This window comes from Metamycoplasma spumans, assembly GCF_041026625.1.
GTDB classification, from domain to species: Bacteria; Bacillota_I; Bacilli_A; order Mycoplasmatales; family Metamycoplasmataceae; genus Metamycoplasma; species Metamycoplasma spumans.
Genome location: NZ_CP163393.1, coordinates 230,687 through 692,059 on the forward strand (window position 1 = coordinate 230,687; position 461,373 = coordinate 692,059).

The following is a 461,373-nucleotide window of genomic DNA, read 5'->3' on the forward strand; positions in this document are numbered from 1 at the left end:
AGCAATGCACTAAAATCTTTATTGTATAAAACACCATCTAACGATGAAAATACTTTGTTATCTAAGCTAACGTTTATTTTTTTTACATTGTAGCTTCCGCCTAAATAATTAATCTTTACAATATTATTTTTGACTGTTAATATTTCAACAGTTTTTAAGTAATTTTCAGATATATTTTTAACTGGCAATGAAGCTGATAAACTGTCTTCATATTCTTTATTTTTATCACCAGAATAAACAGACACGCCTCTATCATATTCATATAAGATATTGTCTTTTTGAAAATAAGTATCGATTAATTTAAAGGTTCTATGATCTTTTGCAAAATCTTTTTCATTTTTTCTAAAATATCCTTTACCTCAAGTTGGATCGGAATGAAAAAAGATATTATTAAACGAATCATAAACTAAATTTCATTGATGATCTCCGTATTTAGATCAGCCAATAACGATTGAATTTTTTATGCCGACCGAATCTAACATGGCTTTATATAAATTGCTATAACCGCCACAAACAGCAACCTTTCTTTTCAATACATCATAAGGCTCAATCGCTGGTTGAATTTTTGGATTTGTTGCATATTTAACATTTTCGGCAATGTAATCAAATATTACTTTTATTTTTTGATCATCTTTTTCTAGACCTTTTATAAGGTTTTCTGTAAACTCTTTAATTTTTTGTTTATTCTCTTTTGTATAACCGATATATTCAATGTCTAAAATTTCATCTTTGTTAATTAAATTGATAAAATCATTGGCTTCTATATTAGATTTTAAATTTTCTTCATAATTAGTCAATGTTTTTTCATCGCTGTTTTTATCTTCTTTTTTATCTTTATCTTCATTTGATTCTTCAGAATCATCATTAACATTTTGAATATAGTTTTTGTAATTTAATTTAACATCTTTAAAAATACTATTCATCTTTTCATAATAATTTTTATAGTCAGTGGAATCGATATTTTTATTTAGCAAAATGTTGTAGTTTATTTTATCTAAATTAGATTGCAAAATATCCTTTGAATATTCATATTCTTTTGCGCTTAATTTATCATTAATAAAATCATTTATTTCCGATTTTATTTCGATAAATTTATTTGCATAATTTATCTCATTATTCTCATTTTTTATATGAGTTTTTTCAATGGTTTTTGCACATGACAATGTTGCTAATGATAGCGCAATTGCACTTGATATTAAAAGTGTTTTTTTCATAACTTTCTCTCTTTATTTTATGTATATAATAAATTATATTTATTAAATTTATTTTTTTAGTATTTTTGAACAATATATACTAATAAAATTTATTAACTTTAATATAAAAAAGCACCTAGAAAAATTCGGTGCTTTAAAGATGATCTATTTACTTTTTTCATATGATATATAATTCAGCGTTAAAGGTTTGTTTTCTTTATTAACTATTTTGATTATATATTTGCCGTTGGATGATTTTAAATCATTATTAAAAATGTGAGTGTATAAGGGTGCATTCATTGACTCTTTGTTTTGAAAATTACTAATTGATTTTTGAATAAGTTTATTATTAATATAAATATCAAAGGAACTTTGATCTGAGCCCATTTTTCCATATATTGTAAAGTTTGGCTTATCAAGTTCAAAAGTTAAATAATCATTGGCTTTGTTTGTTGAAATAAATTTATTGTTAATAGGCGAATTGCCTAATTGTTGATCATTATTATCAAATTTTCACGAACCAAAATAATTTATTTCATTATTAGTTACAGACATAAGTGAATTTTGATTTAAATTGTCAATTACAAAGCGCATATCTGATATTAATAATCCATTACCTTCGCTTCTTCTTGCTTCTAAAATTATTTCTTTTGCTTTTACTAATGAGTTGAATTTAACTCTAAAAGTCCATTCGTTATAATTTTTCATGTCAGATTTTCCGTCAAATACAATGCTTGAGTTGCCATATTCGTCAATGACTGTTATCTTATAATAATCAGGAACATATTGCGCTTGATATCAAACTCTTTTTCTAGTAACATCCAATGCATTAACTAAAACAGGTTCATCATATGTTCATTTATATTTCATATAATTAGTTGATCAAGTTTCTAAAAATGTAGAATAATTGTTATCTGAAATTTTATCCATAGTTGAATGGGAGCCAAGCGGTTGATACTGGCTTAATATTTCATTCGTATATGACACTTCATTTTGTTTTGAATTAATAAACTTATTATATTCAATATCAAATCTAGAATCATAATCTTTGAATCTACGTTTGTATTTGTATTTTTCCTCTAATAAATATGATTTAAGTGTTTGCAAAGGAATTTCATCTGTGTTTAATGCATCAGAAACTGAATGTTCATAAAGACTATATCATTCATTATTATTTTTTAATCTAATATTCATCTTCCCTGCGCCTCAACCATTGTATACAGAGATGGTGATGTTATAAATTTTATCTTTTTCAAAATCGTAAGAACCTATTTTTATTTCATTTTGGCTATCGTGATTAATCTCGCTTATTATTTGATCATTTACTGAGATTGAAATAAAATCATCGAATGAACCCATGAAATCAAACGACCCTGTCTTAGGCGCTATAAATTTCATTTTTAGCTGAACTAATTGTCTTTCTTTTCTTAGATAATTAATTGATCCATTGCTATCATCGGCAATAATGGTATATCTGTTTTTTCAATCATCATTTTTAATATATTCTAAAGCTGAAGCAATTGTTTGACTATGTTCAGGCAATTGATCATATACTAGTATTGAAGGTTTGTTTACGATATTTCTCACTTTAATTTTATATTTATAAGCCGGAATATAATTTTCTGGTTTTCCAATAAAATCATCAGGAATAATATCAACATCAAACTCGTCAATTTGATCAAAGAAATCAGGATCAGCTTCGTAAATTAGTTTTTTAGGATTTTGCTTATCCAATGATAATTTGGCTCCAAATTTGGTTCTTGGGGCAAACCTTATTTCTTTAAATTTAAAATTAGGATTTAATGATGTTATAGCTTTTTCAAAATCAAATACATAAGGAGAACCTGCTGGTATTTGAAATGCTGGCATTGTATCGCTTGTATATTCATATTCATTTTTTGAAGGAATGTATCTATATGAACCAACTGCGTAAATGTTAGCAACAAAATCAATCGCCATTTTTTTTCTCATTTCAGCAATTAGTGCGTCATCATTAGCAAAAAATGAACGATCCTCATACGAAGCCAATTTTCTAAGCTCACTATTTAGTTCAGAATTGCGTTCATTTTTTAATCTGGTTGCTAATTCTAAATCTGCTCTGGCTTCTTCATCAACGGAATTTTGATTTAAAGCCTCTTGAGCATTTGCGATTCTAGTATCTAAACTACTTATCTGATTTCTTAGATTTTGAATAATGCGATTAGATTGATTAATATATTCTGTTTCATCAATTTGATTATTTTTTAAAGGAGGTAAGGCCTTTTTAAATTTATTATTTGATAAAAGGTGTCTAAAAGAACGCAAGGCATAATCTAAATCAAAATCAAAATAATCTGATAAAAATTTGGTTGTCTTTACTCCTTTATCATGCATTCCTGCCCGACCAGATGCCTTTGTATAATCAACAAAATTTAACGGACCAAATGCATAAATTAAAGTTGCGTAAAACCCATACCATGATCTTTCGTGAGAAACTATTGCGCTTAGATTTGATAATCTAGCCCAGCCATCACTTCATTGACCATCTAAATTTATTAATGATCTATGTCTAGTTTTATCATTAATAAAAGATAAATTTATTGTTGAAGGAATGTTTGTTCAACCGTGATCTTTAACGTTAAATGGATCTTGATAATCTTGAAAATTGTGATTTACTTCGTGATAGTTTCCTCAATCATCAAAGTCAAAATCAGTTTCACCACGAATGTATTTAGAACCTCATGAAATTGGAGCAAATAAATTATAATTAGCACCACCTCAAGCAAGGGCTCCGCCCCAAACATCATCATTATAATTTAACGCTAATTTTTTGCCATTATAATCATTTCACAAATAAGAACTTTCATAAAAATCGGCTCATTTATTAATAATTTTTTTAGGATAAATAATATTATCCAAATTAACACCCGCTAAATGGTTAGGGGAAGTAAATGGCAATCATATCGAAGAATAAGTTGTTTCTAATGAAGCTACTGGAGCGGTTATTTCATTATTTTTGTATCTTTTAATTTGATCATCTCATTGCTCTTTAGTTGTTTGATTATGAACATAATTAATTGTTTCGACGGCATTTCTAATAGTGAAATTAACTGTTTGATTCATACCGTTTGCATTATAAATTGGGCTATAAATATAAAATGAAATTGAGCCACCAAATGGACTTGCTATTTTTATTTTTCTATCCGAACTTATTTCATTGAATCTAAACTTAAATTCAGATCTTAAAAATGGATAACGATTAGAAATTCTTCCAGTATCGTTAAATGGATAATTATCTCAATAGTTTTGATTGATAATAAAACTTATATTTATTTCTGAATTGCCAGATGAATATAAAGCTTTGTATGTTTCATAAGTTTTTTCATCAAATTGAATTTCAATAACCTCACCAGCAGTTGCATATAAGCCACTTGTATTATGACCTGACATAAAGGTGTTAATTTGAAACTCTTTGATTGCAGACTTAGTTGAATCTGATACATTTTTTTGAAATCAATTTAAAGCAAAGGGGTGTTTTTTTAACCTATTATTAGCAATTTCACTTTTTATTCAATTAGGATCGTTATATTTATATTGCCTTTGATCTTTAACTCTTTCTTTTAATAACTCTGATGAAATATTGATTCTTCTGCTTTGTCCATTTTCAGTGAAATTTATATATGAATTAGATAAATTGCCTCCGCCTTCATAATTGAAATTATAACCAGGATATCTAAAGCCAAACGCTTGATATTTATTTAATAACTCAGTTTCATATACTTTGCTATTGGTTTTCCTATTTTCATAACCAATTATTTTTGAACTGTTAGCAGTGATATTGGTTTTATTATCGAAATTTGAAGCAAAAGAGCTGTTGAGATTTAGATTAGGTAAGTCAGAAATTATAACGCTATTTGATTGTCATTTAACCCCGTCTGAGTTAATGATAACAGCATAATAATTTCCAGTTTCATAAGCATTTGCAGAGTTTTGAAACTTGTCTGAAAACATTATGCCATTTTTAAATCATTGAACATATAAATCGTTATCAGCAACTCCATTTGTATTTTCTAATATTATTTGAGTTGAACCGTCGACTAATAAACCATCATTTAGAGCTCTTATTTTGTAATTTTTAAGAGGGTTTTGTTTATGCAATATAACTGAATTTGTTTTGTAAATTTTATCTTGGTTATTTTCTCTATAAGAAATTTTTAAATAAAATTCAGACGTATTTGAAATTTCATTTGGCTTAATTATCAAATTAGGCGAAGTTGATTTATATTTGGGCTCATCATTTTCATATCATTGATATTTTAAACCTTGAATTTCTAAAGGCAATGTTGGTGATATAACTATGTTAGAATCATTCGATTCGAAATAACCTTTATTGCTTGAAGCAATTGTTGTTTTTTTAATAATATCAGTAATTGGTGTATATTCACGTAATGAAAATCCTGAAATAATAATATCTTTTTCTTTTGATTCTATCTTAGTGTTTTTGTCTTGCAATTTTATTTTTAAATTCAGATCACTATTTTCATATGATTTTTGTAGCAAAATAACATCGTATTTATCTTTATTATAATTTAAATACTCAATATTTTCATTTTCAACATCTTTGGCCAAAACAATTGATTTATTGCCAATAAATTTTGCTTTAACTTTATCTATTTCTAAATCAATTTTTTCAGTCTCTGAAACAAATTTATAAGCAAATACACTGTTTGTCGTATATGTTTTTAATTCATTATTTTCTTGATATGTAATTAAAGCAAAATATTCGGTTTTTGCTTTTATTTCACTAGATGACACTATTAAATTTTTATCGCTAGAGTCTGCAATTAATTCGTTATTTTTATATCAACTAAAATTTAATATTTCTTGATTATCAATACCAGTTAATGAAATGGTTAAATTTTGATCATTATTTAAAAAGTATCCATTATTTGATATTTCTAATGTTGATGCCTCTAATTTTTCAGTTATTGTAGTAGGCAATTTTATTAAAAAACCTGAGATAATGATTTCTTTTTCAACTGATTCTAAATTAGTTGATTTATCTCTTAACTTGGTTTTTAAAATAAGATTTTTCCCATTAACACGCTTTGATATTAAAATTGCTTCATATTTATTTTGATCATAATTTGAGAAGATTAAACTTTCATCTTTAACATCTTCTGCTCTTAAAGATTTTTTATTGCCGTTAAAATCAATGCTTAAAGTTTTTAAATTCTCTAATATTTTTTCTTCTTCAGTTAAAAAATTATGAGCTAATACGCTGTTTGTTTTATAAACTTTTGTATCGCCATTTTCTTCATAAGTAATTTTTAAATAATAATTGCTATCTTTATACAAATCAACACTGCTAATAGTTGTTGATTGTTCATTACCTAGTTTCTCATTTAGTATATCGTCTTGATATCACTGAAAAGTTGCATTTTTATAGCTAATGCCAGGTTCAAATTTAACTTTAAGAGTTGAAATCTGAGAAGGGAACTCACCGTTATTTTCTATAACTAATTTAGAGTTATTTATCTGTTCTGATAAATTATTATCACTATTTAATAAAAATCCTGAAATAGATAATGATTTTGATTCTGATAAAATCTTTGTATTTTTATCTTGTAATTTTACAACCAATATTAAATTATCATTATTTAGTGATTTAGATTCAACTATCAAATTAAAATCATTACTGTCAAAGTTATTAAATTCTATTAAACTATCATCAATATTTTCAAGAGATGAAATTTCTTTATTTCCTGAATAATTGACTGATATTTTTTCTAAATTTTGATTTAAAATAAATTTGATTTTTGTTTCGCTATTAGATTCAATTCCACTAGTTTTTTCTTTTTTAAATCCTGTTATTTCATAAGTTAAGTTACTATCAAAAATCAAATTGCTTTTTATATATTTAAGCGAGTATTCAATTTTTAAAATATTCGCAATATTAGAAAGTTTGATATTGATTATTTGAAAATCAGGATTTGGATTATCAAATTTTAGATCGTCAATTAAAACATCTTTCGCATAATGTTGCGATTTATCTTTTGTATAATAAATTTTTATCTCTTTAAACAATTCATTAGCTTCTTTTTCTATTTTCTCATGATTTATTTTTTCTTTATCACCAAATGCAGTTGTGCACGATGCCATTATTAATGGTGCAATTGCTAATACTACTGCAGTAACTATTGGTAATTTATTATTTTTTTTCACATTGCACCTCCTATAAATTTATTTTAATAATTAAAATAACTTTTATATTTTAGCATTTTTATGCGCTATTGTTTAGCTTTTAAATTAAAAAAAGACAAGCCAAAATCTTGTCTTTTATTTATTAATTAGTTAATTATTTTTGAATTTTTATTCAAGTTCTCAACGGAGGGACTTCTATTGAAAATTCTTTTAAAATTGATGAATTATCATCTGAATTTAGTATTGATATTTCTAGTGTGCCATTTATATAAAAATTCAAATTTTCACCTTGTTCTGTTTGTACTAAATCAAAGTTATCTAAGCTATTTATAACGAATTTTAAATTAGAAATAAATATATCATTTGAACTATCATTTACATCTGTTAAAAAATTAGCACTGAAATGATTATTGTTTAAATCTTCGATTTTTTCAGCTATATAAAATGGATCAAAATATTTAGAAGGTATAAAATTACTTTCTGTTCTTGAGCCGTCATGATTTGCTAAAAATAAAAATTCTTTTCTTCCAAATAATCTAGTAAGACTTTGATCATCTTCAATTGAAAAGCTATTTCTATCTGATTTTTTATATAAATCCATTAAATATTTTACTTTGGCTGGACTTGATGAATTCATCTCGTGAAATGCGTTTGGTTTTGTTGAAATTCAAAATGATTTTTTAATAAATTCTTCATTTACTTTTTTACCAAAACCTTCAATAGTTTTTGTAATACTAATAGAATTTAAATTTTGTGCTGTTTTTTCATCTTCTCAATTTAAAATGTATTTAACATGCAGTTTACCCTCAATATCATTGGCTAAAATACTTTCGGCTTTTATAGCAATCGGACTATTTTTATAATTTTCATATTTTTCTGGCAACTTATAAAATTTATGAGTTAAATCAATGTGACTTATCGATTTTCCTAAATAATAAGAAGTAAAATGATTTAGTGAACCATTGTTATCTAATATTGATTTTTCAATTGCTTCTAGTTTATTATTTATTAAATAATTTAAATATTCTAAGGCTGAAAATTGAAATGAACTTAAATTATATTTGATAGTCTTATTGAATAAGTTTACTGTTTTTATTTCTGAAGTTTTTTGATTTGCAAACGCTTGTAATTTAAAATCAGCATTAACATGCAATGCTATTGAATTATCTTGTTTTTTAAGTGATAATTTTTTTAAGATAATGCGAGAGTTTTCATTACTAATATCTCTTTTTAAATCAACAAATTCAAAACCACTTCCATATATTTTTAATTCTTTAAAATAAGATAATAATTCTTCATTTTCTAAATTCAATATCTCATCTAAGCTGTTTAATTTTTCTGAAGCCAATTTTTCTTTATCAAATTCATAATAAATTGATTCACCATAAATTTCATTGTTAAAGTTTGTTATATTAATAATTTGATTATCAAATTTTTGTTTATTATAACTTCCTGAAATCTCAATTTGCATGTTTTTGTTTTGATCATTATATGAAATAACATTGACATTAGAAATTTGATATTGTCCATAATTTCCTGCTTTTAAATTTGAAATTTGTAGCGAAGGCAATTTAGTAGATAAAATTCCAAAATGCGAAATTAATTCTTTATAAAAATCAACATTTAAGCCATTTACTAAACCACCTTTTTTGTAATCTTCGTTAATTTCTTCATTTTTTTCATCAGGATTAGTAATTTTGTTATTATTATCTGTTTTATTACTATTGACATTATCATCTGTCTTGTTTTCATCTTTTTTATTTAAGTCGTCATTTGTTTTAGTGCACGAAAAAACTGTGATAACAGGTAAAAAGGGCAGTGAAAACAGCATAAAATTTTTTATTTTTTTTCTCATTATAAACTCCTTAGTATTAAAATAAATAACATGTTACCACAAAATCAATATTATTAATAACCTTTTAAAAAAATATTTATGCAAATTTAACAATATTTTTTAAACTAAAATACATTTTATTTTGTAATTTTTTTATGAAAACGAATCACAAAAATTGCGACAAAAGACGGATTTTGTTTTTTTTATTTTTTTAGGATTATAATATATATATATATATATGAGAAACATATTTATATAAGTAAATATATGCATACTTAGGAGGCACTATGAAAATGAAAAAGAAAGCTATATTTAGTACAATCGTATTAGGCTCTATAATCGGATCAGCCTCATTAGGTGCATTATTTTATTACAAAACTCCCGATAGGTTAAATTCAATTAATGGATTCGAAAGGCCAAGCAAACCATATGTAGCTACAGGTCAAGATTTTGCAACTAATTCAAACTCAATAAGTCATACAGATAGCGAAAAATTAAAACAAAACGAAAGACCTAAGACAAATGTTGATATTTTGCCGCCACCCCCTGTTATAAAAAAAGATGAAATTAAAAAAGAAGAACCAAAAACTGATGAAAATACTCCCAAAGTCGAAGTAGATAAGAAAAAAGAAAAAGAAGACAAAAAAGAAGAACCAAAAAATAACACAATTGTTATTGAAAACAAAGATTTAGAAGATAAACAAGAAAAACCAAAAACTGAAAAAGTAATTATCAAAAAGGGTGATATTGAATTTGAGGCAACTATAACAGAAGTTCCACCACGAAAATATGATAAAAGTGACAAAGAAAACGGAATTACCAACCGTGTTCCGTATTATGCTGAAATAGTTCCGGATGCAACAACTTCATCTGGAGCGACAGAAAATAATATTAGAGTTTCCGTTTCTAGAGCTATTGAAAATGCTAAGCTTAACAATTGAGCAACAAAGCCAGGAACATCGTATGAAGAAATTTTAGTAGATGAAAATAGATCAATAACTGTTAAACAAAATTATTTCAATAATATTGGATCGGCTCCTGAAATATTGGGAAATTTATGAGCAAGGTTTTATCTATTATTGGGCAATAAAGAGTTGTTAAGATCATATCAAGATGAAGTCGGTTTAAGAAATTTTGATAAGTGATATGACAATACCGAAGAAAAACTATCGTGAAAAGAAGGTTGAAATACTAGAACAGTTCCTTTAAATCATTTGCTACTTTTAATGCATATTGATTATTCTAAAATTACAAAACTAGCAAAAAGCGAAATTGATGCGCTTAACCGTGGTGAAACAATTCCGAAAGATGGAGCTAATTTATCAGTTAATGAAAAAGGCGAATGAATTTCGCATAATCACGAACCTATATACAATGCAGTTACTGCTGAATACACAAGAAATAATCAAGATAAACGTGTTTTAGGAAATAATAGTCATTGAAACCGTTTCCCTGACGATATTGAAAAAGGTAACTATGCAAACTGAAAGAAAACAAGAATAACTTCTACTTTTGCGTCAAAACCTGGATATAGTTATATATCAAATGGTGGTATTCAAATCGATAGTTATACAAGAGAAGAAAATGTAAATAATCATAGTTTAGATAAAGCAACAATTATTACCATTGATATGGAAAATTCAAATGGTTACAATAATGCAAAACGTTTAATTGAGCAATTGATCAGAGACAATGTTCCTATAACAGGATATAGATTTTGAAATATAGGAAGAACTGGCGCCGATCAAAATGTTTACGATATTATGAAAGTGTTGCCAAAGAAAATACCGCTATTAGAACTATTCTTTGAAAGTAAAAATACTAGTGCTTTAAATGCATTAAGAGACAAAGAAATTGATGAACTTGGATTATATTCAAATAATAAAGTTGGTTTAGGTGGTGATGATTGGTCATTTAACCCTTGAGCTTTAAAAGGTGTTGCCTGAGTAAATACACAAGACTATGCCTCAGGATTAAACTATGCAAGTCATTTAAAAGTTTACGGAAGAATTACATTTGAAAATTTAGCTTTTGATAAAGAAGATTATTTAGTGAAAGACGACTTTACTAACATTAATTTAGGTCTTAGAATGGCTTATTGAACTAGAAATAATGAAAAGATTTTTCAAGGTCCATGAGGAGCTGGTCTAAAACCAGATAGAAATGAAAGTGGTTCAGGATACCCTATGGGATTAGATTTTTCTCGTTTGCCTGAAATTAAGTCATTAAGAGGAATGATTTTCTATGACAAAAATAAACCTTCAAATATGAGAAAATTAAACAAAATTAAGTTCTACAATGATTCAAACACATTTACAATGCCGATATTAGACGTTAATGAAGCTCAACTTAACACAGTATTCATAAGACAATCAGCTTTTCCTAGATCAAAGATTATGTTTAGTAATGGTAAACAAACTAATAAATTAAAAATAACAGCAAAAGCAAATGAAAATATTACAGCAACAGGTTTAACTAATTTGGGAATATTAATGGCTTACTCTGATGGCAACTTCAACAAAACAACAACTGAAGTAATCGTTCCTAAGGAAGCTCAAACTTTATATCAAACACTAAAAAGTAATGGTTATAACGTTAAATATGAATCATCATTTAACTTAGATGGTTATATTATTAATTAATGATTAAGGAGAATATCATGAAAAACAAAAAGAATAAATTATTAACTTTAACCGCACTATCGATGATGCCACTTATGGGATTTGTTGCCTTAGCATGTCAAAAAGGTGTGGAACCTGATAAACCAAAACCAGACCCAGATAATAAAAATAATGATGTAAATAATAACAATGAAAACCCAACACCTAATAATAATGGTACTAATAACGGTGGCACAACCGCTGAATCAAACTTCGACTTTAGTAAAACATCTTCAAATTTTGATGAAAACTTTAGTTTATGAAACTTTACAAATCCATCTTCTTATAAATCTAAAACTGCAGAAGAATTTGTTAATGGTTTTTCAGAATACAGTATTACAGCAATAAAAAATAAAAACGCAAAACTTGTAATTTCTAACGCACAGTTATCATCTAATCCAAACGAAGTTGAAGTAACTGTGGCTCTAGAATCAAATCCTTCAATTAATAAAAAATATAAACTATCAGGTTTTAAAGCAAAAGAATATAATCCATTTGATACATCTAGCGAAGATCCTAGCGAAGCCGAATTAATTAATTATATAAACGCATCAATTAGTGAAAAATTTGAAAAGGATATTGAAAAATATAAACCTAGATTAGAATCTATTCGTAGACAAGCGCCTTACGAAGGCAGTTTAACCGAATCTGAGATTGCGGAATACAACAGAAAAGCCGAAGCTCTTGGATTGCCAAGCTATGAACAAGCAAGATTATTAGGTCAAGTATTACCAAAAACAAACAATGGCGGTTTGACAATGCCTGAATTGCCTAATCCGCAATTCTTAAATTGATATGACGATCTTGGTTTAAGCAAAGATCAATCTCATAAAAATCACGGTTTACCTAGAACAATAACAAATGAACAATATGGTAAAATGGGTCTTCAAACTTATAATTTAGTAATTAATTCAACAAAATTTCTATACCACAGCGAAGCTGAAAAAAACAAATTGGGACAAGCTTTAAAATACCAAGAAGATTGAACCGAAATGATTGATAAAATAGAAGATTCTTCAGTAAAGGCAAAATTAAAAGAAGAGTATGATAAACACAATCCATCGAAACAACATAACTATACATTGGGCATTATCCACAAAATTCAAAAAGCAACTATCCAAGAGCTTATAAAACAAGAATATAAAAAACTTGGTGGTACTGACGTACTAGATAAAAGATATGATGGACATGGTGATTTTGAATATGTTTTAGTAAATTACAACGATCAACAACAAAGCTTATTGTTTAGAGCTGATAACGAAGTTGTTTGAGAAAAAATGTGAAAACCTCATTTAATAAAAGAACAAAATAAAATAATTTCAAAAGTCGAAGAACAAGGATTTGGAGATGATGTTGTTAACAGGGCAAAAGAGGTTATTAAAAAATCTAATGAATTATGAAGATTATCAGATATGGTAAGATCTGATAATCCAACTGCAGGGACAGCATTTATTATTGACTTCGAAAAACCAAAAGTAGCTGGACAAAGACCAAAAAAATGATATTTTGCAACTAATCAGCACGTTATTGAAGATGCATTTCCTAATTCGTTTAAATCACTTGGCTTAACATTTTTAAAACAAAAATCAATTGGAAAAAACCTTAAAACCACTGCAATTGATAATGATAATTTTGATCATATCGGAATTGATGCAGAGGCTGTATCATTAATTTGAGAAGGCAAAGACTACTTGAAAAAAGACCCTAAAGATTTTGTTCCAGGAGTTGATGAAAAAATAAAAGAATATATAGATATAGCTATTTTTGAAATAGACTTTGACAAACTCACAAATAAAAGCGAATCAGAAAAAAACGATATGATTGATAGATTTAGTCATGGTTATGCTAATAATCCTGAAGATCAAATTAAAATAATTAATTATGACTATTTAAACAATTATGAAAAAATTAATTTCCCAAAAGTCAGAGACAGTAAAGACACAAAAGAATACGATACTTTATATGCATTAGGATATCCTTTAACAAATTCTTTAAAATCGCATAATTTTATGGACTATGAATTAGATCAATACGAAAATGAAAAAGATTTAGCTGCTTCTACATATACATACTCATTATGAACAAATGCTAAATCAAGTTGATATAAATTTGATTACGGTGGAATGACAGATACACAAAAAGAACAACTTAATAAAGGTTCAGGTTTGGGATATAACTTATCATATCGTACATTTAAAAACAAACACGGTATAGTAGATTCATTCTTAAGTTCAAATAGATTTGGTAAAGATTTATACAAAGACGAAAGCGGTAACAAATTCTATAATATGTCATTAGCTTATATTGTTGACAGATATACTCCCGGTGGTGGTGCTTCAGGATCATCTGTAAGAAACCAAAATAACGAATTAGTTGGACTATTCCACATTTCTAACTACTTCGCAAAAGCTGGGCTAACTGAAGCAGTTCGTTCAAACGGATATGACTATAACGGTCTATTTGGCGAATATAACCTACCTCAATATGACATAATTTATGGAGGTGGAAAAGACCAAAAAACTTCATATAGAGAAGCGTTAAAGAAAAAATATGGAGATACATTCAAAACTAACTTGTTTGAAAACATCACTGAAATACCGGAAAAACATAGATTTTAAACGTCTTAATCTAAATAACCCTTCAGGGTTATTTTTTTTATAAAAACACTAAAAAAAGTAAAATACGAATAATCTATTGAAATGTTTATTTTTTTTGTCGGTAATTTTCCCGTGTTTTTCATATTGTGCTATAATAAAATTATTTTTATTATAGCTATTATGGAGGAATCATGAAATTAAAAAGAAAACAATTATTATCAACAACAATAGTATTGGGAACAGTTGTAGCATCAGCAATGTTAGGATCTGCATTGTATGCAGGAATCACAAATAAAAGTGACGGATCAAAATCATATACAGGGTCTGTAGGTAGACCTTATGTTTCGTCAGGTGACAAATATTCTAATAACTCAAATGTAATTGGTACAACTGATAATGAAAATCTTAAAGCAACAGAACAACCAAAACCAATTGTTAAAGATCCGATTATCATAACACCTCCGCCGGCAGTTATTGAAAAAGAGCCGGAAAAACCTAAACCTAAACCAAAAGAGGAAACAAAGCCAAAAGAAGATCCTAAGTCAAAACCAAAAGAACCGGAAGTGGTTATTAAAAAAATTAAGAAAGATGAAATCGAATACTATGCTGAAGAAATATCAATTCCTCCTAGAGTTGATAATCAATCAGACATTGATAAAGGTATTACAAACAGAGTTCCATATCGTGCAGAAATTGTTCCTGATGTAGGGAAAATAACAGGAGCATTAACGGATAAAAACATTGCAGCAACCGTTACTAGAGCTCAAGACGGTGGACGTGCACAAGATTATATATTTGGTAAAAATGGTAGTTATAGAGAAATATTAGAAAACACAGGAATTAGTTTAACTGAAAAACAAAATTACTATAACAATGATGGAAATGCACCAGAACAACTAGAAATGCTATGATGAAGATACTACCGTTTATTGAAAAACAAAGATACAATTAAAAAATATGTTGATGATGTTGCACTTGCACATTTTGATGAATGGTGAAATAGTAAAGAAAAGTTTGCGTGATATCCACCAAGATCTTATAACGCTAGAGTTATACCTTTAGGACACCTATTTTTACTAATGCATATTGATCATACTAAAATTACAAAAGTTTCAGACGAAGTTAAAAAAGCTTTGGCTAGAGGTGAAACAATACCTAAATACGGAGCTCAAACTTGAGTAAATGATCGTGGAGAATGAGAATCTTCAACATTTGAGCCAGCTTTAAATAAAGTGGTTGGTGAGATTGAAAGAAATAACATGCACAAACGTGTGCTTGGAAATAATAGCAAATGAAGTAGATCGGGAGATGATATTCTTAAGGGTAAATACGCCAACTGAGATGACATCGATGAAACTGCAAGATTTAAGACGAATCCTAAATTTGAAAAACTATTACGTGGTGGCGGTATTGGTATTAAAAAATACACCCGTAAAGAGGCAATTGAAGGAGAATCGAGAGAAGAAGCAAGGGTTGTTACAATTGACGTCGCAAATTCTTCTGCATTCTCTAAATCCGTAGAATTAATTAAACTATTCCAATCAGAAAATATCGATATAACAGGTTATAGAATTATGAATATTGGTAAAACCGGTGCCGATCAAAATATGGATGAATTAATGAAAGCTATACCTAAAAAAATACCTATGGTTGAATTATTTTTTGAAAGTAAAAACACTTCATCACTTAAATATTTAAAAGATAAAGAAATTGATGAGTTGAGTATGTTTACAACCAACAAAGTTAACTCATTAGCAGACGATTGAGCAATTAACCCATGAGCAATTAAAGGTGTTGCTTGGGTAAATATGGCTGATTATAACGTTTCGTTTGACTATAACTCATGAGATACAATTTATTCTCGTATAACTTTTGACAATTTAAGATTTGATAAAGAAGATTTCAAAGATAAATCATTTGAAATAATCAATAACGGGTTGAGAATGGCTTATTGAACAAGAAATAACGAAAGAATTTTCCAAGGCTCATTTGGACCTGGTCTAAAGCCAGACCGTGAAGCCGGAGGTAACTCATATCCAATGGGTGTTGATTTTTCAAGCATTCCAGAGATAAGATCATTAAGAGGAATGATTTTCCATGATATTAAAAATCCTTCATTAAAACGTAAATTAAATAAAATCAAATTCTTTAATGATTCACAAGTATTTGCAATAAGTACAATCGATTTAAATGAGGCACAATTTTCAGATGTTTTAGTAACATCACAACCACAACAACCTCGTTCAAAAATTATGTTTAGTAATGGTAAGACAACTAATAAGATTAGAATCTCACCTACATTAAATACATTAAATCTTAACTATTCAGGAATTAGAAACTTGAACACATTAATTTCATATTCAGATGGCAATTTCTCAAAAACATCTACAGAAATTTTAGTTCCAAGAGGGGCTGAAGGTCTATACAGCACTTTAAAATCGAATGGATTTAAAGTTAGATATGAATCTCTACTTGATTCATTAGAAATTCAATAATTTATTTTATTGGACAAAAATAGGTAAAGGAGACTAAATGAAAGAGCAGAGCAAAACAATTCATTTTGAAGATTTTAATTCCTTAAAATTAGAACAACAAAAAAATGTTGCTCATAAGGTATTAAAATATTTGATATTAGTTTTTTTAGGAATATCATTAACAGTAATTTTATTACTTTCACCTACAACAATTTTTGCGAAATCTATGTTGCCAGGTAATACTTTAAAACAATTTTATAATTACGAAAGTCAATATTATAAAACAATAAACTTTTTAATTATTTTCCGTGCTTCTATATTATTATTCACTTTAATATATGCGAGCGCAATAAACTACAATAATTTGAATATCTACAGACAAAATATTAAAAAATATGGAGCTATTTATTTCTTGTATTTTGCAATTAGTATAATATCAATGATACTAATGTTCACTTATTTTGTTAACAATCAAAATAATCAAAGCAAAAAAATCTTAAGCTTAATATTTATTCTAATACCGTTATTTTTAACAAGAATAATTGATGTTTATCTTAGATATTTGATTGGTAAAAAACAAGATCCTACATTATATAGAAATAAAAAACCTTTAATAATTACCATAGTTTCAAAATTACTTTTAGTTATTTTATTAGTTTCATTTTTAATGATTTGACCTTCATATAATAATTATTTATTTAATGAAGTTGGAACTAATAAAATGTATACACTAATAAGAGATTTATTTGGAATCAATAGTGCAAAAAATTTAGCCTTAATTATTACTATATTTATAGTGACAGGGCTTATTGTATTGGGAAATTTTGCTTACTTAATAGTTTATTTAATCAATAAAAAAATCAAATCAGAAAATCTTAAACCATTTACTGAAGTTGCACTTGTTTTAGCATTTTCTTCATTAATTTGATTTGTTAGAACAATACTATATAAAGCAAAACCTAATTACACATTAGAGATAAATCAAAGTGAAAATTATTTATATCTTTTATTAATACCATTTATTTTTATTGCATTTCTAGCTTTTGCTTTAAGTATAAGAAAAATAAAAAACAATCAAAAAGTAAATTTAACTAGTTTAATAGTTTTAAGTACTGAGCAATTTGTAATGTGATTTAGCTTCTTGGTTATTTCATTTATTAATGGATCAGCCAAAATAAATATGATTAATTTGGCAGTTCTAACATTATTTACAATTATTTCTTACGCTATTTATTTTGCTAAATATCGTATTACCAGTGCACTATCATCGCTTTATTTTATTGTAAATTTCGTATCCATTTCAACTGTATTAGCAATATTCGGATTTAACCAAATGTTTTTAGTTTCTGAAAACTTTAACTTAATCTTTTATACAATAAATTCTAATTTATCATTAACCCTAATTATTACATTATTAGAAGTAGTAATTATTATGTTTACCTTTATATTAGCAATGTTAAAAATGCTAATTAATTTAAGTAAATTTATAAAATTATCAAAAGTAAGAGGAGAAAATCAACATGAAAAAGCAAAATAAAAATGTTATTGAGAACGTAGAGTTGATTAATTTATTTGATGAATATAAGCAACTGTCAGAAGATAAAAATACTATAAGTTTTGAAAAATTAATTACTACAGTTTTATTTAAGATAAAATCAGGATTTGAATCTTCTCAATATTCATACTTAATTGAAAATATTAATTTAGCAAAACAAAAAAAATATGACTTTGTATTTAGTGATTTTGTAATATCATTTGGAATTGAAAGCAAGTACGGAAACGAAAGCTTAGTTCCAATTATTAAAAAAGCTGAAACCAACCATGCAAAATCTGTTGATTTTTCAAACTCAAATAATCATGAAGATATTTCAATATTTTTAAGAACCTTAAATGATTTAATTAATGAATTATTTAAACAAGGTAAAAATGTTGAAATCATGCCCGAATTGATAATGTATATTTCTAACGAAACTAATGTTTATAAACTATATTTTTCTAAATCTTGATTAGCAAAAGTACAAAATGCAATTAATTAAGTTATTAAACAAATCAAAAAAGTTAGAACATATTCAAAAGAAAGTCAATAATGATAGAAATATTTTGTTAATTAATATTATGAAATTAACAAAAGGGTTAAATTATCATGCACAACGAGCACTTGAACTAAAAGCTGAAATTAGCCAATTACTTAGTGCTTATAGATTTAAAAACTTAATTGTTGATAATGACAATGGTTTAAGAAAAAATAAGTTCTTTGACAAAATAATTAACGCATTACAAAAACCCAAAGAATTATGAATTTATGTTACAGAAGAACAAAAATATGCAACTGACTCGTATTCTAGATATGAAAAGAAAATTTTAGAAAATATATCTAAAAAAAGAGCAGACTTTATTGCAATTGGTAACCGTGCAATAGAATTTTGCAAAGAGAAAAAATTAACTATTTTAAAAAGTTATCAAACATGACTTAATAATACAGAATTTACTGAACAATTATGCCAATTAATTAAAACCTATTATTTAGAAAAAGGCTACCGTACGGTAAATTTCGTAATTAACTCTAATAAAAACTATAATGGACACTTTACTGTTTTACCTATTAAAAAATTCAATATCCAGGAATTAATAAATAATAAAGAACTACAAATTCCTGAAAACAACTTCACCAAAGTTAAAATATTTCCAAATATATCTGACTATTTTAATAATCAAATCGATTTATTTTTACTAAATGCTCTGCACGCTTTATTCATAGAATCAAGTTTCTATACAGCTAAAGTTGGACTTGTATCTTTAAATAAAATGTCAAATGAAATTGATAAAAATGTTTTAAATTTGAAAAAGAAAATTATTTCTACAAAACGCGAACTTGAAATTGAAGAAATCACAATGATAACTAGAAATAATAAACTTGATTTAATTAATAAAAACGAGGTTAATAATGAAAAGTAACGGAAAATTTTTTATTAACATACGGTATGAAATTAATAAAAATGTTAATTTTGCAAATGCAAGTTTAGAATTTTATATACCAGATGATGAAAGCTGAATTGCTTTTACTAATGATTCAATTGCAAGTTTTAACGTTGTTTTAGCAAAAATAAATTATCAAAATCAAGACATATATTTATTTTTAAACAATGCAAGTATTAAATCAAATTTAAATAACATTGATATAGAATTATTGGACAAACCTCAATTTTATTTTAATCAAAAAAATATTATCAATTTAAAAGAAGAAATGTCTAGGTTATCAAAAAATATTAATTACTTAAAAGCTAAAGAAAATATATCTTTAACAGCTGATGAAATAATTGAATTAAGAGAAATGGAAATCCAACAATATAAACTAAAATTGATCAGCTTATTTAAATTAGTGAAAGGAGAAATTAATGGCTAAAAATAAACATTTAAAAATGCTTTTTTGCGCACCACTAGTTGCTTCAGCATTTATTGCTCCATCAATTTCACTAGTTGCAGCAGATACAAATGCTACTGGTGGCTCTTCAAACAAACCAACAGAAGCCCCAAAAGAAGAAATAAGCAAGGAATTTGATACTTTTAAAGAATATGCGGATGAAAAATTAAAAGTCGGTTTAGAAGGGGCAATTGACGATTTAATAAATTATTTAGAAAACGAATTAGAAAAAAACAAGACCCCACAAAATAATAATCATAAAGAATGAATTGAAAAAATTTATTATACAAGTGCTCTTTTAAATCATTTTAAAAATAATAAATCAGAAATGGTTAAAAACCCGTACAATTTTAGTTTATATACAGTAACTCCAAAAGTACTTTCAACCGTCAAAAACTTTAAAGTATATGATGTTAAATACGGAAATCAATTATATAAAGGAATTAAAACCGGAACAACTTCTGATACTAATTACGTTGAAGCTATTAAGCCTGACGGTAAATTAGAATCACCTAAAGATGAAAAAAATACTTTTACAAAAGACGAATTTAAAGCAGGTATTGATAAATATATACAAGCCCTAATAAGCGAGTTCAAAAAAATAATCTATGATCAAAAAGATATATTAACACTTGATAAAGATATATCCCTAGAAACGTCTAAAGATGGGGATGGTTTAAAAGTAACTTTCAAAGACGAATTTAAAAGTAAATACTCAACAATTGATAAATACTTTTCAACGAAAATTAAAGAACGTTTCGTACCTTTTGATTTAAAACTAAACGAAGAAATCGTTAAAGAAAAAGAAAAAGAAGAAAAGCAAGAAAACAATAATGCAAGCAACGAAACTCCCGCTCCTCAACCATTAGTTCCAGATAAACCTGTTGATGATAAAAAGAAGCTAAATAATAGAGAAGTTATCGAAAGTTTACCTGATTTAGCACCAAATATTTTTCATGACTTTGCTTCTTATTCATTAAATGATATTAAAAATACATTTGACAATTCTTCTAATGAAGATAAGAAAAAATTATTTTTCTTTAATAACCCAATTAACACCAGGTTTGCTTATGAAGTTGATTCGCTTGATATAACAGATGGCAAACTGTTTGCTTATGTATCAATCAACGACAGAGTTGAGAATAGTCAAAATAAACGTAGATACAAAATAGAAATTACTAATAAACCAATTTCTAATACAATTTTATTTAAAAATCAACAAATAATTTTATTCAATCAAATTGAAACTATTAGAAAAATGTTTAATGATTTTTATAAATCAATTTCATTGGATGATACTATCGATTATTTAAAACTAAGAAATCAAAATTTAATTGATTCAACTTCTACAATGGTAGATCTTGCTATTAAGATTTTACACGGAGTAGCTAACCCAAATTTTAGAAATTCTCAAATTAGTTCTCTTAAAACATTTGCAGAACAATTAAGATCTTCAAATCAAAATGATGTTATTAACAAATCAAATGATGAAGTAAAATATAATTTCTTAAATGCATTAAGTTCTTCAACAATTGATAATAATCCATATTGATATTCAATTGTTAAAGCATATAAAAGCGTATTAATTGACTTTAAACGTTTTATAGAGGCTAATATCAATAAAACTATAAAGAATAATTTTGATAATTTTAAATATGACACAACAGTCATTTCGAATTTATATCAAAATATCGAAAAAGCAATATTAAAAACATCAAAAATTGCATACGAAAAACCTCTAAATTTATTTGCTTGATATGATTATTATTTAGAAAATATTACATTCATTCAAAAAGGATTTAATATTCTATCTTCATTAACAACTGATAAACAAGTTCCAGTTAATCCAGAAAATGAAGAACAAACTAAACAAAATAAAGAATTTAAAGAAGCTTATTTACTAGCTAAACAAATAAACCAAGAAACCAAAGTAGCCAAAAATAGTATTACAAGAGGTTTGGGTATCTTTGCATTGTTAATCGGAATACTTCTTGTTCTGATATCACTATCACTATTAATAATTAATAGAAAATCATTGAAATCTAATAAAAAATTGGGCGGAATTTATTTAGCTTTAATTTTAGGAGCAATGCTATTAGTAATTTTAGGACTAACTGTAATGTTAGTATTATAGAAGGGAAAATATATGACAAAAATTAATGAAAATCCAAAAGTATTTGCAGTTTTTGACTATATTGTTGAAGTTCGCGGTAAATATGATTGAAAACAAAGACAACATTTTTATTTAAAATCAAACAAAGATATTGAAATGACTTTAATATTTGCAGATGAAAACAAAGCATTTTTATTAGCAAATAACAAAGGTAATATTTTAATTGAAGACGAAGTTATTGAAGTTAAAAACGATGAAGGTGTTTTAACTAAGTCTGAATATTTTGGAAAAATTATTGATATTCACGGCAATATAATTTATCCAATTGACAATAAAAAAACTATCACAAACTCAGTAGAATACGAAAACAAACACCCAATATTTGGACATGTTCACAACTTAATGACTGTTAAAAAATTAAATGAACAATTATACACTGGTATAGTTGCAATTGATTTATTAATTCCAATCGGAAAAGGACAACGTGAATTAATTATCGGCGATCGTCAAACTGGTAAAACTCATATTGCAATTAATGCCATTATTAATCAAGCAAAACACAATACCAAATGTATTTATGTAGCAATTGGTCAAAAACGTGAATCATTAACAATGATATACAACACTTTATCAGAATATGACGTAATGAAAAACACAATCATTATTGATGCTCCTTCAACTAGTGTATATGAACAATATTTAGCTCCATATATCGGTATGGCTCATGCTGAAAATATTTCATATAAAGAAGACGCTTTAGTTATATTTGATGATTTAACAAAACACGCTAATATCATTCGTGAAATAGCCTTATTAACTGATAAACCAGTCGGAAAAGAAGCTATGCCAGGAGATATTTTCTTCTCTCACTCTTCATTATTAGAAAGAGCTGGATCATTTGTAAATAGAAAAACTATTACTGCTTTACCTATTTTACAAACAATTGACGGAGATATCACTTCATTAATCGCTTCAAACGTTATATCAATCACCGATGGTCAAATTGTAACAAGTTCAGAATTATTTGCTCAAGGTAAATTACCAGCAATTAATTTAGATTTATCAGTTTCTCGTACAGGTTCGAGCGTACAAAACAGAGTTGTAACAAAAGTTGCTGGTGAAATCGGAAAAATTTATCGTATGTATAAAAAACACCTTAAACTTGCTATGATAGATTATGATTTTAATAAAGAAACATCTACTTTATTATACAAAGGTAAAATGATTGACAAAATGTTTTCACAAAGAGGTTATTCACTATACTCACATAACTTTGTAATGTTTATGACTAAATTAATATCGTGAAGCATTTTAAAAGGTATTAAAGATGAACAAAAAGCATTAAATTTCTTGAATTTATTAATTGAAATTCATGATGAATCTAAAAAATCATTCGAAGTTATTAAATCAGGCGAAAAATACGACGATAAAATCATGAAAAACTACTTTGCATTTGCATTAAAACAATACTCAGATCACAATAACTTAGGCTGAGATATTGAATATCAACACGAATTCATTCCATTTGATGCTGAATTTTTAGAAGAAATATCAAAAAGATTAGGAGATAAATAATGGCTAATAAAATTACTCAAATTTCAAGTGATATCATTGAAGTAAAATTTGCTGAAAATGAATTACCAAAACTTAATGACTTACTAACATTACACAATGGAAAAACATTTTTACTAGTAAAAAGAATTTTAAATGCAACCACTATTTTAGCCATTGTTGTTTATGCAAATCAACCAATCTCATTAGACGATGAAGTTGTTAATACAAAGAAAACATTTATGGTCCCAGTTGGTAAAAACTCAAAAAATAATATTTATAACTTTTGAGGTGAACCATTAATTAAAGAAAATAAAACCAAGCCAGATTATGTTGAAATGAATTCATTGGCTAATAAAAGCCGTTTTAATAACGATAAACCAGAAATTATTCAAACTGGTATTAAAGCCATTGACTTCTTTATGCCAATTTTAAAAGGACACAAGTTAGGTATTTTCGGTGGTGCCGGTGTTGGTAAAACTGTTTTAATGAAAGAAATTATATTTAATGTTAACAGATCAAATAAACAAACATCAAATATATTTATTGGTTCAGGAGAACGTTCAAGAGAAGCTATTGAGTTATATGATGAATTAAAAGATTCTGATTTAATGAAAAACTCATCAATGTATATTTCAAAAATGAACGAATATCCTGGCGCTAGAACTTCAATTGTTCCAATTGGTATTACAGCTGCTGAATATTTACGTGATGTTGAAAAAGAAGACGTTTTATTATTCGTTGATAACATTTATCGTTTTGTTCAAGCCGAAAATGAAGTTAGTGCCTCACTTGGTAAAAAACCATCTGTTGGCGGATATCAATCTACTCTAGAAAGTGACGTTGCTAATATTGAAGAAAGATTATACAAAAATGAAAATGGTTCAATTACATCATTCCAAACTATTTTCTTGCCTATGGATGACTTAAGTGACCCATCAGCCGTTGCTGTATTTAACCACTTAGACGGTAACCTTGTTCTTTCAAGAGAACAAACTGCCAAAAACATTTATCCAGCATTCGAACCTTTAGCAAGTACTTCAAACTCAGTTAACGAAAAAATCATTGGCAAGAGACATTTAGATGCCATTATTGAAACTAAAAGAATTTTACAAGCATACCGTGATTTAGAAGATATCATTTTAATTTTAGGTTTTGATGAACTTGACGAAGAAAACAAAATCATCGTTAAAAAAGCTATTCAACTTGAAAACTTCTTCACCCAAAACTTCTTTATGACTGAACACTTCACTAAATCTCCTGGTGTATTTGTTAAATTAGAAGATACAGTTGAAAGTGTTATAAGAATTTTAGAAGGTAAATTCATTAAACAAAACCCAGAAATCTTTTCATACATTGGTTCAAATTTAGATATGCCAACTGATGATGAAATTGAAGCAATGCAAAAACAAGCTCAAGCTTAGTTAAATTAATAATTAATAAAGATCGTAGTGGTCTTTATTTTTTTAACTTTATTTAATATACTAAACGGTAGTTTAAAAATTTATCTATAGCTATTTAAATTTTTAATACAAAAAAATAACAAATCTACCTTAATTTTGAATAAATTTGTTATTTTCACTGCTATTTTTATTTCTGTTTATATTTTAAGTTATTTAAATCACTTACTTTGAATTTATATCAATATTAATACTGATATAAACTAATTAATATAATAAATAATATCTAATCTAATTTTAAGTTTTTATCAATGCCCTGACTTTTTGCAATATTTATAATAATTTTTTTAATCTTATTTAATATTTCCATCGCTTGTGTTTGGAACTTTTTATTAATCAAATTGTATCGATCATTTCAAGCGCCATTAATATTTAAAACCCTTATAACTTCTTTATAGTTATTATTGTATTCTATTTTATCTACGTTATCAACTATATGACTTTTAGCTTGAAGATATTGCTCGTTTAAACTTTCTAATCCATTATTCTTTTTCGCTTGCAAAGCATCATGTCACAGTCCCATCTCGTAAGTTAAATTTATAATCGCATGTGAATGACTGTGTGAGTTTTTATCTGCTTCAATATTAATATTTTGAAGCGATTCAAATTTTGTTAATTTAGCTTCATTAAAAATGTAGCTAATTAAAAATGTTCATAATGCCAACAAACTTTTTTGCATTTCGCCCAATGTTATATCAACCCCACTTAGACGATCATCAACAATTTTCAAATGTTCTAAAAATTCATTATTTTCAAAACTTAAATTAGTATCAACTAAAACTGAATCAACGTCTTGAAAAACTAGGTTATATTTATATAAATATATTGCCAATTCATTATCTTTCATTAACTCACTGTTTTTGCTAAGTCAACCTTGATAAAAATCTCAAACAATATTTCTATTCTCTTCAACCGTTTGTTCTCTAGCTAATTTCTTAATCTTATTAGATAAAATATCTCAACTTCTTTTTAAAGGAACATAAGCTACTCGGTAATTACGATAATTTTCTTTAACTAAATTAAATAGCTCAGTTAATTCCGTGTTATAAATATTTTGAATTTCTTTAGTTTGATCATTTTTCATTATAAATGTTTTATTATTATTTTTAATATTAGGATCTCTAAATTTTTTATCTTCTTTATCTTCTCCATCATGACTTTTTTGACATGAAATAGCAAATAAAGGAAGTGAAATGGCTGGTGCGATTAATCAATTTAGTAATTTAATTTTCTTTTTCATCTTCACCTCCATTTTCAATTTTATCAACTGTAAAAAATTTATCAGTTATACTTGTATCATATCCTTTAAATCCATTTCAATATAAATAAACAGATTTTACAGTTTTTTCATTTTCGCTTTTAAAATCAAAGTCATGTTCATTTGCAAATGCTTTAAAGTCCAATCTTAAATAAGCTCGACCTAAATTATTTTTATTTTCTAACACACTAACATCAATTCTTTTTATTCCGCTATAGGTTTTCCCTAATTCATTTTCTAATTCATAAGCTAATAAATAGTTATTTATATATGAAGCTAAAATTTTAATTTGAAATGATGAAGATGATAAAAGAGCTGCTTCATAATTATTTCTACTATTATTATTTCAATATATGAATAAATTCTGTAGCTTTTCAGCAGCTTTTTCTAATAATAAAAGAAATGCAGAATTAGGATCTTTTATATTTAAAAATTCATCTAATTTTATCCCTTGAGCAATAGGCGCTAAATTTGCATTAAAACTATAAATATCATTTACCTTTACTTCTTCTGGGGCAACGTTTTTAGTTATCATTCCTTTCAATCTATGACCATGGTCGTCAAAATTAGAACTAATTCATACATAATCTTTGTATTCGCCACTATGCTTATATACTCTTACAATTGCTTTAATTAATTGATTAGTGTTAAAATATGGCGTAAATTTAAAATCAATAATTTTATAAGCTCGATCTTCTTTTTGTTTATATTCAGGGACATTAATGTGGAAAAACTCGTCTTTAAAGTTTTCAAATAAATAAATTAATCCTTTTGCATTTCAAAAATCGAAGTTAGTTGCTCCTTTTATAAAGTAATTAATATTATCAATAACATTTAAGTATTTTCCTCCAGTTATAAATAAAACTGGATTAGGAACATAGTTAGTAAACAAAGGTAGTTCTTCATTTAAACCTTGTAAGCCAACGCCAAATTTTTGATCAGTTGCGTATGTTCTAAAATTATTAATGTAATATTTAATATTCTTTTTATCTTCGCTAAGTATATTTTGTTTATTGAAATCATAAATTGCTCTTAAAGGAACTTCAACATAATCTGTAGCTCCAGAATATGATTTTTTAACTTTCGCATTTTCTCAATCAAATTCAATTTTGCTAACGTTGACATTAAATTTATTTAAATACAAGCTAACAATCGCTTCGAAATTTTTTCTTTGAGCAATATGCTCTTCTGAAAGTCAAGCATTAGCTTCAATGTATTGAGTTTGAAAAAGGTCTTCAAATAAAACTCTTTTACCATCTTTATTATTCATATAACGACGGTTCATTATCGAATAATTTGAAGCAATATCTTGAATTGATCTAAATATAATTGTCTGCAAATCAGCAAAATAAGGATCGCCGTTACGATTGTAGTCTCGTTTATTGATTTCAGAAAGAACAGTGAATCATTCATCATTAAAACCATTAGCAGAATCAATTTCGTCAAAAGTATACTGATTTAAAAAGTCATCAATATTCATTTTCTCATTACTGTCTTGAATATTAACGTTATTAAATTTACTAATGCTTTGATATCATGAAGGTTTATATGGAAAATCAAATTGATAAATAATGTCTTCCTTGTCATTAACTAAATGCAAATCATTACCCTTAATATATGCAAAATCAAAATATTTTCTATCATCTTTTTCATCATAATAGTAAAATATTTTCTGACTATTATGCAATGAAGCTATTTGTCCTAATGAAAGTCTGTTCAAAAACACTCTTGAAATTTTTGAAATATCTAAAAATGCCAATTGTTTTTGATTAGCATTGGCTTGACAAGAAATTGCTAATATCGGACCTGTGAGCATAATATTTGCAAACAATATAGAATTAAAAATATATTTTTTTTTCATAATTTATTATAATTTTAACATTATTTAATTGCATGCGATTAAAAAAATATTGTATAATTTATTTTTATTAGTGAGATATAAATATTAAAATATTTATGAAAGGAGAGTCATGTTTATTATTGCTGAAAAATTTCCAAACCTTCAAATAGCAGTTTTGGTAAATGTTTTAATTTATATTGCCATTATGCTTGGCGCTCCAACAATCATCTTAGGATTTTTATCATTATTTAAATTAAAACCAACCGAAAAAAAGAGTATTTATTTATATGCGTTTTCAGCGGGTATGTTTTTAATGATCGGATCGGTTGGATTTATTCGTGAGTCATTTACAATAGCAAACAATTATTTACACGATTTAAAATTTAGCGATAAAATAATCCCTTCATGAATGGCATTAATTATCGGAGTTGGTGCTGCAATAGGATTATTAATTGTTATTCTTGGAAGATATTTATTTGTTAAAAGCAAAAAAATTCATTTTCATAAAGATCATGAAGCCCATAACCACTCAGATCACTTAATTTCTTTTAAAGATTTTGATAATCCGAAGGCTGCATGAATGGCCATTATAATGCTAATGAGCCACAGAATTATTGATGGTTTGTTTTTAGGTTTTAGTGTTTATTCACTAACATTAACAGATACTAGTGCTAATGCTAATATCCCATTAATTATTTCATTTAATATTCACATCCTTTTAGAAGTGATTATTGTTTATTATCGTCAAATTCAATATGGCGAGAAAAAAAGAAAAGCTATTCTATATAATTTCTTAACCTTTTTATTAATCATCCCATTTATTTTCATAGGGGCATTTACCGGAAAATTTCTTCTAAACAATAGATGATTGTTATCATCGTTGTTTGCCATGGGTGGTTCAATTATTGTGTTTATGTCAGTTTTTGAATTGATTCCTGAATTTATTCACGCCAGAAATCAAAAACCAAAGGTACTGTATACGACATTTTCGATCTTTGCCGCATCGATTGTCTTTACATTGATCCTATTGACCTTTCATGCCCATATAATCTAATGAAAAATAAGAAAATTTTAACTTTTTTATCATTAGCGGCAATATCACCTTTTATTTCTTTATCAGTAGTTGCTTGTTATAAAAATAATTTCAACAAAAATAAAGAAGTATTCAATATTCATAAAAACTTTGCCAATGATTATGTGGCTTTTTCTTATTTAAAGCCCAATTTTATGAGCAAAAATTTAAGTGAAATAAATTTAGCAACATCGGCTAAATTATTCCGTTTTGAAACTAAAATTCAACCTCAAATTGATTTCAGAGATAATATCGTAATAAAACCTAGCGAGCTTAAGCTGAAATTAGAATATGCAAAAAATATTGATATTTTAAGTTCTGATACAACATTAAAAAATTTTAATAATGATAGAGTGTCAACTGTTGATTATAAAAATACAGAAGATAAACAAGAAGGAATTTATTATCCTAAAAAAGACAAAGGAAACGGCTTTAATTTGCCATATCTATTTGTTCCTTCAAATTCAAAAACATCAATCAATAATCAAGATTTTAAAAATAGCTTATCCAATGCAAGTGGTTTTGATATCAAAATAAAAGACGCAAATCAATACTGAATTAATTCAAAGGGTAATAAAACTCAATATAAAATTACCTTAAATGATTTTAAACTTGGGATTTTAAAAACAGCCTTATTGAATGATGATTTCAGAAAAGAATTTTCAAAGAAAAATAACTTAAAAGATTCAGAAAATGAATATAAATGAGTTAGTGATTTATCAAATAATTTCAATATTAAAAAATGATTTGTGACTTATCAAGTTGATTTTGATTGATTATTAGAATATAGTAATGACAAATTAGAGTTTAGGTCAATAAACAATCAAAACATTGACTTTAATGATTTTTTCTATAATTTATTTTTCCAAAGTAATTATATTGACGCCTTGCCTTATGAATATATTTTTAAAAAATATGGTGATCCATTTAAGAATTTAAATTGATTAAAAGAATATGGCAAATCATCAAATGAAATGCTATTTGCTTCATATTACTATGTTTCTTCAAACGATATTAACCACATTAAATTAATTGCTAATAATCATTATCAAAAAGAACAAAATAGATTAAAAGAAATCAATATTTTGTTTAATCAACTTCCAATTAGTAATAATACTTTTGGATTGCAAATGTATAATGCATTTTTACAAAATATTGTCTCAAGCATTGACTTTTATTATTTAAATATTTCGCAAAAACAAGAATTATTAAAACAATATAAAAAATTTAATATTAGCTACAGCCGTCCAATACAGAAATATTATTTACAAAATAAAATAATTAATAACTATTTGCCAATCGCCAATGAACATTATTTCAATAATAATTTTTCAAAATTATATTATGGAGTAAATTTAGAGCAATTGAAAGAAACTAGCAATATAAAATCATTAAATAATATCAATAATTTAATGTTTGCTTCATTAATAAATAACGTAATTAATCAATATGGATTTATTCAAAATAATGATGAAATTTGATTATCACAAGCGCCAATCGACTTAGACATTATCGCTAAAAACAAAGGCGAAAATTATCAATATTTAAAAGATGCTATTGTGAATATCAATAAACCTATTATTTTTAATCAAGTAAATAATGAATATGAATTTATTCAAAATAATTATCAATTTAAAAATAAAGATTATGCTCAAAATACTGAAAACATTAGTAATATCAATAAATTGAAATCATCAAATTTTGACTTAATCAAAAATCAGCTAAATTCAATTATTAACGATTTTTATAAACAAAATGATAATCAAGAAAGCATTGAATTTGATATTCCAATTTATGCTAAAAATTTAAGCGAATTTCAAAAGCTATCATTAAAAAACATTGAAAAAATTTTTAGTTCAATATCAAGCAAATTAAAAGCAAGAATAGTTATTATTGACAATCTTGATTTATACCAAGAATACTTTTTAAAAAATAAATCAATATACAAAGAAAATAATTTCTGATTGCCCCAAGCTAATAGCGAGTCTTTTATATCAAGCATAATTAGTTCTGAGAATTCAAATTTAATATATTGAATGCAAAAAATTAAAAGCTTCAATTTTAAGAAAAATCCATTTAAACAACTGATCAAGCTATATGACTATTTATCTAAAAATTTAGAGATTAATCAATTTGAAAATTACAACGAAATGATTAATTTTATAAAATCACAAAAAGAAAATATTTACACATTAACCATAAAATGGTTAAAAAGTATTGACCTTTTTGATCAAATCTCATTAATAAATGAAATTAATAATTTAACTTCTTATATAATTTCTTATGACAATATCGTTAATATACAAGGATTTTATAAGACAATTTACCAAAATCATATAATCAAACCTGTTGAATATGATGGACTTAATTATTTACAGGATATTAAAATAAAAAACAAATAGAGAGGTATTATGAAAAAAAATAAAAAATTATTAATCGGATTATCAACATTAATACCAATGGCAATTGCACCTGTTGCAATATCATGTTTCAATGAATCAAATGACAATAATGATTCTAAATCAAACTTATTTTTATCAGAATCACAACTATCAGAAGTGCATAATGCTTTTGAATTTAAGAAAACTGAAGCTGGTTTAGAAGCAAGTGATAGCACATTAGTTGATACAATTGAAAAATTAAATAGAGAAATAAAAGGAAGAAAAGCTGGTTTTTTAATTAAAAATGAGGCCGAATTTAAAAAATATTTTTATTTAAAAGTTCCGGATATGGCAAGAATAAGCACCAGCCATACTCTTAACATTAGCTTTAGCGTAGATCCAAGTACAAAAAATATTCAATGTAATTATGAGGTTATTTGTGTTGATAGAAATAACGCATTAGAAGCAAGTAACACAATTGTTTTAGAAGATAATTAAAAATGCTAAAAAGAAAAGTTAATAAAAAAATTATCATTTCATTAGCTTCAATAAGCATTATAACTCCAGTCATTTTGTTGTCATCATGTCAAAGTTTTAAAAACCAAGATAATTCAAAATACTACAGCACTTCTCAATCATCTAATTTATGCTTGTGTCATAATTTACCAATATATCAAAATCACTCCGGCAATTTTAGTAAAATTTCGACTTCACAACTAAAAGAAATATTTGAACAGTCTTATTTTAAATTAAAAGAACAACATTCTGACTTAGATTCGCAAAAGTTAATTGAAATATTTAAAGATGATATTAATGAGGCTTCTGAATTTAAAGATTTTCATGAGCTTATTAAAAGCGAAAAATTTCAAGAGTATTTTGATTTTAGTATATTAAATATAAGCGATCTAGGTTCACATAAAATTCAGTACCGCTTTTATATCAATAATCAAAAACAAATCGTTTTACAATATCGAATTTTATGTTTAGATAGAGGAGATGAAAAAAATACATATATCGAAGATTTAAGAGATATAATTTTAGATATATAAATAGGTGATAAAGTATGAAAAAAAATAAAATTTTATTTTTGACTTCATTATTAGCATCAACATTGCCAATAATTGCAATAAGCTGTAATAAAGAAAGTGAAGATGTTAATGCGAGTGTAGATGATAATAACGCAACAATTCAAATCAACCCAAACGGTTCTAATGTTGTAAAGGGAATTTTGAGTTCATCACAACTTTCAGAAATTGAAAGACAAGTATCATTCACATACACTAAATGAGGCGAAAAAAGTCCTGAAAATGCAAAATTAGCCGTAGAAAATTTAATGAATAAATTTTATGACGGCGAAGAGTATAATGAACAAAATGCACACCAATTTTCAAATATATTATCTGAATTCGATTTTCAAAAATATTTCAAAATAACAACTGCAGGAGATTTTGTATATGGTCACCCTGTTACATACTTTTTAACAATTAAAGATTCATTACCATGTATACATTTTGAAATCAGATGCCCAGACAGAATAACAAATGGAATAATGGCTTTAGAAGGCTCTTACGATATCAAAGTAGATAATGTTTAAGATAATAAAACTTATATAATAAAAAAGTAGAAGCTAAATTGTTTCTACTTTTATTCTACTAAATTATCAATTTTCATTGGTTGATAATAACTATAAAGATTACTATATAATTGTAATAATAAATAAAAATTTATACTCAAATAGCAGTATCGAATTTTTAAATTAAAAACATTTAAATTGAGGCAAACTATGAAAAAAGAAAAATTACTAATTTATTGAACTGAAGGCTTAATTAATGAATATCCCAATCAATTAATTCATTACGAAAATAATGATATTAAAAAGCATGATTTGGATTTAGAAATTAACATTCATTATCTAGATGTTAATGGAAAATTGCATTATGCTTTCATTAATTATTCAAATCCTAAATTTGAAATTGAAGAAGAAATTAATGATTATAGAATAATGGAATTTTATCGAGGCTCATTGTATGAAGATTGTGAAGTTGAAAATTTAAAAATACAAAAATTTTTCTTTTCTGGTCAAACAATAGAAAATATTGGCAAAAAATACCAACATTTATCATTATTTCAAATTAGAGAAATTTTATTTAATATTTTAAAAGTCAGATTGTTAATTATTTATGATGTCAATAATGATTTAGCAATTAATGCAATTGAAAATATAACTCCTAGTCATGAAATTTTCAAAAAATACGGCATTAATTATCTTAAATGCCTAAAAGAGGCAAAGGAAGCATTGCCTAATGATATTGATATTGACCAAGAACAATCACAGAACTTTCTTTCTAGTGTTATTTTAGAAGAAATTATAGATAAATTAGGATCAAAATGACATGAATTTAAACTTGATCTTCTTGAAACACTATTGCAAGAACCATTTGATAAAATTATCAACTCAATTAATGAAAAAGGCTTATTTTATAGCTATACTGAAAAAGATATTGAAAAGATTATAAAAGATAATTACTAAAAGTGATTTAAAAGCTCAGGTATAAATGCCTGAGCTTAAATTATTCTGATTTAATATTGATATAACCAACAATTAATGTATGGTCGCTAATCTTTTTTACCATATCAAAATCGCTAGCAGCTTTATTGCTGTGATACTGTGAGTTAAATAGTTTTGTATATTCAGCCCGATTATCACTATTAATATGGTGTATTAAATCATATTTTAAAAATTTATTACCTTCAAAAGTGCCGTTAGGGTCATAGGCAATAATTTTATCATACGGGTTAGCATAAGATTTATTTCCTAAACTAGTAGCATAGATATCTTTAAAAGTATTGGCTTCGTAATTAGTTTCATAGCCTAGCTTAGTATAATAATCGCTTGCGTAGGTAAAATTTTCTTTTTTAATGTTTGTATCGCCATTAAAAATTATCAAAGTATTAATATCTTTCTTTTTAATATCGGTAAATAGATTTTTAATATCTAAATATTCTTTGACTTCTTGATCACCTTGATTAGTTCATTTATAATTATCAATCGTCGGACTATTGTCTTCATTAACATTTTCTGTGTTTGATTTTCCAGGTGCATCAAGATGGCCGTTAATTATTCAGAATTGCTGTTTATCTTGCAATATTTCTCATTTAGAATATCATAACGGTCTTGTATATTCAACATCCTTGCCTAAATAACTGCCCTCTTCATTAAGATATCTTAATTTATCGTTACGATAAATAATGCCATATGCCTCTTTACTTTTAGGACGACTTTGTGAATAAACACCTTTAATAGAAACTTTATAAGATCAGTTATTGCCTAAAGCTTCTACAATGCGCTTTAATGGTTCTTCTTCATCGTATGATAATTCTTGTATACTCAACAAATCTAATTGATTAGCATTAATGACGTCTTTAATAGCGCGTTGCCTATATTGCAATCTCGGAATAGATTTAGTGCTCAAATTAGCAATATTTCATGAACCAAATTTAATTTTATCGCCTTTTGATAGTACAATATTATCTTCGTTTTTTACACTATTCTTATTTTTATTATTAATGTAATATAAAGTACCTGCCACACCACCAGCAATAACAAGCCCTGTTGTAATTAAGCCGGCAAATATTCTTTTTTTACTACTCTTTTTTGCTTTTTTCATAATCTTCCTTTAATAAATAAACCAATTTTAAAATGGTTTTTATATTATATCAAATAATTTATATAATAAAAATCTCAATACTTTTGCATTGAGATTTTATTTTTTATCCGTTTTTTGGATTATAAGTTTGAGATAAAACAACATTAAATAGTTTAAATGATAAACAAAACATAGCAATATACATAGTTGTAAATATTAAATATCAAGGATTATTTTTAGCCGATTGCAACGCTTCTTTTAAAATATTTCCAATGTTAATATTATTAGAATTATTTATCAAATCCAAAAACGCTAATGAAGATACAATTAAAATATTTATTGCCAAACGATCAGTTACTAAAATTAATATTGAAGGTAAAATTAGTTTAAATAATTTACGATATGTAATTTGAATATTGTTTAATCCGATTGATTTAGATGCTAAAATAAATTCATTTTTAGATAATATGGAAATTTCATTTTTCGATATTTCATAATAAGAAGTTCAAGAAATTAAAATAAATGAAATTAATATTCCATATCAATTAGTACCAAAGAAAATACATAACAACAATATTCAAATAATTTCTGGTATCGATGTTAGGATTGTCGCAATTTTATCAACTAATATCCCATATCATTTATTTTTATTAAACACATATAACGAAGCAAAAGAAAAACCAATAAAAATATTGAATGCAATCGCCAGTATAATTGTCAAAATTGTAATAAATATCGAAATATTTAACCTTGAATATATATCTATTCCATTGTTATTTGTTCCTAAAAATGGCATATGCAAAACATTGATTTTATCGCTTGCATTATTTAAATTTATTGCCTTAATCAAATCATAAGGATTATATCTTAATATAACAATATCAGTGTTAGTTGTCAATGAACCACCTAAATCAAAAGCTGAATCATATAATATTCTAAATACAGGTTGCTCATTAGCTTCAAAAGATCTAGTCAATTCTTTATTAGCAATTTCTCTAATAAAATTCAATTCTTGACCACGTTCAAAATTTCTCTCTATTACTTGATTAAAATAAGGAGGCAAGTTATTGACATATATTGATTGTTCATTAAGTGATTGATTTGCTGGATTTTTGATAAAAGCTAGCATAATCAACATCGCTAAAATCACCAGAATAAAGAAAGTAAATATAGCTATATTCAATTTCTTTGAAAAAAAACGTTTTCAAAATAATTTCATCTGGCTTTGGTGAATTGCATAAGTTTTGACTGTTTTCTTCTCTTTTACAAACTTAAAAAGGTTGTTATTCATATTTTAATAACCTCCTTTTTGTATTTTTTAGTCTTTTATTTAGTTCTAATAAAGGATTAAGTTTGGATAAAATTAAATCATTTATTATTCTTGCAACTAATAACCCAAAAAAACTAAATGTAAAATAAAACATTATTAAATTTATTTCACCTTTTGAAAAAGCGTAAGAAAGAAAAATACTTTGACCTGGAATTGAAAATACTCTTTCTATAATTAATGAAGTAGAAAATAATAGTATATAAAAGGGCAAAATAACTTGCAACTGTGATATCAATAGATTTTTAAAAATATTTTTATTAAATAACTTAGTTTTACTTAAGCCCAATGTTTTTGAAAAAAGATAATAATTTGAAATAAGGATTTCTTTTGTAACTTTTCTTGATCTTGCGTGAAATAATGAAATTGTTGCAAATGATGTAATTAAAGTTGGAATTAATAAAGAAACTAAACTAAATTTTTTATCAAAAATATACTGAGATGGATAACCGAATATTGATGCATTTGTTAGTGCAATTATTGCAACAATAATTAATGGTATTGATACAATAAATGAAATTGTAAAATTAACAATAAAGTCAATAGCTTTATTATATTTATAAGCACTTCAAACACCTAGAATATTGCCAATGATTAAACTTATAAAAAAAATAAAAACTGTAAAAATAATTGTGTATTTAAATTGAGAAAAATAAAGTACGAATATTGATTGATTATTTGATGCTAATTCACTTGAAAAAATTTTTCCAGAGGAAAAAGTTATTAGGTTTCACAAATATTCGCCATATCTTGTTCCGTAATTTTTAGAAATTTGACTTGCTACAGCGAAATTTTTTTGAATTTGAGGTTCTATTAATAAATTAATGGCAAAAAATATAATTGTTATTGCTAAAAATAAAATAAAAAAGTAAACAATAACAGTTTTTAGCCGCTTTATTGAACTATGTGACGCCATTATTGTTAACTTATATTATTTTTTTAAAAAACCACCAATGTCAAAATGTTCATGTGATAAAGTTTTTTCTTCTGGTGTAGATTTATTGTAAACTGAAACTTCTTCCAATTCAACTGCACCTTCTGCTTCTTCGACTGTTAATGAATTATCGCCAAATGAGAAAATAATATCTTTTTTACTTTCTTCAACAGTTACATCTACGTATTTTTTAAGAACTTCTAATAATTTATCAAAACCTTGTGCTTGAGCTTCTTTAACTTCATTAACAAACTCTTGTGCTTCTACTTTAAGTTTTGATTTGTTAGATAGTGTATATCCACCGTATGTAACAGTTTGAACTTCTTCAACTTCTTTAAAACCGTTTATTGTAAAACGAGCTTCTACAAGTTTTCCATCTGATAGTGTTTGAGTAATATCTAAATGGATTTGTCCTTCATCTGGGTGTGCATGTGATGAAGGGTTAACTGCGTATTTAGTTGTCTCAGGAGCTTCACTAGTGTTGAATTTAATTCCATGAGAGCTTAAAACTTTTAAAACATCTTCTCAGGTTGTTGCTGCTTTAAGTTCAGCGATAACAGTTGTTGGGGAAACATCTTTTTGATTAATTGCATTTGTAGCTATTGAAATACCAATTTTTGTGTCCATTTCAACTTTTGCTTCAAGATGATTATCATCATCATTATTATCATTTTTCGAACAACTAATTGCAGCTATAGGAAGAGCTGATAATGATAAAACCGAAGAGATTGCTAACAATATTTTTTTTGAACTTTTTTTCATAATACCATCCTTTATTTTCAAAAATAATTATATAATAATTTAATAAAAAATGTAAAAATAAGAGATTTATTAGCAATTTTTATATAGTAATAGACCAATAAATTATACTTTTTTTGTTTTTTTATACATTTATGATCAAAAACCTTTATTTAATTAAAAAATTTATATGCATTATTAATTTAGATTTTAACAAAATAATTTTTTTTATATATAATATTAATTGCTAATGCCGTCATAGCTCAGGGGCAGAGCACTTCCATGGTAAGGAAGGGGTCGTTGGTTCAAATCCAATTGACGGCACCATATCAAAACTGATCGAAATGCCATTTGGCATTTTTTTTATTTTTTGAATCTAATAAAATAAAAAAGCGACTAAGTCGCTTATTTTCACATTGTGATATGGCACGGGTAGCAAGACTCGAACTCACAACACACGGGGTTGAAGCCCGTTGTTCTACCATTGAACTATACCCGTATTGCCTTATTATTTTACAATATTATCTATTTTTTTTATTAAAAAGGCAATTTTTATTTATTTAGATAGTTTTGATTCGAATAAATTTACGATATCACTTACTAATTTAATGTTTAAAAGTTCTTCATCACTTATAACAATATTATGTTTAGCTTCAATATCACTTATTAACATAACTAAATCCAGACTATCAATATTTAAATCCTTAATATTTGAATCTAAATCAAATTTTGATTTTGTTAAAGTTTTCAACAACTTAAAAATAGTTTCTTGTGCATTCATAAAAATAATTATATCTTATTTGTTGAAATTTGATAAGTGACCCCTGATTTTTGTGTTTTATTATTCCATTTAAAAGATATAACAACTTGTTGATCATCAATAATTTTGTAATTATATTTAACTTCGCCATCAAGAACTAGCATTCTATTTAAAATATCTTTAATAATATTACTAATCATATCCTCATCAATTCATGCCTGACCATCTTTATAATTTAGTAAATCATAATAGTCAGAGCTGCTAATTTGCGGGAAAACAGTTTTTCAGTCAACTTCAACTAATTCAACTGGTTTTTCTGGCTCTTTATCCCCATCTTCTTCCTTAATTTTTTCATCATTTCCGTTATTTTCATCATAAATTATTGAAGGCTTTTCTTTATTTATTTCATCATTTCCATTGATTTTGTTGATGTTATTTTTATTTACGTTTTTATCGTTACCTTTTGTTAATAAAAGCACAGAACACATTGCGCCAACACTTATTAAGGCAGCTAAACTAATTGATGTTCCTATAATTATTTTCTTTTTAATTGTCATTATAAACCTCCTCAATAATTAATTTCTTCAATGCTATTAGCATTTGCAATAATTTTTTGAATATTCTTAACTTTTATATATTGATAATCACCATTTAAAAATCCAGCAATTTTTTCTGTTTTTAATTTTATTTTACCATTGCTCATTGAAAAAAATGGCTTAGTAAAATTTTGATTATAGACTACTGAAAAGTTCTTTAATTTATCGCCAAATGATATTGTTATTTCATGAAAAAAGTTTCCTAAAAAGTTAAGAGGAACCAATAAGCCTCTTTTTGCTTCAATATCTTTTGCAGAAACATTTACATTCTTATCTTTTTTATTTCAAAAACTATAAGATGAAACTAAAATACTTTTTTTATCATCTCATGGATTGTATATAATTTCATAATCACCAACAGTATTTAAAGTATTAATTTTTAATTTAATGTCTAAGTTTTCTAAGTCGCTTTGATTAATTGCATCTCTAATTTTCTTATCGGTTGATACCTTGACAATTTCAAAGTCGTAGATTTTTTTATTATGTTTTGCTTCTAATAATACATTGGGTTTAAAAACAAAAGATAAGTACTCGCGATTCTCAAAATGATTCATAAGTTTATCATTATTAAAATCCGGATAGCTGTCAATCAATAATCTACTTAAAATATTGATAATTATTCCGTTCTTATCACTTTTTAATTGTTTATTAGATTTAATTGCGTTTATATAATAAACATACCGCTCAGCTTGATATCACTTACCACTAACTAAATAATGGATTTCAAAATTAATGTTTGATATACTATCAAAATTAACCGAATTGATGTCTTTATCGAGTTCACTAACCGCAGAAAACACTCAATGGTTATTTTTTTCATTTTTTGAAACATTAAGATTAACTTTTTTATTGTTGATAAATCCATCGACTTTAATAGCCTCAATTTGACTATGGAAATTAGCATATTGAAACTCTAAGATAAACTTATCATTTTTAATTAGTCTTCTAAGTGAAAACTTAGCATGCTGATTGGGATTAGATCAATTTAAAAGATACTGTTCTCGTTCAGCTTTTATATAAAAGTTTTCAAGTCAATATTCAGAAACCTTTTGATTATGAACTATATGCATTTAAAAATCTTAGAAATAAGTTAACAATTAAGTTCAATTTTTTATAATAATGGTTTTTTGATCAATGCGCTAGATATCAATCGCTATCTTTATTTTGCATAATAAAGTTTTCTGTAAAGATTAAGCGATCTTCTTCTGATAATGAAGTTAAAAATATTTCTAAAGCGCTTATGTCAGGGTTTTTATCATCGTTATGCTTTTTAGCATTTACTCTAATTTTTTCATACAGACAAAATTTATGTATAAATTCTCTTTTCTTTTGTAAGCTTAAATTTTGTAATTTTTTATAATTTTCATCAGTCATTTTTCCTCTTTTCCATATTTATTACACTAAATAATTTTTAAAATTTAATCAAAATGAAACTATAAAAAAATATATATTTATAATAATATAAATATAAAAATTACGAAAGTCTAATATGGAAGAAAAAATTAAACTACAAAAATTGATAAGCCAATTGGGTTATTGTTCAAGACGCGAAGCTGAAAAACTAATCGAGGACGGTAAAGTCTTAGTAAATAACGAGCTAGCTCATTTGGGAATGAGAGTCAATGCTAATGCTAAAGTAAAAATTAATAATAAAGAGATTAACAGATTAATTAAACCAATTTACATTGTTTTAAACAAACCAATGAATACAATATGCACCGCAAGTGATCCTCAAAATCGAAAAACAATATATGAATATATAAAATTAAAAGAAAAAGCTTCATCAATAGGAAGATTGGATTTTAATACAACCGGTGTTATCATCATTACTAACGATGGCGAACTTAACAATAATCTAGCGCATCCATCATCTGAAATTAAACGTGAATATATTGCAACTTTAGAAAAACCTTTAGAAGAAGAACAACTAAGATTTTTAAATTCTAATTTTGTTAAATTAAACGGTAAATACTCACGTCAAATTGTTAAAAAAATTGATGATTTAAAATATTCAGTTATATTAAAAGAAGGAAGAAACCATCACGTTAAAAACTTATTTCTATTAGTAAATAACTACGTTAAAAAACTTCATAGAAAATCATATGGGCCAATTTCTGATAAAGATTTAAAAATCGGTCAATATAGATATTTAACTGATGACGAAATAAAATTACTAAAAAATTTAGTAGATAAAAAATAAATGTTCAATATTCGAATATAATTTCGAATATTTTTTTATTTTAAAAATAAAAAAAATCAAGTATAAAACACTTGATTTTAAATATGTTAATTATCGTTTGAATTTATAATTTTTTGAATTTTTTCTTTTAATGAATTTTTATCAATGTAAAAATGTTTTGCAATTTCTATATCACTACCAGTAATACCGAATGAATCAATACCTAAATTATACTTAGCATATTTTGATCAGCCAAATTTTGAAAGTGATTCAAAAGAAATGGCAAACTCTTTTCTATAGTTTAACTTATCTAAATTCTTGATATTTCCCGCCGAAATTAATGAAATATTTAACTCATTTGCAATTTTATAAGCAACTTCAATGTCACGGCCAGCTGAAATTAAAGTATATTTAGAATTTGATCTTAAAAGATAGTAAGAACCTTCTTTAAATTCGTTTTTTGAACTATTCTTAATATTATTTAAGATATTTTCTCCCAATGATATAACAACAGGGCCAGTCGCTGAATTTAAATAAAATTCTAGCGCTCCCTTTAACTCATTTATATCACATGGTCTTAAAACTACTAACTCAGGAATAGCTTTAAGTTGTGCCAACTGTTCTATCGGTTGATAAATTGGGCCAGATTTATTAATCAAAACTGAATCATGACTAAATATATATAGCACTTTAAGTTTCATCAAAGCAGAAGTTCTAATAGCTGAAAGCATATAAGATGAAAACACTAAAGGACTAAAAATTATTGGCCTAAAATTAGAATGCAACGCTAATCCATTAGAAATATTGGCCATAGCAAATCTACGTTGACCAATTAATAAAGCTCTGCCTAAACGATTATTAGAAGCATAAACACCATTTAGCGACTTCATCTTTTGGAAATTAGAAAGATTTGAGCTACTAATAAAAATATTTTGATATTTGTCAGAAATATTATTTAACAATAACTCTACGTTAGATTTCAAATTCTCTTCAGAGTTAATGCCAATATCGTTTATATTTTCTTTAACCTCGTCATTAATATAGTTAATAAGAGCATCTGAAGCAGTTCATTTATTAGCAATGCTTTCAAGATAAGCAGCTCTTTTTAAATAAGCATCTTTTACATCGTTATAAATATCAAATAAATCAGTTTTTTGGAATTTAGTTTTATCCTTAAATTCTTCCAATTCATTTTGGCTTAATTGATTTCCAAAAAGTGATGCTATATCCTCTTTAATTAAGTTTTCTCCGAATTTTGAGCTCACTTCAATTATTGTTGGTTTTGAAGATTTTTTAGCTAATTTAATCGCTTTAGAAATGCTTTTTGAAGATGCGTCTTTTAATAAAAGATACTTAATTCCCATCGCTTCATATTTCTTTTTACTATTAACGTTGTTATTTGAAATTGAATAATTAGAGTATTGCAAAGAACTTGAATCACATAAAACTATTAATTTCTTTAGTTTATTTAATCCAGCATATTCTAAAGCTTCTTGAGCAACACCTTCTTCTAATTCTAATTTAGAACAAAAAGTATACACATAATGAGATGCTTCAGGGAATTTAAGTGATAGATTTGATTCTGAAATTGCCATACCAACAGCAATAGCTATTCCTTGTCCCGATGGTAATGTTGAAGCATCAATTCCCATTTCCCGTGATAACTCTACATTGCCTTTTAAAGCGCTTTTATAATTTCCATAATTTTCTAAATCTTCTTTAGAAACAATCCCATAAAATCTTAATATTGAATAATAAAGGGGTGAGCATTGAGAGGCACTTAACACAAATCTATCACGTGCTATTCAATTGCGGTCATTAATATTGAATCGAAAATTATAATAAAATAAGGCATGAAAAATTTTTGCACCACTTATATTGATAGAAGAATATCCATATTCTCCTTTAGAAACCATTGCCAATGAATTTATTTTTAAATTATCAACAGCAAGCTGATCTATTCTTTTACTATTTTTCATTAAATGTTCCTTCAAAAATTAAATTTATATTGTTGGGTTTAGTATTAATTAATGAAAAAACTTTTTGTTCAATTAAGAAAATAAGTTTTTTAGTTTCAAAAGAAAAATTCTTAACTGAATTTAGTTTGTATTTAAGACTAATATCAACATTAGAATTTTTATTATTTAAGTCAATTTTTAAACTATCGACCAATTGAATGCCTTCTTCATTTTTAAAAATTTGCATTATAGAATCTTCTATAGCGCATAATTCAACTTTATAATTAAAATTCATTTTCGTATTAACAATTACAAACATACTATGCTCTTCCAACGTATTTACCAGTTTCTGTTGAAACTAAAACCACTTCACCTTCTTTAATGAATAATGGTGTTTCAATTACAAATCCAGTTTCTAATGTTACTTTCTTTTGAGCTGCTTGAGCTGTATTTCCTTTAACAGCATCTGGAGCTTCAGTAACTTGTAAAGCTACGTTAGCTGGTAATTCTAAATCTAGAACTTCACTTTCAAATTTACGAACAATAACTTTTTGACCTTCTTTTAAAAAGTTTAATTCTCAGTTTAAAGTAGTAACCGGAATTTCAATTTGTTCAAATGTTTCTTGATCCATTAGAACAACTGATTCGCCAGCATTATATAGGTAATCCATTCCAACTTTATCAATCATAGCTTTTTCAACTTTTTCTCCACCTGTGAATGATTTAATAGTTGTTGAACCTGTTCTTAAATCTTTAACTTTGGCTTTAACGTTAGCTTGGCCACGTCCTTGTTTTGAATGTTGTGCTTCTAGAACAACATATATGTTACCTTCTAATTGAAAAGTAACGCCTGGTTTTAAATCGTTTACATTTATCATTTTTTACTCCTTATATTAAATATGAATATTAAATGTAATAAATATTATAATTGCATTTATTTAATAATTAAATAAAAAAAGAAATTTCTAATAATAAATAACAATATAAATAAAAGGTTTAAAATTGATACTATGATTAATAGCGAAAATTTTAAAAAACAAATCTTAACAAAAAAAGAAACAAAAGTTTATGAATCACTTATCAAAAAAATTAAACAATGATTAAGACAAAAAGTATCATCAGCTAAGGCAAGTGGAATTTCTTTGGGTATTTCAGGAGGAATTGATTCTTCAACTTTAGCCATTTTAGCATCAGACGAATTCAAAGAAAACGCACATCTTTTTTATTTTAAAACAAGGGATGACGAATATACTGAAAAACATATAAAATTATTAGAAAAAAGACTTGATAAAAAAATAGAATTTATTGATTTAAGCGACATTTTCAATAGCATTCAAAAAACATTGAAATTAGAGAAGAAAATGTCTTTAGCTAATAGCAAATCAAGATTATTTATGACATCAATTTATGCCCTAAGTCAAGAACTAAATACGCTAGTTTTGGGTACTGATAATTTAAATGAATTTTATTTGGGATATTTTACAAAATATGGCGACGGAGGATGCGATTTGTTACCATTTGCAAACATTAAAAAATCAGATGTTTATGCGATGGCAAATTTATTAAATGTTCCTCAAGAAATTATTGAAAAAAGACCTAGTGCAAACCTTTTAGAAGATCAATATGATGAAGATGAATTGGGATTTTCATACGCTGATTTTGAATCTTGATTAATTGATAAAACTTCAATTAAAACTGAAATAGCCGAAAAAATTAAGCATATTCATAAAATAACTGAACACAAACGAAAAGCAATTCCAAGAGGACCTAAATTAAAATAGCAGAGCAAAAGCTCTACTATTTTTTTATTTGAAATGTATTCCACTGCTTATCAGAAAACGATATATCGTTAGTTATTTTTGAATAATCTATACGCATTTTAATTAAACCGTCATTTTTATCAAAAAACGGCTTAACAATATCTTCCCTTATAGATATTGTATTAATTTTATGAGTATCTTTCTGCTCAACATCAATAGATGCTTTTATCAAGCCTTTAAAATGCGTTGGTACCCTAAAACCAGCTTTAATATTTTCATCAGTCGAATCTTTAATAAATTGATGATCAACTTTATTATATTTATATTTGTCTGTTATATAGTAGTTATATAAAATATGATTATCATTAATTTTATTAAGTTCACTTGTTAAATTTAAACTTTTATACCTAAAATCATTCTCAAAATTCAATATTTTTAATAAAGGTTTTGATAATAAATCACTGTATTTTTCAATTTCACCCGTTGGATTATTAGTAGAAATTTTAGTTTCAGAAGTTGCTATATGATATCATGGTTTATTAACTTCTGGCCGATTAAAATTAATCTTTGTTTCATGAGCCTCATATAAAAAACTAGCCGGCGATTGTGCAACATTTTCTTTAAATGACATTCCTGTAATTTTAAAACTAAGTGACTTGTATACAAATGAATTTCATTTATAATTTAGACCATTATTTTCTCTATCTGCATCTATATAATTTGCACTTTTATTAAAATCTAATATAAAACCTACGTAGTATTTTATGTAATTTCTATGTTTTGAAAACGAAATAATTTCTAAGTTGTCTAAAGATTTATAGTCGATAGCAGAACCATTTTGATAGTTATTGACATAAAAAGTTATGTATTCTTCATCTTTAGAAGATATTGATAAGTCCAAGTCTTTTCCGTTTATTTTTATTGTTTTATATTTTTGATAACTATACAAAGATTCGTGTATTTTAATTTTTATATTTAAATTATTAGTCGTTAAATCTCTTACTATTTTTATTTCGATTGGTTTATTATCTAAAAGTTCGTTCGAGACATCCTCTTCAATAGCATTTGGTACCCAAAAGCCCGAGTCATATTTTTTGTATTTTATTTTTTTAAGAGTTGGGCTTATTGATTCAATATAGCTGTTTTCTAGTTTATTTATTATTGCAGTATTTTCGTGAGCATTATTAACAATCATGTTTAATTACTTTCCATATATTTTTCTATATTTCATTCAAAATAGAATTTTGCTTTTTAAATATAAAAGAAAGTCATAAATACATTCATATTCCTTTTCTTTTTCAATTAATTTGTTCACATAATTCCTTTCTTGTCTATTGCTAGACATAATAAGTACATTACAAAATTGAAAAATATTCACGAAATTGGAACTTGCAAAATTACTTATTTATTATATAAATAATTTATTTTCTTATTAGCAAATTAATCACATAAGAGCGCTGATTAATTGTTTAACTTTTCTATAAAAAGTTGACTTTGAACAGTAAAAATCTTTAAAATTAATATTAAAATCACAACCATTTTTAAAGATTGCTCTATATATTAATAAATAATCTTCATCTAGCGATTTTTCAAACAAATCAGTTAATTTTGTACTAATATCTAGGTAAAAATTTCTTAAAACATTCAATTTATCTTTATTTTTTATAAATTTCAAGTTTTCTAGTTTATATTCTTGTTTAACTTGTTTTTTTAAATCTAAATATTCTAAGAATTTCTTTAGAACTTCAAAATTTTTTAATATCTTATTCATTGGCCTCCTTTACAATAAGTGTATAACAAAAAAGCAATATTTTTTTAATCTATTTTTTTGCAAAAAGGGGTTATATATTGACTACTCAATATATAAAAAAAATTACAAAAAAACAGAAAAAAGCCAGGTTTTGGCTTTTTTTCTGCAAATAGGATTATTTTATAGATATTTCTCAGGATGCTCTTTTTTCATTTTTTCAATAAAATCATCCTTGTCCATTGAACCGTATTTTTCCATTAATTCAACACATTCTTCATATTCTTTTTCGGCTCATTCAATGCCTTCAAAACCAGTTACTTTTGTAACATCTTTCCCTTTAAATTCTTTATATGTTGAAAAAAAGTTTCTCACTGATACCAATCACATTTTATCAATATCTTCCAAAGATTTAATATGATCCAAACGATAATCATCAGCGTGAACTGCGATTAATTTAGTGTCTGTTTCGCCCGAGTCAATCATCTTCATTGCACCAATTACTCTAGCTTCCAATGATGTTCCTGGCATAAATGTTTCTTGAGAATAAACTAAAACATCAAGTTCATCTCCGTCTCAGTCTAAGGCTTCTGAAATATATCCATAATTAGCTGGATATTTAAATCCGCCTCTTAAAATTCTGTCAACTTTAATTTTTCCTGTTTTACGATCGTATTCGTATTTAATATTAGAATCTTTGCTAATTTCTATATTTACTACTATATTTTTCATAAATATAATTGTAACATTTTGAACAAAAAAGAATTATCAACTTTTTATTAATTTTTTCTTCACTTTTTCGCTTGCTGAATATTTTTTCAAAAAACAGCTTTAAACTATAAGCAAGGAGAAAAAAATGAAAATATATTTATATGGAAAAATTGTTCATGTGGCGAGCAATTATTTAATTTTAGACCACAGTGGAAGAGGAGAACTAATTTATGTTCCTAATATTTCTAGATTCAAAAAGGATGAAGTTAAGAAAATCTTCGTATCAGACATTTATAACGAATATGCAAAAACTACTTATGGGTTTGATACTTTTAAAGAGCTGGTAATATTTGAAGATTTAATCAACTTACAGGGTATAGGACCAAAAACTGCAATTTCTATTTTAAATTCGGGATGAGAAAGAATTTTATCTTCAATTGCAAACGGAGATAAGGAAGCATTAACAAATATTCCTTTTGTTTCTCAAAAAATTGCAAATAACATTATTTTTGCATACAAAGATAAATATAGCAAATTCTTAGAGAAAATGGATAATGATGATTTAACCAAAATAAAAAATCAAAATACTTTAACAAAAATTCAAAATCAATTTGAAGAAGCTATGAAAATGTTAGGTTTTAAAAGCCAGCAAATAAAATATGCAATGAATAATATTGAATTAAATGAGAATATTGAACAATGTATTGAGAATGCTATAAAAATAATCGGGCAAAATTATGATGAAACAAGAATTTAGAGTTGAAAAATTTGAAGACTTTATTGGTCAACATAAGATAACTTCAACTCTAAAAGTTATGATTTCTTCGGCAAAATTTCAAAACAGACCTATTGACCACTTATTATTTTATGGTCCTCCAGGTTTGGGGAAAACATCTCTAGCGAAAATTATTGCTTCTGAAATGAATAAAAATATCTTATATGTTCAAGGTCCTACTATAGAAAAGAAAAGTGATATACTCACTATCTTTTCTTCTATAGAAGAAAATACTATTATCTTCATTGATGAAATACATGGTATTAATAAGAATATTGAAGAACTTCTATATTCTGCAATGGAGGATAATGTTATTGACATTGCATTGGGCGTCGATGGTGATAAAAAAATCATGAGAATGAAGTTAAAAAAGTTTTCATTAATAGGGGCAACAACTAAATTTAACATGATCTCAAAACCATTAAAAGACCGATTTGGTTATATAGGAAAATTGATAAATTATACTGATGAAGAAATTTTTAAAATTATTGAAAATTCAGCATCAAGAAACTCAATTAATATTACAGAAGAAGCAATAAGAGAAATATCATTACATTCGCGTCAAACTCCAAGAATAGCAAATAATTTACTTAAAAGAGTCAATGATTTTGCAATATACTCTCAATTGAAATTAATTGACAAAACATTAGTCTCTAAAGCATTTGAATATTTGGATATTTACAAATTTGGTTTATATTTTTCGCAAATTGAATATTTAAAAACACTGAATATTGTATTTGATAAAAAGTTTGCTTCGTTGGATGCTATTTCAGCCATTACTAAAGACGATAGATTTACAATATTAAACGAAATAGAACCCCTTTTATTAGTGTATAAATTAATTGAAAAATCACCGAGAGGAAGGAGGATCACAAAAGAAGGAATTCAATATCTTATAACGAATAAATTAATTTAGAAATTAAACTTTATTATAGTATATAATAGATAACTATGAAAAAGGCAAAGTTTTTTACAAATAAATTTAGATGAATAATCAATATTTTTATCATAATTGCGATGTTATTAACAACAATTTTAGGTGGTGTTTTATTTTTAGGACCCAAACTTAAAAATCAAAATAATTCCAATGTAATTCAAAATAACATCGGACTTAGAATTGTTAAAACCCCAAATGCAAATGGTAAAACTAATCAAGATATTTCTTCTGAAAAAGCATTAAATTTAACTGAAAATTTTATTTTGAATAAGGAAGGAATTTTTTCATCTTCTTATGATTTTAATTTATCATCTGAAAATTTAATATCAATAAATAATTTTCAAGATAAAACACAAGAAGGCAGCGACTCGTTAATTACATCACTAGTTAATAAGCCTTACTTAACCGTTACTGACAGTCATGGTAATCCTCTTTTTTATAAAGGGCAATACATTTCTAGATATAACCCATCATCGGCTTTAAATAAAAATTTATCCGACTTTATAACCGATGGTCCAGAAAATTTTTATATTTCATTAGAAAATAACCCGGCTACAACTCGTAACAAACAAGGGGCAAGTCATCGTTTGCAGGTCAAATTAACAGATGAAGGTTGAGATAGTTTTGTAAAATTAAGACAAGAATATCAATTTATAAATGGTTTTCAAAACAATAATGATGGTTTTATTAACCCCGAAAGAAAAGTTTACTTTTGATTAAACTTGCACGAATTTATCAAAATAGCAAAAGAAAAATTCCCTGAACAGTGACAAAAATCGGGGCAAAATCCGGTCAACTTCGCATATATTAACAATTCGGCTAATATTGAAGAAGAAAAAGATCAACAAGGCAAAACAATTTCGAGAAAAGAACCAGTTTTAAAATTAAATGAAATTAACGCTAGAAAATTTTTAATATATTCTGCATTACCAGAATTGCTTTTATCACCTTTAAAAACAGAATCTTCATTCTATCTATTAAACAATAACGAACACGGTCCAACAGATAAAGAAATTGAAGCTTCTATAAACTTCTCGTATGCACCATTTAAGTTAGAAAAAGACTACAGTTACTTCGTTACTCAAAATGTTTCTGCAAACAACAAGTATCTAATTGTTCTTGCATCACTATTTGCGTTATTTGCTGTTTTCTTAATTATCAAATATAGATTATTTGGTTTAGTTTCTGTTATTTCTTTAGGTTTATTTATATTTGCATTCATATCAATAGTCACTGCATTTAACATTTCAATAAACCCTATCGTTGCATTAATAATTATGTTTATTTGCTTTTTTGCATTTGACTTAATGCATAACAAGTTAGATATATTTAAAAAAGAATCAATTGAAGGTTCAAATCCTAACAAAGCTATTAACAAAGCATCTAAAAATGGAATCATATCTGGTTTAGATGTTTCTGTCGGTTTAATTGTAATATCGATATTTGGCATTTTCATTAACTTATCATATGGAAATACATTAAGCACAATTATGTTCATTGCAATATTTGCATCTGCAATAATCATCATGTTGCTAAACACTTGATTATTAAGAAGTTTAGTAAAAACAGAAGCTTTTGACAAAAAAGAAAAAGCCTTATTATGAAACAGCCCACTACTAAATAAAATAAGCAATAAGTTGAATCTAATTTCTAAGTCTAGATATTACTTAATCGGTTTTGGTTTATTTATATTTGCAGCTATTTTAGTTTTTGCTATACTGGCAGGCTTAAACAAAAATATACTATTTGGAATAAATTTAAGCACTCAACTATCTAATAGTTATCATTATTACATTTTGCCAGAAACATCGATATCCTTTAATGGTTGAAATTCAGAACAAGTTAATATGATTGCAAGTTATATTATTTCAGAATTAAGTCACTCAAAAGTTCAAGTTGTTAACAATAACTTAAATAACGATACTTTTGGAATATTAATTACTTCATTATCTGATTTATCTCACTTTATAACAAATAATTTAAAAGATTATGCTTCGTCTGTAACTCAAGGAGCATCAACATCAATTAATTTAATTTCTGAAAAATTAAACTTAGTAAATCTGGGTAAAAATATTGGATTATTATCAGCAATAATCTTTGGGTCTCTATCATTTGTATTAATTTATGTTGCAATAAGATTCTCATTCATTTCTATGTTTGTCGTTTTAATAAAACAAATTTTGGGAATAATTATGATATTTGCATTTATGATGGTTACTTATACAGAATTCAACCAAGGAATATACGGTGGTTTAATACTATTCACTATGTTTAATATTTGAGATTCTTTAATTAATGCTAATAGAATTAAGGGTGATTTCAAAGGTGATCTTAATACAAAAAATTACATTTATAGTGATGAAAAAATCGAAGAAATATTTAAATTGCATGTTAAGGAAATATTTGCTCGTCAAATAATGAATTTAGTTTCAATAATAGCAATTATTGTTTTATCACTAACATTAATGCAAGCACTAAACAAAACTGGCTTATTAGTATTTTCATTCGGAGTTATTTCTACAGTTTTATTAAACTTATTCTTAATTCCAAATTTATGAATGAGATTAACAAAACTTCATTTCCACAAAAAAATAAAAAGAATGAACAATGGTTTTTGAAATACTGAAAAAATCGAAGAACAAACATTTATTGGAATTAATGACTATTCATTCTAAGGAGGCACAATGTTTAATCGTTTAAAAGGGACAAAAGATATATACGGAGAAGAAGCTCTAATTTTAAATTATGTTAAAAACGCTTTTTTTGAAATAGCTAATAATTACAATTTTTCATTTATAGATACACCAATAATTGAAGATATACAACTATTTGTTAGGTCTGCCGGAGAAACAAGTGATATTGTTACAAAAGAAATGTACGCTTTTAAAGACAACGGCAAACGCGATATTGCTCTAAGGCCAGAAGGTACTGCTTCTACAATTCGTGCTTTTGTTGAAAATAAAATTAATAACTTAGAAAATGGCAAATTCTACTATTTTGGCCCTATGTTTAGATACGAAAGACCTCAAAAAGGTAGATATAGACAATTTATACAGGGTGGTGTTGAATTAATAGCAAAAAGAAGTTCTAATACTAATTTTGAAATAATAAAATTAGCTTACGACTTCCTTAAGAAAGTTAAAATTAACGATTTTAGACTAGAAATAAATAACCTTGGTTCTTTTGAAACTAGAAATAAATATATTAATGTTTTAAAAGAATACTTTAGCAAACACTTAGATGATTTATCTGAAATTTCCAAATTAAGACTTGAAAAAAATGTGTTAAGGATTTTAGATGATAAAGAGGAACAAGAAAAAGATTTTGTAAAAAATGCTCCAAAGCTAATTGATTACTTATCACAAGAAGAAAAAATTGAATTTAATAATCTTCTAGATTTATTAGAAAAATTTGAAATAAATTATAAAATCAATCCTTACTTAGTTAGAGGGTTGGATTATTATACCGATATAGTTTTTGAATTTGTTTCAACCTCAGAAGCAATGGGTGCCAAGTCTGCAATCCTAGCTGGTGGTAGATATGATGGTATGATTGAATCTTTTGGAGGTCCTAATTTAGATTCAATTGGTTTCGCATTCGGAGCAGATAGATTGATAGAAATTATAAAATTCAATAAGGAAAAATATTCTGAATTATACGAACAAATCGATGTGCTAATTGCATACCTAAACGAAGATGAAAAAGACCAAGTTTTTAAACTAGCATATGATTTAAGAAACTATATGAAAGTTAACCTAGTTAACGAAAAATTAACAATAAAACAGTTATTTAAAAATCAGTTTAAATATAAACCAAAATATTTGATTTTTAAAGAGCTAAACGCAAATCAAAATGAATTCAAAATAAAAACCGAAAAGGAAGAAAAAATTATTAGTTTTAGTAATATAACCGATTTTATTAACGAAATGAAAGAGATGGACAAATAATGAAAACAACGTATGCCGGTAATTTAAATATTGAAAATGAAAATCAAGAAGTAATTTTATATGGATGAATAGCCAACAAAAGAAAATTCAAAAAACAACTATTCATAGATTTAAGGGATTCATCAGGCGTTGTTCAACTTATTTTAACAAATGTCAGCGATCCGCTTTTAACAAAAGAATCATGCATTAAAGTTAAGGGATTAGTTCAAAAACGCTTAGAATCAAATAAAGAACTTAAATCAGGAGAGATTGAAGTTTTAGTAAATGAATATGAAATCCTAAACTCATCAAAGCAAATACCTTTTGAAATAAATAACAAAAACACAGCAAATGCCAATGAAGATATAAGATTGGAATATCGTTTTTTAGATTTAAGACAAGAAAAAATGCTTGAGAATTTAAGATTGAGACACAAATTGCTTCTAAATGTGCGTCAATATTTTGATAAACAAGGATTTATTGAAGTTGAAACTCCTATCCTTGCTAAATCAACCCCAGAAGGCGCTAGAGATTATTTAGTCCCAACAAGAAGAAAAGGTAAATTCTTCGCCCTTCCACAATCTCCACAACTATTTAAGCAATTATTAATGGCATCGGGAGTTGAAAAATACTTCCAAGTTGCTAGAGTTTTTAGAGATGAGGACTTAAGAAAAGATAGACAACCAGAATTTACCCAATTAGATATCGAAATGTCGTTCGGCGGTCAAGAAGAGTTATTTGTACTTTGCGAAAATATGTGAAAAGAAGTTCTTAAACCATTAGGATGAAATATCGAAACACCTTTTAAACGTATGGACTTCTTCTATTCAATGGAACATTATGGAAATGATAAACCAGATACAAGATTTGGATTCTTAATTAACGATTATACAAAAGAATTAAAATCTCATTTAAATAGAGAATTCGTAAAAGCAATAGTTTTCGACCGTGATGTTAATGAAAATATCGCAATAATTAACGAAACATTTAAAAAGAATAATGGGCAAGATTTATTATTAGTAAATTTAGAAGAAAACAAAGAAGAAAAATTCGATGTTTTAAGAGAATATGCTAAAGAAAATGACATTAACACGCCACATGCCATCATTTCAGCAAACGATGATGTTGATGATGCTTTAAAATCACTAGGAGCTATTAGAACCCTTTTAAACGAACTATATCAATTAGCAGATCCAGATCAATTAAATTTCTTATGAATTGTTAACTGACCTATGTTTGAATATGATAAAGAAACAAAAACATACGCTCCAGCTCACCATGCATTCACTCAGTTTGAAGAATCGACAGTTAAATATTTAGAATCAGGAGAATTGAATAAAGTTAGAGCTAAATCATATGATTTAGTATTAAATGGTTTTGAATTGGGTTCGGGTTCAATTAGAATTCATGATCCAAAAACACAAAAGAAAATGTTTGATATTTTAAAAATTTCAGAAAAAGAACAAGAAGAAAGATTTGGATTCTTTTTAAAATCGTTTGATTACGGTTTACCTCCGCACAATGGTGTGGCCTTTGGTATTGAAAGAGTATTAATGATTTTAACAAAGTCACAATCAATTAGAGATGTTATGGCATTTCCTAAAAATGCAAAAGGAATCGACTTATTATCAAGTGCACCATCAGAAGTTACAAAAGAGCAACTTGATGAGTACGGTTTAGAATTAAAAAAATAATTTAGTAATTTAATAGAAAGTTGGTATTTATGACTAGTTCTACAGGATCAATAATATTAATAACGATTTTAATGATTATCTCATTTGGGATAATTGGTATTTCGTTTATGATGGCGCCAGACTCAAATAGCTTTAGCGGAGCCTTAGTCGGAAGCAATGACCTTGATTTATTTAAAGTATCGAAAGAAAGAGGAATAAAGAAAGTTTTAAAATGATCAATGATTAGTTTAGGATCATTATTATTTATACTTTCGATTGTTTTAAGAGTTGTAATTCAAAAAGGATAATAATGTATTCACAAAATAAGAATAGATCAATAAAAGGAACTGAATTTTCAATATCGGAAAATAAAGTCCTTGACCTTATACAAAATAACAAAGGTCTTAGCTTCATAGAAATTGCCAAAACGTTAAGAATATCACCAGCTTTTAATAAAAACTTAACTAAATTACTAAATGATTTAATATCAAAAAAATCAATAGAAGTAAATCGCGATGATAAATACATCGCTATTTATTTTTTAAAACAAATCGAAAGCCAAATATCAATAACAAATAAAAGATTAGGTTTTATTGATTTTGAAGAAAATGAAGTAAAAGCAAGTGCCTTTATTGCGCCCATTAATTTACGTGGTGTATTAAACGGAGATACTATCAAAGTTGATATATATTATTATTACAATGAAAATAACGAAAAGTTATATTCGGCAAGATTAATAGAAAATATTTCTCATTATAAAAAAGTTGTAGTAGGAACAATAAAAAGACATGAGAATAAAGTTTACTTCAATGCTTTTGACGATAGGGATAAGGCTTCATTCGAATTTTTAGTTTTATCAACAATTCCAAAAGATATAAAAGAAAATGACTTAGTATCATGCGAGGTTTTAAAGCCTAATTTAAAAAACGTAATAATTGTATACAAGGCAAAAGTTGGTTCATTAGACGATAAAGAGCATGTGGTTAAAAAAATAATTGCATCAAACGATGTTAATCAAGAATTTGGAAACTCAGTATTACAACACACTAAAAATATACCTCAATATGTAAGTGAAGAAGAAATTAACGAAAGAGTTAATTTAATTGACTTAATGACAGTAACTATCGATGGTTTAGACACAAAAGACTTTGATGATGCAATCTCATGTTTTAAACTATCTAATGGAAACTGAAAATTATACATTCATATCGCCGATGTTTCACACTATGTAAAAGAAGGCGACCCTATAGACTTAGAAGCGCTTGAAAGAGGAACAAGTATATACTTACCAGATCGTGTTATACCAATGTTACCTTTTGAACTTTCTAATGGAATTTGTTCATTGAACCCAAATGTTATTAGAGCATGTTTGACACTTGAATTAGAAATAAATGAACAGGGTGAGAATGTTGACGAAAAAGTATACGCCAGTGTTATAAAATCCGATTACAGACTAACATATAAAGAAGTAAATGAATTTTATAAAAATGAAACAAAACTACCCGAAGATGTTTCAAAAATGTTAAATGAAGCTAGGGAACTAGGAAAAATTCTAAGATCTAAAAAATTAGAAGAAGGTTATGTTGATTTTGAAATTAAAGAGCCTAAAATAGTCATGGAAGGGACAAACGTTATTGATATTGTAATTAGAGAAGAAGGCGAAAGTGAAAAACTAATCGAGGATTACATGGTTAGGGCCAACGAAACTGTTGCTAAAATAATGGAGGATAAAGGTATCCCTTCAATATATAGAGTTCATGATAAACCTTCATCTGAAAAGCTATTAAATTTACAAGAACTACTTAATTTTGCAAATATGAAAAGTATTCATGTGCCATTTGATGGAGAACCTAAAACTTTTGGAGACATGGTAAGAGAAATTAAAAATAAGTCATTTGATGAGTTTATTAAAATGGCTTTATTAAGAACAATGCAAAAAGCAATTTATTCATCTGATAATATAGGCCATTTTGGTTTAGCTTCAAAAGCTTATTCACACTTTACAAGTCCAATAAGAAGATATCCTGATTTATTATTACACAGACTAATACGTAAATATATTTTCGAAAATGCAAAACTTGATGATAAAACTAAAGAAGAACAAAAGAATAAGATCGAAGAAATAGCAATAAAAAATTCAGAGTCAGAAAAAACTGCAATGACCGTTGAAAGAGACGTTGTTGATGTTAGAAAATCAGAATTTTTTGAAAAAATGATTAACCAAATATTTGAAGCAACATTGGTAACTGTTGAAAAATTCGGAGTCTTTTTTAGTATTGAAAAATATCAAGCGAGTGTTTTAATAAGATTTGAAGACATGAATGATAATGTCTTAAAAATAAACAATTTTGAGGCAAAAGGAACTAATACTAGTTTAAAAATTGGAAAAGTTTATAAAATTAAAATCACATCTATTGACCATGAAAAAGGAAATATTAATGCAATGTTGGTTTAACATTGCATTTTTTTATGTAAAATAATTACATGTCAAAGTTAATTGCAACTAATAAATTTGCTAAATCCGATTATGAAATAGATAGCACTTATGAGTGTGGTATTTCATTATTGGGATGAGAGGTAAAAAGTTTAAGGGCAAAAAATGTTAAAATGGAAAATGCTTTTTGCTCAATTAGTAATCGCAATGAATTATGACTAAATAACTTAAATATCGCTCAATATATGTTAGTAAAATGTGAGCCCTATAGATCTCGTAAATTGCTAATGCATTCTATCGAAATATTAAGGTTAAAAAACAAGCAAGAAAGATTAGGTATGGTTATTATTCCGGTTTCTATCTATTGAATAAATAATCATATTAAAGTTGAAATTGCCTTAGCTAAAAAGCTTAAAAAATACGATAAACGAGAAAAAATCAAACAAGAAGAACAAAAGAAAAATGTTAAAAAGTTCTTTTAACGTGGGGGTGTAATGGCTTCGACGGGCATTTGAACTTGTGGATGGCAGTGGTCTTGTAAACCATAATACTTCTAGGCTTTTTAAGCGCAAACAAAAAACAAAATGAAACTGCATTCTACATGAATTCAGTTTTAAACTCAAACCTAGTTTTTGCTTAATAAAAACTAGTCGAATTGCAAATGGCTCGGTTTGCTAAAATTCGTTGGAGAGCTTGGTAGTTTATTTTTAGCAAATAAACTATGACTATTTAGCTAACGATGCTTTTAGAAATTTGTTAATTTTATATAAATAGCAGCGTAATATTAAATTATCTAAACTGTAGAAATTCACAAGGAATGGTGCACGGACCGGGGTTCGATTCCCCGCATCTCCACCATTTTTTTTATCTCTTAATCAAATAATTTGTAATATGCAAATATTCTTATTTTCTTATGTTATTATTAATTTATAAAATAATTCAGGAGGAAAAAATGACAGTTCGTTTAGTAGTAAATCATGAAGATGGTTGAGCAGTTAAAAATCCAAAAGGTAAAAAGGCTTTAAGAGTATTCAAAACTCAAAAAGAAGCTGTTGAATATGCTAGATCTTTAAAAGACACAACATCTGTTAATGTACAAAGTACAAAAGGTACATTTAGAAAATTTACAAGTTAATAACATGTATAAATTATTAAATGGAAAAGAGTATGCTCAAGAATTAAAAAAGTTAATTCAAGATGAAATAAAATTAGTATCGGTAGAGGAGCTACCGGTTTTAGGTATTTTACAAGTTGGCAATTTAGAAGAATCTAATATTTATATTAAACATAAATTAAGCAGTGCTTCTGAACTGGGCTTTCATACAAAACTAATAAAATTAGCAGAAAACTCTGATTTTAATGAAATTAAAGAAGCTATATTAGAATTGGACAAAACTACTGATGCTTTTATAATTCAATTACCAATGCAAACCAATAAAATAAAAGACCCTAAAGAATTATTAAATTTAATTCCAAAGCATAAAGATATTGACGGATTATCCCATTTAAATTTAAATGGTGATTATTCACAGTTTCAAACATTTTTACCAGCCACTCCATTAGGAATAATTTTATTATTAAAAAAATACAATATAGATTTAGAAAATAGCATTATCGGCGTCGTTGGGCAAAGTCAAATTGTAGGGGCACCTTTGGCTAATTATTTAGAACAAAACGGCGCAAAAGTCAACCGATATGATAAATATAGCTCAAAAAGCAATTTATCAGAAAATAATATTATTATCGTTGCAACTGGCGTCAGAGATTGCATTTTAGCAAAAGAAGTTAAGGATGGATCTGTAATAGTTGATGTTGGTATTCATAGAATTAACGGAAAAATATATGGCGATTTAAATTTTGATGAATTTAAAGATAAGGCATCATATATAACTCCCGTTCCCGGAGGAGTTGGGCCTATGACAATAATATCATTAATTTTAAACCTTATTAAATCGAAAGCAATTGTTAATGAGGAATTTAGATTAAAAACTAAAAAAATAATCAATATTTTCTAATATAATCCCTCCAAAATTAAAAATAACCGAATTCATATGTTCGGTTTTTTTGAACTATTTTGATTTAATGATTTAATATTTTTTATTTATTTTTTTAGCTATTACCTTTATTTTTTTATGTAAAATAATAGCAATAAAAACGGAGGTATTATGATTATTGGGATTAGTGGAATGATAGCCGCTGGTAAAAGTTCGCTATCAGAAAAATTACATAAACATTACGAAACATCAATGATGTTACACGAATTTGACGAAGACGATGAGGTTTTTAATACATTTTTAAAATGGTTATATGAAAAGAAACCAAATCTAACTATTGGATTTCAATCATATATAGTTGAAAATCACTCAAGTAAATTTATCGAAATGAGTAAAAAATATAAAGAAATGGGATTAAATGCTAAAAATGATCACATTTTCTTAGATAGATTCTCAATTGAACACTATATTTTTGCGAAGTTGATTTTGCAAGAAAAAGACAAAAGATACTTAGAAGCATACGATGCTTTATTTGAAAAATTAATAAGTAAAGATGAATTACCTGACTTATCAATATTTTTAGATATAAATTTTGAAACATTCAAGAAAAGAATATTCGAAAGAGGGCGTGAAAGTGAAGTTGATAACTGAGAAGCCAACTATGATTATTTCAAAAATCTTCACGAAAATTATCTAAAAATTTTCAAAGAAATAGCTCAAAAATTCAACTTAAATTATGTTATTTTAGATACGAATAATTTAAACGAAAAACAAGTTTTAGCCGAAGCAATTCAAATTATTGAAAATTATTCTAAAAAATATGAAAATAAATAACCTTATAGATAAAATTTTATTCGATCAAAATACTTTAGAAAAAAGAATTAAAGAACTGAGCGAATGGGTTAATGAGCAATATAAAGATTCAAAAGAATTAATAATTATCGGTTTACTAAAAGGGTCTCTACCTTTTTTAGCCCAACTAATCAAAACAGTTGAAGTGGATTTTATTATGGACTTTATGATTACTAGTTCTTATGAAGGTACTGAAAAATCTTCCGGAAATGTTAAAATAGTTTTAGACCTAGCTAACAATATTGAAAATAAAGATGTATTGATTGTCGAGGATATAGTAGATACAGCTAGAACAATGACAAAAGTGCACTCAATACTTAAATCACGCAATCCAAAAAGTTTAAAAGTTTTAACATTATTAAATAAACCAAGTGGCCGTGTTGTTGAATTTGAGCCCGATAAATTCGGATTCGAAATTCAAAAAAACGAATTTGTTGTAGGGTTTGGTTTTGACTGACAAGAAAAAATGCGACAATTACCATATATCGCAACTCTTAAACTACCTAAAAAATAATTTTAATAAGCATTTTGCTTATTTTTATTTACCCAATTTAGCTAATTATATTTTTTATTACATAAAAATATATAATTATTTACATGATTGAAATTAAAAAATTATCTTATAAATATCCTGGTGCAAAAAAGAACGCGCTAAATGAAATAGATTTAAAAATAGAAGAAGGGCAATATGTTGCCATTTTAGGTCATAACGGTTCGGGAAAAAGCACATTTTCAAAACTTTTATCAGCCATTTATAAACCAACAAATGGAAAAATAATTATTGATGGTATAGAAATTAATTCAGAAAATCTGCCAGCAATTAGAAGAAAAATAGGAATAGTTTTCCAAAATCCAGATAATCAATTTATTGGTTCAACAGTTGAAGATGATATCGCTTTCGGTTTAGAAAATAAACAAATGACCTACGAAGAAATGAAAGAAATTATCATTAAATATGCAACTGAAGTTGGAATGGGAGATAAACTAGATCGTGAACCACAAAATCTTTCTGGCGGCCAAAAACAAAGAGTAGCTATCGCTTCAACTTTAGCATTAGATCCAAAAATCATCATTTTCGATGAAATAACTTCTATGTTAGACCCTAAGGGAAGAAATGATATTTATAAAATAATTCACAACTTACACAAAACAACTAATAAAACACTAATATCAATAACCCATGATATGGATGAAGCTTTATTGGCAGATAAGTTAATTGTTTTTTCTGGCGGTCAAGTTATAGCTCAAGGTAAACCTATCGAAATACTTAATGATAAGAAAATTATCGAAATAGCAAAAATAGATTCTCCATTCATTTACAAATTAAGTGAACTGATTGATGGTATTAATCCCACATATGATGCAGAGGAGTTAATTAAAGAATTATGCAAATAAAATTAACAGACGTTTCTAAAGAATATAACAAAGGACTACCAACCTATATAAAAGTTTTACACGATGTAAATGTCGAAATAAATGAAGGCGAAGCAATATCAATAATTGGACCAACAGGTTCTGGAAAAACAACATTAATAGAACACTTTAACGCTTTGCTAATTCCTAATACTGGAAAAATAAATTTTAGTGGAGTGCCAATTTATAAAAAAATTTCTAAACCTAAAAAACCGTCATATAAAAACTTTAGTAATGAAGACGAATATAATAACGCATACAAACAATATCTAAACAATTTAAAAAATTGAAAAGATATTAATAGAAAAGAGAGAATTGAATTGGTTACAACAGATATTGAAATATCTAAAACCATCAAAAAAATTAAAAATATTAAATCTTTAAGAAAACAAGTTGGAGTAGTGTTCCAATTTGCAGAGTATCAATTATTTGAATCAACTATTGAAAAAGATATAATCTTCGGTCCAATGTCAATGGGTGTAAAAAAAGAACAAGCAAAGGAATTGGCTGCAAAATATATCGAAATGGTTGGATTGCCATTAGATTATCTTAAGAGAAGTCCTTTTGATTTATCCGGTGGTCAGAAAAGACGGGTTGCGTTGGCGGGAATTCTTGCAATGGAACCAAAATTTTTGGTTTTAGATGAACCCACAGCCGGATTAGATCCTCAAGGTGTTGAAGAAATGCTTCAATTATTTTACAATTTATACAAAAGTGGTAAAACAATAGTCATTGTTACACATGATTTGGATAATGCTTTAAAATGAACTAATCGAACTCTTTTCATTAAAGATGGCACAGTAATGTGTGACGGAAATACATACGATATTTTAAGTAACGAAACATTATTAAAAGATAATGATTTAATCCCAACTCGTCTACTATCATTTGTTAATAGATTAGCAAAACTTGGTATTGATGTTGGAAAAGTTATCAGCATTGAAGAATTGGCGGTCAAATTGAATCAATATTTAAAAAACAAGAAAGGCAAATAGATGAATAATAAAACTATAATCGGTAAATATTTAAATCTAGATACGTTTGTTCATAAATTAGATCCTAGATTAAAATTTATGGCCAATATTTTATTAATAATTTTATTTTTTATAGCCGATCATTTTATAACACTTGGTATATTGGTTTTTTCAATAATGGTAATTTATGCGATAGCTACCAAATCAATAAAATCAGTATTTAAAAAATTAAGATTGCCTTTATACATCGCATTTTTTCTATTAATTGTTAATATGTTGACTGTCAAGGGGGCTATACCAACCGAATCTGGCGCTTTTATTCCAATTTCATCACAAACAAATGTTGACTCATATGTTTATTATAGAGGTCAAACTATTGTTAACACAATATACTGAGCCCCATTTGGATATGAACAAACTTTTCAATTGACCAAATTTACAATTTACCGTACAATTTCAATTTTTATGAGAATTTATGGAGTAATTCTAACAACTACTATATTAACTGTGTCAACAAAGCCTGTGCTTTTGACAAGGGCAATTAACGATCTTTTATGACCTTTAAAACTATTTAGAATACCAACAGAAATAATTACCATGATTATTTCTATCGCCTTAAGATTCATACCTACACTTTTAGAAGAATCAAGTAGAATTATGAAAGCTCAATCAAGTCGTGGTGTTGATTACAAAAATGGTAATATTAAAGATAAGACCAAATCGTTTATTGTTTTAATTGTTCCACTATTCGTTTCATCTTTTACCAAGGCAAATGATTTAGCAGATGCAATGACCTCTCGTGGCTATGAACCTTACGCAAAGAGATCTCATTATCGCCAGCTATCACCTAACTGAAGAGACTTATTAGCGACAATTTTTATCATACTTGCAACCACAATGGTAATAGTGTGTCAAATTGATTTGGTACCTCTTCCAACATGATGAATAGCTACATTTCAAAGGGTTTAAAATATGGAAAAATCAAAAGAAAAAATTAGGCAAGAGGTTTTTGAACTACAGAAAAAAATTAATAAATGAGATGAAGAGTACTACGTTTTAGATAACCCTTCTGTGCCAGATTCTGTTTATGATATAGAATTTAACAAACTAAAAAAATTAGAAAATGAATACTCTCATTATTTTAGTTATGAAGAATTAAAAAAATCGCCTACACAAAATATAAATGGAAAATCTCTGGATATTTTTAATAAAGTAAAACACGATAAACCAATGTTGTCACTGAATAAAGCATATACGATTGAAGAGATTGAAAAATTTATTAAAAATATAGAAAAAATTACTACTAAATACTCATTTTTTATTGAACCTAAAATTGATGGGCTTTCTATATCTATAAAATATTTAAACGGTAAGCTTGTTCAAGCCATTACGCGTGGCGATGGCCAAATAGGCGAAGATGTAACAAATAATATTAAACAAATAGCATCAATACCAAAGGAAATTGACTATAAGAAAAATATAGAAGTAAGAGGCGAAGTTTATTTATCAATTGATGACTTTAATAAGTTAAATCAACAACTAGAAGAACAGAATAAGCCAAAACTTGCTAATCCAAGAAATGCAGCCGCAGGAACTTTAAGACAATTAAACTCTCAAATAGTAAAAGAAAGAAATTTATCTGCCTTTATATATTATGTCGTTGATTGTGAATATCATAATTTGGATACTATAGAAAACTCATTTCTATTTTTAAAAAAATTAGGTTTTCAAGTTACAAAAGAATCTAAAAAAATAAATAATATTTCAGAAATTGAGCAATATATTAAACAATTCAAAGATACAAAGCAACATTTAAATTATGAAACTGATGGAATTGTAATAAAACTTAACGAAGTTAAGTATTATGATGAACTGGGATATACATCAAAATTTCCACATTCAGCTATTGCTTTTAAATATGAACCAGACACCGCTATAACAACCTTAAAAAATATTTTTATTACTGTTGGTAGAACGGGTTTAGTAACTTACAATGCTTCATTAGAACCAGTAGAGTTATCCGGGTCAATGATATCCTTTGCAACTCTAAATAACTTTCAATACATTGAAGATCTAAATTTAAATATTGGTGATTTAGTATATATAAAAAAAGCTGGAGAAATTATACCTTGCGTAATTGGTTTAGCATCAGTTAAAAATAAGGACTTTGATAAAAGATTTAATAAAATTACGCAATGTCCGTTTTGCAATTCGTTATTAATTGATTCTGAAACTAGTTTAGAACAATATTGCGTAAATGAAAATTGTCCAGAAGTCAAAAGAAGAAAAATAGTTCATTTTGTTTCAAAAGATGGGATGGACATAATGACTATTGGAGAAAAAAACATTGACTTATTGCTAAATAACAATCTAATAAAAGATATCGTCGATATTTATAAATTAAAAGATAAAAAAGATGAATTATTGAAATTAGAGAGAATGGGCAGTAAGTCCGTCTTGAAAATACTAGACTCTATAGAAATTTCAAAGCAAAAAACTCTTGATAAGTTAATATTTGCATTAGGTATTAAATTAATCGGGGCTAAAGTTGCGACATTTATTGCTTCAAAAGTAAAAATATTATCTAATTTTTTGAGTTTTGATTTCAATTCATTAATTGAGTATAACGAAATCGGTGAAAAAATAATATCATCACTTTTATCTTGAGTTAAAGAAGAAAAAAATATTAAGCTAATCAACAACTTAATAGAGCTAGGCTTAAATTTAGAATATCAAGAAACAAAACAAAACAACAAATTGAATAATTCAACATTTGTAATTACAGGAACATTATCAAAACCTAGATCATACTTTGAGAATTTAATTATTGCAAATGGCGGACAAATATCTTCATCAGTTTCTTCGAAAACTTCTTATTTATTAGCTGGTCATGATTCTGGTTCTAAATTAGAAAAAGCGAACAAACTAAATATTAATATTATTGATGAAAATGAATTATTACGTATGTTAGAAATTAATAAATAGTCGGGCTTGCTCGACTTTTTATTTTCAGCATAAATAATAAATTTAGATTAAGCACATAGCTTAAAAAACTTATGTCAGGTACATTTATAATTATTTTTCCTTTGTCTAAATAATCGATAATAATATCAACTAAATAAAAATAGTAATAACTAAGATAATTTGTTCAAAAGAATATCATTGAAAATATATATGACACGCAAGCTACTGGAAAGAAAAATAATTGATAAACAAAAGTCAATAAGTTAAATTTATCGCTAAAAGAAGATGTTATAAAAAACGAAGATAAGTATGCAAAAAACATAACCAAAATAGACCTAATTCAATTTCTTCTTATGCCTGATATTAACTTATTAATTATTAATATAACATAGGTAATGCCAAAAGACAAAATAAAAGAATAAGATAAAATAATAAAAGGATTAAAAAGCATAATTAAGATTGCACAAATAGTTAGTAAAGTAATCTTGTTAAAGAATTTATTAAAGAAATATTTATTAATATAAATTAACATTAAAAATAAAAAAGCTCTTGTTGCACCAATCGTAAATCTAAGCAATAATAAATAAGCAAAAAGCATAATAAGTATTGAAAATTCAGTAATTTTATTAACCACCTTCAGCTTATTTAAAATTCAATAAAATAATAAATATATCATCCCAAAATGAAATCCACTAATCGTGAAATAGTGAATAATGTTCATTTCTTTTAATTTAGTAATTAAACTTGAATTTCTATAGTATTTATTAAGTAAAATAAGCATTAAATAATCTTGAATAAGCTTATTTTTATTTAAAAATAAAGAATAATTTTGATTAACATAATAATCTATTTGATTAATTTTTATATTAGTTAATTCAAGAAAAACATTTTCAGACAAATTAAATGAACTAACTTTTTTTATTAACGATATATCACCAGATAGATTAATTGAATAACTATAAAATAAATTATATTTATCAATCTTTTCATAAACAATCACTTTATATTTTTTAAAATCAATAATAAAAGAATTGGTAAATATTTTTAAAATCTTAAAATTGCCATCAATGTGTTGATTCGAAAGAACAATATTTGACCTATATACAATATACATAATTAACGCAATTGTTGAAAATAAAAATAAATAAAACAAGTAAAATCTAAATTTTAATAAATTAATAAATAAAATAACCGACAAACAAATTAATGGTAAAACCAAGCTTGTTGTAAAAATCATAACAATTGTTAGTATCACTGCAATAAAAGCGTAAAATAGTTCATATTCTATAAAATTATGTTCTCTTTTAGTATCTTTATTGTTGCTTCGCCAACCCCATATATATTTTCTAAATCATCCCATGTTATTTTATTTTTCCCTTTCTTTAAAAAATCGAAGATTCTTATTGCAATATTTTTTTTAATTCCTAATGAAATTAAATCGTTTGCACTTTTAATATCTTTGATACTAATACGTTTATTTTTAAAAAACGGTATATATATTTTTTGCTTATTTTTCAATAAATCATGTAAATTCAAACCCGATAAATCAGCACCTGATTTTAATTTAGATAATTTAATTAAGTCAAATAATACCGAATCTTTTTTAAGTTCATAATCACCTGGATACATAACCGCACCATAAACATTAACAGTAATGTATTCATTTTCTAACTCCTTTACAACCGTTTTATTACTTTTAAAATAATTATTTATACCGATTGAAGTTAATATAATAATCGAAGAAGCTAAAAATGAAAATGTCATAAATAATATTCCTTTTTTCTTTTTCTTATCCATATTTTTATTTTTTCAAAATAAACAAATTTTTAATTATTAACGAGAAAAATTTGACAAAAAATGACGAAAAAATGACGAAATTTTTTGCTTTATTTTTGCTAAAAATAAATAAAAAAGCCAAGACGTTGCTTGGCTTCGATATTTTGAATTATTCTTGTTCAAAAAATGTAGCGTTATGTCACACTTCTTGAATATCTTCATCGTCTTCTAATAAATCAACAAATTCGTCGATTTGTTGGAATTTTTCTTTATCAACTTCAACTTCTGAGTTTGGAATATATGTTACTTCAGCTGTTGTATAGTTTTCAATTTTAAATGTTTCATCTAATTCTTGTTTAACTTTTTGGAATTGCGAAGGCTCGGTTGTAATGATGAATAAACCATCTTCATTTTTAAAATCTTCAGCACCAGCATCTAATACACTCATCATAACTTCTTCTTCAGAAGCTACAGTGTTTGGAAATTCAATCAAACCTTTTTGATCAAATACATATGGAACTGAACCTTGTTTTCCAAGTTGTCCATTGTGTTTATTAAAATAGTGTTTAATATTTGAACTCAAACGATTGAAATTATCGGTTAAACAGCTTACTACAAAGTTAACCCCTCCATACGCTGTGCCTGAATATAAATATGATTGATAGTTAGCCGCTTCTTTTGAACCTCCAGCTACTTTTGAAATTGCTTTTTCAATATTTGCTTTTGGCATTGATTTAGCTTTTGCTTTAGCAATGGCTAATTTTAATGCTGGGTTAGAATCTGGATCTGGGCCACCTAAAGTTGCCGCTACAATAATTTCTTTAGAAAATTTTTGAAACATTTTACTTCTTTTGGCATCTTGTGCTGCTTTATGATGCTTTGTGGTTGCTCATTTTGAATGTCCTGACATATTATGCTCCTATTTATTATCATTTATTTAATAAATTAAGTTTATTATATCAAAAAAAGCAGTCTTTTTATGCCTAAATTTAATATAATAAAGTGTATGATTTTAATAACTGGAAACGAAAATTATTTTATTAAAAAAGAAATTGAAAAAATTATTAAAGAAATTGAAAATAAAAATTCAATTAACCTCGAAATAATAACTTTCTATGACGATGTAGATCTTGAACAATTATCTGATACTTTATTTGATAATGATATTTTTAGTGAACAAAAATTAATTATTATCAATAACCCAATATTTTTCAACTCTAAAAATAAATATAAAAAAGAAGAGGCTATTAAGTTTCAAAATTTAATAGTTGAAGGCGATATTTACAATCACATAATTATTAGCCAAGAAATACAAAAATATGATAAAACTTTTGTTGCATCCGATATTTTTAAAAAAATGAAGTCAGAATCTAAAGTAATCGAAGTTGAAAAAATAAATGACAAAGACATGTATAAATTTGTTAATTCATTAATTAAAGAAAGGGGTGCAACTATTGATGATTTAGCTTTAATTAAATTTGTTTCCTCAATGCCTAATGATCTTTTTTTAATTGAAAGAGAAATTGAAAAACTGCTTTTATTAAATAATTCAATAACCGAAAAAAATATTGATGACAACAATTTTTCAATGTCAAATAATATCGAATTTGCATTAAGTGATGCCTTATTAAAATTTAATTCATCTAGCGATATTATAAAAAAAATTAATGAACAAATCTCATTTGGCCAAAGCAATTCACAAGTTATTGCTCAAATTGCTTCAATTATTTCACAGGCTAAAGACATTAATATACTTTTAAATCTAGGTCTTAATGCTCAGGCAATTTCAGATGAAATTTCAATGCACATTTATCGAGTAAAAATTTTTATTGATTTTATTAGAAAAATATCAGAAAATAAGCTTAATAATTTAATCAAAGTAATTGCTAAATATGATGAAGATTTAAAAAAGGGATTAATTGAAGATAGTAATGCCTTAAAATCCATTTTATTAGAAATAATCAAGTAGGTTTATATGAAAATGAATAAAAAAAGAATAGTATTATACGAATTAAACACTGACACATTTTTAGACACGAAAGCTTCAGGATATGGGGATTTTAGTGGAATATTAAAGAAATTAAACTATTTCAAGTATTTGAATGTTCAATATATCGCTATTCCCGATATTTTATTGCAATATCAAAATAAATTTCAATTAGAAGAAGTTAAAAACCGTAATGGTTCATTTACTGAGTTTATAAATTGTGTCAATGAATTTAAAAAAGAAAATATCAATATTGCGCCAATAATCGATTTAGCGAATATTAAACAAACCTATATAAATCTAAATAATATGTATGATTTATACAATTTAAAAAATAACAATCCAAACAAGAAAAAATTAACCGAATTAGATACATATTTATTAAACGATAATAAAATAAATATTAACTTAGGCGAGTTAACTAAATTTGTTCAATATTTCACGTTTGTTATTAATTTTTATAACCAAACAAAAGTCAATTCGGTTATCTTAACAAACTATGAATTTTTATTAAAAAACAACAATTTATCAGACAAAAATACATTCAGATTCTTGCAAGATATTTATAAAATTGTCAAACGTGAAAATGTTAATATTGAGATTATTTTAAAATCAGGTGATGTTTCAAAGGATCTATATGAAAGAATGCTTAACTTGGAAGATCCGTGCTTTGATTATTTATATTTAACACATTTGTCTTTAATTAATCTAAACACAGAATTAAAAAGAGCAAAATTGCAACCTTTATTATTTAAAAACTTTTTTAGTTTATACAAGCCTTTTTTAAATGACAAACGCGTGATTTTATCATTTTCATCTGACCAAATTGGAAGAATTAATTCACGTTGGGGTGATGAATTAGAATATTCACAAGAAGCCATAAAATCATTCTTTTTATTTTTATATTCGGCTAAAAATTCAATCGGAATTTTTTATGGTGATGAACTTGGCTCTTTAAGGGCAAAAATCAGAAAAGATTACAATTTTTCTAATGACAATTTCAATGAAGAAAAAAGATTTTATGAGTCAAAAAACATATCTCAAGAAGATTATTTTTTAGCACAATCATTTCAAAATAAAATAACAGCAATTACATACATGGCATGAAATGATAAATTAAACGCCGGGGCCACAGATGTGATTAAGGGAAAATTTAATCTACCGTTAAAATATGAAAAATACAATGTTGAAAGTGAACTAAAAACCAATTCAAGTTCATTAAGATTTATAAATAATTTAAATAGATTAATATTTAACTCCGACTATTCAGAAATGTTAAATCTTTCAAAAATTTCATTTTATAGTAATAGCAATGGAATTGCAAAAATTATTCATAAAATTGATAATAAAAAAATCATATTTTTAATCAACCTATCAAATCAACATCAATATATTAATTTAAAAGGCGAATATTCAATTTTAGAGTCAACTTACTATAATAAATTTTATTCATCAATACCTAGTGAATTATCCCCTTTTGAAAGTTTAATATTAGTTAAAGAATAAAAAATAATTATCACATTTTAATTGTTATATATAAAGTTTAAAACTTTAATATATAATTTTTAATAATTATGAAAGGATAACCATGAAAGAACTTATTAATTATGAAACAAACGATACAATTGTTCAATCCCCATCTTCTTCACAAGGATCAGGAATAACAAACATTATTGTTTATGTATTATTAGGAGTTGTTTTAGCTTTTGTTATTGGATATATGATATGAAAAATCATTAAAAACAAAGTTAAAAAACAAAAATTAGCTAAATTAGAAGCAATCAAAGCAAATGAAGTGCTAGATTCTTATTATGAATATATTTTAAGCTTCCAAGAAGTTATTTTATACACTCAAAATGAACTAAAAGATTTTGAAGTAAGTATCGGTAAGATATCAATGGGACAAATTAAAACTGGCGCTAAAAAATTACTTTTTAAATTAATTAGTAGAGATGACTTTGCATCTTCTTTTGTTAATAACGAACAGTACAAAACCTTCGTTGAACATGCTGAATTAATTAACATTACTCCATGTAATTTATGAGAGAAAAAAATTCCTGAAACTTTAGAATATTTTAAACAACAATATGATTTAGTTCCAGCTGGAGAAAAAAGAGAAAACTACTTAGAATTAGTTAAAAAATCAATTCAGGAAAAATTCTATGCCTAAAATAAAACAAAAAAAACACCTTAAATCAGAATTTAATAACCATAGAAAAAGAAGTCACTTTGGAGTTGCTAATTGATTAACAGCATTAAGATTATTATTAATGATTCCATTCATTATTTTAATGACGGCTGCAGCTACGTTAATTATTAAAGGTGAAGGGACATTTTATTATAAAAATATTACTCTTGCAAGTAAAAATGCAAACTCGCTAGCAATATCAATTATTTATTGACTTAATGTAATTATTTTTATGGTTGCAATGATGACAGATTGAATTGACGGATATTACGCAAGAAAGACAAATACCGTTAGCTCATTTGGAAAAGTTTTTGATCCAATTGCCGATAAAGTTGCAACAACTTTGATGATGATATTTTTAGCAATCGTTGACTTTACATACTTACCAGTTGTTGTTTTATTCATTGTGAGAGATATTTTAGTTGATGGTTCAAGAGTTTATGCGGCCAAAAAGAATGTTAAAGTTGCAGCTAATTGATGAGGAAAGGTTAAAACTATTATAGTTTCTTTTGCTCTTGTAGCAATATCATTTGCAGGACCATGATTAAAAAGTAATGAGTTATCTATTTTATATTTAAACTTACCATTAATTGTTGGACTAATAATCGCTTGAATTAGCGGAATAATTTATATGTCTAAATATTTAAAAGGCATAACAAAAAATACAGAAACCACAACACAAAATAATGAAGAAAACCAACAAAAATCACAAGCCGAAAATTTAAACAAAAATACAAAAGCGGTTGATAAGCCAGAAGATAATTTAAAACAAAATAAAAAAATAGATTCTAAAGATTTGCCGTTTTTTGAAACAAAATAATAAGCCCTTAGGGCTTTTTTATTTAAAATTTACATTTATTTTATTAATAAAATAAATAATTATTGATATTTTCGCCATTTATCAAAAAAAACATTTTTTTTCTATAAAATAATAATATTATTATTAAACAATAATCTTATTAATACAGGAGGAAGTATGCCAAGAGAAGGATTAACTTTAAGATGTGAAAGCTGTAAAATGGAAAATTACATCACAAAGAAAAACAAAAAACTACATCCAGACAAAATGGAAGTAACAAAATACTGTGCAAAATGTAATGCTCATACAAACCATAAAGAAAAGAAATAATTTTCTTTTTAAATAATTACCAAAGGAGTTATTAAAATGGTAAAAACCGAATTAAATAAAATTTTTGAAGAAAATAAATTAGATGCAGTTATTTCAGAAGCACCACAAACTCGTTTGTGATATGCTAATGTACAAACAACTGACGGATATTTAGTAATTGAAAAAGATAAGGCTTATTTATTTGTTGATGGAAGATACATTGAATATGTAACAAACAATGCACGTAATGTTGAAGTACATTTATTGCAAAAAGATTCACTAGCTAAGTTTTTAGAAAAGAAAAACTATAAAAAAGTTGGGGTTGAAAAAGACTATTTAAACTTACAAACGTTTGAATATTTTAAATCAATGTTACCAAAAGCTGAATTTAGTTTATTATCTGCAAAGAAATTTAGAATAATCAAAGATGAAGAAGAAGTTTCAAAAGTCGAAGAAGCTTGTTTAATTTCTTTACAAGCCTTTGAAGAACTTAAAAAAGTTTTAGTTGAAGGAATGACCGAACTAGAAGCATCAAATAAATTAGGATATCTAATGCGTTTATTTGGAGCTGAAAAAGAAAGTTTCGATTCAATTATTGCATTCGGAAGCAACGCTGCTGAACCTCATCACCACCCAACAAATCGTAAATTACAAGATGGCGATATTGTTAAAGTTGACTTTGGTGCACAATTTGAAGGATGAGCTAGCGATATTACCAGAACTTTTTTCTTTGGTAAACCTAGAGAAGCGGAACTTGTTAATATTTTAGATGTTGTATCTGAAGCACAAAGATTAGGACGCGAAGCCGTAAGACCAGGAATGGCAACAAATGAAATCGATAAAATTTGCCGTGATTATATCGAAAGTAAGGGATATGGTAAATTTTTTACCCATTCAACCGGTCATGGAGTTGGTATAGATGTTCACGAACTTCCAGGTGTTGGACGTGGTAGAGGTGATGTTATTTTAGAAGAAGGAATGATCATCACTGTTGAACCAGGTATTTATGTTGAAGGTCTAGGTGGAGCTAGAATTGAAGATACAATTTTAGTAACAAAAGATGGCTCAAGAGTTCTAAGCCGTCCAGAAGACTATAAATAAAATAATATAATTAAAAAAGCAAGCAGTTTAATTGCTAGCTTTTTTAATTATCTTTTTTGTTTTTTAATAAATTCTAATATTTAACTTATTAGATTATAGTCTCTAACAGTTTTTATAAATTTCAAGGCTAAAATAGTGTTTCTTGACCTTCGTTATCTTTTTCTAAAATTAAGGCAATCTCTTCTTTATAAGGACTTTTATTATTAATATAAGGTGTTTCTAAAATAATTGGAATATTATCAAAATCCTTGTCAAAAACAAATTTTTTAAGAGTTTTTAATCCGATATAGCCCTTATCAATATTTGCATGACGATCTTTGTGTGATCCTAATTCATTTAAAGAATCATTTAAATGAATTACTTTAATATATTTTAAATAATCATTTTTAATTAAGTAATTTTTAAATTCTTCATATTGAATAATATTATATCCTGCATCGAAAATATGACAAGTATCTAAACAAATCGCAACACGCTCGGAATCAACATTATCAATAACGTATTTTATATCTTCAAAACTAGAACAAACTTGACTTCCTTTGCCAGCCATAGTTTCTAAACAAATAATAACATCTCTAGTATTAGCAAGAATAGCTTTCAAACTGTTTATTAAGGCGTCAAGCGCTTCTTTTCTTGTATATTCCATTGATGATCCTGGATGCAATACTAAATACTTCGCATTAATAGTATTCATTCTTTTAATTTCTTCACTTAAAAAAGAAATTGCAAATTTTTGTTTTTCTGGATTTGCTGGATTGACAATATATGGAGCATGAACAACAATATCATCTTGTTTTATTTTATCTGAATACAATTCTAAATATTTTTCATAATTATATTTATCTGGTGAAACTCTTAAAGTTGTTTGTGGCGCACCCATATATATCATGGCACAATTAGCACCATTATTTAATGACTCTTCTATTGCGCCTAGCAAATAATCTGGTTTTTTAAATGAAACGTGGCTTCCTAATTTAATCATAATCTCTCCTAACTAATATAAGTATATTAAATACTTGAGCTTTTTATAAAAAAGAGGCGTCAATAGCCTCTTAATCTGATTCATAACTTTCGTTATTAAAGAATTCTTTTAATTTCTTTCTCTTTTGAGGATGTTTTAGCTTACGCAATACTTTAGTTTCTAATTGACGAACTTTTTCTTTTGTGGTCCCCAATTCTTTAGCCAATTCGTCTAATGTGTGAGGTCTGTATTGATTACCATTTAAATCATTAATACCAAATCTTTTTCTAATTAATAAACGATCTGACTCTTCTGTTAACCCGTCTTCAATCATCTCATTTAAAATTACACTTAATTCTTCATGGCTTGCAAAATTTGTTGGGCTCATAACGCTTTCATCTTTAACAAAATCTGAAAAACTCGAATTCTCTTCTTTACCAATATTTTTATCTAAACTAATTGGGTCAATATTGATTTTTCTAATATATCTAACTTTTTCAGCAGTAAAGTCATTGCCGTATTTTTTAGCAATCTCTTCGTCTGTTGGAGGATAACCATTTTCTTGTTGAAGTTCTCTTTCAATTTTTAAAATTTTATTGATAGTTTCAACCATGTGAACTGGCACCCTAACTGTTCTTGCTTGGTCTGCAACAGCACGAGTAATTGCTTGTCTAATTCATCAAGTTGCATATGTTGAGAATTTAAAGCCTTTTGTATAATCATATTTAGAAACTGCTTTCATAATTCCTGAGTTACCTTCAGAAATTAAATCAATAAAACTAAGACCTCTATTTTTATATCTTTTGGCATTATTGATTACTAGTCTTAAATTACGCTTAACAAGCATATCACGAGCTTTTTTGTATTTATAGTTATTTCCAGCATCTTTTGCTTCCTGCATTTTAACAGCCAAGTCACGTTCTTCTTTTGGGGTTAAAAGTTTACCATATTTACCGATTCAACGCATGTATCATTTAACAATATCATTAGTTTCGGTTAATCTGTTTGCTAAGGCATTATCATTATTGTTTGTTTCATAGCCTTCGGTGATTTTAATATCATCAGCATCATATTCTTTTAGCAACTGATTTGCTTCAAAATCATCAGATTTGTGTTTTTTTCTAGGAGCTCTTTCTTCAAATTCGTCGTCTAAATCTTGGTCATAAACTCCGTATTCATCATCATCATAATCATTGAACCCGAAAGTATTTTTAGAAATATAAGTATCGTCTTCTAAGTCTAAATCTTCGTCTTCATCATTTTCACGACTTCTGATACTACTATCATCATATTCGGCATCAACGTCGATATCTTCGTCTTCAATTTCTTCATCTAAATCTTTTAATTTAGATTCATCGAACATTTCATCTTCGTTTTCTAAGGTTTCTTCTTCGGCATCTTTATCGTTTACCATCATCGAAAGGTCGGATTCATCTTCATCACCTTCGTCAACTTCATCTTTTAAAATGCCTTTCTCCATTAACTTTTCTAATAAAAGGTCCGCTTCTTCTTCTTCAATAAACAATTTTTTCTTATCTAATAAAGTGAAAACTTCATCCTGAGTAAATGATGACTTGCTTTTATTTTTCTTTTTAGCTTTGGCTAGTTCATCTGCAATTTTTTCAATTACTATTTCAATTGATGAATCAAGTTCATTTTTATTTACTGCCATAATAGCTCCTATTCTTCGTTTTTTTCTTTTTGAATTATAAATTTCGAATTATCTTTTTTTATTTCTTTTAAATTATTAACACTGTTTAGAAATTCTTCTGAACTGTAATTAGTAGTTAAATTAGCATTGCTTTCTGATTGATTGAAAATAATAATTTCCTCTGATTTTTTCAATATAGAGTTATAAGTAGCGGGTCTTTTTAATTTTAATTCTTCGTCATGATAAATGAGGTCATTTAAATTTTCAAAATCTAATGTTTTATTTTCTTTAACTTTTTTAACCACGTAAGAAATTAATTCTTTGTATTTTAAATCTATTTCCATATTTATAAAATCAACTTCTTGCAAATTAAATTTTTCTAAATACAGAGGCTCAGATAAAATGGTTTTTAAAATTCTAATTAAAACAATTTCATTACCAAACGGAATAATTGAAGAATTACGTTTTTTTAAAGTATAAAACTTTCTAGTATTAAAATCCTTTTTATTAATTTCTAAACTTTCAACGTCTAAGAAATTATGAGAAATTTCCTCATATGGTGCAAATGAATCTCAGTCAAAGCTTTGTTGATTTTCATAATTGGGTAAATGCTCATTTTTTTCTTTGTAATGCTTGTTTTTGTTAATTGATTTTACAAAATTTTGATCACTTGGAAAATTTGGTTTTAGATAATCATTTTTATAACTATCAAAAGTTTCTTTATCAAAAATTTTTAACTTGTTAACTAATGTATCTCTTATGTTCAGTTGCAACTGTTCTTTTAAATAGTACATATATTCAAAAAGCTCAGTGTACTTATTAAATTTTTCAATATCACCTATGTTATTTTGATTGTAAATTAAAGTGAAATTTTCAATTAAGTAATCAACTAAATCTTTCTTATTTTTGCAAAGAGATATAAGTGTTTTACCTTGATCAATATTGAAAAGTTCATCTGCGTCTTTGTTTAAATTATTTAAAACAAATTCAACTTCAAGGTTATACTTTTCTTTAAATAGCAAAATCATTTTAAGATTCTTTTTAGTTGCTTGAATTCCAGCCGCATCATTATCAAAAAATAAGTTAATTCTAGTATTCTTCAATAATTCTAAATGCTTTTGCGACAAAGAAGTACCCATAATTGCGATTACATTTTTTATATTCGCCTTATGCAAGGCAATGCAATCAAATTGCCCTTCAACTAAATAAACTTCATTTTGTTTAATGATTTCATTTTTGGCATGATAGTAATTAAACATTACTTCACTTTTGTGAAATGCAGACGTTTCAGAGCTGTTTAAATATTTGGGATTATTTTTATCAGTAATGTCACGTCCCGAAAAAGCAACAATGTTTCCGTTTTCATCTTCAATTGGAAACATTAAACGATCATTAAAGAAATTACCGTCTCCTGAATAATTTAATAACGATGAATTACTTAACGAAAAATTATCAAAGTTTTTAGTTTTTAAATAATCTTTTATAAATACAGAAGCATCAGCAAATCCCAGCTTAAATTCTTTGATCAATTCTTTTGTTAGTTTTCTTTTATTTAAATATTCTAATAAATCAGGTCGTTTAGAAATCAAAATATGATATTGGAAAAAATCTGATGCATTTTTATTTATTTCTAATATCAATTTTTGTTCATCAGTAAAATCATTTTCTTTATAAGATTCTAAATAATTATCAATATTTACTGAAGCTTTTTTAGCCAAATTTATTAACGCTTGTCTTGAAGAAATATTTTCATACAGTTCGATAAATTTAATCGAATTCCCGCTTTTTCCACAGCCAAAACATTTAAATATACCCTTTTCTGGACTAACTACAAAAGAAGGAGTTTTTTCTCCATGAAAAGGACAACATGCTTTATAGTTTTTCCCCTGTTTAATCAAAGAAATGTATTCACCAATAATACTTACTATATCTACTTTAGATAAAACTAAATCTCAAACATTATTATTTTCCATCAAACCCCTATTATCTTATTTTTCAAACTTAGATAAGTAATGTTCAATTTCATCAATTGAAATTCTTTCTTGTTCCATTGTGTCACGATTTCTAATCGTTACAGTATTGTTTTCAAGTGTTTCAAAATCAACAGTGATTGCAAATGGTGTACCAATCGCATCTTGTCTACGGTATCTTTTACCAATTGAACCAGCCTCATCATACACAACTCTGATATTAGTTGTTTTTAATAATCTTTCATATAATGCTTTTGCAGGCTCAGATATTTTCTTAAGTAATGGAAAAACGGCTAACTGATAAGGCGCAATTGAATAGTCAACTTTCAAAACAGTTCTTTCGTCATCTTCTGAAACTTTTTCAACTTCATAAGCATCGATTAATAAAGCAAAAAGTAATCTATCAAGACCTATTGAAGGTTCAATAACATAAGGAATAATTTTAGTTCCATCTTCTTTTAAATATTCTAATGACTCTTGTGAATATTTCATATGTTGGCTTAAATCATAATTACCACGGTTGGCAATACCTAATAATTCACCTCATCCAAATGGGAATAAATATTCAATATCACTTGTACCCTTAGAATAATGACTTAACTCTTCTTGTTCATGAGGTCTTACTCTAATATTATCGTTTTTCAAACCTAATAGTTTAACGAAGTTTGAACATTTGTTAATTCAGTATTGATAAAAACTATCACTATCTTTCTCTTCGCAGAAAAATTCTAGTTCCATTTGTTCAAACTCTCTAGTTCTAAAAATAAAGTCCCTAGGTGTTATTTCGTTTCTAAAACTTTTACCAATTTGACCAATTCCAAATGGCAATTTTGCTCTAGTAGTACGGCAGACATTTTTAAAGTTTACAAAAATACCTTGCGCAGTTTCAGGTCTTAAATAAGTTTGAGAAGCGGTTGTATCAATAGCTCCCATTTGCGTTTTAAACATCAAGTTAAAGGGGCGTATTGATGTTCAATCACATTTAGAACCGTCATATTGTTTAACATTTTCTTGAATTAATTTTTCCAATTCTTCAAATGTTGCCTTTTCAACATTGACCTCAGGAAATAATTCTTTAACAATATGATCGGCACGGTATCTTTTTTGGTTAAGCTTATTTTCAATTAGATAATCTGAAAAGTTATCTAAATGTCCTGAAGCTCTTCAAACATTAGGATTCATAATTATTTTTGAATCAATTTGATAATTGCCTTCTCTTGTTATGAATTCTCTAACTCAGTATTTTTTTATTGTTTGTAGCATTGATGTTGCTAATGGTCCGTAGTCTCAAGTGTTTATAACACCACCATAAATTTCTGAATCTTGATATACAAAACCAGAAATTTTCAAATGATTGATAATATCTTGTAGATTCTTTTCGCTATTTTTACTCATATTTAACCTCTAATAAATTTATGATTGCAATCTTAAAAAACAATAATAATATTTTAGCACAAAACAAACTTTATTATTACCTTTAGGTATAATAAGGCAAAAAATTTTAGATTTTTTAAATTATTAAAGTTTAGCGCTAAAAAAAGTATAATTATGTCATGTTAGACTTTATACAAAAAAGAATGCAAAAATCAATGCAAAAAATCAATAAAAAAATGTCGATTAATGAAGAAGACATTTTAGAAGTATTACGTGAAGTTAAATTAGCGTTATTGGAGGCTGACGTTAACCTAGAAGTTGTTAAAACATTTACAAAACAAGTTAAAGAAAAAGCTTTAGATAGCCAAATTATCGGAAAACTAAACCAACAACAAACTGTTTTAAAAATTTTTAAAGACGAACTTACAAATATATTAGGCAAAAAGACCTGTAATGTTGAAATCAAAAACTATCCAACAAAAATTATGATGGTTGGGTTGCAAGGTTCGGGTAAAACTACAACATCTGCAAAATTGTCAATGTATTTTAGAAAAAAAGGCATTGCTAAAAATCCTTTACTAGTTGCCGATGATATTTATCGTCCAGCAGCTCGTGAACAATTAGAACAACTAGCAAAACAAATTCAAGTTAACTACTTCACTAAAGAAGAAAATGATGCTATAAAAATTGCTAGAGAGGCAATTGACTTAGCTCATGAACAAAAAAATGATTTAGTTATAATTGATACCGCTGGTCGTTTAGCAATTGATGAAACTTTAATGAATGAACTAAAGGAAATTAAACGTTACACAAAGCCAGATTATATTTTTCTAGTGGTTGACGCAATGAGTGGTCAAGATGTTATAAACACGGCCAAAAAATTCCACGAAGAGTTGCAACTTGATGGAACAATCATTACCAAACTAGATTCTGATGCAAGAGGTGGAGCCGCTCTAAGTATTACTCATCTTCTAAATGTTCCAATTACATTTATTGGGGTAGGAGAAAAAATTACTGGACTTGAAGTATTTCATCCCGATCGAATGGCTGATCGTATTTTAGGTATGGGTGACGTTCTTTCGTTAATTGAAAAAGCATCTGAAGAAGTTGATGAAAAAATGATGAAAAAAATCGGCTATAAAATGCTTACAGGAAAATTTGACTTAAATGATTTAATGAACAGCTTAGGTCAAATTAAAAAATTAGGAAAAATGAAATCAATATTAAAATTAATTCCTGGAGTTGCCGATAAAGTAAGCGATGAAAAAATCGAAGAAGCCGAAAGAAAATTTGAAATTTATACATATCTAATTAATTCGATGACAAATTTCGAAAAGAAAAATCCTAAAGTTCTAAAAAATGCAACAAGAAAACAAAGAATTATGGCTGGTTCAGGTAGATCCGCACGCGAATATAATATGTTAATTACCGACTTTGAAAGAATGGCAAAACAAATGAAAGAAGTTGCCAATGGTAATTTAAAATTAAAAAATGATATTGATGAATAAATTAAAAAAATGCCTTAAATTAAGGCATTTTTATATTCTGTTTTTCTTAATAATTTTTTTGATTTTTATAAAATGTTTAAAAATTTGAATACCTAAAATGAAATAACTATCAAGCGAAATAATTTTTCTAAATTTGATATTTTTCTGATTGTTTCTGTTAACAATTAAATCATAGACACTAATGTTTTTAACATTATCTAAAAATTTTACGAAGGCTCTGTTTAAAAATTTAGGATTTGCTCTCAATATTTCTAAAATTTTTGTTATTGATTTATCTAATAAAATCTTATCTTTTGCATTCAATTTTTGCATTCTTATCGAGCTATTTAGCGTTTGAATGATGAATTCAACCGTAGTTTGTATTTTATCTTCGTTAGTAATTTCTAAAAATGTGCTATCGAACAAATACATTAAATTGTATTTATTTTTGTTAATAATCGTATATCAAAGTTCATCAAAATTTTTTAACTCTTTATAAACATCAGAATAATTAATCAAAATATTAACAATAAAATCAATTAACTTTTGAAAACTATTCAAGGTTGCAAAGTATTGTCTAAATTTTTCAAATTTTTTAGAGTTTTTAAAACCAAATAAATAAGCTAAAAATGACGTATTCATAGCATCAGAGGCTACTGCTATTGAAATCTTTTTAATTTCTTCTTTAGATTCATCGATAATAGTTGAATTTAGAAATTGTTTAAAAACATTATATATTAAATTTTGATAACTAGAAACTATACCTTTTCATTCATTTTTCAATAATTGCAAATCAAAAATTTCATTATCTTGAATAACTTTTCTTTTAACATTAATTTGTAAAATAAATAAAATTAAATCAAATTTACGTTCCTTGATTAAAGTTAATAAAGCTTCACGCGATCACTTTTTATTATTTAAAAATCCAATTAAAAGGTCAACTGAATGATAGTTCTCAGGAGCATCTAAAAACTTTTCTTTAATATATGTTTGAGCAATGTTATAAGATTCATTGTCGCTATATCTAATAAATAAATCAAGATAATCAGAAATATTTAAATAAGGTCTAATTTTTGTATTTGATGACGTTTCAAGATCAGAGTAAACAAAAATATTTAGATTTTTATTCGAACCATAAACAGATGAAAATATTTTTTCATTATTAATATTTAATTTGAACAAAGACTGATATTTATTAATATCACTTAATCAATATTTCGGAGCAGCAATATAATCATTTGTAAATTTATCATTCTCTAAATTTTTGCTAAATTCATTTTTATTTAATGACAATTTAGTGAACAAATCGAAAGCAACTTTTTTATAGCCTTTTTCCGTCGGGCATATTGAAAAAATGTTTTCACATAAATAAAAACTATTCTCTTTTCAATATTTTTCATCATAAATATCAATAAAATTAACATTGCAGTCTTTAGCAACTGAATTTATTGCACTATCTAAAGACAAGAATAAATATGAAAATAAATCCAAATTACCTATTAAAACCTTGTCAAAATATTTTTTCATAATGTCTTTTAAATTTATAAATAAATCAGGGTAGTTCGTTATAATAATTTTTGCTTTTTTATTAATAAATTTAATATCATTAACTAATTTCTTGTAATCCTGAATAAGTTTTATTGAAAGGCTGTTTATTTTTTTATAAATAAATTCAACTAATGAATCTTTTTCATCTTGTTTACTTACTCGGTTTAATTTTAAAATTTCTAAATACGGCAAGTTAAAAAATAAATCAGAAAAACCTAACGTAATCGTAATTAAGTTAGCTTCTGTAATTTTTTTATTAAAAATTTTAAAATCATTTCTTTGAATATTTCAATTTTTAAAATAGTGAGAAAAAAACTCTTTTGAAGGATTTTTAGAATGTCAATCAAGTGATTGCAATAAATCCAAATTTGCCTCAAATTTATCAAGATCAGTATTTTTATTCAAAAGTAAGGCATCAATAAAATTTATTGATGCGCTTGGTATTGAAAGATTGTCAAAAGATGTTAATGAAAAATTATTATCTTTCATTAGTTTTGCAAAAAATTCTGGATATCCTAGTCCAGTAATTTTTCCATTTTCTAGCCTACCATTATTATTAAAACCTAGCTTAGTATTAAAACCAGATGCAAATGAATCACCAATTGCAACATAATTTATATCGCCTTCATTCAAATAATCAGTTACGAAATTATCTTTATCTTTATTCATTGTCTTCCTCATTTAAAGAAATGTCATAAATAACATTATCTAAATTTTTAAAATAGCTAATTAGCATATTCGTTGCTTTATTAGTATCTAAAACACTATTTTTTAAAAGTAAATTATTATCAGAAGCATATTTAGCAATGTTATTTAAAATATCAATTTCTTCAAAAGCGGGTTCTAAATTAATTTTGGTTAATCTATCTGGATAATAATTTGAAACTAAACGATAAATTTCTTGAATTAATTCATTTTGATTTAAAGCCTCTTGTCTAATAGAACCAACAATAGCTAACTTAGCACCAACTTGATCATTTTCGATTTTAGGCATTAATAAACCAGGTGTATCAAGCAATAAATAATTTTTACAGTTAATTCATTGCTCTGATCTTGTTATTCCGGCAATAGCTCCAACTTTAGCAACCTTCGATTTAGCCATCAAATTAATAAAAGTACTTTTACCAACGTTAGGCACACCAACAACCACACACTTCAATGAAGGTGTTAACTTTCCTTTTGCTTGATTTTTTTTCTTAAGTTCTAAAAAACAACTGTTCAATGCGCTGTTAATTTTATTATATGCGGTCTTAGATTTTAAATTCGTAATAATAACTTTGCCACGTTTTTCATATTGTTTGATAAATTCATCTAATTTCGATTTATCAGTTTTATCAGACTTATTAAAAATAAATAAAATAGGTTTATTATTAGCTATTTTATAAATTTCAGGATTAAATGAAGAAACTGGTATTCTACTATCTAAAATAATAATGAATAAATCGAAAAGCTTTTGCTTTTCTTTTAATGATTTAAACTCTTTGGCCATGTGGCCAGGAAATCAATGAATCATAACATTAGTCCTTTTCTAAAATAAAATTTTTACCTTTTTGATGTTCAAATTTCGACAATCCTTCATAATCATTTTGTCTTAACATTTCATATAAAACTATTGCAACTGTATTAGCTAAATTTAGACTTCTACATTCAAAATACATTGGAATACGCAAACAATTTTCTATTTTATTCTGCATAATTTTTTTAGGTATTCCCGTACTTTCTGTTCCAAACATAAATCAAATATCACCATGTGTATTTAACTCTTCTTTTAATTTAACATCAGCATAATTTTTAAGTCCGTATCTTGTAATATAAAAGATATTTTTATTGCCATATTTTTTTTCAAAATCAGCATAACTATTGTGAATTTCGTGAGGTATTTCACTTAAAAAATGGCCAGCTCCACTTCTTTTCATTCAATGTGGATGTAAATCAAAAGCGATTGGTTTAATAATATGCAATTTAGCATTAGCCGCATAACATGTTCTAATGATATTTGATGTATTTGGACTAATTTCAGGCTCGTATAAAACTATATTAATCATAATTCTTTAATTTTACTATATTTTATAAATTGACTTATACATTTATATTATTAATAATATAAAAATAGAAAAATGAAAAATAAAAACCGCCAGTGGCGGTAAATTCGGCATAAAGCCTTATTTTAGTACATACTATTCTTAAGCAAGATCAGATTGATCAAATTTCTGTACATATTTATTATAAAGGATTTTTCACAAATGTTAAAAAATATTTTAGAAATTTTAGGCAATAGTAATTGCCTTGTATATTTAAGATAAGAGTTTAGCACATTGCGATTGCAATATTATTAATAATAAAATCTCAAATTTTCGCTAAATTTTAGTGATAAAAATAAATATTTATATTTGTAATTTATAATAAATAATATAAATACTTTTTAGAATGGGGAAATTATGGAAAACAATAAAAAAATTGAGGTTTCATTAGGTCTAGATCTAGGAATAGGTTCAGTAGGTTGGTCACTTGTTAATAATGAAACTAACGAAGTTATTGCACTAGGTTCTAGATTGTTTGATGAACCTAATTTAGCTGAAGATAGAAGAGCACACAGATCTCTTAGAAGAAGTATAAGAAGAAAAGCTTTAAAGAAAAATACTTATGCAAAATTAGTTATTAAATATAGCAAAATGTTTAATTTAGATTTAAAATCTGTTGAAGATGTTTTGAATATTTATTTAAAATCTTCACAAAAAAATCCACACATTATAAATTTAAAATACAAAGCATTATCAGAAGAAATTTCATCAGAAGAATTAATCTGAATATTGCATGACTATTTAAAAAATCGTGGTGTATTTTATGAAATAGAAGATGAAACTAAAGATAAAAAAGACGGCGATAAGAATAAAAGTTCATTTGCCGAATTTAAAGACGACTCAAAATATCCAAGCGAAATTGAAAAGAAATACTTTGATAGATTCGGATTTGTAAAAAACATTGAAGCAAATACAGGCAATTTATTCACTAACAAAAGATGAGTTGCCGAACTTGAAAAACTTTTCGAAGTTCAGTCTAAAAAATATGACCAAAAATTATTTAAAGAATTTAGCGATAAATATCTAAATTTATTTAAATATATACGTTCGTTTGAACAAGGGCCTGGCAATATAAAAAGTCCGAGTGAATACGGAATTTTTCAAAGAGATGAAAATGGTGAAGTTATTCAAAAATATACTGTAATATGAGAAAAAACTACTGGAAAATGTAGCGTGTTTAAAAAAGACAATAGAGCACCTATTAATACACCAAGTGCAGAAATGTTTAATTTATTACACAATTTAAACAATACAACTTTTTATATTGCCGAAAATTCACAAAATAAAATAAATCTAGACAATCAAGTTAAAAAAGATCTAATTTTAAATTGATTTAATTCATTTAAAAACGATAAAAAAGTTAAAAACATAGATAAAAAATCAATTATTAAAGAAATGAAAAAAATTAATAATGATTTAACTACAAATAGCTTTAGCAATGAAGATATTGATTATAAAAACCTAAATATAACAAATGAAATTTTAAATATCTTTGTAAAAAATAATTGTATTGCTTCAATGTTTGACGGTGAAAATTTATTCAATGTAATTAGAGACTTAGATAAGCTATATCAACCAATATTTTATAACAGAAGCATTGATGACCGTATCAACAAATTAAACGATAAAGAATGTATTAAAGTATTCAATAAATATTTATTAAATGACAGTGATATTCAAAACACGATAAAAGATATTGCTCAAAGTTCTAAATTAAAAGGCAATAAAACACATTCGCTTTCATACCGTGTTTTTGAACATACGTTACAGGCGTTGTTTGACGAAATTACCAATCTAGAGTCATTAAAATGAAATAAAGAAAGCGATTTATATAAAGCAGTTAGTGAATATAATAAAGAAAACGAAATTAAACTAATTTCAAAAGAACAAACTGGCAAATATTTACAAGCAAATTTCTTAGACGATTTAATTGTTTCTCCAGCAGTTAAAAGTTCAATTAGAGAAAGCGTTAAGGTATTTAACCAAATTATCAAAGAATTTGGAAAAGAATATTTAATCACAAAAGTTGGCCTAGAAATGCCAAGGGATAAAAACGGCGAGGAAGAAGCTAAAAAAATCAGTGCTCAAAATAAGCACAATAAAAAAGTTAATGATTTAATTGAAGCAGCAGTAAAAGAAAGAGCCATGGATAATTCATTCAGTATTTCAAATTGCTCAGATCATACAAAATTAAAATTATTACTATGATTGCAACAGGACGGAATTGATTTATATTCTCTTCAAGATATTGATTTAAAAAAAGTTTATAGAGATCCAGGATATACAGAAATTGATCATATTCTTCCTCAAAGCAAAAGTTTTGATGATTCAATTAGAAACAAGGTTTTAGTACTAAAAGAGTCGAATAGACAAAAGAAAAATAAGGTTCCAAAAGACTTTTTATCAACCGAAAAATTTGAAGAGCTAAAAAAATGGTTATATGTACATTGAAAATCAAAAGCTGATAAATATAGTTCTAAAAAAGATAAAATTAAAGATTTACCTTGATTTAAAACATATGACGAATTAATTGCAAAGTACAACAATTTATTGCACGACACACTTTCTCAAAGCGATGAAATTGAATTTGCTTCTAGAAATTTAAACGACACGCGTTATGCATGTAAAGAATTTTTAAGTATTTTAGCAAACTATGCTAAAAATCATGACAATCAATTCACAATAAAACCTATTAGAGGTAAATTTACAAGCATAATTAGAAAATTAGCACAATTGGATAAAAAGAATCGTGATGAATTTGATCACCATGCTATTGATGCTTCAATATTAGCAATTGCAGCAAACAATATGAAAATGAACAGTAATAAATGAGCAATTTTAGAAAACTACTACATTGACAAAAACAACAACGTTATCGATAAAGAAACTGGTGAAATTATTTGCAAGCGTTCCGATTTAACTGTTAATACCGAGGATATATCAGATAAAGTAAGGAAATCGATAGGTGAAAATAGACAACAAGAAATTAAATCTAAAGTAAGATTTACAAGAAAATTAACAAAAGATCATAATATCGAACTATTTAATGCAACTTTATACTCTTCTATTAAAGATCCAAACGATGAAAATATAATTTATAAAGTTGAACGTAAGAGTGTCTATGATATGAAAGATTACTTCGAAAAAGAAGATAAACACGATAATGTATTAATGTTCAGAAGTCACCCTCAAGAGTTTAATAAACTTAAAAATATTTATCTAGAATATAAAGGTGAAAAAAATCCTTTTGAAGCCTATATGAATGATTTACAAAAAACATATAGTGAATTAATTTCAGAAGAGTATAAAGATTTTTGTAAAAATAACCAAATTTTATTACTTGTTGAAAATAATAAAGTTAAAATGGTCAAAAAATTAAAAATAGTTAGCGATAAAAAAGATATTAACAATGTAGCTTTAAATAAAAATGATAGCAAGTCATTTAAAGAATCGTTTAATTGGGTTGCCCTATTGATTTATAGAACAAGAAAAGATAAATATGCTTATATCCCGGTAAATGCAATAATCTACACATTTGATAACAATAAAAAACCTGATTTTTCTTTAGAAGAAATCTACAATCAAAAAGAATTAAATAGAATTAAAAAAACATTAGACATTCCAGAGGAAAATAAAATAATTGATGTTTGATATAAAAATACGTTGTTTAAAAACGCAATTGATAATCAAGTCTATTATTTATGCGGCGCAGTTTATAGTAATCAAACCATTGAAGTCAAATACATTTCAAAAAGAAATGTAATAAAAAACGGAGAAAAATCAGAAGAAAAAAGGCTAATAACTACAATTTCTGCTTTTTGCTCGAAATCAATAAAAACAAAAAATAAAATAATTTAAAATAATCAAAAAAATTATTTAAATTAGCACAACTCTTTCGTCAATTACAAATTACAAAGTGTATTTCCATGAATATAAATCAAGATAAAATATATTTTGACTACATGTGTTATTATTAGCAATTTTGCACAAATTAACCTCTAACTTAATTTTTCAGTAGTAGTTTTAAAAATATAATCACATAAATACAAATTTATTAGACAAACAACCAAATAACATAGAAAATTAAGCAAATTATGCCACTTATGTTATTTGGTTGTTTTTATTATTTCTTTATCTTTTAAAACAATCTATAATTGATCAAAATCAGACATGACTTACAAACATTTTATGTGGTTTTAATCTTATTTTCAATAGTGTAATAAATATTTTATTTGCTTAGCCTTGCTTGAGAATAGTATAGTACTAAAATAATATTGGGTTATTCTATCTTTTTGACTCCGTATAACCTTGCTTGAGAATAGTATAGTACTAAAATTCCAGTATGATTATGAATATTACACCCTATGTCTAACCTTGCTTAAGAATAGTATAGTACTAAAATAATTTAATAAAATCGCATCGCTCTTTAACAGTCTAACCTTGCTTAAGAATAGTATAGTACTAAAATAACTTTCAAAGCTTGCGAGCTCCAAATAAGGTCTAACCTTGCTTAAGAATAGTATAGCACTAAAATCAGTTGAAATTAGCGCTATAACTGGACATAGTCTAACCTTGCTTAAGAATAGTATAGCACTAAAATTAATATTTCAAGCTTCTTTTAAAGATTCCAGTCTAATGTGAATTCTCAAATATTTTGCTACATTGTAATTCTCAATCATTTTGCAACATCCTATAGTTTAAAATCATTATAGGAGGTAAAGTGAAATATAAAAAAATAGAAATCCAGAATTTAACAGATTTTGAGAAAAAAAGAAAAGATATTTATACAGATATAACTAATGGAAAATTAAAAATAAACCAAATCGCCATAAAACACGAGGTTAGTCGTTTTACAGTTTCTAAAATTAAGAAATCTATAAATTTTGACGGAACATTTAATGTCTCGCACAAAAATAAAGGAAATAAATATAGACAAAAGTTTAGCGATAATCTTGTAGATTCTGAAATTGAAAAGATCAGAGATTTTAGCTCTTTTGTTTTTGATCAACCTACAGATAGAACTAAAAATGTTACTATGGCTATTTATTATAGAACAAAAGGTTCAATAATGTCTTTAAAAACTCTTTACAGACGTACTTTAAAAGAGGATATGCAACAGAACACTCGCACAAATCAACTAGAAAAGAAGCTAAAAGAAACGCAAGAAATATTTTAAATGACGCAGTTCCAGAAACAATATTTTATTATGCAATAAATAGCAGATTAGAGAATCTTAAAACAATAGAGAAAAATGCGGTAATAAAAAATACCTGGAAAAATCTTTCTCCAGGCATGATTGTTGAGATTGATGCTACGCCAGACACAATGGGGTTGGGTGAAACTTTTCATACTTACCACGCTATTGACCCTGCCACTGGTAGGCTTTTAGCAGTCCATGTGTCTAAAGAAGAAACCAATATTGGTTATATGAATCTGCTTGAAAAACTTTTTAGAACACACGGAATTCCGCAGATTATAAAGACCGATAAAAGAACAACTTTTTGAAAAAAGAGTCTTCATACACACCTATTACTGAGTATTTGCGATCTTTAGGCATCGAAGTTCAATCTTCTAGTGTTCCGCAATTTAAGTCTTTTGTTGAAAGGTCTTTTAAAACTGCTCAATTAAATTATCCCATATTCTTTAAAACAAAGAATATAAAACATTGAACAGAAATAAGTAAGATTGAAGACGAATTAATAAATCACTTTAATTCTATATCTCCAAAATTAGAAAGAAATAGTGATAAAAACTGTTTTAGAAAAATAAATGAAGGCGACCCTGGTTGGTATGTTGATTATCATTTTAAAAATAAAACTCATTCAGGTGCAGTTAAATACCTAAACGAATATTATGCCCCAGTTGATACTAACGGCAATAGAGTTAATTTTTCAAAAAAAATAAAAGTTTTATTTTGTATGAACTCAAGTGGTGAATATTTTTTCAAAACTCCAGAAAATCGTTACAAAGCAAGCAGTGATTTATCTAACTTTAACTCACAAGAGATTTTTTTAATAGGCAAAAATCTTGACGTTTGAGATGATTTGGCTTATAAATTAAGTTTGATAGTCGTAACGCATAAGTCAGTAGTTTCAACATTTACTGATAAGTTTAATTACTTGATTAGAAATTTAGAAAAATTTAAATTAAATACTTCGGGTTTAAAAGAAGAAATGAACCACTTAAAATCAATGTTTAAAAACGCAATTAAAGAAGTAGATAATAACCTATCTGAATATTTTAAGTAGATTTTAATTTTTATTTTAAGATATACAGATTTAAAAAAAATAATAGCAAAGTATAACACTTTGCTAATTTTTCCTGATTACTGGCTTAAATTTTTAGGTCTTAAAAAATAAATTTGATATCATAAGTTTAATAAACATTTTTAAACTATAAAAATGTTGCAATTTGATTAAGAATTAACATAATATTTCAAGCTTCTTTTAAAGATTCCAGTCTAACCTTGCTTAAGAATAGTATAGTACTAAAATTCTTAAAACTAAATTTATATATTAATCTAGGTCTAACCTTGCTTAAGAATAGTATAGTACTAAAATTGTTACTGAGCTCATTTTAACAAATGCTAGGTCTAACCTTGCTTAAGAATAGTATAGTACTAAAATTTTACTAATTCTTTGTAATCTTTGAAGTTAAGTCTAACCTTGCTTAAGAATAGCATAGTACTAAAATTTTAAATATTCGCCATGTCTTAGGTTTTCAGTCTAACCTTGCTTAAGAATAGTATAGTACTAAAATTTTAACCCATCGAAATCGAGGGGGTTGGAGGTCTAACCTTGCTTAAGAATAGTATAGTACTAAAATGTAGCGAAGTAGCTACCGAATGTTGAAGTGGTCTAACCTTGCTTAAGAATAGTATAGTACTAAAATTCAAATGTTACAGCTTCTCCTACATTAAATTGTCTAACCTTGCTTAAGAATAGTATAGTACTAAAATGTTGCGCAGCTTTTCGTTTAGCGTTATTTAGTCTAACCTTGCTTAAGAATAGTATAGTACTAAAATGTAGATCTAATAGCCAACTTTAAAGATAGCGTCTAACCTTGCTTAAGAATAGTATAGTACTAAAATTAGCAAGTTGAAACAAAAACATTATTAGTTGTCTAACCTTGCTTAAGAATAGTATAGTACTAAAATTGGCGAAGTCGTAGAAATAACTAAAATTGAGTCTAACCTTGCTTAAGAATAGTATAGTACTAAAATCAAGCAATTGTATTTTTTCGAGCATTTCGTGTCTAACCTTGCTTAAGAATAGTATAGTACTAAAATATGTTAGATAATTGCGAGGAGATGTTATTAGTCTAACCTTGCTTAAGAATAGTATAGTACTAAAATAAGGTGCTGAATTTCCCCTCATATATAAGGGTCTAACCTTGCTTAAGAATAGTATAGTACTAAAATAAACGAAGCATATTTCATATTTCTTAACGAAGTCTAACCTTGCTTAAGAATAGTATAGTACTAAAATAAATTTTTAAACACACATTTAAAAAAGTGCGTCTAACCTTGCTTAAGAATAGTATAGTACTAAAATAACGAAACGGTAACGCTATAATTACTGTCAGTCTAACCTTGCTTAAGAATAGTATAGTACTAAAATCACAATATATATATATTAATGCCAAAATGAGTCTAACCTTGCTTAAGAATAGTATAGTACTAAAATGTTCGGCGTTAATTGGGTTTAAATGACTATGTCTAACCTTGCTTAAGAATAGTATAGTACTAAAATGTTCGGCGTTAATTGGGTTTAAATGACTATGTCTAACCTTGCTTAAGAATAGTATAGTACTAAAATATCTTTCTTCGTTGTTAAAAACAACATTTTGTCTAACCTTGCTTAAGAATAGTATAGTACTAAAATACTCATTTTATACTAAGGAGTTTAGAGTATGTCTAACCTTGCTTAAGAATAGTATAGTACTAAAATATGTAAAGTCCTGCAATACTAAATTATTGTGTCTAACCTTGCTTAAGAATAGTATAGTACTAAAATTAATTTTTAAAACATTCGCATCACTTAAATGTCTAACCTTGCTTAAGAATAGTATAGTACTAAAATGCATTTCGTTTTCATTAAATATATTTTTAAGTCTAACCTTGCTTAAGAATAGTATAGTACTAAAATAGAAGATGCTTATAAAGAACTAGCAAAAACGTCTAACCTTGCTTAAGAATAGTATAGTACTAAAATAGGTAATAATAAGTGAGCTATCGCTGTTTAGTCTAACCTTGCTTAAGAATAGTATAGTACTAAAATTTATTTTTAAAACATTTATATCACTTAAATTGTCTAACCTTGCTTAAGAATAGTATAGTACTAAAATTGTTCGGCGTGTCTGGTATAACTTTAATCCGTCTAACCTTGCTTAAGAATAGTATAGTACTAAAATTTTTTTGATTAATAAAACCGGCAAATTGTTGTCTAACCTTGCTTAAGAATAGTATAGTACTAAAATCTCAGTAACGATCAAACTCTGAAAAATCACGTCTAACCTTGCTTAAGAATAGTATAGTACTAAAATTAGTGAGCCAATTTGACCCTGAGCAGTTCCGTCTAACCTTGCTTAAGAATAGTATAGTACTAAAATTTGCAAAGCCTTCGGCTTCAGCAAATTCCAGTCTAACCTTGCTTAAGAATAGTATAGTACTAAAATTGGTATAGCGTGGTTGTGATAGTCAGTTATGTCTAACCTTGCTTAAGAATAGTATAGTACTAAAATGCTTTTGATAAATATAAGTCGTTAGTTCAAGTCTAACCTTGCTTAAGAATAGTATAGTACTAAAATTGACAACATTTCAAACACCCTCGACTTTTAGTCTAACCTTGCTTAAGAATAGTATAGTACTAAAATATTAGGCTTTTGTGAAGTATAATTGTCTAAGTCTAACCTTGCTTAAGAATAGTATAGTACTAAAATCAAAATCAGGCGGAAAACTTTTAAAAAGCTGTCTAACCTTGCTTAAGAATAGTATAGTACTAAAATAATTTTGCACTTTTTCATTTAGCTCACTAAGTCTAACCTTGCTTAAGAATAGTATAGTACTAAAATAAGCAAGGTTAGACAGCTTTTTAAAAGTTTGTCTAACCTTGCTTAAGAATAGTATAGTACTAAAATGTCATTTTTGTATAAAAACGTTTAAATTCGATTAAAAATTAATCTAAAATGATTGATTTTATAGCATTTTGCAATATCTTACTTTCTTTGATTTTTTCAATATCATCAACATTGAATTTTTGCATAAGTATTTCTTTAATTAAAGATACATTATCAATATTGATAAATGTTTTATTATCAAAAATTGAACAAACTTCTAACTCTTCAAAGCTATTGCAAATATCTCAAATATTGTTAGTTAATATAATAAAGTTAAATTTGTTAGTATAAGCAACTAACTCACTAATATTGATATTATCAAAATTAGTGATAATTACAAGTTGCTTATCTAATTGATTTGACAAATCAAAAAACTTAAATAAAATATCTTTATTAATCAATTTTTGATCATTTAGTTGAAATAAGAATTTAACTAACTTTGCTTTATCTAAATTAATATAAATAAAATCTTCAGCAACTAGATTTGTATAAAAATTCAATATCTCAGATAATAAATCACTTTTGATTAAATTTTCTTGATCAATTCTACTGTCTTTTATAAACATTTTATATAAACTATTTTTGCTACTAAAGTTAAGGATATCAATAACTTTTGATAATGGATTAATAATAATACTTTCATTAACAAAATAACCTTTATTATTAATTAAAAGACTCGGTTGATTATTTTGGTTTTCATGATTAATTAACATAGCTAAAAAAGCTAAAGAGTTATTGCTTTCAATAACTCTAATTCCTTGATAGTCACGATCTAAAAGATGACTAAATTTCACTATTTCTAACATAATTTATACCTCTAAATATATTTTTTTATCCAAGTAATATTCATTTAGTGATTTTTCGCCACTAATGATTTCAATATTTTGATACTGACTTTCTGTTACTAATAAAATTCTCACATTTGATTTTTTGGGAACTATTTTCATTAGTTTATCTTTTTCATAAGGATATTGAGTGTGAGCTGATATACATTTAACATAGATTGAATATTGAATCATGCTATAACCTAATTTAATTAGTTCATTTCTAAATTTATTATAATAAGCGATATTATCATCATCCATTGAAATATCATACATAACAATTATTCGCATAAATCTACTTTGAATTTCAATCAATGATTAACTCTTCTAATGAACAATTTTCTAATAATTTCTTAACAGAATAATCAATATAGTCGCGAATTTTCATATGCTTATTATTGACTTTAATATGCTCATCAAAAAATTCATATAGCATTTGCTTAAAGATTTTTCAATTTACTTCTTGATAATTAGCTTTTTTGATTAAATACTGATATACAACATAATCAACAAACACCCTAGCCACTTCCATTAGATCACATGCTAAACTATAAGGGTTATTAAAACTCTTATGAAAAACGCCAATGCGATTATCAAAACCACGCCCATTAATTGCTCGACTATAAAATGACAATAAAATCGTATATCCATAATTTAGCATCGCATTAATATCATCATCAAAGTTATCTCTTTCTCTTTTAAAATCAGTTCCAAAAATATTTTTATAATAAAGTTTTGCTGCATGAGCTTCTCGATTAGATAAATCACCAATTTTGACATCATAAATATAATTTTTAAATTTTTGATAATCTTCATCATTAACTAAATTAAAGTTCACTAACAAATTAAGTTGATTAGCAATCTTTAGTTTAATAATATTTTTTCAAGTTATGGCTTTGTAATTCTCATCTCAAGTTAATTGAGATAAAAATACTTTGTTATCATAATAATTATCAAACGGAATAATCTGCGCCTGAGGCAGATGTTTTTCGTTGCAGATAATTATATTTACTTTTTCTTTTATTAATTTATTAATCAGAGGTATTGATATTGTTGTTCTATTATTTTCAAAAATAATACTATCAATATCATTGGTTGGTATTGTAATTTTTCCTTGCTCTTTTTTAATAATTAAATTTCCTAAAAAAAGTGATAAATATTCACTTTCTGTAACGTCGATTATTTTTTTCATATTCTTCTTTCTGCTTATATACTAAGCAAAAAAATTACATAGCAATTTTCAATATTATTTAAAAAATTCATTGAATTTATCTTCTAATAATTTATATAACTATTTTATCTATTAAAAATAGATTACTTTTTTTGTTTAGATATATTTTCTATTAGCCAAGGATAATAAAAAAGTAGAAGCTCAATATTGAACTTCTACTATTTATAAACTAAAAATTACTAATTTATTTTCTTATAAAATCAAGGAATTTCATATGCATTTGGATTTAAGGCATTTGCTCTTAAGATTTGTGCTCCAAATGAACGATTATTTTTTAAAGTTAGCGGATTTTCATTATTTCAATTAATACCAAAGTAGTTATATTCATCGGTTTGATAATTTCTACCGTATAGCTCTTTAGATAAAGCACCACCATAAAGAGTTGATATATAACGATTATTGTCAATGAAAAATCCACTACCAGAATTACCTCCTGTAATTCTTACAAAAGCATAATCATCTTGAATAGAAACAGGCAATGTTGTATTTGATACTTTAGGTCTATGGTTAATATAACCAGTTTGATCGCCTAAAGGATATCCGATATGCGCCGTATCTTTAATATTTGGTCCAGGAATAAAGCCTAGTTTAGAGCTATCAAAATCAAATTTTAAATTAGGTAATTTAAATCAGTTTTCAAGATATTTAACCGCTTGGAATCTACCTAATCTTTTCATTGCTTTAATAATAGGATTTATATCTCATATTACTATTGATAAATCAGCATTATCATTTTTAGTTCCGGTTTGATCTTTTTGTCCTTTACCAGTTCAAACAACAGTTGTTTTGACATTAAAACCTTGTCTAGCTTCATTATATCCGCCAATATAGTTAAAGCTTTTTCAATCAGTATCAGGACCTGGCAGTAAATTATTACCAACATATTCATAAGGAACAGTAAAATAGAATCTAAATATTCTGCCATTACTATTGTCATATTCTTTTAAAAACTTATCGCCAGAATAGTCTTCTCATCTTTCAATATGATCGTCCATACCATGAACGTGATGATTGGTTAAGAAATAAAATCTTCCATCATTTAAATCGTCGTTAACTTTTCCAATCATTGTCGCTGTTCCGTTAGTATAACGCATAGTTCTAGCCATAATTGTGTTAACTAAATCTCAATCTTTTCATTCTTTTATTTTGATTGGATCTACATTCATTTTATAGCCATCATGTAACTTGTAGCTAACATTTTGATTTGGATTATATTTTGAATAATCTTTCAATCTTTTCTCTTCATTATAGAAAAGAATTGGTTGATTAGTTTGGTTATAATCGACTTTATTATAATTAAATTGATTAGTAAAATCTTCAAACTTTTCTTCTATTTCATTTTCATATTCAATAGTGATTTTCGCACCAGCTGGCATTATTAAAAAGGCTTGATTTGCATCATATAATTTATTTTTTTCAAATTTAACAAGACTAGGTGAATCTATGATAATTTTTTGTTCTTGATTATCTAGAGAAACAAAAACAGAAATACCTTTTTGCTCATCTCATTTAAAAATGTAATTAATTGAATATTCAGGTATTGAATTTTCTTGACTAAAATTAATTTTTTGTTTAAAAATGCCATTTTTAGCAAGTTTATCAAAGTCAACTCTTACATTAATACCATATTCAGGTGATAAGATACGATTAGTTTTGTTAAAATCGTTAATCAATTTATTAGCATAAAAATGAAAGGTTATTTTTCTATTCTTAGAATTGGTTTTTAATAAAGTTTCTGATAAGTATTTTTTATCTAAAAATCATGTGGCCACATTATTTGTCTTGTCTAAATTTCAAATTAAATCACTATAATGAGGTTCAATAATTCTTTTGCGATAAATTAAATTATTGTCTAAATAAACTTTATTTAAATTAGGATTATTAAATGCTAGATTTTCAGTTGATAAATCAGTTTCAGTATTAGCAAAACCTGTTATTTTATATCAGGTATTGCCCAAGATTTCTTCTTTATAATTAATTACTTGACCATTTTCATTTTTTCAATTTTGACGCGTAACTTTAAAGCGAATATAGGCTTCTTTATGTGCTATTCTTTTAATTTCAGCTACTTTAAAATTATCAGTCGATAATTCAAAATTGTTATAAATTAATTTGCCATCGTTACTTTTTAATTTTATAGCTTCATTTAATAAGCTTAAATCATTAGCAAATTCTTCAGCAGTTTTAGTTGAAAGTATCTCTTCATTAACTATAATATCTGAGGCTTTAATATTATTTAGCATAATTTCAGGATATAAAACTTGTTCATAATCATTTACTAAATTTATTAAATTAAATTCTTTATTTAAAGCATATCTAATTGTATTATTTTCTTTATTTATAAAGGCGATTTTAAAACTTAAACCACGTCTATTATGCTCTTTAATATCATAATAATATATAAAGTATTTATTATTCAATAATTCAATATTTTCAGCATCTTGTTTGATAGCAAGATTTTTATCATATATACCAACATTATGTTCAATAAAATCTTCATGATCTAAATTTGCGCCATGATTGTCTTTTGATGCAACCAATTTAATAAAATAAGGCAATTTATTAAACGCTTGTTGACTAACGAAGTTTTTAGGATTTAATGACTTATATCAAATATATTTATTATCTGCAATGACTTTACCAACAGCTTTTCTAAAATCAAAATTAGTTTCATCAATAGCACTCATGATTTCTAAATCATTTCCTAATGAAGTCAGATCATTATTAGCAAAATCTTCGGCAGTATAGTATTGTTTATTTATTGGCTCAATATCTTCATAATTTTGTAATCTAAAATTAGCAATTACTTTAGCTTTTGAATTTAAATCAATATTTGCATCTACAGAAGCAATACTATCATTTTCAGAATATCAAAATGTTAGTTTGGCAACTCCATTTTTATTATCAAAAGAGATTAAATCTTTAATAATTAGCTGATATTTGCCAAATTTTGGCAACTCATATTCATTTTTAAAAGCTTCTAGTGCCTGCGATGCTAAATAATGGCTATGAGTTTTTTTAGCGCCTTGCTTAATTTTAGTTATTTCTAATATATCAGCAATAGGCCCATTAATTAAAGACATAATCTTTTCTTTATTTAATCTATCAATGTAAGATTGTTTTTGTTCACTATCAGATCTAAATGAAATACTGTCTTTTGAAGATAAGTCAAATGTTTTAATTGTTTGATTATTAAACTTTAATAAAACATTATATTGTAATTTGTTTGCTTGATTTTGATTTGCATTTGAAAGCTCAAATGTAAAAAACTTAGAAAGAGAATTGTTTTTAAGTCTAATATATTCTTTTTGATTTTCTAAGCTTAAGCCATTTCATTCATCTTTTGAATATTTAGATATTTCAAAATAATTAATATTGAATATTTGATCTAAATTAGCAAAAGCATATTCATTGATAATGGCATCCAAATCACTTGAAAATTGAATAGTTGAAGTTGATTGAACTTTTTGCTCTTCATTTGATTTTAAAAAGACATTATATTTAATAACTAAAGTATTTTTATTAGTCTTGTCAAGTTCTAAATCATAAATCTGATAATCTAAATATTCTGTATCAGGATTAGATAAAAATATATCACTATTTTTGATAGTTATATTAGCTGAATATAAATTACTATTATTTTTTTCTATATTGTCAAGATCTTGATTTAGTTGATAAGCATTTTTATTAGCTTCTGCTAATAAAATATCATCATAGTTTTGATTATCTTGAGTATTTTGATCTCCGTTAATAATAGCTTCTAATTCATTGGCAAAATTAGCTAATTTTTCAATTTCAGCGTCTAAATTAAATAAATTAATATTAACTAAAGCATTATCATTAAAGATATAAGACATATCAACTAATTTTTTATAAAAGTTAAACTTTGTAATACCTTTATATGATTGATTTTTAAATGACGTAATTATATTAATTAAGTTATTTAAAGTTGTTTGTAAATTACTAAAGTCTTGATCAACTTTATTTAAATCAGTTTGATTTTCTGAACTTTCTATTATTATTTTTGATAATTGTTTTAAATTGCTATTTGAAAATAGTGAATCATATTTTTTAATTAAGTCAGTTTTTTGAGCTTGCAATACATCATCATTAATTTCAAGTATTCCATCAGCTATTTTATTTAAACTAGATAATGATTTAGCTGATGAGATACGGCTTTTAATATCATTAACATCAGCTTCATTTAAACCGTTTTTCTTTAATTCTAATAATTTCAAAACCTCTGATTTTTTTAACTCAAGCGATTCTAAAACAATATTATTTTCATCAATATAACTTGTTATTTTATTAATAATATCATTGCTAATTTCTAAAGTAGATAAAATCGCATTAGTTTTATCAATATGATTATTAATATTTTCGTATTCATTGCGAATTGAATTAAATTGATCTGAATTGATTTGCAAAACATTACTATCAGATAAATATCAATTAATCAAATCAATGTTCTTAGATATTTTTAATAAATTTGAAATTAATTCATCATTGTTTTGATTTTGATAATATTTTTCTAAATTATCAATAAGTAGTGATTTTATGTTCTGATTATTGATATTTTTAGAAATGTGTTTAGTTATTTCTAAAATATTATTATTTTGTTCAATAATATTATTATTAATTTCGGTTAATTTATTATATACATTTTCAATATCATTAATTGACTTTGCATTAATATCTGCAAACACAACATACTTTTTGCTAATCAGCTTATCTAGATTTAATAATTTATTATTAATTAAAGATAGATCATCTTGAATAATATTTTTGAAATATGGCTTCGCAAGTTCTAAATTAACTATATCTCTATATTTATTTAAAAATAATGTTAATGATGTCATAAATGAATCAAAATCAACATCTTTATTCTCTTTTAAATCAACGCTATTTAATAAAGAAGATTTAATATTTTGAAAATAATCGAAATTGTTATTTTTAAAATATTCATTAATCTTGTCTTTTTTAGCTTCATTAGAAGATGAAGAAACAGAAGGGGAACATGAAATAGCACCAAATGTCAATAATGATGAAAATAAAGCAGAAATTAAAATATTTTTTCTTTTCATATTATTTATCTCCCTTATTAATTATTAAATCGTAAATTTTATAATTACCAATTTCGTTATATATTGCTATTTTATATATGCTTTTTTCTTTATTTTCGTCAAATAAAATAATGTCATAATATTTCCCAAGGTATTTTAAATCAATATTTTCAACAGAAGAGATATTATTTATCTCAAAAGTATTTTTAGATAACTTTTTAGCGCTTAATTTATTTACATTGACATCATCTAAATTAATATCAATTTGAATATTATCATCCTTATCAATTATACTTTGGCCATAGAATTTAACATCAGTTACAAATATTGATAAAAGTTGGTTTTGTGCATTTGTTGCTGGTTTTCATAACACTCTAATTCATTCTGTTTCAGTAGGTGCAAAATTAATAGTTTGAGCTGCAAATGTGTCTTTTCATTTATGATGAGGCTTAAAAGATGGAAAATCACTTTGTTTAACTTTATCTTGGTTTTTAACATTATTTCATGATAATCCATCATTAGAAACTTGAATTAATATTTCATTTGGCATTTTAACAGGATTTCCCGTTTCTCTTGATACATAATTTAAAAATGTTATATCCATTTTAGAAACTAATTTAGGTCTATTCCATTTAAAAATAAAAAATGTTTTTGCTCTTTTTTCATTAAAATCTTCTGAATTAAATCAAACTGACTGATTTGATTCAGAAGCATCACCCCGATCTAATAACTTAGGTAGTTTATTGATATGAATACTGTATCAATAACGTTCATCTTTATTTAATTTAGATGTGTTAGGTGCTAATCCATTATCTAATAATTCTAGATCTTGATTATTATTATAATTTTCGTTTTTATAAAATATCAACTTAGCTTTTAATGATGGGTAATTTTCAATACTTCCATAAATTACTTTACTATTAAAAATCTGTATTTCATCTTCTTCTATATCCCAAGATACATTAGCCGATATAAGTGTATTATTATCTAAAATTTCAACAGTTTTAGGCAAATTAGATTTGGCATACAATTTATCTTCTGTTTTGATAATTTTAGTCAAAGCCATCAAGTTAGTTTTTTTAATATCGTTTAAATCTAAATCATTTAAATTAGTGAAAGAAAAATTAGCCTTTTTTAAAAAAGTCGGGTTTTCAATATATTCATTTTCTTTTATTTCTTTTTCTTCAGTTTTGTTAATTTGCGAACAAGAAGCTAACGATATAGCTAATGGTGTCATAGTAATTGATGACAGAAAAATTTTTTTGAATTTCACAATTACCCCCCTATGTTAATAAAGTGTTATAAAATTTTATCATTTTAAAAATTATGAAGCCGAAAAATTAATTTAAAATTTTTAAAAAAGTTAACCCTAATAGGATTAACTTTGCTCCATTGTAAGTTCAAGTGCAACATTTAGCACTTGGCTTTTTTAATTATAGTTTTGAAAATTGTTTTTTGTTAATTTTTTAGCAAAAAATATAGAAAAACACCCGTCGCTAGTCAAAAACGGTAATTTTAAATATTTTATGTATATTTTTTTACGTCATTCAGTTATTAATTATGGTTGGCTACCGCCAACAATGTTGTTGGGTATTTAATCTCTTTTTTGCCGACTGCGTCGGTCTTCGGTTGCTAACGCAAATAAGTTTAAGAAACGATATATTTTTTTAGTAAGTTAATACGAAGATTTTTATTGGCGACTACGTCGCATTAAACTTGTAGGCTAGCGCCAATAAATTTAAATTCAGCAATTTTAATTTACTTTACCAGTGGATAATCAAAACGACTTCGTCGTATTTATCTAAAAGTCTGACGTCATTTTATTACCGACATAGTCGGTTTGTATGATTGGCTAACGCCGATAAAAAATATAAATTTTTTTTAAAAAAATCTAATTTATTATTTGAACAAAGCCGTATTTTTAAAAATTATTTTACTAATAAGATTTTAAAATTAACTAACTCTTCGGTAATATTCTTCTTGTCAACCCTGAATAAATTTTTGTTTAGCAGTTAATCAATTTAATAATTCCCTAGGCATAGCGTTTACTTGGCTAACATAATCATTTAATTCTTCTTGAGAAACATCATCAAAGTTAGTTCCTTTTTTTCACTTTCTTCTAATTATTCCATTGAAATTTTCGTTGCTTCCCTTTTGAAATGAGGCATAAGGATCGGTATAATAGCCTATAATACCTAGTTTATAGGCAATTAAACCCATATTTTTGAACTCAAAACCATTATCAGTGGTCATTGAAAAGACAGGGATTTCAATATGATCTTCTCTTCATTTTATTAAAGCATTATAGACATTTTTTTGGGCTTCTAGATGGTATTTTTATTGCAAAACCATATCTGCTGTATCTTTCTACTATCGTTAAAATACATGCGTGTTTACCCCTGTTTGAAGAAACTACTAAATCTAATTCATAGTGTCCAATTTGATTTCTATTATTAATTTCTTCGTCTCTGGTCCAAAAAGGCATGTAATATTTGGCTTGGACAAGCCTATGTTTAGCCGGGGTTCGTGCACGTTTTCTTCCTTTCACATATCCTCTGCGCAGTCTATCACTTCTTTTTAAAAATCAATGACCCGAATTAAACCAATTGTAAACTGTTTTAAATGAAAAATGTTGAAGTTCAGGATAGTGTTTCTTTAAAAAGAATAAAGTTGCTTTGATTCCATAAGTGTATTTATCATACATGCTGACAAAATGATCTGCAAAATCTAAATATTTTTCATCTGAAAATTTAAATAAATATTTATGTTTATGTCTAATATCGGCTTTTTCTTGAGCTATTTTAGAAGTATAATCAAGCCGATATGTATCCGTATTTCTTTTTATTTCTCTTGAAATAGTCGATGCGCTTCTTTTTAAAATCGAACTAATTTTTCTAATTGAATATCCAGCATCATACAAACTTGAAATAGTAGCTCGCTCTCCAAAATTTAAATGTTTATAATTTGGCGTGGTATAATTATTCATATTTGTTTTCCTTCTCTTTCTGAGGGGGATTTTTTTATGTAAAAAAAATGCCCCACTTAAAATTTTAATGTTTTTTAAGTGTTGCACTTGAATTTACAATTTAGGAAAAGTTAACCCTAATAGGATTAACTTTTTTACTATTATCCGAAAAATGGCTCATGTCCTACTGGATAACCAGCCGAATTTAATTGAACACCTCTTAGTAAATCAGGATGTGCTTGTTTGAATTCGTCTCATAACTTTCTATTTAAGCTATGACGTTCATCGATATTTAATGTAATTCTATCTATTCATTTATATTTATTTGATTGACTAATAATATTTTCAGGTGCATTTGCAATTTTTTCAACTCATCAATAAACAAATTTTGATTGTGATATTACTTTTCAACTAGATTCAATATTTGTATTTCCTGTTAGAGATCTGTCAATTGACAAGGCAATTCTTTCTTTATCTTCAACAGAAATAGCTCGTTTAAATGTATCGTATTGAGCGCCCAGTCTTGACTTTTCATTAACATCTAAATATGGGTTGTTTTTTAAAGCGTTAATAAATTGTAAATAATCGTAATCTAATTTTTTCAATCTTCTAGCTCTAAAATAACTTGTTCTTAGATATTCATTTTCTTTATTAACTGCCATTTCTCTTGTTGTGTTAGCATCTTTAAAGTAAGCCAATAAAATATTTAGCTCGTTTTCAGGAACATTAACTGGGAATGGTCCGGCATCAGAAGGAGAGTTATTTGAATTTGATTTTGCCCTTTCTTCAAAGAACATTAGTCAGTTTCTAATTTCTCCAGCATCTCAACGTGCAACAAATGCTTCGGCTTCATCTAAAACACGTTTATATTGTTCCGAAGTTTTAACTTCTCTAGTAATTTTATCTTGTAAACGTTGTCCTTCAGTTCTAAATAATGCTTGAGAATCAGAGTTTTCGTTACCTTTAATAACATTAATCTTCCTGATAATATCAATTAACACCTTCTTCATATGACTAAAATCTTTATATACAAAGGCATCACCTTCAAACACGAAACCTCCATTTGTTGTTTCAAATGCTAAATCGTTTTCTTCAGCCACTCTTTGTTTTTCAATTAATGCTTCTATATTATCAAGTTGGTTGGATGTTGTTGCTTCGGTAATATTTTTGTTAAGATTCTTCATCTCTTCTGCAGAAAGACCGTTTCTTGGTTGTTTTAAATCAAATAATACTAATTTAGAAAGTCTAGATTTTAGTTCTTCTTTTCTTGAAATTAATGAGAGTAAATTTCCAACATTTTCAAGCTCAGCATCAGTGGTAGCACTATTTAATTTATTTAATAGTTCCTTTTTATCTGATGAATCTTTTAAACTTTGAATTTGTGCTCTTAGTGGTTCTTTTTTGCTATCAAACTCAGATTTTTTAGCTTCAATAGCCTTACGTTTAATTTCCTGAATTCCGTTTTTTCCGTCAATTTCGATAGCTCTATTTAGTTCATCTCTTAGTTGCGATTTTTTAGCATTATTATCTGATAATTTATTAATTTCAGTAACAGCATCTTCCACCGCTTGTTTAATTAATTTATTTTCTTCTTTTAATTCATTTATCTTATCTATGGTGTTAGCATTATTAACTTTTTCTTTTAACTTAGTTATAGCGGTTGAACTTGTTCCACCAGGATAAGTAATAGTTTCTATAAAGCTATTAGCGTCAGCTCTCGCACTATCAAGTTCATTATTTCTTTCTCTAATAGCTTCTTCTTTAATATCAATTAAGTCCTTAGTGGTATTACTATCATTATTTAATCTTCTTTCAAGTTCAGATTTTTTGCCTTGATCATTTACTTGTGAAATAGCAGATTGAGCTTCACGTTTTTTAGTATCATAATCTGATTTGTAATTTCTTACGTTTTGAAGTAGTGTTGCAATGCCTTCATTATCAGTTCTAGAAAATTCTAAGATAAATTCAGATTGTTTTGCCGCTGGTTTAACGGTTGAAATTTCTGTATTTAATGCTTGAATGTCTCTTGCCAAATTATTCAATGTTGTGTCAAGATGAGTATTTGATCCTATTAAAGAAATATTTGAAGTTAAATTTGCCTTTATAGCTTCTTTTGTATTTCGAGAATTTGCATTAATTTCATCATCTTGATTTGTTGATGAAGGATAAGCTAGATTATCAATAAATGTATTATAGTTGGCACGTTCTGCATCGTTTAAATGTTCTGTTATTTTAGCAAGTTTTCCAAATAGCTGTTCTTCGTTATTTTCAGGTAATGTTTCGTTATTTATTTTCTCTAATATTTTATTTTTATCCTCAGCAGATAAATAACGTAAATTACCTTCTCTATTTACATAATTTCTTGCCGCCTCTTGAGCTTTGGAAATTATTTGTTTTCTCAATTCGGTTTCTGTATAAGTGGCGCCAGAAATAGCATCAGGCACTGTTTGGTTAAATATTTTTATCATTTCAGTATAAAATGCTGACAATTCATCGACTGACGAATTAGAAAAAGAATCTATTTCGAATTTATGTAATGATAATCTTTCGCTTCAATCATCCGGCACAGCTTCACTAACATAACTTTCAGTTTTGGCTGAGTTTAAGTGATGTTTAATAGTATCATATGCGGGCACACCTTCGCCTTCTTCATAAGCGAAATGTCTATCGTTAATTAAATCAACTTTTTCTTTCATTTTGTTTTTCAATGCATTAATTTCTTCTAATTTTCTATCTAAGTCTTCAGCTGTAGATAATGAATCAACTTCTTCTGCTAGTTGACGTTTAGCTTCTAAAGCTTCAGCAGATTCTGGATTTGGATAAGGAATTTCACCGATTACCGCTTTAATATCATCTTTCTTAGCTTTTAATGAATTTGCGGATGCAATTAATCCATCAATTTCATTTTTTAATGTAATAGCATCATTTGTATGATCAACAGTTGTTAATGCATTTAATCTGTTTTCTAAATCTTGAATTTTAGAATTATCCTTGTTAGGGCTAGCTTTATAACTATCTAATGCATTTTTAGCAGCTTCTTTGGCTAATCTAAATCTTTCTTGTAAAGCCAAATTATATTGGTTTTTAATCTTATCTACTTTTTCTTTCAATTCATCCATTGTTGCAATGTTTGATGAAACAACGGCTTCAACAGCATCTATAAATGGACGTTTTTGAGATTCAGACATGTTTGTAATGCTGGTAATTTTTTCTTTAATATCAACTTTGTAAGTTTCAATAATTTGTTTTCTAAGATCGGTAACAGAGGAATCTGAAGCTTCTGAACTTGGATATGTTTTATTTAATCTTACATCTCTTATTCCTTGACGTCCAGGAGTTAAACCGTTAATTATGTTTTTGTATTCTTCAAGGTCGCTTGCTCATGTTGAAGGTAAAATATTGTCAACTTCATCTGCGGTCGTAGCACTATTTAAAGCATTTCCAATTCTACCCTTAGCTTCTGCGTTTCGATCTGGATAAGGAAGACCATTTATTGAAGCACTTGCAGTTCTTATAGCTTCTTTTAAGGCTACTAATCTATCATTCATTTCGTTTGCATCATCCATTGAATCTAAAGCATTAATATCTGATGTTAAGGTAATCTTAGCAGGAGCATTATTTGTGTTAGGGAATGGGACCTCACTCAATAAAGTTTTTAATTCAGCTTTTTTGTTAGCTAATTCAATCGCAGCAACTATTTTATCTTTCAAATCGTTTGCTTTGTCTTTATTGGTTACTATATTATTTAACTCAGTTAATAATTCATTGTATTTTTCTGAGCTCTTATTAGGATTATTTGAATATTCTTCAAGTTTTGTTTTAGCAGCTTCAAATGCTGTCTTGTATTCGTTAATTTTAGATCTAACTGTATCGATATTTTCTAAAACATCTTCTCCTGGAGATCTATCAGTATTTTTTAATTCTTTCAATAATTCTGATTTATTATTTGTAGTAGTTCCGATTGTATTCAATGTGTTTAATGCTTCTAAATATCATCCGGTTGTTTTAGCATTGTCAGGTTGAGCAACATATTCAGTAACTCTATCCATTCCAGCTGCATCGGTTTGATCTAATAATTTATTTCTTAATGCTTGTTTAACAGCATCTGGCATGTTATTAGCCGTAATTGCTTTAAGTTTCTTGTTAAATTCAATACCCTTTATATATAAAGGTACAAGTGTATCATTAATATTTTTTAATTGATCGGCTGTTGTAACACTTCTAACATCATCATCTCTTAAATTTTCAAATGGTTTTAAGATTCCAGATGCTCTTGAAGGATAATCTTCTCTCCTTTTCAAACTGTCTCTTATAAAAGTACCAGTTTGAATTTCATTTCCTCAGAATCTTCTTAATTCTCTATATATGCCTTCAATTTCATCTTTTACTGTTTGAGCTTCATCAGCAGTATTTTTGGTTAACAATTCTCTAATTAGATTTTTAGCTATTAAAATGTCTCCTAAAAATTTTGTTTTTAATGCTTCAACAGTTTCATTATCTTTGTTAATTAAATTCTTTAGATTTTTAAGATCATCATCGGCAACTTCTGCTAATTTATTTTTTAAAGTTTGTTTTAGATTATCAATTTGTGAATTAACAGCTTGTTTGTGTTCGTTTGAATCTCTTCCGGCGCTTGATGTAAAGTGAGTAAAGTTACTGTTAATTAAACTCAAAGTATCTATATAACCTTGTACCTTGGTTTCTAAATCAGTAATTTCTGTATCATCAGAAGCAGCTAATTCTCCTAATAACCTATCTTTAGCACTACCGTCTGGTAATGAATTGATTTTTTCTAATAAACTACCAACTTTTTCATGTAATGCAGAAATTTTTTCTTCTATTACCCCGATTTCTTCACGTGTAGTGCTATCAGTAACCACATCATCAACTCAAGTTGTTTTTAATGATTCTTTGGTGTTGGTTGATATAGATGAAAGAGCACCATCTGGATATGGAATATTGTCGATTAATTGTTTTAATCTATCTTTTTTATTTTCAGTTGAACTAGCTGTAGCGGTGGTTACGGCTTGTTCTAATGAAGAAGCTTTGTTTTCAATACTTGAAATAGCCTCATCATCTGTTATGTTTTCATTAGCTGCGATATCTTGTTCTAATTTATTAATTACATCAGTTAAATTTGCAGCGTCAGGATCGGCTTTTAATTGTTTTAATTTTTCTTTAGCTTTTTGCAATTTATCAGCATGATTTACTTTAGCTTCTTCTAATTTTGTAGCAAAATCAGTTTTTATTCTTTCAGCTTTTGCTTTTAATTCATCTAACTTTTGCTTTTGCTCAACATATTTATCTGATTGATCATTATTTGCAATATTGTTAGTTTCTTCGATTGCTTCGTCAAGTTCAGATTTTAGTGATGTCATTTTTGGATCTTGACTAGTAATTGAGTTTGAAACAGTTTTTAATGCTTCTTTAGATTTTAGCATTGCAGCTTTATTTCTAGCGGCAATTTCAGCATCCTTTTCAGCTTTTTTATCTTTTGCTGATTGCAATTGCATACTCATTTGGTTTAATAAATTTTCAAGTTGTTCTCTAGTTTTTGCATCCAAATTATTTTTATCAGTCGCAACGTAATTATTAAGATATGTTTCTAAGTCACTTTTAATTGTAGAATATTCAGGATCATTTGATAATTCATTATTAATATAGTCTTTAATTTCTTTTTCTTTTTCGTTAATCGAATTCTTGATATTTGTTTTTTGAGAATTTGAAGAATCAATAGCTTCTTGAGCTTTTGCAATAGCCTGTTTTAGCTCATTTTGAGCTTCTTCGATTTTATTATTTGCCAATTTAGGTGATTTTTCTTTAGCTAATTTAGCAGATTCAATAGCAGCTTCTAATGTTTCTTTGGCAGTATTTAAATCTGGCTCAGATAACATTGTATCTTTAACAGCTTTGGCATTTTCAATTTCTTTATTTAATTCTCCTAATGCATTATTAGTTATTTCGTCTGCTTTAGCTTTTTCAGTATTATAAAAATCACTAATAGCATTTAAATTATCAGTTTTTTGTTTAATTAAATCTAATGCACCATTTTCATCAATTGTGTCATTTTGACTAATTTTAGTTTCGATATCAGAAATAATATTGGTATAGTTTGCAGTATTATCCGCAGTTTTGGCAGTCTCTAAAATTGTCTTAGCAGCTTCTAAAGCTTTTTTGAAATTATTTTTAGCTTGTTTTAATTTTTCTTCAAAAGCGGCTATTTTTTCATTTGCTTCTTCTTTTAAACTATCAACTGTTTGTTTTTCGGGAACAAATTTATCAGTTTCGTTATTTTTAATAATATCACGAGCTTTTTTAATTTCTGCTTCTAGTTGAGATTTCAAATCAGCCATTTCAGGATCGGTGCTTGTGATTGAATCTTTAACAGCTTCTAATTGATTTGTTGATAACGTTAACGCTTCTTTACTTTGTGTATTTCCTAATTGTTCATTAGCATTATTTAAAGCTTCTGTTATATTATTTAGTTTTTGAGTTAATTCTGCTTGCGTATTAGCATAGCTTGGAGCATTATCATCTTTAACAGTTTTTAAAGCTTCTACTAATTGATTGGTAATTTCAGGATATTCATCTTTATTCGCATTAATAAAATCGGTAATTTCAGAAATTTTACTGTTAATTTTTTCAATTTCTGCATCTTTTAATTCGTTTACTGATGCAATTTTACCTTCTGCAGCTTTATTAGCTTTTTTAAATTCTTTAACTAACTCTCTTAATTCTTCTAATGAATCTTTATTTGCAGGATCTTGATTTTTTGTAATTAATTCTTGAAGTTTTTCTTTTTCAGGATTATATTCATTAGTTTGCATTTGGTTTACTAATTCGTCAGCTTTATTAGCTAATTGAGCTAATTCTGCACTTAAAGTTGCAAACTCTTCGTCTATTTGTTGTTTTTTAGGAGGGATAGATTGAATAACTTTTTCTAAATTAGTTTTAACATCTTCTAATCTTGCCACACCAAAATCACCAACATTAGGTTTAACTTGGTTTTCATAATCGTCTAAAACTTTTTCTAATTCAGTAATTAATGTTTTGTATTTTTCTGTATTTTCTGTTTGAAGTCCATCTTTAGCAGCTGCTAAATCTTCTTTTTTAGATGCAATTGTTTCTTTTAAAGCATTAATTTCTTCAATAATTTTTCTTCTGCCTTCATCGTCAGCATCTTTATATCTTTTAGCTTGTTTAGTTGCGTTGTTCAATTCATTAAGTTTTTCTAAAATATTTGAGCTTGTTGAAGTTGGCTCATCTTTAGTTGTTTCTGTTGAAGTGATTCTAGCATCTAAATCTTTTTTAGAAGGATGGTATTCATTATCAACTTTATATTTTTCTTGTTCTAAGTCTTTACTTAATTGTTTAGCTTCAGTTAATTTAGTTTCAGTAGCTTCTTTAACTTTTTCTAAAAATTTATCTTTTAATTCCCTAGCAGCCTCGTTATATTCATTTACGATTTGATCAACATCTTTTCCTTCTGCATCAGCGTTTTCTAAAGTTTCTTTTGCTTTAGCTATTAAGCCTTCAAATTCAGTTGAAGGGTCAATAACAAGATTATTTTTTATAAATGTTAAATCTTTTTCAGCTTGGGCGATTTCTTTAGATAATTTATCTTTAGCTACTTCCTTTTTAGTGTTTGTCAATAAATCACTTAACTCATTTTTGTTTGAAACTAAATTACCTAATAATGTTTCTTTTTTATTGTTTTTTTCTGCTTTTGCAGTGCTATCGTCTAACTGTTCTTTTTTATCTTGATATTCTTCTTGGCCTTCTAATTTAGTAGATTCTTCTTTAGCTTTTGCTATTAAATCATTTGTTTGAGCTATAATTTCATCTTTTTTATTATCAATTAAATTATTAGCTTCTTCAATTTTAGAATTTAAAGTAGCTAATGCTGAAGTTATATCATCTTTATTTAAATCATTTACAGCCGCTTTAGCTGCTTCAATAGCGTTCTTTAACTCAGTTTTAATATTTGATGAAGCAAAAAGTTCCTCTGCGGATTCAATTTCTTTTAAAGCTTTTTCAGCCGATGGCATTTTTTCATTTAAGTCATCAATAGCGTTTTTAATAACTGAAGCATTAGGTTTTAAATCTTTAGCTTTATTTAAGATATCTTTTAGAGTTTTAGCATCATTATCGTTATTCATTTGAGATTTTAACTCATTAATCTCGTCGCCTAATTTATTTGCCAAACTTCTGTATTTATCGTAATCAAGAGTTGTGTTTTTGTAATTTTCAGCATCTTTAATTAAATCATTAATTTGATTAGTTAAATTATCTCTTTCAGCATTCATCGCATTAATAAACTCTTTATTAATAGCTTCAAGTTCGTCTGCTGTTCTTTTCTTTTCTTCTTGAGTTGCCAAAGGATTGTTTAAAATGGCCTCAGCATCAGCAATGGCCCTTTCTAAATTCTCTTTGTTTTTAAAATCGTTAGGAAGTTTTGAATTAATATCTTTAGCTATTGAAATTTGATCTGTTAACTTAAAAGTACTTTCTAAGTCTTTTAGTAACTCATCAGCTCTGTTTTTAACCTTATCAAGACTAGGTTTGTTATCGGCTCTTTGATATTCTTTTGCTAATTTACTTCTTTCACTTTCAAATTTCTTAATTCATTGTGAAGCAAGCGGGTTGTTTTCATTTTTAGTTTTATAATCATTCAATAAATCGTTAAATGATTTAATTGAAGCTGTTGTGTCTTTATTAACTTCTTCAAGATCTTGATATTCTTTTTTGCTATCTTCAAAAACACTCTTAGCTTGTTCTAATGCATCTAAAATTTTCTGGAAATCTTTGATATTTTCATCTTTTAAAATATTTTCATATTTTGCAATTTCATCAGAAAATTTTCTAAAAAGTTGACTAGTATATGTTTTTTGTGCTAATCTAGTTTCAGCTTTTCATTCTTTCATTTTTTGAACTAATTCTGCGAATTCTTTTCTAGCATCGTTAGCTTTATGATTATCTTCTATCAAAACATAAATTGTACCAGCTGTAGCAACAAGCGCTGCACCAGCTAATACGCCAACTACTGCTTTCTTTTTATCATTTCTTGGCATATTACCTCTATTCTTTCTGTAATACCTAAATTTTATAACAAAAAATATAAAAAACTAATATATATATATATATATGCTCGTTATTTACGAAAATTAACGAAAAATCATCATTTTTTTCTTACAAATTATTACTTTTTTATGCTGATTGTCTTTTAAACTTAATTAATTTAAAAATAAAAAAACCCGGAAAATTCCGAGTTTAAGTGTTTTTAACCTAATAATGGTTTAGTAGGACGTCTATGACCATCTTTATCAAAGTAGTATGTCGAATCTTCTGCCATAGCGGCTCTTACATATGGTACATTTGATTTTAAGCTGTTAATATGATTTTGTAAAGTTGCAGGATCACCTAATCCAGCTACTAAAGTTGAATATTCATATATTTTATCCAAGGTTAGACTCTTATTAGATAAATCATCATTTAATAATTTCATTGATTTGTCAATTATTGAGTTTCTATTACTATTTTTGAAATATCCATAGTTAACATTAGAGGTTCCATTAAATAGAGATTGTCATTGGAAAATTGTGTTAAATAAGTCTTGTGCTTCTGATGGTGTACTAAATGGGATTGCTTGAGTATATAATACTGCAAAATCATCAGCTGTTCTTGAATTTCCATTTCTATCGCTATATGGAATTCCTGTTCTATTATTGTATCTTATATTTGAAACATAATCATATTGTTCAAATTTAGAAATCATATCCATGTAGTGTCTATTATCCCTTGCTGCAAGATGGCCAACTTTATTCTTTAGTCATCTCATAATGTTATTTAATCTAACTTTTTCAAAGAATTTAGTTGCGGCAAATTGACGTTCTAAATTAATTGCATTTTCTAATGAACCATTATCAACTTGTCCATTAAATCATTCGATATAACGTTGATCAACTCAATTTAGGCGTTTATCAATAGTTCCTGAAGGTGCATAAGATGCGTCTAATAATTTTAATCTAACTCTTTCTTTTATAGATGCTCTTAATTTAGTTGCTTCTTGTTCAGCTTTTTGTTTAATTGATTCGTAATCCGATTTATTTTTAGCGGAAGCCATTTCATTATTTAAATTACTTTTAGCTTCGATTCCATCAGGTAATTTAGATATTGCTGTTTGAGCATTTTGTTTAGCGGCATCTAATTCTTTTTTCGCTTGAATTGCATTAGCTTTAATTGTGTCATAATCAGATATAGATGAAGCTCTATTTAAATCTGATGATAAATTATTTCTAATTGTATTACCAGTAGGCAATTTATTAATTTCTGCTTGTGCTTGTTCACGAGCTACTTGTAATCTTGCCTCGTTTGCTAAAGAAACTTGTTCTCTTATTTCTTCAATTTTTTGATTCATTTGTTCGATTGTATAATCAGTGTTTGAAGAAATAGCATTTATTGAAGAAATAAATGTATTTTTTCTAGTTTGTTCAAGTCCTTGAATATTATTAATTTCTTGGACTGCAGAAACTTTATGTGTTTCTATAATTTGTTTTTTAAGTTCAGAAACAGAAGAAGATTGATCTGCTGAAGTTGGATAAGTTTGAGATAATCTTGAATTTAATGCGTTATGTCTATTAGATGGTAACTCATTAATCATATCTTTGTAGCTTGTTATATCAGAAGATCATGTAGTAGGCAGAATTCTGTTTACATCAGATGCGCTAGTTGCTTTATTTAAAGCAGTTCTTATGTCATTTTTAGCATCTTCTCCGCCATTTGGATAAGGCAAGCTAGTTAACGAAGTATTTGCTCTGTCCATTGCTGATTTTAATGCATTTAAATTATTTTTCATTTCAGTTATATCAGTTGAAGCATTAACTGCGTTAATTGAATTTAATATTGATTCTCTTCCTGATGCTCTTGTACCGCCTGGGTAATTAATTGTATTTAATATATCTTTTAATTCACCTTTTTTATTTGCGGCAGTTATTGCATTTTGAATATCTGTTTTAAGTGTATTTGCTTGTTCTAAAGTTGTTATGTTTGCTAATCTTGTTACAAAACTTGAATATAATGATGAATCTTTATTTAAATTAACTGAATAGTCTTATAATTTTAAATCAGTAGCTTCATAAGCTTCTTTAAATGCGATGATTTTATCTCTAACTGTCTTTATATTTGCTAGAACATCATCTGTTGGCGCGTTATGAACATTTTTAAGTTCTTCTAATAATTGGGCCCTATTAGCATCATTTCCAATAAGGTTAAGTTTTTTATAAGCATCTAAATATCAACCAGTATTAACTGGACTACCCGAAGGTTCTGAAATATAACTAATTACATTATTCAAACCGTTTAAATCAGTTTGAGCTAATAATTTGTTTTTCAAAGCATCTTTAACTGCTTGTGGCATGGTTTGTTCATTAATTTTTTTAATTTTATTATTAAAATCTACACCAGCGTGATATAAACGAACAACATTATTATTTATATTTCTCATTTCTTCTGGAGTTGTCACTTTTCTTACAACATTATTTATAAAATCATCATATGGTTTTAATATTCCAGTTGAAGATGAAGGGTAATTGTCTTTATTGCCTCTAATAAATAGACCTTTATCTGAATCTCATCAGAAATTATGTAATTCATTATGAATAGGAGTAACAACGTCATAAACATGTTGTGCGTCAGCAGCAGTTGATTTTTTTGCCAATTCTTTAATTAAGTTATTTGAAATTGCAATATCACCAACAAATGTTGAAGTAATATGTGAAACAGTTTCAGAATCTTTAGAAACTAATGCAGATAAATTATCTAGTTGATCATCTGCAACATTTGCTAATTTTGATTTTAAAGCTTCTTTTAATCTTGTTATTTCATCATTTACGCCATTAACATCGCTTTGCGAATCACTTGTATTATTAGAAATCAATGGAATACTATTAATTTTTCTTAAAATCTGACTGTATTTATCAATTTTAGTTATAAGTGGACTAATACTGCTTTCATTTGCAGATTGTAAACTACTAATAAGACTATTTTTAACATCTCCGTCAGGCAATAATGAAATAGCGTTTGAAGCTTCTTGTACTTTTGATTTTAAAGTATTTAAAGTTGTCTCTAAATTATTTATATCATCTTGCGATGTTTGTGATGTTAATGAGTTAACTAATCTATCAATTAAATCTGTCTTGTTTTGTGTAGTTGCTTGTGAAGATGGGTCTGGATAAGGAATATTATTAACAAAATTGCTGTAATTTTCTTTTCTAGCAGCCAATACCTTTTCATTAATTTGGTTTATAGCATCAGCATAAGGTTGCATATTTGAAACGCCGTCAATCTCTCTTTTAATTTGTTCTTTTCTTTCTGGAGATAGATTTCCCATTGTATCAACAATTGCTTTTGCGTCTGCTTTTTCTTTATCTATATTAGCATGCTCAACCGAATTATTCAAGGCCTCGGTTTTAGCATTGATATCAGTTATGTCAATATTTTCATTTGAAGTATTATTATTTCTAATTATAGTTTCTAAATTACTTATTGCATCAGCATACTTGCTTGGATTTTGTTTTAATTCTTGCAATTTCCTATTTGCAGATGCTAAGGCTTGGTTAAATGCTTCATTTGCTGCGTTTCAACGTGTATTAAAGTCATTTATTTTTTCTCTTGCTTTAGTATTTAGATCATCCAATGCTTCTTTTTTAGAAACATAATCAGAAGAAATATTGCTATCTAATATATTATTAGTTTCAGCTATTGCATCAGTTAATTGTTTTTTAAGTTTAACAATTTCGGGTGCCTGATTTGTTAAGCCATTGGCAGTTTCTGCCACAGCATCTCTTGAAGCTATTAAAGCTTGTTTATTTTGTTCTGCAATTTGATTATCAATATTATTTTTTTCTGATTTTGCCGAAGTTAAAGCGTTGTCTAAATCAGAATAAATTGATTCAAGCTCTGATTTTATTTTGCTATCTAAGGCATTTTCGTTCGTATTTTTATAAGAGTTTAAAGCATTTTGCAATTGCGCTTTTACATCGTCATATGCTGGGTTGGTTAGTGAGTTAATAAATTGTTCAATTTCAGAAGCTTTATCTCTGATTGATTGTTTTAAATTAGTTTTCTCTTGATTTAATTGTTGAAGTTTTTGATTTGCTTGAGTTTCAGATTGTTTAAGCGCTTCTTTTGCAGAGTTAATTTCAGATATAGAAAGTTTAGGAGAATGATTATGTGCTGATTCTGCAATTGTAATAGCATTTTCTAGAGCGCTTTTATCATCATTTAAAGCAGGGTCTGTTAATAAATCTTTTAAGCTATTAGCATTAGATATTTCTTCGTTAAGAGAATTTAAGGCTTGTTCAGTTAATGAATCTTGGTTAGTTTTGTTTTGATTTGCTGCTTCTGTTGCTTGATTTAAAGCATTTGTTTTATCAGTTATTGATGATAATGCTTCATCATCTGAAATATTTTCATTTGTAGCAATAGCATTTTCTAAATCAGAAATAATTTCTGAGTAATTAGCTTTATTATCAGCATTTTTTAATTCTAATAATTTAGCATTGGCAGCTTCTAATGCTTGATGATGTAATGATTTTTTACCTTCTAATTTTTCTCTAAATGTTTTTATTTTATCTTTAGTGTTTTGTTTTAGAGTAATTAATTTATCTTTTTCTGAAACATATTGATCAACAACTTCATTATTAATAATATTATTGGCATTATTTATCGCTTCTTCTAGTTGCGATTTTAATGTTTGCATTTCTGGATCTTGGCTTGTAATTGTTGGTATTAACGTTTCTAAGTTATGTTTAGCATTTATCAACGCTTGTTTATTACGTTCGTTGATTTCTTCATCTTTTTCATTTTTTTGTTCTTTTGCTGAATCTAAATGCGTTTGCATTTGGTTTAAAAGAGTTTCTAATTGACCTTTAGTCTTTTTATCTAAATTATTAGCTTCATTATTATTAAAATCATTTAGATAAGTTTCTAAGTTTCTTTTAATTTCTTCATATTCAGGACTATTCAAGTTGTTATTTATATAATCTTGAATTTCTTGCGCTTTTTCTGATATTTGTTGTTTTAATTGTTGTTTTTCACTGTTTAAATTATTAATTGCTTCATTGGCTTTTTGAATTGCTGATTCTAATTGTTCTTTTGCTAAATTAATATTTGCTATTGTTGGTCTTGGTGACTTATCATGCTCTTCTTGGGCTTTGGTAATAGCTGTAGCTAAAGCTTCTTTAGCTTCAAAAATTGCAGGATCGGTAATAGAGTCTTTGATGTTTGTTGCAGAAGAAATTGTATCTTGTAAAGCTTTTAAAGCATTATTTGTCATCTCATCTATTTTAGCTTTTTCTTCATTATAAAAAGTTTCTATATTATTTAATGCATCAATTTTAGCTCTAATAGATGCTAGCGGATCATTATCGTCGATTGAACTGTTATCAGCGATTTTTGCTTCAATTTGACTAACCAATCCATTTTCAACTAAATAGTTTGCACTATTTTCATCATTTTTAGAAGATTCCAAAACACCGTTAGCCTTTGCTAAAGCTTGTTTGAATTTTTCTTTTAAGTCTGCTAATGTTTGTTCAAATGTTTGAATTTCTTGTTTTGAGTTGTCATATAGTGTAGCAAGCTTATTTTTCTCGCTAACATATTCAGAAGTTTGATTATTAGCTATGATAGCTTTTGCTTCGTTTATTTTTTCATCTAAATTATTTTTTAATGACACCATAGTTGGATCATTACTTGTGATTTTATCTCTTAGTGATTCTACTTTAGTAAGAATTAAAGATAAGTCATCTTTATTTTGAGAATCTTGTAATTCTTTTTTAGCTTCATTAAAAGCATTATTTAAATTTGAATATTTATCTTTTATTTCTTCAAGAGTATTAGCAAATGTTGGTTGATTGTCATTTTGAACAGATTCTAAAGCTTTTTCTAACTTAGCAATTATTTCAGGATATTCATCTCCGTTTGCTGAAATAAATTTATTTATATCACTAACTAAATCATTTATTTTTTCAATTTCAACGGTTTTTTCATCATTTACAGACGTTATTTTTGCTTCGGCAGCTTTGTTTGCTTTGCCAAAATCTTTAACAAGTGCCCTTAATTCTTCAAGCGAATCTCTATTGCTTTCAATTTCTGATTTATTTACTAAATTTTGTAAGTTTTCTTTTTCTGGATTATATTCATCCGTAGCCATTGCCGAAAGCAACTCATTAGCTTTAGTTTTAAGTTCATTTAATTTATTAGTTAGATCTTCAAATTCTGCGTCAATTTCAGATTTTCTCTCCGCTGTTGAATTTAGAGTATCTTCTAAAGTTTTTTTAACTTCGTTTAATCTTGCAACACCATAATCTTCAACTTCTGGTTTTACTCTATTTTTGTAATCTTCTAAAATTCTTGTCAATTCATCAATTAAAGGCTTGTATTTTTCTTGATTTTCATTTGATAAATTATCTTTTTCGCCTTTTAACTCAGATGATTTAGATTCTAATTCTGTTTTTAATTCTTCAATTTGTCTAATTATTGCATTTCTTTCATTATCATCAGCATCTTTATATCTTTTTGCTTCATTATAAGCTAAATTTAGTTTATGCAATTCTGATAAAACATCTGAAGTTATTGAATTTTGAGAATCTTTAACAGTAGTTGCACTTTGTATTCTAGCATCTAAATCTTTTTTAGCTCCAGGCTCTTTACCACTTACTAAATAAGTATCTCTGCCAAGTTCATTTGAAAGTTCTTGTGAGCTTTGGATTTTTTCATTGGTTGCTAATTTTGCTTTTTCTAAAAAGTTATTTATTAATACTTTAGCAGCTTCATTATATTCATTTACAACTTGATCAACACTTTTATCTTTACTATCAGCAGTATTTAAAATTTGTTTTGCTTCATTAATTAAAGTCTCAAATTCTGTGTTAGGAGATATAACATTATTTTCTTTTATAAATGCCAAATTCTTTTCTGAATCTGAAATAGCTTTTAATAAATTGTCTCTAGCTACTGATTTTCTAGTATCTGATAGAATTTTTTCTAACTCGTTTTTATTTTTAATCAAGTCTCCTATGATTGTTTTGTTATTATTGTGTTTTTCTACTTTAATAATAGTGTCATCTAAAAGCTCTTTTTTATTTTCATACTCTTCAGATGTTAATTTAGCAGATTCTTCTTTTGCTTTTTCAATTAAAGTTTGAGTTTCTGAAATCGTATTATCTTTACGCGTTGTTTAGATTACTTTCTAATGTTACAAATGCATTTTTAATAGTTGTTGCATTTAATGTATCTAATGAAGCTGTTGCATCATTAACGGCATTTTCTAATGTTTCTTTAATATTTGAAGATTCAAAGGTATTTGGTGATGAATTTATTTCTAATAAAGCACTTTCTGCATTTGGCAATGTTTCTAAAATCTGATCAATAGCTTCTTTTACTAATGATGCATCTGGTTTTAAATTATTAGCTTTTAGTAATATATTTTCCAATTCTAATAACTCATTGTCCTCAGCCATTTTGTTTTTTAATTCTTGAATTTGATCATTAAGTTTCGAAGATAGCGATATGTATTCTTGAGAATCAAGTGTTGTATCTCTGTATTTCTCAGCATCAGCCAATAAAGCATTAATTTCATTTGTAATTAATTCTTTTTGTTTTATTAATTCTTCTTCAAAATGATTATTATATTGATCAATTTTTTTGGTTTCTTCAATGATTCTATCTTTTGTATAATCATTAGAATTAAAAGCGTTTATTGCATCTTGAATTGCAGATTCATAATTATCTTTATTTTTAAAATTATTAGGTAACTTAGCATTAATATTTTCGGCTCTTTTTATAGCTGTTGATAAATCAAAAATTGACATCAATTCTTCAAGTGATGTTGCTACTTTATTTTTTAATTCCAACAATGAAGATTCGTTATTTGTCTTTGTATATTCATCGTCAAAGTATTGTTTCTTTTCTTTAAAATATTCTACCTTTGTCAATACTAGCTGATTATTTCTATTATCATCTTGAAATCTATATATTAGTGATTCAAATTCAGCAATTAACTTCAATGTTTCAATGTTAGTATTTTCAAGCGATGAATATTTTTTTTCATCTGATTGATAGTCTGTTTTAATTTCGTTCAATAGTCGCTCTAGTATTTTGAAATCTTTAATTTTATCATCAATTAAAGCGCCTTCATATTTTTGAATCTGTTTCGATGTTTCTAATTCTAATTCTCTTGCATAATGTTTGTTTTCTAATTTGGCTTTTTTTCAATCTTTTAAAGAGTTTACTAGTTCAGCTAATTGTTTTCTAAAGTCATTAGCTTTTTTATTATCTTCTAGTAATACATAAATTGTTGCTGCAGTAGAAGCTAATGAAGCAACAGTAAGAAATCCAATGACACCCTTTATTTTTTTATTATTCTTAGGCATATAATCCTTCCTTTATTGTGTTTTTGTTTATTCATAAATATGTATTTGTTTCAATATTGTTTCAATGTTTCGTAGTTTATCTTTTTTTCTATCTTCTTTAAAAAAATGTAACCAGCATTTATCTAAATTCAATAGATTGTTTTTTTAGTGTAGTCGTATTTTATTAACCAAGATTTTTTTAAAACTAATTAACTTTCTGCCTATATTTTAAATCTCCTTTTTTAGTAATGATTTTATCATTATAACAGAATTACAAATATTTTTATTATTTTTTTCTATTTTTTACGTGAGATTTTCTTATTTTTTTCCCAATAAAAATAGCAATATTAGAATTTTAATGTGTATTTTTTAAAAAATCGTATTTCTGTGGGCAATCGCTTAAATAATAAAAAAGTGTAAATATTCAACGAGGGATTAAAAATGTTATAAAAAATAATGCAATACTCATACATTGAGTTTTGCATTGTGATATTAAATATTAAAACATTGATAAATTCAATATAAAGTTTTGAATAACATTCAATCTCTATTCATTGACATTGAATAAAAAACATTGATAAATTCAATATAAATAAAAAAATTCCTCACATTATCATGAAGAATTCTATTTTATAAAACTAATTATTTTTTATGTCTTCGTCTCTTACGCCAAATGGAAAAATTTCGTATAAAAAGTATTCTTTTGTTTCTGATAGATCATTATTGTAAAGAAATACTTTTGCATCACGTTTTAAAAATTGTGTAATAACTTGAACACATGCTCCACAAGGATATAAAACTTTGTTTAGATTACTTATAATATGAATTTCTTTAAATTCTCCGATGTGTGATCCATGAACAACGCTTCCAAATAAAGCAGATCTTTCTGCGCATAATCCACTAGGAAAGGCTGCATTTTCGCAGTTAACTCCAAAAAACTCTCTACCATCTTTATCTATGGCGCATGATGCAACTTTTACACCCGAATAAATTCCGTAAGCGTAATTTAATTTATTTTTTAATTCTTTTATTTCCATAATAATAATTATAGTTTAAATTATTAATCTATTAATATTTTTCATGTGGCATAAAAAGTGTCAAGTATTTTTACTTAACAGAAGAAAAATATGTTATACTTTATTTATTCTTTTAAAACTTATACAAATTAGAAAGGAAAAACCATGGTTAAATTAAGATTAAAAAGAACCGGTAAAAAATTCCACGCAACATATAAAATAGTTGCTTCTGATGCAAGAAGCCCACGTGATGGAAGATTTATCGAAGAATTAGGTCACTATGACCCTCATGCAAAAGCTCTATACTTAAATAAAGAATTAACTACTAAATATTTAAATGAAGGTGCTAAACCAACTGATACAGTTAGAACTCTTTTAAAACAAGATAACTTCTACTCAGAATATGTTAAAAATAAAAAATAAATAGCATTCTTATGAAAATAAACATTCTTACATTATTCCCAGAGTATTTTAAGGCATTCATCACACAAAGCATAATTGCTAAAGCCATTAAACTAGGTCATTTAGAAATAAATATTATTAATTTTAGAGATTATTCAAAAGAGAAAAATCAAAAAGTTGATGACACAGTTTACGGCGGAGGTGACGGTATGCTTCTACAAGTTGAACCGATCGACTTAGCTCTGCAAACTGTTCCTGACAGTTATAAAATTTTAGTTAGTCCACAAGGGCAAACGTTTAATCAAAATAAGGCGCACGAATTGGCAAAATTAAATGAAATAACTTTAATTTGTGGTCATTATGAAGGTTTTGATGAAAGAGTATTAAATTTTGTTGATGAAGAGTTATCTGTTGGAGATTATATTCTTACAGGAGGAGAAATACCTGCAATGGCAATTAGTGAAGCAGTTGCAAGATTAGTGCCAGGTGTATTAAAAAAAGGTTCGCATCAAAACGAAAGTTTTGAAGGTGACGGCCTTCTAGATTATCCTCAATATACTCGTCCAGCTGAATACAAAGGTCTTAAGGTACCCGAAGTACTTTTGGGCGGAAATCACGCTTTAATAAATGAATGACGTAAAGAAAATGCATATTTAAAAACCTTAAAAAATAGAAAAGATATTATTGAAAGGAAAAAACATGAGAACTAAATTATTAGAATTCGTAGAACAAGACCAAATCAGAACTGACTTACCACAAGTTAGAGAAGGATTCAACGTTAGAGTACACGTACGTATTAAAGAAGGTAATAAAGAACGTATCCAAGTATTCGAAGGTCTAGTTATCGCAGCTTACGGTGAAGGTATTAACAAATCAATTACAGTTAGAAAAGATTCATACGGTGTTGGTGTAGAAAGAACATTTAAAATCAACTCACCTTTAATTTCAAATATTGAAGTAATGAGAAAGAACAAAGTAAGAAGAGCAAAACTATACTACATGAGAGGCCTAAAAGGCAAATCAGCAAGATTAAAAGAAATCAAAAACAAATAATAATATTAGCTGGTAATTTTTATTCCAGCTTTTATTTTTTTTAAAAAAATCAGAGTAAAATAAAAGTGTAACTATAAAGAGAAGGCGAGAGACAGGCTCAACGACCCTTCAGCAACTTACTTGAAAAAGCAAAGTGCTAAAGCCTGAACGATAGGGAATTTTTTTAATATTAATATTTAACCCTATCTAACTATAGATCAGGGTTTTTTATATAGTTACCTAAGTAAAAGTTAAAAATTATGCTTAGTAAATAATTATTAATAGTGATTAGGAGACTTATAAATTATGAAATTAATTAACATAAAAGATAATTCTAGTGAAGAAGTTTTGAGCAAACTAAAACATTATGCTGAACAAGAAATAATATTATTCAAAGCAAGTGAAGAACAAGATTACATATTTTGAATAATAGAAAACAGTAATCTTAAAGAAATATCTTTAAATGAACTATCTAAATTAATGAAAATATCAACAGATCAAATTAAATTATCAACAGCAGCAATGATTATGTATGATATGAATGAGTTTTCAATTGATTAGAGTAATTATTTAATCATTTATAAAATAATTAAGAGGTAAAATTATGATGACAAAAGGTTTAATGAATTTTTTAAAAAGAATGCACGAAGGAATTATAGAACCAATAGATATCATTGCTAAAAATGGATTAAAAAAGATGCATGATAAAAGATTTGAAAATAGCATTTTAGAAAGTTTAAATGCTTATAAAAAAACAAGTGGCTATATAATCAAAATTGAAAAAGAAGGATTTGCTACTTTTAAAATCGACCTAGGCGAAGCTAAAAGTTGAAATCAGTTAGATAATAATCTAAAAGCCGAATGCGAAACTTTTATTCAAAAAGAGGCATTAAAATACGGTGAAAAATTAGGGTTCTGATATGATGAAAATCAAAAAGAAATAATTTTAGATTTAGTTCAAATAATAGATGATATTAAAGAATTTTACAAAACAAAAAATGAATCAGAGCAATATGTAATCCTTGACTTAAAATCAGGTGTTGCGATAATAAATCGTGGCGAATAAAAAAAATAACCAATAACAACATTGAAAAAATATTTTTCAATAAGTTTGGTTATTTTTTTATACAAAAATTAAATTATTTTTCGAATTCTTTAATAACGTATGATGAGTTAAATAAATACAATAAGCTTCCTCAATCAAGCGCAAAAGTTACGATATCACCCGCTTTATATTCAATATCTGAATCTTGAGCGTTAATAATCATATGGTCAGAAGAACCGCCTAAAATTTTAAGTTTATCGTCGTATGGAATCATTGCATCAAACATTGTATCCAATTTTCCGATTGCTAAAATAATTCTCTTAATATCACCAATGTCTTCAAAATAAGGAACATGACCGAATGCATCAATTCCGCAAGCGCCTATTGGCATTGAACTTTTATAATCAACTTCAACAACCTCAGCTTCACATCTAAATGCGTCACGATACATTCCGTCAATAGTTTGACGATACATATCTTCAGTTCCAAATATCATTGCAAATCCCATTCTTAAAACATTAATTTCTTCTGGCATACGGTTTTCTCATACCATATGCAAACTCAATGAGTTACCGCCTGACATGTGGGTTAATTTAATATTTAATTCATCTTCAATTTTATGTTGAATTTCAACAAATTGCTTCATTGTTTCATCAGATGGTATTCTTGCGCCATAGCATCCAAAATTACATCCTAAACCAATTAATTTAACACCTTTCATTTCACTAATTAACTTAGCTGATTTTAAAGCATCCTCAGGTAAAACACCTTCTCTTCTATCGCCTAAGTCAACCATTAAAACAATCTCATGTGGTTTTTTATTATTTTTCAAACAATAATCACTAATTTTTTTAATGACATCCAAATCACCATTTAATGATGAGTCACATAATTCAATCATTCTAGGTATTTCAGAAATCATTGGTATTCTTAAAAGTTGTTTGTGTCCTGGAATATCTTTATAAACTTCAAAATTATCTAATCTTGAATCACCGAAGTTTTTAATACCAGCTTCGGCATATAATTCTGCCATTCTACGATTGCCACAAAATCCTTTTGTTACTGCTAGTACATCAATATTTTTTGCTTTACAAATTTCTATTGCTCTTTTAACATTAGTTTTAAATTTTGTTTCATTAATAACAATTTTTGGGTTTCCCATATTTACTCCTTTTTATTTATTAATTTTTATTTTCAATTATTATAAACTCTTTTTTACCTTTTCTTAATAAGGCGTATTTTTGATTGTAATTTTTAAATTGGATTGTTGAGTTTTCGTCTTGAATAATTAAATCATCTAATAAAAATGATTTTTTAGCAATAAACTCACGAGTTTCACGATTAGATGAACAAATTTGTTTTTCTTTTATAAAATCAATAAATTTTTCACCTTCATTAGCTTTATAAACTTTTAAAAAGCTTTTTAATAATTCAATATCATCTAAAGTAAGTTTTTCTTCGTTTTTATTGAATAAAATGTCGCTAATCTTCACACATTGATTTGCAATGTCTTGGCTATGAATATCTTTTACAATTTCATAAGCCAGAGCTTTTTGAGCCACTCTCTTATGTTTTGCTAAATTATGTTCAGCCATAATTTCTTTAATTTTATCAATCGATAGAAACGTTAATCAATTTAAATACTCTTCAATTTTAACATCCGATTGATTTAATAGAAATTGGTATATTGAATATGGGCTAGTCATATTTTTATCCAATCAAAGCGACCCACCCCCGGTGCTTTTTCCAAATTTAACACCATTTTCATCAACTAATAGATTAGCAGTAAGGCCAACAGCATCAGCATTTTCTCCATGGGTTTTTCTAATAAATTCCAAACCAGTAGTAATATTACCTCATTGATCTGATCCGCCTAGCTGAACTTTTATATTTCTATCTTCAAATAAAATTTTAAAATCTCAACCTTGAATTAATTGATATGAAAATTCAGTAAATGTAATCCCTTGATTTAGTCTTGTTGCTATACTATCTTTATTTAATAAGTAATTAACGTTAACTAACTTACCTACATTTCTTAAAAAATCAACCAAAGTTCAATTTTTATAAAAATCATAGTTATCAATTACTTCTAAGCCAAAAAATTCAAGTTGTTTTTTTATAGCGTTTTTATTTCTTTCAAGTGTTTGAAGATCTAAAAATTTTCTTTCGCTGTCGCGGAAACTTGGGTCTCCAATCATTCCTGTAATTCCACCTAAAATTGCAATTGGTTTAAAGCCAAATTTTTTAAATCTTAGTAAATTTAAAATTTGTATGTAATTACCCAAATGCAAACTCAAAGCAGTAGGATCAAATCCAGCATATATTCCAGTTCCAGATTTTAATGATAAAAACTTTTCTTCACTAGAAATATCTTTTAAAACACCACGTGTTTTTAACTCTTCTAATATATTTTTTTCCATAATATCCTTTTTATATATATAATAATCTTATTATTACAGATTATCTAAGTTAATATATTTATATATTATATAAAAAATAAGTCTATAAATTATTAATAGTAAAGGAGAATTATGAAAATAAAAATTATCGTCGATTCATCTTCTGGTCTTTCGCAACAAGAAGCTCAAAATTTAGGGTGAGATTTAATTCCACTAAATGCTGAAATTGATGGAAAGCCATATAAAATTGGTATTAATTTAGATGTTGATGAATTTGCTAGAATGTGACGTAGTAATAAGAAAATTAATACGTCAACTTTTGCAACTCCTCCTGGCGTTAGCCAAGAAGTTATTGACAAATATATTGACAATTATGACAAAATAATTATTTATTCAATTTCTAAAGAATTATCATCACAAAATTCTTCTTTAATAACTTTATTTAAAGATAACCCAAAAGTTCATGTTGTTGAGTCTAAGAAAATTTCTTATTTAATTGTTCGTGATTTATTGCTTTTTGAACAAAAAATAAATAATGGCGTAAGTTTCGATAAAGCAATTGAGCATTTTAATCAAAAAAATGAAAAACTTTTATTAGTGCCTCAATTCAATGATGCTTTAGTAAAAGGTGGGCGTTTATCAAAAGCAGCCGCTATGATTGCTAAATTAGCTAAAATTGTGCCGATAATAAGATTTGAGAATGGTATTTTAGAAAAAGAAGGGCTTGGTAGAGTATTTACTAAAACTCTGGATAAACTGGTTAAAGAACTATTTGAAAAATTACCAAAGGAAAACGAAAATTATTATTTAGTTATTCCACACGCTGACAATGATGAAATAGAAAAAATTATAAATTCATTTAAACTGGTTACAAACAATTATCCTCGTATCGCTTCAATAAAATTACCTGCCGATATTTCGGTTCACACCGGCATTGGAGCAGTTTGTGTCTCTTTTGCAGAAATTAAAGACGAGATTAAAGATAAGTTTTTAAGCATTGCTAAAGTTTGATAAAAAGATCGGCTATTCCGATCTTTTTTAATCATTAATTTTGACTTTTAAAATATTAAGCGCTAAACATCATAGATAAAATTTCATAACACTTTTATGATTATAGTCTTTGAATTTAAGCTTATATATAAAATTTGATAATTCAATATCAACGTTGATTATTTACTTTTTAAGTATATAAATATGTTAGATATTTAAAAGCAAAGTATAAAAAAACGACCTAACCTCAGTTAGGTCGCATTATTTATTAATATTTATGCCCTTAAGGGGCTCAGTTAGAAAAATATTAAATGAATAAAGATTTGGTTTACTACGACTTTTGAAAATATTAAAACTAGTTAAACTATTAAATGATAATGACATTTAAATAATAAAACTATATAAGGGATGTCTCTAGATAGAGACAAATCAATTATATTATTAAATACGATAAAAATTGTTAAAAAAGCTATTTTTTTGTATTTTTTCACTTTTTTAAGGAATTTTAGGAATTTTTTTTAACTTTTTTATTTAGCACCGATAATAATAAAACAATTAACAAAACAAAATGAGATTTTCAAAAAATAAATCTATTTAGTTTTATTTCAATATTAATGATAAATAAAATATTTATTTTATAATTTGTAAATTATAATTTAGGTTATAAATGAGGTTAATATGATTGATATAAAAAAATGATTAGAATACTATAACAATAAAAAAGATCAAAAGTTAATATTAAAAAGTTATTTAGCAAATAAAGAAGACTTTAATAAATATATGCCTTATATTAAAAATTACTTCATTTCATCACTTGGCTTTGGTTTAAATAAAATTAATGAGATTAGTTTAATCATACTAGCTCACAATTTTGCAAAAGTAGTTAAAAATAATAAGCCAAATAGCAAGATTTTATTAATTAGTGATAATAATAGCAATTTAATTAACGCATTTTTAGATAAGATGTCGCATGTGTTTTTAGCTTTTAATTTAGAAGTAATTAAAATGCATAATAATGAGCCTATCAGCCAGTCATTTTTAAAATATACTATGCAAAAAACACAAAACATTGATTTTGCTATTTATATATCTAAATATACATATGACAATAAATATTCAATTGCTCTTTATGATAATAATGGTTTTACAATTAATCCAAAAATAATGCAGTATTTATCTAGAGAAAATGATCAAATCCAGATTGAGGATGTTAAGCTATTTAATGATCAATGCCAAGTTCTAAATTTTGAGAAACTATTAAACGAATATTCTGATGATATAGTAAATAGAAATTATTTAAGCAAAGGAAATAATTTACTAAAAATAGGTGTTATAAATGATAATTTAACTCATTCGTTTTTTAAAAAAATAGTTGGTAAAAATGATTTGCAATATAAAGTCATAAATCAAAAATTTCCAGCAGATAAGCCTTATAAAATTTCCATTTCAAAAATAAAAAATCCTTGAATTAACAATATTAATTACCTTTTGAAATTTTCATACGATCATAAGAGAGTTTATTTTTATAGCAGAATAAAAAGCGATTTATTTTCAGCTAAATACAAGCTTATTGATATAAATATACTAATTGCCAATTATTTAATATTTATTAATCGAATTAAAAATACTAATTTAAAATTCAATAAAATCACAAGTGTAAGGTCAACTAATGCAACCAATGCTAATTTAATTAGTCAAATAACGAAAAAGTATAATATTGATTATAGCGAATCATTTAAAATGGAAGATAATGATTTTAACTTAGATTCATTGCTATTCTTTAATGAAGAAAATGATGTGATTTTATCAAGCTATCAAACGAAATTATCTGACCCTTATTTAATTACTTCATTAATATTAAATATGTTAAATTACTATCAAACACAGGGCATGAACCTTGATGATATAACAAGTACAAATATTGGTAATTTTAATTGTCCAGTAATTAAAGAGTTTTCAATCCCTTGCGCAATCAAAAATATTCAAGCGTTTGAAACAAAATTATTTGTGCAAAATTATATTTCATCTTTAGAAATTAAAAGACTTGATGACTTGCGTCATTTAAGTCAAGAAAAGGAAAAATGCATTGCTAAAATATTTTTAGAAAATGAAGATGAGTGGATTTTTATTAAATACTCTTATGAATTAAAAAAGGTCATTTTCATATGTTCAGAGAATAAAAATACCGACGGGGAAATATTTAAAAAAGTTAAAAAATACTTTAGCAAGTTTTTAAAAAAATACAATACTAATTTTTTATTTGAAGCAGTTTCAGATGAAAATGATAATGAAAGTGAAATTATTGAAAATGAAAACAATAAAAAATCCGATCTTTAACAGATCGGTTTTTTTTATCCATTATAAATTTTATTTAAAATAATTGCTCCAGCAGTAGCAACATTTAAACTTTCGAAAGCAATTGGAATATAAATATTTATATCGCAAATTTGTTTAATTTCATTACTGATTCCATTGCCTTCATTGCCTAAAACTATGATGATGTTTTCATTTAAAAATTCTACATCGTTAAGTTTTTTAGAACTTTTATCTAACAAAGTTCCATAAATTGTATAGTTGTCTTTTTTATAGTCTAACAAAACACTTTTTAAATTACTACATTCGATTATATTAGTTTCAAAAAAAGCACCTTGGCTAGAACGAATAACTTTATCGCTATATGCATCTAAATTTTCAATAATAACTGAATCAAAGTCAAAAGCTTTAGCCAATCTTATAATTGTCCCCACATTGCCTGGATCTTGTAAATTATTCAAAGCGATAATCTTTTTAGGCTTGTTAGTTTTTTTGTTTGGTTTTTTACATACAGCAACAATTTTTTGAGGGGTTTGAGTTGATGATAGTTCTTTAATAACGGCATCAGTAACTTGAATTGAAAAAGGGTATTTAGGATTTTCGGTAGCTTCAAAAACTTCAAGTAATATTTTTTGTTTTTTTGCTTCTTCAACTAAATGATAACCTTCTATCAAAAATGTATTATTTTCTTTGCGATATTTTGATTCTTTTAATTTTTTATACTCTTTAATCTTTGGATTATTTGTGCTTGATATAAACATATTTTCCTCTTATATAATTTTACAAAAGAAAAAGACGTATTAACGTCTTATTCATAAAATCCTTTTTCTCTAAGTTTGAAATATGGTCCATCTTCTGTAACTGGTAAACAAATTTCTTTAGCGGCGTCTTTAGTTACGTCTTCGCCATTACCCATAGCAATTCCTAAACCTACTTCTTCTAACATTTCAATGTCATTTTCAGAATCACCAAATGCAACCATTTCATCTAATGTGACATTTAATAAATCACCTAGAATTTTTAGACCTGTTGCCTTAGTAATGCCTTTAGCTGAAATAAATACACCACCAGCTCACACAGCCAATACTCACATATCCATGTTGTTTTCTTCAAAGAATTTTGCTAAAGCATCTCCTAAAGCCTGTGGAGTTTTTGAACTAACTGTAATTAAATAGTTTTTATCTTCTTTTGATTCAAATTCTTTTTCAGATATAAATTTATCTTTAAAAGGACGGTAAAATCAGTGATCAATATTGAATAAATCATTGTAATATCCTCATTTATTTCCAACAAAAGAAAAGGCTAGCTTATTATTTTCTGCATATTCTCTAAATTTAATAAAATCTTTGTATTCAATGGTTTTTTCAAAAATATACTCATTAGTTTTTAAATCTAAAATAAATGTACCATTTGCACCAATGAAATAATCTACATATGGATTATTTATTTGTTTACCAACAGTGAAAATATCTCTACCAGAACATAAAACATTAATGTATCCATTTTGTTTTAATTTTTCAAACATTTCTTTCATACGAGGACTTAAATCTTCAACACCAAATGGTAATAATGTACCATCAATGTCAAAAACAATCATTTTGTATTTAGTCATAATTTTCTCCCTTCAGGATAGCTTCGATGCGGGCACAAAATACCTTGGCCATAATCACATGACCATCGGTAATGTTTCCTCAAGCTATTATTCGGTTTAAATACGTAAAAATTAAATTACCACAAAAGCTTTGCAACTCTTTTATATATAGTTCTTTGCTTTTGGCAAGGAGTTTCAGCTCTCCTTCGCTTAGCACATATAATTTTACATTAAAAAGTTTATTTAGGTTATTAATTTCTTCAAATTCTTTATTATTATTTAATTCAATATTTCCGATTTTTTCGCGTCTTAAAATATTGACTACGGCATCAGTTTTTAAATGTAAACCTATATCATGAATCAATGAACGAATGTAAGTTCCTTTTGACACTTTGCATCTTATGGCAAATTTTTGCTTTTCATAATCAAAATCAATCAATTCAAGATCTAATATCTCGATTTTTGAAGGCTTTAACTCGACTTCTTTATTATTTCTAGCTAATAAATAACTTCTGACCCCATCTACTTTTTTTGCTGAAAATATTGGTGGAATTTGCTCGGTTTGATTTTTTATATAATCTAAGGCACTAAGCATAGTTTGCTCATCTATCATTTCATAATTCTCTATATTAAAGACTTCTTCACCTTCATCATAACTAGCTGAATATTGATGTAATGTAGCTTCAACATAATAGCTTTTAGTATCAGCTAAAAGATAAGAAAGGGCTTTAGTATCGTGATTGGTTGCAACTATTAACAATCCCTCAGCTAAAGGATCTAATGTTCCTCCGTGACCGATTTTTTTAATGTTATTTTCTTTTGCAAATTTCTTAATAGCTTTAAAACTTGAAATGCCTCTAGGTTTATTTATTTTATAAAACATGATATCACCAAGTAAATACTACCAAATTTTTTTATTTATATAATAAATAGCTTAAAAATAAACAAAAATCGCCTTTAGAGCGATTATTGTTATATGGCGGACAATGAGGGATTCGAACCCTCGAGGGAACTTTTTGGCTCCCTGGTAATTTTCGAGATTACTCCCGTCGGCCTCTTGGGTAATTGTCCAATTATTATTATTGTATATTTATTTTGTGAAAATGAATAAAAAAAACAAGAAATCCTGTTATTCACAAGTTTCCTTGAAATGGTACGCGAGAAGGGACTTGAACCCTTACGCCGAAGGCATTAGTGCCTAAAACTAACGTGTCTGCCAATTTCACCACTCGCGCGTATATGGTGCCGTTTATAGGACTTGAACCTACGACCTACTGATTACAAGTCAGTTGCTCTGCCAACTGAGCTAAAACGGCATTTGCATTTAATGCTTTATTATTATAACGAATTTTATTTATTTTTTTAAAAAATAAATAAAAAAATGGCTAAAATGCCATTTTAAAAACTATTTAGTTTTTTTAGCTAATTCTTCTTCAGTATAAACTGAAGCGAATTTTCTGTTGATTCTGTTTTCGAACTTAACAATTCCATCGATTAAAGCAAATAGAGTATCGTCTTTTCCACGTCCAACGTTGTTGCCTGGGAAAATTTTTGTTCCTCTTTGTCTATAGATAATGCTTCCTGCTGTTACAAATTGACCGTCTGTAGCTTTAACGCCTAATCTTCTACCGGCTGAGTCTCTACTATTAGAGGTTGTTCCACCTGATTTCGTATGTGCCATAACTATTTAACCTTGATTTCTGAGATTTTAACTCTTGTATATGGTTGACGGTGTCCTAATTTACGTTTGTGTGTTGATTTAGCATTGTGTCTGTAAACAACGATTTTCTTTGCTTTACCTTGTTTTTCGATAGTTCCTAAAACAGAAGCTTTTTCTACGAAAGGTGCACCAATTTGATCATCTAGAGCTAAAACTCTGTCAAATACAACTTGTTCACCTTCATTGCCTTCGATTTTTTCGATGTAAATAACATCGCCAGCTTTAACAAGTAATTGTTTTCCGCCAGTTTCGATAATTGCAAACATTTAAGCCTCCTTATATTTTGTCACATCCTGAAGGTACTATAATAGTTTAAAACCTTTTTAGTATGGTTACTCTATAAGTAACGCATATATTATACAACATAATTAAAAAAAGCGCCCTATAATTAGGCACTTTTTTAATAAATTATTATTTAGTAAATTAATTAATCATTATTGCTGAAATCGTTTTCATCTGAGTCGTTGTATTCTTCTTCGGTAGCAACGATTTCTTCATCTTCTGGACTATAGTCTTCTTCTAATAATTCACTTGTGATTGCATCAATATCAATTGCATCAGAAGTGATTTCTTCAGCATTAACTTCAGCAGATCTAAAGTAGTTAATTGAAGGTTTAATATCATATTTTGAGTGTTCTTCAAAAGGATATAAAGCTGTACCTGAAGGAATTTTCTTACCAACAATGATATTTTCTTTTAATCCGCTTAAGGTGTCTGATCTTGAAGAAATTGCAGCATGAACTAAGATTTTACTTGTTTCTTGATATGAAGCTGCAGCTAAGAATGAATCTGACAATAATGGAACTTGTTTAGCACCTTTAATTACTACTTTTCCATAAGCAGGTCTTAAACCTTTTGATAATAATTGACCATTTTCTTCTTGATAATCAAATATATCAACAATTGCTCCGGCAAAGAATTTAGAGTCTCCTGGTTCTGAAATAACAATTTTAGACATCATTTGACGAATAATAATTTCGATATATTTATCAGAAATTGCAATACCTTGAATACGGTAAATTCTTTGGATTTCTTTTAATAAATAGTTTTGAACTGTAATAGTATCAGTTAAGTTTAGTAATTCTCTTAAAATAATTGGTCCTTCTGATAGTTTTTGACCTATTCTTACAAAATCACCAACTTTTACTCTTAATTTTTTAAGTGTGTTTACAAAAACTTTTCTTGGTATGATTTTGCCATTTTTATTTTCAGAATTAATTGTAATTAAATATTGGTTTGAATCTTTTTCGTCGACTTCAATTTCAACAACTTCACCTTTATATGGTGAAATAACTGCTGGACGTCCTCAAGGTTGTTCGTGGGCGTCAATTAATTCGATTAGACGAGTGAAACCACCGGTAATATCTTCAACACCAGCAACCCCACCTGTATGGAAAGTACGCATGGTTAGCTGTGTTCCAGGTTCACCGATTGATTGAGCAGCAATAATACCTACTGCTTCACCAATATTTACAATTCTATTAGTTGCTAAATCTTTACCAAAACACATTTTACATACACCATTTCTGGTGTTGCATCCTAAAATTGATCTAATTTCAACTTCCTCAATGCCTTCTGAAACAATTCTTTGAGCAATTTTTTCAGTTACTAAAGTGTTTCTTCCGCAAATTTCTACACCTTGTTCAGAAATAACTGGTTTATTTGTGAAACGACCAACAATTCTTTCTTTTAATGAAACAATTATTTGTTTTGTTTTAGTGTCAACAATGTTTCTTGCAATATAACCATAGTCAGAACCACAGTTTTCTTGACGTACAACAATATTTTGAGCAACGTCAACTAAACGACGAGTTAAGTAACCTGACTTAGCGGTGTTAAGAGCGGTATCGGTTAAACCTTTACGTGCACCGTGGGTAGATGAATAGAATTCAAACGCAGTTAGACCTTCAATAAATGAAGATTTAACCGGAACTTCAACAGTAGATCTAACAACACGGTCGTTTTTGGCGTCGGCTTTTGTGGTTTTGGTGTTATTTGCCATCAATCCCCGCATACCGGCTAATTGAACGTAGTTAGAAATGTTACCACGGGCACCTGAGTTAATCATAGTAATAACTGGGTTTTGTGGGTTTTCTTTAATAATTCTTTGTAAATCTGTTTGAATTTGATCTTTAATTTCAGCTCATTTTTTAATAGTTAATGAATATCTATCATCATCAGTAATTCAACCTAAGTTATAGTAATTTTTAAGTTGTGCGATATATTCATCACCTTCTTTAATCAATTCACCTTTTTTATCAGTTTCCAAAATATCAGAAAACGATATAGAAATACCCGAAACAGTTGAATAGTTAAATCCTAATTGTTTTACTTCATCTAGTATAGATGCAACAATATTGGTATATTTAAATCAAACACCATCAAGAATTTTAGCTTTTTCTTCAGCTGTTAAAGGATGGTTTGAACCATTATATCTATCTGGACTAGAGTTAACAATTTTCTTAATTTCTTCAACAGTAAATTGAGCTAATAGAACAGCATGTTCATATTCAATCTTTTTATTTTCGTATGTTTTTAAGTTAATATATTCAACTAAAGCATTATCATCAGCATCTGAAATATTTAGCTTATCAACTGCATTAGCAACGTCTGCCATTGAAATTGTTGCAACATATTTATCAAATGCATATCTAATAATTTTTGCTATATTCTTTTTGTTGAATGCTTCTTGAATTGGCAATTCGAATTTAATATAGTCACGAATATTTGTTCCTGCTGGCACAACATATTTAGCATTAAATGCTTGATTATAGTCTTCTAATGAATTAGCTTTATTTACTTTATTGTCATAAATAAATGGGAATGATTTAGGAAATACATTGTTAAAAATGAATTTACCAACAGTAGAAATAATATACTGATCTTTTTCGTGAGCATTAATCAATTTTGATGATTTAACTTTTTTAGCTGGTAAAGCAACTCTAGCATGTAATGAAACTTTTTTGGCTTCTAAAGCTCTTATCATGTGGTCATAATCATCAAATACTCTACCTTCTCCAAGATCATTTGCTTTTTCGATAGTTAAGTAGTATAAACCTAAAATCATATCTTGTGAAGGGTTGATAATAGGTTCACCATCTTTAGGTCCCAAAATATTTTTATTAGCCAACATTAATTCACGTGATTCTAATAAAGCTTGTTCAGAAACAGGAACGTGAACAGCCATTTGGTCACCATCGAAGTCAGCGTTAAACGGAGTACATACTAATGGGTGAAGTCTAATAGCTTTCCCACGTACTAAAACAGGTTCAAACGCTTGAATTGATAGACGGTGAAGGGTTGGTGCCCGGTTTAATAGAACTAATCTACCTTGAATTGCATCGGCAACATGAGGTCAAATAATTGGATTTTGATCTTCAATAATTTTCTTAGCATTTTTAATTGTTGTAGCTACTTCTTTTTCAATTAAACGCGCAATGATTCATGGTTCAAATAATTTAGCAGCCATTTCACGTGGAATACCACATTGATGCATTTTTAAACCAGGACCAACAACAATAACTGAACGACCTGAATAGTCAACACGTTTACCTAGTAGGTTTTGTCTAAAACGACCTTTTTTACCAGTTAAAGCGTCTGAAATTGATTTAAATGGACGGTTGTCTTTAGATAAAACAGGATTTGGTGATCTTCTTTGGTTATCAATTAAAGCATCAACAGCTTCTTGAATCATTCTAAGTTCGTTTTGAATAACTAATGTAGGAGCATCCTTATCTTGTCATTGTTGTAGACGATTATTTCTAATAATAACTCTACGGTAAAGTTCATTAATATCAGAAGTTGAATGACGTCCACCATCCAATTGAATCAAAGGACGTAAATCTGCAGGAATAACTGGTAAGTTGTAAATTAACATACTTGTTGGATCTTGTTTAGATTCAATAAAAGCGTTAATTACTTGTAAACGTTTATATAGTTTTTCACGAGTTTGACGTGCAGTTGAAGCGAACTTATCTGGGTTTAAAATTTCTTCATTGTTTAATTTATTAATTTCGTCAGTTACAAATTGTTTTTCTTTTTGTAAATCTAGATTTTTTAATAAATATTCAATAGCTAATGCTCCAGTACCAATTTTGGCATCTGAATAGTGTTCTATAACTTCATTTAATTCATAAAAGTCAATACCATACTCTTGGCCAATTTTAGATGTTGCTTTTTCAACTAACGAATCTAATGTTTCTTTAATATCATCATATTCTTCAGTTTCTGGTTCGAAACGTTCTAATAACTCTTCTAATGCAGCTTTGTAAATGATAGCAGCAGCATTTATTTCGATAATTTGGTTTTTTGGTAAAGATTTTAAACCGCCACTTTCTAAAACAATGTGGTTTTTGTAATAAATTAGATTTTCTAATTCCTCACGCTTAACAGTATCGCTTGCGTGTAATGAGGTTCTTAAACCTAATAATTTGAAAATAATTGAGTGGTCAACTTTGAAATATCAAAAGTGAACTACTGGACTATTTAATTTAATATGACCCATATGATTTCTACGGGCTATTTTAGGAAGAATTTGAACATGTTCTTGTTTACATAATTCTGTTCTTGTACAGTAACTTCCCTCATTTATTTTTTTGTATTTGAATCCACAAACTGGACAACGATAATCAATCATTGGACCAAAAATAATTTCATCAAATAAACCGCCACGTTCTGGTTTGTAACTTTTATAGTTGATAGTTTCAGGTTTTGTAACCTCACCATGTGATCAGCTTTCAACATCTTGTGGAGTAGCTAATGCTAATGATATTTTTGATATTCTTTCTTCATCTAGTGAGTCGTATTTTGAATTCTTTTTCATTATTCTGCTCCCCCTTCAAATTCTTGATAGTATTTAGTATCAACTCTTTCACTATCGTAATCTGCTTCATCGCCATTTTTTTCGTGAGCTTCTAATTTAATACCTAATCCACGTAATTCGTATGCTAAAACGTTAAATGATTCTGGCATACCTGGTTTTGGTAATTTAGTCTTGCGAGCAAGTGCGTTATATAGTTGATTACGCCCTACAATGTTATCTGATTTATATGTTAATAATTCTTGTAAAACATTTGATGCACCATAAGATTCAATAGCTCATGTTTCCATTTCCCCAAATCTTTGACCACCATTTTGAGATTTACCTCCAAGTGGTTGTTGAGTGATTAATGAATATGGACCTACTGAACGAGCGTGCATTTTGTCATCAACCATGTGGTAAAGTTTTAGATAGTACATAACACCAACAGAAATAGGATTATCAAATGGTTCTCCAGTTTGACCGTTGTATATTACTGTTTTACCAGTAGTATTTAAGTCTGCTTCTTCTAAAATCTCTTTAATTTGGTTGTGTGTTATACCATCAAAAATTGGTGTAACAAATTTAGTTTTTAATGATTTAGCTGCTAAACCTAGGTGTAATTCTAAAACTTGTCCAATGTTCATACGTGATGGAACACCTTGTGGGTTTAAAACAATATCAAGTGGTGTGCCATCTTCTAAATATGGCATTTCCTCTACTGGTAAAACGATTGAAACAACCCCTTTGTTACCATGACGTCCAGCCATTTTATCGCCGACTTTAATTTTACGTTTTTGTGCAATTGACACTTTAACGATTTTTTCAATACCGTCTTCTAATTGATCGCCTTGTTCACGAGAAAGAACTTCAACAGCAACAACAGTACCATTATGTCCGTGTTTTACTTTTAAAGAAGTATCTTTTCTTGAAGCAGTTTTTTGACCGAAGATAGCACCCATTAATTTTTCTTCAGGTGTTGGGTTTTCTTCACCTTTTGGTGATGTTCTACCAACTAAAATGTCACCAGCACTAACTTCCGATCCAACTCTAACAATACCATTATCATCTAAGAAACGTTTTGACGCATTTGATACGTTAGGAATATCGGTCGTTAAAATGTCTTCTCCAGCTTTTGAATGTCTAAATTGAATAGTTTGTTCTTCGATGTGAATAGAAGTATAAACATCATCTTTTACTAATCTTTCAGATAGAACAACAGCATCTTCGTAGTTATATCCATGTCATGTGGTAAATCCGACTAACACGTTTTTACCTAATGCCATTTCCCCATCTTTCATTGATGGGCCATCAACTAATAAATCACCAGCTTTAATTTCTTGACCAACTTTAACAATTGGAACTTGGTGAATTAAAGTACCTTGGTTAGATTTTTCAAATGTACGTAAATTGTAAATATCACTCTTTGTTGCGCCTGTTGGAGTAATTTTAACAACTTCGGCATCAACATAATTTACAACACCGTCACGTGACGCTCTAATGTTACTTGATGAATATCTAGCAATGTCAGCTTCAACACCAGTCGCCACCAATGGAGCTTCTGGGAATAAAACTGGAACAGCTTGACGTTGCATGTTAGAACCCATAAGTGCACGGTTAGCATCGTCATTTTCTAAAAATGGAATTGCTGAAGCGGCAATAGATGTCATTTGACGGTTAGATACACCAACAAAGTCAACTTCTTCAGCGTTAACCTCGATATATTCATTGTCGCGTCTTACCATTACTTTTTCATCAATTATTTTGTTATTGTGAATATGTAATGTTGACTGAGCGAAAGTATATCCTGCTTCTTCAATCGCTGTTAAATAAATAGGTTTTGAAAAATCAACAACCTTATCTTTAACTCTAAAATATGGAGATTGAATAAATCCATATTTATCAATTTGAGCAAACGATGCTAAGTTAAGAATAAGCCCGATGTTTGGACCTTCAGGTGTTTCGATTGGACAAATACGTCCAAAATGAGTTGGGTGAACGTCACGAACCTCAAATTGAGCAGTATCACGGTTAAGACCTCTAGGCCCTAACGATGTAATTCTACGTTTGTTTGACATTTCTGCCAATGGATTACATTGATCCATAAATTGAGATAATTTAGATGTATTAAAGAAAGATTTAAATTGATTAAAGATTGGTTTGTTATTTGTTACGTTTTTAGGTGTAATTTTATCAATATCTTTTGTTGAAATTCTTTCTTTTGTGTTTTTTTCTAATTTAATCAATCCAACTCTGAATTGATTTTGTAATAATTCTCCAATTGTAACAATTCTTTTATTTATTAGCGAATCAGGGTCATCATCAACTCCGACTTTTGATAATAAATTAAAGTAATATGAAATTGTTGCAATTAAATCTGGAATTAATAAAAAGTTTTCGGTTGAGGTAGGATCATTTCCTAAAACTAGTACTTTATTATCACGGTTTTTATCATTTTCTGTAGGATAAATTCAAACTCTTGGAACAGATAAACGATCATATAAAGATTCATTACCTTGTTCTTCTAATTGTAAGCCATAAACGTCAGCTTCAACATCTGGTAATCTTCACATAGGGATAACGCCTTGTTTAAACTCTTCATGAATTTTACGAGCCATTTCTCATGTAATATACTCACCTTTTGAATATAATAATTCACCATCTTGTGAAAAAATATTTTCAGCTAAAAATGAGTTAGCGATTCTCTCGATAACATTTAGTTTACGATTTAATGTGAAACGACCTGTTTCAGTTAAGTTATATCTTTTTTCGTTAAATAAAGTTGAAGGAATCAAATTACGAGCTGATTCAGCTGTCATACGATCACCTTTTCTAATTAAACGATAGATAGCTTGTTGAGCTTCTCTAGTAACAGCTTCTGAATCTGGTCCTACAATTTTATCTTTTCTAAATGTTTCTTCTAAAACATCAATTGAACCGAACATTGATTTAATACCTTGTTCAGTAAAACCTAATGCTTTTAAAAACACAGTTAGTAAAAATGATTTATTTTTGTCGATATGAATTTTTACCGTATCAGGGTTTGATGAAGTTACCTTGTGATAAATTTCAACTCATGAACCTAATTGTGGAATGATTTCAACTTTGTTAAATAGGTCGTTAGCATTTTTGTTTCTAACACCTAAACCAAAATAAGCCCCGGTTGAACGAATTAGTTGTGAAACTATAACTTTTTCTGATCCGTTAATGATAAATGAACCACCATAAGTCATAATAGGAATTTCGGCAAAAACAACTTCAGCATCTTCAACTTCACCAGTTTCGATGTTAATTTGTCTTAATCTTGCTTTTAATTTTCCTTGATATGATGACCCCTTTTGTTTTGCTTCTTTAATGCATTCAAATTCAGATTTTTTAGGATGTTCAAAGTGCGCAGAATTATGAATATATTCTATTCTAACTTTTCCGTTAGCTTCGATTGGATATATGTTTCTTAGTTCTTCTTCAATCCCGTGTTTAATGAATTTTTCAACTGAATCTCTTTGCATTTCTAAAAAGTCAGGAGTATCAAACTTCTTTTGACTTATTGAATAGTCTCTTCTTTCAGTAATCGGTCCAAATTTTCTAAGTTCATATTTAGATTTATTTAGCATATCTTACCTCATTTGTAATTTTTAAAATTTTATTTTTTTTAATATATCAATATTTTTTTGTGCTATTTATATACGCGTATGCACACATATTATAAATAAAAGCAAAAAAGGCTATAAAAGCCCGTTTTGCAAAGATTGTATTAGTCTAAAGTAACTTCTGCGCCAACTTCAGCTAATTTAGCTTTAATAGCTTCAGCTTCTTCTTTTTTAGCATTTTCTTTTAGAACTGCAGGAGCTGATTCAACTAATTTTTTAGCATCCATTAATCCTAAACCTAATAAGTCTTTAACAACTTTAATAACATTTAGTTTGTTTCCACCGTCTGATTTTAATGTAACGTTGAATACTGATTTTTCTTCAGCAGCTTCAGCAGCAGCTGGAGCAGCAGCAGCTACAACAGCAGTAGGATCAATACCGAATTCTTCTTTTAATCCTTCTACTAATTCCATAACTTCTTTAATGTTCATTTCTTTTAATGCTGAAACAAATTCTTCTTTTGTTAATTTTGCCATAATATTTTCTCCTTTATTTTTTATTATTCAGATACTTTTCCTTGTTTAACTAACTCATTTAAACCAATTGCTAAATTTCTGATTGGTGATAATAATGAGTTTCCAAGAATCATCAATGATTCTTCGTATGAAGGAAGTTTTGATATTTCGTCTAATGCTTTAGCATCAACTACTTTGTTTTCGTAGATACCAGCAACTAGTTCTAATGCTGGGAATTGTTTTTTAAATTTAACTAAAGTTTTTAGCGAAGTTAAATCATCTTCTTTAGCGAATGCATAAATGTTTTGTCCTAATAGACTTGCATTTAATTCTTCTTTACCTAATTGAGATAAAGCTTGTTTAACTAATCTGTTTTTGTAAACTTTTAATAAAACGCCTGATTTTGCTAATTCATTACGAACTGTTTGTAATGAAGCAACGTCTAGAGTTTTGTAATTTACAACAAATAGAGCTTTTGATTCGTTTAAGTTTTTAACGATTTCATCAACTACTAAAACTTTAGCATCTCTTAAAGCACTCATTTTTTTCCTCCTATATAATTTACGCAATATCCTAAATAAGTAAACATACTTGGTAACCTTATTAAGCTTACGCCGTTACTGTCTTCATATATTGCGTGCTTATTATATCATAGATATAAGTTATTTTTAATTATTTGTGGAAAAATTTATTATCTTCATAAATTGGCTCTTCAGTTAAGTTTAAACCTATTTTTGCAAAAGTTTCTTCATCAATTTTAGATAAAATTACCGTCGAATGAACGTCGCAACCCTTTAATTTATCAATTAATAGCAAAGCTTTTTTTGCATTTTCATTATTTTTAGCACTCATTGTTAAAGCAATTAAAATTTCATCGATATGTAAACGGGGATTCTTATTTTTTAAAATATTGATTTTTAGTTCTTGAATTGATTTAATTACTTCTTGGTCAATTAAATCAATTGAATCTTCAATATTTGCTATATATTTCAAAGCATTTAGTAATGCTGAAGAATTTGAACCCATTAATTTTGTTGTTTTTCCATAAATAACAGTATTGTCTTTTAAATAAATTGCAGTAGCTGGTAAATTAGTTTTATTAGCAATTTCTTTAGCTTTAGCTATGCAGGGTAAAATTGAAAAGTCAATTTTATTGTTTTTAATTATTGCTTCTAATTTCGTGATATTTGAATAATGAGCATTGCTTCTTTTAAAATCAACCATAGCTTTGTAATATCTTCTAATAATTTCTTTTTTAGATGCTTCATGACACTTTTCAATATTATTAAAACAAAAGCCAACCATATTGACGCCCATTTCCGTAGGCGATGAATAAATTTCTTTATTATAGATTTTATCTAATAGCGATTTTAAAATTGGAAATGCCTCTAGGTCTCTATTGTAGTTAGTAGCGATTTGATTGAATTTTTTTCAATAAAAATAATCAGGTAAATTCTTATCATCTAAGTCCACCGTTGCTGCTTCATATGCCAAATTTATTGGATCTTCAATTGATAAATTTCATATTGGGAATGTTTCAAATTTTGCATAACCTGAATATATATTTTGCAAACTTTCGTGATATATTTGACTTAGAGCTACCGCTAATTTTCCAGAGCCTGGTCCAGGAGCAGTTATAACTATTAATTCTTTAGATACTTTTATATAGTCATTTTTATAAAAGCCTTCTTTAGAAATGATTTTATCAGGATCATTGGGGTAATTATCAATTGGATAGTGCAAGGCAACATTAATGCCTAATTTTTCTAATTTTTCTTTAAATCTATCAATAGTTGCTGTTGATTTATATTGAGTAATAACAACATTATTAACTAAAAAGCCATAATCACGCAATGTATCGATTAATCTCAATACATCTTTGTCATAACTAATACCAATGTCACTACGCATTTTATTTTTTAAAATATCTTTTGATGAAATGGCAATAATAATTTCTAATTTATCTTTTAATTTTAAAAGTAAATCTAGCTTAGTATTTTGATGATAACCTGGTAAAACCCTCATTGCATGATAATCATCAAATAATTTGCCACCAAATTCTAAATATAAACGATTATTAAATAACTTGATGCGTTCAATAATTTTTTCACTTTGGATTTTTAAATATTTTTCTAAATTAAACGCTTCCATAATTGCACCTCTTATATTGTTAATATAATTTATAATTAATTTTACTAAATTTGATTTTATGTAAAGAAATATTACTTATAATTAAAGCAATATAATAATTTTAAAGGAATATTATGCAAAGAAAAAGAATAAAAATTGCAGCAAGTTTTGCCATAGCTTTTATGATATTAGCAATTTTATCATTAATAGCAACTGCAGTATTGGGATATTTGACTTGAAAACGTGAGCTTAAATTTGATGACAGAGAGCAATTTGAACAATCTATCAAAGAAGCGTTGCCACTTGTTATCGGTTTAGGATCTTCACTAAGCCTAACAGCATTATTTGGTTTATTAGCATTAATTATGACTGTTTTAAGTATTGATAGAGCATATGAACGCAATAAAGTTGCAAGAGTTATTGCAATAATTGGTTTATTAATACCAGGGCTATTTATATTAACATTTATTTCTTTATGTGTTTTCATTCACAAAAACAGAAAAGATGAAGAGCCACAAAATGTTCAAGCAAATAACCCATTTATAAAACAAAATGCTTTTGCAAACTTTAACAGAGATTTTCAGACAACCAACAATCAAGAGTAGCAATAAAAGTGAGTGACTTTATTAACACTCACTTTTATTTTTTAAATAACAAAATATTGTCTTCAAGAAAGTTTTTATCGTTTAATATTTTTTTATCATACAGCTTAATTTTAAGCACTTTTTGTCAAAAGTAACTAACTGCAAATGAAATTGCTATTCCACCAATTGGAATTATTAAATTTAAAATAATTTTAATAAATAAATTGTTTCCTTCATATCCAAACGGTGTTCTAAAATTTAAAAATGGATAAATTGAAACCTGCATTTTCGAATATATATCAAGGCCAACACTGTTTTTAATTTTTATATCACTTAAAAACACATCAACATCTTTTACGCCAATAAAGAAAATTAACATTGTAAAAATATAATATCCTAAAACCATTAAAAATGAAAGGTTCATTGTTTTTTTAGATACTACCATGCGTTTTCTCAACAGAATAATTGCCACAAATGCAATCACTGGGTTAATAAAGTGTACAGGTACGGTTAATATTTTTCAGCTAAGCGGTATTTGATATCAAAACTCTGGATTTATAAATATAAAAGGAATAATAACTCCTCAAAATCCAATGAAAGTTATTGTTATATAAACTATAGAAAGAAATAAAAATCTTTTTGATCATAAATATTTAGGAAAAATACCATACAGTAATAATGCTATTCCTATCCAAATATTGCTAATGTATGTAAATGTAAATCTAACTTGTAAAAAGGCTCCTGATATAGAAGGATAAACATTAGCTTTTATTAGGTTTTCTTTAGTTTCTTTTGATAATTTAGCTATTCCATTTCAAATCATATTAGAATCTGATATTCAAGACGCAATAAATGTAATTGCTCACAAAATCAACATTGAAAATCCCATTCAAAATGACATTAATCTTAGTTTATCATCGCAGATAAACGGAAAAAAATCAATCTTTTTATGTGTGCAATTTTTTGTATTATTTCTATTTGTTTTCATGATTAAAATTATAATAAATTTACAAAAAGCATAACTAATTTATAAACTTGAGAATTTTAATGAAAAAATAGCTTAATTTAAAGCGAATTTATATATTTAGATTTATTTCATTGTATACTTTTATATATAATATATAAAAACATTTAGAAAGGAAAATATAAATGCATAATTTTAGCGCATTAGCAAGATCATTAGAATCTAAGGCAACATCAACTAAACGTAAAGCAATCATATTTTTTATTATTCCAGCAATATTTATTGCTTTATGAATAGCAGTTGTTCTTTTATATCAATTTAGATTTGGAAATAAATCAGATACAAAACACTCAATTTTTTATCTAATACAAATCTTTGCAAAATCAAGTAGTTTCAACGACTTTAAAGAAACATTTAACGCACTAAAAATGGAAGTTAAAATTTATTTAGGATTATTACTATTATTAAGTGTATCTATTTTAATTATGGGATTTGTACTACCAATAGTATTAATGATTTCAATTTCAGGTTTAAAAGAAATAAATAGAAAAATTTCTTCAATACCAATTTTATCTTTAGACACTCAAGCACTAGCGAAATCAGCAACTTCAAATTTAAGCGCTGCAAATGTATTGATAGGATTTGGTTTTATTATTCCAATATTAACATTTATTGGCGTAATTTTAGCATTAGTAGGATCTTCAAAAACTAAAGCAGTTAGTCAAGATATTTTATGAAACCTACAAGTAAATCAACTTGCACAAAACGCAAACAATAGTAATGGTGTATATTATTAATTATGTTCAATTTATTTAAAAAGAAAAACCAAACTGAAAACAGTGAATTAACAAATGTTACAAATTCGCCGAAATTAACTTTTGACGATGAAGTTGAAATTTCACCAGAAAAAAGAGCGACAATTAGGAAAATATTCAAGAGGGAATATAACGCAAAATTATTTTCTTCTCTAGTTTGATTCACAGTATTAATTGCATCAATCATTGGAGTACTTTTAACCTATTTCTTAATTACGGCAAAATCAGAAAATAAAAAAGATGGTATAGGATATTACATTTTATCAGGGGGGATATTAATTCTTTCATTGATTGTATTCATCGTATACGCAATAAAATTGAATGCTATAAAAGTAGTTAGCAGATCTTTAAAAGATGAAAAAAACAGAGTCGATGCCAATGTTGGACTTCATTTATATGAAACATATCGTTCATTAGTTTTAAATAAGCTAAGATGAATTTGACTATTTGTTTTCTTTATTACATACTATGGATTGTTCAATTTAATTGTTTATGGTCTATGAAAAGCTGGTGAAATTAAAATAGAAAAGGCATCAGGCATAAATATTTCTATTAATTTAGAAAAGATAATGGAAAGTGCCTTTAAAAATGTAACTGTTCTATTAATAATTGGTGGTGCTATAATTGGTGCTATAACAGTTTTATTTATTTTTTCGCAAATACATTTTTTAAGAAGAATTAACGAAGTTAAATATAACCTAGGTTCAAATGTAATAGAAATTGTAAATTCAGTTAAAAACGACAGAAGAAAAGAAAATAAATCTTGAATAATAAGTTATTTTGTAATCTTCGCAATAGTATTTTTAATACCTTTACTTTTAATTGGTTATCTAGTTTGAAAAGGCGTTATCAAAAGAAAATCATAAAAGCAACAATTCGTTGCTTTTATGATTTTAAATTTAAAAAAATATGTAAGGTTTTGCCTTACATATTTTTAAGTTATTATTAGTCTTCGTCAACTGAAACTTTACCACCACGTTTTTTGATGATTTCATCAGCTAAGTTACGTGGTAATTTTTCATAGTGATCGAATCACATTTGGTATGTTCCACGACCTGTGGTCATAGATCTTAATTGAGTTGCATATCCAAACATTTCTGACAATGGAATATAAGCTTTAATAACGTGTGCTCCATCATTTCTTGTTTCGTTATCACGAACTTGTCCACGACGTCTTGAGATATCTCCCATAACGTCACCGAAGAAATCTTCAGGAACAACGACTGCAACGTCCATAATTGGTTCTAATAGAACTGTACCTAATTGTTCACGACCTTTTGTCAATGATTTAGAAGCAGCAATTTTATATGCTAATTCAGATGAATCGACTTCATGGTATGAACCATCAAATAAGGTAGCTTTAATGTCAATCATAGGGTATCCAGCAAGAATACCAATGTCCATTTTTTCACGTAAACCTTTTTCAATTGATTTGATGTATTCTTTAGGAATTTTACCACCAACGATTTTGTCAATAAATTCAAAACCGCCATCTGGATTTGGTTCGTATTTAATTCATACGTGACCATATTGACCTTTACCACCAGATTGTTTCTTGTGAATACCTTCAACTTCAGCTGATTTGGTAATAGTTTCACGGTATGAAACTTGAGGAGCCCCAACAGTAACTTCAACTTTAAATTCACGTTTTAATCTATCAACGATAATATCTAAGTGAAGCTCACCCATACCAGCGATAATTGTTTGACCAGTTTCTTCGTCTGTGTAGTATTTAAATGTAGGGTCTTCAGCAGCTAATCTTTGTAAAGCTAATGAAAGTTTTTCTGAAGCATCTTTAGTTTTTGGTTCAATAGCTTGTGAAATAACTGGTTCTGGGAAGTTCATGTTTTCTAAAACAATCTCTTTGTGTTTTTCATCTATTAATGTATCACCTGTTGTTGTGAATTTAAGTCCAACTGCAGCAGCAATATCACCTGTTCTAACTTCTTCAATATCAGTTCTTGAGTTAGCGTGCATTAATAAAATACGGCTTAATCTTTCTTTTTCACCTTTTGTTGAGTTAAATACGTAAGAACCTTTGGTAATAACACCTGAGTAAACTCTGAAGAATGTTAAGTTTCCAACAAATGGGTCATTCATAACTTTGAATGCTAGTGATGAGAAGAATTCATCATCAGATGCAGGGATAGTAATTTCTTCTTCACCTTTGTATGCTTTCATATCTGGAATGTCCAATGGACTTGGTAGATAATCAACAACAGCGTCAAGCATTAATTTAACACCTTTGTTTTTAAATGATGTTCCACAAACAACTGGGAAATATTGAGCTGTTAGTGTAGCTTTACGAATAGCTTCTTTCATTTTTTCAGCACTTACTTGTTGCTCTGCCAATAATAATTCCATGATTTCTTCATCAAAATCTGCTAGAGATTCAGCTAATGAAGCTCTCATTAAAGTAGCTTCGTCTTTTAAATGAGCTGGAATTTCAATTTCTTTTGCATTTTCTGCAGCTTCTCCATCGTATTCAAAAGCTTTCATTTCAACTAGGTCAATAATACCTTTAAATTGAGCTTCTTCACCAATGTTTAATTGAATAGCGTGTGCATTTGCACCTAATAATTTTTTAAGTGACTCAACTGAAGCTTTAAAGTTAGCTCCCATTTTGTCCATTTTGTTAACGTAAACAATTCTTGGAACTCTGTAGTTTGTTGCTTGTCTTCAAACTGTTTCTGTTTGAGGTTCAACACCTGATTGAGCATCTAAAACAGCAACAGCACCATCTAATACTCTAAGTGAACGTTCAACTTCGATTGTAAAGTCAACGTGTCCTGGAGTATCGATAATGTTTAATCTTTTACCTCTTCAGTAAGCTGTTGTAGCAGCAGAAGTAATGGTAATACCACGTTCTTGTTCTTGAACCATTCAGTCCATTTGTGAAGCACCTTCGTGTGTTTCACCAATTTTGTGGATTTTTCCAGTGTGGAATAAAACTCTTTCTGTTGTAGTAGTTTTACCAGCATCAATATGCGCCATAATACCGATATTACGGTAATCTTCTAATTTATATTCTCTTGCCATAGAAATATCCTATTATCATCTAAAGTGAGCAAATGCTTTGTTAGATTCAGCCATTTTGTGGGTATCTTCACGTTTTTTGATTGCTCCACCCATTTTGTTTGAAGCATCAATAATTTCATTTGCTAATTTTTCTTCCATGGTTTTGTCGTTTCTTAATCTTGCATATTGAATTAATCATCTTAATGCTAAAGTTTGTTTTCTTTTAGCACTAACTTCACAAGGAACTTGGTAGTTTGATCCACCAACTCTTCTTGATCTAACTTCTAATTGTGGGCTAATGTTTTCTAAAGCAACATTAAATACTTCGATAGCTTCTTTTCCTGTTTTGCTTTTAATGATTTCGAATGCGTTATATAAGATGTTTTCAGCGATAGATTTTTTACCGTCTAACATAATTGTGTTGATTAATTTTGTAATAATTTTTGAGTTAAAAACTGGATCTGCTAAAACGTCTCTAACGGGTGCTTTATGTTTTCTTGACATATTTTTCCTTTCTTAACTTTCTTTAATTAATTACTTTTTGGTCTTTTTGTTCCGTAAACTGAACGACCTTGTTTTCTTCCATCAACACCGGCAGCATCTTGTGTACCACGAACGATTGTGTATCTAACCCCTGGTAAGTCTTTAACTTTACCACCACGAATTAAAACAACTGAGTGTTCTTGTAGGTTGTGTCCTTCTCCAGGAATGTAAGCTGTAACTTCTTGTGTATTTGATAATCTAACACGAGCATATTTACGAATAGCTGAGTTAGGTTTTTTAGGTGTCATTGTTGCCACACGAGTACATACACCACGTTTAAAAGGTGCAGGTATAGCAATTTCTTTTTTTTGTAAAGAGTTGTACATTTTACCTAAAGCAGGAGCTTTAGATTTTGATGTTTTATCTTTACGGCCTTGTTTAACTAATTGTGCAACTGTAGGCATAGTAATTTCCTTTCTAAAATTTATATTAATGTTTGGTATTTTGCAATTATTAAAATACTTAGTATATTATACAACAACTAAGCCGGTGTTTTTAATTTTTTTTATTTTTTTATTTTGGTTAAAAAAATATATATCATTCCATTAAAAATTTAAGAAATGATATATAAAAAATTCTTATTAAATTTGTATTTCTTTATTATCTAATTTTTCTTTTTCGCTCTTCGCATCGTTTATTATTTTTTCGATTTTTACGATTTTTTCATTTATTTCAGTTTTTGGCATCTCAATCGTCGGAGCAATTTGTTCTTTTAGATTTTTATGCAATTCTTTAGCTATTTTAATATATTTTGGTTCTGATAGTTCATCTTTAATATATTGATAACCGTCTGATAATTTTTCAAAATATGTAACAATTAAGTTAATTTTATCTTCTTTTATTTTTATAAAGCGATTGATGAAATCATTAATTTTAGCATCCAATGTACTGATATATTTTTCTGGTGGATTAGATTCATTAATTTCTGTTTTCTTCATTTCATCTAATGTTTGCTCTAATTCGTTTAATAATTGTTTAATATCAGGATCATTATTTTCTTCAAAATATTTATTTACATCTCCAATTAAATTTATTAATGTTGTCTTAATAACATTAAATGCTTTGTATTTCAATGAATTCAAAGGCGCACATGAAATAGTCGCAACTGGCATTATGATAAATGTTGGCGCTGACATTAATAATAATTTAGAAACTCTTTTCATTTTATCTCCTAATAATTCATATTATAAATTAAAAAAACTCCGTAACGGAGTTTTCATTATAAAGTTTGTAAAAATTTACTTTTTAAAATATTTTTATATTCTTTTAAAAATTCAGATATTTCTTTTTCTAAAACAGTCGTTCCATTATCTAATGTGTAAATAACAAGTGAGGTTGGATTATAAAATAAATCTTCAATGTCGCCATCACGATAAGTTAATCACGCATTTTTTTGAACTTGTTGATACATAGGGTCCTGTGACCTTACTGTGTATAAATATTCTTCATATTTTTTATTAAACTCTTTTTTGCTCATTTTTGGCATATCATCAGTTTCTTTGATAATTTTAACTTTTTGATCCATTTTATTCATTCAAGCAATTTCTTTTTCAACTTTATTCAGTTCTTTATCAGAATTTGATTGTGATACCATGTCTAAAATTTTAGCTTCTTCTTCTTTTTGCTCTTCAATAACATTTAATGATTCTAAAAAGAATTTAATTTTAAATAATTGATTTAAATATTCTTTATATCTTTTCGTTAGTGTTTTAGATTCCATTTTATTATAAAAAGAAACGAAATTAGCTAATACACGAGGTGCTAAAGGATTATTTTCTTCCATTTTTTTAATATCTAATTTTATTTCAGCCGGATATTCTGAATTATATTTTTCTTCTTCTTTTAATTGATTTAAAGCAATAGAAAGATTTTTATTGCTGTTTTTATACTGTATTTGATTAAATGATTTTAAATAAATAACTAAAACTAAAATGTTACTAATAATCATCGAAGACACAGAAAATCCTAGAATAGCGATAAAAAATGCTTCATAACTAAGTTTTGTATCAGGGTTTTTCATTACTTTAGCTAATAAAATTGCCGCCATAATAGCAATTGAAACATAAAAAATATTAGTTAAAATGTAATTTGTTGTTGCATTGCCTTTTAAATTAAAACCTTGAACATATTTAATTTTTAAATCATTAGCTAATAATTCTTTGGTTTTTTTAATACTTCTTCTAAAGTTAATAATAAATCTAATACTCATGTATAGTGAAATTACAATAAACGCAATTCCCAATAATGATCAAATAAGGTACTGATTAGAACTTTTATTAACACTAGCTTGTGCTTGTTCTGAAAAATTAATCATTTTTTTCACCATCATCTTCTTTTTTATCTTCTTTAACTTCTTTTTGAATTGTTCTTTCTTCAAAAATTGAAGCAATTTTATCTACTAACTGCTCTTTAGTTAAATCTCTAGATCCAAAAATATTTAATTTTTCTGCCATTGTAATTAATTGTTCATGATCTAATAATTCAAGTTTTGAACGATATTCACTTTTACTTGGCAATTCTTTAGCTAACATTGCAGAATTGAATTCTGCGTTTTGAATATCTGATGTTGAATTGAATGATTTTTTGATTTGTTCTTCACTTTGTTTCATCTGTGAAAAGTTTCCACCCATAATGTTTTGAAACATTTGATAGTATGGATCGTTTTGAATATTTCTTTGCATCAAGTCAATTTTCAACGCTCTAAATATCTTGATTGTTTTATTGCATTGAATAAACACTGCAAAATAAACAATAATATATATTAATGTTGATATGCTTTTTAATATTTTGCTTATATCTCAATGTGAAAATTTGAAATATGAAGCACCTGAAAAAACTAATGTTAATACTTGAAAAATAATAGCAAATAAAAAGATTCCGGTCAAAACAAAAGAATATTGAGAATAATCTTTTTTGTTATACGCTTTTACAAATGAAAAAATATGTCATATGTATATAGCTGAGAATATAGCAACTCATGCAGTAAAGCCAATTATTACGTTGTTATAAACTGAATAAGCTGTAATTTTCAAGTTTTCTTTTGCAATTTCTGATTGATAGCCATTAATATAATTATCTTTATTCACTAATTGTTCAATAATAGCTGCATATTGAATGAATAAAATTAAGCCTAAAAATGCCGTAAACAATATTCATCAAATTAAGTATTTTTTCTTATTTTCATTAAATAATTCTTCTGCCGAATTATATTTTGATAAGTCGATTGAATACATATTCACCTCCGTTTTATTATTTAATATATAAATTATATTTTAAAGTAATTAATAATATTAATTATTTGTTTTTTCCAGTTGAATTTCTTGTTCCATAATTTGAGGCAATGGTGCTTCAAAATGCATTTTATTGCCATGTAAGTCAATGAATTCCATTTCCTTAGCATGTAGTCTTTGATTAAAGTCATCAACTGTTTTATTGTAAATTGGATCACCATACACTGGGTGCTTAATATAATTTAAATGCACTCTAATTTGGTGAGTTCTACCTGTTTTTAAATTACATTTAACAAGTGTTTTGTCTTTGCCATTAATTTCTAGGTATTTTAAAACTTCAACTATTGTGTAAGCATTTTTTGAATTTTGTTCAGTAACCGCAAACTTTTGACGGTTTTTCGAATCACGTCCAATTGGCAAGTCTAAATGTAAAATTTTGTTTGGAATTTTATTATCGCAAATCGCATAATAAGTTCTTTTAATTTCGTGTTGTTTTAATAAAGAAGCAAAATAATTATGAGCTTTATTATTTTTAGCAACTAATAATAATCCACTAGTATCTTTATCAATTCTATGCACAATACCCAATCTTAATAAACCATTAACATTACTTAAATTATTTTTAAAGTGATACATTAAGGCATTAACTAAAGTATTTTCATGATGACCAGGAGCAGGATGTACAACCATGCCTGACGGTTTATTAATAATTAAATAATCATCACATTCATAAATAATATCTAATGGAATATTTTGACTTTCTACACTAGTTTGTTTATCTAACAATTTAATAACTTCAATTTCGTCATTTTCTTTAACTATATATTTATTTTTATTGATTTTTACACCATTAACAAAAACTGCTCCTTCATCAATTAATGTTTGAATATCGTTTCTTGTAATTTCACTATTATTTGCAATGTATTTATCAATACGTTCAGCATATTTTACAGTAAGTTTTAGCATAAGCTAAATTATAACAAAATAATCATTTATAATAAAATATATGAAAATTATAGAAATAAAAAAATCTAAATTTGTGCCTTATATTTTTGATATTAAAAATAAAGAAGATATCAAAGTAATTTTTAATAATTTAAAAGTTGAACATAAAAAATCAGCTCATATTGTATACGCTTATTTATTAAAAGAAAATAACAAAATTAGCGGTGGTTTTAATAATGATGGTGAACCATGCGGAGGAAGAAAAATTTATAATATCTTAGAAATTAAAAAATGTGAAAATAAAGCAATTTTTATTGTTAGATATTATGGAGGAATTAAGCTGGGTGCGTCCGGCCTAGATCGCGCTTTTATAAAAGCTGCAGCTTCATTATTTGAATAAAAAATCATGTCACTATGGACATGATTTTAGTATTACTTATAAAATTAATTTAATGTTGTTGTATTTAATGAACTAGGATTATGTTCATTTCTTTTTTGCATTTTCTTTTCTTTTAATTCAGAGTTAAGAATAAAACCAAACTGAATAGTATAAACAATAGTTGAAATTATTTGTCATACTAATCCACCGATAAAGCTTGGCATACCAGCTAAAAGTTTAACATCTTGAGTTCTTTGAGCATTAACAATATTTAATACGAAGAAAGTAATTCATCATGTATTGTTAATTAAGAAAAGTAATGGCATTCATGGGGTTAAACCTTTGAAATTCTTTTTCTTTAAAGAAATAATCAATTGAGGCATAAATGCCAATGTTGTAAATGCAGGAACAATTAAACCAACTGCTAATGAAGCTTGACCATTAAATGTTGGAATTAATCCGCCTTGTTCAGGATAAAATTTACCAGTGTGAATTTTTTGATATACAGTAACTGCAAATACACCAAACAATGCTAAGGCAAATAAATCACCTATTACAATTCCGATCACTGCGTTTCTTAATTGACCTTTCTTTTTATCCTTGTAATAGTAGTATAAATAAAACATAGTGAATGAATATACAGCTATACAAATAAAGTTAGCAATAAAAACATATCATCCGCTTTCATTTGAATTAAATACTCCAAATACCAATCAAGCTAAAATACCAGCAAAGAAAATTCAAAATGAAACGAAGTTTACTTTTCCTGTGTCTTTAGTTTTTCTCAATCTTAATAATTGAGGGAAACCTAAGCTTATTGTTGTTAGGGCGCCTAGTATCCCGAAAATTTGAATTGCTATTTCCATAATGCGTAAATTATACTTTATTTTATTAAAAGCCAGTCGTTTTTTATATATTTTATGCTAAAAATAAGATAAAAAAACACCCTAAGGTGTTAGTCATTTCTGAAATGGTGGCTCCGGCAGGAATCGAACCAGCGACACACGGAGCTTCAGTCCGTTGCTCTACCAACTGAGCTACAGAGCCATGGCGGTCCAGACGGGAATTGAACCCGCGATCTCTTCCGTGACAGGGAAGCGTATTAAACCACTTTACCACTGGACCGTGGTTGCGGAGATTGGATTCGAACCAATGACCTTTGGGTTATGAGCCCAACGAGCTGCCGACTGCTCTACTCCGCTATATATGGCGGGCAATGAGGGATTTGAACCCCCGCGGGCCGTGAAGCCCCTGGCAGTTTTCAAGACTGCTCCCTTCAGCCTCTTGGGTAATTGCCCATTGGTGGACCCAACAGGACTCGAACCTGTAACCGACCGGTTATGAGCCGGTTGCTCTAACCATTGAGCTATGGGTCCAAAGCTTGTTAGGCCGATTTTCATTTGGTAGCACCGAAGAGAGTCGAACTCTTGACCTTCCGGGTATGAACCGGACGCTCTAACCAACTGAGCTACAGTGCCATAATGGTGGAGAGGAAGGGACTCGAACCCTCTACCTCCTGCGTGCAAGGCAGGCGCTCTGGCCAGGTGAGCTACCCCCCCATAAATGGTGAAGAAGACAGGATTCGAACCTGCGACCGCTTGAGCCCAAGTCAAGTGCTCTACCAAGCTGAGCTACTTCTCCACACTACATTAACAACGAATGCTTAATTATTATATATAATTTTTTTAAAATATTTCAAAAAAAAATTAATTTTAAAATTCGTCAGAATTTCACACAAATTCGTAGTCACGAATTTTGATTGTATCGCCATCATTTACGCCGCTATCTTTAATTAAATCGAAAACTCCAAGCGCTTTTAATTTAGCATTAAACCTTCATAAGTTATCTAATGAAATAACCGGAATTTTCTCATAAACTTCATAAACATCATCACCTGATATTTCTCAAGTATCTGCATTTAATTTAGTAATTTCAATTGGTTTTTTATTTAACGTAATGACAACAACTTCTTTTTCTTCTGGTATTTCAACCAATTCTTTTTTAGCTAGTTCTAAAGAATTTCATAGTGCCTTTTTAATTTCGTCTAAATTATCTTCTAATAAAGCTGAGTAATCAATCAATTTAACATCTGGATAAACTTTTAAAAATTCTTCTTTATGCAATTCAAAAGCTTCTAGATCATTTTTATTAGCAATAACCACTTGAGGAAGTTTTTCTAATTTTAAATTATAATTTTTTAGTTCATTATTAATAATTTGATAGTCCTCAACAGGATTTTTTTCGATAGAACCAAAATCAATAATGTGAGCAATAACTTTGCAACGTTCAATATGTTTTAAAAATTGAATACCCAGTCCCCGACCTTCATGAGCTTTTTCAATCAATCCAGGTAAATCAGCAACTACAAAGCTATTTTCATAAAACTTAACTAAACCTAGTTGTGGAACTAGGGTTGTAAAATCATAATCGGCAATTTTAGGTTTGGCATTAGATATTTGTGATAATAAACTACTTTTACCAGCACTTGGTTTTCCAACAAACCCAACGTCAGCAAGAACTTTTAAAACAAGATGAAAATCAAATTTTTCGCCTTGTGTACCATTTTCGCAAATTCTTGGAGCGGTGTTACGGCTTGATTTAAAACGTGGATTACCTTTACCACCTTTACCACCTCTAGCAATTAGATATTTTTCTTCACTAATGACATCAGCAACAAGTTTATTATCTAAATAAACCATGGTACCCAACGGAACTTTAACAATTAAATCCTTACCATTGGCACCAAAAGCGTTTTTAGGTTTACCATTTTCTCCGGGTTCAGCAATAATTTTATTTTGATAGTAGAATGGTAAAAGAGTATTTTGCCCAGGATCACCTTGGAAATAAACATTACCACCATTACCGCCATCGCCGCCGTCTGGTCCACCTTTATCTACGTTAGCTTCACGTCTAAAACTGATAATACCATCGCCGCCTTTTCCGCCCTGTACATATACATTAACTTCATCAATAAATTTCATAATACTAATTTTAGCATTTTAAAATAAAAAACCAGAAAATTATTCTGGTTTAAAATAACAAATTTTTAGTTGATTTTTATTATTCGCATTTGCTTGCGCATGTATCGCCACAAATGCATTTTCCTTCAGCGATAGCTTTTTCTAATTCAGCTTTTTTAACTGAACATGTTGTGCATTCTAACATTTTTTTGCAACTGCAGTTGCATTCTGTTTTACATGACATATGTAATTCTCCTTTGTTTGATATATTTATTTAGTTTATTATTTCAAGCTAATTATATATCAAACAAGCAAGTTGTTAAAAGATTATTTAATTCTTGGAAATAAAATTTCTTTTACATCTAAAATCTTATTATCAAATTTTTCAAAATTAGTTAACTGAGATGCATCAATGTTTTCTTGTGCTAAAAATTCAAAAATCTTTGCACATTTATTTGGCATAACGATAGATAGCATAAAATTAATTGCGTATATACCTTGCAATAAAGTGTTTAAAACAACATTCAATCTTGATAAATTATCTTTTAATTTTCAAGGTTCATTTTTATCAATATATTCATTTAAGTGTTTAGAAAATTCAATTGCACGCTTCAAGGCTTTATCAGCTTTAAAATTGTCTAATGCTTCGCAATATTCTTGATAAGCTTGGTTAATTTCTTCTAAAATTTTTGTATCTATTTCTAATAAATTAGTTTTGTCATATTTAGTTCCGTTTGCAAATGATTGGTTGACCATCTTAACGGTTCTATTCAATAAATTACCAAAGTTATTAGATAAATCGGCATTTAAAACATTGACTAGTAAATCATAGCTAAATGTAAAGTCACTATCAATATTAACTTGTGAACTAAAGAAGTATTTAATTTCTTCAGCTCCGTAAGTTTGAATTAATGGAATAGGGTCAACTACATTGCCCTTAGATTTTGACATCTTACCTTCAGGTGTAATAATTCATGAATGAATTACTTCCTTGGTTGGTAATTTAAGGTCTAATGAGTGTAAAAATATTGGTCAATATATTGCATGAAAGCGGCTGATTTCACGAGCCAAGACATGAACCCTTTCATCTCCATTTAGTCAAAATTTATTATATTGGTCATCATTATCATTTAAATAACCAATTCCCGTCAAATAACTAAACAGAGCATCTAATCAAACATAAATAACATGCAAACGTTCGTCATTATATTGATTCAATTTAATTCCTCAATCAAATGAAACACGAGTAACTGATAAATCATCCAATCCTTTATCAATAAAATTATTCAATAATTCTTTTTCAGTTGAACGATTAGTTAGAAAATCGCCGCTAGTTTCAAAATATTGTTTTATTCATGGGGTAAACTTCGACATATTAAAAAAGTAACTTTCTTCTTCTACGTGTTGAAGTTCTTGCCCTGATACAGGGTGATAAAATTTATTGTCTTTAACAACTGCTTGGCTAGGCGTTAAAAACTCTTCATCAGATATTGAATATCATCCTTCATACTTCGCTTTATAAATATAACCTTTTTTAAGCATTTTGTCAAATACTAAAGCAACGGCTTTTTCATGATGTTTATTAGTTGTTCTAGAAAAAACATCATATTTAATGTCAAGTAGTTTTCATAAATCTTTGAATTTTTCTGCTTGATTGTCAACATAAGTTTGTGGATCTAAATTAGATTCAATTGCTTTCTTTTGTATTTTTTGACCGTGTTCATCAATACCTGTACTAAATAATGTTTCATAGCCTTGTTGTTTTTTATAGTTGCTATAAACTCAAGCTAATGTTGTTGTTAATAAATGTCCAATATGTAAATTACCACTAGGATAATAAATCGGTGTTGTAATGTAAAAAGTTTTCTTCTGCATATTATTCTCCTTTAACCTTAATAGGAATATAAAGTTTTTTAATTTCTTCACGATAACTATGATCATTTAGATCATCATAATGTAAATATAAATTAGGTTCGTAGTATGTTCCTCAGCCAGAATTAAATCTCGCTTCTACTAAGCAAAATTTTGGTAGCGAGCTAACTCTAGGATAAACTATTTGAATTCTTTTTGGCTCAAAGTTATATTTTCTTAATAAACAAATTAAATCCACATATCTCGCCATTGGTAAAACAATGGTCAAATAACCTTTTTGTTCAATGATTTTTGAAGATAATGAAATAAGTTGTTCTAAATTTAAATTAATTTCATGTGTTGCTAATTTTTGTTCGTGTGTGCCCGACATCCGCACCTGATTAAAGTTTTCGTTATAATATGGAGGATTTGCTACAATGCTATCAAATTTTTTTGCCAATTTATTGCCGCATTTATAGGCATATTCATTAGCCCATGATTTAAAATCAGCTTCAATAATATTAATTTGATTTTCTAAATTATTTAATTTAACATTTTTATTTGCTAATTCAACTGCTTTGGTTTGTATTTCAATTGCATCAATGTTAATTTTTTTTGAACGAGCCGCCATAAAAATTGACAAGGCGCCGTTATTAGTACCGACTTCTAATATATTTTTAACTTTTCGATTTAACGAAACAAAATTTCCTAATAAAATTGTGTCAACCGAATAATTAAACATTTCTTTGTCTTGATAAACAAAAAGATCGCCGGAATAACCTAAATTATTTTTGATTACACCTTTTTTCATGTTAGCCCTTTCTAATTAATAATTAATCTTATTAATTATATATTTTTAAATATAAAAAAATAGCCAAATGGCTATATTTTGTTCTCTGAAAACTGAATACGACTTTAATTTAGATTAACTTTATCTATAGAATTCACTATTAAACCTATCAATTTATTAGTACTGGTCAGCTGAATGCATTACTGCACTTACACCTCCAGCCTATCAACCTCATAGTCTATAAGGAATTTAAAAGGGAATACTCATCTTTGAGGGGGCTTCCCGCTTAGATGCTTTCAGCGGTTATCCCTGCCGCACTTGGCTACCCAGCTATGCTTCTGGCGAAACAACTGGCACACCATCGGTGCGTCCACTCCGGTCCTCTCGTACTAAGAGTAGCTCTCATCAATATTCCAACGCCCACATCAGATAGGAACCAAACTGTCTCACGACGTTTTGAACCCAGCTCGCGTACCGCTTTAATGGGCGAACAGCCCAACCCTTGGAACCGACTCCAGCTCCAGGATGCGATGAGCCGACATCGAGGTGCCAAACCTTCCCGTCGATGTGATCTCTTGGGAAAGATAAGCCTGTTATCCCCGGGGTAGCTTTTATCCGTTGAGCGACGGCCTTTCCACGAAGAACCGCCGGATCACTAAGTCCTGCTTTCGCACCTGCTCGACTTGTAGGTCTCGCAGTCAATCACACTTCTACCTTTATGCTCTAAGATACGGTTTCTGACCGTATTGAGTGTAACTTTGAACGCCTCCGTTACCCTTTAGGAGGCGACCGCCCCAGTCAAACTACCCACCACACACTGTCCTCTACCCGGATGACGGGTACAAGTTAGAAGTTCAACGTAACAAGGGTGGTATTTCAACGGCGACTCCACTTAGACTAGCGTCCAAGCATCACAGTCTCCCACCTATCCTACACATGTTAAATCAAACTCCAATATGAAGTTATAGTAAAGCTCCACGGGGTCTTTTCGTCTAGATGCGGGTCTCCGGCGTCTTCGCCGGAACCATAATTTCACCGAGTCTATTGTCGAGACAGTTAAGAGATAATTACTCCTTTCGTGCAGGTCAGTATTTAGCCGACAAGGAATTTCGCTACCTTAGGACCGTTATAGTTACGGCCGCCGTTCACCCGGGCTTCACATCAATGCTTCGCATAAGCTAACACCTTTGCTTAACCTTCGGGCACTGGGCAGGAGTCACCCCATATACATCATCTTACGATTTAGCATAGAGCTGTGTTTTTGATAAACAGTTCCCCCTTACTATTCACTGCGGCCCACTTTTTAGGGTGGGCATCCCTTCTTGCGAACTTACGGGATGAATTTGCAGAGTTCCTTGACAATAGTTTTCTCGCTCGCCTTAGAATACTCATCTTGGGGACGTGTGTCCGTTCTCGGTACGGGTTTCCATGAACTTAAGTTAGAAGCTTTTTTAAGAGGTATGGAATCATCCAATTCGCTACTTTGTCGCCATTTCACTATGCATCATAACTCCCGGTTACGCCGTGTGGATTTGCCTGCACGACCCAGTCATTATTTACCCCACAATCCAATAAGTGGTAGTACTATCCTCCCCCGTCACTCCATCACATTCATAGAAAGTACAGGAATATTAACCTGTTGTCCATCGGCTACGCCTTTCGGCCTCGTCTTAGGACCCGACTAACCCTGGGTGGACGAACCTTGCCCAGGAAACCTTCCCCAATAGGCGTCAGAGATTCTCACTCTGAATCGTTACTCATACCGGCATTCTCACTTGTAAGCGCTCCACCAGTCCTCACGGTCTAGCTTCAACGCCCTTACAACGCTCTCCTAACGCATTTTCATGCCCGTAGCTTCGGTATTGTGTTTTACTCCCGTTGAATTATCGGCACAGAGTCTCTCGACTAGTGAGCTATTACGCACTCTTTAAACGGTGGCTGCTTCTAAGCCAACATCCTAGCTGTTTAAGAAACTCCACAACCTTTCTGACTTAACACAATTTTGGGACCTTAGCTGACGATCTGGGTTGTTCCCCTCGCGTGCATCGACGTTATCACCGATGTACCGACTGCATAGTAATACATGATAGTATTCGGAGTTTGATTATAGTCAGTACGGCTAGGCGCCGCCATTCCATATTCAGTGCTCTACCCCCATCACTTAACACTACACGCTAGCCCTAAAGCTATTTCGGAGAGAACCAGCTATCTCCAAGTTCGATTGGAATTTCACCCCTACCCACAAGTCATCCGGGCACTTTTTAGCGTACTACGGTTCGGTCCTCCACTTAGTGTTACCTAAGTTTCAACCTGCTCATGGGTAGATCACCTGGTTTCGGGTCTATATCAACATACTAAAGCGCCCTATTCAGACTCGATTTCTCTACGGCTTCGCTTTAATCCACTTAACCTCGCATGCTGACATAACTCGCCGGTCCATTCTGCAAGATGTACGCCATCACCCATTAACGGGCTCTGACTAACTGTAAGTAATTGGTTTCAGAATCTATTTCACTCCCCTCCCGGGGTTCTTTTCACCTTTCCCTCACGGTACTAGTTCACTATCGGTGTCTGGTTAGTATTTAGCCTTACCGGGTGGTCCCGGCGGATTCAGACAGGGTTTCACGTGCCCCGCCCTACTCAGGATGCTACTTGAAGATTTACGCATTTCGCTTACGGGAATTTCACCCTCTATGTTTAAGCGTTCCAACTTATTCTGCTATACGTAAATTTTTTAACTTCATGTAAGTAGTCCTACAACCCCAACAACATGTGTTGGTTTAGGCTCTTCCCCGTTCGCTCGCCACTACTGAGGGAATCATTCTTTATTTTCTCTTCCTGCTGCTACTGAGATGTTTCAATTCACAGCGTGTCTCTTCATTCGACTATGAATTCATCGATATGATAATTGAGGATTAGCTCAATTAGGTTTCCCCATTCGGAAATCCCCGGATAACAGCTTATTTCCAGCTAACCGAGGCTTATCGCAGGTAATCACGTCCTTCATCGACTTCCAGACCCAAGGCATCCACCAAAAACTCTTATCTTGTTTAATAGTTGTTTCGTTATATTTGATTTGTTGTATGACCTATTGTTGTCTTTTATAAATATTCTATAGGTTGATCTAAACTTTGAAATATTAATTAATATATCAATGTCGATATTCAGTTTTCAAAGAACAAGTAGAGAGATAAATCTCTCAAAACTGGATACAAATATTATTCCATAACTAAGTGTACTCCGTAGAAAGGAGGTGATCCATCCCCACGTTCTCGTAGGGATACCTTGTTACGACTTCACCCCAGTCACCAGTCCTACCTTAGGCGGTCGCCTCCGAGGTTAGCAAACCGACTTTGGGTATTACCAGCTCCCATGGTGTGACGGGCGGTGTGTACAAGACCCGAGAACGTATTCACCGCAGCATAGCTGATCTGCGATTACTAGCGATTCCGACTTCATGGAGTCGAATTGCAGACTCCAATCCGAACTGAGATCGGCTTTTTGAGATTTGCTCCATGTCGCCATATTGCTTCTCTTTGTACCGACCATTGTAGCACGTGTGTAGCCCCACTCGTAAGAGGCATGATGATTTGACGTCATCCCCACCTTCCTCCCGGTTACCCGGGCAGTATCTCTAGAGTCCTCGACATGACTCGTTAGTAACTAAAGATAGGGGTTGCGCTCGTTGCAGGACTTGACCAAACATCTCACGACACGAGCTGACGACAACCATGCACCATCTGTCATTCCGTTAACCTCCACTATATCTCTATAGCTTTGCGGAAGATGTCAAGAGTGGGTAAGGTTCTCCGTGTATCTTCAAATTAAACCACATGCTCCACCGCTTGTGCGGGTCCCCGTCAATTCCTTTAAGTTTCACTCTTGCGAGCATACTACTCAGGCGGATCATTTAATGCGTTAGCTGCGTCAGTGAACTCTCCACCGACTAATGATCATCGTTTACGGCGTGGACTACCAGGGTATCTAATCCTGTTTGCTCCCCACGCTTTCGTCCCTCAGCGTCAGTATAGACCCAGTAAGCTGCCTTCGCCTTTGGTGTTCTTCCATATATCTACGCATTTCACCGCTTCACATGGAATTCCGCTTACCTCTATCTAACTCTAGTTTATCAGTATCCAAAGCGAGCCGGGGTTGAGCCCCGGGATTTGACTCCAGACTTAATAAACAGCCTACGAACGCTTTACGCCCAATAATTCCGGATAACGCTTGCGACCTATGTATTACCGCGGCTGCTGGCACATAGTTAGCCATCGCTTTCTGACAAGGTACCGTCAGCTCAAAGGCATTTCCTCCTCTGAGTGTTCTTCCCTTATAACAGCACTTTACAATCCGAAGACCTTCATCGTGCACGCTGTGTCGCTCCATCAAGCTTTCGCTCATTGTGGAATATTCCCTACTGCTGCCTCCCGTAGGAGTTTGGGCCGTATCTCAGTCCCAATGTGGCCGTTCAGTCTCTCGACCCGGCTAAACATCATAGTCTTGGTAGGCCATTACCCTACCAACTAACTAATGTTCCGCACCCTCATCCTTCAGCGGGGCTTTAAAGGCCCCTTTCACAACGGAATCATGCGATTCCATGCGTATCCGGCATTAGCCAATGTTTCCATTGGGTATTCCAATCTGAAGGGCAGATTAAGTACGTGTTACTCACCCATTCGCCGCTAGGTTTCCCGAAAGAAACCTCGCTCGACATGCATGTATTAGGCACACAGCCAGCGTTCATCCTGAGCCAGGATCAAACTCTTAAATAAGTTGATTGGTTTATGATTTTTTGTAAATTATTAAAATTGACGTTATGGTATTCGTATCCAGTTTTCAAAGAACTATCTCGTACACTCAAAAGGTACATTTAGTATTATACACATTTTTTTAATTGTGTAACAATTTTTATAAAAAATATTTTAAAGCATTACTTTAAGCCATTTTTTAAAAGATTATTAAATAAAAAAACAAGCTAAATTAAAAAATCCCGCTGATTATTCGCGGGATCTTCGATAATTTGGTTTATACTATTTGATTTTATCGTTTAAAGCGTTCTTTAATACTTTTTCGCCTTTGTAAAAACCACAGTATTTACATGCTTGATGTGGAATTATTTGTTGGTTACATTGTTTACATTCAACTAAAGTTGCTGCTGTTAATGCGTGGTGACTTCTTCTTAAATGTTTTCTTTGTTTAGAGGTTTTTCTCTTTGGAACTACTGCCATTTTTATCTCCTTTTGTTATAATTGTCTAATTCGTGATTTATTAACTAGATTACTAAACTAATTGGATAATAGCCATCTTAGCGTTGTCACCTTGACGATTTTGAACTTTAATAATTCTTGTGTAACCACCATTACGTGATTGATATTTTGGTGCTACTACATCAAATAAATATTGTAATGAGTCTTTACCTTGTACATTTGAAGGGATTAGTCTTAAAAATTTTGCTGCTTGTCTACGAGTTGCTAAAGTGTTCTTTTTACCTAAAGTAATCATTTTTTCTGCATTAGATCTAATTCTCTTAGCTCTTTCTAATGTAGTTTTTACTTGACCGTGAATTAATAGATCAGTAACTAATGATCTCTCCACATGGTTTCATCATTCAGTATTTCTGCGAAATAGTTGTTTTGGATTTGCCATTATTCTTCTCCTTCTTCATTAGTATCTGATTTAACTTCTTCTTCGCCTTCAGTTTCGATATTTTCTTCTTTAGAAGTTCATTCTTTTCTTCTATCAATAATATCTTGAACTGATTTTTTACCTAAGTTTTTAATATTAGATAATTCTTCGTCGCTTAATTTCATAATTTCATCAACAGTATTATATCCTGAACGTTTTAAGGCATTCAATGATCTAATAGTCAAGTTTAGTTTTTCAATTGAAACTGACATTTTTGGTGTTTTGTCTTTTGTTTCTTTATTTTCTTCAAATAATTGAATTGTTTCTAAAGCGTCGAAATTACCGATAATTTGGAAGTGTGCAACAATAATCTTTGCCGCTTGTTCTAAAGCTTCTTTTGATTGTATTGTACCATCTGTTTCAACGTGGATTTTTAAACGTTCTTCGATAGTTTTTGAAGAGCTATTTAAGTCTTCAACAGAAATGCCACATTTTTTAACAGGGCTAAAATCTGAATCGATTGCTAAAAATTGACCTTTTTTAATCTTACTTTCTAATTTTGGACCATATTCTGAGATAATCGATTTATTTTCTTCAAAATCAATATATCCACGCCCTGAACGCAAGAATAAATCAAATTCTAGCGAACCACCTTTTGAAATGGTAGCTATGTATTGATCTTTGTTAACAATTTCCAAACCTTGTGACTCGATTTGACTTGCGAAAACTTCGCCTTCTTCATTTGCTTTAAAAGAAACTTTAAATAAATTATCTTTGCCAAATAATTCTGGTTTATAAACGAAACGAATTTTTCTAATATTTGCAACTAAAGTAATCGCATCTTCTCTAATACCACTAATTGTTTGGAACTCATGCTCAACGTTATTAATTTTAATTGCAAATGGAGCCACTGATGTAATTGAAGATAATAAAGTTCTTCTAATTACGGTTCCAATAGTGTTACCAAAACCTCTCATTAAAGGTTCGATAACAAATGTTGTATTAAAGTCATTTGTCTTTTCAGCTACTAATTCTTTGTATGTTATTTTTTGGATTTTTTCCATACTTGTCTTCTCCTTAAATATTTTTATTTCTTAGTTTGATTATGCTCTTTTAAGAATTTTTTTTGGAGGACGAGTACCATTGTGTGGAGTAGGTGTTACGTCTTTTACTTCTCTAACTGTGAATCCACTGGTTTCAACAGCTTTTCTAGCGGTACTTTTTCCAGGACCTACACCTTTAACTAAAATAGAAACTTCTTTTAAACCAAATTCTTTAGCTTTTTCAACAGCTGCTTGAGCTGCTAAACCAGCTGCATATGGGGTTTTTTTCTTGGTACCTTTGTATCCGATAGCTCCTGATGAACTTCATGCAAATACATTACCTTTTAGATCTGAGAATGAAACAATAGTGTTTTGGTAAGTTGAATGAATGTGTGCAATCCCTTGGGTTACAACTTTTTTATTTTTCTTTGCCATTATTATTTACCTTTCTTTCCTGCTATTGTTTTTCTTGGACCTTTTCTTGTTCTAGCATTTTTCTTTGTTGATTGACCACGAACTGGAAGCCCTTTTCTGTGTCTAATACCACGGTATGATTTAATTTCCATTAAACGTTTAATATTTAAGTTAATTTCACGTTTTAAATCACCTTCTGTGGTGTATTTTTTAGCTTCATCTCTAATACGTGTTAATTCTTCTTCTGTTAATTCTTTAACTCTTTTTTCTCCATCAACATTAGCATCAGCTAAGATTTGAGCTGCTAATGTTTGACCGATACCAAAGATATAGGTTAAAGAAATACGAACTTTTTTATTATTTGGAATTTCAATGTTTAAAACTCTAGCCATATTAATTATCCTTGTCTTTGTTTGTGTTTAGGGTTAATGCAGATTACTCTATTAACACCATGTCTTTTTATAATTTTGCAATCCTTGCAAATACGTTTAATTGAAGCACGTACTTTCATTGTTTCTCCTTATTATTTATGTCTAAAAACAATTCTACCTTTTGTCATATCATAAGGACTTAACTCAACATCAACTTGATCACCCGGGATCATTTTAATATTATGAAATGACATTTTACCTGAAATAAAGGCTTTAATTGTAATACCGTTTTCTAATAAAACATCATAGTCCTTAGTTGAATGCATTTTGGTAATTTTGCCTGACATTTTGATTGCTTCTTTTGCCATTAAATATTATCTCCTGATAGAATGTATGCCTGATCATTATCAATTAATATTGTTTGTTCATAATGAGCAGTATTCAGATGGAATGGGTCATATACGGTTCAGCCATCTTCTTTAACTAGTACATTCTTTGATTTTTGTAATATCATCGGTTCAATGCAAATAACCATTCCATTTCTAATAATGGGACCCGTGTTAGGATTTCCATCATTAAATACATATGGATCTTCATGTAGTGACTTGCCTATACCATGACCGCAAAATTCATCAGGGGTATAATAACCTCTTTTTCTGATTAAATTTCCGATTGCGGCTGATATATCACCGATTCTTTTGCCGACTTTTATAGCATTAAAGCCAGCATAGAAAGCGTCTTTAGCTACCCTGATTAATTCTTCATCTTTTTTAGTTATATTTCCAACTCCCTTTGTAAAGGCCGAATCAGAATAATAACCTTCTCAAATAACTCCAGTATCGACTTTAATTATGTCACCGTCTTTAACGATGTAGTCGCTTGGAATTCCATGAATTAATTCGTCGTTGACAGAAATACAACATGTTCCAGGGAACCCGTATTGACCTAGAAACGCAGGTTTTCCGCCTCTTTTCCTTATTTCTTTAAAAGCGACGCTATCTATGTCTTTTAAAGAAACGCCTGGACTTATGAAGTCATACAGTATTGTTTTGACTTCTGCCAAGATAGCGCAGGCTTTTTTGATTTTTTCAATTTCAAATTGATTTTTGATTATAATCATCCTAAAGCCTTTTTAACGTCGCTATACACTTTTCCGAATTCTTGGTAGCTATTAATTTCTACTAGCATACCTTTTTCTCGATAATAATCTACTAAACGATGAGTTTGTTCTTCATAAACAGCTAAACGTCTAGAAATTACTTCGGGTTCATCATCGGCACGTTTTATAACTTCAGCGCCACATTTTGTACAGTATTTCCCATCATGTGGTGGATATGATTCCAAGTGGAAAATAGTCTTGCAAACTGAACAAATTCTACGTTTTGATAAACGATCAATAACTTGTTCTTTTGTTATTTTTAATAAAATAACCTTATCAATTTTAATACTTTTTTCTGATAATGTTTGCAAAAAGTCTGCTTGATCAATTGTACGTGGGAAACCATCTAAAATAAATGGTTTATTTTCGCTTACCAAATTAAATAATCTCGCTTCAACAAGACGATTAGTTAGAGAATCATCAACATACTTACCTGAATCTAAAATTGATTTAATTTCAAGTCCAATTTCTGTTTGATTTTTAATTTCTTGTCTAAACATATCGCCTGTAGATAATTGAAAGTAACCGAAGTCTTTAACCATTAAAGACGCAATAGAACCTTTGCCGGCTCCAGGTGCGCCTAAAAAGATTAAATTAGGTTTATTTAAATCGTATGATTCGTTAGCGAAATTACGTTCACACGATTCTTCTGAATGATCTATCATATTAAATCTTCTTCTTCCTCTCCGTACATTTCTTTTAACTCACGAATCATTCTTCTCTTTCTTGCTAATTCTTGTGATTTATATCTTGCTTTAATTTGTTGAACAGTTTCATAAGCGGTAGAAACCAAAATGATTATGCTAGTGCCTCCAAAAGCGATTGAGGCAGGCATTCCAAACATTTGTTGAACAAATTGTAAAATACCTAAAATAATTAAATAGCCTGATGAGAAAAATGATAAACGTAATACAACATTTAATAAGTAGTTCTCCGTTTGTTCACCTGGTCTAATACCTGGTATAAAAGTACTACTTTTTGCAAAATCTTCACTAATCTTATCGATTTTAGACTGTTGAATACCTAATAAAATTGTTAATCCAAAAGTTATTATTACAAATAAGAAAAATCCTAAAGGTTGAGTAAATTGTAAATTAGCATATACTCATTGATAATACTTACTTGTATTTGGATCTGTCATATTAGCAATCATAGTAGGAACTGAAAGTATCATCATAGCGAAAATTATACTCATCAATCCCGCCGGATTTGCTTTAATCGGTAAATAACTTAGCTCTTTTTCATTTTTAGAAAGACCAGCACCAACTTGTTGAATTGGAATGTGTCTTTCAGCTATAGTAAAGATAACAACAATAAATATTGTTAATAAATAAGCCAAAATGTATACACAATAATTAATTACTTCTTGTAAAACGATATTATTTTGTGCTGCAGATGGCATATAGAATTCGAATGCGTGTTTAAAGGTTGGAATTAATGCTGAAGCAATACCAACAAAAATAATTAAACTTGTTCCATTTCCCACACCCTTATTAGTTATTTGTTCACTTAAAAATAGTGTAAAAAATGATCCAGCAACTAAAATCATCGGTAAGATGAAATATTGATATGCTTTTGTTCCTTTTTCACCTAACATTTGAGTAAGTTCTGGTGAAAATCTAATTCCAAACCCTTGACGTGGGTTAATTAAAGCTTGTGTTATTAATAAAGCTTGTATAACCGCAAAAACAAATGTTGCACCATATGTTATAAAGTTAATTTTTATCCGACCTTGTGGTCCTGATTGACTTAATCTATGGATTGCTGGAAAGGCTTTTGTTTGCAATATCATCATAACTAAGCTTGATGATATAAATGGGCCAATCCCTAACGCAACAATGGAGAACTGTCTAAGTCCTCCACCGCCTACTAAGTTTAAAATTCCGAAGAAATCTCCTTGCGTTAATTTTTCGGGATTTGCTAAATTAACTCCAGGAATGGTTAATGTTCCTGCGGCTAGAAAAAGGGTAATAATGAACAAAGTGAAAAGTATCTTTTTAAAAAGATCATGGTTTTTTCATCAATCGTTCCATGTATTACGTTTATCTGAAAAGAATTTATCAATCGCTAATTTGCGTTCAATTCTTTCGGCTTCAACTTCCTTTTCTAACTTTGTTTTTTTAGCCATTATTTAACCTCGATTTTTCCTCCGACTTTTTCAATAGCTTCTTTTGCGGCTTGTGAAAGTGTAGGAATTTGTACATTAAGTTTTTTAGTTAAAGTACCTTTAGCTAAAATTTTAACTGGTAATGCACCTTTGATTAAATTTCTTTCTGCAAGTGTTTCATATGAAACTACTTCATTATTTAAGTAAACTCTTTCTAAATCTGAAAGGTTAACTACTTGATACTCAACGTGGTTAACATTATTAAATCCACGTTTTGGAATTCTTCTGAATAATGGTAATTGACCACCTTCAAACCCTAGTCTTACTGTGCTTCTTTTTGTTTGACCTGATTGTCCACGGCCCGCTTGTTTACCTTTACCAGCAGCATGACCACGACCAACACGATGTTTAGCTTTACGTGATCCTGGTGTAGCTTTTAAAGTATTTAATTGCATAATTATGCCTCCTTAAAAATTATTTAGATAATAAATGTTTAACGTCGATATCACGTAATTTAGCAATATCTTCAACTGTTCTAACTTTTTTAAGAGCTTTAATTGTAGCGTGAACAATGTTTTGTTTTGTTCTTGAACCGTATGTTTTGGTTGAAATATCTGTATAACCAGCTAATTCAACTACGGCACGAACTGTGTTAGAAGCGATGATCCCGGCACCTTTAGGAGCTGGACGTAATTGTACTCTTGAAGCTAGGAATTTTTCATGAATTTCATGAGGAATTGTTCCGTTAACTACTGGAACTGAGAAAACATTTTTTTGTGCGTCTTTAACTGCTTTTTTAATTGCATCTTGAACTTCGTTTGCTTTACCGTGACCAAAGCCTACTTTACCTTTTTTATCTCCAACTACAACATATGCAGAGAATGAGAATCTACGTCCGCCTTTAACAACTGTTGTTACACGAGCAATGTCGATAACTTTTTCTTCATATTGTTTAGGTTGAACTTCTCTTTTAACAAATTGTCTTGGTTTTCTTTCAACACGTTCTTTTGAAGCTTCGGTTGATTTACTTTCTTTACGTGAAGAAGCAGCAACTACTTTAGTAGCAGAAGCTTGTTCTTCAACATTCTTTTTCATTTCTTCAGCCATTAGAATTTAATCCCTTCTTCTCTTAATGTGTCGCAAAATGCAGCTAGTTTTCCATGGTAAATGTAACCTGAACGGTCAAAAACGATTTTTTCAATTTTTGCTTCTTTTAATTTAGCAGCAAATGCTTTAGCAACTAATTTAACACTTTCAATATTGTTTCCTCTTTGATTTTCTGCTAATTGTCTTGTTGATGAAGATGCTAAAGTGGTGTGAGTTAAATCATTAACAGCTTGTGCATAGAAATTGTGTAATGATTTAAATACAACAACACGAGGAGTAGATGCTGTACCTTTAGCTAATTTATTAGTAATTTTTAAATGTTTTGCTTTACGTTTTAAATTTCTTGATAACATAATCTATTTCTCCTTATAAAACTACTTAGCAGCAGTTTTTCCTTCTTTACGTCTAACAACTTCATCTTTGTACATAATACCTTTACCTGAATATGGACTTGGACGTCTAATATCACGTAAATTAGCAGCGAATTCACCAACAGCTTGCTTGTCAATACCTGAAATAACAATGTTGGTTGGTTTTGGAACTTCAACTTTTAAATTTGATGGTAATTCAACATTAACTGGGTGTGAATAACCAGCGATGATTTCAATTTCATTTCCCTTTAGAGTTGCTTTATAACCAACCCCTTTGATTTCGATTTCTTTTTTGTAACCTTCTGAAACACCAATTAGCATATTTTTAATATTTGCATTGGTTGTACCGTGTAACATTTTTGTTGTTTTTTCTTCATTTGTTCTTAGAGTTTTAATTTCGTTATTTTCAACTACAACTTTAATTAATGGTGAAAATGTATATTCTAATTGTCCTAATTTACCTTTTACAACAATGTGATTGTTATTTAATTCAATTTCAACGCCTGCAGGTATTGCTAAAATTCTTTTTCCAATTCTAGACATAATAATACCTATCAGATGAAAGCAACTACTTCGCCACCAACGTTAGCTTTTCTTGCTTCTTTATCTGTTAATAAACCTTTAGAAGTTGAAATGATTGCTGTACCGTATCCGCTTAAAACGCGTGGTAATTTTTCACTTGATGAATATACTTTAAGACCTGGTTTAGATACTCTTTTTAATCCTGAAATCGCTGATTGGTTTTGGTTCATTCCTTTGTATTTTAAAGTAACTTTCAATTGTTTGAATGGTTTACCTTCTTCAGATACAACTTCAAAGTTTGTAATGTAACCTTCACGTTTCATAATTTCTAAGATTCTTTCTTTTTTGTTTGAGTGAGGTAAAACTACTTCGTGGTATTTACGTGAAATAGCATTTCTCATTCTAACAAACATATCTGCAATAGGATCTATAATAATAGCCATAATTATCAGCTCGCTTTCTTTACACCTGGAATTTTTCCTTCGTGTGCTAATTCTCTAAAACAAATTCTACAAATTTTATATTTACGTAAAACTGCGTGAACACGTCCACAAATTTGGCAACGTGTGTATTTTCTAACTTCAAATTTAGGTTCACGTTCAGCTTTAACCATTAATGCTTTTCTTGCCATACTGGGTCTCCTTAGTTGTTGTTACCTTTAGCAAAAGGCATTCCTAAATGTTTTAATAATGCAAAAGCTTCTTTATTTGATTTTGCACTGGTTACAATGATAACGTCCATACCTTTTAATTTACGGATTTTATCGAATGAAATTTCTGGGAAAATGATTTCTTCTTTAATACCTAAGGCGTAGTTTCCACGTCCGTCAAAACTTTTTGTTGATGTTCCGTTAAAATCACGAACACGTGGTAGTGCAACATTTATTAATTTTGTTAAAAATGATCACATTTTTTCACGTCTTAAAGTAACTTTACCACCCATTGGCATACCTTCACGTAATTTTCATGATGCTAAAGATTTTTTAGCGGTAGTTTGGAATGGTTTTTGCCCTGTGATTTGGGCTAATTCAGTCATAACTTCTTCGATAGCTTTTGAGTTTGAAACTTCGTTACCAGCAGTCATATTGATAACGATTTTTTCTAGTTTAGGAGCTTGCATTACACTGGTGTAACCAAATTCTTTAACTAGCGCTGGACGAATTTCTTCTAAATATTTTTTCTCTAATGCTAATTTTTCAGTTTTTGCCATAATAATTTATCTCCTAATATTAAGCTGTGATTGTTTTATTCACTTTTCTCATGAATCTTTGTTTCTTACCTGATTTGCTATCTAATTTTCAACCAATTTTTGTTCCAATTGAATGTTGACCTTCAGCACCTTTTTTAGCTAAATAAGCAACGTTTGAAACATGGATTGGAAATTCTTTTCTTTCGATTTTTCCTTCAGTATTTTCTTGTGAAGGTTTATGGTGTTTGGTTTTCATGTTAACTTCTTTTAAGATAACAGTTTGATTCTTTGTGTTTGTTGATAATACAGATGCAAATTTACCTTTATCTTTACCAGCAATAATTAAAACCATATCATTTTTTCTAATTTTAGCTTGAGCCATAATTATAAAACCTCCGGAGCTAATGAAATAACTTTTAAGTAACCTTTATCACGTAATTCACGAGCAACTGGACCAAATACCCGAGTTCCTCTTAGTGAACCATCTTCTTTAATTAAAACAACTGCGTTGTCATCAAATCTGATGTATGAACCATTTTCACGAGCTAATCCACGTTTTGTTCTAACGATAACAGCTTTAACAACTTGACCTTCTTTAACCATACCATTAGGAATAGCTTTTTTAACTGTTACAACAACTACATCACCAATGTTTGTTGATTTAACAATTGAGCCACCTAAATTTTTAATGATCATAACTTCTTTTGCACCTGAGTTATCAGCTACATTACATCTTGAAAATTCACTAAGCATTTTCATTTCCTCCAACAGCGTGAGATTTAATTTCTACTAATCTAAAGTGTTTTGTTTTTGAAAGAGGTCTTGTTTCTTGAATTTTAACAACATCTCCAACTTTAGCTTCATTTCTTTCGTCATGAACAGCAAACTTTTTAGATTTTTTGAAACGTTTTGAGTATAATGGGTGTTTTTCGTATGTTTCAACTACTACAGTTACAGTTTTATCATTTTTTGTAGAAACAACTGTACCAACTAGAGTTTTACGACGATTTTCTCTTACTTGTGATTCCATTATTTATCTCCTTCTGTTTTTTTAGCATTTAAAGCGGTTAATGTTCTAGCAATATCTTTTTTAACTAATTGGATTTTGTGAACTTGGTCTAATTGACGTGTTGCGTTTTTAAAACGTAATGAAAATAATTCGGCTTTTAATTCAGCTAACAATGTTTGTAATTCTTTAACTGATTTTTCTTTTAATTCTGAGTAAGACATATTATAAAGCCTCCTTGTTTGTTGATTCGGTTACTTCTTTAGATACTATTTTTCAAGTAACTGGTAATTTGTGTCCGCCTAATCTTAAAGCGTCTTTCATGGTTTCAACTGTATTTCCCATAACTTCGAACATAACTGTTCCTTCTTTAACAACTGCGAATCATGCATCAGGTGAACCTTTACCTGAACCCATACGAACACCAATAGGTTTACTTGTTTTTGACATGTGTGGGAAAATTTTAATAATAACTTTTCCTTCACGACCCATACGACGTGTAATAGCAATACGGGCAGCTTCAATTTGACGAGCACTAATTCAATTTGAACTAGTTGATTTTAATCCGAATTCTCCAAATGAAACTGTATTATTTCTGTGAGCCTTTACCTTGTCATGACGGATACGGAACATTTTTCTGTGTTTAGTTCTTTTTGGTTGAAGCATGTCTTTCACCGCCCTTTCTTGGTTTTCTTTCTCTTGCTTTTTCTTCAAAAGCGTTTTCTTGATTTTCACCTAAGATTTCTCCTAGTGAAACTCAAACTTTAACACCTAGAATACCGTAAGTGGTTTTAGCTGTTGTAACAGCGTAATCTACATCTTGTCTTAAAGTATGTAATTTCATTTCACCTTCAGTATATCCTTCGGTTCTAGCCATATCAACACCGTTTAGACGGCCTGATACTGAGGTTTTAATACCTTTTGCTCCTGCTTTCATTGCACTTTTAATTGCAAATTTTTGAGCTAATCTGAAGCTTCCACGGTTTTCTAATTTAACCGCAATACCTTCGGCTAATAATCTAGCATTTAGATCTGGGTTTTTTAATTCGATAACTTCGATTGTGATGTTTGCGTTTTTGTTTCTAATAGCTTTTTTAAGTTCGTTGGTTAATAATTTAACATTTTCACCATTTGTTCCTAAAAATGCTGCTGGTTTAGCTGTGTAAATATAAACGATAATGTGTCCAGATTGATCTCTTTTTAATTGAACATTTCCAATTTGATATTCACGAACTTTTTTATCAAAGAAGTCGTAAATTTTTTGATCTTCTAATAGTAAAGTAGAAAAATCTTTTTTATCTGCGTATCAAGTTGTGTTGTGGTTTTTTGTAATACCGTAACGGAATCCATTTGGATTAACTTTTTGACCCATTATTTATCTCCTTTACTTAATAATTCAGCTGCTTCTTCAACTGAAGGTAATTCAGATACTTCAATGTAGAAGTGGCTTGTTCTTTTTAAAATTGAATATGCTCTACCTTGTGAGTGAGGTTGGAATCTTTTTAAAGTAGGTCCGTCATTAACAAGAATTTTTGTAACGTAAAGTTTTGTTGCATCAAGTCCAGCGTTATTTGTTGCGTTAGCAATCGCTGAATGTAGAAGTTTAAGGATAATTTCTGAAGCTTTTTTGTTGGTTGTTTGTAAAATCACTAATGCTTGTGTTGTAGATTTGTAACGAATTAAATCAGCTACTAATCTTGCTTTTCTTGGGCTAATTCTTTGCATCTTAACTGATGCGTGAACTGTTTTATCTAATAATGCCATAACTATTTTTTACCTTTATCAGCACCGTGACCGTTGAATGTTCTTGTAGGTGAAAATTCGCCTAATTTGTGTCCTACCATGTCGTTTGTAACAAAAACATCGATAAATGCATGTCCGTTGTGAACTTGGAAGGTTAAACCAATAAATTCTGGGTAAATTGTTGAACGTCTTGATCAAGTTTTGATTGGACGTTTTGGTGCTTTATTTTCAATAATAGCCACAACTTTTTTCATTAAGTGATCATCAACAAATGGAGCTTTTTTTAGTGAACGTGCCATTATTTATTTTCCTTTCTTCTTCTAATAATAAATTGATTTGATGCTTTCTTAGTTGCTCTTGTTTTAACTCCAAGTGCTTTCTTACCTCATGGAGTCATTGGACTTTTTCTACCGATAGGTTGTCTACCTTCACCACCACCATGAGGGTGATCATTAGGGTTCATAGCAGAACCACGAACGGTAGGTCTGATTCCTCTTAATCTGTTTCTTCCGGCTTTACCAATATTTACTAGTGAGTGTTCTTCGTTACCAACTTCACCGATTGTTGCACGGCAAACACCTAAAACTTTTCTAACTTCGTTAGATTTTAATTTTAGAATTACATATCTTCCTGATTCGTCTTTACCTAAGATTTGAGCAGACGCACCAGCTGATCTAGCGATGATTCCACCTTGTTTAGGTTGTAATTCTATATTGTGAACAAGTGTACCTTCTGGCATGTTTTTTAGAGGCATGTGGTTACCTGGTTGGATATCAACATTTTCCCCTGATAAAATAACTTGTCCTACTTTAATACCCTTAGGGCTGATAATATATCTTTTTTCACCATCAGCATAAGCAACTAATGAAATATTTGCAGATCTATTTGGATCGTATTCAATAGTTTTAACTACTGCTGGAATATCGTCTTTGTATCTTTTGAAGTCTACAATACGGTAGAATCTTTTTAATCTACCACCGTGGTGACGAGTTGTGATTTTTCCTTGATTATTTCTTCCTGAATGTGTTGGAAGAGCTACTAATAATGATTTTTCTGGAGCGTGACCAGTTAAGTTAGCTTGATAATCAAGAGAAGACATATTACGGCGACCATTGGTATATGCTTTAAACTTTTTAATAGCCATAATGTTTCTCCGTTTCTTAAAAATATTGTTTTCTTTTAAGATTATTATTTATTGATTTTTAAATTAATCTTATAGTTTATGCAAGATTAATTATTTGGTTTCTTTAGCTTTCTTTTCAGCTGCTTTTTTAATTTTTTCAGCTGCTTTTAATTCAGCTTCTGAAACTTCTTTTTCTGCTTTAGCTTCAGCTTTTTTAGCTTCTTCAGTAGCTTTTAAAGCATCTTTTGCCTCATCAGCAAATAAAACGATCTTAGATTCTTTATCTAGATATACGACAGCTTTTTTAACTGCGTTTTTAAAACCAGAAAATCTTCCTAATCTAGCTGGTTTTTTATCATAGTTAATGATATTTACTTTTAAAACTTTAACATCAAAAATAAATTCAACTGCTTTTCTAACTTCAATTTTGTTTGTACGTTTATCAACAACAAATGTATATACGTTTTGTTCTGCTCTAGCGATTTCTGATTTTTCAGTTAATACTGGATATTTAATAACTTCATTAATATTCATTATTTTGCCAACCCTTCTAGAACTTTAATATCATTTTCGCTAATTACTAATACATCAGCTGCTAATAAAGCTTCAACAGATAAACTTGTAACTTTTGTAACATGAACGTTTGGTAAGTTTCTTGCTGAAGTAAATACTGTTTCATTTGAAGAAACTAATAAAACGTTGTTTACATTTACTAATTCATCTTTTGCTAATTCTGTTAATAAAGCTCTTGTTGAAATTTTTTCTAATGCGTATTCTTTAACTAATACAGCCTTGTCGTTTGCTAATAAAGTTAATGCTGATAATAATGCATTTCTTCTAGCTTTTTTATTGATTTTTAGATTGTAGTTTCTTTCAGTTGTAGGACCGAATACTTTACCACCACCAACAAAAATAGGTGATCTTAAAGAACCTGTACGTGCATTACCAGTGTGTTTTTGTGCTCATGGTTTTTTACCTGAACCACTAACTTCTCCACGGGTTTTTGTTTTGTGGGTAGCTAAACGTTTAGAACCTCTTTCTGATAAAATTGCATCAAAAATTGCTTGGCTATAAACTTTTTCTAATCCGAATACTGATTTTGGTAAGTTTGTTGTATTGAATAGTGGGTGTTTTGCGTTATCTTTTTTAACACTTGGAGTTTTAACTTTTGGAGTTGCTTTATCTACTAAATTTTCTTTTTCGATAAATTCAATAGCTTTAGTGTTTTCAACTTTGTTTTCGCTTACTTTCGAAACGATAACTTTTGCTTTTGCTAAATCAACTGATCCACGGTATGCTCCATCACGGTGGAATCATACTCTTGTATCGTTTTTACTTTTTTCACTAACTTTGATAAATTCGCCAACAGCTTCTAAAAAGTTTGCAAAATTTCCAGAAATTTTTTGGTTAGCTTTCTTAAAGTTAAATGAAATGTTTCTATCTGCATCAAATTTTTCAGAAATATAGTATTTTTCTAATGTTGATTTTGTAGCCATTATTTATTTTCTCCTTCTGATTTAGCAATTGCTTCGTCTAATGCAGCTTTCATTTCTTTTAATGACATTTCCATGTTTAATTCTAGGTTGTATTTTTTAGCAAGTTCAAAAATTTCATTTTTAGCTAAAGCTTCTTTTAAGTTTAGAAGTTTAATTGCTTCTTTCTTTTGAGATGATTTTTTAGCGTTTTTAATTACTAATAAAGCACCTTTAGCTCCTGGTACACTACCTTTGATTAATAAAAGATTATTTTCCACATCTTCTTTAACAACTTCTAAGTTTTGAATGGTAACTTGTTCGTGGCCTAAATGACCAGGCATTGTCATACCTTTTCAAACTCTGTTTCCAGAAATATCTCCTAAAGAACCGGTTTGTCTAATAGGTTGTGAACCACCACCACCACCGTGAGATTTAGGACCAATGTGTTGGTTTCATCTCTTAATGGTTCCGGCAAATCCTTTACCCTTAGAGATAGCTGTAACATCAACGATGTCTCCAGCTTCAAATAATGAAGCATCTACAGTATCACCTAAGTTAAATCCAGACATATCACGGATTTCTTTAACGAAGCGCTTAGGTGTTGTGTTTGCTTGTTTGAAATAGTTAATTTCAGGTTTTTTAACTTGTGAATTTTTCTTATCTTCTACAGATAGTTGTGTTGCAACGTATCCATTTTTTTCTGAAGTAAGAACTTTAGTAACAACATTTGGTTTAACTTCAACTACTGTAACAGGAATTAATTTACCTTCAGCTGTGAATAGTTGAGTCATTCCAACTTTTCTTCCTAAGATTCCTTTCATGATTTTCCTTTCTAAAATATTATTTAATAAATATCTAATAAGATATTAAATAAAAAAACAAATATCTGTTATTAGTTAACAGATTTTAAGTTAATTTGAACACCAGCAGGCAAGTCTAATCTTTTTGCTTTGTCTACAAATGTTTCAGTAACGTTTGATAAAACGATTAAACGTTTGTGGGTTCTGCTTTCGAATTGTTCACGAGATTTTTTGTTAACGTGAACTGATCTTAAAATGGTAATAATTTCTTTACGAGTTGGTAAAGGAATTGGACCACTTACTGTAGCTTTTTCAGCTTTTGCTAATAGAACGATTTTTTTAGAAGCATCTTCTACTAATTGAGCGTCAAAAGCTTTAACTTTTATTTCTAATTTCATAAATTGTTCTCCTTCTTCATTTTTGAAGTAACTCCACACGAGTTCTCGATTTTCGAGATGAACAACTAAGCTCGGCGTATCGTAACCTCGTGTTTCTAAGTTGTAGTTGCGTAAGTAATTATAACAAATAATTTTTTTTTAGTTAAAAATAGCATTTTTTTATTAAAAATCTAAAATCAAAGTGCGCTACCCGAATCTTCATTCACTGCCGAAAAAGTACATAAAAATTAATTAATTTCAAAAAAATACACTTTCAATGACTTGTCGCAAGGTTTTCGAGCTCGTTAATAATTGATAAAAACAATTACAATTAAAAATATTTTATTTTGGTTTAAAATATTAATGCTAAATATATATTATTAGCCTTTCAGATAAAATATCAATTTTTAATAATTATTAAGGAGAAAAGATGAAATCTACAATTTTCGACGATGTTAAATATCTTGAAAAAATGGATAAATGATTTAGAGCAGCTAATTATATTAGTGTTGGTCAAATCTATCTAAGAAATAACCCATTACTTAGAAAACCTTTAACTCAAGATGATGTTAAATTATATCCAATTGGACACTGAGGAACAATTCCTGGACAAAACTTTATTTATGTTCACTTAAACCGTGTAATTAATAAATATGATTTAGAAATGTTTTACATTGAAGGACCAGGCCACGGTGGACAAGTTATGATATCTAACTCATATTTAGATGGATCATATACTGAAATTTACCCTCAAATTACCGAAGATGAAGCCGGATTACAAAAAATGTTTAAACGTTTCTCATTCCCTGGCGGAACAGCATCACACGCCGCTCCCGAAACACCTGGATCAATTCATGAAGGTGGAGAATTGGGATACTCATTAAGCCACGCAACCGGAGCAATTTTAGATAATCCTAATTTAATTGCCGCTACTGTAATTGGGGATGGTGAAGCAGAAACCGGACCTTTAGCAGCTGGATGATTCTCAAATTCATTTATTAACCCAGTAAATGATGGGGCTGTATTACCAATTGTTCATTTAAATGGCGGAAAAATTTCAAACCCAACAATCTTGTCAAGAAAACCAAGAGCGGAAGTTGAACTATACTTTAAAGGTATGGGATGAGACCCTATATTTGTTGAATGAGATGAAACAAAATCATACATGGATATGCATAAAGAAATGGCTGAACGTACAGATGAAGCTATTGAAAAAATCTTAAGCATTTGAAAAGAGGCTCGTCAAAAATCTGCTGATGAAGCTAAAAGACCAAACTGACCAGTATTAATCGTTAGAACACCTAAAGGTTGAACAGGCCCTAAAATGTGAAATAATGAAGCAGTTGAAGGAAGTTTCAGAGCTCACCAAGTTCCAATTCCTGTAAGTGCTTTCAAAATGGAAAAAATCGCTGATTTAGAAGCGTGATTAAGATCATACAAGCCAGAAGAATTATTTGACGAAAGCGGAAGAGTATTTGAAGAAATCCGTGAAATAGCTCCAAAAGGTTTAAAAAGAATGGCAGTTCACCCAGTTACAAATGGTGGAATTAATGCTAAAGTTCTAAACATGGGTAATTGAGAAAAATTTGCTTTAGATATCAAAAAACCAGGTGAATTTAAAGCTCAAGACATGGTTGAATTAGGTAAATACATGGCTGAAGTTATGACATTAAATAAAGATAACTTTAGAGTATTTGGACCAGATGAAACTAAATCTAACCGTTTATTTGCATTATTCGAAGTTACAAAACGTCAATGATTAGAAGAAGCTTCAACTAAATATGATGAATGAGTAGCGCCTGCAGGTAGAATTATTGATTCTCAATTATCAGAACACCAAGCAGAAGGATTCTTAGAAGGATATGTTCTAACTGGACGTCACGGATTCTTCGCATCATATGAATCATTTTTAAGAGTAGTTGACTCAATGTTAACACAACACATGAAATGATTAAAAAAATCATTAGAATTACCTTGAAGAAAAGATTATCCATCGCTAAACGTTATTGCTACATCAACAGCATTCCAGCAAGACCACAACGGATATACTCACCAAGATCCAGGTTTATTAGGACACTTAGCAGATAAAAGACCTGAATTAATTAGAGAATACCTACCAGCTGATACAAACACATTATTAGCAGTTATGGAAAAATCACTAGTTGATAGAAATGTAATTAACTTAATCGTCGCTTCAAAACAACCAAGAGAACAATTCTATACAGTTGAAGAAGCTAAAGAATTAGTAGAAAAAGGTTACAAAGTAATCGACTGAGCCTCAAACGTAGGCATTAATGAAGAACCAGATGTAGTATTTGTTGCATCAGGTGTTGAACCAAACCTAGAAACACTTGCAGCTATTAGCATTATGAACAAAGAATACCCACATCTAAAAATTAGATACGTAAATGTTGTTGACCTTTTAAAATTAAGATCTCAAAAGGTTGACCCACGTGGAATTTCAGATGAAGAATTCGACAAAGTATTCACAAAAGATAAACCTGTCGTATTTGCATTCCATGGATTCGAAGGTTTAATTAGAGATATCTTCTTTGACAGAAATAACCACAACTTAGTAGTTCATGGTTATAGAGAAAATGGAGATATTACTACAAGTTTCGACATTCGTCAATTAAGTCACATGGACCGTTTCCACATAGCTAAAGATGCAGCTAACGCTATCTTTGAAAATGATGCAAAACCATTCATGGCAAAGATGGATCAAAAATTGGCTGATCATACTGCTTATATTCAAGAATATGGATATGATATGCCTGAAGTTGTTGACTGAAAATGAGAAAATATTAATAAAGAAAAATAACAAAATCCTCATTTTATGGTAAAATTGACCATAGTTAATTAACGTAAAAAATATAGGAGCACATTATGAAAAAAGATTTACACCCAAATTACGGTCAAATCAAAGTTTCATGTTCATCATGTAATGCTGAATACGAATTTGGTTCAACCGCCGATAAAGCTAGTTTAGATGTTTGCTCTAATTGTCATGCATTCTACACAGGTAACCGTACAGACGTTAAAGCTCGTGGTCGTGTAGAAAGATTCAACAAGATATTAGAAAAATCTAAAAAAAATTAGCATAAAAAAACTCGTGAACTTAGCGCGAGTTTTTTTATTTTCTAATTTAAATACAATAATGAAATCCAACACTATATCCAATATTACTATTGCCATTTTCTCACTTAGCATTAAAATCCTTTAACTTAATTTCACCACTTTCAGCCTGCGATGCTTTTATTAAACCAATAGTCGAGCCAAGTGCGCTAAAAACAACAGGGATAAACGACAAAATCGTGGTGATTAAACTAGCTGCTGCAAATCCTCCTGATATTTGTGTTTTTTTATTTTCGTCCATTAATTTAAACCCTTTTAGTTCTTTCATATTTTCTCCTTTCCTTAAATATATTAAATTTTTTTATTAAGTCAAAATAGTTAAGAAAATTTAGAGAAATTCAAAAGAAAAAACGCACATATGTGCGCTTAATCATTAAAATTGTGGTTCGGGTCTTCAAGTGGACCAGTTCCTCTTTCAATTGAATCAACAACAACTATTTTATTATCGCTATTAAATTCAATATCTTCATCAACTTTTTCATTTTTTGAAGTCGTATCTTCTGTTTTGTTTTTCTTACTTTGATATCAATTAATTAAAGAAATAATTGCAATAGATAAAAATGCAGTAACGGCTCCAAAAACTAGTCAAGTATCAGCTATGTTAAATGTTCCTTTATTAGCTCATGGTAAATTAATTATATCTCTAACACCACCATAAGCGAATCTATCATACATATTTCCAAATGCGCCGGATGCTACTAAAGCAATTGATGCAACTGTTCAACGATATCTTTTATCTCTGAAAAATAATGTAATTACCATAGTAGCTAAAATTATTAGAATGCTAACAATATGAAGCCCAGTCATAGTTAAGCCTATTTCAAGAGTTGTACCAGCATGAAATACAGATCACAATCTTATAAATGAGCTTTCGTAAACAATATGATCTGGAGAAGAACCTGTATAGCCCTCTTTGTATATAAAATGCTTAGTTAATAAATCCAACAAAATTCCTGCTATTAACACAGAAAAATATATTGCCAAATTAATTAATGCATTTTTTCATTGTTTACTTCAATATTCCTTAGTAAATATTTCTGGCTTTTTTTTATTTGATTTAGCCATTAATAACCTCTTTACATCTTAAACAAATTTCTAAATCGTCATCAAAATTATCTGATTCGAAGTGATTTCAACATCTTAAACATTTTTTACTATCTAATTTTTCAACTTTATTTTCATCACCAAATGAAACTTTAGCTACCATTAATAGTTTAGTCAATGGTAATGATTTTAGTCATTCTGATTCAGTTTTGATTGTTACATGAGCTTCGTTTTGACGTTTCATTGTTTGATCTTTAATTTTTTCTTCTATTAAACGATAGATTTCTTCTTTTAAAGTGAAAAACTCTGCTCATTGGTTTTCTAAAACATCTGAATAATCATGACCCTTAATAAATTCAAGCATGTGAACTGATTTTTCTTTATTAGTTAGGTTGAAAAATTCATAAATATCTTCTGCGGTGGTTGGAATAATAGGTGCCAACGCTTTTAATAATACTAATATAGTTTTAGAAAATACATATTGAACTTGTCTTCTTTCATTATCATTTTCTTTTTCTAAATATAAAATATCTTTAGTAATCGAAATATAGTAACTACTAAAATCAATAATAAAGTTATTAATGTCTTTAATAACATTTACAAAATGATATTGTTCATAGTTATTTAAAATTTTAGTTTCTAAATTATTTAGTCTTTCATACATCAAAGCATGAATTGAGTCTAATTTTACTTCTTTATAATCATAATCAGAAATTGCACCTAACATAAATTTAAATGTGTTACGTATCTTACGGTAAATTTCGATAGTTTGGTTAATAATTTTATCATCAATTGTAACATCAGCTGTATATTCTGAATTAGCTGCTCACAATCTCAAAATATCAGCTCCATGTTTAGCAACGACATCTAAAGGATCAACTGTATTGCCTTTAGATTTTGACATTTTTTGGCCTTTACCGTCCAAAACAAATCCATGTGACAATAAAGCTTTAAAAGGACTTTGTTTTCTTCAAGCAACCGAGTTGATTAAAGAACTATTAAATCATCCTCTATATTGATCCGAACCTTCTAAATATAGATCAAATGGAGCTTCGGTATCACCAGGTTTAACTGAAATAGAAGTCGAACCAGAGTCAAATCAAACGTCCATAATATCAGTTTCTTTGTAAAAACCTTGACCTCTGAATTTTTCAGGTAGTAATTCATCAGCACTCTTTTCATATCAGATGTCTGAACCATTTTCTTCAATTAAATTAATCACATAGTCAAATATTTCATCATCAATAACTGGTTGTTTATTTTTATCATAGAAAATAATTATAGGAACACCTCAAGTTCTTTGTCTTGAAATACATCATGTTTCACGGTTTTCTAGCATTAGTGATAAACGTTTTTTGCTTCAATCATTATATGTTGTGATTTCTTCTAAAGATTTCTTAATTTCTTCTTTAATAGGTTTTAAAGATACAAATCATTGCGGTGTTGCCCGATACATAATTGGCAAATGAGTTCTTCAGTCATGTGGATATGAGTGTTTAATTTTCTTAAAGCCAACTAATAAGCCTTTTTCTTCTAAATATTTGCCAACTAATGGGTTTGCATCATCATAGAACACACCAGCGAATTGTTTAGCTTTTTCATTTAATGTACCATCATCTTCGACATGCATTATTTTATCTAAGCCATATTTATTTCCAATCATAAAGTCATCTTCACCGAACAATGGTGCCATATGAACTAAACCAGTACCATTTTCAAGAGTAACATGGTGACCTTCAACTACTGGACTTTCTTTTTCGGTAATCGGGCTTAAATATGACACTTCTAAGATTTCTTTACCTTTAATGTCTTTAACAATTTCAAAGCTTTCTCATTTAGCAACTTCGGCAACTTTTTCTACTAATTCTTTTGCAATAACATATTTTTTATCATTAGCTTTAACAATTTGATAATCAAAACTTGCGTTAATTGCAACTCCACTATTAGCTATTAAAGTTCAAGGTGTTGTTGTTCAAATTAACAAATAATCACCTTTAGATATATTTTCAGAACCTTTTGTAATTTCAAAACCAACGTATAATGATGGAGAAATATGGTCGGCATATTCAACTTCCGCTTCAGCTAAGGCAGATTGTGAAGATGGTGATCAATATATTGGTTTTAAGTCTTTATAAATCAAGCCATCATGAACCATTTTTTGAAATAGTCTTAATTGTTTAGCTTCAAAACGTTTGTCTAATGTTACATAAATTTCGCTAAAGTCAGTCAATAAACTTAATTTTTTAAATTGTGCTTTTTGTTTTTCTACTTGACCTAAGGCATATTCAGCGGCTTTTTTTCTTAATTCAAGCGCAGAAAAATCGCGAGCATTTTTCTTAGCTTCTGATAACATTTTGTGTTCAATTGGAAGACCATGTGTATCTCATCCAGGCACAAACGGTGAATAAAAACCTTGCATTGTTCTAAATCTAACAATAATATCTTTTAAAATTTTATTCAATGCGTGTCCTACGTGAATATTTCCATTAGCATATGGTGGCCCATCGTGCAATATAAAGCTTTGGTTATCTTTATTTCTTTTTAAAAGCTCTTGATAAACTTTATCATCAAGTCATTTTTGATTGTAATACACTTCTTTTTCGGCTAAATTAGCTTTCATTGAAAACTCAGTTTGAGGCATAAGAAGCGTATTTTTATAATCTTTTTTATCTTCCATGATTATCCTTTCGTTATTGATAAATATTTATATAAAATATAATATTTATTTTACTCTAAAATTAAAAAAATTCTATTATAAACAAAAAGCCGAATCGGCTTATTTGATAATTATGTTTAGTATTTTTCCTTCACGATAAATAACTTTAACAATTTCTTTACCTTCAATTCATTTTGCCACTGAAGGATTAGCTTGTGCTTGTTTAATAACTTCTTGTTCATTTCAATTAGGAAGAATTTCAAGTTGACCCCTTACTTTTCCATTGATTTGAACTCCGATTGTTGGATTTTGAGCTATTATTTTACTTTCATCAGCAAATGGTCAAGTTTGCGATTGAATATCTTTTTCTTCTAACATAAAAAGTAATTCTTCGGCAAGGTGCGGAGCAAACGGACTTAATAAAATTGCAAATGATTTTAATGGTGTTTTTGAAGCTATTTTATCTTGTGAAGATAAATAGTTAATAAAAACCATCATTTTACTAATTGCGATGTTGAATTTAGTTTTTTCAATATTTTCTTGAACATCTAAAATTAGCTGGTTAATTTTACTATCTAATTCTGATTGATCTAAATTAATTGAAATATTGCCATTTAATAGATTTTCAAAAATACTATGAATTTTGTCTAGTCATTTTCTAATACCAGTTAATGAATCAGTATTTCATGCTTTTGCATCAGTTAAAGGTCCCATAAACATTTCATAAACTCTTAAAGCATCAGCACCGTGAGATAAAACTAATTCATCAGGGCTAATAACATTGCCTAACGACTTAGACATCTTTTGTCCATCAGGTCCTAAAATTAAACCTTGATTAATTAATTTACTAAAAGGTTCTTTAGTATTTACTATCTTAATATCATATAAAAATCTGTGTCAAAATCTTGCGTATAGTAAGTGTAAAACCGCATGTTCTTGTCCGCCGATATATAGATCAACTGGCAATCAATTTTCAAAGCGTCTTCTAGCTTCTTCAGAATTTAAAGGAGTATATGTCCCATCTGAATTTTTTAAAATATAAGCTAAATAATATCAGCATGAACCAGCCCATTGAGGCATAACATTTGTATCATGGCGATATTTTTTTCCATTAATTTCAACATTCATTCAGCTTTCAACATTCGCTAATGGTCCCTCAGTTGAACCGGAAGGTTTAATATTTTCAACTTCTGGTAATTTAACTAATTCTTTAACAAGATAAATATTGTTATTTTCGTCAAATAAAACAGGGAATGGTTCACCTCAATATCTTTGACGTGAGAAAATTCAATCTCTTAATTTATAACTTGTTTTCTTTTCAACTAATGATTGAGAAGCTAAAAGTTCATATATTTTTTCAGTTGCTTCAGAATTATTTAAGCCATCTGCTTCGTATGAATTAATGTGTTTTCCATCTTCTGTATAAGGTAATAATTCATCTTCAACTTCAATTACCTTAGTGATTGGTAAATTATATTTTTTAGCAAATTCAAAATCTCTTTCATCATGTGCAGGAACCGACATAACAGCCCCGGTTCCATATCCCATTAAAACATAATCAGATATTCAAATTGGGATAAGTTTTTTAGAGATAGGATGAACTGCATATGTGCCTAAAAATGCACCAGTTTTGTCTTTATTTAATTGAGTTCTTTCTAACTCACTTTTTGATTTTGTTAATTTAATATATTCTTCAACATCGTTTTTATATTCAGATGTTGTTAGTGAAGTAACTAATGGGTGCTCTGGACTAATAATTAAAGCAGAAACTCCATTAATTGTGTCAAGTCTAGTTGTAAATGTCGTTAATTTGTGATTTCTATTGTTTACATTTCAAGTTACAGTGTGACCTAAACTTCTTCCAATTCAATTACGTTGCAATTGTTTCAAACTTTCAGGTCAATCAAGTTCTTCAAGACCTTCAATTAATTTATCAGCATAAGCAGTAATTTTCAAAACCCATTGTTTCATTGGTTTTTTAATAACTGGGAAATTACCACGTTCGCTTACTTTGATACCATTTTTTTCAATAATTTCTTCATTGGCTAAAACGGTTCCCAAACCTTCACATCAATTAACATCAACTTGTTCAATTGAAGCTAATCCTTGTTTATATAATTCTTTAAATATTCATTGAGTTCAGATATAAAAATTTGGATCAGTAGTATTTACTTCTTTATCATAGTCATATGAGAATCCCATAGACTTAAGCTGTCTTCTAAAATTATCAATATTTTTAATAGTAAATGGCGCTGGGTGATTACCGGTTTTTAACGCATATTGTTCCGCTGGTAAACCAAAAGCATCCCATCCAATTGGGTGTAAAACGTCGAAACCTTTTAATCTTTTAAAACGACTTATAATATCTGTAGCGGTGTATCCTTCAAGGTGTCCAACATGAAGACCAGAACCTGATGGATATGGAAACATATCTAAAATATAAGCTTTCTTATTGTGTTTTTCAGTTGTTTTATAAGACTTGTTTTCTTCTCAATATTTTTGTCATTTCTTTTCTATATTTTGATGATTATACATAAATAAAATTTTACCTTAAATTTGTGTTATTAGCAAAATAAAAGAGAACATATAGTTCTCTTCGTTCACATATAGTGATATGGCTGCCCTTGTTAGATTCGAACTAACGCATGGCGGTACCAAAAACCGCTGCCTTTCCGCTTGGCTAAAGGGCAATATGGTGGAGGGGGAGGGATTCGAACCCCCGAACCGTGAGGAAGTGGGTTACAGCCACCCGCGTTTGGCCGCTTCGCTACCCCTCCGTGCATTTGCATTAATTATTATAATAAAAAAAATTATTTTTTCATAAAAAATTACGTTTTTTATCACTTTCTTTTAAATATAATTTTTTTTCTTCAAATTTTGTGAATAAAACTAATTTTAAAATCAAGATTTTTTTACCTAGTTTTTCATTTATAATTTAATGTAACTAATTAATCAAAGGGAGGCGAATAATATGAATAAGAAAAATATGCCAGAAATTCGCTTTTCTGGGTTTGACGATGAGTGAAAAGAAGAAATATTAAAAAGTGTTTCATGAATAAGTATTGGTAATTTTGTAATCAAAACAAAGCAAAAAGAGTGCTATAAATATCCGGTATATAATGGAGGAATAACGAATACAGGTTTTTATAAAAACTTTAATAATATCGGTCCAAAAATAGTAATAAGTGCTAGAGGGGCTTCAGCAGGCTTTGTTAACCTGGTCAAAGGTAAATATTGAGCCGGTAATAGTTCTTACACATTAAATATTAACAAAAATATAAATGTAGACTTTCTTTATCAATCGATTAAGAAAGATGATAATGCATTTAATATTAATTTGCAATCAACAAGTATTCCCTCTGTTTCTAAAAAGGATGTTGAAAATATTGATTTTAAACTTCCTCTACCACTTGAACAGTTGAAAATTGGAAATTTTCTAAAAAACATTGACGATTTAATTAATAAGGTTGAAAAACAATACAACTACTTTAAAAAAGTTAAAGAAACCCTTTTAAATAAAATGCTTCCTAAAGATTACTCAGATTTTCCTGATATTAGATTTAAAGGTTTTACTAATGAATGATTTTATAAAACCATAAATGATCTGGTTATTTACAAAACCTCGACCCTTACGTTAAACAAATTAAATAAAAAGGGGGAATATTTTGTTTACGACGCTAGTCAAATTGTCGGAAAAACAACAGAGGCAATCTGCAATAAACATTATATAAGCATAATAAAAGACGGCGCTGGAGCTGGCAGAATGAGGGTTTTAACTCCTAATACAAACATAATTGGGACAATGGGTGCAATAATTTCTAAAAAATTAGATATATATTTTATTTTAAATTCGTTATATATTTTGGATCTTAGTCAACAATTAAATGGAACTACAATTCCACATATATATTTTAAAGATTACAAAAATAAACGGATTAAAATAAGCAATGAATACGAAATAACGAAAGTCGGATCATTTTTCAAAAACCTTGATGATTTAATTGCTCTTATAAAACAAAAACATGAAAAACTTAAAAATATTAAAAATGCATTACTAGATAAAATGTTCTGCTAAAGACAATTAAAAACCAAAACGCTCACACGTTCTGGTTTTTAATTATTTTACAATTCTTGAATTAATAACTTTTGCAGCTATTGTTCCATCATTAGTTGCAGTTGTAATTTGTCTAACATCTTTGACAATAACGTCACCAATAGCAAAAATATTATGCTCAGAAGTTTCCATATTAGCATCCACTTTAATAAAACCCTTAGGATCTAATAAATTTTTATTTTCAATAAATCCAGTTGCTGGTCTAAAACCAATATATGGGAATATTGCTTCAATATCCATTTCTTTATTTCCATCTAAAAACTTAGCCTCAACTTTATCTATTTTGTCATCACCAATTAATTTAATAATTTCTGAGTTTTCGTGAATGAAAATATTATTGTATTTTTTAACATCTTCTACTAGTCTTTTTTCGGCAATGATACCATCACGAATAAACATATGCACTTCTGAAGCTACAGCAGCCAGGTAAGGTGCTTCTTCAAAAGCTGAATTTCCGCCGCCAATAATTGCCGTTGGTTTATTTTTATATAAAGCCCCATCACATAAAACGCAATACGAAACACCTTTGCCTCTAAATTTTTCAATACCTTCAATTGACATCGGAACTAAATTCTTCATACCTGTAGCGATAATAACTGCCTGTGCGTAGTACTCTGTATTATCTTCTAAAATAACTTTTTTAAGATTATCTTCAATAGATTCAAGTTTTTTTACCATTCCATAAATAAACTTAGCGCCGTTTTCACGAGCTTGGTTTAACATGTTGGTAGATAATTCCATCCCACTGATATAACTAAATCCTGGATAGTTTTCAATTTTCGATTGTTCTGCCATTTTACCACCAGGAATGTATCCTTCAATAAAAGCAACATTCATATCATTTCTTGCTAAGTATAAAGCAGCTGTCAATCCTGCTGGTCCTGCACCAATGATAATAACATCATATTTATTCATAATTTAAATCTCTCCTTTAAAAAATAAACATGGATGCTATGCATCCGCGTTTATTTTAACCTCGTTGTCTTTTCTTATTTCTCTTAATTGAGAAATTTCTTTTAAATTTAATCTTTTTTTATTGTTTTTTGGTTCATAAACAATAAAGTAAAATACATTAGCTAATCTTTGATTTTTAAAGTTTGGAATTTTGTAAACATTGTAATTTAATTTAATAATAAATTCAAAGAATACTGTTAAAACAATACCTACAACTAAATAACCACCAGAAATAACTTTATAAATTGTATAGCTTCCATCACGTAATGGTTCCATTCCGAAACGAATAATTCCGTAGTATAAAATATACAATGCGCCAGTAGTTCCAGGTCTTAACCAGTTTCATTTATTTAACACTCAAACTAATAAAATATATCCAATTAAGTTTGCAATAGACTCATATAAGAATAATGGTAAACGATATTTACCGTTAATATACATATGTTCTCTTATAATCTTTGGCAAGATTCTAAATGCAAGCGAACTTTCTTCCATAATACCACCATAAACCTCGTGGTTGGCAAAGTTTCCTCAACGTCCGATAGCTTGCCCAATTAAAACTGCGGGCAGAATAATTGAAAACGCTTTCTTCAAATCGATTCTTTTTGGATTTTTTGAAAATATAATATAAAGAACACAACAAATTGTAGCAGTAATAACCCCACCGTGAATTGATAAACCGCCCCGTCAAACGGCAAAGGCATTATATCACGGCCCGTCAATCCAGCCCTTATGTTCAATTAATTGTTGAATTACGAAAACAAATCTAGCCCCAATAATAGCTGTTGGCAATGCAATAAATACTAGTATTGCCAATTGATCAAATGTGTATTTTTCACGTCTTCAAAAATAATAAACCGTAAAAATTGATGATAACATCCCTAACATCATTGTTAGTGAATACACATAAACTGGACCTAATTTTAACTGTACACCAGCATAATCAGTCATTTTTATACCTCCTAACTTTAAAATTGCTTTAATAATTATATTATTAAGTTAATAAAAATATTGAAAAACTAGATATTTAAAATTTTTTTAAGATACTCGCCAGTATATGAGTAATCAACTTTTGCAACTTGTTCAGGAGTTCCAGTGGCAATTATTCTTCCTCCACCGACTCCACCTTCGGGACCAATATCAATAATATGGTCAGCCATTTTTATCACATCTAAATTATGTTCAATAACAATAACAGTATCACCATTGTCAACTATTCTGTTTAACACGTTTAGTAAATTCTGAACATCATACGGATGCAATCCAGTAGTTGGTTCATCTAAAACAAATAGTGATTTTCCCGTTGGTTTTTTTTGTAAATAAGTTGCTAACTTAACCCTTTGTGCTTCTCCTCCTGATAATGTAGTTGCATTTTGTCCTAGTTGAATATATCCAAGCCCAACATCTAATAAAATTTGTAATTTTTCTCTAATACTTGAACGATTAATAAAAAATGCATGCGCCTGTTCAATTGTCATATTTAAAATGTCATTAATACTTTTGCCGTGATATTTAATTTCTAATGTTTCTAAATTGTATCTTTGTCCATCACAATGATCGCAAGTAACATAAACATCGGGTAAAAAATGCATTTCAATTTTTATTAAGCCATCACCTTGACATTTATCACATCTTCCGCCGGGCACATTAAATGAAAAGCGTGACTTAGTATAACCTCTGACCTTGCTTTCTTCAACATTTGAAAAAATGTCACGAATATCATCAAAAACACCAGTGTATGTCGCCGGATTAGAACGTGGTGTTCTACCTATTGGATTCTGATCAATTTTAACCAATTTATCTATATTTAACTGCCCAGACATGTTATTATCTTCTCTAATATCATAAGCTTCGCTATTTAAATAACGAGTTAAACGATTTACTAATTCTTCATTAACTAAGCTAGATTTTCCCGATCCACTAACACCTGTAACTGCAATAAATTTGCCTAACGGAAAAGTTGCTGATATATCTTTTAAATTATTGGCCTTGCAATGTTTTATTGATAAAACCTTGCCATTACCAGATCTTCTTGATTTAGGAGTTTTTATTTCTAATTCTTTTGATAAATATTTTCCTGTCAAACTATTTTGACATTCAATAATTTTATCAAGAGACCCAGCAGCAACAACTTCACCGCCGTGTTCTCCTGCTTTCGGTCCAATATCTACAATAAAATCAGCTTGTCTAATCGTGTCTTCATCATGCTCTACAACTATTAAACTATTGCCCAAATCAACCATTTTTCTTAATGAATTTATTAATTTTTCATTATCTTTTTGATGAAGCCCTATTGAAGGTTCGTCTAATACATATAAAACGCCAGTAAGATTTGCACCTATTTGAGTTGCTAATCTAATTCTTTGTGCTTCTCCTCCAGATAGTGTCTCAGCTTTACGATTAAGCGTTAAATATTGCAATCCAACATTAATTAAAAATTCAACTCTGTGTTTCAATTCATTTAAAATTAACTGACTAATTTCTTTTTCTATATCGTTTAGTTCTAAATTATTTAAAATAAAGTCAAGTTCTTCTATTGATTTATTACAAATTTCATAAATATCTAAACCTTCAATTTTAACCGCCAATGAATATTTATTCAATCTTTTACCATGACATGTTGGACAGTCTATATCAGCCAAATATTTACTATAATAAGTTCTTGCTTCGTTTGAATTTGTATCCAAATACTTGCGTTCAAGTTTTTCTAAAATCCCTTCAATATGCTTAGATTTTTCATATCTGGTTCCCTTTTCAGAAACAAGTGTAAATGTAATATCTTCAAAAGAACCATATTTTAGAATATGAAGCTCTTCTTCAGTCATTTCGTCAATTGGTTTATCGCGATCAATTTTATAAAATTGCAACATTTTACTATATTCTTGTCATTCAAGATTTGGCGTGTCAATCATGTTCTTATAATATTTAATTGCACCTTCATTAATTGATAAATTTTTATCAGGACATACCAAATCTCAGCTCGCCCTTTGTAAAACCCCTAAACCTCTACACTCTTCGCACATTCCACTTGGTGAGTTAAATGAAAAAATACGAGGTTCAATCTTAGGCATTTCAAAATCGCCGTGTTCACAACTGTGATATATTGAATAAGTATTTTTAAATTTATTAACAACTTCAATAGTTACTAAACCACCCGATTCTTTTAAAGCCGCTTCAATAGCTCCAGCAACTCTTGGTCTTTTTTCTTCATCTAAGGGAAATCTATCAATTACTAAATCAATATTTCAACGTTTATTTTTATCTAAATTAATTGGTGTGTCCAAAGAATGTAAGATATCATTAATCTTTATTTTTAAATAGCCATCACGTTTTAATTTTGCCAAGGTAGCTTGATGCGACCCTTTTTCATTTACAACGATCGGCGCTAAAATATAAATATTTTCACCTTCAGATAACTTGTAAACGTTATTAATAATGTCTCTTGTTTTTTGCGCTGTTATTTCTTTTTTATGAACAGGACAAAATGGTTTTCCCACTCTTGCATACAACAATCTTAAATAATCATAAATCTCGGTAACAGTCCCCACAATACTACGCGGGTTATTGTGTACCGTTTTCTGTTCAATAGAAATGGCTGGACTTAATCCTTCAATACTATCGACGTCTGGTTTTTTAGTACCACCTAAAAATTGCTTAGCATAGTTTGACAAACTATCTACATATCTTCTTCTGCCTTCTTCATAGATAGTGTTAAAAGCTAACGATGATTTACCAGAACCACTCAATCCACTAAATACAACAAATTGATTTCTAGGTATTATCAAATCTATATTTTTTAAATTATTTTCTTTTGCACCTTTAATTATTATTTTATCATTCATAGTATTAGAAATTATAGCAAAAAAAATACCCATCAAATGAGCATCTTTATTATGAATGATTAATAATTTTTTCAAGTTTTTTTATTTGTTTTTTAACTAACAAAGTAATTGCTTTTAAATAATTTTTATTAACTTTAAAATTGTCGTGTTCTTTAAACTTAAATTTCTTTAATTTTTCAACTCATTGTTTATGTCTTGGCTTTGCAAACTTTTCAAGTTGTTCATCAAAGCTATTATAAAAAGTTGTTGGTCTTTTTGTATATTCATCAATTTCTTTTTTTAATGTTTTTTCATTATACAAAGGAAAATCATATAAAAGTGATTTATTAAAATCAAATAATGGCGCAGTTCCTATAAATTTCTCGCTTTCTGAATCAAATAGCATACCAAAATTACCCAAATGGCGGTCGGCATTTAATATTAGAGTATCAATAACCATTAAATCTTCATAATTTTCTTTTCCATAATATGCATATAAAAATTCTTCAATCTCTTCTTGCAATAAATCATTTTTACTAATTAGTTTAGAAAAAGAAATATAGTTAATTTTTTTAGAACTAAATAACTTAGATTTAGAAACCAATTTCTTTTTATACATAACTAAATCATAAGATACAAAATTGAAAGTTAAAACGTTAACTAATTGAGAAGCAAAATATTCAGCATAATTTTCAAAAGATAATTTGCTAGCCAAATAATTAGGTGCTTTAATTAAATAAATATCATCATTTTCTTTAACTCAAGATTTTATCATTTGCCCTTCAGTAAATCAATCAGGCGATTGTTTTAATTCAGTATTTTTATATACTAATTTTTTGCTCATCGAATAATCTGTTAATTCATTTTCAAAATGATCAAATAGATTGATTTCATCAAAAGTAATATTTTCGTTTAATTCTTTTATTCAAAAACAATTATTTAAATTAAGTTTATGATATTTTTCAATTACTTCTAATTTACTATCAAAATTTTTTAAAAGATTTTCATAATTAGGGCGCGACGTTGCTAAAAAATCATCAAGAAATAAAAAATTTTTTAAGTCTTCTTCGTTTTTTTGTTTTAAAAAATCAAAACCCTCAAGCTCAATAATTTTGCTTAAGGTTTTTGATTTTTTATCATATTCGAAAGATAAGCATTTCTTATCTTTATACATTAAATAATAAATTTTAGTCATTATATTAATTATATGAATATTAGTTTATTTCTTCTCCGAAATCTTCAGTTTTAGAATCTTCTTCTACTTTTTTATCGTTTTCTGAGTTGTCTTTTTGAGATTTTATAGTAGTTTTAGAGTCTTTTGACATTAGTTTATCAAGAATCTTTCTAACTTTAGCCTTAACTTCTTCTTGTTGAGGAAAATTAGGTAAATTCAAGTTATTAAATTCGCCAAATGCGTCTTCAAAATATTCAACCATGTTTTCATCTTCCACACCCATTGAGCGAGCCGCATTATATAGATCGTAAACCATTTTTTCTAACATTGCATTAATAAATTCTTCTGGGTTTTTATTTACATAATCCATCGGGTCAACTGAAAAATTATCATCATTTTCTTCTTTGGTATCTTTATTGAATTTTTTAAATGTTTCTTCTTTGCTTTCGTTTGTTTCGATATTTAAATCTTGTTTATTTCTAGCTTTAAAATGTTCTTCATCTTCGTGATAATTAAAACTACTTTCAAAATCCTTATCAGAGTCTAAATCTTCTAGCAATTCTTCATCGTGACTATATTCCTCTCAAAAAATTGGGTCATTTTTACTTGTACGTCATTCAACAGGATAATTCACATTGCCAGCATTATACAATTCAATAAACTCATCAACCATGGTATCATTAATTTCTCTTACCGGTTTAATTAAACTTAATTTTTTAGTTGTTATTAAAGATCCTAAAAATTTAAGTAATTCAGGTTGTTTATTGTCCAATTCAATATTATTAATAATTTCTAAATTTGGTTCAACCAAACCTTCTTTTTTAACTTTGTCTGAATTATTATTTAAAAAATCTTGTTGAGCCTCATATTTGCTGTAAGTTTTTCTATCAAGTTCAATATTAAACGCTAATGGGGTTCCGTTTTTTAAAATAACATAGTACTTGATGTCTTTAATTTTATTTTTAATATATGCATCAAATCAAACCGAAATTGGGCTTTTATAGTCTATAAAACGTTTAGATAAAATTTCATTAAAATCTAATGATCTATTTAAAATGACGTACTCATTATCAATTATAAAAAATGAAGCTCCAAATGTTTTGTTACTATTAACAGTTAAATAAAATAATGTTTTATCAAACTCTTCGAATGATAGTGCATCGGTAATAGTAAACGATAACCCTTTGTAATTTAAAGGTTTTTCTGTATGCACCATTTCGAAATTAATTGGGTTTTTAAATTCATTAATTTCTGTAATGTGAAATTTGTAATTTTTTCCTAATATTTTTTTATTCATTATCGTCTCCCATCTCATTTGAATATGAATGTAGTAAGTATTTTTTTACTAAGTTCTTTAATCTATATAAATAATCAATGATCGCTTCACCAAGACCATTTTGTTCAACGGCACTTGTGTAGTAATGACACACTTTAAAAACGTTGCCAGTACTATTTGCCATACCGTATGAAAAGGTAGTTAATGAAAGCATTGGAACGTCGTTATTGCTGTCACCAACTGTCATAACATCATTAATTGAAACATTTTGAGTATTATATACATTTTTAACCATTCATTTAACGGCCGAACCTTTATCAATATTCAATGGCGAAATTTCAACATTGGCATGCGTTGGTATTTTAGTAACGCCATTAATATTTTCAATTAATTTATTCATTTTGTTAGCACCAGTTTCGGTTTCAAAATCATCAATTAAATAAAACTCAATTTTAACAGGTTCTATATATTCGCCTTTTCATAATTTTGGTATTTCTTTGATTAACTTTTTATCAACAAAGTGATACTCACAAATAGTTTGAATAGTTCTTTCATCATCAACTAAATAATAATATTGTTCGTTGTCTCAAAATATGGCTTGAATATTATTATTTTTAGCAACTTCAATCAGTTCTAAAAAGACTTTATTTTCAATATGTCATGATTTAATAATTTCATCTTTTTCTTGATCATAAATTTGTGCTCCAGAAGAGCCTATAATAAATCTTGATTTTAATTCTTTACCCAATATTAGCATTCTTTCTTGAATTGGATTTCCTGTACAAATATTGAAATCAGCTTCATTTTTTATTGCTCAATGAATGTCTTTTTTGGTTTCTTCTAATAAATTAAAGTGACGATATATGGTTCCATCAACGTCTGAAAAAATCACCGGTTTTTTATTGTTAACAACTTTGTGAATAGTATCTAAATTCATAATTTTCCCTTCTTATCTATTTACGTTTCTTTTTAGAAATAACACCCTTACGCTTTTTAACAATGTAAGTTACTATTATAGCAATTATAATACCGCCGATAATTAAGGCCGGAACTGCTTTACCTAAAACAGTCATTGCTATACTAGTTGGTGTATTTTCTTCGTTAATTGGAATATATTTAAATGAAGCTAAATCTAAGAAAAAGTCCTTGACTTTATAATATTTAAGTTCAAAATATTCATTATTATTTTGCGTTTCTTGAAGTTTCTCAAACATATCTTTTGGCATTAAATATAATACAAAAAGAATGCTAAAATTATCTGTTGCTGTTCTTAAGATAATTTTAAAGTTATCTTTATAAAAATCAACTAGTCCTTTACTTTCTAATTTTTTATAGAAATCACTATTTTCAGAAACTACATTTATTCTATCTATTTTTTTGGCCTCAGCAGCTTCATCAGGTGAATCAAAATGTCATTTATTTGCATAATTTTCATAATATTGTTTCAAGGTAAAATTTTCTATTTCTTTAGGTAATTCTTGGTCATTTAAATCTTTAAAATCTAAATAGTCTAATGCTTTAATTACTTCAGTATATTTTTCTCTGTTCTCTTGAGGTATTTCTAGCTGAGCATTATTTTTTGAAGAACACGAAACAATAGCCATTGGCAGAGTTGATGCTAATAATGAAAGTGGAGCGCCAATACTCAAAATTTTCTTTATCTTTTTTCTCATATAACAATATTTTAACCAAAAACAAATGTAAATTTAAATAAAAGCGAAAACCTTAATATAATTTATATTAAGGAGAATATATGAATGGATGACAAATGGCGTTATTGATAATATTAACTATATTTTCAATACTAACATTAGCAACGATACTATCACTCGTTATAGTATTTAAAACTAAACTTAAGAATAAAAACTCAACAGAAAATCAAGAGGAACTTAAAACCACTCTTAAACAAATTATTTTAGAAAACTTCGTTAATTTATCAGATGGCATTGGTAAACAGGTTACTGAACTAGTCAAAGAAAATGGCGAATTAATCAGCAAATTAAAAGATGAAAATAATTCGTTAATCACCAAATTAAAAGAAGAAAATAACAATATCACATTAAAAAATAATGAATTTGTATCAAGCTTAAAATCAGACAATAAAGATTATTTAACTAGCTTAGGAAACGTCAATAAAAGCTTTATTGATTTGCTTAAAGAACAAAACTCAATTACTAACAAAGAAAATACTGATCATATTAATGAAATCCATAACTTAGACAATGAATTTCATCGTAAACAAAACGAAAATATTATTTCAAAACATAATGAAATTAGTAATAAACTAGCCCAAAATAAGGGCGAACTTGAAAAATCGATTATCGATGAATATGTTAAAGTAAACTCAAATATTCAACGCGAAATTGAAAAAATTTATAAAAATAACAATGACCAACTTGAAATAATAACTAAAAATACTAATGCACAACTTGAAAAAATTCAGTCAAATATGAATCAACAAATCGAAAAAATCAAGGGTAATATCGATGAATACTTCCAAGACAAATTAGACAACAAATTAAAAGCACACTTCGATAGTGTTGACAAGTCAATGAATGATTTAAATAATACAATTATTTCATTTAATACTGTAAAAGTTGACATTGACAAACTAAATAAAAGCTTTAGCAATAGTAAGGGGATGGGTATCGTTGGCGAAGCATCTCTTAGAATGATATTCGAATCATGATTTGGCGCCGAAAATAAATTATGATTTGAACAGGTTTCATTAGACCAAATTATTAAAAATAAAACCATTAGCGATAGAAATGGAAATGGTGAAGGCGAAATCGTTGACTTTGTTTTCAAATTCAAAGGCGAAAATAATCAAGACAAATTTATTCCTATTGACGCTAAGTTCCCAAACACAAAATACACAGATTATATCGAAGCAAAAGACGACGATAGCAGATCAGCAGCTTTAAAAAACTTTACAACACAAATTAGAAATCAAGCAAAGTCAATTTCTGAAAAATATATTAAGCCAGAAATTACTACCGAATTTGCAATAATGTATTTACCAAGTGAAGCTTTATATGGCCTTGTACACATGGGAGGAAATTTATACAGAGAAATTCTAACTGATTATAAGGTTATAATTTGTTCTCCAAATACAGTTTTATGAACTATTACCGGAATTGTTTCTTTATATTTCAATAACCAAATGGAACAAAATATTGGTTCGATAAAAGAAACATTAAATATAATTTATAAAAAATATACTTCATTAATGGAAAAACTAAATAATGCTAAAAACTTCTCAGGAAAAAGTAATAAAGCAATTGAAGATGCTATTGATAATTTCAATGGTTTTTATGAAAGAATAACCAAAGATGCTAAAAAATTAGGCTTAAAAGACCCTAAAAATAGTAAAAAAACTCATGAAAATTATATAAAAAATGTCACAAGCGTAAATTTAGGAAATGTTGCTTCAGATGATAACGAAAATGACGAAGAAACTGAATAAGATAATTTAAAAATTAATTATTATTCATTATAAAAGCTCTCCTTCTATTTTTAGCAAGGCGAGCTTTTATATATTATTAAAAATCATTATACGAAATAGTTTAAATTAATCACTACTATTTTTATATTAAAGTTTATATTTTTCGAATGAATGACACAATATTATTTGAATACTAAACAAAAACCAGATAAATAAATCTGGCCTAAATTTTAAATATATTAACTATTCAAATTACAAGTTTTTAATGAAAGCATTAAAAAAAGAAATAAAAAAAATGGCGATCGCGGCAGGAATCGAACCTGCGACAACAGGCTTAGAAGGCATGTGCTCTATCCCCTGAGCTACGCGACCGTCGCATTAATTATTTTAGCACATTAAAAAAATATATGAATAAAAAAAATATTTTTTTATAAAGTAAGTCATTACTCTTCTAAAACCAAACTTTAATAAATAAAAATCCGCCATAAACTTTGGAGGATTTTACTAATTAAGATTACTAATCAATGTCTTTGAAAATATTAACTAAGGTTTCTTGTAAATTAGCCAAGATAATTGGGCTAAATTCACCATTTTTAGCGATAGTAACGCCCCCGTTTTCTTCACTAACTACAATTGTGGTTGCATCACAAATTTCACTAATACCCATTGCAGCACGATGACGGGCTCCATAACGGTTATCGATTGATTTTTTTGTTATTTTGTAATATGTTGCTGCGTAATAAATTTTATTGTTTCTAATAATAATCGCACCATCATGCAAAGGTGAATGTTTATTAAAAATAGAGATCATTAACGATGCCGAAATATTTGCGTCAATAATAACACCATCAGTTCTTAATAAATCTAAATTATCTTTGCCTTCAATTGTTATGATTGCGCCAGTTTTATTTTTAGATAAGTTTTCTATCGCTTCTTTAAGTTGGTAGATTATTCTAATCTTAGTTGATTTCCCTAAAGTCTTCTTTGATGTTTTATTTTTATTTAATGCTTTTATCCAAGTAAAAGAGTAGTTAATTGCTAAAATAACAAATATAAATACTACAAAAGCTAAAATTATATAAATTATATTATTCATATTTCACCTTAATTTCTATCATCACTTATTCAAACCAATAATCACAAGTAACATAATGATAATTGCGGCAACAAAAACGCTGATAATGATTCCTCTTGTTAATTTTGTAAGTGGCCTTGCTTTCGTTGCAGTCGGAGAGTCTGATCATTTATCATACTCAATATAGTTTTCGTATTTAGATCTTAATTTATTTTGTCTTTCACGACTTTTGTTGATTAAATCCGAATTCTTTTCATCCATTATTTTCATTCATCTAATATCTTGAAAGAATCCATAAATTTTCATCTCTGAATATTCTTTATAAAAAACAGCATTTTTTTTATAAGCGTGAAACTCAGTAATTATCTTACTTAGATTTTCTTTTTCAGGATCAAATGTTACTGTACGAGTATCTTTTTGTTTTTGCGCATTTAAAGTCTTTGCCATTGCAACCTCATTTCTATGTATTTGATTATATCAAATTTATAAATGTCTTTTTTTAGTTATAATAGATAATTATAGAATTATATAAATTTAAAAGGAGAAATATGAAAAAAACTATTCAAGACATTGATGTTAAAGACAAAAAAGTCTTATTAAGAGTTGACTTCAATGTTCCAATTTCTAAGGGCGAAATAGTTAACACAAAAAGAATTGTTGCAGCCTTGCCAACAATTAAACATCTATTGAAAAATGGCGCAAGCATAATTATATTTTCACACTTAGGTAGAGTCAAAGTAGAAGATGACAAAAAAACAAAATCATTACAAGTTGTTGCTAAAAAATTATCTGAATTATTAAATCAAGAAGTTAAATTTGTAAACGATACAAGAGGAAGAGAAGTTGAAGAAGTTTCTAAAAATCTAAAACCTGGCGAAATTATGATGATTGAAAACACTAGATTCGAAGATTTGAATAATAAAGCTGAGTCAGGATGCGATGAAGAATTATCTAAATTCTGAGCAAGCTTAGGTGATGTATATGTTAACGATGCATTCGGTGCTGCTCACAGAGCTCACGCTTCAACATATGGTATTGCTAAATATGTAAAAGAATCAGCAATCGGTTTTCTAATTGAAGATGAATTAAAACACTTAGGAAAAATTCTTGATGGTTTTGAAAGACCATTTGTAGCTATTATTGGTGGAGCTAAAGTAAGCGATAAAATTAAAGTTTTAGAAAAATTGTTCACAGTAGCTGACAAAATCTTAATCGTTGGTGGAATGGCATATACATTTAAAGCAGCTCTAGGATATAAAATTGGAACTTCATTATTCGAAGAAGATAAATTAGAATTAGCCAAATCATATCTAAGCAAGTATGCTGATAAAATAGTTTTACCAATCGACAATGCTTATACTGATGAATTTGCTGACAAAACACCTCAATTTACAACTCCAGAAGATCAAAATATTCCTGTTGGATTCGAAGGTTTGGATATTGGTCCAAAAAGTATTGAATTATTTGATAAAGAAATTCAAAATGCAAAAACAATTTTCTGAAATGGTCCAGCAGGTGTTAGTGAATTTGTAAACTTCGCCAATGGAACAAAAGGTATTGCTATTTCTATTGCTAAAAATTCAGATTCATATTCAGTTGTTGGTGGCGGGGATTCAGCAGCAGCTGTTGAAAAATTAGGATATGAAGATAAATTTACTTTCATCTCAACAGGTGGTGGAGCTTCAATAGAATTCATTCAAGGCAATGTTTTACCTGGTATTGATATAATTAGCAACAAATAATTTTATTAATTAAAAATTTAACCAAGCATCTCGCTTGGTTTTTATTTCTTAATGAATCTTATAAAAATATTGATATTTTATGTAGAATTAAATCATGAAAAAAGAAAAACTTACTTTAAAAGAAACTCAATATGCTATTGAAAAATTAAAAGATTATTTTTCACACATCCTAAGAAAAAAACTTAATTTAGTCAGAGTTAGTGCGCCTTTATTTGTCAGAAAAGAAAGCGGGCTAAATGACGGGCTTTCGGGAGAAAAAGCCGTAATGTTTAATGCTAAAGGAATTGAAAGCGATTTAGAAGTAGTGCATTCACTTGCCAAATGAAAAAGAGATGCATTAGCTCGTTATGATTTTCGCGTTTATGAAGGCTTATACACAGATATGAACGCAATCAGAAGAGAAGAGGACTTGGATAATAAACACTCATTTTATGTTGACCAATGAGATTGAGAATTAGTTATTAATAAAGATGATCGTAATATTAAATTTCTAAAAACAATAGTTAATAAGCTATATCAAACTCTTAAATTAACCGAAGCCAAAATTAACAGAATTTATCCTACTCTATCTAAAAAATTACCAACCAAAATAACATTTATCAATAGTTTAGATTTATACAAACAATATCCAGATTTAAATGCCGAACAAAGAGAATATGAAGCGGTCAAAAAATATGGAGCTATTTTCATATATCAAATCGGAGATGATTTGCCTGACGGCTTACCTCATTCAAAAAGAGCCAAGGATTATGATGATTGAAAATTAAACGGGGATATGGTTGTTTATGACAAAGTTAATGACCAAGCTTTAGAAATTAGTAGCATGGGAATTAGGGTAGACATTTCTTCACTAAAAAGACAATATAATCTAACTGAAGAAGAAATATCAAAAATTAGTCCTTATCACAACAAATTAATAAAAGGCGAATTACCTTACACAATTGGCGGAGGATTAGGCCAAAGTAGAATTGCCATGTTTTTATTAGAAAAATCTCATATTGGCGAAGTTCAAGTAAGTGTATGAGATGATGAAACTCTAGATTTAGCAAATAAAAAAGGTATAGCAATTTTATAGTTTTTAAAATTCGGAAACAAATCCGAATTTTAAAAACGCATTTTTCTATTATGATGTTGGCATAAATACATATGTAAAGTTGCGTAACACAACTGCATTAAGCATGGGACAAGGTGGATAGTGAGGGATTTATCTAACACGCATATACTCAGTTTTTTTAAAATTCTTCTAATAAAAGCCTTATTCATTCTTAATTTATACTTGCATTTAACATTACTAAGAATAAAGTTTTATATTTAAATAACTAAAAAATTGATGGTATAACGTGATAATAACTGTGTTAAAATGGTTTTTAAAATAAAGATATCAAAATCAAAGATTTAAATTTAGCTCCATTTTTCATAAAAAATAATTCAAATAACATATATGATGCAAATAAGGGTAAATTCTTTATTTTAGAAAACGAATAAAATTAATCAACAAACAATTAAAAGATGATATTAATTAATAAAATAAGTCTGTAAAATTATTTTTTGATTATAATATAGAAATATTATTAAAAATACATAGAGAGTTGCTTAGCATAACTGCAATGAGGCATGCCAACCTACTAAATTAGCAAGGTGGATAGTGAGGGATTTATCTAACATGTATATACTTGTTATTTTTAAAAACCTTCTCTATGTAAGAAAGGTTTTTTATTTATGAAAAAATTACTTACATCAGAAAGTGTTGGAGCAGGACACCCTGATAAAATTTGCGATCAAATTAGCGATGCCGTTTTAGACGGCTTATTAAAACACGATCCTAAAGCAAGAGTTGCTTGCGATGTTTTGGCTAACAATAATATTATTTATATTGGAGGTCAAATTACAACTAAAGCTTACATTGATACAATCAAAGAAGCTTGAAAGGTTTTAAAACCATTAGGATATACCGAAAATGATTTCAATATAATTAATGGAATTTATCCACAAAGCCCAGATATTGCAATGGGAGTTGATAAAAAAGAAGACCATGAGTTGGGTGCAGGTGATCAAGGAATATTATTTGGTTATGCAACTGATGAAAATGAATATTTTATGCCTTGACCAATCGTGTTGAGTCATGAGCTTGTAAAAAGAGCAGAAAAATTGAGAAGAGCCAATAAATTTCATTGAGCTAAAAGTGATATGAAATCGCAAGTAACTGTTGAATATGATGATGAAAACAATTCAATTCAAGTTAAAAAAGTGCTTATGTCAATTCAACATGATGAAAACTTTGATGAAAATAAGTTTAAAAAATTCATTAAAGAAAACATTATTGATTATGTTATGAAAAAACATAATTTAAACTTAGATTATGAAATATTGATTAATCCTACCGGAAGATTCGTTATTGGTGGACCAGTTGGTGATACCGGGCTAACCGGAAGAAAAATAATTGTTGATACATATGGTGGATTTGCTCATCACGGTGGTGGAGCATTCAGTGGCAAAGATGCAACAAAGATTGATAGATCAGCTGCTTATATGGCAAGATACATTACTAAAAATTTAGTAGCTGCTGGTGTTGCTAAAAAATTAGAGATTCAACTATCATACGCAATTGGTTTACCTCGCCCTCAATCAATATATGTTGAAAGTTATGGAACATCAAAATTCAGCGACGAAGAAATTGCTAATGCAATTTATAAATTATTTGATTTAAGTGTTGAAGGAATAATTAAAACACTTGATTTACAAAAACCAGTTTATTTACAAACTGCAACATTTGGACATTTTGGTAGAAATGATTTAGATCTTTCATGAGAAAAATTAGATAAAGTTGATACAATTAGAGAACACTTTAATATATAGGAGAGAGTAAAATGTGCAACTGTCAAAATAATAAATTAATTACAAATTTAATTGATTCGGAAATAATTAATTTCGAAACTAAAGCTTATCAAAAAAATAAAGGTGTTTTTGATTTTAACATCAACAATATTAAAAATAGTGAAGGAAAATGAACAATTTTGTTTTTCTATCCAGCAAACTTCACATCACTATGCAATAGTGAAGTTTTAGATCTTAACGCAATATTATCAGACATTGAAAAGGATAATATTCAAGCATTCGTCGCTTCATGCGATAGCGTGCATTCACATTTTGCATTTGCCAACAGTTCGGAACAAAACAAGCAAATCAATTTAACATTTATTGATGATAAAAATTCAAAAATAGCAAGAAGTTTGGGAATTTACAACTTTGATAACGGTTTATCATATCGTGGAACATTCATTATAAGCCCCGAGGGAATTATTAAAGCTTATGAAATCCATGACTTTAAAATAGGTCGTGACGTTAAAGAAGATTTTAGAAAAGCTAAGGCAGCTAGATATGTTGCTAATAATAACAATTCAGCTTGCTCAATCAAAGAAGTTGGAAGACAATAAAACAAAGGCAACGAAAAGTTGCTTTTGTTTTTGTTTTTTTAAAAAAATACTTAATTTAAAATAAAGTGAAAATATATCTAATTTAAAAAGTTTTTTTTCAATTGTACAATACATTAACAATCAAAATATATTCAATTTTAAGAATAAAAATAAAACGAGCAGAACTCGTTTTATTTTGGTTATTAATAATAATATGGCAGGGGATACAGGAATCGAACCCGTACATGAGGGTTTGGAGTCCTCAGTTCTGCCTTTAAACTAATCCCCTATACTATCACTAATATTATAACAATATAAAAAGTTATTTAGCAACTTTGAAATAACAAACATCGCCATCTTGCATTAAATAATTTTTACCCTCTAGATTCATCTTGCCAGCTTCACGAGCACCTTTTTCACCGTTATATAAAATATAATCTTCATATTTAATAACTTCAGCTTTAACAAATTTCTTTTCAAAATCAGTATGAATAATTCCGGCGCATTCTGCTGCATTCATTGAGTTAGTAAATACCCAAGCTCTAGCTTCAATTTCTCCAGCAGTGAAATAAGTTGACTGATTTAGTAATTTAAAACTTTCTTTAATAATTGTATTTATTCCTGATTCTTTAATATTATATTCTGATAAAAACATTATCTTTTCTTCGTCGTCAAATTGAGAAACCTCATATTCAATTCTTATACATATTGGAATGATAATTTCGTTTAGACTTTCTAGGTGATTTTTTAATTTTAAATAATGTTCTGCTTCTGCTAAGTTTTTAAAACTTTGAGTATCTAAATTAGCTACATAAATTGTGGGCTTAGCGGTCAATAACTGATATGACTTAATGACATTTTTTTCTTCTTCACTTAAGTCCAAATTTTTAATCATTTTTTCATTTTGCAATGTTTCTCTAATTTTAAGTACTGTTGTATATTCAAACTTAAGTTCCTTATCGTTAGTATTTTGCGCTTTTTTTCCAATTCTATTTATCACATTTTCAATAGTTTGTAAGTCAGCTAAAATTAACTCTAAATTAATAACATTTAAGTCTGCGATAGGATCTATTTTATTTTTAACATGCATTATATCGCTGTTTTCGAAACATCTAATAACATGTACGATTGCATCAACTTCACGAATATTAGCTAAAAATTTGTTTCCCAAACCTTCACCTTTTGAAGCGCCTTCTACTAAGCCAGCAATATCAACAAATTGAAATGTTGCTGGGACTATTTTTTTAGCGTTTACTATCTTAGCTAATTTTTCTAATCTTTCGTCTTTTAAATTAACAATAGCCACGTTAGGCTCAATTGTTGTAAACGCATAATTAGCTGATTCTGCTTCATTTAATGTTAGAGCTGAAAATAATGTACTTTTACCGACGTTAGGCAATCCTACAATACCTGCTTTTAAACCCATAATTTCTCCTTTAATAATTAATAGATAAATGATATTAATATTATAAATATTTTTATTTTTAATAATCTAATTAAAATTTATAAATGTTATTTTATTTTGCTATAAAATAATTTTACTTTAAATATAAAGGGGGAATAACTATGTATAAAATATTTAATGAAGGGATGATAGAAATCATAACTGGTCCAATGTTTAGCGGTAAAAGTGAAGAGCTTTTAAGAAGATTAAGAACGCTAGAATATGCTAAATTAAAACCATTGGTAATAAAACCAAAATTTGACACTAGATTTTCAGAAGAAGAAATAGTGAGCAGATCTGGTGTTAGACATAAAACACATATATTATCAGACATCAGAGAAGTATATGACTTATTAAAATTTGACACATATAAAGCTATTGTTATTGATGAAGCGCACTTTTTTGGCAAAGATTTAGTCGCAGTCGCTGATAATTTAGCGAATTTAGGTTATTTAGTGATTATCGCCGGACTTGATCAAGATTATCTAAGAAGACCATTTGGTCCAATTCCAGATTTATTAGCAATCGCTGAGCGTGTCACAAAATTACAAGCAATTTGTGTAGTTTGCCAGCATGCAGCTTCAACTAGCTTTAGAAAAATAGAATCTAATCAACAAAATTTATTGGGCAATTATCATGAATATGAAGCAAGATGTCGAAAATGTCATAACAAAGGCGAAAAACAAAAACAGCAAAACGTAAATTAGTTTGCTGTTTTTTTATTATTTCATCATCGCTATAATCAAAAAAAGAATAAAAAAAATGGGGCGTTCGAAGGGAATCGAACCCTCGTATGTCGGAGCCACAACCCGATGCGTTAACCACTTCGCCACGAACGCCATTAAATTTATTTGCTTAATAATTTTATCATATTTTTTTATTATGTTTAATTTTTGTAAATTATTGTGCGATTAGAAGCAAAATATGTTTCTGATTATGTTTTTTAATAAAATAAAACCCAAGCATAGAATGTTTGGATCTAATTTTGTTACTATCTGTTTTTTATTGAATATTTATATTTTCGTTCCTTTTTTCAATATATTTTTCAATATAAAACATTTTTATTTCATCCCTTGTTAATAAATATAAATGTGAAAGGGGATAAGTGATAATTGATGTAAATATTAATCCATGTGTGCTAAATAATATTCCAAATATATAGAATGGAGCTATAATATCTTTATTTCCTAGATATTCGCTAGCCACAATAAACGAAACATTAAATATTCATAAAAATACCGACATTATAATTAACACAGTTTTTGACAATTTCGTATTGGTTTTATTATCTATATTTTTTGCGATTGCAAATGATATAAATATGCAATAAGTAATTAATACCAAATAGCATAAAATTGATATTACATTAAATTTATTGAAACCAATTAATATTGAACTTTCTTTATAATAATCTTTTTTGTAAAACAATAATGTTAAAACAACAACATATCAAACAATAGAAAATACAATGCTTATTATTGTTAGATTTTGTCTTTTTGTTAATGTTTTTATTTCTTCATCATTCTTTTTTAAATATTTTTTTATTTTTAAAAATCAATAAAGTTCAAATGAATTATTTAATTTTTTTTCAAATATTTTAGATAATTCCTTTGTCGAGATTATATTTTTTAATTTTCTCTTTGATACATTATTTTTTGAAAGAAATATTGTTATTAATTCAAAACCTATTAAACAATTTTTATATTCGTTTAATAATATTTCTAAAATTTCATATTTGTTTAATTTATCCAATTTAGAAATATATTTTTTATATAAATCACTTATTCCGTCAAATTCAAAATAGTCGAAATATTTATAAAATTCTTTTTCATTTTTATTTTCAAATTTAGTTTTTTTTATTTTTTTCTCTTCTATTAATAATTCTTTTAAATATGAAAAAGCACATCTAATTCTAAAATTCAACTTAATAAATTTTAAAGACTTATATAAATCATAGTCTGAATAGTAAATGGCTTTTTCTGCCGAGTAGTTTCTAATAAAAGAGAGTATCGAAGCTAATATAAAAAATGTAATTAAGGCCACACAAAATAAAATCCAGTAAACATTTTTTATATCGTTCAATATTTGCAAAATGATAAAAGTTATCACTGGTCCAAAAAATAAAACAAGTATTAACCAACCTATATAATTTCTTAATATATTTTTTCAACTTTTTAATGGGGTTATCTCTTCTTTTGCCAGTTTTATTATTTCGTGTAATTTCTCTGTTGTTTTCATTTTAATAATTATAATATGAGTTCATATCTTCTATATATCTTTGTTTACTGATTTTTATAATTTTCATCTAAAGGGTCTATATTTTTTCTATTTTATTTATCAATATCTCAATATCTTTTTTTGAAAAATTTTTAATTTTGTCAAAATCTTTCAATTCATTTTTTTAAGCAATTCGATCAATTTGCTAAATTATTTTGTTTTTATCAAATTTATAATTTGATTCACTAATGATAATTTATCTTCAATTTTTTGAAATTTTTGCGTTATTTGCACAAACATATTTACCCTCTCTTTTTAATAATTTGTCCAATAAAAATATTCCTATATCTTCACTATTAAAATTTAAAGCAATTGCGATATTTATAGAAATAAAACATCGATGATTTTGCTGAATATACCCGTATAATCTAAATCGCTATTTTTAAACTTTCCATATGACACATACAGTAATTTATTGTCATGAATGATGATACCTGCATAACCATTATCAGCATTCGATAGATCGTCGATATTATCGTTTTTAGATTTATAAATATGTTGGATTTTATACAATTTGCCTTCGCCGGTTAAAATATCTTCGTATTTGCCTTTTCATAGCATAGGACCGATTGAATATAATTTCTTATTTAGAAAATTATTAAATTTTTTCGGACTTACTTGTCTAAAGGTTATATATAAATTACCATCTTTGTCATACACTACTTTATGACGATCGCCACCTAAATTTTCATTGACTTTTCCAACAAATTCTCAACTATTCATACCGTCACCACTTTTTAGAACATATCCAGAAGTTTTGTTTTTATCTATACTTCTTACTATCATTGTGTATTCATTTAAATTGTTTGGGTTTTGAATTATGCAAGGCTCTGCAAAATCATTGGGATGATTATTAATTATTTTTAATTCAGTAGGTCTGGTAAATTCAAGTTGTTCACTATCATTAAAATACAATTCTGTTTGATAAATTATTCCATTATAAGAATGAAATAAACACTTTCATCTATTTATTTTCTTTCCATTTTTATGCAATTGAGATACAGAAGAAAAAGCAACAATAGCATCGACATTGCCTTTTGGCAAATAATACTGTTTTCTTTTGGCAAGTGGCCCAAAAAAGTTTTCATGGTCAGTTCAATTATCCAAATCATTTGATAAAGAAACATCAAAACCTTCGCCTCTATTAATTATGTAATTTCACCCAGGGCGACCACTTACTGAAATGTATTTTCTTTTATTTATATTTTCGCCATTTTCATCAACAAAGTTTAGTTCATGCAATGTTGGGGTCTCTTTTAAATTATTAAAAGAATTGGGTAAATCGAGCTTATTAATTCATGTTTTTCCTAAATCATAACTCTTTTTAGCTATTTGTCTTCCTTTGCCATGACCTTGCACATAAAAAACATATAACACTAATTTATCATTTTCCATTTTTGAAATATAATCAGGATGAGCTAAATAATTGCCCTCAGATTTATTTGAGACTTCATATATTTCATTATTATTATTTGACAAATTTTTATAAATTAGATTGAGTTTAAATGGTTCAATAAATGCTAATACAGTCGGTATTGTCGAAATTGCCAATATAGATGATAGCGATAATAAAGCTGCTAATTTTACTCGTTTTTTCATTTTAATAAAATTATATCATTAAAATATAACGATAAATTTCTAGCTTCAATATAGAATAAACAAAAAAATCCACTCACCAATTAATTTCTATGAGCGGATTTTTGATACTAATTAAGAATATAATTCTCTATATAAAATTGTAGATATTTCTTATTTATATGAATTTTGTCCGCATAAAACTAGATGCGATTTTCAATAATTTTTTTTGCTAGTTTATCACCAACAACATTTCTAAGTTCATCTTCTGAAGCTAAATTAATATTTTTATAACTTTCAAAATAATCTAATAATTTTTTAAGAGTTTTTTCACCTAATCCATCAATTTTCAATAATGGATTATTAAATATTGTTTTTGTTTGTTTTTTATTATATTTATTTTTAACAAATCTATCAACTTCAGTCTGCATTCTCGATAGTAAATCAAAAACATCTGAATCATCAATAAATATAACATTTCCAAATCTGTCAATAACAGAATGAGTTTCATGTCTTTCATCTTTTATTAGCCCAAATATTGGTATATCAATACTTAAAACGTTCATTGACTTAATTATTTCATTAATTTGTTGTAGTGAACCGTCTGCTAATATTACATCGATATCGTTACTAAATTCCTTTAAATATTCATAAGAGGTTTGACGCATATATTCAACATCAGCATGTCTTAATAAAGAATCGTCAAGATTATAATAACGATAAAATTTTTTAACCGGTAAGCCCTCTTTAAAATATGCGGCGCCACCTATTACTTCTTTAGTGCCTTTCAAAAAAGAATTATCAAACAATACAATTCTGTCAGTGTTTGTGTTTAAATATGTTGAAAGGTTTTGTTGAGCAATTGATGTTCTTTTCATTCTATTATTAAAATCTTCAATTTTATTTTTATGATTATTTTTGGCGTTTTCATAAGCAAAATCAATTAAAGATTTATGCTGTTCATTGTTTTGAATAAAAAGTTCCAAATTTTGGTTTATATCGTTTAATATTTCATTTTCAATATTTGATGCAATAATATCGGGTAAATTATTATTTGCATAAAACTCGTTAAAAAATTCTTCGTAAAAGTTATTTAACGAGGTTTTAATTTCTAAAATAAAATCTTGTTGATTAATTAGTGAACCGCCACGATAAAACATCACATGAATCAACATCATTTCATTAATTTCATAAAAACCAAATACATCAATGGACTTTTGATTTTTTATAAAAATTTGTTGCTCCTGTTGATTGTAATTTAACAAATCAAGAATATCATTATAAAATTTGGCCGCTTCAAACAAATTACTGTCAATAGCTTCTGATATTTTATTGTCTAATTCTTTTTTAAACTTTAAACCAAATCTCATAATTTCTTTAGCTTCTTCAAATTTTTTGATTGCAAATTCTTTACTTTGATTTTTATTAATTAGTCCGTCTTCAGATAGCAATAAATGGTTTAAATATCTGAGTAATGGTTTAAAATTTTTATTATTAGGCAACGGACCATAATATATTGCATTCTTTTCTTTATGATAATTATTTTTTATTTCAATAGATAATTTGAAATCAGAGCTTAATTTAACTCTTATATACGGAAAAGATGATTGCGAGGGAAATAAAACATTATAAAAAGGGCGGTAAAAGTCAATTAGTTTTCTTTCTTGGATAAAAGCTTCACGATCAGAAGATAAAACTATTGTTGAAAAAGATGCTATTTTTTCTAGCATCTTAGGAGTTTTGTATGAGTTAATCATTTTCTTATCAAAATATTGGCTCATACGATTTTTTAAATTCTTTGCTTTTCCTACATAAATAACTTTGCCGTTTTTATCTTTTCATAGATAAACGCCAGGGCTAGAAGGAACGTCCTTTATTAATTCTTTATCAATCATAATTATTTATTTTTAGTTTCAAAAAAGGCTTGAAGTTGTTGATCAAAACGTTTAAATGGATCAATATTAAAGTTTTTAAATACAACTTGAAAGGCAACGTTTTGATATCATCCGACTTGGTCTTGATTTTTTGTTGCGTCAACAACAGCTGATGAAAAATAAATAGGTTTCTTATTAGTTAAAAAATCATGTTTTAACTCCAAATATAAGTTTTTAAAAGTAATGTTGATTTTTGAATCTGGGAACAAACCATTAAAAGCTTTGTAATAAAAAATGCTATTTAGTCCGGTCTTTTGTCCAAATGAAACCATCATTCCATATTTTTTATTATCGTTTTCTATCCCGATTAATGTATATGGTTCTGCTGAAAATAGTTTATTTTCTTTATCATCTAAAATTAATGCAAAATATGGATGAGTAATGTCTTTAATCTGATCATATTCTTCATCGCTTAATTCATAAACTAAAATATTGTCACTAATTCCAAATTGAGCAGTTCTTTTTTCTAGCTCAATAAATGACTTTAAATTTTCTTCTGTTGCATTTGGATTTACTGAAAATCCCATATCTTCAGTTGCTAAATAATATTTACCAAACTCCAATTTAGTGTAAACATATACATTTTCTAAAATTTCATTATTTTCTAAATTTAAAACATTAGCTTGCATTCTTTGATATTGAGGAAACATTTCTCAACGATCAACTGCAAACAGTTCGTCTTTTGTAATTTCAAATACCGTTCCCTCAACTTGCGAACCAATATCTTTCTTTAATAAAAAGTAATTAGTCTCGTCAACACATTTTGCATAACCATTTAAAATTGCTGGCATTTTTTTAACGCCTTCGTGAAAGATATTTTTATAAAATAATTCTTCTTGAATTGTTCCATAACTAAATAAATAAATTTTTTCTTCTGACATATAACCTCTTTTATTTTCTATACTAAAAAATTATAATATATTATTACTGTTTGTTGCAAAGCATCAACTAAATGGCGAAAAAAATGAGAATTAAAAGCGAAATCAAAACTAATAAATCTTATAAAAGTTAAGAATTTCAAAAACTAATCGAAAATCAGTTCTTTTCCGTTGATAGTCATTTGTTTTTTTTAATATCATGTGCCTTTAATTTATTCGCATATTAAACAAATTATATCTTTATGTAATCAAGCCAATACACTTTCTTTAAAGCTTAACTTAAAATATTGATAAATTAAAAAATATAATATATAATTATTTATGCCATGAGAATGACAACCTTGTAACTTGGTCAGGATAGAAATATAGCAGCCATATCGAGAAGTGTCGTGTCTTGTGGTTTTTTTATAAGGAGATAGTTATATGATAGTAACAAAATTATTGCAATCATTTGAAAATATAGATGATTTAGAATTACAACCAATATTAAGAACAACAGAATACACTATTTATATTAAAAAGAGTTTAAGTAAACGTCTTAATGAAACATTAGCTTTGGATTTGGTTAATAATCCGACAGAAAAAGATATTGAGCTATTTCAAAATTATTTTATTGATGCTGATGAATATTTTATGACACCAAACGGAACATATGATACAGCACAAAATAAACCTTTAACAAATTGAGATTATAATAATGATGAAAAAAATTATTTTGCTTCAAAAATTCAATTGTATTTATTAGAGAGACTTATGTCACATTTAGAAAACGATAATGATGATAAATTCTCATTAATCTTAATGCTATTATTTCAAAATCCAAATAATGAAAATCAAGTTGCTTTGAGGCCTTTTCATGTATTCTGTCACCCTCAGTTGGCACTAGATGAACTTAACTTTATGACTTCTAAATTAAGTGCATCAAAAAATGGCTCATATTTAATGTCACTATTAAAAATCTATTCTGAAGATTTGAAAAAATCAAATGAAAATTATTTAAATGACGCCGATCAAATTAGAACATATTTAAAAACCAAAGTTGCTATCACCATTGAAAAAGCCATCGATATAATTAAAGAAAAACTCTCAGAATTCAATTAATAATATAATTCATTTTTAAAAAACAACAGACCTTAAATCTGTTGTTTTTAAATTTATTTATTAATGTCTTCTTCTATTTTTTATCAATATTGAAACAGTTAAAATTAATGCAAATAAAACTGTAGAACCGAAAACTGCTAAAATAATTTCTGTTGTTCCAAATGTTCTCTTAGGTTTAGAATTTTTATCTAATAACTGGTTAATTTGGTCAGTTAATTCTTTATTTTTAGATTCCAATTCCTTAATTTTGTCATCTTTGTTAGATAAGCTAATCTTTAATGATGATGAAACAGCATTAATAATCGATAAGGTTATTTTATCTAAATCATCGCCTGTTTTTGCTTTATTTTTTTCTAATTCAGAATTAAATAATTCTGTTTCATTATTTTCAACTTTATATCTTTGCAATAAATTCGAAATTTCAGCATACGAATCAAATGAAGCAACGAAATCAAGAATATTATTAGAAATAAATGTTAAATTATCTTTATTCTTTTCTAATAACGCCAATTTTTGATCTAGATTTTCATATAACTTATCTAAGTAAGAAGAAATTAGTGAACCTGTATAAAAGCTTTTCAATTTATTTTTAAATTCTCCAAAGACTACCATGTTAGCCTTATAAAAATTAATAGCTTTTTCAAAAGTTGCCAATGCGTTTTGGTCAGTATTACCAACTAACTCTTTAATTTTTTCTTCTTTTTCTCTTAATTCATTTTGAAGTCTAGTAATTTCAGTTTCTTTTTCTTTAATTGATTCAGTTAATTTAGCAATTTCTTCAGCTGACATTTCTTTTGATTTTTTAGCAGCTTCAGTAGTTGAATGAATAATTGACAATGTAATCTTTGCTAAATCATCGCCAACATTTTCTTTATTTTTTTCTAATTGAGCATTAAATAATTCTGTTTCATGAGCATAAACACTATATCTTTGCAATAAATTTAAAATTTCCATATAAGAGTCAAATGAAGCAACAAAATATAAAATATTTTTAGAAATATAATCTAGATCATCTTTCTTGTTTTCTAGTGCGGTTAATTGGGTATTTAAGTCTTCATATAATTTATCTAAATAAGTGCCAATTAGTTCAGATGTATAAAATTCTTTTAATTTTGTTTTAAATTCATTAGCAGCAACTAAATTGTCCTTATAAAAATTAATGGCTTGTGTAAATGTATTTACTGCTGTTTTCTTTTCTTCTGTTAATGCAAGTATTTGTTCAGCCTTTTTCTTATTTTCAGAATCTAATGTATCTAATTTATTTTTTAAAACCGCAGATACACCGTTTACAATAAATTCACGAACCTTATTCGTATCCCTATTATGATCTGGATTCTTTTCTAATTCTTTGGCCAAAGAAGCGGGGTCTTCTGTAATTTCTAAATATTTAGATATTAAACCCAAAGTTGCGGTTGTATCGGTAAATATCGAAATGAAGTTTGATATATTTTTAGAAGTATATTGAAGATCCTCTTTTTTTTGAGATAGTGGGCCGTACGAACCTAACAGTTCAAAAGTTAACTCTGATAGATAAATTTTAACACGATTACTTTCAAATTTATTGCCCATATCTTGTAATGACCTAGTCATTTGTAGAACTGGTAGATTATATGTTTCGATTACAGCTTTTAAATTATTTTTAGCTTCTTCTTGATTATTTTCAGAACCGTCTGTTGCACTCATTACCACTGCCGGTACTGCCGCTAGCGGAATAAATGAAGCTAGCATGAATTTTATTTTTTTCATATATTATCCTTTCTTATTATATATATGATAAATTATAAAGATATAAAGGTATTTTTACTATAAAAACAAATAAATAATAAAAAAAACAACAATTTACAAAAAATAGTAATTGTTGTTTAAAAAATAAATTTATTATACTAAACGGTTGTAGTATTCAACGATTAATGATTCGTTAATTTCTTTAGCGAATTCAGTTCTTTCAGGTAATCTTGTGAATGTAACTTTGAAGTTTTCTTTTGTTAATCATGGTGAAACAGTCATAACTTCTAATGCGCCTTTAACTTCAGCATTGTTTTGTAGTGATGGTTTCATTTCGATAACTGATCCAACTTTAATTGTCATTGAAGGAATGTTAGCTTTGTGTCCATCTACTGTGAAATGTCCGTGGTTTACCATTTGTCTAGCTTGAGCTCTTGTACGTGCTCATCCAGCTCTAAATACTAAGTTATCTAATCTTGATTCTACCATTTGTAATAGATTAACCCCAGTAACCCCAGCTTTTTTAGAAGCTGCAACGAATAATGTTTTGAATTGACGTTCATTTAAACCATACATGTATCTAACTTTTTGTTTTTCATACATATGTAATTGGTAATCTGATGGTTTAGCTCTTTTAGCTCCGTGTTGTCCTGGAGCTGTTGTACGTTTTTTACCTTTTGTGAATTCTTTGTTGTTTTCTAAAAGTGAAGTTCCATATCTTCTACTTCTTTTAAACATTGATCCTGTAAATCTTGACATGTTTTTATCCTTTCTAATTTCGCAAGGACTATTAATAATTCCTATCCAGTGTTTTTATTCTAATGATTTCGGAATACAGCTTGCTTACTCTCAAATTTAAAGCAAAACAAAAACATTATGAATAATATTATTATGCTGAGTCATTGCTAAAACAATTTTACACTATTTTGTCAAAAAGTATCACATTTAATATACATATTAAATTGATAAATTTTTTATGCCTAAAAAACTTTTTCCAAAAAGTGCTCACATTATTATATAAAACGCTAATAATCTTATTTTTTTTATAAAATTGTTATATGAAAACTTATAGCTGAAATTTTATCGATAAATTGCCAATAGATGATAACTTAATTTTGTGTTTAGGTTCATTTGAAACTTTACATTTAGGACACAACCAACTTTTTAAATTAGCCAAAGATTTAAAAACTGATAATCCTGATAAAAAGTTGGCAATCATACTTTTTAAAAGCCCTATCAAAAGCGGAAAAATTCAACAAAAGAAGGCCTTCCAAACCAAAACTAGACTAATTACTTTATTCGAACTGGGTTTTGATTATGCTTTTGTAATCGATGTTAATGAACAAATTATAAACCTTGATTATCATGTGATAATTAATAAATTTAAAGAAAATAATGTAACAGATATTGTTTGTGGCCCTGATTTTAAATTCGGATTTAATCGACAAGGAACGATAGAAAAGCTAAAGAAAAATTTCAATGTGGCCATTGCTGACGAAAGAAAAGTTAGCAAGCGAAAAATTTCATCAACTTTAATTAATGAGTTAATCGAAGAAGGCAATATTTCAGCAATTAATGAACTACTATTGCAAAACTATGCTTTTATTAGCAATATTGAAAACTTTGAATATAAATATCCAGAAAATTTAAATCAGTTAAAATCAGGAATTTATATTGTAAATGCAATTATTGCTGATTATGAATATCATGGTCTTACATTAATCAACAAAGATAATCAAGATAATAATAAAAAAGCGTTACAAAATAACATTTTATATCTTTTTGATTTAGAAGTGATTCCTTCTAAATATCAAGAGATTTATATTGAGTTTTTAGCAACAATTAGATATATTTCTAATAGCTATGATAACAATTTGAAAGATAGTGATTTAAATATTGCAAAAGAGTATTTTTTATCAAAATAAAATCGAGAAAGATATAACTTCTCGATTTTATTTTCTATTGTTTATTAGCAAAGTATTCTCTAACAATTGGAGCAACTTTTTCGCCGAATAGTTTAATAGCTTTCATAGTATCTTCATGTGGAACTGAACCAACTGGAAGGTGTAATAAGAATCTATCTAGATCCAAAATTTCGATTGTATTAATAATTTTTTTAGCAACGGTTTCAGGAGAACCTACAAACATTGCGCCATTATCACCAATCATTTCCAAGTATCCTTCATATTCAAGTTCTTGTCAGTGTGGTCTATCTTTAGCAATTCTATCAACAAATGTTTTAGTTGGGTGTCAGAATTTTTCAATTGCTTCTTCATCAGTTTCAGCAATAAAACCTCATGAATGTGAACCTACTTTTAATTGTTCGTCAGTGAAACCAACATGATATCCAAAGCTTTTATAAGCTTCTATTAATGGTTTGAAGCTCTTTGGTTTACCGCCGATAATTGCATAGGCAATTGGAAGACCTTTAGATGCGATTTTAATAGTTGAGTGAACATTACCGCCTGTTGCAACTCAAACTGGTAAATCAATCGCCCTTGGATAAACTCCTTTATTATTGATTCTTTGAGTAAATTGTGTTCCTGGTCAGTTTACAATTTCGTTTTCTTTAATATGCAATAACATATCCAATTTTTCATCAAATAATGAATCATAATCTTTTAAATCAAAACCAAATAGTGGAAACGACTCAGTGAATGAACCTCTACCAACCATAACTTCTGCTCTACCATTTGAAAGCGCATCAACGTGAGAAAAGTTTTGATAAACTCTTACAGGATCTGCTGATGATAAAACGGTTACAGCACTTGATAATTTAATTCTTTTAGTGTTAATTGCAGCACCTGCTAAAATCATTTCAGGGCTTGACACAGCAAAATCATCTCTATGATGTTCTCCAACGGCATAAACATCCAAACCAACTTTATCAGCCAATTCTACTTCTTCAATCATGTCTCTAATTCTTTGATCGTGGGCAATTGGTTTTCCGGTTTTTTCTAACGCTGTAGTTTCGCCAAATGTCGAAATACCTAATTCTATTTTTTTCATATTTACCTCTTTTTTTTAGTTATATTAATTGTTTATTTTTGCTAAAATTCTCTCAAATTCTTTTGTTAATGTTTTAGCGTAATCATCTGGATTTACATTAATTAATGAAGGCATTTTAGTTCCATTTATTTCAATAAATTCAATTGATTTTGCACCAATAAATGAAAGAACTGTTTTTAATCATTGATTTTGCAATGAAGTTGTTCCTGGTTCTTGACTAGCTCCTTGGCTTGAAATTACTACAACATTTAAATTAGTTAATAAGCCAACAGGATATCCGTCTTTTGATAGTTTATAAGAAAATGTTTTGTTAGGAATTGATATGCCATCAAAAAAGTTTTTCAATACCGCCGGAGTCATAAAGTTAATTAATGAACTTGATATAACTAGTAAATCAGTCTCTTTTAATTTATCAATTCACTTTTCTCCATTAACTAAATTTCAATATTCTGGATAATTATTTGCGTTTAAACTATAATTTGCAAATTCAGTGTCGTTTAAATTAATTCTTTCAACATCACCTGCAACCCTTTGAAATTCATCCATTGCAGCTGTTGTAAAAGAAAGACCTTTTTTAACTATCGCCGAATCTAAAAATAATATCTTTTTCATTTTAATACCTCTCTATTTTTTGTGCTATATAATGATAATACAAAATTTATAAAAATACATTATTTTTTGTATTTTTCTCCAAATTTCTTGTATTTTAACGAAAAATAGGCATAAAAATACCGTGAAGAGCTAAAAATCTACACGGTTTTATTTATTAATTAGAACGATTTTTATGTTTAGCAATTACCTTTTCTAGATTATCAGAAATCTGAATGTAAGTAGACAAGATTTGCATATCGTCAGGGTTATTATCAACTAAAGTCTTGTTCAATGTATCTTTTTCGTTTTGATCTTTTGATGATTCAATAATATCTTGAATTTCTTTCCTTAAATTTGCAACTTTAGAAATGTATTTTTCATACTCTTCACCAGTCTTGGTAATTTCATTAGTTACACTTAACTCTTTTTTCTTTAATGAATCTAGAATTGATTGAAGTTCATTATTTGATTTTGAATTATCTAATAATTCAACTGAACCATTATTATAAACAATCGAAAAGTTCTTTAAATATATTAAATAGTTATCTCTAATTGGCAAATAGCGATAAAAAGGTTTGGCATTAGAAAAATGTGAATATGTTGATAATACTACTTCTCTTATGGCGTTTTTGTGATTGACATTATTATTCTTTTTTGTAGCAGAATACTGGATTCCAACAGTTGCAGCCGCTATAGCTCCACTACCCCCAATTAACAATGAAAGCATTAAAATTAGATTTCTCTTTTTGACATCCATATTTATTTAACCTCAAGCTCTTTAGCTAAATTAACAAAGTTTTTTGCGTCTAAAGAAGCTCCACCAACTAAAAATCCATCTAAATTTTTAACTTCTAATAAGGTTTTAATGTTTGTATCGCAAACAGAGCCCCCGTATAAAATTGGAAACTGATTGTTAGTTATTTTTCTAATTAAATCTACTGCTCTCTGAATGTGTTCTATTTTAGGGATAATACCATTTCCGATGCAGTAAATTGGTTCATAAGAAATAATTAAATGACTTAGTGTTGTTATGTCTTTTAAAGCAGAATTAATTTGTTTAGTCAATACTTCTTCTAATCTATTATTTTGAAATTCTTCTAAATTTTCGCCAATACATAAAATAGGGCAGATTTTTGTATTCTCGATTTTTTTTATTTTTTCATTAATTAATTCGTCAGTTTCATTGAATAATTGTCTTCGTTCAGAGTGGCCTATTAAAATAAAATCTAGACCCAATTCAATTGCTGATCTAATTGAAATTTCGCCAGTATATGCACCTTTTTCTTTGTGAAATATATTTTGAGCACCAAACATAAAATTACGTTTTTTAAACATATCTGCTCAGGCAATTGCATCATGCGAAAACGCAGCTCCAATTTTAACATCTTTTAAATCAGCCTCTTTGATTGCATTTTCTAAATCTAAAATGTATTGCTTACTTTCAAAGCATGTAAAGTTCATTTTCAAATTACCAATTAAATATTTCATAATCCCTCCCTAAAAAACTATTTTCAGTGCAAAAAATGGTATTAAAACAATAATTACTAATATTCCTATCCCAATTAATAAAAGAAAAGATAGATTATTAGGCGTTTTATAACTTTTTTCTTTAGCTTTTTTATTTAATTCTATGTCATATTCTCGTCTGACACGGTTAATTATTTTATCTTTCTCAAACTGACTCATAGATGGGCTATATTGTTCTTTAGCACGTGACGATATTATTCTCGATCTATGCAAATCTATAAATATTTTAAAAAATCATTTTCCAAGCCCTTTTCTAACCAGAATTACTATTAAATTAATTGTAATTAATGTGATAAAAGAAAAGGATAAAGCTGTCTGTCAAGATTTTTGCTTATCACCTTTAAATGAGTATCTAACAATAAAAACTAATGCAACGGCAAACACTAGAGATATAAAAAAGTATAAAATAGTGCCTAAATTTCAGCCTTCTTTTCAATATCTTTTACTCTTCGACTCTGCAAATTGTATTCTTGACATCTCATCCTCCTTTATTTATTTAATAATTTTATATTATTTTAAATGATAATAAATAAAATATCGACATTGCTGTCGATATCTTTAAATTATTTTTCTTCGTTTTCTTTAACTCATTTTTTAACTTGTTCTTTTGTTCCGTAAACATAGTGATTTTCGTTAATTTTGAATGTTTCAGGAACATTAGGGAATTGCTGTTCATCTAAATAATCTAAAGCAAATGAAACGTTTTGGAATTTCTCGTTTGCATTTGAAATTTTAGGTATTGCTTTAAATAAATTAATAGTATATGGATGAACTGGGTTGCTGTATATTGCTTCAGTTTTACCCGATTCAACAATTTTTCCTAAGTGCATAATTTGAACATTGTCTGCAACGTATTCAATCATTGACAAGTCATGAGCAATAAAAATTAATCCGATATTTTTCTTAATACACAATTCTTTTAATAAATTAACTACTTGTGCTTGAATAGAAATATCTAGTGAAGCAATAGGTTCGTCAGCAACAATAACTTTAGGTTCAGTAATTAGAGCACGAGCAATAACGATCCGTTGTAATTGTCCACCACTAAATTCGTGTGGATAACGATATGCAAACTGTTTTAGTAGTCCGACATCCTCTAATGCTTTATAAATTATCATTTTATATAATAACTCTGATATTAAGAATTTTGCGATTGGGAATGAAATAATAGAATCAAAAAATCTTTTTCTTTGTTCTCAACTTTCGGTTATAGGGTTTTCACCAGCAGTATTAGATGAAAGGTTCTTTTCAACTCAAGCATGGTCAATACCTAATAAAAGATAAATATTTTTAACATCTTTTTCTAGATATTTTCTTTCGATAGCAAATGATTTTAAAGTATCTTCTTTTAAATTTAAATCAGATTTATACATTTTTAAATTCAATTGAAGAGTATCATCAACTTTCTTGATTTTTTCTTTTAATTCTTTAATTTTTGAAACAGACTTAACTGTAGGTTCGGCCTCTAATTTTTGAATTTTAGCTAATAATTCTTCTTTAGTAGATTTAGCTTGTTCTTCTAGGTATACAAAAAATGAATTTTTATATTCTTCAAATTTTGCATTGCAAATTGTTTGTTGATCAACTAATTTATGGTATAAAGCTTTTTCTTCTTTGGTTTTTTGATATAAGTCGCTAATTTGCTTTTTGTAATTTGCAAGGAAAATAGCTTTTTCTTTTTCATAAGTTTCTTTAGCTTCTGATAACTCTTGACGAGCAGCTTCTAAATCGCTAGCTGAAACAGCAGGTTCATCGTGACGAGCAATTATTTCTTGAAGACCTTTAATTTTGTTTTCATTTTTTTCTATTTTTAATCTTCATTCATTTTCATTTTTCGATGATTGTTCAACATATTTTTGATAATCAAATGAAAAATTATTTTCAATTACTTGATCAATGTTTTTTCTGTTGTGTTTAGTATAAACAATACTGCCTAAGTGTTCATTATAAAAGTTTTTTATGTAATTATCAATTTCATTGATGATTTTTTTAACAACTTCAAAACCAAGTAAAGTTGCCTTACTTTTTACTTCTTTAATTAATTTCTTTCTTTTTGACATTAAAATTTCATTTTTCAAAGTATATAAATAATAATTTAAATCGGTAGACATCAAACGAGAGATGCTAATTAACATTTTTTCGTTTTTGCTTTCATGAATGTAATTATTGAATGTATTCTTTGTTTCGTTTTTAAGGTCAGTGTAACTTCTTAAAAGATTTCTTAAATTTTCTTTTTGAATTTTTAGTTCTTTTTTAGCTTCATAAGAATCAATTGATTGTTTAGATAATTGTTCTAATCTTGCCAATTTAAGTTTAGAGTTTTTGAAATTAATTTCAGGTTTTGTTAAATCATCATTACGATATCTTTTTTGAACATCATAATAAAATTCAATAAGTCTGCTTGCGTTAGAATACATGTTGTTAATAATCAAACTTTCAACATGTTGTTTTTCTTCTAAATAGCCATAAAACAAGGCGAAATTATCTTCTTTAGCATTTGAACTGTCAAACTCTAAATTTTCAAATCTTTTAATTCAATTAGCAAAAAGTGGTTTTGCTAATCTATTAATTTCACGATAATTTTGTAATTCAAGTTTCATAGCTTCAATGTGAAAAGTATATTTAAAAGCTTTTTTAACTTCTAATCAGTCTTTAAAAATATCATTAATTTTACTTTTCATTACCCCATTTACTAATAGAGGTTCTTTTAAAATAGAATAAATATTTTGTTGACCATTTAATGATGCATGAGGATCTTGGAAAATCATTTGCACATTTTTTCTTAAAAATTTTCTTAAACGGTTTGAAATATTTTTACCAGAAATGATTTTGTCTTCTAATTTAACAAAACCATTAAAGTCATCATACAATCTTAAAATTGTTCTACCAACAGTAGTTTTACCTGAACCAGATTCACCAATTAAACCAACAATTTCACCTTCGTGTAGATCAAAAGAAACGCCATCAACAGCTTTGTTTATAAAGCCTTGATTAACGAAATATTTTTTTAGGTTATCGATTGTTAATATTACTTTTTTATTATCTTTATTCATCTTTAAATGCCTTCTTAAATAAATCTAAACGTTTCAATAAATCTTGTGATAGTTGCACTTTTGGAGCATCAGGGCTCAATAATCATGTTGCAGCTGAGTGAGTTGGGGTAATTGGGATTAGTGGAGGTTCTTTTAAAAAGTCAATTTCTAGAGCATAGTCATTACGCGACGCAAAAGGGTCACCGATTGGTAAGTTAGCCATGTCTGGTGGTGTACCTTTAATGTTGTATAATTTCTCATCTTTACTTTCAGGTATAGCTGAAATCAAAGCTCATGTATATGGGTGAGCAGGTTCAGTAAAAATTTCTTTTTTAAGTCCTCTTTCAACAATTCTACCAGCATACATAACATAAATGTAATCACAAAACTTAGCGATAACAGAAATGTTGTGACTAATTAAAATAATTGAAATACCCATTTTTTGACGAATTTCTTCAAATAGCGCCAAAACACTAGCTTGAACAGTTGGGTCTAGCGCTGTGGTTGGTTCGTCAGCAATTATCAAATCAGGTTTTAAAGCAACGACCATTGTTATAACAATTCTTTGCTTCATACCACCTGATAAGGTGTGAGGATAAGCCATGAAAATTTTTTCCGCTTGTCTTAGTCCGAAAGTTTTTAATAATCCAATTAAATATTCTTTTTTCTCTGAATAAGGTTTATCCATTCAATCAATATTATTGTTTAAAGCATCTAGTAATTGGTGACCAATTAGTCTAGTTGGGTTTAGTGATGTTAATGGATCTTGAGGAATATATCCAATTTTTTGACCACGGATAAATTCTCAATATTTTTGTTTTTTAATTTTTGTTAATTCATATCCACCGATTTGAATTTTATCGGCTGAAATAATACCGTTTTCGTTAACATTAATCAAAGTCTTTGAGGTAACTGATTTACCAGAGCCAGATTCTCCGACTAAACCAATAATTTCTCCTCTATGCACGTCAATATCAACACCTCTCACAATGTGAATACTTTTTTTCCGACCTTGAGGAAAACTTACATGTAAATTTCTAACTTCTAAAACTTTATCTTTTGCCAAATCTTCTACTTTAATTTCGTTTAATACTTTTTCTCTTCTTAATTTAATTTTTTGCGATTTTGATTTAGTTTTTTGAACTAATTGGTCTTTTTCTTTATTTTTTAAGTTTGACATATTATTTTTTCTTTCCTTTGCTCATAACTTTTGGATCAAGTGCATCATGAACACCAAGAGCAATAAAGTTTAATGATAATGATAAGAATAAAAGTATTAAAGCAGGTAGTAATAAGATTCAGATATTTGAACCAGTTTCAGAAGAAGCTTGAATTAGCATTTGTCCAAGGTTTGTATCTTCTTGTACTCTGAAGAATCCTAAGAACGCTAGCGATGCTGTTCATAAAATAACACCTGGCACTGATTTAACAATCGAAGTCGCTACTTTACCAATAATTGCAGGTAAAGCGTGAACGAATATTTGTCTTCCAGAAGAAGCTCCAATTGCTTTGGCAGCTGTTATATATTCTTCATTTTTAACAGTAATTATAAATAGTCTTGTAACACCAACAAATCCTGGTCATCCAACGATTGTTAGCGCTAAGATTAAGGCGTTTTCATTAACACCTGTAATTGATACGAATATTAATATTCAAATTAATGTAGGGGGAGCTAAGAAAATCTCAATAACACGCATTGAAATTGTGTCAATTAATTTACCAGCATTGAAACCTAAATAAGCACCCACAGAAACACCAATTAGTGCTTGTAAAGTAACAACTATTAGGGCAATTTTAATAGCTTTTCAAGTTGCATATCAAGCAGTAACTCAAATGTCATATCCAAATGATGTTGTTCCTAATAAAACATTTGATAAAAAGTCTCTTTGGGTTTTAACAAACTCAGCAACTTGAGCTTCTGTTATATTATCTAAACCAACTTTAGCAATGTAAGCATTTAAGGTGTCGGCAATAGCCAAACTATATGTATTGTATGTTACTCTTAATAATGGAGTACCTTCTATTGGTTCATAAGAGAAATCTCTCGGTGTAGAAAATACATATTCCATAAATTTCTTATATTGCTCATTTTCATTCATTTTTCCAGAAATATAAGATAGTCTTTCTCAAATTCCACTTGTTGTTTCTAATGGTCTTGTAACAACAGGCGTTGAATAAGGAGGTAAACTTCTTATTAACTCTGAATTATATAATTCTTTGTTAGGAATATAATCTGTAAACATTGGACTAGGTATTAATAATGATAGTAGCAGTATTGATAAAAATACTACCAAAGAAATAACAACAACGGGGTTTTTGAAAAAACGTTTTACTATTTCTATACTCATTTTTTTAGGTTTACCAGCAATAGAAGAAGATTGTTGTCTCTCTTTGTCTGTAATAAAGGCAAACTTCTGAGCTAATTCTTCGTTTATTTTGTATTTTTTATTAAACGATTTAATTTCGCTTGTATCTAATTGAGACATTTTATTTCTCCTTTCCGCTAGTATTAACTAATTGCGATTCATTTGATCTAAATAAATCTTTTGCTAATCTTCTTCTTTCTAAATAAGCTTTGAAGAATAGTCAGTAATTTTTCTTGCTTCTTGCAGCATATGTAATTTTTGGATCTAATAATGTATATGATATATCCACAATAATTCCACTTAGCAATGAAACAAATGTAAAGAATAATGTTGAGAACATAACAACGTTAATTTCTCCTGATGGGAAGGCGTTAACGATAATTTGTGATGTTCCTGGTACTTGTCAATATCTCTCAATAATGATCGAACCTGATAAAAGTCCAATAAATGAACCAAATATTAAACTAAATAATGGAATTGAGATATTTCTAAATACATATTTAAAGAAAATCTGTGTTGAACTTAAACCTTTTGTTTTAGCAATTAAAACATAATTTGAAGTTAATACAGTTATGACTTGGTTTCTTGTATATGTTACATAAGAAGCCAGTTGACCCAATGTCATAACCATGATAGGAGGAATATAAGCTAATATTTGAACTCCAATTGGTTGATTTGAACCAGGTCTTGGAACGATTGATAATACACCTAATTTTGCGAAAATAGTTATAACTAAAGGCGCAATAATAAATGATGGTACAGCTATAAATACTAATACAAACAAGTTAGATGCCGAATCAAAGAACTTACCTCTTTTATATCCAGCAATAACACCAATAGTTATACCCAAAATTGAACTTAAAACAAATGTTGGAACTGTAATTATTAAAGTGTATTTTAGAGGATTAAAGAATAATTGTCAAATATTTTTATATTCAGCTGAGTTTGGGTTATTTTTTGTATTGAATAAGAAACCAAAATCTCCTCTTGTAAATATATTTCCAATGTAGTTGAAATATCTAACAATTAACGGTACTAATTCTCCTGGTTCTTTCTCTGTTCCATAACGAAGTCCGTGCTCTACTTCTAACTTAGCAAGTAATTCTCTATAAGTTTCACCTTTCTTTGCATTCTTCAATAAATCCTGCGCAACAGGATCTAATGGGTTTGGTCCGAATGTAGCAACCAACATGAAAACGAAAAATGAAATAATAAATAACGTAAGAATAGCGAACGCTATTCTTTGACGTATATATTTAAACATAATAAATAATTAACTACCTATTTTTTAATAATTCAATCTTGGTATGGAGTTGCATCCGCACCTGATAATATTGGTGTTACGTAATTTTTATTTATTAATACTCTTATAAATTCTTCTTTACTTCTGTTCATTTCAGTAGTAAAGTTTACGTTTAGATACGAGCTAAGTTCTTGCATTAAACCAACTAAGTATTCATTTGTTTTTCCAGAAACATAGTTTAATCAGAATATAGATGATCATTCGTATGGGTCAACAACATGTTTACCACTTTCAGGTTTATATGCTTGAGGTTGTTTAACTGTAACTGTTTTTTTAACTTTGTTACCGTTTTCTTCAACTTCTTGTTCTTTTTCAACATCTAATAAATCAAGTTCGTAGAATCCAGTAGTTTCGTTAACTTTCATTTTGTAACTTAAGTATCTGTAAATTCCTCTAGTGTAGTAGTAACCAGATGCTTTGTCTAATTTATCAAATGGTATTGATGATACAAATTCGTGTTGTTTTTCATAATCAACAACGCCTTTAGCCAATTCATATACTTTAGGGAAAGCTTTGGCAAATGCTGATGTTTCTTCTAATCTTGATAGACGAACTAATGTAGGAATTAAGTTTCCAGTTCATGAAAGACCGTCGTATCCTGATCCGATTGAGTCATAGTCATATGATCATGCAACCATATTTGTACCAGCTAAACCATCTTGTCTTCAAGCAACAAACTCATCTTTAACTTTAGGATCTGCTATATTGTTGAATGTTCTAACAGTTAATTTAATTCTTGGGTTTAATTCTGAAACAACTTTTGAAAATGCTTCATATGCAACTAAATATTTGTCGGGTGCATTTGAGTATGGGAAGAAGTAGCTAAATTCGATCTTTTCGTCAGCAAGTGATGGGTGTTGTCTATCAAATTCTGCTAATAATTCAGCCATTTTTTCTTTTAAAATGTCTCATCCGGCTGATTTTAATTTTTCAGCTATATTAGCTTTATCAGCATTAACTTTAGCGTTTTCTGATGGGTTTATTTCTCTACCGAATTGACCAAAATCAATAATGTTTCCGTCTTTGTCAACTGCTGATAAGGCGTTAACTAAATCATCTGCATCTGCTGGGTTTTTGTATTTAGAAGTTTGTTGGTCACTTCCACCGATTGATGATCCGTCAGCAACTTTAGCAACTCAAGCCTTAGATACACCACCAGTCATTTCGCCGACAACAACATCTCAGTTAATAGCGGCATTTAAAATTGTTCTAAAACTTAATCCTAAACCACTTACATAACTATCTCTATTTTGTTTATCAGCTTTTAAGTCTTCAATAGAAGTTCCAAATACTAATTGAGCATAAGCTTCGTTAAATGCGTAGTTATATTTTAAATCTTTTACTCTATTGTTAACAAAAGGGTTAGATGCAAGTCTGTAATATGGGTTTTTAGCGTTTAATTTTTTAAATAATCTAAAACCGTATGACAATGCTTCTTTAGAAACTTTTTCTTTTTGTGAATCTGTTAATTGTGTGTAAGAAATTTGTGATAAAGTACCTTGTTCATATTTTAAGAATATAGAATTGGTAAATTCTTTAGCATCAACTGCTTTTTGTTGATATAAATTAGTAATTGTGTTAATTGTGTCAGTTCTATTAACAAATTCTTTATCTCATGAATGCATGTTTTTAGCAATGCTTTCACTAGAAGCTAAACGCCCTTTACCGTAGTATGCACCACTGAATAGTGTTGATTTTAAGCTTGTTCCATATCAGTATGTTCCAGCTTTATATGCTTTACTATCGGCTGGTAATTTATTTAATTCTTGTAAATATTCAGCTGCTTCAGCGCCTGATAATAATTCATCTGTTTCTGTATATAAAGGTTGATTTTTGCTTTCATTCATTGCATCAATAAATTGAGAAGGAGCTGGCATAAATGTCATATCTCTTCCAAATAATGTTGATTGAGCAAATTCTTTAAATTTAGCATCTGCATTAGCAAGTGCTTCAAATGTTAGAGCTTGTTTTCCGGCATAACTTTCAACACCAGCTTCAACATTTGTTAAGAATGTAGATTCTTCGTCAAATTTATCAGAGTCAACACCAAAAACTTTAAATAGATATTCGTTGTTGTATGATTCTTTGTCTGTGAAAACATTGTTAGCTGATTTAGAAATATCTTTTTTAAATAGAGCATCTAATTCTGTTGTTCCACCGTGGCTATGTCTATCTTCTTCATTGTTGTGAAGTGTTCTTATTCATGAGTAATAGAAGTCTTTTGGAACCACTTCGTATTGAGTTTCTTCACCTTTGTTGTCAACTCATTTAACACCTTCTTTAACTACAACTTGTAATTTTGTAGCATTATTCAATGCTTCGGTAAAAGCGATACTGTTAATTGATCTTTCGTTATTAGATGTTAAAAAGTGATTAGGGTTTGAGAAGTATCTTTCATTAACAGGACCGTCGTTTAATACTTGATCTGGTTCTGGAACAACAACTTCAGCATCATCATTATCAAAAACTTTTGTTGTACCGTTTTTTAATGTTAATACAACAGCTTGCGCTAAACCTAATTGGTATTTAGCTAAAGTTGGTTGTGTAACTAAGCTTTCAGTTTTTTTAGTTGAAGTTAGATAAACTGATTTAATTACTGCTGGTTTAACAGCTTTAATTCTAAATAGTTCTCCACCTGTTAAATATGTAAATGATCCTTCTACATATGCACCATATGAACGAGAAGCATCTCAATAGAATGGTCTTGTGGTTAATTCAGCGTTATACTCAGCTACGAATTCATTTTTTTCGTATGCTGGCACAACTTTACATGATGCTGCTAATAATGCAGGAACACCAGCGGCTGTTAGTGCCCCACTAGCTAGCAATCATAATTTTGCTTTGTTTTTCATTTTAACTCCTTAAGTTAATTGTATATTTTCATAATTTTGTATTTAATTGTGAGAGGTTTTAAAAATATACAAAAATAATTATAAATTATTTTGATATTTTTTGGGCCATATGTTTATAAAATATGGTTTATTTTTAATTGGATTTTTAATTTTTTATTAAAATTATTAACTTTTTTTATGAGATATTTGGCTTTTATTTTCTAAATTTTCTTATTTTATTTTTTAGACAAAAATTAGACTATGAACCTCTAAAAGCCATAGTTTTTGCCTTGCCAAGATTCTTTATGTGATTATGATTAGTTAAAAAAATGAGATTCATTATTAGCTCCTTTAGAAATATTATTCATGTAATTCTTATACATTGTGCAAATAATATTCTTCTTAATGAAGTTAATAATTTCGACAACGAAAAACGCAGCCATAATAGCTGTTGCAGAAATAATTCAGTTTTGTAATCTTAAGTTATTCTCTTGCATGTTTTTCCTTTTTAATTGCTAATCATTTTACCTAATTTTTTTATAAAATTTCAAAAAAAGTGGTTTTTTTAGTGTTTTTTCAATAATTTTTCATAAAACTGGCTTATTTTTTGTCAAAAAACTCAAAATAAAAACCTACATTATTTTCTAATAACATAAGTTTTATAGCTTTGATTTTAAATTAAATTTATTTTTAAGAATTTTAAAAAGTTTTCAAACGACAAACTATCTTTATCATTTTTGGCATTAATATTATCATATATTATGTAATTGAAATAATGTTCTATTAATTTTCTAAAACTATCGCTTTTTTCATCAACTGGATCTTGAAAAGGAATGATGTTATGATTTTTTAACATAGTAGAAATGTTTTCTGTAATTGAATTGTGATAGTTATTTTTATTTAGAAAATCTAAATATTGATCGTTTGGATAAATATAACCTAATTTATAGTTAAGATAAGCAACCGGAGTTAAAAATAAGGTGTTATTATTATCTTTTCATTCTAAAATATTATTTTCATTTACCAATCAGTTAATAAAGTTTTTAGTAATTAAATCACTTCGCTCATCTTTTTTAATTGCAATTAAATTTAAGCCTTGTGATAAAAAACTTCCATTTGTATTACTTTGATTATATTTTTCTGGCGCATTTAAAAATGTCACATATTTTTTATTATCAGTCGTTTTTATTATGTCATTATATGCCCTGGTTGATGATATAAAAAACATATACTGATTTAATAATTGTTCAGTATTATTAATAATTTTATTTGATCTTAGTTGAATGTTATTATTTAAAATATTGTCTAAACTCAAATCATAAGCTCATTTAAGTTTATGATTTGAGTTGTTATTTAAGTCAAATATATTTTCATAATCCAAATTATTATCATTTTTATATTTTAAAAAATAGTCAGCTCAATTACCATTCGCTTTATCGAATAATAATTTATAAAAATAGTTAGCGCTATTAGAAACATATAATGGACTATTCTTATTGCTATTTTTTATAGTATAAGATTTATTGATAAAGTTAGATAAATCTAATAATGACTGAGTTGATAAAAATAAATCATCGTAAAACTTAAAATTTTCTTTAAAAATATAATCATCATGAAATTCAATATTTTCAAAAGCTTTTTCATATTGTTTTTTGATTTTTTCATCACTATTTAAATATATTTCAATAGCATTTTTAAATATCGTATTACTATTTGAATTAAAAAAATCATAGTCATGGTTTAGCTTTTTTGTGTGATTCAATAATTTATCTAAATAGGCGCCTAAATAGATATTATTAATGATTAATGATTCCGAACTTAGTCCGATTGACATATTAAAAATCTCGTTATTAGAATTTGAAATACCCAGTCTTTTGTTAAAATTAAGTATTTTTTGATAAATATTAGCATCTTTAGCTTCTTTATCTAAATTTACTGATCTGTTATATTTATTAACTAAGTTAGCCAGGCTAGGGTAGTATAAAACTATATTAGGAACAAACTCGTCGTTAGTTTCTAATTGTAAAGCAATTGAAGAGTAAATGTTTTCTCTGCCTCTATTCATAATTAAGTTAACTTTATAATCATTATTTAAATCATTATATCTATCAATGATTTTTTTAAAAATTAAAAAATCTTGTTCAGGGAATTGTCTAATTCGAAAAGTAATAGTATTTTTATAATCTTGTTTAGTTATACAAGATAGTGTTGCAAATGAAATCATCGGCAACAGCGCAAGCGAATAAAATACTTTATTTACCGTTTTTGAATACACTTTTTTCTCGAATTTACTCTTTAACTTAAACATATTATAATTTTACACATTAATTTAAACAATAATAAAAACCCGGACGTTAATATAACGCCGGGTCATAATTTAAAATAAATAAATAAACACAGAATAAATAATTTATAGACCTTTTGATGCTAATCCAATTGGAGCTAACACAAGGCCATAAATTGCTACTCCAACAATTGCTAACGCTACTAAAACACTTAAGATAATTCCGATAATACTTAAAGCAAATTTTGCTTTTCCAATTTTTTTAACTTTTTTTAGTTGAATAAATAGTTTATTATTGTCCATATTTTATCCTTTTGTAGCATTACCGTTTCTAGCGATAGCATTCATAATTCTTTTTCTTAAAATAAAGTAAACAATTATCATAGGTAGAATTGCCAATATGGTACCAGCCATACGAATTGATCTATACACAATTTGTACTTCAGCGTTAGCTGCTTTACCAGTTTGGAATACCCATAAGTTAATTGGTTTTCATAATGTATCAACACTATCAAATAATAATGATGGTCATACATATGAGTTTCATGAAGCAAAAGCGGTTAAAATAGCCACTGTTCATGTTGTAGATTTTACCATTGGCATTGCTATTTTGAAAAAGTATACAAAGCCATTAGCTCCATCTAACATTGATGATTCTTTAACTGAGTTAGGAATAGCTTCAAAAGCATTTCTATACATTCAGGCGAAGAATACTGAAGCAGCAAATGGGATAATCATAGTAATGAATAATCAGTTTGGTGTTTGTCATCCTAAAGCGGTAACGATTTTGAATTGACCACTTAATAAACCGATTTCTGGAATAATCATTAATGAGATAAAGAATCCAAAGAATCCTGCTTTACCTTTTCAATTTTTTAAGGCAAAAGCGTATCCCAATGTAATAGAGAAGAACATTCTAACCAAAATAGATACAACTGTTAACGAAACAGTAAAAATTACTGATTGTAAATATCCTTCACTAAATGCTTCGGTAAAGTTTTGTCAGTTGAATATTGCACCCTTGTCAAATGATCTAGGGAATAGTAAAACTTGTCCTCTAATTTGTCATAGTTTATCAGTTAGAGCTTGTGTAATCATGAAATAGAATGGGAATAGAATTAATAAGCCAAAGAAACCTAAAATAAGAATTTTAAAGGCTCATGAACCAATCAACGCTAAAACATTTGTTGTTTGGTATGGCTTAGACATTATTTCTTGTTTAGATTTTAAATATCGGTTTTCTACTCAATGTCTTGCTTTCAATTTTGTTAACGACATTTCTTTCTCCTACTTTTACACTTGCTAAATAAATTCATGATGTAATTTGTCTTACTGATTTAGAGAATGCTAAACCAATAACAAACAAGATAACTGATGCGGCACCAGCAACAGCAAAATTACCTTTTGAAGTAAAGTTAAAGATATATAAGATCAAGGTTGCACCTTGTGCTGACATAGCTTTTTCTGGGCTGTTGTTAAATAATGCTAATGGGAATGTTTTAATACCACCAATTAATCCCATAGTAAACAAGAACGATATTGTTTTTCTAATTGATGGAAGGGTAATTGTGTAGAATTGTTTTGTGCTTGAAGCTCCGTCAATAGAAGCTGATTTGTATAAATCTTGATTTACTGACAACATAGCTGTTGTTAGAATTAAGATTTGGAATGCTAAGCTTCCTCAGATACCTCTAACCAAAATAATTCAGAATGAGTTTCAACTACCTAATGTTGAATTTGTTAAGAATTGTATAGGCGCTTTTATTCACCCTCATTTTAATAATATTCTATTAACTATACCATCTTGTTGATCAAACATAACGCTAAATGCCATAGATACAGCAATTGCTGATGTAACATATGGTAAGAAGAATATTGTTTGTCAAAAACTTTGTGCTCATTTTTTTGCAATTTGCACGATGGCAGATGAAATCAATAATGATATTCCTAAACTAATAGGAATTGATAAAATAGCGTACATTAATGAGTTTCTTACTGCTACTGCAAAGCTTGTTGTTTCAAATATCTTTGCATAATTTCCAAAGCCTAGTGTATAAACACCTTTTGTAAAACCTACTTGAATTTGGAATGATTTAATTAAAACTAGCAAGAATGGAATTAATGTAAACAATAGAACTGTAAAAATTGAAGGAAGCATTAATAATAAAGGTTTATAAAACTTTGTTTTATTATTCAATACACTTAATGCTAGACCAGGATTTTTAATTCTATATTTTTTTCAGAAATATGTTTTCATTATTCAACACGTTCTTTTGTATCTACGTCAAATAAGTGATATAGATCATTATTTTTGATTTTTAGGTTAACAACTTCACCAATTTCATAGTGATGTTTTTCACCTAAAAATACGTTTGCTATTTTATTGATTTCAGGAATAAATATTTGAGCTTGTATTTCTTTTCCAAGGTATTCAACCACCTTGATTGATCCAGAAATAATTCCATCTTTTGATTCAACTAATGACTCACCTCTGAAACCTAAGTCAATTGTTGATTTTTTATAGCTCTTTGGAACTTTAATTAATCTTTGTCCTTTATAAACTACATAGCCTTCTTCGATTTGAGCCTCGAAAATTGTCATTTCTGGCATACCTAAGAATTTAGCGACAAATTCGTTTGTAGGTTTTAGATATAAATCCATTGGGCTACCAATTTGTTGTACCTTAGCGGTTGACATACATACAATTTTGTCACTGATTGACATAGCTTCTTCTTGGTCGTGAGTAACAAAAACTGTTGTAATACCCAATTCTTGTTGAATTGAACGAATTCATTTTCTTGTTGAAATACGTAATTTAGCATCCAAGTTTGATAATGGTTCGTCAAGTAATAAGATTTTTGGTTTTTTAACAATAGCACGGGCGATAGCAACACGTTGTTGTTGTCCACCTGATAATTGTGTTGGTCTTTTTGCTAAGTTTTTAGTAATTTCAACTCTTTGTGAAACTTCTAAAACATCTTTAACCACAGCTTCATCAATTGTTAGTACATCTTTAGACAATACTTCAATTTCTTTTTGTAAGTCTTGTGGTAACTTAGTAATTAATAAATGGATATTTTTATTAAAGTTTTTACCTTTAATTTTAAAGTTTTCCAAAATTCCAGCAAAAGCTGAATTTACAGCTTCAGCATATGTTGCTGATGTTTCAGCAATAACTGCTTTTAGTCTGTTTTCAACTTCGGTTATTTTCTTTGGAAATTCTGAATTTTTTTGTTCAAGTTTTTTAGCTTTTAAATTGCTTTTTGCTTGAGCAATAGCTTCTGAATTTCTCTTCTTAGCTTCTGCATATTTTGATTCGTATTCAGATTTAAACTCTTTAATTTTAGCTTTTGATTCACCTAAGATAACACTTCTTTGTTTATTAAATTCGGTTTCTAAAAGTCTAATTTGTTCACTAATTTCTTGGCTTGATAAAGTAGAATTTTCTGATAGTTTTTTAACTTCAAAATCTTTTTCTTTTCTTAAACCGTAAATTTTTGATTGAGTTTCTAATTTTTCTTCTTTAATTGCTTTTAAAACTTTTTTAGTTAAGTTTGTTGCTTCGGCAATTTTTTTAGTTTGTAAGAAGTTTAACATATTCACTTCAGCATCGATAATATCGTTGTGTTGTGATTTAAGTTCGCTCAAATATTTTTCTGTTTCTTTAGGGTTATCGATTAAATGATAAAATTTTGTATCTAATTCATCAATAACTTGTTTTGGAGTTTTGAAATGTTTTAAAATTAATTTAAAAATTTCATTTTGAGCTGATTTTGTTTTTTCAATTGTTTCAGCTTTTCAATGTTTATCATTTGATAAAGGGAAAGCAATGTTTTCGTAAACTGTCATATGTGGATACAATGCATAGTTTTGGAAAACAAGCCCAAGTTCTCTTTGTTGTGGAGAGAATTTTGTTACATCAATACCTGAAAAGAAAATCTTTCCACTTGTTGGACGTAATAACCCTGAAATTGCATTTAGGGTTGTAGTTTTACCAGAACCTGAAGGTCCTAATAAAGTTACTAATTCTCCTCTTTCAATAATGAATGAAGCATTATCAACTGCTAGAGATTCACCAAAGTCAATAACTAAATTTCTGATTTCGATGGCAGGAATTGATTTCTTCATTTCGTAACGTTGTTTAGAGAAACTATGAATATCTTCTTGGGATAATTGCTTTTTGGTTTCTTCAATTTTCATAGTTATTCCTTATTTTTTTAGATTAATAAAGATTCTAAATATTTTTATAATTTTTCAAAATATTTATAAATATTATTTTTTGGTTTTGCTAGGTTTGGATAAGGAAGATATTCAGGTCTTAATATCATACTTGAATTATTAATCATATCCTTATCGTGTTCTGCATATTCTTGACTTAAAGCCATTGGGTTTGCCAAATTAATTGGAGCCCCATAGAATCCTTTTTTGTTTTCATATCCGTCGTTAATAGCATAGGCTAAGTATGGCATTAATAAAGATCTAATATCAGGATCAGAAAATAGTCTATTTTCTTCGTATTTAGCTAAGAAAATTCCATAGTCTATTCTATCTAATCTTGCTAATGTATATCCATTTGCAAGCATTTCAACGCCAAAATTCCTTTGATAATCTTTACCAAAAAATACGTTTGCCACATGACGGTCGTATGTTTTATTTGATCAATTTTGACTAATAACTCTTACCTTTTGATTTAAAACTAGTGAATCGGCAAATTCGTGGTCAATAGCGGCTAATGATTTTTCTCTATCAGATACACCTGGTGTATTTTCTTCTAGTGTATCAATATTCGAAATTCTTAGTCTCATAACTTCATCTACTACAACCGGATTTTTTTCACTAGGAAGTTTATTTGGTTGCTTTGTAACTCTTATTGTTATAGTATCACCATCAGCTGTTGAAATAATTTCTCCTTCAACGGCGTGGAAATAATCTCACAAAGTAACTTTTTGCTCATTACCCTCTAGGTCAGTCACAGTTGTTTCATTATCAAAAATAGACCCAACTTTATGTATTTCATTAACTTTTGGCATACCTGTATAATTAAACTTAGAAACTAACGGGTCGCCTTTTTGACATGATACCATAGCAACTGGTATTGTAGCAATTGTAGTTAATGGTAAAAGTAAAAATAATTTTTTCATCATTTTGTTCCTCATAAAATTAGTAAAAATAACGCCGTTATTTTTACTAAAATTTATTAAAATGCTTTAAATTGATCTGAAATTTTCTTTAAGAATTCTTCAAATGTTACTTTATGACCAGCAGCAACTCCTTCATATGAAGATACAGCTGTTGTTGTAATAATTTTTCTAATTGTATCTGATTTAACTGATGCAACGTCTTCAGCACTTACGTAAACTTTACTGTCATTATTAGTATTAATCTTGCTAAATTGTTCAAATGCAATTTTATTAGCTTTGTTTAATCCTAAAGTTTCAACACTTGTTGCGAAAAATGTACTTGTTGGAGATACATATCCACCATATAAGTTAAACATATCGATTGGTTTGATTTGTTCTTTTGTAAATTGATCTTTACCTTTTGGTATTGATACTGAATCAAATTCATGAGTAAAGAATCATTTAATAAATTTTATGGTTTGTGCATCTTCTTCTTCATTAGCGTGTATACCTACGAATGAAGGCCCTTGTTGGAATACAGCTTTGTGAGTTTCTGATGAAGATTTATTGTAAGGTGTAGGAATTCAATCAGCATCTTGTTCATTTAAGATTTCACTGCTTGTTTTTGTAATAACATCTAATTGATCTGGATTGATTAAGAAATATTTCTTAGTTTTTCCGCCTTGGTCAACATTTCCTAATTCAACAAATTTACCTGATTCAATTTCAACGTTTGCTTTTTTATCTTTGTTTTGATAGTTAATTACTAATTTTCCATCTTTAACTTCATAATTTCCAGCTACAAAGTATCAACCATTCTTTTCGGTAAAATTAATAGAATCACTTGATGCTGACAATGTATAATCAAACTTACCTTTTTTAGCTACAACTGTAGTTGATTTATAAACATTATTTTTATGTTTTCCATCAACAACTACGAACGCAACGCCTTCATCTTGACTCAATTCTATAGTTTTGTTTTCAAGTTTTGCTAATTTGTTTGAATTTTTAACAAATACTTCTGTCAAACCATTAGATTTAACAAATGTGTAACTTCAACCTGCTGTTGAACCTTCAGATAAAGCCAATTTGTAACTTTGTAATTGGTTTGATCCATAAGCTCCATTACCACCGATTCATAATGCTCCAGAGTTAATACCTTTTAAAATAATATCTAAAGCGTTTTTGAATACTTGTCCTTGTGCACTGTTAGGGTTTCTGAAGAATGTTTCGTAATCTCATCCTCCAGCTTCTTGTTTTGAAGCATCTGGTGTAATGTAACCAACTTCTAAATTACCACCGGTTGCTGCAGATACCATTGTGTTAATTACGTTTGGTAATGAGTCAATTCCGTAAATATAGAATTCTGTACTTTCTGAATACATTTTTTTCATAGCGATAGATAAGTTAATTAATGATTCAAATGATTCAAATACTGAGTCATCTAATTTAGGAACTAAAGTTTTAATTTCTGCTTTTAGTTCTGGTGTTATAGTAGATTCAGCTTTTCTTCATAAGTCATCTATTGCCTTAGCCTCTTCTTTATGTGTGTCATAATAACTAATGTATTCATCAATCAATCTTACGTTTTCTGTTGCTTTTTGAATTTCTGCTTTTTCTGTTAATTCTTTTAATAATTTTCCATATAAAGGTTTAGCAACTGAAATCATTTCGGTTGAACGTGACATAGGAATTACTCATTTTTCGTTATTAACATTTCCTGCTACAGTTTTGTTAACATCTTTAAATGCTGGTGCAAATCCAAATGATTCATAGTCAGCGTCAGAAATAGCTAATGACATATCGTATGATGAAACTATCGAAGCTGAAGCTGGATAGTTAACAATTAAATTTCATAATTGTTTGTCATCTTTAGCTTCAAGTTTTTGTGTTAATGTACTTGTGTCATAACCACCTGAAATTGGTGCTAATTCAACTTTTCATCCTTCACTTTTTATAGTTTTGTTGTATTCATCAACCATTGCTTTTAAAGCTTTGTATTGATCACCACTGCTACTAAATCCTGTTCCGATTTTAATAACCTTGTCTAAACTTTGTTCAAATCTAGGACTTTTTGCGCCACAAGATGCTGCTAATGGTAAAACAGCTAATGTAGCTCCAAGAGGTGCTAGACCTAATAAAATCTTGTTTGCTTTTTTCATAAAATAATTATTTCCTTTCAAAAATTTTATGTTAAAAAAACGCAATGCTAAAATTTACCTATTGGTATTTGGCATTGCTGATATTGTGAAATTTTTTATTAATATTCTGTGTTTTCACATATGTAATTGTAATATATAAAGCCAATTATTTAAGAAAAAAAGTTCTATTTAAATATATTTAAATAACCAAATGTTATTTTTTTATCAAAAATATATTACTAAATTTAAAAATGTCGTTAAAAATTTATTTTTTTTATAATTTTTATATGCTTAAATACGAAAAAGAATTGGATAACTATAAAAACTTAATAATTGCTGGAACAGATGAAGCTGGCCGTGGGCCATCTGCAGGCCCTTTAGTTGTTGCGGCTTGCATCATGAATAAAGATTATCAAAACGATCAAATTAATGACTCAAAGCAATTAAATGAAAAGACAAGAGAAAAATTGTTTGATGAAATTATAAAAAATGCAATCGCTTATTCAATAGTTGAAATAAGTGCAGATGAAGTTGATAGATTAAATCCTAAACAAGCTTCGCGTATCGGAATGAAACAAGCAATTCAAAATTTAAAAACTAAACCAACATTAGTAATCACTGATTTTGAAAAAATTGATATTGATATTGAACAAATAAATTTAGTTAAGGGCGATGCATTAAGTTTTAATGTTGCTTGTGCATCAATTTTAGCTAAAGTGGTTAGAGATAGAAGAATGTTAGAACTTGATAAAATTTATCCTCAATATGATTTCAAAAACAATAAGGGGTATTTTACAAAAAATCACGCTCAAGCATTAGAAAAATTTGGAATTTGCCAAGAACATCGCAAATCATATAAAAACGTAAAGAAATATTTAAATAAATAAAAGACAAGCAATAAAATTGCTTGCGGTATAAATTGATATATGGTGCTCCAGACTGGACTTGAACCAGCATGATTCTCATCGGTTGATTTTGAGTCAACTGCGTCTACCATTTCGCCACTGGAGCATTTGCATATAAATTATATAAGTTTTTTTATTAAATTATGTTATTTTAATTTTTTAAGTTTTATAATCATAATTATGAATTTAGAATATATTTTTAATGCCCAAGTAGATTTAGATAAGGCTTTTAGAGATAGTCGAGATAAAAATGAGCTATATTTTGATAAGAAAATTGTTATTGCTTTATTAGTTGAATTAGGTGAATTTGCCAACGAGGTAAAAGCATTTAAATATTGAAAAAAAGATAAAAGCATTAACAGACAAGCTATGCTTGAAGAGTTCGCTGATGGCATTCATTTTCTTACAAGTATTGCATATAAAAATCACGTAAGCCCTGAAATTAAATTAATTAAACACCACGACGATTTTAGTGTTCAATTAGCTTATACATACCAACTATTTACTAAACTATTTAAAAAAATGAATAAAAAAAGTATTGCAAAAGCATACGGAGCTTATTTGGCATTAGGTCAAATTATGAACATATCATATGATGATATCGTTAAATCTTATATTGAAAAAAATAAAAAAAATTACCAAAGAATCAAAGACAATTACTAATTTTTTCGCTTTATAAAATGAGTTCGCTTATTTTATAAAGCCTATTTTTTTGAAAAGTTTATAATTAACAATATTAAATTGAGGTTATTATGAGGAAAAATAAATTGCTTTCATTTTCGCTAGGTTCAGCATTATTAAGTTCTTTTTCTTTGCCATTAATTTCAGCGATGGCAAATGAGAATAACGAAAATCAAATCAATAATGAGCAAGCTTTAAAAAATAAATTAAAAGAATTATTGAATAATAATCCAGCAAAAGATCAAGTTGAGGGTAAATATGAATTTGCGTGAGTTAATGGTGTTGAAGCCCCTGATATTTCGCAATTTAAAATAGAAGATTCTTATATTTATGGTGTTGGTGAAAATGGTCAAAATTGATATGATGCTAATAAAAAAATTACATCGGGAAGCCTTAATGATATTTATTTATGCTATGCTGCTGTTGCAGCTAATTATTTACATTGATTTTATAATCAAAATCAAGACAATATCAAGAAATTTTATGAATTTGAATTCAATAAAAAATCAGGTAAGGATTTTAATGAGTTGAATACATATAATTGACAAGAGGGACGCAGTGGATTTTTTGAATATTTTAAGGGTTTATTAAGTGGACGTCCTGCCAGAGGAGATCAACTAATTAATATGATGTTAAATGGGTATAATTATGGTAAATCATATTGAGATGAGAACAATTTATCTCCAAATGGTTCTTATTTTGTTGATGTATTTAAAAATGTTAAAATGGCAAAGTTTGAAGATTCGTTAGCATATAAAGAAAATGGTGAGCTTGGATATTCTGATATTAATAAATTAGGAAACGACATTAAAAAAGCCATTTCTGAAGGTAAAGCATTAGCTCTTTCATATAGAGTTAATACATATGGACACATCATTTCTGTTTGAGGAGCAGATTATAAAGATGGAGTTCTATCAGGAATTTACGTAACTGATTCAGATGATGCCACCGGATCTGAAATTAAACAAAAAATGAAACGTTATAACATTACAACTATTGATAATAAAGTAGTTATATCAAACAACTTCGAACAAGATGGAACAAATAAAATTGGAACTGAAATTTGGGGCCTTCATAGTTATAATAACGGTAAAAAAGAATTTGATGAATATTTTAAATCAGTGGAAAAAAACCCTGAATTATATATTCAAAAATATCAAGAAAGAAATAAAAAATTACGTGACAAAATCAACAGCGATACTTCTCGTTTAGAAAATAGTGTAGCAGAAATTAAGCAAATGAAATATTTTGATTTTGCTAACGAGCAAATTGTCTATGCTGATAAGCAAAAAGATATTAATAATATTGATAATTATCTAAGCGAGGTTAAAAAATACTTAGAATACGCTTTTGAACCTAGATACTATAGTTTTTATATAAGTAAATCTGATGCAATAATTAATGAATATAGAAATAAAAATAACGAAATTGAGCAATTGCTAGAAATTGCTAAAAATAAATCTATAGAAATCAATGATATTATTAAAAAAGCGAAATTAGCCAATAATGCAGATATAAAATGAGAAAACAACTACTATTATGAATCAATAAATAAATCTAAGATAGATGAAATATATAATAAAAGTGTTGAAATATTAAATGCAATTAACGAAAATAAATTTAGTAAACCACTTTCATTTTATACAAATAGTTATAATTCAATGAATTTTGAATTATTTGATCAAGATGGTGGGTTACTAATCCAAGGATCAGAGAAAGATTTATCTAAAAAATTAATCGAAGAGCTAAATAGAATAATAGAAAATGTATTTATGAATTTCAGTGAAGATGATAAAAAATCTTTAATAAAAACTTTTGAGTTTATAAAGCTTAATATTAATAAAATAACTGAAGTTTCAGCTGAAGAATATCAAAATAAACTTATAGAATTAAAAAGTTCAATTTTTTTAAATTCATTAAAATATGATTTAAATAATTTAATTGATCAAAAAATATTTGAAAAAGGCGATGAAGTAAAAAAACTTGCATTTATTCAAAAAGCTGATAATATAGCAAAAAAAGCCAATGATGGCTTATCAATATATAATGATTTTATCAGTCTAAAAAACGAACTAAATCAAAGTAATAAACCCAATAAACCTATTACTGAAGAACAACATCAAAATAGTCATATTAATACCGGATACTATGTATTGATTTCGTTTTTCATTGTTGCAGTTTTTGCATCGATTGTTTTTATAATAATTAAACAAAAAACCAAGTACAAAAATGGTAATAAAAAATAATAAAAAAACTAGAATTTACTATTGTTAAAATTCCAGTTTTTTTATTAATTATAGTTATTTTTTAAGATTGTAAGCTAAGTCTAAAACTGCGTCTAATGCACCTAGAGGTAAAGCACCGTTCATTAAAATGTATTGTAAGAATTCTTGTATGTATCCGTGTTTTTTATCTTCGAAGCGTCTATTTTCAATATAGAATCCATGAACTGCGTTAACCATTTCTTCACGGCTTAATCCTAGTTTGTTACGTACTTTGTCATAGTAGTGTAACATATTTTCTTTACCTGCGTTATATGAGGTTGCTTGACCTGGCAAGTTTAAGTAACGTTTTGATTCTGATGATATATCACCAATACCTAAAGCTGAGTTAGCTTTCATGAATGCTCTAACTTCATTAATTGAAGGAGCTGCTGGTAAGTCATCTTTTCCTTGTACACCAGTTCCGTGGTATGCTGTATCGATTGCTCTACGCATGTTACGTAATTGAGCTTCGTTTAATGCTCCGTAGTATTGAAGCATGTTGGTTAATTTAACGGCTTTTTGAGCGTGTTCTTGATCGTTAGCAGATTGATTAATTGAATCAACTAATGTTCAGTATACTCCACCATGTAAGTTTTTAATTTGGTTAATCATTGATTCTGTAACTTTAGCTTTTCCTTCAGCTGTTGTTGTGTCAGCTTCAGCAGCTTCTTTTGTAAAGAAGTTAGTAATTCCTTTTGCGTATGAGAAATCAACTGGTAAAGCATAATAGTCGTTGTTTGCGTTATTGTAATCTGGTGTTCCATATCAACCAGTTTCAATAGCTAGTCATTCCACAAATAATGCTCAACCTTCAACATATGAAGTATAGTCAAAAATATTTCCTAGGTTTGTATTGTTGTATTTTTCTAGGTATTCTTTTGCGTAGTAAATTTGGTTGTGGTGACCCATTACTGATTCGTGGTTAGCAAATGATGTTACTGATCATTTTGGTAATGAGAAGTATGGATCCGAATTGAATTGGAAGTAAGCTTTTCCACCATTATATGCACCAACACCAGCTTCTGTTCTTTCTCCGTATTCATATGTATCAATTCCATATGTTTTTACTTTAGAAGCAAAGAATTGGTAACCTAATTCTTCGGTTGTAGCTTTAAATTGGTAGTATCCTTTAAATGCTTCTAAAACACCGTAGTAGAATTGTTTTTCAGTAATTGATCCATAAGCCTTGTCGCTGTCTTTTAAGAATGAGTAGCCAAGTTTAACTAATAATTCACGAGCTTCTTTTAAACTTTCATCATTATCAAGTTCTTGCATTCTTTCTGTTGAGTAAAAACTTTTATCTTCTCTACCAAAGAAGAATTGTTCTTGGTTTAATCATTTATTAAATGCTTCAAGGTTAATTTCGCCATTTTCATTTCTGATAGTTAATGTTATTTCTTCAACAGGTTTTGAAGCAACACCGTCTGAGTCGTATTTAAATGTTGCAGTTCATGCATTATTTTTTCCAGCAATTAAATCAGCAACTTCACTAGCAACTAAACTCATATTTTTTGATGCTGTTTTTGAAGTTTCATAACCTGATTGGTAAACTTCGTCTGCAGTGTCATTTGTTGTTGTTGACATTTTTAAAATAGCTTTATATAATTTGTCACCATTTGTTGTTTCTTCATTTCCTTGAATTCCTGATAGACCAATGTTTTTAGCATTTAAATCTTTATCAGTTAATCCTAAACCGTAAATTAATTTACTGTTGTTATCAACAACAACTTCTAGTGTGTTTTCTAATTCGTTAACAACATTTGTTTTATATAATTTTAATTCTTTTAAATCTTCACCAACACCATGTTTTGCAGCGTTGTAGTATTCGGTTGCATATCATGTATATAGTTCATTAAGTTTTGTTGATTTTTTGTTCATAGCAATTAAATCAACAACAGAAATTTCATTTTTAGTGTCATCTTTAGCAAACTCTTTTAATTCGTTTGAATATACTCTTGATAGAATAGAGTTAAGATTGTTTTTAATAACTACTTTTGATAAAGTAATATTATTTTGAACTGCTTCTTTTAAGTTTTGCAACACTCTTTCTGCTTGTGATTCAGGAATTCTTCCTATTGTTCCGTAGAATGAGTTAGCTGGATAAGCATATGAAGGGTTTCAGTTGAATCATGTTAAAACATATCTTCCACCTGAATTATAGTTACTCATTATGATTTCTCAGTCAAATTTAACACCAGCAGCTCATGCTTTTGTTATAGTGTTTAAATTAGCATCGTTGATTAATTCTAATTTTGAAATAACACCATTGTAGAATTTGACGATTTTTTCAACTTCTTCTTCTGAAGGGAAATCTTCATTAACCCCTTCTAATTCGATACCTTTTTCAATATCAGCAATAATCTTAACTGCTAATATATAGTTAGCTGTTATAGCTTCAATATTTTCTTTTTCAACTTCTTTTCTACCGAAATTATATTTAACAATGTTTGAAGCAAGATCAATTTGTGATTTTAATGTTTCAATAGCAGTTTTTAATTCACTATTTTTTGCTGGTAGAGCATCAGTTAAAGTTTTAAGTTCTTCGTTTGCTTTTGCTCTTTCATCTTCTGTTTGTGCTTCTGCAACTTTTTTATTTGCTGCCGAAATTAATTTTTCATGTTCAGATACTGCGTTTAATGCGTTTTGTACTCCACTTGTTGAATCTGTAAATACTAATGAATTGTAAGATTTCAAAGCATTGTATGCAGCTTTTTTATCTTCTGATTTTTGAATTCCTACTTGAAGTCCTCAAGCAAATAGAGGAATCCCTGCAGTTAGTGCAGCAGCCCCGATAATTGAGGATGCTAAAACAATTTTAGACTTTTTAGTCATTTTTTTATTTCCTTCCTTAATATTCAATTTTTTTATATATAAATAATTTTATTACTATGAAAATTTAATTTAATTAAATTATTAAAATAACATAAAAAATATACAATAATACAACATTTCGTGTAATTTTTTGATAATCCTAAAAATATTCATTTAAAATATTTATGAAAAAGATAAAAACAAGGAGAAAAAATAATATGGAAAAATACGATATTGTGATTTTGGGAGCCGGTCCTGGAGGCTATACATTGGCTGCAATTCTTTCGAATAATGGCAAAAATGTTGCTTTAATTGAAAGAAAACATTTCGGCGGTACATGTGTTAATGAGGGGTGCATTTCAACAAAAACATTAGTTAAAAGTGCCAAAGTTTATGAAAGTGTAAATAAGGCTGAAGAGTTTGGAATTTCAGCATCAAATATAACATTTAATTTAAGCGATATTCAACGCAGAAGAATTGAAAATAAAAATATTTTAAACACTGCTATTAAAAATTCTCTAGAAAAAGCAAACGTTACCATAATAATGGGAGAGGGCAGTATTATAGATAAAAATACTATTGAAGTAAATGAAAAACAAATAAAAGCAGATTACATAGTTTTAGCAACCGGTTCAAAAAATAGAGAATTATTAATCGAGGGATATAATGAATCTAAAGAAAAAGGCATTATTATTGACTCAACAAAAGCGATGAGTTTAGACAAAATTCCCACTTCTTTATTAATTGTAGGATCAGGACCAGTTGCTTTAGAATTTGCATATTTTTATTCAACATTTGGATCAAAAGTAACAATTATTGATAATTCAAAATTCATGAATAACTTTGACATAAGTTTGCAAAATAATGTTAAAGACTATTTATTGTCGAAAAATATTGACGTACTCGAAAATATAAAAATTAGTAAAATTAAAGATAACAGAGTATTTTATGAAAATGAAAGTGGCGAAGTCTTATTTACCGAAGCTGAAAAAATTTTATCAGCCGTTGGCAGAATTGCTAATATTGAAAGTTTTAAAAATTTAAATTTAGAATTGAACAGGAATAAAACTGTTAAAGTAAATAAAAATATGCAAACAAGCATTGACAATATATATGCAATTGGTGATTTAACGGGAATTATGATGCTATCAACTATTTCTTATAAAACAGCTGATATTGTTGCTAAGCATTTGCTAAATATTGATTCTAACGATATAGTAGATGTTAAACAAGTTCCGTGGTCAGTATATTTAAATCCCGAGTTTGCTGGGGTTGGATATACAGAACAAGAATTAATAACTAATAATATTAAATATAAAAGCTTAATAATAAATCCGTCTTCTTTACCGAGAGCTCACGCTGATAATCTTGATAAAAAACATGGATTTATAAAATTCCTAATTTCAGAAGAAACAAACAAAATTTTAGGTGCATTTTTATTTATAGAAGGAGCTCATTTAATTATCAATGAGATTGCATTAGCCATTTCAAATAACATTACGTTTGACAAATTACAAGAGTATCCATTTACTCATCCCACTGTTGCTGAAGCAATTTATTATTTATCTAAAAATTATGTCTTTTCTAAAAAAATAATTAAATAATCAGGCCAATGCCTGATTTTCTTTTCACAAATCGAATTATTATTTATAATTTAGTCCGTATGAAAAAAAATAAAAATAAACAAGCTCAACTTTTAGATACTGGGGCTATAAGACCTTCATTTTGAAAAGTTTTCGCTTTTATACTTTTTATTAGTTTTGTAGGTTTTGGTGGAGGCAATGCCTTAATGCCCGTTATTAAACGTGATGCAGTTGATAAATATAAATGACTAACCGAGGAAGAATTTGATAGAGTAGTTGTTATTACAAATATGTTGCCGGGAGCCTCGGTTATTGAGGCAATTAGTTATGTATCAATAAAATGTCTTGGTTTTTGAAAAGGATTTTTAGTAACAATAATTGGAATATTGCCGCATTGTATATTATTTTTTGGTCTATTCTTAGCAATAAGTTATGTCCCTAAAAAATATTTGTATGTTGTGTCGCTAGGGGTTTTAGTTTCAATTATTGGCTTTTTAGTAAACTTTGGAATTAATTACATGAAAAAAAGCTATAAAAAAATAAATACAGCATTGTGAATATTTCTATTTTTAATTACTTTTTTATTCTCTATTTTTATTCCGGTTCCTTACAATATGCCAGTATTTGTTATGGTTATGATTATTGCAATATTTTTTATTGTTGTTAAAATTCAAAAGCGCAATGCAAGAATTTTAATAAAAGATAGCAATAAAAAATATAGTAAAGATGTAGAAAATGTTTCTTTTGAAGTAAAAAATGAAAACGATAATTTAAATAATAAGGGGGATAAATAATGATATTAGCCTTATTATTATCAATTCCTTTATTAATATTCATATCACTTGCAATATTTGGCGGTGGACAAGTATTTATGCCGGTCTTTCAATGAATGTGACAGCTTTTATCTAAAATATTTCACTTTACCATTTCAGATGATATTATCAACCAAGTTTTTGCTATAAGCAATGCAACGCCAGGAGTTGTATCGACAAAATTCGGACTTATCACAGGTTATTTAGTGTCAAATGGTCAATGATGAGGATATTTGGCAATGATTTTAACATACTTAGTATTTATAATACCAGCAATGTTAATGATGTATTTTGCAATGAAAAAAGTTAATAAATTAAGCGATAATATAACAATAAAAAAACTTTTATTAATTATGAATCCGGTTGTTGCAGGAATTGTAATTTCTTTGGCTATTCAATTAATAATTTCTACAATGTTTCCATATATTTCATTTAATAATGGATCAGCAAAATATGCTGGCTTAATTAATGAAATAAATAGCGAAAAAGTAGCTTTTTTTAGAGGCTGAAGAGAATACATTTTGTATCTATGAGTTCCGTTCGGTTCAACGTTTAGCTTTATTGCCGCAAGAAAAAAATTACCACTTTGAGCAATAATTATTATTAATTTAATCTTAACTTTTATAATCTTTCAACCTTGAATATAAAGTATCAAAAACCCCGGTCTTGCCGGGGTTTTTGATTATCTATATAAAATTTAAATAATTTTTATATTATCACTTAACATCTTTACGTGATAGAGGCATTGACATGCAACGTGCGTTACCCATTCCTAATGATAATTGATTTCCGTGGAATGGTAATACAGTAATACCAGCTTTTTCTAAAGCAGCATTTGTTTTTTCGTTACGTGAGTAACCAATAATTAATGCTGGTGCAATAGCTAAGTAGTTTGTTCCATCGAAGTGTGTTTCTCTTTCAACGTCGATGTGGGTTGCACCTTCACCTGCGATAGGAATTAAAGTAGGTTTTTTGTTGATAATTGATGCTAATAATTCTTCTAGAGGTAAACCATTTTCAACTGGTTGTGGTTCTTCTCCACCATTTACTAAGTCGTAGTCTCAGAATTTGAATACGTCGTTAGCAATTGGTGAGTATAAGAATTTATCTTTGTCTAACATTGTTAGTCATGTATCTAAGTGCATTAAGTTTGTTCATTTTGGAACGTTAATTGCAACAATACGTTTGAATTCAACTTCTTTGTTAGCTTTAATGTTTTTAGCTAATAAAGTAATAGTTTCTAATTCTGTTCTTTCTGAACAACCAACAACTAATGTTTCATTGTTGTAAATAAATACGTCTCCACCTTCGATTGGTAATTTCATTGATGGGTCGTAGTATCTTGGTGTGTTAACTAATTTAGGGTGGTTTGAAAATACAAATTTAGCAAATAATGTTTCACGTTGTCTAACTTTATATTTCATGTAGTGAATTGTAACACCATTTCCAACTGATGCAAATGGGTCACGTGTAAAGTATAAGTTAGGCATTGGGTCAACGATTAATTCACGATCTGCTGATTCTAATCCTAATTCATATTTTGTTAGACCTGACATCATGTATTCAACCATTTCTCTGGTTGATTTTCTTTCTGATAAGAATTTTCTAACAGCTTGTGCTTCTTCAGCATTTAAAACTGGTTCAGAGTCTTCAATAAAGTCTTCGATTAATTTTGCTTGTGCTTCTTTTGAAGCTAATTCATATGTTTCAGCAACTAAATCTGTTAATTCAATAACATTAACATTTTGTTTCTTTAATTCTGCAACGAAACCTTTGTGTTCTTTTCTTGCGTCGTGGCTTTCTAGAATAGCTGAGAATAATAATTCATCTAGCCGAGCTGGGGTTATATAGTCGATTTCACGTCCAGGTTCGTGAACTAGAACAGATTCTAATTCACCAATTTCTGAATAAACATGAATTCCTTTAAATTTACTGTCAAATACAGACATTTGGATTCCTTTCAAATATAGATGTTATATTAAGTGTATAATCCTAAAAATTGCTTATTTTTGTTTTTAATTTGAATATTTAAATTTTTAAACTTTAATAAAGCATTTGGGAGTTTATACAAATACAATTATACTATCTTTTATATTTTTGATGAGCGTTTATGGTATTATTAAATTAAATTTTCAAAAAAAATAATATTTTTTAGTTTAAACTTTAATTTTTTTGTGAATTTATATTTTTAAAATTATGTAATAATTTACTTATAAGGAGTTGATTATGCAATATAAAACACTTGTCGATGTCGCTAAGGAAATTTTGCTAAATCATGAGAATTTACGTTTTGGCGAATTATTTGAAAACGTTAAAAACGAACTTTTCGAAAGATGAAGATCTGAAGCTTCTGAAGAGATTGATGACGAAAAGTTATTAGAAAATAAAAGAGGCGAATTATATCGTCTAATGACAATTGACGGCAGATTTTTCCACAATGAAGATGGTACATGAACTGCTATTCGTCCAGATGCAAGAAACTAATTAGCAAAGCTAGTTAGTTTTTTTTATTTACATAGTAAAATTAAAAGTGAGGAAATTATGGAATTAATTAATGGAAGAAAAATTGTTTATGATGCGTATAAAAATAAAGATGTCATATTTCATATAAATTTAAATAATCTTGAATGGTCAAAAGCAATCATTAGTGTTGCTAAGAGTTTAAACAAGCCAGTAATTATTGGAGCAACTCCTGCTGCAATTAAATATTGCGGTGGTTTTAATACTGTATTTAATATGATAAAGGGGTTAATAATTGACTATCAGGCTAATGACTTAGTTATATTACACTTAGATCATGGTAAATTTGAAGATTGCATCAAGGCAATTGAGGTCGGATTTAAATCAGTAATGTATGATGGTAGTGAAGAAGATTTTGAAACAAATTTGAAAAACACAATAAAGATATGTGAAATTGCCAAGTTAAATAATTGCTCAGTAGAAGCAGAAGTAGGTAAAATCGGAAAAAGCAAAAACTCTGAATTTTATTATGGAGAACTGACAAAAATAGACGAAGCTATTAAATTAAAAAATGCCGGTGTAGATATATTAGCAGTTGGAATTGGCAACATTCACGGCGAATATCCTGAAAATTGAAAAGGCTTAGACTTTGATCTTTTAAGAAACTTAAATGTTAATTTAAACATGCCCCTAGTTTTACATGGTGGAAGTGGAATTAGTAAAGAAGATTTAAAAAAATCTATTTCATTAGGAATTTCAAAAATAAATATAAACACAGAACTCCAAATTATTAACGCCATGGCTTTAAAAGAATATTTTTCAAATAATGAAATTATGCAAAATAAAAATTATAATCCTCGAAAACTATACGCAAACTCAAATAAGGCAATGGAAGATTACATAAAATCAATATTATTAGGGGATTGAAATGAAAATTAAACATATTTTTAAATTTTTAATTCCGGCTACATTAATAACATTTGCACCTATAATTTCATCATGTTCTGCTATCAAAAATATTTTCCAAAACGATAAAGAAAAACCTAAGAAAAATGATGAAGCTGAAAAAGAAAACGAAAATAAAAACGAAGTAATAAAAGAAGACTCTAATAGCAATTTCATACAATATGGTAATAAAAAAATATATGAACCAAATAAGCAAGGTGATAAATTCATTTTGTATAGTGAAATATATGAATTAACAAATAGACTTTTAAATGAAAAATTTATCGCAAACGATAAAACTTATTTAGAAAAAATGTATAAAGAAGTTTTTGATGATTTTTATGAAAATAGAGAAAATAAGATAAAAGAAAATATTGATAAAATAAGATCTTCGAAAATTCAAATAAATAGTTTAAAACCAGTTGACATAAACGAACTTCAATTTAGTGAAAATTATGAAGTAAACAAACTTAAGAAAGTTGAAATATTAGCAATAAAAGATGGTGATACATTTTCTTCAAATGATGGTAATACTTTTAGATTTAATGGCGTTGACACACCAGAAACTAGAAAAAAAGAATCTTCAGGCGCTTGAATAGAAACAACAGGGCAACAATATAAATATGGAACTATAGCAAAAAACTTTAGCGCTAATATATTAACTAATGCTAAAGAAATTTATGTATCTCCACAAAAAACAAAATCAAAAGCAAATGATGAAACACATGAATATTTTGATCCTTATAAAAGAATTGTGGCGATAGTTTATTATCGTGATAAAACTAATAATAAAATATATTCATTAAATGAAGAAATAGTATTTTTTGGAATTGCAAGAATGCATTATATAAGCTTATCTAAGTCAAGTCAATTCTATACAAATAATACAAGCTATTATCAAATACTTAAAAACGCTGATCAAAATGCAAAAAATAACCATCTTGGAATTTATTCAGAAGAAGCAAATTTCAATGAAATATATCCAAAAAACTAAAAATATGTATAAAAGCAACCAAATTTTAAAATTAGGTGCTTTTTTAATATATAATTCTATTTGCAAATGGCAATAAATTGGGTAAGTACTCAAGTGGTCGAAGAGGCGGTCCTGCTAAGACTGTAGGGGTATTAACGTACCCGCGGAGGTTCAAATCCTCTCTTACCCGCCATTTTTTTTATTATTAAATTTGAATAATAAAACACATTCCATCGAGGAATGTGTTATTTTTAAAAAATGATATTAGTTTTGTAATTTATTACATTTTATTTGGAATATCTAAGTCCATTAATTTCATGCCATCAGCTAAAACTGTTTTAGTTGCTTTAACTAATGCAATGTAATCTTCTTCATTTTCAGAACCAATAACTTTTGTATTTGAATAAAATGAATTAAATGAGCCAGCTAATTTTAAAAGATATGGTGGCAATAAGTTAACTTTGTGTGTTTTTGCCATTGTAGCAATTAAATCAGGATATTCTTTTAATTCGGCTACTAATTTTTGAGCATATTCATCTTTAAATTCTTTTGCTACAGGATTTTCTATATTGGCTTTTTCTAATAATTGCGCACAACGTGCATGTGCATACTTGATAATAAACATTGGATTAGATTCATCAGCTCTATTCACTTTATTAATATCAAAATCAATTTTTGAGTTATATGATCTTTCAATTAAGAAAAATCTTATAGCATCTTTACCAACTAAGTCTAATAACTCTCTTAATGTTAAAGAAGTTCCTAAACGTTTTGACATTTTAACTTCTTTACCATCTTTCATAACTCTGATTAATTGAAATAATAAAATTTCTAATTGGTCACGTCTTCAACCTAAATCTTCAAAAGCAAATTTAACACGTTCAACATAACCTGAGTGATCAGCTCCTCAAACATCAATAATAACACCATCTTTAGGGTCATTCAATTGAACAAATTTTTGTTCATGGTATGCAATATCGGCACATAAATAAGTTGAGTCACCGTTTGATTTTATAATTACACGGTCTTTGTCGTCTCTTTCGCCTTTAGTTGTTTCTAATCAAGTTGCCCCGTCTTTTTTGTATGTTGTTTTTAATCTTCTTATAACTGGTCAAACTAAGTCTTTTTCGTATTGTTCTGATTCTGATGTATATAAATCAAATCAAACACCAAAGCGTTTTAAATCTTTTTCAATATTTTCTAATGCAAATTGGCGTCCAAATTGACGGAAAAATTTACGCATTTCGTCTGTGTATTCAACACCTTTATATTTATCACCGTATTTTTCATAAAATGCTTGAGCAAATTCGATGATGTCTCCACCTCTATATGAATCCTCAGGCATTGGGAAATCTTTGTCAAAAATTTGTTGATATCTAGCAAAAATTGACGCTGCTAGATTATTCATTTGATTTCCGTAGTCATTTACTAAATATTCACGGATAACTCTGTGTCCTGCTTTTTCTAAAACATTAGACAATGTTGCTCCAATAGCAGCATTTCTTGCATGTCCTATATGTAAGTATCCAGTAGGGTTAGCTGATACGAATTCAACGTTACGTGCTCCTTTGTTTCCGGTGATATCACCATAGTGTTCACCTAATTTATTAATTGTATTTATCGTATCTGCTAAAACAGAATTAGAAACTCAAAAGTTGATGAAACCAGGTTCAGCAACTTTTACTTCGCTAATTTCTGTAAATTTCTTTAAATCAATATTTTTGATAATTTCTTCTGCTATTTCAACTGCTTTTTTACCTAATTCTTTTTGTAAAGTTAAGGCAATATTTGTCGAGTAATCTCCGTAGTTTTTAGCTTCTGTTAAAATTACTGATTTAGAAATGTTCATTTTTTTTAGCGCTTCAACAATCGAAGCGATGATAATATCTTTTGTTGCGTTCATAATTAAAATTATATAAAATATTAAACTTTTATTTTATAAAATAACTTAACGACAAATTTGGCAGTTTATATATAATTTATTGTTATGAAAAGATATTATTTATGTGGTCCAACTGTTTATAACTATCCACACATTGGAAATTTAAGACCAACAATTACATTCGATCTAATGATCAGAGCTCAAAGATACTTGGGAGAGGAAGTATTTTATTTACACAATATTACAGATATTGATGACAAAATTATCAATAAAGCTAAGCAAGAAAATAAAACAGAAAAAGAAATTAGTGAATTTTTTGAAAATTACTACTTAGATTTATTTGATAAGTTCAACATTGAAAAGCCAACTAAAGTTATTAGAGTTACAGATTCGCTACAAGATATGTATGACTATATTCAAGATTTAATCAACAGTGGTTCAGCATATCAAGTTGGAGGCAATGTATTTTTTGATATTGAAAAATTCAAAGACCATTATGGCTCGATAAGTCATCAAAAACTTGAAAATCTTTTACAAGATGAAGACGGAATATTGGGCAAAAAACACCCATATGATTTTACACTTTGAAAAGACACAACAGATGGAATAAAATATAACAGTCCATTTGGATTAGGAAGACCAGGATGACATACAGAATGTAGTTGCTTTATAAATAAATATTTTGAAGGCAAACAATTAGATATTCATGGCGGAGGTATAGACTTAATTTTTCCCCACCACGAAAATGAGAATATTCAACATTATGCATTGCATAACGAAGATATTTCTTCTGGATGAATGCATTTTGGAACATTAAATTACAAAAGTCAAAAGATGTCAAAGTCAATAGGAAACATTATATATCCACACGATTTTTTAGCCAAATATAATTCAGATACCTATAAACTTTTGATGTTAACAACAAGCTACAGTAAACCTATTAACTTAACTGATGAATTATTCGAAGTTAATTATGCGCAAGTAACTAAATTTAAACAAATAAATAGTAAAGTTATTTTAGAATCAATTAACAATGATGTTAATAACGAAACCGTTAAAAGAATAATTCAATTCGTAGCTGAATTAGAATTTTCAAAGGCTTATGCCGAAATTATTAAATTAACTAAAAAAAGTGAAGATTACAACACATTTTTAAGAGTGATGGAAATCTTAGGCTTTAGTTTTGTAAAAGAAACAATTTCTGAAGAAGATAAAAAAATATATGCTAGTTGAAAAAAAGAAGTTGCTAATAAAAATTACGAACAAGCAGACAAGTTAAGAAATATATTAAAGGATAAGGAGCTTATATAGTGAAATTAATTTGCGGCAAAAATTCAGTTTTAGAAGCACTCAATAAAAACTATCCAATTAAAAAACTTTATTTAAGAAAAGGGCTAGTTAATAAAGAAATTAATTTCAAAAATATTGTCTATGTTGATAGTATTCAAATGGACAAAATGACCAAAGAAAACCATCAGGGTTACATAGCAGAAATTGACGACTATCAATACTATGATTTAGGAACCATTTTAAAAGATAAACCTGAAAATGTATTAATTTTAGATCATATTCAAGATCCACAAAATTTCGGAGCAATAATTCGCTCTGCTAATGTTTTTGGAATTAAACACATTATAATTCCTAAAGATAGAGCGTGTGATGTTACATCAACAGTTATGAAGGTTTCTTCTGGTGGTTTTAGAAATGTCAAAATTGTTAAAGTTTCTTCATTATTTGAAGCATGTGAACAACTAAAGAAAAATGGATTTTGAGTTTATGCTTCAGCTCTTAATAATCAAGCAAGCAAACTACATAAAACAAATTTTGCAAAACCGTCTTGTGTCATTGTGGGAAACGAAGAAAAAGGCGTATCATCAACATTAATAAAGCACGCTGATGAAGTTATTTATATCGAACAAAAAAGTGACTCAGTTCAATCTTTAAATGTTGCATCAGCTACATCAATTATTTTATATGAGCTAACAAAGTAAAAAGCAATTATAAAACTAAAAACAACCGAGATTAATTCGGTTGTTTTTCATATATAAAACTTAATTAGTTTAGAGTAACTTTAGTTCCGATTTTACCAGCAATAATGTCTTCTAAATCTTTTAAATCTCCGATGTAAGCAGCTTTTCCACCTTCTTCAACGAATTTAATAGCAGCTTGTACTTTTGGTAACATGCTTCCAGGTGCAAATTGTTTTTCATCGATGTATTTTAATAATTCTTCTTTATTTACTTCTTTTAGATCTTTTTGATCTGGTTTTCCGTAATTTACTTTAACGAAATCTACAGCTGTTAAAACAATGAAGAAATCAGCTTTTGCTAAAGCAGCCATTTTTGCTAAAGCAAAGTCTTTATCGATAACACCATCAACACCTTGAATGAAACCGTTTTCGTCTTTAATGGTTGGAATTCCACCACCACCACCAACGATTACAGTTGCTCCTGCATTAATAGCTTTTTCGATTTGGTTAATTCCAACAAAGTTTAAAGGTTTTGGAGAAGCAACAACTTTTCTGTATCCACGACCAGCATCTTCTACAATAACACTGTTTGGGTTTGCAGCTTCAGCTGCTTCACGTGTTGCAAAGAATGGGCCAATTGGTTTTGTTGGGTTTTCGAATGCTGGGTCTTTTGCATCTACTAATGTTTGTGTTAAAACATAAAGAACTTCTTTATCTTTTAATCCTTCAGCTTGGAATGCATTAGTAATAGCATTAACCATGTGGTATCCGATGTAACCTTGACTCATTGCACCAGCTTCAGGTAATGGTACTAATGGTGATTTTTCATTAACTGAGTTTGCTGATACGAATGCGTTAAAAATCATACCAACTTGTGGACCATTTCCGTGTCCAACAATAACTTCGTGTCCTGCTTTAACTAGTTCAGCAATTTTTTTAGCTGGAACTTTAACTAATTCTTTTTGTTCAGCAGGGTTATTTCCTAAAGCATTTCCGCCTAATGCAATAACAATTCTACTCATAACTAGTATCCTAATGTTGCTAGAATAACAGCTTTAATTGTGTGCATACGGTTTCCAGCTTGTTGAATTGATTTGTTGTATTTTGATTGGAATACTTCGTCTGTAACTTCCATAGCACCGGTTGCTACAACTGGGTATTTTGATCCAAGTTTTTCTTTGATTTCAGCTGAGAATAAAGTTTTGTCATCGTGGAATGCAGGTAAGCAGTGTAGGAAGATAACACTTTCTTTAGCAGCTTTAATCATAGCCATATCAACTTGGAAAGCACCTAATTCTTGAATACGTGGTTCGAATAGTTCGAATGGTTCACCTAATGATACTCAAACGTCTGTGTAAATAGCATCTGCATCTTTAGCAGCTTCTAATTTGTTGTCTGAGAATGAAACTGATCCACCATTACGTTCGAATAGTTTTAAACAAGCATCGTAAACTGGTTTGTGGTCTTCACCGTTTTTAACGATGTCTCATTGAGCTTTAGGTCCGCATAAAACGATGTTAACACCAAAGAATGCAGCACCGATCATTAATGAACGAGCAACGTTGTTTTTAATGTCACCAGCGAATACTAATTTTTTACCTTTTAAGTCTCCAACGAATTCTTTCATTGTTAAGTAGTCAGCGAACATTTGTGTTGGGTGTTCAGCGTCGGTTAAACCGTTTCATACAGGAACACCTGAGTATTTAGCTAAAGCTTCAACGTCTGATTGTTTGAATCCACGGAATTCAATACCATCGTAGATTTCTCCAAGAACCATAGCTGTATCTTCAACTGATTCTTTTTTACCGAAGTTTGATCCTGTTGGGCCAATGTATGTACAGCTTGCACCTAAGTCAGCTGCAGCAACTTCGAATGAACAACGTGTTCTAGTTGAGTCTTTTTGGAATAAGATAACAATGTTTTTTCCAACTAATGGACGGTTGTTTACATGTAATCCTTGCATTTTAGCTCTTTTTAATTCTTGTGATAAATCTAAAATGTAGTTAATTTGTTCTGTGGTGAAGTTTAGAGCTGAGTCTAAACTACGACCTTTTAAATTCATAGGCATATTTAATTTTTCTCCTTATGTAAATTTAGTTTTATTTTTTGTGTTTTAGACATTCTTACGTGTATATATAACACGCTTAAAATTATACTATAATTTAAAATCTAGTCTAAAAAATGCTATTTTTAAAAGTTTATTACACAAAAATAGTAATAACTCGTCCATTTTATTGATTTTCTTACCATTTTTAAAAATAATACAAAATAAAATAAAAAAGCGGCTAGTCAGCCACTTTAACTTATTTAGTACTTGTTTTTGTTGTTTTTGTAGTAGTGTTTTTTGATTTTAACATTTCTAAATTCATTTTACGTAATTCTTCTAAAATCAATTCTTCTGTAGTTGGTTTAACTTCTTCAACTTTTTCTTCTTCGATTGGTTGTTTTTTAGCTTTATGATAATCAATTGAGTTTTTGATTGTAAAAGTAATTAATAAACCAACAAAAATAAATGAAGAAACAATTACAAATTGTAATAAAGCTGATAAAAATCTACCGATGTAAATACCACCTTCAACTTTTCCATTGTTTACTAAAGGCCATAAAATTCAGTCATTTACGTTCAATCTAATTGCTCTTGTAATTGCTGACATAATAATGTCATTTGCTAATGATGATACTAGTGCACCAAATGATGCTCCTAGTAATAAACCAATAGCAAGCATAAACATGTTTCCACGTAAAACAACTTTTTTAGCGTCAGAATATGATTTTTTTACGAAATGTTTTTTTTCTTCTAATTCTTTTCTAGTCATGGTAAAAATAGTACATTATTTTTGCTTTTTTTCTAAAAATAAATTAAATTTTTATTTTCATTGAAAATATATATCGAAAAAAATGATAAATATTAATAAAAACAAGTTATTTTTTTAGCAAAATCATTATTAAAATAAAAAACGATAAATAAATATTATTTTTACAATTATTAATATTTATATTTGTTAAAATAATATCGTTAAAGTCTTAAACAATTTCTTAGGATAATAAAAACTTAGGATAATAAAAAATGGAGGAAATATGAAACCTACTAAAATTTTTGGTTTAGGCGGAATGCAAGAAATAGGAAAAAGTACATTAGTAATTGAATATGATAAGCATATTTTTATTATTGATACTGGTATTAAGTTTTGCGATTCGTTCGCAACAGGTGTTAATGGTTCTATTCCTGATTTTACCTATTTAACTGAAAATCAAGAAAAGATTGAAGGATTATTTATAACTCACGGGCACGAAGATCACATCGGTGGTGTTCCTTATTTAGTTCAACAAGTTGATGTTAAAAGAATTTTTGCGCCTAGAATAGCAATACAATATTTAAAGCTAAAATTTGAGGATTTTAAAATTAAGAGAAATATTGAATTTATCGAGACTACTAAAGATGCTGTTTGAAATTTCGGAAGTTGTCAAGTTGATTTTTGAACTGCGCAACATTCGATTCCTGATGCTTTTGGAGTTAGGGTTAAAACGCCTAATGGTTCTCTAATGATGACCGGTGACTTTAGATTCGATTATACGCCGATCGGAAACATGACTGATTTTAGTAAATTAAAACAAATTGGCGACGAAGGTTTAGATATTTTATTTTCAGACTCAACAAACGCTATGCGTCCAAACCATTCACCTTCTGAAAGCGATATATTAAAAGATATTGAAAAATATATGAAAGAAGCAGAGAAAAAAATTATCGTTACTGCTTTTGCGTCAAATTTAACTAGAATTAAGGCCATTATTGAATTAGCCGCTTCAATGGGTAAAAAAGTTATTGCTTTTGGTCGTTCAATGGTTGATAATATTGACATTGGTAGAAGACTAGGATACATCGAGGCTCCTAATGAAATATTCATAGACAAAAAGAATATGTCTAAATTTGACGACAATGAGTTATTAATTTTAACAACAGGATCGCAAGGAGAAGAGCTTGCCGGACTTGCTAAAATGAGTTTTGGAAAGCACCCTAATGTAACTATTAAACCTAAAGACACAGTTATTTTTTCTTCAAGTCCTATTCCTGGTAATAGGTCAAAAATTGAACTTTTAGTTAATAGATTATACAAATTAGGTGCAATTATTAGAGAAAACGGTATTGATGGTTATTTACATACTTCAGGGCATGCATATAAAGAAGAACATGAGAAGATTTTTGAATTAACAAAACCTAAATATTTCATGCCTTACCACGGCGAATATAGAATGAGTGTTGTTCACGGTTATACAGCAACTGAATCAGGTGTTGACCCCGAAAATATTTTTATAGCAAAGCTTGGCGATGTATATTATTTAGAAGATCATAAACTAAGATTATCCGAAGAAAAAAGATATTTTGGTCCTGTATTTATCGATGGAAATATTCTTTCTAAAACAAACACACAAATTATGAAAGAAAGAATGGAATTAGGCCAAAACGGATTTATGCATGTTATCATTGCAATCAATAAAGAAAAAAATCTAATTTTGGGTAAACCAAGAATAGTTTCAAGAGGCGCATTTTTTGTTAAAAATTCATTGCATTTAATCGAAGAAGCTAAAAGACTTGTTCATGGTGCTGTTTTATATACTATTAAAAATTCAAACGATTGAACAGTGCCTCAACTAAAACAATTAATGATTGACAGACTAGTTCCATTTTTCTATAAAAACAAACGTAGAAATGTTGTTATTATTCCAACTATATTATTTACCGACCACGATAAATCAGAAGTTGAAGATGATGAAAACAATATTGATAAGAAAAATTCGACAACTCAAAAAAGCAAAGTGAACAAAAAAGATACTAAATCAAATAGCGAAGCTAAAAAATCAAATCCTAAAACATCAGTAAAGTTTGAATAATTATTTAGAATAAAATGCCTTATGGTATTTTATTTTTTATATATATTTATTCTATATAATTATTTTTAGGATATAAAAATGAAAGGTTATATAAATAAATGAAAAAAAATATTTTTAAATTTTTAATACCCACATCATTGGTAGCTGCAGCTCCTTTAGCATTAGCAGCTTGCAATACAAATAATGCTGATTCTGAAAAGCTAAATAAAGAAAATGCTGATTTAAAAAGCCAAATTACAGCACTTAATACAAAATTAACAGAAGCAAATAACAAATTAGCCAAATTCAATGACAAACTTGACGTAGCAATTGGTTTAAAATCAAATGTTTGAAACTCATTTAGTGGCGATAAAGTGGCACAAAGTTTACAAGCGTATGCAAATGCTAAGGTTGCATTTGACAAAATGATCACACAAGATATGATTTCAACAACCAATGTAAAAGTGAACAATGATAAGGTTGTTTTAACAAAACCTGACGAAGGAAAATCTATTCCAGTCGTATTTATGGACTTAGATGAAACTGTTTTAGATAACTTTAAATTACAAAATTATTTTTTATTAAATGGAATGACATATGACTATAATTTATGAAGTGAATTTGTAAGTGCCGGTATATCAGAAGAAGTTCCTGGCGCAATTGATTTTATAAAATATGTTTGATCAAAAGGTGGAGTTGTAATGTTTAACTCTAACCGTAAAATGTCAGAACACAAGCAAGGTTCATTTAACAACCTTAAGGCTTTAAAATTAGAAGAAAAATACATGCCAGATTGAATTTGATGAATGAAGGGTGTGGATACAAAAAGTGCCACTCCTTGAACAACAACAAATGGTTTTGATAATAAAGAAACTAGAATGAATGCAGTAAGCGATAAGAAATTCACAATCGATGGAGTTGCAGATATTAGCTTTAAAGTTGTTATGAGAGTTGGCGATGACATTTCTGATTTTAATGATAATTTTACAAAATCAAAACAAATTAGTTTGCAATCAATAAATAGCGCATTATATTCTGATGAATCAGGATATGGAAAACTATTTGGTAATACAGATTTAAATAATAAATCAGTAACATATGATGACAAAACTAAAACCTGAACCAAACAACAATGAAGTGCAAGTTATGTATTTATTCCTGGAAATCAAGTTTACGGAAGTTGAATAAAACAAATTATTGGAAGCAATGATTTAGAATACGAAAAAAGCATTGAATTAATCAAAGAATATAGCTGAAAAAAATAAAAATTTAAAAGCCAGAATTCTGGCTTTTATTTTATCAATTCACAATCAATAGAAAAGTTATTAATTCTACTATGATAATCAATAATAATTTTTAGCTGCTTAGAGTTTGTAAAAACATTAAGCTTTTTAAACTCTAAACAGTCAATAACCTCGATAATTGGAATATAACTTTTGTTAACAATAAAAGTTAAAATATCATCTTCTATTTGATATCCTTGGCTAATTTTAGGGTGGTTTTTAATTAAGTCTCTAAGTTTTTCATCGCCTTCAAAATTAGCAAATTTTAAATAAATAGTTTTATCTTTATTTTCATTTAACTCTTTTAAAATATATTCAGTAGTTTCTTTATCAAGGTTTACTATATCGTTTATGTTTAGATTATTAACTATATTGTTAAAGTTAAGTGAATGTTTTTTCGCTAACGAATATAATATTTCTTCATCATCTAATAAGATATGATTAAAAAGAATTATATTTTCAATATTGTTAACTCTTCTTTTCTTTTCAAAAACGAATAATAAAATCATAAATAAAATTGTCAGAGTATAACAAGTATAGCCGATTGGATTAATAATATTGCTTATTGTTTTAGTATATGGAGTTAACAAGCCAAAAGAAAATGTAAATCCAAGAGATAAAGCTAAGAAAACATAATATAAAACGCTTAATATTGATGTAACTTTAGTTGATTTTTTGATTCTTTTATTTAAATTGACATATCTTTCGTTAATATTGTTCATCACTTCACTCCACAACTGAATTTTTTAAATATTTTTTATAAAATAAGCAACTTGATTTCAATCTAATATCGTTATATTCGATAACTTTTTTGGCTTGTAAAATGTTAATTTCATCAACTGATAATTTTGAATCAGTTAAATACTCACTAAGTTGTTTCATCACTTTTTTCAATGTAATATTAAAAAAACTTAATCTTATAAATACAAAAAATAAGGCAAGCCCTGCTGTTATTAAACTTAAAACTGTCATTGAATAGGCCACATCTGTTAATTTGATTTCAGATCTTTTCATAAAAACTACCATAGAGGCAATAATAAATAAAAAGCCCAATGAAGCTACAGATATATAATAACTAAGTAGATAGTTAAGTTTTTTTATAACTTTTTTCATAATTTCCTTTCTATATATTTTCAACCAAATAAAACGTGATCATTTTTCTAATTAGAGATGCTGATAAATAATCACATTCATCTTTGAAACTTCAATATGTTTTGCTAAGTCAATAAAGTGAGTTTAACACATCATAGTCCAATTTATCATTTGAATGATAGCGACATAAAAAACCGCCACGATGGAATTTAAAATCCACAATGTTATTTGTATTTTCGCATTCAGAACATTGCCCAAATATTGGATAAAGTCCCATCACTAGAAGTATTTTATTCAAGATATAAATAATTACCTTATCCTTTGAATTTTCAATATCTTCAATAATCTCTTCATATGTCGAAATTAACTCCTGACAATTTGTCTTTTCTATTTTAGATAAAAAGTATTTTAAATCATTAATTTCTGTTAATAAATTTGATTTTAAAGGGAAGCTTTTAATAGTTGTAGCACGTTTTAATCTTGGTAGAAGCGTATTAGTTTCAGTGTTTACTAGCTCAAAATTTGATAAAAATAACATATTTAAGCTAGGTGCATTTTTAGATGTTAATTTTCTTGTACTTTGAGCAAAAAACTTGATTACACCATTGCTTGATAAAACTGTAACTATTTCATCAAATTCGTTAATTTCTTTTTTATCAATTACTATTCCAACTATTTCATATTCCATAATTAAATTATAAATTAATGGCAAATAAAAAAGATAACATCGCTGTTATCTTAATTATTAATCTTCATAGCAAGGAATAATGTGAACATGTGTTCTGAATACAGATTGACCAGCTGATTCATTATTATTAATTTGAAGTTTAAAACCATCGGCATTTAATTTTTCAACTTGCTCTAAAGCTAAATTTCTAGCTACTAAAATTAAGTTTGCAAGTTCTTCATCCTTAATATCATATAAGTTCTCTGAATATTTTTTAGGAACAACTAAAAAATGTCCTTTAGTTTCTGGGTCAATATCTAAAAAGGCAATAACTTGCGCATCTTCATAAATAATTGTTGCTGGGATATCTCTATCTATAATTCTTTGAAATATGTCTCTTTCCATCTTATATTAATCCTTCTATTTTTAATATATCTAAAACGGTTTTATTCATTTTTGTAGTATCAAATTCAAATCCAATAAATTTAAAGTAAGCAACTGCATCTCTAAAAATTGCATCTAAATTATTAATAATAATATTATTAGCAATAATTTTTTGTTGACTTTCTTCTGATCATGGAGTGTTAGTGAATGATAAAACTTTTTTTGTAAGTTCTTTGCCTTCAACATCTAGTACTTTAGCTTCTTGATATAAAGGGGCTATTTTAACTACATATTGAGCATTGATTTGATTATCTTTAATAACATCTATTTTTGTTGGGTATTTGTCTAAATTAAATGCAATAGTTTCAGTTTGAGCGCTAAATGTTTTATTTGCTTTATCATAGTTGAGTTTAGCATTAAAATCATAATAATTGTTTAATGATAGCTCTTTAACAGTTAAACGCATTGGAATATTTAAAACTTGTCCATCAAATGAAATAGTACCTTGTTGTTTATATTCAACATTGTAAGTTTCAGAACCTGATAAAGTGACTGATTTTGTAAATAACGAAGTACTTTCATTATCTCTAGTTAAATTTTCAAATTCGAAATCATTTGCATTAAATGAAGTCAACTTATCTTGTTTAGCTTTATTATTTAAAGCTTCTGTAACCTTTGCATTAGGTTGGTTTATTAAGTTAGCTAAAATTGCAGCAAATTTAAAACTGTCTTGTGAATATACACGGTTATTTGTAGGATCTACAAAGCCATAAACTGGAGCTAAATTATTTTGAATTCCATAAAGTGATGAAGATAAAATTCCACTTGTGTAGCTATTTTTAATAATACCTTTATAAGCTAATAGATTATTCAAAACATCATTGCCTTCTGATTTACCAGTTGCAATTAATTCAGTTGGATATTTAGCTTTTGGATTTAAATCATATTGAGGGTTTCCTGACGGATTATATGAAGCTAAGGCATTAAATTCTGCAAATGTTGAAATATTAGCTTTTCCTCAACGTAAATTCATGTCCCTATTATCTGTAAAGCTTCATGATTCAAGTATTGGATTGTCAATTAAATATTTAACTAAATAAAGTGAATTATCAGCAAAGTTTAATGACTTATAAATATCTTTTTGTAACAATGATGTATCTTTATCTTCCATTTTTTTTGATAAAGATAATTGATATTTATCTTGACCTTTTTCGTTATTAGCTAATTTTCTATATTCGTCACGATTTTTTAATAAATATAAACGATTCAATAATAATTTTTGAATATCTAAACGAATATTAGTTGAGATTAAGTGCGAATTTGTTAACATGAATTTAAAATCTGAATCACTAGGGATTGCAAATGGCGCTGGGTTAAAATCAGATGTATCAATATTTGCATTAATATAATCTGATTTTAAAGCTCAGAAAAACTGAGGGTTAGTTTTTAATTTACTAGTTGCATAAAATTGAAATATATCTTTAGCATCGTTAAATAAATTAGATCCATCACGGTTTAATAAAACTAAAATTGGGTCATTTTTCTTATCGTTTTCTGAAACTGTTGAAACTTCGTCAGCATAAAAAGAAGTTAAATATTTATTTGTGATTGCGGTTAGAATTTGGTTCCTAGTTAGATTTTCTTTTAAAACTCTATCTTGATTTCCTGGGTTATCTTTTTCGACATCTTTATTACTACATGCCACCACTGCTGATGCTGGAATAATTGCCAAAGGTGATAATAACGCTAATATTTTATTTGATTTTTTCATTATTTTGTCCCTCCGTATATTCCTTTAATAAAGTTAATAATAGTATCAAACAAGTATTCTAATACATCTTTATTTGTATGTGGATCTAAGTAAAATTGATTTGATGCTGAGTCATATTTAAAGTCTGAATAAAGTCCATTGTCAAATTTTGATTTAATAAAATCTTTAATTTGATTTGCCTTGTTTTGAATTAAATTGTATCTCTTGCTTTCGTCAAGTAATTTTTCATAATTTAATGCTTTTGTAATATCATCGTCAGTAAATTTAACTTTCTTACCATCTAAATTAGTGAATTCTTGGTCTTTAATGTAGTTTTTAAATTCAGTTTGTGATAATAAATCATTTACCATAAAATCTTTAGTTAGAATTTCTGAAAAAATAGTGCTTAGGTTAAATAGTTGTGTTGTTAATGTATTTGTATAATTTGCTTTTGATTGAATAGCTAAATCATGAGTAATTAATCTCTCAACAGCTTCTTTATCATTTAATTGGAAAACGCTTTTAATTACAATTCCCGTACCAGAAACTTCAACATAATTATCATTTACTTTAATTATTGAAGAAATTTTATACTTATCATTTGAATCACCAAATGTATCTCTTAATGCAGTTCCAAATTTTTCATTAAATTCTTTGTCATCCATGTCGTTAATGAACTTTTTAATTGCATCATTGTATTTTGTATACTCTTCAACGTAGTTATCGGTTTTTTGTTTTGTTTTTGGTTCTCCAGTTAAAACTTCGTTAAATTTTTTCTTAGTTGTAGCATCATATGAAAATTCATTTTCTTCAAATAATGCAACTAATTTTTCTTTTAGTGTTTTAAATAAGTTATCATCTTGTTTGAATTTATAAATTCCAGATTCTTGATTTGCATCGCCTAATAAAATTGATATAAGTGGAATATATTTAGCTGGGTCATTACTTGAAATTTGATCAGCTATATTTTTATAACCCTCTGAACCATATTTTGACGCTGACGATTGATCTGAAGCAACATATTGAATTAATCTTTCGGTATTCTTAACTTTCAATTCTTCTTCAGCGGTTATAGTCGCTGATGATAATAAAGGACTAACACCACTAAAGTCTTTTAGTTTATCAATACCTAATGCCAATTGAACTTGGTTATTATTTGATAAATATGAACTAAAAGTCAATAGTTTAATTGCTTCAGCTTTTGTTATAGTTCAAGGCGCAGTGCTATCTTTTGCATTAGGATGCGCAGATAATGACATTGAAGAAACAATTGATTGCTTTCTAGCTATTCAAGGTGCGATAAATCTATCAGCATTTTTATATTCATTAATAAATGATCTGGTTGTAAAAATTGGAATTTTTATATCATCTTTATTATCTGTTTTTAATTCGATAGTATCCGCTGCTGGTAAAACATAGTTTTTATTTTCAACTGCAAATTGCAAATTAATAACATCACCTTTTTTAGCGATATCAACTCTCTTGCCTTCGTATGTATAAAAAACATCTTTGTTAGCAACAATACCATTTTTTAATTCATTATAGCTAAAATCAGTATTAACTTGAGTTTCATATCTTCTATAAGCATCTCTATTCAATCTCTCAGTAACCTTGTATTCGATAGCTTCAGATTTTGATTTTGAATTACCATATGCTGGTGATGATAAATCAGCAAGGAACTTTTCTTCTCATTTCTTTTCTAGACCAAATTGTTCTTGATATTTTTTTTCTAAATCATTTAAGCTTTTAGTAATTTCAGTTCTAATGCTTTCAATTGATTGTAATGCAAATTTACGTTCATCTTTTTTAGCTTTATCGGCATTATAAACAGCTTCATATCACAATGAACCCTTATATTCTTGTTCGTATAAATATTTTGTTAAATGGCTTTCAACACCAGTTGCAATATTTTTATTTGCATTTACAATTTCGTGAACAGTATTAACATCTCCTCATGTAACTTCAATCGCTTTACCATCTGGCCCTGTTAAAGTCATTAAAATTGAATCGTCTTTTAAAAGTGGAGTCGGTTTAGGTAATGCTTTTTGCGCTTGCACTAATGGAATCCCAATACCTGCAGTTAAAATGGCTGCACCAGCTATTCCAAACGTAATACCTCAAAGCATTTTTTTTCTTTTAGCTTTTTGTTCTGTTGTTCTTGTTTTTTTATTTTCGCTTGACATATTTCCCTTTCTAAATATACTATAGATAATTTTACCATTTTTTAAGCTATTTATTACATGCACTTTTAATGTAATAATTTATAATTATTTATTATGAATAAAGTCAAAGAAGAGAAGTATAAAATACTAAAAAAATTTAGTGACATCTGCAAACAAAATAATCTATGATGAAGCTTAGATTCTCATAGTTTGTTAGCCTTGTTTTCTGAAAATAATTTACTAGAAGAACTGGATCATTTTGATGTTATGATGGATATTTTTTCATATTCAAAACTAAAAAACATTGTTCCTGAATTAATTTTAGACTCAACCTTACATTCAGACTATTATAGTTTGCAAAATAAATTCCTAGAAAACCCTAATAATTTTTATGAAGAGCAGTCATTTATAAATATAAATTTAATCATTCCTACTAAATTAAAAAAAGTAAAACAGTATATTAAATTTTCTAATCGTTATAAGAGTTTTGTTAATTACTACGCAACCTTATCAAGCAGTAACGTTGGAAAACTTAACAATAAAATCAATCTCTCAAAATTATTAAAAAAACACACAAAATTAATAACCTACAAGGATATTGTTAATTCTTTATTTGATGACGCTCACGAAGGCTTTATCATCACTGAACCAATTATTAAAAAAAGTTCAACAAATAAATGAATATCTAATGTAAGCTATAAAATAAGTGACGATAAGATTCAAGATATTGATATTAAATATATTAACGAATATGACCAGTACTTGATTAATATTTATGGCGAAAAATACAAAAAGATTTCTTCTATATTTAACAATCTAATGTTTGTTAATCCAGTTGATATAGTTAAATACAATCAAAGCGATGCATTTGAAGATTTAGAAAATAAAGAAAATGACTAGGATTTTCCTAGTTTTTTTAGTTTAAGCCCCTTGTATCACAATGTCATCATTGCTATAAACGCTGGAATAATAGAAAAAAATTAGCAATACAAAAAAGCAAAAACTATTCCCTGATTTTGAATTGCGTTATAAACTAGAAAATCAGTAAAGCAAAACAACTACTTCAAAAGGGGCTGTGATTGCATATATCGGAATTATAAAATGCTTATTGATTGTTTATATTGCATAAAAGAAAAATATCCCTTAAAAATCAATAAAAAAGATAGCATTATTCGCTATCTTTTAATATTAAAATTATTCTTTTTCAGAAATTTCGCTTTCTATTTCTTCCGTTTCAAACGATACATAAGGATATTTTTCTTTCAATAAAGTTCAAATATAAGAAATATCTACATCTTTATTGCGTTCTTTTATAATTCTACTTTGTTCATAAGCGTTAATTGCATCATAAACAGCTTTATAATTTGAAACCCTAGATTTTTCTCATTCATAATATTCTGAAATTACTTTATTATCAATTTCATTTTCTGAAAAGTCAGGGAAGTAACAATGAACAATTTCATGAAGTAATGAATAAAATATATGACCTTCAAGTTTATTCATATCAGATAGAAAAATAAATCTTTTTGCACCTTTTTTTAGTGAAACAGCTCTAATTAAACTGTTTTTAATAAATGGCATTGTTATCAAAACGATACCTTTATTTAAAAGAACCTTTTTAATCGATACAAATTTATCTTTAAAAGTGATTGATTCATTACCGATGATATTCAAAATCTTTTTATAAAGCGGATCAAACATTGACTTTCTGAATGTTCCAAGCTGATTTAATCCAGAAATATTAGCAGCAGAAAGCTCACAAAATCTGATTCAAATTTTACTATTCGGATTCTCATATGTACTTGGTTCAGCCAATATATTTTCTTCTAAATATTTGTCGTAAAATGTCAAATCACTAACGCCATAAAATCTCTTTAACATCATAAGTTTAATATGTAGTGGTGTATTTTGTTTTATTGAAATATTAGCTGCTAGTGCTAATTCTGGATGTTCAATCAAAAATGGTGCTCCATATTTGTTAAGTTTATGCTCTATTCCTTCATTTTTAATAACTTCATTTTTATTGTTATATATGTGATAAACTTCTGTTAGCGTACCAGTTTCTAAATGAAAGGCATATTCCAAGGCTTCGATAACATTCATACTAATGTCATTTACTTCATTATTCATAATTGAATTAATATGTTTAATACTAATCCCTAATCTTAAAGCCAACTCTTTTTGAGTCATTGAAAATTTATTCAAATAATATTCCAATTCTTGTGTAAAGTCTTCTCCGTGCGTTTTTATGTGTTTCATATCGCATATGTGTTGATTAGCCATATTTCCCTCTATCTTCATTTAATATTGTTAAAATAATTATAATATATAAACACTTTTTTTTAACAAAATCGTTGTTTTTTTATGTAAATATTTAACTTAAAATCATAACAAAAAAAGTAAATCATCGGCTTTTTTGTTTTATTCTTATCAAATATTTGATTTTGCCGATCAAATGTAGCTCTTTGATTTTTCAAGATATAGTCAGTCGCATATTAACTAGTTATAATTTAGCTTTGCATTATTAAATAAATATACCTTTTATTTAATAGAACTTACGTTATGAACATATATTTGTAATTAAACTAGGTTTATAAAACTCCTCATAAAAGCATAAGATTTAACTAATTAATGATAATTTACATTAATTAAATTTCAATAATTCTAATCTACTTTTCAATATAAAAACACGAGATATAACTCGTGTCTTTTTAAAAATTAATTTGTTGCATTTTTTTCAATTAATCATTCGCGTTCTTGAATTGCAATTTCTTTTATATGACCTAATTCTAAATAAATAACTTTATCAGCCATTTTAGCAACATCAGGATCATGTGAAACAACGATAATTGTAGTTCCATAATCACGATTGATTTGTTGCAATATTTTTAAAACTGTTAAACCGGTTTTTTCATCCAAAGCACCAGTAGGTTCATCTGCTACAAGTATTTCAGAGTTTTTAGCGATAGCTCTTAAAATTGAAACACGTTGTTGTTGCCCTCCGGACATTTGTGAAGGATATTTGTACATACATTCTTGTAAATCAAAATCCTTAAATAATTTTTTAATATCCAAATGCTTTGATTTATCTTTTTGCAAATATGATCCAGATTCAACATTGTCATAACTATTTAAATTTTGCAATAGGTTATAGTTTTGGAAAATAAATGAAATATTTTCTCTTCTAAATAAAGTTTGTTTATTATCACTTAAATAAGGTAAGTTCACATTATTAACAATCACTTTACCCGAAGTTGGACGATCTAATGCGCTAATAATATTTAGTAGTGTTGATTTACCAGAACCTGATTTACCATATAATATCGCAATCTCGCCACGTTTAATTTCAAAGCTTATACCTTTTAAAACATCAGTCGCAACATTACCCGATAAATATGTTTTTTTAACATCGGAAACTTCCACAATATTATCGCCTGTATTTTTTTGATTATAGTCGGCGTCTTTTTTTCTTGGCTTATTATTAGCCTTTTTGAATTTTTTAAGTGTGGCAGCGTCTAAAACTTTAATTTTAACACCTTCATCTTTAACCTCGAAAGGTTCTTTATGTTTCTTAATGTTAATTAGATTAATATCTTGCAAAGTTTGTTCATCAACTAATTTTTTACTTTTTTTAGTCACTGATTTTTTTTCTTTAGACATTATTTTCCTTTCAAGGCATCAACAGCCTTAACTTTATTTAGACTCTTTCATGTAGCAACAGAAGTTGCAATAAATACTGATAAACAAATTACTGTACTTAAAATAATTGTTGAGGCGTGCAATACTAACGGAAGAACAATTTGACTTGTTACCATCATAAACGCATTAAAGAATGCAATTATTGAAAGTGTGACTGGAATCATTAAAACACAAGCTAATATAATTGCTGGAACAAAGTTAAAGAAGAATAAGAATATTTTTTCACGGTTAGTGTAACCCAACACTGAAAATGTTGCTATTGATCTTTGATTTGAAGCAATCATAATATTAGTAATAACAATTAAAATAATAATTGAAATAACTAACGAAACAATTATGAACGCTACTAAGATAGTATTAATTGTATTAGATATACCTGCTGTAAATCCTGCTTCGATATCTTTACTATTAACATCGAATGAAGCACCATACATTATGTTCTTACCATATATTGAATCTGGTTGAGTTCCATAAAATTTAGTTAGTATTTTACGTGCCAATACTTTATATTTCTCATTAGCATTAGCTTCTTTAACAATTTCTTGGAATTTTTCTTCATCGATATTTAGCAATTTAAATAACTGAGTTTTGTAATCTAGGTTAGCTTCTGGGTGAGCCTCATTATAAGCTTTAACATTATGTTCATATACAGAAACGTAATTTAAACTCTTATTAGAAATAAATATTCTCTTAAAGAATGTTCAAACGCTTTGGTCGCTTGATGAATCAACATCATAAGAAGCGGCCGCACCTCAGAATCCTGTTGATGAATATGTTGTTAAAGTGTCGATTGTTTGAACAGGAGTATTATCATTTGATAAAACACCATTAAATGCATCGTATTTTCTGTCAAATTCTCTTTTAATTTTTTCAGAATTTTCAGGGTTTAAATATATATCTTTTTCAAGTTCTCATTCTCTAGCTTTTTTCAATCTTTGACTTAGTGTGTCGTATCCAAGAATGTGGTCTAAAATATCTTTTCTAGTTGAAATTTCAGTATTGATATATGTTTGTGATATTCCGATAACTTTGAAATTATATCCAGTTCTTGGAGCTTGTTGTAATAAAGCTTTATGACTGTATCTATCAACGTGGTTCAATAATTCACCATAAAATACTGAACCTATATCTAGTTTATATTTACGTAAGGCAACTTCATTTATAACAACTGGAATTGCATCATTGCTATCAAAATGATAATTATATTCACGTAATTTTTTAGTTAAATCTTCGCCATTTTTATTTTCTAATTTAACAAATTTACTATCGTCGTAATATCCATAAATTCTATTTTCTTTACCATTAATTAATGCTTTTGCATAGGTATATTTTTCATTTGTAGGTTCGTTTCAGAAAATTCCACCAAATGAAACGAAGAAATCATTGCTATTAATTTTACGATATGCATTAACTAGAAAATTACGATATTCTTGTCTAAACCTTGCTGTTGTTACTTTTTTAGGTTTTAGATATATTTCATTGACAGGGTCTCATTCAACAAACCTGAATTGTTCAGTAATTTTGCCATCACCGCCAGATTGTTCAGTACCATCATCGAAGTAACCTGGACCCACGAATCTAAAGTAACTTACTCTGTTTGATAAATCTTCAGGCTTTCCTGAATTATGATCTTCAATAAATTTCTTAATATCTCTAACGGCGATTATGCTATCATCATCGTCTAATAACCCGTTAATAATATTTGTGTAGTCTTTGTTCGCTTTTAATTTTCTTAAATCGATTAAGAACTGAGTATTTTGCATTTCGATTGATACACGTTTAAATATCTGCGCAACCCGCGCTCTTTGAGTTTCTGGCATGTTTGCATATGTAACATCTCAAGGTGATAATTCAACTGATAAATCCATCAAAATGTCTAATGAAGATTTTGTAATAACTGTAGGATCATAAGGATGGTGAATAACATCAGTATTAAATGAGCCACCAGGTCTTAAAAAGTTCGGGTTATCATAATCCAATTGGCTTCCATTCGTTGATGTTCCACCCGCTAAATCGTTAGGGACATATAACAAATTGTTAATGTCATTTTTATTATATGTTGTATATGGACCACCCTCAGTTGTAGGGCTTTCTAAATCGAGCTTGAAATTATATAACCTATCTTTATATGTTTTCGATATAGCCTTATTAAATACATTATTCGATGATAAGAAGAACATCGAAATTAATGAAGTAGTTGAAAAGGCAAGAAATAGTGAAAACATTTTTCAGAAATTATTCAACGCCATCGAAGCTATGAATCTTGCTTTAACAGGTAATCTTCTAAATAAAGCCGAAATCTTTTGTCCGATGTTTCCTATTGAAACCTCTGTTAAACCGCTCATTAATTCAGTCGGTTTTTTTGATACTGAAATTCTTGTAATAATATAAATTAACACCGAAACAAATAAAATAGGAACCAATAATGTCGATATCATCGTAAGTGCATTAAACGGTATTACATTATTTTCTAGCGTTCAATACGAAGATAGAACTCTCATTGCAGGTAATTGTAAGGCAAATCCTAAAATATAGCCAAATAAACCACCAATACCAGCTGGCAATCAACCGAATGCACAGAATGAGAGAGCTATTTCTGTTGTTTTATACCCTTGGGCCCTTAAAATACCAACAACTTTATTTCTTGCTTCGATGTATCTCTTAACAATAAAGTAAACAATAAAGGCAACCAAGATAGTTAAAATAGTACTTAAATAAATTGTTGCATTTCTAATTGATGAGACAATTGATCTAATAGTTATTACTCTGATGTATCTTTCAGGGTTTATATTATCTTGTTCATCTTTTAAATAAACTTTTCTAGTTGAACTTGGCGCAACATTATCAATAATTTTGTTAAATTCAACTTTTAATTCTTCTGGAGTTTTATTTTCTAAAACCCTGCCTCTTGCATTGGTTGGTGATTTAACTAATGCATATGTTTTAACAGCAAATGTAGGATAAGCCGAATAAATTCTGTCAAAACCTTTTGAGTTTACATAGATAATAGCTTGGTTTTTGGTGTTAACTTGAATATTTTCTTCGTTAACAACTGGATATAGATAGTCAGCAGTACCGTCAATACCAATGATTAAATACTCTTGACTGTTAACTTTAATTTTATATTTATCTTCAAGCGAGCTAATAAATAATTGCATTTTATAAGGGTTTGATAAATATTGTGTAACGTCGCCTGTATAAACTTCTTTATTATTGGCATTCATGTATCCATAATTTACTTTTGCAAAATATGAACCGGAATCTGTGTATGAAATTAAGTTACTAATAACAACTGGTTTAATAACGTCTGCCAAAGCATTTCTAATCGTTTCTGAAATATTTAAATCGAATAATACTAAGTCTTTTCCGTTTGGAGCAACCAATTTTTGATTTAGCAAGTAATTAAAATATGAAATATCTAAGTTGACAGCTTCATCGCTTTTACTTTCAATTAATATAGGACCAGAACCAAATGATTGTGTTATCGAAATAATTTGGTTTTTAATATCTTTAATGTCTGCACCTTGAAGGTTATCTAAAAGTTTTTTAACAATATAGCCAAGATTTCCTTCATTAGGATTTGGGCTTAAAACATAGTACATCAAAATTTGTGGGAAGCTCATGAAAGTAAATGGATTCAATAAGTTCCTTGGAATATTTAATAATGATAAATGTTCAGGTAAATTTGTTGACTCTAGAGTTTGTGAGTATAAAATATCAAAAATAAAATCAGATGTTACTAAAGGTTGCAATTGAGTATTTGATTCTTTATTTGTAGTTTTAATAAATGAAGATAAAAATGTATTCAATGATTCTAAATAAAATGTTGGCATTTGATCAGCTGAAGCTATGTATCCAAAGTTATATGAAAGTTCATTTGAATTTCTAATAAATACGTCTTTAATTAGTTTAATAACTTCATCATTAATACCCATTTTTTTAAGCTTATCAAACATTGCTTTAAATGTTTGGCTGTCGTTAATTGCCTTAATTAATTCTTTGTTTGCATGTGTTGTTGAAGCATTTGCGTATGCGATTTTTAATAGTGTTGAACGATAGTTATTGTCACTTCCTAAAATACCCATACTTGGAATAGGATTAATAACAGCGTCGTAATTAGCCATTAAGTTTTTAATTTCAGCACTTTTAGCAGTGTTCAAAAGTTCATTTAGTATTAAACTAATTTGGTCGTAACTCAAGAATTTTTCATATGTATAATCCAAATATTTATCACCAGTTGTTGGGTCGGTAATGGTTTTTTCATGAGCAATTGCTAATCTATTTAGTTGATAAGCAATTTTTATTCATAGACTATACATTGCCAATTGATTTCTAATAATTCCTTCTTGGCCAGAGCCTAACATATCACCAACGAAATTACGTGCTAAAACGCTATGTAATGTTTGTAATATTTCTCCGTCATTTTTGTGTAATGGATCGTTTGGATTAATCAATGCTGAACGATAAGCTAAATCACCATAAGTTTTAATATCTTTATTTAATAGTCCACGATTATCAAAATCATATTTTCCATTTTGCGGTAAATAATTAGTAATAAATAATTTTGAAACAAAATCACGGTATTCAATAATTTTATTTTCTAAACTTTGTAAATTAGAAATGTCTAAATTATTCGCTTTAATCGGACCTCTAATAAAGTTGTATTCATTTTCGGTTAATTTTAACGAACCATTATTTTCTTTAGCATCTCTAATTTTTGACAAGACTTTATTAATATCATTTACATTGTATCTATTTATTGGTAATGTAATTGTAGTAGGTAAGTCGCTATTTGCAACGGAACTAGGAAATGCTAATGATGAAAGGGTTGGTAAATCTAAAAGAGATAATTTTTTATTATCTTGAGCAGGAATTGCTATATTTAACTCTTTAACAACATTATCAGTTTTTGAAGATAAGTTAAATATTTGATTAATTGCTTTTTGAATTTGTAAAATTTTACCGCTATTTACATTTTCAATATCAGCCGAGTTTATTGATGTTAAAAACGAAGCTAAATAATCAGGTTGAGATATGCTTTCAGTATTATAATCTGGATAAATTTTATTATTAGCAATAACTGGATATTTTTGATGTTGAATCAAACCTTCAAGTGATAATGTAAAACGAGATAAGTTAAAGTTACTAATTAAATTAAATAAACCTTTATTAATATTGCTATAAGGTTGTTCATTATCCTCAGCTCCATTTAACTTATTAAATATTTCTTTAACGTTATTTTTAGTTTCTTGGCTTAAATTAACTTGAGCAAGCTCATTAGCAACTAATCATCTTTGATAGTATCCAGTAGGTGATTCAGGGCTTAAAAATTTAGAAAAATCTACAGCGTTAATAATTTGTTGAATTGATTTTTTAATTGCATATTCATCGACAGATCTTAAAAAGCTAATAAACAATCTTGAAGAAGACATTGTTCAATAAGTATCTTTTTGAGATGTGAAAGGTTTATATGGATGCTTTTCATATCAGTCTTGAACTATTGCAGAAAACTTCACAAAGTCAATTGAATTTATAATCCCTTTTAAAACACTAAAGATAATTGACTTATCTTTTATTAGGTTAATTAAATCAAATAAACTTAATTTAAGTTGAGGAATTACATATAAATTTCTTAAGTTGATTATATTGTTTAAATTTTCTAATTGCTTAATTAAATATTCATCACGGCCAGCTGGCGTCGAAGAAGAATTATTATAAATATTCTCAAAGTAATCAATTACTGTACCTAACATATTTTTTATAAAGGTATTAGCATTCATATTATTGAATTCTAAATTCTTATTCTTACTATGATCAATTGGTTCATTTAAAAATTTAATAACGTCTAAAATTACTTTTTGTAAAATAAAGTTATTTGTCTTACCTACAGCTAATAAAGTGTGAAAGTCATTAGATTCAACACTTTTTGAGACTGCATTAAACACACGGTATAAATCGTCTTTTTTGAATAATTTAGCAATATCGGAACTCAAAATGATTGTTCTTACTCTTTCAATTAATCCGTTAATTGTTTTCTTTTGAATAATTTCATTAGTTAAATCACTTGAAATAGCACCGAACGCAATTGGCAAACTAATTGAGTTTTTAAATGTTGGATTAACTTGAGCTCAACCATTAGGGCCAATATCACCTCTAACAGTGTAATCTTGTTTAACCATAAATTCGTATAATTCATTTATTGTTAAATATTCTTTGCCATCAACTAAAACCTTATTTCAAACATTTCTTTCTGTAAAGTTTTTTATTGGTGAATATTTTAATAAAATATAGCGACCTTTGCTTGGCATTGCTATTGCCCCTATTAAAGTTGATCCTTTTGGATTCATAGGTTCTGCCGTTGCAGTTGTAATACCTAAAATTTTTCCATTTACTAAATAAGGAACTTCTGTTTTGGCTAAGAAATCATAATATTTTTCAAATCTAATATCAGGATTGAAATAATTGATATCAGGTGTAAACTTTTCAAATATTTTTTGAATAATTGAAAATGTGTAAACAGAAGGGATTTTTTGAATTAAATTCGAATTAGGGTTTGACTTCAAAATAAACTCATCAACGTTGGTATCTGTAATTGAAGAATTAAGAACTGATGGATTTAGAGTGTCATTGTATAATTTATCAACATTTTGTGTTATTCCCATTAATTTGTGATCTTTATCACCCATATTAACAAAATGGTAAACATTCTTTTGCGCTGTTTCTTCATTAACGGTTTCTACAGTTATACTTTGTCTAATACCAAGATTTTCTTCTCCAACTTGCTTTCTAATGTCATTAATAATTGAAGTCTTGGCATAATTATCAGAACCTGAACGAATAAAATTTTGATGCTCTTTTAAATTATTAACATTCGAAATTTTGTTATATTGCTCATTAGAAATTAATGAATCACCAAATTCGTTAAATTCAATTTGTTTAATATTGTGTAATTTTTTTCTTTCAATATTCTTGTTTTCAGAAGGAATTTTTGAATTTTCAGTTCCGCCATCTCATGGATTTTTAAACACTGTTAATGTATCTTCTTTTGTTATTGGAACTGTTTTAGTAATAACTTCTTGGTTAAGATTGGTTTTATATGTTGTAACCAAGGTTTTATTTCAATAAGTAAAATATGAATATTTTTTATAATCTTGTGGATATTTTTCTTTAAATTCAGAAATAAATTTGAAATACGAACCCTTTCAGTTTGATTCGTTTTCGTCGCTTGATTCATTTCAGTTCAAAATATAACGATATCAATTATAAGTTGTTAATGTTTCAGAAGATCTTACTCAACTTGCTGGTATTTTATAATTTTGATTAGCAGCTAATGTTTCGTATTGATTAATATCTTTGCTAATTTCATTTTTATCTAAATAAGAATTTAAGTTAAAGTTTAAAACTAGCTCATCATTGCCTTCAATTGTCATATTGTTAGTTTTAAAATTAGATGCTAATTTAATATCAGCCACTTTAGCATTTTCTTCATTAAAAAAGTATTTATCATGATTTTCTGCTTTTTCAAATCCTAACAATTCCATTACATCAGATCCTGATATAACAACTAAATTATTTTCAGCATTTCATTTATCAAAATCAACAGTATCAAATGATGCTTCGTTAGTTTGGATATTTATGAATAAAGGCGAAGGATTGTATAAAAAATCACTTTCGTTTTGTGCTCCATTAGCCCCTCTTGCGGCATAACCAATATTTGCAATATCACTTATTTTAAAGGGTTTTACAAAAGTTAATTCCTGATTCTTATTAATCGATACTTTTGCTGTATGTGGAACAAATTTGTTTCCATCTTTTAAATAAATTTTAAATTGACGGTCCTTACCAGAAAATGTAAAATTTCTTATTTTAGATTCATTAGGGTTGGGCTTTAAAATTTCAAAATCAACACTAGAAACAGAATTCGATCCTTCATAAAGAAATCTCATAAAATCTTCTGTACTAATGTAGTAATTTTCATTATTAACATTTCAATTTTCAAATGTGTCTTTTAATTTAATATAGTTTTGCTGAGATGGTAATAAATTAATTGAGTATGTCTTATTAAAACCATTATCAGATGACTCAAATTTAATTGGAGATTTTACAACAGTGTTATTATCTTCGCCAACTTGACTAAAGCCTGAATTGGGTGCAATTCCAGATGGATTAACATCTAAATCAACAGTTATATCATGTAATCTAGATACCTTATCATAGGCATTAATTGTACCTGAGTAACTACTTTTAACATTGTTTAATAAAGTAAATAAAAATGTAGTTAAAAATATTAATATTGTTAAACAAATTAATGTTACTTTATTTTTAGAAAGGGATTTAAACACCTCTTTAAACAATCTTTTCATAATATCTCCTCATTAAATTTATATTTTATTTATTACATAAATAAATAGTATAGATAAATATGGTAAATTATATACTTTTGGCGAAAAATATAAGAAAAAACCGCCTTATTTCAAGTTTTTTAACAATTTTAAGGCAGTTTTTATGTTATTTCTTGACAAAAATTAGGATTTATTTAAGATTATTTTTTATTATTTGCGCTCATTTTCTTGGTAAATCAGGAGGGGTTTTAATTGTTTTTTTATAGTAAACTAAATTATTTTCAATCGAAAAAAATACACCTAATTTTAAAGTTTCAAATGTTAAATTTAGTCTATTTTTTATTCATAAAGCATTATTAATTTCAGCTTCATAATTATTAGATTTTAAAAAGCAAAATGTTGAATTTTGTTTACCTAACTTATGTGAAATCTCTGCTAAATTTTTAAGTTCACTAACAGCTCTAGCGCTTATGAAATCAAATGTATTAAATTCAGAAGATTCTTCAGCTCTAAGTTTTTTTACTTTAATATTTTTTAGCTTTAATTTTTCAATCACTAGGTTAAGAAAATTTACCCTTTTTTGTTGGGGTTCATAAATGGTTAAGTCAAAATTTGGCGAGTAAATGAAATAGGGAACGATTGGAAATCCCGCACCGCTACCTATGTCTAAAATACTTTTAGAATCTAAATTCAATATATCTGCATCAATTTTTTTAAAAATTAAAATCGATTCAATCAAACCTTCTTTTATAAGTTTTTCATTATAAAATCCAGTAAGATTATACTTTTGATTTTCTTCTTCTATTAATGCATAGTATTCATAAAGTTTATTAAGAGTATCTTCTGATACATTACCTAAATGCTCTGTGAATAGTTGATTAGTTTCCGTGGCTGTAAGCATCGTATATTTCAGTTATTGAACTGTTGTTAATATTTGCCTGTATAACCATTCCTAAAAATTGTGCCATTGACAATTCTCTTAGTTTTTTAAAATGAGACATTGAACTGTGATCAATTGAGTTTGTAATAATAACTTCATCGATAATTTCATTATTTTCAAACATTTCAAATCCTTTTGAAAATAACCCGTGTGTTGCTGCAATAATAACCTTTTTAGCACCTTGAGCTTTTAAAGCTTCTGCAGCGTGAATTATTGTTCCACCAGTATCAATAATATCGTCATAGATAATTACATTTTTGTCTTTTACATTACCTAAGACACCCATAATTTCTGAAACATTAGGTCCTGTTCTTCTTTTATCAATAATAGCAATTTGTTCGCCAGTATTTAATAGCTCTGAAAGTTGTCTTGCTCTAACTGCACCACCGTGATCAGGTGAAACAATGACAAATTTGTCTTCACGTTTTCTAAGTTCATTAGAAAAGATAAATTGACCTCTCAAATCATCAACTGGAATATTGAAAAAACCTTGGATTGATGGATTGTGTAAATCAATTGTAATAACTTTAGCAGCTCCTGCTACCTCTAATAAATCTGCTACTAATTTAGCGGTAATTGGTTGACGTCCACTTGCTTTTCTATCTTGACGTGCATATCCGTAATATGTCATTACGCAAATGATTCTTTTTGCGCTCGCTCTTTTTAATGAGTCAATAAAAATTAATAAACTCATTAAATTTTCATTGACAGGTTTTGATGTATTGCAAACAATAAATACAGTTTTATTTCTAACGGTTGTATCTGAATATAATAATTGTTCCCCGTCTGCAAATGTTATTTTTTGTACCGGTGTAATTTCTCTATTTAAAAATTGACCAATTTCATCAGCTAATTTCTTAGAATTTTCCATTCCGAAAATTACTACATTGTCATCTACTTTTTTCATATTTCCTTCCTTATTCTTTTGTTTATATCTAAATATAAACATTTTGCTTTTTATATATAAAAAGTATATATATTTTTTAACGAAATTTAATCACTTTGATAAGCTTTAAAATAAAAATCGCGCAATAGCACGATTTAAATTATAAAAATTCTCTGTGTACTTTTCTATATATGATTTTAGTAACCTCAACCAATGTGATGTATGAACCCATAAACATTGCAAGTCATGCATAGAATATTGGAGGTAATGGTGACAATTGCAATCAGCTATTAATTGGTTTTATATAAGGTACAGCAGTAACGGCAGCAACACCTAATAAAGTCATTATAAATACAGGTGTTGATGCATTAGATTTAATGAATGGAATCTTATTTGTTCTTAAGAAATGAATTACAAAAGTTTGTGTTCACATAGAGGTTATTAGTCAACCTGCTCAGAATAATTTTCTAAACTCAGCTTGTTTTGCAATATCAGTTATTGTTTTATAAGAACCCATCACTTCGCCATTGTAATGCAAATTAGGAATTATTGCATAATATAGAACAACAAATGTCATTATATCTACTATTGAGCTAACCGGACCAAACCACAACATAAATTTCCAGATTGACTTATGTTCTCACTTCCGTGGTTTTTGAATAAATTCTTTATCGACATTATCTCATGGTAAAGTTCCGCACGATAAATCGTAAATTAAGTTCAAGAATATAATTTGAACAGGAGCCATTGGAATAAATGGCAAGATAAATGAAGCCATTAATACACTTAATACGTTACCAAAATTTGATGAAACAGTCATTTTTACATACTTGTTTATATTAGCATGAGTTTTTCTACCTTCAACAATACCGGTAGCTAAAACGTTTAAATCTTTTTCTAACAAAATAATATTAGCAGATTCTTTTGCAATATCAACTGCGGTGTCAACTGAAATAGAAACGTCAGCAACTTTCATAGCAGGGGCGTCATTGATACCGTCACCCATATAGCCAACTACGTGACCATTTTTACGCAAAATGCTTATTATTCTTGCCTTTTGATCAGGACTTAGTTTGGCAAAAATTTGTGTTTTTTCTACTTCGATAGCTAACTCTTGGTCAGTCATATCAATTATATCTTTACCAATTAAAATTCTGTCATATGGAATACCAACTTTTGCACAAACTGCTTTAGTTACAAGTGGATTATCACCAGTTAAGATTTTAACTTCAACACCTAAATTGTGCAATTTCTTAATTGCATCTTCGGCAGAATCTTTTGGAGGGTCAAGGAAAGTTAAATAACCAATTAAAGTCATATCGCTTTCATCAGCTACCGAAATTTTACCAACTGCATCTATTTGTGATTTTTTAGAAGCAATTGCGATAACTCTCATTCCTTCTTCGCCAAATTCTTCAACTCTATTTAGAACCTTACGAATAATTTTTTTATCCAATGGAACAACTTTTCCATCTAGATAAATTCTTGTACAAACGTTAATAATTTCTTCAACAGCGCCTTTTGTAATTAAAGTAACTTTGTCATTTTTTAATGATTTAACAAGAACCGACATTCTCTTACGTTGAAAATCAAAAGGAACTTCATCGATTTTTTCATAATGTAATTCTAAATTATCTAACGATTTTTCTTCATCTGCCAAATCTAGTGTCTTTTTAATAATTGATTTATCCAGTAGATTCTTTAACCCAGTTTGATAATAAGAATTTAAAAAAGCATATTTTAAAACGTGTGTATCTTCTTTTCCATTAACATCTAAATGACGCTCTAAAATAACTTCATCTTGCGTTAACGTTCCAGTTTTATCAGTACATAAAATATCCATTGCCCCAAAGTTCTGAATTGAATTAAGGTTTTTAACAATTGTTTTAGCCTTACCCATGGCAATAGCGCCTTTTGATAAACAGGCTGTTACAATCATTGGAAGCATCTCGGGGGTTAAACCAACAGCAATAGAAATACCAAATAATAATGCATTAATTCATCTTCTATTAACTGGGTCGTCAGTTTTAGTTAAACCAATAACTAAAAATACGATTGGTATGATAACTGCCATAATTACAGTTAGCATAATTGAAATCTTTTTAATACCTTTTTCAAAGCTTGTTTGAACTTGTTTTTCGCCCACTTTTGAAGCCACTTGTCCAATATAAGTATCATTTCCAGTAACAATTACAATAGCTCTTGCTGAACCGGAAATAATATTCGAACCCATAAAGGCTAAATTAGGACGGTCGGTAATATTGTCATAGCTTTTGTTTGGATCAATTGTTGCATATTTTTCAATTGGTTCACTTTCACCCGTTAATGATGATTGTGAAACAAATAAGTCTTTAGCTTGTAAAATTCTTACGTCGCCAGGAATAATATCTCCGGCAGCAAAGTGAACAATATCACCCACGACAATTTCATCCATTGGAATTTCTTTTAATATCCCATTTCGTTCAACTAAACAAGTAGTTTCAATAATTTCAATTAACTTGTTAGCCGATGAAGCACTCTTCTGTTCTTGAATAAAGTGAACTATACTACTTGCAAAAACCATTACTAAAATAATAATTACAGTTATATAGTTAGGTGAATTGTTTGGATCTTTTTCAATAATCGGTAAAATAACATCAACCACCAATGAAACCATTGATAAAATAAATAAAATAATGTTAAACAAATTGAAAAATGATCTAAATAATCTTTTTCAAACAGTATCAGCACCTTTTTTTGTAATCTTATTTACACCATATTCAGATCTATTTTCATCAATAATATCTTCATTTTTAATCCCATTAAATGATGTGTTATATTTAGAAAATAATTCTTCTTTTTCAGCAATAGAAGAATCAACTAATCGATCACGAATTAATTTATGTTGCTTTTCAATTTTCAAAGCCTTTGCCGACATTTTGTTTTGTTTAACGGCAATCGCTTTAACACTATTAGTATCTAAATTTTGCTTCATATTCCTCCTTCTTTTAAAAAATTAAGGAGAGCAGAATAAATTAAAAAAGATAAGTTCTAATAAACTTATTAACTAATTTATAACTCCGCTCATAACTAGGTATATCCATAGAACCTATCCTTTCGTTAATTTAATAACATAATTTTATAACAAATTGGCTCATAAATTAAAAAAGAGTTAAATAATAACTCTAATTTAACTTAATTTATTGATATTTATTGATATTATTCTTGATATATTTTTTTCAAATCATTTTCAGTTAATAAATCAGTATCTCCGATGTTAAGAATTTTGCCATTTTCGACATAGATATATTTTTTAAAAAATTTTTTAATTAAAGATAAATCGTGTATGTTAACTAGAATAGTTGTTTGATTTTCTTTTTGAATTTTAATTAATAATGACAAGACCTCTTCAGCATTTATAATATCCAAATTTGAAGTCGGTTCATCGGCTAAAATTATTGACACATCTTGTAAGAGTAACTTTGCTATTTCAACACGTTGTTTTTGTCCCCCACTTAGTTCTGAAACTCTTGTAAAACTTTTATCAAATATTCCTAATTTGTCTAGCGTTTGATAAATTTCGTGCTTTTGGTTTTTTGTTAATATTTTTACTCAGCTATATATAAAATTTTTGTATTTGGTATAGAAATGTAATATATTTTCGTAAACATTTAAATCTTCAATTAAATTAGGTTGTTGGCTTAAAAAACCAATATTTGCTAGCTCCTTTTTTCATTGTTTGTTTGTCATTTTTTTATAGCTACTGCCATTTAAAAAAATATCGCCGCTAGTTATCTTCAGCTGTTTTAATATTGCATTGAATATCGTTGATTTACCAGCTCCTGATTTTCCAATAATTGCTACCATTTCACCTTTTTTTATTTTAAAAGAGACATCTTGCAAAACTAAATCATGATTTTTTTTATACGTAGCAAACACATTTTTAAATTCTAATTGATTCATAAAAAGAATTATAACTTAACTAAACGCTATTTATAGATAAAATAAATCTATTGATAAAGTCAAATCTAATATAAATTAAATAATTAAATCTTTTAAGCAAATATATTGACAATAACAACAAAAAAGTTGGCAAACCATAAATGTTTTATTAAATATTAAAAACGCAGAATAAAAAATAGTGGCATCGCCACTATCTCAATAAAACTAAACATTAATTATTGTCTTCGTATTTAACACCTAAATTATTTAGCACTTCAATAACAGTGTTTTTCATTTCGGCTGAATATGAATCGAACATTTCTTGTTCATTTTCTTCTAATCTAATTTTTGGTAAATGTCTATATCCGTTACGTCCTAAAATTACAGGCAATCCGAAATAAACACCGTGATTTTTATATTCTTTAGGTAATTCAACACCTAATGAATAAACAGATTGTCTATCTGCTAAAATTGCATGAGTAATTTCGGCTAGGTTTTCACCAATACCAAAGTTTGTAATACCTTTACCTGAAATAATTTCAAATGCTTCGTTTTTAACTTTTTGGTTTAATCCTTCAAGTCATTCTTGTGTTACCATTCCGTTTGCTAATCAGTCTTTTAATGAACCTAGACCAATTCTCATTTTTGAAAATGGAATTAAGCAACGAGCGCCATGTTCACCAATTACAAAACCAGTAATTGATGAAGCTTTAACGTTAATTTTTTCGGATAAGAATTTTTTCATTCTGGCTGTTTCTAAAATGGTTCCAGATGAAATAACTTTGCTTGAATCAAATTTAGTAACTTGTTGATAAACTGATGCCATAATATCAACTGGGTTTGACGCAATAATAGTAATTCCTTTGAATCCCGCTGCTTTAATTTTGTTTCCAATTTCTTGCATTAATTTGGCATTGTCAGTTAGTAATTCTAAACGATCTTTTAATGCCCCATCTTTTGGTTTAACAGATGCGGTTATAACAACAACATCAGCATCCGATAAATCGTTATAATCACCTGTTTTAAATGTTGAACCACAGTTATTCATTGACGCTGCGGCATCATTTAAATCTTTAGCTTGTGCTTTAGCATAATCTGCAAAAGCATCAATTAAAATGTAATCTGCTTCTATACTTTTATTTAATGATGCATATAGATAAGCACTACCTACTGCACCAACTCCGATAATTCCGATTTTAGTCATTTTTTGAACCTCCGGCCAATTCGGTAATATTTTTAATTAATTCGACGTGATAAGATTTTACTCCTACATTATCGAATGGATTTATTTCTAATAAATTTGCACACATTAATGTCGATCATTGAATAAACGCTATAATTCAACCCAATGTTCTATAATCATAATTTTCAATGATGATTTTTAGATTCGGGATTTTAAAGTTATTAACATGATTATCGATTAACGTGTTATTAATAATCTTTCCTATTTTATTATATGTGAAATTATATAAATAGTTGTAATAATCATCGTCATTTTCATGTGATAGCGATATTGAATAGTCAATTTTTGGATTTTCGCAAATAATAGAAGTCTCGAAAGTTTTTATAAATGAATTGACTTGATTTTCAGAATAGCTATTCAAATCAGCGGGTTGTTGATTTGACATAACAATAATTCCTTTGTTTTTTCTTAATGAACCTTCAGTTAAATACATTTTGAATAAATTAGATAATTTTGCTTCTGAATTTGAATAATAATTTAGATGTTCTAAACGATATAAGTTGTCTCACAATATAAAACGAACTATGGCATATTGATAAGCTGAATTGTTTTTTAAATCTGCATTTTCATAATATTCATTAGCTTCAATTGCACCCTCTAAATACTCATCAATGTCAACACCTGAACATGCCAATGGCAGAAGTATTGCTGCAGAGTAGCTAAAAAACTTTTCAGTAGAGTTATCAAGCAAAATTAAATGATTATATTTATTTACTTGGACTTCGTTAAATAATTTTCCATAATTATTATTGGTTGTTATATAAATATACTTGGCAGCATTCGCCGATCCAACAGCTTTAGTTAATAATAATTTAAGTTCTCTAAAAATCAATAATATTTCAAACGATTCGCCATTTTGACTGATTACATTAATTGCAAAGTTTCTTGTTTCTAATAATCTAATTAATTGTGCAATATCACGACCATTGATTGTTTCATTAACAAAAATTAAATCAAGCTTTTTAGAAGAGCTTTCAGGATATTTTCCATTGACTAAATTAGTTAATGCTTGTGCTTGCAGACATACATGTTGAGGAGCAATAATTACTAAAGTGTCAATATTTTCTGATAACAATTTTTTAGGCAATTCTTTAATTAAATCAATTTGATTTTTTTGTTGATTTCTTTTTATTTTAAAAGAGCCTAAAAATTGGTGATACTCAACATCACTCTTTTTAAGTTTATTGCTTATTTTTTCAACTAAGGGGCGATACTTTTCAATTGAATGTTCTTTAACTGCTAAAGAAAAATCAAATTTAATTTTATCTTTACTTACCATAATTAATTCCTTTATTTGTAAAGTCAAGTAAAGCTTCAAAATTAGTATCTTCTTTATCTAATCTAAATTCAAATGGATTTCTCAATTCCTTAGGATGTATTCTTTTAAAAGAAACTACTAAATCTCCGTTTGGCATAACTTGAATGATTTGTACTTCTTTAATATCGTCAATTTTAAAAGTTAAATTTAAATTGTTTATGTAATAATCACTAACCTCATTAATGTTTAAAAAACATTTGCGATTATCTTTTGTTATTAAATTTACAACATTTTTTCAAACTTTAACAACTTTTGCTTTAATTATTTTTCCTTCATTATACTCCATGAAAACCTCTTTTCTAAAATCGTATAAACTAGTATATAAATTATATTAAATTATTTTGGTTTAGTTTCAGTTATATTATAATAGATATGTAAAAAGAACAGGGGTGCCGAATGGCTGAGATATACCCTCATTAGCTGATCCAGTTAATACTGGCGTAGTGAGTTTCTCAATTTTTAGCATCCTCAATTAGGAGGATTTTTTATGTCAAAATTTAGACATTTAACCGTCGCTACAGTTTTTTTAGCGACTTCTGCAGGATTAGTTGCAGCATCATGTTCACATAAAAGCGAACAAACAATTACATTTTCAGTTAACAAACCATGATATGGCGAAAATAAAACGGGTTTCTTTGAAAAAATTGAAGATAACTATAACAAAAATGAACAAAATAACACAAAAATCAAAATAACTACCGAATTTATTGGTGAAAATAATGACTTAGCAACTTCGCTATTAAAAGGAAAAAGTGACGTTGCAATTTTAACAAGCACATTATTTAACTTAGGTGATAATCCTAAGAAAATTACACCAATTATTCAAACAATGACTAAACAATTTGTTTTTGATAAACAAGCATCATTTTATGAAAACGGTTCAGAAAATGACCCTCTTCGTTTAGTAGCCGACCAAGCTTATGCATTGTTTGCTGAAAAACCATATAAGCAATGAACCAATGAATCATATGGATGAAACGGCAGTATCTACACAAAATTCTATGAAAAAGGTGAAGCCTTTACAGATTATTATCGTGGCCTAATCATGATTCAAGGTACTGATGAAGAGTTAAATAACATTACCAAGGCATGAAATGACAAAGATTGAAATGCATTTAGAAATTTTGGAATTGTTACAGGTTCAAAAGATAGTGGCTCAAAATATCATGTACAAGAAGCATTATTCAAAAAACACTTCAATAAAGAAGGCAATAAATTCGAATCATTTGAATTAGATAAACTTGCCAACTCTAATAAGTATATAGAAGGTAAGGCAAGAGATATTGGACGCGGCGCTTTAGCAAAATATCACATCGTATTTGATGAACTAGGAAGTTTTGCATATACAAAAAACAATAAAAAGGGCAAAGTCATAGATTACTATACACCAGAAAATGCTGAAGCAAAAATTAAATTTTTAACAGCTACTGATCCAATTAAATACAACGTTTTTGCAACTTCAAAATACCTTGACAAAAACATAGCTAATGGATTGGCAAAATCTATTTATGAAACATGAAAAGAAGGGCAAGACGATTACGGTCAAACCGTCGGATTTTTTGCTTATAAAATAATCAATGACCCTCAAAAAGAAGTTATTGATCCATACCATAAAACATTTGGAATATAAATATGAAAAACATACAAATAGAAAAAACATTTTTTAGAGAAAAAATATCTAATCAAAATATTAAGATAAGAGGTCCTTTAAGATTAATATGAAGGGCGTTATTTTGATTATTATTTTTATCACTAATTGCCTTTTCTATTTGAATGATAAACTTTTCTAATACCAAATATGGGTTAAATATATTTATAGATAATTTAAAAGATTTTTTTAGCCCACATAAATATAGTTCAATTTATAAAAATCAAAATTTATTTCTTTTGTCAATAAGTTTTTTATGACAGAGTATTAAATTAATATTTCTAGGAACAACAATCGGGTTTTTAATAGCTTCATTTACTGCCTATTTTTCAAATTTGAAAATGAACAGTAAATATATAGCAATCCCGATAAAAATATTTATTATTGCTCTAAGAATATTTCCAGAACTATTTTTTATTTATTTATTTACACAATCAGCCGATAAAGATTTAGCCATAAATTTAATATTTTCATGATTTACCTGGCTTTGATTACATGAATATTTTTCACAAGCTATAGAAAACAGCAATTTTACAATTTTCTATCACTTGCAACGCATTAAAACATCACGTTTTAAAGCGTTTTTATTAGAAATATGACCACAAATTAAAATAAAGGTAATAAACTATATCTTCTATGCGTTTGAGTCAAATTTAAGATGGTCTACCATTTTATCCAAACTAAGTTTTTTAGGAATCGGTCTTTTAGTAGCCCCATCTCAAAATAGTACTAAAGATTATTTTAATCAATTACTAACACCATTAATGGTATTGATTGTATTTATATTTTTATTAGAAATATTAAATATTGCCGTTAATAGCTTATTTAAATCACGAACAATGAAAGAAATAAATATTAAAAAATATGAAAAGGTTAAAATAATCAAAAGATTATTAATTGCTTTATTTTTTATTGCTTCAATAACAATTATTGCCTTTGCCGTAATTTCATTAAAAGATAATAAAATTTATTTTAACCAGGCTAAGCAATATTTTAGTGACTTTTTTAACCCTAATCTTTCAAGCATTTCATTTGCTTGAAACGAAAACGGAATAATATATATGGTTATTGAATTAGCGTCATTAGTTTTTTTAGCATTGACTATTATTCATTTAATAACACGTGTTAAAATGTTTTTGATGACAAAACAATTGGTAACTAACTATACATCAATATTCTTTAGATTTAGCAATAGTTTTGTTCGTGCTATACCGACATTATCATTATTTATAATAATTTCAGCTCTTTATAATAGTTCTTCAGCAGCTTTTGTATTAGCTTTTGCAATACATGGCGCTTCGACGCTTTCAAGAAGTATTGAAAGTTCAATAAGAAAATTACCAATTTCTGTGTTTAATCAACTAAAAAAACAAGGGCATAATATTTTTAAAATCTATTTTAACTATGTTCTTCCTTCAATTAAATTAGATTACATAACGCTTTTAAGTTTCGAAATCGAGAAAACTACGAGAAACTTTATTACTTATGGACTTTATTCTTCATCAGCGCTTGGTTTGGCTTCAACAGAGAACCGCATTAAAGGAACAAGCGACATTGCTATTTATTTATGAATTTCATTTGTAATTATTGCTCTTATTAACTTAGCCTCTTATTTAATTAGAGCTAAAATTTCAAACAACTTTAAGCTATTTAATTTATTATCAAGGCATAAAAATAATCAATATTAGTCAATAATTAAATTATAAGAAAAACCCGTTTAAACGGGTTTTAATTTTTTAAATTAACTATTCGCCTTCTAAAATTTTCTTAAATTCTTCTAGGCCTTTTTTATCATATTCGTTAGCAACTAACTCATCAATCATTTTAGAGATTGTTACTGAAATTTCTTTAATATCTTCATCTAATTCAACCAATGTTCCGTCATATTTAGAAATTAACTTTGAAACTTTAATAATTAAATCTTCTAATAATAAATCTGGTAATTTCTTAAGTGAATTAATTAGAGGTTCAATTCACTTAATTTCTAAGATTGATTTAACTTCAGCATCGTCTAGACTCTTAAGTTTTTCTTCAATTTTAACTTTTAAAAGAACGTTTTTCTGATTGATTTGTTTGCTAATCAACTTTTCTTCTTCTAATAATTTAGCAATCTCAACAATTTGAGCGTTTAATGAATTTTCTTCTAATTCGTTTTTTAATGATTTTTTTACAAATTTTAAAACTTCAGAGTTTATAATATCGCCATTTTCTTTGAATAATGATTGATAAGTTTTCTTATCCTCTTCATCTATTTCTTCACAAATTTGTTTATAAGCTTCTTTATTATTTTCAAGATATTCATTTAATTTATCAATTTCATTTGCTTCAGTTTTAAATAATGAATTTTTGATTGAATTTTCATCTAGTAAGTTTTTCTTTCAGTTTTCGTCACTTTGAATAACTTCAAGATCGTTTGAAATAATTTCTCACTCGTCATCAAATAGCTGATATGCTTTATAACTATCAACTAAAGGTATATCTTTAATTAAATTAAATATTTCATTCGTTAGATATTCCTTTTCTTTGCTTATGTTAATTTTTAAATAATCAAATAGCAATCTTTCTTTTAATAAGTCTCTAAAATTATCAAATTGTCTTTCGATTTGATTTTTAAATAAAATTACGTCTCTGTTATTATTAATAATTTCCTCAACATCACCTTCTATCGCATTAGAATAGCGATCATTTTTTACTTCAAATATTTGTTCTTTTAATGAAGGTAAGCCTTTTCAAACATTTTCAAATTGATTAATTTCGTGATTTGGAATGCCACCAAGTATTGAAGCATATAAATCATAAGGTGCTGATTTAGGTGATGAATCAACATAACGAGGAATATTTAAATTATATTTGTTACTTCTAATCTCTTCACGTGATACTTTTCTTGAAAATTTTTCAATATCCTGACGATTAATATATGCGTCAACAATTCTTTTTATATCAGATGTTTGCAACTGGTTATTTTTGCCCAATTTAACAAAATTCTTAGAAGCATCAATAAATAAAATATCATCATTTTGGCGTTTTTGTCTTAAGACCATAATAATGGTTGGAATTGACGTTCCGTAAAATATATTAGCTGGTAAACCGATAATTGCATCAATATTGTTTGACTCAATTAGATTTGTACGTATTTTTTCTTCTTCGCCGCCTCTGAATAGAACACCGTGAGGCAGAACAATAGTCATAATTCCATCCGGTTTTAGATGAAATAAACTATGTAATAAAAATGCATAATCAGCCTTTGTTTTTGGAGCTATACCATAGTTTGCAAATCTAGCATCTGAAAGCGCATCTTTAGGCTCTCAAGCTTGTGAATAAGGAGGATTAGATACAACAGCATCTAAATATAAAGTTTTATATGTTCCTTCTACATCATTATCTTCAAAAAAAGGTCAGTCAACTTCTAAAGTATTACCATTTCTAACAAAAATATTATCAACTATTATCCCTCTCATAACTAAGTTCATTCTAGTTAAGTTATAAGTTGCTGGAATTAACTCTTGAGCATAGTATTTAATTGCATCTTTGTTAGTCAAATATTTTGAAACTGATTTACCAATATTAATTAATAATGAGCCAGAACCAGAAGTTGGGTCGTATATATCGATAGTTTTACGATCTTTTAAATGATTAGCAATAATTTCTGACATCAAAACAGAAACTTCGTGAGGCGTATAAAATTCACCTGCCTTTTTACCGGCATTAGCAGCAAATTTACTAATTAAATATTCATAAATATAACCTAAAACGTCATAACCTTGTTTGCCACCTACAGGAATACTATTAATATTTCCTAATAAATCATTAATTAGGCTCGTTTGTTCTCCTACGGTTCCTCCAAGACTACGCATTAGTGACTGCAAACTACTAAAAATACCAGAAAAAACTTTTTTATGGCTATTAGAAACTAAACGCTCAAATGCATTTAATGCATCAGTAATGTCTGATACACTAAAATCTTTTCCTTTTTTTATTCAAGTTGAAAATAAGTTTTTATAAGAAATAAAGTATCCATTTTTATCTTGAGATCTTTTAATATTATCTTTACTTTCTTGAATTTCATCTTCAGTTAAATTTTCTTCAACATTATAATCAATCAAATCTTTTAATTCATCTTTTTCTCAACCGTCACTAATAAAAAATGATTCAATATTATCTGATAAAAATTTATAGAAAATAAAACCTAATATAAAATCTTTATAGTTATCTGAGTTAATTTTAGATCTTAATTTATCCGCAATTTTTCAGATTTCTGAAGCTAATTCTTGTTTATTCATTCAACACCTCTTTAATTTATAAATCAATACATTTATTATATCATTCTAATGTGCTAAATCTTTTTATTCAAGAAAGATAAGCTTAAGAAATTAAATAAAAAAAAATCAAGTTATTACCTTGATTTTTTTAAATGGTACGCCCTAGAGGATTCGAACCTCTGACCCAATGGTTAAAAGCCATTTGCTCTACCTGCTGAGCTAAGGGCGCTCTGGTGCCCAGAACTGGACTTGAACCAGCACGGCCATTACAGCCAACGGATTTTAAGTCCGTAGCGTCTACCATTCCGCCACCTGGGCAAGGTGTGTTTCAATGCTTAATTATTATATCGTATTTTTTTCATGCTGATTAAAAAAAATAAATATTTTCAATTTTTTTGATTTTTTGACCAAAAATCACAGATTTTAAGCAAATTTCTCTAATTTTCATTAAGTTTTATTTATTTTTTAATACCTAAAATATAATTTATTTATAAATTATGGAGATAATCATGAAATTATTTATATTTGCAGAATCTCAAGAATCAGAGAAACTGCTTAAACATTTAGAAATTATAGAAAATATTAAACTACCATTTAAAAATAATTATCAATCATTGTTAAAATGTAGTTATAACGGTAAATCTTTTTTAGTTGGACATAGTGGGGTTGGAAAAAGTAATGCAGCCCAATTTCTATCTTATGTTATTAGTCAGTACAAGATAAATCATATTATAAATTGTGGGCCTGCCGCTTATTTAAACAAAAAAGATATTGGGACGCCGATTAATATTATTAAAAGCCATTATTACGATGTTGATTTAACAGCATTGCCTAATTATACTATTGGAAAGTTACCAGACTTGGATCTATACTTTGGTTGTGATAAAAATTTATTACATAAACTTAATTATGAAATTGCTGCATGCGCAAGCGCTGATAAATTTGCCTCAGAAAATGATGGAAAATTAATAGCTCAAAACTTTGAATTAACAAAAGTAATAGACATGGAGTGCGCTTCTTATAATCAAGTTGCCAATAATTATGGAATATTATTTAATTCAGTTAAAGTGGTTTCAGATTGTCTAGATAATTCTAATAATTTAGAGTATCGTGAAAGCAAAAAGATATGAGAAGAAGCTATTGTTAATGTTATATTAAAAATATTGAAGGAGATTTTATAATGAAATATATTGACATTCATACTCACCCTTTTAAAGAATATTATGAAAATCCTCACGACGTTGTAAAGCAATGATATGAAGATAATATGGAAAAAATGTTTGTAGTCGGCACAAGTAGAGAAGATTCGGTTGAGCTAATGCAATTATGTCAAAAAGAAAATTACTTGCATCCGATAATTGGTATTCACCCAACTTTAGCTAAAGGAAAAGATGACGGCATTTTTTTAGAAAGTATTATAAATAAAGACGTAATAGGTATTGGCGAAATTGGGCTTGACTATCATTATGATGATTCTCCAAATGCCGAAATTCAAAAAGAAAGCTTTAGATCACAACTAGAAGTTGCCAAAAAGCACAATATTGTTGCAATGCTTCATATTCGTGATGCTTTGGAAGATGCTTTTGAAATAGTTACACAAAAAGAATATAAAGATCTTAAAATTGTTTTCCATTCATTTAGCGGAGATGCTGAATATGTTAGAAAATGTTTACCATATCCTAATATATATTTTTCAATTAGTGGTGTTGTTACATTTAAAAATGCCAAGTCATTACAAGAGGCAGTTAAATTAATTCCTGTTAATAGAATGTTTTGCGAAACAGATACACCTTATTTGGCCCCAACGCCAATGCGTGGAAAACCAAACATATCTCCATATGTAATGTACACATATAAATATATAGCTTCATTAAAAGAAATTAATGAAGAAGAATTTATTAAACAAATTCGCAGTAATGTAAAAGATGTTTTTGGAGTTTAATTATGGAAATAAAAGCAAAAAAATCATTGGGACAGAACTTTTTAATTAATAAAAATATCCAGAATAAAATTGTGCTTAGTGCGGAATTAGAAAATGAAGACGTTATTGAAATAGGCCCAGGCCTAGGGGCTTTAACTTATTTAATTATTCCAAAAGCAAAATCATTAGTCGCATATGAATTAGACAAAGAATTATATGAACGCTTTATAAATGAAAATCATCCCGAAAATATTAAATTTATCAACACAAATTTCCTAGATGTTGACTTAAATAATTTAAATAAAAAAGTGATTGTTATAGGAAATATTCCATATAACATCACTTCTGATATTTTGTTTAAATTATTAAGATCATCAAATAATATCAAGCATGCTGTATTAATGATGCAAAAAGAGGTATGTGATCGTCTTTTAGCCAAACCAAATTCAAAAGAATATAGCAAGCTATCAGTTTCTTTTCAAATCTATTCGAATATCAAAAAGATTTTAATAGCTAAAGCAAATGAATTTAACCCTGCTCCAAAAGTTGATTCTGCCGTTGTTAGAATAAACTTTGATTGTCAAGATGAATATCTAATAAATAATCAAGAAAAAATTTTAAACTTTATTAAAATTTGTTTTCAATTTAAAAGAAAAACTTTATACAACAACCTAATTACCAATTATTCAAAGGATAAAATTTTATTTAGTTTTGAAAAACTATGTTTATCGCTTCAAATTAGAGCAGAAGCGCTTGAAGTTAATCAATTTATCGATTTATTTAAAGCTCTAAATTAAGGGTAAAGAATATGAAAAATAGCAGCAGATGCTGCTATTTTATTTTATTATATTCCGAAGGTTATTTTCCTTTAGTTGCTGCTGGATATTTAGCTTTGAATTCATAAGTGTTAACAAAACGTAAATCATTTTCAAATCAAATGATGCTGAACCATTTTCAAGTGCACCTGGTAAATCTTTTAAGTTTGTTAATAAAATTAGCGCACTTGGCGCTGTTTGGTTGTTAGAAAAAAATTATTGGTCTAGCTTTTTGTTGAAAAGGTTTGAGTTATATAAGTTTGATTTTCATATTTAACTTCTACTGTATAAACTTTATTTTCTGTTAGACCATCAAAAGTGATTTCTTGTGAGTTTCCTCTAATTTTGAATACATTCATTTGTGGACTAGCAATTCAAGATTTATCTATTAATAAAACTTGAACTTCTTTGCCTTTAAATTTTTCGACATTTAAATTATCAATATTGAATGAAAGGGAATTATAACCTGAACTTTTTAATGAAAGTGTAGGCGCAAATTCTGCTTCCTCTCTATTAACATCTATTTCTTTTCTCATAGCAAAAACCGCTATTGTTGCCGCTGTAGCAATTGCGACGGAAGCGCCTAATGCTGTTGATAAAATTATTCTAGATTTTTTAGACATATTCCTCCCTTTTTCTTTTAAAAATTACAAAATTTAACAATTTGTAAAGCTTATTTTATAGTCTTTTCTATATTCCTGTTAAAAATTAAAAAAATAATTAAAAAAATGTTTGTTTTATTAACCTATTGGTTAATTAAAACGAAATTTTAGATTTTTTGTATTAAGTCATAAAAAAGAGTTTTTAAATACGATTCTTAATATTAAAATGTTTTTTTATTATTTATAACTACAGTAAATATAACTTAATTTAAGTTACTTTTAAGTATAGTACGAATATTTTACTGATGCTTATTTTTTAATATAAAAACAATTTATAAAATTTTGATAACTTAGCTAAATACATTAATTTTTAAAGTTATATTTTGTATAAAAAAATAGTGGATAAATTCCACTATTCCAGTATTAATTAATACAAAAGGTTATTTTCCCATTTGTTCAGCAACTTCCGCTGCGAAGTCAACAACCTTTTTTTCGATACCTTCACCAACTTCGAAACGAGTAGCGTCAACTAATTCTAAACCGCTATCTGATAAATATTGAGCAACTGTTTTTGATTCTTCCATTACAAATGGTTGATACATTAAAACGCCTCTCTCAACAAATTCTTTTTTCAACATTCCAGCTTTCATTGAAGCTTGAATTTTTTCTGGTTTTCCAGCTAATTTAGGGTCGTTTTCAATTCTATTATTAATTTCTGATAGTTCTTGTTCACCTAAGCAAGATTCAAATAAATGAGCTGGGTTTAAAGCTGCAATATGCATTGCTACGTGTCTTAGGTTTTCTTGATTTGATCCTTTAGCTAATAAAACAACAGCAACACGGTTATTAGCGTGTGTATAACCAGCAACAACTTCATTATCTTTAGCAACGTATTTAATTGCTCTTCTTAATGAAATTTTTTCTCCAATTTTAGCTGTTAATGTGTTTGTGTGTTCTTCAATAGAAACGCCATCAATTAAAATTTTTGCTAAATCTTCATTGCTTGAAAAATCAGCTTCAACTAATGCATTTGCTACCTTGTCAGCAAACTCTGTAAACATTTGGTTTTTAGCAACGAAATCTGTTTCTGAGTTTAATTCGAAAACTACTGCAACATTGTCTTTAACAAATGCTTTAACGATACCTTCAGCAGCAATTCTTCCTGCTTTTTTAGCAGCTTTAACGATACCTTTTTCTTGTAATCATTCGATTGCTTTTTCAATATCGTTTCCAGTTTCTTCTAAAGCTGTTTTACAGTCTAGAAAACCTGAGTTTGTTCTTTCTCTTAATTCTTTAACTTTTTGTAGATCTACAGCCATTTTAATACCTCGCCTTTATTAGTTTTGTTCTTCTTTTTTAGGAGCTTCTCTTTTTACAAATTGTCTTGGTTTTCTTTCGCTATTTTCTGATTTTTGTTCTTCAGGTAAAACGATTTTTTCGTTTGGTTGGTAAGCAAATAATTGAGCTTCTCCACGACCAGCAGCAATAGCGTCAGCTAAGATAGTTGTAATTAAAGTAATTGATTTAACTGAGTCATCGTTTGCTGGGATAACAAAGTCAACTAGATCTGGATCTGAGTTTGTATCTTGGATAGCAAAGATTTTTAAACCTTTTTTCTTAGCTTCTCTAATAGCAATTTCATCATCGATTGGTGATGCTGAAATCATAACTTGTGGCATAGCAGTTTTACCAGCTAATTTTCTAATACCACCTAAGTTTTTTTGTAGTTTAGCAATTTTTTTGTCCATTACTAAACCTTCTTTTTTGGTGTAACCTTTGTAACCATTTTTTTGTAGTTCTTCTAATCTTTCTAATTCTCTAACACTTCTAAAAATGGTTGATGAGTTTGTTAATGTTCCACCTAATCAACGTTCTGAAACATAAACTGAATTTGTTCTTTCAGCAGCGGCTTCAATAGCTTTTTTAGCTTGTTTTTTTGTTCCTACTCAAATAAATGAGATTGGTTTTTGAGCCATTTTGCTTAATAGTTTGTAAGCGTATTCTAAAGTTTTTTGTGTTTTAGCGATATCAATAATGTGAATTCCCATTCTTTTTCCATAAATGTATTGTTTCATTTTTGGATTTCATTGACTTGCTCTGTGACCGAAATATGTTCCAGCTTCTAATAATTTTTCACGTGAAACGATAACTGGGTCATTTGTTGCTTGAACTTTTTGTTCTTGTACTTTTTCTGACATTTTAATAATCCTTTTCTTATTTGTTATTCTTCCTATTGCTTCGAACAATATGCATTAATACAAATTAACACTAGCATTTGAATCCACAATAGTGTTTGATAAATTAAATGTATGTGAAATTTATTTGAATTTACCAGTACGTAAATGTACTGCTTTATTTTACCACAAAACTAATTTTTCGTTTAATTAAAATTAAAGATGTTAAAAAAATATTGATTTTCAAATAAAAAAATAGCCTGGTTATACTCTTGTTCCAAGCTAATTTTTAGTTATTTATTTCAGATAATTTTTCCCTGAATACGTTCTCTTTCTTTATCAACTTCAAGAATCTGAATCAATACATTATCACCGACATTTAAAACTTCAAGTGGGTGTTTAATAAATTGATTTTCAAATTTCTTCATATTTTTAATATGAATTAAAACGTTTTGTTTAAGTCCTATAAAGGCGAAGGCTCCAAAATCGGTAACATTTTGAATTTGTCCCATTATTTCTTGGCCAGCTTTTATGTCATCTATTGTTAAAACTTTATCAGAAATTATATAACCGCCTTTTTCGTCACGAATATCTTTTTCCGGAGCAATTAATGAATCAATAATGATATCTAAATCAAATATATTGATATTTAATTTTTCTGATAATTCTTTTCTATTTAAATTAGTTAATATTTCTTTATTTATATCATTTAAATCAATATTTAAGTATTTAACAACTTCGTCAGCTATTTTATAACTTTCGGGGTGAATATTAGTCTTGTCATAAAAGTTCTTTGAATCATGTATTCTTAAGAAACCAACGGCTTGTTCATATGCCTTAGGACCCAATCCCTTAACTTTCTTAAGTTCATCTCTATTTTTAAATAAGCCATTTTCATTACGATACTTAATAATATTTTCCGCGATTGAATTTGACAAACCGGAAATATATGACAAAATAACTTTAGTTGCTGAGTTTAAATCAACACCAATCATATTAACTACTTTGTCAATTTTATAAGCTAATTGACGACTTAACTCTTTTTGATTAACATCGTGTTGATATTGTCCAACACCAATCGATTTAGGGTCAATTTTAATTAATTCATTTAGTGGATCTTGAAATCTTCTTCCAATATTGATTGCCGAACGGTATTCAACATGTAAATTGGGGAATTCCTCTTGCGCAATTTTTGAAGCAGAGTACACTGATGCGCCCACTTCGCTAACAATTGCGTATTTAATATTATTTCCGCCATGTTCTTTTCTTTTCTGAATAAATTTAGATACAAATGCTTCAGTTTCTCTCGAAGCAGTCCCATTTCCAATAACGATAATATCAACATGATACTTATTTGTAAAATATAATAAAACATTAATAGCTTCTGATATTTTATTTTTATCATTAACGGTAGGGAACATGATACCTTTTTCTAAAAAATTACCATTTTCATCAAGCATTGCCAATTTACATCCATTGACATAGGCCGGGTCAATTGCTAAAACTTTTTTATTTTTAGTAGCAGGACCTAAAAGCATTTGTTCTAAATTCGAAGCAAAAACTTTAATAGCATCTTCTTCGGCTCTTGTAAATAAATCACTTTTAATTTCACGTTCAATTGAAGGAATAATTAAACGTTCTAGTGCATCTAAAATACTTTCCTGAATAATTTTTGCCGTTCGTTTTGATTTGAAATACATTTGATTAATGTCATAAATTATTTTTTGTTTATTAAATTCAATATCATAACTCAATATTTTTTTCTCTTCTCCACGACTTAAAGCTAAAACTCTATGATTAGGAATGCGATTAACTTTCTCATGATAATCGTAATATTGAGCAAATACTTGTTTTTCATCTTCTGCATTCTTTTTTAACTTGGCTATGATCGTTCCATATTGAAATAATTGGTTTTTAACATATTCGCGCACTTTTATGTCTTGTGAAATATTTTGAGCAATAATGAATTTTGTTTGTTCTAAAACTTCCTCTTCGGTTTTTAATTTATCGCTTAAATATTTTTTGGCTTCGCTGTACATATTAAAGTTATCTGATTTATTTTCAATAATAGCTTCAGCTAAAGGACTTAACCCTAAAGCAATTGCCTCAGATGCTTTGGTTTTTTTACCAATTTTAAATGGTTCATAAATGTTTTCAACTGCTTGCTTTGTATCAGCTAATGAAATTTTATTTTTCAAATCATCAGTTAATAAATCTTTTTCTTTCAAAATTTCTAAAACGTATTCTTTTCGTTTTTCTAATTCAACATCATATACATAAAACTCATTAATCTTAGCGATCATGTCTTCATCAAGGCCGCCAGTAGCCGCTTTTCTATAACGAGATATAAATGGAATTGTTGCTCCTTCAGATAATAAATTCAAAGTTGCCTCAACTTGTTTTTCGGCAAGCGATAATTTATTAGCAACATGTTTAATAGAATTACTCATATAATTGACCTCCATATTTATAGTATTAATATTATATAGTTATAAATTAAATGCCTTATTTATTTGCGAATTATTTGTGAAAATAAAAATCTCTTAATACTAAGAGATTAATATCTTAATTATAAATTTTTAAATTCTTCAGTAGCGTCAACTAATGCTTCAGCAATATTAGGTTCCTTACTTGAATGACCAGAAGCTTCTATTAGCCTTAAAACTGAATTATTTAAATTTTTATGCAATAAATAAGCTCCGATTGGACGGCAATCCATATCATATTGACCGTGAACAATAATAGTTTTAATATTGCTAATCTTAGAAATATTATTCAATATATAATTTTCTTCTAAGAATATATTGTTAATAAAATAATGATTCTCTAATCTAGCCAATTCTAAGTTAGCTTTTTTGTCTGATAAAATTTCTTCTAAAATTGGCAATTTATTTAATGTAATTAATCCCAATTCTCATTTTGCTCAATGATATGCTGCTTTTTCGGCAATTTCAGTATTTTCTGAATTTAAATATTTATGATAAGCTTTAATTAAATCAGCTCTCTCGTTTTCAGGAATAATTGAAACATATTCGTCATATTCAGCTGGAAAATAATATGAAGCGCCTTGTTGATACAATCAATCATCATCTTCTTTTCTACCCAAGAAAATACCTCTTAATATCATTGCTTTAACACGGTCGGGATGATTTATTGCATAAACTAAGCTAAGTGTTGAACCTCAAGAGCCTCCGAATAATATTCATTTTTCAATTTTTAAATACTCTCTTAACTTTTCAATATCATTTACCAAATCTTGAGTAGTATTGTCTATTATTGAGGCGCTTGGAATACTTTTACCACATCCACGTTGATCAAATAAAATAATACGGTAATGTTTAGGATCAAAATATTGACGATTTGACTCAGATGTTCCTCCTCCGGGACCCCCATGCACGAATAATATTGGCTCTCCCATTGGATTTCCTGATTCTTCATAATAAATCTGATGAATTTCGCTAACTTTTAAAAGCCCCTCATTATAAGGTTTAATTGGTTCATATAATTTCATAGTTTATCCTTTACTTATTTAAATATTTTAAAAGCTCTTCTCATTTTATTGGTTAATTTTAAATTCAGAAGTTTAAAAATGATTTTAATAATTTTTCAATTATATTTGTTAAACAATCTATAACCAATTGTTTTTGAAAATCTTTTTGCAATAATAGTGAAGTATTTAAATGGTTTTAGTTGTTTAAAATCTATAGAATCAAATAGCTTGCTTTTGATTGCAGCATTGTATAATAAATTAACAATGTGTTCAGTTGATCCTTGACTTTCTATAAATTCGAGTATTAAATCAATAATCTTATTTAATTTATTTCATTCCTTATGATTTAAATTATTGATTGGAATATTTAAAAATGACAGTAATATGTTCGCAAAATTTTCTTTACTTTTGCCATTTTCTAAAATAAATAACTTAATAATGTCAAAAAGTGTTTTTTTCAATAAAAGCTCATTTTCTCTTATAAAAGATATAAAAAAATCATCAAAATTTGCATATTTATATCTTTTATCTAAAAATGATCGAAACATAAATAATAGCTCTTTTATATTAAGTGTAATTTTTGAATCATAGGAAATAATTTTAATTAAATTTGTCAGTGTTTTTTCAGGTAAAATCGGGGTTAAATGATTTTCAAAATCAACAAGCGTAAATCCAATAAATTCATCAAGCATTTTTAAAGCAGTTTGATTTTTATCTAATAATTCTAAAAATAAATTATAGAAATTACCTTGATTTTCTTTAAAAAAAGTATTAAAGAATGCTGATAATTTTTGTTTTGGATGTCTTTTAAATATACTTTCAATTGAAGCTATAACTTTTATAATACTCTCACTTAATAAAACCTTAGCTAAAAAAGCAAGTATATTTTCATCTTTGAAAATACTTTCTTTAATGAATTTAACAATTTGGGAGTCTTTAGGCAAGTATTTTAAAATGAATACAACTCTTTCTAATGCCAATGAAGAAAGCGATGTGTACTCTTCACGACTTATAATTAAAGCTTCGTCACGTTCTTCTGATGCTATATTTTTAACTTCCCGTTTTAATAAAGCAAAGTAAGGATTTTGAATATTATTTTTAGAATCTAATCATGAACGTAATATATATACAATTTTGTTTATATTGTTAGGTATTGGAAAGATAAGTTGCTGATTATTTCTATTTGATATTTTTACATTATTTTTAATAGAAAAATTCTTAATTTTTTTATAGTATTTTTCATCTAAAGTATCAAATATTAACTTTTGCTCTAATATCAATTTAAAAGTCTTTCTAGCTATTTCTTGATAGCCAAGTTCGCTAGGATGAACATCTATTGTATTTTCGCAAAGTTTTGATGAATTATCCTTTCAAAATTTAAAATCAAAAGCCTTGATTCAGTAACATGACTCTTGTTCTGCCACAACTTCATTAATTTTGTTAATAGTTGATATAAATTTCTTAAATAAATCATTGTAAATTACCGGATTTATTTTTTTAAGTATTTCTTCATATCTTAATGAAAATGTTAAAAATGGAGGTATATACGAAATTAGTAAAATTTTAGCTTTTCCATTAAGCTCTTTAATTTTTCTAACCATCAATCTATACTGTTCAATGATTGAATTAGCTATCTCATCTAGTTGATTGAAGATTTGTTTTTTTAATTTTAATTGTTTAAAATAATTATTTTCTTTTAATATTGATCTAAACAGCGAAAATGGTACTGAACTTTGAAATTCATTACCACCAATTGAAATCGTTATCAAATCGCTTTCTTTTATGTCATCAAGAAATTTTTTAGCATAATCTGCGAAATTTTGCTCTTCAGTTTTTAAATTATCGTAATTTCAAATACGCTTTTGAATTTCAACATTAGCCATTTTTTCAATATTTTTATTCATTAAAACAATGTTAGAAATTTCTTGCGTAAAAGCGCCATTAACAAGCGAGTGAAAATCAGCGATTCTCATTACTGATAGCGCATCGTTTTTATATTGAAAGTTTTCTCAAAATTTTAAATATTCTTTATCTTTCTGGCTTATGCAGTAATCACGAACAAACTCCGTTAAATAATCACCATAACTAAAACCTTTTATGTACTCTGATTTTAATTTATGTCCACAAGCTCCGCAACCAATTTTACTATTAAAACCTTGAGCAATTGAATCACCAATTGCCAAATATTTAAATTCTTTATTATTCATACAAGAAATTATATATTTTAAGATTAAAAATTATCTAATCTAGATTTAATTATGAACTAGTTTATTGACGGTGTTTGATTTTTCTAATTCTAGTGTTACATTTCTTGCTCAATTGGTTTTTCATGCAACAATTTCAAAAATTGCTCATCTAATCAAATCAATAGAATAGAATAAAAAGTAAGCCAACTCAATTGATATTGCATTATTAGTGTTTTTTAATGGGTTAACTAAACCGAAGGTTAAAATAATTAATCAAATAAATGAAAGTCACTGTGCACTTAACATAGTTATTGATGCTATCATGTTTCTACCACCAGCTCTAGGCAAGGCGGCACTTGTGTAAAATCAACATCATACTGGGTTAAATGCTATAAAGGTAAGTGAACAAAATAGAAATGTGCGTTTAAATTCATCTGCAGTTAATTGCATAGCATGTGCAACAAAACTGTCATATTGACCGTTTTGTCCAATTTCAGGAATAGCACCTTGAATTATGTCTTTTGGATAATTACTAAATTCTCCATTAGCTAACATGTCTTTAATGTATTCTAGATTATGATTATCGTATAAAGTATTTTTAACTCCCTCAGCAGCTCCTCTTGAAGTTGCTGGAGAATACGCAATACCAAATACAACGCCAACCATAATTATTGACATAATCGAACCAGCCAACGTGTGAAAGCCTTTTAAAGCTTGCGAATGTTTTTTAGCTTCTTCAAACTGATTTTCTCCTAATTTAGTTGCAACGAAGTAAGAGACATTGCTTGAACAAACACTGGTAACAGCTGAAGCTATTGAAGATAAGCTTTCTACCAAACCTAAAATTGTTACAGCGTTTATTCCCATTCATCAATATCCTATACCCGAACTATTTGGAGCCATGCTATCTGGAAAAGCTCTACTTCATATTATCATTCTAAGTGGGATAGTTATCATACCAACAATGGTAACTAACATTGCAGGTATTCTAATTAATATTTGCTTAGCGATTGGTCTTGTAATATAAAACAACTTAAATAAATTAACAAAAATTGGCCTATCTTTAAAATAAGTTAACAATTGATCGCTTAATAAACAGACACATGCTCCAACAATTGAACCGATGGCAGCATAATACGATGGCATTTTAAAAGCATATAAACAAAGCGCATTAATTGAAGCATTCGTCACTAATGTAAGTGAAGCAGAAACGAATGCTAAATTTGAATGCCCAGTTTCATTAAGTTGCATATTTGTGTTAAAGTTAAATGATGTAATTATTCAAGATACAGTAATTAAAACTAAATAATTCATTGCATCAGATTTAACCGAACCTTTAATTTCAGAGCCACCAACTAAGTCAATCATATTTCCGGTAGCAGCTCAACACGGAATAGCAAAAAAGATAACAATGATTAAATACATCCAAATCCGTAAATTCATTATCTGGTTGACCTTATCATAATCTTTTTTACCATAATACTGGCCCACAAACATAGCTGCTATTCCTTGGATTGCAAAAAATATCGTATACATAATTCCTGTATATGTATTTGCATAAGTAAGGGCGTCAATACCGCCTTCTAAATGACTAACCATAAAGTTGTCTAAGAATCCATTTAAACAAAACAAAATTTCGCCAATGATAATTGGCATTGTTTTAATGAAATAAAGCTTTCAATCATTTTTAGATTGAGGGAATAAACCCCTTATAAAATTTTTTTTATTTTTAAAAAGTTTATTCTTTTGCATAAACCCCCTTATTTATAAAGTTCAAATTTTTTCTTTTAATTCCTTAATGGTTAATTTGTCATCTAGTTTTAAATTTTTAATTTGTTTTAATAATTCCTGTTTATAGCTTAGCTCTTTCAAAAGTTGCTCAGTTTGCTCAGGATGAGCAACTATATAGATCATCTTTACAACATCATCTTTTGAATAGCGATTTAATTCTTTTAATAATATTTTTTTATCTAAATTAATTAAGAATTTTTTTCTTTTATCGTTAGCCCTTAAGTTCTTTAAAGAGTTAGTATATAGTCAATATCCCGCAAATGATGCTATAGCCCCATTTCTCTCTCCTAAAGCATTGTTTAAGTATTTATCATTTAGGGCGCTTATAACTTTTTTAATTTTTGTAAAATATGGCTCTGAAAAAAATTTGGCAGTTAGTCTAGATAATGAAACAGTTGTTTTTGAAATTAATGCTCTAACTTCATTTTCCGGAAACAATCTTTTTAAGCATTTGTTTTCTAATACTGGGTTATGTCCAATAAATACTATGTCTTTAATATTTAACTTAGGGTTAATTTTATTAATATCTTTTATTATGCATTTTTTAATAGTCGATCACATTCCATTCTGAGTTTGGTGTTTATTAAAATCCATAATAAAAGTTTTAACTTCAAATTCATTTTTAGAATTCAAAAGACCCAATGTGTAAGCATAAGGCGTGCCACTGGGTAAATTAACTAATTTAGCAAACGGATTTGTTATTGCTTCAAAATCTATAAATACTTGATTATCTTGCATATAAAAGAATTATATACGCATTTATTTAAAAGTGCAATAATAAGGTAAGAAGTGTGAATTCTCAAATATTTTGCTACATTGTAATTCTCAATCATTTTGCAACATCCTATAGTTTAAAATCATTATAGGAGGTAAAGTGAAATATAAAAAAATAGAAATCCAGAATTTAACAGATTTTGAGAAAAAAAGAAAAGATATTTATACAGATATAACTAATGGAAAATTAAAAATAAACCAAATCGCCATAAAACACGAGGTTAGTCGTTTTACAGTTTCTAAAATTAAGAAATCTATAAATTTTGACGGAACATTTAATGTCTCGCACAAAAATAAAGGAAATAAATATAGACAAAAGTTTAGCGATAATCTTGTAGATTCTGAAATTGAAAGAATCAGAGATTTTAGCTCTTTTGTTTTTGATCAACCTACAGATAGAACTAAAAATGTTACTATGGCTATTTATTATAGAACAAAAGGTTCAATAATGTCTTTAAAAACTCTTTACAGACGTACTTTAAAAGAGGATATGCAACAGAACACTCGCACAAATCAACTAGAAAAGAAGCTAAAAGAAACGCAAGAAATATTTTAAATGACGCAGTTCCAGAAACAATATTTTATTATGCAATAAATAGCAGATTAGAGAATCTTAAAACAATAGAGAAAAATGCGGTAATAAAAAATACCTGGAAAAATCTTTCTCCAGGCATGATTGTTGAGATTGATGCTACGCCAGACACAATGGGGTTGGGTGAAACTTTTCATACTTACCACGCTATTGACCCTGCCACTGGTAGGCTTTTAGCAGTCCATGTGTCTAAAGAAGAAACCAATATTGGTTATATGAATCTGCTTGAAAAACTTTTTAGAACACACGGAATTCCGCAGATTATAAAGACCGATAAAAGAACAACTTTTTGAAAAAAGAGTCTTCATACACACCTATTACTGAGTATTTGCGATCTTTAGGCATCGAAGTTCAATCTTCTAGTGTTCCGCAATTTAAGTCTTTTGTTGAAAGGTCTTTTAAAACTGCTCAATTAAATTATCCCATATTCTTTAAAACAAAGAATATAAAACATTGAACAGAAATAAGTAAGATTGAAGACGAATTAATAAATCACTTTAATTCTATATCTCCAAAATTAGAAAGAAATAGTGATAAAAACTGTTTTAGAAAAATAAATGAAGGCGACCCTGGTTGGTATGTTGATTATCATTTTAAAAATAAAACTCATTCAGGTGCAGTTAAATACCTAAACGAATATTATGCCCCAGTTGATACTAACGGCAATAGAGTTAATTTTTCAAAAAAAATAAAAGTTTTATTTTGTATGAACTCAAGTGGTGAATATTTTTTCAAAACTCCAGAAAATCGTTACAAAGCAAGCAGTGATTTATCTAACTTTAACTCACAAGAGATTTTTTTAATAGGCAAAAATCTTGACGTTTGAGATGATTTGGCTTATAAATTAAGTTTGATAGTCGTAACGCATAAGTCAGTAGTTTCAACATTTACTGATAAGTTTAATTACTTGATTAGAAATTTAGAAAAATTTAAATTAAATACTTCGGGTTTAAAAGAAGAAATGAACCACTTAAAATCAATGTTTAAAAACGCAATTAAAGAAGTAGATAATAACCTATCTGAATATTTTAAGTAGATTTTAATTTTTATTTTAAGATATACAGATTTAAAAAAAATAATAGCAAAGTATAACACTTTGCTAATTTTTCCTGATTACTGGCTTAAATTTTTAGGTCTTAAAAAATAAATTTGATATCATAAGTTTAATAAACATTTTTAAACTATAAAAATGTTGCAATTTGATTAAGAATTAACATTAAAAGTGCAATAATAAGGTAAGAAGCAGACAAATTTATTGCAATTTTCTTATTTTTTTAACAAAAATATCAACATTTTTTTCAATTAAGAATACAATAGGGGTAAGAGGCATGACCTCGAAAAGAATTAAGGAGATTATATGTTACAAATGAAAGATAAATTCAAAAATGTTATAGTAAAACGTCCAGCCGCTTCGATGGTAAATGGGATCACATCAGCGCCTGAATTAGGAAAACCAATTTACTCACTAGCTTTAGAACAACACGATAAATATATTGAAGCTCTAAAAAGCTGTGGAGTACAAGTTACAGTATGTCCAAGAAACGAAGATTTTCCAGACTCATGTTTCGTAGAAGACACTGCAGTTATTGTTACTGGAGAAATTGCAATTCTATCAAACCCTGGAGCATCAACACGTAATGGTGAAAAATTAGAAATGTTACCATATCTAGAAAAATTCTTTGATGAAGACCACATCTTTAAAATCCAATCACCTGGAACCTTAGATGGTGGGGATGTTATGATGGTTGGAGACACATACTATGTAGGTATGTCAGAACGTACAAACCGTGAAGGTATTCGTCAATTCCACAACATTTTAGCAAAAGTAGGTAAAAAATGTATTCCTGTTCCTATGACAGAAATGCTTCACCTAAAAACTGGGGTTAACTACCTAGAACACAATAACTTATTAATTTCTGGTGAATTTTTAAACTACCCAACATTCAAAGACTTTAACCAAATCGTTGTAAAACCTGAAGAAGGATATGCAGCAAACTGTATTTGAGTAAATGAAACTGTTATCGTTCCAGAAGGATATCCAAACGTTTTAAAAGCTGTACAAGATTTAGGAATTTATAGAGTTATTACTTGTGATACTTCTGAATACAAAAAATTAGATGGTGGATTGAGCTGTCTATCATTAAGATTCTAGAATCTTAACATAAAATCTTATTAACGCATCTCTTTCGAGATGCGCTTTTTTTACTCAATATTATCCTTTTAAACTAATAAAAAATCTAAACACATAATCGTGTCTAGGTTTTTTGCATATATTTATTTAACAATTATGTTTATTAAACTGAAAACTATCTAACCAATAGCGATTCCCCTGTCATTTCAACAGGTTTTTCAATACCTAAATAGTCAAGAATAGTTGGGGCAACGTCTGCTAATTTACCATCTTTTAATGAAATTGATTTATCTGTTGTAATAAACATAACTGGGCTGGTTGTGTGTTTAGTTGCTGGCTTACCCTTGTCATCTTCAGTAATTTCGGCATTACCGTGATCTGCAGTTATAAATCAAGTTACAGTATCTTTATTATCAGCAACATAGTTTAATATTCTTTCAAATTGTTCGTCTAATATTTCGATTGCTTTAGTTGCAGCTTTTAAATTACCAGTATGACCCACCATATCAGGGTTAGCAAAGTTCATAATTACAAAATCAACATTTTTAATGTGTTCTAATAATTTATCTGTAATTTGTTCAGCAGACATTTGAGGATAATCTGCAAAAGAATCGACTTTTAAACTATCTACTAACACACGTTCTTCATTTTGATAAACTATATCAACTCCCCCATCCATGAAAAATGTTACGTGAGCATATTTTTGTGTTTCTGCTAATCTTAATTGAGTTAAACCATTAGCTTCTAAAACTTTTCCTAACGGATTAACAACTTTCATTTCTTCAAATGCTATTTCCGAATTAATTCCCTCATATTTCATCATAGAAACAAAGTGATCAATTGACTTTCTTTCAGCAGGTTGATATTGATATAAATCAGAGTTAATTAATAAATGACTTAATTGTCTTGCTCTATCTGGTCTAAAATTAAAGAACACAACCGAATCATTATTTTCTAAAAATAAACCATCTTTAGCTTGCGCAGGGATGAAAAATTCATCAAAAATACCTTTTTCATATTGATCTTCAACATATTTTTGGATATCATCAAAAGTATTTTTTGACTTGCCCAAAATAGTTTCGTATGATTGCATATTTCTTTCAAACATAGTGTCACGATCCATTCCATAAAATCTGCCACCAATACTTGAAATTGTATAGCCAAACTCTTTAACTAGCTTAACTAGTTCATCTAATGAATCATTAATTGATTGAGGCTTAACGTCACGCCCATCACCAAAAGCATGAACGCTAACCTTTTTAAGACCTTTTTTATGTGCCATTTTTAATATTTCAAACAAATGTCTATCAAGCGAGTGAACTCCACCATTACTTAATAATCCAATTAAGTGTAATGTTGTATTCTTAGCCAATACGTCATTCATAGTTTTATTTAAAACTTCATTTTGATCAAAAACATTGTCATCAATAGTTTTATTTATTAGTGAAAGTCCTGTATAAACAATTCTTCCTGCACCAATATTTAAATGACCAACTTCACTATTACCTATTTGTCCTTTTGGCAAGCCCACATATTCTCCAGATGCTTGTAAAACACTATTTGGACACATTGCAAATAAATAATCAAAAATTGGATGAAATGCTTGAGCATAAGCATTTCCTTGACTTTCTTTTCTTATTCCAAGTCCATCTATAACTGTTAGTATTATTTTTTTATTCATATGATTTCCATTTCTATAATTACTTTTAATTTAATTTATATATTCAATAAAAAAATTATATCAATTTTATAAAACACAGTTAAATCAGAAGATAAAAAAAACAGGCCAATTATTGGCCTGGCAAAATTTTCTGTGTTTATTTGCAAATTAAATTATAAACTATTTTTTAAGTATCTAATAAATATTTATTTAATCAGTTTGAATTTTGTGAATTCTCAAATATTTTGCTACATTGTAATTCTCAATCATTTTGCAACATGCTATAGTTTAAAATCATCATAGGAGGTAAAGTGAAATATAAAAAATAAAACACGTCAGTATTGACTAACTAATTAAAATCGCACTTTTAAATGTTAAAATTTAAATATGGACGAAGAGAAAAAACAAAAAGTTAGTATTTTTATCAATGTAATGCTAATTTTTTGTTTTTCTTTCTTTATTATCTCTTTTTCAACTTCATTGGTGATTTGAATCAGGCCTTTTTATTATAATTTACACCTTAAAAATATTGACATTGATAGGCTTGAATTTAAAGCGGGAAAATTAAATTATGATGAGTTAAAATATGCCTATGATGAGCTACTTGATTTTCTAACTTATTCTAGTCATTTTGGTATTGGTAAACTTCAAATATCTGAAAGTGCCAAAGATCATTTTTATGATGTTAAACTTTTATTCATTATTAACTTTGTTATTTTAGCTTTATCGTTTTCTTTTATTTCAATATCATTTCTTTTAAAATATCATTTAAAATTAAATATTTATATATTAAAATCTTGGTTTATCGCTTCAATATTAATTATTGTGTTTTTCATTGTTTTATTAGTTTCAATGGCAATAAATTTTGACAAGACTTTTGAAATATTTCATCTAATTTTATTTAGAGGAAAAAACAATTGAAGATTCAATTACAATAACGACGAAATAATCAAAATTTTAAGAGAAGATTATTTTAGAAACTGCGCAATATTTATTGGTTCAATTTCCTTTGCTTTGTGTCTATCTTCAATCATTTCGGTGCTTATCAAGAAGCTATTAAAGATAAAACTAATTAATATTTATAAATCAAATTTAATTTATATATGTTAAGTTTGATTTTTTATTTTAAAGTAAAATATTTATATGAAAAAAAGCTCAAAAAACCTCATAATAGCATCAACAGTATTATTTTCCTCAGTTTTAGTCGGATCAATTGCTACGCTTGCAGTTACTTTTACTAAAAAGAAAAAGTTTAATCATGATAAATACATCTTTTTATCTACAAAAGATATTGGTAGTGATTACATAATCATTGAAGTTAGCTTTCTTAAAAATAAATTAAATGAAAAAAATTCGGTTGAATTTTTAATAAATAATAATAAATATACATATGAATTTAATAAAAGTGATCAAGCAAAAGATAATAAATACTCATTCAAAATTCAATCTTTATTACCTAATACTCATTATGAAGTTGATGAATTAAAACTTAATAATGAAGTTATCGAAGAATTTAATAATTTCAATTTTTCAACAAAATAAAATACTTACCTTTATTAATCGGGGTAAGTATTTTTTGTATTATTATTTTTTAATTAGTTGGCCAAGAGTAAATCTTAGTTGTTTTCCGCCGTGGTTTTCTTCAAATAAAATTTGTTCAGTACGATTAGGGTGATATGAAATAAAATCCTTAGTTGCACGAATATATAAAGCTAAATCGAATTTTTCAGTAACTTTTTTATTTAGAGCTAAACTAGGATATGAATATAAATATTGACTAACTTCGATCGAAAATGGGTCCGGTTGCTTTGCTGGTTGGGAGTTATTAGTTACTTCTGCGCTTGTTCCAGAACCAAAAATTGGAAAGTCAACATTTGGTTTTGTATTTGTTCCTTCTTCGTTATTTGAAGAGTTGTCGTCTTCTGCATCCTCATCACCTGAATCCGACGAATCGCCACTATCTGCGTCTTCATCGTCTCCTCAATCAATATCCTCTTCAGGTTCTTCTATTCCTGTAGGTCCTTTGACTAAAACAGTCATGATAAAGCCATCTTCAGTTAATAAATATATTTTATAATCCTTGTAGTATAAAGTACTTTGATATTCTTGAATAATGTATTGTTTAACTTTAGTGCTGATTGGTCTGTAAATGGAACCGACTGAATTTTGTTTATTTTGTGGTGAATCACCTATTGCAGCTCCGGTTGATAAATCAAATTTATCTACATCTGAATAAAATGTAAACATAAAGCTGTTTAAATTAAATAAATATCACAATCAGTTATCTTTAACAAGTTTATTAACATTATCAGATGCTTTAGTTAAAAGGCTTGGTTTGGTATCGCCCTTGCCACCACCAAATATACTTGAAAAGTCGAATCCACCAAAGCCGGGAACAGAGCCAGAACCATCTGATCCTAATGCTGATACTGTACTAGTTGCATAAAATAATGATCAATTTAATAACTCTTTATATTGTTCATCATTAATGGCTTCTTGTGTTTTAATATACTCAGCTATTTTATTTTGATCATTGTGATAAACTAAGTTTAAAATTGTTTTAATATAATCTTGGTTTATAAAGTTTTTTCAAGCTGCACTATCTTTTTTATTTGTTTCTACTTCTTTTACTTCCGCTTTTTGAACATTAGCTTCTTTGGCTGTAGCACATGATATAGCAACGACTGGAGCAGAAATTAAAGTTGCTGCTGATAAAATTGAAAATACGCTCTTTTTCATTATTTATCTCCTTTGTAAAGTAAGTGCATTTGTGCCATTGGTCCATATCCTTCTTTTTTAGCGAAGTCATTTTCAAATCTGTCAAAACCGTCTTGAGTATAGTGAATTAAAGCACCATGAATTAAATCTGATATTAAGCCAATAGAAATGGTTGATTTTTTAGATAATGGAAAAGCAAAGAAATATGGGTTAATTACAACATATGGATTATCACCTAACGTATCACGAATTTGAAATCTGAATAAAACATTGTTTTTAGTCAAGTATAAGGTTGTTGCATCGGAAACTTCAGCTGATTCATCACCTTCTTTTAAATCGGTGAAATAATTATTTTTAAAAATAATATCAGCGGGTGCTGCTAAGGTATTTAAATAATCTTTATATTCCTGACTGTGTTTTCCTCTTCTAGGATTTTGAGGGTATTCTGGGAATAAATATCAGTGGCTAAATTTTCCATAAAATAAATCAATATTATTTAAGAAAAAGTATCAATTTTCATTTATAGTTTTTTGAATTTCTAAAGCTACTTGATATTTTTCTTCGTTAGTTTCTTTAGCTAAAAAGTCTTTAGTTAATTCTTTAAATCTTGCCTTAACTTTTTCTTGATTATTTTTATCATTTTGATTTTTTAAAAATTGAACTTTTTTAGCTTCACTCTTAAATGCTTGTAAAGTAATTTCTTTAATAATTTTTTGAGTTCTTAATTCTTCTGGTGTTGCGCCATTTTCAATAACATCGCGATCTTTAGGAATAATATTTTTAAAATCATCTCTTTTTGAATAAGTTGAACATGAAGTAATCATAACTGGTAAACTAGAAGCTAGTAAAGTAGAAAAAAGTAATATTTTTTTAGTCATTTACTGACCTCCATGTATATCTATAAATTTTGATATCTTCTTTTCATAATTTTTCAATTGCCGCTTGTATGAAATTTGCATAAGCTTCTTTTTCTAAAAATGTAGATGTTTTTCTATCATTATATTCTTGATAAAATTCAGTTTCATTAAATTCATCATAGTTTTCTTTTTTGTATTTGTATTCTTTTTCGACTAAAAGCTTTTTGGCATTAATAAATTCATCTTCAACTTTATTAAATAAAGCTAATAGTTTTTCTTCATCTAAGTTTTTATCAAACACTAAAAGATCTGGTGATAAAACTATTTTATTTTGATGATTATGTGTAAATGAAAATGCTCTAATTGCAATATTGCCTTCGTATACTAAATACAAAATTTTGTGATTAGAATAAACATTGTGAGCTTTAATTTGATCTAACATTTTTCATTCTAATTCATATACTTTTTTAATTTCATTATTTTTAAGCATTTGAATCATTGTTGGATTAACTTCTAATGTTTCGCTAACCATTTTTTTGCTATCCGCATTTGAGCGATATTTATCGCCATAAACGTTATATGCATATACAAATTTGTCTATATTTTTCAAATATCAATATCAATCATTTTCGATAGTTTTTCTTAAAATTTCTTTAGATTGCTTATTCAATACTAGTGTACTTGCAGCATGATTTTCAGCATTAATATAAAATGGTGGAAAGTAATTCATGGCATATCTTACTTCGTCAAATTTAGCATCTAAAATATTATTTTGGCTATCAACATATTGCTTGTTAATGCTTGCATTATCTGATACATATTTATTTACAAGATTTTTAACTATTTCAGAATTATCAAATTTATCAACTTCTTCAACTTTTTTATTTAATTGAAACTTTGGCTTTTCATTATTATTTTGATTAACAGAACAACTAATAGATAAAACAGGGATGGTAATTGAACTTAAAATTAAACTAGTTTTCAATAACTTTTTCATAGAAAATCTTTTCTAATGAACCATTTTTAGTTCCTGAGTATAACATTTTACCTTTATGAATAAGTGTATATGAATCTGTATACTTATCAATTTCAGTTAAAACGTGTGAACTAATGAATATAGTTTTTCCTTGACTCTTTAATTCATTTAAAATTGAAAATAATTCAAAACGAGCTGTAGGGTCTAAATTTGTTGATGGTTCATCTAAGATAATTAATTCAGGATCGTGTAATAGGGCTTGAATTAATAGAACTTTTTTCTTTTGACCTGATGAAAATCTATTTGGTTTTTCGTATTTAGCTGATAGAATGTTGAATTTTTCTAAATAATAATCTATTGTAGATTCAAGTTTATCTTTTGAAATATTTGAAAGCTTTCCTAAATATTTTAAATAATCATAAACAGTTAATTCTTCTGGGAAATATGCGTTTTCAGGCACATAACCGATAATTTGTTTCGATTTGGGATTACGATTGTTAATTCCTTTTATTAATATTTCGCCATCATATTTAAAATATGACCCGATAATTGATTTAATTGTTGTTGTTTTACCTGCACCATTTTCACCGATGAAAGCATGAAATTCTCCAGCATTTACACTAAAAGAGACATTGTCAACACCGTGTGATGATTTTGGGTAAATTTTGGTTAAGTTTTTAACTTCTAAAATTTTATCAGCCATTATCTACAGTCCTTTCTTGTGTACATGTGTAAGTTTATAAATACAAACATTGCTATAAATGCCAATCAAATTAATCAGTAAACATTTTTGTTAACTACTTGGCTAGATCTTTCAATGCTGTATACATCATCAGTTGCTTGGAATAAATAATTTTCATTAGAAGGAGTTAATTCATATCTAATAATTACTTTTTGTTGATTTGTGTCTTTATCTGTTGATACTTGAGTTTTTGTTGTGTATGATTCATAGCCACCGATAAAGTATTTATATCCGTCAATTGTTAAAGTAATTTGAGATGGTGCATATGTATTTTTATCTGATTCAGATTTGAATAATGATTTTAATAGTAAACCATTGTTATCTGAGAAGTATAGATAATAAAGTAGAGCCGAGCCTAAATATACTTTTCTTTCAACCTCTGAACTTAATTTTTTATCTTTAACTGCATTTTTATCAAATACAATAACATCTTTATCTTCGATTAAGTATAAGAATGAGTTTTTGTTATCTAATTCTTTAGAAATTTCAGCCAATACTTTAGCTTTAGCTTCTAAAGTTTCTTGAAGTGAAGATTTTTCGGTTAATTTAATATTAATTGCTTCATAGAATTCTTTTGCATAATAATTGAACGCTTCACTTCCTAAAATTTGTTGCATATAAGGTCATTCAATTTTACCAACTAGATTATTTGTGCTAGCAAATGAGAAGTTATCTTCAGCAAATGAAGCTTCAAAATCTGAAGCATTTTCTCTTGCATAAATTACTGATGAATTAATTTGATTAGAAATAGTTGAATAATCTTTTAAAACACCCGGTACAAAGTATTTTTGCACAAGTTTACCATTTTCAGTATTAACTAATAATTTAAGTAATTCTGGTTTCTTATTAACTTTATAATCGTAAATTGTGTTATCTAGTTTTTTATAGTAAACTGTGTTATTTAAATTCATTAATTTTGCATTTTCAAAAGAAAATACGTTTTCATTTTTTAAATTAAATATATCAACCATTTGATATGGAATTGATAATCATGAATATTTTTGTCATGTTGAAGAAGCGTTTTTAGCAACTTCAAGAGCTTTATCTAAGTAAGCAACTTGTTCTTTAGTAAATTTTTTATTTTCTAAGCCATTTGGCATAATGTATAAAATGTCTTTATTATTATTTAAATAAAATTTCTCTGCATCAATTTCATTTCCAGATTTGTGCAAATCATATTTAGTATTTAAATAATATGATGCATTATTTATACGAGTTGTTGAATTAGCAGCTATTACAGTTCCACCAATTGCCAAAGGAGCAAACAACATAATTGGTAGAGTTGTTGAAAATTTTTGATTTAATTTATAACTAATCAATGTGGTAACTAAGCCAAAAAATAGATAGCTTAATAATTGCACAAAGAAAGCCATAAATATAATCTTAGCAAAATCATTTGAAGGCACTAGATTTCAATAAACCAACATTCCGCCTAAAAATGATGTTGCTGATCAAATTAATCCCAATTCAAATAAACATAATATTTTTCCTCAATATATAGTTTTACGTGAGATTGGTTTTGAAAAGACTAGAAGCTCAATTCCTTCACTTTCTAAGTCTTTAAAAATGTTTAATGATTTTAATGATGAATATAAAACACCCATAACTAAAATCAATAAAGTGTAGCTATATAAAAATATATTTTTATAGCTTTCTTCAATTTTTACCGTAAAAAGAACAATACCTAATATTAAACTTATCACAAACTGAACTATAGGTAAGATTATCGTACTTTTCTTTTTAGAGGTGATTTTAAATATAAAATTTGAATAACTAACAAGCGATTTTTTCACTTTTCCTCCATTTTTTAATAACTAATATGTATATATATAATAACACAAACAACCATTTTAAATTACAAAAAAATATAATTATATTTATAAAAAAAATGTAATTTTTACATTAATTAATAAAAAAGCACCTTATTATTCAGTGCTTTTGAGAATTTTATATATAAAGGAACATTAATTTTGTTGGTTATTGTTTTGATTGTTTGGATCAAATCCTTGTTTTTTTAGAATTTCAAGTGCTTGAGCCATTTTTTGTTCGAATTCTTTTACTTTTATTTCTAAGTTTTCAAAATCTTTTTTCTCTAGAAGTTCTTTCATTTCTTTAACTTCTTTTTCAACTTCAGATTTTTGAGCATCTGGTAGTTTTTTGGCTTCTTCTGAATTTAAAGTCTTTTCAACTTCATGAATAATTTGTTCAGCTTTAACTGATAGTTCAATTTCTTTACGTTTTTTAGCATCAGCATCACGGTTTGCTTCAGCATCTTTTACCATTTTTTCAACTTCTTCTTTTGATAATGATGAAGTATTTTGAATTACTACTGATTGTTCTTTGTTTGTTTTCTTATCTTTTGCAGTTACAGTTGTAATACCGTTAACATCGATTGAAAAACTTACTTCAATTTGAGGAACACCACGAGGTGCTGGTTCAATACCTTCTAAATTAAACTGACCTAAAACTTTATTATCACGTGCCAATTCTCTTTCACCTTGAGTTATTACAATACTTACTGCTGTTTGATTATCCATCGCAGTTGAAAATACTTGTGATTTTGTAACTGGAATTGTTGTGTTTCTAGGAATTAAAGGAGCAACTAAATCACCTTCAACCACAATACCCAATGTTAGAGGAGTAACATCTAGTAATAAAACATCTTTAATATCTCCGGCCATAATGGCACCTTGTGTTGCAGCCCCAACAGATACAACTTCATCAGGGTTAATTGAGTTATTTAGTCGTTTTCCAGTTACATCTGCTACTAATTTTTGGACAGCTGGCATTCTAGTTGAACCACCAACTAATAAAACTTCGTTAATTTCATTTCAGTCTAATTTAGCTTCGTTTAATGCATCTAATAAAGGTTTTTTAGTTCTTTCTAATAAATCTGCTGACATAGCTTCAAATTCAGATCTTTTTAATTCTAGCTCTACGTTAACAGGTCCATTTGCGTTCATAGCTAAAAATGGTAGAGAAATGTTAGCTAGCATTGATTCTGATAATGTGATTTTGGTTCTTTCTGCTTCTTCTTTTAATCTAGCCATTGCCATTTTGTCTTTCGAAGGGTCAAAGTCATATTTTTGTTTAATTTGTTCAATCATTCAATTAACAATTTTGTGATCTCAGTCATCTCCACCTAAGTGGTTGTCTCCTGAAGTTGATAAAACTTCGAATGTTCCATTTTCCATTTCTAGAATAGAAACGTCAAATGTACCTCCACCTAAGTCAAATACTAAAATTTTATGGTTAACATCTTTATCTTTATCAACACCAAAAGCTAAAGCAGCTGCAGTTGGTTCGTTAATAATTCTAACTACGTCAAGTCCTGCAATAATACCAGCGTTTTTTGTTGCTTCACGTTGTGCATTATCAAAGTATGCTGGAACAGTAATAACAGCTTTTTTAACTGGTTGACCTAATTTTTTAGCTGCATAATCTTTCATGTATGAAAGGATCATTGCAGAAATTTCTTCTGGTTTATAATCTTTATTATTTACGTGAACAGTTTTATCAGTACCCATAAATCTTTTGATTGATGCGACTGAATCTGGGTTAGTTTCTAATTGTCTTTTAGCAGCTTCACCTACTACTATTTCGCCATTTTTAAATGCAACAACAGATGGGGTTGTTCTTTTACCATTTGGGTTTTCCAAAACTTTTGGACTTCCGTTTTCAATAACTGAAACTACAGAGTTTGTTGTACCCAAGTCGATACCTAAAATTATTTCTTTTGCCATATTTTTATCTCCTTATATTTTTATATTTAAGGTAAACATAAACTTTTTTCTATATTTACAAACAATATTTTAGCACATTTATTAGCACTTTGTAAAAAAGAGTGCTAAAAATTTGTTTTTAATAGAAAAAGAGGGGTTATTTTCCCTCTTATCATGAATTTTTAGATAAAAAAACCTTTAATTTTTCAACTGCGTCTTTATTAATAGATAAATATAATCCCAATTCGTTAGGTATTTCTTTAACATTAGGATTAATAGTTAAAATTGGGTTTTTACCTATTATATAACTTGTTTGTTTTTCAAAGTTTTGACTTTGTTCATTATATTTAAATGGTAATTCATAGATAGGAATTAACTTCATTGAATCTTGATTTCTTTCATAAACTATATATTTAACTTTTACATGTGATAAATATGCAAGAGAATTATTTTTAAAAAACTCTGAGTCGTATAAAGAAGATAGATTTGTTGAAGATAATTTATCTGAGTTTGTGTTAGATGAACTTTCATTATTAGATATATTAGAATTTGAAGATTCAATTTCGCCTTCATCATCTATAGTTTGAAAATCATTATATAAAATTGCATTTGAATACATTTCTGAAGCAGTTAGATCTTTTTCAATTGTTTGTATCTTATTATCCTTTAATTCTAGTGATAAAACGCTTTGAATATTTGAATCTTCTGATATATTGGTTTTTTCTGAAAATTCTAATTTAGCTTGTTCTTCTTCGTCTAATGATAATATAAATTTACCATCCTCTTCAGCTAATTTACTATCAGGAATAGTTTGAAAATTGTCATTATATTTTAAGACATTAATTATTTTGTTATTGACTGACAAGGTAAATAGTTTTAATTTGTTTGTTTTGATTTCTTCAATTGACAATTTTAATATTTCGCTTGCTATATCTTTTGCCATTTGTTCAACATCATTTAAAATAAAGGCATTTTTATCGACTTTTTCTTTAAAAAATTCGTCAATTTTTTTAACTATTAAATCGCCCAGTAAAGATGTAAAAGGGCCAAATTTTTTTAATGTTTTTGAAACGGGGTTATCACCTAATAAAAGTCCGTTAATAATTAATTCATTAATTGCTTGTTTAGCTCTTGGCAATAGATTTGTATCAATATCTTCAAAACTCGAAAGAATAGAACTTAAATTATTAATAACTTGGTTTTTAGCTTTACTTTCTAAATAATCATTGTTTAATATTTGTCAATAATTACTCAAAAATCATTCATAATCAGAGTTCTCTTCAATTTTATTAATTTTGTCTAAAAAATTATTAACTTCTGGTAACTCAGATTTTGGTATTAAATAATATAGTCTAAATAGCTTATTAGAAATTTTCTCGAAATTTTGATCAATTTCTAAAAATGGATTATTTACTGACATAAGTGCTTTAGCTATTTTAAATTTATTATTTTCAATAGAAAACGGTGTTGAATAATAATAAAATAATTCTTCTTTTGATAAATTTTGCAACTTTAAATAAGAAAATTCTTTTATTAATAAAACGTTATCTTCTAATACTGAACTATCAATCAATTCTGATAACTTTGTTTTAGTATCGTCATTAACTATTTCTAAATCTTCTAATACTTTATTTGAAGATATTAAAGTATAAGTCTTGGCTCTTCTAACATCTTTATAATCGTTGATTATATGATTTGTAATTGGTTTATTTTTAGCTTTTAGTATTTCAATTTCAGTTTTCAAATAGTCTTTAGAAAAAGTTTCTAAAATATTGATATTTATGCTAGCTTTAACTTCGTCATTAAAACTAAAAATTAAGTTGTTTTTACTGTCTTTAGATAATTCTTTAAAATAGAAAGCTCTTTCTTCATTTGTAAAAACATAGCCTTCTTGTTTCGGGCTATTAACTTTTTGAGCAGAAAACTTATTATTTTTTAAATATTCTTTAAGTACTTCAAGATATTTGTTTGCTAGATGACTTAAATCTTTGGCTCTATCACGTAAGTCGATAAAAGGATTTGATTGCAATTTATTAATAGTTTCTTTTCTTAAAGATACTAAACTTTCACTGCTTTTGTCACTTATAAAAGTTTCAATGTTTAAAAAGACAGGAATCATTGATGTATATTTATTTTGATATAACGTATACATTGCTTGATAAATAACTTTTTTAATCTGAGCCCAGGTTACTTCAGAGTTTTGATTTTTATCTAATTTTTCCTTTTCATATTTATTCAATAATTGATTCAATTCTTCTTTATAGTTATTTGCTATTTTTGAATTACTAATAATTTTTCTATATTGTCCTATGTCATTTTTTTCTTGATCTTTTTTAGCACATGAAATGGCTAAAAATGGTAATGTTGAAGATAATAATGCTGTTGATAATAATAATTTTTTAATTCTTGTTCTCATAATTTATATTTTACTAAATTAAAAACTAATAAATCATTCTAATCAACTTTTAAGCTATTTTTCTAACGAAAAAATCAATATAAATACAATTATTTGACCAAATGATACTTAATATCTAATTAAAATTTACTTTATTGATATTTTACTTTTTCTAGACTTATATCTTTTTAAAAATAAAAAGATGCATCACTATGGATACATCTTTATTCAAAAAAATATTATAAAGTTTGTTGACTTGTAATTGTTTTAGCTTGTTGTTTTTTAAAGTATTTTTTGTAAAGCATAATTGAACCTATTAAAGAAATTATGGCAATACCTAAAATTGTTCCTACTATTAATAAAATAAACTCTTTTAGATTGTTTTTATCTTCTATTAAAGAAACAGCACCTAAAATAATATTCAATATTTGTGTTGCTAATCAAACGAAAACAAAAACATAAACAGGTAACATTGAAATACTTTTAACTAAGCTTTTAACTTCCAAACTTAAGTTTGAAGCTTTTATTACTAAATTCAATAATATTAATATAAATGATATTGCTGAAAAGGCAATTGACACTGCATTTAGTGCAATAGTTGCAACCGTTAATTTTTTATTTTTAAACATATTCTCTCTACAATCCTTGATTAAAGTTATTTTGGTCATTTTGGTTATATGAGTTGTAATTATTTTGATTATAACTATTTAAATTAGATTGATTAAGCTGATTGTTTTGATCATCTTTAGAAATTTTTGCCAACCCGATGCAAACCCCGATAAATGCCAAAAGTGGTAAAAGAAATGCTCCAACTAAAATTAAAATCCCAACTCCTGAATATCCAGGTTTTGATACGAGAAGCGCACCACAAACTATATTTAAAATAAATGTGATAAATCCTAAAAAACTTCCAAATCCTAAAACCAAAAAGTAGCCAACACCTAGCAATGATAAACTTTTAATAAAGTCTTCATTATTATCTGATGAAGTTCCATTTACTGCAAAGTGTACTAAATACATCAATGAAGATATAGCGACGAAAATTGTACTTAATATTGATAAAATTAAATTAGCTATAAATATACCTTTATATTTTTTCATAGCATCCCTTTCTATATAATTTTTTTAACATTTTAATTATATCATACATGAATATTTGCTTTATTGGTTTTATAGATGAATCAATCAACTTAGCTAGTGTTTTAATAAACATATTTTATTGATTATCGCAATTAATTTTATCTATTAAATCCTTGATTTTATAGAGTTGTTCATCTGTCATTTCATCTCAGATAAAATGAGTTAGATTATCAAATATAATTAGCTTTTTATTAAGTTCGGCAGCCACTTCAATAACTGAATCTAAGGGAACAATATTATCAACAGAGCCTTCAATCAAAAGATAATTATTAGTATTTTTGTATAAAGGTTTTATTGACTCATCTAAATATTTTTTATTCAAAACTTCTTTAATAATAAAACTAAATAACATTTTGTTTCTAAATACATCTCTGAAGCCTGCGGCTAATTCTTTTAAACTAATTTTAGATGGCAAAATTCCATCACTATTCTTTGCTTCTTTTTTTATTGTTCGTATATTTTTAAATTGTCTTTCATAATTTTTTATTCAAGACAATGATATTAAATTAGTCTTATAGTTAAATGGCGATGTCAATATTCCGTATTTTGCAATTTTAGAATTTAATAGACTAAGAGCAGTAACAGCTCCCATACTATGAGAAATAACTAAGCAATTTTCATAGCCAATCATTTTTACAAACTCAGTAACTACGTTTGCATAATGCTCAAGTGTTATTTTTTCATTATATGAACTTTTACCGCAACCCGGCATATCCAAAGCAGCAATATCAAAATCCCTGTCTTTAATATCAATTAACCGATAAAACATTTGTCAGTAAGATCCAAATCCATGAATCAATAAAACTTTATAAGGCTTACCTGTATCTTCAACATAGGCATTAATTAATTCTCCGCGCACATTAAATAATCTTTCTGTAATCATTTTATCTCCCTTATATTTATAAATTATAAAAAAATTAACTTACTTCACCGTATCTATTTTCAATTAATTAACTGATAATTATTTAAACTAAGCGTTTTAAAAGTTAGGAATTTTATAATTAATGTCTGAATTCTAAAAGCTAATTAATATAAAAATCATAATAATATGAGTATGTTATAATAAATGTATAAATTATTTAAGGAGAAAAAATATGAAGAGATCTAAAAAAATATTACTATCATTGGTAGCGTTAACATCATTCGCTTCATTACCAGTTGCGGCGATTTCATGTCAAACACCTGCCAAACCAGAAGAACCAAAAACAAATGAAGTCGACAAAGAAAAAGACAAAAAACCAGAAGAACCAAAAACAAATGAATCACAAGTTGACCCTCTTGTTACTAAAGCAAATGAAAAAGCAAAAGCTCTTGCAGTTGATTCTAACTTCACTTTCAATTTAGGAAGCGATTATACAAAATCAACATTATTAGAAGCATTAAAAGCTCAGGGAGCAGTTTTAGCTTACAGTTACACAGCATATAATATTGCATTATACAATGGAAAACCTGATTGAAAAGAAGCTTCTCAAAAGCAAATTTTTGAAGTAAATAAATCATTTGTTGGCAGTGATAAAGAAGTTAAATACAACTTCCAAGTAGCTAACCCAGATTCACCAACCTACAAATCTTCAAAAAACAATCAAACAAAAATTAATTCACAATTGAAATTCACAATTAATGAAGCAGAAAAAACCATTACATTAGAATTCAAAGGTGCATTTTTCGTTCCTAGAAAAGAACCAGTTATTGGAACAGAAGTTTTCAGAGTTGTATTACCTATCCAATTAGAAGAAGCTACAACTGATGAAAATTCAGGAACAGATTCTCAAGGCGGAAGCGGCTCATCAAGCGACGCAAACACTTCAACAGGAACTGGAACAACCGATGGATCAGATTCATCATCTACAGTTAAACCAAATGAAGGAACAGGCAGCGAAGGAACATCAAACGGATCAGATAGCACTGACCAAGGAAACGGATCAACAGGAGATTCTAATAGTGCAGGAAATACAACTGGTGGAACCAACACAGAAGCAACTGGTGGAGACCAAAATGGTAGTTCAACAGGCGAAGCAAGCTCTTCAACAACTGAGGAAGGCACCGGTACAAATAATGAAAATGGTGGAACACCAGCTTCAGACTCATCAAATGGCACAGTAACAGAACCTACAACATCTACTCCAGGCTCAGAAACATCACCTACAGCACCAGAAGGCGGAGAAGCTTCAGGAACTAATGGTGAAACATCACCAAGATCTGAAACATCAGCTCAATAATATTAATATATATATTAAAAATACTCACCAGCAAGGCGAGTATTTTTAAAACTATTTTTTAAAATTAAAAGCTATAAAATTAATATTTTTACCTAGTTCATTAAATTTTTTCTCGTAATCAGTAAAATGGTTTTCTATTTCAAAATCACAATTGTGTAAATCAGTAGTTTTATAAATGATATTTGCATTAAATGCTTCCAATTCTTCTAATGCAAACTCATATAAACCATCGTTATCACTTTTAAAATAAATAATACCTTCTTCTGACAAAATCTCTTTATATTGTTTTAAAAAGTCACGATACACAAGTCTTCTCTTAAAATGCCTTTTCTTAGGTCAAGGATCTGAAAATGTTAATCAAATTGTATTAATTTTTCCTGAAAAATATTCGTTTATTTTAATAGCGTCGCCTATCAAAATAAACATATTCTCCAAATTATTCTCTTCAATTTTTTTAAGCGCTGAAAGCGCTGGAGTTGAATATTTTTCCAGGCCAATATAAATATTTTCTGGGTGGTTTTTTGCTAATTCAGATAACATTTTTCCCTTGCCCATACCAATTTCTAAAATGGTATTTTCTTTAATTAAAAAAGGGAGAGTTTTAATTGAATAATTACTTTCTTCTATTATATTAATAGCATCTTTATTATGTCTTAATCTCATATTAAAAATATTAAACTATTTTAAAAATAAAGGATAAAAATTATTTTTAACTTAACTCTACATATTTTTTTAAAACTAAAGTAATCGAAGTTAACTTATACAAAAACCGGGCAATGAGCGCTCGGTTTTTGTATATTAACCAAAATTAGTTACTGCTTTGTTTAAATTCTTCTTGAATATATTTTCCTTCACCGTCTTTCATTTGCCCTGTTGCTACTAAAATTATGTCGATTATAGTTCAAATTCCAAGACCACCTAATGTTAATAATTTAGCAATGCCAAGCCCTATTCTGCCCGCATAAAAACGGTCGACTCCAAACTTACCTAAAAATATAGATAATAAAAGTGTTACTAACCAATTTTTTGATGATTTCATTTAACTTTTTTCCTTTCAATTAATTAAATTAATGCTCAATTTATAAGTTTAACACGATAGTTATAAATAAGATTAAAATCGGCACTTTATTATTGTAATTTACAATATTTTTTAATAATTTATTTAAATATAAAACTATTATTAAGTTTGCATTAAAAAGTCTATTTACATTTGTAAAATTAAATTCTAGTCTCAAAAAAATATTGAAATCCTAGATTTTAACCTTATAGAATAAAAGCTTTTACCTTCTTTTAGTAATATTTGGTATTATTTAATTAGTGAATTAATAAAAAGTATTATTTCATTTAATTTATGTATTAACAAAATTCTAAATAATAACCGGGAGAAATTGTGAAGCTCGATAATAAAATAAATAGTTTTCAAGATCTTTTTAGTGGTCCAGACTATAGTAACAAAACTAAAAAAAATCACCGCCGTCTCTTTGAAATGGGACAAATAACGTCAATACAAGCATTTAAATATGATGGAACTCTTTATCGTCAATATGAGGGAGCAAAAATAGTTGCAAATCTTGACGATTTCGTTGTTGTTTTATTAGTCAAAAGTAAAGTAATGGAAGAAAATATTAATTGAGTTGTATCCGAACCAATTCTATTCTTCTTTGCGAAAAATAGATTTTATAATGCAAGTATAACTCTTAATAAATCAAAAAATAATTACACTTATATTAATCTAGCAAGTCCTTTTTATGTTGATAATGGGATTATAAAATATATTGATTTTGATATTGATGTAAAATGCTATGCTGATAAAGATTTTAATGTTATTGATTGACAAGATTTTAAAAATTCAATCGTTAATTACAATTATTCACTTAAATTAATTTACAAAATTTATGATGAGCTTGATTTTCTACATGAACAGCATAAAACTAAATCTGGTATTTTCTCAAAAAAACTAGTTGATAGTATACAAAAAATGTTAAAAGAAGCAGGAGATATTTAATCATTTATTTCTGTCATGACCTCGTTTGAAATAAACGAGGTTTTTTTGATATAATTTTAATATATTTTATATATTAACTCAGGAGAAATTATGAATAATAATGACGATAAAGAACAATACAAAAAATTATACGAAGATGACAATGAAAATTACGAATTTGAAGATGAAATAAAAAAGGTTTTCGTAGAAGAAGCGACTATTGAAGATGAAGAAGAGGAACTTCCACCACAAGAAAAAGAAGGTTATAAAGTTGAACCTAATCTTTTAGATTCAGAAGTAAATGGTTTGAGGCCAGCAGATCTAGCTTCAGTTATGAAAAGTTCATTCATTGAATATGCAATGAGTGTTATAGTTTCTCGTGCATTGCCAGATGCAAGAGATGGTCTAAAACCAGTTCATAGAAGAATTCTTTATGGAATGAGTGAACTTTCAATGTTTCATACCGCTCCGCATAAAAAATCTGCGCGTATTGTCGGGGATGTTTTAGGTAAATATCACCCTCATGGCGATAGTTCAGTTTACGAAGCAATGGTTAGAATGGCTCAAGATTTTTCACTACGTTATCCATTAATTGATGGTCATGGTAACTTTGGATCAATCGACGGCGATGAAGCTGCCGCCATGCGTTATACTGAGGCAAGAATGAGTAAAATTGCCGGAGCTATGGTTGACAGTATTAAAAAGAATACAGTTGACTTTATTGATAACTATGACGGAACTGAAAAAGAACCGGTTGTTCTACCAGCTCGTTTTCCTAATCTATTAGTTTCAGGAACAAGTGGTATTGCCGTTGGTATGGCAACAAATATACCGCCTCATAATTTATCTGAGGTAATTGATGCTGTTTGTGCTTTAGCTAAAAATCCTCAAATAACAATTGAAGAATTAATGAAACATGTTTTAGCGCCAGATTTTCCGACTGGGGGAATCATCTTTAATAAGGCTGGTTTAATTGAAGCATACAATACTGGTCGTGGTTCTATAACAATGCGTTCAAGAACTCATATCCAAGAGTTAAGCAATGGTAAAAGTAAGATAATTGTTACTGAAATCCCTTATGAAGTTAAAAAGACCGAAATAATGGAAAAAATTTCTGAATTAATTAAATTTAAAAAAATTGAAGGAATCGGAGATTTTAGAGATGAATCTAACCGTGATGGTATTAGAATTGTCATTGAAATTAAAAAGGGATTTGTGCCAGAGGTTATATTAAATAAATTATTTAAATTAACTAGATTGCAAACTAATTTTTCATTTAACATGATTTCGTTAGTTAAAAACGAACCAAGATTGTTAAATTTAAAACAAACTCTAGAAGTTTATTTAGATCACCAAGTAGATGTTGTAACACGTAGATTAAAATTTGATTTAGAAAAAGATTTAGCTCGTGCTCACATTCTTGAAGGTTTAAAAATAGCTATCGAGAACATTGATAGAGTAATTGAAATTATTAAAAAATCGAAAAGTAGTCAAGAAGCTCAAGATAAATTAGGTGAAGAGTTTTCTTTAACGGAAATTCAAACCAAAGCAATCGTTGAAATGCGTTTAGCTCGTTTGACTGGTTTAGAAATTGAAAAAATGAATGATGAACTTCGTGAAGTTCATGAAAGAATAGAAGAATATAGAAGAATATTATCTTCGTATGATTTATTAATTGAGTTAATAATAAAAGAATTACAAGACATTAAAAATGCTTATGGAGATAAGCGTAAGAGTGAAATTAAATGAGATCAAATGAGTGATATCAATAATGAAGATTTAATTCCTCAAAAAGATATAGTTATTACCCTTACAACAAACAACTACATCAAGAGTTTAAGTGTTGATGAATATAGGGAACAAAAACGTGGCGGTGTGGGCGTAACAACCGTTAAAACATACCAAGACGATGATATTCAAGACATTATAGTTGCAAATACACATACAGATTTATTAATTTTTACAAACAAGGCTAAAGTTTATAGAATTAGAGGACACGAAATTCCAATGGCTTCTAAACAATCAAAAGGCCAACCAATCATAAATATTGTTAGTGCAATTGAAAAAGATGAACAAGTTATTAAAATTTTAAAAATTGATGAATATTTGGAAAATGAATACTTAATTACCGTTTCTAAAGAAGGTATTTTGAAAAAAACAAGTATTTTGGAATATCAAAGAATTAATAAGAACGGTAAACTAGCTTTAAAAATAGGTGAAGACGATAGACTTATTGATGCTTTAATAGCAGATGACAATGATGAGTTATTTATAGCTGCAAGTAATGGTAGACTTAATAGATTTGACAACTCTGAAATTAGGGCTCTAAGTAGAAATGCGCAAGGTGTTAAGGCTATTAAATTAGAAGATGGCGATAGAGTTGTATCTGTATCAAATTCAAGAGATGGAAAATATATTCTAAGTTTAGGCGATGAAGGTTTTGGTAAACTAACATTAGTTGATTCATTTAGAAAGACTAAAAGAAATTCACGTGGAGTTTATGCACTAAATAAAGATAAAGCAGGAGATTTAATTTACTCTTCTTGCGTTCGCGGAGTTGAAGATTTAATCATTATTACAAATGATGGTGTATCAATAAGATTTTCTTTAAAAGACGTAGCAATTGTTGGAAGAAACTCTAAAGGAGTTAAATTGGTAAATCTAAAAGGAAGAAACACTAAAATTGTTGGTGTAGCTAAAATATTAGATCAAGAAGAAAATGCAACCGAAAGAACAATTAGCGAAGAAGAACTAAAAGTTATTACTACTGAAAATCAAGAAAAAATTGAAGAAAATAATTTAGATGAACAATAATTAACAAATTAATTTAAGAGCAAAATTAAGTTATTTAATATTGTGTAATTTGTTAATTCTTAATCAAATTGCAACATTTTTATAGTTTAAAAATGTTTATTAAACTTATGATATCAAATTTATTTTTTAAGACCTAAAAATTTAAGCCAGTAATCAGGAAAAATTAGCAAAGTGTTATACTTTGCTATTATTTTTTTAAATCTGTATATCTTAAAATAAAAATTAAAATCTACTTAAAATATTCAGATAGGTTATTATCTACTTCTTTAATTGCGTTTTTAAACATTGATTTTAAGTGGTTCATTTCTTCTTTTAAACCCGAAGTATTTAATTTAAATTTTTCTAAATTTCTAATCAAGTAATTAAACTTATCAGTAAATGTTGAAACTACTGACTTATGCGTTACGACTATCAAACTTAATTTATAAGCCAAATCATCTCAAACGTCAAGATTTTTGCCTATTAAAAAAATCTCTTGTGAGTTAAAGTTAGATAAATCACTGCTTGCTTTGTAACGATTTTCTGGAGTTTTGAAAAAATATTCACCACTTGAGTTCATACAAAATAAAACTTTTATTTTTTTTGAAAAATTAACTCTATTGCCGTTAGTATCAACTGGGGCATAATATTCGTTTAGGTATTTAACTGCACCTGAATGAGTTTTATTTTTAAAATGATAATCAACATACCAACCAGGGTCGCCTTCATTTATTTTTCTAAAACAGTTTTTATCACTATTTCTTTCTAATTTTGGAGATATAGAATTAAAGTGATTTATTAATTCGTCTTCAATCTTACTTATTTCTGTTCAATGTTTTATATTCTTTGTTTTAAAGAATATGGGATAATTTAATTGAGCAGTTTTAAAAGACCTTTCAACAAAAGACTTAAATTGCGGAACACTAGAAGATTGAACTTCGATGCCTAAAGATCGCAAATACTCAGTAATAGGTGTGTATGAAGACTCTTTTTTCAAAAAGTTGTTCTTTTATCGGTCTTTATAATCTGCGGAATTCCGTGTGTTCTAAAAAGTTTTTCAAGCAGATTCATATAACCAATATTGGTTTCTTCTTTAGACACATGGACTGCTAAAAGCCTACCAGTGGCAGGGTCAATAGCGTGGTAAGTATGAAAAGTTTCACCCAACCCCATTGTGTCTGGCGTAGCATCAATCTCAACAATCATGCCTGGAGAAAGATTTTTCCAGGTATTTTTTATTACCGCATTTTTCTCTATTGTTTTAAGATTCTCTAATCTGCTATTTATTGCATAATAAAATATTGTTTCTGGAACTGCGTCATTTAAAATATTTCTTGCGTTTCTTTTAGCTTCTTTTCTAGTTGATTTGTGCGAGTGTTCTGTTGCATATCCTCTTTTTAAAGTACGTCTGTAAAGAGTTTTTAAAGACATTATTGAACCTTTTGTTCTATAATAAATAGCCATAGTAACATTTTTAGTTCTATCTGTAGGTTGATCAAAAACAAAAGAGCTAAAATCTCTGATCTTTTCAATTTCAGAATCTACAAGATCATCGCTAAACTTTTGTCTATATTTATTTCCTTTATTTTTGTGCGAGACATTAAATGTTCCGTCAAAATTTATAGATTTCTTAATTTTAGAAACTGTAAAACGACTAACCTCGTGTTTTATGGCGATTTGGTTTATTTTTAATTTTCCATTAGTTATATCTGTATAAATATCTTTTCTTTTTTTCTCAAAATCTGTTAAATTCTGGATTTCTATTTTTTTATATTTCACTTTACCTCCTATAATGATTTTAAACTATAGGATGTTGCAAAATGATTGAGAATTACAATGTAGCAAAATATTTGAGAATTCACATAAGAGCAAAATTAAGTTATTTAATATTGTGTAATTAAAAAAGCGTTATAATTAATATATGCATTTAAAACGAAATTATTCTTTTGATGCATAGATTGTAGTTGCAAACACCCTATTGGGTGTTTTTTTATATAAAAAATGCAACACTTAAACCTAAATAATTTAAAGTGTTGCATTTAATTTACACTCTAAGTTCGATACTAATAAGTATGAATCTTATTTGAATAAAAATGTGTTTGTTTCCTAATAATTGTTAAAACTGGGAATATCGCAAATATTATAACTGTGTAAAAAGGAATTTCTAATAAACTTTTAAACATAATCGGAATTGCAAATATTGGGAAGTATTCTTTATAATCTCAATGTCCGCTTCTAAAACGGTTATGATAATTTATATAAGCAAATGGCCCTCACAATCATCTTGTTAATATTAATATAATAAATACAGATACTAGAATAAAAAATAATAGTGTCACATTTAATTTAACAACAACGCTTCTAGTTGTTAAATTAATTACTGTAAATATTAAAGCTGTGATTCAGATAAAAGTTAACCCCGTTACACCTACAGCTAAAACAAAACTTCATTTTAAAAGATTTTTTCTTTTAACTACAAAAGTATTCTGAGGTAAATTATGCCCATGTATTGCTAGAACAGATATGAAAACAGCGGTAATTGCTATTAAAAATATATATCCCAATATTCAAGTCTGATGTTGCTTTGTAAACATTATTTTTAATAATCAACCTGATAAAAAAGCAATAAATGCTGGCACAACAGCATATTCAATCATTCATGTACTTATTCCGTATATCAATTGATTAATCGTATCGCATAATATCCCTAATAAAGCACCTTTTCAAGGCCCTAAAGCAAGACCAAAAATTATAAATACTGCATAAGTAATACCAATATTAAACGCACCAGTAAAAACATATCTTTCCATTACTGATGCAATAATATAAATGGCTAGCATTATCCCAAAAACTGAAATATCATAAATGTTAAGCTTATATGATTTTAATTTCATTTTTCTTTTAATTTGTCATAATAGTGTCATGTTATACACCTCCACTACAATTTCAATATTTTACATTATAAAGGCAAAAAGCACGAAAAAAAGTCCCCTAAAAGGACTTTTTTAGTAAATTATAAAGCCATTTCAATTAATGTTTTTACCATTGCAAACATTGGCTTTTCATTGCTTTCATTTGTTCCAGCAACATCTAAGTGAATATACTCAACTCCGTTTGTAAATTCTTTTAAAAACATTGCAGCTGAGTTAGATCCACCCATACCTGTTAAATCGGTATTTTTTAAATCAGCAACTAAAGAACCTTTCATAAACGCTTCATATTCATCATCAAAAGGCATTCTTCAAATTAATTCATGTTGAGCTTTAGCTGCTCTTGAAATGTCATTTCATGCTTTATCAGTGGTTGCTCATGTACCTGTATATGTTTCACCTAGAGCCATAATCATTGCTCCAGTTAATGTTGCAACGTCAACTAATCTAGTTGCATATAAATGTTTAGCAGCATAGTATAACCCGTCGGCCATTACTAATCTACCTTCAGCGTCAGTATTGTTAATTTCAACTGTTTTACCACTCATTGATGTTCAAACATCATCAGGTAATGAAGCATCACCATTAACTCTATTGTCGGTTATACACATAACAGCTGATACGTTTGATTTAGGTTGTAATTGAGAAATTGCTTTCATAGCGGCAGCAACAATAGCTGAACCAGACATATCATATTTCATTCCTAACATATAACGTCCAGTTTTAATATTATAACCACCAGAGTCAAATGTAATACCTTTACCTACATAAACAGTTTTTTCTAATGAACCTGGGTTTCCTTTATATTCAATAACAACAACTCTTGGTTCATAAACTGATCCACGGTTAACTGAAAGTAATAGACCCATGCCTAATTTTTCAATTTCTTTTTTGTTTAAAACTTTAACTGATAAATTTTTGTATTGTTTAAAATCTTTTGCAACTAAGTCTGCTAATTGTTCTGAGTTTAATTCATTTGGAGGAGTAATACCTAAGTTTCTTGCTCAGTTTTGTGCATCAATTAAAACTGATGCTTTTTTAAACGCTTTTAAAGCCTCTTCAGTAGGTTGTTCTAACAATAAACTCAATTGGTTTGTGTTTTCTTTTTTTGTAAATGTTTTTTTGTTATATAGTTTTGCAGCTGCAAAATTAATACCTTTTGTAAAAGCATCAATTACTTCTAAAATTGTTAACTTTTCAACTAAAACAAATGTTGATAAATCAATTTGATAATCACGAGCGGCATTGTATCCTAAATTAACTGCTAATTCATAAATAGAATCATAATCAACTGAGGTTCTTTCGCCTAAATAAATGTATGCAATGTTTTTTGATAGGTATTCGGTAATTTTATTTTCTTTTTCAATTAAATTTTCTGGTAAGTTATCGCCTTTAAAGATAGCTTTTAATAAAGTAGCTTTTGATCTTTTAGTTTCTAATTGTTTGATTAATTCCATAAAATCTCCTTGATTATTTTTGAGTTTCCGCTAATTCAGTTAAAGTAGCAACTAAAACTCCAGTACCCATACCTTTAATATCTGCTGTTCCTGCAACATCACAGTGAATGAAATCTACACCATTAGTAAATTCTTTTAAAAACATTGCGGCTGTATTACAGTCTGATTTTTCTGAACTATTGTAGTTATTTAAATCTGCAACTCTTGAAGATTTATTAGGCTTGTGAAAATCTTCGTGCATTGGCATTCTTCAAACTTTTTCATGAGCTAATAAAGCGGCTTGTTCAAATGTTTCTCATCTTTGATCATCAGTTGAATAAATACCTGAATAAGTTCTTCCTAGTGCTCTTGTCATTGCTCCAGTTAATGTTGCAACATCAACTAATAATGAAGCTTTTAAGTTTTTAGCACCATAGTATAATCCGTCAGCCAATACCAATCTTCCTTCAGCATCAGTATCAGTTATTTCAACTGTTTTGCCACTTAGTGATTTAACAACCGATTCTGGCATTGTAGGATGAACATCAATTGCATTATCTGTTAACATCATAACTGCAGCAACATTAGCTTTAATTTCTAATTGCGCAATAGCCTTAACAGCATAAGCACAAATTACAGAACCTGACATATCAAATTTCATTCCATCCATGTGGTAACCCTTGGTATTGTAACCACCAGTATCGAATGTAATACCTTTACCAACGTATACAAATTTTTCTTTTGATTTAGGATTTCCGTTGTATTCAGCAACTAATACACGAGGTTGATGTGATGAGCCAGCATTAACCGCTAATAAAAGCCCCATTCCCAATTTTTCAATTTCAGATTTTGTTAAAACTTTAACTGTTAAACCTTTAACTTCTGATAAATCTTTTTTAACTTCTTTTGCTATGTATTCACTTGTAGCAACGTTTGGAGGAGTAATTTGTAAATCTCTGGCGGCATTCACGGCCTCAGCGATTGTAATTAATTTTTTAACAAATTTGACATATTGTTTATCTTCATAAAACAAAGTAATTTCAACTGGGTTTTTGTCTTTTGATTTTGATTTTTCTTTAGCTGAGTATAATTTTGCATCATTGTATACTAAACGATTTACAAATGCACGTAAAACGTCTTGTGCATTTAACAATCCTGTTTCAACAAACGATAAAATGTCAACTTGATAGTTTCTTCTTTTAGATAGAATAATTGAATCTACAACTTTTAAAAAATCATAGTAATTTTTAACATCTTTTGAGATGTATACATAAGCAACGTTTGATTCAAAATCTTCAGTTATATAATTATCTGATTTTGCAACATAATCTGGAAATTTTTGCCCTTCAAATGCTGCTTTTAATAGCATTGAATCATTACGTTTTGTTTCGTAATTCGAAATCATATTGTTCCTTTCTAGAAATTTATTTACTATTTAGTAAAATAGTATGCTTATATTATAACGTTTATTTTCGTAAACTATTAAATAAAAAATAGACCTTACAAAAAGTCTATTTTGTACTTCAATCAATTTCTGTTTTATTTTGCATTTTAAGCAATTCATTTACTTTTTCAAATACTCTTGATCCCTTAAATCCTTTTAAAAATCCTAGGGGAGATGGGTGGGATGTTTCAATAATTATTTGATTTTCTAAGTTTAACTTCTTTAAAAAATTACTTGCTTTTTTACCCAATACTAAATAAATAATATTTTTATGTTTTAAATTAATCTCAGTTAATAAATTCTGACTAAATATTTCTCATCCAATATTTTTGTGCGCCAAAACCTTGCCTATTTCAGTTGTTAATATTGTGTTCAACAATAATATTCCTTGGTCCTTTCAATTTTCAAGACTGTTAGAGTTGAATAAAGTCTCAGGATATGAGTTTTTAATTTCTAAAAACATGTTTCTAAGTGACATTGGAGTTTTTTTATCATTAGATGAAAAAGCCAAACCGTCTGCTACCCCTTGAGCTGGATAGGGGTCTTGGCCGATAATTATAACTTTTAGATTATTAAAATCAAAGCCTTCCAATGCGTAAAAAACTTTTTCGATTGACGGTGTAATATTTTTATTTAATAAAACTAATTCAATGTTTTTAAAATATTCTTTTTCTTTTTCATAATTTAAAAACTGTTCAAAATTAAATATCATGTTTTACTCTTTTTTTACCTTCAAATTGATATTCAATTAAATACAAAATTCCATCTTTAAATTTCAAAGATAAAGGTGATTTTATTTTTTTGTATGTTGCTCTAAAGATTTTTAGTCTCTTTCCATTATTAATTATAAAAGCTCCGGGTTGATCATTAAATGCTTTTATTTTCCTTAATGCTTCTTGTACTGTATTTTCAAAAAACAATTCGGCTTCTTCATTCGCAATTTTAGGCGCAAATGTAACCTTTGATTCATCTTGAATTTGCGCTTTGGCCCTGCCTTCATAAATATCTTTAATTCAAGTTGGTAAATTCTCGATAGCAGATTGCGCTAATTTTTCAAAAACTTCTAGAGCCGTATCGTCTTCTTCAATAGTAATCTCAGCCTTAGCAAACATATTACCAGCATCCATTTTATCAATCATTTCAATTAATGTAATTCCGGTTTTTTTATCGCCATTTAATAAGGCGTATTGAATTGGCGCTGCTCCTCGATAGTTTTCTAATAAACTTCCATGAACATTTAGTGGTAATATTTTTGGCAATTTTAATACCGAATTAGGAATAAATTGTCCAAACGATGCCGTTATGAAAAAATCAAATTCGATTGATGCTAAATCATCGTAAATTTCTTTTATTTTACTTGGTTGAAATAATTTAATACCGGTCTCATTTGCAAATTTAGCAACTTCTGTTTCGATTGGTTTTTTATTACGGTCTAATTTATTGTTCGGCTGACTAACTAAAGCAATAATTTCAAATAATTCATTTTCATATAAAGATTCAAAAATTTTTCTTGAAAAATCGCCTGTTCCAGCTAATACTAATCTTATTTTCTTATTCATAAACTAAATTATACAATTGATATAAAGTTTTATAAATATTTATATTAAATGCAAGAATGATTCAATACATAACATAAAATTAAAAATTAACAGATGTTAATATAAAAAACATTGATAATATCTATAGTTTTCAGTAAAATGCTTTTTTAAAAATAAAAAAAAGCATAGTTTTTTACTTGCTTTTTAAATCGTTATAATTGGTATAAAAGTTAATTTTAGATTCTTGTTTATTTATTATTCTTACATAATTTGGAACATGCTTTAAAATTATTAAAATTGCACAGATAACAATAATAATAGCATGACTTGGGTAAGGCGTATTTCTTTGCATAAAAGAAATAAAACTTTGCGAATAAATAATTGGTATAAATCCTAAATAAGGAACAACTAAAGCGCTTAATGCAGATGATAACGATACATATTTAGTAATTAGAATTAGAGCTATATAAATCATTACAAAAATAGTGAAAATCATTAAATCGAAAGCTAATACAATTCCGAATAAACATGCCACACCCTTTCCACCTTTTAATTTAAAAAATATTGGAAAAATGTGACCAACTAAAGCACCCGCCCCCGCTATTATGGGTAAAATAAAAACGTCATTTAATCAAGTTTTAATAGAAAAAACAATCATTATTGATATGTACGCTTTAAAAATATCAAAAATAAAGACAACTGCGCCGAACTTAATGCCAAAATTTCGCATAGCATTGGTTGCTCCGGCATTACCAGAGCCAACCTTTCTTAAATCTTTGCCACGTTTCTTACTCAAAATAATCGCCAAATTTATTGAACCAATAAAATAGGCGATCGCAAAAATTACTATATTTATTCAAACATATTTTCAATCAAAAGATAGATTTGATAAGTTTTCTAACATATTTGCTTTCTCTAAATTCATAAAAAATATCATACATTAATTTTTTTATTATTAATAAAAATGAGGCTCATGGCCTCATTGAAAATTATTCTATGATTCAAATTGCTTTGTTTTTAACGATTATGTTGTCGCCTTGCAATAAATCATAATTTATTGATATTTCATTACTGGTTATTTTAACTTCTTTTAAATAAAAATCAATATTTAAACTCTTATCTTCAGTAATTTTTAAAGAGTTTGTCACTCTTTGGTTTTTTATCATGTGCAGACTCTGGCTTGCATAAGATACAAAAACTTCGTCTTCACTAGCTTTTAAATTACATTCAAAAGTATTTTCATCTTTAAAATCAATACAAATGAATTTTCCTTCAACTCTTTCTATATAAGGAACAAATTGTGTTTCTAAAGGAATATCTTCTTTTATATTGTCTATCGTTGAGACTAATTTGTATTTTATTCGCATAATTTAACTAAACGTGACATGATTACTTCTTTACCAAATAAATAAATTGCTTTGGCAAGTTCAGGTCCATGTTCTTCATATGTGGTTGCCAATCTAATTGGCATAAATAGATCTTTACCTTTAACTGAACAAACTTCTTTTGTTTCGTCAATAGCTTGTTGAATATTTTCAACTGTAAATTCTTTTTCTTTTAATGAACTATAAAAACTTTTAATAACATTATTTAACTCTAGGTTCTCAGGTTCTTTGTCTTTAGGATTTAAATAAATTAATAAATTTTTACGAATTTCATCAAGAGTAGCTGAAGATTGTTTATATGTTGAAACGAATAAATTATTTCAATCGGCGCCCTTAGGTGAAAATAGTTTTTCAATAATTTCTTCATTAGGAACATTTTTCATATATTGTTTTGAAAATCATTCCATTTTAACAATATCAAATTTTGATGGCGATTTACTTAAACGTTCTGGGTCAAATTTTTGAATTAATTCCTCACGTGACATAATTTCGGCTTTATCAGCTGATGTTCAACCTAATAAAGCCAAAAAATTAAATATAGCTTCAGGGCGATATCCTTCATTTTTGTAATCTTCAATAAATTGTTTTAATGTCTTGTCACGCTTTGAAAGTTTTTTGCCTTCCATATTTGTGATAATCGTTAGGTGTCCAAATACAGGGTGTTCTCAACCAAAAGCTTGATATATTGCTAATTGTTTAGGAGTGTTAGTTATATGCTCTTCACCTCTTAAAACATTAGTAATTTCCATTTGATGGTCATCAATAACAACGGCAAAATTATATGTTGGATAACCATCAGATTTCATAATTACAAAATCACCAATATCATCGCTATTAACAGAAATTTTTCCTCTAACTAAATCATCTCATTCGTAAATAGTATTTTTAGGCAATCTCAAACGAAGTGAATATTCTCCCGCTGCATCTCTTCTTTGCTTTTCTTCATCAGAAATCTTCAATCAATCTGGGTTATATCTAAATGAAGCAATATTGGCTTCTTCTGATTCTTGGTGTTGTTTTTCTAATTCTTCCGAACTATCATAGGCCTTATAAGCATGTCCATTAGCAATTAATTCATCTGCATATTTTTTATATATATCTAATTTTTCACTTTGACGGTAGTTTCCATATTTAGCATTAGGTTTTAAAGGACTTTCATCAGGAATAATGCCAAGTCAAGCAAGGTTATTAAGTTGACTTTCTTCTCCGCCCTCAACATTACGAGCAACATCAGTGTCTTCTAGTCTAAAAATAAAGTCACCATTAAAGTGTTTAGCAAATAAATAGTTAAATAATGCTGTTCTGGCCCCTCCAATATGTAAATACCCGGTTGGCGATGGCGCATATCTTGTTCTTATCTTTTTCATTTAAACTCCTTTAATTATTCATTTTCAAATAATATTACAATTGGCTCTGCAGCATTCTTTCAAAATTGATCTTTACCAATTATATTTTTAAAATATGGTCAAGGAACCTCTTCAATTGGGTGGTTAGGAACATTTACACCCGGTCTAAATCTTTGTAATGTTTCAATTGATGGAACGACAAACTCGTTATATCAATTAACAGCTAATTCGTTTTGTTTTAAATTTCAATATAAAATGGCAAAAAGCGCCTTTTTATTATCTTTATATGGATAATATCTTGAATCTCTAGCTGTAGCTGGAAAGTTAGTTGTTAATTCATCTCAGGTAAATGTAAAAACACGATAATCATAGTTTGAACTTAATGACTCAAAATCTAAAAAGTCAAACATTTTAATAATCTTATATTTATGATTTTCTGGAGCCTTATTGTTAATAACTGTTTTTTGAATAGGAATTCCATCTTCTGGGCCTGATGCTTCAATTGGATAACCCTCAGAATTTTTTTGAACGATCTTATTTCCCCGTTCATCAACTGTAAATTTATAATAGTTCACTTCGCCTTTTGAATTTGTTAATCAAACAGGGTCGCCACTTTCCGTCACAACTTTCTTTTCAATTAAATAAAGTGGGTCTTCGCTCGAAATTGGGTTTTGAATTTGATAATTTCTTCAATTTCAGCTGCTAGCTGAACCTTTAACGTGATAACCGTTTTCTTTAAAATTTTCTTGTGCTTTTGCTGATATTTTAATTTCTGGACCTTTTTGGCAGGCTGCCGAAATTAAAGGTAGAATAGCCATTGAAATTCCACCACTTAAAGCTAATAAAAATGATTTTCTTAAATTTTTCTTTTTCATATAAAAAGAATTATAAATTATTTTAAAATCCTTTTTATTTTTAGATTAGTTTTCGCTATTTTTTCGCTAAATTTTCTTGATTTTTTCACATATAAATGACAATAATTAAAAACAAAATAATAATTTAGATATGAGAATTGACAAACAACTAGGAATTAAAGATTGTGGAATTTACGTTTTACAAGCTTATGCAAAACATTTTTATAATAAAAAATGCGACATTAACTATTTAAAGTTAAATGCAGAATATGACGCCAATGGAATATCACTTTCTTCTTTTGAATCATTAGCTAATAAAATAGGTCTAAATGTTAACATTCTTGAAGGAGACTTTGATTCGTTAATAAAATTAAATGATGTTAAAAATATCGCCACTATTTTAAGCATCGAAGGATTTCTCCATTATGTAATTATTCTTAAAAAAGATGATAAATCTTTTACCATTATAGACTCAGTTCGTGGTAAATTTAAAATGAATGTAGAAGAGTTTAAAAAATCTTATAACGGTTTTATTATAATCGTTGAAAAAAGTAACATAAGAGTTGACTTTCCAAAACAAAATTATCATTTAAAAATCGCAATACCTATACACTATATAATCTTGTGCATTATGTTAAATACAATTGTCTCGTGCCTATCATTCGGGGGATCGTTTTATCTAAAGTTTATATTTGATGCAATATGGCAATATAACAAAGAGTTATCTATATTAAAAATATTTGTCTTGTTTTTATGATTATTTATATTAAAAATAGTATGTTCAATGTTATCTGCTTTTTTTAATAATAAAATATCACTCGATTATGAAAGAAATATAAATATAGAGATTTTTGAAAATTTAAATAATTGCAAACAAAAAGATATTGAAATTCTTAACAAAAATGAGTTTTATCAACACCTAATGTTAGCTTCTCCGGTTGCTAAATACAAGGCTAATATTATAATTTTTTTAGTAAATAGCATTAGCTCTCTTGTTGCTGCATTTATCTTATTATTTTTAATAAATTATTACATTTTAATAGTGAGCATAGCGACAACTGCATTAATATTTTCTATAAATCTAATTTCGAACTTTTTTATTCACAAAAAATACCCAGCATTTATTAAATCACAAGAGCAATGAATTGAAGTAATGGGTGTTGTTTTTTCAGATCCAACCGAAAGAAAAAATAAGTATTTAAAAAATAAGAACCAAAAACTCTTTTTTAATAGCATTAAAAACATTAAGGATAGTACTAAATATATAAACTCTTGAAAAGAAAGTAAATCAAGAATAATTGACTTAATTTTTAACTTTTCTCAAATGTTAATAATATTAATCGGGGTAATGTTTTTTATTAGAGAAAAAATGCCTTTTGGTAATATTCTCTTATTATCTTCAATTTCGATTTTTCTTAACAACCCCTTAATCAATATTAGTAGTTTAATAAGTGAAATAAACATTAATAAAACAAATATAACAATGATTAAATTTTTATTAAAACTACCAAAAGAAATGCAAGGAAAAATGATAATAAGAAATAATTTAGATTGTATAGTTTTTAAAAATGTAAATTTTAAATATGCAAATAAATTTATTGTTAAGAATTTTAGCTGAAAAATCAAGGAAAACACAATTATTAAAGGTAATAATGGCAGCGGAAAAAGTACAATATTAAAACTGTTGTACGGTCTTTATAAACCTCAAAATGGTAATATTTCATTTAATAATATAAACTTAGAGGAACTCAATTTTGATAACCTAAGATCAAACATTTATTTTAATTTCAAAAACGAAATAAATCACGGCGGCAAAGTTATTGATTTAATATGCTTAAATAATGACGGTTTTTTTAAAACTTTTAAGGTTAATTATGAAAAATATGAACTATGAAAAGTTTTTCAAATTGCTAACTTAAATCCATATCAAAGTATCAATTTAAACGCTGACAATTTATCCTTAGGACAAAAGCATTTAATCTCAATTTTTAGACTGTTTATAACTGAATATAAACTGATATTATTAGACGAAGCTTTTGAAAATATTTCTAGCGATATTTTTGAACTTTTAAAAGACAAAATTATTGACTTTCAGAATAAGGCAATTTTTGTCGAGATTAGCCACTCAAACAAGTATATAAATAACAATGCAAAAGTAATGACTGTTTTTTTATAAAAAACAATTTTAACTAATTTTTACAAATAAAAAAATATTATTTATAATTTACGATATGAACAAATTAGCATTTAAAAACAATAGTTTTCACCGTTTCAAATTTAAAGAAGATTTTTTCAATATTTTAGAAGAGGCTAAAAAAGAATTTGGAGCAAAAAAACCACTATCAGTTGATGTTTGATTTGTCAACAAAAATAAGATGAAAAAACTAAACTTTGAACACAGAAATAAAAATTACACAACTGATATTTTAAGTTTCCCACTAGAGTCAGATATTGAACTATCTTTTTTAGAAGAAATTGAATTAGGACAAATAATAATATCGCCATGAAAAATTAAAAGGCAAGCAAAAGAATTTAATCATAGTTTAAGAAGAGAATTTTGTTATATATTTGCTCATGGTATTGCTCACTTATTTGGATATGATCATATGACAGAAGAAGAAGCAAAAGTAATGAATGATCATGTTGACAACATAATGAATAGATTAAATATTAAAAGAGTTTAGGAGAGAGATGAAAAAAGTTTGTATTGTTGGTTTAATTGGCAGACCTAATGTCGGCAAAAGTACATTAATGAATAATATTTTGGAATACGATTTATCTATTGTTTCAAATACTGCGCAAACGACTAGAGATGATATAAGAGGAATTTATAACGAAGGTGATTATCAAATTATATTTATTGATACACCCGGAATACACAAACCTGAATTTTTATTATCAGAAAAATTAAATCAAAAGTCATACAAAATTTTAGAAGAATCTGATGTTGTTTTGTTTTTAACACCCGGAAATGAAATTACTGGGAAAGGTGATAAATTTATAATTAACAAATTAAATGAACTTAACATTAAAAATAAATTTGCTTTAATTTCTAAAGTTGATTTAGTTAATGATAGAGAAAAGTTGAATGAAAAAGCTATGGAATTAAAAGAATTAGGTTTTTCAAAAGTTTTTGGTGTTGGTTTAAACTTGAAAAATACTTATATCGATCTTTTAGATGAAATTAAAAAACATACATATGAATCAGATGAATTGTATCCAGATGATCAAATTGGTGACGTTTCACTTAGATTTATGGCTAAGGAAATAATTAGAGAAGTTGCACTAAAAAACTTATACTTTGAAGTTCCGCATTCAATTGGAGTTATGATCGACGAATTCAAAGAACCAAATGATGAAACCAAACCTTATGTAATACATTCAACTATTTTTGTTAAGAAAGATTCTCAAAAGGCTATTATAATAGGTAAAAATGGTTCAATGATAAAAACTATATCAATGAATTCAAGAAAAAAAATGGAACAAGTTTTTGACCATAAAATATATTTAGAAATTAAAGTCAAAGTGAATGATGACTGAGTTGATGATGAGCAAAAAATTAAAAAATTAGGATATTAAAAATGGAATTCGAAAAAAGAAGAATAACTCACAGGACTCGATTAATACTTATATCCCTCATTGTGATATTTACATTTGGAATATTAGTTTTAATCACTGCTTTAAAATTAACAAATCCTTATAAAGTAAGCATTTACAATTACGAATCTTATTTAGATAAAGGCATTGTAAATAAATTGAAGAAAAATTATTCATATCACGTGTTTACTAATTTAGATGAATTTACGCGTGCTATAAATAACAAAAAGGCTGTTGCTGGGGTTGGAAGCGACTATCAAATTGCTCAGCTAGTTTTAGATAAAAAACTTAGAAAAATAAATTTTGAAAAAGCTTTTAATCGTAAATTTAATTCGGAAGATGAAATTACTAAATTATACCCAGAGCTAGTTAATGAACAATTTAGTTATTTCGATAAATGAATTATTGAAAAAATTAAGGAAAATAATCCTCAAAATACGATTCAAGAAAAATGAGAAACAATTAATTATGATTATTTCAAGCCTTTTTTATATTATGATCAAAGTAAAAATAACATTTTAGGTTTTGAAATCGATGGCAAAGCTGGTATTGATCATTTTTATCAGTTTTTAATACCTTACTTTATATTAGATAAAATGATTGTTTATAATATTGATAAAACCCCTGACGAAACAACTTCAAGAAATAATATTAAAGAAAATGCTACATTTGATGATGTTTCAAAACAAACTACTTGAGAAGGTATAATTAAACTTTTAACTTCAAAATACAAAAATCCTCACATTTATTGAACAAATTGATTTTTAGACAATGCAATGATTGGTGAGTTTTATGGATATGAATCAAATAAAGAACCTTCTTATTATGCAAATAATCAATGAAAAGATATAAATAAATCAAATTACAAGCAAATAATAGACTACTTTGTGGAATTGGTTAAAAACTCAACAGGATTTTCTATTAAAAACTCAAATGTAAATAAATTAGTTACAGACGGTCAAGAATTGGTTAGCTCTATTATTGAGCCGAAAAATGGTAAATCAGATATTTCTATTATGTATAACGGTGATGCATTAGATGCATACTATGGTGAAGATAATTTTGAAATATTAGGAACTAAGCCCCATATCAGTTTTATAAGACCAAAGAATAATTACATGAATATTGACGCCTGAATAATTTCTCGTGATACAGAAGATAAAGATGCTAATAAATTTTTAGAAAATATGTATCATGATGTTTTTAAGGGCAGTGAATATAGTTATGAAGAAATTGAAAAACAATACATAAATAATGTGTATGAATTATTAATGAAAAATGATAAAAGTAAAGAAAATGAGTACAAAGATAATTTATTTAACAACTCAGATTTAAATAAGACAAAATCTTTACACGAAATTGATAATAATTTTTTTGCTGAAAATTATAACTTTTTTAAAGAGGCATTCGCAAATGAAAATATGCCTTCAATATTAAATTTTGATACCATAAATTACACTCCAGGCTTCATTGGTATCAATGAATTTTTAGAAAAATGATATTTCCTAGATAACAATAAAAAAGTGGACACAGTTGCTCTTGAAATTTTCAATCCCAAATCAAATAAAACAGTAAAACATAGGGCATATCAACCATTAGACTTGGAATTAAAAACATTAGTTATTGATTATTATTATCAAAAAACTAAATCATAATAAAGTTATGAAAGGACAACAATGGAAAGAAAAGTTCGTAAAATCCTTAAAAATGATGAACCTATCATTGAGTTAGTTGACGTTGTTAAACAATTTGAAGAAAAAACAGTTTTAGACAATGTTAATCTTTCTATAGAAAAAGGTGAATTTATCACTTTGTTAGGACCTTCAGGTTCTGGAAAAACTACAATATTAAGAATTATAGGTGGTTTTGAATGAGTTACCCGTGGTGAAGTTAAATTCTACGGTAAAGACATTAAAGATTTAGCACCCCACAAAAGAGATGTTTCAACTATTTTTCAAGATTATGCATTATTTCCACATTTAAATGTTGAAAATAATATTAAATATGGACTAAGACTAAAAAGAATACCTAAAGAAGATATTCCTAAATCATTTCAAAACAAGTTAAAAGTTCAACAAAAGAAATGAACTAAAAAAGCTCAATTGGAGATGAAAAATCTTGACAAAACTATGGAACAATATGAGAAGCTTTTAGAAAATGAAAAGCTTTCACTTAAAAAACGTAATAAATACCAATCATGAATTGATGATCTTGATTTCAAATATTCATACTGAGAAAACTACAAAGACTTGAAAACTGAAGACTATGAAAAAAGGTACTTAACACGTTCTATTACTAACTCCGAAATGGATAAAGAAGTAAAAGAAATAATGAAACTTGTAGGATTGGAAGGAAACGAAAAGAAAAACGTTAATTTCCTATCAGGAGGGATGAAACAACGTGTTGCACTTGCCCGTTCTTTAGTTATTGAACCAGAAATTCTTTTACTAGATGAGCCTTTATCAGCACTAGATGCTAAAATTAGAGAAAAAATGCAATCATTGTTACGTGATATTCAACAAAAACTAAAATTAACTTTTATTTTTGTTACACACGATAGAAATGAAGCATTACAACTAAGTGATAGAATAGCAGTTATTCGTGATGGTAAAGTTGAACAATTTACAACTCCTAAAGAATTATATGACTATCCTGTTAATAAATGAGTTGCAAATTTTATAGGTGACTCAAACTTCTTTAATGCAGAATTTGTTAAAGAAGGAAAAGTTAAATTTATGAATAAAACTTTTGAAACAATTCATACAGAATTTAACCCGGGCGAAAGATTAGATGCCTTGATCAGACCTGAAGATGTCATAATTACAAGAGTAAAAAGTCGTGCCAAATTAATTGGTGAAATAATTAAATCAACATATGGTGGTAGTTACTATAACTATGAAGTTCAAGTTAAGGATAAAATTATTTATGTTGAAACTTCTTCGAAACATAATGTTGGTAAAGAGGTATATCTTGACTGAGATATAGATTCAGTTCATCTAATGAAAAAAGATTTAAAATTAGAAGCCGCAGAAAAAAATACAGTAGAAAATGAATAAAAAAATTTTTTCAGAGACTTCAAAACGTCAAAACAATAATAAATTAAGTAAAAAAGCAGTTAAGTGATTCGGTGGAATGACAAAGTTACAGGCTTCACTCTTAGTTCCATACTTAATATTCGCATTTTTATTTATTATTCTTCCTTTAATTTTAATTTTTGTTTATGCGTTCAAACCACTAAATTCAGAGCATCAACTAGAAAACTGAGAAATCGCTGGCAAATCATCAACATGATTAATTATCGGCCGTTCTTTAGGCACAGGATTGGTTGCTTCGATATTTGCTTTAATAATTGGTTTTCCATATGCCTTTATTGTCGCAAGAAGCAAATCGGTAATCTTTAGAACATTGGGACTAACTTTAATATTAAGTCCATTGGCAATTTTTACCATTTCTAAAGCACTTGCAGTTAGAGGTTTATTTTCTGCAATATTCGATGAAAATCAATTAAACAATAATTTCTTTATTATTTTTGGTATGGTTTATTTATTCTTACCTTTCATGGTAATGCCACTATATCAAGTTTTAAAAGATATGCCCAAAAATATATTAGAAGCGTCAGAAGATTTGGGTTATTCAAAATTTCAAACAGTATTTAAAGTAATTATCCCATACTGTTCAAAAGCAATATTAAGTGGTTTTGGTATTGTTTTAATGATGGCCGCCACTTCAATTATTATTTCTGACAAATTGCTACCTAATGGTAGTCAAAAACAACTTATTGGTAATTTAATTAACCAATTCGCTAACACAGCAAATCCATTCGATTTAGCAAACGCATCAACGTTAGTTATCATCACTTTAGCAGTACTACTAACCATTTATGGAATTATTTATGGTATTCCTTATTTAATTAGCAAGAAAAAACAAGGGGGTGTTTATGAATAAATTTAAGAGTTTTTTAAAACACTCATATGTTTTCATAATTCTTGCCCTACTTTACTTACCAATATTGTTTGGTACAGTGTACAGCTTTAACGCTCCATCAGATAAAGGTATATTCTCAGTTACAACCTGAAATAGAACTTCATTTGAAGCGTATACAGAATTATTCTCAAAATCACACGGATTAGCTTTCGTTAACTCTTTACTACTAGGAATTTCTACATCAATTTTAGTTATAGTAATTTCTTTATTAACATGTTTTTCTTTATGAAGACATAAAAATAAAACTTCAAGAACATTTGTTCAAGCCTCATCTAATGTTCCAATGATTAACCCTGATGTTATTACTGGTTTAACGTTGGCTATAGTTTTAAACTTAATTTTTTTCGGAACCTTAAAAGCAACAAACGAAGGCTTCTTTAGATCAATTATTGGGCACACAGTAATGTGCTTGCCATATGGAATTCTAATTATGCTTCCTAAAAGTGATAAGTTTTCTAAAAACATATTTGAAGCTAGCCAAGACTTGGGATATTCAAAGTTTAAAACATGATTTAAAACATATTTTGTATATATGTTAGGTTCAATCGGCTTTACATTTATAATAACAATGACACTTTCTTTCGACGATTTTATTATTACAAGAATCGTCTCAAACACCGAAACATTAGGTACACAACTATATGAAGGGCAATTCCAAGCTTGATCATTAGCAATTGGAGCTATATCATTACTTGTAGTAATTTTCGGAAATACAATTTATGTAGCAATTAAAGGATCGCAAGCAGCTAAAAATAAAAAAACAATTCAATTACAACGCAAAAATAAAACGGGCTTAAATGCATAACAAGAGGTAAATATAAATTGCGTAAAAAAATTTGAAAAGCGATTCTTTATGTATTATCTATAGTTATTATAATTGTTACCGTTTCAATAGCAATTGTTGTTAAAGCTACAAATCAATATAGACCAAGCGTGTATAACTATGAATCATATTTATCACCACAAATTATTCAAAAATTAAAAACTAAATACAATTACAAGGAATTTAAAGAAATAAGCGAATTTACACAAGCTATTACCCAAGAAAAAGCAATTGCTGGTGTTGGTTCGGATTTCCAAGCGGCTCAACTTATCATTGATAAAAAAATACAAAAATTCGACTTTGAACTTATTTATGGACCGGGCTCAAACGAATGAGAAAATAGAAAAAAATACTATACTCCAAATACCGTTAAGCATTTAGAAGATTTTGACGCTTTAATACTGTCAAAATTAGACCAAATGGAAAAAGAAGGAAAAGATACCGGGTTTATAATCGATAGAAATCAAAGCGGAGAAGCTTTAAATTATCGTATTAAAAATTCAGAACCTTCTAAGTTTAATGGTGGTTGAGATCATTTTTATGATTATATTCTTCCTTATTACACTCAAGACAAGGGCATAGCATACAACATTAATGAAAAGACCCGCCCAAATTTAAATGTTTCAAAAGCTGAAGAACAACTTAATGAAGCAACCTTAAAATTTGAATGACAACAAATATTCAACGTTTTAAAGGGTTCGAACTACGAACATTTTGGTTGAACTAATGCATATTTAGATAACCTAATGATAGGCGCAATGACATACGGCGAAGGTTGAGAAGAAAAATTTACTAAAAATGTTAAGGGAACACAACTATTCAATTTTGGTGAAGATAATTATAAAATTGCAATAGATAGTTTTAATAGATTTATTAAAACCGCTACCGGACACGATATAAAAGACACAAAATTTAACTTTTTAACATCTGACGGACTTGAATTATTAAATCATTTAATAGAACCTAAAAATGGCAGATCAGATGCTGCTGTAATGTACAATGGCGATGCCTTAGATGCTTATTATTCAGAAGATAATTTTTCAACCGTTGAAGAAGGTAATGTAAGATTTGTTAGACCAAAATACAATTATATATTAATGGATAATTGAATATTATCTAAGGGTCTTACAAAAGAGGAAGCCGATACATTTACAAAGACACTAGGCGAACTGTTATACCACAATAATCAAGGAAACGAAAATTATGACAGTAAACCAATGGCAACTTCAATTGCAGAAGTTGAAACTCAATTCTTTAAAGAATTTAAAGAACAACTTTCTGATCAAATAATCGAAGAGCAAAAACAATTATTAATTAATGAATTAACTCCTTTGACTAATGAGGAAAAAAGTAAAGTTATTGATTTAATAAAAGAAGAATTTGCGGACGCCGACATTACTCAAGACTCTTTTGTAAAATGAAATGAAGAAAAATTTGATAATTTTATTAATAACCCAGTAGATTCTAAAAATTATGAATGATTTCTAATAATGCGTGATAACTTAGAAAACGGTTATAAATTGTTCGAAGATGTCTTAGCAGATTTATTCTCAGATAGTTCTATTTCAGACATAGCAAACTTTGACTATGTATCATACACTCCAACAAATAGAATTACATATGAGTTTGTCTTAAAATGATATTTTGCAGGCGATGAAACCGCCATTACAATTTTCGAGCAACCAGAGTCAACTAATGAATATAAGTTATTCTCATACCCTATAATTGATAACAATTTAAGAACAAAAATTTCTACATATTACTATGAAACAACTAAGTCATAAAAAAATGAGGAATTAATCCTCGTTTTTTTATGACTACACATTAATTAGACTAAAATATATTTACATTAATATACAAATAATAATATTTATAACCATGTTCGTTTTCTCGATTATAATTTTATAAGTATATTATTAATTTTATTATATAAAAATATTTACAGGAGCAATATATGACAATTAAAACTATGTTAAAAAAAATAAACACCTTAACAGATTTACAAGAAATTACCGTAGAAGGTTGAGTAATATCAAACAGAGGTAATGATAAAATAAGATTCATTACCATTAATGATGGAAGTAGTGTATCAAATTTACAAGTTGTAATTAAAGGGGATTTAAATAATCAATTTAACACTGACAAAATCTTAATGGGAGCATCTCTTAAAGTTTCTGGACAATTGCATTTAACCCCAGAAGCAAAACAACCTTTTGAACTAAATGCAAGCAACTTAGTTTTAATTAATAATGTTGCTGAAGATTTTCCTATACAAAAAAAAGAAACAACTCTAGACTTTTTAAGAGAAATACCTCATTTAAGACACAGAACAAACTTATTTAGAGCAGTTATGATTATTCGTAATTCATTACTATTCGAAGTTCACAAATACTTCCAAGAACACGAATTTCTAAATGTTGCTGCTCCTATTATTACATCAAACGACGGTGAAGGAGCGGGAGAAACCTTATTAGTTGATGATGAAAGCAAAGATTACTTCTTTAAACAAAAAGCATTTTTGGGTGTAACAGGACAATTACACGCAGAATCATATGCTGCTGGATTTAAAAAAGTTTATACATTTGCGCCTACATTTAGAGCTGAAAATTCACATACATCACGTCACTTAGCTGAATTTTGAATGATAGAACCAGAAGTCGCTTTTTATAGATTAAATAACATTATCGACCTTGCAGATGATTTATTAAAAAATGCAATTAGAAACACAATTAACAATCACCCAGATGAAATGGCCTTTTTAGATAACTTGCAAAATAATGAATTATTACCTACACTAAATAAATTCTTAGATAAAAAATTAACAGTTATTGAATATAAAGACGTTGTCGAAAAATTAAAACCTTTTGCAGAACAATTTGAAGAAAAAGATATTCACTTTGGAATGGATTTGGCTTCAGAACATGAAAAATTCTTATCAGATAAAATAGTTAATGGACCTGTTGCTGTTATTAATTATCCTAAAGATATTAAGGCTTTCTACATGTATCAAAATGAAGATAATCAAACCGTCGCAGCTTTCGACTTACTTGTTCCAGGAATAGGTGAACTAATAGGTGGAAGCCAACGTGAAGAAAGATACGATAAACTTCTTCAAAGAATGAATGAATTGAAGATTCCTCAAGAACCTTTAAAATGATATTTAGATTTAAGAAGATTTGGATATGCTCCATCTAGTGGTTTTGGAATTGGTTTTGAAAGATTAGTAATGTATGTTACTGGTGTATCAAACATAAGAGATGTGATACCTTTCCCAAGAGTTGCTGGATCAATTAAAATGTAGTTATGAGCCAATCGAAAACACTTACATTAATCGTACCAATTTATCGTCCTTCAATAACTCTTGACGAAATATTTAGAAATTTAAAAAAACAAACCGAGAAAAATTTTAATGTTATATTAATAGTAGATCAACCTAAAGACGAAGATTTTAAGGCTATTGCAAAACTAAAATCTGAATTTCAAGACAATTTAAAAGTAATTATAAACTCAGCACATCAATTAATTGACATAGTTATCAAACAGGCAATGTCATTTGTTGAAACTGAATATGTTTATATACTATATTCATACACAGTTCTTAAAAAAGAATTCACCAAACGTATTAATTCCTATTTAGAAAAAAGTGCAGTGAAACCTGACTTTATTGAAATATTAGGAAGTGTAAAAGGTTTAGTAAACCTTGATTTTAATGGTGAAAATTTTGATGAAAATCTTGTAATAAATTTAAAAAATAGTGATGAGCCGATTTTATTTACAGCTCCCGTTGCTTTTAATATTGTTATTAAAAGTGAAATATTTAAAGATATTTTAAATGCTCAAAAATTTAAAAATATTAACCTTCAGTACACGCCTGCTAGCACATACAAAGGACTATTAAATTCGCAAACATTTGCTTTTATCAAAAACACCTGAGTTGAAGACTGAAATTATGATCCGATTTTATTAAATCCAAAATCGCTTGCTAAAACATGAACCACAATTATTAACCTAGCGCAAGAAAAATGCCCAGACAAAATAAATGCTCTAAGATTTGCCGAATTTATTAATATATGCTACTATGGAGCTGGTTATATTGGTATGTGTAAGATTAAAAGGAATACTCAAGAGTGACGTTCTTTGAAAAATATCAAGTTAGCTTTCGAAAGTGAAATTAAAAAACACCTTCCCGTTTGAGAACAAGAATTAGAAAAAAACCCTTACTTCGAAAAATATAATGCAAAAGAACTTTTAAAATTAGTTTTAGATTCTTCTAATTGAGAATCAATTTACAAAAAATTCAAATGATAAAAATAAACAAAAAGGCTGGGTTTTGAATAAGATTACTCGCCACCATTATTGACTTAATTATATTTTTGGCCGTTTTAATAGCAACGTCATTTTTAGCCTTTAATTATAAAACCGGGAAGTTTTATAATTTATTAAATTACTATTTGTGATTGTCAATAGCTATTTCTAGTTTATTAATAATTTGATTATTTATACCAATGTTATGAAATGGCAAAACTGTCGGGATGGCGATTTGCAAAATTAAAGTTATTGCAAAAGATCCAAAAACTAGTATTGTCAAAGCTATTTTTGACAGGCAAAGATTATTTGCTTTCATATGATTTTTTGTATTTATTGCCTTTGCAATTTTAGTTTCGCCTCAAACATTCGAACAAGCTGCATTAATAAACAAAAAAACTCAACCGTTAAATAAAGTACAAAAATTATTTTTATTATTACCTACAATTTTAGCTTCAATAGCCGCATTTGTCGAAACGTTTTTTATTTTATCAAACGCTAAAATAAGCAAAATTGGGCTTAATGATAAATTTTCGCAAACATACACTGTTTGAATAAATAAATTTGAAGAAGTTGAGGAACCTGATTTAAACGATAATTCAATTGTTCCAGTTTACAGAAAACTGCCAATAATTAAGTATGAAAATTAAAATACAAACACTTTTTTTGTGTTTGTATTTTTTTATGCAAATTAAGTCATTATAAAGGCCTAATTATTAACAAAAATTGCTAATTATTAAGTAGCGAAGTGTTTACTGGTTGTCAATATGTTATAATTATTATTATTAATTTTTAGGGGGGATATTCATGATTGATATCAATCTGTTAAACGAACAACAAAAAAGTGCAGTTATTTATAACGAAGGGCCACTTAGGATTATTGCTGGAGCAGGTTCTGGCAAAACTAGAGTTCTAACTTATAAGATTGCATACTTAATAGAAAACTTAGGAGTGGAACCTTCTAAAATTTTAGCTTTAACTTTTTCTAATAAAGCAGCAAACGAAATGAAACAGAGGGTTTTTTCAATTCTTGCAAATAGTAATATTTCAGAAAGTCCTATCGTTTCAACTTTCCACGCAATGTGTGCAAAAATTTTAAGAAAAGAAATTCACAACCTAGGATACAATAACGACTTTCAAATCATTGACGAATTAGATCAAAAAGAAATTCTTAAAATTGTTTACTCAGAATTAGAAATATCGCAAACAGAATATACTTACTCTTCAATTATTTCTTTTATTCAAAACAAAAAAAATCAATTACCTACATTTGATGATAAAAATCATATGCATTCATCAAACGATGATAATTATGATTCACTAATAGAAAAACAAACTCACGAAACTAAAGAATTAATTTATAAACACTACCAAGCTCACCTTGAAAGATCGCGTTCTTTAGATTTTGATGACTTGCTTCTTTTTGTTTATAAATTATTTTACGACCCTAATTTTAGCCAAATAGCAGCAAAATGAGAAAACAGATTTGAACATGTTTTAGTTGATGAATTTCAAGATACAAGTGTTTTACAATACAAAATAATGAAAAAATTAGCTTCTTCTCATCACTTAACAATCGTTGGTGATCCAGATCAAACAATCTACTCTTGAAGAAACGCAGATATTAACATTATTATGAATTTTGATAAAGATTATCCTGATTCAGTAACTGTAAAACTTGAAGAAAACTATCGTTCAACTAAAAAAATATTAAAAGTTTCAAATAATTTAATTGCTAAAAATAAATTGAGATTAGATAAAAAGTTGTTTACCGAAAATGAAGAAGGTGAAGAAATAGAATTTTATTGTGGTTTTAATGATGATGCTGAAGCACGGTGAATTGCTAATAAAATATCAGAGTTAAAAAGAAATAGAGTTCAACTTAAAAATATCGCTATTCTATATCGTGTAAACAGTTACTCAAGAGCTCTTGAAGAAGCATTAGTTAGAGAAAATACAATATACAAGTTATTCGGTTCAATTAAGTTTTATCAACGTGAAGAAATAAAAGACGCTCTAGCTTATTTAAGAGTAATACACGATGGTTCTGAAATTTCGCTTTTAAGAATAATTAACAAACCTTCTAGAAAAATTGGTGATGTAACAATCGAAAAATTATTAAACTTTTCACGAAGAGAAAACTTGGATCTATTCCGTTGTTTAGAAACTAAGTTTTCAGAAATCCAAGATGAGTTACAAATTTCAATATCAACATTAAAAAATATTGCAAGTCTAATTAACGAAATCAGATGAGCAAGAAGAGCAATACAAACTAACCCAATTTATTTAACTTTAAAAGAGTTTATGATTAATCGGATTAAATATTTCGAAGAGATTAAAAATTCTGAAGAAGAATACGAAAACAGAATGGATAACTTCACCTCACTAATTGAAGCTATCGAAGCATGAGAAAAGAAAAATCCTCACGGAAGTATTGACGAATACTTGCAAGAAATCACTTTAATAACCGATAGAGATGTTGAAGATGATGCAATGAGTTATGTTTCATTAATGAGCGTTCATAACGCCAAGGGGTTGGAATTTGACTATGTTTTTATTGCCGGACTAGCAGAAAATATCTTCCCTCTTAGAAGAGCAATCCTAGTGTCACCTCAAAAAGACTTCACATTTTTAAAAACTCAAACCGCTGAAAATTTAGAAGGTCTCGAAGAAGAAAGAAGACTTGCTTATGTCGCAATGACCAGAGCTAAAAAGAAACTTTTCCTTTCATTTTCAGTTGGTAGAAATGGTATTAATAAAAAAAGTCGTTTTCTAAAAGAAGCCGGAATCAAAGAAAGCAGATCAATAAACATCGCAAGTAGCTTTTCAATGGCTACAGAAAATAAAACCAATGAAAATTTAATTATCGGAGATTTTATAACTCACAAAACTTACGGTAAGGGAGTAATACTCGACATAATTGACGATATAATTGAAGTTAAATTCGATATTGACAAAAAAGTCAAAAAGTTTGCTAAAAATCATATGGCAATTAAAAAATGAGATGAAAATGAATAATCTTATAAAAAAAATAAATCATAGTAGTTCAAATGCAGACATTATTTCATTATGAGTTTTATTAATTGTTTTTATTATTTCAGTTACTTTAACTGTTGTTTACTTTATAACAAAGACTAAAGCAAATAAAATACAAAATTCTAATGGCAATTTAGTTTTATTAATAGATATGAATAAATTAAGAATAAAAATTGCTAACCCAGATTCAGCAATGTACAATGAACCGTGATTTTACAAAAAACTCAATATAATTAGCGGTCAATGAGTAAAACTAGACGACTTTATTGCAGTATTTGACAAATCTACTAAAGAAAAATTTATGGATATATTGCAAAATAATTTAAATGAATCTATTGATACTGAAATAACTTCTCCTTATGATTCTAAATTAATTACTTATGTAAACATAACCATACAAAATTATGATAACGATCAAATTATGGCTAGTTTTTCATGAGAAGAAAAAGATATTAGAGAAAACTCAGTTTTTGAAGATATTGAAACTAACTTAACCTTTTTATCGCAACCGAAAGAAAAATACACGGCTGTTTTATTCACACTCGATATCAAAAATATATACAATGTTCAAAACTTTATTAATCTATTTAAAGAAAACGCAATCAAAAACTCAATTCAAGGCGTAAAAGTATTTTTAGATTGAAATAAATTATTTTTTGTTTTTACCGAATCAAGATTTGGCAATAATAGAGCTAAATATGTCGCTTCGCAATTCGTCGAATGGTCTTATAACTATATAAAGCTTTATAGGCAAATATTTATTATTGATAGCTCGTTATTAATTGAAAAAACGAAAGATGAATTTGAAAAGTTTTTTGATTATTTAAAAATTTATTCAATTACAGACAAAAGATATAGGTCATTCGAGCCTGATAAAAATGTATTAGAAAGTGAAAAATACCATCAATTTTCATTGGCTTATCAAAATATTTTAAATTGGTCTGCCAATGTTAATCTTGAAAGTAAAAAAATTATTTTTAGAAATTTACAGGGCCAAAAAACAGAAATGAAAGAGCTGATAATACCAGATATTTTTTCTGAATTAGGCTGCGAAGACGCAGAAACGTTGACCCAGTTAGATATCTATAAAAATATATATGTGAACATTTATAGCCAAATTAGGCATATTAGACCTAATTATTCAATCATTACACTTAAAGACTTTATCTTCAATGCAATAGATTTCGAAAAAATTGCAAATGCTAATAAGTATTTTGATGGTTTTTTACAAGTTATTGAGTTCACAACATTTAAAGCAATTAAAAAAATAAAAGAAAATATTGTTAAAAGCGAAAAACAGAAACGTGGCTTTTGCTTAAAAATTAGCAGTATTAATGAAGACATTCTTTCAATAGTTGATAACTGAGTAAAATTCGTTATTATTGACTGTAAATTGTCAAGCAGATTAAATGAACCCGAAATCCTACTATTTATGAATGGTTTATTTGATAAATTAAATGCTAATGGCACAAAAATTATTTTCGAAAAGCTAGACTACAAAAGCTATCGTAAGATTTTATATAAACACACACAAGATATTTTATATACACAATAGGAGGCTATATGAATAAAAAATTAATAAAAGATGACTTTTTTGAAGCAATCAATGCTGAGTGAGCTAAAAAACACGAAATACCCGCACATAAAACTGCCATAGGTTCATTTTCATCAATTGATGATCAACTAGTAAAACTAAAGATTTCTTTATTTGACAAATGAGTAAAAGATGATAGTGAATTAAAAAACAATCCCGCAATGCTAGAAATGATCAAATATTACAAATTAGTTTCTGACGGTAAACAAAGAAGAATGAGTGGTGTTAAACCTTTATTGAATTTATTAGATAGAGTTAATAAATTAAACTCTTGAGCAGATTTAGAAAAACAATATGCAGAGTTAACATTATTAGATTTAGCAATGCCAATTCCTTTATTTGTAATGACAGATTTTAAAAATAGTGATCAAGAAACTATCTATATCTCTGACCCACATGCAATCTTGCCAGAAAAAAGATATTATGAAAATGCTGATAAAAAGGCTGAGCTATACAAAATTTGAAGTAACATGGCAATGAAATTACTAGCAAAGGTAAACAAAAATGAAGAAGAAAATAAAAAGCTAGTAGAGCTTGCTTTAAAATGAGATACAAGAATTTCTCCGCTTCTTTTAACAGCTGAAGAAAGTGCGGTTATGTCAAATATATACAATCCAGTAGAAATGGAAGAAGTTGACAAAACCATTAAAGCCTTTAAATTTAGCGCAATACTAAAAGAATTAGTTAAACAAGATGTTAATGTAATTATTTCAGTATCTAAAACTTTAGTTCAAAAATATAATGAAGTTTTAATTGCTGAAGCATTTGATGAATATAAAGCATTTTTATATATTCACACAATTATTGACAAAGCTCAATATTTGGATTATAAAACACGTGATATTGCTAAAGAATACCAAATGGCTTTAAGAGGTCAAAAGAAAACTCCTAATAACAAAAGACAAGCACTTGATGCCGTAACATTCGGATTTTACAAAATGGTTTATGGTAAATACTACGGCGAAACATATTTTGGAAAGAAAAATAAAGAAAACCTTGAAAATATGATTTTCAAAATGATTAATATTTACAAGGCTAGATTATTAGAAAACGATTGACTAGGTCAAGCAACTAAAGAAAAAGCTATCTTAAAATTAAATAAAATGGAAGTTTATGTAGGATATCCTGAAACAATTGATGGATATTATGAAAAACTAATTGTTAAAAATTACGAAGGATGAAATGATCTATTCGAAAACTCTTTAGAATTTACAAAAATTATTAAACAAGATCGTTTCGATAAATATCTTAAAAAGATTGACAAAACCTTATGATCAATGACACCAGCTATGGTTAATGCATACTTTAGCCCAAGTCAAAATAAAATAGTTTTCCCTGCCGGAATTTTACAAGCTCCGTTTTATAGCGAAAATCAATCAAGCGCTAAAAATTACGGCGGTATTGGAGCGGTAATTGCTCACGAAATTTCTCACGCTTTTGACAACAATGGTTCTAACTTCGATGAAAACGGAAACATGATTAACTGATGAACAGAAGAAGACAGAAAACAATTTGACATGAGAGCTGAAAAAATGGTTGAGCTATTCGATGGTGTTAAAACAGATGTTGGTAAATGTAACGGCCGTTTAACTGTTTCAGAAAACATTGCTGATGCCGGGGGTCTTTCATGTGCTTTAGAAGCTGCTAAATTAGAAAGTGACTTTTCAGCAAAAGATTTCTATACCAACTTCGCTTTAATTTGAAGAACAAAATACAGAGAACAAACCCAAAAGATGCTTCTTGATACAGACGTTCATGCACCAGCAAAATTAAGAGTTAATGTTCAAGTTAAAAACTCAGATGATTTTTATACAACATTTAACATTAAAAAGGGCGATAAGATGTATTTAGACCCTAAAAAACGTGTTAAAATCTGATAATTTTCAAAAAATAGCTTCGGCTATTTTTTTTAAAATATAATAGATGTATGAACAATAATAATAACAAACAATCATTAAGAAAAATTGAAGATATACATTATAGCTTTAAGATTTTTGCTCATACAATTTGAGGTGAAAGAGAACTACCGGATTTATTAAAACCAAAGGCTAAGCGAATTTTATTTTTACAAATTATCTATGCTGCATTTGTTGTTTTTGCTTGTACACTTTCATTTTTAGCCTTAATTAATCCTGGGCAAGCTTGAAGACATAACTGACAAGAGATGATGAAAATCTTTCAAATATCAGGACTTTGTATATTCATTTTTGATTACATTGCGCATTGAATAACTTATTCTTATATTGCATCATATAAAAAGGGTTATAAATATGAACACAAAATAGCTTGACTAAAATATTTAATTTCGGGGCCGGCAGTTATTGCGTTTTTATGTATCGTTTCTTCGCTAAATGTTATTTCTTATTTTACACCCGAAAATTCGCAAGAAAAAGAGGGCTTAAAATATTTAAGTGCTTTAAACATTATTAAAGTTTTCAGATTATTTCTTGTTTTAAAATTAATTACACCTTTCAAAGTAATATTAAATGTATTCTCTCGTCAAAGAAAAGTTTTGATTTACGTCTTTACAATCATCTTATTTCTAATTGTTATTTTTGCTTTATTAATTTATAACAACGAAACTCAATGACTAAATCAACAACAAGAATTATGAAAGGCCAAAAATAATGTTGAAAATCCCGAACAAAACCCTGAATATATAGCATTAGGAAATAATGTTGTAAAAAACATTTTTGAAGCAATTTACTTTGCAACAATAACATTAACAACTATTGGTTATGGAGATTTTGTTCCTCACTCGGTTAATGCAAGAGTTATAGTTATTATAATTTCATTATTAGGTATTGCAATCATTGCCATTCCTTCCGGACTAATCGCCGGTGCATTTATGGCGGACTTAAAAAACCGAAAACTAGATGAAAAAAGAGAGAAAATACCAGCTTGTGAAGAAGAATATAGAAAAAAATTAGAATCTAAAAATAACGAACCAAATGAGGCAGATTCACAAGAAGACAACTAAAACCCAGAATTAAGACTGGGTTTTAGTTTTTTTATTAATTTTTTTATTTATATAGCCTCCTATTGTGTATATAAAATATCCTCGGTGTGTTTATATAAAATTTTGCGATAGCTTTTGTAGTCTAGCTTTTCGAAAATAATTTTTGTGCCATTAGCATTTAACTTACCAAATAACGCATTCATAAATAGTAGAATTTCAGGCTCATTTAATCTGCTTGACAATTTACAGTCAATAATAACGAATTTTACTCAGTTATCGACTATTGAAAGAATGTCTTCATTAATACTGCTAATTTTTAAGCAAAAGCCGCGTTTCTGTTTTTCGCTTTTAACAATATTTTCTTTTATTTTTTTATTCCTAATAAAATGTATAACATCACTCTTTTTATTCTTGATTTTGTATATCGTTTCGAAGTACAAGCATTAACAAATTCTTCGTATGTCGGCATATCAATATTCTTTTTAAAAAGGTTTTCCATACCCTCTGAAACAAGTTGAATATTAGCTAAATATTCAGCGCTATTATTCATAACTATACTTTGAAATTCTTGATATTTATCTTCAATTTTGGGAAACGGATATTCTATTTTCATTGGAGAAAATCTTGATATATCTTCATTATTTTTTAGCATTTCTCTTAACTTTGTTGCTGATGCATAAATACCCTCTGTATCCAAAGAGTTATGTACAGCTGTTCTTTTGATACAATCAAGTTTTATATCAATGTTATTAAAAATAATATATTTAGTATATTCTAGACCCAAAATATCAGCTGGGATATTTTCTTCTCCAATTAAGTTTCCAAGGGCTAAATATGAGCTAAGAACATAAGACTTTCCTTCTTTAAGGTATTTTTTTACATCCACATTATATTGATCAATATTATTTTTTATCGCCATAGCCGCATAAATATATTTATTAATATCATCAGTGTCGCTAACACCAAAAATTAATGCATCAATTCCTTGCTTTAAAAGTAAGTCAATTGATCCCTTTGCAAAAACATGTGCCGCCTGAGTTGATGTTAAAAAGTCTAATTCAACAACTTTATCAACGCCATATTCCAATGCAATTTTCTTTCTTTGCTCAAAAGGAGCGCAAGCCACTTCTCCTCTCTGAACATAATCAGAAGACAGAGCAACTATTAAAAACGAATTATTATATTTTCTTTTAATTTCATTAATTAAATAAATATGTCCATTATGGAACGGGTTAAATTCTGCAATAAGTCCTATTTTCATAGTTACTCCTTAAATCTTGTTTTGTATTAAAATAAGTATATGATAAAAACATTAAAAAAACTTAAACACAATGACCAAATCGGAATAATTAGCTTATCAAGCGGGTTGCTCGGAGAAAAAAGTTGCCAACACCAGGTTCAACTAGGTATAAAAAGAATAAAAGAAATGAATTTGAACCCCGTATTTTCTAAACATTGTTTGTCAGGGCTAGAATATATTGATAAAAACCCAGACAAAAGAGCTGAAGATTTAATTGAATTGTCGAATAATGATAATATAAAAGCTATTGTCTGCGCAATTGGTGGTTTTGATACTTATAGAACACTGCCCTATATTTTAGACAGCAAAATCAACTTAGAAATTTTAAGAGACAACCCAAAAATATTTTTGGGTTATTCTGATACAACAATTAATCACTTGATGTTTAATAAATTAGGATTATCAAGCTTCTATGGACTAGCATTCATTACCGATCTAGCAGAACTAGATAGAAACATGTTGCCTTACCATGCGACCGCTTTTAATTTTATGTTCAAAGGTAAGAAAAAAACTTATAGGCCTTCTAAATATTGATATGAGGAAAGAAAAGACTTTAGCTCAAAGCAAATAAATATTCCAAGACCTAAACACAAAGAACAATATGGTTATATTTCAATTCAAGGTTCAAAAGCATTTGAAGGGATTTTAGTTGGCGGTTGTTTAGATAGTATTGATAGAATTTGTAATCCTGAAAATGTTGAAGAATACTCGATTAATCAAAAATATGACCTATTTACTAATAAAACTAACTTTAAAAATAAGATTCTTTTACTAGAAACATCCGAAGAAAAACCAACACCAAAAGAAATTAATAAAATGCTAAAAAATTTAGAAACAACAAATTGCTTTTCTAAACTACGTGCTGTAATAATTGGAAAGCCCCAAGATGAAGCTTATTTATTAGAATATATTGATGTCTTTAAAAACTTCTTTAAAAAATATCCAAATTTAAGTGTTGTATACAATATCAATATAGGTCACTCTTATCCAAAAATGATGCTTGCACTTAATAATAAAATTAAAGTTAACATTAATAAACAGAAAATAACAACATATTGACCAAAGTTAAAGTAGCGGTTGCTGCTTTTTTTATAAATCAAAAATTCGCACACAAATTTCAATATTTTTTCTCAATCGGAAATTTTTTTTGCAATTTAAACAAAGATAAATAAAATAATTAACCTCTTCATTTGATTAAGATTAAAATAAAACAAAAGGAGGAGCATTATGGATATAAAAACCTTTAAAACAGGGGGGGCTAATTTATTAGAATTTTCATTTTTAATCTTATTTTAAAACAAACAAACTAATAAGACATCAATAAATATAACACCAATTAGCACAACGGATTAAAAAATATAAAATCAGGAGTTTAATATGAAAAAGAAAACTAAAACTATATTAATATCAACATTAATACCAGCTTTTATAATCGGCGGAGTTTCTGCTGGTGTAGGAATCCAACTTGCAATCTCAGCTCACACAAGAAAAAATGAAGGCGAAATAACCATATATAACAAAAATTATCTAGAAAACCCTTTGCTATACACTGAAGGATATAAAGATAATGGTTTGTTAATTGAAAAACCTTTTAAAAAATACGAATTCAAAAGTTCTGAAAAAGTAGAGGAATTAAAATCTTATTTAGAAAGCATAAAAAAAGAAAATTTTTACATTGTTCCTCTAGAAATTTCATTAATAGAAAAAGAAAATAGTGATAAAGAAAGTTACAGAAAACAATTTGAAGAAAAACTTGCAAAGCTAGATCATGTTACTTTTTTCTATCTGCCAAAGAGCACTAATCACACTATTCCTTACGGTATAAATTTTGAAAAATGGTTTGAAAGCTCAATAGAAAACCTTGAGTATTTTAAAGTTTTAAAAACAGAAGCAAACACCGAACTAAGTGAAGAAGCTAAAAATTGACAAGAAATAACACGTGAACGCCCTTCGCATAGAATAGCTAGACACACCCTTGCCGAAAGTATTTATAAACATAAAGTTTCTTACAATGACACAAAATTAGAAGTTATAGACGTTTTGGGCTTTGGTTTAAAGAACGACAAAGACAAAGGATATTTAACCGTTTATACAAAAAGATATTTACCGAAAGATTATGAGAAAAATGATAACTATTACAAATTAAGCAAAGAAACCAAAAACAATTTTGTAGAATGAATCTACGATTTACACTACTAATAAAAAATCGCGAATTTATGAAAAATGAGATAAATTTGCGATTTTTTATTAAACATAAAATTTAAAAATAAAATGGTTCGAGCAAAAAAATCTCAAAAAAAATAGACTCACTCGTAGCAAAGGTAAAGTTTTAGACATTGGTGTTTTTAAATAAAAAAGTTATTAACAATAAGTTTTTAGCTAAAATTAAGCAATAAATTAAAGTTATGAACATTATTAACATACTTTATTAATATTTTTAATTTAAAAAAAATAATATTTTAACAAAATAAGTTCTTTTTAAATAATAAATTTTTAACTAATAAATAATATATATAATATATTATTATGATAATTAACGATACAATAGCAGCAATTTCTTCAGGAAACATTAATCAAGCAATTTCTATTATTAGAATTTCAGGTCCTGATGCAGTTGAAATAATTAAAAAAATATATACAGGAAAAATAGGAGAAGACAAAACAATAACCTACGGAAATATTGTTGACAATACAACTAACAAAATTGTTGATGAAGTTTTAGTTAACTGATTTATAGGGAACAAAAACTACACAGGAGAAGATACAATTGAAATAAACGCTCATGGTGGAATAGTTGTAACAAATAAAATATTAAATTTAATTTTAAGTAATGGTGCTAGATTAGCAGAACGTGGAGAATTCACTAGAAGAGCTTTTTTAAATGGGAAGATTACATTAGATAAAGCTGAAGCAATCAATAGTTTAATTCATGCCAAAACCAACAAACAAGCAGAAATAGCAATAACTCAATTTGCTTCAAAAGATAATGAGTTAATTGAAAAGTTAGAAGAAGAATTATTGCAAATAATTTCAATAACAGAAATAAATATTGATTACTCAGATTATTACGATATCGAACAATTAGATAAAAATAAATTAATACCACTTGTTAATAACTTAAAAACTAAATTAGATATTATAATCAATAAATCAGAAAATGCGTCTGATATTTATAAAGGTATTGATGTTGCAATTGTAGGAAAACCAAACGCCGGAAAATCTTCTTTACTTAATGCTTTATTAAAAAAAGATAAAGCTATAGTTACAAATATACCAGGAACAACAAGAGATATAATTGAAGGTGAATTTGAAATAAATGGAATTTTATTTAGATTAGTAGACACGGCTGGAATTAGAGAAACAAATGATACAGTAGAATCAATAGGTATTGAACGTTCTAAAAATGCTATTAAAGAAGCTAAGATAGTTATTCATTTACACAGTCCTTTCGATCAAGAAGATGAAGAAGATAAAAGAATAAAAGATTTAGCTCAAGGGAAAGAATATATATCAGTCATGAATAAAAGTGATTTATTAAAACTTAATGAATTGCCTAAAGATAAAATATGTATTTCTGCATTAAATCAAAATTTATGAGAATTAAAAAATGCATTAGTTAAAAAATATAATAACGTAAATTTAGATGATAGCGAACTTGTTTATAATACAAGAAAGCTTTCATTATTAAAACAAGCTTCTTTAGCTTTAAATGAAGCTAAAAAAGGCTTAGATAATGGTTTTGGACCTGAAGTTATAATTTTAGATTTAACAAAAAGCTGAGAATGCTTAAGAGAGATTTTGAATAAACAACATGATAATGAAGCTTTATTAGACAATATGTTTAGTAAGTTTTGTTTAGGTAAATAAAATGTATAAGGTTAATGATATTTTAAGAAGTGTTGAAACTAAAGAAATTAGCTATGAGGGATATGGAGTGATTAGATATCCTGATTTTGCTATTTTTGTTGAAAATTTATGACTTGACGAGGTTGCTGATATCAAAATATTTTGAGCAAACAAAAAAATAGCTTTTGCTAAGGTTTTAAAGCATTTAAAGGTATCTAATAAAAGAGTAGATAATATTGATAAAGAATTGATTAACTCTGGTTCAGCACCACTTGCAATATTGGATTATCAAGATCAATTAACATTTAAACAAGAAGTGATTGAAAAATTAGTAAATAGAAATTTAAAAAATGTTAAAGTAAAAAAAATTATAGCTTCGGATAAAACTCTAAACTATCGCAATAAAATAACGTTGCATGCCAAAGTTATTAAAGATAAAATAGAATTTGGAAATTACGAAAAGAATAGTCATAATTTAATAATCCAAGAGAAACTTCCGTTGGCTAATTTAAACATAGAGAACGTTTACTTACAAATAAAAGATGTAATTAATAATCTTGATTTAAATAGTAAAAAAAGTATAGAAAAAATAATGTTGAGATATTCTGAATATGAGGATAAAGCTCAATTGGTTATATATTCAAAAACTAAATTAACAGTAGATAATCAAATTTTATCTAATTTATCTGATATACCAAAATTAGGTTCAATAATAAACGAGTATGGACAAAATAAAATAAAATACGATATTTTGTTAGGTGATGATTCTTTAGTATTTAAGCTTGAGAATTTGTTATTTAAAGTTCATTATGATGCTTTTTATCAAGTTAACGATTCACAAATTTTTAAATTATATTCAGAGGCTTTAAACGGTTTAGATGATAATAAAAAATCAATAGTAGATGCTTTTGCCGGTGTTGGAACAATCGGTATGTTTTTTGCAAAAAGAGCCAAGGAAGTTTTGAGCATAGAAATAAACCAGAACGCTTCTAAATCGGCTGAAGATAATGCAAAATTAAATAAAATACTAAATATGAATTTCGTAGCTGCAGATGTTACAAAGTATTTTGCGACAAAAGATATTAAAGAGTTTGATGCAATTATATTTGATCCTCCAAGAGCAGGGATAGATAAAGAAGTTATAAAAGCATCAGCAAACACAAACGTTGATGAAATTATTTATATAAGCTGTAATCCTAGAACACTCGTAAGAGATATTATTGAATTCGAAAAATATGGCTATGTTTGCGAAGAAATTCAACCTGTTGATATGTTTCCGCAAACCTATCATATTGAAGCTGTAGCTGTGTTTAAAAATAATAAAAACAGGTAACTAATATCGAGTGTTGTCTAATCCTATTTTATGATATGTTTTTTAGAGAGACTTCACTTTTAAAATTAAACGTTTTTTTAAAACGCGACAAAAAAATTTAAAACAACCAACAAGAAAATTGTGGATAAATCAATTTTTCTTATTGGTTGTTTTTATTATCAAATTTAGTTTTAGCGATTGTTACTTTTTAAATCTCTTACTGGTTGGTAGCTAAAAATTTAATTTGCACATTTTTGCAGTGCTTAATCTTCTGCATAAGTGATTATATTATTTTTAAAAAAACAGTTAAAGTTTAATAATTGGTGATTATCACCTCTTCACCATTATCTCTATCTTGTGCTTTTGAGTTTATCATTCTTTTTGTTTTAATAACATGTATTTTAAAATCACTATATATATCCTTTATAAAAGGGGTGTTGTGATTTGATAGCATAACTTTTACACCTCTTTTTGTTAGTTCGCAAAAGCAATTTCTTAATCTCAATTGCTCCTCTCTACCAAATCCTTCCTTACTATAATTTACAAAACCATTTTTATCCGGATATATATCATAGGGTGGGTCAAAGTAAACAAAATCGCCTTTTTTAGCCTCAGCAACAACAATCTCAAAGTCATTATTTGTAATCTTGATTTTTTTATTAGATAGTAATTTTCTTAGATTATCAAAGTTTGAATCATCAAATGCATTTACTTTATCTTTTTTGCCGAATGGGACGTTAAAAAAACCTTTTGAATTTACTCTATACAAACCATTGAAACAAGCTTTGTTTAAATATATCATTCTTGCTGCTCTTATGTGTATGGGCATTTTAGAAAAACTATCTTCTTGGTCAAGTTTTCTAATTTGGTAATAATATTCTTCGCTGTTGTTTTCTTCGTGTTTTATTAATTCTGACTTTAAAAGTTCAAAATGCTCGTCATCTTCGAAGCATTGGTATGCACAGAAAAGTTCACTGTTTAAATCGTTAATATGTGCATATTTTGGAGAGATTGAAAAAAATAAAGCCCCACCGCCAACAAATGGTTCAAAGTATTTGTTATATTCGACAGGCATTAATTCTTTTAGTTTTGGTAATATCTGTGTTTTACCTCCTGCTCATTTAACAAAAGGGTGTGGTTTTTTTTCTAGTGAAAAAAAATCTAAAACAGATACCTCTAAAGCATTTGCCAACCTTTCAACTGTTTCTAGTGTAACGTTGATCTTACCTTTTTCTATTTTTGAAATCTGAGCCCTGTCTATAGACAATTTTTTAGCCAAATCATCTTGAGATAAAAACCTAGACTTTCTTATTTCTTGTAATTTATTTCCAAAATTTTTTTTAATCATAAAAACCTTTCTTATATAAATTATAACAAAAAAAGTGTGTTATAATTCACTTTTTTGTTGATTATAATTTATTTTATTGACTGTTTGTCGTTTGTTAAGATAATCAAATTAAAAAGGCTATTTATAAAATTATTTCCGTTTTGTTAAGATAATGAATTTTATTGATTTATTATAATAATAAGAAAAGAAAACTGTTTTTTGTAATTTATTTTGCTTAAATAATATAATTTTTTAATATCGAAATAGCCTACTTATAAATTTATTTATGAAAAACACGATTTTAATTTCTGGTAAATTAAAATTAATGACTACTCTAAATCTGAACAAGTTTTTTAAAAAAACAGGAGGGGCAAATGAGAGATTTTGATAAATGAATAGAAACCTTTAGGGACAGTATAGCTAATTATACGTATTACGTAGAGTTTGATAAAGTTTTTAAAAACACTTCAGAGTTAAGAAGAGAATTGAATTTATTAAATTCACTTATAGGTTCTACAAATATCGAATCGGAATTTAAAAAAATTGTTTCTTGCGAGCCGTCTGTTTTAAAATGTATACCAATTCTTATTGCAACAAGAGACACTAAGATTACTTGTACAGATGATGATGGTCTTTACAAATATGATTTTGAAAATATAAATTATTCAGTTGATGACTATGCTGTTTTTATGAGAAAAACAGGTATTTTTAAATTGCTGGAAGAAGGCTTGGTGGGAAACATTTATGATTATGTTATAGGTGTCGAGGCAGGTCTGAATTCAAATGCAAGGAAAAACAGAACTGGAAAGCTCATGGAAAATTTGGTTGAATTTTATATAAAAAAGGCCGGCTATGTTAAAAATGTTACTTACTATAAAGAGATGAGTGTTTATGATTTGGAAAAAATAAGTGGATTGGATTTATCTCGCTTGTCGAATAACAAAAGTGTTAATAAAGTGTTTGATTATGTAATAATTTCAGATAAATGTGTATATGCTTGCGAATGTAATTTTTATAGAAAACAAGGTTCCAAACTTAATGAAACCGCAAGAAGCTATAAGATGTTGGCTTTGGAAGCAAAAAATATTGAGGGTTTTAAATTTGTTTGGTTTACAGATGGCCAAGGATGAATTAGCGGTGCTAAAAATAATTTAAAAGAGACCTTTGAAACTCTTGAAGATATTTATTCTATAAAAGATTTACAAGAAGGAATATTAGAAAAGTTTTAATTTTTTACTAGTATGGTTAAAGTCTGAGGTACATTAAATTCTATAAACCTTTAATGCTAAACTTTTTATAATTATTACTTATTTAAGGTTTAAAAAATCCAGCATGATGCTGGATTATATGAAAATTGAATTACACAGTTAATAAATCTTTTTCTTTAGCTTTTGAAAGTTCGTTAATTTTTTCAATAGCTTTATCAACTTCTTTTTGGATGTTGTCTAAAAAGTGTTTTTGTAAATCTTCTGATAATTCGCTATCAGATTTTATTTTTTTATTAATATCTTGACGAGCTTGACGAACACCAACCCTAGCCAATTCTGTTACTTGGCTTAGTTGTTTTGTCATTTCCACACGCTTTTCAGTTGTCATTTGTGGGTATGTTAATCTTAATTGATGCCCTTCGTTAGCTGTTGTAACATTTATTTTATTATCCATTATTGCTTTTTCAATTGTTTTTAAAACACTCATGTCATAAGGTTTTACCAATAGTTGAAGAGGACTAGCAGCTGTAATAGCAGCAATTTCTTCAAGACTAATTAGTGAATCGTAGTAATTTATTTTAATTTTATTAATTAAAGCAGGGTTTGCTCTTCCAACAACTATTTTTGTCATTTGATTTTCAAAATTGTTAATTGTTTTACTGATTTCCTCTTCTAATTCCATTAGATATAAGTTTAATTCCATTATAACTCCTTATTTTTTGTAATTGTTGTGTTTGGTATTGAATTTTCTATAGCGCGCAATAATGCGTCTTTTTCGTTAATATCAAAGATAACAATGTCAATATTATTATCTTTAGCCATTGATGCGGCGGTTTGGTCCATCACTCTTAAATCTTTTTCTAGTAATTCATCATATGTAATTACTGAGAATTTAATTGCGTCTGGATTGAATTTAGGGTCCGAATCATAGACTCCGTCAACTCCGTTTTTACCCATTAATATAGCGTCTGCATTTATTTCAGAAGCGAAAAGTGTTGATGCGGTATCGGTTGTAAAGAAAGGTCTACCTGTACCTCCGGCAAATATTACAACTTCGCCATCTTTTAAATATTTTTTGGCTTTTTCATTAATATATACTTCGCAAACTTTAGGATCCATTGTTAAACTTGATAGAACACGGCATCTTAAATCATTATTTTCAAAGCCAGATTCTAATGCAAGTGCATTCATTGTTGTTGCCAACATTCCGATGTAGTCAGCTCTAACTCTATGGATTCCATTTTTAGCTGCGCTAGTCCCTCTTCAGAAGTTACCACCACCAACTACTATGGCAACTTCTATGCCCTTATCGATTATAACTTTAAGTTGTTTTGCAAAATTTTGAACAAGTTCGTAATCGATTGCAAGGTGTTTTTCTTTGTTTGCCAAACCTTCACCTGAAAGTTTGATTAATACTCTTTTATACGATGTCATTTATACCTCTTACGATATTTGAGTTATTTCGTAATAAATTTTATATTATTTAGATTTATTATTAATAAATTAGGTCTAAATTGGTATTTTAGAAAAGAAAAATTGCTAACTACCAATTTTTTTATTGATAGATAGCAATTTTAATTTAGCTTTTTTGACTGCATCGAATGCTCCGCTTCTAGTCATGGCAAGTTCCATTCCAATTTCTGAATAAGATAAATCTTCAAAAAGATGTAGATATAATGCCTGTTTTTGCGACTGAGCTAGAAACTCATTATATTTTTCATAAAGTTGAATTAATTGATTTCTTTCTTCAAGTGATTCCATTATTCGTTAAGACCCTTCATTAAACCATAAATATAAGATTCTAAATCAAACTCAGCAAGGTCATCTACTTTTTCGCCTAGACCTATAAATTTAACAGCTAGATTTATTTCATCTTTTATAGTTAGAACAATACCACCTTTTGAAGTTCCGTCCATTTTGGTTAAAACAATACCAGAAAGGTTTGTGGCCTCTCCAAATATTTTGGCTTGCATAATTCCGTTTTGTCCCGTAGTTGCATCTAAAACTAGTAAGCTTTCGTGTGGAGCGCCTTCAATTTTTGATTCTAAAACTTTGTTAATTTTTGCAAGTTCAGCCATTAAATTCGTTTTATTTTGCAATCTTCCGGCTGTGTCAATAATTAAAACATCATATTTTTCATCTTTTGCCTTATCTATTGCTCTATACACAACTGCAGCAGGATCTTTTTCGTTTTCAGCCGGTTTTACAATGTCGGCACCAACTCTTTTTGTTCAAATTTCAAGCTGCTCAACAGCAGCGGCTCTAAATGTGTCAGCAGCAGCTACTAAAACTCTGAAACCATCATTAATTAATCTTTTTGATATTTTAGAAATTGAAGTTGTTTTACCAGAACCATTAACACCAACAACCAACATTACGTTTAATCTACCTTTTTCTATATTTAAATTAGTATCGATTATTGAATTAGAAGCATAAATAGTGAATAATTTATCAGCAATGATTTCGTTGATTAATTTAGGATCTTCAATGTTTTCGTTCTTAACTTCTTTTTTACATTCATTTATTATAACTTGAACAAGTTTCATTGAAATATCAGACATTATTAAAATTTCTTCCAAGTCTTCGAAAAACTCTTCATCAATTTTATTGTGTCTGTTTTGTAATTCTTTAATACTTTCTGTAAAAGAAGTATTGGATTTAGAAAGACCTGCAATATAGTTGTCAAGTTTATTTTGCTTTTGCAATTCCTTTTGTAACTTCTTTTGTTCTTTTTCTTCTAGCTTGGCTTGCTTTTTAGCAACCCTTTCTTCTTTAGTTCCAAAAAGTTTATCTTTTAAATTCGATCAAAAACCCATAAGATTCTCCTTTAAATTTGAATATTACATTATATAATGTACATTTTTTAAATTTTAATATTTTTTAAGCGTTTTATTTTGTATTTTTTAGTAAAATAGCCTATATGTTTATGTCTAATGCAAAAAATAGAATAAAAAGCATATTTGGAGTCAAAGATTTCAAGTATATTTTTAAACTTACTCTGCCAATTTTTATACAAACATTATTTTTTGCACTAGTTTCTGTTGTTGGCTCATTGGCCACAAGTCTTTATTTAAAAGTTTGACATGTTGATGGTTCATATAACGGTTATTATTTTTATACATTTGCAAAAATCTTAACAGTTTATAAAATTTTAACTTTTATTCCACTAATTTATCAATTAGGTGTGCTTGTTGTGGCTTCTAATTTATTTGGGCAGAAAAAAGAAGAAAATATCCCTAAAGCCTTATGGTCTGCTATTTATCTTTCTTTAATAATTAATGCCGGATGTTATTTAATTATGTTTTTTGCTTCACCAAGCATATTAGCGGCATCAGGCGCTAAAGATAGCGCAATAATAGCTTGAAAAACTTCAGATGGATATAATCTTTATTTAGAAAATGTTAAAAAATTAAAAGATGCTAATTTGAGTATAAATGGTTTGAATATTGATGAAATTTATTTTGGTGGAGTATATCAAAATATAAAATTAGTTAATACGAATCCGTTTATATTAGAACAAAGTGAACTTGCTTTTACAATTAAATTTACTCGTTTAACAACTCTGGATATTTTTATTGCTTCAATTGCTCTTATATTTGTTTCGGCACTTCAAGCAATAGAGAAAAATAATTATGCTATTGTAGGTATTATAACTAGCATTTTTATTAGAACTGGATTCACTTATGTACTTTTATTTGCGCCAGCGCAACAAATAAATTTAATAATGGTAATTTCGTTAGAAACAGTGGTTGGGGCATTTATTAATCTTGTATTTTCATATGCTTTTGCAAATAAATTGATATTTAGAAAATATAAAACTAAATTATCGGAAACTTGAAACAATAAGTACATGAGGGAAATTTTAAAATTAGGTTTACCGATAGCATTAGAAACAGGAATATGATTTGTATCTCAATATATGATTGCTAGAGCTATTCCTTATGGTAACTTAGATGGTCAATATATAGGTCTTTGAAGAGCAGTAAATAATACATACGATATATTCAATTCTTTTGTGATGGCGTTGAGTTTTGTGACGACTGTTATTGTTGGAATTGAAATTGGTAAACAAGATTTTAAAAGGGCGCATTCGCTTGGAAATAGTTCTTTAAAATTGGCTTTTTATTCCCAAATAATTCTGTCGTTTGTTGGAGTAATATTGACATTTCCGGCGTTAAAAATTTATTCAATTGATAATGCTGTGATTGTAAGAGTTGGTTATTATGTTGTAGCGCTGATGATGCTTAAGGCAATATTTGATATTGGTAATTTAACAACACTACGTGCATTATGGGGCGCAAATGACGTTTGAATGCCAAACTTTGTTGCTATTATTACTATGATAGGTTTACAGCTTTCTGCTGTTTATTTGGTTGCTGTGTTTCAAAATACTGCAACTCATAAGTTGTCGCAAGGATTATATATCATTTTATTAACAGCGGCTACATTGGTAGATCCAATTGCAAGAACAATATTATTTAGCTTGCGCTGAGATAGTTATAGATGAACGAAATATGCAAAAAGATTGTAATTTAAGCAAGATTTTAGAAAGACAAAAAAATGATTGAAAATTTAAAAAGTAAATTAGAATTAGAAAACTATGAACTCACAAATCAAGAAATTGATTTTATGTTGGAAAATATAGGCCACGAAAGTAAAGAGATCAGAGATGATTTAATATTTGATTTATTTGCCAAGTCTTTTTATTTAGAACTATTAAATATTGATCAATTAAGATACATTTACAATAAAATTGTGTCCAAAGAGTTGGTATTTTTCAATATTGAGAGTGCTGATGTTAAAAACGCTCTAATAAGAAGTTATTCGATTTTATTATTATCTTTACTTATTAGCTTTAGCTCTAGAAAAGAATATAAATATTTCAATGCTTTATCAAAAAATGAGAAGTTAAAGATATTTGAAATAGCCAATAAATACATCGAATTAGAAAAATGTTTAGTTGGATACAGTTATCAATATGGTTGAGTTGATTGTTTTACTCATGCAGTTCAACTTTTGATTGATATTGTTAAAAACGGTGTTATTGAAGGCGAAGATGTAAGTAAAACAATACTAAATTCAATTAAAAAATCATTATTGAGTTTAGATGATGAGATTGGTGACGGTCAAGCTAAAAAATTTGGTAATTTACTTGCATCACTATATAAAAATTCTTTAGTAGACCATGATCAGATATTAGAGTTTATTAATGAACTTTTTGCTAATCAAGAATATGAAAAATTTAGTATTCAAAGGGAAAGAAGAAACGAAAACATTAATAACATGCTGATGCAATTTTCTTTATTTATAAATGATGTAGAGATTTTAAATAAGATAAAAAAAGTTAATATGATACCTGATTTGATAAAAATTATATAAGTATTAATTAAATGATAAATGGAAATTATTTCCATTTTTTTTATCCAAAATATGTATGCGCACTAATAATTTCTAAATAAAAAACTTTTTAAGTAAGAATTTTAAAAAGAATAAAATCTTACTAATTAATTATTAAGAATAATTATCTTTTGACTATAATTTAAATAACTATGAAAAACGTAAAATTAAGAGTTAAATCAGCATTAATATTATTTGCTATTGTAATACCATTTTTCTTTATTACTTATTTTGCAAAAGTACCGGGTAAAGTGATAGGAATGGCCTTTTTCATGTTCTTTTCTGCATGAGCATCATATGAGGTAATAGTGCATAATAAATTATCAAGATGGATAAATATATTAACGGTGTTTTTGGTCTGTGTAATCTGAGCCCTTCCGCTCGATTGATATCAAGCTACGATTAATGGCGAAGCTAACCAATTTTGAAGCACTTCAAAAACAGGAATATCGATTCAAGATTTATCACAGTGAATGAAACATGTTATATATTTTGGCAAGGATCAATTTACAAAATTAAGAGTATTAGGACTTGCTATTATGTTTGTTTTAGTTACTTTACTATTTTTAATAAATTTGAAAAAATATGAAACTACTGGTGCATTTTTGAAAAATTATTTAATAACATTATTTGCTTTAATTTTCATACCAACATTTTCAAAGATTTTATTTATGTTTAGCGTTGGTGGATTATACTTTATTTTTTGTATCTTTTTAATCCCGATTGTTGTTGATACAACAGCATATTTTGGAGGAAGATTATTAGGGCATAAATTAATAAAAAGAGGCTTTGCTCCACACATAAGTCCTAAAAAAACGTGAGAAGGTGCAATTGTATCTTATATATTTGGCGCACTGTTTGTTTTTGTTTCGATGTATTTGGGTAAATTAACCAATAATCAAACATTTACAATATTATTCAATTACAAGCAATTAATAGTTGCTATATTTATCTTGCCAGCAATTTCACAAATTGGAGACTTGTGATTTTCAGGAATTAAGCGTTTGTATAAAATAAAAGATTTTTCAGATTCAATACCAGGGCACGGAGGATTAATGGATCGCTTTGATTCAGTATCTTTTGTTGCTTTTGCAACATCTGCAATATTATTAATAAATTAAAATAGGGGTAGTTATGCGTTCAAAAGATGAATCATTTATAAAATTATGTGAAGAAATAAATTTTAATCCTGACGAAAGTTTTGATAGCGCAAAAATTATCAACGTTGAAATAGACAATAAAACTCACGAGTGATTTTTTAGTGTGGCATTTGAAAAACATATAGACATTAAAAAATATATAGAGTTTAGAAAGGCGTTAACTAATAGATTTCCTAATTCTCATTTTGAACTGATAATTGAAAATGTGCTAAGGGATAAGAAAATTATAGTTGACTATTTGAATTATTATTTATCAAAAAAATCAAAGGGGCTGTCAGCCCTTAAAGGCCACATTACAGAGGCTAATATTTCGTTAAGCGAAAACGAGCTAATTTTAACTGTTCCAAGTGATGCAGTTTATGACGATTTTTTGATTAAAAAAGACGCAATTAAAGAAGGACTTGTTAAGATCGGCTATGGTTTTTATAATTTGGTTATTAAACTTAACTCAAGTTCTGAATATGTTATAACCGATAATTTTATAAAAAAAATGGTGAACCAATTTACGGAACTTAAGAAAAATGATAATGAAGAAGTTTCTACAAAACCAACAAGACCGCAATATAACAGAAGAAGCGACAATACTTATGTTGATATTGATATAGCTTCAATATATGAACTGCATGAAGAATTATCTGTAGCAACAAAAGGTGAAATATTTTTACTAGAGTCAAGAAAATTGAAAACTGGTAAGACGTTATATACAATGTCTATTTCAGATTACAATGAAGCCATTGTTGTAAAAAAATTTTTAAATGAAGATGAAGAATTGCCACCTTTAAAAATTGGCGATACTGTAATAATTAAGGGTAGAGTAACCGAAGATAGTTTTAGTAAAACAAAAGTATTGATGGCTAACAATAAGGATTGATATATTAAAACTGATGGCTTTAATAATCTTGAAAAAGATTATGAAGAAGTTCAAAGAATTGAATTGGCAACGAGAACAAAAATGTCAGCTCAGGATGGGGTAACCGACGTTGATGATTATTTTAAAACAGCATCATTTTTTAATCAAGATGCGGTTGCCATTACCGATTTAGATACAATTCAAGCTTATCCATTAATTAACGGGGTTAGAAAATCATATAAGAACATTAAACCAATCTATGGCGTAACTTTAAGTACAGTTGATTCAAATAGTAATATTCTTTATGGATATAAGGAATTTGATTTAAAAAATGAAGAATATGTTGTTTTTGACTTAGAAACAACAGGATTGAGCCCTCGTTTTGATGAAATAATTGAATTTGGAGCAACGATAGTTAAAAATGGGCTTTTAAAAGAAAAAATTCAGTTCTTTATGAAACCAAGTCAACCGCTATCAGCTTTTACAATTAATTTAACAAATATTACTGATGAAATGGTTTCAAAAGGTCTTTCTCAAGAAGAAGGAATTAATAAAATTTACGAAATATTAAAAGGTAGAGTTTGTGTTGCCCATAACGCAAGTTTTGACATAAATTTCTGTAAGCAAAAATTTGTTGACAATAATTTAGATACATCTTATATTATTGGTATTGATACACTGGCTTTATCACGTTTTTTTAAACCTGACGAAAGAAAGCATAACTTAGGTGCATTGGCTAAAAGATTGGGTGTTTCATATGATTCATTGGTAGCCCACAGAGCTGATTATGATGCCGAGGTTTTGGCAAGAATCTGAGTAAAAATAATTGATAAATTGAAAAATGAGTATGGCGTTCTAAACTCTGAAAAATTATCAGGATTGAAGAATTTTGAAATGTTGGCTCGTCGTTTTTCTTATGAAAGTAGAGTATTGGTTAAAAATCAATCTGGATTAAAAAAATTATTTAAATTAATGTCTAAAGTTTTAACTGATCAATATAATGAAGGGCCTCAATTATATTTTAATGAGATTGGGAATGACGAGGATTTATTATTTGGTTCGGGCACACATAAATCGTATTTATGAGAACAAATTTTTAATGGAACTGATGAAAATATCAACAAGGCCATTTCGCTTTACGATTATATTGAACTTCCACCGATTAGTACGTTTGAATACTTGGTTCATGATGGCAATATTACATATGAAAATTTAAAATTTGCTTATAAAGATTTAATTGAAAAGGCCACAAAATTGAATAAAATTTGTGTTGCCGTTTCAGATTGTCGTTATATTTACGATTATCAAAAATTAGTATACGATATATATATAAATGCCCCTTCATTAGGTGGCGGAACTCACTGACTAAAAAAATATTCAAAGACACCGAAATTAAAATATTATTCAACAACTGAAATGTTAAAAGAATTTGCTTTTTTAAATGATGGTTTATTAACAAGGGATATTGTTATAAACAACACGAGAAAAATAGCTGAAATGATATCTGATGATATTAAAGTTATTAAAGACAAATTATATTTCCCTAATTTTGATAATTCACCAGAAAGACTAAAAGAAGTAGTTTATAAAAACCTTAAAGTAAAATATGGCGACAATCCAGACCCAACAATTGTTGAAAGAATTGAAAAAGAATTGAACCCAATTATTAAATATGGTTATTCTGTAACTTATTGAATTAGTTATAAATTGGTTCAAAAAAGTAACCAAGATGGCTATATTGTGGGTAGTCGTGGTTCGGTAGGTTCTTCTATTGTTGCTAATATTATCGGTATTTCTGAGGTTAACCCACTTAAGCCACATTATTTATGTAATCAATGTAAACATTTAGAGTGATACGAAGGCAATGATGTATTGTCTGGTTGAGATCTACCTAATAAAAAATGTCCAAATTGCAATATATTTATGAAACAGGATGGACATAATATTCCTTTTGAAACATTTTTAGGTTTTGAAGCAAATAAAGTTCCAGATATTGATTTGAACTTTAGTGGTGATTATCAGTCAGTAATTCATAATTACGTAAAAGAGTTGTTTGGCGAAACGCATACATTACGTGCTGGCACAATTTCTGCAGTTCAACAAAAAACAGCATTTGGTTTTTGTAAAAAATATGAAGAAGAGCAGAGAAAATCATTTAAACCTTGAAGTAGAGGATTTTTAGAATTTCTATCGGTAAAGGCAGCTGGTGTTAAAAGAACAACGGGTCAGCACCCTGGTGGTATTATTGTTATTCCTAAAGAATATGACATTGAAGATTTTACTCCAATAAATTTCCCTGCAAACGATGATGAATCTCAATGAAAAACATCGCATTTTGATTATCGTGCAATTCATGATAATGTTTTAAAATTGGATTTACTTGGACATGATAACCCTACGGTTGTTAAAATGTTAGAAGATTTAACTAATACTAATGTTGATATACATGTACCTAAATTTGACCCCGAAGTTATGAAATTATTTTATAGCACAGAATCAATGAATATTACTCCTGATCAAATTGGCGGAGAGACAACCGGTGCCTATGGCTTGCCAGAATTTGGAACGAACTTTGTTAGAAAGATGTTAAAAGATACTAGACCACAATCGTTTAATGATCTGATTTTATTATCTGGTCTATCTCATGGAACTGATGTTTGAGCAGGAAATGCCGAATTATTAGTTAAACAGGGTAAAGAATTAAAAGATTGCGTGTGTTGTCGTGATGACATTATGGACTATTTAATAAAAAAAGATATTGACAAACTTAAATCATTTGAAATCATGGAAAGAGTTAGAAAGGGAAAAGGTCTAACTGATGATCAAGAGCAATTGTTAATAGAAAACAATGTTCCTGATTGATATATTGAATCACTTAAAAAGATTAAATATATGTTCCCTAAAGCCCATGCTGCGGCTTATGTAATCATGGCTTGAAGAATAGCATGATATAAACTGTATCATCCATTAGCGTTTTATGCTTCTTATTATACTAATAGACCTGATGCTATTGATATAGAAATAATAAGTTCAGGAGCTAATGTAATTCAGAAAAAATTAGATGAGCTTCGTCAAAGAATGAATGGTAATGGCGAGAAATTAAGTGTTAAAGAAAATGCCTTAATACCAACATTAGAAATTACACTTGAATTATATGCTCGTGGCTTTAAAGTTAAGAATGTTGATTTAAAACGTTCTGAAGCAACAAAATGAATTATTGACGAAAAAGAAAAAGCTCTTATTCCTCCTTTTGTTGTAGTAGACGGATTAGGTGAAACCGTAGCACAAACAATTATTCAACAAAGAGATATTCAACCATTTATATCAATTGAGGATTTAAGAATGACAACTAGTGTTAATTCAAAAATATTGGGCGAATTACAACGTCTAGGCGTTTTAGATGAACTGGATGAAACTAATCAGATGACTTTATTTTAAAAATACATTAAAAACCGCAGTAAAAACATAAAAAAGTTTTAAATTTGGTTAAAAATATTAAATATTTAATATAATAATATTGTCCCGTCGCTGGGGCGATATTTCAAAAAAGCATAAAAAAAATCTCTCTAAAAAAAATTACACAACGGTTTTTAACGCACTCTCTCTATTTGTTTTTAAAATCATTGTTTTTAAACCTTGTATTGTTATATTTATTTTATTAATTTATTATTTATCTTTTTTATTAATATATTTTGTGTAATTTTCCAGCCTTTTGGCTGGTTTTTTTGTCATATTTTTACTGAGATTTCAATTTATTTCTATAAATATGGAATATTTGGTAAAATTTAATTGTTTTTATATACATAAAAAAGGAGCCAAATATGTCAAATAATGCAAAATGAAAAAATAAAAAAATCAATGTAAAAAATTATCAAGCAACCCAACAAAAACAAAAAAGAGAATTGTCTAAATCATGAAAAATAGCTTTAACAGGTTTATTTTTAATTGTCATCCCTTCATTCTTATTTTTCTTATTTATTGGAAAAGATGGATGAGTTATTAATGCGTTTAAAGATGCGAACCGTTGATCATTTAACTTGCCAATTGCGCTAGGAATACTAACAGTTCAATTATTTGTTGTTTCACTTTTAATTTGAAAATTTAAGGTTTATGGTTCTGAAGCTTTAAATTTCTTGGTTCCAGTTGCGTTAGCTATGAACTCATTTTTAGTTACAAGTGGAGTTGATAGTGCTGATTGATATATAAGAGTATTACCAGCTGTTGGTTTAGCTTTTATCGCTGTGCCAATTTTAATGATTAATAAGGCAGTTGCTAAAAAATCAGCTGAAAAAAGAAAATCAAAATTATTAGCTGAAGAATTGAAAAATAAATCATTATTAGATTAATAATTCGACTAAACTGTTAGGTTTAGTCTGTTTATTTTAAAGGAGAAATATGTATAAAAAAATAGCTTTATTAGACAAAAAAATCGCAGACTTAATTAATGACGAAAACCAACGTCAAGCAGATCATATTGAACTTATTGCTTCAGAAAATTATGTCTCTGAAGATGTTTTAAAAGCTGCTGGATCATGTTTAACTAATAAATATGGCGAAGGTTATCCCGGAAGAAGATATTATGGCGGATGCGAATATGTTGACCAAATCGAAACAATTGCGCAAGAAAGAGCAAAGCAATTATTTAATGTTAAATATGCTAATGTTCAGCCATATTCTGGCAGTGTTGCTAATGCCGCTGTTTACATGGCTTTATTAGAACCAGGTGATAAAGTTTTGGGTCTTTCATTAGATTCGGGAGGTCATTTAACACATGGTTACAAAATTTCTTTTAGTGGTGTTTTTTATGAATCTCACAGCTATACCGTTAATGAAAATGGTGTTCTAGATTACGATGAAATTTTGAAAAAAGCAAAAGAAGTTAAGCCTAAAATGATCATTTGTGGATATTCTGCTTATTCTCAAATTGTAGAGTTTGATAAATTTAGAAAGATTTGTGATGAAGTAGGAGCTTATTTATTTGCTGATATTTCTCACATATCAGGACTTATAATTGCAGGACTACACCCATCACCATCTCCATATGCTGATGTTATTATGACTACAACTCATAAAACTTTAAGGGGTACACGTGGTGCAATGATTATGACTAATGATGAAGAAATTTATAAAAAAGTTAATCGTTCAGTATTCCCTGGTTATCAAGGCGGCCCATTGTTTCACCAAATCGCAGCAAAAGCTGTAAGTTTTTATGAAGCTCTTCAACCTGAATTTATTGAATATCAACAACAACTGCTAAACAATAGTAAAGTATTTTGTCAAACATTTATTAATAAAGGGGTAAAGGTTATTTCTGGTCTTACAAAAAACCACTTATTTATGATTGATGTTAAAACATCATATGGCATTACAGGAAAATATGCCACTGAAGTACTTTCAAAAATAAATATTACTGTAAATAAAAATAGTATTCCTAACGATACTGAAACCCCAATGGTTTCAAGTGGTATTAGACTGGGAAGCGCAGCAATGACATCTAGAGGCTTTAAAGAAGATGAATTTATAATTATTGCCAACTTAATTGATAAAGCTTTGCGTGATCCTGAAAATGAATCTTTACTAACTGTAATTAAAAAAGAAATTGCCAAACTAACATCTTCATTCCCTATTAAAAGAAGTTATATTAAACGTTAGAATAAGAAGGCGTGTATGGAAATTGAAAATATCAGGTCTCTAATTTCTTCAACATTAGTAACTACAGCGGGAATTGTTGGCTTTAAATCACTTAATAAGGAAAATGATATAGATTTTGAAAACGATGGTATCGTTGTTTCTTTATCAGAAGAAAATGAAAGAATTGTTAATATTTCTCTTGGGCTAATTATCATGTCAAATATTAATGCTAAAGGTATTGTGGAAGAAATATACTCAATAATAAACTATTATTTAAAACAAAAAGACTTGATTTTAGGGTCTTTATCTGTATATATAAAAGGAACTAAATAATGAAAAAAATAGATGGACAAATGTGAAAAGAGGCTGTATTATCAGGTGCGAATAACATTCTGAATAAAAAGAATGCTATTAATGCTTTAAATGTCTTCCCTGTGCCAGATGGCGATACGGGTAGCAATATGGCTTCAACCATTGCAACTGCATCGGATTTAAAAAATAATGAAAATTTAACCTTAAATGAGGTATCAAAAGTTATTGCACAAAACATGTTACTTTCAGCCAGAGGAAACTCTGGAGTAATTTTAAGTCAAATTTTTAAAGGCTTTTCACTTGGTTTTAGCAATTTAGAAGAAGCTAATCCTTTTGAGTTAGTTCAAGCATTTGAGAGTGCTTCAAAATCGGCTTATAAGGCTGTTTTAAAACCGATTGAAGGAACAATTTTAACAGTTATTAGAGAGGTATCTGAAGGTCTTAAAACTGCAATCGTGGTTGATTCTAGTGTTCAAGATGTTTTTAATACCGCATTAGAGTTGGCCAGAAAAAGTTGTGATAACACCCCTAATTTATTGAAAGTCCTTAAAGAAGTTGGTGTTACAGACTCAGGTGGTGAAGGTTTATACGCCATTTTAGAAGGGATGAAATTATATTTTGAAGGTAAACCAGTTGAACTATCAGATAAAGAAGAAGACATCAATAAATTTATTTCAGATACAGAAGTATTTGAAGGTGAATTTGGATATTGTACAGAGTTTATTTTAGAACTATTAAAACCTAAAAAGTTTGATAAAGAATATTTAATTAAAAAATTAGAAAAATTAGGTGGCTCAATGGTTGTCGTGCAAGATGAATCAATTTTGAAAATTCATATTCATACACAAAAACCAGGCTCAGTTTTAAATAGCGTTAACAGCTTGGGTCAATTTATCAAAGTTAAAATTGATAATATGACATTACAAGCAAACAATAGTAAGGAAAATACCAAAAAGAATTCTAATGATGATGATAATGTTGAATTAGCAACTTGCGGACTTATTTCATGTAATGCGGGACAAGGAATCATTGAACTAATTAAAGAATACGGCGCATCATATGTAGTAGAGGGTGGGCAAACAAACAACCCTTCAATTCAAGATATTGTTGATGCGATAAATTCGGTGAAGGCTAAAACAGTTTTTATTTTACCTAATAATTCAAATATAACTTTATCAGCTCAGCAAGCAGCAACAATAGTTAGAAATAAAAAAGTAATTATTATTCCTACAAAATCACAAGCCCAATCTTTAGGCGTTGCAATGAACTTTAGCGCAGATAATAATTCAAAAGAAAATCATAGTTTAATGAAAGAAGCCCTAAAGAATATTCAATACGGTGAGATTGCACCAGCTGTCAAAGATACAAAATTGAATGGTATTAAAGTTAAAAATGGTGATTTCATGGTTATCGAAGCTGGCAAATTAGTTTCAACAGCTAAAACGCATAACCAAGCGGCTAAGCAATTAATCGATAGTATTGTTAGCGAAGAAACACAGATTATTACAATTTTATACGGCCAAGATGCATCTGAAGCTGATGCAAAAGAATTGCAAACATACATTGAAATCAATTACAACGTTGAAGTTGAAATTTTTTCAGGTGGACAAACAATTTATCCATATTTAATTTCTGCTGAATAAGGAGATTTTATGAAAAAAAGAATAGTATTTGATCTTTTAAATAACGACGGCGGTCAATTAAAAGCTATTGATGGAGCAAAAAGATTTATTCAAGAAAACCCTGATTATAAACTTATTTTAGTGGGCCAAGAATCAATAATTAAACAAAGATTAGGAAATCTAAGCGAGCAGGTCGAAATTATCGATTCAAACAATGTTGCTCATAAAGTAATTAGTCCGAGAGATGTATTAAGAAATAAAAGTTCGATGTTACTTGCTTTTGATTGTTTAAAAGAAGGTAATGCTGATGCTATTCTAAGTAGTGGTGATAGCGGTTCATATATCACTTTAGCTTCATTAAAAGTAAAAAGGTTGAATGGTGTTGCCAGACCAGCATTTATGCCTGTTGTTCCAACGGCGGAAAAAAATAAGAGTATTTTGCTTTTAGATGCTGGAGCGAATATTGAAATTAAACCGGAATATTTAGTTAGTTGAGCTAAGATAGCTTCACAATATTATTGAATAATTTTCGGTAAAAAAAGACCAACTATCGGTCAACTAAATATTGGCACCGAAGATTATAAAGGTACTGAGATTGCAAGAGAAGCATTTACATTACTAAAAAATGAAGAAAATGCTAATTATGAATTTAGCGGCTTTGTTGAACCAAACACCGCCATTAAGGGTGATATTGATATTTTATTAGCAGACGGATATGCTGGTAACATATTCTTAAAAACACTTGAAAGTTCATTTTTAAACTTCGCTAAGTTATTAAAAGGTATATATACTAAAAATCTTAAAAATAAAATTTCGGCATTATTAGTCAAAAAAGATTTAAAATCCTTTAAAAATAGATTTGATTATAGAAATGTTGGCGGAGCGTATATTGTGGGCCTTGATAAAGTTGTTGTTAAAGCACACGGTGGCTCTGACGAACTTGCATTTTATAACGCTTTAAATCAAATAAAAATAGCCTTAGAAAATAACGTTGTTGAAAAACTACAAACTATTTTTAACAAAGGAGAAGGCGATGAATAACGAATTTAGAAAATTAATTGCGGATAAATTAGAAAAAACAGGATTCGATCCTTCTGAGCTTGATAGTAATTCTTGAGAATATTTTGAACAAGCCTTTACTCATAAATCTTATTCTAACGAACATAAAAACGCCAAGAATTATCAATATTTAGAATTTTTAGGTGACTCAATACTTCAATTTTTGGTAACTAACGCAATTTATTGAACTTATCCAGAACAAAATGAAGGTGTTGCAACAGCATTAAGATCAGCAATCGTTGATCGTGAAAATTTAGGAAGATTAGCTAATGAAATTGGTTTGGTAGAGTGTTTAAGAGCTTCAAAAGGAACTTTTAATAATGGTAAAAATATGAAAGCTGATTCAGATATATTTGAATCATTCGTTGGCGCATTATATTGCGTTTATGGACTTGGAGCCGCAGAAGCATTTATTGAAGAATTTTTATTAGTAGATTTAGAAAAATTTTCTCATCAAAGTTTGAAAGACCCTAAATCAAGATTTCAAGAATTAATTCAAACATCTGGTAAAAATGAAATTACTTATGAAAATACGCCATTGGCAAACGGATTATTTGAAAGTAAAGTAATGGTTGATGATTGTATTTATGGTACTGGTGTCGGTAAAACAAAAAAAGATGCTGAAAAAGCAGCAGCTGACGAAGCTTTAAAAAAATTTCAAAAATAAAGACAATAATGTTGTCTTTTTTTATGCTGTTTTTTTGCAAAAATAAATATTATATATTTGCAATGTTAATTAATTTATATAAATTGAATTTATATGAGTTAAAAAGGTTTAAAATTAAATTGATATTTTTGCAAAACAAACTTATTATATAAAGGATTAAAATGACAAACCCAGGAACGTTATTCGTTGGTATTATGAGTAATACCGGTTTGTGAGGGGCCATAATTAGTACTATAGCAATTACTATGCTAGGTTTTGTTTTGTTCCGTACAAAGGTTTTAAACAATGAATCTTCAGGAGCAATACAAAAAGTTATTATTAATGTTATCATTCCGTTTTTATCTTTTTATTCATTTTTGAAAAACGCAGATAAGACAGATTTAAAAACATTTGGTATAGTCTTTGGTTTGAGTGTGGTATATTATGTGCTACTTACATCAATGGCGATTATCTGAGTAAAATATTTGCCAAAAGCAATACCAAAAAGTGTTATTGCTAGAGCTCAAAGAGATTTTGATGAATGACAAAGCAAAATCGAAATGGGTCAAAGACAAATATTTAATAGAGAATCGTATTTTGAAAGTCTTCAAAAGAAACATTTAGTAACTTGACTAATGTGTATCTATGGTTCAAATATTTTGTTTGCTACTCCAATAGTTTTAGGGGTATATCCTGGCGGAATTGAACTGGGAGCATTAAGTATTTGAAACGTTTTATACTACATTGGTGGATTCGGACTTTCATTCTCATTATTATCAGGAGTAAAATTTACAAAACAAGAATTCAAATTCACAATGAAAAAAGCTGTTTTAAATCCAGCATTTATCACAGTTATTGTGGCTATCATGCTTTGAGCAACTCAATTTATACCAGGCGCTGGTGAAAGAGTTACAAAATTAAACAAAGATGAAATTATTCCAGTTAAGTACGGTTTAGATTTAAAAACTGGTGAACCATTAATTCAAAATGTTTCAGTAAATCTAAAAGGTACATTTGGACCTAATTTCTCATCATTGTATGGAAGAGAAATTAAAAGAATATTAACTACAATCGATGGCAAACCAGTTGCAAAAACAATTGTTGAATGATTTACATACGACAAATTAACAAGCACTTGACAAGTGTATGGCGGTAAACCAACTGGTTGATTTGATTGAGGTGTAACAATGCCTTACTTCGCTAAACCAATTTCTATTTTAGCAGGATTGATATCACCATTAATCTGAATAGTAATTGGAACAAGTTTAGCTAAAACAAATATTAAACAAATGTTTGTAAGAGGCAGAAACTGATTATTCTTAGTTTACAAAGTGATTTTAATGCCATTATTAATATTATTAATGGTTTTACCACTCGTAAAAACAAAATTATTATCAGCACAAGTTGGAGCTATTTTAGTAATGACTGGTTCAGTTCCTCCAGGAACAACAGTTGTTATTTACTCACAACACTTTAAAGTGCACGATGATTACACATCGCAAGTAAGCTCTTTAGCTACTATGTTGAGTTTTATATTTATTCCATTGTGATTAGTAATAGGAACAGTCGTATTGAATTTAATTTAATAAAAAAATGCAAGTTACAAGCTTGCATTTTTTAGTTCTTTTTCTGCGATATTTTTCTTAGAAAAATAATGTTTGACAAGTTTTCCCGAACCAATCAATCCTAATAGACAGCCCAAAATGAAAAGTGAAATTAATAAAATTACTGCAGGTTTTCTATTTTTTTCTCATTCAAGACAAATAATAACGATTGTTATTATGTCTTTTACGAATGATATGGTAAATAATACTACTCCAGTAATACTGGTTAAAATAATTAATACTAGAGAAGATATTCATAAATTTTGAGGATTTATTGAGTCGAAATTATTACTTACAACTATACCCATTGCAATCAATAAACCTAAAAAAACGGGGAATATAAATAACGACAATGCGCTAAGTATTAGATTTGATAAGGATAATGCTTTCATGTGTGTCCTTTGTGTATTTGAAGTATTTGTTAATTATTATATCTAATATAACAAAAAATAATTTGCTAAAAGCCTGCAAATATATTTATAATTATTAAAGATTTTATGAAAGGATAAAGATGAAATTAATTCAAGTAGAAGCTCACGGATTTAAATCTTTTGCTGATAAAGTTACACTTAAATTTGATGGTGGCGTTGTTGCCATTATCGGACCTAACGGTTCTGGTAAGTCAAACATCAACGATGCAATTAGATGAGTTTTGGGTGAAACCAGTTCAAAGATGTTGCGTGGAGATAATATGGAGGATGTTATTTTCGCAGGTTCTAAAACTGAAAAAGAAATGAACCGTGCGGAAGTTATTTTAACATTCGATAACAGAGATAGAACATGTGATATTCCTCATGATATTTTTACTATTTCTCGTGTATTACACAGAGGAAAAGGAAGTAATGAATATTACATAAACGGCGAAGTGGCAAGACAAAAAGATATTAAAGAAATAGCAATGCAAAGTGGTATTTCTAAATCTAGTTTAGCTATTATTGCTCAAGGTACAATTTCTGATATTGCCGAAGCAACCCCGGAAAGACGTCGTGAAATTTTTGAAGAAGCCAGTGGTACTTCAATGTATCGTAGCAGAAAAAATGAGACTCAAAGAAAACTAGAAAGAACACAAGAAGCTTTAGAACAAATTAAAATTTTGGTTGACGAATTAGAAAGACAACTAAAACCATTACAAAGACAAGCTGAAAAAGCTAAAGTTTATAACCAAAAAGCTGCTCAACTTAAAGAAGTTGAAGTTAGCTTATTAGTTCATGACTTTCTTGCATATTCAGATCGTTTGGAAGAACTTCAAAAAGAAGCTAGAAATTACGACTTTTTAAAAGACGAATTAGAAACAAAATTGCGTTCATATAACGAAATAATTAAAAGAAAGAATGAAATTATTTCTGAATTAGACAATAATATTTCTAATTTAAATAAAGAATTGGATGACGTTAATAACGAAATTCATAATTTAGAAATAAGAAATGCTAGAGAAGAAAAACATCGTGAAATGTTAATAAAAGGAGAACTAATTGCAACTCCTAAAGAACAAGCTCAAGCAATAAAAGAAGAATTGAATAACTTAAGTACTAAAATATTAGGATTCAAAGAGTTTATCACTAACAAAGATAAAGAAATCACAAAGTTACAAGCTAGTGTAACTGATAAATCAACAAAACTAACTTCTCTAAGAAGAGAGTTGAGTGCAGAAGAAAACAAGATTAACAAGATTAAAAATAAACTTGACTATATCGAAGAAATGAGAACTAATAAAACAACCTTAGCAAAAGGGGTTAAAAATATTAGTGAAAATGCTCATTTATTCAGAGGATATAAAGGACTAATTAGCGAATTAATCAGTGTCGAAGCTAAATATGCTGTCGCTATTGAAACAGTTTTAGTTGGTGCATTGCAACACATTGTTGTTGATAATTCTGATACTGCAGTTAAGGCAATTAATTTTCTAAAAGAAAACCGCGGAGGAAAAGCGACATTTATTCCGTTAGGTTCAATAAAGCCAAAATTTGTGCATGAACAACATATTGTTGTAGCTCAAACACAAAAAGGATTTTTAGGCATCGCATCAGAGTTGGTTTCTGCAGATAGAGATCTTGATATTCTTAAAAAATTTTTATTGGGAAACATATTAGTTTCTGAAAATATTGAATCTGCAAATAAATTAGCTAATCTTTTAGAAAGAAGATACACAGTTGTTACACTTGAAGGTGATATCATTCGTGCTGGTGGAGTTATGTCGGGTGGTGAAAGCTCACAAAATGTCTCAACATTTGCAGCTTCTGAACAAGTTAAAGAATTGCAAGCTTTATTACCTACTTTAGAAAATAACGTAAGTAAAATAAATCAAGTTATTGCAAAAATGCAACACGAACAAGATAGTGAATCATCATTATTAACAAACTACATTTTAGAAAAAACCAAGGCTGATAAAGAATTGGAAACTATTCAAAATTCATTTGATGAATTGATGGTTAAGTATTCATCAATTTCAAAAGAAGTTGAATATGAAAGTCAAATTGTTGACATAACAGCAGAGATTCAAAAACTAATATTAAAACGTAGCGATTTAACCGCTTTAAGAATTTCTCAAAATGATTTATTTAGTACCGCTAAAAAAGAAGTTAATAATTTAATTCTTGAAAAATCTGAAATTGACAGTGATTTAAATCAATTACTAAAAGATAACGGACAAAAAATATCTGAAAAGGCAAAGGCTGAAGCGGCTATTCAATATGCTAAAGAAAGATTATCAGTTCAATATGGAATGCTATTTGAAGCGGCCAAAGAATTATATAATCCTGAAATCGATTTTGATGTAGCAAGAAAATTAGTAACAAGTCTAAGACAAGACATCAAAGAACTAGGTCATATTAATCAAGACTCAATTCAACAACTTGAAGAAGTTCAAAACAGATATAACGAAGTAAAAGAACAAGAAGAAGATATTATCAAAACCAAAGCAACAATTGAAGAGGCTATTGATGAAATGGATAAAATCATTGTTGAAAGAATTACTCAAACTGTATCACTTGTAAATGACGAATTTAAACATGTATTTGCAAAAATGTTTGGTGGTGGTATGGCCGAAATTAGATATACAGATCCAGATAATATTCTTGAATCGGGTATTGATGTTATTGCTCAGCCTCCTGGAAAATCTGTTAAGAATTTAAAACTATTTTCAGGTGGAGAAAAAGCTCTTATTGCTATTTCATTACTTTTCTCAATTTTAAAAGCAAAACCATTACCATTGTGTATTGTTGACGAAGTTGAGGCGGCATTAGATGAAGCTAATGTTATTAGATTTGCCGAATTCTTGCAAAGTCTTAAAAAAGATACTCAATTTATTGTTATTACTCACCGTCAAGGTACAATGGAAAGAGTTGATAAACTATACGGTGCCACAATGCAAAAACGTGGTGTTACAACCTTCTTTAGCGTTAATTTAGCAGAAGCTAAAAAAATGGTAGATGAAGAAGGCAACGCTAAAGTTTCTGATTAATTTGTAATTGGATTTAATAAAAACAGTAGATTATTCCTTATCACGGAATATATCTACTGTTTTTATTATAAGAAAAAGAAAAATTTAGTAAAGTTAACCTTTGTAATTTCTTAAAGTGCTTTAACAAAGGAAAATAACTATTTTTAATCAATTAAGGGTAAAAATTATAGTTTTATTATATGTTCAATATTTAAAAAATTATGACCTAATTTATATCTATGTTAAGGATTGCTGTATTTCAATATATAATTGTTGTGATATAATAATTAAGAATAAATCTAATGTTACAATAATATAATGAAATTAAGGAGGACTGTAAATTATGTACGGCTTAGTTTTTTATTTGAATAAAGAAGTTTTAAAACAAGCTTATGGCTCTGATAATAACCATAAACAAGCTTATGAAGATGTTAGAGATATTTTAAGACACTATGGTTTTCATTGACTATCTAATAGTTTTTATTTTTCAAGATCTATTAATAATTTATTACAGATTTTTAAAGCAATTGAACATTTGAAAAAAATGGATTGATTTGTTAAATCATTAGTTAGTTTACATGTTTTTAAAATGGAAGATTTATCAAACTTTACTGAATATATGACGATGAGTGAAAATTCATTGTCAGATGACGAAGAATAAAAGTATATGAAAACGCGGGACACCCGCGTTTTAATTTATATATTATTAAGAATTTGTTAAAGTGTAAAGAAGTTTAGGGTTTGATTCTTTTGCAGATTTTAATGCGTTTAAAATTCCTTCGTTATTTTGAACTGTGATTGCAACTTTTGTTGAGTTGTCGTTTGCGCCAATATAGTCGAATGTTTGAGGTGAGAAGAAAATTGTTGCTTGTGAAATTGTAACATCAGTTAAACTGTTTTGGGCTAAAGCACCACTCTCAACTCTAATAATATTGCTTAAATCAATTTCTGTTAGCTTGTTTTGTGAGAATACACCTTCGTTTAATATTGTAACTTTTGTTGCGGCGTTTAAATTTAATGATGCAATAGCATTTTGTGAAAATGCTCTTTTTCCAATGTAACTAACTGAGGCTGGCAATTCTAATTTTTCAATAGCGTTTTGGCTAAATGCTTCATCGCCAATAGTTGTTAATTTATCTCCAAATACAACAGTTTTTATTTTGCCTAACCCACTAAATGCGCCAGCTCCGATCTTTTCTAGACTTGCTGGTAAAATAAGGTTTTCAATGTTAAATCCGTTAACGCCAATTTTTGTGTTTGACTTGCTTAATTCTCAATCAACCAAACCGCTTGCAATATTTCCTATTGTAACATTACTTCCTGAACGAATTATTGCAAAATTCGATAATGCTTTAAAAGAAAATGCGCCATCTGGAATTTCTTTTATATCAGCTTTTGACAAGTCAAGTGTTTTAGTTTGTTCTGATCAATATTTTGTTGCATTTGAACCGTTTACAAATTGGTCTGCGAATTGGTTAGCTTTTTCTCCACCACAAGAGATGGCAACAATACCGGTAATTGAAGGTGTTAAAATTGCTAAACTACTTAAAAATAATACTTTGCTTTTTTTCATGTTTATTATTTTATCATAATATTACTAAAGTTAAAATAAAGGACAGCTTTTAAGTCATAAGATATTTAAAAATGTAAAATATTGTAAAATTTCAATATGGAAAAATTTGAATTAATATCTAAATATAAACCTTCTGGAGATCAACCTAAGGCAATTAAAGAACTGGTTGAAGGAATAAATAGTAATAAGCCACATCAAGTTTTATTAGGTGTTACTGGGTCTGGTAAAACATTTACAATTGCAAATGTAATTAACGAGGTTAACAGACCCGCATTAGTTATATGTCACAATAAAACACTTGCGAGCCAACTTTATAGCGAATTAAAAGAACTGTTCCCAAACAACAGAGTTGAATATTTTGTGTCTTATTTTGATTATTATAAACCTGAGGCTTACATACCTAAATCTGATTTATATATTGAAAAAACAAGTAAAAATAATAAAGAATTACAAGCAATGAGAATGTCGGCAATTAATGCATTGTCAATAAGACATGACACAATTGTTGTTGCATCAGTTGCTTCAATATATGGTGAATTTAATCCAGAGGAATATCGCAAGAATTTTTTTCCAATTGAGACAGGGTTAAAAATTAGTTTAAGAGATATAAAAATAAAATTAATTAAAATGGGTTATGAAAATGTTAAAACTGATTTATCAAGAGGACAGTTTTATAATAAAGGCGATATTATTGAAGTTTGTCCTGGTTATAATTTAGAGTACAACATAAGAATTGAGTTATTCGGTGATGAAATTGAAAGAATAACTTATATTGATCCATTAACAAAAGATTTAGTTGAAGTTAAAAAATCACTAACAATATTTCCAGCGACAACATATACAGTTAATTCTAATAATGTTGAGAAAATGTGTGAGGCAATTAAAGTTGAATTAGACGATCGTATAGAATTTTTTAAAAATAAAGAAAAATATTTAGAAGCGCAAAGAATTAAGGATAGAACTTTAAATGATATTGATTCAATTTTGGAATTTGGTTATGTCAATGGAATGGAAAATTATGCTAGATATGTAGATGGTCGCGATGAAGGAGACCGTCCATATACATTGTTTGATTATTTACCAGAAGATGCGGTTATTTATGTAGATGAAAGTCATTTAATGATTCCACAACTTAACGGTATGTATAACGGAGACCGTTCCAGAAAAGTAACTTTAGTCGATTTTGGGTTTAGATTGCCATCAGCCTTAGATAATCGCCCCTTAATGTTTGATGAATATGAATCATTTAAGTTTCCTAGAATTTATATGTCTGCAACTCCTGGCGATTATGAGCTTGAAAAAACTGAAGGCGAAGTGACAACTCAATATATTAGACCAACAGGCTTATTAGATCCTATAATTGAAATAAGACCTAAAGAGGGTCAAATCCAAGATATTTATGATAATCTTAAAGAACAAATTAAGAAAAATGAGCGTACTTTAATATTAACAACAACTAAAAAAAATGCAGAAGAACTTTCGTTATATTTACAAGAACATAAAATTAAATCTGCCTATATTCATGACCGTTTTAAAATATTTGAACGAAACGAGATTTTAAAAGGCCTTAGAATGGGCAAATTTGACGTCGTTATTGGTATTAATCTACTGCGTGAAGGGATTGACTTACCTGAAGTTAGTTTAATTTGTGTTTTAAATGCTGATAGCGCTGGCTTGATGCGTGATGAACGTAGTCTTATTCAGATAGTTGGTAGAGCCGCCAGAAATGACCATGGAAAAGTAATTTTTTATGCTGACGAAATTTCATCGAGCATGCAAAATACCATTGATGATAATAAAAAGAAACGTGAAATTCAACAGGCTTATAATTTAGCAAATAATATTATTCCCAAAACAATTATTAAGCCAATAGCCCCACCTATTCAGGGTAGTCTGTTATATGATGAATTGACAATTGAAAAAGAACGTTCAAGAATGATTCATAATAAGAAATTTATTGAAAACATGGTTAGAAAAATGAAAGAACTGGCTAAAAACAAAAAGTTTGAAGAAGCTATTGAAATTAGGGATTATTTAATAGAATTAGGAGTTGAACTTGATTAAAGAATTTATTAAAAAGATAAATATCAAAAATAATGAAAATATTCAAATTTTTGACATTTATTTTAGATGAAAAGAATTAAACTTAATGATAAAATCTTATTACACTAGAGGTTTAAATTTGCATGAAATTATAACCGAGACTTTATGTTGTATTATTAATGATTATAAACTAATGGCATCTAAGGGCGGAAGTGAAGATGCTATATCAAAAGATAATAGAAAAGTTCAAATTAAAGCAACCAGTAATTTCTATGACGATTTGACTTCTTTTGGTCCAAGGTCTGAATTTGATATTCTTGAATTTATGAGATTAGATATTGAAAATGATAGATTTTATTGCTATAGAATAGATATAAATTACTTAAATAATATTTTAGTAAATCACAATTTATCGTTTAATGAACAGAAGAAATTTGGAAAACGGCCAAGATTCTCAATTATAAAATCAATAATTAACAAAAATAATTTAAAAGAGTATGCAATAATTGATATGAATTCAGGTGATGTATATTTTAAAGGAGAGAATGATGAAGAAAATCAGAGCTGCTAGTTTTTTTGCAGGTGTGGGTGGCATTGAACTGGGATTTTCAAAATTAATTGATGTTGTTTACTCTAATGAATTTAATAAAAATTCGATTAAAACATATGAACAAAATTTTGATATAAAAGTAGATGATAGAGATATTCGTCAGGTCAATGAAAACGATATTCCAAATTTTGATATGTTATTAGCAGGTTTCCCTTGTCAAGCTTTTTCGATTGCAGGTTACCGTCAAGGATTTGATGACGAAAAGGGTAGGGGTAATTTATTTTTTGAACTTGAACGAATCTTTAAATATAGGAAACCTGAAATTATTTTCTTAGAGAATGTTAAGAATTTAGTTACACATGATAAAAACAGAACTTTCAAGGTTATTTTGAATTCTTTGGAAAACGCTGGTTATTATGTTAAACACAAAGTACTTAATACTATGAAATACGGAAATACTCCTCAAAATAGAGAAAGAATATACATATTGGCTTTTAAAAATAAGAAAGTTTACGAAAATTTTGATTTTCCAGACGAGATTGAGTTATCAAAATCAATATCTGATATGCTATTGCAAGATGTTGATCGAAAATATTATTACGATGAAAGATTTAAACATTTTGATTTAATTAAAGAAGAAATAACAAAAGAAAACACAATTTATCAATGAAGAAGAAAATATGTTAGAGAAAACAAATCGAATGTTTCTCCAACATTAACAGCTAATATGGGAACAGGCGGACATAATGTCCCCTTAATAAAAGTTAATGATAATATAAGAAAATTAACACCGAGAGAGTGTTTTAATTTTCAGGGCTTTCCAGAAGATTTTAAATTAGGCGACATTAGCGATTCACATTTATATCAACAGGCAGGAAACTCAGTTTCCGTTAAAGTTATTGAACGTATATCTGAAAAATTAAAAGAAGCTATTGAAAAATCTTAATGATGTTTTATAAAAAATATTGAACACACTTATTAAAAAGAGTGTGTTTTTAATTTATAAAAAACCAGCCAATTAGCCGGTTTTATTAGTAATATTTGAATTCAAAATATTGATTATTATTCTCATCTTTTTTGATCGAGATAACTCTTTGAGGCATCGTTCATGAAGCATAGTAGAAATAATTTCTGTAATTTGTTATTGTTCTTTTATTATGTTTTTCGACATTATAATAATCGTTTTGCTCAGAAGAGATGATTGAAGAGTTATTTAGTATACTTTCAACTTCATCTGCCTCAATTTCATTATTTTTATTTCTGTCAATTCAAAGATTGATGTTTAATTTTTCATTATGTGTTAGTGAATCAAGTTTTTTAATTGCAACCGAATCAGAGTAGTAAGCAACATATTCATAATTTTCTTCACTATTAAGTGAATATAAATCTTTTTCACTATATGTTCCTCTAACTCCATTTAAATTTACATAAGGTTGGTTTCAAAAACTTTTAGCAATGTAATTGTAACCAGTTTGATTTAACGAAACTTTTGTATTTTTCTTAGGATCATCATTTGTTCCTATTAACATTGATACCTTATATTTTAAAACATTTTTCTCATTAAGATCTTCGCGCTTAAATTTTAAATATCCAGCTAGATTTACATTGTCTTTATCCGGTGAGTATTCAAGATCATCATTTAGATTTCAATTGTTATTTCCAATGTAGCTTATAGCTTGTCTGTATCCCATTAAATCAACATAAGCTGAAAACAATTGTGCAAGAGCTCTATTTCTTTTGATTTTATAAAATGTGTATTTATTATTTTCGCTATAAAAAGATTTTAGTTCAGAATCAAAAACTCAATTAGATGAATAAATTTTAATATTGTTTTTAAAAGCCCTTGGAGCAACCATTTTAATGATATCATCTCCAATAGCAGTTAAATAAGGCTTGCGATTTTCCGGATTAAAGAAGTATAAATAATTATCAAACATATCGGTATTGTAATAATATAAATTTGGATTTGATGTATATGACATTTTTAAAAGTTCTCTAGGGAAAAGTTCTGCAAGTGAATAGCTATATTTAATGTCTTTTAATTTAACAGGATCTGAAAAACGAATAAGGTTATCTGATGAGTTGTTGAAATAGAAATTATTTTTATCAATTAAAGAATATAACTTTTCTTCTTCTTTATTCAGTGGAACATTGGCAATTTTGAATAAGTCATAGTTTGAGAATTTAGAAAATATAGCGTTGGGTTCAGTGAATAATCCTCTATTTAAACGAATATCATTATTATCTCTAACCAAAGGAGTAGATACGGTTTCTAGTTTATTGGTATTCGGAATTCTTTGAGTTGTTTCAATATATTTATTTGGTATTTTATAGTTTAAGGCTTCTATAAAATTATCAGTAAATTTTTTATTAACCGAAATTTGTTCATTATTACGTCTTTTATCAATGTAGTTATTGTTAGCATATGGGTCACTTGGTTTGACTGCTTGGTTATAAACATTATCAATGTGGTGTGAATATTCATGAATTAAAACCGAAAGTATCAGTTCAACTCTTTGTTCTAGGGTTAAATCGTAAACTTTGTATCCATATGTTTTTAAAATGTTTGAAATGTTGATATAAATAACTGAGGAAGTTGGCAGATATAAACCATTTACACCGTCTCAGATAGATTTTTCTGGAAAAGATTTATTAATATAAACTTTTCTTAAAGCGTTTATTTCGGGCCCGAAATTAGCTCTTAGTTTAAACATATTATTCAAAATTTCATGACCATGTTCACCTAAGAAATAATCTTTTTTATTTTTTTCGTCAATATGAAATGGGTATTCAGTAATACTTAAATTTCCATATGCATAATTTGGGTTAATAGTTTCAAATTTATTTTTTTCGTCATATATAACTTTTTCATTAGTTTTTAAAGCGTCTTTATCTAAATTTTTAACAATTGGGAATGGATTTGTTTCATTTATTACTAATGTATTCTTAAGAGCAAAAAAACCGAGAATAAACAAAATTCCAATGAACGTAAAAGAAGTTAAGACAATTAAAATTATTGCCCATACTGGAAAACTTCTTTTAGGTGTTTTGTTATTCTTTGGATATTTATTCATAATTTAACTCCTTTTTAAAGAAAATTATATTATATTTTGTTTTTATTGAATTATAACATCTATAATTGTATTAATATGTTGAGAATAATAGCAGGAAAATATCGTTCAAGATTACTTGAACAACCAAATAAATCAATTACCAGACCGACTATTGATAGGGCTAGAGAAGCGATTTTTTCATCAATTCAATTTAGTATTGAGGGAAAAGAATTTTTAGATCTTTTTTCAGGAAGTGGTTCGTTTTGTTTAGAAGCTTTGTCACGTGGAGCAAAACATGCAACATGTATTGAAAAAAATCGTGAAGCTTTCAATGTTATTTTAAAAAACAAAGCAAGTCTTGGTGAAAAAAATTTAGATGTTTTTAATACTGACGCTTTGAGCTTTTTGAATAAAGCGCCTTCTGAATTTTATGACTATATTTATCTTGATCCACCTTTTAAAGATAAAGAACTTTTGTTGGAATGCCTTAACAAAATAATAGAACGCAAAATCATTAAAAATGACGGATTAATTATCGTTGAAAGTGACTGATCAGATTTAAAATACGACTATCAAGATTATCGGATAACAAAAGTAAAAAAATATGGTAAAATTTACATCTACTATCTACAAAACAATTTTTAATTAATCATACAAAACAATATGGGAGGATATATGAACAAAAAATTAATTATCTTTGCCGGTCCAAGCGGAGTTGGAAAAGGAACAGTTGAAAAACTTCTTTTTGAAGACAAATCATTAAAATTGAAATTATCAGTTTCAATGACAACAAGAAAAGCTAGAGAGGGTGAAGTAGACGGAGTTCATTATTATTTTGTTTCTAAAGAAACATTTGACGCCTGTTTAGCTGACAATCGTTTAATCGAATATTCAATGCATTTTGATAATTACTATGGAACTCTTTATTCAGAAATTACAAGAATTTGTGAACAAAGTAAAATTCCATTTTTAGAAATTGAAACAAACGGAGCAAAACAAATTATTGACTACTATAAAAAAGAAGGTAAACAAGACGAAATTTGTTCAATTTTTCTAATGCCACCTTCATTTAAAGAGTTAGAAAAACGTATTGGTGGAAGAAATACAGAAAGTGATGAATTAATTAATAAAAGATTGAATAAAGCTCACGAAGAAATAGGTTGCTCAACATTATTTCAATATGTAGTAATTAATAATGATATTGAGCAAACTGCAAACGAAATCAAGGAAATCATTAAAAAAGAATTTAGCGATATTCTAAATGCTGAAGAAGAAGTTTCAGAAGGAAGAAAGGCTTAATTAACAATTATGGAAGTTTGCATAAAAAGCGAAAAAGGAAATTTTAGACCAGAAAATCAAGATTACGCCAGCTTTATTAGTAAAGGCGATTGAACTTTTGCTATTCTATGTGACGGCATGGGCGGACATTTTGGTGGTTCTTTATGTTCAAAATTAACATGTGAAAATTTTAAAAAAAGTTTCGAGTTAAATTTTGATATCGATATGCAAGCTAATGATAGTTTGAAAATTAGTAAATGATTTAATAAAACATTAAACTTCGTAAAAGAAGTATTAATTAATTATGCAAGAAAAAATAATATATTTATAGATATGGGAACAACATTAACTGCTGTTCTCGTTTTTAATATAACTAAAAAGATGTATGTATTTAATGTTGGGGATTCACGAACATATGTGTATGACAAAAAGTTAATTCAAATTACTAGAGATCAAAACTTTTTTAACTATTTGGTAAATGAAAAAAAATGAAATGAAGAAGAAGCTAGATTACACCCGGATGCCAATAAATTAGTAAGCTGTTTAGGCCCTAAAAAAATTATGCAGTGAGATTCATTTTGTATTGAACCTTCAGGTTTGTTAAAATATGTGATTTTAACATCTGATGGTTTACATGATAATGTTGATAGCGAAGAATTTAAAAGTATTTTAAATAGCGATAATAATTTAGAAGAGAAGGCTTCAAATTTAATAAATAAGGCCATTGAAAATGAAAGTAAAGATAATTTAAGTGTTGTTATTTTGGAGTTATAGATGAATAGTAAAAATGAATTTAAAGAGTTAAGTAAGTTTGAAAATCTTAATAAGAATTTTGAATCTTTTGAAAAAATTGGTAGCGGCGGTTACGGATTTATATATTCGGGTATTTTTAAAAAAAATAATAAACGTTATGCGATAAAAATATTGAATCTTGGTGATGATTTAGATAGAAAAAGAATTGACCAAGAACGTTTTAAAAACGAGATAAATATTTTAAAAGTTATTAATTCGCCTAATATTGTTAGAATTCTAGGTTCTTATATTAGCAATAATGAATGTTATTATGCAATGGAATTAATTGATGGGCAATCACTTAAGTCAATTATTGCAAAACAAAGCAAAATTGATGTTCAATCTACTGTTAATTATTCAAAAGAAATTTGTATGGCATTAGAGAAGATACATGATAAAAATATTATTCACCGTGATTTAAAACCAAGCAATATATTAATAGAAAACGGGACCAATGTTGTTAAGCTAATTGATTTTGGAATATCTTTATCTGAAAATAGTAATCGTGTTACTGCTGAAAATAAAGCAGTAGGTTCAATACAATATTTAGCACCCGAGATATTGAGTAGAAAATCAAATGCTTCAATCAAAAGTGATATATATTCTTTAGGGATTATGATGTATGAAATGTTGACTGGTAGAGTTCCATTTAATGGCAGTGATCAAAATGAGGTTATGTTAGCGCATATTAATGATGACTTACCTTCGATAAACGAAAAAAATCACATCGTTATTCCACAGGCTTTAGAAAATATCATAATTAAGTGTACGGCTAAATACCCAGATCAAAGATACGAAAATGTCAAAGAAATTTATGAAGATTTAGAAATGTGTTTGTCAGCTAAAAGATCTAATGATAAAAAAATTAATTTAAATAACAAGACAATAAAAAAAGATACGCCAACATTTAGACATAAAAAGATGTTAACAATATTTTTATCAATTGGTGGAATACTGATTGCAATTGTGATTGTTTTATTGATATTATTATTAAAAGGAGTAATTAAATTTTAGTTATGGAAGAGGGAAAAATTGTAAAATCTGTTGCCGGTTTTTATGATGTTAAATCTTTTAAAGATCATCAAATTTATCGCGTAAGAGGTTCAGGAAAATTGCGCTTACTAGATATGAAGCCAATTGTTGGCGATAATGTAGAGTTTGAAAAAGGTGAATTAATACATAGAATTTTAGGAAGAAGAAACTTTTTTATACGGCCAAAAATTGCAAACGTTGATCAAGCAATTGTGGTTATGTCACTAGTTGAACCTGAGTTTAGTTCATTATTAGTTGATAAATTCTTAATTATTATTGAAAATAAAAATGTAACACCAATTATTGTTTTAACTAAAAAAGATTTGACTAGTGAATCAAAAATCAATTTTTATAAAGAACAAGGTTATCAGGTTTTTGAAATAAATTATGAAACTAATCAAGGCTTTGACGGACTAAAGGAATTATTTAAGCATAAAACAAGTTTTTTTGTAGGTCAAACTGGAGTTGGAAAGACAACATTAATTAATTATTTAGCAAATACGAAATTTGAAACACAAGCGATATCAAAGGCTTTAAACCGTGGTAAGCATACGACTAGGGAAGTCAGTTTGATTGACTTTAATGGTGGCGAAATAATTGATACGCCAGGTTTTTCATCAATAGAATTTAATCTAACCGTTGATGAATTGCCAAAAGCATTTAAAGCCTTTAAAGAAGCATCAGTTAATTGTAAATTTAGAAGTTGCAAGCATTACATGGAATCAGAAAATGATTGTGAAGTAAAAAGACAAGTTTCTGAAGGTATAATCAAATTAGAAAGATATAATAATTACATTAGTTTTTTAAAAAGATTAATCGACGAACCAATTAAGTATTAAAGGAGAAGTATGAAAAAAATTAGTCCATCAGTATTGGATGTTCCTAAAAATAATTTAATAAGTTATATTACTCAATTAACTGAGTGGGGAGTTAATAATGTACATTATGACGTAATGGATAATAAATTTGTTCCTAACTCAGCGTTAACTTTTGAAGAAATTAAAAGTGTTTATGAAAATTGTCCTAAGCACATTATGGATATACATCTAATGGTTGAAGATGTTGAGTTATATTATGAAATGTATAAAAATATTGGCGATATTTTAACATTTCACTATGAAGCAATGGATAAAGAAAAATTAACATCTTTAATTGCTAAAGCTAAAAAAGATAATGTGAAAATTGGTTTAGCAATTAAACCTTCAACAAATGTCGAAGTTTTACGTCCATTTATTAAAGATTTATCACTTTCATTAATTATGAGCGTTGAACCAGGATTTGGCGGTCAAAAATTTATGGAAATAAGCTATGACAGGGTTAAAGAACTAGAAGGTATTATTAAAGAAGAAAAAAGCGCAGCAATTATACAAATTGACGGCGGCGTTAAACAAGAAAATATTAAATATTGTTTTGAAGCTGGTGTTAATTTAGCTGTTGTCGGATCATATTTAGTCAAAAATTTTTCAAAACAAACAGTTGACGATTTATTGACAAAATAATTGAATTTTTACTGATAAATGTAATATTTTTTAAAATATTAAGTGTTAATTCTTAATCAAATTGCAACATTTTTATAGTTTAAAAATGTTTATTAAACTTATGATATCAAATTTATTTTTTAAGACCTAAAAATTTAAGCCAGTAATCAGGAAAAATTAGCAAAGTGTTATACTTTGCTATTATTTTTTTTAAATCTGTATATCTTAAAATAAAAATTAAAATCTACTTAAAATATTCAGATAGGTTATTATCTACTTCTTTAATTGCGTTTTTAAACATTGATTTTAAGTGGTTCATTTCTTCTTTTAAACCCGAAGTATTTAATTTAAATTTTTCTAAATTTCTAATCAAGTAATTAAACTTATCAGTAAATGTTGAAACTACTGACTTATGCGTTACGACTATCAAACTTAATTTATAAGCCAAATCATCTCAAACGTCAAGATTTTTGCCTATTAAAAAAATCTCTTGTGAGTTAAAGTTAGATAAATCACTGCTTGCTTTGTAACGATTTTCTGGAGTTTTGAAAAAATATTCACCACTTGAGTTCATACAAAATAAAACTTTTATTTTTTTTGAAAAATTAACTCTATTGCCGTTAGTATCAACTGGGGCATAATATTCGTTTAGGTATTTAACTGCACCTGAATGAGTTTTATTTTTAAAATGATAATCAACATACCAACCAGGGTCGCCTTCATTTATTTTTCTAAAACAGTTTTTATCACTATTTCTTTCTAATTTTGGAGATATAGAATTAAAGTGATTTATTAATTCGTCTTCAATCTTACTTATTTCTGTTCAATGTTTTATATTCTTTGTTTTAAAGAATATGGGATAATTTAATTGAGCAGTTTTAAAAGACCTTTCAACAAAAGACTTAAATTGCGGAACACTAGAAGATTGAACTTCGATGCCTAAAGATCGCAAATACTCAGTAATAGGTGTGTATGAAGACTCTTTTTTTCAAAAAGTTGTTCTTTTATCGGTCTTTATAATCTGCGGAATTCCGTGTGTTCTAAAAAGTTTTTCAAGCAGATTCATATAACCAATATTGGTTTCTTCTTTAGACACATGGACTGCTAAAAGCCTACCAGTGGCAGGGTCAATAGCGTGGTAAGTATGAAAAGTTTCACCCAACCCCATTGTGTCTGGCGTAGCATCGATCTCAACGATCATGCCTGGAGAAAGATTTTTCCAGGTATTTTTTATTACCGCATTTTTCTCTATTGTTTTAAGATTCTCTAATCTGCTATTTATTGCATAATAAAATATTGTTTCTGGAACTGCGTCATTTAAAATATTTCTTGCGTTTCTTTTAGCTTCTTTTCTAGTTGATTTGTGCGAGTGTTCTGTTGCATATCCTCTTTTTAAAGTACGTCTGTAAAGAGTTTTTAAAGACATTATTGAACCTTTTGTTCTATAATAAATAGCCATAGTAACATTTTTAGTTCTATCTGTAGGTTGATCAAAAACAAAAGAGCTAAAATCTCTGATCTTTTCAATTTCAGAATCTACAAGATCATCGCTAAACTTTTGTCTATATTTATTTCCTTTATTTTTGTGCGAGACATTAAATGTTCCGTCAAAATTTATAGATTTCTTAATTTTAGAAACTGTAAAACGACTAACCTCGTGTTTTATGGCGATTTGGTTTATTTTTAATTTTCCATTAGTTATATCTGTATAAATATCTTTTCTTTTTTTCTCAAAATCTGTTAAATTCTGGATTTCTATTTTTTTATATTTCACTTTACCTCCTATAATGATTTTAAACTATAGGATGTTGCAAAATGATTGAGAATTACAATGTAGCAAAATATTTGAGAATTCACATTACTGATAAATGTAATATTTTTTAAAATATTAAGGGTTTTTGTATATAATAAAGGTACTATTTTTATACAGATTTGAAGGGTTGGCCATTATTGGCTAACCTTTTTCAATAAAAATGGTAGGCTTAAATATTAAAAAGGAGAATAAAATGTCAGAATCAAATAGTTCAAATCAAAAAGCAAATGAAATTTTTACACAAATTTATAACTTATCTCAAATCAAAAGAATCGACGAACAAAGTATTTTAAATTTATTTAAAGATGCTATTTCTAAAGTTATTTTAGAGCAGTACGATGAAGAAGCTGAATTGGAATTTATCTTTGATAATGAAAATCATAAATTTAATATTATCAATCACAATAAAACGGTTGTAGAAGATCCAATTAATGACGAAGAAAAAGATATGCTAACACCATGTGTCGAAGTGGCATTTTCTGATGCTCAGAAAATTAATGAAGATATTGAAGTTGGAGATCATATTTCAACAGAAATTGATTTCGAAGCTTTTACAAAACGTGATTATATTAAAATTCTTTCAGTATTTAATCAATCACTAAGAGAGCTAGAAAAGAAATTAGTATGTCAAAAATATATAGACAAAGTTGGAGATATTACTAAGGCAAAAATTACATCATTTAATAAAAGTGGAATTATGTTGGAATTAATTGATGGTACAGAAGCATACATGCCCCCTTCATCAACAAACCATAGATTTATTAGTAAATTAAAACCAGGGGACGTTATTGATGTTTATATAGAAGAAGTTAAACCTGAATCGAAACATGCTCAGGTTGTTGTTTCATCAGTTGAGTCTAAATTAATTCAAAATTTAATGGCAAAAGAAATTCCAGAAGTTGCGCAAGGCTTTATTGAAATTGTTAAAATTGCTCGTATTCCAGGAGAGAGGGCAAAAATTGCAATTAGAAAATCACAAGATGCTCCAGAGGGAATGGAAGAATTAGGCGCAATAATTGGAACAAATTCAGAAAGAATTGAAGCAATTTCAAGACAACTAAAAGGCGAAAAAATTGATATTATTTTATATTCAGATGACTTAAATACATATATTAAAAATGCGATTAGCCCTTCAAAGGTTATCGATGTTATAAAAGCTGGTGAGGGCAAAGGTAGTTATCCTTCTTATACAGTTATTGTTCCAAATACGCAACATACATTGGCTATTGGTAAAAAAGGACAAAACGTTACTTTAGCTTCAGAATTAACAAAAGCAAGATTAGATATTTTTTCACAAGCTCAGGCTGATGAAAAAGGTATTGAATATAACTTTGATCATGGAAACGTTTCTATTGAAGAGCTAAAAGAATTAGAAGTAGGTAGAAAACTTGAAACTACATTTAAGAAAAAACCTAAAGCTAAAACACCAAGTTTCAATACATTTGAAAATGATTTTAACATTGATGAATTTGACCAAGATTTAGCAGAACTTCGTCAAAAAGCACAAGAAAGAGACGATAAATTTGAAAAACAAATATTTGCAAGCGATTTTGATAATGTTATTGAGGAAACTTTGAAAACTATTAAGGAAGATTTAGAAAATTCAGAATCAGATGAAATTGATGATTACGATCCTTATTCAGAATCAATTGCCGAAATGGTAAAAAGAGAAGAAGAAGAACGTGACTATGAAAAAATAACATCTACAAAGATGAAAGATTTCAAAAAAGATGATGATTTAAGTGCTGGTCTAGAAAATATTGATCTAAGTGATTTAGATAATGAAGACTGATAAAAAATATAGTCGTAAATCGATTGTTGATTCGCAAATATATGATGTGAATTTAATGGTTAGATTTGCTAAAAATAAAAATAACGAAATTAGTTTCGATCCATATTTAGAAAAACCAGGACGCGGTGCCTACTGTTTAAAAAATATAGAACAGATAGATACGGTTTTTAAAAAGAAATTATTAAATCGAGCATTTAGACAAAACGTTAGTTTAGATGCATATGATTCAATACGGAAAGAGGTGGAAGAATGAGTAAACAAAACAACAAAAGAAAATCAAATGTAGAAAGTCTTAAACAACAACTTAACGTAGTTGAAACAAAATTAGAAGATGGTGTATTCATTTTTAGTGGACCATTAACAATTTCTGAATTTGCTAATAAGATTAAAAAATCAGTTTCAGAAATTTTAACTCACTATTTTAAACAAGGTTTATTGAAAACAATTAACACGACATTGAACGAAGAAGAAATCGCTGAGTTATGTTTACACTATAATTTAGATTTCAAAAAAGAAGACAACGTCGATGCACAAAATTTATTTGACAAGTTAGAAATTGTTGAAGATCCTAATGATTTAGTTAAGAGACCTCCAATTGTTACAATCATGGGCCATGTTGACCACGGTAAAACAACACTAATTGATAGAATTAGAAAAAGTAATATTTTGGATAGTGAATTTGGTGGGATTACTCAACATACAGGTGCATATCAAGTTGAACATAATGATCGTAAAATTACTTTTTTAGATACACCAGGTCATGAAGCATTTACAGAAATGAGATCTAGGGGAGCTAAAGTTACTGATATAGTAGTTATTGTTGTCGCAGCTGATGATGGTGTTAAACCTCAAACAATTGAAGCAATCGACCACGCTAAAGCTGCTAATGTTCCGATTATTATATTTGTTAATAAAATGGATAAACCAGGTGCTGACCCTGAGAAAGTAAAAAGTCAACTTTCAGAGCATGATATTATTTGTGAAGAATGAGGTGGTGAATACCAATTTATTTATGGTTCAGCAATGAATAACCACAATATTGATTCTTTACTTGAAGCAATATTTTTACAAGCAGACTTATTAGATTTAAAAGCAAATTTAAACAGAGATCCAATTGGAACAGTTGTTGAATCACGTATTGACAAGGGACGTGGAGTAGTTTCAACTATTATTGTTCAAAACGGAACACTATTGCCAAGAGATTTTATAGTTGCTGGTGGACAATACGGTAATATTAGAAGTTTAACAACTGTTGAAGGAAAACCTTTGGCAAAGGCTTTACCAGGTACACCTTGCGTTATAACTGGTCTTGCAAAAAATCCTCAATCTGGAGATAAATTTATTGTAATTAGCGACGAAAAATTTGCTAAAAAATTAGCTGAAGAAAAAGCGTATCTTGATAAACAAAGAGAATTAAATGAAAAAAATGCATTTTCAATTCAAGATGGAATTAAAACGGTTAATGTTATTATTAAAACTGACGTTCAGGGTACAGCTGAGGCTATTAGACAAACACTTTCAAAGATTAAAAATGAAGAAATCGCCGTTAATGTTATTCGTTCAACAGCAGGTGAAATTACAAAAGCCGATATTTTATTAGCAGAAACATCGAATGCTAGAATTTATGTGTTTAATAACGCAATAAGTTCTGAAATAAAAAAATTAGCCGAATCAAAAGGTATAAAAATTGCAAAACACAACATCATTTATAAAATAGTTGAAGAACTAGAAGCTTTAATTACAACAATGAAAGAACCAGTTTATGAAGAAAAATTAATAGGAACTGCACAAGTTATTCAATTGTTCTTCTATTCAAAAGTTGGTACAATCGCAGGATGTATGGCAACATCGGGTCAAATTAAAGAATTCTCTAAAGTTGAAGTAGTTAGAAGAAATAAAGTAGTTTACAAAGGACAAATAGATTCATTGAAGAGAGAAAAAAATGATGTCAAAGTAGTTGAAAAAGGTTTTGATTTTGGGACTCATATAAAAGAATTTGATAAAATAGAAGTAGATGATGAATTAAAATTTTATGAGGATGTATTAGTTTAATATGAACACAATTAACCACGAAAGAAAAACCCAATTATTATTAGAATTAATCGGAAATAGTTTTTATGAGCTACAAGATTTTGATGTAACTAACGTTGCAATTAATGACGTTATTTTATCAACAGATGGATCACATGCAAAAGTTTATGTAACCTTATTTAAAGATAAAGCTAGATACTTTGAAAAATTAACTTCAATGTCTCCATTTATTCGTTCAGTTGTTGCTAAAACTTGAAAGTATAAAAAATTACCAGAAATAGTATTCTTAATTGATGAAGTTGAGCCTAATGCTCAAAGAATTGAAAAAATTCTTGAAGAAATTAAGAATTAATTAGAAAAGGAAAAATAATGAAATCCAATTATGATGCCATAGTAATCGGTGGTGGTCATGCTGGAATTGAAGCAACATATGCTTTAGCAAAAAGAAACTTTAAAGTTGCTCTTGTCACTCTAAACACAAAGAAATTAGGTATGCTACCTTGCAACCCATCAATTGGTGGTTCTGCAAAAGGTATTATTACTCGTGAAATCGATGCGCTTGGAGGTGTGCAAGGGCTTTTTGCTGATAAAGCAATGATTCAAATAAAGATGTTAAACACATCTAAGGGCCCAGCAGTATGATCACTACGTGCACAAATAGATAAAGATAAATATTCAGAAATTATTTTAGAAGATATATTAAAACAACAAAATATTACACTTATTGAAGATGAAGTAAGCGATTTAATTGTTGACAATAAAGTATGTAAAGGGGTAAAAACCCTTGAACATGGTGACCTTGAAGCAAAAGTCGTTGTAATGACAACTGGTGTTTATATGAATTCTCGTATTTTAAGAGGAGAGGAAATTAAATACGACGGACCAGATGGAGAAAAAACCAGTTCAACACTTTCAAAAAACCTTGAAAAATATGGCTTCGAAATTTTACGTTTAAAAACTGGTACACCATGCCGTATATATACAGACAGTATTGACTTTTCAAAAGTTGAAAAAGAAGTTTTAGATAAAACAGAACTTTCATTTTCAACAAGAAGCAATATTAAATTAGATGAACAAACATCTTGTTATTTAACACATACAACAGCAAAAACCAAGGAAATAATATTAAGAAACTTAGATAGAAGTTCACTATATTCAGGAATTATTAAAGGGATTGGCCCACGTTACTGTCCTAGTGTTGAAGATAAGATTGTTAGATTTCAAGAAAAAGAAACTCACCACATTTTCTTTGAACCAGAAACAGCTCGTGGAGACATTATGTATATTAATGGTTTATCAACATCTATGCCAGCTGACGTTCAAGATGAAATGATCGCCTCAATTCCCGGACTTGAAAATGCTAGAGTTCAAAAATATGGGTATGCAATCGAATATGATGCTATTAATCCATTAAATTTATATAAATCATTGGAATCGAAAATTATTGCAAACTTTTTCTCTGCCGGTCAACCTAATGGAACAAGTGGCTATGAAGAAGCAGCTGCTCAAGGGTTGATTGCTGGAATAAATGCTGCAAATAAATTAGATAATATGCCAGCTATGGAAATTAAGAGAAATGATGGATATATTGGCGTATTGATTGATGATATAGTTACCAAAGGTACAAACGAACCTTACAGAATGTTAACTTCAAGAGCAGAGTATCGTTTATTATTGAGAAATGATAATGTCGATGAACGTTTATCGAAGTATGCTCACGACAATAAAATGATCTCTGACGAAGAGTATAATAAGGTTATTGAAAAATACGAATACATTCAACAAACAATTGAAAAACTAAAGAATGAATATGTTTCGTCAAAAGGTTACTTGGGTGAAAAGTATAATGTTGTTAACGGTATATCTTATTTAAAATTACTAGCAAATCCTGAAGTTGATCCAGTTGATGTTTTAGGATCAGATTATCCTTATATTGACGAAATAACAATACAGGTTAGACTATTTGGTTATTTAAGAAAACAAGAAACAGCAGCTGAAAAAATGCTTAGATTAGAAAAACTAAGACTACCTGAAGATATCGATTATTGAAAAGTCGACAATTTAGCAACAGAGGCTCGCCAAAAGCTTTCACAAATTAGACCGACAACAATTGGACAAGCATCGAGAATTAGCGGTATAAATCCAGCAGATATTCAAATGTTAATGTTTTATTTAAATAACAGAAAGAAAAATATTGAAGATTAATATTATAGCAGTAGGGTCATTGACAAAAGAATTTAAAACTCTCTACGATTCCTATGTAAAAAAAATATCTTTTTTTGCTCAAATTAATTTGATTGAAATTAAAGAAGTTATTAATGACAATATTGAACTTAAAATTAAAAAAGAAACAGATTTAATTTTAGAAAAAATTCCCAAGAACTCAAAAGTCTTTTACTTATCATTGAGAGGTAAAAAACTAGATAGTGAAGGCTTTTCTGATTTATTAATTGAAGATAATATTACATTTATAATTGGCGGTAGTAACGGCGTTGATGAAAGTAAATTTGATAGAAAAATTTGTTTTTCAGACATGACATTCCCACACCAACTATTTAGAGTTATGTTAATTGAACAAATCTATCGAGGGATATCAATTAAGAAAAATATTAAGTACCACAAATAAACAAAATCCAGTCAAAGGCTGGATTTTGTTTATTTAAAATTTGTTTTAACTGTGAAATTTTGCTTGCTTTGCTTGAATTGTGGTAATCTTTAAATATATACAATATTTGAAAAGGAAGGAATTTAATTATATGAAATCTCAAAAAGATTGACTAACAACTCTATTATTATCAATATTTTTAGGAGGATGAGGAGTTGATCGTTTTTACGCAGGTAGAATCGGATTAGGAATATTAAAATTGTTAACGGCAGGAGGTTTTGGAATCTGGACTTTGATTGACATAATTTTAGTAGCTACCGGGCAAATGAAAGACGGAGAAGGGGCTTATATTAAGCAATAGTTTATTATATAAATATGAAGTTCGCCTTGAGCGAGCTTTTTATTAAATAATTTGCTCACCTCCATTTTTAAATTTATCATAATTATAAGAAAAAATAAAACTCAGACAATCTATGCCCGAGTTTATATTTAAATTATAAATTCTAACAATATTAAATTAATTAGATAGATCTTCATCTTCTTCATTTTTATTATTTTTTGAATTTTGTTCTTTTAATTCACTTTCCAATTGTTCTTTATAATTATCAACTTTAATATTTTTTTGTCCCAATACTTCATTGAATAATTCGTTAAATTCTTTTTCTGAGTATTCAGTTTTTAATTCTTCTTTAACTTTATTTAATGAAGGAGGTAATTGCATATTCTTTTCGATATATTCAATTTCTTCAGCAACAATTGTTTCGTTAATTACAAGTGCATCTTTAATAAGTTCTAATAATTGTCTATTTTCAGAAATAATTTCGTATGCCTGTTTTTGAGCCATCAAGATAATTTTTCTAATTTCTTCGTCAATTTCTTGACCGACTTTATTAGAAAATGAAACGCTTTTCATATAGTCACGGCCCAAGAAAGGATTTTGCGAATCTTCTTCATATTTGATTGGGCCTAAATCAGAAAGACCTCATTCAGTAACCATTCTTCTTGCAATGCTTGTAGCCTTAGCAATGTCATCACTTGCACCAGTAGATACATTTTCAGCTCCGTAAATTATAGCTTCAGCTACACGACCACCCATAAATGAAGTAATCATTGCAAGTAGTTCACTTTTTGAACGATTGTATTTTTCTTCCTCTGGCATCATTAAGTTATATCCGCCAGCTTGACCTCTAGGAATAATTGTAATTTTTTGGACTTTATTTCCACCTTTTAATTTAATACCAACAACAGCGTGCCCGGCTTCATGATATGCAACGGCAATATTTTCTTTTTCAGATATAGTTCTGCTTTTCTTAGCTGGACCGGCCATAACTCTATCAATAGCTTCATCAATTTGTGAAGTTGTAATATAGTTTGTTCTTTCCCTTACGCTTAATAATGATGCTTCATTAATAACGTTTTCAAGTTGAGCACCTGAATATCCTGGTGTTCTTCTTGCCAACATTGCAAAGTTAACATCAGGAGAAATTCTTTTACCACGAGCATGTAATTTTAGAATTGCTTCACGCTCTTTAATATCTGGCAAGCCTACTGTTATTGTTCTATCAAAACGACCTGGTCTTAATAAAGCAGGGTCTAATACGTCAGTTCTATTGGTTGCTGCCATAATTAGAATTCCACTGTTTTCTTTAATACCATCCATTTCAACAAGTAATTGGTTTAATGTTTGTTCACGTTCGTCATTTCCTCCACCAATACCTGCCCCTCTAGATCTACCAACGGCGTCTAATTCGTCAATAAATATAATAGCGGGTGCATTATCTCTGGCTTCAGCGAACATATCACGAACTCTTTTTGCTCCAAGTCCTACATACATTTCAACGAAATTAGATGCTGAGATAAAATAAAATGGAACATTAGCCTCACCAGCAGTTGCTTTCGCTAAAAGAGTTTTACCTGTACCTGGAGGGCCTCCTAATAAGATACCTTTAGGGATTCTAGCTCCCGCTGATTCGTATTTTTTAGGATATTTTAAATAATCAACTAATTCAGAAACTTCTTCTTTTGCTTCTTCGTTACCGGCTATATCTGAGAATTTTTTATCTGTGTAAATTCTTTGAGCAAGAGATTTATTATTAAATGGATTTCCTAGCGAGTTTCCTCTAGAAAGCATTATTTTTGTGCCGATAATTGTACCTATTATTGAAGAACCAAATAGCATTACTATCATTGCTGGTCATATATAGGTGCTAAAAATTGAAGGTTTAGGTACAGGGGCAAAAGTAATTTTGCCCAATTCATTGCCATTATTTTTAGTTAATTCTAGTAACGCATTTCAATAATTATCAATTCCTGTTCAGTTCTTTACTGAGTTTGCTAAAGAGGAATCGAATGCGCCACCTAAAACAACGCTAAATGAATATGTATCACCAAAATATTTTGTATTGCCCAAAACTGCTCCAATTTTTTCAGCAGGTCCAGAAACAACGACACTTAAAATTCCTGAATATTTATTTTCATACCATTGCTGAATATAAAAGTCATCATTTGGATTTTTAGTTGCTTTAACAAATTTTTCTAATTGAGAAAACTGCACATAGTTAGTATTTACTTCAATGATATAGTTATATAGAAAAATAATAAGCGTAGTAAAAAATATGACTAAGAATAAAATTAAAAACCAATATAAGGGTGAAAATTTTTTCTTAGGTTTTTTTTCTTTTTCCATTTATGCTCCTTTCTTATAATTAATAAATTATAAATTATTTGTAGTTTTTTTCACTGTTTTAAAAATGTAGTGTTTAAAAAATAACTTTGTTTTTAATTTTTATTAAATAATTATTATTATTCAGTTTGAACTTAGATGTTCGATTATTACTTTTCAAAAAGTCAATAATATTGATAATTTTATTTTTAGAAAGTTCTATACCTTGATAATTTTGGTTTATAGAATAGTAAATTAAATTTAATAATTTAGGACTTTCATAATCAAGTTTATCGCAATCAAATTCTTGATTTTTTCAGATTTCGTAAAGGTTTTTAATTTCAATTTCTTGTTGTTTATTTTTATTATTGATTAAATTGAATTGTTCAATTAGATTGTCTTTGTATTTTTTATCTTCTGCTTTTAATGTTAGACGTATTTGATTTCTTGTATAAATTGGTAAATCGTTAGTGTAATCACTTGCAAAAAGTATTGAAAATTTATTACATAGGTCTTTAATTTCATCTTTATAAAATAGTTCAATCATAGGTCTGAAAATCAGCATTTCATTTATTACATTTGTTGTTTTTATTCCATAAAAAAGTGGCTCTCTTTTACTATTTTTTTGCATTATTGCAGTTTCGATAAAGTCGTCTTTATGATGTGCTAAAATCAGATAATTACAATCATGTTTTTTATATAACTCTTTGTAAAATTCATACCTTTCGTCTCTGGCGATAGTTTGAAAATTTCCTTTTGCGTTATCATCTGAATGGGATAAGTTTAGAATTTCACACGGAATATTATTTTCTAAGCAAAACAATCTAACTAATTTTTCATCGTAATGGCTATCATATCTTTTGCCGTAATTTACACAAGATACAATAATATTAAAGTCTTTTAATAAATATAAAAGCCACATTGAATCAGGTCCTCCACTGATTCCTAGTAGCATTTTTTTGTTTATATCAACGTTGTTATTAATAAAAACTTTTTTTAATTGATTAACAAGGTCTATATATTCTGTTTCTAAAATTTTATTCATTTTATAACTTATTTGAATACTTATTCATTACGTATCTGATGTCGTTGCCAATGAATGATATTAATGCCTCACAAACATTGTCAATGACTTTGTCAATAATTTCAAAATCGTTATGTGAAAATTTTCCAAGTACATAATCAATGACATGTTCAGATCTGCCAATTCCAATTTTTACTCTTTTAATTTGATCTGTGCCTAGCTTTTGTATAATGTCTTTCATTCCATTATGGCCGCCTGCCGAACCTTTTTGCTTAATTGAAGCCTTACCAACAATCAAATCCATATCATCATAAATGACTAATATATTATCTTCTGGTATGTCATAGTAATCTTTAATTGATCTAACGAAATCGCCACTTTTATTCATATATGTTAAGGGTTTTGCTAAACAAATTTCATTGTCTTTGTAATAAGTTCCATTAAATTTCTTTTCATCGAGTTTGACATCTAGTTTTTTAGCTAATCTGTCAATAACCATAAAGCCGATATTGTGTCTAGTTTTTTCATATTCAGCTCCTGGATTTCCTAAACCGATTATTAATTTCATATTATTCTTCTTTCTCTTTTGCTCAAAGTTTTGCAATATTTGTTATACGATTTGAATCGCTATCGTTTGATATTCCAGTTTTTAATGTTTCAGTTTCACCTAAAATAACACTGTAATTTTTAGCTCTGGTAATGGCAGTATATATCAATTTTTTACTTAACAATCTTTTCGCTTCTGAAAATAATACCGTGATTACAACCTTACATTCAGAACCTTGATATTTATGAACGCTTGTACAATATGCAGGATAAGTATTTGCTAAAAATTCTGATTTAGTGTATGTTACTGATTTATCGTCATATTCAACAGTAATATGACTAATATCCTTTTCAAATGAATCTTTTTTATTTACAAATGTAAATCATGAAATATAGCCAATTTCGCCATTGAACACTTTCGTTTTTGAATCATTAACTAAGTTTATAACTTTATCGTCTATTGCAAAAGTACGTTCACGATATTTATAAGCGTCTTGATTATCAATTAATCTAAAATAAGCGCTCAATACGTTATTAAGTTCATCAATACCTGTTTCATAGTTGTACATTGGGCTCAATATTGCAATGTCTTTTTTGTTGTAACCTTTATTAACTAAATCTTTAACAATATTAATTAAACTGACGTGTAAATCTTCACGTTTAACTTCAATAAATTTTGAATTATTGCCAGCAAATTCAGGCATTTTTCCTTCGTTTATAGCCATAGCATCGTCGATAATATCAATATTATCTTGTTGGCGATAAACCTTTTTTAGTTCGATTGTTTTAAAAATATTATTATCAATAAAATCGTGAATTAAATAACCAGGTCCAATTGCAGGAAGTTGATTTTTATCTCCAACCAATATAATTTTTTTAAGATATCTAGAACTAATTCCTTTTAATAAAGCATTAAATAAATCTACTGAAACCATCGAAAACTCATCGATAATTAAGCAATCTATTGCTTTTGGCGATTTTTCATTGACACTAAAATTATTATTATCAGGGTCTCATTCTAAAAAACTATGTATAGTAACGGCTTTAGCTTCTTCTTGATTGTTATTGATATTAATTGTTGCTCTACCGGTCGGGGTTAGTATTGCAACTGAATCTTCGTGATAAATTTCTAAAAGTTTGTTAATGATACGATTAGTTATTAAAGTTTTACCCGTTCCAGGACCACCAGTTATTAAAACTAAATTATCTTCTAATGCTGATTTAATTGCTTCGTTTTGATATTGGTGTAATAGTTTTTCGTCTTCAAAATTTATTTTTTTAAGACCTGAATTATTTTTTATTTTGTATAACCTTTGAATAATGAATTTTTCCATTTCATATATTTTTTTGGTTGAAATAAACTCGTCACCATCGTAATCTTCTTTTATTAGATAATTACTTTGGATTAATAAATCTATTGCTTCTTCAAATTTATTAAGTTCACGTGGTCATAATAAATCTATTGAGGCAACTCTTATTATTTCATTATAAATGTACCTACGTTGAATTCTTGTATTTCCACTATCAAAAAAATAGTCGTTTAAAGCCTTATAAATATGACTGGCACCTTTAAAATTAGCTTTATCAAAATTAAAATAATCAGTTAATTTATCCATATCGTCAAGCTTGATTTTATAGTTATCAGAATCTAGATAATATAAATAAAAATTGTCTTTATATTTTTGATAAAAGCCATCGAAATTTTTAAATCTTTTTATGATTTCTTCGTACAGTGATGTCGATAAATTTAATTTTAAAAACAAAATTTGATCTTCTACTAGAGTTGGATTGCTTTTTAAATATTCTTTGGCAACTTCTCAACTTTCAGAATTTATTCCTATTTCTTTATAATCAATTTCACCATTGTCGTTTGCTATTTTTTTAAGTGCATCAGCGCCTAACTTATCAACAATTGCTCATGCTCTTTGTTCGCCTATACCCTTGAATTTTGCGCTTTTTAAAAACTTTACAATATATGATTTTTGATAACTTTCATTGTCATCAACTAAATCTACAGAATTTAAAACATAACTGTTCGGGTATTTTGATTTGATGGCAGGGCTTACACTTACTTGGTAGTTTTGTGTATTTAATATAATATTATTTTCGTTAAATAAGTTGTTTTTAATAGTGATTGAGATTGAGTTAAATTTATTTAGCGAAACTGGAGTTGCGCCATCGTTTGTTAAAACTTTGAATGTCGCAATAACAATAGATCCATCTGTTGAAGATCATAAGATTTTGTTGAATGTGCCCGTTATTAAACTATTTTTATTTTCCATAATTATTTTAAATTTTAACACATTTTATTTTTTGGCTTGCTATTGACTTTTAAAAGCTTGATAAACTAAGTTTTATATATAAAAAAAAGTTTATAATATTTAAGATTATTAAAAATAAAGAGGTAAAAATCATGTTAGACTTAAAATATCTTTTAAATAATAAAAAAGAAGTTGTAAAAAAACTTTCTAGTCGTAATTTTGATTTGCAAATCATTAACGAAATTTTAGATAATGGTGACAAAAGAAACGTTTTAATTCATGAACTTGAATTATTGCAAGCAAAAAGAAATAAACTTAGCGAAGAAATTGGAATTAAGAAAAGAAATGGTGAAGATGTTAGTTTATTGCTAGATGAAGTTAATAAAGTTAAAATTGAAATTGATGAAGCTGATAAGGCAGCTGATGCTTTAGTTTCTAGAGTCAATGTTTTGATGCAACAAGTTCCTAATTTACCATATGATGATGTTCCAGTTGGAAGAAATGATGAAGACAATGTCTGCGTAGCGGAACATCCTAATTTAGGTCGCGGACTTGTTAAAAATGTTGAAGCTCACTATGATATTGCGACAAAATTAAACATTATTGACTTTGTAAGATCAGTTAAATTAGCAAAAACAAGATTTGTATTATACAAAAATGATGGGGCAAAATTGGTAAGAGCATTAGCTAACTTTATGCTAGATTCACATATTGAAAAAGGATACAAAGAAATTATGCCAGCCCATTTAGTTAATTCAAATATGTTATATGGTACTGGTCAATTACCTAAATTTGGTGAAGATTTATTTAAAATTGAAGGAAATGATCTTTGATTAATTCCAACAGCAGAAGTTCCTGTTACAAATTACCACTATGACGAAATAATTGACTTATCATCTCCAATTAAATATGTTTCTTATACAAAATGTTTTAGATCAGAAGCTGGCTCAGGTGGAAGAGATACACGTGGACTAATCAGACAACATGAATTTCATAAAGTCGAGTTAGTTAAATTTGTTTCTGAAGAAGATGCTTTAAAAGAGTGAGAAAAAACTGTTAATGACGCTAAGAGCATTTTAGATAAGTTAGAAATTCCATATCGTGAAATGTTACTATCAACTGGTGATTTAGGTTTTGGTTCAGCTAAAACTATCGATTTAGAATTATGAATTCCATCAGAACAAAAATACCGTGAAACTAGCTCAATATCAATATACAAAGATTTTCAAGGTAGAAGAGCAAAAATTAGATATAGAGATGAATCTGGTAAAACAAAATATGCATATACAATTAACGGTTCTGGATTAGCAATTGACCGTGTTATTGCAGCAATTTTAGAAAATTACCAAAATCCGGATGGTAGTGTTTCAATCCCTAAAGCATTAGTTCCATACATGGGAAAAGAAATTATTAAACCTGAATAATTAACAAAATCAATAAAATCTGACTTTCAAGGTTGGATTTTTATTTTTTAATTTTAATAAAAGCAAAAAAGTGATTGTCAAGATAAAAGATAATATAAAATAAGACAAAATAAAAAAGCCCAAGTTATGCCTGAGCTTTTTTATTTTGATTTTTAATTAATATTTAGTATTCGTGTGTTGTAATGTTTAAACTGTCAACAACGATAAATTTATCACCTTTTTTAACACCGTAATTTTCTAATACTTTTGAACCTGCTGCGTGATCGTGTTTGATTAGATTTCTTACAGCAACTGAATGTTTTTCACAAAATACTCCAGCTGTAATTCCGAAACTTCAAACTAATTTGTCATCACTAACAACACCGATAATATTTGAGTTTGGTCTGTATCTTGAAACTTCTTTTAAAAGTTTACCTGTATGGCTTAAAACAATTGCGAATTTATATTCACCACTTTGTAGTATTTTAGCAACTTCGTAAGCAATAAGCATACGTGATTCTGGTTGAGTAGCAACTTTTTCAATTTGTTTGTTATAGAAGTGTTCTGTATAATATTCTTTTTCTGCTCTTCTTTGAATTTTTGCCATTGTTTTAACTGCTTCAGCTGGATATTTACCACTAGCAGTTTCTCCTGATAACATGGTTGCGTCAGCTCCTAATTCAACAGCATAGTAAACGTCTGTTACTTCTGCACGTGTAGGCATTGGGCTATTTTCCATTGAGTCAAGCATTTGAGTAGCAACAATAACTTGTTTGCCGGCTAAACGGCATTTACGAATAATTTTCTTTTCATAGTATGGAACATCGTAATAAGGAATTTCTAAACCTAAATCACCTCTAGCAATCATAATTCCATCACTGGCTTCAATAATTTCATCAATATTGTTAATTCCAAATTGTGATTCAATTTTAGAAATAATTTGAATATGGTCTCCGCCGTTAGCGTCAAGAATTTCTCTAATTTCTTTAACGTTTTTAGCTGAGTTAACAAATGAAGCTGCAATATAGTCAACTTTATATTTTGCTCCTCAGGCAATATCGTTTTTATCTTTTTCACCTAGGAATGGCAATGAAAAATCTACACCAGGAATATTGATTCTTTTGTTAGTTTTTAATTTGTGGCCATTAACTGTTTCAACAGTAATTTCCATTTCTTTTACTTCTTTAACAACGGTAACAAGTTTACCATCATCTAATAGGATTTTGTTTCCTGGTCTTACGTCTTTATCCATACGATAAGAAACTGTTATTGTATCGGCGTTACCAATTAAGTTTTTGTATGAATACTCATCTGTTTTGATTTTTAGTAATTTTTTAGCAGGAATTTCGACTGCATCATTTTCCATTTTACCAATTCTAATTTCTGGACCTTTGGTGTCAAGCATAAGTGATATTGGTCTGTCTAATTCTTTTGAAATTTCCCTTGCAATTTCAAATTTGTGTTTGTGATCGTCGGGATTTCCGTGCGAAAAGTTTGCTCTAATAGTTGATACACCAGCTTCAACTAATAAACGCATTGTTTCATAGTTGTCAGAAGATGGGCCAATTGTGGCAACAATCTTCGTTTTATTTTCGTTATATTTCATATATCTCCTTTTGAGTTGAAATATTTAGTTAATTTCTAATATATTCATTTTAATTTTACCACAAAGATTTTTATGTATAGTCAAGTGCTTTCGTTTGAACTTAAAAAAATGATTTTTGGAGTACAATAATAAATGTAAACATATATGTTTTAATAAAAAAATAATTATTGATAGTTATAGTTTAAAAATTCAAGGAGATAAAATGCCTAAATTTAATAGAGTATTTTTCATCGTTACTGATGGATTGGGTATTGGTGAAGAACCAAGACAAGAAGAATTTGGAGATAAAGGGGCAAATAGTTTACTACACGCTTCTGAAGCATTACCTTTGGAAATACCTACATGAAGAAAATTAGGAATTACTGAAGTTGCTAAAGTTTCTGGACATGTTACTAGAAATAAAAATCCATTAGCTTACGTTGGAAGAATTCACGAAATGTCAAATGGTAAAGATACACTAACAGGACACTGAGAAATGATGGGGATTTATACTAAAGTTCCTAACCCCCAATTTACTGAAAATGGTTTCCCTGCTGATCTTTGTGAAGAGTTGTCAAAAGCATTTGATGGTCGTAAAATTATAGGAAATAGAAACGCATCTGGTACAGTTATTTTAGCTGAATTAGGTCATCAACATATGGAAAAAGGAGATATGATTATTTACACATCTCCAGACTCAACATTACAAATTATTGGTGACGAAAAAACTTTAGGAGTTGAAAAGTTAACTGAGTATGCTAAACGTGCAAGAGCAATTTGTTCATCACGTCCAGAATGAAACGTTGCTAGAGTTATTTCACGTCCATTTGTTTACGAAGATGGTAAATTTACAAGAACATTTAACCGTCATGACTTTGCAAATAAACCAACAGGACACATTATTTTAGAAGATTTACAAAAAGCTGGTGTAGAAGTTGTTGCAGTAGGTAAAATTAATGATATTTTTACACATGTAGGAATTGACAAGGTATATGGACCTGCATCTGATGATGAAAATATGGATGTAGCAATTGAAATCGCTAACTCAGATTCAAAAAACCAATTTGTTTTTGTTAACTTAGTACAATTTGACAGTCATTATGGACATAGAGAAGACCCTATTGGATATAGTCAAAATGTTTCAAGATTAGATGTTAAATTAACAAAATTAATTAACGCAATGAAATCAGATGACTTATTAATTATGACATCAGATCATGGTAATGACCCAACAAAAGGTCCAGATCATACTCGTGAAGCTTTACCTTTAACAGTATTTTCTAAATCATTTAAACAACCTAAAGCATTTAAAGAACCTTTGAAAGGTTTAGGTACTGCTGGAAACATTGTTGCAAGAAACTTTGGAGTTCCAATTACTGAAACTGGTGAAGATATTTTTGACGAATTAGTTTAATTTATAGCACGCAATAGCGTGCTTTTTATATTTAAATATGTATAATATTAAATTATGAAAAAATTAGAAAAAATTACCCCACAAAGCGAAAACTTTGCACGTTGATATACTGATGTTATTCAAAATGGAGATTTAATGGCTTATGGTTCTACTAAAGGGTCAATTATTTTTAAACCATTATCATTTGGAATTTGAGATAACATAAGACTTAATCTAGATAAAAAATTTAAATCTGTTGGAGTTCAAAATGTTAACTTGCCATTATTAATTCCTGAAAGTTTATTACAAAAAGAAAAAGACCATTTGCAAGGATTTAATCCTGAGTTAGCAACAGTTACTGAAGTAGGCGGTAAAAAGTTAGCTGAGAAATATTATATAAGACCAACTAGTGAAACATTGTTTGGAGAGTTTTTCAAAAATGAAATTAACTCATATAATGATTTACCTTTAATTTATAATCAATGAGTAAATGTTTTAAGATGAGAAAAAACCACAAACCCCTTTTTAAGAACTAGAGAATTTTTATGACAAGAAGGTCATACAATTCATTCATCAGAAGAAGAAGCAAAATTATTGACAACAAAAATGTTAAATATTTATAAAGAATTTGTATCAGATTATTTAGCTATACCAGTTATGGATGGGCAAAAAACTGAACATGAAAAATTTTCAGGTGCAGACTTTACTTTTACTATTGAAGCAATGATGAAAGATGGTAAGGCATTACAAGCTGGAACAAGTCATTATTTAGGTCAAAATTTTGCTAAACCATTTGATATTTCATTCAAGAACAAAGAAAACAAATTAGAGTATGCATATGGAACTAGTTGAGGTGTTTCAACAAGATTATTAGGCGCTTTAATTATGACACATGGTGATGATAGAGGAATTATTATTCCACCTAAGATTGCTCCAACACAAGTAGATATTATCGAGCTGTTTGCTAATAAAGATCAAAGAGTTCATGAGGTTGCTTCTCAAATTAAGTCAGATTTATTATTGAAAGGTTATGAAGTTAAATTAGATGATTCTGATAAAGGAGCCGGTTTTAAAGCTGCTAATTCAGAAATTCATGGAACACCTTTGAGAATTGAAGTTGGGCCAAGAGATCTAAACGAAAATCAAGTTTTATTAGTTAGAAGAGACACATTAGAAAAAGTATATTGTCCTTTAGGTAATGTTGTTGAAACGGTTGAAAAATTATTAGTAGATATTCAAAATAATTTATTTAACGAAGCTAAAAAAAGATTATTGTCAAATATAGTATCAATTTCTACTTACGATGAATTTAAAAAGGCGATTGATGAAGGCAAATGAGTTTATGCTCCATTTGATGGCGATGGTGAAGACGAAAAGAAAATAAAAGAAGAAACCGGAGCTTCAACTCGTTGCATCCCATTTGTAAAGCCGTTAGAAATTGAAAATGATACATGTTTTTTCACTAATAGAAAAACAAAAAGATTAGTAATATTCGCAAAATCTTACTAAATTTGCTAAAATTAATGTATTATAACAATACAATATTATTTTTAAAGGAGAAAATATGTTAAAAAAATTAAGCAAAGATGATTTACAAAATCAACATTTAAACGGAAAAGCTATTTTGGCTTTTAGAGCAACATGATGTCCTCCTTGCCAAATGATGGGCCCAGAATTAGAGAGATTAACAAAAGAACACGAAGATATAAATGTTTTTGATATCGACGTTGATCAAAATATTGAATTTGCTCGTGAAATGGGTGTGCAAGGAATTCCTTCATTGTTTTTATACAACAATGGCGAAATTGTAAACCACACTGTGGGATATCTACCAGCAGACGAATTAGTTAAAAAATTCACAAAATAATATATATAAAAGTCTGGCTTGAACCAGATTTTTATTTTGCATTATATAGCTGTGAAACTCAGAAAATGCTGTCTATCATTAAATTAAAAACATGACCACCATATTAATCGGTGTTCATGTTTTTGAAATAAGTTATTAATTTGAATTATTTTCTTCAATTGCGTTGTAAAACTTAGGTTTTTTAGTGAAGTTTTCACCATCATATCTTTCAGGGTATAGATAAGATAATAATCTAGCTCTTTCGTAAAATGATGCGGGATTTTGAGGAGTTGTTCCGTCGCCAAAGAATTTGTATTTTTGTCCATCAACTACAAATATACCAGCTACACCTTGTTCATCTTTTGATGCTCCACGAGTTGATTCAACTATAAACCCAGCAATTTTTCCGTTAGAATCATAAACGGTTGTTCCTGATGATCCACCTGATGAATCAATTAGTTTTGTATCTCATTTTACCAATAGATTTCTAGACGTTGCTCCTAAATAATTGACACTATCAAATATAAAATCTGTATTACCTAATAAATATTCACGATAACGTTTTCCCTTAAGCGAATCTTTGTTATTTGATGCTAAACCTGGGTATGTTGCTGTAAATCAGTTAAGGTTGTAGTATTCACTTAAATGTAGGTTATAAGGGCTAATTTCTTCCATTGGTAATGTTTTTCAATTTAAGAAAAATTTAACTATTTCTTTTTGTCTATCATTTAATGGATGGCCATTATAAGAAGCTTTGTTAATTGTTTCTAAACTGAAGTTTTGGAAAAAGAAACTCATATCTACTTTTGCAACAATTAAATCAGCACGACCAAGTATTCAATGATCGCGACCACTATTTATTTTTATTGAGTCGCCGTAAGTATCTTTGAATATATTGGCATTAGGGTAAAAATTGTCATTATCAAAATCAACAACTGATTCAAGTTTAAAATCTACGCCGTCCAAGTTTCATGTATCAGAGTAATTGAAATGCGGTTGAACATGAGGTAAAGTTTTATCAGCAGGTGCATCAAGTACAATTGGTATTTTGAAACGCGTATTGCTTAAAATTTTATATTCATTACCATCAGCAGTAATTCCTGATGCAGGTGGGAAAACTTTTCAAACATGCGAGTTGCTTATTACATAATAGTTATAATCATTGTCATCATGTGGCTTAACTTTTCCTAGTAAACTTCATGTTCCATTTGAACCATTATGGAAGCTAAATGAACGCTTACGCATATTATCTATTGCATAGGCAACATCGTCTTTATATAATCTTTTTGCACTTTCATCTTTATTTTTTAGTTTTATTTCTTTTTCGAATAATTTATCATTTGGTTTATTTGTATTGTCTATGAAAGTTTCTTCTAAATCAATTGAAATATTATTATTATTTAAAGGTGTTGCTCTGAACGTTATTTCATTATTGTTATTTTGTGAATTAATTCAGTGTAATGTTGTTGAAACGTTCCCAATAAAACTCGAGTTTGCTAATGAAAAATAATGGTCATATAAGGTATCAAATATCAATACATTATTATACTTTGGTATTATTTCTAATTTTATTTTATTATTTTCCAGACTAACCTTGAATTTAAATCTATCGTTTAGTTGTTTGTATATGGTTTCGTGAACCCTTATATCTCCACGAGTTTGTAAAAATGAAAAAGGAGCTTCTTCAATTACACGTTTTTCTTTGATATCTTTATAACTAATGGCGACATTTACAAACGATTTTGCAGATGTTGAAGCAGGGTCTAACGGGGTAGTTTCAGATAGTTTTCTTTTATGATTATCTAGTTCCATTCTGAATATAAATATTGCACTATCTTTTATATTTTCTAAACCAGTATATTGGTCAAGGTCTTCTGTTATTGTTACTTTTTTGTGATCTTCACTGACAACAGGAATAGCGTTGTTTAAAATTTTGCGTCCAGCAATTAAACGTAAATTAACTTCATTTCCATTATCATCGACCAGTATAAAGTTTTTCCTTGGCTTAATATCTCCGACAACATTTTTATAAAAATGATAACGTTCATATTCGATTAAAGCCCAATGATTTTGAATTGAGTATGGTATTTTAGATTTTGTCTCTTTAGATAATCAAATTTTAATTAAATCTTGTTTAGTTAAATTCTTACTATTGGTAATTAAATTAGAATCACTTAAATTAGAATCTTCATAAACTTTATTTTTGATCAATTTGTTATTATCTAAATCTTGATATTCAAATTTGTAAATAAAACTTCTATTATTACTTGAAATAGAGAAATTATCGTAATAATTATTTTGTGTAAACGGTTCAATCGCCTTAATTGATTTTAGAATATATTTTGTATTTTCGTAAAAGCCATTTAGTCCAAATTTTCACAATTTTTCAAACGGAACATTAATTTTATATTCTTTAACGTAGTTTAGACCGTAATACTCTTCTTGACCTTCATTAACTTCTGGTTCAAAGATAAATTGAATTCATTTGCCCCTTAAAAATTCCATGTCATTTTCATCTAAATTGAATTTAGCTGAAGCAAATAGTTGTTTATTTTGTTGATCCTTTATAATTTTTAAGTCTAATAAATCAATTGTTTTACTGTTTGAAACATATTCAAACTTGTATTTTGAATTTAATCCATAATTTATTATTTCATCTCCTAGTTGAGTAGAAACAATAATATATTCGGAAATATTTTTAGCAATTTCATCGTTATTAAATGATGCAATTTTATTGCTATGGTCAATTTTTGCATTAACTATTTTTGACCAAGGTTGAAATGGATTTAAACTCTTTATTAAAAATTTAACAGAATCTATTGAAATATCAATACTATTTAAATAGTTGACTTGTATTTTATTATTGTTTACGTTTACTGAGCTGATATTAAAATTAGAAACTGATTCGCTTTCACTGCCATCAACTTTTTCTATTTTTCTGTTTAAGTTAGTTACATCAAAATATTCAGAACCTTTTTTCAATGAAAGCCCCAATATTTTATTAACCTTACTTTTTGGAAAGTATGCTTCAGCAGTTCTTTGGTCGCCTTCAGATTTATTTTTGTAGCTTAAATCAATATATTCAACTTCATTATCATAATTAACTATTTTTAGGGCAAATGCTTTTGGCCAATCTATATTTGAAACTGCTTTGTATATGTTTACAGAAAATGAATAAGTTTGTGAGTTTGCTACTCATAGTTTTCAATCGTTGTAATTTGTAAAACTAAACTTATCAGATTCGTTAGTTGTTTTTTTGTTTTCAATATTATAATTTTTGTTTTTGAAGTTAGAGACTTCATTTTCACCATTAAATAAGCCGATAACTTTGATAGTTTCCCCGTTTGTAATATTTTCAATTAAAAATTCAGCAACTTTATCTTCTAGTTTTGTTTGGTTAATTGTTTGGTCAGATTTACCTCTTTTAATTTTTAATGCAAGACTACTATCGAAATTATCAATAACTTTTACTTTAATAATTAGGGAATTATTTTTAAATTCGTGACTAATAATTTCATTTTGAGAATATTTAGGAAATTGTTCATTTGGAGTATTAGAATCGGTTTTTTCAATGAAAGTGAAGTAACTAGAAAGTGCAATATCATTTTTAATATCAGCAAATGTAGTGCTATTTTTTTCCGATACATTTAGCTCGCTTTCATAAAACGGTGTTCTTGAAACGATTGACGGTTCATTATCGGGCGTAGTTGGATTTTCACTTTCGTGTTCATTACTATTACTATCGCCGTTATTGCTATTGTTTTGGACTTTTTTTGTTTTAAAAGAAAATATATAGTTATTTAAGATTGATTTGTTATTAACTTTTAAGTTAGTTATTTGATAATTAGTTTCAGGTGAAAGGTTATCAAAATTAAAGTCAACATATTTTTCGGCTTGATTAAATTCTGAGCTTGCCTTTTCTATATTATTTGATAAGGACATTATAAATTGACTATTTTGACTGTTATTTGCAATTTCAGAAAAATTAACTCTAACTTTGGCCGATCCGGATTTTAAATCTAATATTTCAACATTATTTATTAAAAACTCTTTTTTGTTATTTTGATCTGGATTTGGTTGCGGATTAATAGGATTGTCTTCATTTCCACTATTAGAGTCTTTAATTGTACTGAAAGAGTTACTTGTACTATTTAAAATTACTCTAATTCCTTCTAAAGTTATATTTTTCAATTTGTAAGTTGTATTTTCTTTAAGGTTTGTTAATTTGAAAATAGCTTGGTTGTTTGCATTTGATAAAAGTGAAACATTTACTGCTTGATCAAAAACAAAACCTGCATTACTTAGTTCAACATTACTATTACTTTTGTAATTTAGCTTTAATTTTGCCTCATTATTTTTAATATCAAAAAATTCAATTGAATTTATAGATATTTCTTTTTGTTTTGGCAATGTTTGAAAATCAATTTTTAACTCATTTGGTATATTAATTTTTTGGTTATTAACAGTGATTGAAGTTATAAAATATCTTGAATCGGGTTGTAGATTTTTTTCGAAGTAAAAGTAAACTTGTTTATTTTTTACTTCAACTTTTGTAGAATAATGAGTTGAATTTACAATGTTTGTTAATTCAATTTTAGTTTCATCCTCTTTAATTAGAGTTGGTTCGTTTAATTTAATCGTAATAGAAGCTGATGTTGTAGTGATTGAATTAAAAGTAATATCTTCAATAACAGGAACTTTATTTTCTTTATCAGTTTTTCTAATACAAGAGCTTACAAATGGAACGCTTAGAGAAAAAAGAGAAACTAGAGCTGTAGATTTTATAATGTTTTTTAATATGGACTTTTTCATACTAATCCTCCTAATACTAATTCTTATATATTTATTATAGTTTAAAAAAATATTTAATATAGAATAAGGAAAATAAAGCGAAAATAAAAATAAATAATGTTATATTGATTGACTATTATTTGAAATACTAGCGTTGAAATTGATGGCTAATTTGTAAAAAAAGAAAAAACCGCAGAGGGAGCGGTTTTAATCTATATTTTTGAAATATGAATAAATTATATATTTTTTATTTTTTTTATTATATTTTTAGCTTATTTTGCAGTGAATTTTACACAAATTCTACCAATAGTGTTTTTTAATAATTGTTCAAGCTTGTTTAAACCGTCATTTTCCTTATTTTTTGAATTGGCAATTAAAGTCTGATTATCTTTAATAAAATCAAGGGGAGAAGCAATAAAAACGGGCTTATTTCTTAGTTCTCTTTCGGTTAATACATTTATTAAAAAGTTGATGAATCATTCTGGTTTGCTTCCTAATCCGAACCGATCTAAGAATAAATAATCAACATCAATCAAATTTTTTTGTATGCCGTTTATTTCGGCTGATCCATTTTTAAAATTTGAAATTAAAAATTGATATAGTGCTAGTGAATCCAAAAAGGCAACAGTTTTATTTTTTTGCACACCCATAATGAAAGCTATATATTTTAAAATGTGTCTAGCGTTAATAAAATTTTCATCAACTAAATATAAACCAAGATTATGTTTTATTCCAGTTATATTCTTAATTTGCTTTTGAATATCTTCAGAAAAGTGCATTATGCCATTGTGGCTATTTTTCAAAATTTCATCTGGCTTTTTGATTCTTATCATATTAAAATATTCATATCAACTATCATCAAGAGGAGTAACTGATGTTAGTCAAAAATTACTCAATTTTTTTTGTCTTAATAGATAATCTTCATTGCTAAAATCTATGTCTAATAAACCATCATTGTTAACAAAAAGTTTTCACGAAGGTTCTTGATTATCATGTTGTATTAGATAGTCATAATATTTTTGCAAATAGTTCATACCTCATGTAATTTGCATATCATTTAAACTTAGATCTTCGATTAGTTTAGCAACTTGAGGATATGAAATAACTCTTTGCTTTTCTTGTTCTGGATCAAAGTTTTCCGATTTTAGACTATTTAGTAAATTATCAAAATAGTTATTCATTAATCATTTTCCTTTCTAATCATCTCAATCTAAATCTTCGGTGATATTTCTCATGTAATTTAAAGAGTTTTCAAACTCTATTGACTTATTAAAGTATGTTGATTTTGTTACATTCTGATTTGATTTTAATAGATATGCATTGTTTAGTTCACTAGTGATGTCTGAGGCTAAAAAAATGTTTTTGCTTGCATAATCTTTGGCGATTTTTTCGATATACGAACATACTATTAAATTATTAACCTTAATTGAATAATTAATAAATAGATTAATGCATTCATCAGAAAATTTTAAATTTCTAAGATTTTTAAGCATTAAATTTTGAGTTGGGCTAGTTTGTGACTTAGTAAAGTTTTCGATAAATTTTTCAGAATCTACGGTTTTTGCATAAGATTCTAAATCACTAACAAAAAAATCAAAGTCGCTTTCTTCTTTTTTATATATATCATCATTTAATTGAAAAACGTCAAAGTACTTTTTAGAAACATCTTCAAAGTTATCTTTTTTAAATGAAAAACTTGCCTTAGCATTAATAATTTTTTTATAAGCCTCTTCTCCGATCTTATCTTTAATTAAATTATTAATAAAAGGGTTGTTAACAATTTCATTAGCGTTTAGTGGTTTGATTAATTCAAATAAATACCCGTTTTCTTCATTTTTATAAGTCTTTAATAAACCTACTGCTTCTAATTTATCTTTAGATTCAATTATTAAATCATCGTTTAATAATAAAAATTCGGATGTTTCTTTAAAATCATATTTAGTATTAGCATTATATATATTTTGTAAATCTAATAAATATTGATATAAGCTAATAGCGTTTGCTCCGATAATTGGACTATAAAACATTCTTAAATTTTGGAGGTCATTACTTGATATATCATTATTATTTTCAACATAAAAATATTTCATGCGCTTACCTCCTTTATTTGTCGTTTAAATGTAATCTAATTTTAGGAAATAGTAACGAAAAAAAGGTGAAAATTTTGAGAAAAAAGCTATATAAACACTGTCATCTTCTTTATTATTAACATTTAAAAAAAGCGAGTTTTTGCTTAATTTAAGCGATATTTTAAAAATATTTTAGTTTATTAACATTTGAAGTTATATAATCAAAGTTACAAAAAAATGTAAGAATTGGTTGGTTTTTATGTAAAAACTGTTTATGCCCAAAATATAGCTTAAAATAAGGCAGATTTTTAAAAAAATCCTTTGTAAATTATCTACTATTTATAATGTGCTAAAATAATTATGGAGACTTATATGGATTATTTTATTATATTTTTGTCATTAGCTTCGGTAATGTTAATATCTTTATTTTTAATTTTATTTTATGAAATTCCATATTATTTAATAAAAATATTCTGAATAAAAAAACTTGTTAAAGAAAATAAATTGCATTTAAATAATAAGTATTTTTCATTTGTTTTTAAAAGACTTATCATCCCTTTTATTTTAGGCTATGTTTTGTTTATTTTGTCGTTTGTATTTTATATTTTGTTATACAAAACAAATATTGATATGACCTTAAAATTTATCGCACTTTTTTATTTATTAGCGTTGTTAATTTTATTTGTTTTAATTCAAGTTCCAGTTTTTATTGTGCTTGATATGAAAATTAAAAACAAAAACTATCAAACAGATTTCTTTGATTTTAAATTAGATCAAGAAAGTGATCAACAAATTGACATTACAAAAGAAAAAATAGTTTTTTATATTTCTAATAACGAATATTTTAGAATTAAGGGTTTATTTATTAATAAAAAAATATTGAGCAATAATAAAAAAGTTAATAAAGATTATGCATATTATTTATTAGTTGTAAACGCTTCAAAAACCTATATACTTTCTAAAAAAATAAGTCAAGGCAATTGAAATAACTCGGCTAGAAAATATTTGGTAAATTATTAGATTAAAAACTGGAATAAAACACAATATGGCTCGTATTGTGTTTTATTTTAATAACAAAGAATACAAAGATTAACATGTTTAGTTTATATGGTTGTATAATTAAATGATGCGTAAATTAAATTTTTCGCATCATTTAATTAAAATATTTTACCTATTTTATATAAACGAAAATTTGCGAAGAGTTTAATATTCATAACATGACAGTATTAAATATTTAAAATTTTTTATAACGATTATTTCGGAGTTTATAGAATAAACAATAAGGTAATTTAGGAAAATTTAATATGTTATATTTTTGCCCCTACTCATTCATTCTTTGCTTTCAAAATTTTTTTGCTTATTTTGGAGCTAATATCTTATTCGATAGAACATATTTTATTCAAAACAAAATAAAAATTACCAATGAAAAATATTTTTCATTTCTATTAAAAATGACTAAAAAATCAATGTTATTTGGTTCCTTTTTAACAATTTTGATTTATATATTGATTAATGGAATTGCTACTATTTTGTGGTTATTTACACCCCTTCTATCGATTTACGACTTAGTAATTTCATTGTCAATAGGATTTCCCTTTATCTTAGCCATTTTTATTATGTTTATTTGTTGTTTATGCTTTATAAGGTCGTGAAAGAAAATAAACAAAACTTTTGAAGTAACGTATGAAAAATTTTATGAAGAATTGTCTAATAATTGAGAGAACATTAAAGACATTGATCTTAGTATTTTAAAAGCTAAAAGATTAATGCTTAAGACTGATGGAAAATTTTATTCGGTAAGACGAATAATGTCAATTGAGCATATGCTTAGTTTGATTAAAAAGAATAAAGACATTTTTTCTATTAGTGATATCGTTGATTTTACGTTTTATCAAAGATGAGAAAAATTTAAAATAGATAATAGTTATTTTAATTTTAAAAATTATGATTCAACAAAACAAAAAATAGTTGAAACATTAAAAGAAAGTTTAAATATCGTAAATTAATAGAGGAATAGAGATAGCTTTTTAAAGCTTCTCTATTTTTTATTATCATGTTAATAAATTTAAAATATTTATAAAAAAGTAGTCATATGTATTTTTTGTATAATCTAAGATTCATTTTGTAATAAAATTTATTACATTATTTAATATATTAAATAATTCTATGTACTAAAGTGAGAAATATGAAAAAGAAATTGAAACTATTAACAGCAGGCCTATTCATTCCATTAATTTCTTCTTTAACACTATCTGCTTATGTATTTAGTGAAAAAGATAGAAATGAATATAAAAATGGTGCACATGCTTATTACAATAATGAATACCACCCATTTGATATTAAAGAATATAACTTTTCAAAATGAATGGAAAATGTAAATGATAATAAAAATCTTTTTGATATGTCTATACCTGGAACACACCGTTCAGGAATGGATTCTGGACAAGGAGCAAAATGGTTTTTTAATAAAGGCGCAGCAAGAACTCAATCACTAAATATAAAAGATCAATTAGAATCTGGTATTAGAGCTCTTGATCTTAGATTAAATGCTGATATGGCAATAAAACATGGTGAAGTTTTTTCAAATATTGGTCTTGAAAATGTTTTAGATAGAGTTTCTGAGTTTTTGACAATTAATCCTTCGGAGTTTGTGATTATTAAAGTTAAAGAAGAAGATATTAATATTAAAAATTATTCACAAACAGATAAAGCCAGCCAAAACTATAATAGAATATTAAACTTGCAAAAGTTTCAAAATTTTTTATTTAATATAGAAGGTAGGGATTTAGATCCATATAATTATAATGTAAGAAATTTAAGAGGAAAGATTGTTATTGTTAACAATTGACATAGATTTATAAACAACTCAAGAATTGGTGGATTTTTATATAATGATTATATTTCTAATGATTTCTCTGTTCAACAAAGAGATCATGTTTCTGCTGATGAAAAAGTAACAAGATTCATCAATTTAGTTGATCGTTCAAATAATTATTGAAGGTCAAATAATAATGATCAATTTTTATTTTTAAACTATACATCAATTAGTTGAAAAGATATTTCTAACAAGCCTGATAATTTTGCTGCCAATGTTAACCAAAGAATAAACGGTTGATTAAATGAAAATGAAAATGTCACTAAATTAGGGATAGTTTATATGGATTTTCCAGGAACTTCTGTTAATCAAGCAATCTTTAAAAGAAATTATTTTATTAGTAATGAAGAATTAGAAAAAGGTATTTTAGGAAGATTAATTTCTAAAAACGAGATATCTATTGATGAGTTATTTGCTGCTGATAATCAGTTAACTATTCGTGGGCCGTTAGCCAATTTTAAAATTACAATCAAAGATGGTCAAACTATTTTAAAAGAAATAATAATTCCTGAAAATTATTCTGAAAATTCTAAAGTTATTTCTCTTGAAAGAGAACTTAAAGAGAATCAAAATTTAACATTTAGCTTTAGCAAAACAATAAAAGAAAACCAATTCTATTCAGCTAGAAATTATAATGAGATAAAAATAGATAAATCAGTTGTTTTGTCAGAACATACGATTAGTGTAAATGATTTAAAAGAAGAGATTTCTTTATATGCTAAATACTATCCAGCTTCATTAGCTGTTGTATCTGAGTATTTGAAAAATGCATTTACTAATAAATTAGAAAATCTAAAAAGACCTAGTCAAGAAAATATTAATAAATATCAAATTATTAAAAACGGATGAAGAAATTTAAGAACTAATTTAGAAAATTTGAAAAATCAATATATAGAAATTTCAACACTGATCTCAAATTTCGAGTCTGATTATTTTAAAAACCAACAAGTATTTGATGAACAAACAAAAGATAATGTCAAACAAATGTTAACCAATTTTATTGCTTTGGTAAACGCTGATTTTAATATTACAGAAATTAATAATGATATAAATTTTGAAAAATATAATACGTTAATAATAAATATTAAAAACGGCTTAGATAAAATTAGAGAAATAGAAAACCTGGCGCATAATATTGTTACAGGTAATGAATTAAATGAGTTTGAAAATATTTTTTCTAATTTTGATTATGGTAAAGCATATTGAATTAATATTTTAAATAATATAAATAACGACTTTCTTGTTCTTGTTAAAGAAATATTATCTAAATCCAAAAGTAATGTAGAAATAGCTGAATTTTCTAATATTAGTGAATATGCTAACAGAATTTCTAAATTACTTGAAGCAAAAGAATTTTTGAGATTAGAAATTCCTAAAATAAAGCAAAAATTAGCTGAAGTAAATATTGGAAATAAAATTACACACTATGAAAATTCTCTCCAAAAGAATATTAAGTCTTTAGTTTCATCACAGCTAATATTAGATGAGTTATCTAATTTTAAAGTCAAACTAGACGAAGCTAAGGATTATATTGATAATGTTGATCAATTTATTGAAAATAACAGTAATAATAGAAACCAAGAATTGAAAGATGCTTATGTTAATGCAATTAGGCAACTAGAAAATAAAATTAATGATAACGAGAATATTATTGACTATAATACATTGCTAGTTGAGTTAGAAAATATTAAAGATTTACAAAATAATATTGTTGCTGGAAATGATTTTGTTACTTCGAGAATATACATTATCGATAGTCTTACAGAACTTTTTGAGGGACAAAAGAATATTTATAAAGAAGAAATAAGATTATTGCCTGCAGATTCGTATTTAGAGATATCAAATGTTGTGCGTAACGCACGTTCATTAAATGCCAATGTTTATGTTTCTAATATAAAAAATCTAACCTTTATTACTGAAGCTAGAAAACAAAATATTAATGAAGTTTTCGAAACTACAGTTGATAATCAAGTGCTAAATGTTTTATATAAAGAAAACAAAAAGATAAATGATTTTGTAAATGAATTAACAATGTTGTTGCTTAGTTTTCAAGATTATAGCGATTATGAAGGTTATAGATTGTTAAGCGAAACAAGAAAAGAAGCTTTTGTTGCATCATATACAAACTTAGATAAAGCAATTAAGAGTCAGATATCATATGAAGATTTAAAAGAAAAAGCAGATATTTTTAATACTTTTTCTTTTATAAAAGATGAAGAATTATCCAGAAAGCTTGCTGAAGCTATAGATGATATTTCTAATGATAATGAACTTTTGAATTTTGCTAAAACTCAATATATTTATAGATTAAAAAATACAATTTCTAATAAAACTGATTTAGCTAATTTGATAAAAGAATATAATGACTTTAAGAAAACTCATAACATTAGTAAAATAGTGTCTGATTATACAAATTTAAATGAGATTCAAAAAGAAAATATTACTACAAAAATGCAATCAGTAAATTCCTTAGAAGAATTAGAAGAAATAAAAAATTCGGCTGATTTACTTAATGAAACGATGCATGAAGCTTTAACTATTAAAAAACAGAATGAGAATTATCAAAATGAAAGTTGATATGCTTCTAATAGTGAAGATTTAAAAAGCGATTTTAGTAATGCATATAATGAGTATGCCAAGCAAATTTTACTAGTTGATGATAGTATAACTAAAGTAAATACATTGATAGAGGAATTCAATAGTTTTTTAAATAATATAAAGCAAAATTATTTAGAGCTAGTCAATAATTCTGAATTAATCAAGGCAAAAGAACGTTTTAATAATGCATTAGAGATACTAAATGACAAAATAAATAAGTTGAATATTGATTATTTAGATAAACAAAAAGATCTTAAATTATGAAGAACTGAAATTAAGATTTTGTCTGATAAAGTTTCATTTGCTTTTGAAATTGAATTAGTTGATAAATATATTGATGATTTAAATGAAATAACAAACAACTTTGAAAGCAAAAAGCAATGGCTTGAAAATAGAATAAATGCCTTAAATGATGAGTATCTTCACAAAGTTAAAATTGTTAAAAATAACATCAACGGATATTTAAAAAGATTCGTTGATAATTTAAAATATATTGAGCTTATAAGATCTGAATTTAACAATTTATTATCAATAGAAATCCAAATAAATAATATGATATTGCTTGAAAATCTTATTGATAAATTAAATACTTTAATAATTAATGTGGATGAAGAAACGACCCAAAGAAATGACTTTGAAAATAAATTAAGACAAATTTATTTTAAAGTAGAAGATTTTGATAAATCACCTTCAAATATTTCTGAAGAAGATTTGATTTTGAAAAATGAGTTCGAATCCATTAATGTTAATATTGTAAAAAGAAAAAATGATGATCTAGCAGGAAAAATAGAACTTAATTATGAAGTTTCAAATGCTAAATATAAGAAAATAAAACATCAAATTATTGCAGGTTTATCAGTTGATATGGTTGAGTCAAATTTAGAAAAAGATCAAAACCAATCTAAGAATAGCAAACCATCTCAATATTTAATATATGGATTAACAGCCCTATTTTCTATAATAGCAGTAGCCTTATGCGTTTCAATTCCTCTAATTATTAAAAAAGTTAAGAAAAATAAAGGTAAGTAGTTATTTATACAAAATTAAAAAAAGATTTATTTTAATACACTAAACCGTCTTAAAATTATTTGAATATTTATATTTGAATTTGTTAATAAAGGTAAAATATACCTTAATTTAAGTAAGATTTTTTTAAAAATTAATAATATAAAAAATAAAAGTCAATTTCCAAATGATAGTGAAATTGACTTTTAATATATTAATTGTTTATCTTTGTAAGTGTTTATTTGCTTCATTCAAAGCTTCAATGTGTTGGGCTTCTTTTATTTTTTAACCTTCGATTTAATTTAGAAGTTCTTTTTTTGTTCATCAAAAATTTGATTAATTTTTTCAATAGCTCTCTCTTTAGCTTATTTTAGTTTACGTTTTGAAGTGTAGTAAATATTATTTTTTTGTATTTGGATTTATTTCAACGGTTGCTAATGTTTCTAAAGATCTACTTCTAAATTCGGAAGGGTTTAATCTGTTAAGAATTTTAATTGTTTTTTTCTTATGTTCTATCTGGTGAGGTATCGCCATTTTGATCGTTTACTTTTTTAGCTTCTTTATAAACATCTAGCATTTCATCATATGTTTTATTTTCTAATTTAGAAATATATGAATTTTTGTCAGTCAAGTTTTCTAAGGCATTTATCTTATTTATTATATCTTGTTTTTCTTGTTCTTTAGCTTCTGTTATTTTGGCATCTAAATTAGCAAATTCTTCATTTGAGTTAAACGAATCGCCAACAATTCTATTTGTTTTATTCAATAGTTTAAATAATCTTTCTTTATTAGTATCTGATAATTTATTAATTTTTTCTGTATAGTTATAAATTTCTTTTGGTACATTTAAACTTAATAATAGCCGTTTTTGGAAAGTTCATGATTTATATTCATTAAAGGATATATTGCTTTTATTATTTAAGTACGAAACCAATTCATTGTATTTGTTAGAAATTTCAGTCATAGCTTCAACAGGCTCATCACCTTGTTTGTGATATGGTAACATTGATAAATATCACTCAAAATTTAAATCGAGAATATCAGAAATTGGACCATATGAATCTAATCTGTAATATTTTCCTGATTCTTCACTTTTTGTATACCTGATATCTTTAGGGGTTTTTAAAACAACATTACTTAGTTTTTCAATATATGAATTTAACAATGCTTCATCTGGGTTATGATATGGGGTACGAGTTATTTCTATTGTTTTAAATAGTGCCATTTTGGCTTTAATTGTTTCATAATCATAGAATGTTTCTGCCTTGGAAACATCATTTTTTAAACTTTGTTTGAACTTTTCATTATCAATTACATCAATAGCATTTTCAACTGACCCTTTATTATTATTAAATATTTTTGTTGCTTCTTTTGAAGCTTCATTTAATTCATTTTCTGTGGAATTTTTATTTTCTAAAATTTTAATTAAAATTGGATATTCTTGAGCACCCTTTATTTTATTAATAGAAACTGTAGCGTCATCTCTTGCTTTTTTAATAATAGCAATTGCTTCATCTCTTGCTTGAATTGTTTTTTCCAATGTTGCATCATTTGAATTAACTTTATCTAATAATTCAGTTTTTTTGTTTCCATCTTTTAATTTATTAATAGCTTCTAATGCTTGGTTTTTTGCTATTGCTAATTTTTGCATATTTATAGTTTTTTCTAAATCATCAATATCTTTTTTTAGTTTGCTTAAAGCCTCCACAACGGCTTTATTTGTAACTTTTTCATATTTGAAATAAGTTGCTTTTGCACTATACAAATCACTTTCTGAACGAGCGATTTTATATTCAATATTTCGGTTTTCTGAAATATCTTTTAGATCTTCTAAAATTCAAAAATCTTTTATTTGGATTTCTCTTAAAATTATTTCTTCTTCTTTTGGGCCACAAGATTTTACCAGTATAGCCGTAACCATTGTAGACGCGGCAACCACACCTAGTGTTGCTAATGTAATTAGCATTCCCTTAGATTTTCTTCTGCTCATTTTTCCTCCTTGTATACATTAAAATTCTATAGAAAAATATTATAAGGATTCATTTTTTTTGTAGAATTTTGAGATTTTTTACGCAAAAATTTAATTAACAACCGTTTTTTTTTTTTTTTTTTTGAAAAGCTTGCGCTTTTTTTCAAAAAAATAACAATGTTGAAACCCTCATTTTTCAAAGCAATTTTTAATGTTTAAAAAAAGAAAAGCCAATTTCTAAATGATAGTGAAATTGACTTTTAATATATTAATTATTTAACTTTGTAAGTGTTTATTTGCTTCATTCAAAGCTTCAATGTATTGTGCTTCTGTTACTTCTTCACCTTCGATTGAATTTAGAAGTTCTTGTTTCTTTTGTTCATCAGAAATTTGATTGATTTTTTCAATAGCTCTGTCTTTAGTATCTTTTAGTTTACGTTCTGAAGTGTAATAGATATTATTTCTTGTATTTGGATCTAATCCAACGATTGCTAATGTATGTAAAGATTTGCTTTTAAATTCCGAGGGGTTTAATCTGCTAACTATTCTAACTGTTTCTTCTCATGTTCTATCTGGCAAGGCGTTGCTTTTTTGATCGTTTAGTTTTTTAGCTTCTTTTAATCTATCTAACATTAATTTAACCATGTTATTAGTTTCGGAAGTGTTAGAAAAGTCGGGAGTATTTATGCCTTCTTTGAATTTTTCTATTTCTTCATCAGTTAAATTACTGAAGTTATTTTTTGTCATTTTTTGATCGAAGACTGCAAGTTTGACATTGTTAAATAAGGCTTCATTCATATCATTTATTGTCTGGTCGTTATTTGAAACTAAAATTTCTTTAGTTATAACGTCGTCATAATTGTTTCCCTCTAATCCTCAATTATCGTGCGCATCTGAAATCAACTCATTTCATTTTGTTAAATATTCAGAAAGATGATCAGGAACAGATGCAGTAATTTCTTCTGCAGTTGCTTTATTATTTAAGGATTCTTTTATTGCATCTTTTCCTGTTTTGGTTATAGATGATCCTGAATAGTTAGGATAAGGTAAAGAATCTATTTTTTGAATTGTTGTTTTCAACGCTTCTTTTATAGCATTTATCTTGTTTAAATTTTCTTCAAATAACTCATCAGACATCTCGTTATATGAAGAAGGTAAGGCGCTAATCAATGTTTCTTTTGCTTTGGCATTATTATCAGGATATGGCAATTCATTTATTTTAGCTTTTAAATCTTCATATCTAGCTTGTTTATAAACATCTAGCATTTCATCATATGTTTTATTTTCTAATCTAGAAATATATGAATTTTTGTCAGTCAAGTTTTCTAAGGCATTTATCTTATTTGTTATATCTTGCTTTTCTTGTTCTTTAGCTTCTGCTATTTTGGCATCTAAATTATCGAATTCTTCATCTGAGTTAAATGAATTGCCAACGATTTTATTTGTTTTATTCAATAGTTTAATCAAACTTTCTTTATTAGGATTTGATAATTTATTAATCGCTTCTACATATTCATTAATTTTTTCTGGTTTAATTGAACGTAACTGATTTCTTTTTGAATTTCATGAATTAAGTTCGTCAAAGGATACTTCGTCTTTATTATTTAACTGTAAAATCAATTCATCGTATTTATTAAACATTTCAGTTATAGCTTCAACGGGCTCATCACCTTGTTTAGGATATGGCAATGTTGATAAATATCACTCTAATTCTAGTCTAAGAATATCAGACATTGGACCATATGAATCTAATCTAGAATATTGTTCTGGTTGTTCATTTATTTTCACATACTTGATATTTTTAGGAGTTTTTAAGACAACATTATTTAGTTTTTCAACATATGAATTCAATACTTCATTTGGGGTATTATTTGCTTTTAATTCATTAAACATTGACATTTTTTTCATAAGTGTTTGATAATCATAATATGTTTCTGCTTTGATACTTTCATTTTTTAATCTTTGTTTAAACTCTTCATTATCAACAAAATTGATAAAAAAACCATTTGCATTTTTAATGTTATTAAATATTTTTGTTGCTTCTTCTGAAGCTTCATTTAATTCATTTTCTGTAGAATTTTCTTTTTCTAAAACTCTAATTAAAATTGGATATTCGTCAGCACCCTTTATTTTATTAATAGAAACTCTAGCGTCATCTCTTGCTTTTTTAATAATAGCAATTGCTTCATCTCTTGCTTGAATTGTTTTTTCCAATGTTGCATCACTTGAATTAACTTTATCTAATAATTCAGTTTTTTTGCTTCCTTCTTTTAATTTGTTAATAGCTTCTAATGCTTGTTTTTTTGCTATTGCTAATTTTTGTATATTTATAGTTTTTTCTAAATCATCAATATCTTTTTTTAGTTTGTTTAAAGCCTTAACAACAGCTTCATTTGTAACTTTTTCATATTTAAAATAAGTTGCTTTTGCACTATATAAATCGCTTTCTGAACGAGCGATTTTATATTCAATATTTGGGTTTTCTGAAATATCTTTTAGATCTTCTAAAATTCAAAAATCTTTTATTTGGATTTCTCTTAAAATTATTTCTTCTTCTTTTGGTCCACAAGATTTTACTAGTATAGCAGCAACCATTGTAGATGCAGTAACTACACCTAGTGTTGCTAATGTAATTAGCACTCCTTTAGATTTTCTTTTGCTCATTTTTCCTCCTTCTATATACTAAAAATTTTATAGAAAATTATTTTAAGGATTCATTTTTTATAGAATTTTGAGCTATTTTTCACAAAAAATCAATTAACAATCGTTTTTTTTTTTTTTTTTGAAAAGCTTGCGCTTTTTTCAAGAAAATAACAGTGTTGAAACCTTCATTTTTTCAAAGTAATTTTTAATATTTAAAAAAGAAAAGCCAATTTCTAAATGATAGTGAAATTGACTTTAATATATTAATTATCTAACTTTGTAATTGTTTATCTGCTTCATTTAAAGCGGCAATGTACTGGGCTTCTGTCACTTCTTCGCCTTCGATTGAATTTATAAGTTCTTGTTTCTTGTTTTCATCAAAAATTTGATTAATTTTTTCAATAGCTCTGTCTTCAGCTTTTTTAAATTTACGTTCTGTTGTGTAATAGATATTATTTCTTGTATTTAAATTTATTCTAACGATTGCTAATGTTGTTAAAGATATTTACTTCTAAATACAGAAGGGTTTGTTCTGTTAACAATTTTAATTGTTCCTTCTTATGTTCTATCTGGCAAGGCGTTGCTTTTTTGATCATTTAGTTCTTTAGCTTCTTTTAATCTATCTAACATTAGCTTAACCATGTTATTAGTTTCAGAAGTGTTAGAAAAGTCGGGAATATTTATGCCTTCTTTGAATTTTTCTATTTCTTCATCAGTTAAATTATTGAAGTTATTTTTTGTCATTTTTTGATCGAAGACTGCAAGTTTGACTTTTTCAAATAACGCTTTATTCATATCATTTATTGTTTGGTCGTTATTTGAAACTAAAATTTCTTTAGTCATAACGTCATCATAATTGTTTGTCTCTAATCCTCAATTATCGTGAGCATCTGAAATTAACTCATTTCATTTTGTTAAATATTCAGAAAGATGATCAGGAACAGAAGCGGTAATTTCTCCTGCAGTTGCTTTATTATTTAAAGATTCTTTAATTGCGTCTTTTCCTGTTTTGGTTATAGAAGATCCTGAATAGTTAGGATAAGGTAATGAATCTATTTTTTGAATTGTTGTTTTCAATGCTTCTTTTATGGCATTTATATTGTTTAAATTTTCTTCAAATAGCTCATCAGACATCTCGTTATATGAAGAAGGTAAGGTGTTAGTCAACATTTCTTTTGCTTTGGCATTATTATCGGGATATGGCAATTCATTTATTTTAGCTTTTACATCTTCATATCTAGCTTGTTTATAAACATCTAGCATTTCATTATATGTTTTATTTTCTAATCTAGAAATATATGAATTTTTGTCAGCCAGGTTTTCCAAGGCATTTATTTTATTTGTTATATCTTGCTTTTCTTGTTCTTTAGCTTCTGCTATTTTGGCATCTAAATTAGCAAATTCTTCATTTGAGTCAAATGAATCGCCAACGATTTTATTTGTTTTATTTAATAGCTTAATCAAACTTTCTTTATTAGGATTTGATAATTTATTAATTGCTTCTAAATATTCATTAATTTTGTATGGTATACTTAAATTCATTAATTCTCTTCTTTTTGTACTTCATAATTTAAATTCGTCAAAGGACGCTTCGTGTTTATTATTTAAGTACGAAATCAATTCATTGTATTTATTAGAAATTTCAGTTATAGCTTCTATAGGCTCATCACCTTGTTTAGGATATGGTAATATTGATAAATATCACTCAAAATTCAAGTTAATAATATCAGAAATTGGTCCATATCAATCTATTCTTATATATTTTTCTGGTTGTTCGCTCATTTTCACATACCTGATATTTTTTGGGGTTTTTAAAGCAATATTATTTACTTTTTCAATATACGAATTCAATACTTCATCTGTGGCATGATTATATATTAATTTTTTAATTAGTGAAATTTTGGCTTTAATTGTTTCATAATCATAAAATGTTTCTGCCTTGGCGCTTTCATTTTTTAAATTTTGTTTGAACTTTTCATTATTTATTTCATCAGTTATTAGTAAATCAAGATAAGTTTCGATTGTTTTTTTATCGTTATTAAATATTCTTGTTGCTTCTTTTGAAGCTCCATTTAACTCATTTTCTGTGGAATTTTCATTTTCTAAAACTCTAATTAAAATTGGATATTTGTCAACACCCCTTATTTTATTAATAGAAACTGTAGCGTCATCTCTTGCTTTTTTAATAATAGCAATTGCTTCATCTCTTGCTTGAATTGTTTTTTCCAATGTTGCATCATTTGAATTAACTTTATCTAATAATTCAGTTTTTTTGTTTCCATCTTTTAATTTATTAATAGCTTCTAATGCTTGCTTTTTTGTTATAGTTTTTTCTAAATCATCAATATCTTTTTTTAGTATGTTTAAAGCCTCCACAACAGCTTCATCTGTAACTTTTTCATATTTGAAATAAGTGTATTTTGCATCAGATAAATTACTTTCTGCACGAGCAATTTTATTTTTGATATTTTCACCTTTCGAAATCTCTATTAGGTCGTCCAAAATTCAAAAATCTCTTTCTCGAATTTCTTGTAAAATTATATTATCTTCTTCATGTCCACAAGATTTTACTAGTATAGCCGTAACCATTGTAGATGCGGCAACCACACCTAACGTTGCTAATGTAAGTATCATTCCCTTAGATTTTCTTCTACCCATTTTTCCTCCTTCTATATACTAAAAATTTTATAGAAAATTATTTTAAGGATTTATTTTTTTATACAAAATCAAGCTATTTTTCACAAAAATTCGATTAACAATCGTTTTTTTTTTTTTTTTTTTTTAAAAGCTCGCGCTTTTTTCAAAAAAATAACAATGTTGAAACCCTCATTTTTAAAAGCAATTTTTAATGTTTAAAAAAAGAAAAGCCAATTTCTAAATGATAGTGAAATTGACTTTTAATATATTAATTATTTAACTTTGTAAGTGTTTATTTGCTTCATTCAAAGCTTCAATGTATTGTGCTTCTGTTACTTCTTCGCCTTCGATTGAATTTAGAAGTTCTTGCTTCTTGTTTTCATCAGAAATTTGATTGATTTTTTCAATAGCTCTGTCTTTAGCTTCTTTTAGTTTACGTTCTGAAGTGTAATAGAAATTATTTCTTGTATTTGGATTTATTCCAACAATTGCTAATGTATTTAAAGAATAGCTTTTAAATTCCGAAGGGTTTAACCTGCTAACCATTCTAACTGTTTCTTCGTGTGTTCTATCTGGCAAGGTATTGCTTTTTTGCTCGTTTAGTTCTTTAGCTTCTTTTAATCTATCTAACATTAATTTAACCATGTTATTAGTTTCGGAAGTGTTAGCAAAGTCGGGAGTATTTATGCCTTCTTTGAATTTTTCGATTTCTTCATCAGTTAAATTATTGAAGTTATTTTTTGTCATTTTTTGATTGAAGACTGCAAGTTTGATTTTTTCAAATAACGCTTCATTCATATCATTTATTGTCTGATTGTTATTTGAAACTAAAATTTCTTTAGTCATAACGTCATCATAATTGTTTGCATCTAATCCTCAATTATCGTGAGCATCTGAAATTAACTCATTTCATTTTGTTAAATATTCAGAAAGATGATCAGGAACAGAAGCGGTAATTTCTCCTGCAGTTGCTTTATTATTTAAAGATTCTTTAATTGCGTCTTTTCCTGTTTTGGTTATAGAAGATCCTGAATAGTTAGGATAAGGTAATGAATCTATTTTTTGAACTGTTGCTATTAATGCTTCTTTTATGGCATTTATATTGTTTAAATTTTCTTCGAATAGTTCATCAGACATATCATTATATGAAGGTAAGGCGTTAGTCAACGCTTCTTTTGCTTCAGCATCATTATCAGGGTATGGCAATTCGTTTATTTTAGCCTTTAAATCTTCATATCTAGCTTGTTTATAAACATCTAGCATTTCATCATATGTTTTATTTTCTAATTTAGAAATATATGAATTTTTGTCAGTCAAGTTTCCTAAGGCATTTATTTTATTTGTTATATCTTGTTTTTCTTGCTCTTTAGCTTCTGCTATTTTGGCATCTAAATTAGCAAATTCTTCATTTGAGTTAAACGAATCGTCAACAATTCTATTTGTTTTATTCAATAGTTTAAATAATCTTTCTTTATTAGGATCTGATAATTTATTAATTTTTTCTACATATTTATTAATTTCTCATGGTGTAATTGAATTAAATAATTGAAATCTTTTTGAATTTCATGATTTCATTTCGTCAAAGGATACTTCGTCTTTATTATTTAAGTACGAAATCAATTCACTGTATTTATTAGAAATTTCAGTTATAGCTTCAACGGGCTCATCACCTTGTTTAGGATATGGCAACGTTGATAAATATCATTCTAAATCTAGTCTAATAATATCAGATATCGGACCATATGAATCTACTTTATAATATCGTTCTGGTGATGTATTTATTTTCACATACTTGATATTTTTAGGGGTTTTTAAAACAACATTATTTAGTTTTTCAATATATAAATTCAATACATCATCAGGAGCTTTATATGCCTTTAATCTATCAATTAATGACATTTTTAGACTAAGTGTTTCATAATCATAATATGTTTCTGCTTTGGTACTTTCATTTTTTATTCTTTGTTTAAACTCTTCATTAGAAACTGAATTGATACTATGTTCTATCGATTCTTTAATGCTATTAAATATTTTTGTTGCTTCTTTTGAAGCTTCATTTAATTCATTTTCTGTGGAATTTTGATTTTCTAAAGTTTTAATTAAAATTGGGTATAGATTAGCTCCTTTTATTTTGTTAATAGAAACTGTAGCGTCATCTCTCGCTTTTTTAATAATAGCAATTGCTTCATCTCTTGCTTGAATTGTTTTTCCCAATGTTGAATCACTTGAATTAACTTTATCTAATAATTCAGTTTTTTTATTTCCATCTTTTAATTTATTAATAGCTTCTAATGCTTGTTTTTTTGCTATTGCCAATTTTTGCGTATTTATAGTTTTTTCTAAATCATCAATATCTTTTTTTAGTTTGTTTAAAGCCTTAACAACAGCTTCATTTGTAACTTTTTCATATTTGAAATAAGTTGCTTTTGCACTATACAAATCACTTTCTGAACGAGCGATTCTATTTTCATCATTTTGGTTTTCTGAAATATCTTTTAGATCTTCTAAAATTCAAAAATCTTTTATTTGGATTTCTCTTAAAATTATTTCCTCTTCTTTAGGACCACAAGATTTTACCAGTATAGCAGCAACCATTGTAGATGCAGTCACTACACCTAGTGTTGCTAATGTAATTAGCATTCCTTTAGATTTTCTTTTGCTCATTTTTTCTCCTTCTATATACTAAAAATTCTATAGAAAAATATTATAACGATTCATTTTTTTATTGAATTTTCAGCTTTTTTTTACAAAAATTCAATTAACAATCGTTTTTTTTTTTTTTTGAAAAGCTCGCGCTTTTTTCAAAAAAATAACAATGTTGAAACCCTCATTTTTCAAAGCAATTTTTAATGTTTAAAAAAGAAAAGCCAATTTCTAAATGATAGTGAAATTGACTTTTAATATATTAATTATTTAACTTTGTAAGTGTTTATTTGCTTCATTCAAAGCTTCAATGTATTGTGCTTCTGTTACTTCTTCACCTTCGATTGAATTTAGAAGTTCTTGCTTCTTGTTTTCGTCAGAAATTTGATTGATTTTTTCAATAGCTCTGTCTTTAGCTTCTTTTAGTTTACGTTCTGAAGTGTAATAGAAATTATTTCTTGTATTTGGATCTATTCCAACAATTGCTAATGTATTTAAAGAATAGCTTTTAAATTCCGAAGGGTTTAACCTGCTAACCATTCTAACTGTTTCTTCGTGTGTTCTATCTGGCAAGGTATTGCTTTTTTGCTCGTTTAGTTCTTTAGCTTCTTTTAATCTATCTAACATTAATTTAACCATGTTATTAGTTTCGGAAGTGTTAGCAAAGTCGGGAGTATTTATGCCTTCTTTGAATTTTTCGATTTCTTCATCAGTTAAATTATTGAAGTTATTTTTTGTCATTTTTTGATTGAAGACTGCAAGTTTGATTTTTTCAAATAACGCTTCATTCATATCATTTATTGTCTGATTGTTATTTGAAACTAAAATTTCTTTAGTCATAACGTCATCATAATTGTTTGCATCTAATCCTCAATTATCGTGAGCATCTGAAATTAACTCATTTCATTTTGTTAAATATTCAGAAAGATGATCAGGAACAGAAGTGGTAATTTCTCCTGCAGTTGCTTTATTATTTAAAGATTCTTTAATTGCGTCTTTTCCTGTTTTGGTTATAGAAGATCCTGAATAGTTAGGATAAGGTAATGAATCTATTTTTTGAATTGTTGTTTTCAATGCTTCTTTTATAGCATTTATCTTGTTTAAATTTTCTTCGAATAGTTCATCAGACATATCGTTATATGAAGAAGGTAAGGCACTAGTCAACATTTCTTTTGCTTCGGCATTATTATCGGGATATGGCAATTCATTTATTTTAGCCTTTAAATCTTCATATCTAGCTTGTTTATAAACATCTAGCATTTCATCATATGTTTTATTTTCTAATCTAGAAATATATGAATTTTTGTCAGTCAAGTTTTCCAATGCATTTATTTTATTTGTTATATCTTGTTTTTCCTGTTCTTTAGCTTCTGCTATTTTGGCATCTAAATTGGCAAATTCTTCATCTGAGTTAAATGAATCGCCAACAATTTTATTTGTTCTATTCAATAGTTTAATCAAACTTTCTTTATTAGGATTTGATAATTTATTGATTTTTTCTACATATTCATTAATTTCCCCCGGTTTAACCAACCTTAACTGATCTCTTTTTGAATTTCATGAATTAAGTTCGTCAAAGGATACTTCGTCTTTATTATTTAACTGTAAAATCAATTCATCGTATTTATTAAACATTTCAGTTATAGCTTCAACGGGCTCATCACCTTGTTTAGGATATGGCAATGTTGATAAATATCACTCTAATTCTAGTCTAAGAATATCAGACATTGGACCGTATGAATCTAATCTAGAATATTGTTCTCGTTGTTCATTTATTTTCACATACCTGATATTTTTAGGGGTTTTTAAAACAATATTATTTAGTTTTTCAATATATGAATTCAATACTTCATCTGAAACATGATTTGCTTCTAATTTACTAAACATTGAGATTTTGGCAATAAGTGTTTGATAATCATAAAATGTTTTTGCTTTGGTGCTTTCATTTTTTAATCTTTGTTTAAAATCTTCATTAGTAATTGAATCGATACGATTTTTTATTCATTCTTTAATGCCATCAAACATTCTTTTTGCTTTTTCTGAGACTTCATTTAACTCATTTTCTGTAGAATTTTTATTTTCTAAAGTTTTAATTCAAATTGGGTACGGAACAGATCCTATTACTTTATTAATAGAAATTCTAGCGTCATCTCTTGCTTTTTTAATAATAGCAATTGCTTCATCTCTTGCTTGAATTGTTTTTTCCAATGTTACATCACTTGAATTAACTTTATCTAATAATTCAGTTTTTTTGTTTCCATCTTTTAATTTATTAATAGCTTCTAATGCTTGTTTTTTTGCTATTGCTAATTTTTGTATATTTATAGTTTTTTCTAAAATATCAATATCTTTTTTTAGCTTGTTTAAAGCCTCCACAACGGCTTCATCTGTAATTTTTTCATATTTAAAATAAGTTTCTTTTGCATTAGACAAATTTCTTTCTGAACGAGCGATTTTATATTCAATATTTGGGTTTTCTGAAATATCTTTTAAGTCTTCTAAAATTCAATAATCTGTTCTATAAATTTGATGCAAAATTATGTTATCTTCTTCAAGCCCACAAGATTTTACTAGTATAGCTGCAACCATTGTAGAAGCAGTAGCCACACCTAGTGTTGCTAATGTAAGTAGCATTGCCTTAGATTTTTTTCTACCCATTTTTCCTCCTTCTATATACTAAAAATTTTATAGAAAAATATTATAAGGATTCATTTTTTTATTGAATTTTAAGCTTTTTTTCACAAAAATTCAATTAACAATCATTTTTTTTTTTTTTTTGAAAAGCTTGCGCTTTTTTTCAAAAAAATAACAGTTTTGAACCCCCCTATTTTCTAAAATTAATTTTTAATATTTAAAAAAAGAAAGTTACTGCAAATCTTTTGTTAAATAACATTTTATTATGATTTTCACAACAATTTTTTAATAGATATTAATAATATATAATTAATGTATATGAAAAAGAAATTAATAAATTTACATTTGAATAGCACATATTCATTTTTTGAAAGTTGTATACAAGTTGAAGATTTTATTTTTGATTTGAAAAAAAATAATCAGGAATATTTTTCAGTTACTGAGCACAATAACTTATATAGTTTAGCAATAGTCAATAAATTATCGAAACAAAATAATTTAAAACCAATTTTTGGCGTTGATTGTGATGTTGTTATAGACGGTAATGTTTATCGTTATATTGTTTTTTCTAAGTCAAAAGAAGGATTCGAAGATCTTAAACTATTGTCTTTTGAAGTTTTAAAAAAAGGTTATATCGATTTTAACAAATTTATATCTTATAAAAATTTAATTTTTATCGAACATCCAATATTTGGTTATTATGAAAAAACGAATAATATTATTAATTTAGAAAACTATTACTTTTCTATGCAATCAGTGAATATTAAGCAAGAACTTATTAATAATCATTTTGACAAATGTTTATTAATTAATCATAATTGCATATTATCATATGATGATAACGAGATTATAAATGTATTAGCAAAAATGAAAAATGAAACTAAATTCATTGATGTTTTTGAATCATATTCTCCTGAAATTGAATATGAAAAAGAAGTAATTGAGGCTCTAATAAATAAAACAAATGATTTTGCAAAAAAAATATATTTTGAAATTGAAGATGTATCTTATTTATTGCCAGTTTTCAAAAATGACAAAAACTTATCATCTTATGAATATTTAAAAGAAATTTTAAAAGAAAATATTGTTAAAAAATTTTCAAGAGAAGAGTGAAATGAAGTATATTCTAAAAGACTTGATTATGAACTTTCTGTTATTAAAAGTTTAAACTTTGCTGATTATTTTTTAATTATTCAGGATTGAGTTAGATGAGCTGAAAATAATGATATCTCGATTGGTCCCGGTAGAGGATCTGCGGCCGGCTCATTAATTAGTTATTTGCTTAATATCACTAAAGTAGACCCAATTAAGTATGGATTGATATTCGAAAGATTTTTAAATCCACAAAGGGTTACTATGCCAGATATTGATATTGATGTGCAAGATGATCGAAGAAACGAAGTAATTGACTATCTTGTTGAAAAATACGGCTATGAATATGTTTCTAGCATTGTGACATTTTCATCACTTGGAAAAAAATCAGCAATAAGAGATGTTCTAAGGGTACACAATGTATCACCTGTGAAAATTAATGCAATATCTAAGCTAATTAGTTCAGATGATGTTTCGCTTTTAGAAGAATATGAAAATAACAAAAAATTTGCATTTGAACTATCAAAAATAGACAGCAATGATCTTAATCTTTCTTTAAAAATATTAAACCAAGCTAATCGTATATCCGGATTTTATAGACAGACCGGAACACATGCTGCGGGTATTGTTATTAGTGATAAAAAACTTATCGATATTATCCCAGTGCATGACGTTGAAAATAATATGCTTCAAACCCAAGTAAGTATGGAATATCTTGAGTCATTTGGTTTAATCAAAATGGATATACTGGGTCTTAAAACTTTATCTACTATTAAAGAAATTATTAAGTTAATAAAACAAACAAAAAATATTGATGTAGATCTAACTAAAATTAATTTTAATGATTATAAAACTTTAGAAATATTAAATAATGCAAACACAGCTGGCATTTTTCAATTAGAAACACCGATAATGGTTAGAGCAATTCAGAAAATTGGAATATCTTCTTTTGATGATATTGTCGCTACAATATCACTAAATAGACCTGGGCCAGCTTCAAATATTCCAAAATACGCTAAACGTAAGCAAGGGAATGAAGATATTCCGAAGATTGAAAAAAAATATG

At 27.8% G+C, this 461,373-nt stretch carries 363 protein-coding genes, 22 tRNA genes, 2 rRNA genes, 2 other RNA genes, 1 CRISPR repeat array and 2 riboswitches (2 of these 392 only partly in view); of the genes, 156 read left to right on the forward strand and 233 right to left on the reverse strand.

Annotated elements, in window-relative coordinates; all coding sequences use genetic code 4:
• The 3 genes from AB5V95_RS00960 to AB5V95_RS00970 all read right to left on the reverse strand — a co-directional run.
• A protein-coding gene (locus tag AB5V95_RS00960) for a transglutaminase domain-containing protein (protein ID WP_369086023.1) crosses the window boundary here: on the reverse strand, positions 1-1,214 show its 5' portion. 499 nt of this gene lie to the left of the window's left edge; the window shows 1,214 of its 1,713 coding nt (coding positions 1-1,214); it begins with the start codon at positions 1,212-1,214; the stop codon falls past the left edge of the window.
• A 144-nt stretch (positions 1,215-1,358) separates the two neighbouring features.
• Positions 1,359-7,397, reverse strand: coding sequence for a M60 family metallopeptidase (locus AB5V95_RS00965; RefSeq protein WP_369086024.1), 6,039 nt, complete (start codon positions 7,395-7,397; stop codon positions 1,359-1,361).
• A 133-nt stretch (positions 7,398-7,530) separates the two neighbouring features.
• Positions 7,531-9,231, reverse strand: coding sequence for a hypothetical protein (locus AB5V95_RS00970; protein WP_369086025.1), 1,701 nt, complete (start codon positions 9,229-9,231; stop codon positions 7,531-7,533).
• Positions 9,232-9,497: 266 nt separating this feature from the next.
• On the opposite strand from AB5V95_RS00970, the gene AB5V95_RS00975 reads away from it, so the two are divergent.
• The 10 genes from AB5V95_RS00975 (at position 9,498) to AB5V95_RS01020 (ending at position 25,450) form a co-directional block, all read left to right on the forward strand.
• On the forward strand, positions 9,498-11,852 hold the full coding sequence (locus AB5V95_RS00975) for a putative immunoglobulin-blocking virulence protein (protein WP_369086026.1): 2,355 nt from the start codon (positions 9,498-9,500) through the stop codon (positions 11,850-11,852).
• A 17-nt stretch (positions 11,853-11,869) separates the two neighbouring features.
• Entirely contained in the window at positions 11,870-14,488 is a 2,619-nt protein-coding gene (gene mip, locus AB5V95_RS00980) for an Ig-specific serine endopeptidase MIP (protein WP_369086027.1), read from the forward strand.
• A gap of 170 nt (positions 14,489-14,658) precedes the next feature.
• Complete coding sequence (locus tag AB5V95_RS00985; protein WP_369086028.1) at positions 14,659-16,962, forward strand: putative immunoglobulin-blocking virulence protein; 2,304 nt, start codon at positions 14,659-14,661, stop codon at positions 16,960-16,962.
• Between the two features lie 37 nt (positions 16,963-16,999).
• A complete protein-coding gene (locus AB5V95_RS00990; protein ID WP_369086029.1) occupies positions 17,000-18,478 on the forward strand; it encodes an MSC_0624 family F1-like ATPase-associated membrane protein in 1,479 nt (492 codons plus the stop codon).
• Positions 18,462-18,977 carry an MSC_0623 family F1-like ATPase-associated protein gene (locus tag AB5V95_RS00995; RefSeq protein WP_369086030.1) on the forward strand — a complete coding sequence of 172 codons (516 nt, stop codon included), beginning with the start codon at positions 18,462-18,464 and terminating at the stop codon, positions 18,975-18,977. Before AB5V95_RS00990 ends, AB5V95_RS00995 begins: the two co-directional genes overlap by 17 nt.
• Positions 18,964-19,896: an MSC_0622 family F1-like ATPase gamma subunit gene (locus AB5V95_RS01000; RefSeq protein ID WP_369086031.1), complete on the forward strand. Its 933-nt coding sequence runs from the start codon at positions 18,964-18,966 to the stop codon at positions 19,894-19,896. Before AB5V95_RS00995 ends, AB5V95_RS01000 begins: the two co-directional genes overlap by 14 nt.
• Complete coding sequence (locus AB5V95_RS01005; RefSeq protein WP_369086032.1) at positions 19,886-20,344, forward strand: MSC_0621 family F1-like ATPase epsilon subunit; 459 nt, start codon at positions 19,886-19,888, stop codon at positions 20,342-20,344. Before AB5V95_RS01000 ends, AB5V95_RS01005 begins: the two co-directional genes overlap by 11 nt.
• On the forward strand, positions 20,337-22,496 hold the full coding sequence (locus AB5V95_RS01010; RefSeq protein WP_369086033.1) for an MSC_0620 family F1-like ATPase-associated subunit: 2,160 nt from the start codon (positions 20,337-20,339) through the stop codon (positions 22,494-22,496). The genes AB5V95_RS01005 and AB5V95_RS01010 overlap by 8 nt, the downstream gene beginning before the upstream one ends.
• A 12-nt stretch (positions 22,497-22,508) precedes the next feature.
• Positions 22,509-24,050 carry an MSC_0619 family F1-like ATPase alpha subunit gene (locus AB5V95_RS01015; RefSeq protein WP_027122993.1) on the forward strand — a complete coding sequence of 514 codons (1,542 nt, stop codon included), beginning with the start codon at positions 22,509-22,511 and terminating at the stop codon, positions 24,048-24,050.
• The gene (locus AB5V95_RS01020; RefSeq protein WP_027122992.1) at positions 24,050-25,450 is read left to right on the forward strand and encodes an MSC_0618 family F1-like ATPase beta subunit; all 1,401 of its coding nucleotides are present in this window, start codon (positions 24,050-24,052) and stop codon (positions 25,448-25,450) included. The genes AB5V95_RS01015 and AB5V95_RS01020 overlap by 1 nt, the downstream gene beginning before the upstream one ends.
• Positions 25,451-25,712: 262 nt before the next feature.
• Here the strand turns inward: AB5V95_RS01020 and AB5V95_RS01025 are convergent, their stop codons facing one another.
• Positions 25,713-26,726 carry an HxHSH motif-containing lipoprotein gene (locus AB5V95_RS01025; RefSeq protein WP_369086034.1) on the reverse strand — a complete coding sequence of 338 codons (1,014 nt, stop codon included), beginning with the start codon at positions 26,724-26,726 and terminating at the stop codon, positions 25,713-25,715.
• Positions 26,710-28,605, reverse strand: a complete 1,896-nt coding sequence (locus tag AB5V95_RS01030; RefSeq protein ID WP_369086035.1) for an MAG3240 family lipoprotein — start codon at positions 28,603-28,605, stop codon at positions 26,710-26,712. The genes AB5V95_RS01025 and AB5V95_RS01030 overlap by 17 nt, the downstream gene beginning before the upstream one ends.
• A gap of 109 nt (positions 28,606-28,714) precedes the next feature.
• Here AB5V95_RS01030 and AB5V95_RS01035 point away from each other — a divergent pair, with 109 nt between their 5' ends.
• From AB5V95_RS01035 to AB5V95_RS01060, 6 genes are all read left to right on the forward strand, one after another.
• The gene (locus AB5V95_RS01035; RefSeq protein WP_369086036.1) at positions 28,715-29,638 is read left to right on the forward strand and encodes a ZIP family metal transporter; all 924 of its coding nucleotides are present in this window, start codon (positions 28,715-28,717) and stop codon (positions 29,636-29,638) included.
• A complete protein-coding gene (locus AB5V95_RS01040; RefSeq protein ID WP_369086037.1) occupies positions 29,638-32,058 on the forward strand; it encodes an OppA family ABC transporter substrate-binding lipoprotein in 2,421 nt (806 codons plus the stop codon). Before AB5V95_RS01035 ends, AB5V95_RS01040 begins: the two co-directional genes overlap by 1 nt.
• 9 nt (positions 32,059-32,067) lie before the next feature.
• Complete coding sequence (locus tag AB5V95_RS01045; RefSeq protein ID WP_027122987.1) at positions 32,068-32,535, forward strand: hypothetical protein; 468 nt, start codon at positions 32,068-32,070, stop codon at positions 32,533-32,535.
• A gap of 2 nt (positions 32,536-32,537) precedes the next feature.
• Positions 32,538-33,086, forward strand: a complete 549-nt coding sequence (locus tag AB5V95_RS01050; protein WP_369086038.1) for a hypothetical protein — start codon at positions 32,538-32,540, stop codon at positions 33,084-33,086.
• 14 nt (positions 33,087-33,100) lie between these two features.
• On the forward strand, positions 33,101-33,631 hold the full coding sequence (locus tag AB5V95_RS01055) for a variable surface lipoprotein (RefSeq protein ID WP_369086039.1): 531 nt from the start codon (positions 33,101-33,103) through the stop codon (positions 33,629-33,631).
• 189 nt (positions 33,632-33,820) lie between these two features.
• The gene (locus AB5V95_RS01060; RefSeq protein ID WP_369086040.1) at positions 33,821-34,567 is read left to right on the forward strand and encodes a hypothetical protein; all 747 of its coding nucleotides are present in this window, start codon (positions 33,821-33,823) and stop codon (positions 34,565-34,567) included.
• Between the two features lie 40 nt (positions 34,568-34,607).
• Here AB5V95_RS01060 and AB5V95_RS01065 read toward each other — a convergent pair whose 3' ends face one another.
• From AB5V95_RS01065 to AB5V95_RS01080, 4 genes are all read right to left on the reverse strand, one after another.
• The gene (locus AB5V95_RS01065; RefSeq protein ID WP_369086041.1) at positions 34,608-35,705 is read right to left on the reverse strand and encodes an MnuA family membrane nuclease; all 1,098 of its coding nucleotides are present in this window, start codon (positions 35,703-35,705) and stop codon (positions 34,608-34,610) included.
• Between the two features lie 103 nt (positions 35,706-35,808).
• Positions 35,809-36,975 carry an ABC transporter permease subunit gene (locus AB5V95_RS01070; protein WP_369086042.1) on the reverse strand — a complete coding sequence of 389 codons (1,167 nt, stop codon included), beginning with the start codon at positions 36,973-36,975 and terminating at the stop codon, positions 35,809-35,811.
• Positions 36,968-37,927, reverse strand: a complete 960-nt coding sequence (locus AB5V95_RS01075; protein WP_369086043.1) for an ABC transporter permease subunit — start codon at positions 37,925-37,927, stop codon at positions 36,968-36,970. Before AB5V95_RS01075 ends, AB5V95_RS01070 begins: the two co-directional genes overlap by 8 nt.
• 15 nt (positions 37,928-37,942) lie before the next feature.
• Positions 37,943-38,707 carry a variable surface lipoprotein gene (locus AB5V95_RS01080; protein ID WP_369086044.1) on the reverse strand — a complete coding sequence of 255 codons (765 nt, stop codon included), beginning with the start codon at positions 38,705-38,707 and terminating at the stop codon, positions 37,943-37,945.
• Between the two features lie 228 nt (positions 38,708-38,935).
• Here AB5V95_RS01080 and AB5V95_RS01085 point away from each other — a divergent pair.
• Positions 38,936-39,010: transfer RNA gene (locus tag AB5V95_RS01085), tRNA-Thr, on the forward strand.
• Between the two features lie 97 nt (positions 39,011-39,107).
• Here AB5V95_RS01085 and AB5V95_RS01090 read toward each other — a convergent pair.
• From AB5V95_RS01090 to AB5V95_RS01110, 5 genes are all read right to left on the reverse strand, one after another.
• Positions 39,108-39,182, reverse strand: a tRNA-Trp gene (locus AB5V95_RS01090).
• A 57-nt stretch (positions 39,183-39,239) separates the two neighbouring features.
• Positions 39,240-39,464 (reverse strand): phosphopantetheine-binding protein, encoded by a 225-nt coding sequence (locus AB5V95_RS01095; protein ID WP_369086045.1) that lies wholly within the window; start codon positions 39,462-39,464, stop codon positions 39,240-39,242.
• An 8-nt stretch (positions 39,465-39,472) separates the two neighbouring features.
• Entirely contained in the window at positions 39,473-40,000 is a 528-nt protein-coding gene (locus AB5V95_RS01100; RefSeq protein ID WP_369086046.1) for an MHO_1590 family protein, read from the reverse strand.
• Positions 40,000-41,109: an MHO_1580 family protein gene (locus AB5V95_RS01105; protein WP_369086047.1), complete on the reverse strand. Its 1,110-nt coding sequence runs from the start codon at positions 41,107-41,109 to the stop codon at positions 40,000-40,002. The genes AB5V95_RS01100 and AB5V95_RS01105 overlap by 1 nt, the downstream gene beginning before the upstream one ends.
• Entirely contained in the window at positions 41,093-41,413 is a 321-nt protein-coding gene (locus AB5V95_RS01110; RefSeq protein WP_027122690.1) for an MG284/MPN403 family protein, read from the reverse strand. Before AB5V95_RS01110 ends, AB5V95_RS01105 begins: the two co-directional genes overlap by 17 nt.
• 115 nt (positions 41,414-41,528) lie before the next feature.
• Between AB5V95_RS01110 and AB5V95_RS01115 the strand changes: the two genes are divergently transcribed.
• Positions 41,529-42,239, forward strand: coding sequence for a pseudouridine synthase (locus AB5V95_RS01115; protein WP_369086048.1), 711 nt, complete (start codon positions 41,529-41,531; stop codon positions 42,237-42,239).
• An 86-nt stretch (positions 42,240-42,325) separates the two neighbouring features.
• Here AB5V95_RS01115 and AB5V95_RS01120 read toward each other — a convergent pair whose 3' ends face one another.
• Genes AB5V95_RS01120 through efp form a run of 3 tightly spaced genes read right to left on the reverse strand, consistent with a single transcriptional unit; the run spans position 42,326 to position 45,054 of the window.
• Positions 42,326-44,197 (reverse strand): transketolase, encoded by a 1,872-nt coding sequence (locus tag AB5V95_RS01120; RefSeq protein WP_369086049.1) that lies wholly within the window; start codon positions 44,195-44,197, stop codon positions 42,326-42,328.
• Positions 44,187-44,495, reverse strand: a complete 309-nt coding sequence (locus AB5V95_RS01125) for an MMB_0454 family protein (RefSeq protein ID WP_027122693.1) — start codon at positions 44,493-44,495, stop codon at positions 44,187-44,189. Before AB5V95_RS01125 ends, AB5V95_RS01120 begins: the two co-directional genes overlap by 11 nt.
• A 1-nt stretch (position 44,496) precedes the next feature.
• A complete protein-coding gene (efp, locus tag AB5V95_RS01130) occupies positions 44,497-45,054 on the reverse strand; it encodes an elongation factor P (RefSeq protein WP_027122694.1) in 558 nt (185 codons plus the stop codon).
• Between the two features lie 132 nt (positions 45,055-45,186).
• Between efp and nadE the strand changes: the two genes are divergently transcribed.
• Positions 45,187-45,957: an NAD(+) synthase gene (nadE, locus tag AB5V95_RS01135; RefSeq protein ID WP_027122695.1), complete on the forward strand. Its 771-nt coding sequence runs from the start codon at positions 45,187-45,189 to the stop codon at positions 45,955-45,957.
• Positions 45,958-45,973: 16 nt separating this feature from the next.
• On the opposite strand, the gene AB5V95_RS01140 is transcribed toward nadE, so the two are convergent.
• From AB5V95_RS01140 to AB5V95_RS01150, 3 genes are all read right to left on the reverse strand, one after another.
• Complete coding sequence (locus tag AB5V95_RS01140) at positions 45,974-47,131, reverse strand: MHO_1580 family protein (protein ID WP_369086050.1); 1,158 nt, start codon at positions 47,129-47,131, stop codon at positions 45,974-45,976.
• Between the two features lie 237 nt (positions 47,132-47,368).
• The gene (locus tag AB5V95_RS01145; protein ID WP_027122697.1) at positions 47,369-47,707 is read right to left on the reverse strand and encodes a hypothetical protein; all 339 of its coding nucleotides are present in this window, start codon (positions 47,705-47,707) and stop codon (positions 47,369-47,371) included.
• A 159-nt stretch (positions 47,708-47,866) separates the two neighbouring features.
• Positions 47,867-48,415 (reverse strand): inorganic diphosphatase, encoded by a 549-nt coding sequence (locus AB5V95_RS01150; protein ID WP_027122698.1) that lies wholly within the window; start codon positions 48,413-48,415, stop codon positions 47,867-47,869.
• Between the two features lie 124 nt (positions 48,416-48,539).
• Here AB5V95_RS01150 and ruvA point away from each other — a divergent pair, with 124 nt between their 5' ends.
• The 17 genes from ruvA to ligA all read left to right on the forward strand — a co-directional run bounded on the left by ruvA (position 48,540) and on the right by ligA (position 66,357).
• On the forward strand, positions 48,540-49,151 hold the full coding sequence (ruvA, locus tag AB5V95_RS01155) for a Holliday junction branch migration protein RuvA (protein ID WP_027122699.1): 612 nt from the start codon (positions 48,540-48,542) through the stop codon (positions 49,149-49,151).
• Positions 49,135-50,085 (forward strand): Holliday junction branch migration DNA helicase RuvB, encoded by a 951-nt coding sequence (ruvB, locus tag AB5V95_RS01160; protein ID WP_369086104.1) that lies wholly within the window; start codon positions 49,135-49,137, stop codon positions 50,083-50,085. Before ruvA ends, ruvB begins: the two co-directional genes overlap by 17 nt.
• Positions 50,086-50,120: 35 nt before the next feature.
• On the forward strand, positions 50,121-52,781 hold the full coding sequence (secDF, locus tag AB5V95_RS01165; RefSeq protein ID WP_369086051.1) for a protein translocase subunit SecDF: 2,661 nt from the start codon (positions 50,121-50,123) through the stop codon (positions 52,779-52,781).
• Positions 52,782-52,790: 9 nt separating this feature from the next.
• Positions 52,791-54,053, forward strand: coding sequence for a histidine--tRNA ligase (gene hisS, locus AB5V95_RS01170; RefSeq protein ID WP_369086052.1), 1,263 nt, complete (start codon positions 52,791-52,793; stop codon positions 54,051-54,053).
• On the forward strand, positions 54,053-55,726 hold the full coding sequence (gene aspS, locus AB5V95_RS01175) for an aspartate--tRNA ligase (protein WP_369086053.1): 1,674 nt from the start codon (positions 54,053-54,055) through the stop codon (positions 55,724-55,726). Before hisS ends, aspS begins: the two co-directional genes overlap by 1 nt.
• Before the next feature lie 29 nt (positions 55,727-55,755).
• The gene (gene secG, locus AB5V95_RS01180) at positions 55,756-56,013 is read left to right on the forward strand and encodes a preprotein translocase subunit SecG (protein ID WP_036475983.1); all 258 of its coding nucleotides are present in this window, start codon (positions 55,756-55,758) and stop codon (positions 56,011-56,013) included.
• 2 nt (positions 56,014-56,015) lie between these two features.
• The gene (gene rnr / locus AB5V95_RS01185) at positions 56,016-58,160 is read left to right on the forward strand and encodes a ribonuclease R (protein ID WP_369086054.1); all 2,145 of its coding nucleotides are present in this window, start codon (positions 56,016-56,018) and stop codon (positions 58,158-58,160) included.
• Between the two features lie 29 nt (positions 58,161-58,189).
• Positions 58,190-58,621, forward strand: a complete 432-nt coding sequence (gene smpB, locus AB5V95_RS01190; protein ID WP_369086055.1) for an SsrA-binding protein SmpB — start codon at positions 58,190-58,192, stop codon at positions 58,619-58,621.
• A gap of 3 nt (positions 58,622-58,624) precedes the next feature.
• Positions 58,625-58,997, forward strand: a transfer-messenger RNA (tmRNA) gene (gene ssrA, locus AB5V95_RS01195).
• A gap of 94 nt (positions 58,998-59,091) precedes the next feature.
• The gene (locus AB5V95_RS01200) at positions 59,092-59,274 is read left to right on the forward strand and encodes a DUF2188 domain-containing protein (RefSeq protein WP_369086056.1); all 183 of its coding nucleotides are present in this window, start codon (positions 59,092-59,094) and stop codon (positions 59,272-59,274) included.
• Positions 59,231-60,154: a tetrahydrofolate dehydrogenase/cyclohydrolase catalytic domain-containing protein gene (locus AB5V95_RS01205; RefSeq protein ID WP_369086057.1), complete on the forward strand. Its 924-nt coding sequence runs from the start codon at positions 59,231-59,233 to the stop codon at positions 60,152-60,154. The genes AB5V95_RS01200 and AB5V95_RS01205 overlap by 44 nt, the downstream gene beginning before the upstream one ends.
• Before the next feature lie 150 nt (positions 60,155-60,304).
• Positions 60,305-60,967 carry a deoxynucleoside kinase gene (locus AB5V95_RS01210; protein ID WP_369086058.1) on the forward strand — a complete coding sequence of 221 codons (663 nt, stop codon included), beginning with the start codon at positions 60,305-60,307 and terminating at the stop codon, positions 60,965-60,967.
• A complete protein-coding gene (gene hpt, locus AB5V95_RS01215; protein WP_369086059.1) occupies positions 60,954-61,499 on the forward strand; it encodes a hypoxanthine phosphoribosyltransferase in 546 nt (181 codons plus the stop codon). The genes AB5V95_RS01210 and hpt overlap by 14 nt, the downstream gene beginning before the upstream one ends.
• Before the next feature lie 83 nt (positions 61,500-61,582).
• On the forward strand, positions 61,583-62,380 hold the full coding sequence (locus AB5V95_RS01220; protein WP_369086060.1) for an energy-coupling factor transporter ATPase: 798 nt from the start codon (positions 61,583-61,585) through the stop codon (positions 62,378-62,380).
• Complete coding sequence (locus AB5V95_RS01225) at positions 62,371-63,393, forward strand: ATP-binding cassette domain-containing protein (RefSeq protein WP_369086061.1); 1,023 nt, start codon at positions 62,371-62,373, stop codon at positions 63,391-63,393. The genes AB5V95_RS01220 and AB5V95_RS01225 overlap by 10 nt, the downstream gene beginning before the upstream one ends.
• Positions 63,394-64,341, forward strand: coding sequence for an energy-coupling factor transporter transmembrane component T (locus AB5V95_RS01230; RefSeq protein WP_027122712.1), 948 nt, complete (start codon positions 63,394-63,396; stop codon positions 64,339-64,341).
• A gap of 3 nt (positions 64,342-64,344) precedes the next feature.
• Entirely contained in the window at positions 64,345-66,357 is a 2,013-nt protein-coding gene (ligA, locus tag AB5V95_RS01235) for an NAD-dependent DNA ligase LigA (protein WP_369086062.1), read from the forward strand.
• On the opposite strand, the gene AB5V95_RS01240 is transcribed toward ligA, so the two are convergent.
• The 3 genes from AB5V95_RS01240 to AB5V95_RS01250 all read right to left on the reverse strand — a co-directional run bounded on the left by AB5V95_RS01240 (position 66,347) and on the right by AB5V95_RS01250 (position 69,022).
• Complete coding sequence (locus AB5V95_RS01240) at positions 66,347-67,696, reverse strand: MAG0480 family ComEC-like protein (protein WP_369086063.1); 1,350 nt, start codon at positions 67,694-67,696, stop codon at positions 66,347-66,349. The two genes, ligA and AB5V95_RS01240, sit on opposite strands and share 11 nt — an antisense overlap.
• Complete coding sequence (locus tag AB5V95_RS01245) at positions 67,621-68,133, reverse strand: MAG0490 family ComEA-like DNA-binding protein (protein WP_369086064.1); 513 nt, start codon at positions 68,131-68,133, stop codon at positions 67,621-67,623. The genes AB5V95_RS01240 and AB5V95_RS01245 overlap by 76 nt, the downstream gene beginning before the upstream one ends.
• 148 nt (positions 68,134-68,281) lie before the next feature.
• Positions 68,282-69,022, reverse strand: a complete 741-nt coding sequence (locus AB5V95_RS01250; RefSeq protein WP_369086065.1) for a YebC/PmpR family DNA-binding transcriptional regulator — start codon at positions 69,020-69,022, stop codon at positions 68,282-68,284.
• A gap of 96 nt (positions 69,023-69,118) precedes the next feature.
• Between AB5V95_RS01250 and holA the strand changes: the two genes are divergently transcribed.
• From holA to AB5V95_RS01280, 6 genes are all read left to right on the forward strand, one after another.
• On the forward strand, positions 69,119-70,081 hold the full coding sequence (gene holA, locus AB5V95_RS01255; RefSeq protein ID WP_369086066.1) for a DNA polymerase III subunit delta: 963 nt from the start codon (positions 69,119-69,121) through the stop codon (positions 70,079-70,081).
• A 6-nt stretch (positions 70,082-70,087) separates the two neighbouring features.
• Positions 70,088-71,605 (forward strand): glucan 1,6-alpha-glucosidase, encoded by a 1,518-nt coding sequence (locus AB5V95_RS01260; protein ID WP_369086067.1) that lies wholly within the window; start codon positions 70,088-70,090, stop codon positions 71,603-71,605.
• 82 nt (positions 71,606-71,687) lie between these two features.
• Positions 71,688-72,269, forward strand: coding sequence for an MHJ_0274 family protein (locus AB5V95_RS01265; protein ID WP_369086068.1), 582 nt, complete (start codon positions 71,688-71,690; stop codon positions 72,267-72,269).
• Positions 72,262-73,107, forward strand: coding sequence for a CDP-diacylglycerol--glycerol-3-phosphate 3-phosphatidyltransferase (pgsA, locus tag AB5V95_RS01270; protein WP_084466293.1), 846 nt, complete (start codon positions 72,262-72,264; stop codon positions 73,105-73,107). Before AB5V95_RS01265 ends, pgsA begins: the two co-directional genes overlap by 8 nt.
• Before the next feature lie 156 nt (positions 73,108-73,263).
• The gene (gene rpmG, locus AB5V95_RS01275) at positions 73,264-73,416 is read left to right on the forward strand and encodes a 50S ribosomal protein L33 (RefSeq protein ID WP_027122720.1); all 153 of its coding nucleotides are present in this window, start codon (positions 73,264-73,266) and stop codon (positions 73,414-73,416) included.
• Between the two features lie 36 nt (positions 73,417-73,452).
• Positions 73,453-74,496, forward strand: a complete 1,044-nt coding sequence (locus tag AB5V95_RS01280; RefSeq protein WP_027122721.1) for an aminopeptidase P family protein — start codon at positions 73,453-73,455, stop codon at positions 74,494-74,496.
• A 127-nt stretch (positions 74,497-74,623) separates the two neighbouring features.
• Here the strand turns inward: AB5V95_RS01280 and AB5V95_RS01285 are convergent, their stop codons facing one another.
• The 4 genes from AB5V95_RS01285 to AB5V95_RS01300 form a co-directional block, all read right to left on the reverse strand.
• Positions 74,624-75,478, reverse strand: coding sequence for a deoxyribonuclease IV (locus AB5V95_RS01285; protein WP_369086069.1), 855 nt, complete (start codon positions 75,476-75,478; stop codon positions 74,624-74,626).
• A 70-nt stretch (positions 75,479-75,548) separates the two neighbouring features.
• Positions 75,549-77,129: an RNA polymerase sigma factor gene (locus tag AB5V95_RS01290; RefSeq protein WP_369086070.1), complete on the reverse strand. Its 1,581-nt coding sequence runs from the start codon at positions 77,127-77,129 to the stop codon at positions 75,549-75,551.
• Positions 77,130-77,137: 8 nt separating this feature from the next.
• On the reverse strand, positions 77,138-79,081 hold the full coding sequence (gene dnaG, locus AB5V95_RS01295) for a DNA primase (protein ID WP_369086071.1): 1,944 nt from the start codon (positions 79,079-79,081) through the stop codon (positions 77,138-77,140).
• A gap of 15 nt (positions 79,082-79,096) precedes the next feature.
• Positions 79,097-80,473: a glycine--tRNA ligase gene (locus AB5V95_RS01300; RefSeq protein ID WP_369086072.1), complete on the reverse strand. Its 1,377-nt coding sequence runs from the start codon at positions 80,471-80,473 to the stop codon at positions 79,097-79,099.
• A 158-nt stretch (positions 80,474-80,631) separates the two neighbouring features.
• Here AB5V95_RS01300 and ffh point away from each other — a divergent pair, with 158 nt between their 5' ends.
• Positions 80,632-81,960 carry a signal recognition particle protein gene (ffh, locus tag AB5V95_RS01305; protein WP_027122726.1) on the forward strand — a complete coding sequence of 443 codons (1,329 nt, stop codon included), beginning with the start codon at positions 80,632-80,634 and terminating at the stop codon, positions 81,958-81,960.
• A gap of 30 nt (positions 81,961-81,990) precedes the next feature.
• Here the strand turns inward: ffh and AB5V95_RS01310 are convergent, their stop codons facing one another.
• Genes AB5V95_RS01310 through AB5V95_RS01320 form a run of 3 tightly spaced genes read right to left on the reverse strand, consistent with a single transcriptional unit; the run spans position 81,991 to position 85,532 of the window.
• Positions 81,991-84,156, reverse strand: a complete 2,166-nt coding sequence (locus AB5V95_RS01310) for an SGNH/GDSL hydrolase family protein (protein ID WP_369086073.1) — start codon at positions 84,154-84,156, stop codon at positions 81,991-81,993.
• Positions 84,149-85,000, reverse strand: a complete 852-nt coding sequence (gene ylqF / locus AB5V95_RS01315) for a ribosome biogenesis GTPase YlqF (RefSeq protein WP_369086074.1) — start codon at positions 84,998-85,000, stop codon at positions 84,149-84,151. Before ylqF ends, AB5V95_RS01310 begins: the two co-directional genes overlap by 8 nt.
• 4 nt (positions 85,001-85,004) lie before the next feature.
• Positions 85,005-85,532 (reverse strand): tRNA (cytidine(34)-2'-O)-methyltransferase, encoded by a 528-nt coding sequence (locus AB5V95_RS01320; protein WP_369086075.1) that lies wholly within the window; start codon positions 85,530-85,532, stop codon positions 85,005-85,007.
• A gap of 393 nt (positions 85,533-85,925) precedes the next feature.
• Between AB5V95_RS01320 and cas9 the strand changes: the two genes are divergently transcribed.
• From cas9 to AB5V95_RS01340, 4 genes are all read left to right on the forward strand, one after another.
• Positions 85,926-89,426 carry a type II CRISPR RNA-guided endonuclease Cas9 gene (gene cas9 / locus AB5V95_RS01325; RefSeq protein WP_369086076.1) on the forward strand — a complete coding sequence of 1,167 codons (3,501 nt, stop codon included), beginning with the start codon at positions 85,926-85,928 and terminating at the stop codon, positions 89,424-89,426.
• 862 nt (positions 89,427-90,288) lie between these two features.
• The gene (locus tag AB5V95_RS01330) at positions 90,289-90,744 is read left to right on the forward strand and encodes a hypothetical protein (protein ID WP_369086077.1); all 456 of its coding nucleotides are present in this window, start codon (positions 90,289-90,291) and stop codon (positions 90,742-90,744) included.
• 116 nt (positions 90,745-90,860) lie between these two features.
• Positions 90,861-91,121 carry a hypothetical protein gene (locus AB5V95_RS01335; protein WP_369085764.1) on the forward strand — a complete coding sequence of 87 codons (261 nt, stop codon included), beginning with the start codon at positions 90,861-90,863 and terminating at the stop codon, positions 91,119-91,121.
• Positions 91,070-91,816 carry a hypothetical protein gene (locus tag AB5V95_RS01340; protein ID WP_369085765.1) on the forward strand — a complete coding sequence of 249 codons (747 nt, stop codon included), beginning with the start codon at positions 91,070-91,072 and terminating at the stop codon, positions 91,814-91,816. The genes AB5V95_RS01335 and AB5V95_RS01340 overlap by 52 nt, the downstream gene beginning before the upstream one ends.
• 210 nt (positions 91,817-92,026) lie before the next feature.
• Positions 92,027-94,706: a CRISPR direct-repeat array (repeat unit 36 nt; unit sequence GTCTAACCTTGCTTAAGAATAGTATAGTACTAAAAT).
• Positions 94,707-94,744: 38 nt separating this feature from the next.
• Here AB5V95_RS01340 and AB5V95_RS01345 read toward each other — a convergent pair.
• The 12 genes from AB5V95_RS01345 to AB5V95_RS01400 all read right to left on the reverse strand — a co-directional run bounded on the left by AB5V95_RS01345 (position 94,745) and on the right by AB5V95_RS01400 (position 123,216).
• Entirely contained in the window at positions 94,745-95,491 is a 747-nt protein-coding gene (locus AB5V95_RS01345; RefSeq protein WP_369086078.1) for a hypothetical protein, read from the reverse strand.
• A gap of 3 nt (positions 95,492-95,494) precedes the next feature.
• A complete protein-coding gene (gene cas2, locus AB5V95_RS01350; protein ID WP_036475935.1) occupies positions 95,495-95,800 on the reverse strand; it encodes a CRISPR-associated endonuclease Cas2 in 306 nt (101 codons plus the stop codon).
• A 4-nt stretch (positions 95,801-95,804) separates the two neighbouring features.
• The gene (gene cas1 / locus AB5V95_RS01355; RefSeq protein ID WP_369086079.1) at positions 95,805-96,701 is read right to left on the reverse strand and encodes a type II CRISPR-associated endonuclease Cas1; all 897 of its coding nucleotides are present in this window, start codon (positions 96,699-96,701) and stop codon (positions 95,805-95,807) included.
• A gap of 218 nt (positions 96,702-96,919) precedes the next feature.
• Positions 96,920-101,824, reverse strand: a complete 4,905-nt coding sequence (locus tag AB5V95_RS01360; RefSeq protein WP_369086080.1) for an MGA_1079 family surface serine endopeptidase — start codon at positions 101,822-101,824, stop codon at positions 96,920-96,922.
• A gap of 1 nt (position 101,825) precedes the next feature.
• Positions 101,826-103,076, reverse strand: a complete 1,251-nt coding sequence (locus AB5V95_RS01365) for a hypothetical protein (protein WP_369086081.1) — start codon at positions 103,074-103,076, stop codon at positions 101,826-101,828.
• 680 nt (positions 103,077-103,756) lie between these two features.
• Positions 103,757-104,023 carry a transposase gene (locus tag AB5V95_RS01370; protein ID WP_369086082.1) on the reverse strand — a complete coding sequence of 89 codons (267 nt, stop codon included), beginning with the start codon at positions 104,021-104,023 and terminating at the stop codon, positions 103,757-103,759.
• A gap of 82 nt (positions 104,024-104,105) precedes the next feature.
• Positions 104,106-104,789 (reverse strand): IS30 family transposase, encoded by a 684-nt coding sequence (locus tag AB5V95_RS01375; protein WP_369086083.1) that lies wholly within the window; start codon positions 104,787-104,789, stop codon positions 104,106-104,108.
• A gap of 140 nt (positions 104,790-104,929) precedes the next feature.
• The gene (locus tag AB5V95_RS01380; RefSeq protein ID WP_369086084.1) at positions 104,930-113,839 is read right to left on the reverse strand and encodes a hypothetical protein; all 8,910 of its coding nucleotides are present in this window, start codon (positions 113,837-113,839) and stop codon (positions 104,930-104,932) included.
• Positions 113,840-114,048: 209 nt separating this feature from the next.
• Positions 114,049-115,623, reverse strand: coding sequence for a hypothetical protein (locus tag AB5V95_RS01385; RefSeq protein WP_369086085.1), 1,575 nt, complete (start codon positions 115,621-115,623; stop codon positions 114,049-114,051).
• Positions 115,624-115,878: 255 nt separating this feature from the next.
• A complete protein-coding gene (locus AB5V95_RS01390) occupies positions 115,879-120,837 on the reverse strand; it encodes a hypothetical protein (protein ID WP_369086086.1) in 4,959 nt (1,652 codons plus the stop codon).
• Positions 120,838-120,994: 157 nt separating this feature from the next.
• Positions 120,995-122,200, reverse strand: a complete 1,206-nt coding sequence (locus tag AB5V95_RS01395; RefSeq protein ID WP_369086087.1) for a hypothetical protein — start codon at positions 122,198-122,200, stop codon at positions 120,995-120,997.
• Positions 122,201-122,817: 617 nt separating this feature from the next.
• Positions 122,818-123,216 (reverse strand): cytidine deaminase, encoded by a 399-nt coding sequence (locus AB5V95_RS01400; RefSeq protein ID WP_369086088.1) that lies wholly within the window; start codon positions 123,214-123,216, stop codon positions 122,818-122,820.
• 144 nt (positions 123,217-123,360) lie between these two features.
• On the opposite strand from AB5V95_RS01400, the gene rpsP reads away from it, so the two are divergent.
• The 5 genes from rpsP (at position 123,361) to AB5V95_RS01425 (ending at position 125,695) form a co-directional block, all read left to right on the forward strand.
• Positions 123,361-123,618, forward strand: coding sequence for a 30S ribosomal protein S16 (gene rpsP / locus AB5V95_RS01405; protein WP_369086089.1), 258 nt, complete (start codon positions 123,361-123,363; stop codon positions 123,616-123,618).
• Positions 123,619-123,629: 11 nt separating this feature from the next.
• Complete coding sequence (gene trmD, locus AB5V95_RS01410; protein ID WP_369086090.1) at positions 123,630-124,307, forward strand: tRNA (guanosine(37)-N1)-methyltransferase TrmD; 678 nt, start codon at positions 123,630-123,632, stop codon at positions 124,305-124,307.
• Complete coding sequence (gene rplS, locus AB5V95_RS01415) at positions 124,297-124,650, forward strand: 50S ribosomal protein L19 (RefSeq protein ID WP_027122617.1); 354 nt, start codon at positions 124,297-124,299, stop codon at positions 124,648-124,650. The genes trmD and rplS overlap by 11 nt, the downstream gene beginning before the upstream one ends.
• A 68-nt stretch (positions 124,651-124,718) precedes the next feature.
• A riboswitch (SAM riboswitch) is annotated at positions 124,719-124,807 on the forward strand.
• Positions 124,808-124,935: 128 nt separating this feature from the next.
• Positions 124,936-125,190, forward strand: coding sequence for a hypothetical protein (locus AB5V95_RS01420; protein ID WP_369086091.1), 255 nt, complete (start codon positions 124,936-124,938; stop codon positions 125,188-125,190).
• Between the two features lie 43 nt (positions 125,191-125,233).
• The gene (locus AB5V95_RS01425) at positions 125,234-125,695 is read left to right on the forward strand and encodes a hypothetical protein (RefSeq protein WP_369086092.1); all 462 of its coding nucleotides are present in this window, start codon (positions 125,234-125,236) and stop codon (positions 125,693-125,695) included.
• 73 nt (positions 125,696-125,768) lie between these two features.
• On the opposite strand, the gene AB5V95_RS01430 is transcribed toward AB5V95_RS01425, so the two are convergent.
• Both AB5V95_RS01430 and tyrS read right to left on the reverse strand, forming a co-directional pair.
• Entirely contained in the window at positions 125,769-126,836 is a 1,068-nt protein-coding gene (locus AB5V95_RS01430; RefSeq protein ID WP_369086093.1) for an alanine/ornithine racemase family PLP-dependent enzyme, read from the reverse strand.
• A gap of 19 nt (positions 126,837-126,855) precedes the next feature.
• Entirely contained in the window at positions 126,856-128,094 is a 1,239-nt protein-coding gene (gene tyrS, locus AB5V95_RS01435; RefSeq protein WP_369086094.1) for a tyrosine--tRNA ligase, read from the reverse strand.
• A gap of 111 nt (positions 128,095-128,205) precedes the next feature.
• Between tyrS and AB5V95_RS01440 the strand changes: the two genes are divergently transcribed.
• Positions 128,206-129,087: a DegV family protein gene (locus tag AB5V95_RS01440; RefSeq protein ID WP_369086095.1), complete on the forward strand. Its 882-nt coding sequence runs from the start codon at positions 128,206-128,208 to the stop codon at positions 129,085-129,087.
• Positions 129,088-129,741: 654 nt separating this feature from the next.
• The gene (locus AB5V95_RS01445) at positions 129,742-131,400 is read left to right on the forward strand and encodes a hypothetical protein (RefSeq protein ID WP_369086096.1); all 1,659 of its coding nucleotides are present in this window, start codon (positions 129,742-129,744) and stop codon (positions 131,398-131,400) included.
• Positions 131,401-131,414: 14 nt separating this feature from the next.
• On the opposite strand, the gene AB5V95_RS01450 is transcribed toward AB5V95_RS01445, so the two are convergent.
• The 13 genes from AB5V95_RS01450 to AB5V95_RS01510 form a co-directional block, all read right to left on the reverse strand.
• A complete protein-coding gene (locus tag AB5V95_RS01450; protein ID WP_369086097.1) occupies positions 131,415-132,137 on the reverse strand; it encodes a TrmH family RNA methyltransferase in 723 nt (240 codons plus the stop codon).
• A gap of 47 nt (positions 132,138-132,184) precedes the next feature.
• Positions 132,185-132,988 (reverse strand): YcsE-related riboflavin metabolism phosphatase, encoded by an 804-nt coding sequence (locus AB5V95_RS01455; protein ID WP_027122625.1) that lies wholly within the window; start codon positions 132,986-132,988, stop codon positions 132,185-132,187.
• Positions 132,981-133,850 (reverse strand): tRNA pseudouridine(55) synthase TruB, encoded by an 870-nt coding sequence (truB, locus tag AB5V95_RS01460; RefSeq protein ID WP_369086098.1) that lies wholly within the window; start codon positions 133,848-133,850, stop codon positions 132,981-132,983. Before truB ends, AB5V95_RS01455 begins: the two co-directional genes overlap by 8 nt.
• A 94-nt stretch (positions 133,851-133,944) precedes the next feature.
• Positions 133,945-134,038: transfer RNA gene (locus tag AB5V95_RS01465), tRNA-Ser, on the reverse strand.
• A gap of 80 nt (positions 134,039-134,118) precedes the next feature.
• A tRNA-Leu gene (locus AB5V95_RS01470) sits at positions 134,119-134,202 on the reverse strand.
• A gap of 5 nt (positions 134,203-134,207) precedes the next feature.
• Positions 134,208-134,283 (reverse strand) — tRNA-Thr (locus tag AB5V95_RS01475).
• An 89-nt stretch (positions 134,284-134,372) separates the two neighbouring features.
• Positions 134,373-134,648 carry a 50S ribosomal protein L27 gene (rpmA, locus tag AB5V95_RS01480; protein WP_027122627.1) on the reverse strand — a complete coding sequence of 92 codons (276 nt, stop codon included), beginning with the start codon at positions 134,646-134,648 and terminating at the stop codon, positions 134,373-134,375.
• Positions 134,649-134,650: 2 nt separating this feature from the next.
• Positions 134,651-134,953, reverse strand: coding sequence for a 50S ribosomal protein L21 (gene rplU, locus AB5V95_RS01485; protein ID WP_027122628.1), 303 nt, complete (start codon positions 134,951-134,953; stop codon positions 134,651-134,653).
• 161 nt (positions 134,954-135,114) lie between these two features.
• On the reverse strand, positions 135,115-139,509 hold the full coding sequence (rpoC, locus tag AB5V95_RS01490) for a DNA-directed RNA polymerase subunit beta' (protein WP_369086099.1): 4,395 nt from the start codon (positions 139,507-139,509) through the stop codon (positions 135,115-135,117).
• A complete protein-coding gene (locus AB5V95_RS01495) occupies positions 139,509-143,099 on the reverse strand; it encodes a DNA-directed RNA polymerase subunit beta (protein WP_369086100.1) in 3,591 nt (1,196 codons plus the stop codon). Before AB5V95_RS01495 ends, rpoC begins: the two co-directional genes overlap by 1 nt.
• 140 nt (positions 143,100-143,239) lie before the next feature.
• Positions 143,240-143,611 (reverse strand): 50S ribosomal protein L7/L12, encoded by a 372-nt coding sequence (gene rplL, locus AB5V95_RS01500; protein WP_027122631.1) that lies wholly within the window; start codon positions 143,609-143,611, stop codon positions 143,240-143,242.
• Between the two features lie 23 nt (positions 143,612-143,634).
• On the reverse strand, positions 143,635-144,132 hold the full coding sequence (gene rplJ / locus AB5V95_RS01505; RefSeq protein WP_027122632.1) for a 50S ribosomal protein L10: 498 nt from the start codon (positions 144,130-144,132) through the stop codon (positions 143,635-143,637).
• A gap of 130 nt (positions 144,133-144,262) precedes the next feature.
• Positions 144,263-145,741: a DUF1846 domain-containing protein gene (locus AB5V95_RS01510; RefSeq protein ID WP_369086101.1), complete on the reverse strand. Its 1,479-nt coding sequence runs from the start codon at positions 145,739-145,741 to the stop codon at positions 144,263-144,265.
• 113 nt (positions 145,742-145,854) lie between these two features.
• Between AB5V95_RS01510 and AB5V95_RS01515 the strand changes: the two genes are divergently transcribed.
• Positions 145,855-146,325: a hypothetical protein gene (locus AB5V95_RS01515; RefSeq protein WP_369085669.1), complete on the forward strand. Its 471-nt coding sequence runs from the start codon at positions 145,855-145,857 to the stop codon at positions 146,323-146,325.
• A gap of 34 nt (positions 146,326-146,359) precedes the next feature.
• On the opposite strand, the gene AB5V95_RS01520 is transcribed toward AB5V95_RS01515, so the two are convergent.
• Complete coding sequence (locus AB5V95_RS01520) at positions 146,360-147,292, reverse strand: MAGa3780 family membrane protein (protein ID WP_369085670.1); 933 nt, start codon at positions 147,290-147,292, stop codon at positions 146,360-146,362.
• Positions 147,293-147,453: 161 nt separating this feature from the next.
• Between AB5V95_RS01520 and AB5V95_RS01525 the strand changes: the two genes are divergently transcribed.
• Positions 147,454-148,065, forward strand: coding sequence for a hypothetical protein (locus tag AB5V95_RS01525; protein WP_369085671.1), 612 nt, complete (start codon positions 147,454-147,456; stop codon positions 148,063-148,065).
• 2 nt (positions 148,066-148,067) lie between these two features.
• Complete coding sequence (locus AB5V95_RS01530; protein ID WP_369085672.1) at positions 148,068-148,949, forward strand: MSC_0882 family membrane protein; 882 nt, start codon at positions 148,068-148,070, stop codon at positions 148,947-148,949.
• Between the two features lie 79 nt (positions 148,950-149,028).
• Here AB5V95_RS01530 and fusA read toward each other — a convergent pair whose 3' ends face one another.
• The 7 genes from fusA to AB5V95_RS01565 all read right to left on the reverse strand — a co-directional run bounded on the left by fusA (position 149,029) and on the right by AB5V95_RS01565 (position 155,840).
• On the reverse strand, positions 149,029-151,122 hold the full coding sequence (gene fusA, locus AB5V95_RS01535; protein WP_027122638.1) for an elongation factor G: 2,094 nt from the start codon (positions 151,120-151,122) through the stop codon (positions 149,029-149,031).
• A gap of 12 nt (positions 151,123-151,134) precedes the next feature.
• Positions 151,135-151,605, reverse strand: coding sequence for a 30S ribosomal protein S7 (gene rpsG, locus AB5V95_RS01540; RefSeq protein WP_027122639.1), 471 nt, complete (start codon positions 151,603-151,605; stop codon positions 151,135-151,137).
• A gap of 26 nt (positions 151,606-151,631) precedes the next feature.
• A complete protein-coding gene (rpsL, locus tag AB5V95_RS01545) occupies positions 151,632-152,048 on the reverse strand; it encodes a 30S ribosomal protein S12 (protein ID WP_027122640.1) in 417 nt (138 codons plus the stop codon).
• A 177-nt stretch (positions 152,049-152,225) separates the two neighbouring features.
• A complete protein-coding gene (locus AB5V95_RS01550) occupies positions 152,226-152,807 on the reverse strand; it encodes a hypothetical protein (RefSeq protein ID WP_369085673.1) in 582 nt (193 codons plus the stop codon).
• 56 nt (positions 152,808-152,863) lie between these two features.
• Positions 152,864-153,973 carry a hypothetical protein gene (locus AB5V95_RS01555; RefSeq protein ID WP_369085674.1) on the reverse strand — a complete coding sequence of 370 codons (1,110 nt, stop codon included), beginning with the start codon at positions 153,971-153,973 and terminating at the stop codon, positions 152,864-152,866.
• Positions 153,951-154,877: a hypothetical protein gene (locus AB5V95_RS01560; protein ID WP_369085675.1), complete on the reverse strand. Its 927-nt coding sequence runs from the start codon at positions 154,875-154,877 to the stop codon at positions 153,951-153,953. Before AB5V95_RS01560 ends, AB5V95_RS01555 begins: the two co-directional genes overlap by 23 nt.
• Before the next feature lie 57 nt (positions 154,878-154,934).
• Positions 154,935-155,840: an RluA family pseudouridine synthase gene (locus tag AB5V95_RS01565; protein ID WP_027122644.1), complete on the reverse strand. Its 906-nt coding sequence runs from the start codon at positions 155,838-155,840 to the stop codon at positions 154,935-154,937.
• Positions 155,841-155,880: 40 nt separating this feature from the next.
• Here AB5V95_RS01565 and AB5V95_RS01570 point away from each other — a divergent pair, with 40 nt between their 5' ends.
• A complete protein-coding gene (locus AB5V95_RS01570) occupies positions 155,881-156,219 on the forward strand; it encodes a YigZ family protein (protein ID WP_027122645.1) in 339 nt (112 codons plus the stop codon).
• A gap of 44 nt (positions 156,220-156,263) precedes the next feature.
• Here the strand turns inward: AB5V95_RS01570 and AB5V95_RS01575 are convergent, their stop codons facing one another.
• From AB5V95_RS01575 to rpsJ, 44 genes are all read right to left on the reverse strand, one after another.
• A complete protein-coding gene (locus AB5V95_RS01575) occupies positions 156,264-157,064 on the reverse strand; it encodes a PQ-loop domain-containing transporter (protein ID WP_369085676.1) in 801 nt (266 codons plus the stop codon).
• Between the two features lie 105 nt (positions 157,065-157,169).
• Positions 157,170-157,245: transfer RNA gene (locus AB5V95_RS01580), tRNA-Phe, on the reverse strand.
• A gap of 1 nt (position 157,246) precedes the next feature.
• A tRNA-Asp gene (locus AB5V95_RS01585) sits at positions 157,247-157,323 on the reverse strand.
• Between the two features lies 1 nt (position 157,324).
• Positions 157,325-157,400, reverse strand: a tRNA-Met gene (locus tag AB5V95_RS01590).
• Between the two features lie 5 nt (positions 157,401-157,405).
• A tRNA-Ser gene (locus AB5V95_RS01595) sits at positions 157,406-157,496 on the reverse strand.
• A gap of 2 nt (positions 157,497-157,498) precedes the next feature.
• Positions 157,499-157,574, reverse strand: a tRNA-Ile gene (locus tag AB5V95_RS01600).
• Between the two features lie 25 nt (positions 157,575-157,599).
• Positions 157,600-157,676, reverse strand: a tRNA-Met gene (locus AB5V95_RS01605).
• 4 nt (positions 157,677-157,680) lie between these two features.
• A tRNA-Ala gene (locus AB5V95_RS01610) sits at positions 157,681-157,757 on the reverse strand.
• Positions 157,758-157,762: 5 nt separating this feature from the next.
• Positions 157,763-157,839: transfer RNA gene (locus AB5V95_RS01615), tRNA-Pro, on the reverse strand.
• Positions 157,840-157,910: 71 nt separating this feature from the next.
• A complete protein-coding gene (obgE, locus tag AB5V95_RS01620) occupies positions 157,911-159,179 on the reverse strand; it encodes a GTPase ObgE (RefSeq protein ID WP_369085677.1) in 1,269 nt (422 codons plus the stop codon).
• 306 nt (positions 159,180-159,485) lie between these two features.
• Positions 159,486-161,033 carry a methionine--tRNA ligase gene (gene metG / locus AB5V95_RS01625; RefSeq protein ID WP_369085678.1) on the reverse strand — a complete coding sequence of 516 codons (1,548 nt, stop codon included), beginning with the start codon at positions 161,031-161,033 and terminating at the stop codon, positions 159,486-159,488.
• Between the two features lies 1 nt (position 161,034).
• Complete coding sequence (locus AB5V95_RS01630; RefSeq protein WP_369085679.1) at positions 161,035-161,820, reverse strand: tRNA1(Val) (adenine(37)-N6)-methyltransferase; 786 nt, start codon at positions 161,818-161,820, stop codon at positions 161,035-161,037.
• A gap of 135 nt (positions 161,821-161,955) precedes the next feature.
• Positions 161,956-164,855: ribosomal RNA gene (locus AB5V95_RS01635) — 23S ribosomal RNA — on the reverse strand.
• A 190-nt stretch (positions 164,856-165,045) separates the two neighbouring features.
• Positions 165,046-166,571, reverse strand: a 16S ribosomal RNA gene (locus AB5V95_RS01640).
• The 16S and 23S rRNA genes sit together here, the layout of an rRNA operon.
• A 258-nt stretch (positions 166,572-166,829) precedes the next feature.
• Positions 166,830-167,027 carry a 50S ribosomal protein L32 gene (gene rpmF / locus AB5V95_RS01645; RefSeq protein ID WP_027122869.1) on the reverse strand — a complete coding sequence of 66 codons (198 nt, stop codon included), beginning with the start codon at positions 167,025-167,027 and terminating at the stop codon, positions 166,830-166,832.
• Between the two features lie 52 nt (positions 167,028-167,079).
• Entirely contained in the window at positions 167,080-167,445 is a 366-nt protein-coding gene (rplQ, locus tag AB5V95_RS01650; RefSeq protein ID WP_369085680.1) for a 50S ribosomal protein L17, read from the reverse strand.
• Positions 167,445-168,488, reverse strand: a complete 1,044-nt coding sequence (locus AB5V95_RS01655) for a DNA-directed RNA polymerase subunit alpha (RefSeq protein WP_369085681.1) — start codon at positions 168,486-168,488, stop codon at positions 167,445-167,447. The genes rplQ and AB5V95_RS01655 overlap by 1 nt, the downstream gene beginning before the upstream one ends.
• Positions 168,489-168,527: 39 nt before the next feature.
• Positions 168,528-168,902 (reverse strand): 30S ribosomal protein S11, encoded by a 375-nt coding sequence (rpsK, locus tag AB5V95_RS01660; RefSeq protein WP_369085682.1) that lies wholly within the window; start codon positions 168,900-168,902, stop codon positions 168,528-168,530.
• A gap of 2 nt (positions 168,903-168,904) precedes the next feature.
• Positions 168,905-169,273, reverse strand: coding sequence for a 30S ribosomal protein S13 (gene rpsM / locus AB5V95_RS01665; RefSeq protein ID WP_027122873.1), 369 nt, complete (start codon positions 169,271-169,273; stop codon positions 168,905-168,907).
• A gap of 5 nt (positions 169,274-169,278) precedes the next feature.
• Positions 169,279-169,392 carry a 50S ribosomal protein L36 gene (gene rpmJ, locus AB5V95_RS01670; protein WP_002881082.1) on the reverse strand — a complete coding sequence of 38 codons (114 nt, stop codon included), beginning with the start codon at positions 169,390-169,392 and terminating at the stop codon, positions 169,279-169,281.
• Positions 169,393-169,404: 12 nt separating this feature from the next.
• Positions 169,405-169,620, reverse strand: a complete 216-nt coding sequence (infA, locus tag AB5V95_RS01675; RefSeq protein WP_027122874.1) for a translation initiation factor IF-1 — start codon at positions 169,618-169,620, stop codon at positions 169,405-169,407.
• The gene (gene map, locus AB5V95_RS01680) at positions 169,620-170,372 is read right to left on the reverse strand and encodes a type I methionyl aminopeptidase (RefSeq protein WP_027122875.1); all 753 of its coding nucleotides are present in this window, start codon (positions 170,370-170,372) and stop codon (positions 169,620-169,622) included. Before map ends, infA begins: the two co-directional genes overlap by 1 nt.
• On the reverse strand, positions 170,363-171,076 hold the full coding sequence (locus AB5V95_RS01685) for an adenylate kinase (RefSeq protein ID WP_369085683.1): 714 nt from the start codon (positions 171,074-171,076) through the stop codon (positions 170,363-170,365). Before AB5V95_RS01685 ends, map begins: the two co-directional genes overlap by 10 nt.
• The gene (secY, locus tag AB5V95_RS01690; protein WP_027122877.1) at positions 171,070-172,539 is read right to left on the reverse strand and encodes a preprotein translocase subunit SecY; all 1,470 of its coding nucleotides are present in this window, start codon (positions 172,537-172,539) and stop codon (positions 171,070-171,072) included. Before secY ends, AB5V95_RS01685 begins: the two co-directional genes overlap by 7 nt.
• The gene (gene rplO / locus AB5V95_RS01695; RefSeq protein ID WP_369085684.1) at positions 172,539-172,973 is read right to left on the reverse strand and encodes a 50S ribosomal protein L15; all 435 of its coding nucleotides are present in this window, start codon (positions 172,971-172,973) and stop codon (positions 172,539-172,541) included. The genes secY and rplO overlap by 1 nt, the downstream gene beginning before the upstream one ends.
• 19 nt (positions 172,974-172,992) lie before the next feature.
• Positions 172,993-173,625: a 30S ribosomal protein S5 gene (gene rpsE, locus AB5V95_RS01700; protein ID WP_027122879.1), complete on the reverse strand. Its 633-nt coding sequence runs from the start codon at positions 173,623-173,625 to the stop codon at positions 172,993-172,995.
• Entirely contained in the window at positions 173,625-173,978 is a 354-nt protein-coding gene (rplR, locus tag AB5V95_RS01705; RefSeq protein WP_027122880.1) for a 50S ribosomal protein L18, read from the reverse strand. The genes rpsE and rplR overlap by 1 nt, the downstream gene beginning before the upstream one ends.
• Positions 173,979-173,999: 21 nt before the next feature.
• Entirely contained in the window at positions 174,000-174,539 is a 540-nt protein-coding gene (rplF, locus tag AB5V95_RS01710) for a 50S ribosomal protein L6 (RefSeq protein ID WP_027122881.1), read from the reverse strand.
• An 8-nt stretch (positions 174,540-174,547) separates the two neighbouring features.
• Positions 174,548-174,961, reverse strand: coding sequence for a 30S ribosomal protein S8 (gene rpsH / locus AB5V95_RS01715; protein ID WP_036476098.1), 414 nt, complete (start codon positions 174,959-174,961; stop codon positions 174,548-174,550).
• Between the two features lie 2 nt (positions 174,962-174,963).
• Entirely contained in the window at positions 174,964-175,149 is a 186-nt protein-coding gene (locus AB5V95_RS01720; protein ID WP_140914895.1) for a type Z 30S ribosomal protein S14, read from the reverse strand.
• Between the two features lie 11 nt (positions 175,150-175,160).
• Positions 175,161-175,727, reverse strand: a complete 567-nt coding sequence (rplE, locus tag AB5V95_RS01725) for a 50S ribosomal protein L5 (RefSeq protein ID WP_036476102.1) — start codon at positions 175,725-175,727, stop codon at positions 175,161-175,163.
• A 19-nt stretch (positions 175,728-175,746) separates the two neighbouring features.
• Complete coding sequence (gene rplX / locus AB5V95_RS01730) at positions 175,747-176,088, reverse strand: 50S ribosomal protein L24 (protein WP_027122885.1); 342 nt, start codon at positions 176,086-176,088, stop codon at positions 175,747-175,749.
• Between the two features lie 2 nt (positions 176,089-176,090).
• Entirely contained in the window at positions 176,091-176,459 is a 369-nt protein-coding gene (gene rplN, locus AB5V95_RS01735) for a 50S ribosomal protein L14 (RefSeq protein ID WP_027122886.1), read from the reverse strand.
• Positions 176,452-176,736, reverse strand: a complete 285-nt coding sequence (gene rpsQ / locus AB5V95_RS01740) for a 30S ribosomal protein S17 (RefSeq protein ID WP_027122887.1) — start codon at positions 176,734-176,736, stop codon at positions 176,452-176,454. The genes rplN and rpsQ overlap by 8 nt, the downstream gene beginning before the upstream one ends.
• Positions 176,736-176,936 carry a 50S ribosomal protein L29 gene (gene rpmC, locus AB5V95_RS01745; RefSeq protein WP_027122888.1) on the reverse strand — a complete coding sequence of 67 codons (201 nt, stop codon included), beginning with the start codon at positions 176,934-176,936 and terminating at the stop codon, positions 176,736-176,738. The genes rpsQ and rpmC overlap by 1 nt, the downstream gene beginning before the upstream one ends.
• Before the next feature lies 1 nt (position 176,937).
• Entirely contained in the window at positions 176,938-177,378 is a 441-nt protein-coding gene (gene rplP / locus AB5V95_RS01750) for a 50S ribosomal protein L16 (RefSeq protein ID WP_027122889.1), read from the reverse strand.
• Complete coding sequence (rpsC, locus tag AB5V95_RS01755) at positions 177,356-178,084, reverse strand: 30S ribosomal protein S3 (protein ID WP_369085685.1); 729 nt, start codon at positions 178,082-178,084, stop codon at positions 177,356-177,358. The genes rplP and rpsC overlap by 23 nt, the downstream gene beginning before the upstream one ends.
• A complete protein-coding gene (rplV, locus tag AB5V95_RS01760) occupies positions 178,084-178,476 on the reverse strand; it encodes a 50S ribosomal protein L22 (RefSeq protein WP_027122891.1) in 393 nt (130 codons plus the stop codon). The genes rpsC and rplV overlap by 1 nt, the downstream gene beginning before the upstream one ends.
• 2 nt (positions 178,477-178,478) lie before the next feature.
• A complete protein-coding gene (rpsS, locus tag AB5V95_RS01765) occupies positions 178,479-178,754 on the reverse strand; it encodes a 30S ribosomal protein S19 (protein ID WP_027122892.1) in 276 nt (91 codons plus the stop codon).
• A complete protein-coding gene (gene rplB, locus AB5V95_RS01770; protein ID WP_027122893.1) occupies positions 178,754-179,599 on the reverse strand; it encodes a 50S ribosomal protein L2 in 846 nt (281 codons plus the stop codon). Before rplB ends, rpsS begins: the two co-directional genes overlap by 1 nt.
• Positions 179,600-179,689: 90 nt before the next feature.
• Positions 179,690-180,112, reverse strand: coding sequence for a 50S ribosomal protein L23 (rplW, locus tag AB5V95_RS01775; RefSeq protein ID WP_027122894.1), 423 nt, complete (start codon positions 180,110-180,112; stop codon positions 179,690-179,692).
• The gene (gene rplD, locus AB5V95_RS01780) at positions 180,112-181,074 is read right to left on the reverse strand and encodes a 50S ribosomal protein L4 (RefSeq protein ID WP_027122895.1); all 963 of its coding nucleotides are present in this window, start codon (positions 181,072-181,074) and stop codon (positions 180,112-180,114) included. Before rplD ends, rplW begins: the two co-directional genes overlap by 1 nt.
• Positions 181,074-181,874, reverse strand: a complete 801-nt coding sequence (gene rplC, locus AB5V95_RS01785; RefSeq protein ID WP_027122896.1) for a 50S ribosomal protein L3 — start codon at positions 181,872-181,874, stop codon at positions 181,074-181,076. Before rplC ends, rplD begins: the two co-directional genes overlap by 1 nt.
• Positions 181,875-181,945: 71 nt before the next feature.
• On the reverse strand, positions 181,946-182,251 hold the full coding sequence (gene rpsJ / locus AB5V95_RS01790) for a 30S ribosomal protein S10 (protein WP_027122897.1): 306 nt from the start codon (positions 182,249-182,251) through the stop codon (positions 181,946-181,948).
• A 409-nt stretch (positions 182,252-182,660) separates the two neighbouring features.
• On the opposite strand from rpsJ, the gene AB5V95_RS01795 reads away from it, so the two are divergent.
• Positions 182,661-185,051, forward strand: coding sequence for a phosphoketolase family protein (locus tag AB5V95_RS01795; RefSeq protein WP_369085686.1), 2,391 nt, complete (start codon positions 182,661-182,663; stop codon positions 185,049-185,051).
• Positions 185,052-185,116: 65 nt separating this feature from the next.
• Entirely contained in the window at positions 185,117-185,329 is a 213-nt protein-coding gene (gene rpmE / locus AB5V95_RS01800; RefSeq protein WP_027122899.1) for a 50S ribosomal protein L31, read from the forward strand.
• 46 nt (positions 185,330-185,375) lie between these two features.
• On the opposite strand, the gene AB5V95_RS01805 is transcribed toward rpmE, so the two are convergent.
• The 6 genes from AB5V95_RS01805 to AB5V95_RS01830 all read right to left on the reverse strand — a co-directional run bounded on the left by AB5V95_RS01805 (position 185,376) and on the right by AB5V95_RS01830 (position 191,842).
• A complete protein-coding gene (locus tag AB5V95_RS01805; RefSeq protein WP_369085687.1) occupies positions 185,376-185,633 on the reverse strand; it encodes a hypothetical protein in 258 nt (85 codons plus the stop codon).
• Positions 185,634-185,731: 98 nt separating this feature from the next.
• Entirely contained in the window at positions 185,732-186,430 is a 699-nt protein-coding gene (locus AB5V95_RS01810; protein WP_369085688.1) for a signal peptidase II, read from the reverse strand.
• On the reverse strand, positions 186,423-189,086 hold the full coding sequence (gene ileS / locus AB5V95_RS01815; RefSeq protein ID WP_369085689.1) for an isoleucine--tRNA ligase: 2,664 nt from the start codon (positions 189,084-189,086) through the stop codon (positions 186,423-186,425). Before ileS ends, AB5V95_RS01810 begins: the two co-directional genes overlap by 8 nt.
• A gap of 99 nt (positions 189,087-189,185) precedes the next feature.
• Complete coding sequence (gene leuS / locus AB5V95_RS01820) at positions 189,186-191,600, reverse strand: leucine--tRNA ligase (protein WP_369085690.1); 2,415 nt, start codon at positions 191,598-191,600, stop codon at positions 189,186-189,188.
• A gap of 80 nt (positions 191,601-191,680) precedes the next feature.
• Positions 191,681-191,755: transfer RNA gene (locus tag AB5V95_RS01825), tRNA-Gln, on the reverse strand.
• 3 nt (positions 191,756-191,758) lie between these two features.
• Positions 191,759-191,842: transfer RNA gene (locus AB5V95_RS01830), tRNA-Tyr, on the reverse strand.
• 194 nt (positions 191,843-192,036) lie between these two features.
• Between AB5V95_RS01830 and AB5V95_RS01835 the strand changes: the two genes are divergently transcribed.
• Complete coding sequence (locus AB5V95_RS01835; RefSeq protein ID WP_369085691.1) at positions 192,037-193,140, forward strand: restriction endonuclease subunit S; 1,104 nt, start codon at positions 192,037-192,039, stop codon at positions 193,138-193,140.
• A gap of 42 nt (positions 193,141-193,182) precedes the next feature.
• Here the strand turns inward: AB5V95_RS01835 and AB5V95_RS01840 are convergent, their stop codons facing one another.
• From AB5V95_RS01840 to AB5V95_RS01870, 7 genes are all read right to left on the reverse strand, one after another.
• Positions 193,183-194,094 (reverse strand): NAD(P)/FAD-dependent oxidoreductase, encoded by a 912-nt coding sequence (locus AB5V95_RS01840; protein ID WP_369085692.1) that lies wholly within the window; start codon positions 194,092-194,094, stop codon positions 193,183-193,185.
• Between the two features lie 36 nt (positions 194,095-194,130).
• A complete protein-coding gene (gene lgt / locus AB5V95_RS01845; RefSeq protein WP_369085693.1) occupies positions 194,131-195,084 on the reverse strand; it encodes a prolipoprotein diacylglyceryl transferase in 954 nt (317 codons plus the stop codon).
• Positions 195,085-195,152: 68 nt separating this feature from the next.
• Positions 195,153-197,975: an excinuclease ABC subunit UvrA gene (uvrA, locus tag AB5V95_RS01850; RefSeq protein ID WP_369086105.1), complete on the reverse strand. Its 2,823-nt coding sequence runs from the start codon at positions 197,973-197,975 to the stop codon at positions 195,153-195,155.
• Between the two features lie 49 nt (positions 197,976-198,024).
• Positions 198,025-199,149 (reverse strand): hypothetical protein, encoded by a 1,125-nt coding sequence (locus AB5V95_RS01855; protein ID WP_369085694.1) that lies wholly within the window; start codon positions 199,147-199,149, stop codon positions 198,025-198,027.
• Positions 199,150-199,168: 19 nt separating this feature from the next.
• Positions 199,169-200,425: a hypothetical protein gene (locus tag AB5V95_RS01860; RefSeq protein ID WP_369085695.1), complete on the reverse strand. Its 1,257-nt coding sequence runs from the start codon at positions 200,423-200,425 to the stop codon at positions 199,169-199,171.
• Positions 200,418-201,341: an HAD-IIB family hydrolase gene (locus AB5V95_RS01865; protein WP_369085696.1), complete on the reverse strand. Its 924-nt coding sequence runs from the start codon at positions 201,339-201,341 to the stop codon at positions 200,418-200,420. The genes AB5V95_RS01860 and AB5V95_RS01865 overlap by 8 nt, the downstream gene beginning before the upstream one ends.
• 16 nt (positions 201,342-201,357) lie before the next feature.
• Positions 201,358-202,077: a hypothetical protein gene (locus tag AB5V95_RS01870; protein ID WP_369085697.1), complete on the reverse strand. Its 720-nt coding sequence runs from the start codon at positions 202,075-202,077 to the stop codon at positions 201,358-201,360.
• Positions 202,078-202,157: 80 nt separating this feature from the next.
• Between AB5V95_RS01870 and rmuC the strand changes: the two genes are divergently transcribed.
• Positions 202,158-203,870, forward strand: a complete 1,713-nt coding sequence (rmuC, locus tag AB5V95_RS01875) for a DNA recombination protein RmuC (protein ID WP_369085698.1) — start codon at positions 202,158-202,160, stop codon at positions 203,868-203,870.
• A gap of 275 nt (positions 203,871-204,145) precedes the next feature.
• Here the strand turns inward: rmuC and AB5V95_RS01880 are convergent.
• The 3 genes from AB5V95_RS01880 to AB5V95_RS01890 form a co-directional block, all read right to left on the reverse strand.
• A tRNA-Arg gene (locus tag AB5V95_RS01880) sits at positions 204,146-204,221 on the reverse strand.
• Between the two features lie 145 nt (positions 204,222-204,366).
• Complete coding sequence (locus AB5V95_RS01885; protein ID WP_027122936.1) at positions 204,367-204,945, reverse strand: DNA integrity scanning protein DisA nucleotide-binding domain protein; 579 nt, start codon at positions 204,943-204,945, stop codon at positions 204,367-204,369.
• A gap of 15 nt (positions 204,946-204,960) precedes the next feature.
• On the reverse strand, positions 204,961-205,371 hold the full coding sequence (locus AB5V95_RS01890) for a hypothetical protein (protein WP_369085699.1): 411 nt from the start codon (positions 205,369-205,371) through the stop codon (positions 204,961-204,963).
• Between the two features lie 101 nt (positions 205,372-205,472).
• Here AB5V95_RS01890 and pgk point away from each other — a divergent pair, with 101 nt between their 5' ends.
• From pgk to AB5V95_RS01910, 4 genes are all read left to right on the forward strand, one after another.
• On the forward strand, positions 205,473-206,666 hold the full coding sequence (gene pgk, locus AB5V95_RS01895) for a phosphoglycerate kinase (RefSeq protein ID WP_369085700.1): 1,194 nt from the start codon (positions 205,473-205,475) through the stop codon (positions 206,664-206,666).
• A gap of 94 nt (positions 206,667-206,760) precedes the next feature.
• Positions 206,761-207,741 (forward strand): aspartate--ammonia ligase, encoded by a 981-nt coding sequence (gene asnA / locus AB5V95_RS01900; protein ID WP_027122939.1) that lies wholly within the window; start codon positions 206,761-206,763, stop codon positions 207,739-207,741.
• A gap of 644 nt (positions 207,742-208,385) precedes the next feature.
• On the forward strand, positions 208,386-209,522 hold the full coding sequence (gene metK / locus AB5V95_RS01905; protein ID WP_027122940.1) for a methionine adenosyltransferase: 1,137 nt from the start codon (positions 208,386-208,388) through the stop codon (positions 209,520-209,522).
• An 11-nt stretch (positions 209,523-209,533) separates the two neighbouring features.
• Entirely contained in the window at positions 209,534-210,100 is a 567-nt protein-coding gene (locus tag AB5V95_RS01910) for a redoxin domain-containing protein (RefSeq protein ID WP_369085701.1), read from the forward strand.
• 194 nt (positions 210,101-210,294) lie between these two features.
• Here the strand turns inward: AB5V95_RS01910 and AB5V95_RS01915 are convergent.
• Positions 210,295-210,368, reverse strand: a tRNA-Trp gene (locus tag AB5V95_RS01915).
• A 33-nt stretch (positions 210,369-210,401) separates the two neighbouring features.
• Entirely contained in the window at positions 210,402-211,505 is a 1,104-nt protein-coding gene (ychF, locus tag AB5V95_RS01920) for a redox-regulated ATPase YchF (protein WP_369085702.1), read from the reverse strand.
• A 140-nt stretch (positions 211,506-211,645) separates the two neighbouring features.
• Between ychF and AB5V95_RS01925 the strand changes: the two genes are divergently transcribed.
• The gene (locus tag AB5V95_RS01925) at positions 211,646-212,230 is read left to right on the forward strand and encodes a thymidine kinase (protein ID WP_027122942.1); all 585 of its coding nucleotides are present in this window, start codon (positions 211,646-211,648) and stop codon (positions 212,228-212,230) included.
• 56 nt (positions 212,231-212,286) lie between these two features.
• On the opposite strand, the gene AB5V95_RS01930 is transcribed toward AB5V95_RS01925, so the two are convergent.
• From AB5V95_RS01930 to AB5V95_RS01950, 5 genes are all read right to left on the reverse strand, one after another.
• A tRNA-His gene (locus AB5V95_RS01930) sits at positions 212,287-212,362 on the reverse strand.
• A 163-nt stretch (positions 212,363-212,525) separates the two neighbouring features.
• Complete coding sequence (locus tag AB5V95_RS01935) at positions 212,526-213,761, reverse strand: hypothetical protein (RefSeq protein ID WP_369085703.1); 1,236 nt, start codon at positions 213,759-213,761, stop codon at positions 212,526-212,528.
• A gap of 360 nt (positions 213,762-214,121) precedes the next feature.
• On the reverse strand, positions 214,122-215,399 hold the full coding sequence (locus tag AB5V95_RS01940; RefSeq protein ID WP_369085704.1) for a hypothetical protein: 1,278 nt from the start codon (positions 215,397-215,399) through the stop codon (positions 214,122-214,124).
• Positions 215,400-215,578: 179 nt separating this feature from the next.
• Entirely contained in the window at positions 215,579-217,270 is a 1,692-nt protein-coding gene (locus AB5V95_RS01945) for a GIY-YIG nuclease family protein (RefSeq protein WP_369085705.1), read from the reverse strand.
• A gap of 2 nt (positions 217,271-217,272) precedes the next feature.
• The gene (locus tag AB5V95_RS01950; protein WP_369085706.1) at positions 217,273-218,190 is read right to left on the reverse strand and encodes a gamma-glutamylcyclotransferase family protein; all 918 of its coding nucleotides are present in this window, start codon (positions 218,188-218,190) and stop codon (positions 217,273-217,275) included.
• Between the two features lie 313 nt (positions 218,191-218,503).
• On the opposite strand from AB5V95_RS01950, the gene ffs reads away from it, so the two are divergent.
• Positions 218,504-218,601: signal recognition particle sRNA small type (gene ffs / locus AB5V95_RS01955), an RNA gene on the forward strand.
• Between the two features lie 9 nt (positions 218,602-218,610).
• Positions 218,611-219,288: a hypothetical protein gene (locus tag AB5V95_RS01960; RefSeq protein ID WP_369085707.1), complete on the forward strand. Its 678-nt coding sequence runs from the start codon at positions 218,611-218,613 to the stop codon at positions 219,286-219,288.
• A 60-nt stretch (positions 219,289-219,348) separates the two neighbouring features.
• On the opposite strand, the gene AB5V95_RS01965 is transcribed toward AB5V95_RS01960, so the two are convergent.
• Both AB5V95_RS01965 and rpsD read right to left on the reverse strand, forming a co-directional pair.
• Positions 219,349-221,034, reverse strand: coding sequence for a hypothetical protein (locus AB5V95_RS01965; protein WP_369085708.1), 1,686 nt, complete (start codon positions 221,032-221,034; stop codon positions 219,349-219,351).
• 132 nt (positions 221,035-221,166) lie between these two features.
• A complete protein-coding gene (gene rpsD / locus AB5V95_RS01970) occupies positions 221,167-221,772 on the reverse strand; it encodes a 30S ribosomal protein S4 (protein WP_027122927.1) in 606 nt (201 codons plus the stop codon).
• Between the two features lie 299 nt (positions 221,773-222,071).
• On the opposite strand from rpsD, the gene AB5V95_RS01975 reads away from it, so the two are divergent.
• The gene (locus AB5V95_RS01975; protein WP_027122926.1) at positions 222,072-222,938 is read left to right on the forward strand and encodes an FAD synthase; all 867 of its coding nucleotides are present in this window, start codon (positions 222,072-222,074) and stop codon (positions 222,936-222,938) included.
• A gap of 34 nt (positions 222,939-222,972) precedes the next feature.
• On the opposite strand, the gene AB5V95_RS01980 is transcribed toward AB5V95_RS01975, so the two are convergent.
• The 18 genes from AB5V95_RS01980 to AB5V95_RS02065 form a co-directional block, all read right to left on the reverse strand.
• On the reverse strand, positions 222,973-224,022 hold the full coding sequence (locus AB5V95_RS01980) for an LLM class flavin-dependent oxidoreductase (protein ID WP_369085709.1): 1,050 nt from the start codon (positions 224,020-224,022) through the stop codon (positions 222,973-222,975).
• Positions 224,023-224,046: 24 nt separating this feature from the next.
• Entirely contained in the window at positions 224,047-224,634 is a 588-nt protein-coding gene (locus AB5V95_RS01985; protein WP_369085710.1) for an FMN-dependent NADH-azoreductase, read from the reverse strand.
• A gap of 154 nt (positions 224,635-224,788) precedes the next feature.
• On the reverse strand, positions 224,789-225,370 hold the full coding sequence (locus AB5V95_RS01990; RefSeq protein ID WP_369085711.1) for a hypothetical protein: 582 nt from the start codon (positions 225,368-225,370) through the stop codon (positions 224,789-224,791).
• A gap of 2 nt (positions 225,371-225,372) precedes the next feature.
• Positions 225,373-226,101: a triose-phosphate isomerase gene (locus AB5V95_RS01995; protein ID WP_369085712.1), complete on the reverse strand. Its 729-nt coding sequence runs from the start codon at positions 226,099-226,101 to the stop codon at positions 225,373-225,375.
• A 9-nt stretch (positions 226,102-226,110) separates the two neighbouring features.
• Positions 226,111-226,617 carry a hypothetical protein gene (locus tag AB5V95_RS02000; RefSeq protein WP_369085713.1) on the reverse strand — a complete coding sequence of 169 codons (507 nt, stop codon included), beginning with the start codon at positions 226,615-226,617 and terminating at the stop codon, positions 226,111-226,113.
• An 86-nt stretch (positions 226,618-226,703) separates the two neighbouring features.
• Positions 226,704-229,193, reverse strand: coding sequence for an ATP-binding cassette domain-containing protein (locus AB5V95_RS02005; protein WP_369085714.1), 2,490 nt, complete (start codon positions 229,191-229,193; stop codon positions 226,704-226,706).
• Positions 229,186-230,352, reverse strand: a complete 1,167-nt coding sequence (locus AB5V95_RS02010) for an ABC transporter ATP-binding protein (protein WP_369085715.1) — start codon at positions 230,350-230,352, stop codon at positions 229,186-229,188. Before AB5V95_RS02010 ends, AB5V95_RS02005 begins: the two co-directional genes overlap by 8 nt.
• 1 nt (position 230,353) lies before the next feature.
• Complete coding sequence (locus tag AB5V95_RS02015) at positions 230,354-231,658, reverse strand: ABC transporter permease (RefSeq protein WP_369085716.1); 1,305 nt, start codon at positions 231,656-231,658, stop codon at positions 230,354-230,356.
• A gap of 1 nt (position 231,659) precedes the next feature.
• Complete coding sequence (locus tag AB5V95_RS02020) at positions 231,660-232,802, reverse strand: ABC transporter permease (protein WP_369085717.1); 1,143 nt, start codon at positions 232,800-232,802, stop codon at positions 231,660-231,662.
• 17 nt (positions 232,803-232,819) lie between these two features.
• Positions 232,820-235,693 carry an OppA family ABC transporter substrate-binding lipoprotein gene (locus AB5V95_RS02025; protein WP_369085718.1) on the reverse strand — a complete coding sequence of 958 codons (2,874 nt, stop codon included), beginning with the start codon at positions 235,691-235,693 and terminating at the stop codon, positions 232,820-232,822.
• 296 nt (positions 235,694-235,989) lie between these two features.
• Entirely contained in the window at positions 235,990-236,169 is a 180-nt protein-coding gene (locus AB5V95_RS02030) for a hypothetical protein (protein ID WP_369085719.1), read from the reverse strand.
• A gap of 176 nt (positions 236,170-236,345) precedes the next feature.
• Complete coding sequence (locus tag AB5V95_RS02035) at positions 236,346-237,980, reverse strand: P80 family lipoprotein (protein ID WP_369085720.1); 1,635 nt, start codon at positions 237,978-237,980, stop codon at positions 236,346-236,348.
• A 102-nt stretch (positions 237,981-238,082) separates the two neighbouring features.
• Complete coding sequence (locus AB5V95_RS02040) at positions 238,083-238,259, reverse strand: hypothetical protein (protein ID WP_156924229.1); 177 nt, start codon at positions 238,257-238,259, stop codon at positions 238,083-238,085.
• 3 nt (positions 238,260-238,262) lie between these two features.
• Entirely contained in the window at positions 238,263-239,234 is a 972-nt protein-coding gene (locus tag AB5V95_RS02045; protein WP_369085721.1) for a carbohydrate ABC transporter permease, read from the reverse strand.
• Positions 239,176-240,213, reverse strand: coding sequence for a carbohydrate ABC transporter permease (locus AB5V95_RS02050; protein WP_027122912.1), 1,038 nt, complete (start codon positions 240,211-240,213; stop codon positions 239,176-239,178). Before AB5V95_RS02050 ends, AB5V95_RS02045 begins: the two co-directional genes overlap by 59 nt.
• A complete protein-coding gene (locus AB5V95_RS02055) occupies positions 240,213-242,156 on the reverse strand; it encodes an ATP-binding cassette domain-containing protein (protein ID WP_369085722.1) in 1,944 nt (647 codons plus the stop codon). The genes AB5V95_RS02050 and AB5V95_RS02055 overlap by 1 nt, the downstream gene beginning before the upstream one ends.
• Before the next feature lie 44 nt (positions 242,157-242,200).
• Positions 242,201-243,100 carry a hypothetical protein gene (locus AB5V95_RS02060; protein WP_369085723.1) on the reverse strand — a complete coding sequence of 300 codons (900 nt, stop codon included), beginning with the start codon at positions 243,098-243,100 and terminating at the stop codon, positions 242,201-242,203.
• A 53-nt stretch (positions 243,101-243,153) separates the two neighbouring features.
• Positions 243,154-245,238, reverse strand: coding sequence for a P68 family surface lipoprotein (locus AB5V95_RS02065; protein WP_369085724.1), 2,085 nt, complete (start codon positions 245,236-245,238; stop codon positions 243,154-243,156).
• 266 nt (positions 245,239-245,504) lie between these two features.
• On the opposite strand from AB5V95_RS02065, the gene AB5V95_RS02070 reads away from it, so the two are divergent.
• A complete protein-coding gene (locus AB5V95_RS02070; RefSeq protein ID WP_369085725.1) occupies positions 245,505-246,104 on the forward strand; it encodes a ribonuclease HII in 600 nt (199 codons plus the stop codon).
• Between the two features lie 40 nt (positions 246,105-246,144).
• Here AB5V95_RS02070 and AB5V95_RS02075 read toward each other — a convergent pair.
• Positions 246,145-246,228 (reverse strand) — tRNA-Leu (locus AB5V95_RS02075).
• A gap of 74 nt (positions 246,229-246,302) precedes the next feature.
• Here AB5V95_RS02075 and AB5V95_RS02080 point away from each other — a divergent pair.
• Positions 246,303-246,785 carry a dUTP diphosphatase gene (locus AB5V95_RS02080; protein ID WP_369085726.1) on the forward strand — a complete coding sequence of 161 codons (483 nt, stop codon included), beginning with the start codon at positions 246,303-246,305 and terminating at the stop codon, positions 246,783-246,785.
• An 89-nt stretch (positions 246,786-246,874) separates the two neighbouring features.
• Positions 246,875-249,049 (forward strand): hypothetical protein, encoded by a 2,175-nt coding sequence (locus AB5V95_RS02085; protein ID WP_369085727.1) that lies wholly within the window; start codon positions 246,875-246,877, stop codon positions 249,047-249,049.
• 54 nt (positions 249,050-249,103) lie between these two features.
• Here the strand turns inward: AB5V95_RS02085 and AB5V95_RS02090 are convergent, their stop codons facing one another.
• Positions 249,104-251,899 (reverse strand): DUF885 family protein, encoded by a 2,796-nt coding sequence (locus tag AB5V95_RS02090; protein ID WP_369085728.1) that lies wholly within the window; start codon positions 251,897-251,899, stop codon positions 249,104-249,106.
• Positions 251,900-252,096: 197 nt separating this feature from the next.
• Here AB5V95_RS02090 and AB5V95_RS02095 point away from each other — a divergent pair, with 197 nt between their 5' ends.
• Genes AB5V95_RS02095 through AB5V95_RS02105 form a run of 3 tightly spaced genes read left to right on the forward strand, consistent with a single transcriptional unit; the run spans position 252,097 to position 254,920 of the window.
• Positions 252,097-253,482 (forward strand): dihydrolipoyl dehydrogenase, encoded by a 1,386-nt coding sequence (locus tag AB5V95_RS02095; protein ID WP_369085729.1) that lies wholly within the window; start codon positions 252,097-252,099, stop codon positions 253,480-253,482.
• Positions 253,483-253,541: 59 nt separating this feature from the next.
• Entirely contained in the window at positions 253,542-254,255 is a 714-nt protein-coding gene (locus AB5V95_RS02100) for a chromate transporter (RefSeq protein ID WP_369085730.1), read from the forward strand.
• A complete protein-coding gene (locus AB5V95_RS02105; protein ID WP_027123004.1) occupies positions 254,255-254,920 on the forward strand; it encodes a chromate transporter in 666 nt (221 codons plus the stop codon). Before AB5V95_RS02100 ends, AB5V95_RS02105 begins: the two co-directional genes overlap by 1 nt.
• Before the next feature lie 66 nt (positions 254,921-254,986).
• Here AB5V95_RS02105 and arcA read toward each other — a convergent pair whose 3' ends face one another.
• Positions 254,987-256,222 (reverse strand): arginine deiminase, encoded by a 1,236-nt coding sequence (gene arcA, locus AB5V95_RS02110; RefSeq protein WP_027123003.1) that lies wholly within the window; start codon positions 256,220-256,222, stop codon positions 254,987-254,989.
• Positions 256,223-256,499: 277 nt separating this feature from the next.
• Here arcA and rpoE point away from each other — a divergent pair, with 277 nt between their 5' ends.
• The 4 genes from rpoE to AB5V95_RS02130 all read left to right on the forward strand — a co-directional run bounded on the left by rpoE (position 256,500) and on the right by AB5V95_RS02130 (position 258,844).
• Entirely contained in the window at positions 256,500-256,757 is a 258-nt protein-coding gene (gene rpoE, locus AB5V95_RS02115) for a DNA-directed RNA polymerase subunit delta (protein WP_027123002.1), read from the forward strand.
• A gap of 57 nt (positions 256,758-256,814) precedes the next feature.
• On the forward strand, positions 256,815-257,672 hold the full coding sequence (locus AB5V95_RS02120) for a class II fructose-bisphosphate aldolase (protein ID WP_369085731.1): 858 nt from the start codon (positions 256,815-256,817) through the stop codon (positions 257,670-257,672).
• A complete protein-coding gene (locus tag AB5V95_RS02125) occupies positions 257,662-258,672 on the forward strand; it encodes a thermonuclease family protein (RefSeq protein ID WP_369085732.1) in 1,011 nt (336 codons plus the stop codon). The genes AB5V95_RS02120 and AB5V95_RS02125 overlap by 11 nt, the downstream gene beginning before the upstream one ends.
• 79 nt (positions 258,673-258,751) lie before the next feature.
• Positions 258,752-258,844: transfer RNA gene (locus tag AB5V95_RS02130), tRNA-Ser, on the forward strand.
• Between the two features lie 87 nt (positions 258,845-258,931).
• Here AB5V95_RS02130 and argS read toward each other — a convergent pair.
• Positions 258,932-260,554: an arginine--tRNA ligase gene (argS, locus tag AB5V95_RS02135; RefSeq protein ID WP_369085733.1), complete on the reverse strand. Its 1,623-nt coding sequence runs from the start codon at positions 260,552-260,554 to the stop codon at positions 258,932-258,934.
• A gap of 84 nt (positions 260,555-260,638) precedes the next feature.
• Between argS and AB5V95_RS02140 the strand changes: the two genes are divergently transcribed.
• Together AB5V95_RS02140 and rlmB are read left to right on the forward strand one after the other, a co-directional pair.
• Positions 260,639-261,844 carry a class I tRNA ligase family protein gene (locus AB5V95_RS02140; protein ID WP_369085734.1) on the forward strand — a complete coding sequence of 402 codons (1,206 nt, stop codon included), beginning with the start codon at positions 260,639-260,641 and terminating at the stop codon, positions 261,842-261,844.
• Positions 261,844-262,524, forward strand: a complete 681-nt coding sequence (gene rlmB / locus AB5V95_RS02145; protein ID WP_369085735.1) for a 23S rRNA (guanosine(2251)-2'-O)-methyltransferase RlmB — start codon at positions 261,844-261,846, stop codon at positions 262,522-262,524. The genes AB5V95_RS02140 and rlmB overlap by 1 nt, the downstream gene beginning before the upstream one ends.
• Positions 262,525-262,588: 64 nt before the next feature.
• Here rlmB and arcC read toward each other — a convergent pair whose 3' ends face one another.
• The 3 genes from arcC to AB5V95_RS02160 all read right to left on the reverse strand — a co-directional run bounded on the left by arcC (position 262,589) and on the right by AB5V95_RS02160 (position 265,318).
• Positions 262,589-263,524, reverse strand: coding sequence for a carbamate kinase (gene arcC / locus AB5V95_RS02150; RefSeq protein WP_369085736.1), 936 nt, complete (start codon positions 263,522-263,524; stop codon positions 262,589-262,591).
• A 2-nt stretch (positions 263,525-263,526) separates the two neighbouring features.
• Positions 263,527-264,570: an ornithine carbamoyltransferase gene (gene argF, locus AB5V95_RS02155; RefSeq protein ID WP_027122842.1), complete on the reverse strand. Its 1,044-nt coding sequence runs from the start codon at positions 264,568-264,570 to the stop codon at positions 263,527-263,529.
• Positions 264,571-264,805: 235 nt separating this feature from the next.
• Entirely contained in the window at positions 264,806-265,318 is a 513-nt protein-coding gene (locus AB5V95_RS02160) for an MscL family protein (protein ID WP_369085737.1), read from the reverse strand.
• A 262-nt stretch (positions 265,319-265,580) separates the two neighbouring features.
• On the opposite strand from AB5V95_RS02160, the gene AB5V95_RS02165 reads away from it, so the two are divergent.
• Positions 265,581-267,392 (forward strand): ribonuclease J, encoded by a 1,812-nt coding sequence (locus tag AB5V95_RS02165; RefSeq protein WP_369085738.1) that lies wholly within the window; start codon positions 265,581-265,583, stop codon positions 267,390-267,392.
• Positions 267,393-267,490: 98 nt separating this feature from the next.
• Positions 267,491-268,636: an HAD family acid phosphatase gene (locus AB5V95_RS02170; RefSeq protein WP_369085739.1), complete on the forward strand. Its 1,146-nt coding sequence runs from the start codon at positions 267,491-267,493 to the stop codon at positions 268,634-268,636.
• A 26-nt stretch (positions 268,637-268,662) separates the two neighbouring features.
• Here the strand turns inward: AB5V95_RS02170 and AB5V95_RS02175 are convergent, their stop codons facing one another.
• From AB5V95_RS02175 to AB5V95_RS02200, 6 genes are read right to left on the reverse strand one after another with little or no spacing between them, the layout of a single operon-like run.
• Entirely contained in the window at positions 268,663-269,376 is a 714-nt protein-coding gene (locus AB5V95_RS02175; protein ID WP_369085740.1) for a hypothetical protein, read from the reverse strand.
• Complete coding sequence (locus AB5V95_RS02180) at positions 269,363-269,767, reverse strand: hypothetical protein (protein WP_369085741.1); 405 nt, start codon at positions 269,765-269,767, stop codon at positions 269,363-269,365. The genes AB5V95_RS02175 and AB5V95_RS02180 overlap by 14 nt, the downstream gene beginning before the upstream one ends.
• Before the next feature lie 10 nt (positions 269,768-269,777).
• The gene (gene recO / locus AB5V95_RS02185; RefSeq protein WP_369085742.1) at positions 269,778-270,434 is read right to left on the reverse strand and encodes a DNA repair protein RecO; all 657 of its coding nucleotides are present in this window, start codon (positions 270,432-270,434) and stop codon (positions 269,778-269,780) included.
• A 57-nt stretch (positions 270,435-270,491) separates the two neighbouring features.
• A complete protein-coding gene (gene hinT / locus AB5V95_RS02190) occupies positions 270,492-270,818 on the reverse strand; it encodes a histidine triad protein HinT (RefSeq protein WP_027122835.1) in 327 nt (108 codons plus the stop codon).
• A 1-nt stretch (position 270,819) separates the two neighbouring features.
• A complete protein-coding gene (locus tag AB5V95_RS02195; RefSeq protein ID WP_369085743.1) occupies positions 270,820-272,568 on the reverse strand; it encodes a HinT-interacting membrane complex lipoprotein P60 in 1,749 nt (582 codons plus the stop codon).
• A complete protein-coding gene (locus AB5V95_RS02200; RefSeq protein ID WP_369085744.1) occupies positions 272,568-274,730 on the reverse strand; it encodes a HinT-interacting membrane complex protein P80 in 2,163 nt (720 codons plus the stop codon). The genes AB5V95_RS02195 and AB5V95_RS02200 overlap by 1 nt, the downstream gene beginning before the upstream one ends.
• 93 nt (positions 274,731-274,823) lie before the next feature.
• Between AB5V95_RS02200 and AB5V95_RS02205 the strand changes: the two genes are divergently transcribed.
• Positions 274,824-275,609 (forward strand): hypothetical protein, encoded by a 786-nt coding sequence (locus AB5V95_RS02205; RefSeq protein WP_369085745.1) that lies wholly within the window; start codon positions 274,824-274,826, stop codon positions 275,607-275,609.
• Between the two features lie 294 nt (positions 275,610-275,903).
• Here the strand turns inward: AB5V95_RS02205 and AB5V95_RS02210 are convergent, their stop codons facing one another.
• The 10 genes from AB5V95_RS02210 to AB5V95_RS02255 form a co-directional block, all read right to left on the reverse strand.
• Entirely contained in the window at positions 275,904-276,992 is a 1,089-nt protein-coding gene (locus AB5V95_RS02210; protein WP_369085746.1) for a helix-turn-helix domain-containing protein, read from the reverse strand.
• 435 nt (positions 276,993-277,427) lie between these two features.
• The gene (locus AB5V95_RS02215; RefSeq protein WP_036476057.1) at positions 277,428-278,369 is read right to left on the reverse strand and encodes an ABC transporter ATP-binding protein; all 942 of its coding nucleotides are present in this window, start codon (positions 278,367-278,369) and stop codon (positions 277,428-277,430) included.
• Entirely contained in the window at positions 278,369-286,771 is an 8,403-nt protein-coding gene (locus AB5V95_RS02220; protein WP_369085747.1) for an FtsX-like permease family protein, read from the reverse strand. The genes AB5V95_RS02215 and AB5V95_RS02220 overlap by 1 nt, the downstream gene beginning before the upstream one ends.
• Positions 286,772-286,940: 169 nt before the next feature.
• Positions 286,941-287,651, reverse strand: coding sequence for a 16S rRNA (guanine(527)-N(7))-methyltransferase RsmG (rsmG, locus tag AB5V95_RS02225; protein ID WP_369085748.1), 711 nt, complete (start codon positions 287,649-287,651; stop codon positions 286,941-286,943).
• On the reverse strand, positions 287,629-288,597 hold the full coding sequence (locus AB5V95_RS02230; protein ID WP_027122827.1) for a ribose-phosphate pyrophosphokinase: 969 nt from the start codon (positions 288,595-288,597) through the stop codon (positions 287,629-287,631). The genes rsmG and AB5V95_RS02230 overlap by 23 nt, the downstream gene beginning before the upstream one ends.
• 139 nt (positions 288,598-288,736) lie before the next feature.
• Complete coding sequence (gene mgtA / locus AB5V95_RS02235) at positions 288,737-291,550, reverse strand: magnesium-translocating P-type ATPase (RefSeq protein ID WP_369085749.1); 2,814 nt, start codon at positions 291,548-291,550, stop codon at positions 288,737-288,739.
• A gap of 224 nt (positions 291,551-291,774) precedes the next feature.
• A complete protein-coding gene (locus AB5V95_RS02240) occupies positions 291,775-292,518 on the reverse strand; it encodes a phosphonate ABC transporter ATP-binding protein (RefSeq protein WP_369085750.1) in 744 nt (247 codons plus the stop codon).
• A gap of 211 nt (positions 292,519-292,729) precedes the next feature.
• Entirely contained in the window at positions 292,730-293,701 is a 972-nt protein-coding gene (locus AB5V95_RS02245; protein ID WP_027122824.1) for a lactate dehydrogenase, read from the reverse strand.
• Complete coding sequence (locus AB5V95_RS02250) at positions 293,694-295,019, reverse strand: hypothetical protein (RefSeq protein ID WP_027122823.1); 1,326 nt, start codon at positions 295,017-295,019, stop codon at positions 293,694-293,696. Before AB5V95_RS02250 ends, AB5V95_RS02245 begins: the two co-directional genes overlap by 8 nt.
• A complete protein-coding gene (locus tag AB5V95_RS02255) occupies positions 295,009-295,344 on the reverse strand; it encodes a hypothetical protein (protein ID WP_027122822.1) in 336 nt (111 codons plus the stop codon). Before AB5V95_RS02255 ends, AB5V95_RS02250 begins: the two co-directional genes overlap by 11 nt.
• 89 nt (positions 295,345-295,433) lie before the next feature.
• A riboswitch (TPP riboswitch) is annotated at positions 295,434-295,523 on the forward strand.
• A gap of 22 nt (positions 295,524-295,545) precedes the next feature.
• Here AB5V95_RS02255 and cypl point away from each other — a divergent pair.
• Positions 295,546-296,688, forward strand: coding sequence for an ABC transporter thiamine pyrophosphate-binding lipoprotein p37/Cypl (gene cypl / locus AB5V95_RS02260; RefSeq protein WP_369085751.1), 1,143 nt, complete (start codon positions 295,546-295,548; stop codon positions 296,686-296,688).
• Between the two features lie 2 nt (positions 296,689-296,690).
• Positions 296,691-298,394, forward strand: a complete 1,704-nt coding sequence (locus AB5V95_RS02265; RefSeq protein WP_369085752.1) for an ABC transporter permease — start codon at positions 296,691-296,693, stop codon at positions 298,392-298,394.
• A gap of 57 nt (positions 298,395-298,451) precedes the next feature.
• On the opposite strand, the gene AB5V95_RS02270 is transcribed toward AB5V95_RS02265, so the two are convergent.
• The 3 genes from AB5V95_RS02270 to AB5V95_RS02280 all read right to left on the reverse strand — a co-directional run bounded on the left by AB5V95_RS02270 (position 298,452) and on the right by AB5V95_RS02280 (position 301,283).
• Positions 298,452-300,986, reverse strand: a complete 2,535-nt coding sequence (locus AB5V95_RS02270) for a type I restriction-modification system subunit M (RefSeq protein WP_369085753.1) — start codon at positions 300,984-300,986, stop codon at positions 298,452-298,454.
• A 132-nt stretch (positions 300,987-301,118) separates the two neighbouring features.
• Positions 301,119-301,194: transfer RNA gene (locus AB5V95_RS02275), tRNA-Lys, on the reverse strand.
• Between the two features lie 2 nt (positions 301,195-301,196).
• Positions 301,197-301,283 (reverse strand) — tRNA-Leu (locus AB5V95_RS02280).
• 191 nt (positions 301,284-301,474) lie between these two features.
• Here AB5V95_RS02280 and AB5V95_RS02285 point away from each other — a divergent pair.
• From AB5V95_RS02285 to rsmA, 3 genes are read left to right on the forward strand one after another with little or no spacing between them, the layout of a single operon-like run.
• A complete protein-coding gene (locus AB5V95_RS02285) occupies positions 301,475-302,146 on the forward strand; it encodes a hypothetical protein (RefSeq protein ID WP_369085754.1) in 672 nt (223 codons plus the stop codon).
• Positions 302,146-302,907, forward strand: a complete 762-nt coding sequence (locus AB5V95_RS02290; protein ID WP_369085755.1) for a TatD family hydrolase — start codon at positions 302,146-302,148, stop codon at positions 302,905-302,907. The genes AB5V95_RS02285 and AB5V95_RS02290 overlap by 1 nt, the downstream gene beginning before the upstream one ends.
• 2 nt (positions 302,908-302,909) lie before the next feature.
• Positions 302,910-303,683 carry a 16S rRNA (adenine(1518)-N(6)/adenine(1519)-N(6))-dimethyltransferase RsmA gene (gene rsmA, locus AB5V95_RS02295; RefSeq protein ID WP_369085756.1) on the forward strand — a complete coding sequence of 258 codons (774 nt, stop codon included), beginning with the start codon at positions 302,910-302,912 and terminating at the stop codon, positions 303,681-303,683.
• A 242-nt stretch (positions 303,684-303,925) separates the two neighbouring features.
• Here the strand turns inward: rsmA and AB5V95_RS02300 are convergent, their stop codons facing one another.
• The 8 genes from AB5V95_RS02300 to AB5V95_RS02335 all read right to left on the reverse strand — a co-directional run bounded on the left by AB5V95_RS02300 (position 303,926) and on the right by AB5V95_RS02335 (position 314,682).
• On the reverse strand, positions 303,926-304,324 hold the full coding sequence (locus AB5V95_RS02300) for a hypothetical protein (RefSeq protein WP_369085757.1): 399 nt from the start codon (positions 304,322-304,324) through the stop codon (positions 303,926-303,928).
• Between the two features lie 419 nt (positions 304,325-304,743).
• Complete coding sequence (gene tsf / locus AB5V95_RS02305) at positions 304,744-305,622, reverse strand: translation elongation factor Ts (RefSeq protein ID WP_369085758.1); 879 nt, start codon at positions 305,620-305,622, stop codon at positions 304,744-304,746.
• 18 nt (positions 305,623-305,640) lie between these two features.
• The gene (gene rpsB / locus AB5V95_RS02310; RefSeq protein ID WP_027122509.1) at positions 305,641-306,501 is read right to left on the reverse strand and encodes a 30S ribosomal protein S2; all 861 of its coding nucleotides are present in this window, start codon (positions 306,499-306,501) and stop codon (positions 305,641-305,643) included.
• 269 nt (positions 306,502-306,770) lie between these two features.
• The gene (locus AB5V95_RS02315; RefSeq protein ID WP_369085759.1) at positions 306,771-308,927 is read right to left on the reverse strand and encodes a Tex-like N-terminal domain-containing protein; all 2,157 of its coding nucleotides are present in this window, start codon (positions 308,925-308,927) and stop codon (positions 306,771-306,773) included.
• 119 nt (positions 308,928-309,046) lie between these two features.
• Positions 309,047-309,988, reverse strand: a complete 942-nt coding sequence (gene pip / locus AB5V95_RS02320) for a prolyl aminopeptidase (RefSeq protein WP_369085760.1) — start codon at positions 309,986-309,988, stop codon at positions 309,047-309,049.
• Positions 309,989-310,002: 14 nt separating this feature from the next.
• The gene (locus tag AB5V95_RS02325) at positions 310,003-312,174 is read right to left on the reverse strand and encodes an SGNH/GDSL hydrolase family protein (protein WP_369085761.1); all 2,172 of its coding nucleotides are present in this window, start codon (positions 312,172-312,174) and stop codon (positions 310,003-310,005) included.
• A 45-nt stretch (positions 312,175-312,219) separates the two neighbouring features.
• Complete coding sequence (locus tag AB5V95_RS02330) at positions 312,220-313,905, reverse strand: MATE family efflux transporter (protein WP_369085762.1); 1,686 nt, start codon at positions 313,903-313,905, stop codon at positions 312,220-312,222.
• Positions 313,906-313,917: 12 nt separating this feature from the next.
• Entirely contained in the window at positions 313,918-314,682 is a 765-nt protein-coding gene (locus AB5V95_RS02335; RefSeq protein ID WP_027122504.1) for a hypothetical protein, read from the reverse strand.
• A 136-nt stretch (positions 314,683-314,818) separates the two neighbouring features.
• Here AB5V95_RS02335 and AB5V95_RS02340 point away from each other — a divergent pair, with 136 nt between their 5' ends.
• The 4 genes from AB5V95_RS02340 (at position 314,819) to AB5V95_RS02355 (ending at position 317,462) form a co-directional block, all read left to right on the forward strand.
• A complete protein-coding gene (locus tag AB5V95_RS02340; protein ID WP_369085763.1) occupies positions 314,819-315,274 on the forward strand; it encodes a hypothetical protein in 456 nt (151 codons plus the stop codon).
• A gap of 116 nt (positions 315,275-315,390) precedes the next feature.
• Positions 315,391-315,651, forward strand: coding sequence for a hypothetical protein (locus tag AB5V95_RS02345; protein WP_369085764.1), 261 nt, complete (start codon positions 315,391-315,393; stop codon positions 315,649-315,651).
• Positions 315,600-316,346, forward strand: a complete 747-nt coding sequence (locus AB5V95_RS02350; RefSeq protein WP_369085765.1) for a hypothetical protein — start codon at positions 315,600-315,602, stop codon at positions 316,344-316,346. The genes AB5V95_RS02345 and AB5V95_RS02350 overlap by 52 nt, the downstream gene beginning before the upstream one ends.
• A 330-nt stretch (positions 316,347-316,676) precedes the next feature.
• Positions 316,677-317,462 (forward strand): arginine deiminase family protein, encoded by a 786-nt coding sequence (locus AB5V95_RS02355; RefSeq protein WP_036475869.1) that lies wholly within the window; start codon positions 316,677-316,679, stop codon positions 317,460-317,462.
• A gap of 154 nt (positions 317,463-317,616) precedes the next feature.
• Here AB5V95_RS02355 and gpmI read toward each other — a convergent pair whose 3' ends face one another.
• On the reverse strand, positions 317,617-319,122 hold the full coding sequence (gene gpmI / locus AB5V95_RS02360) for a 2,3-bisphosphoglycerate-independent phosphoglycerate mutase (protein ID WP_369085766.1): 1,506 nt from the start codon (positions 319,120-319,122) through the stop codon (positions 317,617-317,619).
• 366 nt (positions 319,123-319,488) lie between these two features.
• Between gpmI and AB5V95_RS02365 the strand changes: the two genes are divergently transcribed.
• Both AB5V95_RS02365 and AB5V95_RS02370 read left to right on the forward strand, forming a co-directional pair.
• Positions 319,489-320,211, forward strand: a complete 723-nt coding sequence (locus tag AB5V95_RS02365) for a TIGR01906 family membrane protein (protein ID WP_369085767.1) — start codon at positions 319,489-319,491, stop codon at positions 320,209-320,211.
• A 33-nt stretch (positions 320,212-320,244) separates the two neighbouring features.
• Positions 320,245-320,643, forward strand: a complete 399-nt coding sequence (locus AB5V95_RS02370) for a hypothetical protein (protein WP_369085768.1) — start codon at positions 320,245-320,247, stop codon at positions 320,641-320,643.
• A gap of 42 nt (positions 320,644-320,685) precedes the next feature.
• Here AB5V95_RS02370 and AB5V95_RS02375 read toward each other — a convergent pair whose 3' ends face one another.
• From AB5V95_RS02375 to AB5V95_RS02420, 10 genes are all read right to left on the reverse strand, one after another.
• Positions 320,686-321,840 carry an aromatic motif membrane protein gene (locus tag AB5V95_RS02375; protein ID WP_369085769.1) on the reverse strand — a complete coding sequence of 385 codons (1,155 nt, stop codon included), beginning with the start codon at positions 321,838-321,840 and terminating at the stop codon, positions 320,686-320,688.
• A complete protein-coding gene (locus tag AB5V95_RS02380) occupies positions 321,840-322,697 on the reverse strand; it encodes an aromatic motif membrane protein (RefSeq protein WP_369085770.1) in 858 nt (285 codons plus the stop codon). The genes AB5V95_RS02375 and AB5V95_RS02380 overlap by 1 nt, the downstream gene beginning before the upstream one ends.
• Positions 322,690-323,673, reverse strand: a complete 984-nt coding sequence (locus AB5V95_RS02385; protein ID WP_369085771.1) for an aromatic motif membrane protein — start codon at positions 323,671-323,673, stop codon at positions 322,690-322,692. Before AB5V95_RS02385 ends, AB5V95_RS02380 begins: the two co-directional genes overlap by 8 nt.
• Positions 323,651-324,355, reverse strand: a complete 705-nt coding sequence (locus AB5V95_RS02390) for an ABC transporter ATP-binding protein (protein ID WP_027122494.1) — start codon at positions 324,353-324,355, stop codon at positions 323,651-323,653. The genes AB5V95_RS02385 and AB5V95_RS02390 overlap by 23 nt, the downstream gene beginning before the upstream one ends.
• On the reverse strand, positions 324,355-326,187 hold the full coding sequence (locus AB5V95_RS02395) for an ABC transporter permease (RefSeq protein WP_369085772.1): 1,833 nt from the start codon (positions 326,185-326,187) through the stop codon (positions 324,355-324,357). Before AB5V95_RS02395 ends, AB5V95_RS02390 begins: the two co-directional genes overlap by 1 nt.
• Positions 326,188-326,358: 171 nt before the next feature.
• Positions 326,359-328,137: a molecular chaperone DnaK gene (gene dnaK, locus AB5V95_RS02400; RefSeq protein WP_369085773.1), complete on the reverse strand. Its 1,779-nt coding sequence runs from the start codon at positions 328,135-328,137 to the stop codon at positions 326,359-326,361.
• A gap of 148 nt (positions 328,138-328,285) precedes the next feature.
• Positions 328,286-330,532 carry a hypothetical protein gene (locus AB5V95_RS02405; RefSeq protein WP_369085774.1) on the reverse strand — a complete coding sequence of 749 codons (2,247 nt, stop codon included), beginning with the start codon at positions 330,530-330,532 and terminating at the stop codon, positions 328,286-328,288.
• A 218-nt stretch (positions 330,533-330,750) separates the two neighbouring features.
• Complete coding sequence (locus AB5V95_RS02410; protein WP_369085775.1) at positions 330,751-331,140, reverse strand: hypothetical protein; 390 nt, start codon at positions 331,138-331,140, stop codon at positions 330,751-330,753.
• A 7-nt stretch (positions 331,141-331,147) separates the two neighbouring features.
• Positions 331,148-331,612 carry a hypothetical protein gene (locus tag AB5V95_RS02415; RefSeq protein ID WP_369085776.1) on the reverse strand — a complete coding sequence of 155 codons (465 nt, stop codon included), beginning with the start codon at positions 331,610-331,612 and terminating at the stop codon, positions 331,148-331,150.
• A 115-nt stretch (positions 331,613-331,727) separates the two neighbouring features.
• Positions 331,728-332,534, reverse strand: a complete 807-nt coding sequence (locus AB5V95_RS02420; RefSeq protein ID WP_369085777.1) for an alpha/beta hydrolase — start codon at positions 332,532-332,534, stop codon at positions 331,728-331,730.
• A 211-nt stretch (positions 332,535-332,745) separates the two neighbouring features.
• Here AB5V95_RS02420 and AB5V95_RS02425 point away from each other — a divergent pair, with 211 nt between their 5' ends.
• The gene (locus AB5V95_RS02425) at positions 332,746-333,870 is read left to right on the forward strand and encodes a hypothetical protein (protein WP_369085778.1); all 1,125 of its coding nucleotides are present in this window, start codon (positions 332,746-332,748) and stop codon (positions 333,868-333,870) included.
• Between the two features lie 51 nt (positions 333,871-333,921).
• Here AB5V95_RS02425 and trmB read toward each other — a convergent pair whose 3' ends face one another.
• Positions 333,922-334,533, reverse strand: coding sequence for a tRNA (guanosine(46)-N7)-methyltransferase TrmB (gene trmB, locus AB5V95_RS02430; RefSeq protein ID WP_369085779.1), 612 nt, complete (start codon positions 334,531-334,533; stop codon positions 333,922-333,924).
• Positions 334,534-334,678: 145 nt separating this feature from the next.
• Entirely contained in the window at positions 334,679-334,909 is a 231-nt protein-coding gene (locus tag AB5V95_RS02435; RefSeq protein WP_369085780.1) for a TM2 domain-containing protein, read from the reverse strand.
• A 351-nt stretch (positions 334,910-335,260) separates the two neighbouring features.
• Here AB5V95_RS02435 and AB5V95_RS02440 point away from each other — a divergent pair, with 351 nt between their 5' ends.
• Both AB5V95_RS02440 and gyrA read left to right on the forward strand, forming a co-directional pair.
• Entirely contained in the window at positions 335,261-335,875 is a 615-nt protein-coding gene (locus tag AB5V95_RS02440) for a DUF402 domain-containing protein (protein ID WP_369085781.1), read from the forward strand.
• 90 nt (positions 335,876-335,965) lie between these two features.
• Entirely contained in the window at positions 335,966-338,668 is a 2,703-nt protein-coding gene (gyrA, locus tag AB5V95_RS02445; RefSeq protein WP_369085782.1) for a DNA gyrase subunit A, read from the forward strand.
• A 229-nt stretch (positions 338,669-338,897) separates the two neighbouring features.
• Here the strand turns inward: gyrA and AB5V95_RS02450 are convergent, their stop codons facing one another.
• The 11 genes from AB5V95_RS02450 to AB5V95_RS02500 all read right to left on the reverse strand — a co-directional run bounded on the left by AB5V95_RS02450 (position 338,898) and on the right by AB5V95_RS02500 (position 349,601).
• Positions 338,898-339,644 (reverse strand): hypothetical protein, encoded by a 747-nt coding sequence (locus AB5V95_RS02450; protein WP_369085765.1) that lies wholly within the window; start codon positions 339,642-339,644, stop codon positions 338,898-338,900.
• The gene (locus tag AB5V95_RS02455; protein WP_369085783.1) at positions 339,593-340,426 is read right to left on the reverse strand and encodes a hypothetical protein; all 834 of its coding nucleotides are present in this window, start codon (positions 340,424-340,426) and stop codon (positions 339,593-339,595) included. Before AB5V95_RS02455 ends, AB5V95_RS02450 begins: the two co-directional genes overlap by 52 nt.
• 284 nt (positions 340,427-340,710) lie before the next feature.
• Entirely contained in the window at positions 340,711-341,541 is an 831-nt protein-coding gene (locus AB5V95_RS02460) for an ECF transporter S component (protein WP_369085784.1), read from the reverse strand.
• A gap of 119 nt (positions 341,542-341,660) precedes the next feature.
• Positions 341,661-343,034: a M17 family metallopeptidase gene (locus AB5V95_RS02465; protein WP_027122481.1), complete on the reverse strand. Its 1,374-nt coding sequence runs from the start codon at positions 343,032-343,034 to the stop codon at positions 341,661-341,663.
• A gap of 13 nt (positions 343,035-343,047) precedes the next feature.
• Complete coding sequence (locus AB5V95_RS02470; RefSeq protein ID WP_369085785.1) at positions 343,048-344,418, reverse strand: leucyl aminopeptidase family protein; 1,371 nt, start codon at positions 344,416-344,418, stop codon at positions 343,048-343,050.
• 106 nt (positions 344,419-344,524) lie between these two features.
• Positions 344,525-345,169, reverse strand: coding sequence for a uracil-DNA glycosylase (locus AB5V95_RS02475; RefSeq protein WP_369085786.1), 645 nt, complete (start codon positions 345,167-345,169; stop codon positions 344,525-344,527).
• Positions 345,159-346,016, reverse strand: coding sequence for a methionyl-tRNA formyltransferase (fmt, locus tag AB5V95_RS02480; protein ID WP_369085787.1), 858 nt, complete (start codon positions 346,014-346,016; stop codon positions 345,159-345,161). Before fmt ends, AB5V95_RS02475 begins: the two co-directional genes overlap by 11 nt.
• A gap of 172 nt (positions 346,017-346,188) precedes the next feature.
• Complete coding sequence (gene plsY / locus AB5V95_RS02485) at positions 346,189-346,920, reverse strand: glycerol-3-phosphate 1-O-acyltransferase PlsY (RefSeq protein ID WP_369085788.1); 732 nt, start codon at positions 346,918-346,920, stop codon at positions 346,189-346,191.
• A gap of 64 nt (positions 346,921-346,984) precedes the next feature.
• Complete coding sequence (locus AB5V95_RS02490; protein ID WP_027122476.1) at positions 346,985-347,362, reverse strand: hypothetical protein; 378 nt, start codon at positions 347,360-347,362, stop codon at positions 346,985-346,987.
• Entirely contained in the window at positions 347,353-348,747 is a 1,395-nt protein-coding gene (gene gltX / locus AB5V95_RS02495; protein WP_369085789.1) for a glutamate--tRNA ligase, read from the reverse strand. Before gltX ends, AB5V95_RS02490 begins: the two co-directional genes overlap by 10 nt.
• Before the next feature lie 14 nt (positions 348,748-348,761).
• Entirely contained in the window at positions 348,762-349,601 is an 840-nt protein-coding gene (locus AB5V95_RS02500; RefSeq protein ID WP_369085790.1) for a hypothetical protein, read from the reverse strand.
• 130 nt (positions 349,602-349,731) lie between these two features.
• On the opposite strand from AB5V95_RS02500, the gene AB5V95_RS02505 reads away from it, so the two are divergent.
• The 15 genes from AB5V95_RS02505 (at position 349,732) to AB5V95_RS02575 (ending at position 369,899) form a co-directional block, all read left to right on the forward strand.
• Positions 349,732-351,756, forward strand: a complete 2,025-nt coding sequence (locus tag AB5V95_RS02505) for an Mbov_0121 family peptidase domain-containing ABC transporter (RefSeq protein ID WP_369085791.1) — start codon at positions 349,732-349,734, stop codon at positions 351,754-351,756.
• Between the two features lie 55 nt (positions 351,757-351,811).
• Positions 351,812-352,264: an rRNA maturation RNase YbeY gene (gene ybeY, locus AB5V95_RS02510; RefSeq protein WP_027122472.1), complete on the forward strand. Its 453-nt coding sequence runs from the start codon at positions 351,812-351,814 to the stop codon at positions 352,262-352,264.
• A gap of 7 nt (positions 352,265-352,271) precedes the next feature.
• Positions 352,272-353,159: a GTPase Era gene (gene era, locus AB5V95_RS02515; RefSeq protein WP_369085792.1), complete on the forward strand. Its 888-nt coding sequence runs from the start codon at positions 352,272-352,274 to the stop codon at positions 353,157-353,159.
• A gap of 2 nt (positions 353,160-353,161) precedes the next feature.
• Complete coding sequence (locus tag AB5V95_RS02520; RefSeq protein ID WP_369085793.1) at positions 353,162-354,832, forward strand: hypothetical protein; 1,671 nt, start codon at positions 353,162-353,164, stop codon at positions 354,830-354,832.
• Positions 354,833-354,853: 21 nt separating this feature from the next.
• Positions 354,854-356,233: an ABC transporter ATP-binding protein gene (locus tag AB5V95_RS02525; protein WP_369085794.1), complete on the forward strand. Its 1,380-nt coding sequence runs from the start codon at positions 354,854-354,856 to the stop codon at positions 356,231-356,233.
• On the forward strand, positions 356,226-357,122 hold the full coding sequence (locus AB5V95_RS02530; protein WP_369085795.1) for an ABC transporter permease: 897 nt from the start codon (positions 356,226-356,228) through the stop codon (positions 357,120-357,122). The genes AB5V95_RS02525 and AB5V95_RS02530 overlap by 8 nt, the downstream gene beginning before the upstream one ends.
• Complete coding sequence (locus tag AB5V95_RS02535; RefSeq protein WP_027122467.1) at positions 357,115-357,966, forward strand: ABC transporter permease; 852 nt, start codon at positions 357,115-357,117, stop codon at positions 357,964-357,966. Before AB5V95_RS02530 ends, AB5V95_RS02535 begins: the two co-directional genes overlap by 8 nt.
• Positions 357,967-357,983: 17 nt before the next feature.
• Positions 357,984-359,768 (forward strand): hypothetical protein, encoded by a 1,785-nt coding sequence (locus AB5V95_RS02540; protein ID WP_369085796.1) that lies wholly within the window; start codon positions 357,984-357,986, stop codon positions 359,766-359,768.
• Positions 359,769-359,938: 170 nt separating this feature from the next.
• Positions 359,939-361,285 (forward strand): asparagine--tRNA ligase, encoded by a 1,347-nt coding sequence (gene asnS / locus AB5V95_RS02545; protein WP_369085797.1) that lies wholly within the window; start codon positions 359,939-359,941, stop codon positions 361,283-361,285.
• A 2-nt stretch (positions 361,286-361,287) separates the two neighbouring features.
• Positions 361,288-362,292, forward strand: a complete 1,005-nt coding sequence (locus AB5V95_RS02550) for a glycosyltransferase family A protein (protein ID WP_369085798.1) — start codon at positions 361,288-361,290, stop codon at positions 362,290-362,292.
• Complete coding sequence (locus AB5V95_RS02555) at positions 362,286-362,939, forward strand: RDD family protein (protein ID WP_027122463.1); 654 nt, start codon at positions 362,286-362,288, stop codon at positions 362,937-362,939. The genes AB5V95_RS02550 and AB5V95_RS02555 overlap by 7 nt, the downstream gene beginning before the upstream one ends.
• A gap of 157 nt (positions 362,940-363,096) precedes the next feature.
• On the forward strand, positions 363,097-365,307 hold the full coding sequence (locus AB5V95_RS02560; protein ID WP_369085799.1) for an ATP-dependent helicase: 2,211 nt from the start codon (positions 363,097-363,099) through the stop codon (positions 365,305-365,307).
• A complete protein-coding gene (locus AB5V95_RS02565; protein WP_369085800.1) occupies positions 365,300-366,880 on the forward strand; it encodes an MHO_4530 family protein in 1,581 nt (526 codons plus the stop codon). The genes AB5V95_RS02560 and AB5V95_RS02565 overlap by 8 nt, the downstream gene beginning before the upstream one ends.
• Positions 366,881-366,888: 8 nt before the next feature.
• The gene (locus tag AB5V95_RS02570; protein ID WP_369085801.1) at positions 366,889-368,799 is read left to right on the forward strand and encodes a M13 family metallopeptidase; all 1,911 of its coding nucleotides are present in this window, start codon (positions 366,889-366,891) and stop codon (positions 368,797-368,799) included.
• Positions 368,800-368,846: 47 nt separating this feature from the next.
• The gene (locus AB5V95_RS02575; protein WP_369085802.1) at positions 368,847-369,899 is read left to right on the forward strand and encodes a potassium channel family protein; all 1,053 of its coding nucleotides are present in this window, start codon (positions 368,847-368,849) and stop codon (positions 369,897-369,899) included.
• A 343-nt stretch (positions 369,900-370,242) separates the two neighbouring features.
• Here the strand turns inward: AB5V95_RS02575 and AB5V95_RS02580 are convergent, their stop codons facing one another.
• Positions 370,243-371,139 (reverse strand): nucleotidyltransferase, encoded by an 897-nt coding sequence (locus AB5V95_RS02580; protein WP_369085803.1) that lies wholly within the window; start codon positions 371,137-371,139, stop codon positions 370,243-370,245.
• Between the two features lie 39 nt (positions 371,140-371,178).
• On the opposite strand from AB5V95_RS02580, the gene AB5V95_RS02585 reads away from it, so the two are divergent.
• The 4 genes from AB5V95_RS02585 (at position 371,179) to rlmD (ending at position 376,357) form a co-directional block, all read left to right on the forward strand.
• A complete protein-coding gene (locus AB5V95_RS02585; RefSeq protein WP_369085804.1) occupies positions 371,179-372,252 on the forward strand; it encodes a S66 peptidase family protein in 1,074 nt (357 codons plus the stop codon).
• Between the two features lie 303 nt (positions 372,253-372,555).
• On the forward strand, positions 372,556-373,377 hold the full coding sequence (locus AB5V95_RS02590) for a hypothetical protein (protein WP_369085805.1): 822 nt from the start codon (positions 372,556-372,558) through the stop codon (positions 373,375-373,377).
• 327 nt (positions 373,378-373,704) lie between these two features.
• Positions 373,705-375,045 carry a tRNA uridine-5-carboxymethylaminomethyl(34) synthesis GTPase MnmE gene (mnmE, locus tag AB5V95_RS02595; RefSeq protein WP_369085806.1) on the forward strand — a complete coding sequence of 447 codons (1,341 nt, stop codon included), beginning with the start codon at positions 373,705-373,707 and terminating at the stop codon, positions 375,043-375,045.
• A 1-nt stretch (position 375,046) separates the two neighbouring features.
• Positions 375,047-376,357 (forward strand): 23S rRNA (uracil(1939)-C(5))-methyltransferase RlmD, encoded by a 1,311-nt coding sequence (gene rlmD, locus AB5V95_RS02600; protein WP_369085807.1) that lies wholly within the window; start codon positions 375,047-375,049, stop codon positions 376,355-376,357.
• Between the two features lie 292 nt (positions 376,358-376,649).
• Here the strand turns inward: rlmD and AB5V95_RS02605 are convergent, their stop codons facing one another.
• Positions 376,650-377,684, reverse strand: coding sequence for a Dam family site-specific DNA-(adenine-N6)-methyltransferase (locus AB5V95_RS02605; RefSeq protein ID WP_369085808.1), 1,035 nt, complete (start codon positions 377,682-377,684; stop codon positions 376,650-376,652).
• 353 nt (positions 377,685-378,037) lie between these two features.
• Between AB5V95_RS02605 and AB5V95_RS02610 the strand changes: the two genes are divergently transcribed.
• Entirely contained in the window at positions 378,038-378,892 is an 855-nt protein-coding gene (locus AB5V95_RS02610; protein ID WP_369085809.1) for a type II restriction endonuclease, read from the forward strand.
• A 130-nt stretch (positions 378,893-379,022) separates the two neighbouring features.
• Here the strand turns inward: AB5V95_RS02610 and AB5V95_RS02615 are convergent, their stop codons facing one another.
• From AB5V95_RS02615 to ftsY, 4 genes are all read right to left on the reverse strand, one after another.
• Positions 379,023-379,574: a ribosome-recycling factor gene (locus AB5V95_RS02615; RefSeq protein ID WP_027122451.1), complete on the reverse strand. Its 552-nt coding sequence runs from the start codon at positions 379,572-379,574 to the stop codon at positions 379,023-379,025.
• A complete protein-coding gene (gene pyrH / locus AB5V95_RS02620) occupies positions 379,574-380,305 on the reverse strand; it encodes a UMP kinase (RefSeq protein WP_369085810.1) in 732 nt (243 codons plus the stop codon). Before pyrH ends, AB5V95_RS02615 begins: the two co-directional genes overlap by 1 nt.
• Before the next feature lie 105 nt (positions 380,306-380,410).
• On the reverse strand, positions 380,411-380,632 hold the full coding sequence (locus AB5V95_RS02625) for a hypothetical protein (RefSeq protein ID WP_027122449.1): 222 nt from the start codon (positions 380,630-380,632) through the stop codon (positions 380,411-380,413).
• Complete coding sequence (gene ftsY, locus AB5V95_RS02630; RefSeq protein WP_369085811.1) at positions 380,632-381,687, reverse strand: signal recognition particle-docking protein FtsY; 1,056 nt, start codon at positions 381,685-381,687, stop codon at positions 380,632-380,634. Before ftsY ends, AB5V95_RS02625 begins: the two co-directional genes overlap by 1 nt.
• Positions 381,688-381,797: 110 nt before the next feature.
• Between ftsY and AB5V95_RS02635 the strand changes: the two genes are divergently transcribed.
• The 11 genes from AB5V95_RS02635 to AB5V95_RS02685 all read left to right on the forward strand — a co-directional run bounded on the left by AB5V95_RS02635 (position 381,798) and on the right by AB5V95_RS02685 (position 397,134).
• Entirely contained in the window at positions 381,798-383,402 is a 1,605-nt protein-coding gene (locus AB5V95_RS02635) for an MATE family efflux transporter (RefSeq protein ID WP_369085812.1), read from the forward strand.
• Between the two features lie 29 nt (positions 383,403-383,431).
• Positions 383,432-384,250, forward strand: a complete 819-nt coding sequence (locus tag AB5V95_RS02640; protein WP_369085813.1) for a DUF2785 domain-containing protein — start codon at positions 383,432-383,434, stop codon at positions 384,248-384,250.
• Positions 384,251-384,420: 170 nt separating this feature from the next.
• Positions 384,421-385,389: a phosphatidate cytidylyltransferase gene (locus AB5V95_RS02645; RefSeq protein ID WP_369085814.1), complete on the forward strand. Its 969-nt coding sequence runs from the start codon at positions 384,421-384,423 to the stop codon at positions 385,387-385,389.
• 13 nt (positions 385,390-385,402) lie between these two features.
• Positions 385,403-389,716, forward strand: a complete 4,314-nt coding sequence (locus tag AB5V95_RS02650) for a PolC-type DNA polymerase III (RefSeq protein WP_369085815.1) — start codon at positions 385,403-385,405, stop codon at positions 389,714-389,716.
• Positions 389,717-390,099: 383 nt separating this feature from the next.
• Entirely contained in the window at positions 390,100-390,624 is a 525-nt protein-coding gene (locus AB5V95_RS02655; RefSeq protein WP_027122444.1) for a hypothetical protein, read from the forward strand.
• A 49-nt stretch (positions 390,625-390,673) separates the two neighbouring features.
• Positions 390,674-391,930, forward strand: coding sequence for a serine hydroxymethyltransferase (gene glyA / locus AB5V95_RS02660; protein ID WP_369085816.1), 1,257 nt, complete (start codon positions 390,674-390,676; stop codon positions 391,928-391,930).
• A 15-nt stretch (positions 391,931-391,945) separates the two neighbouring features.
• Entirely contained in the window at positions 391,946-392,242 is a 297-nt protein-coding gene (locus tag AB5V95_RS02665; protein ID WP_369085817.1) for a hypothetical protein, read from the forward strand.
• Positions 392,242-393,864: a DAK2 domain-containing protein gene (locus AB5V95_RS02670; RefSeq protein ID WP_369085818.1), complete on the forward strand. Its 1,623-nt coding sequence runs from the start codon at positions 392,242-392,244 to the stop codon at positions 393,862-393,864. Before AB5V95_RS02665 ends, AB5V95_RS02670 begins: the two co-directional genes overlap by 1 nt.
• Before the next feature lie 9 nt (positions 393,865-393,873).
• Positions 393,874-394,884: a phosphate acyltransferase PlsX gene (plsX, locus tag AB5V95_RS02675; protein ID WP_369085819.1), complete on the forward strand. Its 1,011-nt coding sequence runs from the start codon at positions 393,874-393,876 to the stop codon at positions 394,882-394,884.
• Positions 394,877-395,569 carry a ribonuclease III gene (gene rnc, locus AB5V95_RS02680; RefSeq protein ID WP_027122439.1) on the forward strand — a complete coding sequence of 231 codons (693 nt, stop codon included), beginning with the start codon at positions 394,877-394,879 and terminating at the stop codon, positions 395,567-395,569. The genes plsX and rnc overlap by 8 nt, the downstream gene beginning before the upstream one ends.
• 161 nt (positions 395,570-395,730) lie before the next feature.
• Complete coding sequence (locus AB5V95_RS02685; RefSeq protein WP_369085820.1) at positions 395,731-397,134, forward strand: AEC family transporter; 1,404 nt, start codon at positions 395,731-395,733, stop codon at positions 397,132-397,134.
• A 14-nt stretch (positions 397,135-397,148) separates the two neighbouring features.
• Here AB5V95_RS02685 and AB5V95_RS02690 read toward each other — a convergent pair whose 3' ends face one another.
• Positions 397,149-397,544 carry a hypothetical protein gene (locus tag AB5V95_RS02690; protein ID WP_369085821.1) on the reverse strand — a complete coding sequence of 132 codons (396 nt, stop codon included), beginning with the start codon at positions 397,542-397,544 and terminating at the stop codon, positions 397,149-397,151.
• Between the two features lie 119 nt (positions 397,545-397,663).
• Here AB5V95_RS02690 and AB5V95_RS02695 point away from each other — a divergent pair, with 119 nt between their 5' ends.
• Together AB5V95_RS02695 and AB5V95_RS02700 are read left to right on the forward strand one after the other, a co-directional pair.
• Positions 397,664-400,612, forward strand: a complete 2,949-nt coding sequence (locus AB5V95_RS02695) for an AAA family ATPase (protein ID WP_369085822.1) — start codon at positions 397,664-397,666, stop codon at positions 400,610-400,612.
• Between the two features lie 322 nt (positions 400,613-400,934).
• Positions 400,935-401,252, forward strand: a complete 318-nt coding sequence (locus AB5V95_RS02700; protein ID WP_027122432.1) for a Virulence-associated protein D — start codon at positions 400,935-400,937, stop codon at positions 401,250-401,252.
• Positions 401,253-401,297: 45 nt separating this feature from the next.
• Here the strand turns inward: AB5V95_RS02700 and AB5V95_RS02705 are convergent, their stop codons facing one another.
• Positions 401,298-402,164 carry a leucine-rich repeat protein gene (locus AB5V95_RS02705; protein WP_369085823.1) on the reverse strand — a complete coding sequence of 289 codons (867 nt, stop codon included), beginning with the start codon at positions 402,162-402,164 and terminating at the stop codon, positions 401,298-401,300.
• A gap of 96 nt (positions 402,165-402,260) precedes the next feature.
• Between AB5V95_RS02705 and uvrB the strand changes: the two genes are divergently transcribed.
• The 3 genes from uvrB to AB5V95_RS02720 are packed head-to-tail and all read left to right on the forward strand — an operon-like array spanning position 402,261 to position 405,703.
• The gene (uvrB, locus tag AB5V95_RS02710; protein ID WP_369085824.1) at positions 402,261-404,228 is read left to right on the forward strand and encodes an excinuclease ABC subunit UvrB; all 1,968 of its coding nucleotides are present in this window, start codon (positions 402,261-402,263) and stop codon (positions 404,226-404,228) included.
• The gene (locus AB5V95_RS02715) at positions 404,221-404,778 is read left to right on the forward strand and encodes a Bsp6I family restriction endonuclease (RefSeq protein ID WP_369085825.1); all 558 of its coding nucleotides are present in this window, start codon (positions 404,221-404,223) and stop codon (positions 404,776-404,778) included. Before uvrB ends, AB5V95_RS02715 begins: the two co-directional genes overlap by 8 nt.
• Positions 404,753-405,703, forward strand: a complete 951-nt coding sequence (locus AB5V95_RS02720) for a DNA cytosine methyltransferase (RefSeq protein ID WP_369085826.1) — start codon at positions 404,753-404,755, stop codon at positions 405,701-405,703. Before AB5V95_RS02715 ends, AB5V95_RS02720 begins: the two co-directional genes overlap by 26 nt.
• A gap of 85 nt (positions 405,704-405,788) precedes the next feature.
• Here the strand turns inward: AB5V95_RS02720 and AB5V95_RS02725 are convergent, their stop codons facing one another.
• Positions 405,789-407,831, reverse strand: coding sequence for an MYPU_1760 family metalloprotease (locus tag AB5V95_RS02725; protein WP_369085827.1), 2,043 nt, complete (start codon positions 407,829-407,831; stop codon positions 405,789-405,791).
• Between the two features lie 75 nt (positions 407,832-407,906).
• On the opposite strand from AB5V95_RS02725, the gene rsmD reads away from it, so the two are divergent.
• The 6 genes from rsmD to AB5V95_RS02755 are packed head-to-tail and all read left to right on the forward strand — an operon-like array spanning position 407,907 to position 412,411.
• Positions 407,907-408,455, forward strand: coding sequence for a 16S rRNA (guanine(966)-N(2))-methyltransferase RsmD (rsmD, locus tag AB5V95_RS02730; RefSeq protein WP_369085828.1), 549 nt, complete (start codon positions 407,907-407,909; stop codon positions 408,453-408,455).
• Between the two features lie 30 nt (positions 408,456-408,485).
• Positions 408,486-409,109: a guanylate kinase gene (gmk, locus tag AB5V95_RS02735; RefSeq protein WP_027122427.1), complete on the forward strand. Its 624-nt coding sequence runs from the start codon at positions 408,486-408,488 to the stop codon at positions 409,107-409,109.
• 9 nt (positions 409,110-409,118) lie between these two features.
• Complete coding sequence (locus tag AB5V95_RS02740) at positions 409,119-409,862, forward strand: protein phosphatase 2C domain-containing protein (protein ID WP_369085829.1); 744 nt, start codon at positions 409,119-409,121, stop codon at positions 409,860-409,862.
• The gene (locus AB5V95_RS02745; protein WP_369085830.1) at positions 409,863-410,894 is read left to right on the forward strand and encodes a serine/threonine-protein kinase; all 1,032 of its coding nucleotides are present in this window, start codon (positions 409,863-409,865) and stop codon (positions 410,892-410,894) included. It abuts the gene before it with no gap.
• Positions 410,895-410,896: 2 nt separating this feature from the next.
• The gene (gene rsgA / locus AB5V95_RS02750; protein WP_369085831.1) at positions 410,897-411,751 is read left to right on the forward strand and encodes a ribosome small subunit-dependent GTPase A; all 855 of its coding nucleotides are present in this window, start codon (positions 410,897-410,899) and stop codon (positions 411,749-411,751) included.
• Positions 411,752-411,760: 9 nt separating this feature from the next.
• Complete coding sequence (locus AB5V95_RS02755) at positions 411,761-412,411, forward strand: ribulose-phosphate 3-epimerase (RefSeq protein WP_369085832.1); 651 nt, start codon at positions 411,761-411,763, stop codon at positions 412,409-412,411.
• 223 nt (positions 412,412-412,634) lie between these two features.
• Here the strand turns inward: AB5V95_RS02755 and AB5V95_RS02760 are convergent, their stop codons facing one another.
• The gene (locus AB5V95_RS02760) at positions 412,635-414,164 is read right to left on the reverse strand and encodes a hypothetical protein (protein ID WP_369085833.1); all 1,530 of its coding nucleotides are present in this window, start codon (positions 414,162-414,164) and stop codon (positions 412,635-412,637) included.
• Positions 414,165-414,396: 232 nt separating this feature from the next.
• Between AB5V95_RS02760 and nusA the strand changes: the two genes are divergently transcribed.
• From nusA to AB5V95_RS02795, 7 genes are all read left to right on the forward strand, one after another.
• Positions 414,397-415,998, forward strand: coding sequence for a transcription termination factor NusA (nusA, locus tag AB5V95_RS02765; protein ID WP_369085834.1), 1,602 nt, complete (start codon positions 414,397-414,399; stop codon positions 415,996-415,998).
• Positions 415,985-416,281, forward strand: coding sequence for a YlxR family protein (locus AB5V95_RS02770; RefSeq protein ID WP_027122783.1), 297 nt, complete (start codon positions 415,985-415,987; stop codon positions 416,279-416,281). Before nusA ends, AB5V95_RS02770 begins: the two co-directional genes overlap by 14 nt.
• Positions 416,245-418,047 carry a translation initiation factor IF-2 gene (gene infB / locus AB5V95_RS02775; protein WP_369085835.1) on the forward strand — a complete coding sequence of 601 codons (1,803 nt, stop codon included), beginning with the start codon at positions 416,245-416,247 and terminating at the stop codon, positions 418,045-418,047. Before AB5V95_RS02770 ends, infB begins: the two co-directional genes overlap by 37 nt.
• A 1-nt stretch (position 418,048) precedes the next feature.
• Positions 418,049-418,378, forward strand: a complete 330-nt coding sequence (rbfA, locus tag AB5V95_RS02780; protein WP_027122781.1) for a 30S ribosome-binding factor RbfA — start codon at positions 418,049-418,051, stop codon at positions 418,376-418,378.
• 17 nt (positions 418,379-418,395) lie between these two features.
• Positions 418,396-420,231, forward strand: a complete 1,836-nt coding sequence (gene mnmG / locus AB5V95_RS02785) for a tRNA uridine-5-carboxymethylaminomethyl(34) synthesis enzyme MnmG (RefSeq protein WP_027122780.1) — start codon at positions 418,396-418,398, stop codon at positions 420,229-420,231.
• Positions 420,221-420,652, forward strand: coding sequence for a 23S rRNA (pseudouridine(1915)-N(3))-methyltransferase RlmH (locus AB5V95_RS02790; RefSeq protein ID WP_027122779.1), 432 nt, complete (start codon positions 420,221-420,223; stop codon positions 420,650-420,652). The genes mnmG and AB5V95_RS02790 overlap by 11 nt, the downstream gene beginning before the upstream one ends.
• Before the next feature lie 130 nt (positions 420,653-420,782).
• Positions 420,783-420,992, forward strand: a complete 210-nt coding sequence (locus tag AB5V95_RS02795; RefSeq protein ID WP_036476019.1) for a TM2 domain-containing protein — start codon at positions 420,783-420,785, stop codon at positions 420,990-420,992.
• 156 nt (positions 420,993-421,148) lie between these two features.
• Here the strand turns inward: AB5V95_RS02795 and ftsH are convergent, their stop codons facing one another.
• The 4 genes from ftsH to AB5V95_RS02815 all read right to left on the reverse strand — a co-directional run bounded on the left by ftsH (position 421,149) and on the right by AB5V95_RS02815 (position 427,145).
• On the reverse strand, positions 421,149-423,317 hold the full coding sequence (ftsH, locus tag AB5V95_RS02800) for an ATP-dependent zinc metalloprotease FtsH (RefSeq protein ID WP_369085836.1): 2,169 nt from the start codon (positions 423,315-423,317) through the stop codon (positions 421,149-421,151).
• 73 nt (positions 423,318-423,390) lie between these two features.
• Positions 423,391-424,338, reverse strand: a complete 948-nt coding sequence (tilS, locus tag AB5V95_RS02805; protein WP_369085837.1) for a tRNA lysidine(34) synthetase TilS — start codon at positions 424,336-424,338, stop codon at positions 423,391-423,393.
• A 1-nt stretch (position 424,339) separates the two neighbouring features.
• The gene (pth, locus tag AB5V95_RS02810; RefSeq protein WP_369085838.1) at positions 424,340-424,885 is read right to left on the reverse strand and encodes an aminoacyl-tRNA hydrolase; all 546 of its coding nucleotides are present in this window, start codon (positions 424,883-424,885) and stop codon (positions 424,340-424,342) included.
• 1 nt (position 424,886) lies between these two features.
• Positions 424,887-427,145, reverse strand: a complete 2,259-nt coding sequence (locus AB5V95_RS02815) for an ATP-dependent RecD-like DNA helicase (RefSeq protein ID WP_369085839.1) — start codon at positions 427,143-427,145, stop codon at positions 424,887-424,889.
• A 131-nt stretch (positions 427,146-427,276) separates the two neighbouring features.
• On the opposite strand from AB5V95_RS02815, the gene serS reads away from it, so the two are divergent.
• On the forward strand, positions 427,277-428,548 hold the full coding sequence (gene serS, locus AB5V95_RS02820) for a serine--tRNA ligase (RefSeq protein ID WP_369085840.1): 1,272 nt from the start codon (positions 427,277-427,279) through the stop codon (positions 428,546-428,548).
• A 163-nt stretch (positions 428,549-428,711) separates the two neighbouring features.
• On the opposite strand, the gene pyk is transcribed toward serS, so the two are convergent.
• Positions 428,712-430,133 (reverse strand): pyruvate kinase, encoded by a 1,422-nt coding sequence (gene pyk, locus AB5V95_RS02825; protein ID WP_369085841.1) that lies wholly within the window; start codon positions 430,131-430,133, stop codon positions 428,712-428,714.
• Between the two features lie 202 nt (positions 430,134-430,335).
• Between pyk and AB5V95_RS02830 the strand changes: the two genes are divergently transcribed.
• Genes AB5V95_RS02830 through AB5V95_RS02840 form a run of 3 tightly spaced genes read left to right on the forward strand, consistent with a single transcriptional unit; the run spans position 430,336 to position 433,372 of the window.
• Complete coding sequence (locus tag AB5V95_RS02830; protein ID WP_369085842.1) at positions 430,336-431,526, forward strand: phosphopentomutase; 1,191 nt, start codon at positions 430,336-430,338, stop codon at positions 431,524-431,526.
• Positions 431,527-431,580: 54 nt separating this feature from the next.
• Entirely contained in the window at positions 431,581-433,014 is a 1,434-nt protein-coding gene (gene proS, locus AB5V95_RS02835) for a proline--tRNA ligase (RefSeq protein ID WP_369085843.1), read from the forward strand.
• 55 nt (positions 433,015-433,069) lie between these two features.
• Positions 433,070-433,372: a thioredoxin family protein gene (locus AB5V95_RS02840; protein ID WP_369085844.1), complete on the forward strand. Its 303-nt coding sequence runs from the start codon at positions 433,070-433,072 to the stop codon at positions 433,370-433,372.
• 135 nt (positions 433,373-433,507) lie between these two features.
• Here the strand turns inward: AB5V95_RS02840 and AB5V95_RS02845 are convergent, their stop codons facing one another.
• From AB5V95_RS02845 to AB5V95_RS02855, 3 genes are all read right to left on the reverse strand, one after another.
• Positions 433,508-438,163: a hypothetical protein gene (locus AB5V95_RS02845; RefSeq protein WP_369085845.1), complete on the reverse strand. Its 4,656-nt coding sequence runs from the start codon at positions 438,161-438,163 to the stop codon at positions 433,508-433,510.
• A 251-nt stretch (positions 438,164-438,414) separates the two neighbouring features.
• Positions 438,415-439,323, reverse strand: a complete 909-nt coding sequence (locus AB5V95_RS02850) for a hypothetical protein (RefSeq protein ID WP_051520275.1) — start codon at positions 439,321-439,323, stop codon at positions 438,415-438,417.
• A gap of 15 nt (positions 439,324-439,338) precedes the next feature.
• Entirely contained in the window at positions 439,339-440,232 is an 894-nt protein-coding gene (locus tag AB5V95_RS02855) for a DnaD domain protein (protein WP_369085846.1), read from the reverse strand.
• Positions 440,233-440,583: 351 nt separating this feature from the next.
• On the opposite strand from AB5V95_RS02855, the gene AB5V95_RS02860 reads away from it, so the two are divergent.
• The 3 genes from AB5V95_RS02860 (at position 440,584) to AB5V95_RS02870 (ending at position 446,713) form a co-directional block, all read left to right on the forward strand.
• Positions 440,584-441,231, forward strand: a complete 648-nt coding sequence (locus tag AB5V95_RS02860) for a hypothetical protein (protein ID WP_369085847.1) — start codon at positions 440,584-440,586, stop codon at positions 441,229-441,231.
• A gap of 284 nt (positions 441,232-441,515) precedes the next feature.
• Entirely contained in the window at positions 441,516-442,217 is a 702-nt protein-coding gene (locus AB5V95_RS02865) for a hypothetical protein (protein WP_369085848.1), read from the forward strand.
• Positions 442,218-442,396: 179 nt separating this feature from the next.
• Positions 442,397-446,713 carry a hypothetical protein gene (locus AB5V95_RS02870; RefSeq protein WP_369085849.1) on the forward strand — a complete coding sequence of 1,439 codons (4,317 nt, stop codon included), beginning with the start codon at positions 442,397-442,399 and terminating at the stop codon, positions 446,711-446,713.
• A gap of 481 nt (positions 446,714-447,194) precedes the next feature.
• On the opposite strand, the gene AB5V95_RS02875 is transcribed toward AB5V95_RS02870, so the two are convergent.
• The 5 genes from AB5V95_RS02875 to AB5V95_RS02895 form a co-directional block, all read right to left on the reverse strand.
• Complete coding sequence (locus AB5V95_RS02875) at positions 447,195-448,679, reverse strand: hypothetical protein (protein WP_369085850.1); 1,485 nt, start codon at positions 448,677-448,679, stop codon at positions 447,195-447,197.
• Positions 448,680-448,934: 255 nt separating this feature from the next.
• Positions 448,935-451,322, reverse strand: coding sequence for a hypothetical protein (locus tag AB5V95_RS02880; protein WP_369085851.1), 2,388 nt, complete (start codon positions 451,320-451,322; stop codon positions 448,935-448,937).
• Positions 451,323-451,859: 537 nt separating this feature from the next.
• Positions 451,860-453,959: a hypothetical protein gene (locus AB5V95_RS02885; protein WP_369085852.1), complete on the reverse strand. Its 2,100-nt coding sequence runs from the start codon at positions 453,957-453,959 to the stop codon at positions 451,860-451,862.
• A gap of 255 nt (positions 453,960-454,214) precedes the next feature.
• Complete coding sequence (locus tag AB5V95_RS02890; RefSeq protein WP_369085853.1) at positions 454,215-456,602, reverse strand: hypothetical protein; 2,388 nt, start codon at positions 456,600-456,602, stop codon at positions 454,215-454,217.
• 249 nt (positions 456,603-456,851) lie between these two features.
• Positions 456,852-459,239, reverse strand: a complete 2,388-nt coding sequence (locus tag AB5V95_RS02895; RefSeq protein ID WP_369085854.1) for a hypothetical protein — start codon at positions 459,237-459,239, stop codon at positions 456,852-456,854.
• 294 nt (positions 459,240-459,533) lie between these two features.
• Here AB5V95_RS02895 and dnaE point away from each other — a divergent pair, with 294 nt between their 5' ends.
• Positions 459,534-461,373: the 5' portion of a DNA polymerase III subunit alpha gene (gene dnaE, locus AB5V95_RS02900; RefSeq protein WP_369085855.1), read on the forward strand. Its footprint extends 1,145 nt past the window's final position; only the first 1,840 of its 2,985 coding nucleotides appear in the window; the start codon lies at positions 459,534-459,536; its stop codon lies off the right edge, out of view.